This window comes from Agromyces sp. S2-1-8, from assembly GCF_021129215.1.
Taxonomy (GTDB): domain Bacteria; phylum Actinomycetota; class Actinomycetes; order Actinomycetales; family Microbacteriaceae; genus Agromyces; species Agromyces chromiiresistens.
In genome coordinates this window covers 229,304-684,705 of sequence record NZ_JAJOLP010000001.1, presented here as the reverse complement: position 1 = coordinate 684,705, position 455,402 = coordinate 229,304, and the positions used below count along the sequence as shown (strand labels likewise).

Annotated in this window: 414 protein-coding genes, 6 tRNA genes and 2 pseudogenes (2 of these 422 running past the window's edge); 251 read left to right on the top strand and 171 right to left on the bottom strand. The window is 71.6% G+C overall.

Translation table 11 applies throughout. From position 1 onward, the window contains the following. The 7 genes from gyrB to LR269_RS03070 all read left to right on the top strand — a co-directional run. Positions 1-434, top strand: the final stretch of a protein-coding gene (gene gyrB, locus LR269_RS03100; RefSeq protein WP_231429239.1) for a DNA topoisomerase (ATP-hydrolyzing) subunit B. It extends 1,585 nt beyond the left edge of the window; only the last 434 of its 2,019 coding nucleotides appear in the window; its start codon lies off the left edge, out of view; it ends in the stop codon at positions 432-434. Continuing rightward, on the top strand, positions 424-3,042 hold the full coding sequence (gene gyrA, locus LR269_RS03095) for a DNA gyrase subunit A (RefSeq protein ID WP_231429238.1): 2,619 nt from the start codon (positions 424-426) through the stop codon (positions 3,040-3,042). The genes gyrB and gyrA overlap by 11 nt, the downstream gene beginning before the upstream one ends. A 6-nt stretch (positions 3,043-3,048) precedes the next feature. Further along, positions 3,049-3,453: a DUF3566 domain-containing protein gene (locus LR269_RS03090; protein ID WP_231429237.1), complete on the top strand. Its 405-nt coding sequence runs from the start codon at positions 3,049-3,051 to the stop codon at positions 3,451-3,453. A gap of 64 nt (positions 3,454-3,517) precedes the next feature. Further along, positions 3,518-3,591, top strand: a tRNA-Ile gene (locus tag LR269_RS03085). Positions 3,592-3,633: 42 nt separating this feature from the next. Further along, positions 3,634-3,706: transfer RNA gene (locus LR269_RS03080), tRNA-Ala, on the top strand. 120 nt (positions 3,707-3,826) lie between these two features. Next, positions 3,827-4,216 carry a hypothetical protein gene (locus LR269_RS03075; protein WP_231429236.1) on the top strand — a complete coding sequence of 130 codons (390 nt, stop codon included), beginning with the start codon at positions 3,827-3,829 and terminating at the stop codon, positions 4,214-4,216. A gap of 58 nt (positions 4,217-4,274) precedes the next feature. Next, a complete protein-coding gene (locus LR269_RS03070) occupies positions 4,275-4,718 on the top strand; it encodes an NUDIX hydrolase (protein WP_231429235.1) in 444 nt (147 codons plus the stop codon). Between the two features lie 225 nt (positions 4,719-4,943). Here the strand turns inward: LR269_RS03070 and LR269_RS03065 are convergent, their stop codons facing one another. Both LR269_RS03065 and LR269_RS03060 read right to left on the bottom strand, forming a co-directional pair. Then, positions 4,944-5,189 carry a hypothetical protein gene (locus LR269_RS03065; protein WP_231429234.1) on the bottom strand — a complete coding sequence of 82 codons (246 nt, stop codon included), beginning with the start codon at positions 5,187-5,189 and terminating at the stop codon, positions 4,944-4,946. 487 nt (positions 5,190-5,676) lie between these two features. Next, on the bottom strand, positions 5,677-6,378 hold the full coding sequence (locus LR269_RS03060) for a TetR/AcrR family transcriptional regulator (protein WP_231429233.1): 702 nt from the start codon (positions 6,376-6,378) through the stop codon (positions 5,677-5,679). Between the two features lie 194 nt (positions 6,379-6,572). Here LR269_RS03060 and LR269_RS03055 point away from each other — a divergent pair, with 194 nt between their 5' ends. From LR269_RS03055 to LR269_RS03035, 5 genes are read left to right on the top strand one after another with little or no spacing between them, the layout of a single operon-like run. After that, positions 6,573-8,279: an amidohydrolase gene (locus LR269_RS03055; protein ID WP_231429232.1), complete on the top strand. Its 1,707-nt coding sequence runs from the start codon at positions 6,573-6,575 to the stop codon at positions 8,277-8,279. Between the two features lie 19 nt (positions 8,280-8,298). Next, positions 8,299-9,948: an ABC transporter substrate-binding protein gene (locus LR269_RS03050; protein WP_231429231.1), complete on the top strand. Its 1,650-nt coding sequence runs from the start codon at positions 8,299-8,301 to the stop codon at positions 9,946-9,948. Then, the gene (locus LR269_RS03045) at positions 9,935-10,969 is read left to right on the top strand and encodes an ABC transporter permease (protein ID WP_255679813.1); all 1,035 of its coding nucleotides are present in this window, start codon (positions 9,935-9,937) and stop codon (positions 10,967-10,969) included. Before LR269_RS03050 ends, LR269_RS03045 begins: the two co-directional genes overlap by 14 nt. Then, entirely contained in the window at positions 10,966-11,832 is an 867-nt protein-coding gene (locus LR269_RS03040; RefSeq protein WP_231429230.1) for an ABC transporter permease, read from the top strand. Before LR269_RS03045 ends, LR269_RS03040 begins: the two co-directional genes overlap by 4 nt. After that, on the top strand, positions 11,829-13,586 hold the full coding sequence (locus tag LR269_RS03035) for an ABC transporter ATP-binding protein (protein WP_231429229.1): 1,758 nt from the start codon (positions 11,829-11,831) through the stop codon (positions 13,584-13,586). The genes LR269_RS03040 and LR269_RS03035 overlap by 4 nt, the downstream gene beginning before the upstream one ends. A gap of 89 nt (positions 13,587-13,675) precedes the next feature. Here the strand turns inward: LR269_RS03035 and LR269_RS03030 are convergent, their stop codons facing one another. Then, positions 13,676-14,191 carry a hypothetical protein gene (locus tag LR269_RS03030; protein WP_231429228.1) on the bottom strand — a complete coding sequence of 172 codons (516 nt, stop codon included), beginning with the start codon at positions 14,189-14,191 and terminating at the stop codon, positions 13,676-13,678. A 120-nt stretch (positions 14,192-14,311) separates the two neighbouring features. On the opposite strand from LR269_RS03030, the gene LR269_RS03025 reads away from it, so the two are divergent. Then, entirely contained in the window at positions 14,312-14,857 is a 546-nt protein-coding gene (locus LR269_RS03025; protein ID WP_231429227.1) for a peptidylprolyl isomerase, read from the top strand. Positions 14,858-14,864: 7 nt separating this feature from the next. Next, complete coding sequence (locus tag LR269_RS03020; protein ID WP_231429226.1) at positions 14,865-15,740, top strand: rhomboid family intramembrane serine protease; 876 nt, start codon at positions 14,865-14,867, stop codon at positions 15,738-15,740. Between the two features lie 319 nt (positions 15,741-16,059). Here LR269_RS03020 and LR269_RS03015 read toward each other — a convergent pair whose 3' ends face one another. Beyond that, positions 16,060-16,302, bottom strand: a complete 243-nt coding sequence (locus LR269_RS03015; protein ID WP_231429225.1) for a cell division protein CrgA — start codon at positions 16,300-16,302, stop codon at positions 16,060-16,062. A 70-nt stretch (positions 16,303-16,372) separates the two neighbouring features. On the opposite strand from LR269_RS03015, the gene LR269_RS03010 reads away from it, so the two are divergent. From LR269_RS03010 to LR269_RS03000, 3 genes are read left to right on the top strand one after another with little or no spacing between them, the layout of a single operon-like run. Next, positions 16,373-17,176 carry a class E sortase gene (locus LR269_RS03010; protein WP_231429224.1) on the top strand — a complete coding sequence of 268 codons (804 nt, stop codon included), beginning with the start codon at positions 16,373-16,375 and terminating at the stop codon, positions 17,174-17,176. Between the two features lie 2 nt (positions 17,177-17,178). Continuing rightward, complete coding sequence (locus LR269_RS03005) at positions 17,179-17,337, top strand: hypothetical protein (RefSeq protein ID WP_231429223.1); 159 nt, start codon at positions 17,179-17,181, stop codon at positions 17,335-17,337. Next, positions 17,334-17,975, top strand: a complete 642-nt coding sequence (locus LR269_RS03000; protein WP_231429222.1) for an aminodeoxychorismate/anthranilate synthase component II — start codon at positions 17,334-17,336, stop codon at positions 17,973-17,975. Before LR269_RS03005 ends, LR269_RS03000 begins: the two co-directional genes overlap by 4 nt. Before the next feature lie 83 nt (positions 17,976-18,058). On the opposite strand, the gene pknB is transcribed toward LR269_RS03000, so the two are convergent. The 9 genes from pknB to LR269_RS02955 all read right to left on the bottom strand — a co-directional run bounded on the left by pknB (position 18,059) and on the right by LR269_RS02955 (position 30,329). Then, the gene (pknB, locus tag LR269_RS02995; protein ID WP_231429221.1) at positions 18,059-19,753 is read right to left on the bottom strand and encodes a Stk1 family PASTA domain-containing Ser/Thr kinase; all 1,695 of its coding nucleotides are present in this window, start codon (positions 19,751-19,753) and stop codon (positions 18,059-18,061) included. Positions 19,754-19,827: 74 nt separating this feature from the next. Then, positions 19,828-21,555 carry a protein kinase gene (locus tag LR269_RS02990; RefSeq protein ID WP_231429220.1) on the bottom strand — a complete coding sequence of 576 codons (1,728 nt, stop codon included), beginning with the start codon at positions 21,553-21,555 and terminating at the stop codon, positions 19,828-19,830. Further along, entirely contained in the window at positions 21,552-23,006 is a 1,455-nt protein-coding gene (locus LR269_RS02985) for a penicillin-binding protein 2 (protein WP_231429219.1), read from the bottom strand. Before LR269_RS02985 ends, LR269_RS02990 begins: the two co-directional genes overlap by 4 nt. Further along, entirely contained in the window at positions 23,003-24,337 is a 1,335-nt protein-coding gene (locus LR269_RS02980) for an FtsW/RodA/SpoVE family cell cycle protein (RefSeq protein ID WP_231432217.1), read from the bottom strand. Before LR269_RS02980 ends, LR269_RS02985 begins: the two co-directional genes overlap by 4 nt. A gap of 97 nt (positions 24,338-24,434) precedes the next feature. Further along, on the bottom strand, positions 24,435-25,667 hold the full coding sequence (locus tag LR269_RS02975; protein ID WP_231429218.1) for a PP2C family serine/threonine-protein phosphatase: 1,233 nt from the start codon (positions 25,665-25,667) through the stop codon (positions 24,435-24,437). Positions 25,668-25,670: 3 nt separating this feature from the next. Next, positions 25,671-26,228, bottom strand: a complete 558-nt coding sequence (locus tag LR269_RS02970) for an FHA domain-containing protein (RefSeq protein ID WP_231429217.1) — start codon at positions 26,226-26,228, stop codon at positions 25,671-25,673. Next, a complete protein-coding gene (locus LR269_RS02965; protein WP_231429216.1) occupies positions 26,225-26,959 on the bottom strand; it encodes a DUF3662 and FHA domain-containing protein in 735 nt (244 codons plus the stop codon). Before LR269_RS02965 ends, LR269_RS02970 begins: the two co-directional genes overlap by 4 nt. Before the next feature lie 65 nt (positions 26,960-27,024). Beyond that, complete coding sequence (locus LR269_RS02960) at positions 27,025-29,544, bottom strand: glycoside hydrolase family 65 protein (RefSeq protein WP_231429215.1); 2,520 nt, start codon at positions 29,542-29,544, stop codon at positions 27,025-27,027. Beyond that, positions 29,541-30,329 carry an HAD family hydrolase gene (locus LR269_RS02955; protein ID WP_374201069.1) on the bottom strand — a complete coding sequence of 263 codons (789 nt, stop codon included), beginning with the start codon at positions 30,327-30,329 and terminating at the stop codon, positions 29,541-29,543. Before LR269_RS02955 ends, LR269_RS02960 begins: the two co-directional genes overlap by 4 nt. Positions 30,330-30,550: 221 nt before the next feature. Here LR269_RS02955 and LR269_RS02950 point away from each other — a divergent pair. Further along, positions 30,551-30,634, top strand: a tRNA-Leu gene (locus tag LR269_RS02950). A 66-nt stretch (positions 30,635-30,700) separates the two neighbouring features. On the opposite strand, the gene LR269_RS02945 is transcribed toward LR269_RS02950, so the two are convergent. Beyond that, positions 30,701-31,534: an alpha/beta fold hydrolase gene (locus tag LR269_RS02945; RefSeq protein ID WP_231429214.1), complete on the bottom strand. Its 834-nt coding sequence runs from the start codon at positions 31,532-31,534 to the stop codon at positions 30,701-30,703. Between the two features lie 142 nt (positions 31,535-31,676). On the opposite strand from LR269_RS02945, the gene LR269_RS02940 reads away from it, so the two are divergent. Then, positions 31,677-32,186 carry a CGNR zinc finger domain-containing protein gene (locus LR269_RS02940; protein WP_231429213.1) on the top strand — a complete coding sequence of 170 codons (510 nt, stop codon included), beginning with the start codon at positions 31,677-31,679 and terminating at the stop codon, positions 32,184-32,186. A 114-nt stretch (positions 32,187-32,300) separates the two neighbouring features. Continuing rightward, positions 32,301-33,821: a flotillin family protein gene (locus LR269_RS02935; RefSeq protein ID WP_231429212.1), complete on the top strand. Its 1,521-nt coding sequence runs from the start codon at positions 32,301-32,303 to the stop codon at positions 33,819-33,821. A 108-nt stretch (positions 33,822-33,929) separates the two neighbouring features. Here the strand turns inward: LR269_RS02935 and LR269_RS18965 are convergent, their stop codons facing one another. Continuing rightward, positions 33,930-34,526 carry a GNAT family N-acetyltransferase gene (locus LR269_RS18965; protein ID WP_231429211.1) on the bottom strand — a complete coding sequence of 199 codons (597 nt, stop codon included), beginning with the start codon at positions 34,524-34,526 and terminating at the stop codon, positions 33,930-33,932. Positions 34,527-34,795: 269 nt separating this feature from the next. Here LR269_RS18965 and LR269_RS02925 point away from each other — a divergent pair, with 269 nt between their 5' ends. Then, positions 34,796-35,305: a nucleoside deaminase gene (locus tag LR269_RS02925; protein WP_231429210.1), complete on the top strand. Its 510-nt coding sequence runs from the start codon at positions 34,796-34,798 to the stop codon at positions 35,303-35,305. 61 nt (positions 35,306-35,366) lie between these two features. Next, positions 35,367-36,041, top strand: coding sequence for a GntR family transcriptional regulator (locus LR269_RS02920; RefSeq protein ID WP_231429209.1), 675 nt, complete (start codon positions 35,367-35,369; stop codon positions 36,039-36,041). Positions 36,042-36,145: 104 nt separating this feature from the next. Here the strand turns inward: LR269_RS02920 and LR269_RS02915 are convergent, their stop codons facing one another. Next, positions 36,146-36,919: an SOS response-associated peptidase gene (locus tag LR269_RS02915; RefSeq protein ID WP_231429208.1), complete on the bottom strand. Its 774-nt coding sequence runs from the start codon at positions 36,917-36,919 to the stop codon at positions 36,146-36,148. A gap of 102 nt (positions 36,920-37,021) precedes the next feature. On the opposite strand from LR269_RS02915, the gene LR269_RS02910 reads away from it, so the two are divergent. After that, positions 37,022-38,383, top strand: coding sequence for a flavin-dependent oxidoreductase (locus LR269_RS02910; protein WP_374201068.1), 1,362 nt, complete (start codon positions 37,022-37,024; stop codon positions 38,381-38,383). Between the two features lie 4 nt (positions 38,384-38,387). Further along, the gene (locus LR269_RS02905) at positions 38,388-38,849 is read left to right on the top strand and encodes a MarR family winged helix-turn-helix transcriptional regulator (protein ID WP_231429206.1); all 462 of its coding nucleotides are present in this window, start codon (positions 38,388-38,390) and stop codon (positions 38,847-38,849) included. A gap of 63 nt (positions 38,850-38,912) precedes the next feature. Here LR269_RS02905 and LR269_RS02900 read toward each other — a convergent pair whose 3' ends face one another. After that, the gene (locus LR269_RS02900; protein WP_231429205.1) at positions 38,913-39,290 is read right to left on the bottom strand and encodes a nuclear transport factor 2 family protein; all 378 of its coding nucleotides are present in this window, start codon (positions 39,288-39,290) and stop codon (positions 38,913-38,915) included. Between the two features lie 107 nt (positions 39,291-39,397). On the opposite strand from LR269_RS02900, the gene LR269_RS02895 reads away from it, so the two are divergent. Beyond that, positions 39,398-39,895: an RNA polymerase sigma factor gene (locus tag LR269_RS02895; RefSeq protein ID WP_231429204.1), complete on the top strand. Its 498-nt coding sequence runs from the start codon at positions 39,398-39,400 to the stop codon at positions 39,893-39,895. Positions 39,896-39,932: 37 nt separating this feature from the next. Here the strand turns inward: LR269_RS02895 and LR269_RS02890 are convergent, their stop codons facing one another. Continuing rightward, positions 39,933-40,472, bottom strand: a complete 540-nt coding sequence (locus LR269_RS02890) for a YbaK/EbsC family protein (protein ID WP_231429203.1) — start codon at positions 40,470-40,472, stop codon at positions 39,933-39,935. Positions 40,473-40,569: 97 nt separating this feature from the next. On the opposite strand from LR269_RS02890, the gene LR269_RS02885 reads away from it, so the two are divergent. Beyond that, entirely contained in the window at positions 40,570-41,076 is a 507-nt protein-coding gene (locus tag LR269_RS02885; RefSeq protein ID WP_231429202.1) for a hypothetical protein, read from the top strand. Between the two features lie 6 nt (positions 41,077-41,082). On the opposite strand, the gene LR269_RS02880 is transcribed toward LR269_RS02885, so the two are convergent. The 3 genes from LR269_RS02880 to LR269_RS02870 form a co-directional block, all read right to left on the bottom strand. After that, complete coding sequence (locus LR269_RS02880; RefSeq protein ID WP_231429201.1) at positions 41,083-42,138, bottom strand: nitronate monooxygenase family protein; 1,056 nt, start codon at positions 42,136-42,138, stop codon at positions 41,083-41,085. Next, positions 42,135-43,007 carry a flavin reductase family protein gene (locus LR269_RS02875; RefSeq protein WP_231429200.1) on the bottom strand — a complete coding sequence of 291 codons (873 nt, stop codon included), beginning with the start codon at positions 43,005-43,007 and terminating at the stop codon, positions 42,135-42,137. The genes LR269_RS02880 and LR269_RS02875 overlap by 4 nt, the downstream gene beginning before the upstream one ends. Before the next feature lie 317 nt (positions 43,008-43,324). Then, positions 43,325-44,683: an aminotransferase class V-fold PLP-dependent enzyme gene (locus LR269_RS02870; protein WP_231432214.1), complete on the bottom strand. Its 1,359-nt coding sequence runs from the start codon at positions 44,681-44,683 to the stop codon at positions 43,325-43,327. Between the two features lie 283 nt (positions 44,684-44,966). Between LR269_RS02870 and LR269_RS02865 the strand changes: the two genes are divergently transcribed. Continuing rightward, positions 44,967-45,884 (top strand): DNA-3-methyladenine glycosylase, encoded by a 918-nt coding sequence (locus LR269_RS02865; protein ID WP_231429199.1) that lies wholly within the window; start codon positions 44,967-44,969, stop codon positions 45,882-45,884. Positions 45,885-45,976: 92 nt separating this feature from the next. Here the strand turns inward: LR269_RS02865 and LR269_RS02860 are convergent, their stop codons facing one another. Both LR269_RS02860 and LR269_RS02855 read right to left on the bottom strand, forming a co-directional pair. Next, positions 45,977-46,849, bottom strand: coding sequence for a carbohydrate kinase family protein (locus LR269_RS02860; protein WP_231429198.1), 873 nt, complete (start codon positions 46,847-46,849; stop codon positions 45,977-45,979). Positions 46,850-46,924: 75 nt separating this feature from the next. Then, entirely contained in the window at positions 46,925-47,359 is a 435-nt protein-coding gene (locus LR269_RS02855) for a helix-turn-helix domain-containing protein (RefSeq protein ID WP_231429197.1), read from the bottom strand. Positions 47,360-47,465: 106 nt separating this feature from the next. Here LR269_RS02855 and LR269_RS02850 point away from each other — a divergent pair, with 106 nt between their 5' ends. After that, the gene (locus LR269_RS02850) at positions 47,466-49,766 is read left to right on the top strand and encodes an LLM class flavin-dependent oxidoreductase (RefSeq protein ID WP_231429196.1); all 2,301 of its coding nucleotides are present in this window, start codon (positions 47,466-47,468) and stop codon (positions 49,764-49,766) included. A 2-nt stretch (positions 49,767-49,768) separates the two neighbouring features. On the opposite strand, the gene LR269_RS02845 is transcribed toward LR269_RS02850, so the two are convergent. Together LR269_RS02845 and LR269_RS02840 are read right to left on the bottom strand one after the other, a co-directional pair. Continuing rightward, the gene (locus tag LR269_RS02845; protein WP_231432213.1) at positions 49,769-51,274 is read right to left on the bottom strand and encodes an amino acid permease; all 1,506 of its coding nucleotides are present in this window, start codon (positions 51,272-51,274) and stop codon (positions 49,769-49,771) included. 239 nt (positions 51,275-51,513) lie between these two features. After that, the gene (locus LR269_RS02840) at positions 51,514-51,777 is read right to left on the bottom strand and encodes a hypothetical protein (protein ID WP_231429195.1); all 264 of its coding nucleotides are present in this window, start codon (positions 51,775-51,777) and stop codon (positions 51,514-51,516) included. A 200-nt stretch (positions 51,778-51,977) separates the two neighbouring features. Between LR269_RS02840 and LR269_RS02835 the strand changes: the two genes are divergently transcribed. Continuing rightward, positions 51,978-52,409: a pyridoxamine 5'-phosphate oxidase family protein gene (locus tag LR269_RS02835; RefSeq protein WP_231429194.1), complete on the top strand. Its 432-nt coding sequence runs from the start codon at positions 51,978-51,980 to the stop codon at positions 52,407-52,409. Between the two features lie 25 nt (positions 52,410-52,434). Here LR269_RS02835 and LR269_RS02830 read toward each other — a convergent pair whose 3' ends face one another. Beyond that, complete coding sequence (locus LR269_RS02830) at positions 52,435-54,300, bottom strand: sodium:proton antiporter (protein WP_231429193.1); 1,866 nt, start codon at positions 54,298-54,300, stop codon at positions 52,435-52,437. Between the two features lie 121 nt (positions 54,301-54,421). Between LR269_RS02830 and LR269_RS02825 the strand changes: the two genes are divergently transcribed. The 4 genes from LR269_RS02825 (at position 54,422) to LR269_RS02810 (ending at position 59,261) form a co-directional block, all read left to right on the top strand. After that, the gene (locus LR269_RS02825) at positions 54,422-55,180 is read left to right on the top strand and encodes a GAP family protein (protein ID WP_231429192.1); all 759 of its coding nucleotides are present in this window, start codon (positions 54,422-54,424) and stop codon (positions 55,178-55,180) included. Between the two features lie 64 nt (positions 55,181-55,244). After that, the gene (locus tag LR269_RS02820) at positions 55,245-56,063 is read left to right on the top strand and encodes a DNA/RNA non-specific endonuclease (RefSeq protein WP_231429191.1); all 819 of its coding nucleotides are present in this window, start codon (positions 55,245-55,247) and stop codon (positions 56,061-56,063) included. A 99-nt stretch (positions 56,064-56,162) separates the two neighbouring features. Next, positions 56,163-57,737, top strand: a complete 1,575-nt coding sequence (locus LR269_RS02815) for an FAD-dependent monooxygenase (protein WP_231429190.1) — start codon at positions 56,163-56,165, stop codon at positions 57,735-57,737. A gap of 129 nt (positions 57,738-57,866) precedes the next feature. Continuing rightward, positions 57,867-59,261, top strand: a complete 1,395-nt coding sequence (locus tag LR269_RS02810; protein WP_231429189.1) for an MFS transporter — start codon at positions 57,867-57,869, stop codon at positions 59,259-59,261. 248 nt (positions 59,262-59,509) lie between these two features. On the opposite strand, the gene LR269_RS02805 is transcribed toward LR269_RS02810, so the two are convergent. Continuing rightward, positions 59,510-60,403, bottom strand: a complete 894-nt coding sequence (locus LR269_RS02805; RefSeq protein ID WP_231432211.1) for a LysR family transcriptional regulator — start codon at positions 60,401-60,403, stop codon at positions 59,510-59,512. A gap of 151 nt (positions 60,404-60,554) precedes the next feature. Between LR269_RS02805 and LR269_RS02800 the strand changes: the two genes are divergently transcribed. The 4 genes from LR269_RS02800 to LR269_RS02785 all read left to right on the top strand — a co-directional run bounded on the left by LR269_RS02800 (position 60,555) and on the right by LR269_RS02785 (position 65,185). After that, positions 60,555-61,466: an NAD(P)-dependent oxidoreductase gene (locus LR269_RS02800; protein ID WP_231429188.1), complete on the top strand. Its 912-nt coding sequence runs from the start codon at positions 60,555-60,557 to the stop codon at positions 61,464-61,466. Positions 61,467-61,477: 11 nt separating this feature from the next. Next, complete coding sequence (locus LR269_RS02795; RefSeq protein ID WP_231429187.1) at positions 61,478-62,980, top strand: CoA-acylating methylmalonate-semialdehyde dehydrogenase; 1,503 nt, start codon at positions 61,478-61,480, stop codon at positions 62,978-62,980. A 19-nt stretch (positions 62,981-62,999) separates the two neighbouring features. Beyond that, positions 63,000-64,109 (top strand): alcohol dehydrogenase catalytic domain-containing protein, encoded by a 1,110-nt coding sequence (locus tag LR269_RS02790; RefSeq protein ID WP_231432210.1) that lies wholly within the window; start codon positions 63,000-63,002, stop codon positions 64,107-64,109. 200 nt (positions 64,110-64,309) lie between these two features. Continuing rightward, positions 64,310-65,185 (top strand): NAD(P)-binding domain-containing protein, encoded by an 876-nt coding sequence (locus tag LR269_RS02785; RefSeq protein ID WP_308191607.1) that lies wholly within the window; start codon positions 64,310-64,312, stop codon positions 65,183-65,185. A 13-nt stretch (positions 65,186-65,198) separates the two neighbouring features. Here the strand turns inward: LR269_RS02785 and LR269_RS02780 are convergent, their stop codons facing one another. Further along, positions 65,199-65,699 carry a MarR family winged helix-turn-helix transcriptional regulator gene (locus LR269_RS02780; protein WP_231429185.1) on the bottom strand — a complete coding sequence of 167 codons (501 nt, stop codon included), beginning with the start codon at positions 65,697-65,699 and terminating at the stop codon, positions 65,199-65,201. A gap of 48 nt (positions 65,700-65,747) precedes the next feature. On the opposite strand from LR269_RS02780, the gene LR269_RS02775 reads away from it, so the two are divergent. Continuing rightward, complete coding sequence (locus LR269_RS02775; RefSeq protein ID WP_231429184.1) at positions 65,748-65,987, top strand: hypothetical protein; 240 nt, start codon at positions 65,748-65,750, stop codon at positions 65,985-65,987. A 13-nt stretch (positions 65,988-66,000) separates the two neighbouring features. Here the strand turns inward: LR269_RS02775 and LR269_RS02770 are convergent, their stop codons facing one another. Together LR269_RS02770 and LR269_RS02765 are read right to left on the bottom strand one after the other, a co-directional pair. After that, entirely contained in the window at positions 66,001-66,846 is an 846-nt protein-coding gene (locus tag LR269_RS02770) for a LysM domain-containing protein (RefSeq protein ID WP_231429183.1), read from the bottom strand. A 74-nt stretch (positions 66,847-66,920) separates the two neighbouring features. Next, positions 66,921-67,508 carry a GIY-YIG nuclease family protein gene (locus tag LR269_RS02765; protein WP_231429182.1) on the bottom strand — a complete coding sequence of 196 codons (588 nt, stop codon included), beginning with the start codon at positions 67,506-67,508 and terminating at the stop codon, positions 66,921-66,923. A 110-nt stretch (positions 67,509-67,618) separates the two neighbouring features. Between LR269_RS02765 and LR269_RS02760 the strand changes: the two genes are divergently transcribed. The 4 genes from LR269_RS02760 to LR269_RS02745 all read left to right on the top strand — a co-directional run bounded on the left by LR269_RS02760 (position 67,619) and on the right by LR269_RS02745 (position 70,392). Further along, positions 67,619-68,287 carry a hypothetical protein gene (locus tag LR269_RS02760; protein WP_231429181.1) on the top strand — a complete coding sequence of 223 codons (669 nt, stop codon included), beginning with the start codon at positions 67,619-67,621 and terminating at the stop codon, positions 68,285-68,287. Between the two features lie 16 nt (positions 68,288-68,303). Beyond that, positions 68,304-68,963 carry a cation transporter gene (locus tag LR269_RS02755; RefSeq protein ID WP_231429180.1) on the top strand — a complete coding sequence of 220 codons (660 nt, stop codon included), beginning with the start codon at positions 68,304-68,306 and terminating at the stop codon, positions 68,961-68,963. 17 nt (positions 68,964-68,980) lie between these two features. Next, a complete protein-coding gene (locus tag LR269_RS02750; RefSeq protein WP_231429179.1) occupies positions 68,981-69,868 on the top strand; it encodes a metalloregulator ArsR/SmtB family transcription factor in 888 nt (295 codons plus the stop codon). 89 nt (positions 69,869-69,957) lie between these two features. Continuing rightward, positions 69,958-70,392 carry an arsenate reductase ArsC gene (locus LR269_RS02745; protein WP_231429178.1) on the top strand — a complete coding sequence of 145 codons (435 nt, stop codon included), beginning with the start codon at positions 69,958-69,960 and terminating at the stop codon, positions 70,390-70,392. A gap of 34 nt (positions 70,393-70,426) precedes the next feature. Here LR269_RS02745 and LR269_RS02740 read toward each other — a convergent pair whose 3' ends face one another. Next, entirely contained in the window at positions 70,427-70,918 is a 492-nt protein-coding gene (locus tag LR269_RS02740; RefSeq protein ID WP_231432209.1) for a GNAT family N-acetyltransferase, read from the bottom strand. 8 nt (positions 70,919-70,926) lie between these two features. Beyond that, complete coding sequence (locus tag LR269_RS02735; RefSeq protein ID WP_231429177.1) at positions 70,927-72,252, bottom strand: FAD-dependent oxidoreductase; 1,326 nt, start codon at positions 72,250-72,252, stop codon at positions 70,927-70,929. Positions 72,253-72,334: 82 nt separating this feature from the next. Here LR269_RS02735 and LR269_RS02730 point away from each other — a divergent pair, with 82 nt between their 5' ends. From LR269_RS02730 to LR269_RS02670, 13 genes are all read left to right on the top strand, one after another. Further along, complete coding sequence (locus LR269_RS02730) at positions 72,335-72,685, top strand: metalloregulator ArsR/SmtB family transcription factor (protein WP_231429176.1); 351 nt, start codon at positions 72,335-72,337, stop codon at positions 72,683-72,685. A gap of 70 nt (positions 72,686-72,755) precedes the next feature. After that, positions 72,756-73,367: a DUF1349 domain-containing protein gene (locus tag LR269_RS02725; RefSeq protein ID WP_231429175.1), complete on the top strand. Its 612-nt coding sequence runs from the start codon at positions 72,756-72,758 to the stop codon at positions 73,365-73,367. Between the two features lie 126 nt (positions 73,368-73,493). After that, positions 73,494-74,408, top strand: coding sequence for a TIM barrel protein (locus tag LR269_RS02720; protein WP_231429174.1), 915 nt, complete (start codon positions 73,494-73,496; stop codon positions 74,406-74,408). Further along, positions 74,405-75,619, top strand: coding sequence for a Gfo/Idh/MocA family protein (locus LR269_RS02715; RefSeq protein WP_231429173.1), 1,215 nt, complete (start codon positions 74,405-74,407; stop codon positions 75,617-75,619). Before LR269_RS02720 ends, LR269_RS02715 begins: the two co-directional genes overlap by 4 nt. A 96-nt stretch (positions 75,620-75,715) precedes the next feature. Beyond that, positions 75,716-77,119: an extracellular solute-binding protein gene (locus tag LR269_RS02710; RefSeq protein WP_231429172.1), complete on the top strand. Its 1,404-nt coding sequence runs from the start codon at positions 75,716-75,718 to the stop codon at positions 77,117-77,119. Next, positions 77,119-78,051, top strand: a complete 933-nt coding sequence (locus LR269_RS02705; RefSeq protein WP_231429171.1) for a carbohydrate ABC transporter permease — start codon at positions 77,119-77,121, stop codon at positions 78,049-78,051. Before LR269_RS02710 ends, LR269_RS02705 begins: the two co-directional genes overlap by 1 nt. Then, positions 78,048-78,911: a carbohydrate ABC transporter permease gene (locus LR269_RS02700; RefSeq protein ID WP_231429170.1), complete on the top strand. Its 864-nt coding sequence runs from the start codon at positions 78,048-78,050 to the stop codon at positions 78,909-78,911. The genes LR269_RS02705 and LR269_RS02700 overlap by 4 nt, the downstream gene beginning before the upstream one ends. Further along, positions 78,911-79,987 (top strand): ABC transporter ATP-binding protein, encoded by a 1,077-nt coding sequence (locus LR269_RS02695; protein WP_231429169.1) that lies wholly within the window; start codon positions 78,911-78,913, stop codon positions 79,985-79,987. The genes LR269_RS02700 and LR269_RS02695 overlap by 1 nt, the downstream gene beginning before the upstream one ends. A gap of 4 nt (positions 79,988-79,991) precedes the next feature. Beyond that, positions 79,992-81,248, top strand: coding sequence for a CehA/McbA family metallohydrolase (locus tag LR269_RS02690; protein WP_231429168.1), 1,257 nt, complete (start codon positions 79,992-79,994; stop codon positions 81,246-81,248). A gap of 54 nt (positions 81,249-81,302) precedes the next feature. Then, positions 81,303-84,080 carry a glycoside hydrolase family 38 C-terminal domain-containing protein gene (locus LR269_RS02685; protein WP_231429167.1) on the top strand — a complete coding sequence of 926 codons (2,778 nt, stop codon included), beginning with the start codon at positions 81,303-81,305 and terminating at the stop codon, positions 84,078-84,080. 72 nt (positions 84,081-84,152) lie between these two features. Beyond that, complete coding sequence (locus LR269_RS02680; RefSeq protein ID WP_231429166.1) at positions 84,153-84,917, top strand: GntR family transcriptional regulator; 765 nt, start codon at positions 84,153-84,155, stop codon at positions 84,915-84,917. Between the two features lie 72 nt (positions 84,918-84,989). Next, entirely contained in the window at positions 84,990-85,235 is a 246-nt protein-coding gene (locus LR269_RS02675) for a hypothetical protein (RefSeq protein ID WP_231429165.1), read from the top strand. A 44-nt stretch (positions 85,236-85,279) separates the two neighbouring features. After that, positions 85,280-85,981 (top strand): Pr6Pr family membrane protein, encoded by a 702-nt coding sequence (locus LR269_RS02670; RefSeq protein ID WP_231429164.1) that lies wholly within the window; start codon positions 85,280-85,282, stop codon positions 85,979-85,981. Here LR269_RS02670 and LR269_RS02665 read toward each other — a convergent pair. The 6 genes from LR269_RS02665 to LR269_RS02640 form a co-directional block, all read right to left on the bottom strand. Beyond that, positions 85,899-86,195 carry a hypothetical protein gene (locus LR269_RS02665; RefSeq protein WP_231429163.1) on the bottom strand — a complete coding sequence of 99 codons (297 nt, stop codon included), beginning with the start codon at positions 86,193-86,195 and terminating at the stop codon, positions 85,899-85,901. The two genes, LR269_RS02670 and LR269_RS02665, sit on opposite strands and share 83 nt — an antisense overlap. Before the next feature lie 563 nt (positions 86,196-86,758). Continuing rightward, on the bottom strand, positions 86,759-88,642 hold the full coding sequence (gene iolD, locus LR269_RS02660) for a 3D-(3,5/4)-trihydroxycyclohexane-1,2-dione acylhydrolase (decyclizing) (protein WP_231432208.1): 1,884 nt from the start codon (positions 88,640-88,642) through the stop codon (positions 86,759-86,761). An 11-nt stretch (positions 88,643-88,653) separates the two neighbouring features. Next, entirely contained in the window at positions 88,654-89,634 is a 981-nt protein-coding gene (gene iolB / locus LR269_RS02655; RefSeq protein WP_231429162.1) for a 5-deoxy-glucuronate isomerase, read from the bottom strand. Positions 89,635-89,656: 22 nt separating this feature from the next. Beyond that, positions 89,657-90,559, bottom strand: a complete 903-nt coding sequence (locus LR269_RS02650) for a class I fructose-bisphosphate aldolase (protein WP_231429161.1) — start codon at positions 90,557-90,559, stop codon at positions 89,657-89,659. Continuing rightward, complete coding sequence (gene iolC / locus LR269_RS02645; protein WP_231429160.1) at positions 90,546-91,574, bottom strand: 5-dehydro-2-deoxygluconokinase; 1,029 nt, start codon at positions 91,572-91,574, stop codon at positions 90,546-90,548. The genes LR269_RS02650 and iolC overlap by 14 nt, the downstream gene beginning before the upstream one ends. A gap of 181 nt (positions 91,575-91,755) precedes the next feature. Continuing rightward, a complete protein-coding gene (locus tag LR269_RS02640) occupies positions 91,756-93,075 on the bottom strand; it encodes an FAD-binding oxidoreductase (protein ID WP_231429159.1) in 1,320 nt (439 codons plus the stop codon). Between the two features lie 125 nt (positions 93,076-93,200). Here LR269_RS02640 and LR269_RS02635 point away from each other — a divergent pair, with 125 nt between their 5' ends. Beyond that, positions 93,201-93,809, top strand: coding sequence for a dihydrofolate reductase family protein (locus LR269_RS02635; protein WP_231429158.1), 609 nt, complete (start codon positions 93,201-93,203; stop codon positions 93,807-93,809). A gap of 9 nt (positions 93,810-93,818) precedes the next feature. Here LR269_RS02635 and LR269_RS02630 read toward each other — a convergent pair whose 3' ends face one another. Then, positions 93,819-95,954 carry a S9 family peptidase gene (locus LR269_RS02630; RefSeq protein WP_231429157.1) on the bottom strand — a complete coding sequence of 712 codons (2,136 nt, stop codon included), beginning with the start codon at positions 95,952-95,954 and terminating at the stop codon, positions 93,819-93,821. Positions 95,955-96,115: 161 nt separating this feature from the next. On the opposite strand from LR269_RS02630, the gene efeU reads away from it, so the two are divergent. The 3 genes from efeU to efeB are packed head-to-tail and all read left to right on the top strand — an operon-like array spanning position 96,116 to position 99,532. Continuing rightward, positions 96,116-96,970 carry an iron uptake transporter permease EfeU gene (gene efeU / locus LR269_RS02625; protein ID WP_231429156.1) on the top strand — a complete coding sequence of 285 codons (855 nt, stop codon included), beginning with the start codon at positions 96,116-96,118 and terminating at the stop codon, positions 96,968-96,970. 35 nt (positions 96,971-97,005) lie between these two features. Then, positions 97,006-98,214 (top strand): iron uptake system protein EfeO, encoded by a 1,209-nt coding sequence (gene efeO / locus LR269_RS02620; protein ID WP_231429155.1) that lies wholly within the window; start codon positions 97,006-97,008, stop codon positions 98,212-98,214. Position 98,215: 1 nt separating this feature from the next. Continuing rightward, complete coding sequence (gene efeB, locus LR269_RS02615) at positions 98,216-99,532, top strand: iron uptake transporter deferrochelatase/peroxidase subunit (protein WP_231429154.1); 1,317 nt, start codon at positions 98,216-98,218, stop codon at positions 99,530-99,532. 20 nt (positions 99,533-99,552) lie between these two features. Here the strand turns inward: efeB and LR269_RS02610 are convergent, their stop codons facing one another. Both LR269_RS02610 and LR269_RS02605 read right to left on the bottom strand, forming a co-directional pair. Further along, the gene (locus LR269_RS02610) at positions 99,553-99,936 is read right to left on the bottom strand and encodes a hypothetical protein (protein WP_231429153.1); all 384 of its coding nucleotides are present in this window, start codon (positions 99,934-99,936) and stop codon (positions 99,553-99,555) included. Positions 99,937-100,030: 94 nt separating this feature from the next. Further along, positions 100,031-100,426: a hypothetical protein gene (locus tag LR269_RS02605; RefSeq protein WP_231429152.1), complete on the bottom strand. Its 396-nt coding sequence runs from the start codon at positions 100,424-100,426 to the stop codon at positions 100,031-100,033. A gap of 252 nt (positions 100,427-100,678) precedes the next feature. Between LR269_RS02605 and LR269_RS18715 the strand changes: the two genes are divergently transcribed. The 6 genes from LR269_RS18715 to LR269_RS02580 all read left to right on the top strand — a co-directional run bounded on the left by LR269_RS18715 (position 100,679) and on the right by LR269_RS02580 (position 106,358). Next, positions 100,679-100,810, top strand: coding sequence for a hypothetical protein (locus tag LR269_RS18715; RefSeq protein WP_255679811.1), 132 nt, complete (start codon positions 100,679-100,681; stop codon positions 100,808-100,810). A gap of 120 nt (positions 100,811-100,930) precedes the next feature. Next, positions 100,931-101,125: a hypothetical protein gene (locus LR269_RS02600; RefSeq protein WP_231429151.1), complete on the top strand. Its 195-nt coding sequence runs from the start codon at positions 100,931-100,933 to the stop codon at positions 101,123-101,125. Positions 101,126-101,142: 17 nt separating this feature from the next. After that, complete coding sequence (locus LR269_RS02595; RefSeq protein WP_231429150.1) at positions 101,143-104,271, top strand: AAA family ATPase; 3,129 nt, start codon at positions 101,143-101,145, stop codon at positions 104,269-104,271. Positions 104,272-104,352: 81 nt separating this feature from the next. Then, positions 104,353-105,069: a tyrosine-protein phosphatase gene (locus tag LR269_RS02590; RefSeq protein ID WP_231429149.1), complete on the top strand. Its 717-nt coding sequence runs from the start codon at positions 104,353-104,355 to the stop codon at positions 105,067-105,069. A 70-nt stretch (positions 105,070-105,139) separates the two neighbouring features. Next, positions 105,140-105,655 (top strand): GNAT family N-acetyltransferase, encoded by a 516-nt coding sequence (locus LR269_RS02585; protein ID WP_231429148.1) that lies wholly within the window; start codon positions 105,140-105,142, stop codon positions 105,653-105,655. Positions 105,656-105,710: 55 nt separating this feature from the next. Continuing rightward, a complete protein-coding gene (locus LR269_RS02580; RefSeq protein WP_231429147.1) occupies positions 105,711-106,358 on the top strand; it encodes a TetR/AcrR family transcriptional regulator in 648 nt (215 codons plus the stop codon). A 147-nt stretch (positions 106,359-106,505) separates the two neighbouring features. On the opposite strand, the gene LR269_RS02575 is transcribed toward LR269_RS02580, so the two are convergent. The 4 genes from LR269_RS02575 to LR269_RS02560 form a co-directional block, all read right to left on the bottom strand. Next, positions 106,506-109,292, bottom strand: coding sequence for an immune inhibitor A domain-containing protein (locus LR269_RS02575; RefSeq protein ID WP_231429146.1), 2,787 nt, complete (start codon positions 109,290-109,292; stop codon positions 106,506-106,508). Positions 109,293-109,612: 320 nt separating this feature from the next. Beyond that, positions 109,613-110,287: an HAD hydrolase-like protein gene (locus LR269_RS02570; RefSeq protein WP_231429145.1), complete on the bottom strand. Its 675-nt coding sequence runs from the start codon at positions 110,285-110,287 to the stop codon at positions 109,613-109,615. Between the two features lie 128 nt (positions 110,288-110,415). After that, positions 110,416-111,111, bottom strand: coding sequence for an endonuclease NucS (gene nucS, locus LR269_RS02565; RefSeq protein ID WP_231429144.1), 696 nt, complete (start codon positions 111,109-111,111; stop codon positions 110,416-110,418). A 44-nt stretch (positions 111,112-111,155) separates the two neighbouring features. After that, the gene (locus LR269_RS02560; protein ID WP_231429143.1) at positions 111,156-112,412 is read right to left on the bottom strand and encodes an MFS transporter; all 1,257 of its coding nucleotides are present in this window, start codon (positions 112,410-112,412) and stop codon (positions 111,156-111,158) included. A 265-nt stretch (positions 112,413-112,677) separates the two neighbouring features. Between LR269_RS02560 and LR269_RS02555 the strand changes: the two genes are divergently transcribed. The 10 genes from LR269_RS02555 to LR269_RS02510 all read left to right on the top strand — a co-directional run bounded on the left by LR269_RS02555 (position 112,678) and on the right by LR269_RS02510 (position 123,485). Beyond that, a complete protein-coding gene (locus LR269_RS02555) occupies positions 112,678-113,952 on the top strand; it encodes a sugar ABC transporter substrate-binding protein (protein WP_231429142.1) in 1,275 nt (424 codons plus the stop codon). Between the two features lie 4 nt (positions 113,953-113,956). Next, a complete protein-coding gene (locus tag LR269_RS02550; RefSeq protein ID WP_231429141.1) occupies positions 113,957-114,931 on the top strand; it encodes a carbohydrate ABC transporter permease in 975 nt (324 codons plus the stop codon). Beyond that, positions 114,924-115,826, top strand: coding sequence for a carbohydrate ABC transporter permease (locus LR269_RS02545; protein WP_231429140.1), 903 nt, complete (start codon positions 114,924-114,926; stop codon positions 115,824-115,826). Before LR269_RS02550 ends, LR269_RS02545 begins: the two co-directional genes overlap by 8 nt. Before the next feature lie 70 nt (positions 115,827-115,896). Next, positions 115,897-116,928, top strand: coding sequence for a LacI family DNA-binding transcriptional regulator (locus tag LR269_RS02540; protein WP_231429139.1), 1,032 nt, complete (start codon positions 115,897-115,899; stop codon positions 116,926-116,928). Positions 116,929-116,977: 49 nt separating this feature from the next. After that, positions 116,978-118,168 carry a Gfo/Idh/MocA family protein gene (locus tag LR269_RS02535; RefSeq protein WP_231429138.1) on the top strand — a complete coding sequence of 397 codons (1,191 nt, stop codon included), beginning with the start codon at positions 116,978-116,980 and terminating at the stop codon, positions 118,166-118,168. A gap of 128 nt (positions 118,169-118,296) precedes the next feature. Beyond that, complete coding sequence (gene tdh / locus LR269_RS02530; RefSeq protein ID WP_231429137.1) at positions 118,297-119,340, top strand: L-threonine 3-dehydrogenase; 1,044 nt, start codon at positions 118,297-118,299, stop codon at positions 119,338-119,340. A gap of 1 nt (position 119,341) precedes the next feature. Then, positions 119,342-120,526: a glycine C-acetyltransferase gene (locus LR269_RS02525; RefSeq protein ID WP_231429136.1), complete on the top strand. Its 1,185-nt coding sequence runs from the start codon at positions 119,342-119,344 to the stop codon at positions 120,524-120,526. A 116-nt stretch (positions 120,527-120,642) separates the two neighbouring features. Beyond that, positions 120,643-121,074 (top strand): SRPBCC domain-containing protein, encoded by a 432-nt coding sequence (locus tag LR269_RS02520; RefSeq protein WP_231429135.1) that lies wholly within the window; start codon positions 120,643-120,645, stop codon positions 121,072-121,074. 71 nt (positions 121,075-121,145) lie between these two features. Beyond that, positions 121,146-122,222: a LacI family DNA-binding transcriptional regulator gene (locus LR269_RS02515; RefSeq protein WP_231429134.1), complete on the top strand. Its 1,077-nt coding sequence runs from the start codon at positions 121,146-121,148 to the stop codon at positions 122,220-122,222. 33 nt (positions 122,223-122,255) lie between these two features. Further along, positions 122,256-123,485 carry an amidohydrolase gene (locus LR269_RS02510; RefSeq protein WP_231429133.1) on the top strand — a complete coding sequence of 410 codons (1,230 nt, stop codon included), beginning with the start codon at positions 122,256-122,258 and terminating at the stop codon, positions 123,483-123,485. Between the two features lie 118 nt (positions 123,486-123,603). Here the strand turns inward: LR269_RS02510 and LR269_RS02505 are convergent, their stop codons facing one another. The 5 genes from LR269_RS02505 to LR269_RS02485 all read right to left on the bottom strand — a co-directional run bounded on the left by LR269_RS02505 (position 123,604) and on the right by LR269_RS02485 (position 129,074). Next, positions 123,604-125,025 carry an MATE family efflux transporter gene (locus LR269_RS02505; protein ID WP_231429132.1) on the bottom strand — a complete coding sequence of 474 codons (1,422 nt, stop codon included), beginning with the start codon at positions 125,023-125,025 and terminating at the stop codon, positions 123,604-123,606. Positions 125,026-125,138: 113 nt separating this feature from the next. Further along, positions 125,139-126,059 carry an alpha/beta hydrolase gene (locus LR269_RS02500; RefSeq protein WP_231429131.1) on the bottom strand — a complete coding sequence of 307 codons (921 nt, stop codon included), beginning with the start codon at positions 126,057-126,059 and terminating at the stop codon, positions 125,139-125,141. Positions 126,060-126,202: 143 nt separating this feature from the next. Continuing rightward, entirely contained in the window at positions 126,203-126,859 is a 657-nt protein-coding gene (locus tag LR269_RS02495; RefSeq protein ID WP_231429130.1) for a response regulator transcription factor, read from the bottom strand. Further along, a complete protein-coding gene (locus tag LR269_RS02490) occupies positions 126,847-128,577 on the bottom strand; it encodes a sensor histidine kinase (protein WP_231429129.1) in 1,731 nt (576 codons plus the stop codon). Before LR269_RS02490 ends, LR269_RS02495 begins: the two co-directional genes overlap by 13 nt. A 125-nt stretch (positions 128,578-128,702) precedes the next feature. Further along, a complete protein-coding gene (locus LR269_RS02485) occupies positions 128,703-129,074 on the bottom strand; it encodes a YccF domain-containing protein (protein WP_231429128.1) in 372 nt (123 codons plus the stop codon). 47 nt (positions 129,075-129,121) lie between these two features. On the opposite strand from LR269_RS02485, the gene LR269_RS02480 reads away from it, so the two are divergent. The 4 genes from LR269_RS02480 to LR269_RS02465 all read left to right on the top strand — a co-directional run bounded on the left by LR269_RS02480 (position 129,122) and on the right by LR269_RS02465 (position 132,726). Further along, entirely contained in the window at positions 129,122-131,176 is a 2,055-nt protein-coding gene (locus tag LR269_RS02480; RefSeq protein ID WP_231429127.1) for a M13 family metallopeptidase, read from the top strand. A 95-nt stretch (positions 131,177-131,271) separates the two neighbouring features. Continuing rightward, positions 131,272-132,180, top strand: a complete 909-nt coding sequence (locus LR269_RS02475) for a serine hydrolase (RefSeq protein ID WP_231429126.1) — start codon at positions 131,272-131,274, stop codon at positions 132,178-132,180. Between the two features lie 129 nt (positions 132,181-132,309). Further along, positions 132,310-132,573 carry a GNAT family N-acetyltransferase gene (locus LR269_RS02470; protein ID WP_231429125.1) on the top strand — a complete coding sequence of 88 codons (264 nt, stop codon included), beginning with the start codon at positions 132,310-132,312 and terminating at the stop codon, positions 132,571-132,573. Between the two features lie 15 nt (positions 132,574-132,588). Continuing rightward, positions 132,589-132,726: a hypothetical protein gene (locus tag LR269_RS02465; RefSeq protein ID WP_231429124.1), complete on the top strand. Its 138-nt coding sequence runs from the start codon at positions 132,589-132,591 to the stop codon at positions 132,724-132,726. Here the strand turns inward: LR269_RS02465 and LR269_RS02460 are convergent. Beyond that, on the bottom strand, positions 132,699-134,261 hold the full coding sequence (locus LR269_RS02460) for an alpha/beta fold hydrolase (RefSeq protein ID WP_231429123.1): 1,563 nt from the start codon (positions 134,259-134,261) through the stop codon (positions 132,699-132,701). The two genes, LR269_RS02465 and LR269_RS02460, sit on opposite strands and share 28 nt — an antisense overlap. A gap of 73 nt (positions 134,262-134,334) precedes the next feature. After that, the gene (locus LR269_RS02455) at positions 134,335-134,742 is read right to left on the bottom strand and encodes an NUDIX domain-containing protein (protein ID WP_231429122.1); all 408 of its coding nucleotides are present in this window, start codon (positions 134,740-134,742) and stop codon (positions 134,335-134,337) included. Positions 134,743-134,832: 90 nt separating this feature from the next. On the opposite strand from LR269_RS02455, the gene LR269_RS02450 reads away from it, so the two are divergent. Continuing rightward, positions 134,833-136,218, top strand: a complete 1,386-nt coding sequence (locus LR269_RS02450; RefSeq protein WP_231429121.1) for a glycine--tRNA ligase — start codon at positions 134,833-134,835, stop codon at positions 136,216-136,218. Between the two features lie 7 nt (positions 136,219-136,225). Then, complete coding sequence (locus tag LR269_RS02445; RefSeq protein ID WP_231429120.1) at positions 136,226-136,936, top strand: GNAT family N-acetyltransferase; 711 nt, start codon at positions 136,226-136,228, stop codon at positions 136,934-136,936. A 124-nt stretch (positions 136,937-137,060) separates the two neighbouring features. Here LR269_RS02445 and LR269_RS02440 read toward each other — a convergent pair whose 3' ends face one another. After that, entirely contained in the window at positions 137,061-138,098 is a 1,038-nt protein-coding gene (locus LR269_RS02440; protein WP_231429119.1) for a LacI family DNA-binding transcriptional regulator, read from the bottom strand. A gap of 217 nt (positions 138,099-138,315) precedes the next feature. Between LR269_RS02440 and LR269_RS02435 the strand changes: the two genes are divergently transcribed. The 5 genes from LR269_RS02435 to LR269_RS02415 all read left to right on the top strand — a co-directional run bounded on the left by LR269_RS02435 (position 138,316) and on the right by LR269_RS02415 (position 147,814). Continuing rightward, on the top strand, positions 138,316-139,602 hold the full coding sequence (locus LR269_RS02435) for a sugar ABC transporter substrate-binding protein (protein WP_231429118.1): 1,287 nt from the start codon (positions 138,316-138,318) through the stop codon (positions 139,600-139,602). Between the two features lie 98 nt (positions 139,603-139,700). Further along, entirely contained in the window at positions 139,701-140,702 is a 1,002-nt protein-coding gene (locus LR269_RS02430; protein WP_231429117.1) for a carbohydrate ABC transporter permease, read from the top strand. Beyond that, positions 140,699-141,613 carry a carbohydrate ABC transporter permease gene (locus LR269_RS02425; RefSeq protein WP_231429116.1) on the top strand — a complete coding sequence of 305 codons (915 nt, stop codon included), beginning with the start codon at positions 140,699-140,701 and terminating at the stop codon, positions 141,611-141,613. Before LR269_RS02430 ends, LR269_RS02425 begins: the two co-directional genes overlap by 4 nt. Next, entirely contained in the window at positions 141,610-143,385 is a 1,776-nt protein-coding gene (locus LR269_RS02420) for a glycoside hydrolase family 35 protein (RefSeq protein WP_231429115.1), read from the top strand. Before LR269_RS02425 ends, LR269_RS02420 begins: the two co-directional genes overlap by 4 nt. A 61-nt stretch (positions 143,386-143,446) precedes the next feature. After that, positions 143,447-147,814 carry an endo-alpha-N-acetylgalactosaminidase family protein gene (locus tag LR269_RS02415; RefSeq protein WP_231429114.1) on the top strand — a complete coding sequence of 1,456 codons (4,368 nt, stop codon included), beginning with the start codon at positions 143,447-143,449 and terminating at the stop codon, positions 147,812-147,814. A 404-nt stretch (positions 147,815-148,218) separates the two neighbouring features. On the opposite strand, the gene LR269_RS02410 is transcribed toward LR269_RS02415, so the two are convergent. Then, positions 148,219-149,031 carry an AraC family transcriptional regulator gene (locus tag LR269_RS02410; protein ID WP_231429113.1) on the bottom strand — a complete coding sequence of 271 codons (813 nt, stop codon included), beginning with the start codon at positions 149,029-149,031 and terminating at the stop codon, positions 148,219-148,221. 66 nt (positions 149,032-149,097) lie between these two features. Here LR269_RS02410 and LR269_RS02405 point away from each other — a divergent pair, with 66 nt between their 5' ends. Next, positions 149,098-149,949 carry a phytanoyl-CoA dioxygenase family protein gene (locus LR269_RS02405; RefSeq protein WP_231429112.1) on the top strand — a complete coding sequence of 284 codons (852 nt, stop codon included), beginning with the start codon at positions 149,098-149,100 and terminating at the stop codon, positions 149,947-149,949. A gap of 238 nt (positions 149,950-150,187) precedes the next feature. Beyond that, the gene (locus LR269_RS02400) at positions 150,188-151,291 is read left to right on the top strand and encodes a phospholipase D-like domain-containing protein (RefSeq protein WP_231429111.1); all 1,104 of its coding nucleotides are present in this window, start codon (positions 150,188-150,190) and stop codon (positions 151,289-151,291) included. A 24-nt stretch (positions 151,292-151,315) separates the two neighbouring features. Here LR269_RS02400 and LR269_RS02395 read toward each other — a convergent pair whose 3' ends face one another. Beyond that, on the bottom strand, positions 151,316-152,707 hold the full coding sequence (locus LR269_RS02395) for a glutamyl-tRNA reductase (RefSeq protein ID WP_231429110.1): 1,392 nt from the start codon (positions 152,705-152,707) through the stop codon (positions 151,316-151,318). Positions 152,708-152,771: 64 nt separating this feature from the next. Beyond that, positions 152,772-153,494, bottom strand: coding sequence for a hypothetical protein (locus LR269_RS02390; protein WP_231429109.1), 723 nt, complete (start codon positions 153,492-153,494; stop codon positions 152,772-152,774). Between the two features lie 338 nt (positions 153,495-153,832). Here LR269_RS02390 and hemE point away from each other — a divergent pair, with 338 nt between their 5' ends. Both hemE and hemG read left to right on the top strand, forming a co-directional pair. Continuing rightward, positions 153,833-154,990, top strand: coding sequence for a uroporphyrinogen decarboxylase (hemE, locus tag LR269_RS02385; RefSeq protein ID WP_231429108.1), 1,158 nt, complete (start codon positions 153,833-153,835; stop codon positions 154,988-154,990). Beyond that, on the top strand, positions 154,987-156,549 hold the full coding sequence (hemG, locus tag LR269_RS02380) for a protoporphyrinogen oxidase (RefSeq protein WP_231429107.1): 1,563 nt from the start codon (positions 154,987-154,989) through the stop codon (positions 156,547-156,549). Before hemE ends, hemG begins: the two co-directional genes overlap by 4 nt. A gap of 9 nt (positions 156,550-156,558) precedes the next feature. Here hemG and LR269_RS02375 read toward each other — a convergent pair whose 3' ends face one another. From LR269_RS02375 to LR269_RS02365, 3 genes are all read right to left on the bottom strand, one after another. After that, positions 156,559-157,119, bottom strand: a complete 561-nt coding sequence (locus LR269_RS02375; RefSeq protein WP_231429106.1) for a GNAT family N-acetyltransferase — start codon at positions 157,117-157,119, stop codon at positions 156,559-156,561. 93 nt (positions 157,120-157,212) lie between these two features. Continuing rightward, the gene (locus tag LR269_RS02370; protein ID WP_231429105.1) at positions 157,213-157,722 is read right to left on the bottom strand and encodes an RNA polymerase sigma factor; all 510 of its coding nucleotides are present in this window, start codon (positions 157,720-157,722) and stop codon (positions 157,213-157,215) included. After that, positions 157,719-158,258, bottom strand: a complete 540-nt coding sequence (locus tag LR269_RS02365) for a hypothetical protein (RefSeq protein WP_231429104.1) — start codon at positions 158,256-158,258, stop codon at positions 157,719-157,721. Before LR269_RS02365 ends, LR269_RS02370 begins: the two co-directional genes overlap by 4 nt. 328 nt (positions 158,259-158,586) lie before the next feature. Between LR269_RS02365 and LR269_RS02360 the strand changes: the two genes are divergently transcribed. From LR269_RS02360 to LR269_RS02345, 4 genes are read left to right on the top strand one after another with little or no spacing between them, the layout of a single operon-like run. Continuing rightward, positions 158,587-159,045: a hypothetical protein gene (locus LR269_RS02360; RefSeq protein WP_231429103.1), complete on the top strand. Its 459-nt coding sequence runs from the start codon at positions 158,587-158,589 to the stop codon at positions 159,043-159,045. Positions 159,046-159,063: 18 nt separating this feature from the next. Continuing rightward, entirely contained in the window at positions 159,064-159,471 is a 408-nt protein-coding gene (locus LR269_RS02355; RefSeq protein ID WP_231429102.1) for a phage holin family protein, read from the top strand. Further along, positions 159,455-159,763: a DUF3618 domain-containing protein gene (locus LR269_RS02350; protein WP_231429101.1), complete on the top strand. Its 309-nt coding sequence runs from the start codon at positions 159,455-159,457 to the stop codon at positions 159,761-159,763. The genes LR269_RS02355 and LR269_RS02350 overlap by 17 nt, the downstream gene beginning before the upstream one ends. Before the next feature lie 26 nt (positions 159,764-159,789). After that, entirely contained in the window at positions 159,790-160,545 is a 756-nt protein-coding gene (locus LR269_RS02345) for a GntR family transcriptional regulator (protein ID WP_231429100.1), read from the top strand. Here LR269_RS02345 and LR269_RS02340 read toward each other — a convergent pair. Genes LR269_RS02340 through idi form a run of 7 tightly spaced genes read right to left on the bottom strand, consistent with a single transcriptional unit; the run spans position 160,535 to position 166,149 of the window. Next, entirely contained in the window at positions 160,535-161,422 is an 888-nt protein-coding gene (locus tag LR269_RS02340; RefSeq protein WP_231429099.1) for a prenyltransferase, read from the bottom strand. The genes LR269_RS02345 and LR269_RS02340 overlap by 11 nt on opposite strands. After that, positions 161,412-161,717, bottom strand: a complete 306-nt coding sequence (locus LR269_RS02335; protein ID WP_231429098.1) for a lycopene cyclase domain-containing protein — start codon at positions 161,715-161,717, stop codon at positions 161,412-161,414. Before LR269_RS02335 ends, LR269_RS02340 begins: the two co-directional genes overlap by 11 nt. Next, on the bottom strand, positions 161,714-162,049 hold the full coding sequence (locus tag LR269_RS02330; protein ID WP_231429097.1) for a lycopene cyclase domain-containing protein: 336 nt from the start codon (positions 162,047-162,049) through the stop codon (positions 161,714-161,716). The genes LR269_RS02335 and LR269_RS02330 overlap by 4 nt, the downstream gene beginning before the upstream one ends. Beyond that, positions 162,046-163,611: a phytoene desaturase family protein gene (gene crtI, locus LR269_RS02325; RefSeq protein ID WP_231429096.1), complete on the bottom strand. Its 1,566-nt coding sequence runs from the start codon at positions 163,609-163,611 to the stop codon at positions 162,046-162,048. Before crtI ends, LR269_RS02330 begins: the two co-directional genes overlap by 4 nt. Continuing rightward, the gene (locus LR269_RS02320; RefSeq protein ID WP_231429095.1) at positions 163,608-164,534 is read right to left on the bottom strand and encodes a phytoene/squalene synthase family protein; all 927 of its coding nucleotides are present in this window, start codon (positions 164,532-164,534) and stop codon (positions 163,608-163,610) included. The genes crtI and LR269_RS02320 overlap by 4 nt, the downstream gene beginning before the upstream one ends. Further along, positions 164,531-165,595 (bottom strand): polyprenyl synthetase family protein, encoded by a 1,065-nt coding sequence (locus tag LR269_RS02315; protein ID WP_231429094.1) that lies wholly within the window; start codon positions 165,593-165,595, stop codon positions 164,531-164,533. The genes LR269_RS02320 and LR269_RS02315 overlap by 4 nt, the downstream gene beginning before the upstream one ends. Beyond that, positions 165,592-166,149 carry an isopentenyl-diphosphate Delta-isomerase gene (gene idi / locus LR269_RS02310; protein ID WP_231432206.1) on the bottom strand — a complete coding sequence of 186 codons (558 nt, stop codon included), beginning with the start codon at positions 166,147-166,149 and terminating at the stop codon, positions 165,592-165,594. Before idi ends, LR269_RS02315 begins: the two co-directional genes overlap by 4 nt. A gap of 82 nt (positions 166,150-166,231) precedes the next feature. Between idi and LR269_RS02305 the strand changes: the two genes are divergently transcribed. After that, positions 166,232-166,813 carry a MarR family winged helix-turn-helix transcriptional regulator gene (locus tag LR269_RS02305; RefSeq protein WP_231429093.1) on the top strand — a complete coding sequence of 194 codons (582 nt, stop codon included), beginning with the start codon at positions 166,232-166,234 and terminating at the stop codon, positions 166,811-166,813. Here LR269_RS02305 and LR269_RS02300 read toward each other — a convergent pair. Next, complete coding sequence (locus LR269_RS02300) at positions 166,804-167,262, bottom strand: pyrimidine dimer DNA glycosylase/endonuclease V (protein WP_231429092.1); 459 nt, start codon at positions 167,260-167,262, stop codon at positions 166,804-166,806. The genes LR269_RS02305 and LR269_RS02300 overlap by 10 nt on opposite strands. Before the next feature lie 74 nt (positions 167,263-167,336). On the opposite strand from LR269_RS02300, the gene hemQ reads away from it, so the two are divergent. From hemQ to LR269_RS02220, 16 genes are all read left to right on the top strand, one after another. Further along, a complete protein-coding gene (gene hemQ, locus LR269_RS02295) occupies positions 167,337-168,074 on the top strand; it encodes a hydrogen peroxide-dependent heme synthase (RefSeq protein ID WP_231429091.1) in 738 nt (245 codons plus the stop codon). Next, complete coding sequence (locus tag LR269_RS02290; RefSeq protein WP_231429090.1) at positions 168,074-169,153, top strand: ferrochelatase; 1,080 nt, start codon at positions 168,074-168,076, stop codon at positions 169,151-169,153. The genes hemQ and LR269_RS02290 overlap by 1 nt, the downstream gene beginning before the upstream one ends. Next, positions 169,150-170,109: a hydroxymethylbilane synthase gene (gene hemC, locus LR269_RS02285; protein WP_231429089.1), complete on the top strand. Its 960-nt coding sequence runs from the start codon at positions 169,150-169,152 to the stop codon at positions 170,107-170,109. Before LR269_RS02290 ends, hemC begins: the two co-directional genes overlap by 4 nt. Before the next feature lie 14 nt (positions 170,110-170,123). Continuing rightward, positions 170,124-170,924 carry a uroporphyrinogen-III synthase gene (locus LR269_RS02280; protein ID WP_231432205.1) on the top strand — a complete coding sequence of 267 codons (801 nt, stop codon included), beginning with the start codon at positions 170,124-170,126 and terminating at the stop codon, positions 170,922-170,924. A 46-nt stretch (positions 170,925-170,970) separates the two neighbouring features. Further along, positions 170,971-171,966, top strand: a complete 996-nt coding sequence (locus tag LR269_RS02275) for a DMT family transporter (RefSeq protein WP_231429088.1) — start codon at positions 170,971-170,973, stop codon at positions 171,964-171,966. A gap of 150 nt (positions 171,967-172,116) precedes the next feature. Beyond that, positions 172,117-173,115, top strand: a complete 999-nt coding sequence (gene hemB, locus LR269_RS02270) for a porphobilinogen synthase (RefSeq protein WP_231429087.1) — start codon at positions 172,117-172,119, stop codon at positions 173,113-173,115. Further along, positions 173,112-174,449 (top strand): glutamate-1-semialdehyde 2,1-aminomutase, encoded by a 1,338-nt coding sequence (gene hemL, locus LR269_RS02265; protein ID WP_231429086.1) that lies wholly within the window; start codon positions 173,112-173,114, stop codon positions 174,447-174,449. The genes hemB and hemL overlap by 4 nt, the downstream gene beginning before the upstream one ends. Before the next feature lie 109 nt (positions 174,450-174,558). Continuing rightward, a complete protein-coding gene (locus tag LR269_RS02260; RefSeq protein WP_231429085.1) occupies positions 174,559-174,939 on the top strand; it encodes a hypothetical protein in 381 nt (126 codons plus the stop codon). Positions 174,940-175,167: 228 nt separating this feature from the next. After that, positions 175,168-176,307 carry a serine/threonine-protein kinase gene (locus tag LR269_RS02255; RefSeq protein ID WP_231429084.1) on the top strand — a complete coding sequence of 380 codons (1,140 nt, stop codon included), beginning with the start codon at positions 175,168-175,170 and terminating at the stop codon, positions 176,305-176,307. Beyond that, on the top strand, positions 176,307-182,279 hold the full coding sequence (locus LR269_RS02250) for an Ig-like domain-containing protein (RefSeq protein WP_231429083.1): 5,973 nt from the start codon (positions 176,307-176,309) through the stop codon (positions 182,277-182,279). Before LR269_RS02255 ends, LR269_RS02250 begins: the two co-directional genes overlap by 1 nt. Positions 182,280-182,334: 55 nt before the next feature. Continuing rightward, on the top strand, positions 182,335-183,300 hold the full coding sequence (locus LR269_RS02245) for a MoxR family ATPase (protein ID WP_231429082.1): 966 nt from the start codon (positions 182,335-182,337) through the stop codon (positions 183,298-183,300). Next, positions 183,297-184,685, top strand: coding sequence for a DUF58 domain-containing protein (locus LR269_RS18960; RefSeq protein ID WP_231429081.1), 1,389 nt, complete (start codon positions 183,297-183,299; stop codon positions 184,683-184,685). Before LR269_RS02245 ends, LR269_RS18960 begins: the two co-directional genes overlap by 4 nt. Beyond that, positions 184,682-187,252 (top strand): transglutaminase-like domain-containing protein, encoded by a 2,571-nt coding sequence (locus LR269_RS02235; RefSeq protein WP_231429080.1) that lies wholly within the window; start codon positions 184,682-184,684, stop codon positions 187,250-187,252. Before LR269_RS18960 ends, LR269_RS02235 begins: the two co-directional genes overlap by 4 nt. Continuing rightward, the gene (locus LR269_RS02230; RefSeq protein WP_231429079.1) at positions 187,249-188,778 is read left to right on the top strand and encodes a DUF5684 domain-containing protein; all 1,530 of its coding nucleotides are present in this window, start codon (positions 187,249-187,251) and stop codon (positions 188,776-188,778) included. The genes LR269_RS02235 and LR269_RS02230 overlap by 4 nt, the downstream gene beginning before the upstream one ends. Before the next feature lie 14 nt (positions 188,779-188,792). After that, on the top strand, positions 188,793-189,614 hold the full coding sequence (locus LR269_RS02225) for a PP2C family serine/threonine-protein phosphatase (protein ID WP_231429078.1): 822 nt from the start codon (positions 188,793-188,795) through the stop codon (positions 189,612-189,614). Further along, positions 189,611-190,225 (top strand): hypothetical protein, encoded by a 615-nt coding sequence (locus LR269_RS02220; RefSeq protein ID WP_231429077.1) that lies wholly within the window; start codon positions 189,611-189,613, stop codon positions 190,223-190,225. The genes LR269_RS02225 and LR269_RS02220 overlap by 4 nt, the downstream gene beginning before the upstream one ends. A gap of 31 nt (positions 190,226-190,256) precedes the next feature. Here LR269_RS02220 and LR269_RS02215 read toward each other — a convergent pair whose 3' ends face one another. The 5 genes from LR269_RS02215 to LR269_RS02195 form a co-directional block, all read right to left on the bottom strand. Then, positions 190,257-190,640, bottom strand: coding sequence for a DUF1304 domain-containing protein (locus LR269_RS02215; RefSeq protein ID WP_231429076.1), 384 nt, complete (start codon positions 190,638-190,640; stop codon positions 190,257-190,259). A 472-nt stretch (positions 190,641-191,112) separates the two neighbouring features. Continuing rightward, positions 191,113-192,264 carry a winged helix DNA-binding domain-containing protein gene (locus LR269_RS02210; protein ID WP_231429075.1) on the bottom strand — a complete coding sequence of 384 codons (1,152 nt, stop codon included), beginning with the start codon at positions 192,262-192,264 and terminating at the stop codon, positions 191,113-191,115. Further along, a complete protein-coding gene (locus LR269_RS02205; protein ID WP_231429074.1) occupies positions 192,265-193,110 on the bottom strand; it encodes an ABC transporter permease subunit in 846 nt (281 codons plus the stop codon). Beyond that, positions 193,107-194,006 (bottom strand): ATP-binding cassette domain-containing protein, encoded by a 900-nt coding sequence (locus LR269_RS02200; RefSeq protein WP_231429073.1) that lies wholly within the window; start codon positions 194,004-194,006, stop codon positions 193,107-193,109. Before LR269_RS02200 ends, LR269_RS02205 begins: the two co-directional genes overlap by 4 nt. Before the next feature lie 183 nt (positions 194,007-194,189). After that, on the bottom strand, positions 194,190-194,960 hold the full coding sequence (locus tag LR269_RS02195; protein WP_231429072.1) for an isocitrate lyase/phosphoenolpyruvate mutase family protein: 771 nt from the start codon (positions 194,958-194,960) through the stop codon (positions 194,190-194,192). 64 nt (positions 194,961-195,024) lie between these two features. On the opposite strand from LR269_RS02195, the gene LR269_RS02190 reads away from it, so the two are divergent. Then, a complete protein-coding gene (locus LR269_RS02190) occupies positions 195,025-196,473 on the top strand; it encodes an LssY C-terminal domain-containing protein (RefSeq protein WP_231429071.1) in 1,449 nt (482 codons plus the stop codon). 51 nt (positions 196,474-196,524) lie between these two features. Here the strand turns inward: LR269_RS02190 and LR269_RS02185 are convergent, their stop codons facing one another. Continuing rightward, positions 196,525-197,775 carry an FAD-dependent monooxygenase gene (locus LR269_RS02185; RefSeq protein WP_231429070.1) on the bottom strand — a complete coding sequence of 417 codons (1,251 nt, stop codon included), beginning with the start codon at positions 197,773-197,775 and terminating at the stop codon, positions 196,525-196,527. A gap of 106 nt (positions 197,776-197,881) precedes the next feature. Between LR269_RS02185 and LR269_RS02180 the strand changes: the two genes are divergently transcribed. Next, a complete protein-coding gene (locus LR269_RS02180) occupies positions 197,882-198,472 on the top strand; it encodes a TetR family transcriptional regulator (protein WP_231429069.1) in 591 nt (196 codons plus the stop codon). A gap of 81 nt (positions 198,473-198,553) precedes the next feature. On the opposite strand, the gene LR269_RS02175 is transcribed toward LR269_RS02180, so the two are convergent. Further along, entirely contained in the window at positions 198,554-199,453 is a 900-nt protein-coding gene (locus tag LR269_RS02175; RefSeq protein WP_231429068.1) for a rhodanese-related sulfurtransferase, read from the bottom strand. A 68-nt stretch (positions 199,454-199,521) separates the two neighbouring features. Here LR269_RS02175 and LR269_RS02170 point away from each other — a divergent pair, with 68 nt between their 5' ends. After that, on the top strand, positions 199,522-200,079 hold the full coding sequence (locus LR269_RS02170) for a YbhB/YbcL family Raf kinase inhibitor-like protein (protein WP_231429067.1): 558 nt from the start codon (positions 199,522-199,524) through the stop codon (positions 200,077-200,079). Positions 200,080-200,085: 6 nt separating this feature from the next. Here LR269_RS02170 and LR269_RS02165 read toward each other — a convergent pair whose 3' ends face one another. Next, positions 200,086-200,724 (bottom strand): LysE family translocator, encoded by a 639-nt coding sequence (locus tag LR269_RS02165; RefSeq protein ID WP_231429066.1) that lies wholly within the window; start codon positions 200,722-200,724, stop codon positions 200,086-200,088. Positions 200,725-200,913: 189 nt separating this feature from the next. On the opposite strand from LR269_RS02165, the gene LR269_RS02160 reads away from it, so the two are divergent. Continuing rightward, a complete protein-coding gene (locus LR269_RS02160; RefSeq protein WP_231429065.1) occupies positions 200,914-201,975 on the top strand; it encodes an enoyl-CoA hydratase/isomerase family protein in 1,062 nt (353 codons plus the stop codon). 13 nt (positions 201,976-201,988) lie between these two features. Here LR269_RS02160 and sufU read toward each other — a convergent pair whose 3' ends face one another. After that, entirely contained in the window at positions 201,989-202,480 is a 492-nt protein-coding gene (gene sufU, locus LR269_RS02155; protein ID WP_231429064.1) for a Fe-S cluster assembly sulfur transfer protein SufU, read from the bottom strand. After that, positions 202,477-203,790 (bottom strand): aminotransferase class V-fold PLP-dependent enzyme, encoded by a 1,314-nt coding sequence (locus LR269_RS02150; protein WP_231429063.1) that lies wholly within the window; start codon positions 203,788-203,790, stop codon positions 202,477-202,479. The genes sufU and LR269_RS02150 overlap by 4 nt, the downstream gene beginning before the upstream one ends. Before the next feature lie 126 nt (positions 203,791-203,916). On the opposite strand from LR269_RS02150, the gene LR269_RS02145 reads away from it, so the two are divergent. From LR269_RS02145 to LR269_RS02125, 5 genes are read left to right on the top strand one after another with little or no spacing between them, the layout of a single operon-like run. Beyond that, positions 203,917-204,588 (top strand): GntR family transcriptional regulator, encoded by a 672-nt coding sequence (locus LR269_RS02145; RefSeq protein WP_231429062.1) that lies wholly within the window; start codon positions 203,917-203,919, stop codon positions 204,586-204,588. Between the two features lie 35 nt (positions 204,589-204,623). After that, a complete protein-coding gene (locus LR269_RS02140; RefSeq protein ID WP_231432203.1) occupies positions 204,624-206,159 on the top strand; it encodes an MmgE/PrpD family protein in 1,536 nt (511 codons plus the stop codon). Continuing rightward, positions 206,159-207,058, top strand: a complete 900-nt coding sequence (prpB, locus tag LR269_RS02135; protein ID WP_231429061.1) for a methylisocitrate lyase — start codon at positions 206,159-206,161, stop codon at positions 207,056-207,058. The genes LR269_RS02140 and prpB overlap by 1 nt, the downstream gene beginning before the upstream one ends. A 32-nt stretch (positions 207,059-207,090) precedes the next feature. Next, positions 207,091-208,224, top strand: coding sequence for a bifunctional 2-methylcitrate synthase/citrate synthase (locus LR269_RS02130; RefSeq protein ID WP_231429060.1), 1,134 nt, complete (start codon positions 207,091-207,093; stop codon positions 208,222-208,224). Between the two features lie 2 nt (positions 208,225-208,226). Further along, entirely contained in the window at positions 208,227-208,874 is a 648-nt protein-coding gene (locus tag LR269_RS02125; protein ID WP_231429059.1) for a dihydrofolate reductase family protein, read from the top strand. Between the two features lie 59 nt (positions 208,875-208,933). Here the strand turns inward: LR269_RS02125 and LR269_RS02120 are convergent, their stop codons facing one another. Further along, a complete protein-coding gene (locus LR269_RS02120) occupies positions 208,934-210,073 on the bottom strand; it encodes a Xaa-Pro peptidase family protein (RefSeq protein WP_231429058.1) in 1,140 nt (379 codons plus the stop codon). Between the two features lie 120 nt (positions 210,074-210,193). Here LR269_RS02120 and LR269_RS02115 point away from each other — a divergent pair, with 120 nt between their 5' ends. Continuing rightward, on the top strand, positions 210,194-210,925 hold the full coding sequence (locus tag LR269_RS02115) for a hypothetical protein (RefSeq protein WP_231429057.1): 732 nt from the start codon (positions 210,194-210,196) through the stop codon (positions 210,923-210,925). After that, positions 210,922-211,494: a hypothetical protein gene (locus LR269_RS02110; RefSeq protein ID WP_231429056.1), complete on the top strand. Its 573-nt coding sequence runs from the start codon at positions 210,922-210,924 to the stop codon at positions 211,492-211,494. The genes LR269_RS02115 and LR269_RS02110 overlap by 4 nt, the downstream gene beginning before the upstream one ends. A gap of 416 nt (positions 211,495-211,910) precedes the next feature. Here LR269_RS02110 and LR269_RS02105 read toward each other — a convergent pair whose 3' ends face one another. Continuing rightward, the gene (locus tag LR269_RS02105) at positions 211,911-213,317 is read right to left on the bottom strand and encodes a hypothetical protein (RefSeq protein ID WP_374201156.1); all 1,407 of its coding nucleotides are present in this window, start codon (positions 213,315-213,317) and stop codon (positions 211,911-211,913) included. A 152-nt stretch (positions 213,318-213,469) separates the two neighbouring features. Here LR269_RS02105 and LR269_RS02100 point away from each other — a divergent pair, with 152 nt between their 5' ends. Beyond that, entirely contained in the window at positions 213,470-214,030 is a 561-nt protein-coding gene (locus tag LR269_RS02100; RefSeq protein WP_231429054.1) for a thioesterase family protein, read from the top strand. Between the two features lie 48 nt (positions 214,031-214,078). Here the strand turns inward: LR269_RS02100 and LR269_RS02095 are convergent, their stop codons facing one another. Continuing rightward, the gene (locus tag LR269_RS02095; RefSeq protein ID WP_231429053.1) at positions 214,079-214,669 is read right to left on the bottom strand and encodes a TetR/AcrR family transcriptional regulator; all 591 of its coding nucleotides are present in this window, start codon (positions 214,667-214,669) and stop codon (positions 214,079-214,081) included. An 84-nt stretch (positions 214,670-214,753) separates the two neighbouring features. On the opposite strand from LR269_RS02095, the gene LR269_RS02090 reads away from it, so the two are divergent. Next, positions 214,754-216,247 carry a DHA2 family efflux MFS transporter permease subunit gene (locus LR269_RS02090; RefSeq protein WP_231429052.1) on the top strand — a complete coding sequence of 498 codons (1,494 nt, stop codon included), beginning with the start codon at positions 214,754-214,756 and terminating at the stop codon, positions 216,245-216,247. A gap of 77 nt (positions 216,248-216,324) precedes the next feature. On the opposite strand, the gene LR269_RS02085 is transcribed toward LR269_RS02090, so the two are convergent. Both LR269_RS02085 and LR269_RS02080 read right to left on the bottom strand, forming a co-directional pair. Further along, complete coding sequence (locus LR269_RS02085; RefSeq protein ID WP_231429051.1) at positions 216,325-217,416, bottom strand: AI-2E family transporter; 1,092 nt, start codon at positions 217,414-217,416, stop codon at positions 216,325-216,327. A 27-nt stretch (positions 217,417-217,443) separates the two neighbouring features. Continuing rightward, positions 217,444-217,950: an SRPBCC family protein gene (locus LR269_RS02080; protein WP_231429050.1), complete on the bottom strand. Its 507-nt coding sequence runs from the start codon at positions 217,948-217,950 to the stop codon at positions 217,444-217,446. Positions 217,951-218,015: 65 nt separating this feature from the next. Here LR269_RS02080 and LR269_RS02075 point away from each other — a divergent pair, with 65 nt between their 5' ends. Continuing rightward, a complete protein-coding gene (locus tag LR269_RS02075; protein WP_231429049.1) occupies positions 218,016-218,378 on the top strand; it encodes a hypothetical protein in 363 nt (120 codons plus the stop codon). Positions 218,379-218,394: 16 nt separating this feature from the next. Here the strand turns inward: LR269_RS02075 and LR269_RS02070 are convergent, their stop codons facing one another. Continuing rightward, positions 218,395-218,820: a helix-turn-helix domain-containing protein gene (locus LR269_RS02070; RefSeq protein ID WP_231429048.1), complete on the bottom strand. Its 426-nt coding sequence runs from the start codon at positions 218,818-218,820 to the stop codon at positions 218,395-218,397. Positions 218,821-218,960: 140 nt separating this feature from the next. On the opposite strand from LR269_RS02070, the gene LR269_RS02065 reads away from it, so the two are divergent. Both LR269_RS02065 and LR269_RS02060 read left to right on the top strand, forming a co-directional pair. Beyond that, positions 218,961-219,320, top strand: a complete 360-nt coding sequence (locus tag LR269_RS02065) for a DoxX family protein (protein WP_231429047.1) — start codon at positions 218,961-218,963, stop codon at positions 219,318-219,320. A gap of 55 nt (positions 219,321-219,375) precedes the next feature. After that, entirely contained in the window at positions 219,376-219,738 is a 363-nt protein-coding gene (locus tag LR269_RS02060; protein WP_231429046.1) for a DoxX family protein, read from the top strand. A 34-nt stretch (positions 219,739-219,772) separates the two neighbouring features. On the opposite strand, the gene LR269_RS02055 is transcribed toward LR269_RS02060, so the two are convergent. Both LR269_RS02055 and LR269_RS02050 read right to left on the bottom strand, forming a co-directional pair. Continuing rightward, positions 219,773-220,375: a TetR/AcrR family transcriptional regulator gene (locus tag LR269_RS02055; RefSeq protein WP_231429045.1), complete on the bottom strand. Its 603-nt coding sequence runs from the start codon at positions 220,373-220,375 to the stop codon at positions 219,773-219,775. 55 nt (positions 220,376-220,430) lie between these two features. Then, positions 220,431-222,095 (bottom strand): NAD(P)/FAD-dependent oxidoreductase, encoded by a 1,665-nt coding sequence (locus LR269_RS02050; protein WP_231429044.1) that lies wholly within the window; start codon positions 222,093-222,095, stop codon positions 220,431-220,433. Between the two features lie 165 nt (positions 222,096-222,260). Here LR269_RS02050 and LR269_RS02045 point away from each other — a divergent pair, with 165 nt between their 5' ends. Continuing rightward, entirely contained in the window at positions 222,261-222,425 is a 165-nt protein-coding gene (locus tag LR269_RS02045; protein ID WP_231429043.1) for a hypothetical protein, read from the top strand. Between the two features lie 6 nt (positions 222,426-222,431). On the opposite strand, the gene LR269_RS02040 is transcribed toward LR269_RS02045, so the two are convergent. Both LR269_RS02040 and LR269_RS02035 read right to left on the bottom strand, forming a co-directional pair. Then, on the bottom strand, positions 222,432-223,214 hold the full coding sequence (locus LR269_RS02040; protein WP_231429042.1) for an ABC transporter permease: 783 nt from the start codon (positions 223,212-223,214) through the stop codon (positions 222,432-222,434). Positions 223,215-223,243: 29 nt separating this feature from the next. Next, a complete protein-coding gene (locus tag LR269_RS02035) occupies positions 223,244-224,230 on the bottom strand; it encodes an ATP-binding cassette domain-containing protein (RefSeq protein ID WP_231429041.1) in 987 nt (328 codons plus the stop codon). 60 nt (positions 224,231-224,290) lie between these two features. Between LR269_RS02035 and LR269_RS02030 the strand changes: the two genes are divergently transcribed. Then, positions 224,291-225,274 carry a YafY family protein gene (locus tag LR269_RS02030; protein WP_231429040.1) on the top strand — a complete coding sequence of 328 codons (984 nt, stop codon included), beginning with the start codon at positions 224,291-224,293 and terminating at the stop codon, positions 225,272-225,274. Between the two features lie 10 nt (positions 225,275-225,284). Here the strand turns inward: LR269_RS02030 and LR269_RS02025 are convergent, their stop codons facing one another. From LR269_RS02025 to LR269_RS02015, 3 genes are read right to left on the bottom strand one after another with little or no spacing between them, the layout of a single operon-like run. Further along, positions 225,285-225,677 carry an META domain-containing protein gene (locus tag LR269_RS02025; protein ID WP_231429039.1) on the bottom strand — a complete coding sequence of 131 codons (393 nt, stop codon included), beginning with the start codon at positions 225,675-225,677 and terminating at the stop codon, positions 225,285-225,287. Between the two features lie 56 nt (positions 225,678-225,733). Next, the gene (locus LR269_RS02020; RefSeq protein ID WP_231429038.1) at positions 225,734-226,504 is read right to left on the bottom strand and encodes an META domain-containing protein; all 771 of its coding nucleotides are present in this window, start codon (positions 226,502-226,504) and stop codon (positions 225,734-225,736) included. 49 nt (positions 226,505-226,553) lie between these two features. Further along, complete coding sequence (locus LR269_RS02015) at positions 226,554-227,462, bottom strand: LysR substrate-binding domain-containing protein (protein WP_231429037.1); 909 nt, start codon at positions 227,460-227,462, stop codon at positions 226,554-226,556. A 159-nt stretch (positions 227,463-227,621) separates the two neighbouring features. Here LR269_RS02015 and LR269_RS02010 point away from each other — a divergent pair, with 159 nt between their 5' ends. Beyond that, positions 227,622-231,275, top strand: a complete 3,654-nt coding sequence (locus LR269_RS02010; protein ID WP_231429036.1) for a bifunctional proline dehydrogenase/L-glutamate gamma-semialdehyde dehydrogenase — start codon at positions 227,622-227,624, stop codon at positions 231,273-231,275. Between the two features lie 107 nt (positions 231,276-231,382). Here the strand turns inward: LR269_RS02010 and LR269_RS02005 are convergent, their stop codons facing one another. Together LR269_RS02005 and LR269_RS02000 are read right to left on the bottom strand one after the other, a co-directional pair. Continuing rightward, on the bottom strand, positions 231,383-231,667 hold the full coding sequence (locus LR269_RS02005; RefSeq protein ID WP_231429035.1) for a hypothetical protein: 285 nt from the start codon (positions 231,665-231,667) through the stop codon (positions 231,383-231,385). A 57-nt stretch (positions 231,668-231,724) separates the two neighbouring features. Further along, entirely contained in the window at positions 231,725-232,252 is a 528-nt protein-coding gene (locus LR269_RS02000; protein WP_231429034.1) for a RimK/LysX family protein, read from the bottom strand. An 18-nt stretch (positions 232,253-232,270) separates the two neighbouring features. On the opposite strand from LR269_RS02000, the gene LR269_RS01995 reads away from it, so the two are divergent. After that, a complete protein-coding gene (locus LR269_RS01995; RefSeq protein WP_231429033.1) occupies positions 232,271-233,464 on the top strand; it encodes a RimK family alpha-L-glutamate ligase in 1,194 nt (397 codons plus the stop codon). Between the two features lie 124 nt (positions 233,465-233,588). On the opposite strand, the gene LR269_RS01990 is transcribed toward LR269_RS01995, so the two are convergent. The 3 genes from LR269_RS01990 to LR269_RS01980 form a co-directional block, all read right to left on the bottom strand. Then, a complete protein-coding gene (locus LR269_RS01990; RefSeq protein WP_231429032.1) occupies positions 233,589-233,963 on the bottom strand; it encodes a GntR family transcriptional regulator in 375 nt (124 codons plus the stop codon). Positions 233,964-233,987: 24 nt separating this feature from the next. Beyond that, complete coding sequence (locus LR269_RS01985) at positions 233,988-234,425, bottom strand: Lrp/AsnC family transcriptional regulator (RefSeq protein ID WP_231429031.1); 438 nt, start codon at positions 234,423-234,425, stop codon at positions 233,988-233,990. A gap of 62 nt (positions 234,426-234,487) precedes the next feature. Next, the gene (locus tag LR269_RS01980; protein WP_231429030.1) at positions 234,488-235,111 is read right to left on the bottom strand and encodes a TetR/AcrR family transcriptional regulator C-terminal domain-containing protein; all 624 of its coding nucleotides are present in this window, start codon (positions 235,109-235,111) and stop codon (positions 234,488-234,490) included. A 135-nt stretch (positions 235,112-235,246) separates the two neighbouring features. On the opposite strand from LR269_RS01980, the gene LR269_RS01975 reads away from it, so the two are divergent. From LR269_RS01975 to LR269_RS01960, 4 genes are all read left to right on the top strand, one after another. Then, on the top strand, positions 235,247-236,917 hold the full coding sequence (locus LR269_RS01975) for an amidohydrolase (RefSeq protein WP_231429029.1): 1,671 nt from the start codon (positions 235,247-235,249) through the stop codon (positions 236,915-236,917). A 26-nt stretch (positions 236,918-236,943) separates the two neighbouring features. Beyond that, entirely contained in the window at positions 236,944-238,323 is a 1,380-nt protein-coding gene (locus tag LR269_RS01970; protein WP_231429028.1) for an APC family permease, read from the top strand. Positions 238,324-238,418: 95 nt separating this feature from the next. Continuing rightward, positions 238,419-240,350, top strand: coding sequence for a clostripain-related cysteine peptidase (locus LR269_RS01965; protein ID WP_231429027.1), 1,932 nt, complete (start codon positions 238,419-238,421; stop codon positions 240,348-240,350). Between the two features lie 36 nt (positions 240,351-240,386). After that, positions 240,387-241,190 (top strand): LLM class F420-dependent oxidoreductase, encoded by an 804-nt coding sequence (locus LR269_RS01960; protein WP_231429026.1) that lies wholly within the window; start codon positions 240,387-240,389, stop codon positions 241,188-241,190. A 22-nt stretch (positions 241,191-241,212) separates the two neighbouring features. Here LR269_RS01960 and LR269_RS01955 read toward each other — a convergent pair whose 3' ends face one another. Continuing rightward, complete coding sequence (locus LR269_RS01955; protein ID WP_231429025.1) at positions 241,213-242,004, bottom strand: hypothetical protein; 792 nt, start codon at positions 242,002-242,004, stop codon at positions 241,213-241,215. A 91-nt stretch (positions 242,005-242,095) separates the two neighbouring features. Then, entirely contained in the window at positions 242,096-242,836 is a 741-nt protein-coding gene (locus LR269_RS01950) for a DUF4097 family beta strand repeat-containing protein (RefSeq protein WP_231429024.1), read from the bottom strand. 152 nt (positions 242,837-242,988) lie between these two features. On the opposite strand from LR269_RS01950, the gene LR269_RS01945 reads away from it, so the two are divergent. Further along, complete coding sequence (locus tag LR269_RS01945; RefSeq protein ID WP_255679807.1) at positions 242,989-244,506, top strand: peptide MFS transporter; 1,518 nt, start codon at positions 242,989-242,991, stop codon at positions 244,504-244,506. Between the two features lie 31 nt (positions 244,507-244,537). Continuing rightward, positions 244,538-245,281: a polyprenol monophosphomannose synthase gene (locus tag LR269_RS01940; protein ID WP_231429023.1), complete on the top strand. Its 744-nt coding sequence runs from the start codon at positions 244,538-244,540 to the stop codon at positions 245,279-245,281. Positions 245,282-245,294: 13 nt separating this feature from the next. Here LR269_RS01940 and LR269_RS01935 read toward each other — a convergent pair whose 3' ends face one another. From LR269_RS01935 to LR269_RS01915, 5 genes are all read right to left on the bottom strand, one after another. After that, entirely contained in the window at positions 245,295-246,524 is a 1,230-nt protein-coding gene (locus tag LR269_RS01935; RefSeq protein WP_231429022.1) for an ROK family protein, read from the bottom strand. Positions 246,525-246,740: 216 nt separating this feature from the next. Next, positions 246,741-248,330, bottom strand: coding sequence for a carboxylesterase/lipase family protein (locus LR269_RS01930; protein ID WP_231429021.1), 1,590 nt, complete (start codon positions 248,328-248,330; stop codon positions 246,741-246,743). Positions 248,331-248,339: 9 nt separating this feature from the next. Continuing rightward, complete coding sequence (locus LR269_RS01925) at positions 248,340-249,656, bottom strand: MFS transporter (protein ID WP_231429020.1); 1,317 nt, start codon at positions 249,654-249,656, stop codon at positions 248,340-248,342. Between the two features lie 222 nt (positions 249,657-249,878). Further along, positions 249,879-251,099: an ROK family protein gene (locus LR269_RS01920; RefSeq protein ID WP_231429019.1), complete on the bottom strand. Its 1,221-nt coding sequence runs from the start codon at positions 251,097-251,099 to the stop codon at positions 249,879-249,881. Positions 251,100-251,102: 3 nt separating this feature from the next. After that, positions 251,103-251,681, bottom strand: a complete 579-nt coding sequence (locus LR269_RS01915) for a TetR/AcrR family transcriptional regulator (protein ID WP_231429018.1) — start codon at positions 251,679-251,681, stop codon at positions 251,103-251,105. Between the two features lie 41 nt (positions 251,682-251,722). Here LR269_RS01915 and LR269_RS01910 point away from each other — a divergent pair, with 41 nt between their 5' ends. After that, positions 251,723-251,860: a hypothetical protein gene (locus LR269_RS01910; protein ID WP_231429017.1), complete on the top strand. Its 138-nt coding sequence runs from the start codon at positions 251,723-251,725 to the stop codon at positions 251,858-251,860. A gap of 425 nt (positions 251,861-252,285) precedes the next feature. Here the strand turns inward: LR269_RS01910 and LR269_RS01900 are convergent, their stop codons facing one another. After that, positions 252,286-254,091, bottom strand: coding sequence for a SulP family inorganic anion transporter (locus LR269_RS01900; RefSeq protein ID WP_308191603.1), 1,806 nt, complete (start codon positions 254,089-254,091; stop codon positions 252,286-252,288). A 36-nt stretch (positions 254,092-254,127) separates the two neighbouring features. Then, positions 254,128-254,700 carry a TetR/AcrR family transcriptional regulator gene (locus tag LR269_RS01895; protein WP_231429016.1) on the bottom strand — a complete coding sequence of 191 codons (573 nt, stop codon included), beginning with the start codon at positions 254,698-254,700 and terminating at the stop codon, positions 254,128-254,130. Positions 254,701-254,775: 75 nt separating this feature from the next. Between LR269_RS01895 and LR269_RS01890 the strand changes: the two genes are divergently transcribed. From LR269_RS01890 to LR269_RS01880, 3 genes are all read left to right on the top strand, one after another. Then, positions 254,776-255,351 (top strand): dihydrofolate reductase family protein, encoded by a 576-nt coding sequence (locus LR269_RS01890; protein WP_231429015.1) that lies wholly within the window; start codon positions 254,776-254,778, stop codon positions 255,349-255,351. Between the two features lie 111 nt (positions 255,352-255,462). Beyond that, positions 255,463-255,810, top strand: a complete 348-nt coding sequence (locus tag LR269_RS01885; protein WP_231429014.1) for a hypothetical protein — start codon at positions 255,463-255,465, stop codon at positions 255,808-255,810. 2 nt (positions 255,811-255,812) lie between these two features. Beyond that, positions 255,813-256,277: a hypothetical protein gene (locus LR269_RS01880; RefSeq protein WP_231429013.1), complete on the top strand. Its 465-nt coding sequence runs from the start codon at positions 255,813-255,815 to the stop codon at positions 256,275-256,277. 328 nt (positions 256,278-256,605) lie between these two features. Here the strand turns inward: LR269_RS01880 and LR269_RS01875 are convergent. The 4 genes and pseudogenes from LR269_RS01875 to LR269_RS01860 form a co-directional block, all read right to left on the bottom strand. Next, positions 256,606-257,838 (bottom strand): annotated as a pseudogene (locus tag LR269_RS01875) (alpha-hydroxy-acid oxidizing protein); the annotation flags it as partial. 17 nt (positions 257,839-257,855) lie between these two features. Further along, positions 257,856-258,578, bottom strand: coding sequence for a FadR/GntR family transcriptional regulator (locus LR269_RS01870; RefSeq protein WP_231429012.1), 723 nt, complete (start codon positions 258,576-258,578; stop codon positions 257,856-257,858). 158 nt (positions 258,579-258,736) lie between these two features. Beyond that, on the bottom strand, positions 258,737-259,771 hold the full coding sequence (locus LR269_RS01865) for an NAD(P)-dependent alcohol dehydrogenase (RefSeq protein ID WP_231429011.1): 1,035 nt from the start codon (positions 259,769-259,771) through the stop codon (positions 258,737-258,739). A gap of 73 nt (positions 259,772-259,844) precedes the next feature. Then, positions 259,845-260,918 (bottom strand): NYN domain-containing protein, encoded by a 1,074-nt coding sequence (locus LR269_RS01860; RefSeq protein ID WP_231429010.1) that lies wholly within the window; start codon positions 260,916-260,918, stop codon positions 259,845-259,847. A gap of 147 nt (positions 260,919-261,065) precedes the next feature. Here LR269_RS01860 and LR269_RS01855 point away from each other — a divergent pair, with 147 nt between their 5' ends. Continuing rightward, on the top strand, positions 261,066-262,037 hold the full coding sequence (locus tag LR269_RS01855; RefSeq protein WP_231429009.1) for an aldo/keto reductase: 972 nt from the start codon (positions 261,066-261,068) through the stop codon (positions 262,035-262,037). Between the two features lie 96 nt (positions 262,038-262,133). Next, positions 262,134-263,711, top strand: coding sequence for a serine hydrolase (locus tag LR269_RS01850; RefSeq protein ID WP_231429008.1), 1,578 nt, complete (start codon positions 262,134-262,136; stop codon positions 263,709-263,711). 24 nt (positions 263,712-263,735) lie between these two features. Here the strand turns inward: LR269_RS01850 and LR269_RS01845 are convergent, their stop codons facing one another. Continuing rightward, a complete protein-coding gene (locus LR269_RS01845; RefSeq protein ID WP_231429007.1) occupies positions 263,736-264,659 on the bottom strand; it encodes a 2-hydroxyacid dehydrogenase in 924 nt (307 codons plus the stop codon). A gap of 49 nt (positions 264,660-264,708) precedes the next feature. Here LR269_RS01845 and LR269_RS01840 point away from each other — a divergent pair, with 49 nt between their 5' ends. From LR269_RS01840 to LR269_RS01735, 22 genes are all read left to right on the top strand, one after another. After that, positions 264,709-265,224 (top strand): hypothetical protein, encoded by a 516-nt coding sequence (locus tag LR269_RS01840; protein WP_231429006.1) that lies wholly within the window; start codon positions 264,709-264,711, stop codon positions 265,222-265,224. Between the two features lie 109 nt (positions 265,225-265,333). Beyond that, positions 265,334-266,695: an NADP-specific glutamate dehydrogenase gene (gene gdhA / locus LR269_RS01835; protein WP_231429005.1), complete on the top strand. Its 1,362-nt coding sequence runs from the start codon at positions 265,334-265,336 to the stop codon at positions 266,693-266,695. An 88-nt stretch (positions 266,696-266,783) separates the two neighbouring features. Beyond that, entirely contained in the window at positions 266,784-267,833 is a 1,050-nt protein-coding gene (locus tag LR269_RS01830; protein ID WP_231429004.1) for a LacI family DNA-binding transcriptional regulator, read from the top strand. Between the two features lie 177 nt (positions 267,834-268,010). Then, positions 268,011-269,342: an ABC transporter substrate-binding protein gene (locus LR269_RS01825; RefSeq protein WP_231429003.1), complete on the top strand. Its 1,332-nt coding sequence runs from the start codon at positions 268,011-268,013 to the stop codon at positions 269,340-269,342. A 103-nt stretch (positions 269,343-269,445) separates the two neighbouring features. Further along, entirely contained in the window at positions 269,446-270,393 is a 948-nt protein-coding gene (locus LR269_RS01820; RefSeq protein WP_231429002.1) for a carbohydrate ABC transporter permease, read from the top strand. Then, entirely contained in the window at positions 270,393-271,337 is a 945-nt protein-coding gene (locus tag LR269_RS01815; protein WP_231429001.1) for a carbohydrate ABC transporter permease, read from the top strand. Before LR269_RS01820 ends, LR269_RS01815 begins: the two co-directional genes overlap by 1 nt. A gap of 68 nt (positions 271,338-271,405) precedes the next feature. Further along, the gene (locus LR269_RS01810; RefSeq protein ID WP_231429000.1) at positions 271,406-272,917 is read left to right on the top strand and encodes an alpha-N-arabinofuranosidase; all 1,512 of its coding nucleotides are present in this window, start codon (positions 271,406-271,408) and stop codon (positions 272,915-272,917) included. A gap of 43 nt (positions 272,918-272,960) precedes the next feature. Then, on the top strand, positions 272,961-274,256 hold the full coding sequence (locus LR269_RS01805; protein WP_231428999.1) for a D-arabinono-1,4-lactone oxidase: 1,296 nt from the start codon (positions 272,961-272,963) through the stop codon (positions 274,254-274,256). 148 nt (positions 274,257-274,404) lie between these two features. Continuing rightward, positions 274,405-275,433 carry a LacI family DNA-binding transcriptional regulator gene (locus LR269_RS01800; protein WP_231428998.1) on the top strand — a complete coding sequence of 343 codons (1,029 nt, stop codon included), beginning with the start codon at positions 274,405-274,407 and terminating at the stop codon, positions 275,431-275,433. Beyond that, a complete protein-coding gene (locus LR269_RS01795; protein WP_231428997.1) occupies positions 275,430-276,992 on the top strand; it encodes a sugar ABC transporter ATP-binding protein in 1,563 nt (520 codons plus the stop codon). The genes LR269_RS01800 and LR269_RS01795 overlap by 4 nt, the downstream gene beginning before the upstream one ends. A 196-nt stretch (positions 276,993-277,188) precedes the next feature. Then, positions 277,189-278,181 carry an ABC transporter substrate-binding protein gene (locus LR269_RS01790; protein ID WP_231428996.1) on the top strand — a complete coding sequence of 331 codons (993 nt, stop codon included), beginning with the start codon at positions 277,189-277,191 and terminating at the stop codon, positions 278,179-278,181. A 124-nt stretch (positions 278,182-278,305) separates the two neighbouring features. Next, the gene (locus LR269_RS01785; protein WP_231428995.1) at positions 278,306-279,934 is read left to right on the top strand and encodes a sugar ABC transporter ATP-binding protein; all 1,629 of its coding nucleotides are present in this window, start codon (positions 278,306-278,308) and stop codon (positions 279,932-279,934) included. After that, a complete protein-coding gene (locus LR269_RS01780; RefSeq protein ID WP_231428994.1) occupies positions 279,931-281,016 on the top strand; it encodes an ABC transporter permease in 1,086 nt (361 codons plus the stop codon). Before LR269_RS01785 ends, LR269_RS01780 begins: the two co-directional genes overlap by 4 nt. Next, the gene (locus LR269_RS01775; protein ID WP_231428993.1) at positions 281,013-282,068 is read left to right on the top strand and encodes an ABC transporter permease; all 1,056 of its coding nucleotides are present in this window, start codon (positions 281,013-281,015) and stop codon (positions 282,066-282,068) included. The genes LR269_RS01780 and LR269_RS01775 overlap by 4 nt, the downstream gene beginning before the upstream one ends. Before the next feature lie 218 nt (positions 282,069-282,286). After that, a complete protein-coding gene (locus tag LR269_RS01770; protein ID WP_231428992.1) occupies positions 282,287-285,244 on the top strand; it encodes a carbohydrate binding domain-containing protein in 2,958 nt (985 codons plus the stop codon). Positions 285,245-285,412: 168 nt separating this feature from the next. Next, the gene (locus tag LR269_RS01765) at positions 285,413-286,564 is read left to right on the top strand and encodes an SLC13 family permease (protein WP_231432200.1); all 1,152 of its coding nucleotides are present in this window, start codon (positions 285,413-285,415) and stop codon (positions 286,562-286,564) included. Positions 286,565-286,693: 129 nt separating this feature from the next. Then, positions 286,694-287,731 carry a LacI family DNA-binding transcriptional regulator gene (locus LR269_RS01760; protein ID WP_231428991.1) on the top strand — a complete coding sequence of 346 codons (1,038 nt, stop codon included), beginning with the start codon at positions 286,694-286,696 and terminating at the stop codon, positions 287,729-287,731. 172 nt (positions 287,732-287,903) lie between these two features. Further along, on the top strand, positions 287,904-288,620 hold the full coding sequence (locus LR269_RS01755; protein ID WP_231428990.1) for an L-ribulose-5-phosphate 4-epimerase: 717 nt from the start codon (positions 287,904-287,906) through the stop codon (positions 288,618-288,620). After that, positions 288,617-290,302 carry a xylulokinase gene (locus LR269_RS01750; protein WP_231428989.1) on the top strand — a complete coding sequence of 562 codons (1,686 nt, stop codon included), beginning with the start codon at positions 288,617-288,619 and terminating at the stop codon, positions 290,300-290,302. The genes LR269_RS01755 and LR269_RS01750 overlap by 4 nt, the downstream gene beginning before the upstream one ends. 98 nt (positions 290,303-290,400) lie before the next feature. After that, positions 290,401-291,924: an L-arabinose isomerase gene (gene araA / locus LR269_RS01745; protein ID WP_231428988.1), complete on the top strand. Its 1,524-nt coding sequence runs from the start codon at positions 290,401-290,403 to the stop codon at positions 291,922-291,924. A gap of 1 nt (position 291,925) precedes the next feature. Continuing rightward, on the top strand, positions 291,926-292,918 hold the full coding sequence (locus LR269_RS01740; RefSeq protein WP_231428987.1) for an aldose 1-epimerase family protein: 993 nt from the start codon (positions 291,926-291,928) through the stop codon (positions 292,916-292,918). A gap of 46 nt (positions 292,919-292,964) precedes the next feature. Continuing rightward, positions 292,965-294,383: a GH1 family beta-glucosidase gene (locus LR269_RS01735; protein WP_231428986.1), complete on the top strand. Its 1,419-nt coding sequence runs from the start codon at positions 292,965-292,967 to the stop codon at positions 294,381-294,383. A 16-nt stretch (positions 294,384-294,399) separates the two neighbouring features. Here LR269_RS01735 and LR269_RS01730 read toward each other — a convergent pair whose 3' ends face one another. Both LR269_RS01730 and xylA read right to left on the bottom strand, forming a co-directional pair. After that, positions 294,400-295,716: a xylulokinase gene (locus LR269_RS01730; protein ID WP_231428985.1), complete on the bottom strand. Its 1,317-nt coding sequence runs from the start codon at positions 295,714-295,716 to the stop codon at positions 294,400-294,402. A 20-nt stretch (positions 295,717-295,736) separates the two neighbouring features. After that, the gene (gene xylA / locus LR269_RS01725) at positions 295,737-296,927 is read right to left on the bottom strand and encodes a xylose isomerase (RefSeq protein ID WP_231428984.1); all 1,191 of its coding nucleotides are present in this window, start codon (positions 296,925-296,927) and stop codon (positions 295,737-295,739) included. A gap of 113 nt (positions 296,928-297,040) precedes the next feature. Here xylA and LR269_RS01720 point away from each other — a divergent pair, with 113 nt between their 5' ends. After that, complete coding sequence (locus tag LR269_RS01720; RefSeq protein ID WP_231428983.1) at positions 297,041-298,072, top strand: LacI family DNA-binding transcriptional regulator; 1,032 nt, start codon at positions 297,041-297,043, stop codon at positions 298,070-298,072. Between the two features lie 37 nt (positions 298,073-298,109). On the opposite strand, the gene LR269_RS01715 is transcribed toward LR269_RS01720, so the two are convergent. The 6 genes from LR269_RS01715 to LR269_RS01690 all read right to left on the bottom strand — a co-directional run bounded on the left by LR269_RS01715 (position 298,110) and on the right by LR269_RS01690 (position 306,157). After that, positions 298,110-298,811 (bottom strand): polysaccharide deacetylase family protein, encoded by a 702-nt coding sequence (locus LR269_RS01715; protein WP_231428982.1) that lies wholly within the window; start codon positions 298,809-298,811, stop codon positions 298,110-298,112. After that, positions 298,804-300,498: a glycoside hydrolase family 43 protein gene (locus LR269_RS01710; RefSeq protein WP_231428981.1), complete on the bottom strand. Its 1,695-nt coding sequence runs from the start codon at positions 300,496-300,498 to the stop codon at positions 298,804-298,806. The genes LR269_RS01715 and LR269_RS01710 overlap by 8 nt, the downstream gene beginning before the upstream one ends. After that, a complete protein-coding gene (locus LR269_RS01705; RefSeq protein WP_231428980.1) occupies positions 300,495-302,852 on the bottom strand; it encodes a beta-glucosidase in 2,358 nt (785 codons plus the stop codon). The genes LR269_RS01710 and LR269_RS01705 overlap by 4 nt, the downstream gene beginning before the upstream one ends. A gap of 92 nt (positions 302,853-302,944) precedes the next feature. Next, the gene (locus LR269_RS01700) at positions 302,945-303,817 is read right to left on the bottom strand and encodes a carbohydrate ABC transporter permease (protein WP_231428979.1); all 873 of its coding nucleotides are present in this window, start codon (positions 303,815-303,817) and stop codon (positions 302,945-302,947) included. Next, positions 303,814-304,851: a carbohydrate ABC transporter permease gene (locus LR269_RS01695; RefSeq protein ID WP_231428978.1), complete on the bottom strand. Its 1,038-nt coding sequence runs from the start codon at positions 304,849-304,851 to the stop codon at positions 303,814-303,816. The genes LR269_RS01700 and LR269_RS01695 overlap by 4 nt, the downstream gene beginning before the upstream one ends. 13 nt (positions 304,852-304,864) lie before the next feature. Next, positions 304,865-306,157: an extracellular solute-binding protein gene (locus tag LR269_RS01690; RefSeq protein WP_231428977.1), complete on the bottom strand. Its 1,293-nt coding sequence runs from the start codon at positions 306,155-306,157 to the stop codon at positions 304,865-304,867. 147 nt (positions 306,158-306,304) lie between these two features. On the opposite strand from LR269_RS01690, the gene LR269_RS01685 reads away from it, so the two are divergent. Next, a complete protein-coding gene (locus LR269_RS01685; protein WP_231428976.1) occupies positions 306,305-307,480 on the top strand; it encodes an ROK family protein in 1,176 nt (391 codons plus the stop codon). Positions 307,481-307,648: 168 nt separating this feature from the next. Here the strand turns inward: LR269_RS01685 and LR269_RS01680 are convergent, their stop codons facing one another. Together LR269_RS01680 and LR269_RS01675 are read right to left on the bottom strand one after the other, a co-directional pair. After that, positions 307,649-309,103: an MFS transporter gene (locus tag LR269_RS01680; RefSeq protein WP_231428975.1), complete on the bottom strand. Its 1,455-nt coding sequence runs from the start codon at positions 309,101-309,103 to the stop codon at positions 307,649-307,651. A gap of 5 nt (positions 309,104-309,108) precedes the next feature. Continuing rightward, complete coding sequence (locus LR269_RS01675; RefSeq protein WP_231428974.1) at positions 309,109-309,603, bottom strand: MarR family winged helix-turn-helix transcriptional regulator; 495 nt, start codon at positions 309,601-309,603, stop codon at positions 309,109-309,111. 162 nt (positions 309,604-309,765) lie between these two features. Between LR269_RS01675 and LR269_RS01670 the strand changes: the two genes are divergently transcribed. The 6 genes from LR269_RS01670 to LR269_RS01645 all read left to right on the top strand — a co-directional run bounded on the left by LR269_RS01670 (position 309,766) and on the right by LR269_RS01645 (position 317,484). Beyond that, a complete protein-coding gene (locus tag LR269_RS01670; protein ID WP_231428973.1) occupies positions 309,766-310,935 on the top strand; it encodes a DUF4185 domain-containing protein in 1,170 nt (389 codons plus the stop codon). A gap of 215 nt (positions 310,936-311,150) precedes the next feature. Continuing rightward, positions 311,151-312,470, top strand: a complete 1,320-nt coding sequence (locus LR269_RS01665; RefSeq protein ID WP_231428972.1) for a sugar ABC transporter substrate-binding protein — start codon at positions 311,151-311,153, stop codon at positions 312,468-312,470. Further along, a complete protein-coding gene (locus LR269_RS01660) occupies positions 312,463-313,383 on the top strand; it encodes a carbohydrate ABC transporter permease (RefSeq protein ID WP_231428971.1) in 921 nt (306 codons plus the stop codon). The genes LR269_RS01665 and LR269_RS01660 overlap by 8 nt, the downstream gene beginning before the upstream one ends. Then, positions 313,380-314,285, top strand: a complete 906-nt coding sequence (locus LR269_RS01655) for a carbohydrate ABC transporter permease (protein WP_231428970.1) — start codon at positions 313,380-313,382, stop codon at positions 314,283-314,285. Before LR269_RS01660 ends, LR269_RS01655 begins: the two co-directional genes overlap by 4 nt. After that, positions 314,282-315,001 carry a hypothetical protein gene (locus LR269_RS01650; protein WP_231428969.1) on the top strand — a complete coding sequence of 240 codons (720 nt, stop codon included), beginning with the start codon at positions 314,282-314,284 and terminating at the stop codon, positions 314,999-315,001. Before LR269_RS01655 ends, LR269_RS01650 begins: the two co-directional genes overlap by 4 nt. Then, positions 314,998-317,484: a GH116 family glycosyl-hydrolase gene (locus LR269_RS01645; protein ID WP_231428968.1), complete on the top strand. Its 2,487-nt coding sequence runs from the start codon at positions 314,998-315,000 to the stop codon at positions 317,482-317,484. Before LR269_RS01650 ends, LR269_RS01645 begins: the two co-directional genes overlap by 4 nt. On the opposite strand, the gene LR269_RS01640 is transcribed toward LR269_RS01645, so the two are convergent. Further along, on the bottom strand, positions 317,481-318,392 hold the full coding sequence (locus LR269_RS01640) for a MarR family transcriptional regulator (RefSeq protein WP_231428967.1): 912 nt from the start codon (positions 318,390-318,392) through the stop codon (positions 317,481-317,483). The genes LR269_RS01645 and LR269_RS01640 overlap by 4 nt on opposite strands. Before the next feature lie 154 nt (positions 318,393-318,546). On the opposite strand from LR269_RS01640, the gene LR269_RS01635 reads away from it, so the two are divergent. Together LR269_RS01635 and LR269_RS01630 are read left to right on the top strand one after the other, a co-directional pair. Continuing rightward, positions 318,547-318,804 (top strand): hypothetical protein, encoded by a 258-nt coding sequence (locus LR269_RS01635; protein WP_231428966.1) that lies wholly within the window; start codon positions 318,547-318,549, stop codon positions 318,802-318,804. A gap of 13 nt (positions 318,805-318,817) precedes the next feature. Beyond that, entirely contained in the window at positions 318,818-320,188 is a 1,371-nt protein-coding gene (locus LR269_RS01630) for a serine hydrolase (protein WP_231428965.1), read from the top strand. Here LR269_RS01630 and LR269_RS01625 read toward each other — a convergent pair. After that, the gene (locus LR269_RS01625) at positions 320,185-320,907 is read right to left on the bottom strand and encodes a TetR/AcrR family transcriptional regulator (protein WP_231428964.1); all 723 of its coding nucleotides are present in this window, start codon (positions 320,905-320,907) and stop codon (positions 320,185-320,187) included. The two genes, LR269_RS01630 and LR269_RS01625, sit on opposite strands and share 4 nt — an antisense overlap. A gap of 88 nt (positions 320,908-320,995) precedes the next feature. Here LR269_RS01625 and LR269_RS01620 point away from each other — a divergent pair, with 88 nt between their 5' ends. Continuing rightward, complete coding sequence (locus tag LR269_RS01620; RefSeq protein ID WP_231428963.1) at positions 320,996-321,385, top strand: glyoxalase/bleomycin resistance/extradiol dioxygenase family protein; 390 nt, start codon at positions 320,996-320,998, stop codon at positions 321,383-321,385. A gap of 44 nt (positions 321,386-321,429) precedes the next feature. On the opposite strand, the gene LR269_RS01615 is transcribed toward LR269_RS01620, so the two are convergent. Next, the gene (locus tag LR269_RS01615; RefSeq protein ID WP_231428962.1) at positions 321,430-322,563 is read right to left on the bottom strand and encodes a glycoside hydrolase family 172 protein; all 1,134 of its coding nucleotides are present in this window, start codon (positions 322,561-322,563) and stop codon (positions 321,430-321,432) included. A gap of 120 nt (positions 322,564-322,683) precedes the next feature. On the opposite strand from LR269_RS01615, the gene LR269_RS01610 reads away from it, so the two are divergent. From LR269_RS01610 to LR269_RS01600, 3 genes are all read left to right on the top strand, one after another. Continuing rightward, positions 322,684-323,667, top strand: a complete 984-nt coding sequence (locus tag LR269_RS01610; RefSeq protein WP_231428961.1) for a LacI family DNA-binding transcriptional regulator — start codon at positions 322,684-322,686, stop codon at positions 323,665-323,667. 149 nt (positions 323,668-323,816) lie between these two features. Continuing rightward, positions 323,817-325,319: an FGGY-family carbohydrate kinase gene (locus LR269_RS01605; RefSeq protein ID WP_231428960.1), complete on the top strand. Its 1,503-nt coding sequence runs from the start codon at positions 323,817-323,819 to the stop codon at positions 325,317-325,319. Between the two features lie 49 nt (positions 325,320-325,368). Continuing rightward, complete coding sequence (locus tag LR269_RS01600) at positions 325,369-327,018, top strand: fucose isomerase (RefSeq protein WP_231428959.1); 1,650 nt, start codon at positions 325,369-325,371, stop codon at positions 327,016-327,018. A gap of 90 nt (positions 327,019-327,108) precedes the next feature. Here the strand turns inward: LR269_RS01600 and LR269_RS01595 are convergent, their stop codons facing one another. After that, positions 327,109-330,915: an NPCBM/NEW2 domain-containing protein gene (locus tag LR269_RS01595; RefSeq protein ID WP_231428958.1), complete on the bottom strand. Its 3,807-nt coding sequence runs from the start codon at positions 330,913-330,915 to the stop codon at positions 327,109-327,111. Between the two features lie 151 nt (positions 330,916-331,066). Here LR269_RS01595 and LR269_RS01590 point away from each other — a divergent pair, with 151 nt between their 5' ends. Both LR269_RS01590 and LR269_RS01585 read left to right on the top strand, forming a co-directional pair. Next, entirely contained in the window at positions 331,067-331,912 is an 846-nt protein-coding gene (locus LR269_RS01590) for an alpha/beta fold hydrolase (protein WP_231428957.1), read from the top strand. 138 nt (positions 331,913-332,050) lie between these two features. Beyond that, complete coding sequence (locus LR269_RS01585) at positions 332,051-333,778, top strand: beta-N-acetylhexosaminidase (RefSeq protein ID WP_231428956.1); 1,728 nt, start codon at positions 332,051-332,053, stop codon at positions 333,776-333,778. 123 nt (positions 333,779-333,901) lie between these two features. Here LR269_RS01585 and LR269_RS01580 read toward each other — a convergent pair whose 3' ends face one another. After that, positions 333,902-334,546: a histidine phosphatase family protein gene (locus tag LR269_RS01580; RefSeq protein WP_231428955.1), complete on the bottom strand. Its 645-nt coding sequence runs from the start codon at positions 334,544-334,546 to the stop codon at positions 333,902-333,904. Between the two features lie 259 nt (positions 334,547-334,805). Here LR269_RS01580 and LR269_RS01575 point away from each other — a divergent pair, with 259 nt between their 5' ends. After that, entirely contained in the window at positions 334,806-335,855 is a 1,050-nt protein-coding gene (locus LR269_RS01575) for a biotin/lipoate A/B protein ligase family protein (RefSeq protein WP_231428954.1), read from the top strand. Positions 335,856-335,923: 68 nt separating this feature from the next. Beyond that, positions 335,924-336,250 carry a hypothetical protein gene (locus LR269_RS01570; RefSeq protein WP_231428953.1) on the top strand — a complete coding sequence of 109 codons (327 nt, stop codon included), beginning with the start codon at positions 335,924-335,926 and terminating at the stop codon, positions 336,248-336,250. Between the two features lie 79 nt (positions 336,251-336,329). Here the strand turns inward: LR269_RS01570 and LR269_RS01565 are convergent, their stop codons facing one another. Beyond that, positions 336,330-336,941, bottom strand: a complete 612-nt coding sequence (locus LR269_RS01565) for a TetR/AcrR family transcriptional regulator (RefSeq protein ID WP_231428952.1) — start codon at positions 336,939-336,941, stop codon at positions 336,330-336,332. A gap of 96 nt (positions 336,942-337,037) precedes the next feature. Between LR269_RS01565 and LR269_RS01560 the strand changes: the two genes are divergently transcribed. From LR269_RS01560 to LR269_RS18955, 6 genes are all read left to right on the top strand, one after another. Further along, positions 337,038-338,489 carry an APC family permease gene (locus tag LR269_RS01560; RefSeq protein WP_231428951.1) on the top strand — a complete coding sequence of 484 codons (1,452 nt, stop codon included), beginning with the start codon at positions 337,038-337,040 and terminating at the stop codon, positions 338,487-338,489. A gap of 418 nt (positions 338,490-338,907) precedes the next feature. Further along, positions 338,908-340,641: an amidohydrolase gene (locus LR269_RS01555; RefSeq protein WP_231428950.1), complete on the top strand. Its 1,734-nt coding sequence runs from the start codon at positions 338,908-338,910 to the stop codon at positions 340,639-340,641. Between the two features lie 54 nt (positions 340,642-340,695). After that, the gene (locus LR269_RS01550) at positions 340,696-341,580 is read left to right on the top strand and encodes a site-specific DNA-methyltransferase (RefSeq protein WP_231428949.1); all 885 of its coding nucleotides are present in this window, start codon (positions 340,696-340,698) and stop codon (positions 341,578-341,580) included. After that, the gene (locus LR269_RS01545; protein ID WP_231428948.1) at positions 341,577-342,299 is read left to right on the top strand and encodes a GntR family transcriptional regulator; all 723 of its coding nucleotides are present in this window, start codon (positions 341,577-341,579) and stop codon (positions 342,297-342,299) included. The genes LR269_RS01550 and LR269_RS01545 overlap by 4 nt, the downstream gene beginning before the upstream one ends. Positions 342,300-342,531: 232 nt before the next feature. Then, positions 342,532-346,947: a LamG-like jellyroll fold domain-containing protein gene (locus LR269_RS01540; RefSeq protein ID WP_231428947.1), complete on the top strand. Its 4,416-nt coding sequence runs from the start codon at positions 342,532-342,534 to the stop codon at positions 346,945-346,947. A gap of 28 nt (positions 346,948-346,975) precedes the next feature. Further along, positions 346,976-348,358 (top strand): HupE/UreJ family protein, encoded by a 1,383-nt coding sequence (locus tag LR269_RS18955; RefSeq protein WP_231428946.1) that lies wholly within the window; start codon positions 346,976-346,978, stop codon positions 348,356-348,358. A gap of 22 nt (positions 348,359-348,380) precedes the next feature. Here LR269_RS18955 and LR269_RS01530 read toward each other — a convergent pair whose 3' ends face one another. From LR269_RS01530 to LR269_RS01510, 5 genes are all read right to left on the bottom strand, one after another. Next, the gene (locus LR269_RS01530) at positions 348,381-349,424 is read right to left on the bottom strand and encodes a LacI family DNA-binding transcriptional regulator (protein ID WP_231428945.1); all 1,044 of its coding nucleotides are present in this window, start codon (positions 349,422-349,424) and stop codon (positions 348,381-348,383) included. Positions 349,425-349,543: 119 nt separating this feature from the next. Next, on the bottom strand, positions 349,544-351,001 hold the full coding sequence (locus tag LR269_RS01525; RefSeq protein WP_231428944.1) for a GH1 family beta-glucosidase: 1,458 nt from the start codon (positions 350,999-351,001) through the stop codon (positions 349,544-349,546). A gap of 26 nt (positions 351,002-351,027) precedes the next feature. Next, complete coding sequence (locus LR269_RS01520; RefSeq protein WP_231428943.1) at positions 351,028-351,924, bottom strand: carbohydrate ABC transporter permease; 897 nt, start codon at positions 351,922-351,924, stop codon at positions 351,028-351,030. After that, on the bottom strand, positions 351,921-353,093 hold the full coding sequence (locus tag LR269_RS01515; protein WP_231428942.1) for a carbohydrate ABC transporter permease: 1,173 nt from the start codon (positions 353,091-353,093) through the stop codon (positions 351,921-351,923). The genes LR269_RS01520 and LR269_RS01515 overlap by 4 nt, the downstream gene beginning before the upstream one ends. Positions 353,094-353,163: 70 nt before the next feature. Beyond that, positions 353,164-354,483: an ABC transporter substrate-binding protein gene (locus tag LR269_RS01510; RefSeq protein WP_231428941.1), complete on the bottom strand. Its 1,320-nt coding sequence runs from the start codon at positions 354,481-354,483 to the stop codon at positions 353,164-353,166. Between the two features lie 213 nt (positions 354,484-354,696). On the opposite strand from LR269_RS01510, the gene LR269_RS01505 reads away from it, so the two are divergent. Both LR269_RS01505 and LR269_RS01500 read left to right on the top strand, forming a co-directional pair. Beyond that, positions 354,697-355,509 (top strand): M15 family metallopeptidase, encoded by an 813-nt coding sequence (locus LR269_RS01505; protein ID WP_231428940.1) that lies wholly within the window; start codon positions 354,697-354,699, stop codon positions 355,507-355,509. Next, the gene (locus LR269_RS01500) at positions 355,509-356,843 is read left to right on the top strand and encodes an MFS transporter (protein WP_231428939.1); all 1,335 of its coding nucleotides are present in this window, start codon (positions 355,509-355,511) and stop codon (positions 356,841-356,843) included. Before LR269_RS01505 ends, LR269_RS01500 begins: the two co-directional genes overlap by 1 nt. On the opposite strand, the gene LR269_RS01495 is transcribed toward LR269_RS01500, so the two are convergent. Next, on the bottom strand, positions 356,812-357,822 hold the full coding sequence (locus tag LR269_RS01495) for a DUF1648 domain-containing protein (protein WP_231428938.1): 1,011 nt from the start codon (positions 357,820-357,822) through the stop codon (positions 356,812-356,814). The two genes, LR269_RS01500 and LR269_RS01495, sit on opposite strands and share 32 nt — an antisense overlap. Further along, positions 357,819-358,169, bottom strand: a complete 351-nt coding sequence (locus tag LR269_RS01490; protein ID WP_231428937.1) for a GntR family transcriptional regulator — start codon at positions 358,167-358,169, stop codon at positions 357,819-357,821. Before LR269_RS01490 ends, LR269_RS01495 begins: the two co-directional genes overlap by 4 nt. Before the next feature lie 216 nt (positions 358,170-358,385). Here LR269_RS01490 and LR269_RS01485 point away from each other — a divergent pair, with 216 nt between their 5' ends. Beyond that, positions 358,386-359,933: an amidase domain-containing protein gene (locus LR269_RS01485; RefSeq protein ID WP_231428936.1), complete on the top strand. Its 1,548-nt coding sequence runs from the start codon at positions 358,386-358,388 to the stop codon at positions 359,931-359,933. Positions 359,934-359,936: 3 nt separating this feature from the next. Here LR269_RS01485 and pgm read toward each other — a convergent pair whose 3' ends face one another. Both pgm and LR269_RS01475 read right to left on the bottom strand, forming a co-directional pair. Continuing rightward, complete coding sequence (gene pgm, locus LR269_RS01480; protein WP_231428935.1) at positions 359,937-361,565, bottom strand: phosphoglucomutase (alpha-D-glucose-1,6-bisphosphate-dependent); 1,629 nt, start codon at positions 361,563-361,565, stop codon at positions 359,937-359,939. A gap of 141 nt (positions 361,566-361,706) precedes the next feature. Beyond that, positions 361,707-362,993: a DUF445 domain-containing protein gene (locus LR269_RS01475; protein ID WP_231428934.1), complete on the bottom strand. Its 1,287-nt coding sequence runs from the start codon at positions 362,991-362,993 to the stop codon at positions 361,707-361,709. A gap of 48 nt (positions 362,994-363,041) precedes the next feature. Here LR269_RS01475 and pheA point away from each other — a divergent pair, with 48 nt between their 5' ends. Then, on the top strand, positions 363,042-364,004 hold the full coding sequence (pheA, locus tag LR269_RS01470) for a prephenate dehydratase (protein WP_231428933.1): 963 nt from the start codon (positions 363,042-363,044) through the stop codon (positions 364,002-364,004). Between the two features lie 31 nt (positions 364,005-364,035). Further along, positions 364,036-365,046 carry a hypothetical protein gene (locus LR269_RS01465; RefSeq protein WP_231428932.1) on the top strand — a complete coding sequence of 337 codons (1,011 nt, stop codon included), beginning with the start codon at positions 364,036-364,038 and terminating at the stop codon, positions 365,044-365,046. Positions 365,047-365,054: 8 nt separating this feature from the next. On the opposite strand, the gene LR269_RS01460 is transcribed toward LR269_RS01465, so the two are convergent. After that, complete coding sequence (locus LR269_RS01460; protein ID WP_231428931.1) at positions 365,055-366,278, bottom strand: ROK family transcriptional regulator; 1,224 nt, start codon at positions 366,276-366,278, stop codon at positions 365,055-365,057. Positions 366,279-366,407: 129 nt separating this feature from the next. Here LR269_RS01460 and LR269_RS01455 point away from each other — a divergent pair, with 129 nt between their 5' ends. Both LR269_RS01455 and LR269_RS01450 read left to right on the top strand, forming a co-directional pair. After that, positions 366,408-369,155 (top strand): alpha-N-acetylglucosaminidase TIM-barrel domain-containing protein, encoded by a 2,748-nt coding sequence (locus LR269_RS01455; RefSeq protein WP_231428930.1) that lies wholly within the window; start codon positions 366,408-366,410, stop codon positions 369,153-369,155. 126 nt (positions 369,156-369,281) lie between these two features. Then, entirely contained in the window at positions 369,282-370,865 is a 1,584-nt protein-coding gene (locus LR269_RS01450) for an MFS transporter (protein ID WP_231428929.1), read from the top strand. 38 nt (positions 370,866-370,903) lie between these two features. On the opposite strand, the gene LR269_RS18950 is transcribed toward LR269_RS01450, so the two are convergent. Then, positions 370,904-371,911 carry a diacylglycerol kinase family protein gene (locus LR269_RS18950; protein WP_231428928.1) on the bottom strand — a complete coding sequence of 336 codons (1,008 nt, stop codon included), beginning with the start codon at positions 371,909-371,911 and terminating at the stop codon, positions 370,904-370,906. A 74-nt stretch (positions 371,912-371,985) separates the two neighbouring features. Here LR269_RS18950 and serS point away from each other — a divergent pair, with 74 nt between their 5' ends. The 11 genes from serS (at position 371,986) to LR269_RS01390 (ending at position 382,033) form a co-directional block, all read left to right on the top strand. Then, positions 371,986-373,254 (top strand): serine--tRNA ligase, encoded by a 1,269-nt coding sequence (gene serS / locus LR269_RS01440; RefSeq protein ID WP_231428927.1) that lies wholly within the window; start codon positions 371,986-371,988, stop codon positions 373,252-373,254. Next, positions 373,251-374,081, top strand: a complete 831-nt coding sequence (locus LR269_RS01435) for an HAD family hydrolase (protein WP_231428926.1) — start codon at positions 373,251-373,253, stop codon at positions 374,079-374,081. Before serS ends, LR269_RS01435 begins: the two co-directional genes overlap by 4 nt. Before the next feature lie 66 nt (positions 374,082-374,147). Beyond that, positions 374,148-375,485: an LCP family protein gene (locus LR269_RS01430; RefSeq protein WP_231428925.1), complete on the top strand. Its 1,338-nt coding sequence runs from the start codon at positions 374,148-374,150 to the stop codon at positions 375,483-375,485. Positions 375,486-375,611: 126 nt separating this feature from the next. Then, positions 375,612-375,696: transfer RNA gene (locus LR269_RS01425), tRNA-Ser, on the top strand. A gap of 76 nt (positions 375,697-375,772) precedes the next feature. Next, on the top strand, positions 375,773-377,050 hold the full coding sequence (locus LR269_RS01420) for an LCP family protein (RefSeq protein WP_231428924.1): 1,278 nt from the start codon (positions 375,773-375,775) through the stop codon (positions 377,048-377,050). 97 nt (positions 377,051-377,147) lie between these two features. Further along, a tRNA-Ser gene (locus LR269_RS01415) sits at positions 377,148-377,236 on the top strand. Positions 377,237-377,377: 141 nt separating this feature from the next. Beyond that, positions 377,378-377,542: a hypothetical protein gene (locus LR269_RS01410; protein WP_231428923.1), complete on the top strand. Its 165-nt coding sequence runs from the start codon at positions 377,378-377,380 to the stop codon at positions 377,540-377,542. Positions 377,543-377,676: 134 nt separating this feature from the next. Then, positions 377,677-378,543: an AraC family transcriptional regulator gene (locus LR269_RS01405; RefSeq protein ID WP_231428922.1), complete on the top strand. Its 867-nt coding sequence runs from the start codon at positions 377,677-377,679 to the stop codon at positions 378,541-378,543. 100 nt (positions 378,544-378,643) lie between these two features. Further along, positions 378,644-379,765 carry a DUF998 domain-containing protein gene (locus LR269_RS01400; RefSeq protein ID WP_231428921.1) on the top strand — a complete coding sequence of 374 codons (1,122 nt, stop codon included), beginning with the start codon at positions 378,644-378,646 and terminating at the stop codon, positions 379,763-379,765. Positions 379,766-379,937: 172 nt separating this feature from the next. After that, positions 379,938-381,470, top strand: a complete 1,533-nt coding sequence (locus tag LR269_RS01395; protein ID WP_231432199.1) for a nucleobase:cation symporter-2 family protein — start codon at positions 379,938-379,940, stop codon at positions 381,468-381,470. A 134-nt stretch (positions 381,471-381,604) separates the two neighbouring features. Next, positions 381,605-382,033 (top strand): hypothetical protein, encoded by a 429-nt coding sequence (locus tag LR269_RS01390; RefSeq protein WP_231428920.1) that lies wholly within the window; start codon positions 381,605-381,607, stop codon positions 382,031-382,033. A gap of 128 nt (positions 382,034-382,161) precedes the next feature. Here the strand turns inward: LR269_RS01390 and LR269_RS01385 are convergent, their stop codons facing one another. Further along, a complete protein-coding gene (locus tag LR269_RS01385; protein WP_231428919.1) occupies positions 382,162-383,097 on the bottom strand; it encodes a Ku protein in 936 nt (311 codons plus the stop codon). Positions 383,098-383,230: 133 nt separating this feature from the next. Here LR269_RS01385 and LR269_RS01380 point away from each other — a divergent pair, with 133 nt between their 5' ends. Next, positions 383,231-385,720 carry an ATP-dependent DNA ligase gene (locus LR269_RS01380; protein ID WP_231428918.1) on the top strand — a complete coding sequence of 830 codons (2,490 nt, stop codon included), beginning with the start codon at positions 383,231-383,233 and terminating at the stop codon, positions 385,718-385,720. Between the two features lie 122 nt (positions 385,721-385,842). Here LR269_RS01380 and LR269_RS01375 read toward each other — a convergent pair whose 3' ends face one another. From LR269_RS01375 to LR269_RS01365, 3 genes are read right to left on the bottom strand one after another with little or no spacing between them, the layout of a single operon-like run. Continuing rightward, positions 385,843-386,823, bottom strand: a complete 981-nt coding sequence (locus tag LR269_RS01375) for a DNA topoisomerase IB (RefSeq protein WP_231428917.1) — start codon at positions 386,821-386,823, stop codon at positions 385,843-385,845. Between the two features lie 24 nt (positions 386,824-386,847). Further along, the gene (locus LR269_RS01370) at positions 386,848-387,114 is read right to left on the bottom strand and encodes a Rho termination factor N-terminal domain-containing protein (RefSeq protein ID WP_231428916.1); all 267 of its coding nucleotides are present in this window, start codon (positions 387,112-387,114) and stop codon (positions 386,848-386,850) included. A 25-nt stretch (positions 387,115-387,139) separates the two neighbouring features. Continuing rightward, positions 387,140-388,021: an SDR family oxidoreductase gene (locus tag LR269_RS01365; protein ID WP_231428915.1), complete on the bottom strand. Its 882-nt coding sequence runs from the start codon at positions 388,019-388,021 to the stop codon at positions 387,140-387,142. Positions 388,022-388,171: 150 nt separating this feature from the next. Here LR269_RS01365 and LR269_RS01360 point away from each other — a divergent pair. Beyond that, positions 388,172-388,477: pseudogene (locus tag LR269_RS01360) on the top strand (hypothetical protein); the annotation flags it as partial. A gap of 178 nt (positions 388,478-388,655) precedes the next feature. Here LR269_RS01360 and LR269_RS01355 read toward each other — a convergent pair. Beyond that, positions 388,656-389,207 (bottom strand): SRPBCC family protein, encoded by a 552-nt coding sequence (locus LR269_RS01355; protein ID WP_308191602.1) that lies wholly within the window; start codon positions 389,205-389,207, stop codon positions 388,656-388,658. A 182-nt stretch (positions 389,208-389,389) separates the two neighbouring features. Here LR269_RS01355 and LR269_RS01350 point away from each other — a divergent pair, with 182 nt between their 5' ends. Next, positions 389,390-389,602, top strand: coding sequence for a hypothetical protein (locus LR269_RS01350; protein ID WP_231428914.1), 213 nt, complete (start codon positions 389,390-389,392; stop codon positions 389,600-389,602). Between the two features lie 15 nt (positions 389,603-389,617). Here LR269_RS01350 and LR269_RS01345 read toward each other — a convergent pair whose 3' ends face one another. Further along, entirely contained in the window at positions 389,618-389,941 is a 324-nt protein-coding gene (locus LR269_RS01345) for an ATP-dependent DNA ligase (RefSeq protein WP_231428913.1), read from the bottom strand. A 41-nt stretch (positions 389,942-389,982) separates the two neighbouring features. Beyond that, positions 389,983-390,696, bottom strand: a complete 714-nt coding sequence (locus tag LR269_RS01340; protein ID WP_231428912.1) for a DUF6766 family protein — start codon at positions 390,694-390,696, stop codon at positions 389,983-389,985. A gap of 122 nt (positions 390,697-390,818) precedes the next feature. Here LR269_RS01340 and LR269_RS01335 point away from each other — a divergent pair, with 122 nt between their 5' ends. From LR269_RS01335 to LR269_RS01310, 6 genes are all read left to right on the top strand, one after another. Then, positions 390,819-391,838 carry a LacI family DNA-binding transcriptional regulator gene (locus LR269_RS01335; protein WP_231428911.1) on the top strand — a complete coding sequence of 340 codons (1,020 nt, stop codon included), beginning with the start codon at positions 390,819-390,821 and terminating at the stop codon, positions 391,836-391,838. A gap of 247 nt (positions 391,839-392,085) precedes the next feature. Continuing rightward, entirely contained in the window at positions 392,086-393,759 is a 1,674-nt protein-coding gene (locus tag LR269_RS01330; protein ID WP_231432198.1) for a glycoside hydrolase family 13 protein, read from the top strand. A 71-nt stretch (positions 393,760-393,830) separates the two neighbouring features. Continuing rightward, the gene (locus tag LR269_RS01325; RefSeq protein ID WP_231428910.1) at positions 393,831-395,192 is read left to right on the top strand and encodes an ABC transporter substrate-binding protein; all 1,362 of its coding nucleotides are present in this window, start codon (positions 393,831-393,833) and stop codon (positions 395,190-395,192) included. Positions 395,193-395,197: 5 nt separating this feature from the next. Continuing rightward, entirely contained in the window at positions 395,198-396,175 is a 978-nt protein-coding gene (locus LR269_RS01320) for a carbohydrate ABC transporter permease (protein ID WP_231432197.1), read from the top strand. A 68-nt stretch (positions 396,176-396,243) separates the two neighbouring features. After that, the gene (locus LR269_RS01315; protein ID WP_231432196.1) at positions 396,244-397,155 is read left to right on the top strand and encodes a carbohydrate ABC transporter permease; all 912 of its coding nucleotides are present in this window, start codon (positions 396,244-396,246) and stop codon (positions 397,153-397,155) included. 379 nt (positions 397,156-397,534) lie between these two features. After that, positions 397,535-397,610, top strand: a tRNA-Arg gene (locus tag LR269_RS01310). Here LR269_RS01310 and LR269_RS19080 read toward each other — a convergent pair. Continuing rightward, on the bottom strand, positions 397,573-397,848 hold the full coding sequence (locus LR269_RS19080; RefSeq protein WP_374201155.1) for a helix-turn-helix domain-containing protein: 276 nt from the start codon (positions 397,846-397,848) through the stop codon (positions 397,573-397,575). The two genes, LR269_RS01310 and LR269_RS19080, sit on opposite strands and share 38 nt — an antisense overlap. A gap of 360 nt (positions 397,849-398,208) precedes the next feature. On the opposite strand from LR269_RS19080, the gene LR269_RS01305 reads away from it, so the two are divergent. The 21 genes from LR269_RS01305 (at position 398,209) to LR269_RS01210 (ending at position 413,230) form a co-directional block, all read left to right on the top strand. After that, positions 398,209-398,916 (top strand): hypothetical protein, encoded by a 708-nt coding sequence (locus LR269_RS01305; protein ID WP_231428909.1) that lies wholly within the window; start codon positions 398,209-398,211, stop codon positions 398,914-398,916. After that, complete coding sequence (locus tag LR269_RS01300) at positions 398,913-399,245, top strand: hypothetical protein (RefSeq protein ID WP_231428908.1); 333 nt, start codon at positions 398,913-398,915, stop codon at positions 399,243-399,245. Before LR269_RS01305 ends, LR269_RS01300 begins: the two co-directional genes overlap by 4 nt. Further along, positions 399,242-399,544 (top strand): hypothetical protein, encoded by a 303-nt coding sequence (locus tag LR269_RS01295; RefSeq protein ID WP_231428907.1) that lies wholly within the window; start codon positions 399,242-399,244, stop codon positions 399,542-399,544. Before LR269_RS01300 ends, LR269_RS01295 begins: the two co-directional genes overlap by 4 nt. Positions 399,545-399,617: 73 nt before the next feature. After that, positions 399,618-400,022 (top strand): hypothetical protein, encoded by a 405-nt coding sequence (locus LR269_RS01290; RefSeq protein ID WP_231428906.1) that lies wholly within the window; start codon positions 399,618-399,620, stop codon positions 400,020-400,022. Then, complete coding sequence (locus LR269_RS01285) at positions 400,019-400,270, top strand: HNH endonuclease (RefSeq protein WP_231428905.1); 252 nt, start codon at positions 400,019-400,021, stop codon at positions 400,268-400,270. The genes LR269_RS01290 and LR269_RS01285 overlap by 4 nt, the downstream gene beginning before the upstream one ends. A 22-nt stretch (positions 400,271-400,292) precedes the next feature. Beyond that, entirely contained in the window at positions 400,293-400,757 is a 465-nt protein-coding gene (locus LR269_RS01280) for a hypothetical protein (RefSeq protein ID WP_231428904.1), read from the top strand. A gap of 102 nt (positions 400,758-400,859) precedes the next feature. Beyond that, a complete protein-coding gene (locus tag LR269_RS01275; RefSeq protein WP_231428903.1) occupies positions 400,860-401,198 on the top strand; it encodes a hypothetical protein in 339 nt (112 codons plus the stop codon). Next, positions 401,195-402,688 carry a terminase large subunit domain-containing protein gene (locus tag LR269_RS01270; protein WP_231428902.1) on the top strand — a complete coding sequence of 498 codons (1,494 nt, stop codon included), beginning with the start codon at positions 401,195-401,197 and terminating at the stop codon, positions 402,686-402,688. The genes LR269_RS01275 and LR269_RS01270 overlap by 4 nt, the downstream gene beginning before the upstream one ends. A 70-nt stretch (positions 402,689-402,758) precedes the next feature. Continuing rightward, positions 402,759-403,931 (top strand): phage portal protein, encoded by a 1,173-nt coding sequence (locus LR269_RS01265; RefSeq protein WP_231428901.1) that lies wholly within the window; start codon positions 402,759-402,761, stop codon positions 403,929-403,931. Continuing rightward, on the top strand, positions 403,924-405,522 hold the full coding sequence (locus tag LR269_RS01260) for an HK97 family phage prohead protease (RefSeq protein ID WP_231428900.1): 1,599 nt from the start codon (positions 403,924-403,926) through the stop codon (positions 405,520-405,522). Before LR269_RS01265 ends, LR269_RS01260 begins: the two co-directional genes overlap by 8 nt. Continuing rightward, positions 405,522-405,824, top strand: coding sequence for a hypothetical protein (locus LR269_RS01255; RefSeq protein ID WP_231428899.1), 303 nt, complete (start codon positions 405,522-405,524; stop codon positions 405,822-405,824). The genes LR269_RS01260 and LR269_RS01255 overlap by 1 nt, the downstream gene beginning before the upstream one ends. After that, complete coding sequence (locus tag LR269_RS01250) at positions 405,821-406,198, top strand: hypothetical protein (protein ID WP_231428898.1); 378 nt, start codon at positions 405,821-405,823, stop codon at positions 406,196-406,198. The genes LR269_RS01255 and LR269_RS01250 overlap by 4 nt, the downstream gene beginning before the upstream one ends. Before the next feature lie 14 nt (positions 406,199-406,212). Next, complete coding sequence (locus tag LR269_RS01245; protein ID WP_231428897.1) at positions 406,213-406,635, top strand: hypothetical protein; 423 nt, start codon at positions 406,213-406,215, stop codon at positions 406,633-406,635. A 2-nt stretch (positions 406,636-406,637) separates the two neighbouring features. Further along, positions 406,638-407,039, top strand: coding sequence for a hypothetical protein (locus tag LR269_RS01240; protein WP_231428896.1), 402 nt, complete (start codon positions 406,638-406,640; stop codon positions 407,037-407,039). Positions 407,040-407,056: 17 nt separating this feature from the next. After that, positions 407,057-407,386, top strand: a complete 330-nt coding sequence (locus LR269_RS01235; RefSeq protein ID WP_231428895.1) for a hypothetical protein — start codon at positions 407,057-407,059, stop codon at positions 407,384-407,386. Beyond that, entirely contained in the window at positions 407,383-407,517 is a 135-nt protein-coding gene (locus LR269_RS18690) for a hypothetical protein (RefSeq protein WP_255679804.1), read from the top strand. Before LR269_RS01235 ends, LR269_RS18690 begins: the two co-directional genes overlap by 4 nt. A gap of 60 nt (positions 407,518-407,577) precedes the next feature. After that, complete coding sequence (locus LR269_RS01230) at positions 407,578-409,788, top strand: tape measure protein (RefSeq protein ID WP_231428894.1); 2,211 nt, start codon at positions 407,578-407,580, stop codon at positions 409,786-409,788. Then, a complete protein-coding gene (locus LR269_RS01225) occupies positions 409,785-412,019 on the top strand; it encodes a hypothetical protein (protein ID WP_231428893.1) in 2,235 nt (744 codons plus the stop codon). Before LR269_RS01230 ends, LR269_RS01225 begins: the two co-directional genes overlap by 4 nt. A gap of 40 nt (positions 412,020-412,059) precedes the next feature. After that, on the top strand, positions 412,060-412,803 hold the full coding sequence (locus tag LR269_RS01220) for a peptidoglycan-binding domain-containing protein (RefSeq protein WP_231428892.1): 744 nt from the start codon (positions 412,060-412,062) through the stop codon (positions 412,801-412,803). Next, entirely contained in the window at positions 412,800-413,009 is a 210-nt protein-coding gene (locus tag LR269_RS01215; RefSeq protein ID WP_231428891.1) for a hypothetical protein, read from the top strand. Before LR269_RS01220 ends, LR269_RS01215 begins: the two co-directional genes overlap by 4 nt. A gap of 8 nt (positions 413,010-413,017) precedes the next feature. Continuing rightward, positions 413,018-413,230 (top strand): hypothetical protein, encoded by a 213-nt coding sequence (locus LR269_RS01210; RefSeq protein ID WP_231428890.1) that lies wholly within the window; start codon positions 413,018-413,020, stop codon positions 413,228-413,230. 62 nt (positions 413,231-413,292) lie between these two features. Here the strand turns inward: LR269_RS01210 and LR269_RS01205 are convergent, their stop codons facing one another. From LR269_RS01205 to LR269_RS01195, 3 genes are read right to left on the bottom strand one after another with little or no spacing between them, the layout of a single operon-like run. Then, entirely contained in the window at positions 413,293-413,520 is a 228-nt protein-coding gene (locus LR269_RS01205) for a hypothetical protein (protein ID WP_231428889.1), read from the bottom strand. A 20-nt stretch (positions 413,521-413,540) separates the two neighbouring features. After that, a complete protein-coding gene (locus tag LR269_RS01200; RefSeq protein ID WP_231432194.1) occupies positions 413,541-414,503 on the bottom strand; it encodes a tyrosine-type recombinase/integrase in 963 nt (320 codons plus the stop codon). Then, positions 414,452-414,706, bottom strand: coding sequence for a hypothetical protein (locus LR269_RS01195; protein WP_231428888.1), 255 nt, complete (start codon positions 414,704-414,706; stop codon positions 414,452-414,454). The genes LR269_RS01200 and LR269_RS01195 overlap by 52 nt, the downstream gene beginning before the upstream one ends. A gap of 330 nt (positions 414,707-415,036) precedes the next feature. Between LR269_RS01195 and LR269_RS01190 the strand changes: the two genes are divergently transcribed. Beyond that, positions 415,037-416,479 (top strand): APC family permease, encoded by a 1,443-nt coding sequence (locus LR269_RS01190; RefSeq protein WP_231428887.1) that lies wholly within the window; start codon positions 415,037-415,039, stop codon positions 416,477-416,479. Between the two features lie 111 nt (positions 416,480-416,590). Here LR269_RS01190 and LR269_RS01185 read toward each other — a convergent pair whose 3' ends face one another. The 3 genes from LR269_RS01185 to LR269_RS01175 all read right to left on the bottom strand — a co-directional run bounded on the left by LR269_RS01185 (position 416,591) and on the right by LR269_RS01175 (position 419,234). After that, on the bottom strand, positions 416,591-417,205 hold the full coding sequence (locus LR269_RS01185; protein WP_231428886.1) for a DUF305 domain-containing protein: 615 nt from the start codon (positions 417,203-417,205) through the stop codon (positions 416,591-416,593). Between the two features lie 145 nt (positions 417,206-417,350). Next, a complete protein-coding gene (locus LR269_RS01180) occupies positions 417,351-417,794 on the bottom strand; it encodes a DUF6153 family protein (RefSeq protein WP_231428885.1) in 444 nt (147 codons plus the stop codon). 225 nt (positions 417,795-418,019) lie between these two features. Further along, positions 418,020-419,234, bottom strand: coding sequence for a hypothetical protein (locus LR269_RS01175; RefSeq protein ID WP_231428884.1), 1,215 nt, complete (start codon positions 419,232-419,234; stop codon positions 418,020-418,022). A gap of 88 nt (positions 419,235-419,322) precedes the next feature. On the opposite strand from LR269_RS01175, the gene LR269_RS01170 reads away from it, so the two are divergent. Continuing rightward, positions 419,323-419,784: an Hsp20/alpha crystallin family protein gene (locus tag LR269_RS01170; protein ID WP_231428883.1), complete on the top strand. Its 462-nt coding sequence runs from the start codon at positions 419,323-419,325 to the stop codon at positions 419,782-419,784. Continuing rightward, on the top strand, positions 419,781-420,095 hold the full coding sequence (locus LR269_RS01165) for a GNAT family N-acetyltransferase (RefSeq protein ID WP_231428882.1): 315 nt from the start codon (positions 419,781-419,783) through the stop codon (positions 420,093-420,095). The genes LR269_RS01170 and LR269_RS01165 overlap by 4 nt, the downstream gene beginning before the upstream one ends. A gap of 282 nt (positions 420,096-420,377) precedes the next feature. Here LR269_RS01165 and LR269_RS01160 read toward each other — a convergent pair whose 3' ends face one another. From LR269_RS01160 to LR269_RS01145, 4 genes are all read right to left on the bottom strand, one after another. Further along, entirely contained in the window at positions 420,378-421,700 is a 1,323-nt protein-coding gene (locus LR269_RS01160) for an APC family permease (RefSeq protein ID WP_231428881.1), read from the bottom strand. A 33-nt stretch (positions 421,701-421,733) separates the two neighbouring features. Next, entirely contained in the window at positions 421,734-423,089 is a 1,356-nt protein-coding gene (locus LR269_RS01155; protein ID WP_231428880.1) for a M20/M25/M40 family metallo-hydrolase, read from the bottom strand. 83 nt (positions 423,090-423,172) lie between these two features. Next, positions 423,173-424,612 (bottom strand): SLC13 family permease, encoded by a 1,440-nt coding sequence (locus LR269_RS01150; RefSeq protein WP_231428879.1) that lies wholly within the window; start codon positions 424,610-424,612, stop codon positions 423,173-423,175. Between the two features lie 92 nt (positions 424,613-424,704). Continuing rightward, the gene (locus LR269_RS01145) at positions 424,705-425,142 is read right to left on the bottom strand and encodes a MarR family winged helix-turn-helix transcriptional regulator (protein ID WP_231428878.1); all 438 of its coding nucleotides are present in this window, start codon (positions 425,140-425,142) and stop codon (positions 424,705-424,707) included. 286 nt (positions 425,143-425,428) lie between these two features. Here LR269_RS01145 and LR269_RS01140 point away from each other — a divergent pair, with 286 nt between their 5' ends. Further along, complete coding sequence (locus LR269_RS01140; protein WP_231428877.1) at positions 425,429-425,806, top strand: metalloregulator ArsR/SmtB family transcription factor; 378 nt, start codon at positions 425,429-425,431, stop codon at positions 425,804-425,806. Between the two features lie 77 nt (positions 425,807-425,883). Beyond that, the gene (locus LR269_RS01135; RefSeq protein WP_231432192.1) at positions 425,884-427,500 is read left to right on the top strand and encodes a SulP family inorganic anion transporter; all 1,617 of its coding nucleotides are present in this window, start codon (positions 425,884-425,886) and stop codon (positions 427,498-427,500) included. Between the two features lie 277 nt (positions 427,501-427,777). Here LR269_RS01135 and LR269_RS01130 read toward each other — a convergent pair whose 3' ends face one another. Continuing rightward, the gene (locus LR269_RS01130) at positions 427,778-428,578 is read right to left on the bottom strand and encodes a winged helix-turn-helix domain-containing protein (protein WP_231428876.1); all 801 of its coding nucleotides are present in this window, start codon (positions 428,576-428,578) and stop codon (positions 427,778-427,780) included. A 503-nt stretch (positions 428,579-429,081) separates the two neighbouring features. Further along, positions 429,082-429,714: a uracil phosphoribosyltransferase gene (gene upp / locus LR269_RS01125; RefSeq protein WP_231428875.1), complete on the bottom strand. Its 633-nt coding sequence runs from the start codon at positions 429,712-429,714 to the stop codon at positions 429,082-429,084. A 64-nt stretch (positions 429,715-429,778) separates the two neighbouring features. Between upp and tadA the strand changes: the two genes are divergently transcribed. Further along, the gene (gene tadA / locus LR269_RS01120; protein WP_231428874.1) at positions 429,779-430,261 is read left to right on the top strand and encodes a tRNA adenosine(34) deaminase TadA; all 483 of its coding nucleotides are present in this window, start codon (positions 429,779-429,781) and stop codon (positions 430,259-430,261) included. Here the strand turns inward: tadA and LR269_RS01115 are convergent. Then, entirely contained in the window at positions 430,180-431,478 is a 1,299-nt protein-coding gene (locus tag LR269_RS01115) for an MFS transporter (protein WP_231428873.1), read from the bottom strand. The two genes, tadA and LR269_RS01115, sit on opposite strands and share 82 nt — an antisense overlap. A gap of 104 nt (positions 431,479-431,582) precedes the next feature. On the opposite strand from LR269_RS01115, the gene LR269_RS01110 reads away from it, so the two are divergent. Further along, entirely contained in the window at positions 431,583-432,503 is a 921-nt protein-coding gene (locus LR269_RS01110; protein WP_231428872.1) for a winged helix-turn-helix transcriptional regulator, read from the top strand. A 31-nt stretch (positions 432,504-432,534) separates the two neighbouring features. Here the strand turns inward: LR269_RS01110 and LR269_RS01105 are convergent, their stop codons facing one another. Further along, positions 432,535-433,305: a gamma-glutamyl-gamma-aminobutyrate hydrolase family protein gene (locus LR269_RS01105; protein ID WP_231428871.1), complete on the bottom strand. Its 771-nt coding sequence runs from the start codon at positions 433,303-433,305 to the stop codon at positions 432,535-432,537. Further along, positions 433,302-434,264 (bottom strand): cation diffusion facilitator family transporter, encoded by a 963-nt coding sequence (locus LR269_RS01100; protein ID WP_231428870.1) that lies wholly within the window; start codon positions 434,262-434,264, stop codon positions 433,302-433,304. The genes LR269_RS01105 and LR269_RS01100 overlap by 4 nt, the downstream gene beginning before the upstream one ends. A gap of 58 nt (positions 434,265-434,322) precedes the next feature. Here LR269_RS01100 and proC point away from each other — a divergent pair, with 58 nt between their 5' ends. The 4 genes from proC (at position 434,323) to LR269_RS01080 (ending at position 438,310) form a co-directional block, all read left to right on the top strand. Beyond that, the gene (gene proC, locus LR269_RS01095) at positions 434,323-435,171 is read left to right on the top strand and encodes a pyrroline-5-carboxylate reductase (protein WP_231428869.1); all 849 of its coding nucleotides are present in this window, start codon (positions 434,323-434,325) and stop codon (positions 435,169-435,171) included. Then, positions 435,168-436,535 carry a beta-N-acetylhexosaminidase gene (locus LR269_RS01090; RefSeq protein ID WP_231428868.1) on the top strand — a complete coding sequence of 456 codons (1,368 nt, stop codon included), beginning with the start codon at positions 435,168-435,170 and terminating at the stop codon, positions 436,533-436,535. Before proC ends, LR269_RS01090 begins: the two co-directional genes overlap by 4 nt. Positions 436,536-436,631: 96 nt before the next feature. After that, positions 436,632-437,021 (top strand): YciI family protein, encoded by a 390-nt coding sequence (locus LR269_RS01085; RefSeq protein ID WP_231428867.1) that lies wholly within the window; start codon positions 436,632-436,634, stop codon positions 437,019-437,021. After that, entirely contained in the window at positions 437,018-438,310 is a 1,293-nt protein-coding gene (locus tag LR269_RS01080) for a DUF6596 domain-containing protein (RefSeq protein WP_231428866.1), read from the top strand. Before LR269_RS01085 ends, LR269_RS01080 begins: the two co-directional genes overlap by 4 nt. A 92-nt stretch (positions 438,311-438,402) precedes the next feature. Here LR269_RS01080 and LR269_RS01075 read toward each other — a convergent pair whose 3' ends face one another. After that, positions 438,403-438,639, bottom strand: a complete 237-nt coding sequence (locus tag LR269_RS01075; protein WP_231428865.1) for a hypothetical protein — start codon at positions 438,637-438,639, stop codon at positions 438,403-438,405. Positions 438,640-438,910: 271 nt separating this feature from the next. Between LR269_RS01075 and LR269_RS01070 the strand changes: the two genes are divergently transcribed. Continuing rightward, a complete protein-coding gene (locus tag LR269_RS01070; protein ID WP_231428864.1) occupies positions 438,911-440,491 on the top strand; it encodes an SDR family oxidoreductase in 1,581 nt (526 codons plus the stop codon). A gap of 32 nt (positions 440,492-440,523) precedes the next feature. On the opposite strand, the gene rlmC is transcribed toward LR269_RS01070, so the two are convergent. Next, positions 440,524-441,693 (bottom strand): 23S rRNA (uracil(747)-C(5))-methyltransferase RlmC, encoded by a 1,170-nt coding sequence (gene rlmC, locus LR269_RS01065; protein WP_231428863.1) that lies wholly within the window; start codon positions 441,691-441,693, stop codon positions 440,524-440,526. A 276-nt stretch (positions 441,694-441,969) separates the two neighbouring features. On the opposite strand from rlmC, the gene LR269_RS01060 reads away from it, so the two are divergent. Continuing rightward, entirely contained in the window at positions 441,970-443,880 is a 1,911-nt protein-coding gene (locus tag LR269_RS01060) for an NAD(P)-binding protein (RefSeq protein WP_231428862.1), read from the top strand. A gap of 43 nt (positions 443,881-443,923) precedes the next feature. Here the strand turns inward: LR269_RS01060 and LR269_RS01055 are convergent, their stop codons facing one another. Beyond that, positions 443,924-444,604: a flavin reductase family protein gene (locus tag LR269_RS01055; RefSeq protein WP_231428861.1), complete on the bottom strand. Its 681-nt coding sequence runs from the start codon at positions 444,602-444,604 to the stop codon at positions 443,924-443,926. 120 nt (positions 444,605-444,724) lie between these two features. On the opposite strand from LR269_RS01055, the gene LR269_RS01050 reads away from it, so the two are divergent. Continuing rightward, positions 444,725-445,285 (top strand): DUF402 domain-containing protein, encoded by a 561-nt coding sequence (locus LR269_RS01050; protein WP_231428860.1) that lies wholly within the window; start codon positions 444,725-444,727, stop codon positions 445,283-445,285. 24 nt (positions 445,286-445,309) lie between these two features. On the opposite strand, the gene LR269_RS01045 is transcribed toward LR269_RS01050, so the two are convergent. The 9 genes from LR269_RS01045 to LR269_RS01005 form a co-directional block, all read right to left on the bottom strand. After that, positions 445,310-446,119: an LLM class flavin-dependent oxidoreductase gene (locus LR269_RS01045; protein ID WP_231428859.1), complete on the bottom strand. Its 810-nt coding sequence runs from the start codon at positions 446,117-446,119 to the stop codon at positions 445,310-445,312. A 264-nt stretch (positions 446,120-446,383) separates the two neighbouring features. After that, on the bottom strand, positions 446,384-447,079 hold the full coding sequence (locus LR269_RS01040) for a response regulator transcription factor (RefSeq protein ID WP_231428858.1): 696 nt from the start codon (positions 447,077-447,079) through the stop codon (positions 446,384-446,386). After that, positions 447,076-449,598: an ATP-binding protein gene (locus tag LR269_RS01035; protein WP_231428857.1), complete on the bottom strand. Its 2,523-nt coding sequence runs from the start codon at positions 449,596-449,598 to the stop codon at positions 447,076-447,078. The genes LR269_RS01040 and LR269_RS01035 overlap by 4 nt, the downstream gene beginning before the upstream one ends. 4 nt (positions 449,599-449,602) lie before the next feature. Beyond that, on the bottom strand, positions 449,603-450,217 hold the full coding sequence (gene kdpC, locus LR269_RS01030) for a potassium-transporting ATPase subunit KdpC (RefSeq protein WP_231428856.1): 615 nt from the start codon (positions 450,215-450,217) through the stop codon (positions 449,603-449,605). Positions 450,218-450,235: 18 nt separating this feature from the next. After that, positions 450,236-452,479 (bottom strand): potassium-transporting ATPase subunit KdpB, encoded by a 2,244-nt coding sequence (kdpB, locus tag LR269_RS01025; RefSeq protein ID WP_231428855.1) that lies wholly within the window; start codon positions 452,477-452,479, stop codon positions 450,236-450,238. Between the two features lie 2 nt (positions 452,480-452,481). After that, positions 452,482-454,155 (bottom strand): potassium-transporting ATPase subunit KdpA, encoded by a 1,674-nt coding sequence (gene kdpA / locus LR269_RS01020; protein WP_231428854.1) that lies wholly within the window; start codon positions 454,153-454,155, stop codon positions 452,482-452,484. Next, the gene (locus LR269_RS01015) at positions 454,155-454,244 is read right to left on the bottom strand and encodes a potassium-transporting ATPase subunit F (RefSeq protein ID WP_122936024.1); all 90 of its coding nucleotides are present in this window, start codon (positions 454,242-454,244) and stop codon (positions 454,155-454,157) included. Before LR269_RS01015 ends, kdpA begins: the two co-directional genes overlap by 1 nt. Before the next feature lie 228 nt (positions 454,245-454,472). After that, positions 454,473-454,961: a GbsR/MarR family transcriptional regulator gene (locus LR269_RS01010; RefSeq protein WP_231428853.1), complete on the bottom strand. Its 489-nt coding sequence runs from the start codon at positions 454,959-454,961 to the stop codon at positions 454,473-454,475. A gap of 28 nt (positions 454,962-454,989) precedes the next feature. After that, positions 454,990-455,402 carry the 3' portion of an ABC transporter permease gene (locus LR269_RS01005; protein WP_231428852.1) on the bottom strand. Its footprint extends 1,210 nt past the window's final position, so 413 of the gene's 1,623 nt are visible here — the last part of the coding sequence; its start codon lies off the right edge, out of view; its stop codon occupies positions 454,990-454,992.

The following is a 455,402-nucleotide window of genomic DNA, read 5'->3' as shown; positions in this document are numbered from 1 at the left end:
ACGCCGATGTCGACGGCCAGCACATCACGACCCTGCTGCTGACGCTGCTCTTCCGCTACATGCGGCCGCTCATCGAGCTCGGCTACGTGTACCTCGCGCAGCCCCCGCTCTACCGGCTGAAGTGGTCGAACGCCGACCACCAGTTCGTCTACTCCGATCGCGAGCGTGACGCCCTGCTCGTCGACGGGCAGGCGAAGGGGTGGCGCATCCCGAAGGACAACGGGATCCAGCGCTACAAGGGTCTCGGCGAGATGAGCTACCAGGAGCTCTGGGAGACCACGATGAACCCCGAGACCCGCACGCTGCTGCAGGTCACCATGGACGACGCGGCCGCCGCCGACGAGATCTTCTCGACCCTGATGGGCGAAGACGTCGAGAGCCGCCGCAACTTCATCCAGAAGAACGCGAAGGACGTGCGTTTCCTTGACATCTGATGTGATCGAACCCGGCGACAACGGCGAGGGCCCCGGCATCCACGGCAGGATCGACCAGGTCGACCTGCAGCTCGAGATGCAGCGCTCGTACCTCGACTACGCGATGAGCGTGATCGTGGGCCGTGCCCTGCCCGACGTGCGCGACGGGCTGAAGCCCGTGCACCGCCGCGTCATCTACGCGATGTACGACGGCGGGTACCGTCCCGACAAGGCGTTCTCGAAGTGCGCCCGCGTCGTGGGCGATGTCATGGGCCAGTTCCACCCCCACGGCGACACCGCGATCTACGACGCGCTCGTGCGCCTCGTGCAGCCGTGGAGCCTGCGCTACCCGCTCGCGCTCGGCCAGGGCAACTTCGGCTCGCCCGGCAACGACGGCGCCGCCGCTCCGCGATACACCGAGACCAAGATGGCTCCGCTCGCGCTCGAGATGGTGCGCGACATCGACAAGGAGACCGTCGACTTCCAGGACAACTACGACGGTCGCACCCAGGAGCCGTCGATCCTGCCGGCGCGGTTCCCGAACCTCCTCGTCAACGGTTCCGTCGGCATCGCGGTCGGCATGGCGACGAACATCCCGCCGCACAACCTCCGCGAGGTCGCGTCGGGCGCCCAGTGGTACCTCGAGAACCCCGAGGCATCCCGCGAGGAGCTGCAGGAGGCGCTCCTGCAGCGCATCAAGGGACCCGACTTCCCGACGGGTGCGCAGATCCTCGGCGTCAAGGGCATCACCGACGCCTACCGCACGGGTCGCGGCTCGATCACGATGCGCGCCGTCGTCGACGTGGAGGAGATCCACGGCCGCACCTGCCTCGTCGTCACCGAGCTGCCGTACCAGGTCAACCCCGACAACCTCGCCATCAAGATCGCCGACCTCGTGAAGGACGGCAAGGTCTCGGGCATCGCCGACATCCGCGACGAGACCTCCGGCCGTACCGGCCAGCGCCTCGTCATCGTGCTCAAGCGCGATGCGGTCGCGAAGGTCGTGCTGAACAACCTGTACAAGCACACCCAGCTGCAGGAGAACTTCGGCGCGAACATGCTCGCGATCGTCGACGGCGTGCCCCGCACGCTCTCGATCGACGGCTTCATCGCGCACTGGGTCGACCACCAGATCGAGGTCATCGTCCGTCGCACGCAGTACCTGCTGCGCGAGGCCGAGGCGCGCATGCACATCCTGCGCGGCTACCTCAAGGCGCTCGACGCGCTCGACGAGGTCATCGCCCTCATTCGCGCCTCGGCCACGGTCGACGTCGCCCGAGACGGCCTGAAAGAGCTGCTCGACATCGACGACCTGCAGGCCGACGCGATCCTCGCGATGCAGCTGCGCCGACTCGCCGCGCTCGAGCGCCAGAAGATCATCGACGAGGCGAACGAGCTCGAGGCGAAGATCGCCGACTACAACGACATCCTCGCGACGCCGGCGCGCCAGCGCACGATCGTCTCCGAGGAGCTCGCCGAGATCGTCGACAAGTACGGCGACGAGCGACGCACGCACATCATGCCCGGGTTCGACGGCGACATGTCGGTCGAAGACCTGATCCCCGAAGAGGAGATGGTCGTCACGGTGACCCGTGGCGGGTACGTCAAGCGCACCCGCAGCGACAACTACCGGTCGCAGCACCGCGGTGGCAAGGGCGTCAAGGGCGCGCAGCTGCGCGCCGACGACGTGGTCGACCACTTCTTCGTGACCACGACCCACCACTGGCTGCTGTTCTTCACGAACATGGGCCGGGTCTACCGGGCGAAGGCGTACGAGATCCAGGAGGCCGGCCGCGACGCGAAGGGCCAGCACGTCGCGAACCTGCTCGAGATGCAGCCCGACGAGGAGATCGCCGAGATCCTCGACATCCGCGACTACGAGGCGGCGAAGTACCTCGTGCTCGCGACCCGCGGCGGGCTCGTCAAGAAGACCGAGCTGACCGCGTACGACACCAACCGCTCGCGCGGCGTCATCGCGATCAACCTGCGCGACGGCGACGAGCTCGTGTCGGCGATGCTCGCCGACGAGCACGACGAGATCCTGCTCGTCTCGAAGAAGGGCATGTCGCTCCGCTTCGAGGCGACCGACGAGGCGCTGCGCCCCATGGGTCGCTCGACCTCGGGCGTGAAGGGCATGGCGTTCCGCGATGGTGACGCCCTGCTCGCGGCCAACGTCGTGCCCGGCTCCGGCCTCGAGTCCGGCACCGTGCCCGATTCCCGTGAAGCCGCCGAGAATACGGTGGATGCCTCGGCCGAGGCCGACGGCGATCAGTACGTGTTCGTCGTCACCGAGGGCGGCTACGCCAAGCGCACCGCGGTCGACCAGTATCGCCTGCAGAACCGCGGCGGACTGGGCATCAAGGTCGCCAAGCTGAACGAAGATCGCGGCGACCTCGCCGGCGCCCTCATCGTCGGAACCGACGACGAGGTGCTGGTGGTCCTTGCCAGCGGCAAGGTGGTACGCTCCGATGTCGCCGAGGTCCCCGCCAAGGGCAGGGATACGATGGGCGTCGTCTTCGCGAAGTTCGCGATGGACGACCGGATCATCGCCATCGCGAAGAATTCCGAACGGAATCTCGTGGAGGAGGCCGCCGAGTCCGAAGCGGCCGAGCCCGCGGGAGAGGAGTAATCGTCTATGAGTAGCGTCGCCGAGAAGCTGGCCCGCAAGTCGAGCAAGCGCCCGCCGGCCAAGCAGGTGCGCCTGCGGCTCGTCTACATCGACTTCTGGTCGGCGGTGAAGCTGTCGTTCCTGGTCGCCGTGTGCCTCGCGGTCGTGTCGATCGTGGCGACCTTCCTCATCTGGACGGTGCTGAACTCGACCGACGTCTTCGACAAGCTCAACGAGCTCGTGAAGGACGTGGCGGGCACGGGCGGCGACCTGTCGTCGGTGCTGTCGCTCGGCAACGTCATGGGCTTCGCGATCGTCGCGTCGCTCCTGAACCTCGTCGTGACGACCGCCCTCGGTGCGATTCTCGCGGTGCTCTACAACCTCAGCGTGAAGATCACGGGCGGAATCCTGGTCGGCTTCACGAACAACTGAGCCGGCTTCGGCTCGATTCGGACTTTCGCCCGGAGTCGGGTAGTCTGTCCTTCGGCCGAAATTCGGGGATATAGCTCAGGCGGTTAGAGCGCTTCGCTGATAACGAAGAGGTCCGAGGTTCAAGTCCTCGTATCCCCACTCCACAACTCCACATCGCAGGTGCCGTACGGCACCTGCCCGGGGGCCTTAGCTCAGTTGGTAGAGCGCCTGCTTTGCAAGCAGGATGTCAGGAGTTCGATTCTCCTAGGCTCCACCCTCGCTCCGCCGAATCGGCGTGATTTCCACCCGCCGTCAAGACGCCGACTCCGGTAGCCTTGAGCCAAACGAGATCGGCGATCCCGGCTCGTCTCGATCACAGCGAAAGGCGACCGCGATGAACATGTGGAGCAACTTCTGGGACATCTTCAGCGGGCTCTTCGGCGTCTTCGTCTTCGTGGCGTACCTCGCGGTGCTGCTGACCATCATCCTCGACCTCTTCCGTGACCCGAAGCTCGCCGGCTGGGCGAAGGCGGTCTGGCTGATCTTCCTCGTCTTCGTGCCCTTCCTCACGGCACTCGTGTACGTCATCGCCCGTGGCCGCGGGCTCGCCCAGCGTGAGCGGGCGAAGCGCGGACTCGAGCAGGAGTACATCGACGACCGGGGCAACGTCTCGCAGGCGAGCGTCACTCCCGAGGTCGCGAAGGCGCAGGGACTGGGCGGCGATCCGACCGTCAGCCGCTCGTCGTTCGACTCCGTGCAGAACGACTCGATGATCCAGAGCTGAGGCCGGGCTCGGCGACACCGGTCGAGCGCGTCGCCGACCGCCCGGGTAGGGTGACCGAATGGACATCCGCATCGCCGCGTACGCCGTGATCATCCGCGACGGCGAGATCCTGCTCTCGCACTGGAACGAGCACGGTCGCTCGGGCTGGGCCCTCCCCGGCGGCGGCATCGAGGGCGACGAGCACCCGGTCGTGGCCGCACGGCGCGAGGTGGCGGAGGAGACCGGCTACGAGGCATCCATCGATCGCCTGCTCGGCATCGACACGATGGTCGTTCCTGCGGCGAAGCGGCACACGGGCGCAGTACCGCTCTACGCGATGCGCGTCGTCTACCGGGGGCGCGTCGTCGGCGGTGAGTTGCGCAACGAGGTCGGCGGATCGAGCGACGAGGCACGCTGGGTGCGACTCGACGAGATTCGACGGCTCAAGCGCGTGAGCCTCGTCGACATCGCGCTGCGCCTGAACGACGCCGAACCCGCCGACGGGGTGCCGCCGACATCGTGATCCGGCATCCGCAGTCCGGGAGGGCTCTGGGGTCAGGCCGTCGGCCGCGCCGGCACGACATCGACGTTCCGGCCGAGGCCGAACCGCCGGTGACGCGCCGGCGCGGTGGTGCCGGACCGCTCGGCTGAGACCTCCCGGCCGGGCGAATGGGGGGACGGCGCCGCCGCGAGGGCGACGGCGCCGTCCGCTGGGGTGATCATCGTGCTGGCCATGGGTATCGGCCGATCACAGGTGGGGGGCGATGAGGGCGACCCGCTGGAGGTCGCCGCCACGGACCCGGTGCGCGAGGCGCGTGTTCTGCTGTCGCAGCATCACGGCGTCGTGCGAGAGGCGCTCGCTCTGACGGCGGCTCCACGCGATGAGCGCGAGGCCGGCCCGCAGGGCGATGCGCTCGTTGAGTCGGCGCGCCTGGGCGCGCATCTCGGTGGCCTGTCGCTGCGACTGGCCGAGTGCGAGAGAACTGGTGTTCACGGTGTGTCCTTCATTCAGGGTGTTGGGAGGGTGCACCGGTCGGTGCGGAGAGCGTCGCCGCGGTCGCGGCGACGTCGTCGAGGGGTGATGCGGCGACGGCGGAAACGCTGTTCCGGTCACCGGGAGGCGGCGAAGGCCGCGGACCGACGAGGTGGCGGCGAGGCATCCGAGCGTCGGTCGCCCGATGCGTCGGGCATGACGGATGCTGCGGACAAGCCGCGGCTCGCACCTCGAAGGTGGCTGGCGAACGCGCTTCAGCGCGTGACGCCGGGGCGGAGAACTAGCAGGCCGGAGCGGTGAGGAGGATCACCGAGCGGCCGGCCGTGAATGCTGGCGTGAAGATGTACTTCATCATCGGGATCAACTCCTCTCTTCGTCTCCGGTGCGATTCGCACCGAGATCAGACACTAGCGGGGAACTCACGCCGACCGCAAGGCGTTTTCTCAGATTTCTCGGAAATCAGTGCAGGCCCTGAGCCCGGGTCGCGTCAGGCGAGGTCGGCGGCGGTGCGCTCGGCCGACTGGATCACGGCCTCGACACCGAGCATGAACAGCTCGCGGTCTTCCAGGTCGAGCAGTCGCGTGTTGATCGAGGTGATGAGCGGGTAGCGTCGCGGGTCGGCGAGCAGCGGCCCTTCGAACCAGGGACTCGGCGCGTCGTCGGCGATGCCGTGCTCGCGCTGCTCGCCGCGGGCCCGCGCGATGCCGGCGGCGCTCGAGAGCATGTGCGACGCGAGCAGCGCGTAGTGGCGAACGAGGTCGTCGCCGGTGAGCCCCGCACGACTGAAGCAGTCGAGCATGAACTCGATCGCGTCGAGCTCGCCGGTGCCGTGCGTCGTGAGCACGGTCGCCTCGACGCCGACCGGAGGATGGCCGGCGATCTGCTCGAGCGTGCTCGCCGCCAACTGCCGGAGCCTGCCGCGCCAGTCGTCGGCGTCGGCGGTCACCGCGAGGAGACTGCGCCGGGTGAGTTCGTCGAGCAGCGCCTGCATGAGTTGGTCTTTGTTGCGGAAGTGGCGGTAGATGGCGGTCGGGTCGGCACCGAGGTGCGCTCCGAGCTCGCGCACCGAGAGCGAGGTCGTCGAGGCGGCGGCGAGTTCGAGACCGGCCGCGATGATCGAATCGCGATCGAGCCTGGTCTTGCCGCTCGAGCCGGAGGCGTCGCGCCGTCGCGTGGTGCTCGTCGGCATCTGGGCTCCCTTCGGCTGCTGTGCCATTCATGCTGCCACGCCCGCGACCCCTGTGTCGCGAAGACCTCGCGAGCGTGGCAGCCCGCCCAGCATAACAATCGGATCAATCGTGCTGTCAACACTGTTGACAGCACGAAGGAGCCCGGGCTAATGTCACCACGTCCGACGCATTCGATGAGGAACGAGGGGCCGAGTTGCCTGTTGCCGACGTGCTGTTCACCGGCGGAGCCGTGTTCACCGGAACGGGGGAGCCCCTGCACGGGCACGCCGTCGCCGTGACGGGCGGCCGCATCGCCGCGATCGTGCCCGAGAACGAGGCATCCGCCCTCGTCGGCGAGGGCACGCGCGTCGTCGAGCTGGGCGGTGCCCTGCTCAGCCCGGGCTTCCAGGACGCGCACATCCACCCGGTCGGCGGCGGCGTCGAGCTGCTGCAGTGCAACCTGACCGAGGCCGAGAGCGCCGGCGAGGCCGTCGCGACGATCGCCGCCTACGCCGCGGCCAACCCCGATGAGCCGTGGATCCTCGGCGGCGGCTGGTCGATGGACCACTTCCCGGGCGGCGCGCCCGTGCGGGGGCTGCTCGACGCGATCGTGCCCGACCGGCCCGTGCTGCTCGTCAGCCGCGACCACCACAGCGCATGGGCGAACACCCTCGCCATGCGACTCGCCGGCATCGACGCCGAGACCGCCGACCCCGTCGACGGGCGGGTCGAGCGCGAGAACGACGGGCACCCTGCCGGCACCTTCCACGAAGGTGCCGCCGACCTGTTCTCCGACGTCCGGCCGGGCACCGACCCCGAGCTCGTCTACCGGGGGCTCCTGCGTGCGCAGGACGAGCTCATCGCGCTCGGCATCACCGGCTGGCAGGACGCCCTCATCGGAACGATGAGCGGCGTGCCCGACGCGCTCGACGCCTACCTGCGGGCGATCGACGAAGGCACGCTCAAGGTGCACGTCGTCGGCGCCCAGTGGTGGGAGCGCTCGCGCGGCATCGAGCAGGTCGACGAGATGATCCGCCTTCGTGAGGAGATCCGCGCCCGCGGCCACGAGGAGCGGTTCTCGCTCGCCACCACGAAGATCATGGTCGACGGCGTGGCCGAGAACCAGACCGCCGCGATGCTCACGCCCTACCGCGACGGCCACGGCCACGACACGCACAACCACGGGCTCTCGTTCGTCGACCCGGAGCTGCTCGCCGAGGCCGTCACCGCGCTCGACGCCGCCGGGCAGCAGGTGCACTTCCACGCCCTCGGCGACCGTGCGGTGCGCGAGGCGCTCGACGCGGTGGCGGCGGCACGCCAAGCGAACGGGCCGAGCGACGGCCGGCACCACCTCGCGCACCTGCAGATCGTGGCCGAGGCAGAGACCGCCCGGTTCGCCGAGCTCGACGCGATCGCGAACATCCAGGCGCTCTGGGCGACCCACGAGGACCAGATCGACGAGCTCACCCTGCCCTTCCTGCAGGAAGGCCAGGAGGCGCGCCAGTACCCGTTCGGCGAGCTCGTCGCGCGCGGGGCACGACTCGCGGGCGGCAGCGACTGGCCCGTGTCGACGGCCGACCCGATGGCCGAGATCCACATCGCCGTCACGCGCGTCGCCCCCGGCATCGACGCCGAACCGCTCGGCGGTGCGCACCAACGGCTCGACCTCGCGACCGCGCTGGCCGCGTACACGTCGGGGACCGCGTACGTGAACCACCGCGACCACGACACCGGGCACATCCGCGAGGGCTACCTCGCGAACCTCGTCGTGCTCGAACCCGATCCCTTCACCGTTCCCGCCGAGGACCTCCACCGCACCACGGTGGCCTCGACGTGGATCGAGGGCGAACCGGTCTACTCCCGACAGGCCGATGCCCTGCCCGGCACCACCCCTTCCACCGAACCGTCCCTCACCGCCTGACCCCGAGGAGGCCCCTCCGATGTCCAACTTCCGAACCCCCGCCGGCCGGCGCAGCGTCGCGCTCGTCGCCGGCGCCGCGGCAGCGCTCCTGGCGCTGACCGGCTGCACCGCCGACTCATCCGACGAGGAGCCCACCGGCGCCGACTGGGAGATCACCGACACGACGCCGGCGCCGTCGGGCGACATCGACTCGTTCAGCTGGGCCAGCTACGCCGAGCCGTACTCGCTCGACTACGCCTACGCGTTCGACTACGCCGACAACCAGGTGCTGTCGAACGTCTGCGAGTCGCTGCTGCGGCTCAACCCCGACTACACGCTCTCGCCGGGCCTCGCCGAGTCGTACGAGCAGACGAGCGACCTCACGTGGGTCTACAAGATCCGCGAGGGCGTCACCTTCCACGACGGCAGCCCGCTGACGGCGGCCGACGTCGTCGCGTCGATGAACCGCATCATCGACCCGGCGGTCGGCTCGTCGTGGTACTCGGTGTACCAGAACGTCGCATCGATCGAGCAGACGGGCGACATGGAGGTCACCGTCACGACGACGATTCCCGACTCGCAGTTCAACCAGGGCCTCGGCGGCTCGGCCGGCGTCATCGAATCGGCGAAGACGCTCGGCGAGAAGGGCGCCGACTACGGCAACTCGACCGGCCTGGTGAACTGCACGGGTCCCTTCGAGATCAGCGAGTGGAAGTCGGGCGAGTCGATCACGCTCAGCCGCTACGACGACTACTGGGACGACTCGCTGAAGGCGAAGGCCGGCGAGGTCGAGATCGTCTTCATGAACGACTCGACCGCGCGCACGAACGCGCTCAAGTCGGGCGACGTCGACGGCGGCTACATGCTGCCGGTCGACGCGATCGACCAGCTGCGCGACTCCGACAACGGCGATGTGTACTTCGGCCTCACCTCGGCGGTGTCGAGCCTCATCGTCTCGAACCTCGAGGGACCGCTCGGCGACCAGCGCGTGCGCCAGGCCCTGCTCATGGCGCTCGACCGCGAGGGCATCCTGGATGCCGCGGCGAAGGGCTATGGCGAGGTGACGAATGCGCTGACCACCGAATCGGTCTGGACCGGTGCGACGGACGCGACTCGCGACGAGGCGTTCAGTGGGCTCGAGGAGTACCCGAACGACCTCGAGGCCGCCAAGAAGCTCGTCGAGGAGGCGGGGGCGACCGGTGAGAAGATCACCTTCGCGACTGCGCCGATCGGCAACGACTTCAATGTGATCTCGCAGGCGACGGTCGCGGCCGCGCAGTCGATCGGCCTCGAGGCCGAGATCGAGACGGTCACGCCGAACGCCTACACCGCGCTCTTCAGCGACCCGAGCGCTCGCGAGGGCATCGACATGTTCTACACGGTCTGGTACCTCTCGAGCCCCGACCCGCTGGAGATGTACGGCGTGCTGCGCACCGGTGAGTTCAGCAACTACGGCAACTGGTCCGACCCCGAGTACGACGAGATCGCCACGCAGGCGGTCGGCACGTTCGACTCGGAGGAGCGTGCGAAGCTCACGAGCGAGCTGCAGCACATCGCGAACGAGCAGCTGCCGTGGCTGCCGCTCTACACCGGACCGATGACGATGTTCATGAGCGACCGCATCACCGGCGCCTCGCCGTCGATCGCGTTCCTGTACTACCCGTGGGCGGCGACCATTGGCGCTCGATAGTTCCACCAAGGCGGTCGCCGCGCAGCGCGCGGCGGCCGCCGGCCCCCACCGCGGCGGCCACGCCGCCGCCACCGTGCGTCGCGTCGCGGGCAAGCTCGGCAGCCTTGCGCTGACGCTCTTCCTCGCGTCGCTGCTCGTGTTCTTCTCGCGGTTCCTCGTGCCGGGCGACCCGGTGAGCTTCCTGCTTCGCGGCCGCAAGCCGAGCCCCGAGGCGATCGCCCAGGTCACGGCGCAGTACGGCCTCGACCTGCCGCCGTGGCAGCAGTACCTGAACTGGCTGTTCGGCGCCCTGCAGGGCGACTGGGGGCGTTCGCTGCAGTACCGCCAGGACGTCTCCACCGTGATCGGGGAGCGCCTGCCCGTGACGCTCATGCTCGTCGTCATGGCGGGCATCCTCATCGCGATCGTGGGCCTCAGCGCCGGCATCGTCGCGTCGCTCAACAAGGGCAGGGTGCTCGACCGGGCGACGCTCATCGGCCTGACCGTGCTCAGCGCGATCCCCTCGTTCGTCGGTTCGATCGTGCTCATCGCGGTGTTCGCCGTGCAGCTCGGATGGTTCCCCACGTTCGGATCGGGCGAGGGGTTCGCCGACACCGTGTACCACCTCGTGCTGCCCTCGATCGCACTCGCGATCGTCTTCGTCGTGCTCGTCGGCAAGGTCACCCGTTCGTCGATGGTCGAGCAGCTCGGCCGCGAGCACGTCGAGGTCGCCACGAGCCGCGGGCTCAAGCGCGGAACCGTCATCCGCCGGCACGTCTTCCGCAACTCGCTCGGACCGATCCTCACCGTGAGCGGCATCCTCGTCGCCGGCCTGATCGTGGCCTCGACGATCGTCGAGGCGGCGTTCGGCATCGCCGGCATCGGTTCCCTGCTCGTGGCCTCGGTCGACCGCCTCGACTTCCCGGTCGTGCAGGCGATCGTGATGCTCGTCGTGACCACCTTCGTCGTCGTGAACGCGATCATCGACATCGCCGAACCCCTCATCGACCCGCGATCCGCGGCAGGAGCCAGTGCCAGATGACCGTCTCGAACAACACCCTCGCCGTCGAGGTGATGCGGGCCCCGAAGCTGAAGCCCGCGAACGCGACCTTCGGCATCGCCATCGGCGTCATCTCGGTGATGACCCTCGCCGCGATCTTCGCGCCGTTCATCGCGCCGTACCCGCCCGACCAGCTCGACTTCGCCGCGGTCAACGCGCCGCCGAGCCCCGAGCACTGGCTCGGCACCGACGGCCTCGGCCGTGACCTCCTGAGCCGGCTCATCTTCGGCGCTCGCACCGCGCTGCTCGGCCCGCTGCTCGTCGTCATCGGGTCGACCGTCGTCGGCATGCTGCTCGGCCTCATCGCCGGATGGCGCGGCGGTTGGATCGACGCGGTGCTCGGCCGCATCTTCGACGTGCTCTTCGCCTTCCCGTCGCTGCTGCTCGCGATCATGGCGGTGGCGCTCTTCGGCAAGGGCCTCGTCGCCCCGGTCATCGCGATGAGCATCGCGTATGCACCGTTCGTCGCCCGGCTCACACGTGCGCTCATCAAGGCCGAGCGCACCCGACCCTACGTCGCGGCCTACCGCGTGCAGGGCTTCAGCGGCCCCTGGATCGCGCTGCGCCGCGTGCTGCCGAACGTGACCCCGATCGTGGGCGCGCAGTCGACCCTGAACTTCGGGTACGTGCTCGCCGAGCTCGCCGGCCTGTCGTTCCTCGGCCTCGGCGTGCAACCGCCGACACCCGACTGGGGCGCCATGATCAACGAGGCCCAGGCGGGCATCGTCGGCGGCCACTTCCTGCCCGCGCTCGAGCCGGCCGTCTGCGTCGTGCTCGTCGTCGTGGCGTTCAACATCATCGGAGAAGAGCTCTCCGACCGCATCGGAGGCGAGATCCCCGCATGAGCCTGCTCGACATCTCCGACCTGACGCTCGACCTGCCGAACGGCACCAGGCTGCTCGACGGGATCTCGCTCGGCGTCGAAGCCGGTGAGACCGTCGGCCTCGTGGGCGAGTCGGGCTCGGGCAAGTCGCTCACGGCGCGCACCGTGCTCGGCCTGACCCCCGACGGGTCGGCCCTCGGCGGGCGCGTGCTCGTCGACGGCCGCGACCTCGTGGCCGCCGGCAGGCGCGACGTGCTCGACGTGCGCCGCCACGCGGCTGCGATGATCTTCCAGGACCCCCGCGCCGGCATCAACCCGATGCGCACCATCGGCGACCACATGACCGAGACGCTTCGCCTGTGCGAGGGCAAGTCCGAGTCGGAGGCGAGGGCGCGCGCGATCGAGCTGCTCACCGCCGTGCGACTGCCTCGCCCCGAGGACCACCTCAAGCAGTACCCGCACGAGTTCTCGGGCGGCATGCTGCAGCGCGTCATGATCGCCGGTGCGCTCACGAGCTCGCCGAAGCTGCTCGTGTGCGACGAGCCGACCACCGCCCTCGACGTGACCACGCAGGCCGAGATCATCCGCGTGCTCGTCGAGCAGCGGGCGAGCCGGGGCATGGGCATGCTCTTCATCACCCACGACCTGAACCTCGCGGCGTCGATCTGCGATCGCGTCGTCGTCATGAACAAGGGTCGCGTCGAGGAGACGGGTGACGCGCGACGGGTGTTCAGCGCACCGCAGGCGGACTACACGAAGCGGCTCGTCGCCGCGACCCCCACGGTCACCGGGTCCGCCGGGCCGGTCATCGAGATCCGGGATGCCTCGGCGCCCGCGACCTCGCCCGTCGACGCCCCCGGGGGTGACGCGGCAGGTCCGGTTCCCGAGCCGGTCGCGGCTCCGACGCCGCTCGAGCGCCCGGACGAGGCATCCGCCATCACCGTGGCCGCGGCGCCAGCGGACGACGAGCCGATACTCGCCGTGGCGGGGGTCTCGAAGACGTACCACCTGCGGGGCAAGCCGCCGGTGCACGCGGTCGCGTCGACCGACCTGCGACTCGCCCGCGGGCGAGCGCTCGCGGTCGTCGGCGAGTCGGGCTCGGGCAAGTCGACGCTCGCGCGCATGATCGTCGGCCTCGAAGAGCCCGACACCGGTGAGATCAGGGTCGCCGGTCGCGACCGCACGATCGTGCCGAAGTCGCGGCAGGAGCGCATCGCGCACGCGCGCAGCGTGCAGATGGTGTTCCAGGACCCGTACCTCTCGTTGGATCCGCGGATCACGGCGGGCCGCGCCATCGAAGACGCGCTGCGGCTGCACACCGAGCTGTCGACGACCGGCGCCCGTGCCCGGGTGGTCGAACTGCTGGAGCAGGTGGGTCTCGGGGCGCAGCACGCGCAGGCGCGTCCGCGCACGCTCTCGGGCGGCCAGCGCCAGCGCGTGGCGATCGCGCGCGCGCTCGCGATCGAGCCCGACGTGCTCGTCATGGACGAGGCGACGAGCGCGCTCGACGTGTCGGTGCAGGCGCAGGTGCTCGACCTCGTCGCACGCATCCGCGAGGAGCGCGGCCTCACGCTGCTGTTCATCAGCCACGACCTCGCCGTCGTACGCCGAGTCTGCGAGGAGACCGTCGTCATGCGCTACGGAGAGATCGTCGAGCGCGGCAGCACCGTCGAACTCCTCGCCGCACCGCAGCACCCCTACACGCAGCTGCTCATCGACTCGGTGCCGAAGCCCGAATGGGCGCCGGAGCCGCGACGCGCCGAGGCATCCGCCTGATCTCTTGCGGTCGGTCACCGTGGTGACCCGCCCCCGTCATGCGAAACGGCCCCGCTCGTGCGGGGCCGTTTCGTCGTGCGGTGCCGGGCTCAGCCCTGGCTCGTGGGACCGCTCGGCTCGTCGTCGGCGACCCAGAGCTCGTCGTCGGCGCGGAAGGTCTGCCAGACGGCATAGGCGACGCCCGCGGCGGCCACCACGCCGGCGCCGATCGCGAGCCAGGTGCCGACGCCAGGGCCCTTCTTCTGCTCGACCACGACGGCCGCCCGCGGCGAGACGCGCTCGAGGGCGCGTCGCACGCGAGCGTCGTTGGCGATGTCGCCGATCGACAGGACCGAGCCCAGGGCGGTGCCGAGCCCGCGCTCGACCGAGTCGCCGGCCGACCTGGCGTAGCGGCCCGCCTGCTGGACTCCGGGTCGGACGTAGCTCTCGTACCCGGTGCGCACCCGCGGAACGACCTCTTCGCGGGTCAGGTGCCCGAGCTGTCGGCTGGCCTCGCGAGCGACGGCATTGGCGTGCTCGAGCACGTGCTGCTGGTTCCCCCAGAGTTCCTCCGCACTGCTGCGCAGCCGCTTGAGTTCCTTCCGGCGCTTGCGTGACAGGCTCATCTCGACCTCCATCGTCAGTACAGCGAACGTTTCCATCTTGCCACCGAACCGGCTGGAAACGGGGTGGGAGTCGCAATACGGCATGCCGCTTGACGAACCTGCGCATGACAGAATATGAGGATGCCGATTCACACCGCCGTCGCGACGATCAACACCAACCACGGCCCCATCAAGGTCGACCTCTACGGAGACCACGCCCCGAAGACCGTCAAGAACTTCGTCGGCCTCGCCACGGGTGAGATCGAGTGGACGCATCCGGCCACCGGCCAGAAGACGACCGACCCGCTCTACGACGGGGTCATCTTCCACCGCATCATCCCCGGCTTCATGATCCAGGGCGGCGACCCGCTCGGTCAGGGCGTCGGCGGCCCCGGCTACCAGTTCGACGACGAGATCAACCCCGAGCTCGACTTCACCGAGCCCTACGTGCTCGCCATGGCGAACGCCGGCCGCGACCGCATCACGGGCGGCGGCACCAACGGCTCGCAGTTCTTCATCACCGTCGGCCCGACCACCTGGCTGCAGGGCAAGCACACCATCTTCGGCAAGGTGACCGACGCGGCCAGCCAGGCCGTCGTCGACAAGCTCGCCTCGGTCGCCACCGACGGCCGCGACAAGCCCCTCGACGACGTCGTCATCGAGAACATCACCGTCGAACAGGTCTGATCCAGCGGTGAGCACCGTGCCTTCGGCCGGCTCCGGGGCGGCCGATCGGTCGAACTTCTGCTATCGGCACCCCGATCGGCAGAGCTACGTGCTGTGCCAGCGCTGCGGTCGCACCATCTGCCCCGAATGCATGACGCAGGGCGCCGTCGGCGTCATCTGCCCCGAGTGCATGCGCGAGCAGCGCGCGAGCGCGCCCCGCACCAAGCCGGCCGTGCTCACGCGCGCTCGTGCTGCGGCGGGCCGCGGAGCGCCCATCGTGACGTATGCCCTCATCGGCATCACGCTCGCCGTCTACGTGCTGCAGCTCATTCCGGGGCTCGCCGTCACTGAACGCCTGCTCTACGCCGGCGTGTACTCGATACCCGGCAACCTCGAGCCCTGGCGCATGCTGACCTCGGTCTTCGTGCACTCGACCGGGCTCATCTTCCACGTGCTGCTGAACATGTACACGTTGTGGATCTTCGGCCAGTTGCTCGAGGGGTTGCTCGGCCGCTGGCGGTTCCTCGCCCTCTACCTGATCGCCGGGCTCGGCGGCTCGGTCGGCGTGCTCTGGCTCTCCGACCCGCGCGTCGGCGTCGTCGGCGCCTCCGGCGCCATCTTCGGGCTCATGGGCGCGTTCCTGGTCATCCAGCGCCGGCTCGGCGGGCAGACGACGCAGCTGTTCATCCTGCTCGGCATCAACCTCGTGATCGGGTTCGTGCCCGGATTCAACGTCGCCTGGCAGGCCCACCTCGGCGGACTCGTGACCGGCGCCCTCGTCGGCCTCATCTACGTGGAGACGCGCAAGCGGTCGCAGCAGACGCTGCAGGTGTGGCTGCTGATCGCGCTCGTCGTCGTGCTGCTCGTGCTCAGCCTGCGTTACGTCTTCTTCCCGGTCTTCTGACTCGACGCCGCGGTCTTCGTGCCGCGCTCGCGTTGAACCCCCTCGCGGTTATCCACAATTCTCTCCACAGCTGTTGAGAGTTACACGTGTGTAATTGTCCGCACTTCAGTGGACGGGCGGACTTCGGAGATCTCCACATCTGTGGATAACCGTGGGAAACCTGTGGACAGTGCTGAGGATGAGCGGTGGACGGCATGTGGGAAACGGCCCACCACGCGGAGTCGCTCCTGACTGGCGCCGCAGCGCCCCGGGGCCGCACCGACATGCGGAAAGGGCGGATGCCGAAGCATCCGCCCTTTCCGGTCGCAGCGAGCCGGCGTCAGCGCCAGCGGGTGGTCATGAGGAAGCCGACGAAGGCGATGCCGAAGCCGATGAGGATGTTCCACGAGCCGAGATCGGCGATGGGGAAGCGGCCCTGGCTGACGTAGAACACGATGATCCAGGCGAGCCCGAGCAGCATGAAGCCGAACATGACGGGCTTGAACCACACCGGGTTCGGTGCCTCCTCGCCGTTCGCCGCGGCCTCGGCGCGCGCCGGCTTCGTTGATTTCGTACGTGCCATGGGCTGATTCTAGCCGAGGCGCATGCATGCTCGCAGCGAGCTCACGTCCTGGCGGAATAGAATCGCCGTTATGTCTGAGTCGCAGCCCGACGGCCGGCGTGCCGCGCGACGCGCGACGCGCGATCGGCACCGCGTCAGCGTGGTCGGCGTGCTCGGCGAGCTGCTGCTCACGGCGGGCGTGCTGATCCTGCTGTTCCTCGGCTGGCAGCTGTGGTGGAACGACGCGATCATGAACACCCAGCAGTCGCAGGCGGCCGGTGAGCAGAGCGCCGAATGGGCCGAAGCGTCGAAGGCCGAGCGCGGAGGAACGCCGCCCCCGGCGACGCCCGACCCCGGCGAGCCCGTCGTCGACACCACGGAGTACGGCAACGGCGAGGCGTTCGCGGTCATGTACGTGCCGCGCTTCGACAGCGAGGGCACGCACGACTCGGTGCGCAACATCGCGGAGGGCTACGGGCTCGACGTGCTCAACAGCTTCGACCTCGGCATCGGCCACTACCCCGGCACCCAGATGCCCGGCGAGGTCGGCAACTTCGCGATCGCGTCGCACCGCAGCGCGTACGGGGGCGGCATGCACGAGATCGAGCAGCTGCAGCTCGGCGACGCGATCTACATCCAGACGAAGGACGGCTGGTACACGTACCGGTTCCGCGACTTCGAGTACGTCACGCCGGCCACCACCGGGGTGCTGGCCGCAGTGCCGCACCATCCCGAGCTTCAGCCGACCGACCGCATCATCACGCTCACGAGCTGCAACCCGCTCTACTCGACGGCCGAGCGCATCATCGCGTACGGCGTGCTCGAGTCGTGGCAGCCGGGCGCCGACAACCCGCCCGCCGAGATCGCCTCGGTCGTCGCCGAATGGGGGAACTGAGCATGTACGGCGCGCTCTGGCGCATCCTTCCCGGACCGGCGTGGCTGCGCGTCATCCTGCTGCTGGTCCTCGCCGCAGCGGTCGTCTACGCGCTCTTCACGTGGGTGTTCCCCTGGGTCGACTCGATCCTCAACCCGATCAACGTCACGGTGGAAGAATGACCCGCATCCTCGTCATCGACAACTACGACAGCTTCGTCTACACGCTCAACGGCTACCTGCGCGAGCTCGGCGCGGAGACCGAGGTCGTGCGAAACGACGACTTCGGCGCCGCCGAGGTGCCCGCTCGCATCGCCGACTACGACGGCGTGCTCGTCTCGCCCGGCCCGGGCAAGCCGTCCGACGCGGGCGTGTCGATCGCGGTCGTCGAAGCTGCGCTCGCGGGCGGTCGGCCGCTGCTGGGCGTCTGCCTCGGCCATCAGGCGATCGCCGAGGCGTTCGGCGGTGTCGTCACCAACGCCGAAGAGCTCATGCACGGCAAGACCTCGCGGATCGAGCACGACGGCAGCCCGTTCTACGAGGGCGTGCCGCAGCCGTTCACGGCGACGCGCTATCACTCGCTCGCCGTGGTCGACGGCACGCTTCCGCCGTCGCTCGTCGTCACGAGTCGCACGCAGGGCGGCGTGATCATGGGGCTCCGCCACGTCGAGGCGCCCATCTTCGGTGTGCAGTTCCACCCCGAGTCGGTGCTCACCGAGGGTGGGTACCGCATGCTCGGCAACTGGCTCGCGGTCGCGGGCCTGCCCGAGGCGCGAGCTCGCGCCGAGCACCTGAGCCCGCTGGTGCGCGCGAGCGCCTGACGGCGAGGCGCGCCCGGGCCGGCACCCACCACGCTCCGGCAGGTGAGTTCGCCGAAGGCTCGCTGCTACCGCTCAGCCGAGGCTCAGCCCGCGCAGTAGGTCAGCTCGACCTCCGAGCCCTGCGGCACCTCGCCCGGCGCGAGCGACTGATGCGTGATGGGGGAGCCGGGCTCGGTGGGGCACGACGTGTCCTGGACCGGGGTGACGTTCAGTTGGCGGTCGTCGGCGGTGAGCAGGCCGACCGCGGCGTCGAGGGAGACGCCGATGACGTCGACCATCTCGACCTTGCCGTTCGACAGCGTGAACTCGACGGTCGAACCCTGCTCGACCGCCTTTCCGGCCTCGGGAATCGTGGAGAGCACGACGTCGGCCGCGACGGTCGCCGAGTTGACGCGCGTCTCCTTGCCGGGCTTCAGCCCGGCCGCTTCGAGCGCCTTCTTCGCCTCGTCGAGCGACATGTTGACGGTGTCGGGCACCTTCACGGCTTCGCGTCCCGTCGAGACGTAGACGGTGATCGCCTGCCCCGCGTTGACGATCTCGCCCTCAGCGGGCTCGGTGCCGATCACCTGGTCGGCCGGGACGGTCTCGTCCGTCTGGTCGACCTCGGTCGCGGGCAGCCCGAGCTTCTGCAGCTCCTCGACCGCCTGCTCGTAGGTCATGCCCGCGACGGCAGGCACCTTGCGCGCGCTCGAGGGTATCTCCTCGGTCGGCTGCAGATTGAACGCCCAGTACATCACCGCGATGACGATGACGATGACGCCGATGATGCCCGACCAGATCCAGATCGCCGGAGGGCGACGCTGGGTGCGCGACATGGTCTCGTCCTCGGTGAGCTGCCGCAGGGCGAGCTCCGAGCTCGAGAGCGACGCGGTCGGCGCGCCGAACAGCATCGTTGCCTGGTCGGGCTCACGATGCACCGGCACCCGACCGGATGCCGCGGTGTCGACGTCCGCGCGGAACTCCACCGCCGTCTGGTAGCGCTGGTCGCGGTTCTTCGCAAGGGCTCGCATGACGACCGCGTCGAGCGCCGGCGAGACCTTCGGGTTGATCACGCTCGGCTTGACCGGCCGCTCGCTCACGTGCTGGTAGGCGACCGCGACGGGCGTGTCACCGCGGAACGGCGGCCGCCCGGTGAGCAGCTCGAAGAGCACGACGCCGGTCGAGTAGAGGTCGGTGCGGGCATCGACCGTCTCGCCCTTCGCCTGCTCGGGTGAGAAGTACGACGCCGTTCCGAGGATCGCCGTCGTCTGGGCGACCGTCGTCGACGAGTCCGAGACCGCCCGGGCGATGCCGAAGTCCATGACCTTGACCTGGCCGGTCGTCGTGATCATGATGTTGCCCGGCTTGATGTCGCGGTGCACGACGCCTGCCCGGTGCGAGTACTCGAGCGCCGTGAGCACGCCGTCGATGACCCTGACGGCCGCGGCCGGCTCGAGCGGGCCGTCGTGGATGATGTCCTTGAGCAGGCGCCCCTCGACGAACTCCATGACGATGAACGGCAGCTGCACCTCGTGGCCGGAGGCATCGACCACCGTCTCTTCGCCGGCGTCGAACACCCGCACGATCGTGGGGTGCGCCATGCGAGCGGCCGACTGCGCCTCCTGGCGGAACCGCATGCGGAACGCCGGGTCGGTCGCGAGCTGGGGCTTCAGCAGCTTGACGGCGACCTGGCGGCCGAGCCGGGTATCGGTGCCGACGTGCACGTCGGACATGCCGCCGCGCCCGATGAGCGCGCCCACGCGGTAACGCCCGGCGAGGACGCGTCCTTCATCGTTCACGGTGTGCGGCTCCCTTCAGGCGGCTCGGCCGTTCGTCTCTACTGGCTACTGGTTGCGGATGCCTCGGCGCGGCGTCAGCCGCCGGTGCCGAGCTCGGTCGTGTCGGGGCCCTGGACGTCGGGAACCGCGACCTGCGTCGAACCTGCCGGCGATGCCGGCGAACTGAGGTCATCGCAGAAGTACACGTACGTGACCTTGATCGTCGACTTGTCGGCTGCATCGGCGTTCGCCGTCATGGTGGTGTCGGTGACGTCAGGGCGGAACTGTAGTTGCGGTGCGGTGACCGGGCCATCGACAGTGAGGGAGTATCCCGACACGGTTCGTCCCGCTGGGCATTGCGCAGCGTCCCACGAGACCGCGAACTCTTCGCCGGGCGCGACCGTTTCGGGCAGCGTCGGAGCCGCAGGGGCCGCCGGCTGCTCGACATCGGTGTAGTAGGTGATCGTCACCGAGGACCCGATCGGTACGGGACCGGTCGGGTTGACGTCGTAAACAAGGCCGACCTGGTCGGCCTTCATCGCAGCGTTGCCCGGCTGCGCGTTCGCGACCATACCGAGGTCGACGAGCTTGGCGCTCGCATCGTCCTTCGAGAGGCCGACGAAGTCGGCCGCGTTGATCTGCGCCGTCGTCGGGGCCTCGCTGGTGGGCGGGGGTGTGTCGGTCGGCGTCTGCGACTGCGTGGTCGCCGGCGTCTTCGTCGACGAGGTCTTCACCGGGTCCTTCTGGCCCGAGTTCAGAGCGAGCGCGATGATCGTGCCGATCAGCACGATCGCGAGCAGCGCGATGAGCACGATGAGCGGCCACGTCCACGGGCTGCGCTTCTTCTTCTCGCCCTCTTCTTCGCCCTCGGGCTCGCCGTCGGGGGCAGCTGTGGGCAGCACCGTCGTCGCGGCGGTCGCACCGGCCTGCGGCAGGAGCATCGTCGCCGCCGTGAGGCCGGCCGCGCCGAGCACGGCGGGCACCGCCGCCGCCGCGCCCTGCACGTCGCCGCGACGCAGGGCGGTCGCCGCCCGCGCGAGGTGCGCGGCCGACTGCGGACGGTCGGCCGGGTTCTTCGCGATGCACGAGTAGACGAGATTGCGCACCGGCTCGGACACCGTGACGGGGAGGTCGGGCGGCGTCTCGTTGATCTGCGCCATCGCGATCGCGACCTGCGACTCACCGGTGAACGGACGGCGACCCGCGAGCGCCTCGTACGCGACGATGCCGAGCGAGTAGATGTCGGTCGTCGGCGACGCCGGGTGACCCGACGCCTGCTCGGGCGAGAGGTACTGCACCGTGCCCATGACCTGGCCGGTCGCGGTGAGCGGCACCTGGTCGGCGATGCGCGCGATGCCGAAGTCGGTGATCTTCACGCGTCCGTCGGGCGTGATGAGCAGGTTGCCGGGCTTGATGTCGCGGTGCACGAGGCCCGCCGCGTGCGCGGCCTGCAGCGCCGCCGCGGTCTGCGCCACGATGTCGAGGACCTTGTCGGTCGAGAGCACGTGCTCGCGCTCGAGGATCGTCGACAGCGCCTCGCCGGGCACGAGCTCCATGACGAGGTAGGCGCTGCCCTCTTCCTCGCCGTAGTCGAAGACGTTCGCGATGCCCTCGTGGTTGACGAGCGCGGCGTGACGGGCCTCGGCGCGGAAGCGCTCGAGGAACCCGGGGTCGCCGAGGTACTCGTCCTTGAGGATCTTGATGGCGACCTGTCGGCCGATCACGAGGTCGGTGGCCTGCCACACCTCGCCCATCCCGCCGATCGCGATGCGGGATTGCAGTTCGTAGCGCCCCCCGAAGGTGAGCCCTGCGCTCGGTCTCATTTGTTCAGCACCGCCTCTAGTACCTGCTTTGCAATAGGTGCGGCAATCAGGTTGCCGTACCCCTCCTGGCCCATTCCTCCGCCGTCTTCCACGAGTACCGTGATCGCGTACTGAGGGTCGTCGGCGGGGGCGAATCCGGTGAACCACAAGGTATACGGGTCATCCTCGCCGTTCTCCGCAGTTCCGGTCTTACCGGCCACGCTGACGCCGTCTATTCTTGCATTACTCGCGGCCCCGTTCTCGACGCCGTTGACCATCATCTGCACCATTGTGCGCGCCGTCTCCTCGCTGATCGCGCGGCCGAACTCCGTCGCCTGGAACTCCTGCAGCGGGCGGAAGTCGGGGGCCGTGATCTGGTCGACGAGATTCGGGTTCATCACGATGCCGCCGTTCGCGATCGCGGCCGACACCATCGCCATCTGCATGGGCGTCGCGCGGACGCTGCCCTGGCCGAACGCGCTGAGCGCCGTCTGCGCGTCGTCGAGACCCTTCGGGTAGACGCTCGGCTCGGTCTCCGTCGGGATCGCGAACTCGTGGTCGAAGCCGAACTTCTCGGCCTGGTCGCGGATCGCGTTGTCGCCGAGCTCCACGCCGAGCTCCGCGAACGGGATGTTGCACGAGAGCCGGAGCGCGTCGGCGAGCGTGACCGTGGCACCCGGACCGCACGTGCCGCCGCCCGAGTTGCGCACGACCGACGACGAGCCGGGCAGGGTGTATTCGCCCGGGTTCGGGAAGGTCGACTCGGGCGTGTACTTGCCCGACTCGAGCGCCGCCGCCGTCACGACGAGCTTGAACACCGAGCCGGGCGGGTTCATGTCGCCGCCGGTGGCGCGGTTGTAGAGCGGATCGCTGGGGTCCTCGACGAGCGCGTTGTACGTCTCGAGCACCTGCTCGCCGTCGTGCACCGCGAGGGCGTTCGGGTCGTAGGTCGGCTTCGTGACCATCGCGAGGATGCGTCCGGTCGAGGGTTCGGTGACGATGACGGCGCCCGTGTAGTCGCCGAGCGCGTCCCACGCGGCCTGCTGCGCGACCGCGTCGATCGCGACCTCGACCGAGGCGCCCATCGGGTCCTGTCCGGAGATGAGGCGGTTGAGCTGGTCGAAGAACTGGCTCGACGACTGGCCGCTGAGGTAGTCGTTGAGCGAGCGCTCGAGGCCGGTCGCCTCGCCGTTGACCGGGATGTACCCCGTCACCGGGGCGTACAGCGGCCCGTTCGAGTAGACCCGCTGGAACCGGTAGAAGTCGTTCGACGGTTCCGAGAAGGCGATCGGGTCGCCCTTCACGAGGATGGGCCCTCGCTCGACCGAATAGCTCTCGTACAGTGTGCGCGAGTTGCGCGGGTCGGCGGCGAGCGAGTCGGCCTGGACGAACTGGATGATCGTCGACGACACCAGCAGCGTCAGGAACATGGCGAGTGCGAGCACCGAGACCCGCTTGAGTTCGCGGTTCATCCGTCGATCACCAGCCTCGGATGGTTGCGGACCGTATCGGACAGGCGCAGCAGCAGGGCCACGATCATCCAGTTGGCGACGAGCGACGAGCCGCCGGCCGCGAGGAACGGCGTCGTGAGGCCGGTCAGCGGGATGACGCGGGTGACGCCGCCCACGACGATGAAGACCTGCAGTGCGACGACGAACGCGAGGCCGACGCCGAGCAGCTTGCCGAAGTCGTCCTGCCCGGCGAACCCGATGCGGAAGCCGCGGGCCACGAAGAGCAGGTAGAGCGAGAGGATCGCGAAGATGCCGGCCAGCCCGAGCTCCTCGCCGAGCGAGGCCATGATGTAGTCGCTCTGCGCGACCGGGGTGATGTCGGGCCTGCCCTGGCCCCAGCCCGTGCCGATGAGTCCGCCGTTCGCGAGCCCGAACAGGCCCTGCACGAGCTGGTAGCTGCCGCCGATCTCGGCGCTGAACCGGTCGTCGGCGAACGGGTCGAGCCAGTTCGCGAAGCGGTTGCCCACGTAGCCGAGCGTCTGGCTCGCGATGATCGCGCCGGCGAAGAAGAGCGAGAGGCCGAGCACGACCCACGAGATGCGGCTCGTCGCGACGTAGAGCATGACGAGGAAGAGCCCGAAGTAGAGCAGGGCGGTGCCGAGGTCGCGCTGGAACACGATGACCGCCATCGAGAGCGCCCAGACGACGAGCAGCGGGCCGAGGTCGCGGGCCCGGGGGAACTTCATGCCGAGGAACTTCGTGCCCACCATCGACAGGGAGTCGCGGTTGCGCACGAGGTAGCCGGCGAAGAACACCGCGAGGGCGATCTTCGCGATCTCACCGGGCTGGAAGGTGGCGATGTCGCCGATGCCGATCCACACCCGTGCGCCGTACACCTCGCGGCCGAGACCCGGGATGAGCGGAAGGAGCAGCAGCACGATGGCCGCGAGCCCGGAGACGTACATGTACTTGAACAGCACCCGGTGGTTGCGGATCACCATGATCACCACGATCGCGGCGATGATCGCGATCGCGCTCCACGCGATCTGGCGCACCGCAGCGCTCTCCCAGCCCGCCTCGTTGTTCGCGATGTCGATGCGGTAGATCATCGCGATGCCGAGGCCGTTGAGCACGGTCGCGATCGGCAGCAGGAACGGGTCGGCGTCGCGTGCGACGAACCGCATCGCGAAGTGCAGGCCGAACACGAGCAGCGAGAGCCCGGCGCCGAGCAGTACGAGCTGGGTGTCGACGCGGCCGAGCGCCCCGAGCTGCACGAGCACGATCGCGGACGCGTTGATGACGCAGGCCACGGCGAGCAGCCAGAACTCGAGGTTGCGCAGCTTCTGCGGCATCCGGATTCTGCGGACCCCGCTGGGCGGGGTCGTCGGCTTGGCGGGCGTGCCGCCGTCGCCGGCGGTCACGACGCCCTGCGTGGGCAAGTCGGAGCGGTCAGTCAAGGGACGCCTCCAATCGCTCCACGATCTGGGATGCCTCGGCGAGCGAGCCCGCGCTGATGGTCTGCTCGACGCGCTGCTGGTCGTACGTGCGCAGCTCGGACACGTCGATCTCGGTCTCGCGGTGCAGCTCGTGCAACGAGATGGGGCCGAGATTCTGCTGGATGCCCTGGTAGATGGCCACCCGGCCGTTCGACTCGCCGACGTAGTAGCGCGTCTGCGTCCACTGGTAGCCGAGCACGACGGCCGCGACGATCGCGGCGACGAAGAGCGTGATCCACACGCCCCACACGATGCGGCGGCGGCGCCGCCGGCGCTCGTCCTCCTCGATCAGCTCGTCGAAGTAGTCGGCCGAGTCGGGCTCGAAGTGCGTCTCCTGCACCGGGTGCGGCCGGAACGGCGTCAGGCGGATGCCCCGGGGCTTCACGGGCTCGGCGGCGGCGCCGAACGCGAGCGGGGCGGCGGCGGAGCCGACGATGAGCGGCGGCGTCGCCGGGGCGGCGGGCTCGCCGATGTCGACCACGACCACCGTGACGTTGTCGGGTGCGCCGCCGTCGAGCGCAGCCTTGACGAGTCGGTCGGCGACCGGCTTGGCGCCCGCCTCGGAGGACATGAGCTCGTGGATGTCGTCGAACGCGACGACGCCCGAGAGTCCGTCGGAGCAGAGCATCCAGCGGTCGCCCTCGCGGGTGTCGAGCACCATCTGGTCGATCTCGGGCGACGCCTCGACATCGCCGAGCACGCGCATGAGCACCGAACGACGGGGGTGCACCATCGCCTCTTCGGCCGTGATGCGGCCGGCGTCGACGAGCCGCTGCACGAAGGTGTGGTCGGTCGAGATCTGGCTGAGCTCGCCCGAACGGAGCAGGTAGATGCGCGAGTCGCCGATGTGCGAGATCACGATGCGGTCGCCCAGGTGCAGCATGGCGCTCACGGTCGTGCCCATGCCGGTGAGCTCGGAGTGCTCGGCGACGGTCTCGGCGAGCCGGCGGTTGGCCGCGATCAGGGCGCCCTCGAGCGCGGCGGCGGCCTCGGGGGCGCTGTCGTAGTCGAGGTCGGCGTCGGCGATGCGCCGCGTCGCGATCGCGCTCGCGACGTCGCCGCCCGCGTGACCGCCCATGCCGTCGGCGACGAGGAACAACCGGCGTCCGGCGTAGCCGGAGTCCTGGTTGTTCGAGCGGATGCGCCCGACATGCGAGACCGCTGCGCTCGCCTTGACCGCCGGCATCGGTTACCGCCGCAGCTCGAACGTCGTCGCGCCGACCTTGACGGTGGCTCCGAGCGGGATGGGCGTGGGCACGGTCACTCGGGAGCCGTTGAGGAAGGTGCCGTTCGTCGAGTCGAGGTCCTGGATCATCCACCGGCCGTTCCACAGCATGAGCCGGGCATGGTGGGTCGAGGTGTAGTCGTCGCGGATGATGATCGCCGAGTCGCTCGACCGGCCGATCGTGATCTCGTCGGTGCCGAGCGGGAACTCGGTGCCCGACTTCGCGCCGTTCGTGATGATCAAGCGCCGCGCGTTGTCGCTCGAGGCGAGCTCGCCGTTGCCGCCGGACGGCGGCGTCGTGACCGCCTCAGTCGGCGCGGCCGCCGCGGCCGGCGCGGATGCGACCGGCGAGCTCGGGAACGAACTCGCCGTCGGTGCGGACGCGGCCGCCGCGTCGGGCTGGAGCTTGCGCACGCGCTGGCCGAACAGGTCGCTGCGCAGCGCGTACACGATCGCGAAGATGAACACCCACAGGAGCAGCAGGAACGCGAGCTGGAGGACGAGGAGGGTCAGTTCGCTCATACGGTCGGCCCCCAGAATCCGCCCATGTCGTGACGACGGGTGGCCGACGGCGGCTCGCCGCCGCCGGCGGCCTGGGCGAGCACGCGGAACACGATGCGCGATCGCCCGATCGTGATGACGGAGTCGGGTGGCAGGATGGCCTCCTTCACGGGGGCGCCGTCGAGCTGGGTGCCGTTGGTCGAGCCGAGGTCGCGCACGCGGGCGCGCGATCCGTCCCACTGGACCTCGGCGTGGCGGCGCGAAGCGCCCGAGTCGTCGAGGGTGACGTCGGCCTCCGAGCCGCGGCCGATGACCGTGCGGCCCTTGATGATCGGGTAGCGCTTGCCGTTGACGTCGAGCACCGGGGTCCAGGCCACCTGGCCCTTCACGTTCTGCGAGTCCACCTGCACCATGCCGACGCTGAGGCCCTCGTCGGACCGGAGCGCGATCGTGATGCCGCCGGCGAACTGGAAGTGCTGGCTCGCCGCGTGCTTCTGCACGAGGTCGACCAGCTCGTCGATGAGTGCGGGACCGAGCCCCGACATGTGCTCGTGGTCGGTCGGCGACATGCGCACGACGAAGTTGTTCGGCACGAGCACGCGGTCGCGCGAGACCACGGCCGCCTTCGTGTCGATCTCGCGCTTGAGCGCCGAGGTGATCTCGACCGGTTGCAGCCCCGAACGGAAGGTCTTCGCGAACGCGCCGTTCACGGCGCGCTCGAGACCTTTCTCGAAGTTGTCCAGTAGGCCCACAGGTCTCCCGATTCCGGTGTCTGACTTCGCGTCATGTTAGCGCGAGCGGCTGGAAACACCCCGGATCAGTCGATCGGGATGACGGTTTCGATGTCGTCGGCGTCGAGCGACAGGGTCGGGATGGACGCCGTGAGCAGGGTACCGTCGGCCCGGCGCGTGCCCGCGACATCCTGCATCGTCGGCGAGCCGTAGAGCCGCGGCCCCTGGCCGTCGAGCGGCACCGACACCGGCGCGTCCGCCGTCACCGTCACCTCGACGCCGCGCACCGAGAGCGTCGCGGCGGTGCCGGCTTCGACCGTGAACGCGATCTGCTCGGGGGTCAGCTCGACGCGGACGCGGGTGCCGAGCACGGTGACCCTGAAGGTGAGCCCCGTCCAGCCGTCGGGCAGGCGCGGGTCGAACGTGAACCGGCCGCCGTGGTCGCGGAATCCGCCGAAGCCCGAGACGAGCGCCGACCACACGCCGCCCGTCGAGGCGACGTGCACGCCGTCGGCCGCGTTGTGGTGCAGGTCGGCGAGGTCGACGAACAGGGCCGATCGGAAGTACCGCATCGCGAGCTCGTGGTAGCCGACCTCGGCCGCGACGATCGACTGCACGACCGCCGACAGCGTCGAGTCGCCCGTCGTCAGCGGGTCGTAGTACTCGAAGTTCGCGCGCTTCGCCTCGGCCGTGAATCGGTCGCCCTGCAGGTAGAGGGCGAGCACCACGTCGGCCTGCTTGAGCACCTGGAAGCGGTAGATGACGAGAGGGTGGTAGTGCAGCAGCAGCGGACGCCGGTCGTCGGGCGTGTTCTCGAGGTCCCACAGCTCCTTCTGCAGGAACGCCGAATCCTGCGGGTGGATGCCGAGCTGCTCGTCGTAGGGGATGTGCATGTGCGCCGCCGCGCGCCGCCAGCTCGCGACCTCGGCCGGCGTGACGCCGAGTCGATCGACGAGCCGGTGGTAGGCCGCCGCATCGTTCACCTGCAGGTTGTCGACCGCGCCCGCCGCGGCCGCGAGGTTCGCGCGCGCCATGACGTTCGTGTAGAGGTTGTCGTTCACGACGGTCGTGTACTCGTCGGGACCGGTGACGCCGTGGATGTGGAACACGTCGTCGGCGTTCGACCGCCAGAAGCCGAGGTCCTCCCACATGCGGGCGGTCTCGACGAGGACGTCGATCGCGCCCCGGCCGAGGAAGTCGTCGTCGCCGGTCGCGGCGACGTACTGGCACAGGGCGAAGGCGATGTCGGCGTCGATGTGGTACTGCGCCGTGCCCGCCGCGTAGTACGCGCTCGACTCGAGGCCGTTGATCGTGCGCCACGGGAAGAGTGCTCCGCGCTGGTTGAGCTCGAGCGCCCGGGCGCGCGCGGCGTCGAGCATGCGCTGCCGGAAGCGCAGCACGTTGCGGGCGACGATCGGCGCCGTGTACGTGAGGAACGGCAGGACGTAGATCTCCGAGTCCCAGAAGTAGTGCCCGCCGTAGCCGGAGCCCGACACGCCCTTGGCCGCGACCCCGCCGCCGTCGGTGCGCGCCGTGGCCTGCGCGAGCTGGAACAGGTTCCAGCGCGTCGCCTGCTGCAGCATCGGCCGGCCCGCGATCTCGACGTCGGAGCGGCCCCAGAAGTCGTCGAGCCACGACCGCTGCTGCGCGAACAGCTCGCCCGTGCCGATCTCGGCGGCCCGGTCGAGCGTGCGATCGCAGCGGTCGGCGAGCTCGCGCGCGGGCACCTTGCGCGCCGTGTGGTAGCTGATCGTCTTCGTGATGCGGATCGGCATGCCCTGCTTCGCCTGCACCCGGTACACGTGCTTCGCGAGGTCGTCGCCGATCGTGCCGCTCTCGGTGAACGGGTTGTCGGTCGTGATCGCGTGCTCGGCGCCCACGGCGAGGGTCATGCTCGAGTTCGTGCACTGGTAGCCGAGCATGTAGCGGCCGCCCTCGGTGCGCTTGACGCGCGGCTGCAGCACCCGGTCGTTGAACTGCTCGGCCTTGCGCGGATCGAAGGCGCCGGGGGTCTGCGCCTCCTGCTGGACGCCAGAGCGGTACTCGTCGCGGCCGTCCTGGCGGTTGAGGATCTGGCTCGAGATCGTCACGGCGGCGTCGGCGTCGAGCAGTTCGACCTCGTAGTCGACGACCGCGAGGTGCCGGTCGGTGAAGCTCGTCATGCGACGGCTCGTGATGAGCACGCGCTTTCCGGCCGGCGTGCGCCACTCGATCGACCGGCTCAGCGCGCCGAGGCGGAAATCGAGTCGCCGCTCGTACGAGAGCAGCTCGGCCTCGGTGAGCACGAGCGGCTCGTCGTCGACGTAGAGCCGGATGATCTTCGCGTCGGGCGCGTTCACGATCGTCTGCCCGACCCGCGCGAAGCCGAACGCCTCCTCCGCGTGGCGGATCGGCCACGTCTCGTGGAAGCCGTTCACGAACGTGCCGTGCATGTGGCCGTCGCGGCCCTCTTCGACGTTGCCGCGGAGGCCCAGGTAGCCGTTGCCCACGGCGAAGAGGGTCTCGGTGCGGCCCATGTCGGACTCGCCGAACTCGGTCTCGACGAGCGCCCACTCGTCGACCGGGAACCTGCTGCGGTTCAGGGGGTCGTCGTCGGCGAACCTCATGTGGTGTCCTTCCGGTTCGGATCGAGATCGGGGATCAGCTCGTCGAGCTCGTCGACCACGACATCGGCGCCGAGACGCTCGAGCACGTCGCGACCGACCCCGCGGTCGACGCCGACGACGAGCCCGAAGTCGCCCGCCGCGCCCGACTTCACGCCCGACTCGGCGTCTTCGACGACGGCGCACGCGGTGGTCGGCAGGCCGAGCAGCTCGGCGGCGCGCTCGTACGTGTCGGGGGCGGGCTTGCCGGGCAGTCCCTCGCGGGCCGCGACGGCACCGTCGACGACGACCTCGAAGCGGTCGGCGATGCCCGCCGCCTCGAGCACGGACGGCGCGTTCTTCGAGCTGGAGACGACGGCCACGAGGCATCCGGCCGCCTGCACCGCGTCGAGGAAGGCGACGCTCGCCGGATACGGCGCGACGCCCTCGTCGGCCAGCGTCTCGTTGAAGGCGGCGTTCTTGCGGTTGCCGAGCCCGCACACGGTGTCGGCCTCGGGGGGATCGGCGGGTGTGCCCTCGGGCACGTGGATGCCTCGGCTCTCGAGCAGGCTCCGCACCCCGTCGTAGCGCGGCTTTCCGTCGATGTACGCGAAGTAGTCGGCGTCGGTGTACGGCGCGGCGCCGTGCGCCTCGAGGTAGGGGGTGAAGAGGCGCGACCACGCGTGCATGTGCACGATCGCGGTCGGGGTGAGCACGCCGTCGAGGTCGAAGAGCCAGCCGCGGATGTCGCGGGGCCGGGTCGCGCGTTCGGATCGCTCGTCGGGGGTGGAGGTGGGGAGATGGGTCACGGGGCGCTCCTTTCGTCGCATCGGTCGGTGGGCGCCGGTACCCGGGGTTCCGATGCTATTCCCGGCCGGCCGACGGGCGCGAGGCCGGTGCGCGACTCGGAGCGGATGCCAAGGGTTCTGCTCCGGGCGGGTCGAAGGGGTGCGGAGGCGTCTCGAATGGAGTTGTCGGCCGCGAGGTGTTAGGCTCTCGTGGCTGGACGCACTACGGTGCGACCGCACATGCGCGAGTGGCGGAATTGGCAGACGCGCTGGCTTCAGGTGCCAGTACTCGCAAGGGTGTGGGGGTTCAAGTCCCCCCTCGCGCACGAACAGAAGAGCCCCCGCGGTCGCGGGGGCTCTTCGTCGTTCGAGGATGGTTCCCTCGGCCGGGTCTACTTCGCGAGGAAGGCGAGCAGCGCCTCGGTGACCTCGTCGCCGTGCGTCCAGAGCAGCCCGTGCGGCGCGCCCTCGATCTCGACGTAGTCGGCAGCGGGGAGTCGCTTCACGAACTCGCGGGCGGTCGAGTCGATCGGGAGGATGCGGTCGGCGGTGCCGTGCAGGATGAGGCTCGGCACCTCGACCTTCGCGATGTCGTCGCGGAAGTCGGTGAGCCAGGACTGCACGACCGCCGACGAGGCGTACCAGGAGGCGCCCGCCGCCGTGTTCCAGCTCGCGCGGACGGCCGCATCGCTGATGCGGCTGCCGAGCGTCTCGTCGAGGTTGTAGAAGTTCTGGAAGAACTCGTCGAACCAGGCGTAGCGGTCGGCCTTCGCCGCCTGCTCGATGCCGGCGAAGACCTCGGCGGGAACGCCGGCCGGGTTGTCGTCGGTCTGCAGCAGGAACGGCTCGAGCGAGGCGAGGAAGGCGGCCTTCGCGATGCGCTCGCCGCCGTACGCACCGAGGTAGCGGCCGAGCTCGCCCGTGCCCATCGAGAAGCCGACGAGCACGACGTCGCGCAGGTCGAGTGTCTCGAGCACCGCCTTCAGGTCGTGGGCGAACGTGTCGTAGTCGTAGCCGGTGGTGGGCTGGCTGGACTTGCCGAAGCCTCGCCGATCGTAGGTGATCACGCGGTAGCCGGCCTCGAGCAGCGCGGCCGACTGCTTCTCCCACGATGCGCCGCTGAGCGGGTAGCCGTGGATCAGCACGACCGGCTGCCCGGACCCGTGGTCCTCGTAGTACAGGTCGATGTTCTGCGAGTTCTCGGTTCCGACGGTGATGTACGACATGGGGTCCTCCTGGGTTCCTTCCGGTATAACTGGATTGCAGTTTCAATCCGGTTAGTTCTGGTGTGGATGCAACGCTATAACCCCATCGCTATTCCGTGCAAGTTAGAATTGGGGAACACCGGATGAACCCCGAGGAGCCGTCATGACCGAGCCCGTCGCCACCGCAGGGCTGCTGCTCGACCTCGTCAACTCGCGACTCGTCTACGACGATCGGGTCGACGACGAACTCGACGACGAGCGGGGGGCGGCTTGGCTGCGTGCCCACGGAGTCCCCGCCGAGGCATCCGACCTCGACGACGCCCGAGCGGTGCGCGACGCGCTCGTCGCGGTGCTGCGCGGCACCCGCTCGCCGGATGCGCTCGAGCCCTGGCTCGTGGCGATGACCCGCCGGCCCGAGCTCGCCGCCGAGGGAGGGCTCGTCTGGCGCGACCGCGACGAGGCGGGCCGCCGCATCGGCGGTGCCGCCATCCGTGAGTGGGCGGCGCTGCAGTCCCCGTCGGGGTCGCGCATCCGGCCGTGCGCCGCGCCCGACTGCCAGCACTTCTTCATCGACACGAGTCGCGGCAACGCGCGGCGGTGGCACTCGATGGAGAGCTGCGGCAACCGTGAGAAGGCACGTCGCCACTACGCGAAGGCCGTCACTGCGGGCTGAGCCGCCCGAGCTCGGCGAACGGGCAGGCCTGCCCATTGCGCCACTGGGCGCAGGCCGCCATTCTTGAGCAGGGCCACCCGAGGCCCCCGACCCGAACCCGCCCGAGAGGACCCAATGCTCGAGTTCTTCGCCGCCGCCCCGATCATCGGCATCGTCATCCTTGCCGTCATCGTCGTGATCGCCCTGTGGATCTGGGCGAAGGTGCTGTACCGCAACGTCTCGCCCGACGAGGCCATCGTCGTCACCGGCAAGCGCTCGCGTCGCCGCGTCGTCGACGGCGTCGACACCGAGGAGTCGGGGCAGCGCGTCGTGCACGGCCAGGGCGTGTGGATCATGCCCTTCTTCCAGAAGGCGCACAAGATCTCGCTGCGCTCGCGCGCGATCGAGATCCGCGCCGAGGCGCAGACGAACAACGGCATCACCGTGCACGTCGACGCCGTCGCGATCGTGAAGGTCGGTGACTCGGCCGCGTCGATCCGTGCCGCCGCGCAGCGGTTCCTCGGGCAGGACAAGAACATCGACATGTTCGCCCAGGAGGTGCTCTCGGGTTCGCTGCGCGCCTCGATCGGTGCGACCGACGTGCTCACGATCATCAACCGCCGCGACGAGCTCTCTGCCGCGGTGCTCGGCGTCGCCCGCGAATCGCTCGTCAACCAGGGCCTCGATGTCGACTCGTTCGAGATCAAGGGCATCTCCGACACCAACGGCTACATCGACGACCTCGGCCGTGCCGAGCAGGCGAAGGTGCGCAAGCAGGCAGAGATCGCCGAGGCCGTCGCACAGCGCGAGGCGCGCGAAGCCGTGATCGCCGCCGAGCAGACCGTCGCCGAGCGCGAGGCCGAGCTCGCCCAGCGCAAGGCGGCGCTGCAGCGCGAGACCGACAAGGCGATGGCCGAGGCCGCCGCCGCCCGCCCGCTGGCCGAGGCGCTCTCGCAGCAGGAGGTCGTCGCCCAGCAGGAGATCACCGCGCAGAAGAAGGCCGCACTGCGCGCCGCGGAGCTCGACTCCGAGGTCAAGGCCGTCGCCGACGCGCAGGCCTACAAGGTGAAGGTCGAGGCCGAGGCCGCAGCCGAGGCCGTGCGCATCGCCGCCGACGCCGATCGCATCGCCCGCACGGCCTCGGCCGAGGCGCTCAAGGCCGAGGGCCTCGCCGAGGCCGACGCGATCCAGGCGAAGGGTGCCGCAGAGGCCGCCGCGACGAAGGCCGCGGCCGAGGCCGTCGCCCAGCAGTCCGAGGCGCTGCTGCAGATGCGCGTCATCGACGCCCTGCCGCTCATCGCCCGCGAGCTCGCCGCACCGATGTCGAACATCGACCAGCTCACCGTCGTCTCGACCGACGGCGCCTCGCAGCTCGCGAAGAACGCCGTCTCGGGCATCACCGAGGTCGACGCGATGCTGAGCTCGACCATGGGCGTGGGGCTCAAGGAGCTGCTCGGCTCGATCATCGGCGGCGCGGCCGCAGGCGGTGCGGCTGCTCGCGCCGCCGACCACGACGGTGCGGCCGTCGGTGCCGCGGTCGCATCGGCCGGCGCCAAGCTCGCTGCGGCCGTCGGCCCGGTCGCCGAGCGCCTCGACGCGCTCGAGCCGCTCGTCGACGACGTGGCCGACGATGCGGGTGCCGGCACGGCACGCTGACGCGACTTCGTCGACTCGGGGCCGGGTGATCCTTGCGGATCCCCGGCCTCGATCGCGTCACGCCGTCGAGTCGCGGCCGTCGCCAGGCCGCCGTCGCACCGCTTCGGCTCAGCCCGGAAGCTCGCACCACATCGTCGCGACGCGGCCTCCGCCGATCGGGGCCGTGAAGGCGCCGACCTCGCGGAAGCCCGCTCGCTCGTAGCGCCGGTTGTTCGCGGGGTTCGTCGACTCGAGGTAGGCCGGCAGCCCCTGCGCGGCGAACGCGCGCAGGTTCTCGGCGAGCATCTGCTGGGCGAGGCCCTCGCCGCGTCGCGACGGGTGCGTCGCGAGCAGGCTGAGGTACATGTGCGGGGGTTCGGCCGGGTGGTGGTGCTCGAACGCCTCCCAGATCTCCGCGAACGCGCGGCGCTGTTCGTCGTCGAGGCGCTCGTCGACGAAGGCCTGCACGTCGGCGAGCTGCTCGCGCGTCATCTCGTCGCCGCCCGACGGCAGCCACACCGCCACGGCGGCACCGTCGTCGACGACCCACACGGTCTCGTACCGGAGCGCGCCGCGCACGAACGGCGCCCAGAACCGCTCGAGCGCGGTCGCGTCGCCGTCGGCGAGTCGCAGGATCGGGCCCCACGCGGGATCGTCCGCGAAGGCGAGGGAGAGGGTCTCGGAGATGGCGGGCACGTCGGCGTCGACGGCGAGTCTGAGCTGCACGAGTCCATGGTGGCACGGATGCCCCGGCTCTGAGGTGTTCGCCGATTCGACGGCATCGTCGCGGGCTGCCCTAATTGGTATACCATCATGGGCGCGCGGAGGATCGCGCGGACGCGACCGGCCGAGGGGATTCGGAGGGCGCTGCGATTCGGAGACGTTCGGTTCCCGGGTTGCAGCAGCGTCGCGTGATCGCGCATTCTCCGCGTGATCGCTACGCTCGCGAGGCAGAGCCCGCGAGGGGCGGGTTGCCAGGCAGAGGAGACGAACGGATGACCCGACGAGACCCCCGACCGCCCACCACGGCCGACGTGGCGCACCTGCGACGCTGCGTCGACCTCGCACGCGAGGCGCTCGACTCCGGCGACGAGCCGTTCGGCTCGCTCATCGTCGACGCTGAGGGCCGCGTGCTGTTCGAGGACCGCAACCGCGTCGCGGGCGGCGACCAGACGAGGCATCCCGAGTTCGAGATCGCGCGCTGGGCCGCCGAGCACCTGACGCCCGCCGAGCGCGCGGCGAGCACCGTCTACACGTCGGGGGAGCACTGCCCCATGTGCTCGGCCGCGCACGCGTGGGTCGGTCTCGGCCGCATCGTCTACGCGGGCAGCACCGAGCAGCTCGTCGCGTGGCGACGGTCGTGGGGGCTGCCCGACGGGCCCGTTGCCGCGCTGCCGATCGGCGAGATCGCACCGGGCATCGACGTCGCCGGCCCCGCGCCCGAGTTCGCCGACGAGCTGCGTGCGCTGCACGCCCGCTGGGCCGGAGTCGACGATCGCGTCTGACGGCGCATCACGCCCCCGTCGTGCCGCGGCACGAGCGGACGCGGATGGAACAATGGTGCGCATGAGTGCGCCCGACGTGTTCGAACCGGAGTCCGTGCGGGTCACCCGGCGGATCCGCGACGAGATCCTCGACGGCGTGCGACTGCCCGGATCGAAGCTCGTCGAGCGCGACCTCGCCGAGGAGCTCGGCGTCAGCCGGGTCCCCGTGCGGGAGGCGCTGAAGACGCTCGTCGCCGAGGGGCTCGTGACCCCGCGCCCGCGCACCTGGGCGGTCGTGCGGGAGTTCACCCCTGCCGATGTCGCCGACCTCAACGAGGTGCGCTCGGCGCTCGAGGTGCTGGCCTTCCGGCTCGCGGCCAACCGGCGCACGCGCGAGGGCCTCGAGCGGCTGCGCGCGGCACTCGAGACCGAGCTCGACGCGGCGCGCGCCGGCGACGCGGCGCGTGCCCGCCGCGCTGCGGCCGACTTCCACGAGACCGTGACGGCGATCGCGGGCAACGACCTGCTGTTCGAGATCGACGGGCTGCTGCGCAGCCGGATCCGGTGGTTGCTCGTGCAGCACGAGGACCTCGACCGGGTCGCGGCAGAGCACCAGGCGCTCTACGACGCGATCGCGCAGCGAGACGTGACCCGCGTGAGCACGCTGATCCTCGCGCACATGGGCAACATCAGGTACCTCGACGACCCGACCTGGCGCGAGGACGATCCGCTGCTCGGGGCGGCGCCGGTCGAGTAGGCACGGGCCCGTGGTCGAGCGGCGACGCAGGAGCGCAGCGAGATCGGATCTGGGTCTCGACAGGCGGGCTCCTTCGTGGCTCGCTGCTCGCCCGGCGAGGTCGCTCAGACCTCGGAGGACAGCGGGTCGATGAGCGTGGGGTCGCCGGGGTCGATCGCGCGGTGGTTGTTCACGCGCGGGTCGACCTCGTACTCGGTGATCGTCGGCGCGACGCGGTCGGACGCCTCGATCAGGAAGTCGACCATCGCCTGCATTCCGCCCGCGTCGAGCTTCGCCGGGTCGAGGTACCGCTCGATCTCGTCGAGCGGCAGGTACACCGGCATGCGGTCGTGGATCTCGCCCGAGGCGTCGCGCGCCTCTCTCGTGATGATCGAGGTCGACACCTGCCACTCGCCGTCGGGCAGCTTGCGCGCGGTCGAGATGCCGGCCGCCGCGAGCACGTCGCCCTCGCCGTGCAGGTAGTGGGCGCGCTTCTTGCCGGGCTCGCCCGTCCACTCGAAGTAGCCGCGCATCGGCACGATGCAGCGGCCCTGGGCGAACGCGCCCTTCCACAACCCGTTGGTGGCGACCGTCTCGATGCGGGTGTTGAACTGCGGGCGCTTCGCATCTTTCATGAACGACGGGTGGAAGTTCCAGACGGCCGGCTCGAGCCGCCGCACGAACTCGCCCGTCTCGCGATCGGCGCGTTCGCGGACGATTGGCACCGTATCGGTCGGCGCGAGGCTGAAGCTCGGCTGCCAGTCGTCGAAGTCGTTCTCGGCGTCGAACACCGCCGTGAGGTCGTCGACCTTCTGCGAGACCACGAATCTGCCGCACATGGATGCCTCCTGGTCGATGCCGCCCGGGTTCACCACCAGCCTGCCACCGAGCACCGACATGCGCGACGGCCTTGCGGAGAAAGAGTTTTGTTGCAAAACTATCTGCACGCTCCCGACGAGACCGCACCCCTGCGACCGCGGCGCGCCCATGACAAGGAGGCCATGTTGAAGATCGTCATCGCCGGGGCCGGCATCGGCGGGCTCGCCGCTGCCCTGAGCCTGCACCGCGCGGGCTTCCGCGACATCACCGTCTACGAGCGCGTGCGCGAGCTCAAGCCGCTCGGCGTCGGCATCAACCTGCTGCCGCACGCGGTGCGCGAGCTCACCGAGCTCGGCCTCGCCGACGAGGTCGCCTCGATCGGCGTGCCGCCGAGCCGCCTCTCGTACTACAACCGCTTCGGGCAGCCCATCTGGTCGGAGCCCCGCGGCCTCGACGCCGGCTACCGCTGGCCGCAGCTCTCGGTGCACCGCGGCGAGTTCCAGCTGCTGCTCGCCCGCGAGGTGGAGCGCCGCCTCGGGCCCGACACGATCCGCCTCGGCTGCCGGCTCGTCGGCGTCGAGCACCTCGAGACCGACTCGCCCGTCGCCCGGGTGGCCGGCCACGCCGAGTTCGCCAAGTTCGTGCGCGAGGGCGGCGACGGCCGGCCCGAGGAGTTCGAGGTCGCCGCCGACGTCGTCATCGGCGCCGACGGCATCCACTCGGCGATGCGCGCCCAGGCCTACCCCGACGAGGGCGGCCCCGTGTGGAACGGCCTCATCCTCTGGCGGGGCACCGCGACCGTGCCGACCTACCTCGACGGCCGCACCATGATCATGGCGGGCGACGGCGAGCAGAAGTTCGTCTCGTACCCCCTCGTCGCCCCCGGCGCCGACGCGGGCGCAACCCGCCTCAACTTCATCGCCGAGCGCCGAGCGCCCGAGGGCGTCGACGAGACCGCCGACTGGAACCACGCCGTCGACGCGGGCCCCATCGAACGGCTCTTCGCCGACTGGAGCTTCGACTGGCTCGACGTGCCCGCGGTCATCGCTGCCGCCGACGAGATCCTCGAGTACCCGATGGTCGACCGGAACGCGCTGCCGCAGTGGACCTTCGGCGGCTCGACGCTCATCGGCGACGCCGCGCATGCGATGTACCCGAACGGGTCGAACGGCGCTTCGCAGGCGATCATCGACGGGCGCACGCTCGCCTTCCACCTCGCGAACGAGGCATCCGGTCCGGAGGTCTCGACCGACGCCGAGGCGCGTGCCGGTGCCGTGCGCCGCGCCCTCGCCGCCTACGAGGCCGACCGCCGTCCCACGACCGCGCGGCTGCTCGAGATGACCCGGCAGCTCGGGCCCGAGAAGGTCATGCAGCTCGCCTACGACCGCGCGCCGGAGGGGTTCGCCGACATCCACGACGTCATCCCCGCCGAGGAGCTGCAGGAGATCGCCGACGGCTACAAGCGCACCGCCGGCTTCCACCCCGCCGCGCTCAACGAGCGAGCGTCGCTCACGCCCGAGTCGGCGCCGCCGATGGCAGACTGAACGGATGACCGAGGGACAGCCGGCACAGGAGCTCGCGCGGCTGGGCTCGATCGTGTCGCCGCTGCGGCGCGGCCTGCTCAAGGCCGCCCGCACGGCCGCGCACCTGCCCGACCTGCCCGACGCCCACATCGAGGTGCTGCGCGCGCTGCCGCGCGGCGTCATGCGATCGCCGGGGGAGCTCGCCACCGAGCTCGGCCTCAGCCGGCCGACCGTGAGCAACCTGCTGAAGGCGATGGAGTCGGCGGGGCTCGTGACCCGCGAAGTGCCCGAGACCGACCGGCGCCGCGTCGAGGTGCGGGCCTCGACGCGGGCGCTCTCGCTCTTCGACCGGTTCGACCGGGCGAGCGAGGCGATCCTCGTCGCATCGCTCGCCCGGCTCGACGACGCCGACCGTGCGGCGCTCGCCGTCGCACTGCCCGCGCTCGAGCGCCTGCGCGACGTCGTGCAGGAGGCGGCGCGAGGCTGAGCGCCTCGCGCGGAAGTGGCCCCGCCGACGACGCTCGGCGGACGCGCTCGGTCGGCGACAGGTTCAGACGGTGCCGAACGGGTTGTCGATCACGTACCGCCAGCCGTGCTGCTCGTCGTACCGGGCGACGTCGGCCGTGATGCCCCAGAGCGACACCTCCGAGCCGTCGGGACCGGCACCCGCGATCGCCCACTCGGCCATCACGAGGCCGGTCCCGCCCGTGACGAACGCGTGCTTGGTGCGCATCGAGATCGGCAGCCGCAACGCGAGGAACTGCTCGAGTGCGGGGCGCACGGCATCGCCCTCGACCGGCTGGCCCGGGGCCGGCACGAACACCGCGCCGGGCTCGTTGAGGTCGAGCAGGCCTTCGAGGTCCTGGGCGTTGAAGCGCTCGGCGAAGGCGAGGGGCAGGGCGCCGAGGTCGGTGACGGGAATAGACATGGAGGCTCCGATCTTCGAGTAGGTGACCCGGAGGACGGGTCATCGAGAAAGACGTCGACGAGCGAGAGATGTGACAGATGCCCTCATCCGCCCCTCAGGAGAGCACGTTGCTCGAACTCATCGCCGATGAGCCCCAGAGGCTCCGTCGTCGCGCGCTCAGTCTCGGAATCCATCCCGACGACGCCGACGACCTCGCGCAGACCGTGCTGCTGCGCGCCTGGAAGGCGATCGACGGCGTGCGCGACCCCGGCGCGGGCACGGTGTGCGCGTGGGTCGACGCGATCGCGCGCAACACCGCCGTCGACCACCTCCGCGGGCGGCGCTTCGACGACCGGCTCGACGCCGAGTCGCACGTCGACGCACCGTCGGTCGACGAGCGCATCGAAGCACGCGTCGACCTTCGCGCGACCCTCAGCGCGATCGGCGACCTGCCCGAGCCGCTACGGACCCCACTCGTGCTCTCGGCGCTCGAGGATCGATCGGGCAACGAGATCGCCGAGTTGCTCGGCATCAGCCCGGCGCTCGTGCGCCAGCGGATCAGACGGGCGCGCCAGCGCTTGGCCGCCGCGCTCTCGTCGCGCGCGGTCGAGCCCGACCCGGGCTGAGCGGGGGGGGTGCGGGGACGCTCGCCGCGCTCGCTCCTCAACCCGCGAGCGGGAGCGCGATCGGCAGCACCTCGGCGCCGGGCAGGCCGGCGAGGTACGCGCCCGACACGAGCAGTTTCGCGTCGCGGTTGCCGCCGCCGACGATGAGGCGTTCGTGCGCGGCGACCGACTCGTCGACGAGGATCGGCCAGCCCTCGGGCAGGCCGAGGGGTGTGATGCCGCCGACCTGCATGCCGGTGAGCTCGACCGCGAGGTCCATGGGCGCGAACGACAGCTTGCGGGCGTCGAGGCGCCGTCGGACCGCGCCGTTCACATCGAGCCGGTCGGCGCCGCGCACGAGGCACGCGGCGTACCAGGTGCGGTCGCCGCGGCGGGCCTGCACGACGACGCAGTTCGCGCCGTCGCCGGGCGAGATCTCGTAGTGCTCGCAGAACGCGGCGGTGTCGGCGAGCGACGGGTCGATCGACGCGACGAGCACGTCGCGATCGGGCGCGGCGGCCAGTGCGGCGGCGGTCGGCGGGGCGAGCAGCTCGGGCGAATCGACGGCGGGCGAGAAGTCGAGGGTTCCGAAGCGCATGGTCGCAGCGTAGCGGCGACCGGTGGAGCGGGACTCGAACTTCCGATCGATGCCGGGCTCCGAGGCATCCGCGTACCCTCGGAGGGGAGGGAACACCATGGATCTCGAGCCGATGCTCTTGAAGCTCGACCGCATCGCCGGCGGCCGCGCCGCGGGCGTGAAGGTCGCGGACGAACTCGTCGGCCACCCGCGCACCCGCCGCGCGTTCACGTGGATCACCTGGCTGCTCGCGCTCGAGGTGCTCATCGGGCTCGCGGCGTTCGTCGTCGCGGCCGTGCTGTTCTTCAACGGCACGGTGCTCGCGTTCCCGGTGTGGATGCGCATCCTCGTCGTGCTCGGCATGACCGTCACGCTCTTCTACTTCGCCTGGCGGGCGCAGAAGGGCTACCGCTGGGCGTACTCGCGGCTGCGGCTGTTCAGCAAGATCTTCCCGGTCGTGACGCTCGTGATGGCCGCGATCCCGGGGCTCTTCCCGTTCTGGATGGTGACCGAGCAGATCGTGTTCAGCCTCATCCTGATCGGCATCGCCGACTTCCTCGACAGCGACCACATGCGGCAGGTGTTCCGGAAGCCGGACGAGCAGACCGGGCACGCGGTCTCGTAACGGCGCTCAGAACCGGCGGGCGAGCAACCGGGATGCCTCGTGCGTGAGCCCCGCGATCACGTCGGCGACCGGGCGTGACGTGCGCAGCAGCCCGACCCCCTGACCGGCGTCGAAGGGCACGAGGTCGTGCTCGCCGGCGGAGTTGGCGCGTGCGAACTCGGCCTTGAACGCGTCGAGACCGTCGCCGTGGCTCTCGCCGCGCAGCTCGGGCAAGCGGTGCTCCCATTCGTCGACGAAGTCGTTGCGGATGACCCGCTCGGGGAAGCGGTCGGGCCACGGCAGCCCGAGTGCGGCATCGGCCGCGCTCGTGTTGACCGTGTCGTCGCCCGTCGCGGCGAAGATCACCGGCTTCGCCGACTCGGGCGTGAGCGCCTCGGGGCTCGCGATGAACGCGGTGCCGATCCAAGCGGCGTCGGCACCGGCCGCGAGCACCGCCGCGAGGCTGCGACCCGAGCCGATCCCGCCGGCGGCGAGCACCGCGGGTGACCCCGAGCGACCGGTCGACTCGTGCGCGCCGGTCGCCCCGGCGGCGGCCCGGCGGTCGTCGAGCGCGTCGAGCACCGCGTCGAGCAGGGCGAGCGTTCCCATGCGCGGGTCGCCGTGCCCGCCGCCCTCCGCGCCGCGGGCCACGATGACGTCGACCCCGGCATCGGCCGCGACGACCGCCTCGGCCGCGGTGTAGACCTGCGTCGCCGCGAGGCATCCGGCCCCGTGCACGCGGTCGACCCAGTCGAAGCGGGTTGCGAAGCCGACCGAGACGAGCGCCGGGCGGGCCTCGAGCGCGACGTCGAACATCGCCGGGTCGCGTTCGAGCCCCCAGTGCACCATGCCGATGCCGAACGGGCGCCGGCCTCCTGCCGCCTCGAACTCGGCGCGCTGCGCCGTGAGCTTCGCCGCCGAGCCCGCGCTGCCCATGCCGATCATGCCGAGCGCGCCCGCACGGGACACCGCGTCGGCGAAGCGTCCGCCGGCGACGCCGCCCATCGGCGCGCTGACGATCGGCGTGGCGAGGCCGAGCGAACGCGACCACGCCGTCGAGAGTACCGGGGTGGCGTCGCTCACGACTGCACCTCCTGTTCGGCCGCCCGGCTCACGAACGCCGGATCGGCCGAGACGATCCGCGACACCTCCTCGCCGCCGTCGCACCGGCACAGGCTCACGATCGCGCCGTCGTCGGTCAGCTCGCGCAGGGCCCACGTTCCGCCGAAGCTCTCCCAGCGCTCGAGCTCCTCGAGCGGGGTACGGGCGACGCGGGATGCCTCGGGCTGCGCCCGCCCCGAGACATCCGGAAGCGAAGCGGCAGTGGGCGACTTGCGCGTCCATCCGACCTGCTCGCCGCGGTCGAAGAAGTGGCGGAAGCTGTAGATGAGCGGGTGCCACGCGTGCGGGTCGACGTGCTGGGTGCCGGGCACGTTGAGCTCGGGCAGGGCGTGCACGCGCACCACCTCGACCTCGACCATGAAGTACCCGGCGTCGACGCCGGAGGTCATGCGGCGCACCCGGCCCTCGAACTGCAGCGGCGCCTCGCGCACGCGCGGTGGTGAGACCAGGTCGGACGGCTGCGCGCTGAACCCCGCGAGCTCGAACTTGCGCGGCTCGAACCGGTACTGGTCGGCCTTCGCGTCGGGCACCGGGTCGCGACCGGTGACGGCCGAGAGCCGCTCGACCTCGCGCCACTGCTTCGCCGCGGGGAAGTTGACCGTCAGCTGCGGACGTTCGAGCAGGTTCTGCGCCGACTGGCCGTCGGCCTCGAGTCCGAGCACGAGCATGCGCCCGAGCGCCCAATGGCTCGACGCGGGCGCGAGGTTCGCCGTGCCGTCGGCGTTCTCGGTGACGACGAGGTAGACGGGCGTGCCCACGTAGAGCACGGTCGGCTCGATGACGAGGTGCTCGTCGTTCACGGCGGGGTCGGGCGCATCGGCTCGCGGCATTGTTCGCCTCCCGGCGGTCGGTTCGCGGATGCCTCAACGCTACGCCCGCACGCTGCCCGCGCCGCCGTATGTGACGACGCGGGCACCGCGGATCGGGGGTCAGGCAGCGCCGGACTCCGCCCCGAGATGGCCCCGGCGTTCGGGCCCGAACCCGCCTGGGTGCGGATGAGCCGGAGCACCTCGAGCACCCGCAGCGAGAGGGCCCGTGGCATCCGCCATGAATCAGGTACGACGCGCTGAGGTGGGTTCGAACCGACCTCAGCGCGCCGAACCCACCTCAGCGCGGAACGGCCCCGCGTCGAGCAGCTCGCGCGCGCTCAGCGCATCGAGTCGAGGATCGCGACCAGCTGCTCGAACGTCGTCATCGGGTTGATGATCGCGAACCGGGTGTTCGGCCGCCCGGCGTGCGAGCTCGGCGTGACGAACGCGCGCTGCTCGTCGAGCAGCTTCGCCGACCAGCGCTCGTAGTCGTCCATCGTCCATCCGTCGCGCTCGAACACGACGATCGACAGCTGCGGGTCGCGCACGAGCCGCAGCTCGGGTCGGGTGCGGATCTCGTCGGCGATGCGCTGGGCGAGCTCGAGCGAGTTCGTGATCGCGGCGCGGTACGCGGCGGCGCCGTAGGTCGCGAGCGAGAACCAGAACGGCAGGCCGCGCGGGCGGCGGGTCAGCTGCACCGCGAAGTCCGACGGGCTCCACTCGGGCTTGCCCGTGAGGGTGTCGAGGTACTCGGCGTGCTGCGTGTGGGCGCGGCGGCCGATCTCGGGGTCGCGGTAGATGAGCGCGCACGCGTCGAAGGGGGCGAACAGCCACTTGTGCGGGTCGACGATCACCGAGTCGGCCCGCTCGACGCCGGCGTAACGGGCACGGGCGACCGGCGAGAGCATGCCGGTGAGGCCGTAGGCGCCGTCGATGTGCAGCCAGAAGTCGTACTCGTCCTTGAGCGCGGCGATCGAGGCGACGTCGTCGACGATGCCGAAGTTCGTCGAGCCGGTCGTCGCGATCACCGCGAACACGTCGTCGCCGTGCTCTTCGAGCGCCGCGCGCACGGCGTCGCCGCGAAGCATGCCGTCGTCGCCGGCCGGAACGAGCACGACGTCGACGTCCATGACCTTCGCGGCCGACTTGTTCGACGAGTGCGCCTCGGTCGAGCAGACGAGCTTCCAGCGGGCGGGCATCGGCGCGCCGGTGGCGGCGCGCTTCTCGCGGGCGAGTTCGCGCGCGGCGACGAGCGCCGAGAGGTTGCCGATCGTGCCGCCCTGCACGAACACGCCGCCGGCACCCGTCGGCAGGCCGAACTCGTTCGCGAGCCAGGCGAGCACCTCGTTCTCGGCGTGCACGGCGCCGGAACCCTCCATCCAGCTGCCGCCGTAGAGGCTCGACGCCGAGACGACGAGGTCGAACGCCATCGCGGCCTTCGTCGGTGCCGCGGGGATGAACGAGAGGTACTGCGGGTGGTCGATCGTGATGCACGCGGGCGCGAGCACGTGCTCGAAGATCGAGAGCGCACGGCTCGCGCCGATGCCGCGCTCGTCGATGGTGCGGCCGGCCAGGCGCTGCAGCTCGGCCTCGGTCTCGGGCTTGTCGAGCGGAGTGTCGGTCGAGAGCAGGCGCCGACGCGAGTAGTCGAGCACCAGGTCGACGATCGATTCGGTTTCTCCGGTGACGGCGTGCATGCGGGTCGCGTCGATCGACGAGGAGGCCGCGGCGGCGCCCCGCTCGGAAGCGGCGGTGGTCGCGCGGGCGGGGGATTCTGGTGCGGTGCCCATGTCTGTCCTCTCGAATGGCAGAGCAAGTCTCACCCCTGATGGGGTTTCACGCAACTTCCTCGCACAGATCGCGATCGAAGCGCAACGATCCATTGTCCGATGCGATTCTGTGCAAGCTCCGTGCGTCGGCCTGCACACGGTGCTCCGGCCTCACGGCGGGCGCGTCGGCGGGATGGCGCACACTGGAGAGGTGACCGCAGACGCCGAGCTCGACTGGCGCGCGCCGCACCCGACCGACCTGCACCAGACCGTCGGCGCGCTGCGCCGCGGCCCCCGCGACCCGAGCTTCGCCACCGCGCCCGACCGCTCGGTCTGGCGCACGACGCGGATGCCCTCGGGCATCGCGACGATGCGGCTCTCGCAGCGCGGCACCGACGAGTTCCGCTGCGAGGCCTGGGGGCCGGGCGCGGCGGAGGCCGCGACATCCGCCCCCGAGCTGGTGGGGGCGCGCGACGCGACCGATGCGTTCGAGCCGTTGCTGCCGCGGCTCGCCGACGCGCATCGGCGCAATCCGGGCATGCGGGTCGCGCGCAGCGGTCGCGTCTTCGAGACGCTCGTGCCCGCCGTGCTCGAGCAGAAGGTGATCACGCTGCAGGCCCACGACTCCTGGCGCGCGCTGCTGCAGCGGTTCGGCGAACCGGCGCCGGGGCCCGTGCCGCGCACGATGCGGGTGGCGCCGTCGGCCGACGGCTGGCGACGCATCCCGAGCTGGGAGTGGCACCGGGCCGGCGTCGACCCGAAGCGCTCGCGCACGATCGTCGCGCTCGCCCCGTACGCCGCGCGCATCGACGAGGCCGCGTCGATGACACCCGCCGACGCGTTCGCCCGGCTCACCCACTTCACGGGCGTCGGGGCGTGGACGGCCGCCGAGGTCGCCCAGCGCGCGCTCGGCGACGCCGACGCCGTCTCGGTCGGCGACTACCACCTCGCGAACTTCGTCGGGCACGCGCTCGAGGGCCGTGACATGACCGACGACGAGATGCTCGCCGCGCTCGAGCCGTGGGCGGGCCAGCGCTACCGGGTCATCCGGCTGCTCGGGTACTCGGGTGCTCGCGGCAAGCCGCGCCGCGGCCCGCGCATGGAGTTCGTCGACCATCGCGGCCGCTAGTTCGTCGACGCGGGTCGATCGATAGGCGCGCAGCGCCGGATCGAGACCACTGCCCGTGGTCTCGACACGCTCCTTCGTCGCTCCTCGACGGCCTACCCGCCCAGCACGGCGTCGAGCGCAGGGTGCAGGTGGCGGGTCGTCAGCACGGATGCCGCGTGCCGGGCGCCCGCCGCGAGTGCCTCGGGCAGCTCGGCTCCGTCGAGGGTGGCGTCGAGCACTCCCGACATGAATGCGTCGCCTGCGCCGTTCGTGTCGAGCACGTCGACGGGCGCCGCGTCGACCCGGTGTTCGCGACCGGCGGCGTCGAGCGCGACCGCGCCCTCGGCGCCGAGCGTGCACACCGCGATCGAGGCGCCGCCGTCGATGAGGGTGCGCAGGAACGGCACCGGATCGCCGATGCCGTCGGCGTTCATGAACACGGCGTCGGCGGCCTCGATGAACGGGCGGTGGAACGCCGCCCGTCCGTCGTAGTCGTGGATGTCGGTCCAGATCGGACGGCCGGTCGCGCGAGCGGCGGGAATGAGCCGGCCGGCCTCGGGCGCGAGGTCGAGCACGATGGCCGCGGCATCCGCCATCGCCTGGCTCACGGATGCCTCGGTCGCCTGCCGCGACTCGGCCGACGCCTCGCCCGGGGAGGAGAGGTAGAGCGACACGCGCTCGCCGGCGGGGGTCATGAGGTTGAGGTGCCGCTCGGTCGCGCCGGTCGGCCCGACGATGAGTTCGACCCCGGCCGCCTGCAACGCCGCCGATACGCGAGCGCCGTCGGCGTCGGCCCCGATGAGCGTGTAGAACGCGGGGCGGCGGCCGAGGCCGGCGAGGCCGAGCGCCTTGCCCGCCGAGGTGCCGCCGACGGTCTCGTGTTCGGAGAGTGCGAACTGCATGTGCGGCACCGGCTCGGGCAGCCGGTCGAGCAGGACGATGCGGTTCCAGGACGCCGGGCCGGCGATGAAAACGTTTGCAGTCACGAGCTCCATCCTGTCGGACGCGGTCGCCTCGCGCGATGTCGGTCTCGGCGGGCTCGCATTCGTCGAACGGATGGCTCAGAGGGATTCTGCGCCCGTGACTCGCGTGGCCCGGTCGTCGGCGCGCTGCCATTCGACGAGGGGCTGCAGCAGTTCCATGAGTTGGAGTGCGCGGGTGCTCGGCGTGTAGTGGATCGTGACGGGGGTCGTCGGGCGCACGTGCCGCTCGATCAGCCCGTCGGCCTCGAGCTCTCGCAGTCGTGCGGTGAGCACCCGGTCGGAGATGCCGTGCACGGTGTCGCGGTACTCGCTGAAGCGCCGCGCGCCGCGCACTCCCGCGAGCAGGATCGCGGCGTTCCACTTGCGGCCCGCGAACTCGATCGCGCCGGTGAACCGGCGGCACGCCTCGTCGTCGATGTGCCCGAGCTCGCGCAGGCGCGCCGAGCGGCGCGCGCCGAGCTCGTCGGCCGAACGCCCGGCCGAGCCGCCCTCGGCCTCGCGGGAATACTCCATGTGCGCCGCTCCTTCACTTACTTCGAGTAAGCAGCTTACCTGCTGTGTGCGCGGGTCGCGGCATCCCGGAATGATGGAAACCCGACCCCCGCTGGAACGGAGCACCATGCACTACGGACGCGAACTGCAGTTCGGCACCTTCGTCACGCCCGTCAACGACCCGCCGCAGCAGGCGGTGCGGCTCGCCGAGCTCAGCGAGACGCTCGGCTACGACCTCGTGACCTTCCAGGACCACCCGTACCAGCCGGCGTTCCACGACACGTGGACGCTCATGAGTTGGGTCGCCGCGCGCACGAGCCGCATCCACGTCGCCGGCAACGTGCTCAACGTGCCGCTCCAGCGCGAGCCCGCCGTGCTCGCCCGCGCCTCGGCCAGCCTCGACCTGCTGAGCGGCGGCCGCTTCGAGCTCGCCCTCGGCGCGGGCGGCTTCTGGGACGCGATCGCCGCGATCGGCGGTCGCCGACTCACGCCCGGCCAGGCGGTCGAGGCACTCGACGAGGCGATCCGCATCATCCGCGGCACCTGGGACGCCGGCAACCGCGACCGTTTCACCGTGCCGGGCGAGTACTACCACGTCGACGGCGCGAAGCGCGGGCCGGCGCCGGCGCACGACATCCCCATCTGGATCGGCGCGCTCAAGCCCCGCATGCTGCGCCTCATCGGCCGCGCGGGCGACGGCTGGCTGCCCTCGCTCGCGTACCTGCAGCCCGGTGACTACGCCGACGGCGCCGCACGCATCGACGAGGCCGCACTGAAGGCCGGGCGCAACCCGGCCGAGATCCGCCGGCTCATCAACGTCGCCGGGCGGTTCACGAACGGCGCGGGAGGCGGGGTCGACGTACGGCGCCGCGGCGGCGCGATCGAGGGCGCGCCCGCCGACTGGGTCGAGCAGCTGCTGCCTTTCGTCGTCGACGACGGGGCCGACACGTTCATCCTCGCGGGCGACGACCCGACGAGCATGCAGCGCTTCATCGAGGAGGTCGCGCCCGCCCTGCGCGAGGCGGTCGAGCGGGAGCTCGGGCCGGATGCCTCGGCCGCCGTGATCCGCTCGACCGCGTCGCTCGCGAAGCGCCGCGACGGGATCGACTACGACGCCGTGCCCGCCTCGCTCGCGGCATCCGCGATCGAACCGGGCGACGCGAGGTTCGCGCGCGTGCGCTCGACCTACCTGCGCGGCGGCGACCCCGGACTCGTGCTGCAGCCGACCACGACCGCCGAGGTCGTCGACGCGGTCGCGTTCGCACGCGCGAACCCCGACGTGCCGCTCGGCATCCGCAGTGCCGGGCACGGCATCAGCGGCCGCTCGACGAACGACGGCGGCATCGTCATCGACCTCTCGCGCATGCGCGCGATCGACGTGCTCGACGAGGCATCCCGGCTGGTGCGCATCGAACCGGGCGCCCGCTGGAAGGACGTCGCCGCCGCCCTCGAACCGCACGGCTGGGCGCTGAGCTCGGGCGACTACGGCGGGGTCGGCGTCGGCGGACTCGCGACGGCCGGCGGCATCGGCTGGCTCGTACGCGAGCACGGCCTCACGATCGACCACCTGCGCGCGGTCGAACTCGTGCTCGCCGACGGCAGCGTCGTGCGCGCGAGCGCCGACGAACGGCCCGACCTGTTCTGGGCCGTGCGCGGCGCGGGTGCGAACATCGGCATCGCGACGGCCTTCGAGTTCGAGGTCGACGAGGTCGGCACGGTCGCGTTCGCGCAGCTCACCTTCGACGCGAGCGACACGGAGGCATTCCTCCTCGCGTGGAGCGACTGGGTCGTCGACGCGCCGCGCGACCTGACGAGCTTCCTGCTCGTGCAGCCCGCGGGCGGCGGCAGGCCGCCGATCGCGCACGTGATGACGGTCGTCGACTCCGACGACGCCGACAGCGTGCTCGCCCGGCTGCAGCCGATCGCCGACGCCGCCCCACTCATCGGTCAGGACGTGCGGCTCACGAGCTACCGCGCGATCATCTCGAACGCGGGCGACGGCAGCCACAGCGCCGAGGGCGAGCCGCTCTCGCGTACGGGGCTCATCGGGCGCTTCACGCCCGAGTTCGCCCGCGACGTCGCGCGGTTCCTCGAGACGGGGGCGAGCTACTTCTTCCAGGTGCGGGCCGCCGGCGGTGCGGTGCACGACGTGCCGGCGGATGTCACGGCCTACGCCCACCGCGACGCCGAGTTCTCGGTCGTCGCGATGGGGACCCGCGCTCGCCGGACTTCGGAGACCTGGGACGAGTTGCTCGCCCCGCACATGTCGGGCGCCTACCTGAGCTTCGAGACCGAGGTCGGGCCGGCGCAGCTCGCCGCCGCCTTCCCGCCCGCGACGCTCGAGCGGCTGCGCCGCATCAAGGCCGAGGTCGACCCGGGCAACCTGTTCAGGGACAACGCGAGCGTCGCGACCGAGGTCGGGGTGTAGGCCTACTCGTCCTTGCTGCCGAACCTCGGCGGGTTGTCGACGGCCGGCCGCTCGGCGACGACCGGGAACGCCCCCGTGTGCCCCTCGCGCTCGAGCGCCGCCTCGGCGATGCGCTTTCGGAAGGCGAACCAGCCGATGACCAGCAGCGGGATGAGCGCGAGGCTGCAGATCAGCACCCATCGCCCGGTCGGCGAGAACGCCATCGTGACGAGCACGAACGCGAGGAACGCGAGCGTGAGGTACCCGGTCCAGGGGGCGCCCCACAGCCGGAACGACGGCCGCTCGAGACGCCCCTCCTTCGCCCACTTCGCGAGCTTCATCTGGCAGAGGATGATCGTCGCCCAACCTCCGATGATGCCGACCGCCGCGACCTCGAGCACGATCTCGAACGCCTCCGACGGCACGAGCGCGTTGAGCCCGACGCCGAACAGCGTGATGACCGCGGTGAGCAGGATGCCGCCGTAGGGCACGCCGCTCTTGCTCATGCGCTCCGTGAAACGGGGCGCCGAGCCGTTGACCGCCATCGACCGCAGGATGCGCCCGGTCGAGTACAGGCCGGCGTTGAGCGACGACAGCGCCGCGGTGAGCACGACGAAGTTCATCACCGACGCAGAGACCGCGCCCGCCTCCGGCGATCCGATGTGCGAGAAGAACGTCACGAACGGCGACTCGTCGGCCTGGTACACGGTGTACGGCAGCAGCAGCGAGAGCAGCAGGATCGAGCCGAGGTAGAACACCGCGATGCGGAGCACGACCGTGTTGACCGCCTTCGGCATGATCTTGCGCGGCTCGGCGGTCTCACCGGCGGCGGTGCCGACGAGCTCGATCGCCGCGTAGGCGAACACGACGCCCGAGATCGCGAGGATCGGCGGGATGATGCCCGTCGGGAACCACCCGCCGTTGTCGGCGATCACGCTGAACCCGGTCGGGCCGACGTCGGTCTGCCCGATGAAGACGATGAAGATGACGCCGATGACGAGGAACGCGATGAGCGCGGCGACCTTGATGAGCGCGAACCAGAACTCCATCTCGCCGAACATCTTCACCGAGACGAGGTTGAGCGAGAGCACCACGATGAGCGCGACGAGGGCGATCACCCACTGCGGGATCGCCTCGAGCGCCGGGAAGTACTGGCCCCAGAACTTCACGTAGAGGGCTGCGGCCGTGACATCCACGATCGAGGTGAACGCCCAGTTCAGGAAGTAGAGCCAGCCCGCGGTGTACGCCATCTTCTCGCCGTAGAACTCGCGCGCGTACGAGACGAACGAGCCCGACGAGGGTCGGTGCAGCACGAGCTCGCCGAGCGCGCGCAGGATCAGGAAGGCGAAGAACCCGCAGATCGCATAGACGATCAGGAGCGACGGGCCCGAGCTGTTGAGCCGCCCGCCGGCGCCCATGAAGAGGCCCGTGCCGATCGCGCCGCCGATCGCGATCATCTGGATCTGCCGGGGTTTGAGGCTCTTGTGGTAGCCGTGCTCCTCGTTCGAGAAGTCCTGCACGGCGAGCATCTCGTCGCCGATGCGCTCCCGCGTGTTCTCGAGGTCGTCGACCGGATCGTGATCCGGGATGTGATCGTGCTGGGTCGTCATCGCGGTTCCCCCTCCGCCGAGACGGTCGCGATCGATGCCGGGACGGCATCGTCACGGTCGGCTGGGTCACACGATACGCGCGGCCCGGGCGGGTGCGCGAGCGTGTCGGGGGTGCGGCAGGCGCACGAGGGCGGATGCCTCGCCGCCGCGGTCGGGCGTCAGGCGGCGTGTCGCGCGCGCGGGGCGGACGCTGCGGCGAAGGTGAAGCGCGACCGGTGCTGCCCGTGCCGACGCGCCCGCACGCGCTGGGCGCGCGGCGGTACGGTGGCGGCGGCCGCCGCAGCCACCAGTCGGCCGTCGAACTCGTCGGCGATGCGCGACTCGGAGTTCGGGCGCAGGTGGTTGGCGCCCCGCGGGCAGGAGCAGGCCAGGCGGGTCTCCTCGCCGAGCGGTCCGAACACGAACTCGAGGTGGTGGGCCATGGCGCTTCCCCTTCCTGACGGCAGAACTGATGGCTCTACCCGAAGAGATGCACCGCGACGCCGATCATGACGCGGGTTCGCGCCAACGTTCCCGCAGCCATGCCGGTCACGGCGCTGCGTGTTGACGGCGGTCGCACGCAGCGGTAGACAGGCCGCAGGCTCTGCCGGGCGTCCGCTTCGGCGGGGAGGGAGGGACGGAGATGACCGACGACGACGAGCGCCCGCCGATGCGGGAGATGCGGTCGGCCGAGTGCTGGGAGCGGATCGAGCAGGCGCCGTACGGCCGGGTCGGCACGTACGCCGGCGGCGAGATGGACCTGTTCCCCGTGAACCACGGCGTGGATCGGCACAGCATCGTGTTCCGCACCGCACCCGGCACGAAGCTGCTCGCGATGACCGTGGAGCGGGACGTCCTGTTCGAGGTGGACGGCGTCGACGGCGGCGAGGCGTTCAGCGTGGTCGTGAAGGGGCGCGCTGCACGACTCGAACAGGAACGTGAGATCGACGCCGCCGAGCGCCTCGGCATCACGACGTGGGCGCCAGGCCGGAAGGATCGCTGGGTGCGGATCAGCCCCCGCGACATCCAGGGCCGGGCGTTCGAACTGCCGCCCGGGGCGGCCGCCGATCGCTGAACCGCGCAGGCGGTCGGGGCGAGGGTCAGCCTTCGACGCCCCGGATCTCGAGGCTGATCTGCTCGGCGTCGAGTCCTTCGAGCGCGGCGTTGAGCGCGGCGGCACTGAAGCGACCCTCGTCGCGCGCGTCGAGCAGGGCGTCGCGCTCGGCCTCGATCATGCGCACGCGCAGGCGGCGCACCTGCTCGGGGTCGACCCTGGGGGCCGTCCGGCCGGGCTCGGCGCCGCTCGCGGCCGCGGTCGCGATCATGGCCGTGTCGAGTTCACGCCGGTCGCCGCTCGAGGGCGCGCGAGCCTCGACGGCGTCCGTCGCGTCCGCGCCGTCGGGCTCGTCGGTGCCCGCGTCCATCGACAGCTGCCAGGCCGCGCGCATCTTCTCGGCGACCGCGCGCAGTTCGGGGTCGTCGGAGTCCGCGAGTTCGCTCATCGCCGCTCGGCGCAGCACCCCGCGCAGTTCGCGCCGCTCGGCCGCGTCGGCACTCGTGTCGCGTGGGGGCACGAGCCAGCGCACGAGCCACGGCAGCGTGCCGCCCTGCACGAGCAGCGAACCGACCGCGACGAGGAAGGCGATGAACACGAGCAGCGACCGACTCGGGGTGTCGGACGGCAGCGTCTGCGCGGCGGCCAGCGTGACGACGCCGCGCATGCCCGCCCACACGACGATGGTGCCCTCGCGCCATCCGAGCCGCTCGTCGAGGTAGTAGTCGATGTCGGCGACCCGGCGGCGGAAGATCGCACGGAACCGTTCGGCCTGCGCGGGCGTCGGCTCGGGGTCGCCGCGGCGTGGGCGCTTCGCGCGCCGCGCCTCGTATTCGGCTCGCCGCCGCTCGAGCTCGGGCGTCGTCGACGGGATGCCCCTGGCCCGGTCGTCGAGCACCGACTTGATGGTCGCCGCACGCTTCGCGCGCCTCGCGAGCCCGCCGAACAGCGAGGCGACGTAGGCCGCCCTGATCAGCACCGTCGCCACGAGCGCGATGGCCGCGAGCCCCGCCGCGTGCCAGGCACCGGCATGGGATGCCTCGACGTCGTCGACGATCGCGGTCAGCTCGAGTCCCATGACGAGGAACACCGCTCCCTCGAGCACGAGCTCGACCGTTCGCCAGTTCTGCACGTCGGAGAGGCGGTGCTGCGGGCTCAGGAACTTCGCGGCCCCGCGTCCCGTCACGATGCCGGCGACCACGGCGGCCACGAGTCCCGAGGCGCCCAGGCGCTCGGCCGGCAGCGACGCGATGAACGGCATCGTGAAGGAGATCACCGTGTTCACCGTCGGGTTCGAGACGCGGGCGCGGACGCGCAGGTTGAGCCAGCCGACCGCCCCGCCGATGATGACGGCCACGACGACGGCGTAGACGAACGAGCCGGCGACCGACCACAGCGACACCGAGGCGGCGATGCCCGCGATCGACGCGCGCAGCAGCACGAGCGCCGAGGCGTCGTTGAGCAGGCTCTCGCCCTCGAGCAGGGCGACGACGCGCGGCGAGACGCCGAGGCGTTTCACGATCGAGGTCGCGACCGCGTCGGTCGGGCTCACGATCGCGCCGAGCGCGATGCCGCCGGCGATGCCGAGGTCGGGGATGAGCCACGCGAACAGCAGGCCGAGCAGCACCGAGGTGACGACGACGAGCACGACCGACAGCCCGCCGATCGTCGAGAAGTCGCGGCGGAACTCCATCGTCGGCATCGACACGGCGGCCGAGTAGAGCAGCGGCGGCAGCACGCCTGCGAGGATCCACTCGGGGTCGATCTCGAAGGCGGGCACGACCGGCAGCAGGCCGATGCCGAGGCCGAGGAGCGTGAGCAGCAGCGGGGCCGCCACCCCGAGCTTCGGCCCGAACGCGGTGGCGGCGGCGATGGCGAGCAGGGCGAGCACTCCGGCCAGCAGCAGGTCCATCCGCCCATTCTGGCCCCGCAGAGGGTCGAGGGGCAGCGAACCGACGTCCGGTCCTCGTCGGCGGCGATATCCGTCGCGCGGGGGATCCGTCGGCGCCGAGGCATCCGGCAGCCTTGAGCCGATGGACCTCGATCTCCTGAGCGCCGCCGCCCTCACCGGCCCCGCGCTGCTCGGCGCACTCGCGCTGCTCGCGCTCGTCGACTCGACGAGCTTCGGCACCCTCCTCATCCCGACCTGGCTGCTCCTCGCCCCCGGCCGGCTCCGACCCGGCCGCATCCTCGCGTACCTCGCGACCGTCGCCGGCTTCTACCTGCTGGTCGGGGTCGTGCTGCTCACGGTCGCCGGGGCGGCGCTGCCGCAGCTCGCGGCGATCACGACGACGCCGGCGTTCCTCTGGGGGCAGCTCGTCGTCGGTGCCGGCCTGCTCGTCGGCTCGTTCTTCATCGGCGGCAAGCGCAAGCGCAGCGGCCCCGGCAGGTTCTCGCGCTGGCGCGAGCGGGCCGTGACGGACGTGTCGGGCGACGAGGGCGGCCTGCTGCCGCTCATGGGGCTCGCGATCGCGGCCGCGGCGGTCGAGGTCGCCTCGATGCTGCCCTACCTGATCGGCATCGGCCTGCTCTCGACCTCCGACTTCGACGCGGGCGCGCGCCTGCTCGTGCTCGCCGGGTACTGCCTCGTCATGGTGCTGCCTGCGCTCGTGCTGCTCGTGCTGCGCATCGTGGCGGCGCGAGCGATCGAGCGTCCGCTCGAACGCTTCGGCGCCTGGATGGAACGCAGTGCCGCCGACCTGACCGGGTGGATCGTCGGCATCATCGGCTTCCTGCTCGCCCGCGAGTCCGTCGTGGCGCTCGGCCTGTTCGGCGGCACGGTCGGGTACTGAGCCCCATCGCGCGCCGGCCGCGCGTCGCCGGCACGCTGTCGGACGGTCGTGGTCGACTCGTGGCATGGGTTTCGACGCGACGTTCCTGGGGGTGGCGGCGCCGATGCCGCGGGTGGCCGGGCCGGGCGCCCCCGAGTGTGTCGAACTCGACTACGTGCACTTCGCGGTCGTGCTCGACCCGGCGCGGCGGCTCGCACGGGTCACGGGCGTCAACGTCGACGGTGCGGCGCTCGTCGACCTCGACCGAGGCGGTGACGAGTGGCGACTCGACGACCGGGTGCCCGCCGACTGGCAGGCGGGCCCCGTGGTCTACGCCGACAACGACTTCGATCGCGGTCATCTCGTGCGGCGTCGCGACCCGGTGTGGGGCGAGCGCGCCGTCGCCGCGAGGGCGAACGCCGACACCTTCCACTACACGAACGCGGCGCCGCAGGCGTCGGGCTTCAACCAGTCGAAGGAGCTCTGGCTCGGCCTCGAAGACCACGTGCTCGCCTACGCAGAGGCGACCGCGCAGCGGCTGAGCGTGTTCACGGCGCCCGTGCTCGCCGCCGGCGACCCCGAGTACCGAGGCATCCGGGTGCCGCTCCGGTTCTGGAAGGTCGTCGCCTGGAACGCCCGTGGCGCGCTCGCCGCGACCGCGTTCATCGTCGACCAGGCGCCGCTCGTCGACACGAGCGAGGCCCGGCCGGTCGTCGGCGGGGCGCCGCCGCTCGGCCCGTTCCGCACATTCCAGGTTCCCGTGGCGGATGTCGCGGAGCTGACCGGCCTCGAGATGCCCGAGCTCATTGCCGCCGACGTGCTTCCGCCGACCGCGATCGCCGCCGGCTGGCGGCGCATCGAGTCGTTCGACGAGGTGCTGCTGCACGCATCGTCGGTCGAGTAGGCGCGAAGCGCCGAACCGAGGCCACGGGCGGGGTCTCGATACGCGTGCTCCTTCGTCGTGTGCTACTCGGCCGGCGGGGGGTGGTGCCACGATGGAGGCATGGAAGCGGCGAGCGGCTCCATCACGACCGACGTGCTCATCGTGGGCGCGGGCCCGAGCGGCCTCATGCTCGCGGTCAGCCTCGCGAAGCTCGGCGTGGACGCGCTCATCGTCGATGGCAAGAGCGGCCCCACCCGCGAGTCGCGTGCGCTCGGCGTGCAGGCCCGTTCGATGGAGCTCTACGACCAGCTCGGCCTCGTCGACCGCGTGCTCGCCGAGCGCGCGCCCGCCGCCGCGATCGCGCCGGGGGCGGGCCGTCGGGCGTTCGGCACGGTCGAGTTCCGCGGACTCGGCGACGGCATCACGCCCTACCCCGACATCACCGTCTTCGAGCAGAGCCGCAACGAGCGGCTGCTCGTCGACGCGCTCGCCGAGGCCGGCCGCGAGGTGCTCTGGGGGCATCGCCTCGAGCGCCTCGAGGTCGAGCAGGGCGCGGGCGCCGAGGCATCCACCGTCGTCGCCGAGCTCACCGCGCCGGGCGGTGACCGCCGCACGGTTCGCGCGCGGTACTGCGTGGGTGCCGACGGCGCGCACTCGAGGGTGCGTGAGTCGCTCGGCATCGCGTTCGAGGGCGTCACGAACGAGTACACGTACTACATCGCCGACGCGCTCGGCGTGTCCGGCCTCGTCGGCGACGCGATCAACCTGCGCTTCACGACCGAGCACTTCATTCTGGCGTTCCCGATGGGCGGCACGCGCATGCGGCTGCTCGGCATCGTGCGCGACGCCGACCTCGACGCCGACGGGAACCTGCACGAGGAGCGCGTGCGCGAGCTCGTCGGCCGCGAGTTCGGCGTGGAGTACTCCGAGAGCGCCTGGTTCACGACCTACCGGGTGCACCACCGGCTCGCCGCACGGTTCCGCGAGGGGCCGTGCTTCGTCGTCGGCGACGCGGCGCACATCCACTCGCCGGTCGGCGCTCAGGGCATGAACACGGGCCTGCAGGAGGCGCACAACCTCGCGTGCGCGCTGGCCGACGTCATCGTCGGCGGCATGCCCGACGCCCGGCTCGACCGGTACGAGGCCGAGCGCCGCCCGGTCGGCGAGACCCTCGTCGCGACGACGGACCGGCTCTTCGGCGAGGTCACGTCCGAGTCGCGGTTCGCGCGCTTCGTGCGCGGGCGCGCGCTGCCCGCGCTCGGTCCGATCGGGGTCCGGTTGCTGCCGTTCGTGGCGGGTCGCCGCGTGTTCGGCTATCTCTCGCAGACGCGCATCAGGTACGAGGTGCCGGATGCCTCGGCCGCGGGCCGATCGCGGCGGGAACGTCGTCGCGGGGCGGTGGTCGGAGTGCGGCTGCCGTGGACGGGCGGCAACTACGAGGTGCTGCGATCGATGCAGTGGCAGCTGCACGGCTACGGCGTGCCCGAGCGGGTGGTGCTGCGCATCGCGCGCGAGCTCGGCGTCGAGCCGCACGTGTTCCCGAGCGACCGCGGGGTGCGGGGGCGTCCACGGCTGCGCCACGACCGGGTGTATCTCGTGCGTCGCGACGGGTTCGTCATGGCCGAGGTGCGTGCACCGGGGCTCGGCACCGACCTCGATGCGGCGCGCGCCGCGATGTTCGCCGACGCCCGCTGAGCGCGCCGAGTGTGCGCAAACGCACACCGCGTGTGCGGGATCGGGGCTTGCCGCTCGCATCGATGCACGGTGAGAATCGCCTGCATCGCGACCCCCGATCGCGGGCCACACTACAAGGAGGTAGTCCCTATGGCTGTCGACGCTTCGACGCCCCGCACGTCCCCGAATCCCCCCGGCTCGTCCGTCCCCACCGGACTGCGAAAGGTCGTCGCCGCCTCGATGGCCGGCACCATCGTCGAGTGGTACGAGTTCTTCCTCTACGCCACCGCCGCGACCCTCGTCTTCAACGTCATCTTCTTCCCGCCGAGTGACAACCCGCTCGACAACATCATCAAGGCGTTCCTCACCTACGCCGTCGGCTTCGTCGCCCGCCCGCTCGGCGGCATCGTGTTCGGCCACTTCGGCGACAAGTACGGGCGCAAGAAGCTGCTGCAGCTCGCGATCATCCTGGTCGGCGTCACGACGTTCCTCATGGGCTGCCTGCCGACGTTCGACCAGGTCGGCTATGCGGCGCCCATCATGCTCATCATCCTGCGCTTCTTCCAGGGCTTCGCGGTCGGCGGCGAGTGGGGCGGCGCCGTGCTGCTCGTCGCAGAGCACTCGCCCGACAAGCAGCGCGGCTTCTGGGCGAGCTGGCCGCAGGCCGCGGTGCCCGCGGGCAACCTGCTCGCCACCGTGGTGCTGCTGATCCTCTCGCGCACGCTCACCGAGGCGCAGTTCCTCAGCTGGGGCTGGCGCGTCGGCTTCTGGCTGTCGGTCGTCATCGTCGCCGTCGGCTACTACATCCGCACGAAGGTCACCGATGCGCCGATCTTCATCGAGGCCCAGAAGGAGGTCGAAGCCGCGAAGAAGACGAACTACGGCGTCATCGAGGTGCTCAAGCGCTACCCGCGCGGCGTCTTCACCGCGATGGGCCTGCGCTTCGGCGAGAACATCATGTACTACCTCGTGGTGACCTTCTCGATCACGTACATGTCGGCGCACCTGCAGATGGACACGTCGACGATCCTCACGCTCATCCTGTTCGCGCACGTCGTGCACTTCTGCATCATCCCGGTGGTCGGCCGCTTCAGCGACAAGCTGGGCCGCAAGCCGGTGTACGCGGCCGGCGCGATCCTCGGTGCGGTGTGGGGCTTCGTCGCCTTCCCGCTCTTCGACACGAAGAACGACTGGCTGATCGTCGGCATCCTGATCGTCGGCCTCATCATCCACGCCCTCATGTACGCGAGCCAGCCGGCGATCATGGCGGAGATGTTCCCGACCCGCATGCGCTACTCGGGCGTCTCGCTCGGCTACCAGGTCACGTCGATCATCGCCGGATCGGTCGCCCCGATCATCGCGACGATGCTGCTGTCGAGCTTCGGCTCGTGGGTGCCGGTCGCGATCTACCTCGCGCTCGCCGCCGGTGTCACGCTCATCGCGGTCGTCGCGATGCGCGAGACGAACGGCATCTCGCTGCGATCGATCGACGACGCCGACCGCGCACGGGTCGCGGAGGAGGCGGCGGTGAGGACCACCGCGTAGGACGGCCGGGCCCCGCCCGACGCAGTCGGCGAGTCCTTGGTGCACGACCGCTGTTCCGATCCGAGCTCTGCCGGTTCCACCTCATCGATGAGGCGGAACCGGCAGAGCCGTCGTTCGCGGGCTGCCGCGCGGGGCACGAATGGAGTCGCCCCCGATGAAGTCCGCCCCGGCTGCGCCGGGTGCGCGATCTGCGCCGTGGAGCGGCGGAGCGAGAGCCGCGGCGGGCGCCGCCGCCGGGTCGTGGCCGCTCAGTTCGCGGCGACGGCCCGCCAATCCGGCCGGTGCTCGACGAGCGCGCGGAAGCCCGCCGCCACCGCCGGGTTGCGCAGGCTCTCCTCGCGGGTGACCGCCCAGTACGCGATCGGGTGGTCGTACTCGTCGGCGAGCACCCGCACGAGGCTCGGCTCGCGCGACGCGAGGAAGTCGGGCATGAGCCCGACGCCCGCACCGGCGACGGTCGCCGCGAGGTGCGCGAACACCCCGGTCGAGCGCATGCTCGGCAGCGTCGGCGGCAGTTCGTCGACGGCCAGGTCGAGTTCGTCGATCTGCAGCGCCGACTCGATGTAGTAGTTGAGGCGGTGCCCCGACATCTCGGCGATCGTGCGCGGCTCACCGTGCTCCGCGAGGTACGCCTCGCTCGCGAAGAGCGCGAGCGAGTACTCGAGCACGGGTGTCGCGAGCGCCTTGCGGACGTCGGGCCGGCCCACGGCGACCTCGATGTCGACGCCCGAGCGGTTCTGCCGCACGCGCTGCGTCGCGCTCAGCAGCTCGAACGACAGCCCGGGGTTCGCGGCCTGCAGCGGCGCGAGCGCGGGCACGGCGTAGAGCGCGGTGAAGGCGTCGGGCGCCGCGATGCGCACGAGCCCCGCGAGCCCCGGCTGGTCGACCTCGACGAGCGAGCGCATCTCGAGCTCGATGCGCTCGGCGACCGCCATCGCGCGCTGGCCCAGCGGCGTCGTCGCCCACCCGCCCGCGGCCCGGATGAGCACGTGCCCGCCCATCGCCGACTCGAGCGCGGCGATGCGCCGCGACACCGTCGAGTGGTTGACCCCCAGCACTTGGGCGGCCGCGGTGTACCGGCCGAGCCGGGCGACGGCCAGAAAGGTCATGAGCCACTCGGGGTTGGGGTCGTGCGTCGTCATCGTCACCCACACATCGTGCATGAATGCACAGCGCGAGTGCAATATTCGCGGTTCTCGCCCGTTGAATGTGCATTCATCGCGACCATATGGTGATTCAGCGCGGCGCCTTGGGGGAGGCGCCGCCGCACACGCCGAAGTCGAGGAGGACACGATGGCGACGATCGCATGGATCGGACTGGGCAACATGGGCGGTCCGATGACCGGCCGGCTCATCGAAGCGGGGCACGAGGTCGTCGGCTTCGACCTCGACGAGCGGGCGAGCCGGGCGGCCGCCGAGCGCGGCGCGCGCGTCGCGAGCTCCGTCGCCGAAGCGGTGGCGGACGCCGACGCCGTCTTCACGATGCTGCCGAAGGGCGACCACGTGCGCGCCGTGTACGAGGGCGACGGCGGGGTCTGGGCCAACGCGCCGCGGACCGCCCTGCTGCTCGACAGCTCGACCGTCGACATCGAGACCTCGCGCTGGTGCCACGACGGCTCCGCCGAGCGCGGGTTCCGATTCGTCGACGCACCGGTCTCGGGCGGCATCTCGGGTGCCGCGGCCGGCACCCTCACGTTCATGCTGGGCGGCGGCGAGGCGGATGTCGCGGACGCCGCCGACTTCGTCCGGCCCATGGCCGCCAACGTCTTCGCCGTCGGCGGCCCGACCCAGGGCATCGCCGCGAAGCTCGCGAACAACATGATGCTCTTCATCTCGCTCGTCGCCGCGGCCGAGGGCTCGCAGCTCGCGTCGAGCCTCGGCATCGACCCCCGTACGTTCTGGGACATCGCCCGGGTCTCGTCGGCCGACTCGTGGGCGCTGCGCACCTGGTACCCGGTGCCGGGGATCGTCGACTCGGCCGCCGCGAACCGCAACTTCGACGCGACCTTCGCGACGACCCTCGCCCTCAAGGACGTCTCGCTCGCGCTCGGCGCCGGGGAGGCCGCGGGCCTGAACCTTCCCGCCGCGCGGCTCGCGCGAGAGCAGTTCGAGGAGCTCATCGCCGACGGCCTCGGCGGCAAGGACTGCAGCCTCATCGCCAAGCTCGTGCGCGCCGACGGCGCCGTCGCGGGCTACACCGCCTGAAAGGAACGCCCATGACCGACACCCTCACCGCCGTGCGGACCATCCCGCACGTCATCGCGGGCGGCAATATCGACGACGACGCCCGTCGCAGCCCCGTCTTCAACCCGGCGACCGGCGAGCAGACCGCCGAGGTCGTGCTCGCCGACGACGCCCGCGTCGCCGAGGCGGTGGCCGCGGCATCCCTCGCCCAGAAGACGTGGCGCGCGACCGGACTCGCCAAGCGCTCGCACGTCATGTTCAAGCTGCGCGAGATCATCGAGGCGCGCAGCGGCGAGCTCGCGCGCATCATCACCGCCGAGCACGGCAAGACCGTCGACGACGCCCTCGGCGAGGTCGCGCGCGGGCTCGAGAACGTCGAGTTCTGCGCCGGCCTCATGCACCACCTCAAGGGCGACTACGCCGAGCAGGTCGCGCGCGGCATCGACGTGCACCAGGTGCGCCAGCCGCTCGGCGTCGTGGCCTGCATCACGCCGTTCAACTTCCCGGCGATGGTGCCGCTGTGGATGGTCACCACCGCGATCGCGGCGGGCAACGCCGTCATCCTGAAGCCGAGCGAGCGCGACCCCTCGGCGGCGGTCTGGCTCGCCGAGGCGTTCCGCGAGGCGGGGCTGCCCGACGGCGTTCTCAACGTCGTGCACGGCGACAAGGTCGCGGTCGACGCGCTGCTCGACCACCCCGACGTGAAGGCGATCTCGTTCGTCGGCTCGACCCCGATCGCCAAGTACATCTACACGCGCGCCGCCGAGCAGGGCAAGCGGGTGCAGGCCCTCGGCGGAGCGAAGAACCACATGGTCGTCATGCCCGACGCCGACCTCGACGCGGCCGCCGACGCCGCGATCTCGGCCGCGTACGGCTCGGCGGGCGAGCGGTGCATGGCCGTCTCGGTGCTCGTCGTGGTCGGGCAGGTCGCCGACCCGCTGATCGAGAAGATCACCCAGCGGATGTCCCGGCTCGTCGTCGGCGACGGCACCGATCCCGCCTCGGAGATGGGTCCCCTGATCACGCGCGAGGCGCGCGAGCGCGTCGCCGGCTTCGTCGAGGGCGCCGCGGCCGAGGGCGCGAACGTCGTGGTCGACGGCCGCGACCACCGCTTCGAGGGCGACGGCTTCTTCATCGGCGCCTCGCTCGTCGACCGGGTCGAGCCCGGCATGCGCGTCTACGACGAGGAGATCTTCGGGCCGGTGCTCTCGGTCGTGCGGGTCGACGACTACGACGCGGCGGTCGCGCTCATCAACGCGAGCCGCTTCGCCAACGGCGTCGCCGTGTTCACCCGCGACGGCAAGACCGCGCGCAGCTTCGAGTTCGACATCGAGGTCGGGATGGTGGGCGTCAACGTGCCCATTCCGGTGCCCGTCGGCGCGTTCTCGTTCGGCGGTTGGAAGGACTCGCTCTTCGGCGACACCCACATGTACGGCCCGGAGAGCTTCAACTTCTACACGCGACGCAAGGTCGTGACGACGCGCTGGCCCGAGCCGAGCGAGTCGCAGATCGACCTCGGCTTCCCGACGCACTGACGGGGCCGCGGCGATGTCGATCCGCATCCGCGGGGCCGTGCTCGAGGAGCTCGGGCGTTCCCGGCCCTTCGCCGAGTCGCGGCCGATCACGATCGGCGAGCTCGAGCTCGAACGCCCCGGTCCCGACGAGCTGCTCGTGCGCATCGAGGCGGCGGGCATCTGCCACTCGGATCTCTCGGTCGTCGACGGCAATCGCCCGCGCCCGGTGCCGATGCTGCTCGGCCACGAGGCCGCCGGCATCGTCGAGGAGCTCGGCGCCGAGGCATCCGCGGCCGGCTTCTCGGTGGGTGACCGGGTGGTGATGGCCTTCCTGCCTCGCTGCGGTGAGTGCGAGGGATGCCTCGCCGGCGGCGCCCTGCCGTGCACTCCGGGCACCGCCGCGAACACGGCGGGCACGCTCTTCGACGGCGACGTGCGCCTCCACCGCGACGGCGAGCCCGTGCGCCACCATCTCGGGGTCTCGGGGTTCGCGACGCACGCGGTCGTCGACCGGCGCTCGGCGGTGGTCGTCGGGCACGATGTGCCGCCCGAGGTCGCGGCCGTGCTCGGGTGCGCCGTGCTCACCGGGGGCGGAGCCGTGCTCAACGCGGGTGCCGCGCGCGAGGGCGACGACATCGTCGTGGTCGGGCTCGGCGGCGTCGGCATGGCCGCGCTCATCACGGCGGCGTCGCTCGGCTACGGCCGGGTCATCGGCGTCGACGGCGTCGACGACAAGCTCGAGCGGGCGCTCGAGCTCGGCGCCGACGCGGCGTACACGCCCGACGAGGCGGTGGCCGCAGGGCTGCGGGCTCCGCTCGTCGTGGAGGCGGCGGGCCATCCGCGCGCATTCGAGACGGCGTTCGCGCTGACCGCACCCGGCGGACGAACGGTCACCGTGGGGCTGCCGCCCGCATCGGCCGTCTCGCAGATCGCGCCGCTGACCGTGACGGCCGAGGCGCGCACGATCATCGGGTCGTACCTGGGGTCGGCGATCCCGTCGCGGGACATCCCGCGCTATGCCGAACTCTGGCGGCAGGGCCGGCTGCCCGTCGAGGCGCTCATCTCGTCGACCGTCGAGCTCGACGACGTGAACGCGGCGATGGACACCCTCGCGGAGGGGCGGGCGATCCGGCAGGTCATCCGGTTCTGAGCGTCTCCCCGGTCGCGGGGGCGCGCGGCGGCGTCTCGAGACCGGCGCGATCGACCGACTCGCGACGCTCCTCCGTCGCTCCGCAACGCGCGCGGCCTCGGCGTATCGTGGGGACGGAGAGCGCTTCACGTCGACGAGGTCGGGAGGGCAGGCCCATGGCGAACATCGCCTGGATCGGACTGGGACACATGGGTGGACCCATGTCGGCGAATCTCGTCGCGGCGGGTCACGCCGTGCGCGGCGTCGACCCGATGTCGGAGGCGCGGGAGGCCGCGGCGTCGCGGGGGGTCGCAGTGGTCGACTCGGTCGCCGAGGCGGTCGCGGGCGCCGACGCGGTCTTCACGAGCCTGCCGCGCAGTGAACACGTGCGCGAGGTCTACGCGGGCGACGGCGGGGTGTGGGCGACGGCACCCGCCGGGGTGCTGCTGCTCGACACGTCGACGGTCGACGTCGAGACGTCGCGCTGGTGCCACGAGGAGTCGGCACGGCGCGGGTTCCGTTTCGTCGATTCGCCGGTCTCGGGCGGAATCGCGGGGGCCGCCGCGGGCAGCCTCACGTTCATGCTCGGCGGTGACGCGGATGCCACCGCCGACGCCCGCGAGCTCGTCGAGCCGATGGCGGGCCATGTCTTCGAACTCGGCGGGCCGACGCTCGGCATCGCTGCGAAGCTCGCCAACAACCTGATGCTGTTCGTGTCGTTGCTCGGCGTCGCCGAGGGGGCGGCGCTCGCCGACTCGCTCGGGCTCGACCCGAAGAGGTTCTTCGAGGTCGCGTCGGTCTCGTCGGGGGAGTCGTGGCCGCTACGGCTCTGGTACCCGGCACCCGGCGTGGTCGAGACGAGTCCGGCGAATCGCAACTACGACGCGACGTTCACGACCGCGCTCGCCGAGAAGGACCTGTCGTTCGCGGTCGACGCCGGCACGACGGCCGGCCTGCCGATGCCTGCCTCGCGGGTTGCGCTCGAGCAGTTCGAGCGCCTCATCGCCGAGGGCTTCGGCGGCAAGGACTGCAGCCTCATCGCGAAGTTCGCGACCGCCGACGGCGGCGTGCCGGGGTTCACCCCGCCGGCTGCCTGACGCCTGCGCCGCGTCAGCCTCGCTGCACCGCCGCGATCACCTCGGTGAGCCGGTCGCGCAGCGCGCCGAGCTCGTCGAGGCTCATGCCGAGCCGGTCGACGACCTGGGGCGGGATCGACAGCGCCCGCTCGCGCAGTGCGCGCCCGCTCTCGGTGAGGGCGACGTCGAGGGCGCGCTCGTCGTGCGGGTTGCGTGCTCGGGTGAGGTAGCCCTGCGCCTCGAGGCGCTTCAGCAGGGGCGACAGTGTCGCCGGCTCGAGCTGGAGCGCCTCGCCGAGGTCGCGCACCGTGCGCGGATTGCGCTGCCAGAGCGCGAGCATCACGAGGTACTGCGGGTGGGTGAGCCCGAGCGGCTCGAGGATCGGCCGGTACACGCCGATCACACCGCGCGCGGCGACCGCGAGGGCGAAGCACACCTGGTTCTCGAGGGCGAGCAGGTCGACTGCGCCGTCGCCGTCTGCGGGGGTGGATGTCTCGGCGATCGCCGTTCGTGCGGCTGCGGTCTGCTCGGTCATCAGGCTTCCAGTATGACGTGGGGACAAATAGTTAGTACACTAATGATTGTGACACGAAGAAAGCGACCGGTCGAGCCAGGAGTGCAGCGCGGCTACGCCGGATTCATCGACCGCCTCAACGCGAAGCTGCTGCCGTACATCGGCCCGCCGCCGCTCGGTCCGTACGACGAGGAACCGAAGCCGGCGGCTCCGCCGGCCTGCCCGCTCTGCGGTGCCGCGATGTCGGCGCACGAGATCGACCGCTCGGGCGAGCGCACGCAGCTGCACTGCCCGGTGCCTGCGGCGTAGCCGCGCACCCGCCTCAACCTCGAAGGCCGCGGTCCTCGCGGGAGAGGTTGAGCCAGCGATCCGCGAGGAGGAGCTTCGAGCCTGCGCGATCGGGGTTCAACCACCTGAGATCGTCGACCGTGACGCCGAATCTGGCGGTCACTCCGATCGACGTGTCGCCGGCCGCGATGCGGTAGCGGAGCGGCGTGCCGTCGTCGTCGAGGACCGCCTCTCCGGTCGCGCCCTCTGCAGCCCCGTGGTCGACCACCCGCAGGCCGGGGTTCAAGTCGGGAAGGTTCCAGGTGAGCGGGGCGGTCGCGACGACCTCGTCGAATCCTCGCTCCGCTCCGGCCGCCGGTGCCCAGAGCACCGCCGTGCGCAGGTAGCTCGGGTCGTTCGTCACGAACCCGCCCGTGCCCGGGGTCGGTACGCGGAAGGCCTGGTCGGCCGTCGTCGCGAGCGGGTCGTAGCGGTAGTAGCTGAAGCCCTCCTTCAGCACCTCCCGGGTGGCGGTCGACGGCTCGGAGTTCAACTCCAGCGTCATGCCGGCGGTCGGCGCCGGCGAGATGCCGGTGAGCACGACCTCGAACCCGCTGGGTGTGCCGTTCGCCCGGAGCTCGATCGCGCCGCTCGTACCGCGGTCGTGGAACTCTCCGGTCGCGAGGACGGTGCCCGGCGCCAGGCCAGCGATGCTCGGCGGCGCGGCTTCGGCGTCGGGTTCATGCTCGGCGTCGCCGAACGCCGCGGCCGAATCGGTCGGTGGAGCCGAGGTGACGGGTCGTGCGTCTCCGGCGGCGGGGATGCAGCCGGTCAGCATGAACGCGAGCGCCGCAGCCGTCGCCGCCGAACGCAGCGCTCGGCGCACCGTCACTCGATCCATCGTCGAAGACTAGCGACGTGAGCCCGCCCGTGGGGCCGAATGCGCGGGTTGTGGAGAAGTCGCCGCCGGTCTGCTCAGTCGAGCCGCGGCCGGGCGAGATGCCGACTCACCCAGCGGTCGTACTGCGCCCAGGGGTCGTCGACACCGACGGCGAGCCCGGCGATGTGCTCGAGCAGCACGTCGTGCACGTCGAACCACTCGGTGCCGGCACCGCGGTACCGCGCGAACTGCTCGTGCCGACGCCGTTCGAGTCGCCGGCCGCCGCGTTCGAACGCGAGCACCTCGTCGTGCGGCAGGCTCGCGACGCGCTGCCGCGGGTTCGCCGAGGTGCCGATCTTCACCCGGTCGCGATAGCGCAGGTAGTAGACGACCTCGACGGGGTCGTCGCCGAGCGCTCGATCGGGCAGCTCGCCGTAGCGCCATTCGCAGTCGGCGCAGATCCAACCGGAGGGGTAGTGCACTCCGACCCGGGCCCCGCACGCCGGACACGGCCCCGGCAGCAGGTCGAGCTCGCCGACCTCACGCGCGACCCAGTCGTAGGCGACGAGCAGGTGCCCCGCGCAGAGCGCGATCGGCGTGCCGGCAGCGACGGGCCGCGAGCAGTGCACGCCGTCGGCCTCGACGATCGAGCAGCGCGCGGCCGAGGCATCCCTCTCAACCATGCGGCAACGGTACGACCGGCCGCCGACACGACCGCCCGTCACTCGCCCGCGATAGGCTCGTTCTCCGACGTCGAGTGGCGTCGGACATCGGTGTTCGAGGGGCGTGAAGCATGGCGTTCTGGCGCAGGAGGCGAGCGAAGCGGTTCAAGCCGTTCGACCGCAGCGCCCTGCCCGAGGTGGTTCCTCCCACGTTCGACGAGATGCTCGCCGAGGGCCTGCTCGTCGCCGAGGCCGCAGGTCGGATGGCCCTGCGCAACCGCTTCGTGATGCACGCCCTGCGCGGCGACGAGCCCTTCGACAACGACCGCGCCGCGGCCGCCGCCCGCGAGGTGCTCTACGAGCTCGTGCAGGAGGCCGACGAGGTCGCCGAGCGCACCGCCGACGACCGCAGCGTCGCCGCCAAGCGCGAGGGTCGCGCGTCGAACGAGCACGATTACCGCCGCGCCGACGCCGCGAACCTCCGACGCCGCGAACAGGTCTACGCGGCGATCGCGAAAGAGCTGTGGACGCGACGGGGTGATCCCGAGTACCTCGCGTCCTTCGCCGAACGCGCTCGCAACGAGGCCTGGGACGACGTCGCCGGGGCGATCGACGCGCGGCTCGCCCGGGAGTGGGGCAGCGGCTGGCCCGAGATCGAGGTCGACGAGACCTACGAGGCCGAGCGCGACGACCGCCTCCGCGACCTGCTGGGCGATCTCGAGCGCGACCTGCGCGAGGCCGAGTCCGAGCGCGAGCGCCGCGGCGAGGAGGCCGATCCCTTCCGGGGGTACGTCGGCTGATGGGCGAGGCATCCGCATGAGCGCGACACTGAGCGACGATCGCCGGGCGGTGCTCCATCGGCGCATCCGCTGGATCGTCGCGATCACCATCGGGTACAACCTCGTCGAGGCGGCGGTCTCGATCGCGGCCGGTGCCGCGTCATCCTCGGTGGCCCTGCTCGGATTCGGGCTCGACTCGCTCGTCGAGGTGCTCTCGGCGGCGGCGGTCGCCTGGCAGTTCACGCGCCGCGAACCCGAGAAGTACGAGCAGCCCACCCTGCGGGTGATCGCGTTCGCCTTCTTCGCGCTCGCCGCCTACGTCGGGGTGAACGCGGTGCTCAGCCTCGTCGGGGTGCTGCCCGAGGCCGAGCATTCGGCGCTCGGCATCGCGATCACCGCGCTGAGCGTGGTCGTCATGCCGTTCCTGTCGCTCGCCGAGCGCCGCACCGGGCGCGAACTCGGCTCGGCGACCGCCGTCGCCGACAGCAAGCAGACGCTCATCTGCACCTATCTCTCGGCCGCCACGCTGCTCGGCCTGCTGCTCAACTCGCTGTTCGGCTGGGCGTGGGCCGACTCGGTGGCGGCGCTCGTGATCGTCGTCTTCGCGGTGCGCGAGGGCCTCGAGGCATGGCGTGGCGACACGTGCGCGACGCCGGTCGGCATGCTGCTCGAGGGGGCCGACGAACACGACGCGTGAGGCATAGACTCTTGTCTATGAGTCCAGCCCACCAGCTCTCGGCCACGGTCTCCGACCCGACCCGTGCTGGGATGCTGCAGCTCATCCTCGATCAGCCCGATGGGCGCGAGACCGTGACGCGGATGGCCGAACGGCTCGGCCTGAGACAGCCCACGATCACCCATCACGCGAAGGTGCTGACGGAGGCGGGCGTGCTCGAGCGCCGTCCCGAGGGCCGCCGGGTCTGGTACTCGATCGCGCCGGAGCACCTCGATCGCGTGCTCGAGCTGCTCGGGTCGGAATCCGGCGCCGAGCCCGATGATCCCGTCTTCGCGCGGATCGTCGACGACCTGTCCGTCCGGTTCGCCGGAACGTTCAACCGGGAGACCGTCGAACGCTTCGTCGACGAGAGCCGCCTGCTGCTCGCCCGGGTGGGTGGCGGTGCGCGGTTGGCATCGCGCACGGCCGAGTTCTCGGAGCAGCGGCTGGCCGCGGTCGCGGCGCGAGACCGGGACCCCGGCGGAGCGCCGGCCGTGCTGTTCGTGTGCGTGCAGAACGCGGGGCGTTCGCAGATGGCGGCGGCACTGCTTCGCCGGCTCGCCGGCGACCGCGTGCAGGTGCGAACGGCAGGTTCCGAGCCTGCGGCGACCGTGGCGCCGACGATCGCCGCAGCGTTGGAGGAGATCGGGGTGCCGCTCGGCGGCGAGTTCCCGAAGCCGCTGACCGACGAGGTGGTGCGTGCGGCCGACGTGGTGATCACCATGGGCTGCGGCGACGCCTGCCCCGTCTACCCCGGCACCCGGTATCTCGACTGGGAGCTCGACGATCCGGTTGGGCGACCACTCGCCGAGGTGCGCGCGATTCGCGACGACATCGATCGGCGCGTGCGCGAGCTCATCGCGTCCCTGGGGCGGTCTGCCGCGTGAACAACGGCTGAATTGGCGGGCACGGTGTCCCGTCATCCATAGATGATGGTCTATGGTTGAAGTGCTCGAGCCCGAGGAGAGGATCTGCGATGTCCGAGAAGCCCACCGTCCTGTTCGTCTGCGTGCACAACGCGGGCCGGTCGCAGATGGCCGCCGGGTATCTGCGCGAACTGGGCGGCGACCGCGTCGAGGTGCTTTCCGCGGGATCGGAGCCGAAGGACCGGATCAATCCGGTCGCGGTCGAGGCGATGGCCGAACAGGGCATCGACATCGCGAGCAACGTGCCGAAGGTGCTGACCACCGAGGCGGTCCGCGACTCGGACGTGGTGATCACGATGGGGTGCGGCGACGCCTGCCCGATCTTCCCGGGCAAGCGCTATGAGGACTGGAAGCTCGACGACCCGGCCGGCCAGGGCATCGACGCGGTCCGCCCGATCCGCGACGAGATCCGCGGCCGCGTCGAGGCGCTGCTCGCCGAGCTGCTGCCGCAGCGTGCCGACGCGCGACCGGCGAACTCGGACTGAACCACCCGCACGACGTGCTGCGCGCATCGAAGCGTCAGCCGACGCCGTTCCGGGTCGAGCGGCGCTCGATGAGGACGGTGTCGCGCCAGTGCCCGGCGTGCGGGCCGAGCGTCGAGCGAGCGATGCGCTCACGTCGACCGACGACGCGGAATCCCGCCTGCTCATGTAGCCGGAGGCTCGCGATGTTCTCAGGGAAGATGCTCGACTGAATCGTCCAGAACCCGGACTCGTCGGCCGCGGAGACGAACGCGGCGAGGAGTGCGCGGCCCATGCCTCTGCCGCGCGCATCCTCGTGCACGTAGACCGAGTGCTCGATGACGCCGCGGTAGACCGGGCGGCCCGACACCGGCGACGCGGCCGCCCACCCGAGCACGAGGCCGTCGACTTCGGCGACCAGGCGCGGCGAGGCGATCTTGCCGGCGTCGAACGCCTCCCAGCTCGGCGCCGTCGTTTCGAACGTGGCCTCACCGCCGCGGATGCCCTGGTCGAAGATCTCCCCGACCATGGGCCAGTCCGCGGCGCGCATCGGGCGGATCAGCACGTCGGGCCCGAGCAGCAGCTCGACGAGCCGCCGAGGTCGGTCGAGCACACGCCCGTCGCCGGCAGCACGAGTTCGACGTTGGACGCCGAGGCGAGGTCGCCCGCGAGCCACGCCGTGACCGACCGCACCTGCTCGTAGCCGGTGGCCAGCAGGAAGGTGGGGGCGCGGCCGTACGACTTCATGCCGACGATGAAGAACCCGTGCTCGGGGTGGGTGAGCTCGGCGAAGCCGTGCGGCTCGACCGTGCCGCACGAGTGGACGTTCGGGTCGATGAGCGGCGCGAGGCGCTTGGGGGCCTCGACGATCTCGTCGAGCTCGAGGCGGATCTCGCGCAGCAGGTCGAGGTTCGGCCGGAAGCCGGTCGCGTTCACCACCACGTCGGTCGCGTGCACGGCGAGCTCGCCGCCGTGCTGTCCGACGAGCTCGGCGCCGTCGCCGGCGCGACGGGCGCGGAGGATCTCGAATCCGTCGACGAGCCGGATGTCTCCGCGGCGGACCGCGGCATCGACGCGGCCGCCGAGCTTGGCGCGGTCGGCGAGCTCGTCATCGGCCGACGACGAGACGCGCACGGCCTTGGCGTTGCGGATCAGCCAGCTCACCTCGGTGCCCGGCACCTCGCGTGCGAGCTGGACGAGCGCGAGGAGCGTGTTGGCCGCCGAGTGCCCGGCGCCGACGACGGTGGTGTGCCGCCCCGCGAACGCGTCGCGGTCGCGGCCGAGCACGTCGGGCAGGGCCGGCTGCACGCGATCGGCGATCTCGTCGAAGCCGAGCAGGTCGAGCCCGCTCGAGTTCAACGAGTTCGGCGAACGATACGTGCCCGAGGCGTCGATGACCGCGCGGGCGGTCAGTTCCTCCACCCCGGTGACCGTGCGGAGTCGGACGAGGAACGGCGTGGCCGACCGGTTCGCGGTGCGCGTGCGGTCCATTCCCTCGCGGCTGACCGCGAGCACCTCGGCACCGGTGCGGATGCGCGACGCGATCGGTTCGAGGCGGCTCAGCGGCAGGAGGTACGCGTCGACGAGCTCTCTGCCCGCAGGCGCGCGCTCGAGGGCCGGCAGCGCCCAGCCCTCGGCCTCGAGGAGGCGGCGCGACGCCGGGTCGACCAGGTGCTTCCACGGCGAGAACAGCCGCGTGTGACCCCAGGCGCGCACGCTGTCGGCGATGTCGTCACCCGCCTCGAGCACGACGAAGTCGATACCGCGCTCCACCAGGTTCGCCGCAGCGGCGAGGCCGATCGGGCCGGCACCGATGATCACGACGGGCAGTGTGGACAGCCGGTCGTTCGTCACGGGTCGGGTGGTCAAGTCGAGCAGCGTCACTGCATCCTCCTGATATCGATGAACTTCGATATCAGGATGCCGCGATATATCGATGGTTGTCAATATCGAGTAGTATCGATGCATGGTCACGATGCTCGAGGTCCGCGATGTCAGTACCGAGGCATGCTGCGCGCCGCTCGTGCGCGAGACGATCACCGCCGACGAGGCCGAGCGGTTCGCACGCCGGCTGAAGGCGCTCGCTGACCCGGTGCGGCTGCGGCTCGTCTCGATCGTCGCCGCCTCGGCGGGGCAGGAGGCGTGCGTCTGCGACCTCATCGAACCCGTCGGACTGAGCCAGCCGACGGTCTCGCACCACCTCAAGATCCTCACCGAGGCCGGGTTCCTCTCCCGCTCGAAGCGCGGCACGTGGGCGTACTACCGGCTCGTGCCGGGAGCGCTCGAGGCCGCCGCTGCGCCACTGCTCGACGCCTGATCGCTCGGCCGGGGCGGCCGGGCCCCGGCCGCACGTCGCCCGGGACACGGGGCACGGGTAGCGTGGGCGCATGATCGGGCGAACGGTGACGTGGAGCGAGGGGCACTGGACGAGGGAGCCGGCGTCGACTCGCGTCGAAGACGGCGCGCTCGTCGCGCAGGCGCTCGAAGGCAGCGACTACTGGCGGACGACCCACTACGGGTTCGTGCACGACGACGGTCACGGACTGCTCGCCGAGTGGCCCGCCGACACCGCCGTGGAGGTCGACTTCGACACGTCGTCGCTCACGGGGCTCTACGACCAGGCCGGGCTGCTGCTCTTCGCCAACGAGGCCCAGTGGGTGAAGGCGGGCATCGAAGTGAGCGACGGAGTGCTGCACCTCGGGGCGGTCGTCACGAACGGGGTGTCCGACTGGTCGCTCGCGCCCGTGCCCGAATGGGCGGGACGCCTCGTGACCATCCGCGCGAGCCGTGGCGGCGAAACCGGTGACGCCGTCACGCTTCGGGCGCGAGCCGACGGCGGGCCCTGGCGCACGTTGCGGGTCGCGCCGTTCACCGCCGGCGACGCGCAGGCTGGGCCGATGCTGTGTGCGCCGCTGCGGGCCGGTCTCGAAGTGCGCTTCCCGCGCTGGGCGTTGGCGCCGGCGGATGTCGAGTTGCACGCCGATCCGCCGGGGGAGTGATCGGAGTCGGGCTCGGATGCGGACGATCCACAGACTTTGTCTGTCATGTTGTGAATATGTCAGAACCTAGTACCCTTGACCGCGGAGACAGCGCAGGTGCGTCTCCGCGGTTGAGAGGAACCTCGGTTGATCCGAACAGCGAACGCCCCCGTCAGCTACGGCGTCTTCGAACTGTCCATTCCCGATCTCGTTCCGCTGCCCGACGGTGAGCAACTCGCCGGCTGGGTCGCCGAGGCGGGGTACGACGGCATCGATCTCGGCCCCGTCGGCCTCTTCGGCGACCGCGAGACGCTGCCCGCCCTGCTCGGCCGACACGGCCTGGCCCTCGCAGGCGGATGGGTCGACCTGCCCTTCGCCGCCGATGACGACGAGTTCGAGGCATCCTTCGCGGGGCTCGCGCACGTGCTCGACCTGTTCGCCGCCGCCGCTGCCGCAGCGCCCGCCGGCGCGCTCGCGCCGAAGCCCACGATCGCCGACTCCGGCTCCGCCGAGCGCAAGGCCCGCCCGGGCGGCGCCCCCGAGCTCGAGCTCGACGACGACCGGTGGGCCCGGTTCGCCGCCCGCGTGCAGCGCGCCGCCGATGCGACCCGCGCCGCCGGCCTCGAACCGACGTTCCACCACCACGCGTGCACGTACGTCGAGACTCCGCACGAGATCGAACGGTTGCTCGCCGACACCGACATCGACCTGACCTTCGACACCGGCCACCTGCTCATCGGCGGCGGCGACCCCGTCGCCGACTTCTCGCGCTGGGCGGACCGCATCAACCACGTGCACCTCAAGGACGCCGATCGCTCGGTGCTCGCCTCGGCCGCCGGCTCCGACGACCCGATGCGCGACGTCTGGCAGCGCCGTGTGTTCGTGGCCCTCGGCGACGGCGACCTCGAGGTCGACCGCATCGTCGACCAGATCGTCGACTCGGGCTACGCCGGCTGGCTCGTCGTCGAGCAGGACGTCATCCTGCAGAGCGCGGCCGACGTCGACCGCGCCCGAACGGATCAAGCGGCCAACCGCGAGCGCCTGCGGCGGTGGTTCGCATGACCGGCTTCGACGCCCCCGACCGCACGAGCGAGCAGGCGGATGCCGCGACCCACGAGCGCGTGAACCTCGCCGTCATCGGCCTCGGCGCCATCAGCCAGAGCGTGCACCTCCCGCTCATCCGGCGCAACGCCGACCGCATCGCCCTCACCGCCGTCGTCGATCTCTCAACGTCGCGCGCGCGGGGCATGGCCGAGGCATCCGGCACGGGCGTCGCCGCGTTCGACTCGATCGACGCGCTCATCGACGCCGTCGTCGCGGGCGAGGTCGCCGTCGACGGCGCCGTGCTCGCGACCTCCGGCTCGCACGCGCCCGACGTCGCGAAGCTCGTCGGCGCCGGCATCCGCGTGCTCGCGGAGAAGCCCCTCGCGTTCTCGCTCGCCGAGGTCGAGTCGCTCCGCGCCCTCGCCGCCGAGCGCGGCGTCGACCTCGCCGACTGGGTGCGGGTCGGCTACATGAAGGAGCACGACCCGGCCTCGGCCGAGGTGAAGGCCCTGCTGCAGAGCGTCGAGCTGCGCGCGGTCACGGTCGAGGTGCTGCATCCGGCCGACGGGGCCCAGCTCGCGTTCGCGAACCTGCAGGCTCCGCCCGCCGACGTGCCCGCCGACCTGCTCGCGGCCCTCACAGCCGCGACGGATGCCTCGGTCGGGACCGCGATCGGCGAGGCGGCGGGCGACCTGCCGAAGCTCTACACGAACGTCGTGCTCGGCTCGATCGTGCACGACATCGGCCTGCTGCGGTACCTCGTGGGCGGCATCGGGGCGGTCGACCGGGCCCGTCACACGGGCGGGTTCCCGGGATCGCTGAGCCTGGGCGGCACCCTCGCCGAGCACGCCGACGTGCCCTGGTCGGTCGACTGGCACTTCATCCCGCGCTACCCCGAGTACCGCGAGACGGTCACGTTCCACCACGAGGAGGGCAGCATCTCGCTCGTCTTCGCGGTGCCGTACGTGCTCAACGTGCCCACCGTGCTCACCGTCGTCGAGAACGCCGACCGCCTCGGCGCCCGGCGCTCCGAGACGCGGTGGATGCAGGAGGAGGCGTTCGAGCACGAGCTCCGCGCCTTCGCGGCGCTCGTCGCAGGTCGTCCGGCACCGGGCCCCTCGGTCGACGAGGGCGCCGCCGACATCGTCGTGGGCCAGCGGATGCTCCGCGCCCTCGCCGATTCCGCCGGCACGCCGATCGGCGCCGGCACCGAGGCATCCGCCTCGTAACCCCGAGCCTCGCGCTCGGGACATGCAAGACCCGAACCCGCAGCACCACCCGCGCGCCGGTCACCCTGCCGGCCGCGAACCAGAGAGAGGTCGAAGATGATCCACCACGCAAGGCGCAAGACCGTCGCGGCGATCGCACTCGCCGCAGCCGGCGCACTCGTGTTCACCGGATGCTCCGGTGACTCGAACGGTGACGAGAACGGTCCCGTCACCCTCACGATCACGGCGAACGCCATCACCGGCGGCAAGAACGCTGCCGAGGCCGACTGGGTCACCGACTGGGTGATCCCCCAGTTCGAGGACGCCATGAAGGAGGAGGGCAAGGACGTCACCGTCGAGTTCGAGCCCCAGGGCGTCGACGACGAGAACTACAAGACCAAGATCGCGCTCGACCTGCAGTCGGGCGAGGGCGCCGACATCATCGGCATGGACGGCATCTGGGTCGGCGAGTTCGCCGAGGCCGGCTACATCAAGCCGCTCAGCGACGTCGGCGGCGACGCCGTCGACGGCTGGGAGGGCTGGGACCAGATCCCCGAGGCCGTGCAGAACGCCGTCTCGTTCGACGGCGACCGCTACGGCGTGCCGCAGGGCGCCGACGGCCGCGTGCTCTACTACAACAAGGACCTGTTCGAGCAGGCGGGCCTGCCGGCGGACTGGCAGCCCGAGAGCTGGGACGAGGTGATCGAGGCCGGCAAGGCGCTCAAGAAGCTCGACGGCGTGACCCCGATCCAGCTCAACGCCGGCACGGCGATGGGCGAGGCGACGACCATGCAGGGCATGCTGCCGATGCTCGTCGGCACCGGCGAGCAGGTCTACGAGGAAGACAAGTGGGTCGGCGACACCGACGGCATGCGCGACGTGCTCGACCTCTACAAGACGATCTACGTCGACGAGGGCCTCGGCGACGCCGTGCTGCAGCAGGAGGCGTCCGGACGCGACACCTCGTTCCAGATGTTCGCCGCGAACCAGATCGGCATCCTGCTCGAGGGCGACTACTTCTGGCGCAGCGTCATCAATCCCGAAGAGGGCGTCGGCACCGCGCCGATGGCGAACCGCGACGACGTCGTCGGCTACACCAAGATCCCCGCGATGGAGCCCGGTTCGGGCATCGACGACCAGGACTTCGTGTCGATGTCGGGCGGCACGGGTCGTGTGCTCAACCCCAACAGCGACCACCCCGAGCTCGCGTGGGACCTGCTCGCCTTCATGAACTCGAAGGAGGCCTACGAGGCCCGCAACGAGGGCACTATCTCGATCACGCCGCGCACCGACGTCAATGACGAGATCCTCTCCGAAGACCCGATGCTGACCTACGTGAGCGAAGAGGTGCTGCCGATCACCGCGTACCGGCCGCCGCTCGCGGCGTACCCGCAGGTTTCGACCGCGATGCAGCAGGCAAGCCTCGACGTGGTGTCGGGCACGAGCGTCGACGACGCCCTGGCGACCTACGTCGACTCGCTCAAGGACATCGTCGGCGACGACGCGGTCTCGGGTGACTGATGACGGCGAGCACCACCACCCCGGCGGGGAGCCTCACGGCTCCCCGCCGTCGGCGGGCCGACGACGTCGCGGGCCTCGGCACGGCCCGCGCCGGCATCTTCGTCGCCCCCGCCCTCACCCTCATCGGGCTGTTCCTGCTGTTCCCGGCGGTCTGGACCATCTGGCTCGGCATGACCGACTACCGGCTGACCGGCCTGCAGGCCGCGTCGCCCGAGTTCGTCGGCCTCGACAACTACGTCGAGGCGCTCACCGACCCGTCGTTCTGGAACTCGCTGTGGCTGACCCTCGTCTTCGTGGTCGCCTCGGGCATCGTGGGCCAGACCCTCATCGGCTTCGCGCTCGCATGGTCGGTCCGCAACATCCACGGCTGGGTGAAGGCCCTCATCGAGGGCCTCGTGCTCGCCGCCTGGGTGATCCCGGCCTCCGTCGCCTCGTTCCTCTGGCTCGTGCTCATGGACCGGCGCTCGGGCACCCTCAACGGACTTCTCGGCACCGACGGCTACGCGTGGCTGATCGAGCATCCGATGGAGGCGATCATCCTCTTCAACATCTGGGTGGGCACCGCCTTCTCGATGCAGCTGTTCTCGTCGGCGCTGAGCGCCGTGCCACCGTCGCAGATCGAGAGCGCGAAGATGGTCGGCGCCTCGGGATGGCAGCAGCTGCGCGACGTGATCATCCCGAACATCAAGGGTCACATCCTCACGAACACGCTGCTCATCACGCTGTGGACGTTCAACACCTTCACGCCCTACCTCGTCACGGCGGGCGGCCCGAACGGCAAGACCGAGATCCTCTCGGTGTACATCTACGAGACGGCGATCCCCGGCGGCCAGCTCGGCCTCGGCGCCGCGATCTCGCTCATCATGCTGCTCATCAACCTCGTCATCGCGCTCGCCTACATCCGCGTGTCGAGAGGAAGGAAGAAGGGATGACCGGCAGCACCGAAACCGTGCGCAAGGTCGCGTCGAACACGACCGTGCGGCACTACCTCGCCCGCGTCGCCTTCGGCCTCGTGCTGACGATCGTCGGCCTGCTGTTCGCGCTGCCGCTCGTGTGGCTCGTGCTCGCGCCGTTCGACGCGACCCCGACGCTCTCGCTCGAGTGGCCCGACTGGACGCTCGACAACTTCGCGCGCCTCTTCCAGAACCCGTACGCCATGCGTTCGATCGGCAACTCGCTGCTGCTCGGCGTGGGCACGATGATCATCGTCGTCGTGCTCGGCGCGCTCGCCGCCTACGCGATGAGTCGCATCCGCATCCCGGGGCGCGACGGCATCCTCTACGGGCTGCTGCTGCTCTCGTCGATCGTGACCGGCACGGCCGCGATGGTGCCGACGTTCCAGATCATCACCTCGCTGGGGCTCATCAACACCTACACGGGCGTGCTGCTCGTGCTGGCCGGCGGCATCCTGCCCACCGTCATCTTCATCCTCAAGGACTTCATGGATTCGATCCCGAAGTCGTACGAGGAGTCGGCCCGGCTCTACGGCGCAGGTCCCTTCCGCATCCTCCGCGACGTCGTCGTGCCGATCGCGCGGCCGGGCCTCGCGTTCATCGCGATCTGGACGATCGTGCAGGTGTGGGGCAACTTCCTGGTGCCGTTCATCCTGCTGCGCAGCCCCGACCTGCAGCCGGCCGCCGTGCTCATGTACACCTTCTACACCGAGAGCGGACAGGCCGACCTCCGGCTCATCTCGGCCTTCGCCCTGCTGTTCTCCGCTCCCGTCCTCATCATCTACTTCGTCGTGAACCGTCGCTACGGTTTCCGCTTCCATGGAGGTATCAAGTCCTGATGGCCGGCATCAACGCCACCCGACTCGTCAAGGAGTACCCCGGCGGGGTGCGCGGCGTCGACGAGGTCGACGTCGAGATCAACGACGGCGAGTTCTTCGCCCTGCTCGGCCCCTCGGGCTGCGGCAAGACCACCCTGCTGCGCTCGATCGCGGGCCTCGAGGCGATCTCATCGGGGCAGCTCGTGATCGGCGACCGCGACGTGACCGACGCCGAGCCCGGCGCCCGCGGCGTCGCGATGGTCTTCCAGGACTACGCCCTGTTCCCGCACATGGATGTCGCGGACAACATCGCCTACCCGCTGCGCATCAAGCGCGTGAAGCGCGACGACCGCCGTGCGACGGCGGAGAAGGTCGCCGACGGCCTGAGCCTGCAGGGCCTCATCGAGCGCCGGCCCGGACAACTCTCTGGCGGCCAGCAGCAGCGCGTGGCCCTCGCCCGGGCGGTCGCCACCCGGCCCGACGTGCTGCTGCTCGACGAGCCGCTGTCGAACCTCGATGCGCGGCTGCGGCTCGAGGCGCGCACCTTCCTCAAGGAGCTGCAGCGCGACCTCGGCGTGACCACGGTGTTCGTGACCCACGACCAGGCCGAGGCGCTCGCGCTCGCCGACCGCATCGCGGTGATGAAGGCGGGCAAGCTGCAGCAGATCGGCTCGCCGCGCGAGGTCTTCCAGCGGCCGAACAACACGTTCGTGGCGGGCTTCATCGGATCGAACCCGATGAACCTCGTGCCGGCCACCGTCTCGGCCGGGGCGATCGCGATCGGCGACGCCGTGTCGACGACCCTGCCCCCGGGCACGGAGGACCATGTGCGCGAGGGCCAGTCGGTCGTGTGGGGCGTGCGCCCCGAGTACCTGCGTTGGACCACGGCCGACGAGCCGGGCGCGATCGCGGCCGAGGTGAGCGTCGTCGAGAACCTCGGCGCGAGCGTGCTCATCGCGGTGCACGTCGACGGCCACAAGCTGCAGGTCGTCGTGCCCGAAGACCACGAGCCCGCCCCGGGCGACCGCGGCTACCTCGTGCCGACCGGTTCGAAGACCCTGCTCTTCGACGCCGAGTCGACCGAGCGCATCGGGTGACGCGGTGACGACGATCCGCCGCACCGTCCCCGTCACGGTCGACGTGCAGAACGCCGATCGGTACCTGAACGTGCCGTTCGAGGTGCCCGCGGGCACCGACTCGCTCGAGGTCGTCATCCGCTTCGACCCGAGCGAGTCCGGCATCGACCTCGGCTGCGCCGGTGCCGGCGGCTGGCGCGGCTGGTCGGGCGGCGCGCGCACCGAGTACGTCATCACGGCGACGGATGCCACGCCCGGGTACCTTCCGGGCGAACTCGAGCCGGGGGAGTGGAACGTCGTGCTCGGTCTCCACCGCGTGCCGCTCCAGGGCGTCGAGGTCGAAGTCGAGATCACGATGCCCTCGTCGCGACCGGTGCCACCGGTGCCCGAGGCCGCACCGGTCGCCCGCGAGGTGCGCGGCAGCGATCGCGGGCTCCCGGCCGAGGCGGGACTGACCTGGTTCGCCGGCGACTTCCACGGGCACACGATCCACTCCGACGGCCGACTCCCGATCGGCGGGCTCGCGGCACTCGGCGTGGCATCCGGCCTCGACTTCATGGCGGTGACCGACCACAACACCGTGAGCCACCACGCCCACCTGCCCGGCGAGGGTGCGAAGCACGGCATCACGCTGCTGCCGGGCCAGGAGGTCACGACCCATCGCGGCCACGCGAACGCGTTCGGCGAGATCGGCTGGATCGACTTCCGCGAGCCCGCGCAGCATTGGGTCGACGAGGTCGACCGGCGCGGAGGCATCCTGAGCATCAACCACCCGATCTCGGGCGACTGCTCGTGGCTGCACCGTCTCGAACGCCGCCCCGCGGCGGTCGAGCTGTGGCACGCGACGTGGTTCCTCGAGCTCATCTCGACGGCGCCGTTCGCCTGGTTCCGCACCTGGCCCGCCGGCGCGACCCTGCTCGGCGGCAGCGACGTGCACATGCTCGAGGAGCCGCAACGACCCGGCACCCCCACCACGTGGGTCGCCGCCGAGGATGCCTCGGCCGAGGCCATCCTCGAGGGGGTGCGCGCCGGTCGCACCGCCGTCACGGGCAGCGGTCGCTTCGACGGCACGGTGCTCATGCCCGAGCTCATGCGCGCACCCGCCCTCGTGCGTCTCGGCGACGAGGTCGTCGCGGTCGACGCCGAGGGGCTCGTGCTCGTCGACGGTTTCGGCCGACGGCGATCGGTGCGTGCCGCGCGGGAGTCGTTCGCGGCCGACCCGGCTGACGGGCCCCACTACCTGGTGCTCGCCGACCGCCGCATCATGGCGCTCTGCGCCTGAGCCCAACTCCTTCTCCTTCACCTCCGCCCCTTCCTTCTTCACCCGGAGCCGCCCATGGACACCCCCGACGAACTCGTGATCGTGCCGCACACCCACTGGGACCGCGAGTGGTACGAGCCGCACGACGTCTTCCGGCTGCGCCTCGTGCACATGGTCGACCGGCTGCTCGACACGCTCGAGCAGAACCCCGGCTACCGGTTCACGCTCGACGGGCAGGCCGCGGCCGTCGACGACTACCTCGAGATGCGGCCCGAGCAGCGCGAGCGCATCGCCGCTGCGGTCGAGCGGGGGCAGCTCGCGGTGGGGCCGTTCCTCATCCTGCTCGACGAGTTCCTGTGCGACGGCGAGACGATCGTGCGCAACCTCGAGCTCGGGCTGCGCTCGAGCCGCCGGCTCGGGACCGAGATGCGGCTCGGGTACCTGCCCGACATGTTCGGCCACTCGGCGCAGATGCCGCAGCTCCTGCGCGGTTTCGGCCTGCGCGACGCGATGCTGTGGCGCGGAGTGCCCGCCCGGGTCGACTCGCACGCCTTCGCGTGGACCGCGCCCGACGGCTCGACCGTGCGCACCGAGTACCTGATGGACGGCTACGGCAACGCGCTCGACCTGTTCGCCCTGCCGGGGCAGCTCGACCGACTCGTGCGCGAGTATCGCGACCAGGTCGCGGGCCGCTACGGCTCTGAGCCGATCCTCGGCATGCTCGGCACCGACCACAGCGCGCCGCCGGCCGATCTCATGCAGGTCGTCGAGGCGGCGAACGGCGAGGTCGAGCTCACCGTCGACACCGCCGAGGGCTACGTGCGCCGGGTCGCACCCGGGTGGGCGGCCGGCGACGACGGCGCGCTCGCGGGCCTGCCCGTCGTCGCGGGCGAGCTGCGCTCGCACGCGCGGGGCAACCTGCTGCCCGGCGTCTTCTCGATCCGCACGAACCTCAAGCAGGCGATGGCCGACGCCGAGCGTCGCCTGGGCGTCGCCGAGCGGCTCGACGCCGCGTTCGGCTCCGACGACCACCGCGCGTTCTTCGACACCGCCTGGTACCGGCTCGTCGAGTCGACCGCGCACGACTCGGTGACCGGTTGCGGCGTCGACGCCACCGCGAGCGAGGTCGAGGGCCGGCTCGCCACCGCCGCGCACGTCGCCCGCGGCGTCGTGCTGCGCACGATGGAGCGCATCGCCGCCTCGGTGACGCCCGACCGGCACGTCGTCGCGAACCCGACCGGCTTCGCGCGGCGGGCGCACGTCGAGATCCGACTGCACGACCCCGAGCGGCTCGAGCTCGGAAGCGGCGTGCAGCTGCTCGACGCGCTGCCCGAAGTGCTCGGCGACGAGACCATGGCGACCCGCGAACTGCGCAAGCTGCTCGCCCGTATCCACGGCCGCGAGCTGTTCGGCCAGCTCATCAACGACTGGACCTTCACCGACCACGGCGTCCGGTTCCAGGTGGCCGAGGCGCCCGTCGGCGACTTCGATCTCGCCGCGTTCACGGAGGAGCTCGAGCGGCGCATCGCCTCCGACCCGACCGGCGAGCGCACCTGGCGGGTCGAGATCATGGCCGACCCCCGCCGCGTCGCACTCGTCGGCGTCGACGTCGGCGGCATCGCGCTCGCCGAGCTCGACCCCGCCACCGCGACGGTGTCCGACGACCCGGTGACGGCCAGCGGCCGCACCCTTGCGAACCGGCGGCTCACCGCCACCGTCGACGAGCGCGGCAACGTCACGATCGAGGCCGCCGACGGCACCGTGCTCCGCGACGCGCTGCGGCTGGTCGACGAGGGCGACCGCGGCGACTCCTACAACTACGGCCCGGTGTCCGCGGCGACGGCCGTGACCGACCCCGACGAGGTCGAGGTCGCGGTGCTCGAAGCGGGCCCGCTGCGCGGGCGGCTGCGCGTGCGGCGCCGGTACGCCGTGCCCGCACGGCTCGACGCCCGCGACCACGACGCCCGCGCCGAGGCATCCGTGCCGCTCGTCGTCGACACCGTGCTCGAACTGCGCGAGGGCGAGCCGATGCTGCGGGTCGAGGTCGACTTCGTGAACCCCGCAGCCGACCACCGCCTGCGCGTGCTCGTACCCACGGCCGAGCGGGCGCTTGCCGGTTCGTCGGCCGCCGGGCAGTACGTCGTCACCGAGCGCGGCCGCGAGGGCGAGGGAGGTTGGGGCGAGTTCCCGCTGCCGACCTACCCGGCCGCCCGGTTCGTGCACGCGGGGCGGGCGAGCCTCATCGTGACGAAGCACTCGGAGTACGAGGTCGTCGCCGACGAGCGCTCGGGCGACGATGCGATCGCGCTCACCCTCGTGCGCGCCGTCGGCATGATGAGCGTCAACGTGCACCCGCTGCGCGACGAGCCGGCCGGCGGCCAGTTCGAGGTTCCGGGTGCGCAGTACCTCGGCACCCGCGTGCGCACCTCGTTCGCCGTGCTGCCCTCGGCCGCGGGCTGGGCCGAGTCGGGCGCGGCCCGCTGGTCGGAGCTCGTGCGCACCGAACCCGAGGTCGTGCGCGGCACTCGCGGCGGCCCCGCGGTCGTGGGCGGCGTCGCGGGCGCGGGCGGAGCCGCCGGCGCGGCCGACGACCTGCCCGCCGGACCGGTGCTCGAGGTCGGCGGCGATGTCGTGCTCGAGTCGCTGCGTACGGTGACGGATGCCTCGGGCGCGCCCGTGCTCGAGGCGCGATTCGTGAACTACCGGGGTGCGGCGCAGCCGCTCGCCGCCCGTGCCGACGGCGTCTGGGACCGCACCGACCTCACCGGCGCCGCGCTCGAGACCGACGTCGACCTCGCGTCGTTCGAGATCGGGGCGGCGCGCATCGAGACGTTCCGGCGGCGATCCGCGTGACCCTCGGTCACGGGTGAACCGCGAGACCCGCCGACCGTCTACTGTCAGAACATCCGAACAACTGGAGAAACGATGGCCCAGCTCCCCGAGCAGCGACTTCCCGTCGAGCTGTTCCTCGACCTCGACCGCTCGGGGCCGGTGCCGCTGTACTACCAGATCTCCAGCCGGCTCGAGCAGGCGATCCGCGACGAGACGCTGCCCGCGGGGTCGCGTCTCGAGAACGAGGTGGCGCTCGCGGCCCGCCTCGGGCTGTCGCGACCGACGATCCGCCGTGCCATTCAGGAGCTCGTCGACCAGGGGCTGCTCGTGCGCCGGCGCGGCATCGGCACGCAGGTCGTGCACGGAAAGGTCACGCGCAACGTCGAGCTGACGAGCCTTTACGAAGACCTCGAGCGATCGGGCCAGAAGCCCGAGACCGCGGTGCTCGCGGTCGAGCAGGGCGCCGCCGACGAGCGGGTCGCCGAGGCGCTCGGCGTCGAGCTCGGAAGCCCCGTGCTGCACATCCGGCGCCTCCGCAGTGCCGACGGGGTGCCGCTCGCGATCCTCGACAACGTGCTGCCCGAGCCGTTCATCGACCTCGACCGCGAGGCGCTGGAGAAGCACGGGCTCTACCAGCTGCTGCGTGCCCGCGGCGTGACCATGCGCGTCGCCAAGCAGCGCATCGGCGCCCGGGCCGCGACCGCCGGCGAGGCCGAACTGCTCGACCTCTCGCGCGGCGCGCCCGTGCTCACGATGTCGCGCACGGCGTTCGACAACTCGGGCGTCGCGGTCGAGTTCGGCCAGCACTGCTACCGACCCGACCGGTACTCGTTCGAGGTGACGCTCGTCGATCGGTGAGCGGCGGGGTGCGGCGGCGCGCTCATCGGTGATCGTGAGGAAGCTTTCGCTGGTCGATGCGGGGCGCGAGGGGTGATCGCGAACTCGGGGGCCATCATCGCGGCGGAGTATCCGCCGGCGATTCCCGAACTGGAAGACCGCGTGCCGGCGCGGGGCGCGACCGTGAAGGCGGGGGACCCGCTGTCGGTCGCTGTGATCGTCGAACGCGGAGAAGCACCGGGTCACGCCGAAGGGATCCGCGTCGTGTACGAGGTCGCGGGCGTCGAGTCCGCCGCGATCGGTGGCATGCAGTACGACCTCGTCGACCGCTGCTCCTGAACCGTCCTCCGAGCCGCGCCGATGCGCTCACTAGGCTGGCCCGCATGACCCCGCGCCGACGGCCGCCGAACGCTGCTCGCGCGATCGCCGGAGCGCGCATCGGTGCGGCGGCGGTGTGCATCGCGGTGCTCGGATACGCCTACGCACTCCGTGTCTCCGTCGGCGACGGCAGCGCCTTCGACTTCTTCGGCTACTTCACGAACCAGACGAGCCTGCTCACGAGCGTCGTGCTGGTGGGCACCGGCGCGATCGCGCTCCGAGGTCGCCGCGTGCCCGACTGGCTCTCGACGGCGCGCGGCATCGCCGTCGCGTGCCTCGTCGTCGTCGCACTCGTCTACAACCTGCTCGTGCCGGGCACGGGGTCGGCGCCCCCCTGGGTGAGCGCCCTGCTCCACCTCGTCTTCCCGGTCGCGGTCGTGCTCGACTGGATGCTCGTCGCCGACCGACCGGCGCTGCCGTGGCGGCGACTCTGGCTCGTCCTGCCGTACCCGATCGCCTGGCTCGTCGTCGTGCTCGCACGCGGCGTCACCGACGGCTGGGTTCCCTACGGATTCCTCTTGCTCGAGCGGGGGCTGCCGTCGCTCGTCGCCCACGTCGTCGGCTTGCTCGCCGCGCTGCTCGCGGCGGGTGCACTCGTGTGGGCGGCCAGTCGACTGCGGGTGTTCACGATCGCCGATGCGGGCCCGCCCACGGCAGTGCCGTCTGCGCCCCCAGCACCATCGTCGGCGCGGATGCCTCGGGGTTGAACACCTCGTCGGAGGTGACGACCGCACCGACGATGTGAGCGGCCGTGCGGTGGCGGTGCCGCGCGCGCACGAGCCAGGGCAACGCGACGAGGCAGAGCACGAACGGCGTGACGAAGATGCTCGCGAGTGCGAGTGCCGGCCAGGTCTCGCCGGTGACGCCCATGGCCGTAGGGTACGCCCGCACGCCGTCGGCGTCGACAGCGCGGGCCGCCATGGGCGGTCAGCCTAATCGGTCGGTTCGTCGGCCGGGTCGGGGAGGTACGCCGTGAAGTCGATCGGCACAGTCGGCGGCTGGGTCGAGTCGGGCGGCCCGAGTGGGAGCATCGTCGGTTCCTTTCTCACGCCGGGCGCGAAGCTGGTGCGGCGGCCGGTGCAGACGGCCGCCGCACTAGAGATATGTCCGGCACCGGCCGAAAGGTTCCACCATCTCCGAAATCAGTGACGTGCCACGGCCTCGACGAACCGTTCGACGGTCATGTCGTCGGGAAGCGCCACCACGAGATGATCGCCGGTCATCGGCTCGACCACCGCCACCTCGATGGCCCCGTGCGCCGTGGTCGCCGCACCCGCAACGCCGACCGAAGCGCATCCGGTCGGAAGCAGCACCGACAGGCCGACTCCGCAGACCGCACCGACCCCGCGGGCCCTATCGACGAAAGCACCCACTGACGGCCTCCCCATCGAGTCCCACCGGTGCGTGGTTGCGCCCGGGGTCCTCACGCCATCGGTGCCCGGGCGGCCCGTACAGGTGTCGGCGCCGGAGAACGCTCGACGGGCTCAGCCGACCAGCGGGCGCTGCGCCTTGCGTGCCTCGTCGTACCCGGCGCGAGCCTCCTGGATGCTCGGCGTCGACGAGACCTCCGACATGGGCACGTCCCACCAGCCGCCGCCGTCGGGCCCGCCGAGCAGCGGGTCGCTCTCGACGTGGATGAGCGTCGTGGTGTCCGAGGCCTTCGCAGTCGCCATCGCCCGGCCGAGCTCGGCGATCACGTCGGGACCGGGCGCGATCTCGATCACGTCGACTCCGTAGCTGCGCGCGTTCGCGGCGAGGTCGACGGGCAGCACCGCACCGGCCTGGAAGTTGCGCGCCACCTCGTCGTACTCCCGGTAGCGGGTGCCGAAGCGCTGCGAGCCGACCGACTCCGAGAGGTTGCCGATCGAGGCGAAGCCCTGGTTCTGCACGAGCACGACGATGAGCTTCTGCCCCTCGGCGACGGCGGTCACGAGCTCGGTGTGCAGCATCAGGTACGAGCCGTCGCCCACCATGACGATGACGTCGCGGTCGGGCGCCGCACGCCGCACGCCCAGGCCGCCCGCGATCTCGTAGCCCATGCACGAGAACGCGTACTCGACGTGGTAGCCGAGCGGGTCGCGCACCCGCCACATGCGGTGCAGGTCGCCCGGCAGCGAGCCCGCGGCCTGCACGACCACGTCGCGCGGGTCGCTCGCCGCCTGCACCGCGCCGATGATCTCGGCCTGACTCGGCCGATCGCGGCCCGACGGCTCGAACGCGGCGTCGACCGAGGCATCCCACTCGGCCTTCTCGCGCGCCATGCGCTCACGCAGGTCGTCGCCCACGCGGTAGCCCTCGAGTGCTCGCGCGAGGGCCTCGAGGCCCTCACGCGCGTCGGCGATGAGCGGCAGCTGCGTGCCGTGCTTGTACGCGTCGAACGACGCGACGTTGAGATTCACGAACTGCACGTCGGGGTGCTGGAACGCCGTGCGGCTCGCCGTCGTGAAGTCGCTGTACCGGGTGCCGACGCCGATCACGAGGTCGGCCTCGGCGGCGAGCCGGTTCGCGGCCGTCGTGCCGGTCGCGCCGACGCCGCCGAGGTAGGCCGGGTGATCCCACGGCAGGGCGCCGCCGCCCGCCTGGGTCGTGCCGACGGGGATGCCGGTCGCCTCGACGAGGCGACGGAGCACGTCCTCGGCGCCCGAGTACAGCACGCCGCCGCCCGCGACGATGAACGGCCGCTTCGCGGCCCGGATCGCCGCGACCGCGCGCTCGAGCGGGCCCGCCTCGGGCACCGGCCGGCGGACGTGCCACTCGCGGTCGGCGAGGAAGGCGAGCGGCACGTCGATCGCCTCGGCCTGCACGTCCTCGGGCAGCGCGATCGTCACGGCGCCCGTCTCGACCGGGTCGGTCAGCACGCGCATCGCGGCGAGGGCGATCGAGAAGAGCTGCTCGGGCCGCTCGACCCGGTCGAAGTACCGCGACAGCGGCCGGAACGCGTCGGTCACCTGCACGCTCGTGTCGTGCGGCAGCTCGAGCTGCTGCAGCACGGGGTCGGCGACCCGGGTCGCGAACGTGTCGCTCGGCAGCAGCAGTGCGGGCAGCCGGTTGCTCGTCGCGAGCGCCGCCCCCGTGAGCATGTTCGCGGCGCCCGGCCCGACCGACGCAGCGCTCGCGAACGTGGCCCGCCGGCGGCGCATGCGCGCGTAGCCGACCGACTGGTGCACCATCGCCTGCTCGTTGCGCGCCTGGTAGTACGGCATGAGCTCGGGGTCGGCGGCGTTCGACTCCATGAGCGCCTGCCCGAAGCCGGCGACGTTGCCGTGCCCGAAGATGCCGATCACGCCCGGGATCGTGCGCTCCCGCACGTCGCCGTCGACGGTCCACTGGTGGGCCAGGAACTCGACGAGGGCCTGGCCGACGGTCATGCGCTTGGTGGTCACTGCGGGGTTCCTTCGTTCGGCGCGGTCGCGGTGGCCGCGGTCGGGTGCGAGGCCGGAGCCGACGCCGGGAACGGCAGCCGCGGGTCGACGGTCTCGTCGTCCCACGTGTCGCGCACCCAGGCGTGGGCGGGCTCGTCGGTGATGCGCCAGACGCGCTCGCCGGGGCCGGCCATCACGTTGAGGTAGTACAGGTCGTAGCCCGGCGCCGCGGCGGCCGGTCCGTGGTAGCCGCCGGGCAGCAGCGCGACGTCGCCGGTCGTGACGCGCTCGTCGATCGCGATCTCGGTCACCGACGAGGATGACGCGGAGAACAGCGCGAACGGCTCGGCGGTGCCGTGCGGCGCCGGCCGCGAGGCATCCCCGCGCGTGACGGCCGCCTCGAAGTAGTAGATCTCCTCGAGCTGCGACTCGACGCCGGGCACCTCCTCGTCGTGCTTGTGCGGCGGGTACGACGACCAGTTGCCTGCGGGCGTGATGACCTCGCACACGATGAGCCGCTCGGCCGCCATGACGGCAGGCGTGCCGAGGTCGTGCACCTGCCTGCTCGCCTGCCCGCGGCCGCGCAGTTCGACGGGCGCCTCGTCGCGACCGATGAGCCGAAGCGCATGCCTCGTGGTCGCGGGCGCCTCGGCCACCGCGAGCCTGCCGGGGCCGGTGACGACGGCGCTCGCCCCGACGGGAAGGTAGAGCGTGTCGGTCGGCCCGTCGAATACGGAGCCGCGGCCGTCGAGGTCGAACGCGTGAGCGGTGCCGTCGGCGTCGACGACCTCGACGTGCACGCCGCCGCCCCCGAGCGGCACGAGCTGGCGCTCGATCTCACCCGCGGGCAGCTCGAGACCCGCATCGCCGCGGTCGCCGAGCTCGGCGACCCGCAGGCCCGTGTGCCGCCAGCCGGGCAGCGAATCGTCGACGACGATGCTCCAGCCGTCGCGGGCGAGCGAGCCGTGCGGGTGGAACCAGGCGGCGTCGGTGCTCATCTCTCGTCTCCCAGGTCTCGCGTCAGGCGTCGTGCACGAGCGCGGCGGCGGTGTCGACGGCGTGCTGCACGTCGTGATCGGGCGGATACAGGAGCGTACGTCCGACGACGAGGCCGCGCACGCCGGGCAGCGCGAGCGCGTCGCGCCAGTTCGCGTAGGCCGCATCGGGGTCGGCGGTGCGCTCGCCGCCGAGCAGCAGCGTCGGCATCGTGGTCGCAGCCATCACCCGCGCCATGTCGTCGACGACGGGCAGCTTCATCCACGTGCAGGCCGAGCTCGACCCGAGACCCGCCGCGATCGCCACCGATGTGATGACCGCCTCGGTGCTGAGCTCGTTCACGACGCGGCCGTCTCTCCGCGTGCTCATGAACGGCTCGAGCATGATGGGCAGGCTCGCCGCCGAGGCATCCGTCACGGCTCGGGCGGTCGCCCCGATCGTCGCGGCCGTGGCGGGATCGTCGAGGTCGATGCGCAGCAGCGTCTTCGCGAAGTCGAGCCGGTCGCGCACGATGCCGTCGATGTCGTAGGCCGTGAACCGGTCGTCGAGCTCGAAGCTCGCGCCGCGGAGGCCGCCGCGGTTCATCGAGCCGACGACGACCTTGTCGTCGAGGAGGCCGAGCAGCGCGAGGTCGTCGACGATGTCGGGGGTTCCCAGCACGCCGTCGACGCCCGGGCGCGAGAGCGCGAGCGCCAGCCGGTCGAGCAGCTCGTAGCGGTCGGCCATCGCCATCGGCTCGTCGCCGACTCCGAGCGCGCCGCGCGCCGGGTGATCGGCGGCGAGGATGAAGAGGCGCCCGTCTTCGCCCAGCAGCGGGCGGCGGGTGCGGCCGGCGTGGGCGTCGGCGATCGCACCGGGCCCGGCCGCGCGCAGTTCGCGCAGCCGGCCGAATCGGGCCTCTTCGAGGTATCGATCACCGTGCGACATCGGACGCTCCTTCCGGCAGACGGCTCACGGGGCCGGTTTCGCCCGCGGCGCGTCCGGGACCGGCACTGCGCCGGGCCTCGACCTCGGCGGTCGTCGGCATCGCCGTCGAGCACTCACGACGCGAGGCGACGATCGCTCCGGCGACGTTGGCGAAGGCGATCGTGCGATCGAGGGGCCAGCCCGAGAGCAGCCCGTGGCACAGCGCGCCGCCGAAGCCGTCGCCCGCACCGAGCCCGTTGACGACGTCGACCGGGAAGCTCGGGGCCTCGACCGTCTCGTCGCGAGTCTTCGCGAGCACGCCGTCGGGACCGCGCTTGACGACCGCGAGCTCGACGCCTCGGGCGAGCAGCGCGTCGGCGGCGCGGTGCGGGTCGCGCTCGCCGACGGCGATCTCGCACTCCTCCTGATTGCCGACGGCGACGGTGACGTGGTCGAGCGCGCGGCTCACCTCACGGCGGGCCTCGTCGGGCGACGACCAGAACATGGGTCGGTAGTCGAGGTCGAGGATCGTGAGCGGCCGCCGCTCGCGGGCGGCCCACGCGGCGTGGTGCGCGGCGCGGCTCGGCTCTGCGCTGAGGCCCGTGACCGTCGCCCAGAACACACCGGCGTCACGGATCGCGTCGAGCGGCAGGCTCTCGGCCGTGATCTCGAGGTCGGGCGCCTTCGGGCTGCGGTAGAACACCAGCGGGAAGTGGTCGGGCGGGAAGATCTCGCAGAACGTGATGGGCGTCTGCAGTGCGTCGACGGTGCCGACGAACGCGGTGTCGACGCCGAAGCCGCCGAGCTCGCGACGGATGTAGCGGCCGAAGGCGTCGTCGCCCGTGCGCGTGATGACGGCGCTCGACCGGCCGTGCCGGGCCGCCGCGATGGCGACGTTCGTCGCACTGCCGCCGACGGACTTCGAGAACGTGTCGACGTCTTCGAGATGCACGCCGTCCTGCAGCGGATAGAGATCGACGCCGACCCGCCCCATCGTGATGATCTCGAACCGGCTCGTTGCGGTGGTGCTGGTCATACTGCGCCGTACAACTTTCTCTCGGGGCCGCGAGCGCTTCCCCGGCGCTCGCGGTGCGATCAGTCTACACAGAATGTCCTAACAAAGTTTGACAGATATGACGGCCGAGGACGGTTCGGGCCGGGCACGACGAAACCCGGGCCGCGGCGGGTGCCGCGACCCGGGTGCGTCACGAGGTCGCTCAGCCCGCCGGTGCGATGTTGTGATTGCGCCGGAACGCGTTGCCCGGGTCGACCTCGGCCTTGATGCGGCGGAGTCGCTCGAGCGTCGCCGGCGGGTACATCGATGCCGTGATCTCGTCGCTGCGGTTCGCCTCGAAGCCGCCGTACGAACCGGTCGTGAACGCGATCGCCGCATCACTGCCCGCCTTCACCGCGGTGACGAGCTCGGGAGCGGCATCGGCCGGCAGCACGCCGTTGACGACGACGAGCGCCTCGGCGTCGCGATGGGCGATCGCCGTGTCATCGGCAGCGACCCTCGAGAACGCGCCGCCGAGCCAGCGCAGCAGCGCCATCGTCGGCACGTCGCGCGCGTACGCCGCGGCGACCGCCTCGAGCAGTTCGTCGGAGACCTCGGGCGCGAAGCCGTTGCCGCCCACGAACTGGAACGGCGGTCGCCCGGGCGGGGCGTCTTCGAGCAGGTCGCCGTACGCGAGCGGTGCGAGGTCGACCTTCGTGACCGACGGCAGCGCGAGCAGCGGTGCGGCGAGCTCGCGCAGTTCGGCCTCGGTTCCGCGGAGGGCGATGCCGACCTGCGGGCCGCCGGGCATCTCGGGACCCATCGGGGGCATGAGCATGATCGACGAGTTCAGGTCGTCGGAGCCTGCGCGCATGACCTCGCGCCAGGCCCGCAGCACGGTCGGCACGTCGGAGCGGTCGAAGTGGATCGAACCGCCGACGAGTCCGTCGACGGAGCTCGCCTGCACGGTGAAGCGCGTGACGACGCCGAAGTTGCCGCCGCCGCCGCGCAGCGCCCAGAACAGGTCGGGGTGCGACTCGGCGTTCACGATGAGCACCTCGCCCGCTGCGGTCACGAGTTCGACCTCGCGGAGCGCGTCGATCGTGAGGCCGTAGGTGCGCACGAGCCAGCCGATGCCGCCGCCGAGCAGAAGCCCGCCGACGCCCACCTGGCGGGTGTCGCCGGAGCTGATGCCGAGACCGCGGGGCGCGAGCGCCGCCGCGACGTCGCCCCAGTGGGCGGCCGGGCCGAGGGTGACGAGGCCGGCGTCGTCGACCTCGATCGTGTCGAACTCGCCCATGTCGACGACGAGCCCGTCGTCGACCGGGAGGAGGCCGTGCCCGCCGCTGCGGACGGCGATGGAACGGCCGGCCGACGATGCCGCGGCCACCGCGGTCGCGATCTCGTCGACCGTGTGCGGCCGCACGACGGCCTCGGGGTCGCCGGCGCCCGCGAAGACGGTGCGGCCGGTGTCGTATTCGGATGCGCCGGGACCGAAGGCCCGGCCTGGGAGTTGCTCGCTCAGATCGGTGAGAAGAGACATTTCGTCAGTCTGGCAGCGGCCGCCGACACGCGGAAGCGTGCTCGCTCACCGCTGAATGGATGCGCGCGCATGGGACCGCGTCGGGGTCGTAGCGGGTGTCGGCGCCACGGCGTATGGTGCTCGGCATGACGTTCGACGACGGCCTGGTCACGGCCAACATCACGGTTTCACTCGACGGCTTCGTCGCCGGCCCGAACCAGTCGCTCGAAGATCCGCTCGGCGAGGGCGGCGAGTCGCTGCACCGCTGGATGTTCGAGCAGCCCGACGAGGCGCAGCCCATCGTCGACCAGATCCTCGCGCCGCGCGCGTACATCATGGGCCGCAACATGTTCGGCCCCGTACGAGGCGAGTGGCCCGATGACTCGTGGAAGGGCTGGTGGGGCGACGACCCGCCGTACCACGGCCCCGTCTTCGTGCTCACCCATCACCCGCGCGAGCCCGTCGAGATGGAGGGCGGCACGACGTTCCACTTCGTGACGACCGGCATCCACGACGCGCTCGACCGGGCGAGGGCCTCCGTGGGCGGCGGCGGCCGCATCTCGATCGCCGGCGGCGCGAGCACCGTGCAGCAGTACCTGAGGGCCGGGCTCATCGACCGCATCATCGTGAGCGTCGCGCCGATCACGCTCGGCTCGGGCGCACGCCTGTTCGAGGGCCTCGACCTCGAGTTCACGCCCGTCGACGTGCTGCAGACCGACCTCGTGACGCACATCACCTACGACGTGCAGCGGTGAACGATCACGTCACTCGCCGCTCGGGTGCGCTCCCGCCGCGTCGATGACCCACGCGTACGCGAAGGCGCGCTCGCGCCAGGCCGCGTAACGGCCCGACACCCCGCCGTGCCCGGCGGCCATCTCGATCTTCAGCAGCGGGTCGGCGCCCGCGTCGCGCAGCTTCGCCACCCACTTCGCCGGCTCGACGTAGAGCACCCGCGTGTCGTTGAGCGAGGTCACCGCGAGGATCGGCGGGTAGTGGTTGACGTGCACGTTCTCGATGGGGGAGTACGACTTGATGTACGAGTAGACCTCCTCGTCGTCGAGGGGGTTGCCCCACTCGTCCCACTCGATGACGGTCAGCGGCAGCGACGGATCGAGGATCGACGTGAGCGGGTCGACGAACGGCACCTCGGCGAGGAATCCCGAGAAGTACTTCGGCGCGAGGTTCGCGACTGCGCCGATGAGGAGGCCGCCGGCGCTGCCGCCCTGGGCGACGAGCCGGTCGGGGGCGGTGATGTCGTTGTCGACGAGGTGCCTGGCGGCCGCGATGAAGTCGGTGAAGGTGTTGCGCTTCTCGAGCTTCTTGCCGTGCTCGTACCAGAGCCGCCCCATCTCGCCGCCGCCGCGCACGTGCGCGACCGCGAAGACCATGCCGCGGTCGAGCAGCGACAGCCGGGGGATGCCGAAGCCGGGGTCGATCGAGTGCTCGTACGACCCGTAACCGTACAAGAGGGTCGGCGCCGGCTCGCCGAGCGTGACGAGGTCGTGCCGGTACACGAGCGAGATCGGAATGCGCGTGCCGTCGGTCGCCGTCGCCCACTCGCGGCGCTGCGCGTAGCGGGTGGCGTCGTAGTCGCCGAGCACGGCCTGCCGCTTGCGCAGCCGACGCTCGCCCGTCGCGACGACGAGGTCGAGCACGGTCGACGGGGTCGTGAAGCTCGTGTAGCCGAGGCGCAGCGTCGGCTGGTCCCACGCGGGGTTGCCGGCGAGCCCGACTGAGAAGAGCTCCTCGTCGAAGGCGAGCTCGTGGAGGGTGTCGTCGGGCGTCGCATCGGTGGGGAGCCCGCCGGCCGGCACCTTCGCGACCGCGACCCGGGGCAGCCCCTCGCGCCGGTACTCGAGGGCGACGAAGTCGCGGAACGCGTCGACGCCCTCGATGCGCACGTCGGCGCTGTGCGGCAGCAGCATGCGGCGCGGACCCTGCGGGTCGTCGGCCGCGACCGAGACGAGCTCGAAGTTCACCGCGCCGTCGTTGTGGGTGATGAGCAGCCGGTCGCGTCCGCCCGCGACGACGTGCTCGACGTCGTACTCGACGCCCTCCTTGCGCGGCCACACGACCGAGAACTCACCCGTCGGATCCGAGGCATCCAGCAGCCGGGTCTCGCTCGTCACGTTCGACCCCGCCTCGATGACGAGGAAGCGGCGGCTGCGGGTCAGCCCGACGCCGAGCCAGAAGCGCTCGTCGGGTTCCGAGAACACGACCACGTCGCCGGATGCCTCGGCGCCGACCTCGTGGCGGTGGATCGTGTCGGGCCGCCAGGACTCGTCGACGGTCGCGTAGAACACGAAGCGTCCGCTCGGGTCGAACACCGCGCCGGCCGCGGTGCCCTCGATCTCGTCGGCGAACTCGCGCGCCGAGTCATCCAGCGCCCGGAGCCGGATCGTGTACCGCTCGTCGCCCTCGACGTCGATGCCGTAGAGCAGCAGGGCGCCGTCGGTGGACACGTCGAAGCTGCCGAGCGCGAAGAACTCGTGGCCCTCGGCCTCGACGTTCTCGTCGAGCAGCACCTGCTCGCCCGGAAGCGCCGCGCCCGAGCCGTCCATGACCGGCGGCTCCCAGTCGTCGGGGCCTGCCGCCGCGACGCGGCAGTGGATCGGGTACTCGAGCCCCTCCACGGTCCGGCTGTAATACCACCAGTCGCCCTCGCGCACCGGGACCGAGAGGTCGGTCTCCTTCGTGCGGGTGCGGATCTCCTCGAAGACCTGCTCCTGCAGGATCGTGAGGTGCTCGGTCTTCGCGTTCGTGTAGGCGTTCTCCTCGTGGAGGTGCGCGATGACCTCGGGGTCGTCCTTGTCGCGCAGCCACTCGTAGTCGTCGACGACGACGTCGCCGTGGTGCACGCGTTCGATCGGTCGCTTCGGAGTCTTGGGCGGAGTCAGCACGAGGTCCACGCTACTCCGGGGGTCGTTGGGGGGTCACGGCCGCCGGCCGCTCGAACTCCATGGGCAAGGAAACTGAAGTTTGCTCCGCTGTCGACTTAGGTTAGCCTTAGCTCAGCCCTTCAACGGCTCAGCCCCCACATCGTTCATCCCTGGAGACGCGCGTGCTCGCCAACTACCTGATCGGCCTTCGCGAAGGCCTCGAGGCCGGTCTCATCGTCGGCATCCTGCTGGCGTACCTCTCGAAGATCGGGCACCGCGAGCTGCGCGGCCGGCTCTGGATCGGCATCGGCATCGCCGTTGCGGTCTCGCTCGGGGTCGGCGCCCTGCTCACCTGGGGCCCGTACGCGATGACGTTCCAGGCGCAGGAGATCCTCGGCGGCGTGCTGTCGCTCGTCGCCGTCGCGATGGTCACCTGGATGATCTTCTGGATGGGCACCCACGGCCGCACGCTCTCGAGCGAACTGCGCGGGCGGGTGGATGCCGCGGTCGAGCGCTCGACGTGGGCGCTCGTGCTGCTCGGCGCCCTGTCGGTCGGGCGCGAGGGCATCGAGACCGCGCTCTTCGTGTGGGCGAACGTCTCCGGAGGCAGCGACCCGGTGCTCGGCACGCTCGGCGCCCTCGCGGGCATCGCCACGGCCGTCGTCATCTCGTGGGGCATCTCGAAGGGCCTCGTGCGATTCAACCTCGGCACGTTCTTCACGTGGACCGGGCTCTTCCTCATCCTCGTCGCCGCCGGCGTGCTCTCGTACGGCATCGGCGACCTGCAGGAGGCCTCGGTCATCCCCGGCTGGGGCACCGCGGCCTACGACCTCACCGCGGTCGTGCCCGCGGGCGGCTGGCTCGACTCGCTGCTCGGCGGCATCTTCAACTTCACCCCGCAGCCGACGTGGGCGCAGGTCATCGGCTGGGTCGTCTACGTCGCCGTGACCGTGACGCTCTATCTCGTGATGCTGGGGCGCCGCCATGCTCCCAAGCCCGCCCCGGCGGCGGCCTCGGCCGTCGTCGCGGCCCACTGATTCCTCCCTCATCACCCTCGAACCAGGAGCCACCTATGACCCGTCGTGCCCTCGCGGCCTCCGTCGCCGTGACCGCACTCACCGCGCTCACCCTCACCGGGTGCGTGGCGAAGGCCGATCTCGCACAGGCGATCGGCGTCGACATCACCGACGACGGCTGCGCCGTCGCCGTCGACACCGCCCCCGCCGGCGCGGTCACCTTCGCGCTCGAGAACAACGGCACCGAGGTCAACGAGTTCGAGATCCTCGCCGACGACAAGCTGCGCATCGTGGGCGAGAAGGAGAACGTCACCCCTGGCCAGCAGGTCGACTTCACGGCGCAGCTCGAACCGGGCACCTACTACACGGCGTGCAAGTTCCAGCAGGTCGGGGCGCCGGTCGGGCTCGCCGAGTTCACGGTCACCGGCGAGGCCTCCACCGTGTCCTCCGGAGAGCAGGAGCTCAGCGACCAGGCCGTCACCGAGTACCTCGCGTACGTTCGCTCGCAGACGAGCGAGCTGCTGCCGCTCGTGCAGGAGTTCGCCGACGCGTACAAGGCGGGCGACGACGAGACGGCGCGCTCGCTGTTCGCGGCGGCGCGCGTGCCCTACGAGCGCATCGAGCCGACCGCCGAGGCGTTCGGCGACCTCGACCCGAAGATCGACTTCCGCGAGGTCGACGCCGTCGCCGACGGCCTCGAGTGGACGGGGTTCCACCGCATCGAGAAGGACCTCTGGGCGCCGCAGCCCGGCGACCTCAACTCCGACGGCCAGGACGCCCTGAAGGGCTGGGCGCCGTCGACGCCCGAGGAGCGCACGGCGTACGCCGAGGGCCTCGTCGCCGACGTCACCGAGCTGCACGAGCTCGTCACCGACGAGTCGTTCTCGGTCGGTCTCGCCGACATCTCGAACGGCGCGATCGCGCTGCTCGACGAGGTGGCCTCGGGCAAGATCACCGGTGAGGAGGACTGGTGGAGCGGCACCGACCTCTCGGACTTCGCGGCGAACGTGCAGGGCGCCGGCGTGGCGTTCGGCGCGGTGCGCCCGCTCGCCGAGTCGAAGGGCGACGAGGGCACCGAGCTCGCGGCCGAGATCGACGAGCAGTTCGCCGCACTCGAGGCCGAGCTCGCGAAGTACGGCTCGCTCGAGGAGGGCTTCGTGAACTACAGCGAGCTCACCGACGCCGACAAGAAGGCGCTGAGCGACCAGGTCAACGCGCTCGCCGAGCCGCTCTCGCAGCTCACGGCCACGGTGCTCGGGGTCTGACATGTCTGACACGGAGCCCACGTCGGCACCCCAGGAGGAGACGCCGAGCGTCTCGCGCCGGGGCCTGCTCGGCCTCTTCGGTGCGGGCGCCGCGGGCGCAGCGGTCGGCTTCGCCGGCGGGGCCGCCGCGGTGGGCGCCGCGATGTCGTCGGCGTCGGCCTCCGTGAGCGGCGCCGGCTCTGCGGCATCCTCGTATGCCTTCTACGGAATGCACCAGGCGGGCATCACGACGCCCGCGCAGGATCGCCTGCACTTCGCCGCGTTCGACGTGGATGCGTCGCTCGATCGCGAGGGCCTCATCGAGCTGCTCACCGACTGGACGAACGCGGCCGCACGGCTGTCGCAGGGCCTCGACGTCGAGGAGGGCGGCGCCGTGGGCGGTTCCGACTACGCGCCGCCCGCCGACACCGGCGAGGCGCAGGGGCTCCCGGCCGCGGGCCTGACCCTCACCTTCGGCTTCGGGCCCGGCATCTTCGAGGACGCCTCGGGCGCCGACCGCTTCGGCCTCGCGAGCCGCCGACCGCCGGAGCTCGCGCCGCTGCCGCGCTTCCAGGGCGACGCCCTCGAACCGGCACGCACGGGTGGCGACCTCTGCATCCAGGCGTGCGCCGACGACCCGCAGGTCGCGGTGCACGCGATCCGCAACCTCAGCCGCATCGCGTTCGGGCGGGCGACGCTGCGCTGGTCGCAGCTCGGCTTCGGCCGCACCTCGTCGACCTCGACCGCACAGGCGACGCCTCGCAACCTGTTCGGCTTCAAGGACGGCACCGCGAACGTCAAGGCCGAGGAGACGGACGTCGTCGACGAGCAGGTCTGGGTCGCGGAGTCCGACGGGCCTGCGTGGATGGCGGGCGGCTCGTACCTCGTCGCGCGGCGGATCCGCATGATCATCGAGAACTGGGACCGCGTGCAGCTCGGCGAGCAGGAGATGCTCGTCGGCCGGTCGAAGGGCGAGGGCGCACCGCTCTCGGGCGGCACGGAGTTCACGGAGCCCGACTTCGAGGCCGAGGGAGCGACCGGGGCACCGCTCATCGACACCAACGCCCACGTTCGCCTCGCGCACTCGTCGAACAACAACGGCGCGCGCATGCTGCGTCGCGGTTACAACTTCGTCGACGGCAACGACGAGCTCGGCCGCCTCGACGCGGGCCTGTTCTTCCTGTCGTTCCAGCGGTCGCCGCAGCAGTTCATCGACATCCAGATGTCGCTCGCGACCGACGGGCTCAACGAGTACCTGAAGCACGTCGGCTCGGCGATCTTCGCCGTGCCCGGCGGCGTCTCCGAAGGCGAGTTCGTGGGGCAGAAGCTGTTCGCCTGAGCCGCTGACGGCCGAGGCGGTCAGAACTCGACGACCTCCCACCGGTCGCCCGAGACGTGGCGCAGCCGGCCCCGCTCGCCGTGCTGTCCGTCGAGCACGCCGACGAAGTCGAGCACGGGCTGCGATCCCGACCGCTCCTCACCGGCCGTGACCTCGGCGTCGGTGTAGCCGAGCTCCGCGAGGGCGACCCGCTGCGCCTCGGCATCCCAGGCCTGCGACATCCCCCAGGTCATGAGCCCCCCGGCGACGAGCCCGCCGATCGCCGCGAACACGCCGAGCTCGATCATCCGCGAGCCCCTGCGCCGGACGCCGATGGCGACCACGACGGTGCCGCCGAACACGATGAGCAGCGGGATCACGAGCGGCCACGGGTTCCATGCCGCGATGGTGACGACCTCGGTCATTCGGGCCTCCTCGCCTCACCTGATGACCCGACGATACCGGGCGCCTGCGCGGGCATCCATCCCTGCTGCCGGCGCCGGCGCCGAGGCATCCCGTTCAGTCGTCTTCTTCGACCTCGGTGACCTGCCACTGGTCGCCGCCCGTGCTCTTGAGGAACCCTCGCACCCGTTCGCCGTCGCGCTCGGCCTGGAACGCGATGACGGCCGGTTCGCCCGGGCCGGTGATCTGCTCGGCCGAGAACGTCGGCGACTCGTAGCCGAGCCCGACGAGCGCGTCGGCGCGCGCACCCTGGTCCCACGAGCCGGGCATGAAGCCGAACATCGCGAGCGCCCCGAGTGCGGCGAGGAAGAAGATCGCGCTGCCGAGCTCGCGCACCGGCTTCGAGTGCCGGCGCGTGCCGATGCTCGACACGACGATGCCGCCGATCGCGATCACGATGGGGATCGCGAGCGGCCAGGGATGCCACGGCGTGACGGTGACGATCTCGTTCACAGCTGGCCTCCGCTCTGTTCGTACTGCGTGGTCTCCTACTGCGTGCACGGGCGGTTCGCGGGCCGATCGCGGCGGTGCGGTCGAGCGTCGAGGCGACAGCGAGGTCGCGGCAGTCCGCGTCGTCGATCACGATACTCGCCGCCGACCTCAGGGCCCACCCCGGCGGGCGGGCCCCGGTCCGATTCGGTGCGCGCGCTGATGACGCGGTCCGGAGACTCCCGAATGCTCTCCTGACGGAATGGAGACCCACTCATGCTCATGCTCATGCTCACCCTCGGAATGCTCGCCGTCTCGGCGATCGTCGCCGCCGTCGTCGAGGTCCGCCTCGACGGGCTCGGCAGGCCTCGGCAGACCCTTCCGGCGCCGGGCTCGCGATCGTCTTAAGCCGGTCTCCGGCGGCTGCGGCGCCGAAATAGGGCGATCGTCCGATGGGTCCGAGGCGCCTTAGCGAGGAGTCTGAGGTCATCCGATCGCAACGGTCGGAGTCCGACACAGGAGGAAACCATGCAGTACTCGGCAGATCTCGTCGCGATCCGCACGCATGAGGCGAACGTGCTCCTGGCGGAGCGCCGGCTCGCGCAGCGGCTCGCCGTCGACGAGCAGGCGGTCGAGGCGGACGCCGCGGGCACGGCCTCGGCCGGTCACGTCCGGCGCCGGCGGCACGTCGGCCGCCGCGCTCCGCAGCTCGCCCTGCGGTGAGCGGTTCGGCCGCGGTCGTGAGCATCTTCCCGGTCGTGCGATCGATCGCGGATGCCTCGGCCGAACGCACCGCGGGTGTCACCGGCGCATGGGACGATGTGTTGGTGACCACCGCCGCGTCCAGCGCCACGATGATCGGGCGCGATGCCGAGCTCGCATGGCTCGGCGGCCTCCTCGACGAGGCTGCCGCCGGGGTGCCCCGCACGATCGTGATCGGCGGCGAGGCCGGCATCGGCAAGAGTCGCCTCATCCGCGAGTTCCGGCAGCGCGCCGAGCGCACCGCGCGAGTCGTGTTCGGCCAGTGCGTCGACCTCGGCGCGGTCGCGGCGCCCTACGCGCCCGTCAAGGCGGCGCTCCGCGCCCTGGTCGCGGAGGTCGGCGGCGAGCGGGCGCTCGAGATCGTCGGCCCGGGCCGCGCCGCATTCGTCGCCCTCCTGCCCGAGCTGGGGGCGATCGGCGAGCCCGTCGACACCGTGGCGATCGCCGGTGGGTCGGGTGCGAGCGGGCAGTTGCACGAGGCGATCGCGGTGCTGCTCGAGACGCTCTCGCACGAGCGGCCCATCGTGCTCATCGTCGAAGACCTCCACTGGATCGACCCCGCGAGCCTCGCACTGCTGCGCTTCCTCACCCGCATGCTCGCGTCGAGCCGGGTGCTCATCGTGCTGAGCTACCGCAGCGAAGACGTCACCCGTGGCCATCTCCTGCGGCCCTTCCTCTCCGAGCTCGAGCGCGACCGCTGGGTCGAGCGGCGCGAGCTCGCGCGCCTCTCGCGCGACGAGGTGCGCGAGCTCGTGGCATCCATCGCCGACGAGTGGCCGACCGACGGTGTGCTCGACGTCCTCTTCCGCCGCAGCGACGGCGTGCCGTTCTTCGTCGAAGAGGTCGTGGGCCTCGACGGCTGCCGCGACGAGTCCGACCTTCCCGACACCCTGCGCGAGCTGCTGCTCGCACGCTACGAGCGCCTCTCCGACGAGGCGCAGCAACTGCTCCGGCTGATCGCGACCGGCGGCGTGCGCGTGAACCACTCGATGCTCACCGCGGTCTTCCGCGGCGGTGACGCCGATCCCTCGACCGGCGCGGGCCAGCGCCTCGATGAGGCAGCGCGCGAGGCGATCCTCGGCGGCGTTCTCGTCGTCGACGGCGACGAGTACGGCTTCCGCCACGCGCTCGTCCGCGAGGCGATCGCGGCCGACATCCTTCCCGGCGAACGGGCGCGGTACCACGCCCGGTACGCCGAGGCCTACGAGTCGCTGGCCGCCGCCGGCACGCGCCGTCTCGCGGCTGAGATCTCGTACCACTGGCTGGGTGCGAACAATGCGGCCAAGGCGTTCCCCGCCACCGTGCAGGCGATGCACGAGGCCCGCCGCTCGACGGCGTTCGCGTCGGCCGCGCAGCTCGGCGAGCGGGCGCTGGGCCTGTGGGACGTGGTCGACGATGCCGAGCAGATCGCCGGCATGAGCCGCATGGAGTTCATGGGCCGCACCGCTTCGCATCTGCGCAACGCGGGCGAGAACGAGCGCAGCCTCACCCTGCTGAAGTCCGCCCTCGCCGAGTGCCCGCCCGACGACCCCGACTTCCCCCGCCTCCTCCGCGACGAGGCGCTCACCCTCGCCGGGGCGGGGCGGCCGGGCTCGATCCCGCTGCTCGAGCAGGCGCTCGAGGTGCTCGGCGATCGGTCATCGCTCATGCGGGCGACGGTGCTCTCGGCGCTCGCCGGCCGGCAGATGATCGAGGGCCGACTGCGGCAGGCGATCGAGACGGCCGAGAGCGCACTCGCACTCGCACTGCGCGAGGGCTCGGCGCGCACGGCCTCGGTGTCGCTCAACGTCGCTGCCGTGTGCCGGGTGAACCTGGGCGAGGTCGAACGCGGCCTCGCCGACCTCGAGCGCAGTCGGGAGCTCGCGGAGGGCGACGGGCCCGCACTGCTGCGGTACTGGGTCAACGCCTCCGACGTGCACTACCTGATCGGCGAGTACGCGCGGGCCGTCGAGCTCGCCGAGGCGGGCCTCGCCCGCGCGCGACAGCTCGGCCTCGAGCGCAGTTCGGGCGTGATCCTCGCCTCGAACGCCGTCGACCCGCACTACGCGCTCGGCCAGTGGGAGCAGGCGCTGCCGCTCATCGAGCGTGCGCTCGCGCTCGACCCGCCGATGCAGTTCAAGGTGTACCTGCTTCGGGCGAAGGTCTGGGCGAGGCTGTGGCAGGGCGACGCGGAGGGCGCCGATCGCGAGTTCCGCGCGATCCGCCCGATCACCGTCAATCCCGTCAACATCGAGATGCAGACCCGGCTCTCGGTGGGCCGGCTCGCGACCGAGCTCGCGCTCGCGCGCGGCGACGTCGCCAGGGCCTGGCGCGAGACGCAGGGGCTCTTCGATCCACGAGAGCGCCCGGCGGTGGCGCTCGGCTTCCCGTACGCCTGGGCGGCGGCCCGCGTCGTGGCCGCGGCGAAGGCCGGAGCGGGCGCCGCCGATGCCGAGGGGGCGGCGATCGTCGCCGAGGCCGCCGCAGCCGAGCCAGCACTGCGCGAGCTCATCGACGAATTCGACGAGTGGCCGCTGCAGCCGCTCTGGTCCGCCCTCATCGACGCGGAGCTCGCCGCGCCGACCGACGACCCTTCGGGCACCGGCGTCACCGGCGCCGCCGGAGCGTCCGCCGTGGGCGCAGACGCGGCCGCCTGGCGGGCCGCGGTCGCCGCGACCTCCGACCCGACGGCCGAGGCGTTCCTCCGGCCGTACGCGCTGCTCAGGCTCGGCCAGGCCGAGCTCGCGGCGGGTGATCGGGCCGCCGCACGCGCGACCCTGCAGGCTGCGCACGACGAGGCCGAGGCGGTCGGCGTGGGCGCGGTGCTCGCGTCGGTCATGCGAGTCGCCGGTGCGGCCGGGCTGGCGCTCGAGGCCGACCAGCGCGTTGGCGCCGAGGTGATCGGCATCACCGACGGCGTCGCCGCCTCGACCGGTGCCGCCGCCGAGCTGACCGCCCGCGAGCGACAGGTGCTCGAGCTCATCGCCGAAGGCCTCAGCAACAAGCAGATCGGGGAGCGCCTCTTCATCAGCGGGAAGACGGCGAGCGTGCACGTGTCGTCGATCCTTCGCAAGCTGGGTGCGGCGACCCGCACCGAGGCGGCGTACCGCGCCGGCGCGCTGCACTGAAGCGCTGCCCCGCGCTGGAGGGCAACGCAGGGGAGCACTCCCCATGCGCTCGGTGCGACCCGGTCCGATAGCGTCGAGCGCATGACGCGTCGAATGACCTGGGCCGGGCTGCCGAACACGTGGGACCTCGGCGGGCTCGACGGTGCACTCGGTACCACTCGGCACGGGCGGATCTACCGGTCGGCGATGCTCGACGGCCTCGGCGAGGCCGGGCGTTCCGAGCTGTACGACAACGGCGTGCGCACGATCATCGACCTGCGCAACGACGACGAGGTCGGCAGGGCGATCGAGGAGCCGTTCACGCGTCACCACCGTCCGGTGGAGGACCAGTCGAACACCGAGTTCATGGCGAGATGGGAGACGCTCGACTCGCCCGGCTACTACGCCGAGGTGCTCGAGCGCTGGCCCGAGCTCATCGTCGCGGTGTTCGACGCGCTCGCCGGCTCAGGCGGTCCGCGCGACTCCCGGCCGGGCGCGCTGCTCCTCCACTGCGCCCACGGTCGCGACCGGACCGGCATGATCACGTCGATGCTGCTGCAGTTGTGCGAGGTCGACCGCACCGAGATCGTCGCCGACTACCTCGGCGCGGTGCACGCGATCGATGCGCACGAACGGCTCGCGGGCGACGCGAGCGCCGGCGGCCGCACGGTGTCGCCGGCCGAGTTCGAGGTGCTCAACGAGCGTCGGGTGCGCGAACTCGATGAGTTCCTCGACGGCCTCGACGTCGCCGGCTACCTCGTCGCGAACGGATTCGAGGCAGACGGCATCGACCGCGTGCGGGCGCGGCTCCTCGCCTGATCGGGCGGTGGCATCGCACGCCGTCGTGCAGCACCTCGTCGCGTCGCGCCGCGATCGATACGCTCGAGTGATGGCGAGCTCCGCGGCATCCCCGGTCATCAGAGACGCCCGGTCGGGCGATGCGCCGTTCATCGCGCGCATGCACTGGGAGAGCCACCAGTCGACCTACATCGCGTCGGGCGCCGTCGCACGGGAACGCATCGAGGCGTGGACGCTCGACCGGCGCAGCGAGGCGTGGGAGCGCATCGTCGACGAATCGGTGCGCGGCGAGCGCACCGTCGTCGTCGCCGTCGACGGCGAACGCATCGTCGGCTTCGCCGACGCGAGACCGGCCGATCGCACGGAGGAGCCCGACGCGCCACGCGACCTCGAACTGAAGGGGCTGTACCTGCTCGATGCGTACCAGGGCTCGGGCCTCGGCCAGGCGCTGCTCGACGCCGCGATCGGTTCCCGGCCGGGGTTCCTCTGGGCGATGGCGGGTGAGACGAGGGCCCGCGCGTTCTACCGGCGCAACGGGTTCGAACCCGACGGGGTCGAGCTGCCGTTCGAGCCCTGGGACATCTCCACGGTGCGACTGGTGCGCTGAAGGCTGCCGCGCGCCCGGTAGCGTTGAGGGTCGACCCCGAGGAGCACCACCGCACATGAGACCCGGCCCCAGGCGCAGCGTCAGCCAGTCCGACATCGTCGACGCCGCGTTCGAGATCCTCGAGGAGAAGGGCGTCGCCGCCGTCTCGGTGCGCGGCGTCGCCGCGGCGCTCGGCCTCACGCCGACCGCGATGTACACGTACTTCGCCTCGAAGAACGCGCTGCTGCAGGCGATGGTCGAACAGCTGCTCTCGGGCGTCGCGAAGCATCCGCAGTCGATCGGAGATGCCTCGGCGCCGGCGTGGCGCGAGCGGGTCGTGGCGATCGCGCTCGCCCTCCGGGCGCGCCTCGCGGAGCATGCCGGCTCGATCGTGCTCGTGACGAGCGGGCCGCTCGACGGACCGAACGCCCTCGCCTTGGCCGAGACGCTCATCGAGGCGTTCGTCGAGTCGGGACTCGACGCCCCCGACGCCGCACGCGCGGGCCACGCCGTGCGCGCGTTCACGCTCGGGCAGGCGGCGCTCGAGGCGGCCCGTCGCGCGGCTCCGGGCGAGGCATCCGGATCTGAAACGCTGTGGTCGGACTCGCGCCACCCGCTCGTGGAACAGACGGCGCATCTCGACCTCGACGGCGAAGGCGACGCCGAGTTCTCCGCCGCGATCGAGCGGCTCATCGCCGGCGTCACCGCGTCGGTGGTCGAGTAGCGAGCAGCGTCGCGTCGCGCGCCACGTCCTGACTCGGCTCGGCCCGCCCGCACGATGGTCGGCTCGCTCCCGTCCGCCTGACGCATGCGGCGAGGCGCCGACCCCCGGAGGGGCCGACGCCTCGTCGGTGTTGCGAAGGTGCGGTGGTCAGTCGACCGTCGGGGGCACGACGCGGATGAGCGCCGCGGTGTTGCCCTTGAAGGCCTTCTTGACCTGGACGACGGTGCCGTAGCCCACGCCGTCGTCGGCCGGGTTGCCCGAGCCGAACGGGCCGAGGCCCACGTCGAGGCCGTCGTAGTCGGGCAGGCGGTTGCCCTCGAGGTCGTACAGCGGGGTGCTGTACTGCGCGTTGCCCACCGACGGCACGACGGTCGACGCGTCGCGGTCGCGGTAGAACAGCGCGCCGTCCGACTCGCGGAGGGCGAAGCCCGGCACCCAGCCGTGGTCGTCGGTGAAGGTGCTCACCGGGTCGAGCGCGGGGATGTCGGTGCAGTACTCGTTGAAGTCGGCGTCGGCGATGCACTCGGTGAACGGGTGCGTCTTCTCGAGGCCGAAGGCCGCGTTGGACGACTGCGCACGCGAGGCCATCACGTTGAGCGTCGACGGGTCGACGTCGGCGGCCTCACCCGTGCGCTGCAGCGGGTTGAAGTGGCTGTCGACGATGAGCAGGCCGCCCTTGGCGCCGTAGCTCGGCAGGGCCGCTTCGTTCGCCGCCGGCATGTTCGAGTTGCCGTACGTCGTGTCGCGGTACCAGACGAGGGCACCCGGGGCGTTGTAGGCGAGCTTCGCGACCTTCCATGCGCCGTCCTGGTAGATGCTGTTGTAGCCGTACTTCAGGCCTTCGTCGAAGCCGTCGAAGTTGCGCCACTCGACCAGGTAGTACTGCGCCTTGACCGACGTGCCGGTGTCCTTGCGCCAGCCGGGGCCGGTGGTCGTCGTGAAGGAGGCGACCTCCTTCGTCCAGCCGTTGTCGTCGGCACCCTCGACGTCGTCGCTCCAGACGGCCGTGTCGCCGCTCGTGACCGAGAAGTCGTCGCTGAACCAGCCGCGGTCCTGGTAGGCCGCGTCGGTCGCGAGGCGCAGGCGAACCTGCACGGTCTGACCCGCGTAGGCGGTGAGGTCGACGTAGTCGTGACGCCAGCCGTCGCTCGAGCCGGTGAGGCCGTAGACCTTCGGTGCGCCCTCTGCCGCGCCGAAGTCCTTCATGCGCCCGTTGGGGTCGGAGTAGCCGTCGTCGGTCGAGACCAGGTTGCCGGCCGCGTCGTAGACCTTCTGCTCGGCCCACGTCGTGCCGCCGTCGGTCGAGACCTCGACGTAGCCGAAGTCCCAGTCCTCTTCGATGACGAAGTTGTTCCACATCCAGAACTTCGGAGCGGTGGCGGGAACCTCGACGGTGCGGCCCAGGCGCAGGTCGGCCCAGTCCTGGTCGGCGCCCGAGTACCACATGTTCTCACCGCTGTGCGGTTCGGCGAGCGTGATCACCTTGTCGGGAAGGTCGATCTTGATGCCGTCTTCGGTGCCCTTCGCGGGGCGCGAGGACTGGCCCACCTTGATGGTGGTCTCGTCGTCACCGGGCGACACGACCTCGGGGTCGGCCCAGCCGAGCACCCACTTGTCCCAGAGGCCCATGTGGGTGGGCATCGACTGGAAGATCGGGCCCGAGTGCGAACCCGAGCTCATGAGGTCCCAGAAGTCGACGTCGCTCGACGCGACGTTCGAGGTGTCGTAGAGGTCGGGCAGGCCGAGGTCGTGGCCGTACTCGTGCGCGAACACGCCGACGCCCGAGTCCTCGGGCTGCACGATGTAGTTCGACAGCTTGAGGTCGGTGCCGGGGATGTCGGCGCCGCCTGCGACGGCGGAGGAGTGGGCCCAGAGGGCGTAGGTGCCCTCGGCGCCGCCGCCGCCCGACTTGTCTTCACCGGCGTGCACGAGCACGACGTGGTCGATCACGCCGTCGGGCTCGAGCACGTTGCCGTCGCCGTCACGGTCCCCCTGGTCTTCGATGTCGTAGTCGGCCCACGGGAAGTCGGGCTGTGCCGCCGCGAGCGCTGCGACCGCGTCGATCGGCAGCTGGCCCGGGCCGAGCGGGTTGTCGGGGTGACCCTGCATGTCCTGCATGGGGCCGGCCTCGTAGACGCCCTCGTCGTTGAGGTGGCAGACCGTGGCGCCGTAGTACGCCTCCGAGTGCGGCACCTTGATCCACGGGGTCGCCTCGCCGTGCACCGTGTAGGCGCCGCGCGACATCTCCTCGTACATGTTCTTCATGGTGAAGCCCGAGATGTCGAAGCCGGGCTGGCCGTCGGGACCCGTCAGGTCGGTGCGGACGCGCTCGGTGATGCCTTCATCGGTGAAGAGCATCTTGTTGAAGTGCTCGCTCGAGAAGTCGGGCACCCACATCGAGTTGTTGTCCTCGAGCTCGTACGTGGCGGGGTCGGGGATGTTGTTGTGCAGCGGGCCGGACTGGACGGCACCGGGCTTGCAGTCGGTCGCTCCGAACGACGTCGGCACCTGCAGGTTGCTGAAGTCCTCGGTTCCGTCGAACTCGACGAGGATCGTGAGGAGCTTCGCCTCTTGCGTGCCCTTGGCCTTCTTGAGCGCCTTCGGGCTCTTGCCCGTCTTCTGCGCCTTGGCCTCGGTCTTCGCCAGCTGATGCGCGGCCTTGGGGTTGCCCTGCGCGTACTTCTGGTCGACGGACTTGGCGAGCTCGAGCGCCGTCTCGGCGCTCGGGGCGCCGGACTTCTTGCCGTTGACGTCGACGACCGCTTCATCGTCGCCCGTCAGTTCGGCTTCGGCGCGAGGCGCGACGTAGTTCATGTAGTACTCGTCGTCGCCGATCACCGGCGCGGAGATGTGCGATGGCGTCGCGTTCGCGGGCACTGCGCCGAAGGTCGCCAGACCGGCGGCCGCGAGCGCAAGCACGGAAGTCGTCGCCACCACGCGCCTGCGCGCGCGAGTGGAGTTTCCAGACATGCTTCTCCCTTCGAGTGCCGCGGCGGGGGTGACCGCCGGCAACACGCATGGCGCCCGTCGGTGGACGGACGTAATCGGAATCCTGCCCTTAACGGGCGGGCCTATGGAAGACCTGAGATTCAAACTGTGGAGAACTCGGCCCATCCGTCATGCAGACGGCGGCGATCGGGTCACGATGTCCGAGAACGCTTCCGCGAGGCGAGGGAGTCGAATAGACTCCGACCTTCCGGTCGGTCGGCGGCACGATCCCGGTGGGAGTGCGAAGGGGCTCGAACGTCGCCTCGCTACCCGACGAGCAGGCCGCGCAGCTGGTCGGTCGAATGCACGATCGCCATGGCGTCGTCGGCCTCGGCGGGCGAGCCGTACCCCCACTCGACGAGGATGGTCGGAACGCCGTTCGCGAGCGCGCCGATCGTGTCGTGGCTGCGGTCGCCCACCATCACCGACTGCGACGTGTCGACGCCCTCCGCCTGCAGGCGGCGGAGCGCCTCGGCGACGACGGCCGTCTTCGTGGCGCGGGTGCCGTCGGTGGTGGCCCCGGTGATCACGGTGAAGTACTCGCTGAGCCCGGCGTTGTCGAGCACCGCGCGTGCGGTGTGCTCGGGCTTCGACGTGGCCAGCGCAACGGGCACGCCCGCGGCGTGCAGCCGCTCGAGGAGGCCCCGCACGCCGGGGAACACCGGCGACGACAGCACGTGGTCGGCGTAGTGCGCGCGATACGTCGCGACGGCCTCCTCGGCCAGCGCGTCCTCGAGGCCGTGGCCGGCGCCGAACACCTCCGTCAGCGGCGGGCCCACGTACGAGCGCAGCGTCGCGTCGTCGGGAACGGGCAGCCCGAGCGTGGAGAACGTGTGCGCGAGCGAGGCGGTGATGTCGGCGGCCGAGTCGATGATGGTGCCGTCGAGGTCGAAGAGCACCGCCGACCAGGTGCGGGTGAGCATGGGTGCGGGGGAGGTCACCGTGACATCCTAGGGTCATCGAATGCGAGCATTGCTCGCATCGCCGCGGGATCACAGAGAACCGGCAGCCCGCGCTCAGGAAACTGGGTCAAGCGTCCCAGTCCAGACGCGGCCGACGCAGTCCGTCGTCAGAACAGCCGAGCATGCCCGTCGTCGACGCCGCGCATGGCGTCGTAGTCGAGCACGAGGCAGCGGATGCCGCGGTCCTCGGCGAGCGTGCGCGCCTGCGGCTTGATCTCCTGCGCGGCGAACACGCCAGACACCGGCGCGAGCAGCGGGTCGCGGTTCATGAGCTCGAGATAGCGGGTGAGCTGCTCGACGCCGTCGATGTCGCCGCGTCGCTTCAGCTCGACCGCGACGCTCGCGCCCGAGGCATCCGTCGCCAGGATGTCGACCGGGCCGATCGCCGTCATGTACTCGCGGCGCACCAGCCGGTGTCCCTCGCCGAGCAGTTCGATCTGCTCGGCGAGCAGCTTCTGCAGGTGCGCCTCGACGCCGTCCTTCTGGAGGCCGGGGTCGATGCCGAGCTCGTGCGAGGTGTCGTGCAGCACCTCGTGGATCGAGACGATGAGGCGGTCGGCGGTCTTCTTGTGCGTGACCGTCCAGAGTTCGGCGATGCCGGCCTCGCGCTGCTCGTCGTCGGGCTCGGCCGTCTCGAGTGTGCACGGCGGGCTCATCCAGTTGAGGGGCTTGTAGCTGCCGCCGTCGGAATGCACCAGCAGGCTGCCGTCGCCCTTCACCATCAGCAGCCGGGTGGCCAGCGGGAGGTGGGCTTGCAGCCGCCCCGCGTAATCGACGGAGCAGCGGGCGATGACGAGACGCACCCGACGAGTTTACCGGCGGGGGCGCGCGGGCGCGCAGGTCACGGTCAGGCCTGCGAGCCGGATGCCGCGGGCCGCGTCTGCTCGCGGGCGGCCGGCGCCGCCAGCGCCGAGAGCACGAGCAGCACGAGGATCACGAGGAGCGCGTTGAGGATGCCGAAGTGCTGCCCGATGAAGCCGAGCAGCGGTGGCCCGGCAAGGAAGGCGCAGTAGCCGATGATCGCGACGGCGCTCACGCGCGCCGCCGAGTCGGTCGGGTGGTCGGCCGCGGCCGACATGCCGACCGGGAACCCGAGCGACGAGCCGAGGCCCCACAGCACGGTGCCCACGACGAGCATCCACGTCTCGGTGCCGAAGATGAAGAGCGAGAGCCCGGCGATGCCGATGATCGCGAGCGTGCGCAGCACGGGCACGCGCCCGAACCGGTCGAGGATCGGACCGCCGACGACCCGGCCGGCCGTGATCGAGACCGTGAAAACGCCGAACATGAGCGCGCCGGTGGTGGCGTCGAAGCCGTGGCCGTCGACGACGGCGAGGGCGAGCCAGTCGTTGGCCGAGCCCTCGGCGAACGACATGCCGAGCATGATGACGCCGATGAGCAGCAGCCGCACGTCGCCCCACACGGCGAGGTTCGCCTTGAGCCGCTCGGTCCACGGCGGCCGGGGTCCGCCGGCGTGCGTGTCGTCGCCGACCTCGGCGCGCAGCGGCACGTAGCGCACGGCCACGAGGATGCTGGCGGCGATGAGCAGTGCCATCACGCCGAGGTGCATCGACACCGGCACGTCGATCGCCGACGCGGCGGCGGCGACCGCGGCACCCGCGACCGTGCCGAACGAGAAGAACGCGTGCATGAGCGGCATCACCGTGCGGCCGATCTCGCGCTCGGCCTCGGCGCCCTCGACGTTCATCATCACGTCGACCGCGCCGTTGCCGAGGCCGAAGAGCACGAGCCCGATGACGACGAGGGGCACGGCGGGCAGCAGGGAGCCGCCGACGCCGACGAACACGAGCCCGACCGAGACGGTCACGAGTGCGGCGATCATGCCGAGGCGGGCGCCCAGGCGCGCGAGCAGCCAGGGGGCCGCGACGAGACCGAGGATCGAGCCGATCGAGCCGCCGAGGATGACGAGCCCGACGCCCTGGGTGCTGAGCCCGGTGTCGTCGCGGATCGCGGGGATGCGCGCGACCCAGCTCGCCATGCTGAGCCCCGAGAGGAAGAAGATCGCGAAGATCGCGTTGCGCCAGGCGACGAGCTCGTGAGCGGGGCGCGTCGTCGGCGCGGCGTTGCCGGAGGTCTCGGTCATGGTCGGTGCTGCTTCTCAGGTCGGCGGTGGGGTTCCGGTGGGCGATCGGACGAGTCGAATCGATTCGACTCGTCGAGAACCCTAGCCGCCCGCGGGATCGCCCGCAAGCCGCGGCCGAGCCGATCGTCCGCAATCGGCGGCTCGCGCTTGCGTCGGCCTCCGGCCTCCCCTACAGTCACGTGTTAATCGTTTAGCTAAACGATTAACACTCGCGGGCTCCGCACCCGCACCCTTCACCAGAGAGACAGATCCAAAGGAGGATCGGATGCTTCGACGTGCAATCACCCGCCGCGGTGCCGCCGCGCTGGCCGTGGCCGCGACCGCGGCGCTCGCGATGAGCGCCTGCAGCGGCTCGGGTTCGAACGGAGGCGACGGCGAGGACGTCACCATCACGTACGGGATCTGGGACGAGAACCAGCAGCCCGCGATGGAGGAGATCGCCGCGGCGTTCACCGAGGAGCACCCGAACGTGACGGTCGACATCCAGCTCACGCCGTACAAGGAGTACTTCACGAAGCTCCAGACCTCGGTGTCGGGCGGATCGGCGCCCGACGTGTTCTGGATGAACGGTCCGAACTTCCAGCTCTACGCGTCGAACGGCGTGCTCGCGCCCCTCGACGACCAGGGGATCGACGCCGCCGACTACCCGCAGGGCCTCATCGACCTGTACACCTACGACGGCGCGCTCTACGGTGCGCCCAAGGACTTCGACACCGTCGCGCTCTGGTACAACAAGGAGCTCTTCGACGCGGCGGGCGTCGCCTACCCCGAGGCCGGCTGGACCTGGGACGACCTGAAGGCCGCCGCCGCGAAGCTGACCGACCCGGCGAAGGGCCAGTACGGCATCGCCGCGAGCCAGTACGGCCAGGAGAACTTCTACAACTCGATCGCCCAGGCGGGCGGCGAGGTCATCGACGCCGACGGTACCGAGTCGGGCTACGGGTCGCCCGAGGCCCTCGCCGGCATCGAGCTCTGGACCGACCTCATCGAGGCCGGCTCCTCACCGACGGCCCAGCAGATGACCGACACGAACCCCGAGGACTTCTTCCTCTCGGGCAAGGTCGCCATGTTCCAGAACGGCTCATGGGCCGCGGTCGCGTACGCCGACAACGCCGACATCGCCGACAAGGTCGACGTCGCGCCGCTCGCCGAGGGCGCCACCGGCAACCAGAGCGTCATCCACGGCATCGGCAACGTCGCCAACGCCAAGAGCGAGCACGTCGACGTCGCGAAGCAGTTCGCCGCCTTCGCGAGCTCGGAGCAGGCCGCCGAGATCCAGGCGGAGACCGGCACGGTCATCCCGGCCTTCAACGGCACCCAGCAGGCGTGGGTCGACGCGCTCCCGCAGTACGACCTGCAGGTCTACATCGACGCGCTCGACACGGCCGTCGCCTACCCCGTCTCGAAGAACACCTCGGCGTGGACGTCGATCGAGAGCGAGGTCCTCGCGCAGGTCTGGGCCGGCACGGTCTCGCCGGAGGAGGGCCTCCAGCAGCTCGCCGAGCAGATGCAGGCCGCGCTGGACGCGGAGTCGGAGTAATCCCATGTCCGACCTGATCGCGCAGCGCACGAGCGCGCCGATCTCCGAACTCGACCGGGAGCGGCCCGAGGCCGCTCCCGGCCGGGGGCGGCGACGCGGCCGGGGTCCCGGGCAGTCGCCGTGGTGGGCGCTGCTCTTCATCGGTCCGACCGCCGCAGGCCTCCTCGCGTTCTACCTGTGGCCGACCGTGCGCACCTTCCTGATGTCGTTCACGGAGTCGGGCCCGTTCGGCGGCTCCCAGTTCGTCGGCCTCGACAACTACGTCCGCCTCTTCCAGGACCCGGAGCTCATCGGGGCGCTCCGCAACACCGCGGTCTACACCGTGATCGCGCTCGTCGGCATCCCGATCGCCATCGCCATCGCCGCGCTGCTCAACACCACCGGGCTCCGCGGGCGCGGCGTGTACCGCACCCTCTACTTCATCCCCGTCGTGACGATGCCCGCGGCGATCGCGCTCGTCTGGCGCATGATCTACAACGGCGACTACGGCGTGCTCAACGCGGCGCTCGCGGTGTTCGGCATCGAGGGCAAGAGCTGGCTCACCGACCCGAACACCGCCCTCGTCGCCATCGCGGTCGTCGGCATCTGGGCCGGCCTCGGCACCAACATCGTCATCTTCCTCGCGGGCCTGCAGAGCATCCCCGACACGGTGATGGAGGCCGCAGACCTCGACGGCGCCGGTCCGATGCGCAAGTTCTTCTCGATCACGATCCCGCTGCTGAGCCCCAGCATCTTCTTCGTGAGCGTCATCAGCGTGATCGGCGCGCTGCAGGTCTTCGACCTCATCTACATGATGCTCGGCCGGTCGAACCCCGCGATGCCGAGCACCCGCACGATCGTCTACCTCTTCTACGAGGCGGGCTTCCTCGACAACCAGCAGGGGTACGCGGCCGCGATCGCGTTCCTGCTGCTCATCATCATCCTCATCCTGACGGTCGTGCAGTTCCGTCTGCAGAAGAAGTGGGTGCACTATGAGTGACCTCGCCGTCGACACCCGTGCCATGACGGGCGCCCCGCCCGAGGCATCCGCCCCTCGCCCCGCCCGCACCCGCGGCGGCCGCAACCGCGGCCACTGGGTCGTGCACCTGCTGCTCGCCGGCGGCGCGGTGCTCATGGTCTTCCCGTTCGTGTGGCAGACGCTGACCGCGTTCAAGACGTTCCAGGACTCGGTGCAGGTGCCGCCCGTGGTGTTCCCCGATCCGTGGGTGTGGACGAACTTCGCCGAGGTCTTCGAGTCGATGCCGTTCGGCCAGATGTTCCTCAACTCGGTGCTGCTCACCGTCGGCCGCACCCTCGGCCAGGTGGTGCTGTGCACGATGGCGGGCTACGCCTTCGCGCGCATCCCCTTCAGGGGCCGCAACGTCGTCTTCGTGCTGTTCCTCTCGGTGCTCATGGTGCCCTCGCAGCTCTACCTGCTGCCGCAGTACGAGATCATCCAGAACCTGGGCTGGCTCAACACCCTGCAGGCGCTCATCGTGCCCGGCATCTTCAGCGCCTTCGGCACCTTCCTCATGCGGCAGTTCTTCATGTCGATGCCGGCCGAGCTCGAGGAGGCGGCCCGCATCGACGGTGCGAACCCCTGGCAGACGTTCTGGCGCGTGATGGTGCCGCTCGCCAAGCCCGGCATCGTCGCCCTCACGGTGTTCACGGTGCTGTGGTCGTGGAACGACCTGCTGTGGCCCCTCGTGGTCACGACCGACCCCGAGAAGATGCCGCTCTCGGTGGGCCTGTCGCAGCTCGTCGGCCTGCACGGCACTGACTACCCTGTGCTGATGGCGGGCGCACTGCTGGCGACGCTGCCCATGCTGGTCACCTTCATGATCCTGCAGAAGCAGTTCATCCAGGGCATCGCGTTCTCGGGAACGAAGGGGTGACGTGATGGTGCGGGCGAATGCGGGAGGCTCGACGGCGCACGGAAGCTCCGGCCCGGCAGGGGGCACGAACGTGCGCCGCCGCCCCACGCTGCGGATGGTCGCCGAGCTCGCCGGCGTCTCGACGGCGACGGTGTCGTACGTGTTCTCGGGCCGCTCCGGCGGCGGCTCGGGCGTCGCCGAGGCGACGGCCAAGCGCGTGCTCGAGGCCGCCGAGCAGCTGAACTACCGGCCCAACCGCGCCGCCCGCACGATTCGCACCGGCCGCAGCGACACCGTGCAGCTCTCGCTGCACATGCTGAGCGACCCGTGGTCGCTCGCCGTCGCGGCCGCGGTCAACGACGAGGCGAACCGGCACGGCCTCACGACGCTGATCCTGGCCGACGGCGACTGGTACGCCGCGCTCGAACGGGTCGAGAGCGACGTCGCCTACCTCGACGCCGCGGTCGGCAGCGACGAGGTCAGGCGCCACCTGCAGGCGCTCGCCGAACGCGGCCAGCGGCTCGTCGTCTTCAGCGAGACGCTCGAGCCCGACGGCTACGACGTGATCCGCTCCGACGCGATCCCCGGCTGCTACCTCGCGATGGACCACCTGCTCGAACGGCACACCGCGATCGGATGCCTCGTGGCCGAGGACGCCGTGCGTGCACCCGAGCACTCGCGGTACACCCCGTACCTCGCTCGCATGCGCGAGCGCGGGCTGCCCGTGGTGCCCGAGCACACCGCGACCTACGCGAACACGCAGGCGAGCGCGTTCGCCGCGGCGGTCGCCCTGCTCTCGCGCGACGACCGCCCCACGGCGATCTACGCGACGACCGACTTCGCCGCGATCGCGGCGATCAACGCGGCGCACATGCTGGGCCTCAGGGTGCCGCACGACGTCGCCGTGATCGGCGTCGGCAACACCCCCGACGCGCAGTCGATCGCCCCGACCCTCACCACCGTCGGCCCGACGGACTTCTATCGCAGGCAGGCCGAGATCATCGTCGCGCGAGCCCTCGACTCGGGCGCGACCGAGCCCCGCCTGCACGAATTCCCCTGGTCGCTCGTCCCGGGCGGCTCGACCGATCTGGACGCACCGCCGCGCGCGGTGCGCACGCTGTGACCCCCTGCGACGCGAACTCGCGCAGGAAGACTCGAAGGAGCACCACCCCGTGGATCTGAACATCGGCATCGTCGGCTTCGGCGCGCGCGCGACCCTCGTGCACGAGGCGCACCGGCCCGGACGGGGCTCCCGCGTGACGGGCGTCTGCGACCTGTCCGAGCGCTCGCGCGCGGAGGCGCGTGCGGCGCTGCCCGAGGCGACCGTCACCGACTCGCTCGACGAGCTGCTCGCGAGCGGCGTCGACGCGGTGATGGTGCTGACCCCCGACCACCAGCACGCGTCGGTCGCGATCGCGGCGCTCGAGGCGGGGGTGCCCGTCTTCTGCGAGAAGCCGCTCGCCGTGACCGTCGAGGACGCCGACGCGATCCTCGAGACCGCCCGCCGCACCGGCACCCGGCTCTACGTCGGCCACAACATGCGCCACATGTCGGTCGTGCTCCTCATGCGCCGGCTGATCCTCGAGGGCCGCATCGGCGAGGTCAAGGCGATCTGGTGCCGCCACTTCGTCGGCAACGGCGGCGACTTCTACTTCAAGGACTGGCACGCCGAGCGCGAGAAGACCACGGGCCTGCTGCTGCAGAAGGGCGCGCACGACCTCGACGTCATCCACTGGCTCGCGGGCGCCTACACGACCGAGGTGCAGGCCATGGGCTCGCTCAGCGTCTACGGCGACATCGACGACCGGCGCGACCGCGCGGGCGAGCGGATGCGCGACTGGTTCAGCCTCGACAACTGGCCGCCGACCGCGCAGACCGGGCTGAACCCGGTGATCGACGTCGAGGACATCTCGATGGTCAACATGCGGCTCGGCAACGGCGTGCTCGCGAGCTACCAGCAGTGCCACTTCACGCCCGACTACTGGCGCAACTACACCGTCATCGGCACCGAGGGCCGCATCGAGAACTTCGGCGACGTCTCGGGCTCCGAGGTCGGCCTCTGGAACCGCCGCCACCAGGGCGCGGCGCCTGCCGACGAGACCTTCATCGTGCCCGAGTCGCCCGAGGACGTGGGGCACGACGGCGCCGACGCGCTGCTCGTCGCCGAGTTCCTCCGCTTCGTGCGCGACGGCGGCCTCACCGAGACCTCGCCGGTCGCAGCCCGCGAGGCGGTCGCCGTCGGCATCCGGGCGACGGAGTCGCTGCGCAGCGACGGCGGCACGCTCGAGGTGCCGCCGCTCGACCCCGCACTCGTCGCGTACTTCGAGGCCGGGCAGGTCGAGCCGGCCGCGACGCCGGCCTGAGGCGTCCCGCCGCCGACCCCGACCTCGCGCCGGTACGATGGCTGAGTCATCCGGCGCACCCACCGGACCACTCGCATGAGCCGCCGCACCCAGCGGTTCGTGCGCCGAACAACGGAGTTTTCGAAGCGATGAAGGCCCTCTACAAAGCCGCCCCGGGCGCCGGTTTCGAGTTCGTCGAGCGGCCCGAGCCCGAGCCCGGTCCCGCCGACGTGAAGATCCGGGTGCTGCGCACCGGAATCTGCGGCACCGACCTGCACATCGAGAAGTGGGACGACTGGGCCGCGTCCGAGATCCGCACTCCGCTGATCCCCGGTCACGAGTTCTACGGCGAGGTCGTCGAGGTCGGCGAGCTCGTGCACGACGTCGCCGTCGGCGACCGCGTGTCGGGCGAGGGGCACGTCGTCTGCGGGATGTGCCGCAACTGCCGTGCCGGCCGCCGTCAGATGTGCATCCGCACGCAGGGCGTGGGCCTCCACCGCGACGGCGCGTTCGCCGAGTACGTGGTGATCCCGGGCGAGAACGTGTGGGTGCACCACTCGCCCGTCGACCCCGAGGTCGGCGCGATCTTCGACCCGTTCGGCAATGCCGTGCACACCGCCCTCGCCTTCTCGGTCGTCGGCGAAGACGTGCTCGTCACGGGTTGCGGCCCGATCGGCCTCATGTCGATCGCGGTCGCCCGCCACGTCGGCGCGCGGTTCATCGTCGCCTCGGATGTCTCGCCGTCGCGGCTCTCGCTGGCGATGGAGATGGGCGCCGACGCGGTCGTGGACGTCTCGAAGGAGCGCGTGCGCGAGGTGCAGTCGCGGCTCGGCATGCGCGAGGGCTTCGACGTCGGCTTCGAGATGAGCGGGTCGCCGAAGGCGCTGCCCGAGATGATCGAGAACATGAACCACGGCGGCCGCATCGCGATGCTCGGCCTGCCCTCCGAGCCCTATGCGATCGACTGGGGCAAGGTCGTGACCCACATGCTGACCCTCAAGGGCATCTACGGCCGTGAGATGTTCGAGACCTGGAACTCGATGTCGGCGATGCTGCAGACCTCGAGCGAGCTGCGCTCGCGCGTGGCGTCGATCATCAGCGACCGCTTCGCCGCACGCGACTGGCGGCAGGCGTTCGACGTGGCCGCCTCTGGCGGCGTCGGCAAGGTCATCCTCGACTGGACGGAGGTCTGAGATGTACGGAGACGTGAAGGCGCAGCTGCGCGCGGAACTCGACGAGATCGAGGCCGCGGGCCTCACCAAGCGCGAACGCGGCATCCGGGGCCCGCAGTCCTCCGAGATCGAGGTCGCCGGCCGCGAGGTGCTCAACTTCTGCGCCAACAACTACCTCGGCCTCGCCGACGACCCCCGCATCGTCGCCGCCGCGCACCGCGGCCTCGACGAGTGGGGCTACGGCATGGCGAGCGTGCGGTTCATCTGCGGCACGCAGGAGCAGCACCTCGAGCTCGAGCGGCGGGTGTCCGAGTTCCTCGGCTACGACGACACGATCCTCTTCTCGTCGTGCTTCGACGCGAACGGCGGGGTCTTCGAGACCCTGTTCGGTCCCGACGACGCGATCATCTCCGACGAGCTCAACCACGCGTCGATCATCGACGGCATCCGGCTCTCGAAGGCGCAGCGGTTCCGGTACAAGAACCGCGACCTCGCCGACCTCGAGGCCCGCCTGGTCGAGGCATCCGGTGCCCGCCGCACGGTGATCGTGACCGACGGCGTCTTCTCGATGGACGGCTACATCGCACCGCTGCGGGAGATCTGCGACCTCGCCGACCGGTACGGCGCGCTCGTCTTCGTCGACGACTCGCACGCCGTCGGCTTCGTCGGCGCAGGCGGTCGCGGCACGCCCGAGTACTGCGGCGTCGAGGGCCGGGTCGACATCACGACCGGCACCTTCGGCAAGGCGCTCGGCGGCGCGTCGGGCGGCTACGTCGCGGCCCGCCAGGAGATCGTCGACCTGCTGCGCCAGCGCGCCCGCCCGTACCTGTTCTCGAACACGCTCGCGCCCGCGATCGTCGCCGGCACGCTCGAGGCGCTGTCGCTGCTCGCCTCCTCGGGCGAGCTGCGCACGCGGCTGAACGCGAACGCGGCCCTCTTCCGCGAGCTCATGGATGCCGCGGGGTTCGAGCTGCTGCCGGGCGAGCACCCGATCGTGCCCGTCATGTTCGGCGACGCCGCGCTCACCGCGCGCATCGCCGACGCGCTGCAGGAGCGCGGCGTGTTCGTCACGGCCTTCTCGTACCCGGTCGTGCCGAAGGGCGCGGCGCGCATCCGCGTGCAGCTCTCGGCGGCGCACTCCGACGACGAGATCCGCCGCTGCGTGGCCGCGTTCGCCGAGGCGCGCGACGCCGTCGCGGCGGGCTGAGGCCGGCGCCGCCGGTGTCGCGTATCTGCAAGACCGGCGCGATCGGCCCGGCGTAGCCTGAATCCCGAACCATGAGCGGAGATCGCCGTTCGGCGACGAAGCGAGGGGAGACGATGATGGCTGGGCACTTCGATGCGGTCTCGAGCATCACGATCGACGCGCCGCGCGAGCGCGTCTGGGCGGTGGTGACCGACCCGGCCGCGGCGCGTGAGTTCATGTTCGGCACCGAGCTCGTGACCGATTGGTCGGTGGGCGGCCCGATCCGCTGGCGCGGAGTCTGGGAGGGGAAGCCCTACGAGGACCACGGCGTCGTGCTCGAGTTCGCACCGCCCGAGCGCCTCGTGCACACCCACTTCAGCCCGCTGAGCGGCGAGGCCGATGCGCCCGAGCACCACCACACCCTGACCTGGGCCCTGCGAGATGCCGGCGGGGCGACCGAGCTGACGCTCACCCAGGACAACAATCCGACGGCCGAGGCCGCGCAGCACTCGAAGGCGATGTGGGACACGCTCGTCGCGAAGGTGAAGGAACTCTCGGAGCAGGCCTGACGCCGCCGTCGCGACGCGGTGCGGCGGCGGGCCCGGACGTCTTCGAATCGATTCGGCCTAGAATCGGGCGCATGCAGCCCGAACCCGCAGCCCCGGCCGCCTCCCGGCCGACGCTCGCCGACGTCGCCGCGAAGGCCGGCGTCTCCGCGTCGACGGCCTCGCTCGCATTCAGCGGGTCCGGCCCCGTCTCGGACGCGACGAAGCAGCGCGTGCTCGACGCGGCCGCCGCGCTCGGCTACGGCGGGCCCGACCCGCGCGCCCGCTCGCTGCGGCAGGGGCGGTCGGGCATCGTCGGCGTCGTGCTCGAGGAGCGGGTGCGAGCGGCGTTCCTCGACCCGGTGAAGATCCAGATGCTCGACGGCATCACCGAGGGCATCGCCCCGCTCGGCGCCGGCCTGCTGCTGCTCACCGACACCGGCGAACCCGGCGAGAACGCCGTCAACATCGAGAGCGCCCCCGTCGATGCGGTCGTGCTCATCGGGTGCAGCCCGCGACTGGCGGTGTCGATCGAGGCGCTCCGGCGCCGAGGCATCCCCGCCGTCGCCATCGAGGGCGACACCGGCGAGGGCCTGCCCGAGATCTCGATCGACAACCACCAGGCCACCCGGCGGGGCGCCGACTACCTGCGCAAGCTCGGGCACACGCGCGTCGCACTCGTGACGCTGCCCTTCGACGCGGCGCGAACGCGCGGGCCGCTCACCCCCGAGCTCGAGCAGTCGGGCACCGCGGCGACCGCACGCGACCGGCTCGCGGGGGCCCGCGAGATCTTCCCCGACATCACCGGCCAGGTCGCCGGGGCGAGCTCGATCGAAGAGGGCCTCGAGGCCGCCCGCGCGCTGCTCGCCGACCCCGCGACGCGTCCGACTGCGATCATCGCGCAGAGCGACCTGCTCGCGGCCGGCGTGATCCGCGCCGCCGAGGAGCTCGGCATCGCCGTGCCGGCCGAGCTCAGCGTCATCGGGTTCGACGGCATCCGCGTCGACGGGCTGCAGCACGACCTGACGACGCTCTCGCAGCCGTCGGTCGCGAAGGGGCGGGCCGCCGGCGAGGCGGTCGTGAGCCTGCTCGCGGGCGAGTCGCCCGAGTCGGTCTGCTTCACGAGCACCCTGCACGTCGGCGACACGACCGCCCCGCCGCCCGCCCGCTGAGGGCAGAGCGAGGGCCGGTCGTAGGCTGACCGCATGAGCCTCGACCTCGCAGCGATCTACCGCGACCTGCACGCCAACCCCGAACTCTCGTTCCAGGAGCACCGCACCGCCGCCATCGTCGCGGAGACCCTGACCGGGCTCGGTTTCGACGTCGTGACGGGGCTCGGCACCACCGGCGTCGCGGGCGTGCTCGCGAACGGCGCCGGCCCGACGGTGCTGCTGCGCGCCGACATGGACGCGCTGCCCGTGCTCGAGGACACCGGACTGCCATACGCCAGCACCGCACGCGGGACGGACGCCGACGGCAACGACGTGCCGGTGATGCACGCATGCGGCCACGACGTGCACGTGACGTGCCTGCTCGGTGCGGCCGAACGGATGGCCGCCGAGCGCTCCCGGTGGTCGGGCGCGCTCGTCGTCGTCTTCCAGCCCGCCGAAGAGCTCGGCGGCGGTGCCGAGTCGATGGTCGCCGACGGCCTCTTCGACCGCGTGCCCCGGCCCGACATCGTGCTGGGCCAGCACGTCGCCCCGCTGCCCGCGGGATTCGCGGGCGTGCACGCCGGCGTCGCGATGGCGGCGGCCGACGAGCTGACGGTGCGCGTGCACGGCGTCGGCGGCCACGGCTCGCGCCCCGAGGCGACGATCGACCCGGTGCTGCTCGCCGCGGCGATCACCGTGCGGCTGCAGGGGGTCGTCGCCCGCGAGATCGCCGCGACCGATGCCGCCGTCGTCACCGTCGGGCAGTTGCACGCCGGCACGAAGCACAACATCATCCCGTCCGAGGCGATGCTCGGCATCAACGTGCGCAGCTTCGACGAGTCGGTGCGCACGAAGGTGCTCACCGCGATCGAGCGCATCGCGACGGGCGAAGCGGCCGCCTCGGGCGCCCCTCGTGACCCCCACTTCGACTACGGCGCGCGGTTCCCGGCCACCGTCAACGACGCGGATGCCTCGGAGCGCACCGCCGCGGCGCTGCGCCGTGCGCTCGGCGAGGGGCGGGTGTTCGACCCGGGCGTCGTCTCGGGCAGCGAGGACGTCGGCGTCTTCGCGACCGCCGCGGGCGTGCCGCTCGTCTACTGGTTCCTCGGCGGATTCGACCCGTCGCTGTTCGACCCGGCCGCGCTCGCCGCGGGGCGACTGCCCGAGAACCTGCCCTCGAACCACTCGCCGAAGTTCGCGCCGGTCATCGACCCGACCCTCGAGAGCGGCGTCGCGGCCCTCGTCGCCGCCGCGCGCGAGTGGCTCGGTGCGTCGGTCGGGTAGACCCGCGGTCGTCTCGATGCGCCTGAGGTGAGTCGTCGCGCCTGAAGCGAGTTGCAACCTCGTTCTCGCGCGAGAACCTCCTTCAGCGGGGCAGCGGGCGTGACCGGCCCGGTCGAGGTCAGGCGGGCGCGCCCGTGACCATCCACCGCTCGCCGCGCGCCCGGAGCCCGAGGGTCACCGCGCGCGCCGCCAGGTAGCCGATGGCGAACGCCGCCATGAGCCAGGCGGGCCCCGCGGCACCCGGCGGGGCCACCGACGCGACGCCGAGGGCGAGCGGCACGAACACGGCGAGGTTCACGAGGCCCGTCCAGGCGAGGTAGCGGGCGTCGCCGGCGCCGATGAGCACGCCGTCGAGCACGAAGACGAGGCCGCCGAGCGGTGCCGACAGGCCGAGCACGACGAGCGCCGGCGGCAGCAGGGCGGCCACCTCGGCCGAGCTCGTGAACAGCCCGGGCAGCACCCAGGCGAGCGCGATGAGCAGCGCCCCGATGGCCGCACCCGACCCGATGCCCCACTCGATGCAGCGTCGCAGCACGCGCCGGACGGCCGTGACGTCGCCGGCGCCGAGCCCTCGCCCGACGAGGGCCTGTGCGGCGATCGCGAGCGCGTCGAGCGCGAAACCGAGCGTGAAGTAGATCGTCATCGCGACCTGGAACGCGGCGAGCTCGTTCGACCCGAGCGAGGTCGCCGCCCAGGTGGCGAGCAGCAGCGCGACGCGCAGGCTCGCGGTGCGCACGAACAGCCAGCCGCCCGACTTCGCCCCGCGCAGCACCCCGGCGTGGTGGGGCCACGGGCTCGCCCCCGCCCGGCGCGCGTGCGTCGCGACGACGACGAGGTAGACGACGACCATGCCCCACTGCGCGATCACCGTGCCGACGGCCGAGCCCGCGATGCCCCACCCCGCGACGTAGATGAACACGTAGTTGAGCGCGATGTTGACGGCGAAGCCGATGCCCGCGACCCAGAGCGGGGTCTTCGTGTCCTGCAGGCCGCGCAGGAGTCCGGTCGCCGCGAACACGATCAGCATCGCCGGCAGGCCGCCCATCGAGATCGACAGGTACGTGGATGCCTCGGCCGTGACTTCGCTCGTCGCCCCGAACAGCCCCACGAGCCACGGTGCCGCGAACCACCCGCCGACGGCGAGCACGATGCCGATGCCGAGGGCGAGCCAGAGCCCGTCGATGCCCGACGCGACCGCGCCGCGCAGGTCGCCGGCGCCGAGCCTGCGGGCGACCGCGGGCGTCGTGGCGTAGGCGAGGAACACCATCAGCCCGATGATCGTCTGCAGCACCGCGCTCGCGAGCCCGAGCCCGGCGAGGGGCTCCGCACCGAGGTGGCCGACCATCGCCGTGTCGGCCAGCAGGAACAGCGGTTCGGCGATGAGCGCGCCGAGCGCGGGAATCGCGAGGCGGAGGATGTCGCGGTCGACGGCGCGCCCCGCCGACCGTGCGGCCGCGGAGCTCGCGGCGGGGTCGGTCGGGTCGGTCGACGAGCCCGTGGTGCCGGCGGTGCCCGGTTCGGAGGCGTCGGAGCGATTCATGTGCCCTCGAGCCTACGTCGGGCCGGTGACACGACCGGATGCCGGCCGGGGCGCTCCGGCATCCGGTCGTCTTCGGGAACCGGCGCGGCGCTCGGGCTGCGCGCCGGCCCGGCTCACGCGGCGGTGCGCACGCTCCGCTCCTCGCCCCGCTCGATGCGGTCGACCGCGGCGACGCCGCCGCCGACGAAGGCCGTGACGGCGTCGAGCGTGCGGTCGGCCCCGAGCAGCCTGACGTGACCGGATCCGCTGGACAGCAGCATCCTCGACCGGTCGCCGTGCGCTGCGTGCAGCAGCTCGCTCTGCGCGGCGTCGATCTCGCGGTCTTCACGGTCGTGCAGCAGCAGCAGCTCGACCGACGCCGGCAGCGGTGCGGCGAGCGTGTCGAAACGACGCCACGGGTCGGACGCGTCGGGGAAGACCCGCCGGGTGTAGCGCTCGCGCTGGATCGCGGCGGCCTGCTCGCTGAGACCGACGCCGTGCGCGAAGGCGTCGAACAGGTAGCGGCCCGACGACATCGGCGCGAGCCCGACGACACCGCGCGTCGAGACGCCGTCGCGCACCGCGGTCATCGTCGTGAGCGCGCCGAGCGAGTGGCCGATGATCGCCTCGAAGCGGCCGTACTCGAGGTGCAGCCGGTTGATCGCCTCCACCCACGAACGGATGTCGGTGCGCCGGCCCGCCGCGTCGCCGTGCGCCGGTGCGTCGAATGCGACGAGGTGGAAGCCCGCGGCGCGCAGCTCGCGGATGATCGGCGCGAACTGCGAGGCGCGGCCGCGCCAGCCGTGCACCAGCAGAACGGTGCGGGGGCCCGTGCCCCATTCGTAGAGCACGCCGTCGCCGTGCGGCAGCGGCAGCGGGTGCCGCTCGGCGGCGAGGTGCACGGGCTGCTCGCTCGGATGCACGACGCGCGACGGGCGCGTGCGCTCGAACATGGGGCCGGCGATGCCCGCGGCGAGTGCGGGCGAGACGCGGTCGGCGGTGCGCACCGCGCTGAGCGCGGCGTTCGTCATCTGGACGGAGGTCGACAGAGCCATGGATGATCCTTCCGGGAGTGGCTCGCGTAGGGGCGCGCATCGCACACTCTCCTCGCGCGTCGCCGCCGCCGACATGGACCCATGTCGCCATTCGCCGCGGCGGCGGCACCCAGAACGGGGGTCGGGGCCTCGCGACGCCTCGCTCAGTCGGCCGCGCCGTCGAGGTACCGGATCACCGCGAGCACCCGGCGGTGATCGTCGGCCGTGACGGGCAGCCCGAGCGCGTCGTAGATGCCCGAGGTGTGCTGCACGATCGCCTTCTCGGTGAGCACGAGCCGTTGCCCGATCCAGGCGTTGCTCCGACCTTCCGCCATGTAGGCGAGCACCTCGCGCTGGCGGCGCGTGAGTCGCCGCACGTCGCCGCCGCCGCGCCCGGCGCGCGAGATGAGCACCGCGACCACCTCGGGGTCGAGCGCCGTGCCGCCCTCGGCGACGCGGCGGAGGTCGTCGCGGAACGCGCCGACATCGGCGATCCGCTGCTTCAGCAGGTACCCGATCCTGGATGCCTCGCCCCCGAGCAGCTCGAGCGCGTAGCGCCGCTGCACGTACTGCGAGAGCACGACGATCGCGATGTCGGGGCGCTCGCTCCGGATGCGGAGGGCCGCTCGCAGGCCCTCGTCGCTGTGCGACGGCGGCATCCGGATGTCGGTGATCACGAGATCGGGCCCGTGCGCGTCGACGGCGCCGAGCAGCTCGTCGGCATCGCCCGCCGCGGCGACGACCTCGAACCCGCCCTCCTCGAGCAGCAGTCGCAGCCCCTGCCGCAGCAGGGTCTCGTCTTCGGCGATCACGACCCGCACGGCAGCTCCGCCCTGAGGCTCGTGCCACCGCCGGGGACGTTCCGCAGCGACATCCTGCCCCCGACCGCATCGATGCGGTCGGCGAGCCCCGCGAGCCCGCGGCCGCGATGCACGCCCGTCCCGCCGACGCCGTCGTCGGCGATCTCGACGGCGAGCACGTCGCCCTCGCGGGTCAGGCTGACCGACGCGGATGCCGCGCGCGCATGCTTGACCGTGTTGGCGAGCCCCTCGGCGACGACGAAGTACGCGACGTTCAGGACGGTCGGCGACAGCGGCGCGTCGAGTCCCTCGGCGCGCAACGTCGTCGGAATCGGCATCCGGTCGACGAGGTCCTCCGCGGCGAGCACCAGTCCGCGCTCGACGAGCGCCGACGGCATCACCTCGTGCACGAGCCGGCGCAGCTCGTCGGCCGCCTCCTCGATGCCCTGACGCAGGTGCAGCGCACGATCGCGGACGGCCTCGACCTGCGCGTCGTCGTGGATGCGCCCCGCCTCGAGTGCGAGCAGCACGAGCTGCACCTGGAGCCCGTCGTGCAGGTCCTTCGCGATGCGGGCGCGCTCCCGGTCGGCCGCCTCGACGAGGCGCACGCGCGAGTGCCGCAGCGCCGTCTGGCTCGCTCGCAGCTCGGTCGTGAGCCGTTCGCGCGCGATCGCGATCGCGGCGACCCGGCCGACGGCCTGCACGCGCTGCTGGTCGCCCACGAGCCTGGCGTCGTACACGATCGCGCCGACCGGGGCGCCGTCGGACTCGATGACGGCGAAGCCGCGACCGGGATCGTCGGGCGGGTCGACGCCGATGCCCTGCTCGTCGACGAATCCCTCGCGCACCGGCAGCCAGTAGACGAGCTCGACGCTCGGATCGCCGAGCGCGCGCGCGATGGCGGACCGCAGCGGCTCGCGTCCGGACTCGGTGCCGAGCCACGCCGCGAGCTCCTCGAGCTCGGCCGTGCGCTCGAAGCCGCCGACGAGCACCCCGACCGTGAAGGCGACGGCGACGCCGGCGATGAGCGCGAGCTGGACGGCGACGACGGCGGGCACCGGCAGGGCGACGTCGAGGCTCGCGCTCGCCGGGATGAGCACGACCGACGCCATGCCGTAGCCGTAGAGCGGCACCAGCACGCGCCGGCGGCCGGGCGACGTCGCGCGCAGCCGCATGCCGAGCACGACCGCCGTCGCGACGACGACGACGAGCCCGGCCCACCGCTGCACCTCGCCGCCGATCGTCGCGAGCTCCGAGTTCGCCGGGATCGCGGGGGCGAACAGGCCCATGCCCCACACGTAGACCGGGGTCTGCAGCACGAGCGCGACGAAGTAGCCCGCGAGCGCGATCGCGCGGGAGGTCCGGTCGGGCAGTCGGCCGGACGGGAAGGCGAGCAGCAGGTGCACGATGACGGCGACGATGACGGTCGCGAAGACGCTGCCGACCACGATGCCGAACTGGATGCCGGTGTTGAGCAGGCCTCCGGCGAGCAGCGAGATGCCGCCGACCCAGATGAGCAGACCGGTGCGACTGCTCGGCCGTCGGCGCCACGCGATCGTTCCCGCGACGAACCAGACGAGCGCGACGGCGGGGAACAGGGCGATCACCCAGAACTCGGGCGGGATGGGGAGGAGCAGCGCGAACTCGAGCGCGGCGAACAGCACGCCGAGCACCATCATGAGGGTGAGCGCGGCGCCCAGCGATCGTGCGAGCGGGGGCGCCGACCAGTCCGATGCCATGCCCCTCCGCCCCGCGCCGACCCGGCGCCCAGCCCCATCTTGGCCGAGGCCGTCGGCGAACGGAATGGACCTGGATCGCGTCATCCCCGTCAGGAGGGTCGGGCGAGCGGGGGCGAGCCGACGGCTCAGGCGTCGACGATCTCCTTGCCGAGGGGCGCGAGCGAGACGGGCACGAGCTTGAAGTTCGCGATGCCGAGCGGGATTCCGATGATCGTGATGCAGAGCAGCAGGCCCGTGACGATGTGCTCGAGCGCGAGCCACCAGCCGGCGAGGATGACCCAGATCACGTTGCCGATGAACGACCACGCGCCCGAGGTCGGCTTCTGCACGACCGTGCGGCCGAACGGCCACAGGGCGTACATCGCGATGCGGAACGACGCGATGCCCCACGGGATCGTCACGATCAGGATGCACATCACGACGCCCGCGAGCACGTACGACAGGAACAGCCAGATGCCCGAGAGCACGAGCCAGATGATGTTCAGCAGCGTCTTCATGTCGATCCTCAGCCTATGCGCCGGAAGCCGAGCATAGGCTGTTGCGCATGACCGACGTCGCGCTGCCCTCCGGAATCACGCTTGACGAGCTCGACCCGGGCGTGCGCCCGCAGGACGACCTGTTCCGGCACGTCAACGGCAGGTGGATCGAACGCACCGACATCCCCGCCGACAAGGCGCGCTACGGCTCCTTCTACGTGCTGCACGAGGAGGCCGAGGAGGCCGTGCGCGAGATCATCGAGGAGTCGCAGCAGGCCGAGCCCGGCACCGAGGCCCGCAAGGTGGGCGACCTCTACGCGAGCTTCATGAACGAGGACCGGGCCGAGCTGCTCGGGGTCACGCCGATCGCCGGCCAGCTGCTCGAGGTGTCGCTCGTGAACTCGATCGGCAGTTTCGTCGAGACCCTCGGCCGGCTCGAGCGGCAGGGCGTGTCGGGCTTCGCGCAGCTCTACGTCGACAACGATCCGGGCGACCCCGAGCGCTATCTCGTCTTCGTCGAGCAGGGCGGCATCGGCCTGCCCGACGAGAGCTACTTCCGCGAAGACCGCTTCGAGCCGATCCGCGCGGCCTACCGCGAGCACCTCGAGCGGATGCTGCGGCTCGCGCAGTTCGACGCTGCCGCCGAGCGGGCGGCCCGCGTGTTCGAGCTCGAGACCGAGATCGCGAGGGTGCACTGGAACAACGTCGACTCGCGCGACAGCGAGAAGACCTACAACCTGAAGAGCTGGGCGGATGCCTCGGCGCTGGCGTTCCCCGGCGCCGAGCCCGCGGGTTCGGGGCTGTCGGTCTGGCGCGACGCGATGGGCGTTCCGTCGGGCGCCTTCGACGAGCTCGTCGTGCGGCAGCCGTCGTTCGTGCAGGGCCTCGGCCGGCTGCTGACCGAGGACCGGCTGCCCGCCTGGCGCGACTGGCTGGCCTGGCAGGTCGTGCGCTCGAGCGCGGCCTACCTCTCGAGCGACCTCGTCGAGGCCAACTTCGACTTCTACGGCCGCACGCTCACCGGCACGCCGCAGATGCGCGAGCGGTGGAAGCGCGGGGTCTCGCTCGTCGAGGGCGCCATGGGCGAGGCGGTCGGCCGCATCTACGTCGAACGGCACTTCCCGCCCGCGGCGAAGGAGGCGATGGACGAGCTCGTCGCGAACCTCGTCGCGGCCTACCGCGAGTCGATCGAGGGCCTCGACTGGATGGGGAAGGCCACCAAGAAGAAGGCGCTCGACAAGCTCGCGAAGTTCACGCCGAAGATCGGCTACCCCGTGAAGTGGCGCGACTACTCGACCCTCGAGATCACCGACGACCTCGTCGGGAACGTGCGCGCGACGGCCGAGTTCGAGTTCAAGCGCGAGCTCGGCAAGGTCGGCGGGCCGATCGACCGCGACGAATGGTTCATGACCCCGCAGACGATCAACGCGTACTACAACCCCGGCTTCAACGAGATCGTGTTCCCTGCGGCGATCCTGCAGTTCCCGTTCTTCGACGCCGGCCGCGACGCCGCGGCGAACTACGGCGCGATCGGCGCGGTGATCGGACACGAGATCGGGCACGGCTTCGACGACCAGGGGTCGAAGTACGACGGCGACGGGCGCCTCACCGACTGGTGGACGGCCGACGACCGCGCCGCCTTCGAGGAGCGCACGAAGGCGCTCATCGAGCAGTACGACGCGCTCGTTCCCGCCCAGCTCGCCGACGGCGCGCCCGGGTCCGAGGGTGCCGCGGGCGAGGCATCCACCCAGGGCGGGGCCGAGGCGAACGGGGCGCCGCACGTGAACGGCGCGCTCACGATCGGCGAGAACATCGGCGACCTCGGCGGGCTCGCGATCGCGTGGAAGGCGTACGTGCTCTCGCAGGGCGGCGACGTCGACGGGGCTCCCGAGATCGACGGGTACTCGGCGGTGCAGCGGTTCTTCCTGTCGTGGGCGCAGGCCTGGCAGATGAAGGGCCGCGACGAGGAGGTGGTGCGCCTGCTCGCGATCGATCCCCACTCGCCGAACGAGTTCCGGTGCAACCAGATCGTCCGCAACATCGATGAGTTCTACACTGGCTTCGGAGTGACTGAAGAGGACGCCCTCTGGCTCGACCCTGCCGAGCGGGTGACCATCTGGTAGTCGCAGATCCGAAGTCCGAGTATCCGAACATCTCGAGCGCGCCGCGGCCTGCGGTGGGGGAGCGCCGACCGTCCGAGGAAGAGCGTGCAAGCACCGTGGTGACGTCGTCGCAGGGATCCGAGCGACGCGCACGTCATGCCGATCTGCGCACGGGCAAGCACCGCACCGAGGAGCCGGGCGAGAACTTCGCCCGCGGGTTCGCCGCGCTCGGCGAGCTCGCGCTCGCCGGGGTGCAGGTCTCGGCCCGCGCGACCGACCTCGCGACCGGCAAGGTGCTGTTCTCGGTCGACGACCACGTCGTGATGCCGACCGCCTCGATCGGCAAGGTGCTGCTGCTCGTCGAGATCGCCTCGCGCCTCGTCGGGGCGAGCACCGAGACGTTCACCGTGCTCGACCGCGCTCCCCGCGACGCGGCCGGCGACTCGGGCATCTGGCAGCACCTGCAGTCGCCGTCGCTGCCGATCGCCGACCTCGCCGCACTCGTCGGCGCGACGAGCGACAACCTCGCGACGAACGTGCTCATCCGCCACATCGGCCTCGAGGCGGTGCGCGCGCGCACCGAGACGCTCGGCCTCACGCGAACCGCGCTGCTCGACCTCGTGCGCGACCACCGCGGGCCCGACGACGCCCCGCAGCTCTCGATCGGCTCGGCGAAGGAGCTCACCTGGCTCTTCGCCTCGCTCGCCCGCGGCGAGATCGTCTCGCCCGAGGTGTCGCAGCGCGTCGTCGGCTGGCTCTCGCTCAACGCCGATCTCTCGATGGTCGCCTCGGCGTTCGGGCTCGACCCGCTCTCGCATCGCACGCCCGACCACGGCGTGCTGCTCATGAACAAGACCGGCACCGACGGGGGAGTGCGCAGCGAGGTCGGCGTCCTGCGGGGGCCGCGCGCGAGCGTCGCCTACGCCGTCTCGATGTACTACGCCGACACGATGCTCTCGTCGCGCCTCGCGGTGCTCGACGGCATGCGCCAGGTCGGCATGGACCTGCTCGAGTTCGTGCACTGAGGTGCTCGCCCGAATGCTGATCCGCACGTACCGCGTGGACGACCGCGCGGCCGTCGACCGGCTTCTCGCCGAGGCGTTCTCGGGGCCTCAGCCCGACGGTTCGCCGGCGGCGTCGCCGCCGGCGAGGTCGTGCTCAACACGGCGCTCGTCACCTCGGTGGAGTTCCTGCCGCACCTCGCCCTCGTCGCCGAGATCGACGGGGCGGTCGCCGGCTACTGCATCACGACGAGGGGGTGGGCCGGCGACGGGCCCGCGCTCGGGCTCGGCCCCATCGGGGTCGATCCCTCAGTGCAGCGGCGCGGCATCGGCTCGGCGCTCGTGCGCGAGACGTTGCGGCTCGCCGCGGAGCACGGCGAACGAGTCGTGGCGCTGCTCGGCGACCCGGCGTACTAGGGCCGGCTCGGCTTCGTGCCGAGCGTCGACCTCGGCATCACGCCGCCCGAGCCGGCCTGGGGCGCGTACTTCCAGGCGATCCGGCTCGGCGCGACCGAGGCGGACGCCCCGGTCGGCGCGTTCCGCTACGCGGCCCCGCTCGACGAGCTCTGACCCGCTCCCGGCTGCTCCGCGGGTTGGTCGGCGGCGTCGGCCGTGGCGTCGGCGAGCTGCCGGATGCCGGTGACCACCGCGTCGACCGTCTCGGTCGCGCCGAGCACCCGGAAGTGACCGGCGACCGGCACCTGCACGTTGGTCGCCCCGTCGAGCGCGCTTCCCTTCGGCACGTGCGGGTCGAACGGCCCGAACACCGAGACGATCCGCGAGTTCACCGAGATGCCGTCGGCGAGCTCGACGATGATCGGCGCATCGGGATCGAACTCGCGCAGGGCCCGGTCGAACATGAATCGCGAGTAGATCGAACCGCCGAACGGCGTCGCGATCGCGACCATGCCGAGCAGGCCGAGCGACGGCGCGTCGTCGTCGAGCAGCATGCGCTTCGCGACGAGCCCGCCCTTCGAGTGGGCGACGAGCACCTGGCCGGCCGCCGGGATCGACACCCGGGCGAGCGCGCGCGAGACGCGGGCGGCGGTCTCGGGGATGTCGAGCAGGTTCGCCCCGAGGCCGTGCACGACGCGCACGCGGTGGCCGCGGGCGTTGAGCGCGTCGCCGAGGAGTCGCAGGAACGACCAGTGCTCGTACACGCCAGGCAGCAGCACGATCGTCGGGAGCGCGGTGTCGCCGCGCGACCATTTCGCGGGCGGCTTCCAGGCACCGAGCACGGCGAGCTGGCGCCATCCCGCGTAGAGGTAGTCGAGCGCCCACCAGCGGATGATCTTCGCCAGGGGCGGCCGCCGGCGGGCGGGCACGACGACGGCGCCGTCAGCGGGCCCGACGACCCGGCCGACCGCCTCGCCCCTCGCGTGGGCGGCGATCAGGTTCGCGACCCTCGCTCCCGCCGTGATCATCGTCTCGTGGCCACGGCCCGGCACCTCGGCGTACCGGCCGTCGCCGACGAGCGATGCGACCCGCTCGGCCCACTCGCGCGGCACGAGGCGATCGCGTTCGCCCCGGATCACGAGGGTGCGGGCCGCGACGTTCGGCAGCGTGAGCTCCACGCGGTGCTCGATGACCGGCGGCAGGCTCTCGAGGTACCAGGAGACCCCCGCCTTCGCGTACGAGACGACGCCGAGCCCGAGCACCTTCGGGTGGGTGAGCGAGAGGTCCTGCAGGAGCCGCAGGGCCTGCTTGCCGGCCGAGCGTTCGCGAGGGTTCACCGTCGGCGCGATGAGCACGATGCGCTCGAACAGCTCGGGATGCCACGCCGCCGCCTCGGCGACGGCCTGGGCCCCCGCGCTGTGGCCGACGAGCACCGGGTCGGCGATGCCCTCCGCCCGCACGAGATCGGCGAGGAGGTCGCCGGCCCCGCGCATCGTGAGCGGCTCGTCGGGCTGGGGGGCGTCGCCGAAGCCCGGGAGGTCGAGTGCGTAGACCGTGCCGCTGCGCCCGAGCTCCGCCGCGACATCCGACCAGTACTCGTGGGCCATGCCGATGCCGTGCACGAGCACGTAGCCCGGGCCGTCGTCGCGACCGCTGCGCGTGATGCGCGTGACGCGGCCTCCGCTGCGGAATACGCGAGTCGACGCCATGCCCCGCAGTCTATGGGGACGGGCGGGGTCCGGACACGGCGCCCCGGCGCTCACTCGGCGGCCGGGACCGTGCTCAGTCGATCAGGCCGGTCGCAGCGAGCCGGGCGAGCACCTCGCGCCCGGCGGGCGGGCAGCGGTCGGCGTCGGCCGTGGTCACCCAGTGCAGGCTGCCGACCTCGGCGGAGGGCGCCGGCGAGGCATCCGTGTCGGTCTGGAAGACCCGCATGCGCACGAGCCGGCCGTCGGGCTCGCCGTGCGCCTGGGTGACGACCTCGAACAACTCGTCGAGGGAGGCGGGGTCGAGCTCGAGCGCGACCTCTTCGAACGCCTCGCGCGCGGCCGCTTCGGCGGCCGTCTCGCCCGCATCGATCTTGCCGCCGGGCATGTAGTAGACCTCGCGATCACGGGCGGTGACCATGAGCACCCGACGGTCGCGCACGAGCGCGATCGCGGAGACGAGGAGGTCGGGCAGCTGGGGCATCCGTTCAAGCCTAGAGTGCCGTCGCCCGTAGGATGGTGGCACCGCCGGGCTGTCCGCCCGAGATCTCCACCCCCGACCATTGGAGCCACCGTGGCCGCACCCAGCCGTCTCGAATCCGTCATCGCCCTCGCCCAGCACCGGGGGTTCGTCTTCCAGGCCGGCGAGATCTACGGCGGTTCGCGTTCGGCGTGGGACTACGGCCCCCTCGGCGTCGAGCTGAAGGAGAACATCAAGCGGCAGTGGTGGCGCTACATGGTCACCCGCCGCGACGACGTCGTCGGCCTCGACTCGAGCGTCATCCTGCCGAAGCAGGTCTGGGTGGCCTCGGGCCACGTGGGCGTCTTCACCGACCCGCTCGTCGAGTGCCTGCACTGCCACAAGCGCTTCCGCGAGGACCACTTGCTCGAGGCGTATGAGGAGAAGAAGGGCCGCGCCCCCGAGAACGGCATGGGCGACATCGCCTGCCCGAACTGCGGCACCCGCGGCGAGTGGACCCCGCCCCGCGACTTCAACATGATGCTGCAGACCTACCTCGGCCCGGTGCAAGACGAGTCGGGCCTGCACTACCTGCGCCCCGAGACCGCGCAGGGCATCTTCACGAACTTCGCCAACGTGCTGCAGGCGGCGCGCATGAAGCCGCCGTTCGGCATCGGGCAGATCGGCAAGTCGTTCCGCAACGAGATCACGCCCGGCAACTTCATCTTCCGCACGCGCGAGTTCGAGCAGATGGAGCTCGAGTTCTTCGTCGAGCCCGGCACCGACGACGAGTGGTTCCAGTACTGGCTCGACTACCGCTGGAACTGGTACGTCGACCTCGGCGTCGACCCCGAGAACCTGCGCCTCTTCGAGCACCCGAAGGAGAAGCTCAGCCACTACTCGAAGCGCACCGTCGACATCGAGTACCGCTTCGGCTTCACCGGCGGCGAGTGGGGCGAGCTCGAGGGCGTCGCGAACCGCACCGACTTCGACCTCTCGACGCACTCCGAGCACTCGGGCAAGGAGCTCAGCTACTTCGACCAGTCGAAGAACGAGCGCTGGATCCCCTACGTGATCGAGCCCGCAGCGGGCCTCACCCGCTCGCTCATGGCGTTCCTCGTCGACGCGTACCACGTCGAGGAGGTGCCGAACGCGAAGGGCGGCACCGACACCCGCACCGTGCTGAAGCTCGACCCGCGCCTCGCGCCCGTCAAGGCCGCCGTGCTGCCGCTCAGCCGCAACGAGAAGCTCTCGCCGCTCGCGCGCGAGGTCGCCGCGTCGCTGCGCCAGTACTGGAACGTCGACTTCGACGATGCCGGCGCGATCGGCCGCCGCTACCGCCGCCAGGACGAGATCGGCACCCCGTTCTGCATCACGGTCGACTTCGACTCGCTCGACGACGACGCCGTGACGGTGCGAGACCGCGACACGATGGAGCAGCAGCGCGTGCCGCTCGCCGAGCTCGAGGGCTTCCTCGCGGCGCGGCTCATCGGGGCGTAGGGCGTTCGTGCCCGCCTCGGCCGAGCCCGTCGGCGGCACGACCGCGACCGCGGCGACCGGCGCGGCCGCGGCGACCGGCGCAGCGTTCCCGTTCGACATCGCGTCGATCGAGGGTGCCCCGCTGCGGACCGACCGCATGACGCTGCGCCCGATCTCGCCCGATGACAGCGACGACGTCTGGGAGTACCAGCGCCTGCCCGAGGTGCTGCGCTACATCCCGTGGCCGCCGCGCAGCCGCGAGGACGCGCACGTGCACACGCTGAAGCGCGCCGGCATGCGGGTGCTCGCCGCCGACGGCGACGCGACCCACTTCGCGATGGTGCTGCATGGCGAGCCGTCCGTCGGCGTGCCGGTCGCGGGCGGCGCCGGCGCCGAGGCATCCGCCCCTCGCGACCGCGTGGTGGGCGACGTGATGCTGCGGGTCGGCAGCATCGAGAGCGCGCAGGTCGAGATCGGCTGGGTGCTGCATCCTGCGTTCCAGGGTCGCGGGCTCGCGCGCGAGGCCGCCGCCGAGGTGCTGCGCTTCACCTTCGAGGTCATCGGTGCGCACCGCGTGTTCGCCCACCTCGATGCGCGCAACACCGCCTCGGCCGCGCTGTGCCGCCGGCTCGGCATGCGCCTCGAGGGCACGATGCTCGAGGAGATCCTCGAGGACGACGGCTGGCAGGACAGCGAGCTCTACGCGATCCTGCGGCGTGAATGGATGCCTCGGGGCTGAACCCGCGCCGTCGCCCGGTGCTATGGAGGAACTTCTGCGCGACGCGCCGGACCTGACGGCGTGCGATCGGCGTGTCGGGCGGATCCTCCTCCAGAGCGGACGACGCGGGACGGGACGATGCCCCTCAGCCCGCGTAGGGCGCGGTGCTCGACCGGATCACGAGCTGCGCCGCCACCTCGGTCGACGCCGGCGGCGCGGTCGGGTCGTCGATGCGTCGCAGCAGGTGCTCGACCGCGAGCGCGGCGATGTCGCCGAACGGCTGGGCGACGGTCGTGAGCGCGGGGCTGCAGTACGCGGCGAGGGCGATGTCGTCGACGCCGACGACCGAGAGGTCTTCGGGCACCCGGCGGCCGAGCTCGTGCAGGGCGCGGATCGCGCCGAACGCCATCTCGTCGCTCGCGACGAAGACGGCCGTCGCCTCGGGGATGCGGCCGAGCAGGAGCCCGGCCTGGTAGCCCGACTCGGGCGACCAGTCGCCGTGGAGGAGCGGCGGCACCTCGCGGCCCGCGGCCTCGAGCGCCGCACGCCAGCCGGCGGCCCGGCCGGTCGAGTCGAGCCACTCGTCGGGTCCGGCGACGTGCCAGACGGTGGGGTGCCCGAGCGACAGCAGGTGCTCGGTCGCGAGCCGGCCCACCTCGAACTGGTCGATCGCGACGACCTCGCTCGACATCGTGCGCGAGCCGTCGATCGTGACGGTCGGGATGCGGCGGGCGATCGTCTCGACCTCGTCGGTGCCGGTCGCCACCGGCACGACGAGCACGATGCCCTCGACCGACTGCCGGTCGAGGCGGGTCATCGCGGCGGCGATCGCCGCAGGGTCGGGCGAGCTCGCCGTCGAGATGTTGACCGCGTAGCCCGCGCGGCGGGCGGCGGACTCGACGCCATGGGTGACGGCGGCGCCAGAGTAGTCGACCGTCGGCAGCACGACGACGCCGATCGTGCGCGTGCGGCCCGACGAGAGCGAGCGCGCGGCGTTGTTCATGCGATAGCCGAGCTCGTCGACCGAGGCGAGCACGCGGTCGCGGGTTGCGGGCTGCACGTTGGGGTGGCCGCTCAGCACGCGCGACACCGTCTGCGCCGAGACGCCGGCGTGGGCGGCGACGTCGGCCATGCTCGGCGTGCGCGCGCGTCCGTTCGCGTCGAGTCGCCGCGTCGTGCTCATCTGATGCCCCTTCGCCATGCCAGCCCCCATGCTAGCGAAAACATGCTATCTCGAAGACTGGGTCGATTGTCCCGTTCTTTCGTCAAGAATCCGTGCTTGTTATCGATAACAAGATGTGGCACCATCAGAGCACGCCCCGCGGAACCCGCACCCGAGACCGCGCGGGGCCCGGTTCGTTGCACGACGCATTCCGAGCTCATTCAAAGGAGAGGCAGCAGTGAAGAAGACAGTCATGCGCACGGTGGGCATCACCGGCGCGATCGGCATCGGCCTGGCGCTCGCCGGCTGTGCCGGGGCGGCGCAGCCCGAGCAGTCCGGTCCGGCCGAGGTCACGTTCTGGGGCTGGGCCCCGGGCTACGCCGACGCCGTCGAGGCGTTCAACGCCTCGCAGGACGACGTGGTCGTCACCTACGAGGAGGTCGCCCCCGGCGCCAAGGGCGGCTACGACAAGATGCTCAACGCCGTGACGGCCGGCAACGCGCCGTGCCTCGCGCAGGTCGGCTACGAGACGCTCACGAGCTTCGCCGCGCAGGGCGCGCTCGAAGACGTGTCCGAGTTCGCGAACGAGAGCGAGGGCGAGTTCTCGCCCGCGACGTGGTCGGCCGTCTCGATCGGCGACGCCGTGTACGGCGCGCCCGTCGACCAGGGCCCGATGGCGCTCTTCTACAACAAGGAGGTCTTCGACTCGCTCGGCATCGCCGTGCCGACCACGTGGGCCGAGTACCAGGCCGCCGGCGAGAAGCTCAAGGCCGCGGGCAAGTCGCTCTCGGCGAGCTACCTGAACTACGACTACGCCGGCTTCGACTGGCAGGCCGAGGCGCCGTGGTTCTCGGTCGACGGCGACAGCTGGAACGTCTCGATCGACTCGCCGGAGGGCCAGAAGGTCGCCGACTACTGGCAGGGCCTCACCGACGCCGGCCTCATCAGCCAGGCCCCCATGTGGGACCAGTCCTGGTATACGGGCCTCGGCGACGGTTCGATCGCGACGCACGTCGGCGCGGTCTGGATCGCCGGCATCCTGAAGGGCAGCGCCCCCGACGGCGCCGGCAAGTGGGCCGTCGCCCCGATGCCGCAGTGGGAGGCCGGCGACGACAAGGTCGGCAACGTCGGCGGCTCGGCCACGGCCGTGCTGAAGGGCTGCGACAACCCCGAGGCGGCGTGGACGTTCGCGCATGCCATGAGCACCGATCCCGACATCTACACGGGCCTCATCGAGGCCGCCGCGCTCTACCCGGCGGCGACCGAACTGCTCGACCTGCCGGTGCTCACCGAGCCCGACCCGTACTTCGGCGACCAGGTCATCTTCGACGTCTTCGCCGAGGCCTCGCCGCTCGTCACGACCGGATGGACCTGGGGGCCGAACATGCCCGAGACCGTCGGCTTCCTCGACGACGGCCTGGGCAAGGCCTGGTCGAAGCAGGGCACCTTCGCCGACGCGCTGAAGGGCACCCAGCAGCAGACCGTCGACGCCCTCGAGGCGCAGGGCCTCTCCGTCTCGGAGTAGCCCGCGAGACCCGGGCCGGGGCGGCGAGGATCCGCCCCGGCCCGCACCACCACCGCGCATCACCACCGCGCGCCACCACGAGAACCACGCAGGACGACATGCTCACCTCATCGACCCGGGCGGTCACGACCGCCGGCACCGCGCGCCGCGGGCGCACGGGCGGCCCCGGGCTCTCCGGGCCCGATGCCCCCGCCCCCGGCGGTCGGGCCCCGCGCCGCGCCGCCGGCCGTTGGCGCATCCCGCTGCTCTTCCTGCTGCCCTTCGGCGTGCTGTTCGCCGCGATGTACCTCGTGCCGATCGCCTTCGCGTTCGTGCAGAGCCTGTTCACCCTGCAGCGCTCGGGCCTCGGGCTCGAGGCGCCCACGCTCGAGTTCACGCCGTTCGCGAACTACGCCCGCCTGCTCGGCGATGCCGACTTCATCGCGTCGCTCGGCAGTGTCGCCCTGTTCGGACTCGTGCAGGTGCCCGTCATGCTCGGCCTCGCGCTCGTGCTGGCCCTCCTGCTCGACTCGCGCTCGGCCCGCGGCAAGGGCTTCTTCCGGCTCGCGGCCTTCCTGCCCTATGCCGTGCCCGGCGTCATCGCCGCCGTCATGTGGTCGTTCCTCTACTCGCCCGTGACGAGCCCGATCAACACCCTGCTCGAGCGGGTCGTCGGTACCGGCATCCCCTTCTTCGCACCCGAGGTGGTGCTGTGGGCGGTCGCCAACATCGTCACCTGGGGCTGGACCGGCTACAACATGCTCATCATCTACTCGTCGCTGCAGACGATCCCCGCCGAGACGATCGAGGCGGCACGCCTCGACGGCGCCGGCGCCTTCCGCATCGCGTGGAGCATCAAGATCCCCATGGTGCGCCCGGCCCTCGTGCTGACCGCCGTCTTCTCGATCATCGGCTCCGCCCAGCTCTACAACGAGCCCAAGGTGCTGCAGACCATCTCGGGCGGAGCGATCAGCAACACGTTCACGCCCCTCATGGCGGCGCAGGCGCAGGTCACCGCCCAGAACTACCCCTACGCGGCCGCGCAGTCGGTCGTGCTCGCGCTCCTCGTCGGCGTGCTCTCGTTCACCTTCTTCAAGCTCATGAATCGAGGCGAGCGATGAGCGCCCCCGCCCTCGTGTCGGCCGAGCGACCGCCGCGTTCCGACCGACCGGATGCCGACCGCCCGGGCCGCTCGCGGCGAGAGGCGAACCTCGCGAGCCGCCTCGGCGTCTTCGCCCTGCTGGGGCTCTCGGCCCTCTACTTCATCGTGCCGATCTGGTGGCTCGTCGTCGCATCGACGAAGCCCGTCGGCAAGCAGTTCTCCGAGCCGGGCCTGTGGTTCGACGGCTTCGGGCTGTTCGACAACGTCGCGCTCGTCTTCGCCGGGAGCGACGGCATCTTCGGCAGGTGGATGCTCAACAGCGTCTTCTACGCGGGGACGTCGGCGCTCGTCGGAACGCTGCTCTCGGCGATGGCGGGATACGCGCTCGCGAAGTACGAGTTCCGCGGCCGCGGCGTCGTGTTCGGCGTCATCCTCGCCGCCGTGCTCATCCCCAAGGTCATGTTCACGCTGCCGCTCTTCCTGCTGTTCAACCAGGTGGGGCTGCTCAACAACCCGCTCGCCGTGCTGCTGCCGAGCGTCGTGAGCCCGTTCGGGGTCTACCTCGCCCGCGTGTTCGCGGCGCAGTCGGTGCCCGACGAGCTCATCGAGGCCGGCCGGATCGACGGGGCGGGCGAGTTCCGCATCTTCTTCTCGATCGGCATGCGCATCATGTCGCCGGCGCTCGTCACGATCTTCCTCTTCCAGTTCGTCGAGGTCTGGAACAACTTCCTGCTGCCGCTCATGGTGCTGAACGACAGCTCGCTGCAGCCCGTGACCGTCGGCCTCGTCGGCTGGGCGGGCAGCAACGGGCAGGTGCCGGCCGGCACGGTCGTGGTGGCCGCGCTGCTCTCGGTGGTGCCGCTCATCATCGCCTTCCTCAGCCTGCAGCGCTTCTGGCGCGCCGGGCTCACCGCGGGGGCCGTGAAGTGACCGACACGCAACAGCGCGCCGCGACCGCGCTGCTCACGTACGAGGCGGGCGCCTTCCTGCGCGGCGGCCGTCCGCACCGCGTCCTCTCGGGCTCGCTGCACTACTTCCGGGTGCACCCGGCGCAGTGGCGCGACCGCCTCGAGCGCATGGTCGCGCTCGGCCTCAACACCGTCGACACCTACGTCGCGTGGAACTTCCACGAGCGCCGCCGCGGCGAGGTCGACTTCTCGGGCTGGCGCGATCTCGAGCGCTTCCTCGAGCTGGCCGCCGAGGTCGGCCTCGACGCGATCGTGCGGCCCGGGCCGTACATCTGCGCCGAGTGGGACAACGGCGGGTTTCCCGCCTGGCTCTCGGGCACGCCGGGCCTGCGCCTGCGTTCGAGCGACCCAGCCTACCTCGACGCCGTCGACGCGTGGTTCGACGAGCTGCTGCCGCGGCTCGTGCCGCTGCAGGCGAGCCACGGCGGCCCGATCGTCGCCGTGCAGCTCGAGAACGAGTTCGGCAGCTACGGCGACGACGCCGACTACCTCGCGTGGCTGCACGAGCGTCTGGTCGCGGGCGGCGTCACCGAGCTCGTCTACACGGCCGACGGCCCGACCGAGCTCATGCAGGACGGCGGGAGCGTGCCGGGCGTGCTCGCGACCGCGACGTTCGGCTCGCGCGCCGCGCAGGCGGCGTCGATGCTGCGCGAGCGCCGCGCCGACGAGCCGTTCATGTGCGCCGAGCTCTGGAACGGCTGGTTCGACCACTGGGGCGACCCCCACCACGTGCGGACGCCCGAGGGCGCGGCCGGCGTCGTCGCCGACATCATCGCCGAGGGCGGTTCGCTGAGCCTCTACATGGCGCACGGCGGCACGAACTTCGGCCTCTGGTCGGGCGCGAACCACGACGGCGTGCGCCTGCAGCCGACGCAGACGAGCTACGACTCGCACGCCCCGATCGCCGAGAACGGCGCGCTGACCGAGAAGTTCTGTCGCATCCGCGACGTGCTGCAGGATGCCTCGGGGCTGACGCCGCCCGAGGCATCCCCGACCCCGCCCGTGCTGCCGGCGGCGACGCTGCCCGTGCGGCCGGGTCGCGAGCTGCTCGACGTGCTGCGCGCGGCCGGCGAGCCGGTGTGCGCGGCGAACCCGCCCACGTTCGAGGAGCTCGGCCTCGACGCGGGCCTCGTGCTCTACGAGGCCCGTCCGGTCGTGCCGTCGGGCGGGGCACTGCTCACGATCCGGGGGCTGCGCGACCGCGCCCTCGTGTTCGTCGACGGCGTGCGGGTCGCGGTGCTCGACGCCGAGCAGGCCGCATCGGGCGTGCGACTCGCGGGGGAGGGGCGGCCCGTCGTGCTCGAGCTCGTCGTCGAGAACCAGGGTCGCATCAACTACGGTCCGCTGCTCGGCGAGGGCAAGGGCATCCTCGGCGGCGTGCAGCTCGACCGACGGCTCGTGCAGCGCTGGGCGGCGCGACCGCTGCCGCTCGACGAGTGGGGCGCGCGCGAGCTGGCCGGGCTGACGACGGCGAACCTCGCCGTCGACGAGCCGGCCGATGCGTTCCTCGCGTTCCCCGGCTTCGGCAAGGGGTTCGTGTGGGTGAACGGATTCCTGCTGGGCCGCTACTGGGAGATCGGTCCCCAGCAGACCTACTACGTGCCCGCGCCGCTGCTGCGGGCGGGCGAGAACACGATCGCCGTGCTCGAGCTCGAGCGACTCGGCGACGCCGTCGAGCTGCGCGAGCGTGCCGAGCTCGGACCCGAGCAGGAGTACATCGAGACCTTCGACTGAACTGCGCCGTCGGCGCAGGTCGATGTGGACGCGTCGACACGACGCGGGAATGGAGACGAAGATGCCTTCATCACGACCCCCTGGCCGCCTCTGGCGACTCGGGCTGGGGTGCGCCATCGCGGGCGGCGTGATCGCCCCGCTCGGCGCGGTGCCGGCGCAGGCCGCCCCACTCGTGCCCGACGGGTTCGCCGTCGCCGTCGCGGGCGAGACGTTCGCCCTGCAGAGCCGCGATCTCGCGGTGACGGCGTCGGCCGGCTTCCCGCAGGTCGTCGCGTACATCGACCGCGAGTCGGGCGCGACGATGCACGGCAACGACGCGACGATCACGTCGATCACGATCAACGGCACGGCCGAGCCCGTCGAGGTCGCCTCGCGCGTCGACGACGGCGACGCGGTCGACTACGTGCTCACGCCGTCCGCCCTCGACGGCGTCTCGATCGAGGCGCGGCTCTCGGTGAAGCAGAACGTCGTCACCATCGAGGTCACGAAGATCACCGACCCCGACGGCGTCGTGAAGACGCTGCAGATCCCGAACCACCGGCTCGTCACCGTCTCCTCCGACGAGGCCGGCGCCGCGGTCGCGGCGGCGAACCTGTCGGTCGACCGCAACGTCTCGGGCGACGTGTTCCTCTCCGTGACGGCCGGCACCCCCCTCGATGCCGCGCCCAAGGGCTCGAACGCGATCATCGCGAACACGGGCGAGCTCGCCGCGGCGTTCGCGACGAACGCGCTCTACGACACCTCGTCGGGGCCCTCGCAGAAGGACGCCGGCAACTTCTGGCGCCAGGCGGTCGCGGACGGCGACGGCGACGGCGTCGAGGTCGGCATCGCGAGCGGACCGTGGCTCTACCGCGCCCAGGGGTCGAGCGACACCGAGGAGCTGCCGTGGGTCGCGGTCGCGATCACCCCAGACGCCAACGGCGACGACGTCGTCGACTGGCAGGACGGCGCGATCGCGATGCGCGACATCCGCGTCGCCCCGAACAAGGGCGACCAGACCCCCGAGAACGTCATCACGCACATCCCGTTCAACTTCGCCTCGCAGGCGACCCACCCGTTCCTGCGCACCCTCGACGACGTGAAGCGCATCGCGCTCAACACCGACGGCCTCGGCCAGGTGGCCATGCTCAAGGGCTTCACGAGCGAGGGCCACGACTCGGCGAACACCGACTACGGCGACAACTTCAACGAGCGCGCCGGCGGGCTCGACGAGCTCAACGCGGCGGTGAAGGCCGGCAAGAAGTGGAACGCCTCCTTCGGCGTTCACCTCAACGCGACCGAGATCTACCCCGAGGCGAACTCGTTCAGCGACGAGATCGCGAACGAGAACTCGAAGGGCTGGAACTGGCTCGACCAGTCGTACTACATCGACCAGCGCTACGACCGCGTCTCGGGCGAGCTCGACAAGCGCATCGGCGAGCTCGCAGACGCGACCGACGACAACCTCGACTTCGCCTACATCGACGTCTACTACGAGCACGGCTGGCTCGCCCAGACGCTGCAGGACTCGCTCGTCGAGCACGGCTTCCGCGTCGGCTCCGAGTGGGCCGACAAGCTCGCCGAGAACAACACGTGGTCGCACTGGGCGAACGACGAGAACTACGGCGGCTCGTCGAACAAGGGCGTGAACTCGCAGATCCTGCGCTTCGTGAACAACACGCAGTCCGACGTGTGGAACCCGCATCCGTTGCTCGGCACGAGCCACATCGTCGAGTTCGAGGGCTGGACCGGGCAGAACGACTTCCCCGGTTTCCTCGAGAACGTGTGGACGGCGAACGTGCCCGCGAAATTCCTGCAGCACCACGAGATCACGCGGTGGGCAGCCGACCGCATCGACTTCGAGGACGGCGTGAGCGTGACCGGCACCTCGGCCGCCGACCGCGTCATCACCGTCGACGGCACCGAGGTGCTGCGCGGTGACACGTACCTGCTGCCGTGGTCGTCGAAGGCGGGCAATGCCGCCGACAAGCTCTACCACTACAGCCCGGCGGGCGGTCAGACCACGTGGCAGCTCACCGACGGGTTCGCGGATGCCTCGTCCCTGCAGCTGTTCGCCCTGGGCGACGAGGGCCGCACGAAGGTCGCCGACCTGCCCGTCACGGGCGGCGCCGTCACGATCGACGCCGAAGCGGGCCGGGCCTACGTGCTCGTGCCCGGTGCGAAGGCGACGGGCGCATCGACGCTGCCGAAGAAGGCCTCGTTCGGCCAGGGCACCCCGGTGCAGGACCCCGGCTTCAACGAGACGGACCTCGACGGCTGGAACCCGCAGGGCGCAGCGACCGTCGAAATCGACGGCCGCGGCCGCCGTGCCGCCGTGCTCGGTGCCGGCGAGGCCTCGATCAGCCAGCGTCTCGGCGAGCTCGCGCCCGGCACCTACGCGGTCTCGGCCGACCTCGGCGTCGCGGCCGGGCGGACCAGGCCGACGACCCTGTCGGTCGACGTCGCAGGCGACGCCGGCAAGGGCGGTTCGACGAGCATCGACAGCTCTGGCGCCGTCAACCTCATGGCGGCCGATGAATGGCGCGACACCACGCTGCAGCGGCTGCGGACCTACATCACCGTGACCGCCGACACCCGGCCGACGCTCACGATCGCCGCGGGTGACGGTGAGGCGCCCGTGCGCATCGACAACGTGCGGGTGGTCTCGAGCGACGACCCGACGGGGCGCGAAGACGTGCTCGTCGACGAGGACTTCGAACAGGTCGACCAGGGCTGGGGCCCGTTCTTCAAGGGCGACGCGGGCGGCTCGACCGACCCGCGCACCCACATCGCGAAGCGCAACGAGCCCTTCACGCAGCAGGGCTGGAACGGCCGCTCGTTCGACATGGTGCTCGACGGCGACTTCTCGCTCATGGCGCACGAGGAGAACCGCGGACTCGTCTACCGCACCTCCGAGTACACCGCGCCGTTCGTGGAGGGGCATCGCTACCGGGTCTCGTTCGACTATCAGAGCGGGGTCGCGGGCGCCTACTCGTTCGTCACGGGCGTCGACCAGATCGCCGACGGTGCGTCCAAGACGGTCGACCTCACCTCGTCGGCGTTCGACGCCGTCCACGAGACGACCGAGTTCGTGCACGAGTTCGACGCACCCGCTTGCGGCGACCCGTACATCGGCCTCCGGCGCAACGCCGTCGGCGGCGCAGGGTCCGACCTCATCCTCGACAACCTCCGCATCGTCGACCTCGGTGAGAGCGAGACCTCGGGCGCCTGCGCCCGCCTCGCGCTCACCGCGCCCGTGAGCGGCCTCGTGCCGGGTGAGGCCAACGCCTTCACCACCGCCTTCACGAACCATGAGCCCGAGCCCGCGACGCAGGTCGCGACCGAGCTCGTCGCGCCCGAGGGCTGGAAGGTCGCCCCCGTCGGCGCCGCGGAGTTCGCCTCGGTCGCGCCGGGAGCCACGGTGAAGACGACCTGGCGCGTGTCGGCCCCGGCCGACATCGAGCAGGGGAGCTACGAGATCTCGGCCTCGACCGGGTACACCGTCACGGGCGGCACGCGAACCGTCGAGGCATCCGTCTCGGTGCCGACCCTGCCGCCGGGACTGATCCCGCAGTCGCGCCTCTCGATCGCCGGGGTCAGCGACGCCGAGCCGGGCACCGGCGACGGCAGCGCGAATGCCGCGATCGACGGCAACGCCGCGACCATGTGGCACTCCGCGTGGTCGCAGGTGAACCCCGACACCCCGTACCCGCACTGGATCGCGCTCGACCTCGGCGACAGCTACGCGGTCGACGGGTTCGACTACCAGGTGCGTCGTGGCAACGGTTCGATCAAGCAGTACGAGCTGTATCTCAGCACCGACGGCAAGAACTGGGGCAGCCCCGTGAAGGCCGGCCAGTTCGCGAGCACCGCCGAGGTGCAGCACCTGTCGTTCGCGGCCACGGACGCGCGGTACGTGAAGCTCGTCGGGCTCAACGCGATCAACGGTGCGGCCTTCGCCGGCGCGAACGAGCTCAACGTCTGGGGCACCCGCGCGGCCGCGCCGACGCCGCTGCCGAAGGACGCGATGACGGTCGTCGACGCCGACTCGGAGGAGACGGAGGGTGAGGACGGCCACGCGACGAACGTGATCGACGGCGACCCGGCGAGCTGCTGGCACAGCGAGTGGCTCAACGCCTCGCCGGCCTACCCGCACCACGTCTCGATCGACCTCGGCGGTGCGCAGGAGCTGCGCGGGATCTCGATCCAGCAGCGTCCGGGCACCGAGCCGAACGGCCGCATCAAGGGCTACGAGGTGTACGTGAGCGCCGACGGCGAGGACTGGGGCGACCCCGTCGCGAGCGGTGAGCTCGCCACCGGCACTGCGCCGCAGCCCGTCATGTTCGACGAGCCGGTGACCGCCGGCTTCGTGAAGGTCGTCGCCACGAGCTCGCACAACGGGCAGCCATGGGCCTCGATCGCCGAACTGGAGTTCTTCGGCGCCGAGTGATCGACCGGCGCCGGGCCGCTTCGCCGCCCCGCCGGCGCCCACCTGCGCGAACGCCCCCGCGATCCTCACCGCGGGGGCGTTCGTGCGTCTAGCCTGCGGATCATGCACTCCGAAGGCGGATTCTTCGACCGGTTGCACGTGCCTCCCGAGCCGGGCGCCCAGCCGCCGATACTTCCGTGGTGGCAGCCGCCGCCCGGCGAGCTGCCCGGGTGGCTCGTACTCGATGAGGTGTTGTGTCACGACCGACGGCTCGTGATCGTGCTGCGCGAGCTGGGCCGATTCTCGAACGGGCTCGAGGTCGGACTTCGCGGTGCCCGAGCTCCGTCGAGTGCTCGGCGCGGAACTCTTCGACGCGCTTCCGGCGACGCGGCGCCTCTGGCCCGACGACGAGGCCTAGCCACCGGCTAGCGGCGGTGCCGCCTGCGGAACTCGGCCGGGCCGATTCCGATGCGCTGCGTGAACAGGCGCGAGAAGTAGGCTGCGTCGTCGTAGCCGACACTCGCCGCGACCGCCCGCACTGCGAGGCGGGTGGATGCGAGCAGCCCGCACGCGCGGTCGATCCGGGTGCCGATGACGAGCTCGTTGGGCGTCCCGCCGGTCACCTCCCTGACGTGCTCGCGGAGCGTGCCGACGCTCACGCCCGCGAGCGCGGCTCGGGCCGCGACATCCAGGTGCAGCGCAGCATCGGCCTGCACGGCGGCGACCGTCGCCTCGCTCGCCGTCGGCGAGGCGCGGCGGCCGGCGACCGAGTCGGCGAGGAGGTCCTGCGTGAGGGTCGATGCGTCGAACGCTCCCCGCCAGCCCGGTCGGCCGAGCGCGCCGCGCAGTGCGTCGAATCGGACGGCAAGGTCGACCGGAAGCGTCACGCCGAGCTGCACGGGCCGGCGCCGGTCGAGCACGCCCAGCCCCTCGAAGGCGGCGACGGTCGCCCCCGTGTAGAGCACCCAGTGCTCGGTCCAGCCTCGCGGCGAGGCGTAGTCGTGCGGACGCTGCGGGAGCACCTGGATCGTCGCCGGCGCCTCGATCTCGATCGTGCCGACGAGCGGGTCGCGGTAGACACCGGCGCCGCTCGTGACGAAGACGATCGCATAGTCGCCGAGCCGGCGCCGGCCGCCGAACCCGGGCGACGGGCCTTCGTGCCGACCGGCCCCGAGGCAGGCGAGGCCGTACTCGACGAGCAGCGGGTGCGATTGCGAGTAGAGCGCCCAAGCGGTCATGAAAGTCCAATTCCTTCGTCTCAGGAGTCTATTCCGCGTGCGCTCGCCCGAGTTGATGATGGACGCATGCTGACGTCCAACGGATACGTGCTCGAAGAAACTCCATCACGTCTCGGCGAGCTCGAGCCGGTGCCGATGGCCGAGCGCGGCGATCGCGATGCGCTGTGGGCCCGGCTGCGCCGAGACGGGTACCTCTACCTCACTGGCCATCTCGTGCCGGAGGACGTCCTCGAGTTCCGCCGCTACTACTTCGAGGTGCTCGCCGAAGCGGGCCTCATCGCCGAAGGGTCCGACCCCGTCGACGGCATCGCCGCGCCGCACGACGTCGACCGGGCCTCGTACCGGCGCATCCTGTTCGACGAGATCGTGCCCGGCGCGCAGTACGAGGCGCTCTGCCGGTCGCCGCGGATCTCCGAGTGGTTCGCGTGGCTGCTCGGCGACGACGTGCACCTGCACCGGCGCAAGATCATCCGACACACGAAGCCGGGCGAGCGCGGCATCGGCACGGCCACGCAGGCGCACTACGACCTCGTGTACCTCCGCGAGGGCAGCGACCGCGTGCTGTCGATGTGGATCCCGCTCGGCGACATCCCGCTCGAGCGGGGCGGACTCGCCTATCTCGAGGGCAGCCATCGCCGGGTGATGGCGCAGGAGGCGGCCGGTGAACTCCGCCACCCCGCGGCGTCGATCACCGCCGATCTTCCCGGCCTCGCCGACGAGTACGACGCCCGCTGGCTCGTCGCCGACTACGCCGCGGGCGACGTCATGGTGCACTCCGCGCACCTCGTGCACGCCGGCCTCGACAACGTCGACGCCGAGGGGCGCATGCGCCTGTCGACCGACATCCGGTACCAGCGCCTGTCGGAGCCGATCGACTGGCGCTGGCAGAACCACTGGCACCTGGAGGACGGGCTGTGAGCGGCTCGGCGCCCGCGTGACCGCTCGTGCTCATGCCGGACCGGGGCAGCGGCCCCGTACCGTACGCCCCTGCGGGCGCCGACGGCCGAGCCGTCGTCGATCCTGCGCGGTCGAATCGCCGGAGCATGCACGAGATCCGGCGCCGGTTCCGAGGCACCGGCCTCCGGGCCCGCCCTGATCCGGACGGGCACTCCGCGCGGCATCCTGGGTGAGGATGTCTCAGGTAAGGAGGCCCCTCATGTCGGTGAGCATCGGCGGCATCGAGCTGCACCTCGGCCCGCGGTCGGTCGGGGGACCCGACGACCTCGACGGCGCGATCCGCGACTTCATCGACGAGGCCGACCACAGCCTCGCGATCGCGGTGCAGGAGATCGACTCGCGCGCGATCGCGGCATCGATCATCGCAGCGAGGGCCCGCGGCGTCCGGGTGCGCCTCATTCTCGAAGGCGACTACCTCACGGAGGAGACCGCACTCGCCGACCCCTGGCGAAGCGCCGGCGACCACGAGGAGAACCGGATCATCCTCGGGGTGCTCCTGAAGGCCAGGGTCGACGTCGTGAGTGACCTCAACCCGAAGATCTTCCACCAGAAGTTCATCGTGCGCGACACGCGCAAGCCGAAGGCCGCGGTGCTGACCGGCTCGACCAACTTCACGCTCACCGACACCGGGACGAACGCCACCTCGGGCCGCGGCGCCGGACAGAACCTCAACCACGTCGTGGTGCTGCACGGGCAGCGGGCCGCGACCGAGTACGTCCACGAGTTCGAGCGCATGCGCTCGGGCACGTTCGGCGACCTCCACGAGCGGGTCGAGCCGAAGCCGAAGGAGTTCGACCTGCCGCACGTGCGGGTCAAGCCGCTGTTCGCGCCGCGGCACGGCCCCGAGATGGAGATCATGAAGCAGATGCTGAAGGCGAGGGAGTCGGTCGACTTCGCGATGTTCACCTTCGCGCAGTCCTCGGGCATCGACGACACGATGATCCGGCTGCGTCCTCTCGTGCAGCGCATCCGCGGGGTGCTCGACCGCGAGCAGGGCGCCGCGAAGTGGGCCGCGACCGCCGGCCTCGCCGCCGGCGACGTCGACCTCTACGTCAACAAGCCGAAGACGGGCGTGCGCAAGCTTCACCACAAGCTCATGGTCATCGACGAGCGCCTGCTCGTCGTGGGCAGCTTCAACTACACCGCCCCCGCCAACACCCTCAACGACGAGAACATCATCGTGATCGGCGACCTCGAAGAGACGGATGCCGCGGCCGAGGCCGAGCAACGCGAACTCGCGGCCTATGCGGTCGGCGAGATCGAGCGCATCATCGCCGATCTGGGTGCCCCGATCCCCGGCTGAGCGCCGGGCGATGCGGCTGCGGGGTCAGCGCGACTCGTCGGCGCGCACGCCGAACACGGCCTCGAGGCCGTCGATCCACGCACGCTGCTCGCCGGCGCGAGCGTATTCGCGTGAGCGCACCATGGGCGTGTGCAGCAGCACGCCGGCCATGTGCCGCAGTGCGGCCTCGACGCGTTCGTCGGTTGCGGGGTCGCCGGTGCCGCGCGAGCGGGCGCGGGTGATCTCGGCCTCGAGCACGCCCTGCACGTGCGCGCGGAGCGCGACGACCGAGGGGGCGAGGTCGAGCTCTTCGCCGACGGCGCCGAAGTTGCGGGCCGCGCGCTCGATGAGCACGCGTGCGTCGTCGGAGGCGCCGAGCTCTTCGAGCGGTGCATGCCGGCGGATGGTCTCGAGGTCGAGCAGCTCGACGCCCTCGACCTCGACGACGTCGGTCGCGACGTTGCGCGGCATGCCGAGGTCGATGACGAGCTGGCGCGCGCCCTGCGCGGCCTCGGGCACGGGGCACCAGGCGCGGAACTCGGCGAGCACGGCGTGGGCCGCGGCATCCGGGCCCGTCGCCTGCGACTCGGGCGCGCCGGGAGCGGCGAGCGCCGCGTGCGAACCCGCGAGCGTCGCCCGGCCGCCCTCGAGCAGCACCCGGTCGACGACGTGGTGGTCGGCGGTCGTGCAGGTGATGATGACGTCGGCGGCCGCCGCGGCGATGGCGTAGCCCGCGTGCGAGACGGCCGTGATGTCGTGGCCGCGTGCGAACTTCGCAGCCCGGCCCGAGGGCGAGTAGACGCGCACGTCGTTCGCGCCGCGGTCGCGGAGCGCCGCGAGCGTCGCCCCGGCGTACTGGCCGGTGCCGACGAGCAGCACGCGCGCGGCCGACCAGTCGGCGACGCGGCTCGACGCGAGCTCGAGCGCGAGGCGCACGAGCGAGCGCCCGGCGCCGCCGATGCCCGTCTCGTTCTTCACCCGGCGGGAGGTCTGCGAGGCGCGCTGGAAGAGCCGCTCGAGTTCGGGGGTCGTGGTGCCCTCGGCGCGGGCGCGCTCGAGCGAACGACGCACCTGGCCGGCGATCTCGCCCTCGCCGACGACGACCGACTCGAGGCCGGCGGCGACCGAGAAGAGGTGGCCGGCGACGGCGTTGCCGTGCACGAAGCCGAAGGTGGACCGCAGCTCGTCGGGCTCGACGCCGGCCGCGTCGCCGACCGCGCGGATCGCCTCGTGCACGGCGGGCACGGGGGAGTCGCCCTCGCGGGTGTCGAGGTCGAGGTAGGCCTCGAAGCGGTTGCAGGTCGCGACGACGACCGCACCCTGGAGCGAGTCATGACGGTCGAGGATGCGCGGCGCGGCGGATTCCGCGTGCGCCGAAAGCCGTTCGAGGGTGTCGAATGCGGCGTTCTTGTGGCTCGCGGTCAGGCAGATGAGCACTCGTAGATTCTACCCGGGGTCGAAAGCGAGGATGACTCGGGGCGCAACAGCCTCGCGTCGCGCCCTACCGGACCCCCGCGAACGCCGCGCCCGGCCGGATCACCGGGATCGCGCCGGTCACGGGCGGCGGCTCGATGCCCTCGGCCCTGAGCGCCTCGCGGTGCAGCGCCTTCCAGCTGCGCACGAGCGCGAAGAACGGGGCGTCGCCCAGGGCGTAGGCACCGGGGCGGGGCGCACTGAAGACGATCGGCAACTCGACGCTCGTGCCGCCTCGGCGAACCCGCAGCACGAGCACGGAGACGAGCGTGCCGCCGATGACCATCGAGTCGGCGCGGATGTTGCGCACCTCGCGCCACGGGAAGAAGACCGCTCGGCGGGGGCGGCGGCCGCCGTTCCAGAACGCGACGCCGAGCTCGTCGACGACGATCGAGTAGCGGGCCGCGAGGCGGATCGGATGCGGCTCGTCGACGCGCAGCTCGTTGAGGTCGGCGACGAGCATGCGCGTGCGGATGCCGCAGCTGACCTGGCCGCGCACGCTCGCCTCGAGCGCACGACGCCGGGCACGGCAGCGTCCGGCACGACCGAGGCGGACGGGGAGCCAGATCGCGCAGACGACCGCGGCGGCCGCGATCACGGCGAGCGTGGCCCTGCCGCCCGACACCGACGGCAGCCCGAGCACGACCTCGTCGACGCGGCGGCCGCCGAGGGCGAGGGCCGCGATCACGAGGGCGGCGAAGAGCGCGATGAGGACGGTCAGCTTCGCGCGGTGCGGCGCCTCGGCGTTCACCGGACGCCTCTCAGGCGACCGGCGCCGCGAGCGGCACGCGCGATGGACAGGGTGGACGACATCGTTCGGGACATGCGTTTCTCCGTGGGGGCGGAGGCGCGCCGCCTGGCGGCGCGTCGTCATGCGTGGGTGGCGCACAACGCCTCCGACCATAGCGCGTGGCGCGCCGCGAGCGGAAGAGTCGGTGAGCTTTCCTTCCTATTCGCCTCGGACCCTCTTCTCGCGAGTGCGAGCGGCGATCGGCCGGTGCCCGGCGAGCGTGCTCGGGTAGATCGACGACGCGCTCCGCTTCCACCGCTCGCTGCAGCAGCCCGCTCCTCCCAGCCCGATGCGAGACAATGTCGGGCGTGATCCTCTCCCCGCAGCATCCCCTCTCCGCCGGCCTCACCAGCGACTCGCGACTCGTGCGCGCGTACCGCGGCGAGCGTGCCGACACCACGCCCGTCTGGTTCATGCGCCAGGCCGGTCGCTCGCTGCCCGAGTACCGCGACCTGCGCGTCGGCACGCGCATGCTCGACGCCTGCCTCGACCCGGCGATGGCGAGCGAGATCACCCTGCAGCCGGTGCGGCGCCACGGGGTCGACGCGGGCATCTTCTTCAGCGACATCGTGGTGCCGCTGAGGCTCGTCGGCGTCGACGTCGAGATCCAGCCGGGTCGCGGCCCGGTCTTCACGAAGGGCTACGCGGATGCCGCGGCCGTCGCCGAACTCACCGCCATCGATCCCGCCCGACTCGACGAGGCATCCGCCCCCATCGCCGAGGCGGTCGCGCTGACGATCGCCGAGCTGAACCGCACGCCCGAGGCGGCGTCGACCGGCGGGAACGCGGCGACCCCGCTCATCGGCTTCGCGGGCGCGCCGTTCACCCTCGCCGCCTACCTCGCCGAGGGCGGCCCCTCGAAGGACCACCTCGCCGCCCGCACGCTCATGCACGCCGATCCCGGTGCCTGGCGGGCGCTCATGGAGTGGACGGCCGAGCTCACCGGCCGGTTCCTGCGCACCCAGATCGTCGCGGGCGCCTCGGCCGCGCAGCTCTTCGACTCGTGGGCCGGCGCGCTCTCGCTCGCCGACTACGAGGCCCACGTCGCCCCGGCCTCGGCACGCGCGCTGAGCTTCGTGCACGATCTCGAGTTCGAGACCGCGGATGGCTCGGGCGCGACCCGGCCGGTCCCCGTCGTGCACTTCGGCGTCGGCACGGGCGAGCTGCTCGGCGCCATGAAGGAGGTCGGGGTCGACGTCGTCGGCGTCGACTACCGCGTACCGCTCGACGTCGCCGCTGAGCGCGTCGGCGCGGGGGTGCCGCTGCAGGGCAACCTCGACCCGGCGCTGCTCGCCGCGCCGTGGCCGGTCCTCGAGGCCGCGGTGCGCGAGGTCCTCGCCAAGGGAACGGTCGCGCCCGCGCACGTCTTCAACCTCGGCCACGGCGTTCCGCCCGAGACCGACCCGACGGTGCTCACCCGCGTGGTCGAGCTCGTGCACGAGGCGGGCGCGTCATGAGCGACCTGGCGGGATCCGGAGACGCGGCGCGTCGCGACGACGAACCCGCTCCTCGGCGCGACGCACAGGCGGAGTCTCCGAGTCCGGTGACCGCGGCCGACGTCGTGGTGATCGGCGGCGGGGTCGCCGGCATGGTCGCCGCGCTCGAGTGCGCGAAGATCGGCCTGCGGGTCGCGCTGCTCGAGCGTCGCGACGCGCTCGGCGGATGCGTCGGACGCATCGAGCTCGACGGCCTCACGCTCGACTCGGGCGCCGAGTCGTTCGCGACGCGCGGCGGCACGGTCGCCGAACTGGTCGCCTCGCTCGGGCTCGACGACGAGGTGGTCGACCCGAACCCGGCGGGCGCGTGGCTCGTCTGGAGCGGTGCGGCGAACGATGCGCTCGACGCCGCGCCCCTCCCGAGGACCGGCGTGCTCGGCATTCCCGCGAATCCGCTCGGCGACGACGTGCGCCGCATCATCGGATGGAACGGCGCGGCCCGGGCGTATGGGGACCGGCTCATGCCGATCCTGCGGATCGGTCGCGCCCGCAGCCTCGGCGAACTCGTGCGCTCGCGCATGGGATCGGCCGTGCTCGACAAGCTCGTGACGCCGATCTCGGCCGGCGTCTACTCGGCCGACCCCGACCTGCTCGACCTCGACGTCGTCGCGCCCGGCCTCAACGAGGCGATGACCCGCATGGGGTCGCTGTCGGGCGGCGTCGGCCAGCTCGTCGAGCAGCGCAAGGCGGGCGGTGCGGTACGCGGCCTGCGCGGGGGCATGCACACCCTCGTCGATGCGCTCGTGCGCGAACTCGAGCGATTCGACGTGACGGTGATCACCGGTGCGGAGGCCACCTCGATCGAGCGCGTCGGCGACGCGGGGTGGCGGGTGCGCGCGACGGTGTCCGATGCCGATGCCGATGCCGATGCCGATGCCGATGCCGAGCTCGACCTCGTCGCACCCGACGTGGTGCTCGCGGCGCCGGCGCACACCTCGCTCCGCCTCCTCGACGAGGCCGTCGAGGGCTGGGAGTCGACGGGCGACTGGCCGCACGCGGCCTCGGTCGAGCTCGTCACGCTCGTGCTCGACGCGCCGGCGCTCGACGCGTCCCCCCGTGGCACCGGCGTGCTCGTCGCCGCCGACACCTCCGGGGTCGCCGCCAAGGCGCTCACGCATTCGACCGCGAAGTGGAGCTGGCTCGCCGAGCGCGCCGGCGGGCGCCATGTCGTGCGGCTCTCGTACGGGCGGGCCGGTCAGCCGAACCCGCTCGACGGCCTCGCCGACGACGCGGTCGCGGCGCTCGCGCTCGCCGACGCGAGCCGGCTGCTCGGAGTGCCGCTCGACGCGGGGATGCTTCGCGCATCCGGCCGCACCGAGTGGCGCGACGCCGTCTCGCACGCCGCCATCGGGCAGCGCGATCGCGTGCGCGCCCTCGAGGACGCCGTCGCAGCCGAGCCCGGCGTCGAGGTCACCGGCTCGTGGGTCGCGGGAACCGGGCTCGCCTCGGTCGTTCCGCACGCGCGCGAGGCGGCGGCGCGCATCCGCCACCGGGCGGTCGGCCGGCGCGAGCAGGGCTGACGCGGCCGCTCAGGCGAGGGTCGCCGCGAGCTGCTCGGCCGTGAGCTCGCGGTCGGAGTAGACCAGCCGGATCGCCGACGCGTCGGGGTTGCCCGCGTCGGGCGCGCGGTGGCGGAGTGCGAGCCCGACCTTCTCGGCGACGCGCGCCGAGGCGAGGTTGTGCTCGAGCAGGTAGGCGACGACGGGCAGCTCGGGCCGATGCGCACGGGCGTCCTCGACGGCGGCGAGCGAGAGCTCGGTCGCGTACCCCTGCCCGTGCGCCTCGGGCCGGAATCGGTAGCCGAGGTTCCAGAAGGCGCCGCCGGTCGTCGCCCCACCCCGAACCGCACAGCCGCCGTGCCCGATCACCGTCGACGGGTCGGCTGCGGTGCGCACCGTCCACGCAGCGAAGCCGACGGTGCGCCAATCGGTGAGCCAGCGGTCGAGCACCCGCCTCGTCTCGTCGAGGCCGGCGTGCCGGCCCGACGGCAGGTGCCGCCACGTGCGCTCGTCGCCGTAGATCTCGTGGAGCGGCCCGAGGTCGGCGGCGACCGTCTCGTCGAGGAGCAGGCGGGCGGTGCGTCGGGTCATGCGAGGGAGTCTAGAGGCGCGCGCCGACGAGCACCGCGGCCGGAACAACGACGAGGCTGCGCCCGCGACGTCGTGAACAGGTCGGGCCTCGCGCTACGGCGCGTCGTCCAGAGCGAGACGCAGCGTGGCGCGTGCGCGACTGTAGCGGCTGCGGATGGTGCCGGCGGGCCGGCCGAGGTGGCGAGCGATTTCTGCCAAGCTGAATCCGTCCCAGTGGTGGAGCCGGATGATCTCGGCATCCAGGGGCGCGAGGGCCCCGAGGGCTCGGTGGACATCGTCGTCGCGTGCTGGCACGTGGGTGCCGTCGGTGAGTGCCTGGTCCCGCAGGCGGTCCATGAGCGCTTGTCGCCGAACTCGACCTCGGCGGCTGGTGCCGAGCACCCGCCGGGCGATTCCGTACAGCCACATGCGCGCTTCCTGGTCATCGTCGGGGAGGACGTCTGCGCGTCGCCAAGCGACGAGCAGGGTCTCACCGAGGAGATCCGGCGCTTCCTCGTACGGACAGCGTCGCTCGAAGTACGCGAGCAGCGCCGGTGCTTCACGTCGCACCACGCACTCGACCCGGCCCTGCAGTCGCCGTATCACCGTGGAGTCCGCGGTCATCCGCGGTACTCCAGCGCATCGAGATCGTCCGTGCACACCCGGCTGATCGCGCCGAGGTGCGGCTCACCATGACTGAACGGCTGGTTCGGTGGCGCCGTCCCCCAGACGATGCCGGGCACCACCTCGTCGAGGTCGTGAATGATCTGATCCTGGATCGCCTTCCATTCCTTGTCGTCCGTCGTCGGCACAACGCCGAGTCGGCTCCCGATGCTCGTCGCGAATGCCTCGGAGTCGGCTGTCGCCCAGTAGTCGCTCACCGCAGTGAACTCATCATCGGTGAGACCCTCGAGGTCGAGGTAGAGCGCGCATTGCTCGCCACGATCCGTTTCGCCGACAGAAACATACGGAAGTCCCGACATCGGGCGCATCGCTCCGTCAGTGAGGGTCGAGAACGGCGGTACCGAGAGCAGGTACGTGTCGAGATCGGTCGCGGCCGCGAGCCCGCCGGCGAGCGCGAGCCCTCCGCAGAGTGTGATGACGGGCAGCCACCAGCGACGTCGTCGGGAAACCGACTGAGCCGCGAGCTCGTCGATCACCGCGTCGAGCGCGACCGGAGTCGGTCGCGCAGGATCGGCGTACTTCAGTCGGCGATCCAGATCCTGATCCATGGGCTTCTCCCTGCTCTCATCATGAACATGGCCGGGAGTCGCCCAAGTGTTGCACGCATCGAACCGACCACCGAGACGCGTTCACGTGCACGGGCGCTGCGACGTCGCGAGGGCGGGCAGGCAGTTGACGTCCGAACGAGGCCCGATCGCATAGCCGGAACGGAATATTTCGACGCAACCCCCTTGCGCGCCTCGGTGCGGGGTCTACGCTGGAGGGGTCGCTGTGGGCGGATCAGCGGGGGAAGACGGGGTGCACATGAAGGGCAAGATCCTCTTCGTCGTAGGGCTGGGCGTCGGCTACGTGCTCGGCACGCGGGCCGGTCGAGAGCGGTACGAGCAGATCAAGCGGGCCGCAGAGGGCGTGTGGAACACGCCGGCGGTGCAGCAGGGCGTCGACCAGGTGAAGGGCTTCGCGGCCTCGAAGGTGGGCGATCTCTCCGACTCGGTGCTCGACGGCGTGAAGTCGTTCATCGGCAATGCCACGCGCGGGTCCGGCGCCACCAAGACCGACGTCGGCGATGCCGCCGCGAAGGCCAAGCGCGGCGTGTCCGACGGTGCGAAGGCTGCGAAGTCGGCGGTCGACGGGGTCGCCGACACGCTGAGCGACGCGATCGACTCGGCCGCCGAGGTCGCAGAGGGGGCGGCGAAGCCGTCGAAGCCCGCGCCGAAACGCACCACGTCGCGCGGCGGCAAGCCCGCGGCATCCGATTCCTAGACGGGAGGCGACCGCGCGATGGCCGCACCGACGAACGACGAACGCTCGCTCTTCACGCTGATCGGCGAACTGCCCGACACGATCTCGAACCTCGTGCGGGCCGAGATCGACCAGATCAAGGCCGAGGTGACCTACAAGGTCAAGCACTTCGGCATCGGCTCGGGCTTCTTCGTGGTGGCGCTCATCGTGCTGCCCTTCCTGATCTTCACCCTGCTCGCCGCGGCGATCTTCGCGCTCGCGCTCGTGATGCCGGCGTGGGCGGCCGCGCTCGTCGTGTCGGGCGTGCTCGTGCTCGTCATCGCCGTGCTCGTGTGGATCGGCATCGTGAACTTCCAGCGGGGCTCCGAGCCTCTCGAATCGGTCGAGAGCCTCAAGGCCGACCTCGACGCCCTGAAGGGAACGGGTGACTATGACCGCCGCTACTGACGCACCCCGCCCCTCGAAGCGCGAGTCCGCGCAGCGCGAGCGCAACCTCACCCGGGTGCAGGCGCGGGTCGCCTCCCGGCAGGCGCGCGACGAGTTCGCCCGCACCCTCGACGCCCTCGAAGACAAGCTCAACGTGCCGAAGCAGGTCGGCATCCGGGTCGACCGGGCGAAGCTGTCGCTCAAGGCGTTCTACGACGAGCAGCCCGGGGTCGCGATCGCGGCCGCCGTCGGCGTCGCCGCCGCCGTGGGCGGCCTCGTGTGGCTCGTCGTGCGATCGAAGCTCGGCGACTGAGCGGTGCGAGAAGCGGGCCGGCACCGGTGACGACGTCCTCAGCGGACACCGCCGTCGAGCGGGTCGCCGACGCGATCCGCTCGGAGATCCTGAGCGGGGCGATCGCGCTCGGCTCGCCGTTGCGCGAGGAGGCGCAGGCCGAGCGCCACGGGGTCTCGCGGCACACGGTGCGCTCGGCGTTCCAGCGGCTCGTGGCCGAGCGCCTCGCCGAGGCCCAGCCGTACCGCGGCGTGCGGGTCGTCAGCTTCGATCGCGATGAGATCCGGGCGCTGCAGCAGCTGCGCGCCGCCCTCGAGGGCGAGGCGGTGCGCATCATCGCCGAGCGGTACGGCGACACGTGGCCTGACGAGCTGCTGGCGCCGGCGGTCGACGTGCTCGAGCGGCTGAGCGGGTTGACGAGCGAGCGCGGCGAACGTCCTGAAGCCGAGTCGCATGCGATCGCGGGCCTCGATGCACGTCCTCCGGCGTCGGGCGCTGCTCGACCGGCGGACGGGGACGTCGACTGGCTCGAGGTCGAACGGCTCCACGCCGACTTCCACCGCGCGATCGTCGCCGCGTCGGCGAGCCCGCGCATCATCGAGGCCCATGACGCGCTCGGCAGCGAGCTGCTGCTGTTCCTGCTGCACGTGCGCCCGCACTACACGCTCGAGGCCATCATCGACGAGCATCGCGAGCTCCTCGTCGAGATCCAGGCGCAGGGTCCCGAGGCGATGCGCGAGCATCTCGGGCACTCGACCGACCTGCTGCTCGGCCAGATCGACGGTTCCGACGTCACGGCGTGATCGCGGCGTACCAGATCAGCAGCAGCGTCACGACGAAGCCGACGGCGTAGTTGATGCCGAGGAACCGCTTCCACCCCGCGTTCGCACGGCCCGACGTCGCGTCGGTGACGTCGACGAAGGGGGCCGCCGCCACGATGTAGGGCACGACGAGCACCGCGGCGAGCGGGCCCGGCCACGACGTCGTGAGCATGAGCACCCCGGCGACCGCCCACAGCGCGATCGCGAGGCGAACGGTGCGGCGCGCCCCCATCGCCGTGGCGATCGAGGCGATTCCGCCCGCCCGGTCGGGCACGATGTCCTGCACGGCTCCGAAGGCGTGGCTCGCGACGCCCCACGCCAGGAACGCGAGGAGCAGGGCGACGAGCGGTGGCGTGAACGCGGCCCCTGCCAGGACGAGCCCGTAGACGGCGGGCCCGACGAAGTGCACGCTCGAGGTGAGCGAATCGAGCCCGGGCACCTCCTTGAAGCGGAGGCCCGGAACCGAATACGCCGCGACGGCGAACAGGCACGCCGCGAGCACCGCCGACGCCGCGAGACCGCCGAGCAGCACGAGCACCACGACGAACGGCAGGCAGGCCGTGATCGCCGCGATGATCGTCAGCCGGTGGCGTCCGGGCACGAGCAGCGCGCCCTCAGCGCCCCCCTTGCGCGGGTTCGCGGCATCCGACGCGTAGTCGAAGACGTCGTTCACCCCGTACATCGCGAGGTTGTACGGCACGAGGAAGAAGAGCGTGCCGACGACGAATGCGGCATCGACCTCGCGAGTCGTGAGCAGGTACGCCGCGGCGAACGGGTACGCCGTGTTCACCCAGCTGAGCGGCCGCGACGCGGTGACGAGATCGGCGAAGGCGCCGCGCCGGCGGACGTCAGCGCGCATGGCGAGGCCCGTCGAGGAGGTTCCAGAGCCCGCTGAGCAGCAGCACGCCGGCGATCGGGTAGGCGAGGTCCTCGACCGGGGCGAGCCAGATGCGCACCCCCCAGATGTGCGCGTCGCCGTAGTCGAAGAGCCCGGCGGCGATCATGACGGAGTCGAAGAGGACGGTCAGCACGACGAGGATGCCGCCGCTCGCCAGGACCGCCTCCCAGTGCCGTCGGGGAGCGCGCGGTGCCCCGACGGCGGCGACGGCGATCGCTGCGGCCAGGAACGCCGCCGAGAGCACGAGATAGGTCATCGTCGGCGATCCTCCCGCGTCGAGGCGAAGCGCAGCGCCACCGTGTACAGCACGAGCGTCAGGTACGCGAGGAACGCGAGGAACACGAGTTCCTCGATCGGCAGCTCGGGGGCGAGCAGCACGCCAGTGCTCACCGCGTTCTCAGCCCGATGGAAGATGCCGAGCGCGATGCCCGCGAGATCCCATGCGAGGAAGAACGCCACGCCCGCGGCGACCACCACGGCCGCGCGTCGCGACCGACCGGGGGCGGCGAAGACGAGGCGGAACCGCACGTCGACGAGCGCCAGGCACGCGATGCTCGCGGCGAGCGCACCGAGGTAGGCGAAGCTCATGCGGGCACCCGCCCGCCCTGCGGCTCCGGCAGGCGCGCGGCGCCGCGCTCGCCGCGCACGGCCTTGGCGACGAGCTCCGCGCTGATGAGGCACATCGGCAGGCCGATCCCGGGCACCGTCGTGGCCCCGGCGAAGTAGAGCCCGCGGACCTTCTTCGACGCCGTCCGACCGCGTAGGAACGCGCTCTGCCGCAGCACGTGCGCCGGCCCGAGCGCCGAGCCTCGCCACGAGTTGAGTTCGTCCGCGAAGTCGCCGGGTCCGACGGTCCTGCGGACCAGGATGCGGTCGGCGAGGTCCTCGATGCCCGTCCATGCCGCGATCTGCGCGATCGCGGCGTCGGCGACCCGTTCGATCGCGGGGTCCCCTCCGCCGTCGACGCCCCCGCGGCCGAGGCGCGGGTCGGCCGGCACCGGCACCAGCACGAACAGGTTCTCGTCGCCGGCCGGGGCGACCGAGGCGTCGGTGGCGCTCGGCCGGCACACGTACAACGACGCCGGGTCGGGTACCGACGGCGACGGGCCGAAGATGCGCGCGAAGTTGTCCTGCCAGTCGGCGGTGAAGAGCAGGTTGTGGTGCAGCAGCTGCGGCAGGCGCCCGCGGACGCCGAGCATCACGAGGACGGCTCCGGGACCGGGGTCGGCGCGCCGCCACGACGCGGCCGACCGGCTTCGGTGCTCGGGCGCGAGGAGGGCGGTCTCGGTGTGGTGCAGGTCGGCCGCCGAGACCACGAGGTCGGCCGCCTCCACGCGCGGCAGGCCGCGGGCGTCGAGCACGCGGATGCCTCGTGCCGTTCCGTCTTCCACGACGATGCCCGTCACCCGGGAACCGGTCACCACGCGGGCGCCGGCTTCCTGGGCGAGGGCCGCCACGCGATCGATGAGCTCGCCGAACCCGCCGCGCGGGTAGAGCACGCCGTCGTCGAGGTCGAAGTGGCTCATGAGGTGGTACATGCTCGGCGCAGCCGCCGGGGACGTGCCGAGGAAGACCGCCGGGTAGCCCAGGATCTGGCGGAGCCGCGGGTCGCGGAAGCGCCGGGCGATGAAGCGGTCGAGCGGTTGGAAGAGCAGACGCCCCAGGCGCCCGGCATGGCGGAGCACCGGGCGGGCCGCAATGGACGCGGGTGAGGAGAAGTCGTTGTAGAGGAAGTGGTCGACGGCGAGGCGCGCGGTCGACCCGGCCGAGTCGAGGTACCGCTCGAGCTCGACGCCGGCACCCGGTTCGATCGACTCGAACACGGCGGTCGCCCGCCGTCGGTCGGCGTGCAGGTCGAGCGGCGCGGAATCGTGCTCGAAGAACACGCGGTACCCCGGCTCGAGGCGCACGAGGTCGAGCTGCGCCTCGGTGCTCGTGCCCATGAGCCGGAAGAAGTGCTCGAAGACCTCGGGCATCAGGTACCAGGACGGACCGGTGTCGAAGCGGAAGTCCCCTGCCTCCCACCGGCCGGCCCGCCCGCCGATCGCGTCGCGCGCCTCGTGCACCGTCACGTCGTGGCCGTCGCGCGCGAGGAGGGCGGCGGTGGCGAGCCCGGCGATGCCGGCGCCGATGACGACGACCCGGCTCACGGCCGTGCCCCGTGCGCGAACGCGCTGGCCTCGGCCGGGGTGCCCGGCCGAGGCATCCCGCGTCGTGGCCGGACGACCGAACGGAGCAGCAGCGCGAGCTTCCTCGGCGAGGGGACGCTGACCCGTTCGCGGACGAGCCGCGGCGCCGGCGTCCGCCGGAGCCGCGCCGAGAGCTCGGAGAAGAGCCCGTGCGCCGCGGCGACCGCCCGACGGCATCCGCCCGGCAGCTCCGCGATCACGCCGCCCGCGATCGCGAGGTCGCGGTCGATGTCGTCGAGGACCCGCGACTTCTGCGCCTCGGTGAGATGGGCCGGGTCGATGCCCGGAAGGTAGCGGCGTCCGCGCTCGCCGAAGTCGTCGGCGAGGTCGCGCAGGAAGTTCAGCTTCTGGAACGCGGCACCGAGGTGCCGCGCGCCGCGCTGCCACCGCAGGTCGCGCTCGGCGTCGGCCGGCAGGCCCTCGCTGAACGCACGCAGGCACATGAGCCCGATCACCTCGGCCGAACCGTACACGTACGCGTCGAGCTCGTCGGCGTCGAAGTCGACCGGGTCGAGGTCGCGGCGCATGGACGCGAAGAACGGCCGCGTCGACTCGACGCCGAAGCCCGTCGCGCGGGCCGTCTGCGCGAACGCGTCGACGACGAGGTTCGCGCTGTAGCCGCAGCGGATCGCCCGCTCGGTCTCGACCTCGAGGGCATCGAGCACGGCTCGGCGCTCGTCGCGGTCGAGCCCGGCCTCCTCGGCCGGACCGTCGACGATCTCGTCGGCGATCCGGACGAGCGCATAGATGGCGGCCACGTGCGTGCGCACGGCGCGCGAGCAGAGCCGGCTGGCGAGGCCGAACGAGGTCGAGTACTCGGTGATCACGCGCGCCGAGCCGAGCCGGGCCGTGCGGTGGTAGAGGTCGAGGCCCGTCGGGGTCATCGCTCTCGCCCCACGCATCCCGACGCCGTGGCGAGGAGGCCGGCACGGAGGGCGCTCGGGAAGTCGCCGAACTCGATCGCGGCGACCGCCTCGGCGTGGCGTTCGCGGATGACGGCCTCGACCCGCGCCCGGGCCCCGGTCGACTCGATCACCTCGCGCAGTCGGGCGGCGGCCGCGTCGTCGAGGTCGGGTCGTCCGAAGTCGTCGGCGACCGTGCGCCACGCCGGGTCGCTGCGAGCCCACGCGATCAGCAGCGTCTGCTTGCCCTCTCGGAGGTCGCCGACGACCGACTTGCCCGTCACCGCCGAGGTGCCGAACACGCCGAGCACGTCGTCGCGCAGCTGGAACGCCACACCCAGGTGCCGGCCGACTTCGCCGAGCCGGTCGACCGCGTCGCGGGGCGCGCCGCCGAGCAGGGCGCCCGCCTGCAGCGGCGCGCTGAACGAGTACCACGCCGTCTTGCGCTCGATCATCGCGATGATCTCGTGCCGCGTGGGCGAGGACGTCGCCTGCCGCACGTCGGCGTGTTCACCCGCGGCGGTGAGGAAGACGCAGTCGTCGAGCACGTCGAGGAGCGCGGCACGGACACGGTCGGGCGCTTCGACCTCGGCGACGATGCGGTGCGCGGCGCTGATCAGCAGGTCGCCGGCGAGGATCGCCGCGGCCTCCCCGTAGTCGCGAGCCCGGCCGACGGCGAGTCCGCGTGCGCGGGCCTCGAGCATGAATCGGCCGGTCACGTTGGGTGCGCCGCGGCGCACGAGGTCGTGGTCGATGACGTCGTCGTGCATGAGGAAGGCCGTGTGCAGGAGTTCGAACGCCAGCGCGAGCCGCACCGCCTCGCCACGGCCCGCTCCCGCGTATGCGGCGTGCGCGGCGAGCACGAGTTCGGGGCGCAGCCGCTTGCCACCGGCCGCGCTGTCGCGTGCCGCCGTCCAGAGTTGCGCGTACTCCGCGTCGTGCGCGACCGCCCGGGCGATCCGCCTGGCGAAGAAGGCCTCGATCTCGTCGTCGATGTCGGTGATCGCGGCGCGCGGCGCCGCGTCGAGGGCCACGCCCGTCATGACGCGAGCACCCGCGGCTCGACGGCCGCCCCCGAGAGGAACGGCAGCAGCCGCGCCTGCAGCACGAGCCACGGACTGAATGCCCACGGGGCATCGTCGACGGCTGCGGCGAGGCGGGCGGGATCGACCCACGCGATGTCCATGACCTCGTTCGGGTGCGGATCGGGCGTCGAGCGGGTGCGGGCGGTGTAGACCGGGCAGAGCTCGTTCTCGACCACGCCCGACGCGTCGACGGCGCGGTAGTGGAAGGTGGGAAGCACGGGTTCGATGTCGTCGAGCTCGAGGCCGAGTTCGAACTCGCCGCGGCGGCGGATCGCATGGAGGAGGGTCTCCGAGGGGGCCGGGTGCCCGCAGAACGAATTCGTCCAAACGCCGGGCCAGGCCTGCTTCGAGAGCGCCCTGCGCGTGACCAGGAGTCTGCCCTGCCCGTCGAAGACGTGGCAGGAGAAGGCGAGATGTCGTGCGGTGTCGGCTCCATGGACGCTCGCCTTCGGAGCTCGACCGATGGGCCGGTCGTCGGCGTCGAGCAGGACGACCTCTTCGATCTGGGTCACTGTCACGGCGACTCCTCGTTCTATCTGCCTTGGCAAGAAGCTAGCTTAGCGAACTATATGCCGAGTTGGCTAGAATCACGACATGGCAGATGAGTCCGCCTCGTGGCGGGAGGTCGCGCGAGGCATGCACGACCCCCGCATCTCGGAACGCGACGGCGACCTCGTCGACCGCTCGGGCCTCGACGACGCCGAGGTCGACCAGGTCGTGCGCGTCATGCGGAGCCTGCGCGGCTGGCACGAGACGCAGCGCCGCATGAGCGAGGCCTCGCGGCGCTACATGAAGCTCAACGAGACCGACATGCGAGCGATCCGCTACCTCATCGCCGCCCGCAACCAGGGCGAGATCGCGACGCCGGGTGCGCTCAGCGCCTACCTCGGAATCTCGAGCGCCTCGACCACGAAGCTCCTCGACCGGCTCGAGCACGGCGGCCACATCGTGCGCGCACCGCACCCGACCGATCGTCGTGCGCTCGCGATCTCGGTGACGGACGCGACCCGCGTCGCGGCACGCGAGTCGGTCGGGCGTCTCCACGCCAGGCGCTTCGCCGTCGCCGCCGCGCTCACCCCCGCCGAGCGGGAGACGGTGATCCGGTTCCTCGACGCGCTGAGCGCGACCGAGCCCGACGAGGTGACCGAGCCCGAGCCGGACCCCGATCAGGCCTGACCGGTGACCTCGGGCGTTGCACCTGCTCGCTCCCACGACGCGACCGGGCCGTCGACGACCGTGAACAGCGGATGCGGGTCGGGCGTCACGACCGCCGACCAGCGTTCGGCGACCTCGGGACTCCGCGCCGCGAGCTTCGCCCGCAGGTGCCGCCACTCCAGGTCGAGCTGACCGCTCGTCACCTCGATGGCTGCCGCCGCGCCGCGCCGGTGCACCTTGGTCGTGTCGAAACGGTAGCCCCGGGCGCTCGCCTCGTCGGCGACGGCGGCGAGGTAGTCGCCGATCGCCTCCAACGGCCGGCTCGCCTCCCGGAACCGTTCGAGCTGCGGGTGCCGCGTGTATCCGCGGGTGGCGCCCTCGAGCACCGCCTGCGCGAGCAGCGTCTCCCGCCAGCAGGCGGTGAGGCCCTGGCGGTCGAGGTACCGGGGGTGCAGCGACCAGATCCGCATGGCAGGCAGCCTATGCGCCGACCGGCGGACGGACCGCTTTTGGCCGTTCGCTCCGGAAGGGGGAGACTGGAGACATGTCTTCCCCCGCTGCCGAAGCGGCAGCCGACGCGTTCCACACCGATTCCGACGCAGCGCAGACGCTCGAGGGGTACACGGTCTTCGCCGTGCTCCGCCGCGATCCCGCTCGTCCCGACGACTTCGACGGCCACGACGTCCCCCGCGTCGTGTCCGAGCTCGACGGCGTGATCTCGCTGATCGAGAACGAGGGCGTGACCCTCCGCGGCATCTACGACGTCTCCGGCCTCCGTGCCGACGCCGACGTCATGCTGTGGCTGCACGGCCCGACCGCCGAGGGCCTGCAGTGGGCGCTCCGCGAGCTGCGCCGCGCCCGGCTGCTCAAGGCGCTCCTGCCGACGTGGAACGCCATGGGCGTGCACCGCGACGCCGAGTTCAACAAGGCGCACGTGCCCGGGTTCCTCCGCGGCCTCGAACCCAAGGGCTGGCTCACGGTCTACCCGTTCGTGCGCAGCTACGACTGGTACCTGCTCGACCCCGCCGAGCGCAGCCGCATGCTCGCCGAGCACGGCCGCAAGGGCGCCTCGTTCCGCGGCGCCATCGCGAACACGGTCGCCGCGTTCGCCCTCGGCGACTACGAGTGGCTGCTGCCGATCGAGTCCGACGAGCTCACCGAGCTCGTCGACATGATGCGCGAGCTCCGCGCCACCGACGCGCGCATGCACGTGCGCGAAGAGGTGCCCTTCTACACCGGTCGACGCATCTCGACCGCCGAACTCGTGGAGGTCCTGCAGTAATGGCGCACTACGACGCGATCCTGCTGTCGTCGTTCGGCGGGCCCGAGGGGCAGGACGACGTGATCCCGTTCCTGCGCAACGTGACCGCCGGCCGAGGCATCCCCGACGAGCGCCTCGAAGAGGTCGCCCACCACTACCGCCATTTCGGCGGCGTGAGCCCGATCAACGAGCAGAACCGGCAGCTCAAGGCCGCACTCGAGGCGGAGCTCGCGAAGCGCGGCATCGACCTGCCGGTCTACTGGGGCAACCGCAACTGGGCGCCGTACTTCGGCGATGTCGTCGCCGAGGCCGAGCGCAACGGCCACACCGAGCTGCTCGGCCTCGTCACGAGCGCGTACACGAGCTACTCGGGCGTCGGCCAGTATCGCGAGGACTTCCAGAAGGCGACCGCGGGCACGGGCGTCGCGATCGACCGGGTGCGCGAGTACTTCGACCACCCCGGCTTCGTGCAGCCCTTCATCGAGGGCGTGCGGGATGCCGCGGCGGAGCTCGCCGCGGAGGGCGTCGCCGCCGACCGCACCCACATCATGTACGTGACCCACTCGATCCCGACGCGCGCGTCGCAGGAGTCGGGCGCCGGCTTCGAGGACCGCGTCGGCACGGGCGAGGGCGGGGCGTACGTCGCCCAGCACCTGGCCGTGGCGCAGGTCATCAACGAGGCGGCCGCGTCGTCGTCGCCGTGGTCGCTCGTGTACCAGTCGCGCTCGGGTGCCCCTTCGACGCCGTGGCTCGAGCCCGACATCAACGACGCCATCGAGGAGCTCGCCGTCGGCGGGCTCACCGACGCGATCGTCATCGTGCCGTTCGGCTTCGTCTCCGACCACATGGAGGTCATGTGGGACCTCGACAACGAAGCCGTCGAGACGGCGGGCGAGCACGGGCTGAAGGTCCGTCGCGTCCCCACCCCGGGCGTGCACCCCGCGTACGTCGCGGGCCTCGTCGACCTCGTGCTCGAGCGCGTGAACGACGTGCCCGAGGCCGAGCGCCCGCACCTCACCGCCCTCGGCCCCTGGCCCGACCACGCGCGCGTCGCCGGCGGAGCGGTGCTCGATCCCGCCCAGGAGGCGACGTCGCGATGACCGCCGTCATCCGGGTCGGCACCCGTGGCAGCGCGCTCGCCATGGCGCAGACGCGCCAGATCTCCGAGCGCATCGCGAAGGCCGCGAACGCCGAGATCGAGCTCGTGCCGATCACGACGCAGGGCGACACGTCGCGGGCCTCGCTCGCGTCGATCGGCGGCACGGGCGTGTTCGCCGCGGCCCTGCGCGAGGCCCTGCTCGCGGGGGAGTGCGACCTCGTCGTGCACTCGTTGAAGGACCTGCCGACCGCCGAGCACCCGGGCCTGCGGCTCGGTGCGGTGCCCAAGCGGGTCGACGCGCGCGACGTGCTCTGCGCACGCGACGGGCTCACGCTCGACGAGCTGCCCGAGGGCGCGCGGGTCGGCACGGGCTCGCCGCGCCGCATCGCGCAACTCCGCGGCGCCCGCCCCGACCTCGAGGCGGTCGACCTGCGGGGCAACGTCGACACCCGGCTGGGCCGGGTGCACGGCGACGACGCCGACCTCGACGCGGTCATCCTCGCCGCCGCCGGACTCGGGCGCCTCGGCCGATCGGACGTCGCGACCGAGCACTTCTCGCTGGGCGACTGGCCGACCGCACCGGGCCAGGGGGCCCTCGCGATCGAGGTGCGCCGCGAGCGCGGCGACCGCGACCTGGAACGCGCGCTCGAGACGATCGACCACCGTGCGTCACGGGCGACCGCGCTCGCCGAACGTCTCGTGCTCGCCGGGCTCGAGGCCGGATGCGCCGCACCCGTCGGGGCGACGGCCTTCGTCGAGGACGAACTTCTGTTCCTGACGGCGAGCGTGTACAGTGCCGACGGGACGCGACGACTCACGAGCTCGCACGCGACCACTCCTGACAGCCACTCGGCCGCCGATCTCGCGGTCGCAGCGCACGACGTCGCAGACCGCGTCGTCGCAGAACTCCTCGGCAACGGCGCCGCAACCCTCGTTCCCCCAGAGGAGCAGCCGTGAGCGAATTCGAACCGATGACGGGCGCGATCAACCTGCCCGCGTCGGCCGGCGGCGCCAAGCCGCTCGCCGGGTGGCGCGTGCTCGTGCCGCGCGGCGGTCCGTGGGGCGACGGCGTCGCCGCCGCGCTGCGCGCCCGCGGCGCCTCGCCGATGGTCGCCCCGCTCATCAACTTCGCACCGGCCGACGACCAGCCGGCCCTCGAGGCCGCACTCGCCAAGCTCGCCGCAGGCGGCTTCGACTGGCTGACGATCACGAGCGCGACGACCGTCGACGTGCTCTCGTCGTACGGCGCCGTGATTCCCGAGACGACGAAGGTCGCAGCAGTCGGCGAGACGACCGCTGCCGCGCTCGGCGCCGCGGGGTACCACGCCGACATCGTGCCGTCGGAGGAGAACTCGGCGCGCGGCATGCTCGAGGAATGGGAGGCCGCGACCGGCGGGGCGAAGGGGCTTCGCGTGCTCGCGCTCCGCTCGGCGATCGCCAAGCAGGTGCTCTCGATCGGCCTCGAGCGAATGGGCCACCACGTCGAGGCGGTCGTCGCCTACCGCACCATCGGCGTGCCGGTCTCGGCCAAGGTCGCCGAGGACGTGCGGGCCGGCCGCGTGAACGCCGTGCTCGTCACGTCGGGCAGCGTCGCCGAGCAGGTGCAGGACCAGCTCGGGCCCCTGCCCGAGTCGACCCTCGTCGCCGCCATCGGCCCCCAGACGAAGAAGGACGCGGCGAAGGTCGGCCTGCGGGTCGACGTCGTCGCCCGCGAGCGCTCGGCCGAGTCGCTCATCGACGCCGTCGTCGACGCCGCCACCGCACTCGCGTGAGGCGCCGAGCGCGGGCCCGCAGCACTGCGTCGCCGCGGGAGACGCGATGACGCGGACCGACTCGCCCGAGGCATCCACGTCGCTCGAGACGCGGCCGCGCCGCCGCTGGGTGCCCGTCGTCGGCACCCTCGGGGTCGTGCTGGCGGTCATCGGCGCCGCCGCGTTCGCGACCAAGGGCATCGTCGTCAAGCTCGCGCTCGCCGAGGGCGTCGACTCGCTCACCACGCTGACGTGGCGAATGATCGTCGCCGTGCCGGTGTTCGCGACGGTCGGCCTCGTCGGCGTGCTCCGCCACCGGGGCAACCGCACGCCGACGGGGGAGCGGGTGCTCGACGTCGCCTCGGCGCTGCAGGCCGCCGGCGTGGGGGCCATCGGCTACTACCTCGCGAGCCTCCTCGACTTCACCGCCCTCGAGTACATCTCGGCGCAGCTCGACCGGCTGATCCTGCTGCTCTATCCGTTCTTCGTCGTGCTGTTCGGCGTCGTGTTCTTCCGCCGCAAGGTCACCCGCGTGATGATCGTCGGGCAGGTGCTCAGCTACCTCGGCATCGCCGTCATCTTCTGGCGCGACCTGAGCCTCGCGGGCGACCACGTGCTGCTCGGCGCGACCCTCGTGCTCGGAGCGGCGATCGCGTACGCCGTGTACCAGATCCTCGCGAAGCCCCTCATCGACCGCATGGGGGCTGGGCTCTTCACCTCGATCGCGATGAGCGGGGCGGGCGTCGCGATCGTCGTGCACTTCGCGGTGACGCACCCGATCACCGACCTCGCGGTTCCCGGCGAGGCGTGGCCGCTCGTCATCGCGATCGGGCTCGTCTCGACCGTGCTGCCCGCGTACTGCATCTCGGCGGCGATCGGCATGATCGGCTCGGAGCGCACGGCTGTCATCGGCAACGTCTCGCCGGTCATCACGATCGTGTTCGCCGTGTGGCTCCTCGGCGAGCCCTTCACCGTCTGGCACGCCGTCGGCACTGCCCTCGTGCTCGTCGGCGCCTGGATCTTCGCGATGCCGCGTCGTCCGCGCGCGCGAGTCGGCGGATAGCGCCGCCGAACCACCTTTGCGCGCCTGAGTCGGGTTCGAACACGACTCCCGCGCGCGAACCCGACTCACGCGTTTCGCCGACCCGCCCGAACGACGTGGGGCGCGTGCTCGTCGAGCGTGCGCCCAGCCGGGCGCGCGTAGGCTGGTCCGGTGAGTTCCGCGCCCCTTCCCCGCGTCCGACCGCGCCGGCTCCGCGAGACCCCGGCCCTGCGCCGCCTCGTCTCCGAGACCCGCCTCGACCCCGCCGACCTCGTGCTGCCGATCTTCGTGCGCGAGGGCGCGGCGGCCCCCGTGCCGATCGGCTCGATGCCGGGGGTCGTGCAGCACTCGCTCGAGAGCCTGCCGCAGGCGGTCGACGAGGCCGCGGCCGCCGGGCTCGGCGGGGTGATGCTCTTCGGCGTGCCCGCGGTGCGCGACGCGCGCGGCTCGGGCGCGACCGACCCCGACGGCATCCTCAACGTCGCGACGCGCGTCGCCGCCGAGGCATCCGCCGGCCGCCTGGTCGTGCAGACCGACCTCTGCCTCGACGAGTTCACCGACCACGGGCACTGCGGCGTGCTCGACGAGCGCGGTCGTGTCGACAACGACGCGACCCTCGAGCGCTACACCGCCATGGCGCTCGCCCAGGCGCGTGCCGGCTCCGAGCTGCTGGGCCTCAGCGGCATGATGGACGGCCAGGTCGCCGCCGTGCGCGAGGCGCTCGACGACGCCGGCCGGCAGGACGTCGCGATCCTCGCCTACTCGGCGAAGTACGCGAGCGCGTTCTACGGTCCGTTCCGCGACGCGGTCGAGTCGACGCTCGAGGGCGACCGCCGCAGCTACCAGCTCGACCCCGGCAACCGCCGCGAGGGCCTGCGCGAGGCGATGATCGACATCGACGAGGGCGCCGACGTCGTCATGGTGAAGCCCGCGGGCGGCTACCTCGACGTGCTCGCCGACGTCGCCGCCGCGAGCGAGGTGCCCGTCTGGGCGTACCAGGTGTCGGGCGAGTACGCGATGATCGAGGCCGCCGCCGCGCACGGCTGGATCGACCGCAAGCGCGCCGTCGTCGAGTCGGTGCGCTCGATCAAGCGCGCCGGCGCCGACGCCGTGCTCACGTACTGGGCCGTCGAACTGGCCGAGTGGATCCGGAAGGGGGACGCCGCGTGACCGCGACGCCGACGAACGCCGAACTGTTCGCCCGCGCGCAGGCCGCGATCCCGGGCGGGGTGAATTCGCCCGTGCGCGCGTTCCGCTCGGTCGGCGGCACCCCGCGCTTCTTCGTCTCGGCGAAGGGCGCCTACCTCACCGACGTCGAGGGCCGCGAGTACGTCGACCTGGTCGCCGGATGGGGGCCCGCGATCCTGGGCCACGCCGACCCGCGGGTCGTGCAAGCGGTGCAGGATGCCGCGGCGCGAGGCCTCTCGTTCGGCTCGTCGACCCCCGCCGAGACCGAGCTGGCCGAACTCGTCGAGGGCCGAGTCGCACCGGTCGAGCAGCTGCGGCTCGTGTCGACGGGCACCGAGGCGACGATGAGCGCCATCCGCCTCGCCCGGGGATTCACCGGCCGCGACCTGCTCGTGAAGTTCGCCGGGCACTACCACGGCCACTCCGACGGCCTCCTCGCCGAGGCGGGGTCGGGCCTCGCGACGTTCGCCCTGCCCGGCTCGGCCGGCGTTCCCGCCGAGATCGCCGCGCTCACCCTCGTCGTGCCCTACAACGACCTCGACGCGCTGCGCGCCGTGTTCGCCGAGCACGGCGACCGCATCGCCGCCGTCATCGTCGAGGCGGCGGCCGCCAACATGGGCGTCGTGCCGCCCGCGCCGGGCTTCAACCGCGCGCTCGTCGACCTCGCCCACGCCAACGGCGCGCTCGTCATCAGCGACGAGGTGCTCACCGGATTCCGCGTGTCGGAGGCCGGCTGGTGGGGCGTCGAGGCGCGGCACGAGGCATCCGCCTACACGCCCGACCTCATGACGTTCGGCAAGGTCATCGGCGGCGGCATGCCGGTCGCGGCCCTCGGCGGCCGCGCCGAGATCATGCAGCGACTCGCCCCGCTCGGCCCCGTCTACCAGGCCGGCACGCTCTCGGGGAACCCGGTCGCGGTCGCCGCGGGCATCGCGACGCTGCGCGCCGCCGACGCCGCGGTGTACGCGAGGCTGGATGCCGCGGCCGAGGCGATCAGCGAGGCCGTGACCGCCGCGCTCGCCGCGGAGGGTGTCGCCCACCGGGTGCAGCGCGCCGGCAACCTCTTCAGCTTCGTGTTCGGCGAGGACGTCGCGGGCGACGAGGTGCGCGACTACGCGACCGTGCAACGGCAGGAGTCGTGGCGCTACGCCCCGTTCTTCCACGCGATGCTCGACGCCGGCGTCTCGCTGCCGCCGAGCGTGTTCGAGGCCTGGTTCGTGACCGCGGCCCATGACGACGTCGCGATCGGGCGCATCGTCGAGGCGCTGCCGGCCGCGGCTCGGGCTGCGGCACGCGCCGTTCCGTCGGTCGGGTAGCGACGAAGGAGCGTCCCGAGGCCGCTGAGCGGCGGGTTGCGATGCACCTCTTCCGGCGTCGGGCGCGACTCGACCGGCGGTTGTCCCAGGTTTCGGGCAGGATGGGAGTATGGCGAAGCTCCGCGTGCATCACGACCGGGTCGAGGTCCACCTCACCGCGGCCGAGAAGTCGCTCGCGCTCCGTGCCGACGACCTCGTGGTGCAGCGCGACGACATCCGGTCGGCGACCATCACCGACGACCCGTGGATCTGGATCCGCGGCATCCGCCGACGCGGCACCGAGGTGCCCCTCGTCATCGCCGTCGGCGTGTGGAAGTACCACGGCGGCAGCGACTTCGTGATCGTCAAGGGCAAGCGCCAGGCCGTCGTGCTCGAGCTGGCCGACGGCGAGTTCGCCCGCATCATCCTGAGCACGAACCACGCGGCCGAGCTCATCGACCGCCTCCGGCTCACCCCCGTCGACGACCCCGCCGACGGCGCCGGCGAGTAGTCGCCGCGAGGCTCGGCGACCCGTTCGTGGCGCGCCCGCGTCATCTCGTCGCGCCCGGATTCGGCGGCACGACCGCCCTCGTTTAGGATGTCCCCCGGATGCCGCGGCCCTGCCGCGCCGCCGTCCGGGGGATGTTCGTCGCCGTCGGCGGTCTCGGCGAGGCGTCCGTCACCCGAACCCCACCGGCCCCGCCGGTGACCCGAACAGCTGGCAGGAGGGGCGCAGCTCGTGGCGAAACGCCTGCCCTCGGCACCACCCGTGCTCTCCGGGTACAGCTACGTGCGACCCCTCGGCACCGGGGGCTTCGCCGACGTGTTCCTCTACGAGCAGGACCTGCCCCGCCGCGTCACCGCCGTCAAGGTGCTGCTCGTCGACGTCGTCGACCCCGACGCCCGCCGCTCGTTCACGGTCGAGGCCGACGCGATGGCCCGGCTGAGCGCCCACCCCTCGATCGTCACGATCTACCAGGCCTCGATCTCGGCCGACGGCCGCCCGTACTTCGTCATGGAGTACTGCCCCGAATCGCTCGGCGCCCGCTCGAAGCGCGGCCCGATGCCCGTCGGCGAGGTGCTCGACATCGGCGTGCGCATGGCCGGCGCCCTCGAGACCGCGCACCGATCGGGCCTGCTGCACCGCGACATCAAGCCCTCGAACCTGCTCGTCAACTCGCTGGGCGCCCCGGTGCTCGCCGACTTCGGCATCGCGGGCGCGATCAGCGACGACGGCACGGGCGACACGTTCGCGATGTCGATCCCGTGGAGCGCCCCCGAGGTGCTCGGCGAACGCACCACCGGCACCGTCGCGACCGAGATCTGGAGCCTCGGTGCCACGCTCTACACGCTGCTCGCCGGCCACAGCCCGTTCGAGCTGCCCGATCGCAGCCGCAACACCGTCGATCAGCTCTCGCGCCGCGTGCTCGGCGCGAAGTTCACGCCGCTCGCCCCGCGCGGGGTGCCGGCCCGCATCGACACCGTGCTCTCGACGGCGATGCAGCGCGACCCGGCTCGTCGCTACGGCACGATGGCCGAGTTCGGCGAGGCGCTGCGTTGGGCCCAGTACGAGCTGGGCGTCGCGCCCACGAGCCTCGAGGTCGCGTCGCCCGAGTGGGCGGCTGCGGCGCCGCTCGATTTCGCGGATGCCTCGGAGCGCGGCCCCGTCGTCACCACCGTGAACCCCGACTCTCGTCGGGCGGGCCGGGCGGCCGCCGTCGCCGCGGCGCGCCCTTCAGGACCGCGCGTCGACGACGGCGGCCTCGCACCCGCCAGGGCGCGCGGCGGCGTGTGGAAGCCCCTGCTCATCGGCGTCGGTTCGGCCGTCGTCGTCATCGGGCTGGCCGCGGCCGGGCTCGTCCTGTCGGGGGCGATCTGATGGCGGGCCGCCGGGGCGCGATCATCGCCTCGATCGCGGGGATCGCCGCGGTCGCGACCGTCGTCACGCTCGCGGTCACGGCGAACGGCTACGAGGCGCAGGAGGTGCCCCAACTCGAGACCTCGATCTGGGTGACGCGCGACGCCGGCCAGTACGCGCGCGTCAACACCGACCTCGCCGAGATCGACCTCGTACGCGACGTCGACGACCCGAGCACCGTCGTGCAGTCGGGCTCGACGGCCGCGATCTACAGCCAGGGCCTGCGGCAGCGCTGGGCGATCGACCCCGCCGAACCCGTCGACCTCGTCGCTGAGGACGGCGGCGGTTCGGTGCCCACGCCGACCGGAACGCGCGACGTCGTCACGGCGGGCGACTGGGTCGCCTACCGCACCGACACCGGTACCGTGCACGCGGGGCGCATCGACGGCGACGACGCCTTCCCGGTCGACCCCTACGCCGAGGCTCGCAGCGACGACGGAGGCGACGGCGAAGGCGACGAGACGTACGCCGCGACCGCCGTCGGCGTGTCGTCGGCGGGACTGATCGCGATGTACTCGGCCCGCGAGGAGGCCGTTCGGCTCTACGACGCGTCGACGGGCGAGTTCACCGGCGGCGAGATGGGGGTGCCCGAGCCGCCCGCGGCCGACGCGTCCCTCGAGCTGACCGTGCTCGGCGAACGCTGGGTCATGCTCGACCCCGCCGACGGACGCGTCTGGCTGTCGGGGCGCGACGCGCCGGTCGCCCTCGACGTGGCGCCCGACGCGCGCCTGCAGCAGGGCTCCGGCCCCGAGGCATCCGTGCACGTCGCCGACTCGGCCGGCCTCGTCGAGCTGCCGCTCGACGGCGGCGACGCCGATCGCGTGGTCGAGGCGAGCGGGGCGCCCGCCCACCCGATCCTCGTGGGCGACGAGCTCGTGGCGGCCTGGCTCTCGACCGACGGCGGGGCCGTGTGGACGTCGAGCGGCGGCGAGACGGTGCCGCTCGAGGTGCCCGAGGGCGAGGCCGCCGGCGAGGGACCGCAGTCGCTCACCCCCGTGCTTCGCGGCAACGGCGACCGAGCCGTGCTCAACGAGACCTCGTCGGGCATCGTCTGGACGGTGCCCGACGGCCGCGTGGTGCCGCTCGAGCAATGGGAGCTCGACGACGAGATCGAGGACCGGGTCGGCACTGAGGAGGTCGAGGACCTCGCCCGCCAGGAGCCGCCGGTCGCCGTGGCCGACAGCTTCGGCGTGCGGTCGGGCCAGCAGGTCGAGCTCCCCGTGCTCTACAACGACCACGACCCCAACGCGAAGGACGTGCTCACGGTCGACCCCGCGTCGATCACGGGCGGCTTCGCCGACCCCGCCTTCGGCGAGCTCGCGCTCACCTCGAACGACCAGACGCCGACCGTGCGGGTGCGCGCCGAGTCGGGGTCGACGACGTTCACCTACGCGGTGACCGACGGGTCGGCGAGCTCGGCGCCCGTGACGGTCACGCTCACCGTGGTGCCCTCCGACGTGAACTCCGCACCGGTCTGGTGCGGCGTCGACGACTGCCTGCAGACCTGGCCCGAGCCGCAGCTCATGCCCGGCGGCACGGCGCTCGTGTCGGTGCTGCCCGGCTGGGTCGACCCAGAGGGCGACGCGTTCGTGCTCGCCGACGCCCAGCCCGTCGACGCGAGCGCACCGGTGACGGTCGTGCCGATGGCCGACGGTCGCGTCGCGATCCGCCACACCGACCCGAACGCCGCCGCCGAGAAGGTGCAGGTGCGACTCACCGTCGCCGACGTGAACGGCGCGGCGACCGAGGCCACGCTCGACGTGCGCGTCACCACGAGCGCCTCGCTCGAGGTCGCGCCGGTCGCGGTGACCGCGGGTGCCGGCGAGACGGCGATCGTCGACATCGCCGAGCACGTGAGCGGCGGCTCCGGCTCGTTGCGACTGCTCGACGCCGTTCCCACGGCCGCGGCCGCAGGCGCCGGGCTCGTCGTCGTGCCGAACGCCGCCGCCGGCGAGGTCGAGCTCTCGGCCGAGAAGCCGGGCGCCTACCTCGCGACGTTCACCGTGCAGGACCTGGTGACCCGCGCCGAGCAGACCGCGACGATCCGCGTCACGGTCGCAGCTCCCGGTGCGCCCGTCGCACTCGCCCCGATGACGGCGTTCGTGCGTGCGGGCGAGGACACGATGGTCGACGTGCTCGGCGCGGCGCAGAACACGAGCGGTCGCGTGCTCGTCGTCACCGGCGCGGTGTCGGGCAGCCCCGAGCTCGGCGTCGGCGTCGTCGCCCAGTCGCAGGTGCGGGTGACGGGCGTGACCCGCAACGGCGAGCCGGGCCTCGTCGGCCGGGCGAAGGTGACGGTCGCCGACGGTGCCGGTGCGACGGCGACCGGCGACCTCAGCGTGTTCCTCGTCGCGCCCTCGGCGGGAATCAGCCCCATCGCGATGCCCGACACGGTCACGATGCGCGTCGGCGAGCTCATCTCGATCCCCGTGACCGACAACGACGTGAGCCCGCGCGCCGAGGCGCTCGTCGTGCACCCCGAGGTGTCGAGTTCGGGCGCCGACGGCGAGCTCGCCTTCGCCTCGGGCGACGAGGTGCGCTACCTCGCGCCCAAGACGCCCGGCACCTACGAGCTCGGCTACGCGGTCGGGCTCGCGCAGGCGCCCGAGCGCCTCGACCACTCGACCGTCACGGTGACGGTGCTGCCCGACGGAGCCAACCGCGCGCCCGAGCCGCACCCGCTCGTCGCCCGCGTGCTGAGCGGCCAGAGCGTGCGCATCCCCGTGCCCTCGACCGGGATGGACCCCGACGGCGACCGCACCGTGCTCGTCGGCGTCGCCCAGCCCAAGGCGGGCCTCGGCATCGCGACCATCTCGGCGGAGGGCGACGCGATCGTCTACACCGCGCCCGAGAACGGCACCGGAGACGGCCAGCCGTCGTTCGAGTACACCGTGCGCGACGCCTCGGGCTCCGAGGGCGAGGGGCGCGTGCGAGTCGGCGTGCTCACTGCCGCCGTGACCGACGCCGCACCCGTGACGTTCAGCGACTACGTGCGCGTGCAGCAGTCGGCCGCGTCGCCCGTCACGGTCGAGCCCGCCGGCAACGACCTCGACCCCGCCCAGGGCGAGCTCGAGCTCGTCAAGGTGGTGCCGAACGCGCCCGAGGGCAGCCCCGAGCACGACCGGCTCGCCGCGCTCATCGACCCGTCGACCGATCCCGCCGCCGGTCGCGTCGTGCTGCACCCCGGCGACGTCGCCGGTTCCAACTCGTATCGCTACACCGTGCGATCGGAGCGCACCTCGAGCACGGCCGAGGGACTCATCGTGGTCAAGGTCACCGAGGGCGAGTCGCCCGACGCACCCGTGGTCGCCGACACGGTCGTCACGGCGCGTTCGCGCGCCGACCTGCCCGAGAAGGGCCTCGACGTGATCGCCGGCCATGTCACCTGGGCCTCGGGCGACCTCGCCGCCCTCGAGCTCGAGCTGTGGGGCAAGGCGCCCTCCGGGTTCCGGGTCGAGGGGCACCGCATTATCGGGCCGCTGCCCGACGGGGGCGCGCTCGTGCCGTTCCGCGTGCACGGCGCCGACCGCGCCGGGCGCGACGCCGAGGCGTTCGGCTTCCTCGTCGTGCCCGCGACCGACGACCTCCGCGTGCAACTGCGAGGGGACCTCGACGACCTCGAGGTGAAGGAGGACGCGAAGGTCTCGTTCGACGTGCGCGAACTGCTCGACCTCGCGCCCGGAGACTCGGCCGAGGTCGGCACCGACGGGTACACCGTCCAGCGCGCGAACGCGACCTGCCGCCCGGTCGCGGGCGGCGGTGCCGAGTACGCGGCCGGGCGCGACGCACCGTGGAGCGACCACTGCCTCGTGCCCGTGCGCCTCGACGGCCAGAAGAGCTGGTCGTGGGTGGGCGTCCCGATCGCGATCGTGCCGCGCGACCCGCAGGCCATCCTCTCGGCCGTGAGCCGCACGGTGGCGCCGGGTGCCTCCGAGAGCGTCGCCCTCTACGACGAGATGACGACGTGGGAGGGCGGCCGCGAGGGCGACCGCGCGAAGCTCGACTACTCGATCTCGTACTCGGGCAGCGCGTTCACCGTCGAGCAGAAGGGCGAGGGCGTCACCTTCGAGGCGCACGCGGATGCCCGCCCGGGCACCCGCGAGACCGCGACCGTCAGCGTGAGCGCGTTCGGGGGGCTCACCTCGGCCATCACGCTCGTCGTCGGCCAGGCGCCGCCCGACACTCCGCGCGGCGCCGTCTTCACGCAGCAGTGCTCCGTCGGCGAGGGCGCCTCGTGCACGATCGCGGTCGTCGGCGTGCCGGGCGAGTACGACCCGTTCTCGGGCAAGACGGGCGCGGGCCTCAAGCTCGCCGGCCTCGGGTCGGGCGCGAACAGCTGCCAGGTCGCGAGCATCCGGGCCGTCGACGACCGCTCGGTCACCGTCACCTGGCCGACCGGCAAGAATGCGTTCGGCGGCGAGTGCGTCGTGCCGTTCTCGGTGACCGACGCGCAGGGCCGTTCGGGCGACGGCCGGCTGACGGTCGACCTGCTCGGTCTGCCGCAGGCGCCCGCGTCGGTGTCGACCGCCGACTACACGGCGAACTCGGTGACGCTCGAGGTCTCGCTCGGCGAGGCGCTGCGCGCCCACCCCGAGGTCATCGGCGTCGAGATCCTCGAGGGCGAGCGCGCCGTGCGCGCCGACTGCAAGCCGGGCGCCCCCGGGGTGTGGTGGTGCACGGTCGGCGGGCTGACACCCGGTGAACGGCACCGGTTCGCGGCGCGCGCGGTCAACAGCGTCGGCGTCTCGACCGCGACGAGCCCCGTCGAGACGTGGAGCTACAAGGCCCCCGTCATCTCCGCGGCCTCCGCGTCGCCGGTCTACCGAGAGGGCACGACCGGTCCGAACACGGGCGTCGTCGAGCTGCGCATCTCGGCGGAGCGCGATGCACGCTCGTTCCGGGTGCAGGAGACCGGCCAGGTCATCGACCGCCGTGGTGCGACCACGACGACCGAGCTCACGCTCGTGCCCGGCCCGCAGATGCTCACGCTCGTGCCGATCAGCATCTACGAGCCCCCGACGGGCCGCGGCGGCAACGAGGGCGGCAACGCCGTCGTGCCGATCACGGCGGCCGGGTCGCCCGTCCTGAACCCGAACGGCATCGCGGCGGCCGCGGCGTCGAACACCTCGATCCTCGTGACGGGCGTCGGCCTCGACGCCAACCACAGCGCTCGTGCGTCGGAGCTCGTGTACCTCGCATGGCAGCGGGGCGACGCGCGGTGCTGGGCCGACGGCGACGGGGGGCTCCAGACCTCGGGCGCAGAGGTCGTCTCGAGCTCGTCGACGATCGCCGGGCTGCAGGACAGCCAGCGCTACTACATCAAGGCCTGCGCCTCGAACGGGTACGGCGTCGTCGAGACCGAGACGGTGCGCGCCGACACGATCCACGACGTCGACCCGCCGAGCGGCACGCTGACCTACACGGTCGCGACGGCGCCCGCCGGCGGCGGCGATCACTTCGAGTACCGGCTCGAGCAGGCGCCCGTCGTCGAGGCCGACAACGGGTTCACCCCGTACTTCTACATGTACGGCGAGTGGCGCGAGGACTTCGTGCTCGAGACGTGGGGCACGCCCGGCGACGTCAAGGTGAGGACCTGCAAGCGGTCGTGGTTCGACACGAAGTGCTCCGGCGACGTCGCCATCGTCGCGAAGACCGCGCCGACCGAGGTCACGGTCGACTTCGCGACCGGTTGCATCCCCAGCCAGGACGAGATCGGCGTCACCGTCTCCGACGCGGCGCGCGGCTCGTACGAGATCCGCAACTGGCGCCAGACCGACCCGACGAACGCGCCGCTCGCGGTCGCGTACGACCTCGTGTTCACCGGCGCGTTCATCGCGCTCGATCCGATCCCGCGCACGGGCGAGCTGTGCCCGCCGCCCGAACCGACGCCGACGCCGACGCCGACCCCGACGCCCGAGGCGCCGGCGCCCTGACGTCGCAGCACCAGCCCCGAGACATCCCCGACCGCCCTTCGAGAGGAACACCACCGTGACGATCGCCCCGGAGCAATCCGCCTGGTTCGCCGAGACGTTCTCGCTCATCGCCGACAACGTCGAGCAGGCCGTGCTCGGCAAGCGCCACGTCGTCGAGCTCGTGCTCGCGACGGCGATCTCGGGCGGCCACGTGCTGCTCGAGGACGCCCCCGGCACCGGCAAGACCGCGCTCGCCCGCGCGATCGGCCAGACCATCCACGGCACCAGCTCGCGCATCCAGTTCACGCCCGACCTCCTGCCCGGCGACGTCACCGGCATCACGGTCTACGACCAGAAGGCCGGGCAGTTCGAGTTCCACGCCGGCCCGGTGTTCGCGAACATCGTCCTCGCCGACGAGATCAACCGCGCGAGCCCCAAGACGCAGTCGGCGCTGCTCGAGGTCATGGAGGAGGGCAACGTCACGATCGACGGCGTCACCCGCCCGGTCGGCAATCCGTTCATGGTGATCGCGACGCAGAACCCGATCGAGCAGGGCGGCACCTACCGCCTGCCCGAGGCGCAGCTCGACCGCTTCACCGTGAAGACCTCGATCGGCTACCCCGACGAGGCCTCGACCATGCGCATCCTGCAGGCGGTCGGCGCACCGAAGCCGCGCCTCGAGGGCATCGTCGGCACCGACACGGTCGTCGCGATGACCGAGCTGAGCCGCGGGGTCTACGTGAACCCGCTCGTCTCCGACTACATCATGCGCATCGTCGACGCGACCCGCCGCGCCAGCGAGGTGCGCCTCGGTGTGAGCGTGCGCGGTGCCATCGCGCTGTCGCGCCTCGCGATGACCTGGGCCGCGGCCGCGGGCCGTACGTATGCGACCCCCGACGACGTGCGCGAGCTCGCCGTCGCCGCGCTCGCGCACCGCCTCGTGCTCGAGCCCGAGGCCGAGTTCGACGGGGTGACCGCGATCGCCGTGGTCAACCAGATCCTGCTCGACGTGCCGGCGCCCCGGGAGAACGGCGTGGCGTGACCGAACCGACCGATCTCCTCCACAAGCCCGCGACCGCCGACACGCTCACCTCGACGCGTGGCGCGACGGTCACGAGGCTCTCGCGCACGCGCCGCGGCCCCGTGGCCGAGGGTGCGGCGCGACTGCGCCGCGGCGCGCGGTGGGCGGGCGGCGCGGTCCTGCGCGCCGTCGAGTGGGTGCGGGAGACGGTCTCACCGGCGGGGATGCTGCTCGCAGGGCTCGTCGTCGCCGGCATCGCCTGCGGTGCCGTGTTCGGGTGGTTCGAGGCCTGGGTGGTCGCGGTGATGGCGGCGACGCTCCTCGTCGTGTGCGTGCCGTTCCTGCTCGGGGCGCACGACTACCGGGTGAAGCTCGAGCTCGACCGCGACCGGGTGGTCGCCGGCTCCGAGATCCGCGGCACCCTCGACCTCGTCAACAGCGGGTCGCGGCCGTCGCTGCCGGGCGTCGTCGACATCCCGGTCGGCAAGGGCCTCGTCGAGGCGCACATCCCGCTGCTGCGCGGCGGCGGGCATCACCGCGAAGAGCTCGTGATCGCGGCGCAGCGCCGGGGCATCATCGACGTCGGCCCGATGACGGTCTCGCGCGGCGACCCGTTGCGGGTGCTGCGACGCGAGATGAGCTGGCCCGAGGTGCAGCGCGTGCACGTGCACCCGGTCACGGTGGCGCTGCCGCCGTCGAGCGCGGGCCTCATCCGCGACCTCGAGGGCGCCCCGTCGAACCAGCTCGTCGACGCCGACCTGTCGTTCCATGCGGTGCGCGAGTACGTGGTCGGCGACTCGCAGCGGCACGTGCACTGGAAGTCGACGGCCCGCACCGGCAAGCTCATGGTGCGCCAGTACGAGGAGTCGCGCCACGCCCGCATCGCCGTGCTGCTCGACCTCGACCTCGACGGCTACTCGAGCGACGACGAGTTCGAGACCGCCGTCAGCGCCGCCGCCTCGCTCGGCGTGCAGGGCGTGCACGAGGGTCGCGACGTGCTCGTCGGCGTGAGCGCCTGGCTCGACACCGCCGACCGCGGCGCCGTGCAGTCGATGCGGTCACTGCCGACCGTCACGCCCCGCGTGCTGCTCGACGGCATGTCGGGCCTCGAGGGCGGCTCCGCCGCCGGAACGGGTGCACGCGTCATCCGCCTCGAATCGGTCGCGGCCCTCGTCGCCCAGTCGTTCGGCGACCTCTCGATCGCGTTCCTCGTGACCGGCTCGCAGGTGCCGCTGCAGCGGCTGCGTCGGGCCGCGATCACCCTGCCGCCGGGCATCACGGTCGTCGCGGTGCGCTGCGAGCCGGGCGCCGAGCCCGGTGCGCGCCGCTCGAGGGAGCTCACGGTGCTCACGCTCGGCGAGCTCGGCGACCTTCCGCAGCTGCTCGCGAGGGGAGCGGTGCGATGACCGACGCGAACGGCCCCCGCACTGCTGCCACCTCCGCGGTCTCCGCCGCGGCGCCGGCCGGCGCCCGGGCGGCGTCACGTGCACGCGACCGCGAGTCGACGCGAACCGCGCTCGGCATCGGCTACGTCGTCGTCGCCGGCCTGCTCGCGACCGTCGCCGCCTGGCCGGTCTACGCCTCGGTGCGCATGCTCGTCGTCGCCGTCGTCGCCATCCTCGCGGGACTCGGGCTCGCCGCCCTCGCCCGCGCTCTGCCGCTGCACGGCGTCGTCAAGGCGATCGTCGTCGTGCTCGCGACCGCCGCGGCGTACGCGATCGTCGTCGTGCCGGTCGCGATCCCGTCGGCGATGGCCGATGCGCCCAGCTGGCTGCGAGGCATCCGCGACGGCTTCGTCGGCGTCGTCGTCGGCTGGAAGCAGCTGCTCACCCTCTCGCTGCCCCTCGGCGAGTACCAGGCGGTGCTCGTGCCGTTCCTGGTCGTGATGCTCGTCGGCACGCTCGTCGCGACGCTCCTGGTCGTGCCCGACCGTCGCACCTCGCCGCTCGCCGTGATCGTCGGACTCGCGATGTCGGGCTTCGGCCTCGCCTTCGGGTCGTCGACGCTCAGCGACCCCTTCGTGATCGGGCCCGTGTCGGTGCCCGCCCCCCGTGAGCTGCTCGTCGGCATCGGGGGACTCGCCGCCGCGCTGGTCTGGCTGCTGCTGCGGTCGCGCTCGATCCGGGCGGTCGCACTGCGCCGGGCGACCGCGGGCACCGTGCAGCGCGCGGGCCTATCGGGCTGGCCGGCCTGGCGCCGACGCGGACTCGCGGGCGTGCTCGTCGTGCTGGCGCTCGTCGCCGGTGCCGTCGCGACGCCCGCGGCCGCCTCGCTCGCCGACCGCACGGCGCTCCGCGACCGGGTCGAGCCCGAGGTCGTCGTGCGGCAGACCGCCACCCCGCTCGCGAGCTACCGCGCCGCGTTCGGCGCCGACCGCATCGACGAGACGTGGCTCGAACTCGACGGCAGCACCACGGGCGTGCAGCGCCTGCGGCTGGCGACCCTGGAGGACTACGACGGCGAGACCTTCCACGTCGCGACCGAGGGCGCGGCGTCGCGGTTCAGCCGGTTGCCGCGTGCCGCGGTGCGTGCGCCCGGCGACGTCGCGTTCGAGGTCGCCGTCGGCGACGGCTACGCGGGCATCTGGGTGCCCGCCCCGCTCGGGCTGCGTGCCGCGCCCGACTTCGGCGGGGCGCGGCAGTCGGCGCTCGACGACGGCTTCCACCGGTCGGCCGACGGATCGACCGCCATCAGCATCGCGAAGATCCCGGATGCCTCGGCCGCGCCTCCGAGCGTCGCGCGAGGGCTCGCGCCGGGCGACGTGTACGACCTCGTCGCGGCGCCCGACACCGTCGCGGCGCAGCTCGGCGAGCCCGGTGCGAGCGCGCAGCTCGACCTCGAGGAGTACCCGGCGCTGTCGGCGTGGCTCGAGCTGCAGGCCCAGCCGAACTCCGCGTCGGGCTTCACCGAGCTCGTGCAGCGCCTCCGCGCCCGCGGCTACCTGAGCCACTCGGCGGTCGACGGTCCCGACGCGGCGGGCTGGATCGGGCAGCTCGGCGGCGGCTACTCCTTCCTGCCCAGCTACTCGGGTCACTCGAAGGCGCGCATCGAGGCGCTCTTCACCGAACTCGTCGACCAGCAGCGTCTGGCGGGTCCGAAGGCCTCCGACGCGGCCCTCGTCGCCGGGATCGGCGACGACGAGCAGTTCGCCGTCGCGACCGCGCTCATCGCCCGCGCCCTCGGCTACGACTCGCGGGTCGTGCTCGGGTTCCGGCTGCCCGGTGCCGATGAGGTGCCGGGGGTCGCGACCTGCACCGACGTCTGCAGGGGCGGTGCGCTCACGGTGTGGACCGAGGTGTCGAGCAGCGGCACCGACGGCTGGGTGCCCGTCGACGCGACGCCGCAGTTCGAGGTCGCGCCGAGCCTGATCCAGGAGGGCGAGCAGCTGCCGCAGCACCCGACGACGCCCGATCGGCCGGACACCGCGACCGTCGATCCGCCGTCGGCGCAGAGCGAGTCGAGCGACGCCGCCGCGGCGCCGCCGAAGGACGACACGGTGTTCGGCTCGTCGCTGTTCGCGACGCTGCGCTGGGTCGGCCTCGGCGTCGCCGCCGCACTGTTCCTCGTGCTCCCGCTGATCGTGCTGTTCGTCGTGAAGGGGGCGCGCACGCGACGGCGTCGCAACGACCCGGTACCCGAGGTGCGCATCGTCGGCGCGTGGGACGAGCTCGTCGACCTCTACATCGACCACGGCGTGATCGACTCCGAGCGCGCCGTCCGCGCCGACACCGCCCGCGCGGCCGGTCGTCCTGCGGCCGTCTCGCTCGCCTCGCTGGTCGCCCGCGCGGTGTTCGCCGGCGACCCGCCGTCGGCCTCCGACGCCGATGCGGCGTGGGCGATCGTCGACACCGAACGGCGCGAGCTCCGCGCGGCTGCTCGCGCTCGACGCCGACTTTCCGCGAGGCTGTCCCTCGCCTCACTCTTCCACCCGTTCCGACCTGCTCGCGCATCACTCGAGGAGCCCGCACGATGACCAACGCCGACACGCAGCAACTCGCCGCGCTCTCGCTCATGATGCTCGGCATCTCCTTCCTCGTCGCCGTCGGCGTGTACGTCTGGTACGCGGTGATGTTCGCGAAGGTGCTGAAGCGCTTCGGCCAGCCCGCATGGTCGGCGTGGGTGCCGGTGTACAACGAGATGCAGCTCTTCAAGATCGGCGGTCAGCAGCCGTGGCTCGCACTGCTGCTCTACGTGCCGCTCGCGCAGATCGTGGGCATCGTGTTCAAGGTGTTCGCGCTCCACCGCATCAGCCAGCAGAGCTGGCGGGGCATCGGCACGACGGTGCTCGGCGTGCTGCTGCCGCCGGTGTGGGCGACCGTGCTCGCGTTCGGCCCGTCGCCCGACCCCGAGCAGGGTCGTATGCCGGTGCGGAGCACGCCGGCCGGTGAGATCCCGCCCGTCGCTCCGACCGGACCGCTCGCGGGCACGGCTCCGGGCGCGCCCGCACCGGCCGCGGCAGCGCCGTCGACCCCGGTCGCTGCGCCGGCCGCTCCCGACGGATGGTTCCTGGCGCAGCAGCAGCAGGCCGGACCGGCGCCGATCGTTCCGCCGGCGCCCACCGCGGCGCCCGTCCAGCCCGCGGCGCCCGTGCAGACCGCGCCGCCGGCCTCGTGGGCGGCACCCGCCAACGCCGCGCCGCCTGCAGCTGCCGTGCCCGGCTCCGCGACGGTCGCCGGCCCGGCCGTGCCGCCCCCGGCCTCCGCCGAGCCGGGCGGAACCGGCGCGACCGGAGGCGCCGCGGCGCTGTCGTCGCTCTTCGCCCCGCCGAGCGACGCGCCCCCCGCACCCGCCGCTGCGCCCGCCGAGCCGGCACGCATTCCCGGACGCATCGAGCCGCTGCCGCCGGCGCCGGTGATGCCGCCGCCCGCGGCGACGCCGGTTTCGCCCGCCGCGACGCCCCCGGCACCGCCTGCTGCGGCCCCGGCACCGCCTGCTGCGGCCCCGGCAACGCCTGCTGCGGCCCCCGCCCCGCCCGCGGCGGCCCAGCCCGTGCCGTCTCCTCTGCCGGGGCTGCCGGTCGCGCCGCCGCCCGGCCTCGCCGCAGCCGCCGCGACGCCCATCGCCGGTTACGACCCCGCCGACGCGGAGACGATCGTCACGGGCGACGGCGAGGACGACCCCTTCGACCGGACGGTCGTCGTCACCCGGCGGCCGACCGTGCCGTGGCGCCTCGTGCTCGACGACGGGAACCCGCTCTCGCTCGACGCCGTCGTGGTCGTGCTCGGCCGGAACCCGCGCGAAGCGCTCACGGGCGAGCAGCGCCTCGTCGTGCCCGACCCGAGCCGCACGCTGTCGAAGACCCACGCCGTGCTCCGCCTCGAGGGCGAGCAGTGGGCGATCACCGACCTCGATTCGACCAACGGCGTGATGGTGCCCGACGGCTCGGGCGTCGACCAGCTCATCGACGCGGGCGTGCCGACGCCCGTGGGCGACCGATTCGTGCTCGGCACGCTCGGCGTCCGGCTCGAGCGCGTCGACGAGACCGCGGGCGGCCGATGACCGACGCTCGTGCCGTGATCCTCTCCGCCGCCGCCGCGACCGACGTCGGGCTCGTCCGGCGCGCCAACGAGGACGCCGCCCTCGCCGAATGGCCCGTCTACGTCGTCGCCGACGGCATGGGCGGGTACGAGGCGGGCGACCGGGCGAGCGCCGCGGTGGTCGCGGCATTCCGCGAGCACGTCGTCGGACAGCAGCTCGCGACCGTCACCGACGTGCGCTCGGCCCTCGCGACGGCGAGCGACGCGGTCGCCGCCGTCGCCGCGACGACGGCCCGCGGCGCCGGGTCGACGGTCGCCGGCATCGCCCTCGTCGACGACGACGGCGAACCCGCATGGCTCGTGTTCAACGTCGGCGACTCGCGCGTGTACCGCCATCACGGCACCGTGCTCGAGCAGCTGACCGTCGACCACTCCCTCGGCCAGGAGCTCGTCGACAGCGGGGCAATGCAGCCCGAGGACCTCGCGACGTTCGAACGGCGCAACGTCATCACGCGCGCGATCGGCGCACCCGACTCGACCGCCGACAGCTGGCTGCTGCCCGTGGTGAACGGAGAACGGCTGCTCATCTGCAGCGACGGGCTGACCGGCGAGGTCAGCGACGAGGGCATCCGGGCGACGCTCACCATGAGCGGCCGCCCCGAGTCGGCCGCGGCCGCACTCGTGCAGCGCGCCCGGCAGGCCGGCGGTCGCGACAACATCACGGTCGTCGTGGTCGACGTCGTCTCGGGCGGCATCGACGAGCAGGGCGACGCCACGACCGGGCTGCCGCGACCGACACCGCCCGAGGGGCCCGAGGTCGACGACGAGACCACGATTCCGGTGCGGGGACGCTCATGAGCGACGACACCGACCTGAACGACACCGACCTGAACGTCGACGGCGTGATCGCCGACCGGCACGACGAGGACGCCACCGTCGTCATCAGGGCGGCCGGCGATCCCGACGCGACGATCGTGGTCGAGCGCGGCCATCCCGATGCCGCGGCTCCCGGGGCCGATGCGGCGGATGCCGCCGACGATGCGACGGTCGTCGTGCGCCCGGCCGACTCCGACGACGCCACCCGGGTGGTCGAGCGCGGCGACCAGGTGAAGCAGCGCCTCACGCACGGCGAGCCGGTCATGAACACGCCCCGCCGTCGCGATCGACGCCGCCCGGCCCCCGCCCCGGTCGCCGAGGACGTGCTGCGCACCGCCGAACCCGGTGCCGGCCCCGGCCCGCTCGAACGCTACGAGGTGCGCGAAATCGAGGCATCCGCCCCGCCCGCGCCGCCGCGGTTCGCCGACGGACCGCCGGCCACTCGCGCGACCGACCGCCCGCTGCCGTCGGTGCGCCGCCGGACGCGACGCAGCGCCGCGGCGGCGATCGCCGTCTTCGCGGGGGCGTGCCTCGTCGCCGTCGGCGGGCTCACGGCCGTCGCCCTCGTCGTGCTCGGCGAGCTGCTGGGCTGACCGGTCCCTCGCTCCGGCGGTGCGCTCCGCCTCAGGCGAAGGCGAACAGCACGAAGCCGATCAGCGGGAGCGTGCCCTGCATCAGCGCCGGCTTCAGATAGCCGCGACCCGTCGTCGTGAGCACGGCCGCCGCGAGGAACATGCACGCCGTGGTGAACAGCACGAGCGTCTTGCCGACGGGCATCGCGCCGGCCCAGTACAGCACGAGCCCGAGGGCTGCGCCGATGCCGAGGAACAGGTTGTAGAAGCCCTGGTTGTACGCCATCGGGCGCGTGGCGTCGGCCTGCGCCTGGTCGGCGACGCCGAACCGCTTCCAGGTGGACGGGCGCGTCCACAGCACGCTCTCCATCAGGAAGATGTAGCCGTGCAGGAGGGCGGCGAGGGCGACGAAGACGGTTCCGATGACGGCGGCCATGCCGCGATCGTACGCGCAGTGGATGCCTCGTGGCGGGCGCCGCGCGTGGAGCCGCACCGCGATGAACGGATCTGGGGCGGCACCGGCCCGCAGGCATGCCGGCCGTACCGAGCGGGTGTCGACGTCAGGCGGCGTCTGTTGCGAGGTGGGTTGCGGGGTCGGGTGGCGGTGGTGATGGTGAGAGCAGAGCATGATCCCGTTGTCGAGATCGGTCGTGCCCTTGTGGCGCTTCCACCACCTGATGCGGTGCGGCTGGGTGTGCGACGGTGGCCCTGTGCACCCGGGCCACGCGCACCCGCCGCAACGGTGCCCGTCATTCGCGCCCAACGAGCGCCGGGCGATGTCGGCGAGGGCGTCGAGTTCATCTGCACGATCGTGCGCTCCTCGGCGAACACGTCATCGACCGGGTCGGGGCCCTGCCCGCGGGCCGCATGCCGTGCTCGTCTTCCCGGATGCGACCGTCTCGATACGCTCACTCCCCGTCCATCGGCTCGAAGGCGACGTCGGTCGACATTCCGAGGAACGCGCCGACCTCGGCCAGGCCCGCGTCGAGCGAGCGCCGCTCGCCGCGCGAGAACACCCGCCACGGCAGCACGCGCAGCGTCGCCCGCCCGCCCTGCACGACCGGCGCCCATCGGCCGACCATGACGCCGCCGGCGAGCATCGCGTGCAGCGGGAACTCGGGGATGATCGGCGCCTCGACGCCGGGCGGCTGCAGGTACGCGCGGGGCATCGCGTAGCCCATGATGTACTCGTCGTAGCCCTGGAGCAGGTCGATCCGCTCGCCGTCGTCGTCGTGCGCGGCCCGTGCCGCGGGCCGTGCCGACCAGGCGGCCGCGACCTCGGCGTCGTGCCAGAGCTCCTCCTCGTCGTCGTCGAACCGCTCGATCCGGCCCCGGCTGCGTTCGGATGCCGCGGCGAGTGCCGTCCGCACGTCGCCGAGCGTCGAGCCCGACCAGGCGGCGAGGTCGCGCACCGTCGCGGGGCCCCGGGTCGAGAGCGCGCGGTCCACGAGTTCGGCGAGGGCCTCCTCCCGTGGGCGGGGCGCCGCGGCGGGCACCCGCTCGTCGAACGCCGCGTACGTGCGCTGCCGCCCGGCGCTCGCACCGGAGATCACGACGAGCTCGAGCTCGGCGATGAGCAGCACGAAGAGCAGCCCCGCCGTCGGCAGGCCGGCCCGTTCGAGCTCCTGGGCGATCTCGCCGCGCGTGCGGTGGCCGCCCTCGACCGAGCGCGCCACCACGTCGACCGCCCGTGTGCCGGCCTCGCCGTCCCATCCGGCCTTGCGGATCGTGCCGGCCATCTGCCGGCGCACCCGGGGCGCCGACAGCTCGAGCAGCCATCGTGCATCGTCGGGCGCCACGAAGTGCCAGGTCGGGCGCAGCACGTGGGTACGCAGGATCTCGCCGCGATCGATCGCGGCGGCGACCGCGGCCGCGTCGGGTCGACCGTCGGGCGCGATGCGCTGCGCGAGACCCCATTGCGCGGGCAGGTACTCCTGCGCCTGCACCGCGAGCGCACGCCGCACGACCTCGGGGGCCGTCGTGGGCGCCGGCCTCGAGGCATCCGGCCCGCGCAGGCCCTGCGCGAACAGGCGCCGCGAGCGCAGCTCGGCGGCGAGCACCTACGTCACGTCCCTCCGCCAGGTCGTCGCGCCGCCGATCACGGTCGCGACGACGGCGATGCCGAGCAGCACGAGCCCGCCCTGCCACCACTCGAGCGACTGGGCGGTGCCGCCCGGCGTCGCCATCGTGTAGAACGACGCCCCGACGAGGGCGTCGCTCGCCGCGCCCGGCAGGAACTTGCCGATCGCGGCCGTGACCTCGCTCAGCGAGGCCACGATGCGCAGGATCGGCTCGATGAACTGCGCGAACACGATGACGATCACGATGGCCGCCACCTGGTTGACGACGAGCACGCCCAGGCCGACGCCGATGCCGCCCCAGAGTGCGAGGGCGAGCACGCCGCGGCCGATGAGGGCCCAGGTGTCCGACGAGTCGAGGCCGGTGTCGAGGCCGAAGCCCGCGAGCGCCGCGGCTCCGGCGCCGACCGAGGCGGCGAACGCGACCACGCCGAGGCCGGCGCCGATGACGATCTGCGTCGCGAACTTCGACCACAGCACGACCTGACGGTGCGGCGCTGCGAGGAACGTCGGCGTGAGCGTCTTGTGCCGGTACTCGCTCGTGACCGCGAGCGCGCCGAGGAGCACCGGGAACACGTACCCGATCGACGAGGCGAAGCTGTAGATGAGCGGTGCCAGTTCGGTGCCGGGCGGAACGACCGCGCCGCCGCCCGGTCCGCCGCTCGCCTCGGCGGCCGCCTCGGGGTTCGCGGTCGCCCAGCCGAGGAAGGCGCCGAGTCCGCCGGCCGTGACCCCGACGTAGGCGAAGAGGATGATCGCGAGCAGCCACCACATCCGCGTGGTGAACACCTTGCGGAACTCGGCGCCGATCGCGTTCCAGCCGTTCACGACTCGTCACCCCCGCCCACGAGCGACAGGAACGACTCCTCGAGCCCGGATTTCAGCCGGTGCAGCGCGCTGAGCTCGACGCCGCCGACGAAGGCCGCGTGCCCGACGCGCGCCGGATCGGGCTCGGCGACGATGAGCCCGCCGCGCCCTTCGGTGTACTCGAGCCCGGCCGCGTCGAGCGCCGCCACGAGCGCCGCCCGGTCGGGCGAGTCGACGATGGTGCGGGGCGCCGCGTCGAGCTCGAGGCTCGCGAGGGTGCCGCGCTTCACGAGCCGGCCCTTCGAGATGATCACGACGTCGTCGACCGACTGCTGCACCTCGCTCAGCAGGTGCGACGAGACGAGTACGGTGCGTCCCTCGCGGGCGAGCGCCTGCAGGAAGCCCCTGATCCACTTGATGCCCTCGGGGTCGAGCCCGTTGATCGGCTCGTCGAGCACGAAGACGCCGGGGTCGCCGAGCAGCGTGTACGCGAGCGCGAGGCGCTGCCGCATGCCGAGCGAGTACCCGCCGACGCGGCGGTCGGCGTACTCGGCGATGCCCACCTGGGCGAGCACCGCCGGCACGCGCGAGCGGTCGATGCCCGCCGCCGTCGCGTACACGAGGAGGTGGTTGCGGGCCGACCGGCCGGGGTGGAAGCTCGCGTCGAGCGATGCGCCGACGGTCTCGAGCGGGCGCGGCAGCGCCGCGTAGGGCGTGCCGCCGAACGTCGCGGTGCCGGCGTCGGGTCGCTCGAGCCCGAGCAGCACGCGCAGGGTCGTGGTCTTGCCCGCGCCGTTGGGCCCGAGGAAGCCGGTCACCTTGCCGGGCTGCACCGTGAACCCGAGGTCCTCGACCGCGGTGACCGCGCCGAAGCGCTTCGTCAGACCCGTGATCTCGATGGGGATGCCGTCGGCCATGCGCGCTCCTCACGTCAGGGGCGTCGCAGGTCGCCCCCTCGACGAGCTCGGGGACCGGGCCGCGCCCCCGCTCGACCCATGCTCGCGGCCGAGGCCGCGGACATGCTCACCCTAGCGAGCGCGCGGGCCCTCGGGCATCCGTCTCGTGGGGGATTCGCAGATCAGCGCAAGGATCGCTCGGTATCAGTTCAGCGCCCGGATGCCGTCGGGCAGCACCCCGCCCGAATAGAGGTCGGTCGCGAGGTCCTGCAGGGCTCCGAGTGCGACCCGCTGGGTCGTCGGGCCGTAGGAGAGGCGGGCGACGCCGAGCGCCTCGAGGCGGGCGGGGGCCGGCACCCCTGGCAGCCCGATGAGGGCCAGCTTCTGCTCGCCGAGGGCGGCGACGATCTCTTCGATCTCGGCCTCGCCGAACACGCCGGGAACGAACACGCTCGTCGCACCGGCGTCGAGGTAGGCGCTGCCGCGCTCGACGACGTCGGCGATCCACACCTCGCGCGGGCGTTCGCGGCCGCGCAGCCACGCGTCGGTCCGGGCGTTGAGGGCGAACGGGACGCCCTCGGCCTCGGCCGCGGCGACGGCCGCCTGCACCGCGGCGACCGACTCGGTGAGCGGCTTCAGCCGGTCTTCGATGTTCGCGCCGACGATGCCCTCGCCGATCGCACGACGGACCGTCTCGCCGGGTGCGCCGTAGCCGTCGTCGAGGTCGGCGCTCACCGGGACCTCGACGGCGCGGGCGATGCGACCGGCCATGTCGAGCATGAGCTCGACCGGGATCTCGCCGTCGGCGTAGCCGAACGACGCGGCGATCGAGTGGCCGGCGGTGGCGAGGGCGCGGGTCTCGGGCAGGGCGGCGACGGCGCGGGCGCTCACGACGTCCCACACGTTCACCACCTGCAGGAGCTCGGGGGCGGCGTGCAGTCGGCGGAGTTCGGCGGCGGTCTCGGCGAGGGTCATGACCTCACCCTATGGGCCTCGTCCGACAGGGGCGCCGTGCGTTCGCCGCGAGTAGCATTCGGACATGGGGGAGCGTCCGGCCGAGGCATCCGGGCCGCCGCGCGCCCGCAGGGTGTCGCTCAGTGCCGTGCTCGACGGCTTCTTCTTCGTCTACGCGGGGCTCGCCTCGATCTGGCTGGCCTGGCTCGTGCTCGAGCAGAGCTTCGACTGGGGCTGGTTCGGGCCGCTGTTCTTCGTCGTGTTCTGGCTCGTGCTCGCGTACCTCGTGCTGCCGCGCCTGCACCGCATCCTCACGACGATCTACGTGCCCGACTACTTCATCGGCCGGGCCCGCACGAGCGACGGGCTGCTGGGCGACCCCGTGAACCTCGCGCTCCGGGGCGACGAGCGATCGCTGCACGAGGCGATGGCCGCCGCCGGCTGGACCCGTGCCGACGATGTCGACGCCCGTTCGAGCTGGCGCATCATCGCCTCGACGCTCACGCGCAGGAGCTACGACGAGGCGCCCGTGAGCCCCCTCTTCCTCTTCGGCCGGATGCAGGACTTCGCCTACCAGCAGGAGGTCGCGGGCAACCCGGCGAAGCGCCACCACGTGCGGTTCTGGCGCACCCCCGACGGCTGGCTGCTGCCGGGCGGGCGCCGGGTCGACTGGCTCGCCGCCGGCACGTTCGACCGCTCGGTCGGGTTCTCGCTCTTCACCCTGCAGATCACGCACAAGATCGACGCCGACACCGACGTCGAGCGCGACCACATCGTGCGTACGCTCGTCGACTCGGGCGTGCCCGTCGAGGTCGGGGTGATCAGCGACTTCTCGACCGGCTACCACTCGCGCAACGGCGGCGGCGACACGATCCGCACCGACGGCGACCTGCCGGTCGTCGTGCTGGGCGATGCCATCGGCGTGGAACCCGCGGCCGCCGATGCGGCGGCGCGCGCACGACGCGACGAGCTCGAGGCCGCACTCGCCGCCGGCGGCGGGCCCGGCGAGGTCGGCAAGCGCACCGCCTTCGAGCCGTTCGCCCGTCTCGCCGAGCGCGACACCGGCCGGATGCCTCGGCCGGCGGCCGCTCGACGGCCGATCACGATCTCGCTCGGTGCCGCGCTCATCGTGGTGCGCGTGCTGCTCGGCGTCGTCTGGCTCATCTCGCTCGCGATGCAGTGGCCGACGATCGTGGGCGAGGCGGCCGACATCCACATCGACGACGTCTCCGACGCCGACGCGGCGCAGATCGTGCTGTGGTTCATCGTGGGCGCCGGGGCGATCGTGCTGCTCGCGCAGCTCGTCTTCGCCTGGCTCGTCTTCCGGGGCAGCAACTGGGCCCGCGTCACCGTCATGGTCGTCGCCGTGCTGTCGACGCTGCTGTCGGCGATCGACTACTGGGTCGGCAGCGCCGAGATCACGATCCGCACGACGCTGCTGACCCTCGCCGTCGACATCCTCGTGCTGCTCGCACTGTCGAGCCGGGCGGCCCGCACCTGGTCGCGCCGCCCGCGGTATCGCTCCGCCGGCTGAGCGCGACGACCGTCGACGGGCCGCGGGGGCGGGACGAACGTCCCGCCGCCTTCACCCGGCCGCGACCCGTCCGCCCGGCTCGATCGCGGGCAGTGCCAGGTCGGGCGTTCCGGCCGCGAACATGCGCCGCACGACCGGCAGGAACGGCTTCGACAGCATCACGCGCGTCATCAGCCTGGCCATCGTCGCGTCGAACCGGCTCGCCGGCACCATGCGCTTGATGCCGCCGCCCGGGATCCGCTTGCCCGCGTCGACGAACGGCGCGATGTCGCTCGCGTACCGGGCGAGCGCCGCCGGCAGCTCCCCGGGCGAGGCCACGACGTGCTCGGCGAGCAGGTAGGCGCCGATGAGCGCGGTCGCGGTGCCCATGTCCGTCATCGGCGAGCCGCACGACGCGGCATCGCCGAGGAGCGCGACCCGGCCGTTCACCGGCTCGTCGAGGTCGATGCGCACGAGCTCGTCGAAGTAGAAGTCGGATGCCTCGGCCATCGCCGCGACGATGGTGTCGGCGTGCCACCCGGCGCCGTCGAGCGCCCGGCGGACGAACGCCTCCTGCGCGGCGCGGTCGCCGCGCAGGGCGGGGTCGTGCGCGCCGCGCAGCGTCAGGATCGCCTTCGAGGTGGCCGGGTCGCGGTCGGGCCGGAGACCGAACGCGATGCCGGGCACGAAGCGCAACGCGAACCAGCCGGGCTCGAGGTCGGCCGGCGTCGGCAGGGTGAAGAACGCGGCGTATCCGCCGAGCGGGTGCGCGTAGCTCTCCTCGGGGCCGAAGGCGAGTCGCCGGGTCGCCGAGTGCACGCCGTCGGCGCCGACGACGAGGTCGAACGAGGCGGGCGCGGCGTGCTCGAAGCCGACGTCGACGCGGTCGTCGTGCTGTTCGAGCGCAGTGATGCGGTCGCCGTAGCGCACCTCGACGAGCCCCGGAGCGGTGGCCGCCGCCTCGTCGAGCGCCTCGAGCAGTGCATCGGCGAGGTCGCCGCGGGCGATCTCGATCTCGGCGACGGCGCCCTCGCCGTCGAAGTCCTCCATCGACATGCGGCCGAAGACCCGGCCCTGTTCGTCGACGTAGGACATGCCGGTCTCGTGCACCCGGCGGGCGTCGATGCCCGGCATGAGCCCCATGCGCTCGGCGACCTCGCGGCTCGCGCCGCGCAGGTCGACGGCCTGGCCGCCGGGGCGCGGCGCGTCGGCGCGCTCGACGACGGTGGCGCGGATGCCGTGGCGCACGAGTTGCAGTGCGAGCGCGAGGCCGGCGATGCCGGCGCCGGAGATCAGGACGTGCGGTGCTGCGGTGCTGCTCATGTTCGTGCTCCTCCAGGATTGAGACATTTGTCTGATACGTCTGTTCTACACCTCTGTTAGACAGATGTCTAATACAAACGTCTGAATCGTTCGGTACGATGGGGGCATGGGCAATCGTGAGGACCTGTTGGAGGGCGCGCGCCGGGTGATCCTCGAGCGCGGCGTGGCGAAGGCGACCGCGCGCGACATCGCGGCGGCGGCCGGCGTGAGCCTGGCGGCGATCGGCTACCACTTCGGGTCAAAGGAGCAGCTCATCACCGAGGCGCTCACGGAGTCGCTCGGATCGGGTATCGGCGATCGCATGGAGGCCGTCATCCAGGAGACGACCGCGCTCCCGGCCCTCGAGGGGTTCGCGGCGCTCTTCAACCGCATGCCCGAGGTGTTCGCCGACAACCGCGAGGCCCTGCTCGCCAGCCTCGAGAACACGGTGCGTGTGCTGCGCGGTCCCGAAGGCGCGCACGACCTCGCCGCGGCGACGAACGAGGCCTGCCGCGGGATCGCCGAGCATCTTCGCATCTCCCGGCCCGAGCTCGACGACGCCCGGGTCGACGCGATCGCGAAGCTCGACTTCGCGCTGACGCAGAGCCTCGGCATCCTGTGGCTCGTCGACCCCGACCTGGTGCCGACGGGCGACGAGCTCGCGCTCGCCGTCGCGGCGATCGCGGGGGAGCCGCAGACCGCGCCGCCGGCCGAGTAGCGCGCGACGAAGTCGCACCCGCATCGACGCCCTGGTGGCCCGGTCTCGCGACCGGTCACGTGGTTTCGAGGTGCGTCGCCGCTACTCCACGAGCGATCGGTGCGCCGCGCACGGCGCGGCGCCGCACGGCTCGCACAGCACGAACTCGGCGTCGCACGAGGCATCCGTGCAATTGGCGGTCCTGCTGGTCGCCGCACCGCAGCGGGCGCACTCGCCGATGACGGCCGCATGGTCGGAGAAGTCGATCGACCCGCGCCCGTCGAAGACGTACAGCGATCCCTCCCAGAGCCCGTCGTCGCCGTAGCGCTCGCCGTAGCGCACGATGCCGCCGTCGAGCTGGTAGACCTCGCCGAAGCCGCGGCTCGTCATGAGGCTCGAGAGCACCTCGCATCGGATCCCGCCCGTGCAGTACGTGACGACCGGGCGGTCCTTGAGGTGGTCGTACGCTCCCGAGTCGAGCAGGCCGACGAAGTCGCGCGTCGTCTCGGTCGGCGGCACGATCGCTCCGCGGAACCTCCCGATCTCGGCCTCGAGCGCGTTGCGGCCGTCGAAGAAGACGACGTCGTCGCCGCGCTCGCCGACGAGGTCGTGCAGCGCGTCGGGGTCGAGCTTCGTGCCGCCACCCACGACGCCCGTCTCGTCGACGCGGAGCTCGCCGGGCGCGCCGAACGACACGATCTCGTCGCGCACCTTGACGCTGAGCTTCGGGAAGTCGAGGCTGCGGCCCTCGTCGTCGAGGCCCGTGCCCTCGCTCCACTTGAAGTCGACGTGCTTGAAGGGCGCGTACTCGCGGGTCTTGCGCACGTAGCGCTTGAGCGCCCGCAGCTCGCCGCCGAGGGTGCCGTTGAGCCCGTCGTGCGAGATGAGCAGGCGCCCGCGGAGTCCGAGCGATTCGGCGAGGTCGCGCTGCCACAGCCGGATCGCCTCGGGGTCGGCGAGCGGCGTGAAGGCGTAGTACAGCAGGATCTTGGCGACGGGCACCCGCAGATCTTACGGGCGTAGGCTGACGACGGCCTCGGATGCCGCGTCCGAGGCCGGAGAGGACGCCGATGTTCGACTACGATCCCTACGCGCAGTTGCAGGCCCTGAGGCCCCTCGACTCGTTCACGGTGACGAGCGCGGACCTCGAGCCGGGGCAGCCGCTCGCCGCGCCGCAGCGGAGCGCCGGTCGCGGCGGGTCCGACGTGTCGCCGCAGCTCGGCTGGACGGGATTCCCGGCGGAGACGAAGAGCTTCGCGGTGACGTGCTTCGACGCCGATGCGCCGAGCGGGGCGGGTTGGTGGCACTGGGCCGTGGCGAACATCCCGGTGACGACGACATCGCTCGAGGCCGGCGCCGGCGCGCCCGATGCGCTGTCGCGAGGCCTGCTGCCCGAGGGCGTGGTCGTGCTCGACAACGAGTACCGCGAGCCCCGGTACCGCGGCTCCGGGCCGCCCGCCGGTACCGGCGTGCACCGCTACTTCTTCGTCGTGCACGCGCTGGGGGTCGAGCGACTCGACGTCGACCCCGCGACGACGACGCCGACGGTGCTGAGTGCCCAGTGCTTCTTCAACGGCGTGGCCCGGGGCATCCTCGTCGGCACCGACGTGAACCCCGCCGACGCGTAGCCCGCGTCAGTGCTTCGAGCCGCTGAAGGCGAGCACGCCGCCGAGGCCGATCATCATCACGCCGCCGGTCGCCGCGAGGTGCTCGGCGCGGTTCGGCGACTTCGCGAACCAGTCGCGAGCCGACCCGGCCGCGAGCGCCCACACGGAGTCGCACGCGAGGGCGAGCACGACGAACACGAGGCCGAGCTCGGCGAGCTGCAGCGGGATCGAGCCGGCGTCGAAGTCGACGAACTGCGGCAGCACCGCGACGAAGAACGCGATGGTCTTCGGGTTCGAGACGCCGACGAAGAATCCCTCGGAGAGCAGCCGCACGGGTGAGCGGCGCACGACGGTTCCGGTCACCGCGGCCGACGCGTCGGCCCGGTGCCGGATCGCCTGGATGCCGAGATACGCGAGGTAGAGCGCGCCCGCGATCTTGATCGCCGTGAAGACGACGACCGACTGCGCGACGATCACCCCGACGCCGAGCGCGACGGCGGCGATGAGCGGGAGCATGCCGATCGCGTTGCCGACGACGCTGAGCAGCCCGCCCACGCGGCCGAGTGCGAGCGACCGCCCGATGACGAACAGCACGCTCGGCCCCGGGATGACGATGAGCACGACCGACGCGACGATGAACGCCCAGAGGTTCGATGCGGGGACCATTCCGGAATCGTACGCCTGATCGCTCCCTCAACCCGCCCTCGCACCTCCCCGGGCGGTCGCTCGCCATGCGGACGGATCCGCGGTGCCCCTTCCGCCCGGCCCGGTGCCGGTGCTCTGCATGCGGCGCGGGTGGGGCCGGGCGGGCACTCGAACCCGTGCAGGACGACTCGGAGCGATACGGTGGCACACGTGAGCGCCCACATCTCCGCGACGGTCGCCGACGGCGTCGGCCACGTCACGCTCGACCGACCGCAGGCCATCAACGCCCTCTCCTACGAGATGGTGCGTGAACTCACCGCCGTGTTCGACGCCTGGCGCGACGACAGCGAGGTCGGCGTCGTCGTGCTCGACGGCGCGGGCGACCGCGGGTTCTGCGCGGGCGGCGACATCCGCGAGCTCTACGGCTACGCGACCAACGGCGGGCACGGCGAGGCGCGCGACTTCTTCCGCACCGAGTACCGGCTCGACGCCGCGATCGCGCGCTACCCGAAACCCGTCGTGTCGATCATGGACGGCATCACGATGGGCGGCGGCATCGGCCTCTCGGGCCACGCCTCGATCCGCGTCGTCACCGAGCGGTCGAAGCTCGCGATGCCCGAGACTCGCATCGGCTTCACTCCCGACGTGGGCGGCACCTGGTTGCTCGCGAAGGCGCCGGGCGAGCTCGGCGTGCACCTCGCCCTCAACTCGCGCACGATGACCGCGGCCGATGCCCTCTACGCCGGCTTCGCCGACGCCTACGTCCCTTCACGCGATCTGCCGCACCTGCTGCAGGCGCTCGCCGAGCGCGCCGACCCCGGCAGCCCCGCCGAGATCGTCATGCTCTTCGACGAGACGCCGGCCGAGGCATCCACGCTCGCCCTCGCCCGTGACTGGATCGACGCCTGCTACGTCGCGCCCTCGGTGGGGGAGATCATCGCCCGACTGCGCGCGCACGGGCACCCCGATGCCGCGACCGCGGCCGACGAGCTCGAGACGCTCTCGCCGACGGCGATGGCCGTGACGCTCGAATCGGTGCGCCGGGCGCGCACCCTGCCGAACCTCGAGGCGGCGCTCGAGCAGGAGTTCCGCGCGGTCAACTGGTTCCTCGGCCAGCACGACCTGCACGAGGGCATCCGGGCGCAGGTGATCGACAAGGACCGCGACCCGAAGTGGAACCCGCCCGAGCTGCGCGACCTGCCGCGCGACCTCGGCGCGCGCGTGCTCGACGACCCGAGCGCCGGCCGCGTCTTCGACACTCCCGCCGGTTGAGGGGCGCCGTTCCTCAGCGAGCGGGTCGGGTCGCCTGCGCGAGGCACGCCTCGAGCGCGACCCACGCGAGCATCGCGCACTTGACGCGCATCACGTACTTCGAGACGCCGTGGAACGCGATCGCGTCGCCGAGCACCTCTTCATCGGGTTCGCCCGCCCCCTGCGACCGCAGCATCGCGCGGAACGCCTCGATGAGCTCGCGCGCCTCGTCGACCGTGCGCCCGGCGACGAGTTCGGTGAGCGTCGACGCCGAGGCCATCGAGATCGAGCATCCGTCGCCCTGCCAGGCGAGCTCGGCGATGCGGGCGGTGCCGGGGCCGCCGCGGTCGTCGGTCGAGTCGGCGGCATCGGCGGACGAGAGCTTCACGCGCACGGTGATCTCGTCGCCGCAGGTCGGGTTGTACTCGTGGTGCTCGGCGTCGGGGTCCTCGAGCAGTCGGTCGCCGTTGCGCCGCTTCGACTGGTCGAGGATGATCTGCTGGTACAGCCCCTCGAGCCCGCTCACGCGATCACCGCCGCGGCCTGGTCGGCGACGCCGAAGAACCGTCGCACCTCACCGAGTGCGTCGACGAAGCGGTCCATCTCGTCGGCCGTCGTGTAGACGTGCGCGCTCGCACGCGTCGTGGCGGTGACGCCGAGCGCACGGTGCAGCGGCTGCGCGCAGTGGTGGCCGACCCGCACGACGACGCCGGCCTCGTCGAGGAACTGCCCCACGTCGTGCGCGTGCACCCCCTCGACGCCGACCGCGACGAGGCCCGCACGCGGGGCACCGGCCTGCGGGCCGACGACCCGCACGCCGGGCAGCGACGCGAGCCGGTCGACGACGCGCGCCGCGAGCGCCTGCTCGTGGGCGGCGACCGCCTCCATGCCGATCGCCTCGAGGTAGCGCACCGCCTCGGCGAGGGCGACGGCCTGCGACACGGGCTGGGTGCCCGCCTCGAAGCGGTGCGGTGCCGGCAGGAACTCGGCATGGTCGAGCGTCACCCGGGTGATCGTCGATCCGCCGGTGCGAGCGGGCGGCAGCGCGTCGAGCAGCTCGGCGCGTCCGTAGAGCACGCCGATGCCGTTCGGACCGAGCATCTTGTGTCCCGAGAACGCGGCGAAGTCGACGCCGAGCGCCGCGAAGTCGGTCGGGCGGTGCGGAACGGACTGGCACGCATCGAGCACGACGAGCGCCCGCGGCGCCCGCTCGCGCACGAGCGCGACGACGTCGGCGACGGGCGCGATGAAACCCGTGACGTTCGACACCTCGGCGAACGCCACGACCCGGGTGCGCTCCGAGAGCTCGGCCGCGAGCCCGTCGAGCGACCACAACCCGTGCTCGTCGACCCGCACGCCGCGCAGGCGCGCGCCCGTGCGGGCCGCGAGTCGTTGCCACGGGATGAGGTTCGCGTGGTGCTCGGCCTCGGTCACGACGATCTCGTCGCCGGCTTCGAGCACGAATCGGGATGCCTCGGGGCCGGCGAGTCCGGCCGAGGCGTCGGCCAGGCCGAGCGCGACGATGTTGAGCGCGTCGGTGGCGTTCTCGGTCCAGACGACCTCGCGGTCGCCGGCGCCGACGAAGCGCGCGACCGTCGCACGGGCGTCTTCGAAGAGCGTCGTCGAGCGGCCCACGGCCGCGCTCGCACCGCGGTGCACGGGCGCGAGGTGCCGTTCGAGGTAGTCGCGTTCGGCGTCGAGCACCTGCCGCGGGCGTTGTGCGGTCGCGGCGGAATCGAGGTACGCCGGGGCCGAGCGGTCGGCGAATGCGGGGAAGTCGCCGCGGAGGTCTGAGACCGCACGTGCGCCGATGCGGTCGAGGTCGGTGGTGCTCATCCCTTCAATCGTCCCACGCATGAGAGCCGTGTCGGCTGGGAACTCGATGTATACACAATTGCCAGATTTGCTCGGAATTTGCGCCGAAGCGGGCGTGAGCGTATACATGAGTGGGGGAGGGTAACCATGCGAGCGAGTGAACGCGCCTACCGGGCGCTCCGCGAGGAGATCCTCGACGGCGTGCTCGCGCCCGGAACCGCGCTCGCCGAGGTCGAGCAGGCGAACCGGCTCGGCGTCTCCCGCACCCCGGTGCGCGAGGCGCTCGCGCGACTCGAGGCCGACGGGCTCGCGACGGCCGCCTCGGCGCGCGTGCTGCAGGTCTCTGCGCTCGACGCCGCGAGCATCGTCTCGCTCTACGAGGTGCGCGAGGCGCTCGAAGGCCAGGCCTCGCGCCTCGCCGCGCGCCGTCGCGACCCGGCTCGCTTCGCCGAGCTGCGGCGTCGGCTCGCCGAGGCGCCCGAGCTGCTCGACGAGGGCGACGACGGGCTTCGCGCCTACTACGACGTCGTCGACGCCCTCGACGACGAGATCGAGGCGGCCGTCGCCAACCCCATGCTCGCCGCCGCCCTGCAGAGCGCCCGCCTGCACTCGGCCCGCGTGCGCCGGCTCGCGCGCCAGCACCCCGAGCGACTCCGCGCCGCGGCATCGGAGCACCTGCTCATCGTCGACGCGATCATCGCCGGCGACACCGATCTCGCGGCGCACGCCACCCACGTGCACCTGCACCTCAGCCTCCGGCACGCGCTCGCGTCGATCGAGGAGAGATCCGCGCTCGTCAGCCCGACGGGCACCGCGTAGCCTGACCGATGGAACACTTCAGAAAGGTCCACCCCATGCACAACCACCACGTCCGCACGCACCGCAGCGATGAGAACCTGCAGCGCGAGGGCCAGCTCGCCTGGGCGCTCGCCGGTGTCGCGACCGACCCGGTCGAGCTCGACGACGACGTCGTCGACATGGTGGTGAACCGCGTCATCGACAACGCCGCGGTCGCGGCGGCCGCGATCGCACGCCGCCCCGTCGTCTCGGCCCGCAGCCAGGCACTCGCCCACCCCGTCTCGATCGGCGGCGACGGCGCGACCGTGTTCGGCGCCGACGCGGCACGCCGCACGAGCCCCGAGTGGGCGGCGTGGGCCAACGGCGTCGCCGTGCGCGAGCTCGACTACCACGACACCTTCCTCGCGGCCGAGTACTCGCACCCGGGCGACAACATCCCGCCGATCACCGCGGTCGCCCAGCACCTCGCGCAGGGCCGCGGCCTCAGCGGGCGCGACCTCGTGCGGGGCATCGCGACCGGCTACGAGATCCAGGTCGACCTCGCCAAGGCGATCTCGCTCCACCAGCACAAGATCGACCACGTCGCGCACCTCGGCCCGTCGGCCGCCGCCGGCATCGGCACCCTGCTGGGCCTCGACCGCGAGACGATCTTCCAGGCGATCGGGCAGGCCCTGCACACGACCACCGCGACGCGCCAGTCGCGCAAGGGCGAGATCTCGACGTGGAAGGCGCACGCGCCCGCTTTCGCCGGCAAGATGGCGATCGAGGCCGTCGACCGCGCGATGCGCGGCCAGACGAGCCCCGTGCCGATCTACGAGGGGGAGGACGGCGTGATCGCGTGGCTGCTCGACGGGCCCGACGGCTCGTACGAGGTGCCGCTGCCCGACGAGGGCGAGTCGAAGCGCGCCATCCTCGACTCGTACACGAAGGAGCACTCGGCCGAGTACCAGGCGCAGGCGTGGATCGACCTCGCCCGCAAGCTCCACGAGGAGTACCCGCTGATCCTCGACGCCGAGCACATCGAGTCGATCACGCTGCACACCTCGCACCACACGCACTACGTCATCGGCTCGGGCGCGAACGACCCGCAGAAATACGACCCGGATGCCTCGCGCGAGACGCTCGACCACTCGATCCCGTACATCTTCACGGTGGCGCTGCAAGACGGGGCCTGGGACCACGAGGTCTCGTACTCGCCCGAGCGTGCGCACCGCCCCGAGACGATCGCGCTCTGGAAGAAGGTGTCGACCGTCGAGGACCCCGAGTGGACGCGCCGCTACCACTCGCTCGACATCGCCGAGAAGGCGTTCGGCGGCCGCGTCGTCATCAAGCTCGCCGACGGCGGCGAGATCGTCGACGAGATCGCCGTGGCCGACGCGCACCCGCTCGGCGCCCGGCCGTTCGCCCGCGAGCAGTACGTGAACAAGTTCCGCACGCTCGCCGAGTGGGCGCTCACGCCCGACGAGATCGAGCGGTTCCTCGACGTCGCGCAGCGCCTGCCCGAGCTCGGCCCCGACGAGCTCGGCGGCCTCACCTTCACGGTCGCGCCGGGCGCCCTCACGGGCGTCGAGATCCCCGAGGGGCTGTTCTGATGCTGTACTCATCCATTCCGGCCCACGAGAAGCGGCGGCTCTTCCGCGAGCGGCTCGCGACCGGCGAGATCATGCGGTTCCCCGGCGCGTTCAACCCGCTGTCGGCGAAGCTCATCGGCGAACGCGGCTTCGAGGGCGTCTACATCTCGGGCGCTGTGCTGTCGGCCGACCTCGGCCTGCCCGACATCGGGCTGACGACGCTCACCGAGGTCGCCGGCCGGGGCAGGCAGATCGCCCGCATGACCGAGCTGCCGGCCATCATCGACGCCGACACCGGCTTCGGCGAGCCGATGAACGTCGCCCGCACCGTGCAGGAGATGGAGGACGCGGGTCTCGCCGGCCTCCACATCGAGGACCAGGTCAACCCGAAGCGCTGCGGCCACCTCGACGGCAAGCAGGTCGTCGACGACGAGACCGCGCTGCGCCGCATCCGTGCCGCGGTCGACGCGCGCCGCGACGAGAACTTCCTCATCATGGCGCGCACTGACATCGCCGCGGTCGACGGGCTGCAGGCCGCGATCGACCGGGCGAAGGCGCTCGTCGACGCCGGTGCCGACGCGATCTTCCCCGAGGCGATGCGCTCGCTCGAGGAGTTCGCTGCGATCCGCGCCGCGGTCGACGTGCCGCTGCTCGCGAACATGACCGAGTTCGGCAAGAGCGAGCTCTTCACGGTGCAGCAGCTGGCCGATGTCGGCATGAACATCGTCATCTGGCCGGTGTCGCTGCTGCGACTCGCGATGGGCAGTGCGATGCGCGGGCTCGACGAGCTCGAGGCATCCGGTTCGCTCACCGCCAAGCTCGGCGACATGCAGCACCGGGCCGAGCTCTACGAGCTCGTCGACTACGAGGCGTACAACCACTTCGACACCTCGATCTTCAACTTCACCGTCGCACGCTGACGACCGCAGAACGCCAACGCAAGGGAGCATCCATGGCCGAGCAGGAGATCTACAAGGGGCTGGCCGGGGTGCCGGTCGACTACACCGCCATCTCGAAGGTCAACCCCGAGACGAACTCGCTGCTCTACCGCGGGTACCCCGTGCAGGAGCTCGCCGCGTCGTGCACGTTCGAGGAGGTCGCGTACCTGCTCTGGTACGGCGAGCTGCCGAACGACGACGAGCTCGCCGCGTTCGAGGACCGCGAGCGGTCGCTGCGCGGCCTCGACCACGAGGTGAAGCGGATCATCGACGAGCTGCCGCTGTCGGCGCACCCGATGGACGTCGTGCGCACGGCGGTGAGCGTCATCGGCGCGAGCGACCCCGCGACGCCGGACGACTCGCCCGAGGCCAACCTCGACAAGGCGATCCGGCTCTTCGCGAAGCTGCCGTCGATCGTCGCCTACGACCAGCTGCGGCGGCGCGGGCTCGAGTTCGTCGAGCCGCGCGACGACCTCGGGTACTCGGCGAACTTCCTCTGGCAGACGTTCGGCGAGGTGCCCGAGCTGCCGGTCGCGAACGCCTTCGACGTGTCGATGATCCTGTACGCCGAGCACTCCTTCAACGCGTCGACGTTCACGGCGCGGGTCATCACCTCGACGCTGGCCGACCTGTACTCCGCCGTCACGGGTGCGATCGGTGCGCTCAAGGGGCCGTTGCACGGCGGCGCCAACGAAGCGGTCATGCACGCGTTCGATGAGATCGGCCCGGGCGAGGGCGGCGCGGAGCGCGCGGTGGCGTGGCTCGACGACGCGCTCGCCTCCAAGCGCAAGATCATGGGCTTCGGGCACCGCGTCTACAAGAACGGCGATTCGCGCGTGCCGACGATGCGCGACGCGATGGAGCGCATGGTCGAGTTCTACGACCGCCCCGACCTGCTCGAGCTCTACGTCGCCCTCGAGCAGGCGATGGGCGAGCGCAAGAACATCAAGCCGAACCTCGACTACCCGGCGGGCCCGACGTACCACATGATGGGCTTCGACACCCTGACCTTCACGCCGCTGTTCGTCGCCTCGCGGGTCACCGGGTGGACGGCGCACATCATGGAGCAGGCCGCGTCGAACGCGCTCATCCGCCCGCTCTCGGTGTACAACGGGGTCGACGAGCGGCACGTCCCGGCCAAGGGCTGACCATGTCGCACGTCTTCCTCGAGATGACGATGACGCTCGACGGCTTCACGGCCGCACACGGCGTGAGCCTCGAGCATCCGCTCGGCATCGACGGCGAACGCGTGCACGAGTGGATCCGCAACTCGGTGTTCGACGGGACGGTGCCGCGCGACAGCGACGCCGTCGTCGACACGGGGCCGCAGCGCATCGATCGCGAGGCGGCCGAGCGCATGTTCGAGTCGACGGGGGCGTTCGTCATCGGTCGGCGCACGTTCGACGTGGGCGAGGGCCCGTGGAGCGACGACCCGGTGTTCGAGGGCCGGCCGTGCTTCGTCGTCACGAGTCGCGATCGCGAGCCGATCGTGCGCGGCGGCTCGCGATTCGAGTTCGTCACGGGCGGGGTGGCCGAGGCGGTCGAGCGTGCGAGTGCCGCCGCGAGCGCCGCGTCGGTGTGCGTGATGGGCGGCGCAGAGGTGGCCCGCCAGGCGCTCGCCGCCGGCCTCGTCGACGAGGCGCGGCTGCACCTCGTGCCCGTGCTCCTCGGCGGCGGCTCGCGACTGTTCCCCGACTCGGCGGCGAACCGCGTCGAGCTCGAGACGCTCAGCGTCGCGCAGGGCGCGAAAGCGACGCATCTGCGCTACCGGGTGCTGCGTCCGGAGGCGGTCGAGTAGCGAGCGCCAGCGAGCGTATCGAGACCACTCGCCGGTGGTCTCGATACGGCGCTCCGCACCTACTCGACCGACGGCTGGACCGTGATGAGGTCGACGGCCGAGGTGTTCATGAGCACCGCGCCCTCGTCGCCGACCACGACGATGTCCTCGATGCGCACCCCGAACCGCCCGGGCAGGTAGACCCCGGGCTCGATCGAGAACGCCATGCCGGGCTCGAGCGGCCGCGTGTTGCCGGCGACGATGTAGGGGTGCTCGTGCACCTCGAGCCCGATGCCGTGGCCCGTGCGCGTGATGAAGAACTCGCCGTACCCGGCCTGCTCGATCACCTCGCGCGCGGCTCGGTCGATCGACTCGGCGGTCGCGCCCGGCCGCACGGCGGCGACGGCGGCGCGCTGCGCGGTGCGCACGAGTTCGTGGACCAGCGCGAACTCGGGGTCGGGCTCGCCGCCCGCCACGAGGTAGGTGCGCGTGCTGTCGGAGTTGTAGCCCGCCGGGTTCGGCCCGCCGATGTCGACGACCACCGGGTCGCCGGCCTCGATGACCCGGTCGGATGCCTCGTGGTGCGGCGATGCGCCGTTCGGGCCCGACGCGACGATCACGAAGTCGGCCGTGCGGTGTCCCTCTTCGACGAGCGCGGCGGCGATGTCGGCGGCGACCTCGTTCTCGGTGCGGCCGGCGCGGAGCCATTCGCCGATGCGCCGGTGCACACGGTCGATCGCCGCGCCGACCGAGGCCAGCTCCTCGATCTCGTGCGGCTCCTTGCGCATCCGCAGTTCGCCGATGAGCTCGCCGGCGGGCCGCAGGCGCAGCTCGGGTCGGGCCGACTGCAGCCGGAACGCATGCAGGAACGGGAGGTGATCGTCGACGGCCGCGGCGCCGAGATCGTCGCCGAGTTCGCCGAGCAGCGCGGCGTAGGGGTCCTCGCCGTCGAGCCACGTCACGAAACGGATTCCGGCCGCCTCGGCCGGGCTCCCGTCCCAGCCGCCGCGCTCGAGGGCGGGCAGGATCATGACCGCATCGTCGGGTGCGTCCGAGGGCACGGCCAGCAGCGTGAGCCGCTCGTGCGAGGCGACCGAGCGGCCGACGAGGTAGGCGAGGTCGGGCCCGGGCGCGACCAGCACGACATCGACGTCGGCGTCGCGTGCGGTGCCGGCGAGGCGGCGGAGGCGTTCGGTGGTCGTGGCGGCGGCGGTCGACATGCCATGGAGTCTACGGCGGGGCCCCGAGGCGCCGAATGGGGCGCCCGGTGGCGGCGCGCGGCGGCGGGCCACCGAGCATGTCGGATGCCTCGACCGCTCGCCGCACCCTATGCTGCTGACGTGGAACCGGAACCCGAGACGCGGGCGCAGCAGCCCGTGCCCAAGCGGCGGTTCCACTGGCTGCGCACCGCGAGCGACCGGGTGCCGACGAAGTGGTTCGCGACCGCGGGCACCGTGCTCTTCCTCGCGGCGACCGCCGCCTTCGGCGGCCTGGCCACCGCGGAGGAGCCCGGCCCCGCCGCCCTCGCCGTCGGCGAGGAGCATCGCAACGACCAGCTCGCCGTCGCGGTGCAGCGCGCGGTGCTCATCGACGAGCTGCCCGAGGCCGGCATCACGGTCGAGCCGGGACAGCGGGTGCTCGCGCTCGTCGTCGACGCCGAGAACCTGTGGACCGAGCCGCTCATGACTGCGCGGGGTTACAGCGTGCGAGACGCGGTCGTCCTCGAGCGGGGCTCCGACGTGGTCGAGGCCGATGAGGTCGCCCGGCTCGACGACGGCACCTTCGGACCGTGGCTGCAGCCCGGGGTGCCGGCGACCCTCGTGCTCGCGTGGGCGGTCGATGGGCGGTCGTACCGCGACGACCAGGAGCTGCGCTTCGTGGTGCGCGACGAGACCCTCTACACCGCGTCGTTCGTGGCGAGCGGCCGGAGCTGGGAGGACCCGGTTCCGGCGGCGTACGTCACCGTCGCGATCGAGGATGTCGGGGCGGGGAAGGATCCCGATGCGGATGCCGCGGACGACCCGCCCGTCGATCCCGCCGTCGGTCAGAGCGACGAAGGGGCCGCCGGGTGACCCGCCGCTGGGTGCCCGCGGTCGCGGGCGCCGCCTTGGTCGCGGCGGCCTGGGGCGTCACGGCCGTGACCCCGGCCGAGGACTCCGCCGAGCAGCCGTTCGTCGTCGCCGCGCCGGTGGGGATGCGCGCCGAGGGCCGGAACCTCGCGCTCACCGTCACCGGCGTGCGCGCCGCCGACGCCGTGGTGAACGAGGGCTGGCGGGCCGAGGGGGAGTGGGTGGTCGTCGATGTCGAGTCCGAGGCGACCCGGATGGAGACGGGAACCCTGTTGCAGTTCGTGACCCTCCGCCTCGGCGGCCGCACCTACCGGGCGAGCGAGCGCCCGCCCGATTCGATGTTCGGCCATCCGCTCTCGGTCGGCCTGCCGTCGGCCGGCTCGGTCGCATTCGAGCTGCCCGAGGGCGCGCTCGACGCCGGCGCAGCGGGCGTACCGGACGAGCTCGTGCTGCGCTTCGGCCTGAACCTCGACGACCGACTCGACTCCGTGCTCGAGACCCGCGTGCCGCTCGACGATCTCGAGCACGTCGGGGAGGCCGAGATCGCGCCCGTCGACTGGGCGGGCTCATGAGCGAGGTGCGGCAGGAGGGGTCCGTGCGGCCAGGGCGACGCCGACGCCCGGGCGGCTGGTGGCGGCGCAACGCCGCAGCCCTCGTCGCGCTGGCGCTGCTCGTGCCCGCGACCTTCGGCATCATCAGCTCGAACGAGGCGAGCACGAACGCGACTCGCGCGCAGATCGTGCCGATCGAGGTCGAGTGGGGGCAGACGTACGACTACGCGGGCACGACATGGGGGCCCGCGACCGTCGAAGAGCTGCCCGTCACCGACGAGCACGACATCCCGCAGGACGCTCGCCTCATCGAGGTCACCATCCCGGTGGTGCCGGGCGATGAGGAACCGGGATGCTTCCCGCCGACGCTGCTCGAGACGGGCGGCGAGCAGCGGCAGTGGGATCAGTCGGGGATCCTCCTCGGCTGGAACACCACCTCATGCGCGCTCATGGGGACCGAGCCGTTCGACATCGTCGCTCCGTTCGTCCTCCCGCCCGATGCCGAGGGCCCGTTCGTCGTCGACCTCGAGCTCGTCGCCGACGCGCCGGCGATCCTCCGGCTGCCCGTCGGCGACTGAGGCCGCCGCGGCATCGGCGTCGGAACCGGGCGCCGTCGGGGCGCCGGGCGCCGAGGCATCCGTCGTGGCGAGCCGTCCGATGACCGCGTCGTACGCACTCGAGACGAGGGCGATGCGCACGGGTTCCGTCACGAGCGGCACGACGAGCAGGATGGCCGTGTCGGCCACGAACCAGAACGTCTTCAGGTCGTGCGGTCCGATCGCCCGGGTGATGCCGTAGCCCAGCAGCCGCTCGCCGGCGACGAGGAGGGTGGCGAGCAGGATGTAGCCGCCGATCAGCACCGGCCCCGCGCGCCACATGAGCACGAAGGCGCGGCCGATGGGTCGGAACCGCGAGACGAGCTCGCCTCCGATGTCGGCGAGCCGGCGGCGGAGGCCCGACGGGAGTGCGCCCCAGCCGTGGCGCGCCCGATCGAGGATGCCGACGGACAGCTGCGGCGCCTCGGCGGCGACCGCCTGCCCGTAGATCACCCCTGCGATCGTGAGCCAGGCGACCGGCAGCAGGATGACGCCGCCGAGTTCGCCGAGGAGCCACTCGACGCCCTCCCAGACCCAGGCGATCGGCACCAGCTGCTCGGCGGTCCACGCGCGGAGGTCGGCGAGCCACACCATCCCCTGCCGCGAGGCGACCCACTCGCCGATCCAGCCGGTCGCCTGCGAGAGCAGCATCACGGTGAGGAACACCCAGATCGCCTCGAGGTAGACGGCGACGAGGCTGAGCAGGCGGGGGAGCCGGTCGCGGTAGCGATTCCAGGCCCAACGACCGGCGAAGGCGACGACGATGAGCAGGATCGTGACGGGTTCGAAGCCGAGCTGGTCGATGGTGCCCGCACCGCGAGCGACCGCCTCGCCGCCCAGCAGCTCGGACGCCCCGTTGACCTCCGTCTGCACCTCGAGTGCACGTGCCGAGTAGGCGGCCATGTCGTCGCGCAGGTAGCCCCAGGCGGCGTAGAACGCGAAGAACGGCAGCACGCCGGCGAGCAGTGCGTCGACGAATGCCCGGCGCCGCTCCGACGCCGACGGCGGCAGCGGGGCGATCGCACCGAGACGGGCCATGCCGTCTCGCACGGTGAGGAACATGGCCACGAAGCCCACGAGCCGCGCGAGGATCGCGAGCGGCATGAGCAGCAGGCCGCCGACCGCGCTGTACGCCCCGACGAACCCGGCGAGCTCGATGACGAGATAGCGGACGAGCACTCCGGCGAGGAACCACGCGAGCAGTGCCGGCCAGTGCGCGGCGAGCAGCCGTCCCGTCGTCTTCAGCATGGCGAGCACGACACCACGGTAGCGGCTCCGCCAGGCAGGGGCACGCGCGTCGTGACCGGTCCCCACAACTTCGGCGCGAGGCATCCGCCCGTGATTGTCTGGATCGACGGATTATCCATATCCACTGCGATCTCGTCATACAGTCGTGGATCATGCACATGTTCTTCCGCACGATGCTGCATTTCGTCCTCGCGCGCTTCCGCTCACGGCTCGGCCACGGCGACGTCGCCCGCACGAACTTCGTCACGCTGCCGACCGACCTCGACATCCTCAACCACATGAACAACGGGGTCTACTTCTCGATCATGGATGTCGCGCGGTTCGAGATGCTCGTGCGCAACGGCGTCTGGCAGCTCATGCGTGATCGCGGCTGGTACCCGGTGGTCGCGAGCGAGACGATCACGTTCCGCAAGTCGCTCAATCCGTGGAAGCGGTTCACGGTCGAGTCGCGCATCATCGGCCACGACGACAAGGCCGTCTACATGGAGCAGCGATTCGTGCGCCCCGATGCATCGGGCAAGCCCGAGATCTATGCCACGGGATACATCAGGGCCCGGTTCCTGCGGAAGGCGGGCGGCACGGTGCCGATGGGCGAGCTCGTCGAGGCGTTCGGCGTCGAGGGCTTCGAAGGCATCCCCGAGTGGATGGAGCGCTGGGGCAAGGACGTCGCGCTCCCCGTGACCCGCGCCGCGGCGCCGTCGATCTGGGAGTGACGCCCCCGGCGGTCGGGTCGGCGCGGAGCGCCGTGTCGAGACCCCCGTTCAGGCCTCCTTCGCGAGCCCCTCGAGCACGAGGCCGAGCTTGTCGCCGAACGTGCACGCGAACAGCTCGTCGACCGGGCCGTCGTCGATCTGCTCGGTCAGGTTCGAGGCGATGAGCGTGTTGATGAGCATGCCCTGGGCCATGAAGCGCATCGCCTCGTCGGCGTCCATCACGTCGCGCATGCGCGAGTAGATGCGCATGAACCCGGCGCGCGCGACCGGACCGATGCGGGGGTCGTGGCCGAGGAGGAACCCCTGCATCAGCGCGAGCAGGATGCCGCGGTCGGTCTCGACGAGCTCGACGTACGCCTCGCCGATGCGCGGGCCGACCGGCTTCTCCGAGGTCTCGTCGGCGACCGCCGCGTCGAAGGCCGCGAGGATGCGGGCGCAGGTGCGCTCGAGCACGTCGATGAACAGCTGCTCCTTCGTGCCGAAGAGGCGCACGACGTAGGGCTGGCTGATGCCGGCGGCCTTCGCGACGCGGTCGGTCGTGGCGCCGGCGTAGCCGAGCTCGCCGAACACGCCGGTGGCGGCTTCGAGGATCTGTTCGCGCCGCTCCGTCGCGGGGATGCGATCCGTGGTGGAACTCATGCTTGACATGTTATCAGTCGATTACTACAGTCGCTCCCATACTGGTTATCAGTCGATTACCACACCATCTCGAAGGAGCTTCCGATGTCCACCAGCGCACGCCGCATCCCCGTGTGGCTCGCGATCGTCGCGGCATCCCTGCCGATGTTCATGGCGACGCTCGACAACCTCGTCATCACCAATGCGCTCCCAGCGATGGCCGTCGACCTCGGTGCCTCGATCGAAGAGCTGCAGTGGTTCGTCAACGCCTTCACGCTCGCGTTCGCGACCTTCATCCTCGCCGCGGCCGCGCTCGGCGACCGCATCGGCCGCCGCACCGTCTTCGTCGTCGCGATCGCGATCTTCACCGGGGCGAGCGTGCTCGTCGCGCTCAGCACCGAGCCGTGGATGGTCATCGCGAGCCGCGCCGTGCAGGGCTTCGGCGCCGCGGGCATCATGCCGCTCTCGCTCACCCTGCTCGCCGGCAGCGTGCCGAAGCGCCTGCGCCCGATGGCGATCGGCATCTGGGGCGGCGTGGCCGGCCTCGGCGTCGCGCTGGGCCCGCTCATCGGCGGCGCCGTCATCGAGGGCTGGAACTGGCAGGCCATCTTCTGGCTCAACGTGCCCGTCGGCCTCGTTGCGATCCCGCTCGCACTCGCCGTGCTGCCGAACACGCTCGGGGCGCGGGCCCGCATCGACCTCGTCGGGGTCGCGCTCGCCGGTCTCGGCGTGCTCGGGCTCGTCTTCGGGATCGTGCGCGGCAACGACGCGGGCTGGGAGAGCCCCGAGGTGATCGGCTCGCTCGTCGCCGGCGCGCTGCTGCTCGCCGGGTTCATCGCCTGGGAGGCGCGGGCGAAGGCGCCACTGCTGCCGCTGCGCCTCTTCCGGGACCGCAGCTTCACGGCGGCCAACCTCGTCGGCTTCTGGTTCAGCTTCGGCATGTTCGGCTCGGTCTTCGTGCTCATCCAGTTCCTGCAGGTCGTGCAGGGCGCGTCGCCCCTCGAAGCCGGCGTGCAGACGATGCCGTGGACGCTCGCGCCCATGTTCATCGCCCCGATCGCCGGCGCGATCGCCCCGCGCGTCGGCACGCGCACCCTCATCGTCACCGGTCTCGCCCTGCAGGCCGCGGCGCTCACCTGGATCGCGCTCGAGATGGACCCCGACGTCGCCTACGCGTCGCTCGTCGGGCCGTTCCTCATGGCCGGCATCGGCATGTCGCTCGTCTTCGCCCCGATGTCGACCGCCGTGCTCGCGCACATGCCCGAAGACGACCACGCCAAGGCATCGGGCACGAACTCGACGCTCCGCGAGGTCGGCGTCGCGCTCGGCGTCGCGGTGCTGACGGCCGTCTTCACGGGAGCGGGCGGTGAGCTCACGCCCACCGGCTTCACGGAGGCCGCGGTGCCGGCCGTGCTCGTCGGCGCCGCCGGCCTCGTGGTCGCGCTCGTCGCGGCGCTCTTCCTGCCCGCGGGCCGCGGCACCGGCGAGCACGGTCCGGCGGCCGAGGACGACGCGGCCGGGGCATCCGCGGTCGGAGCCGAGCCGGCCGGCCCGGCCGCGCGCGCCGAGCCTGCCGAGCCCGAGCCTGCTGCCGTGTAGCGCGGCCGCGACCGGGCGGCGAAGGCGCGGCGCAGAGGGTGGCGCGGCAGGCGGAGGGGCCGTGGGCGGCGAAACCGCTAGCTGCGCGCCTGCCTCGGGATCACGACCTCGCGGATGATGAGCAGGATGCCCGCCGAGATCGGGATCGCCACGAGGGCGCCGAGCAGGCCGAGCAGCGTGCCGCCCGCGAGGGCGGAGATGAGCACGATCGTGCCGGGCACCTGCACGGCCTTGCCCATCACCTTCGGCGTCAGGATGTACGCCTCGACCTGCATGTAGACGAGCATCGCGATGAGCACGATGATGCCGGCGAGCGGCGAGACGAAGAGCGCGACGATCGTCATGATCACGGTCGTGATGACGGTACCGATGAGCGGGATGAGCGTGATGAAGAACGCGAGCACACCGATGAAGAGGGCGTACTTCACGCCGACTGCCGCGAGCAGGATCGTCGAGAACACGGAGTTGCAGAACGCGAGCACGACCATGCCGCTCAGGTACTTGCCGACCGAGAGCATGATGCGCTCGGCGAGGCTCTCGACCCGGGCTCGGTGGCTCGCGGCCACCAGGGTGTAGCAGGCGCGCTTGGTCGTGTCGAGGGTCGCGATGAAGTAGATCGAGAGCACCACGACGAACACGCCCGTCGAGATGCCGTCGAGCAGCGCGGCGCCGAACTGCAGGGCGCCGCCGCCGATCGCCGCCCACGTGTCGGGGTCGGTGAGCACCCCGCCGACCCACTCGACGATCGACGAGAGCACGCCGTTCGTCGACTCGTCGTACCGCTCGAACCACCCGGAGTCGACCAGGTGGTGGATCTCGGCCGGCATCGTCTTGATGAAGACCGCCGCCTGGTTGACGACCGGCGGCACCACGAGCCACACGATGCCGACCACGACGGCGACGAACAACAGGATGACGGTCACGATCGCGGCGCCCCGAGGCATCCCCCTGCGCTGGAACCAGCGGATGAGCGGGTCGAGCCCGAGCGCGACGAACGCGGCGATGAACACCGAGAGCACGACGCCCTGCAGCGCGACGAGCGCCGACGCGAGCATGAGCGCGAGCAGCACGCCGAGCGTGACGATGAAGCCCCAGCGCAGCGGGTGGTTGACGAAGAGCCCGTCGCGCGGGCGATCGCGTCGCCGCCGGAGGCGTTCTGCCGTGTTCACGCGCGCCAGTCTAGGGTCGGGCCGGCCTCAGTTGGCGGTGTCGGGCACCTTCAGTTCGCGGTAATGGGGCGAGAACTGGGGGAAGTAGGTCTCCCACGCGGGCATCGCGGCGCCCGAGCGGGCGGCGATGAGCCGGTCGAGGTAGAAGTCCCAGCCCGGGCCGATGCTCGCCGCGTCCGCCCCGTCCTTCACGCGCTGGCCGAGCGTCAGGGTCGTCATGCCGCCGCCCTCGACGAGGTGGCAGAACACCCGGACCCCGCTCGGTCCCGACCCCGAATCGGCCGTGAACCGGTGGGGTGCCGCGCACTCGAGGATGGAGACGTTCATCCACTCGGCGCCCTCCTCGCTCATCTGGAAGCGCACGCCGCCCGTCGACGGGCTGCCCGTGTAGGTGCCGATCCACGCCTTCATGGCGTTCGGGTTCGTGAGGCTGTACCAGACGTCCTCGATGGGCGCATGGAACAGCCGATCGAACTGCAGGTAGAGCCCGTCGGCCTTCAGCACGTAGTGCCCGGTCGGTTTCGCGGTCATCATCGCCCCCAGTCTTTCGTTCAATTCAGGCTAAGCCCGCGGATGCACGAACCACTAGAGTCGGTGGCATGAGTTCGAAGGGGCGCGTTGCGCACGAAGAGACGATGGACATCACCGAGGGCAAGTCGGGGCTGTGGGGCTGGCTCGCCGGCCTGATCGTGCTCGTCCTCGTCGCCCTGCCGCTGTCGGCCGCGTTCGCATTCGCGACGAACCCGCACACGCAGCAGCTGTTCTCGGGGCGGCTCGAAGAAGTGGGCACCGGCGCCTACCAGACCTTCTGGTGGATCGTGACGCTCTTCCTCGTGGCCGTGCCGATCCTCGTGGGCTACGTCGTCGCGAATCTCTCGGCGAAGTCGCTGGCGATCGCGGGCGCCATCATCGCGCTGTTCGTCATCGCGATCATCGTGCTCGGCCAGATGTTCATCTTCTGACCCCGGCACCGGGGTCTCACCCCGTTCGGGTGGATGCCTCGTCGAAGGCGTCGCGGGCGTCGGTGATCTGCTCGTGGTGGGCGGCAGCCCACCCCACGAGTCCGAGCACGGGTTCGGCGAGCGAACGGCCGAGCTCGGTCGCGGCGTACTCGACGCGCGGCGGGATCTCGGCGTAGCTCGTCCGTGAGACGAGTCCGTCGCGCTGCAGGTTGCGCAGGGTCTGCGTGAGCATGCGGTGCGAGATGCCGTCGATGCGGCGCTGCAGTTCGGTGAAGCGCAGCGGTTCGTCGTGCAGCAGCCCGACGACGAGCAGGCTCCACTTGTCGCCGACGCGGGCGAGCACGTCGCGGATGACGTCGCTCGCCTCGTGCTCGACGCTGCACGGCGACGCCGCGGGCGGCAGGCGATCGACGACGGCGTCGGCGGTCAGCGGGGTCGCCATGGTGCTCCTCTCCGGTCGCACGCCGCCCCCGATACGCACCTCGGGTGCGTGACGCACGGTGAAGTGCGTGGGGGTCGTCGGTTAGAGTCACCGATCGTGCGTTACGCACTGATGGTAACCGACTCGTCTGGAGAAACACCTTGATCATCGCGCTGTGGATCGTCACCGGCCTGCTCGCCCTCCTGTTCGTCATGGCCGGAAGCATGAAGGCGCTGAAGTCGCGCGAGGCCGTGCTCGCCAACATGCCCTGGGTCGAAGACGTCAGCGCCGGCCAGCTGAAGACCATCGGCATCCTCGAGCTGCTCGGCGGCATCGGGCTCGTGCTGCCCGCCGCGACCGGCATCCTCGCCTGGCTCACCCCGACCGCGGCGTTCGCGCTCGCCGTCACCATGGTGTTCGCCGTCGCGCTGCACGTGAAGCGCAAGGAGTCGTTCGTGCCGAGCCTCGTGCTGGGCGTCGTCTCGCTCGTCGTCGGCGTCGGTTGGATCGTGCTCGCCTGAACCGCGGCATCCTCGTGTCTGGTCGCAGGCCATACCATACGGTATGGTATGGCCCATGGATGCCGCCCTTCCCGACCCGGTCTGGCCCGTCGTGCTGCTCGCTGCCATCTGCTTCGGCGACGCCCTGCTCTGCCTGAAGCCCGTCGCATTCATCGCGAAGTGCTTCGAGGACGTGGGCTTCCCGAAGAAGTGGTGGTGGGTGATGCCGCCGATCAAGTTCGCCGCCGCCGCGGGGCTCATCGCGGGCATCTGGATTCCGTACCTCGGCGCGCTCACCTGCGCCGCGCTCATCGCCTACTTCCTCGTCGCGATCGGCATGCACGTGCGGGCGCGCGACCTCGGGCGCAACCTGTTCCTCAACGCGACGGGCATGCTCGTGATCTGCCTCGCGACCGGACTCTTCTGCTTCGTGCTCTGACCTGCGGGCCTCCGCCCCGGTGCGCCGGCCGGCCTCAGTCTCCGGCGCCGGCGCCGTCGCCGTCGCCGTCGGCCGTCGGTCCGCCCGCGACCGGGGCGATCTCGAGCAGGAGCTCGTAGACCGCCCGGAGCTCGTCGCTGCTGATCGGCGGCACCGTCGCGGCCGCGCCGACCGAGACGAGGTACGGCACGAGTGCCGCGGTCCGGGCGGCCGCGTCGGATGTCGTCGCCGGCCGCCACACCGCCTGCAGTGCATCGATGATGCGCGCGTCGATGCGCGCCTGCGTCGCCCGCGCATCGTCGTCGGAGTGCGCCCAGGCGCGCACGGCAGCGTCGAGCGCGGTCGGGCGGATCGATGGAGCGCCCGAGATCGCGAGCTCACTGAGCCACGAGAGGGTGGCGCGCGTGCCGCGGGCGCGCTGTGCCGCGATCCCCTCGTCGATCGCGGCGAGGGTGTGCTCCTCGTAGTACGCGAGCAGTGCGTCCTTGTAGGCGCCGGCCCCGGTGAAGTGGTGGTGGAACGACCCCTTCGTCACGCCGAGGCGTGCCGCGAGCCGGTCGATCCGCAGCCCCGGCGCGCCTTCGGTCGCGAGCACCTCGAGCCCCTCGTCGAGCCAGCGCTCGCGTGTCGTCGACATGGAGCCACCGTACCGGAGGGTATGGCGCGGCGCCCCATCCTCAGCCGCCGCGCCCTCAGCCCGCCAGCTCCTCGAGCACGGCCATCGCGGCGTTGTGCCCGCCGATGCCGCTCACCGCGCCGCCGCGGACCGCGCCCGACCCGCACAGGAGCACGCGAGGGTGCCGCGTGGCGACGCCCCACCGCTCGGCCGACGTCGCGAGCGGCGCGCCGTCGTCGGCCCACGGCCACGACAGCGGGCCGTGGAAGATGTTGCCGCCCGGCATGCGCAGCGACTCCTCGAGGTCGAGGGTCGTCTTCGTCTCGATGCACGGCCGGCCCGAGGCATCCTTCGCGATGACGCCCTCGACGGGTTCGGCGAGCACGCTGTCGAGCGAGTCGAGCACCGCCTGCTGCAGCAGCTCGCGCAGTTCGGCGTTTCCGTGGCGTTCGAGCAGTCGGTGCGGCACGTGCAACCCGAAGACGGTGAGCGTGTGCATGCCCGCGGCGGCGAGTTCGGGCGCGAGGATCGACGGATCGCTCAGCGTGTGGCAGTAGATCTCGCACGGCAAGGGCGAGGGGATGCCGCCGCGCACGGCTGTCGAGAAGGCGGCGTCGAGCTGCGTCGCGAGCTCGTTGATGTGGAAGGTGCCCGCGAACGCCTGCTCGGCGGCGACGTCTGCGTCGCGCAGCCGGGGCAGCCGCTCGAGCAGCAGGTTGACCTTGACCTGTGCGCCCTCGGGCGCGTGCAGAGCGTGCAGGCGCGCACGCACGACGGGCGGCACCGCGGCGGCATCGGGGTCGCCCGCCTCGACGAGCCGCTCGAGCACGGCGGGCGCGACGTTCGCGAGCACCGTGCCCGCGGTCGCGACCCGTTCGCCGCCGTCGACCCGGTAGCGCACGCGACCGGTCGGGTCGACGGCCACGACCTCGGCGCCGGTCACGAGCCGCGCTCCTGCCGTGCGCGCCGCACGCTCCAGCTCGCCCGAGACCGCGCCCATGCCGCCGATCGGCACGTCCCAGTCGCCGGTGCCGCCGCCGATGACGTGGTAGAGGAAGCACCGGTTCGCGTCGAGCGACGGGTCGTCGAGCGCGGTGAATGTGCCGATGAGCCCGTCGGTCGCGACGACCCCGCGCACGAGGTCGCTCGCGAAGGTCGCGTCGATCGTCTCGCCGAGCGGGCGCTCGACGAACGCATTCCAGACGTCGTCGTCGCCGACGAGCGCGCGGGCCTCGGCGCGGGTCGGCAGCGGCTCGGTCAGGGTGGGGAAGAGGCGCTCGGCCAGCCGTGCGGTGCTTCGATAGAACGCGTCCCAGGCGGCGGCGTCGGCCTGCGCGTCGACGCGCTCGAAGGCGGCGCGGGATGCCTCGGGGCCGGCGTCGCCGTCGACGAGCAGGCCGCGCCCGGGGTCGGCGGGGTCGGGCGTGTACGACGAGAACCGGCGGCGGACGAGCCCGATCTCGAGGCCGAGGTCGTCGACGATCCGCTGCGGCAGCAGGCTCACGAGGTACGAGTAGCGGCTGAGCCGTGCGTCGACGCCCTCGAACGCCTCGGCCGAGACCGCCGCGCCGCCGAGGTGGTCGTCGCGCTCGAGCAGCAGCACGTCGAGGCCGGCGCGGGCGAGGTAGGCGGCGGCCGTGAGGCCGTTGTGGCCTCCGCCGACGATCACGACGTCGTGTGCGGTGAGGGCGGCGGCGGTGGCGGCGGCGGCGGGCTCGGGCGCTGGTCGGGGGAGCGGCATCCTCCGAGCGTAAACGCCCCGGCTGGGGCGGGGGTTCCGCAAACGGCAATGCCGGTTCCGCCTCACATGGGGCGGAACCGGCATTGGCCGAATCGTTACTTCCGGCGGGGTGCCGACGACGGCTGCGGGCGTCACGATGGAGCGAGCATCAACTCGGGAGGCGTCATGATCGGCTCGACTGTGCTCACCTCGTGCGCGACGAACGTCGACTGTCACGACACGGCGGCGGTCACGTTCGATGCGTCCTGGCTGGTCGCGACCCTGCTCGTGCTCGGGGCGGTGATCGTCGTCGCTGCCGTCGTACTGGCGCGTCGAGGTTCGAAGGGCTGAGCGCGCTCAGCGCGCCCGGCGCATCGCGCGCACGCCGACGACGACACCCACCGCGCACGTGACGATCGCGGCGATCGCGCCGCCGACGACGGCGGGGGCTCCGAAGTCGCCGGCGAGCAGCGCCCGCTCGGCGCCGACGAGGTAGCTCAGCGGGTTCACGGCAGCGGCGGCCTTCATCCAGCCGGGGCCGTCGTCGAGCGGCAGCAGCATGCCCGAGAGGATCATGAGCGGGAAGAGCAGCGTCTGGTGCACCATCCAGAACATCCAGTCGCGGTTCCGGCAGGCGAGCGCGAGCGTGTAGCTCAGTGCGCCGAAGCCGATGCCGAACACCGCGAGCACGAGCAGGCCGGCCACGAGCCCTGCCGCGTTCACGCTGAACCCGAACGGCACGGCGACGAGCACGACGATCGTGCCCTGGATGACGAGGGGCACGACCTCCTTCAGGGCGCGGCCGACGAGCAGGGCGCTCCGCGAGAGCGGGGCGACGAGGGTGCGCTCGTGCGAGCCGGTCTGCATCTCGAACAGCAGGTTCGCCCCGGTCGAGGCGGTGCCGAAGAGGGCGACCATGACGAGGATGCCGGGCACGAACCACTGCAGCGTGCCTGCGACGTCGCCGCCGGCGGCGCCGATGAGCAGCGGCCCGAAGAGCCCGAGGAAGACGAGCGGCTGCACGAGCGAGAACACGACGCTGAACGGGTCTCGGATGAGGGGCTTCGACTCGCGCACGAAGACGGCGGCGGTGTCGTGGACGAAGCCCGTGGGGCGGGCGGTGGGTGCGGTGGTGGTCATGAGAGCGGTCCCTTCAGGTGATCGTGCGGTCAGACGGTGGCGAGTTCGGCGGGCTCGGCGTGCGCCGCCTCTTCGCGGAGACTGCGGCCGGTGAGGGCGAGGAAGACGTCGTCGAGGGTCGGCTGCCGGTGCGTGGCGGCGACGACCTCGATCCCGGCGTCCGACAGGTCGCGGATGTAGCGGGGCAGCGCCCGGTCGCCGCCCGGTGCCGTGACGGCGACGACCCTCGGGTCGGCCGGGTCGGGCTCGGCGCCGATGCGGGCGGCTGCGGCCGCGGCATCCGCGGCGGTGTCGAACGCGAGCGTGACGCGGTCGCCCGCGAGCGACGACTTGAGCGCCCCTGCCGTGTCGTCGGCGATGACCGAGCCGTGGTCCATGACCATGACGCGCTCGGCGAGCTGGTCGGCCTCGTCGAGGTAGTGCGTCGTGAGGAAGATCGTGGTGCCGGTCTCGCGGCGGAGCTCGACGATGTGCTGCCAGAGGTTGGCCCGGCTGTGCGGGTCGAGGCCCGTCGACGGCTCGTCGAGGAACAGCAGCCCGGGCCGGTGGATGAGCCCGAGCGCGATGTCGAGCCGGCGCTTCTGCCCGCCCGAGAGCTGCTGCACGGTGCGGTTCGCAACCTGGCCGAGCTCGAGCGACTCGATGAGCTCGGCCGCGCGGGCGCGGGTCTCTCGGCGGCCGAGCCCGTAGAACGCGCCCTGCGCGTGCAGTTCGTCGCGCACGCGCTGGGTGTGCCCGCCGGAGCTGCCCTGGCCGACGTAGCCGATACGGCGGCGAACCCCGGCCGCGTCGGTGCGGATGTCGCATCCGGCGACCGTGGCCCCACCGCTCGTCGCGGGCAGGAGGGTCGTGAGCATGCGGAGCGTCGTCGACTTTCCGGCGCCGTTCGGGCCGAGGAACGCGACGAGCTCGCCCTCGCCGACGGCGAGGTCGAGGGAACGGACGGCCTCGACGGTCTGCCCCTTGGAGCGGAACGTCTTCGTGAGGCCCTGTGCGGTGATCATCTGGTTCGTCATGCGGCCAGTCTCTCGAGGCATCCGGTCACTTTCTGTCCGCATTAGAGGGAGAATCGGAACATGGCCGCGACCACCTCGAGAACCCTCGAACTGCTCTCCCTCCTGCAGAGCCACCGGCACTGGTCGGCGCGCGAACTCACGGGCCGGCTCGGCGTCAGCGAGCGAACGCTCCGACGCGACGTCGAACGGCTGCGCGAGCTCGGCTACGGCATCGAATCGGTGCGCGGCAGCGCCGGAGGCTATCGGCTCGAAGCGGGTACGGGACTGCCGCCGCTGCTGCTCACCGACGACGAGGGCGTCGCGATCGCGCTCGGCCTGCGCTCGCAGGCGACGGCCGGGCTGCGCGGCGCCGAGCACACGACGCTCTCGGCGCTCGCGAAGATCGAGCAGGTGCTGCCGCCCGCGCTGCGCCGGCGCATCGAGGCGCTGCAGTCGCACACGGCGGTCGGCGTCGGCGCGGGCGGGTGGAACCGCTCGGGCCGTCCGGCACCCGAGGTCGACGCCGAACTGCTCGGACTGCTCGCCCTGTCGTGCCGCGACGGCGAGCGGCTGCGGTTCAAGTACACGGATGCCTCGGGGCAGGGGTCCGCCCGCAGCGTCGAACCGTACCGGCTCGTGCCCGTCGCCCGTCGCTGGTACCTGCTCGCGTGGGACCGCGATCGCGACGACTGGCGCACGTTCCGGCTCGACCGCATCAGCGACGTGTTCCCGACCAGGGTGCGCTTCGAGCCGCGTGCGCTGACCGAGGAGGATGCGCGCGAGCGCGTCGAACGCGCGGTGCGCTACCGGCGCCGCAGCATCGAGGCGCGCGTGATCGTCGAGCTTCCGCGCGCCGAGCTCGTCGAGCACCTCGGCTGGTACGGGCGCGAGGTCCAGGCCGTCGATGAGGCGCACTGCGCGTGGCCGCTCGAGGCCGAGTCGGTCGAGGCGCTCGCGATGGCCCTCATGTGGATTCCTCCGGGCGTGCGCTACCGCGTCGAAGGGCCGGAGCTGGCCGAGTTCCTCGGCCGGCAGGCCGAACGCTTCGCGCAGGCCACCGCCTGAGCGGGCGCGCTCAGTCGGAGCGTTCGAGGGTGCCGATCTCGTAGCCGTCCTGGCCGAGCACGGTCATCGTGTCGTCGGCGATCGTGGCCTCGTTCAGCCCCGCGAGCCAGGTGTCGACGCCTTCGCACGCCATCTGGGTGACGGCGACGTCTTCGAAGTGGACGTGGTCGGACTCGTCGACCGTCCAGGTGCCGCTCAGCCGGTTGCAGCCGTCGGTGCCGCTGAAGTCGCCGCCCTCGTCGAGGGTGAGCGAGGGTGAAGCCGTGTCGGTCGCATCGCCCCAGGTGCCGGTCGGGTCGATGGAGCCTCCCTGCACCGACCCCTCCTCCCCGAGGCATCCGGTCAACAGGAGCAGCATGACCGCTGCGCCTGCACCGAGCGCGACCCTCCGAGTGATGGTCATGCCGGTCAGGGTAGTGGCCCGGCGGGTCGGCCGCCATGCCCAGAAGTGGGCTCTGCCTATGCCGTGCGGGGGAGCGTCGCGACCACGGCGTCGTGATCGTCGTGGACGGTGAGGGTGTCGCCGTCGACCGAGGCCGAGTCGAGCCGGCCGAGCGACTGGTCGACGCCCTCGCAGGCCATCATCGTGGACGCCATCCGGTCGAACTCGATCGTGCCGTCGTCGTCGGGCTCCCACGAACCGGTGAGCGAGTTGCAGCCGTCGCTGCCCGTGACGGTGCCGTCGGCGGCGATCACGAGGAACGGCTGCTGCGGCGCATCGGTGCCCCAGGTGCCGACGAACGCGCTCGCCGCTCCCGACGCCGCCGGGTCGTCGCCCGCGACGGCCGGCTCGTCGGAGGTGCGTTCGAGCGTGCCGAGCTCGACGTCGTCGTCGCCGAGCACCGTCATCGTGTCGCCGTCGATCGTCGCCTCGTCGAGTGCCGAGAGCCAGGTGTCGACGCCCTCGCAGGCCATCCGCGTCGAGGCGACGTCGTCGAACTCGATGCGGCCGGCGCCCTGGTCCTCCCAGCGGCCGGTGAGCCGGTTGCAGCCGTCGGTGCCGGTGAGCGTGCCGTCGGCGGCGAGCGAGAGCGACGGCGCCGTGGTGTCGGTCGGGTCGCCCCACGTGCCGACGGCGCTCGCCGGGCTCGGGCTCGGCGACGAGTCATCCGACCCGCCCGGGCTCGCGCACGCGGACACCAGGGCGACGGTCATGACGGCGATGATCGCCGCGCCGGTTCGCATGAGCGGGCGGCGCGGGGCGCGGTTCCGGAGCGTCAGCGGTTCCATGCGCCGAGCGTAGCCCTCGGTGGGGCTCGCCGTGCCGCGCCGTGCCGCGTCAGTCGGCGGCGGGCGTCGCGGTCGCGCGGGCCGCGCGGGCGAGTGCGTCGCGGCACGCGACGACGGCCGGCCGGGCGGCGGCGGCGTGCCGCGTCGACGTGAAGACCTCGCGCTCGGGGTGCCCCGGCAGGTCGACGAGGCGCACGCTCGGCGCCTCGCCCGCCCACACGAGGTCGGGCAGGAGCCCGGCGGCGTTGCCCGACCGGATGAGCCGGATGTGCGCCATGAGGTCGGCGGTCTCGAACCGCACGTCGGGTTCGAAGCCCGCCTCGCGGCAGAGCTGCTCGGCCCACTCCCGAGACGCCGTGCCGGCAGGCTCGAGCACCCAGGGCATGCTCGCGGCGGTCTTGAGCCCGGCGGGGCGCGACGCGGGGTGCGGCGGCAGTGCGAGCCGGATGGCGTCGGCGGCGAGGTGCACCCGGTCGAGCTCTTCGCGGTGCGCGCGCGTGTGCCCCGGGTACTGCTCGGCGATGACGAGGTCGAAGTCGCGCGCGGCGACCTCGAAGAGCCCGACGTCGGGTTCGCGCTCGGTGATCTCGACCCGCAGCGCGGGGTGCTCGGCGCGCAGCAGGGTGAGCGCCTGCGGCACGACCGCGTGCGCCGCCGACTGGAACACCGCGATGCGCACGGTGCCGCCGACCGAGGTGAGCGAGCGGGCGACGTCGGCCTCGGCCTCCTCGAGCCGGTCGAGCACCGCGCGCGCGTGCTCGACGAGCACGAGCGCCTGCGGTGTGAGCTGCACGCGCCGGCCGACCTGCACGAGCAGCGGCACGCCGGCCTCGCGTTCGAGCTGGCTGAGCTGCTGCGACACGGAGGAGGGGCTGTACGAGAGGGCCTCGGCGACTGCGGCGAGCGTGCCGCGCTGGCTCAGTTCGACCAGCAGGCGCAGGCGGCGCACATCGAGCATGGGGGCCTCCGGGGGCATCCGAGCTATCGTTCGGTTTCCCTGAATAGTATGCATCGGAATCGTTCGCTGTACCTGACGGATGTCGCGGCGCACACTTATCTCGAGAGGCGCGCGACAACCCCCGGCGTGCCCGAAGCAAAGGACACTACCCTCGTGACCATGTCGAACGCCGCCACTGACGCACGGCCGGATACCGATCACGTCGTCGCCCTCGTGCGCCGCTGGCTCGAAGAGAGCGCGAATCACCCCGTCGACCCCGCCGCCGAGCGTCTCGCCGGCGTGCTGAAAGACCCGAACGGCCTCGCATTCACCGTCGGCTTCGTCGACGGCGTCATGCGCCCCGAAGACCTCGGCGTCGCCGGCCGCAACCTCGCCCAGGTCGCGAAGCTCACCCCGAAGTTCCTGCCGTGGTACCTGAAGGCCGCGATCCGCCTCGGCGGGGTCGTCGCGCCCGTGCTGCCGTGGGTCGTCATCCCGATCGCGCGCCGCGTGCTGCGCGCCATGGTCGGCCACCTCGTGCTCGACGCCACCCCGGCGAAGCTCGGGCCGGCGATCGCGAAGCTGCGCGAGTCGGGCAACCGGCTCAACCTCAATCTCCTCGGCGAGGCCGTGCTGGGTGAGGACGAGGCCGACCGGCGCCTCACGGGCACCTACGAGTTCCTCGCGCGCGACGACGTCGACTACGTGTCGATCAAGGTGTCGTCGGTCGTCAGCCAGCTCTCGATGTGGTCGTTCGACGAGGCGGTCGCGAAGGTCGTCGCGAAGCTCACCCCGCTCTACGAGCTCGCGGCCGCCGGCAGCGCGAAGGGCACGGCGAAGTTCATCAACCTCGACATGGAGGAGTACCGCGACCTCGACCTCACGATCGCGGTCTTCACGACCCTGCTCGACCAGCCGCAGCTGCGCGGTCTCGAGGCCGGCATCGTGCTGCAGACCTACCTGCCCGACGCGCTCGGCGCCATGCAGGAGCTCACCGCGTGGGCGCAGGCCCGGCGCGCCGCGGGCGGCGCGCCGATCAAGGTGCGCATCGTGAAGGGTGCGAACCTCGCCATGGAGCAGGTCGACGCGGCCGTGCACGACTGGCCGCTCGCGACCTACTCGTCGAAGCAGGACTCCGACACGAACTACAAGCGGGTGCTCGACTGGTCGATGACCCCCGAGCGCGCCGACGCGGTGAAGCTCGGCGTCGCCGGTCACAACCTCTTCGACGTGGCCCACGCCTGGCTCACCGCGCGCGAGCGCGGCGTCGAGAGCCGGGTCGAGTTCGAGATGCTGCTCGGCATGGCGACCGGCCAGGCCGAGGCGGTGCGCGGCGATGTCGGCAACCTGCTGCTCTACACGCCCGTCGTGAACCCCTCCGAGTTCGACGTCGCGATCGCGTACCTGATCCGCCGCCTCGAGGAGAACGCGAGCCAGGAGAACTTCATGTCGGCCGTGTTCGAGCTCGGCGCAGACCGGCGCCTGTTCGAGCGCGAGCGCGAACGGTACCAGCGCTCGCTCGACGCCCTCGAGGCCTCGAACGGGGATGCCGCGGTGCCGTCGCCGAACCGCACCCAGAACCGCCGCACCGAGTGGGAGGGCGACGCGCTCGCCACGGCGATGGCCGCCTCCGACGCACCCGCACCGGGCAGCGAGCACGAGGGATCGCTCACGAGCGTGGTGCTCGGCATCACGCGCGGGTCGGCGGGTGACGAGCTCGTCTCGCCCGAGGCATCCGCGTCGGCATCGGCCGATGCGCCCGGAGCGGTGGCCGGTCCGGGCGTGACCCCCGGGTTCCGCAACGAGCCCGACACCGACCCCGCCCTCGCGGCGAACCGCGAATGGGGCCGCCGGATCCTCGCCAAGGTGCCCGACACGAAGCTCGGCCTCGACGCCGTCGCGGCCGCTCGCGTCGACGATGAGGCGACGCTCGAGCGCATCATCGAGACCGTCGCGGCGAACGGCAAGGCCTGGGGCGAACTGCCCGGCGCCGAGCGCGCCGCCGTGCTGCACCGCGCGGGCCTCGCGCTCGCCGCGAACCGCGACCGGCTCATCGAGATCATGGCCGCCGAGACGGGCAAGACCATCGCCGAGGCCGACCCCGAGATCAGCGAGGCCATCGACTTCGCGCACTACTACGCCGAGCGCGCCCGCGAGCTCGACCACGTGCAGGGCGCGACCTTCGTGCCGTCTCGCCTGACGGTCGTCACGCCACCGTGGAACTTCCCGGTCGCGATCCCGGCCGGCGGCGTGCTCGCGGCGCTCGCCGCGGGCTCGGGTGTCATCATCAAGCCCGCGAAGCTCGCGCAGCGCTCGGGCGCCGTCATGGTCGAGGCGCTGTGGGAGGCCGGCATCCCCAAGGACCTGCTCGCCCTCGTCGACATCGGCGAACGCGAGCTCGGCAAGCAGCTCGTCTCGCACCCGACGGTCGACCGCGTCATCCTCACGGGTGCGTACGAGACGGCGCAGTTGTTCCGCTCGTTCCGCGAGGACCTGCCCCTGCTCGCCGAGACGAGCGGGAAGAACGCGATCATCGTCACTCCGTCGGCCGACCTCGACCTCGCGGCCTCCGACGTCGTGAAGAGCGCCTTCGGCCACGCCGGCCAGAAGTGCTCGGCGGCCTCCCTCGTCATCCTCGTCGGGTCGGTCGCGAAGTCCGAGCGGTTCCGCCGCCAGCTCGTCGACGCGGCGACCTCGCTGCGGGTCGGCTACCCGGCCGATGCGCAGAGCCAGATGGGCCCGATCATCGAGCCCGCGAACGGCAAGCTGCTGAACGCGCTCACCGAGCTCGGCATCGGCGAGGAGTGGCTCGTCGAGCCCAAGCAGCTCGACGACACCGGCAAGCTGTGGTCGCCCGGCGTGAAGACGGGGGTCGCGCCCGGCTCGTACTTCCACCTCACCGAGTTCTTCGGCCCGGTGCTCGGCATCATGCACGCGAAGGACCTCGACGAGGCGATCCGCTTCCAGAACGCCGTCGACTACGGCCTCACGGCGGGCCTGCACTCGCTCGACTCGGAGGAGCTCGCGACCTGGCTCGACCGCGTCGAGGCGGGCAACCTCTACGTCAACCGCGGCATCACCGGGGCGATCGTGCAGCGCCAGCCCTTCGGCGGCTGGAAGAAGTCGGCCGTCGGCGCCGGTGCCAAGGCCGGCGGCCCGAACTACCTGTTCGGCCTCGGCGACTGGGTGCCCGAGCACGGCAGCGCCTCGAAGTCGCTGCACCTGCGCGGCCTCGAGCGCCGCGTGACCGAGCTCATCGAGGCGGCGCAGTCGGCCCTCGACTACGACTCGTTCGAGGTGCTGCGACGGTCGGCACTGTCGGACGAGGTCGCCTGGGCCGAGGAGTACGGCACGACGCGGGACGTCTCGGGCCTCGGCGTCGAGCGCAACGTGTTCCGCTACCGGACGCTGCCGGTCGCCGTGCGCATCGGTGAGCAGGCGACCCTGGCCGAGGGTCTGCGGGTCATCGCGGCGGGACTGCTCGCGAAGGCGCCGTTCACGGTCTCGAGCGGCGTCGAGCTGCCCAAGAACGTGCGCACGGTGCTCGCCGCCCGCGACGTGCGGGTCGTGCGCGAGAACGACCGCGACTGGCTCGAGCGGGTGCGCGCCAACCGCGCGAACGCGCTGGGCGGCGCCAGCCGCGTGCGGCTCGTCGGCGGGGATGCCTCGGCGCTGGCGTCGGCGCTCGGCGGTTCGCCCGACGTGGCCGTGTGGTCGCACCCCGTGACCCCGTCGGGCCGCGTGGAGCTGCTGCCGTTCCTCCACGAGCAGGCGATCTCGATCACCAACCACCGCTTCGGCAACCCGACGACCCTCTCCGACGGGGTCATCTGAGCCGAGTTCGGTCAGTTGCAGGATGGGCCGGTCGGCACCTTCTTATGAGAGGGTGCTCGCCGGCTCATCCTGCAACTTTCGACCACCGCGGCCTCGAAAGCACTCAGTCACCGCAGCGATCGCCGCGGTGCGGGAGTCGAGCCGTCCTCGACCTCCCATTCCGCTCGCGACCAGTGCGTCGGGAGCTCGCCGGTGGTTCGGCGGTGTAGCGCGCCCTGTTCATCGATCTCGATGTGCAGCGTCCGCGTATGCAGCCGGTACGTCGGCACTCCGGACAGCCAGTAGAGCGGATTGATCAGCTCGATGAGCATCCGCCAGCCGGGCGGGGTGGCGACATGGGTCATCGTCAGCTCGAACGCCGATTGCCGGGCCACATCCCAGCCCTGATTCATCCTGAGCAGCATCTCGCGGCGCAGTGCGGCGGTTCGCGCCCCCTCGTTCACGGCGAGTCAGCGCCCGCGGTTGCGGCGGCGGATGCCTCGGGGCGCGCGCCCGCCGACGAACGACTGCGCCGAGTCGACGACGAAGCCCTGTCGCAGCGCCTCGCGGCCGATGAGCATGCGGAAGCCCATCTCGTCGCGATTCGTGAGCGTGACCTCGGCCGTCACGGTGCGGCCCTGCAGCACGACGTCCATGAGCACGACGATGCGCTCCTCCGAGTGGCCCGACGAGCTCCGCACCTGGCGGCGATCGTGCACCGGCAGTTCGACGACGACCGCGTCGTCCTCGCTCTCCTGCCACGGGTGCACGCCGAAGCGCACGCGTCCGAGCGGGGCGTCGGCCGAGGCATCCGACCCTTCGGCGGGCTCGGCCGACGGCGACGGCAGCTCCTCGACGTCGAACGCGTGCAGCGACGAACTCCGCGCGCCCGTGTCGAGCTTCGCCTTGATCCAGGGCACCCCGAGTGCGGGCAGCGAAACCCATTCGCGCCATCCTGCGATGGTGCTTGAATGGGAGGTCTCAGTCACATCGTCCATCTTGGCAGGGCACCACGCATGAAACTCGCGATCCTCTCGCGCGCGCCGCAGGCGTACTCGACCCAGCGGCTGCGCGCGGCCGCGCAGCAGCGCGGGCACCAGGTGAAGGTGCTCAACACGCTGCGGTTCGCGATCGACCTCGCCGGGCCCGAGCCCGACCTGCAGTTCCGCGGGCGCCAGCTGAGCGACTACGACGCGATCCTGCCGCGCATCGGCAACTCGATCACGTACTTCGGCACGGCCGTCGTGCGCCAGTTCGAGCAGATGGACGTGTACACGCCGAACACGGCGAACGGCATCTCGAACGCCCGCGACAAGCTGCGCGCGAACCAGATCCTCTCGCGGCACAACATCGCCCTGCCGCCGACCGCGTTCGTGCGCAACCGGGCCGACGTGCGGCCCGCGATCGAGCGCGTCGGCGGTGCGCCGGTCGTCATCAAGCTGCTCGAGGGCACGCAGGGCATCGGCGTCATCCTCGCCCCGCAGGTCAAGGTCGCCGAGGCGATCATCGAGACGCTGCACTCGACCAAGCAGAACGTGCTGATCCAGAAGTTCATCGCCGAGAGCCGCGGCCGCGACATCCGCGCCCTCGTCGTCGGCGACCGCGTGGTCGCCGCGATGCGACGCGTGGCGGCGGGCGACGAGTTCCGTTCGAACGTGCACCGCGGCGGCACCGTCGAACCCGTCGAGCTCGCGCCCGAGTACGAGCTCGCGGCCGTGCGCTCCGCGCAGATCATGGGGCTCAAGGTCGCCGGCGTCGACATGCTCGAGGGCGACGAGGGCCCCCTCGTGATGGAGGTCAACTCCTCGCCGGGCCTGCAGGGCATCGAGACGGCGACGAACCTCGACGTCGCGGGCGCGATCATCGACTACATCGCCAACCAGGTCGCGTTCCCCGAGATCGACGTACGCCAGCGACTCACCGTCTCGACCGGTTACGGCGTCGCCGAGCTGCTCGTGCACGGCAACGCCGACCTCGTCGGCAAGACGCTCGGCGAATCGGGCCTGTGGGAACGCGACATCACCGTGCTGACGCTGCACCGCGGCACGACCGTCATCCCGAACCCGCGCAAGGGCGTCGTGCTCGAGGCCGACGACCGGCTGCTCTGCTTCGGCAAGCTCGAGGAGATGCGGTCGATGATCCCCGAGCGCCGGCGCCGCCGGGCGAAGGTGCGCAAGCTCCCGAAGCAGCCGCTGCAGCAGAGCGAGTAGCGCGCGCCGCGCAGGGCACGCCTTCGCTCGTCGCGCCAGCCTCCGCCCGGCGCTGTCCACGGGTCTTCCCGCATCGTGAAGTCGCGCATGCTGCGCCGCGGGCCGGAGTGTTGGGCGTGGGCGGTCAGCCCGCGTCGAGTGCGGCGGCGACGATCGAGCGGGCGGCGGATGCCTCGACGCCGAGCCGCTTCGCGAGCGCGGCGTAGTCGGCGGCGGCGGCCTGCAGGGCTCGTTCGGCCGGGTCGCCGTGCTCGGCGACGAAGGTGCCGTTGCGGCCCCGGCCCTCGACGACGCCGTCGGCCTCGAGCGCCTTGTACGCCTTCGCGACGGTGTTCACCGCGAGGCCGAGCTGCTCGGCGAGGGCGCGCACGGTCGGCAGCTTCGTGCCGGGGGCCGCACGGCCGGTGCGCACCGCCTCGACGACGGCCGCGTGCAGTTGCTCGTACGGCGGCAGGGACGAGGGCTGATCGATCGAGATGCTCAGGCTCGAGGCATCCATGTCGTGGCCGAGGTCGCCCGCGGGTCAGTCGCGGTTGCGGTTGACGAGGCGCGAGAGCACGATCGCGCTGCGGGTGTGGTCGACGTTGGGGGCGATGCGCACGCGCTCGAGCGCGTCTTCGAGCGAGGCGATGTCGCGCGCGCGGATCTGCACGATCGCGTCGGCCGAACCCGTGACGGTGCCGGCGTAGACGACCTCGGGCACCTCCTGCAGGATGCGCTTGAGCTCGTCGGGCGCCACGGTGCCGCGGCAGAACAGCTCGACGTAGGCCTCGGTCGACATGCCGTCGACGGTGGGATCGACCTGGATCGTGAACGACCGGATCACGCCGTCGGCGACGAGTCGGTCGACGCGCCGCTTCACCGCGGAGGCGCTGAGCCCGACCGACGAGCCGATGTCGCCGTAGCCCGCCCGGGAGTTCTGCCGCAGCAGATCGAGGATCGCGCGATCGAGGTTGTCCATGGTGGGAGTGTACGCGGATTCTTTGCGCGACGACACCGGATTGCGGCGGAATCGTGCTTGCGCTAGTCGACCGGGGTGAGCGCGGCCGCGCGCCGCGCGCGAAGCCCGTCGAGCAGTGCGGCCATGCCGATCTCGAACGCGGCGATCGCGCTCGTCGACTCCTGGTACTCGGGCGCGAGGGCGGCGTGCACCATCTCGAGCTCGGCGGGCACGGAAGCCTGGTCGAGCATGTCGCTCGGAGCGACGATGTCGAGCGCCGAGCCGAGCACGTGCGCCTCGACCGTGCGCATCACGGCGACCGCGTGGTGCATCGGCCACCCGGCGTCGATGAGCGCGCCGATGACGACGTCGTAGATCTCGAACGTCGACACGTCGCGGATGGGCGTCGTCGCGAGCACGCGGATGAGGTTCGGGTGCGCGGCGAACGCGGTCAGGTACGAGCGGGCCCAGGCCTCGAGGGCGACGTCCCACGGGTGCTCGCCGAACGCCGAGGTGTCGATGTCGCGCACGATGTGGGCGCGCACCAGTTCGATGAGCTCGTCGCGGCTGCCGACGTGGTTGTAGAGCGACGAGACCTGGCGGTGCACGCGGCCCGCGAGGGTGCGCATCGTGAGCGCGTCGCTGCCCTGCTCGTCGACGATCTCGAGCGCGACGCGCACGAGCTGTTCGCGATTCACCGTCGACATGTTGCGCCCCGCATCTTCCGTTCGCCCTGCGGAGAGTGTAACCTCTCAGCACTCGGTACGAACAGTGTTCGTATGAACGATGTTCGTACGGCCCGCACACGCGGGCGGACGCGGCTCACGGAAAGCAACGGTGCATTGACCACGACCCATTTCTTCGGCGGAACCATCTGGCGCGGGGCCGGTGAGGCCACGTCGCGCTCGCTCCTCGCGCGCGACGGCGTCGTCGTCGCGCTCGACGACGAGGCGGATGCCGCGGCCGCGGCCGTCGTCGCCGCTTCGCCCGCCGATCTCGAGCGGGTCGACCTGGACGGCGGGTTCCTCATGCCCTCGTTCGGCGACGGCCACGCGCATCCGCTCTTCGGCGGCCTCGAGGCCGAGGGTCCGGCGGTACGCGACTGCCGCTCGGTCGAAGCGATCGTGGCCGCCGTCGGCGAGTACGCCGCCGCGCACCCCGACGTGCCCTGGATCTTCGGCGCCTCGTACGACCCGGCCCTCGTCGAGGCGGGGCTCTTCGACGCCCGCTGGCTCGACGAGGCGGTCGCCGATCGCCCCGTCGTGCTGCGGGCCTACGACTACCACACCATCTGGGTCAACTCGAAGGCGCTCGAGCTCGCCGGCATCGACGCCGCGACCCCCGAACCCGTGCTCGGCGAGATCACCCGCCGCGCCGACGGCAGCCCGCTCGGCACGCTGCGCGAGTGGGGCGCCGTCGACCTCGTGCTCGACGTCGCGCCGACCCGGCCCGCCGACGAGCGACGTCGCGCCCTGCAGCGCGCGGGGGAGTACTACCTCTCGCACGGGGTCACCTGGGTGCAGGACGCCTGGGTCGAGCCCGGCGACGTCGACAGCTACCTCGACGCCGCCCGGCACGAGTTGCTGCCCGTGCGGTTCAACCTCGCGCTCTACGCCGACCCGCGCCGCTTCGCCGTGCAGTTGCCGCGCATGCTCGACTCGCGTCGCCGCGTCGAGGCGCTCGGGTCGCCGCTGCTCACCGCGAACACGGTCAAGTTCTTCGCCGACGGCGTCATCGAGTCGGAGACGGGCGCGCTGATCGAGCCGTACTGCTCGGCACTGCACAAGCACGGCATGTCGGTCTGGCAGGGTCGCGATCTCGACGACGCCGTCCGCGCGGTCGACGCGGCCGGGTTCCAGGTGCACATCCACGCCATCGGCGACGCCGCCGTGCGCCAGGCGCTCGACGCCATCGAACGGGCGCTCGACGCCAACGGTCCGCGCGACCGACGCCCCGTCATCGCCCACGCCCAGCTCGTCGACGACGCCGACCTCGCCCGCTTCGCGGAGCTCGGCGTCATCGCCTGCATGCAACCGCTCTGGGCCCAGCTCGACCCGCTCATGACCGTGCTCACGGTGCCCCGCCTCGGTCGGGAGCGCGCCGACCGCCAGTACCGGATGCACTCGATCGACGAGTCGGGCGCGGTGCTCTCGTTCGGCTCCGACTGGCCGGTGAGCTCGGGCGCCCCGCTCGACGGGCTCGCGATCGCGGCCTCCCGGCAGACGGCCGACGGCGTTCCCGCCGGCGGCTGGACCCCCGACGAGATCCTCCCCGTCGACCGCGCGCTCGACGCGTACTCGGCCTCGGTCGCCTACCAGGCGTTCGGGGATGCCTCGGCCGTCGACGCCCGCGACGCGGCATCCGCCCCGTGGGGCCGCATCGAACCCGGTGCGAGCGCCGACCTCGTCCTGCTCGCGCGCGACCCGCGCGAGCTCGAACCGGGCGAACTGCCCGTCCTCCCCATCCGCGCCACCTATCTCGCAGGAAGCCCCCGATACCGCGCCGCAATGTAGCGGCGCCCACGAAAGGATCCCCCACCATGTCCCAGTCGACCGGCCCCGAGCCGTTGATCTCACCCACGTCGGCCACCGCCCAGGTCACCGAGGGCCGCTTCAAGCGGGTGCTCGGAGTGCCCTCCCTCACGCTGTTCGGCCTGGCCTACATGGTGCCGCTCACGGTGTTCACCACGTACGGCATCGTGACGCAGATCACGGGCGGCCGGGTGGCGGCGGCGTACATCATCACCCTCGTCGTCATGGTGTTCACCGCTCGCTCGTACGCGCGGATGGCGGTCGCGTACCCGTACGCCGGCTCCGCGTACGTGTACGCGCAGCGCAGCTTCGGCGGCGCCGTCGGGTTCATGGCCGGGTGGGCGCTGCTGCTCGACTACCTCTTCCTGCCGATGATCAACTACCTGGTGCTCGGGTTGTACCTGAACACCGCCTTCCCCGTCGTTCCGCCCTGGGTCTGGATCGTGCTGTCGATCGCGATCGTCACCGTGCTGAACCTCATCGGCATCGTCTCGGTCGCCCGCGCGAACTTCGTCATCATCGCCGTGCAGGTGATCTTCATCGTCGTGTTCGTCTCGCTGGTCTTCGCCTCGGTGGGCGGCAGCGACGTCGACCTGCTGGCTCCGTTCACCGGTGACGGCACGGTCGAGGGCTTCGCACCGCTCTTCGCGGGCGCGGCGATCCTCTGCCTGTCGTTCCTCGGCTTCGACGCGGTGTCGACCCTCTCGGAGGAGGCGAAGGACTCGACCCGCACGGTGCCCCGGGCCATCATGATCACGACCATCGGTGCCGGCCTGCTCTTCATCGTGCTCGCGTACTGCGCCCAGATCGGGTTCCCGTCGAACGAGTTCGGCTCGGCCGACACCGCGGCGTTCGACGTCGTGCAGGCGGTCGGCGGCCAGTGGCTGACGCCGCTCTTCATCGCCGGGTTCGTCGCGGGCGCCTTCGGCTCCGCCCTGACCTCGCAGGCGTCGGTCGCGCGCATCCTCTTCGCGATGGGCCGCGACGGCGTGCTGCCGCGGTCGGTCTTCGGGCACCTGAACAAGCGCTTCGGCACCCCGCACGTGGCGATCCTCATCGTCTCGGCGGTGTCGCTGCTCGCGATCGTGTTCGACCTGACGCTGCTCAGCGAGATGATCAGCTTCGGCGCGCTCATCGCGTTCTCGGTGGTGAACCTGGCGGTCATCAAGCACTACTACGTCGACCGCAAGGAGCGGTCGGGCATCGCCGTGCTGCGAAACCTGATCCTGCCCCTCGTCGGCTTCGGCCTCACGGTCTGGCTGTGGACGAACCTGTCGCCGCGCACGTTCATCATCGGCCTCTCGTGGCTCGCCATCGGCGTCGTCATCCTCGCGATCGCCACGAAGGGCTTCCGCCGGCCGACCCCGATGCTCGACCTGAAGGAGTAGCCGTGCCGGGCGGGGTCGTGCGATCTGTGTGAAATCCGGCCCCGCCCGTGCGCCGCGCTTGAGGCCGTCCCCCGGCCATCGCCACGATGGGGGACATGGTGCCGAAAGTCTGGTGGGGAATTCTGGCGGCGATCTTCGCGGTGTTCGTCATGTTCGTGGGGGTGCTCTACAACTCGTCGTCCTCGACGCCGGTCGCGACCGGGCCGGGCGTCGAGGGCGAAGGCGAGCACAAGAGCTGGACGTTCATGGTCTACATGATCGGTGACACCAACCTCGAGCCGTACGCGCTCGACGACCTCGCCGAGATGGCGTCGGTCGGCTCCACCGACGAGGTGAACATCGTCGCGCTCGTCGACCGCAGCGCCGACTACACGACCGATCCGGCCGTCGACCTCGCCGACTGGGAGGACACGGTCTCCTTCCAGGTGCAGCAGGATCACCTCGCGATCATCGACGAGCCCGGCGAGCTCAACATGGGCGCCCCCGAGACCCTCGCGGACTTCATCGCCGACACGACGACGCGGTTCCCGGCCGACCAGTACGGCCTCGTGCTCTGGGACCACGGCGCCGGCTGGCCGGGAATCGGGCCCGACGAGACCGACGGCTACGACGTGCTCGACCTCGACGAGATGAACGCGGCCCTCACCGACGGACTGGGCCGCGCCGGAATCGACGCGCTCGACTTCATCGGGTTCGATGCGTGCCTGATGTCGACGTACGAGGTCGCGAGCGTCATGTCGGAGCACGCCGGCGTGATGGTCGCATCGCAGGAGCTCGAGCCCGGCCACGGCTGGAACTACACGGAACTCGCGACGCTCGCCGACGACCCCGGCACGACCCCGACCGACCTCGGCTCGGCGTTCATCGAGGGCTACGCCGAACAGGCGGAGGAATGGGGCACGGGCGCCGACATCACGCTCGCGATGCTCGACCTCGCCCAGGTCGCCGGGGTGCAGGAGGCCGTCACCGGACTGGCCGACGTCTACGAGGCCGATCCCGACGGCCTCGGCCCGGAGATGGCGACCGCGCAGACCGACGTGCTCGAGTTCGGCCGCAACCCCGACCCAGAGCTCGCCACGAACCAGATCGACCTCGGCGGATACGTGCAGAGCCTCGCCGAGACCGGCGGGCCCGAGGTGGCCGCCGCGGCCGAGGCGGTCGCGCAGTCGCTCGACGCGCTCGTGCTCGACGAGACGACCGGGCCGGCGACCGACTCGGCATCGGGCCTCTCCATCTACTTCCCCGAGGTCGAGGCGTACTTCTCGGACGACTACTACTCCCTGCGGGACGTGCCCGCGTGGCCCGACGCCCTGTCGGCGTTCTTCGACAGCGGAAGCCGGCTCGCCGACGACGTACGTGCGCGGTTCGAGACGGGCGACGATGCGACCGAGGTGGCGTTCGACGACGACGGCGTCGCCTTCACGGCCTACCTGCCGCCGGCATCGGCCGCGGCGGTGATCAGCTCGACCGTCTCGGTCGGCTACCGCGACGGGGACGACCTCGTCTACCTCGCCGAGATGCCGGCCGCGCTCACGGCGGGCGACGACGAGGCGTCGGTGTCGGCCCGGTACGACCTGACCTACCTCACGCTCAGCGACGGCGACGGCGAGATCGCCGTCTACCAGGACATCACGACCGACGACGAGACCGGCTACCGCACGATCGACGTGCCGCTCGAGTACGTCGCGCCCGACGACGACGAGTACCAGGATGCCCTGCTCTCGATCGTCGTCGACGCCGACGGCTCGGTCCTCGAAGAGGACTTCTACGTGGTCGACGAGTCGGGCACCTACGGTGCGATGACGCCCGACCCGGAGGCGACGATCTACCCCGTCGCCCTCGTGCTCACGGGCGACGAGGAGTGGGAGTACCAGCGCACCGACGACGACGGCATCGCCGCCGACCTGCCGTCCATCGAGTACGCGCTCGAGTACCTCGAGTCGGGCACGACCCTCGTGCTCGACGCCGACGTGCAGGACTACGGGCAGGAGGCCGACACGGTGAGCGTCGAGGTGGTCATCCCCTGACCGGCTGAACCGCAACCCGAGTCGTAGGCTGGGCGCATGCCCTACGACGATCGTGCGCGCCTCGGCGTGCAGCTGCAGCCCCAGCACGCCCGCTACCCGGCGATCCGCGATGCCGTGCTGCGCCTCGAAGAGCTCGGTGCCGACCTCGTGTTCAACTGGGACCACTTCTTCCCGTTGCACGGCGATCGCGACGGGCTGCACTTCGAGGCGTGGACGATGCTCGGCGCCTGGGCCGAGCAGACCGAGCGCATCGAGTTCGGCACGCTCGTCAACTGCAACTCGTACCGCAACGCCGACCTGCAGGCCGACATGGCCCGCACCCTCGACCACATCTCGGCCAAGGGCACGGGCGTCGGCCGCTTCGTGTTCGGCACGGGCGCCGGCTGGTTCGAGCGCGACTACGTCGAGTACGGCTACGAGTTCGGCACCCGCGGGTCACGGCTGAACGACCTCGCGCGGGCGCTGCCGCGCATCGAGGCGCGCTGGGCGAAGCTCAACCCGGCGCCGACCCGGCGCATCCCCGTGATGATCGGCGGCAAGGGCGAGCAGAAGACGCTGCGGCTCGTCGCGAAGCACGCCGACATCTGGCACTCGTTCGTCGCGCCCGACGAGCTCGCCCACAAGCTCGACGTGCTGCGTCGGTGGGGCGACGAGGTCGGCCGGGATGTCTCGGAGATCACCGTCTCGAACGAGCTCGACCGTCACGGGGTCGATGTCGAGCACGCCGACGCGCTCTACGCGCAGGGCGTGCGACTGTTCACGATCGGGGTCGACGGCCCCGACTACGACCTCGGGCCGGTGAAGCGCTGGCTCGCCTGGCGAGACGCCCGCAACGGCTGAAACGCATGGCGTCGAGCCGGGCCTACTCGGCTTCCGGTCGCACGACCGCTCCGAAACCGGCCGTGCCGTCGGGATTGAGGAAAGCGGTGATCGGCGGGTAGTCCTCGTAGCCGACGGTGACCTGCAGGCCGGTCGCCGGAAGCATGCCGTCGGAGGTGCAGGTGGTTCCGGCGCCGCCGTTCGGCATGACCATCACGAGGCAGAGATCGGCGCCCTTCGTCACCGCATACGCCGCGGCGCCGTCCGAGCGGGTGACCAGCAGCCGGCTGCTCATGGCATCGAGTTCGGACCCCGAGACGATATCGGCGGGCAGTTCGTCGGACGGCTGCGGGTCGCGCCGGATGATGCTGTAGGCCTCCGTGGCAGTGGCGGCTTCGGCTGCTCCGATCATCATGGGTCTCTCGGCGTCGGGTGCGCTGCCGGAGCGCGGATCGCCCGCGTCGATGATGCCCGGCGAGACAGGCTCTTCCGGGATCATCGCCGAGGTCAGCGGGCCGAGGCTCGCACCGCCGACAAGGCCGGCGACGAGGGCGGCGGCCCCGGCGACGACGGCCCAGCGCGCGGTCGACCGCGTCGAGCGTGGTGACGGGGCGGCGTCGATCGCGTCGGACGGCGCGTCGGGATCGACGCCGCCCGGCGAGACGTCGGCATCGGCGCCGGCGGCAGCGGCAACGGCCTCGCCCGCCTGCGCCGCGACGTCCGCGAGCTCGAGCAGCTCCGCCTCGGCGGCCGCCCGCTCTTCGGGCGAGGCATCCGCACCGTAGGCGATCCGCTGCAGGCGTCGCCGCCGTTCGTCGTGCTCGGAACCGTCCACGCGACCTCCGGGTTCGGCCGGCAGGCCGCCGGGTCTGCTCAGGATGCCGCAGGCTGCACGCCGTGGCAAGCGGCAGCCGCTGCGGGCCGCGTCACCGGCCGACGACGCGGATGGCCCCGTTCGACGTCGAGAGGTCGAGCAGGAACTCGCCGTCGGCGAGGTCGTCGATGTCGACGTCGACCGAACCGTTCGAGGTGTCGGTCTCGACCCGGTAGGTCGCCCCGTCGGTCGGCACGGCGAGGTCGATCGCCCCGTTCGACGTGCGCGCCTCGACCTCCTGCCCGGTCTCGAGCTGCAGGTCGATCGCCCCGTTCGAGGTCACGGCGCGGATTCCGGCGCCGGCGAGGCCGCGACCCTCGATGCGCCCGTTGCTCGTGCGCGCAGCGACGGTGCCCGACACCTCGTCGAGCTCGATGCGTCCGTTGTTCGTCTCGACGTCGACGTCGGACACGTCCGTGAGCTCGATGGACCCGTTCGACGTCGAGCCGCGCACCTCGACGCCTGCCGGCAGCGACACCGTGTAGTCGACCGAGCAGTTGCGCCCGCAGCCGCCGAGCACGAGCACGCCGTCGCGCACCTCGGCGGTCTCGCGGGTCGGGCGCTCGCCGCGGTACGACACCGTGCGCTCGACCGTGACGGGTCCGGAACCGGACCCGCCCTCGACGCTCACCGCACCGTCGGGATCGTCGATCACGATCGCGCGCACCGGTTCGTCGAACGATGCGTCGTCGCTGAACCGCTCGACCGGCGCCAGCCAGGCGCACCCGGCGACGAGTGCGGTCGCCGCGACCGCGACGGCGGATGCGATGGTCCGGGTGGTGCGCGTCATCATGCCTTCTCCTCGGGGCACGGTGTCTCCCCGCCCCCATTCGATGGTGGCACGTTGAAGGCGACGTCGCACGGGGGAGGACCCCCGGGGGTCTCGTGACGCTCGCTGCGCTCGCTCCTCAACCCGCTCGACGGGTGGGGAGTAGGGTGACCCGCATGGGCAGTGTCACCGAACCTGCCCCGGGGGAGTACGGACCGCCTGAGCCGGGTGTGACCGACGGCGGCGAACGCGATACCCGGGGCGACCACGGATTCTTCGGGCAACCGCGACCGCTGATCCACATCTTCGGCGTGGAGATGTGGGAGCGGTTCAGCTTCTACGGCATGCAGGGCATCCTGCTGCTCTACCTCTACTACTCGGTCGCCGACGGCGGGCTCGGCATGGACCAGACCGCTGCGGCGGGCATCGTCGGCGCCTACGGCGGCACGGTCTACCTCTCGACGATCCTCGGCGCGTGGATCGCCGACCGGCTGCTCGGCAGCGAACGGGTGCTGTTCTACAGCGCGAGCGTCATCATGGCCGGCCACCTCGCCCTCGCGTTCCTGCCGGGCTTCTGGGGGGTCGGCGTCGGGCTCGTGCTCGTGGCGTTCGGCTCGGGCGGCCTGAAGGCGAACGCCACGAGCGTCGTCGGCACGCTGTACTCGGAGCACGACCCGCGTCGCGACGCGGGCTTCTCGATCTTCTACCTCGGCATCAACCTCGGCGCGTTCCTCGGGCCGATCCTCACGGGGCTCGCGCAGACCACGCTCGGCTTCCACTGGGGCTTCGGGCTCGCCGCGGCCGGCATGGCGTTCGGCCTCATCCAGTACTCGTTCGGCCGCAAGAAGCTGCCGGCCGAGGCATCCGTGGTGCCGAACCCGCTGCCGCGCGACCGCATCGGGCTCGTGATCGGCATCGCCGTGGCGGCCGTCATCCTCGTCGCCGTGCTCGTGCTCACGGGTCTCGTGACCGCGACGAACCTCGTGAACTGGGTGATCGGCGGCACGATCGCCGCGGCCGTCGCGTACTTCATCGTGATCATCGCGAGCAAGCACCTCTCGTCGACCGAGCGCAGCCGGGTGTTCGCGTTCATCCCGCTGTTCATCGCGAGCGTGGCGTTCTGGTCGCTCTACCAGCAGCAGTTCACGGTGCTCACGATCTACTCCGACGAGCAGCTGAACCGCGACCTGTTCGGCTGGGAGATGCCGGTGTCGTGGGTGCAGTCGATCAACCCGATCTTCATCATCGTGCTGTCGGGCGTGTTCGCCGCGATCTGGACGAAGCTCGGCGACCGGCAGCCGTCGACGCCCGTCAAGTTCGCGCTCGGCACGATGATCATGGGCGTCGCGTTCCTGCTGTTCCTGCCGTTCGCGGGCGGTGGCGAGGGCTCGACCCCGCTGCTCTGGATGGTGCTCATCCTCTTCGTGTTCACGGTCGCCGAGCTGCTGCTCTCGCCCGTGGGGCTGTCGGTCACGACGAAGCTCGCACCGCGGCGGTTCCACACGCAGATGGTGGCGCTGTTCTTCCTGTCGATCGCGCTCGGCACGTCGATCGCGGGCCTGCTCGCCGAGTTCTACACGGTCGTCGACCAGGTGACGTACTTCGGTGTCCTGGGTGCCATCGCGATCGTGCTCGGCGCCGCGCTCGCGCTCGGCAGCCGCGGGGTGCTGAAGCTCATGGCCGGAGTGCGGTGAGGGGTCGCCCGCACCGGTTACGATTCTCTGGATGTCCCGACCGCTCGTGGTGATTCCCACGTACAACGAACGTGAGAACCTCGCCTCGATCGTGGCGAGGGTGCGCACGGCGGTTCCCGATGCCTCGGTGCTGGTGGTCGACGACGCATCGCCCGACGGCACCGGGGTGCTCGCCGACGAGCTCGCGGCCGCCGACCCCGCGGTGCAGGTGCTGCACCGCGGCGGCAAGGAGGGGCTCGGCGCCGCCTACCTCGAGGCCTTCGACTGGGCGCTCGGGCACGGGTTCGACCCCGTCGTGCAACTCGATGCCGACGGGTCGCACCAGCCCGAGCAGCTGCCGTCGCTGCTCGCCGCGCTCGCGGGCACCGACCCGGCCGGCGAACCCGTCGACCTCGTGATCGGTTCCCGCTGGATCCCGGGCGGGGCGATCGAGAACTGGCCCCGGCGCCGTCAGCTGCTCTCGCGCGGCGGCAGCGCGTACGCGCGCTGGGTGCTGCGGCTGCCGACCCGCGACGCGACCGCCGGGTATCGCGCGTTCCGCGCCGACGCGCTGCGGCGCATCAGGCTCGAAGACGTGCACACGCGCGGCTACGGCTTCCAGGTCGACATGCTGTGGCACGCCCGCGAGGCCGGACTCACCGTCGTCGAGGTGCCCGTGACCTTCGTCGAGCGCGAGCGCGGTCGCTCGAAGATGAGCGCCGGCATCGTCGTCGAGGCGATGCTGCGCGTGACCGGCTGGGGCATCTCGAGTCGGTTCCGCCGACCCCCGCGCTGAGCGCGCCGAGCCCTCAGCCGGCGAGCAGCAGCGGCTCGGCGAGCAGCCGTTCGCGGGCCTGCAGGCGGGCCCCCACGAGTGCGGCCTCGCCGCCGACACGGCTCGGCGAGAGGGTCGGGATCGCCTCGAGCGCACCGCCGCCGAGCGTCGGCCGGTTCGCCCGGAAGGCGGCGTCGATGTCGCCGATCAGCTGCCCCCAGTAGCCGCCGACGACGACGACGGTCGGGTCGAGGGTCGGCACCATGAGCTGCAGCGCCCGACCGACCCAGTGGGCGGCGTCGAGCCACGACCAACGGGCGCGGTCGTCGGCGGACCGCACCCCGGCGACGAGCTCCGCGAGCGCGGCGAGCTGCCCCTGCTCGGCAGCCAGGTCGGCGAGGCCGGCACGTTCGACGATGCGCTCGGGAGCGGCGACGGTGACGAGGCATCCCTGCTGGCCGCATTCGCAGCGCACCCCGCCGGGAACGACGGGCAGGTGGGCGAAGCCCGTGGCGAGCCCGTGCGCGCCGGGCATGGGGCGTCCGCCCGAGATCGTCGCTGCGGCGAGGGCGTCGTCGCCGACGATGTAGAGCACGTCGTCGATGCCGGGCAGTTCGGAGTGCTCGGCCGCGACGGCCGCGGCCGCAGCCGGGCGCAGCGAGACCGGCAGCGCGAGCGACGACTCGACGTCGGCGAACGCGGGGGCGTACCCGCGCAGCACCCCGAGCAGGTCGAGCGGTTCGGCGCCGAGGCGGGGGTCGGCGACGACGATCGCGGGCCGGCCGACGACGGCGCCGCCGGCGAGCACCGTGACCTCGGCGATGGGATGCTTCCCGCGCTGCGCGCGGCCGATCGACCTCGAGAGCACGGTCGAGAGCAGCTCGAGGGGGTCGGCTTCGATCGTGAGCGGCTCGGTGAATCGGGCGAGCTCGGTGCCGTCGAGCGCGGCGACCGTCGCGATCGCCTCATCGGTGCCGAGCATCGCCGTGATGAGCGCGTGGTCGGCGGCCGCGAGGGTGAGCGGGGCGGCGCGACCGTCGCCCGCCGTGCCCGACGCTCCGGGACGCAGCACGCCCGAGTCGAGGAGTCGCGAGGTGAGCCCGGCGATCGTGCCGCGGCCGAGGCCGGTCGCGGACGCGAGCTCCGAGCGGGTCGCGGGCCCGTGCACGACGAGGTGATCGAGCAGCCGGGCCGACTGCGCGCGGTGCACCTCGTCGAGCGGGCCGGTGGTGGTGGGTACGGGATGTTCGCCGGCCGCGGTCATGTTCGCAAGCATGCTCGGCTCGGGTCACGCGGTCACGTACCCCGTTCGGGGGGCATTTCGTACCGTGCGGTGCGCGCCGCCGGGGGCACCGGCGGGTGCTCGCCCTGGTGCCGGGGCTCGGTCTTCGGAACGGATACGCCGGTTCCCCCTCATCGCTGAGGGGGAACCGGCGTCGCGTGAACGGATGTCCGGCCGATCGATCCGGCCCGCTCGGCGTCAGAGCAGGGGGCGCACGCTCGCGTAGCCGTCGTCCGCCACGATCGACGGGGTGTCGTAGACGCGCGTCGGGTACGCGTGCGGGTCGGCGCCCACGGGCGCCCACGGCACCGAGCCGCCGACGACGAACGCGACCGCGCCCGCGTGCAGCTCGTCGGCCAGCGCCTGCGGCGGGTTCGGGCCGGCGAGCGGCACCATCGCGGGGCCGTCGAGGCAGTCGAAGAAGAACGGCACGTCGAGGCAGTGCTCGGCGAAGCCGAACGTGCCGCTGGGCCAGGCGAAGCGGTAGAGCCACGTGCCGCCCGTGGGCCCGTCCGTCGCGCCGGTCGCCGCCGCGCGGGCGGCGACGGCGCGCAGCATCGGCACCTTGAACATGCGGTCGGTGATGAGCCGGCCGAGCAGCCTGGCGTTGCCGTGCTTCGCGACCTCGCGGTTGGCGTCGAGGTACGGGCGCACCTGGGACTTCGACAGGCCCGACTTCTTCAGCAGCATCGACTTCGGCACGAACCGCAGCGCCGTCGGCGCATCGAGCAGGGCCATCGCGAACTCGTCGTCGGTCGCGCCGAGCACGAGCGGCTTGTCGGCGCCCACGCCCGCGGCGAACGAGTCGATCGTCGAACGGCGCAGCAATTCGCCGTCGATCGCGGGCCCGAGCTGCAGGCCGACCTCGAGCAGGTCGTTCATGGCGTCGGGGCCCTCGGGCGCGGTGGCCGACTTCTGCACCTCGATCAGGCGCTCCTCGCTCACCGATCGGAACCCGGCGAGGGTCGGCTCGACGCCGAGCTCGGCGGCGACCCTGCGACCGAGCGCCTCGGCCCGCGAGGGCGTCACGTCGGCCGTCGCGCCCGAGATCGCGTACACCCCGTGGAAGAGGTGCTGCGCCGCCTCCATGCCGAGCAGCGTGAGCACCGCGCCGCCGCCGGCGGACTGGCCGGCGATCGTCACGCGCGCCGGGTCGCCGCCGAACGCGGCGATGTTCTGCTGCACCCACTCGAGTGCGAGCAGCCAGTCGCGGACGCCGCGGTTCGATGGGGCGTCGGCGATCCAGCCGAAGCCGTCGAAACCGAGACGGTACGAGATCGTCACGGTGACGACGCCGTCGCGGTTGAAGTTGCGGCCGTCGTACCAGGGGCTCGCGGGGGAGCCCGCGAAGTAGCCGCCGCCGTGGATCCAGACGAGCACGGGCAGGCCGGCGTCGCCCTCGGCGGGGCGCTCGGGCGAGGGGGTGAAGACGTTCACGTTCAGCGTCGAGTCGCCCTCGATGCTCGGCTCGGGGATGAGCGTCACGCCGGGATCGCCGCGCTGCGCGGTCGGCGCGAACTCGAGGGCGTCGCGCACCCCCGCCCACGGCGCCTTCGGCACGGGCGCCGCGAACCGCAGTTCGCCGACCGGCGCCTCGGCGAACGGGATGCCGAGGAACGCCGCCGACCGCGCGGCACCGCGACCTCCGCTCGCGTCGGCTGCGTGGCGAACGGTCGGGCGCCACCGGCCGCGCACGCGGCCGCCGAGGGTGTCGACCTCGACGAACGGGGATGCCGCGGAGGCATCCTGCTCGGTGCTCGTGCCCGGCCGGGCAGGGGTGTGCGACATGTGGATCTCCTAACGCACGCTCTTGATCGGGGCCGTCGCGATCGCCGCGACGACCGTGAGCACGATGCCGAAGACGAACAGCATCGCATAGCCGCCGAGCGAGGTGATGATGATGCCGGCGATCGCGGCGCTCATCGCCTGCGGCACGTTGGTGGCGATGTTGAGGATGCCGAGGTCCTTCGCGGCGGCCGTTCCGCCGCCGGGCAGCACCTCGGTCATGAGGGCGGCATCGACCGACATGTACAGCCCGAAGCCGATGCCGTTGACCACGTTCAGGATGATCATGCCGGTCATGTCGGGCATGAGGATCGGGGCGACGAAGCCGGCGGCCATGATCGCCGACGACACGTAGATGAAGACCTTGCGCTTGCCGATCCTGTCGCTCCACCAGCCCGAGAGGGCGATCGCCGCGAGCGTGGGCACGAGCGAGACGAGGGTCAGCATGACGGTGGCCTGGCCGGCCTCGACGAGCGACATGCCGACGTAGTCGGTCAGCATGTAGAACGACATCGCGACGACGACGAAGTAGCCGAGCATGAGCGCGAAACGGGCGGTGAAGGCCCAGGCGAAGTCGGGGTACTGCCTGGGGCTGACCCAGAAGCCCGCGAGGAACTTCTTCCAGCTCCAGGCCTCGACCGCGGCCTCCTTCGACGACCAGTCGCGGTCGACGACGACGAAGACGACCGTCACCACGATGATGGCGATGCCGTACGAGGCGTAGCCGAGGCCGAGGTCGAGGGTCTCCGCGAAGACGCCGGCCGCCATGATGCCGAGCGTCATGCCGACCTGGGTGCCGATGCCGAACATGGCGCTCGCGCCACCGCGCCTGTCGCGCGGGAAGCGGTCGGGCGTGATCGCCGAGAGCGGGCCCTGCACGGCGTTCAGCGCCACCTGGATGAGGACCCAGAAGACGCCGACCCAGAACACCGAGTCGAGGAAGCCCATGCCGAGCAGCAGCACGCCGCCGATGAGCGCGCCGCCCACCATCCACGGGGCGCGCCGTCCGAGGCGGGAGCGGGTGCGGTCGCTGATCGCGCCGACGATGGGCTGGGCGAACAGCGTGAACACGAACGACACGGTCGAGACGATGGCGAGGTTCTGCACCTTGTTCGCGTCGTCGATGATCGCGATCTGCATCGGCAGCAGGATGGCCCCGATGCCGCCGTAGATGCCGAACAGCACGAGGCCGACGGTGAGCAGGCCCGGCAGCGTGCGCCACGTGGGCGGCGGGCTCGCGGGCGGGTCGCCGTGCAACGGCTCGGTCGCGGTGATCACCCCGGTGGGGGCGAGCTCGGTGGCGGGGTCGCTGGGGGGCAGAGCGGACAACGGTGGCTCCTCTTCGTCGAGACGGCCGAGCGGGGGGCTGGGCGGGTCGGTGCGAGCGCGTGCGGTGAAAGCCGAATGGCACTCGGCAATGAGTATGCACCTCGCAGGGTATAAATTCAACCGTTGAACTAATCTCGCGAACGGGCGGCCCTGTTCGCATCGGCGCTGCCCGATCGGCGCGGCGGCCGCGGTTCGCGTGGGCCCCGGCCGAGTCGGCCGAGTTCAGCGCGCGAGCAGCAGCTGCGGGTCGGCGAGCAGGCGGTCGCGGGCCTCGTGCACCGCCCCGAGGAGCGCCGCGTCCGAGCCCAACCGGCCCGCCTCGATCGCCGGCACGGCCGGCCACGAGCCGTCCCCCCGCGTGATGGTCGGCCGATTCTCCCGGAAGGCCGCCTCGATCGACGCGGTGAGCCTCGACCAGTAGCCCCCGATGACGATCAGCTCGGGGTCGACGGCGAGCGAGAGGATCTGCAGCGTGCGCGCGATCCAGGGGAGGGCCCCCCGCCAGGCCGCGGCGGCGAGCGGCTCGCCCGCGAGGATGCGCGCCGCCAGCTCGTCGAGGGTCGCGCCGAGGCCGCGCTCGCCGACGAGGTTCGTGAGACCCGCACGCTCGAGCAGCACGTCGGGGCCGGCGACGGTCACGAGGCAGCCCCGCTGGCCGCACTCGCAGTGCCGTCCGTCGGGCACCACGGGGAGGTGGCCGAGCGCGCCGCCCGCCCCGTGCGCGCCCTCGAGGATGAGGCCGCTCGACACGATCGCGCCGCCGATGCCCGAGTTGCTCTTGAGGTAGAGCAACGCATCGACTCCGGGCAGCAGTGCGCGCTCGGCGAGCGCCGCGAGCCAGCCGTCTGAGGCGAGCGTGACGTTCGCGCCGGGGTCGAGCTCGGGGAGGCGCTCCCGCAGGCCGGCGGCGACGTCGACCGCATCCCAGCCGAGATCGGTGTCGGCGAGCACGACCGCCGGCTCCCCGCCGACGGGTGCGAACACGACGACCGGCAGCTCGGCGACGCGGCGGCCCAGCGCGGCCGTGGCGTCGAGCGCCTCGCCGACGACGGTCGCGAGCAGGTCGAGCACGCGGCCGGGGTCGCCCATCGGGCGGCCGTGCTGGCGCGAGGTGCGGTGCAGCTCGGTTCCGGCGAGGTCGGTCACGAGCGCGGTCGCGGTGTCGGCGTCGACCTGCGCGACGACGATCGCCACCTCGGGCGCATCGAGTTCGAGGCGCGTCACCGGACGGCCGGCCCCGCCCGGCTGGGGTGGCTGCTCGCGCAGCACGCGGGCATCCGTGAGCGACGCGACGAGGGCGGTCACGGCGCCCCGCGTCAGCCCCGTGGCGGTCGCGATCTCGCTGCGCGCGCTCGGGCCGGCCGCCGCGACGTGCCCGAGCACGAGCGACAGGTTGTGGCGACGGACGTCGCCCGAGACGAGCGAGCGGGCGGAGCGGGGCACGCGTCAGCTCCGGCGGACGACGAGCTGCCAGAGGTAGGCGATGCTCTCGGCCATGTCGATCGACGGGTCGAGCATCCACTGGGTCTGCAGGCCGTCGGCTGCTGCGAGGAAGAGGTTCGCGGTCTGCTCGGGGTCGATGTCGGCGGGGACGTTGCCGGCCGCCTGCTCGTCGCGGATGAGGTCGGAGAAGCGCAGCCGGAACTGCCGGTACCGCTCGATGAAGAACTCGCGCGCCGGGTGGTCGGGGTCGCCCGCCTCGGTCGAGAGCTGGGCGTAGAGGCGCACGAGCCCCGGGACCTCGGCGTTGTGGCGGATGACGGCGAAGAACCCGTCGATCGGGCGCTCGCGCTCGCCCTCGAGCGCCTGGCTGTCGACCTCGTCGCGCTTGCGCAGGATCTCCTGGAAGAGCTCCTCCTTCGAGGAGAAGTAGTGCAGGAGGCCGGCCTGGCTGAGCCCCACCGCGTCGGCGAGCTCGCGCACGCTCGCACCGCGGTAGCCGTTGCGGGCGATGACCTCGAGCGCGGTGGTGAGGATCTCCTCGCGCTTCGCGACGCCCTTCGCGTACGAACCCCTGCTTGCCATATCTGCATGCTAGTCGCTTGCGCGTCAAAACCGAGTGACGTATGGTTTTCGCACTCGATCTCATCGGCGAGGCCGCCTCGAGAAGCGATCCCCCGGATGGCGATGGCGTCACCGTGTCGTACGAGCAGATCGGGCGGCTCATCGCCGCGGCGAACACGGGTGGCGACGGGGCCCGGTAGGACGCGTACGGGTCCTACCGGAGCCGACTCCGGCACCGCCGCCGGACGGGCGTCGGTGGCGGCGTCGCACCGGGGCGCCGCCCGAGGCGAGCAACCCTGAGACGGCCGGCTCCGATCGGCGCATCATTCGGCGGGACGGCCCGGGTACGAGGCATCCGGCCGCCCCGTAGCTTTCGGAGCATGGACCTCGCCGTCGTCGCCGGCGCGATCTCGACCGGCCTCTTCGCCATGAGCTACCTGCCCATGCTGGTGAAGGCGGCGCGCACGAAGGACCTGTCGTCGTACAGCGTCGGCAACCTCGTCATCACGAACGTCGGCAACGCGCTCTACACGGTCTACGTGGTGAGCATGCCGTTCGGCCCGATCTGGTTCCTGCACGGCTTCTACCTCGCGAGCTCCGCGCTCATGCTCGCCTGGTTCCTGCGCTACCGGTCGCGGTCGGATGCCTCGGGCTCGCCCGGCCCCGACGAGGCGGAGGGCGCGGCGAACGCGCGCGCCGCGGCGAGCCCGGCGTCGAGCGAGTCGCCGATCCGCGGTGTCGCGGCGAAGACCCGGTCGCGGCCGATCACGACGGTCGCCCGGGTCGCATCGAGCTGGGTCATGACCCGGTCGCCGAGCCCCACGAGGATGAGCGCGCCGCCGGCTCGCCGCAGGCGCTCGGCGTAGTCGGTGACGACCCGGATGAACGTCGAGCCGAGCTCGTCGGTGCCGCGCATGCGCAGCACCACGACGGCGCGCTCGCAGCGGTCGGGGATCTCGGGCAGCTGGCCGGCGAAGATCGGTGCGGCCGCGAAGAACAGGCTGCCGTAGGGCACGAGCACGACGACCTCGCCGGGCGCGAGCACCGCGGGCGGCTCGGTCTCGACGGGGTGCGGGCTCGAGTCGTCGTAGACCCAGCGACGGATCACGACCCGGTTCGACTGCCGGGCCACGTGCAGCACCACGGCGAGGCCGACACCGACGAGCACGGCGTACTGCAGCGGCACGATGAGCGTGAGCACGAAGGTGACCGCGAGCACGCTCGCCTGGATCGGGCCGGTTCGCCACACCATCACGAGGTCGCGCGGCTTGAACGTGCGCACGCCGACGAGGATCAGCAGGCCTGCCAGGGCGGGCATCGCGACCTGCGTGATGACGCCGCCGAGCAGCAGCACGCCGACGATCATGACGACGGCGGCGAGGAGGTTCGCGAGCGCGCTGCGGGCACCCGCGGCCCGCACGATGGCGGTCGCCGACATCGAACCGCCGACCGGCATGCCCTGGAAGAGCCCGCTCGTGAGGTTCGCGATGCCCTGTCCGCGGAAGTCGGCGGACGCGTCGGGGTACTCGCCGTCGGGGTTCGCGATGGACCCGGAGATCGCGGCGCCCTGCACGAGCCCGACCAGGGCGAGCGAGAGCGCGGGCACCAGCAGGTCGAGCGTGAGGGACGGGTCGGGCAGCGCGGGCAGTGGGATCGCGTTCGGCACGTCGGTGAGGTCGCCCACGATGGCGGCGTCGCCGAACCACGGCACGAGCGGCAGCAGCGAGGCGAGCACGACGGCCACCACGAGCGAGAGCGGGCCGAGGAAGGTGCGCTCGAGCAGCAGGATGAGCCCGATCGTCACCGCCCCGATGACGAGGCTCGGCCAGTGGATCGACGTGAGGTGGGCGAACGTGTCGATGGTCCGGATGATGCGGTTCGCGCCCTCGCCCGCGTAGCCGGTGAGGTTGGCGAGCTGGCCGAGCACGATGTTCACCGCGACGGCGTTGATGAAGCCGACGAGCACGGCGGTCGGGATGAACCGCACGAGCGAGCCGAGCCGGGCGAGACCGAGGCCGAGCATGACGAGGCCGGTGAGGATCGACAGCGTCGCGATGACGACGCCCTGCCGGTCGGAGCCGACCACCAGGGGCACGTCGGCGATCATGACCGACATCGCCCCGGTCGCCTGCACCGACATGTAGACCGAGCCCGTCGCGAGCGCGCCGCCCAGCGTGCCGAACAGGTAGCCGTAGAGGCCGTAGACGGGGTTCACCCCGGCGAGCACGCCCGAGGCGAGGCCGTCGGGGATGCTCTCGATGCCGAGCACGAGCCCGGCGCGGGCGTCGGAGAGCATCGTGCGCCGGGTGCCGAACCGGGCGAGGTAGCGGCGCACCGGCCCGCGCTTCGGAGGGTGCGGGGCGCCGGCCGGCGGCTCGGCGGGCGGCTCGGCCGAGTCGCTCTGGCCCGTCTCGCCCGCGGCATCCGACATGCTCGACCTCCCCACCGCTCATCGTAGGGGGCCGCGTCAGGTGCGGGGCAGCAACCCCGCCACGAGCGCGTCGACGATCTCATCGGTCGAGGTGCCGGGATCGATCGGCGTCGTGAGGCGATCGAGCACGAGCCCGTCGAGGGCGTAGTGGAAGAGCGCGATCTCGCGGCGCCCGCCGGGCAGTCCCGCTGCCTCGTTGAAGGCGACGTCGGCGGCGAACGCGGTGCGCTGCCATTCGTGGAGCACGGCGGCGATCTCGGGCCGGCGGGTGCTCTCGAGCCGGAGCTCGAAGAGGGCGAGGGTGACGTCGCGCTCGGTGCTCAGCCGTCGCACGATGTCGCGCACGTAGTCGGCGAACAGCGCGGGGCCCGCGGGCTGGCCGGCGCGGATCTCGAGGTCGTCGTCGGTCGGTCCGAGTCGCTCGCCGATGCGCGCCACGAGCCCGGCGATGAGGGCGTCGCGGCTCGCGAAGTAGTTCGATGCCGTGCCGAGCGGCACCCCGGCCGCGCGGTCGACCGCACGGTGCGTGAGCCCGCGCGCTCCTTCGGCGGCGAGCACGCCGATCGCGGCATCGGCGAGCAGTCGGCGGCGTTCGTCGTTCCGGGCCATGCGGTCGAGTCTAGACAAGATCACGACAGGTGTAGTAGTTTCGCAACCACAACATCAGTAGTGGATAAGGAAACGATGCGAGAACTCGTGTACTACGTGGCCGTCAGCCTCGACGGCTTCATCGCCGGGCCGAACGGCGAATTCGACGCGCTCGACGCCGAGGGCGACCACATGGCGACGATCTACGAGCGCTACCCCGACGCGATGCCGACGGCGGGTGCCGCAGCGCTCGGGGTCGAGCAGTCCGGCGCCGTCTTCGACACCGTGCTCATGGGCTGGAACACCTACGCGATCGGGCTGCCCTTCGGCATGACGAGTCCGTACTCCCACCTCCGGCAGATCGTGTTCTCACGGTCGCACCGGGCAGAGGGGGCGAACCTCGTCGTCGTCGACGACGATCCCGTCGACGTCGTGCGGGCGCTCAAGGCCGAGGCCGGCGGCACCGACATCTGGCTGTGCGGCGGCGGGGCGCTCGCCGGGCAGCTGGTCGACGAGATCGACCGCCTCGTGCTCAAGGTGAACCCGAAGCTGTTCGGTACCGGCATCCCGCTCTTCGCCGGGCTCGACTACCGGCCGCGCGCCTTCGAACCGGTCGAGAGCACGAGCCACGGGTCGGGCGTCACGATCGCCGAGTTCGCACGGCGGCGCTGAGCCGGCCGCTCCCGGGGTGTTCGGGGCCGTTCGCTCTGCGGCGCGCCCGCAACCCCCTTGTCGACCCGGCGGTCGCAACGTAGACCGGGAGGGTATGGAAGGGAGCACGACATGGCGATCAGGCTGAACGAGACGGCGCTCCGCCACGCGAGGTCGCTCGTGCGCGACGACAGGGTCGAGCGCGACGAGCGCGACGACTGGAGCGGGCACGCGCCGAGCGCCGACGAGGAGAACGCGTTCATCGACGACGAGGGCTGGACCGAGTACCGGCACTGGCACCTCGGCATCGACGACGACGCCGACAATGAGACGAAGGAGGCGTACTCGTTCCCCTACGGCGACTTCCGCAGGGTGCACCGATGCGCCGTGATCTCGCTCGAGAGCCGGGCCGGGCAACACGACCACGACGAGATCCGCGACGCGGCGAAGCGCCTGCTCGAGCTGATCGACGAGGGGTGAGCATGCGGGAATCGAAGAGGGCCGACCGCCGCCGCGCGAAGGAGGCGATCGCCGCGGTGCGCGAGCTGGAGGACGAGGTGCGCCGCATGGCGAAGCGGCTGCCGGGCGACGCGCGGGCCAGGCGTCGCCTCGAGTCGGCCGTGGAGTTCGCGGAGGCCGCGGCCCTCGCCGCCGACGCCGAGCGCCGCAGGTCGCCGCGTTTCGCCGCAGAACGAGCGGCGCTTGCTGCCGCCCGGCTGGATCGGGCCTCGATCCGGTACGGAGCGGCCCCCGCGTCGACCGGACGCGCGGGTGACGTGCCGCCGGTCGGCGCCGATGCCGCCCTGCGAGCCCGACGGCGTGCGAAGCTCGTGAAACGCCGGCGCACGCAGGCCGAGCAGGCGCGCAAGATGGCGGCCCGTGCGGCCGCGCTCACGATCGCCCAGTCGATCGTGGTGCCGAAGGGGCGCACCGGGCGGGCGCGCTGAGCTCGCCGGTCTACTGAGGGCGCCGATCCGGCGCGTCCGGCTCACCGGGCCACGGGCCGCGCCGGTCGCCTCACTCGGCGGCGGCCGTCTTCGGCTTCGTCCCTCGGGCAGTGCGGGGCTTCGCGACCGTCTTCGCCGGGGTCGCCTTCGCGGTGGTGGTCGCCTGCTTCGCAGCGGCGGTCGCCCTCGCTGCCGGGGCGGCCTTCGCCGCCGCAGTCGTCTTCGCGGAGGCGGCGGCCGCGGCCCGCGTCGCCGGCTTCGCCGCGCGCGGGCTCCGAACGGTCGTGGGCCTCGCCGACGAGGCCTCGGCCGCGGCATCCTGCACCGGCCGTGCGATGGGCTGCAGTCGGGCCAGCTGCGTCACGTGCTGGGGGCCGAGCTCGTCGAGCGTCTCGACCTCGAGCAGCTTCATGGTGCGCTCGATCTCGGTGCGCAGGATCGAGATCGTCTTGTCGACGCCCGCGCGACCGCCGGCCATGAGGCCGTAGAGGTAGGCGCGGCCGATGAGCGTGAACCGGGCGCCGAGGGCGATGGAAGCGACGATGTCGGCGCCGTTCATGATGCCGGTGTCGACGTGCACCTCGAGGTCGTCGCCGACCTCGCGCACGACGTGGGGCAGCAGGTGGAAGGGGATCGGCGCCCGGTCGAGCTGGCGCCCGCCGTGGTTCGACAGCACGATCGCGTCGACGCCGCGGTCGGCGAGCAGCTTCGCGTCGCCGACGGTCTGCACCCCCTTGACCGCGATCTTGCCGGGCCAGATGTCGCGGATGATGTCGAGGTCGTCGAACGAGATCGTCGGGTCCATCGCCGAGTCGAGCAGCTCGCCGACCGTGCCGCCCGTCGAGCTGAGCGACGCGAACTCGAGCTTCGGGGTCGTCAGGAAGTTGATCCACCACGCCGGTCGCGGGATGGCGTTGACGATCGTGCCCGGCGTGAGCTGCGGCGGGATCGAGAAGCCGTTGCGCTTGTCGCGCAGGCGCGCGCCAGCAACGGGGGTGTCGACGGTGAAGAAGAGGGTGTCGAAGCCGGCGGCCGCGGCGCGCTTCGCGAGGTCGTACGAGATCTCGCGACGGCGCATGACGTAGAGCTGGAACCAGTTGCGCCCGTTCGGGTTCGCCGCCTTCACGCCCTCGATCGAGGTCGTGCCGAGCGTCGACAGCGTGAACGGGATGCCCGCCGCGCCCGCCGCGCCCGCGCCGGCGATCTCGCCCTCGGTCTGCATGAGGCGGGTGAACCCCGTCGGCGCGATGCCGAACGGCAGCGTGCTCGGGCCGCCGAGCACCTCGCGGCTCGTGTCGACCTCTGGCACGTTGCGCAGGATGCCGGGGTGGAACTCGATGTCCTCGAACGCCTGGCGGGCGCGGGCCAGCGAGAGTTCGCCCTCGGCGGCGCCCTCGGTGTAGTCGAACGGCGCCTTCGGCGTGCGGCGCTTCGCGATCGCACGCAGGTCGGCGATCGTCAGCGCCTTGTCGAGGCGGCGCTTCGTCGCGTTGAGCTCGGGCGCCTTGAAGCGCATGAGCTCGGCGAGCTCCTTGGGGTTCGGGAACTGGCGCTGGACCATCGTGGTGCGTGCCTCTCTCAGTGGTGGTCGATGAACGTCTCGGCGTAGTACCCCGAGATGTGGTCGTGGATGCGGGTACGGGCGGCCGCGGCATCGCCCGCGCGGATGGCGTCGACGACCCCGCGGTGCTCGCCGCGCAGGCGAGCGGAGGTGGTCGGCCAGTCGTCGATGCGGGCGAGCCCCTCGAGCGCGTAGCCCTCGATGCCGCTGCGCAGGCCCGCCATGGTCGCGGTGATGACCTGGTTGCCGGATGCCTCGGCGAGCGCCAGGTGGAACTCGGCGTCGAGTGCGAGGAACTCGGCGGGCTCGAGCGCGGGGGAGTCCATTGCGTCGAGCAGGCGGTCGGCGGCGGCGAGCTCGGGGGAGTGGGCGCCGCCGTCGAGGCTGCCGCGCTCGGCGAGCTCGCCCGCGACGGCGCTTTCGAGCAGCAGCCGGGTGCGCACGATGTCGGCGACCGGGAACCCGCTCGCCGCCACCTGCAGCCGCATGAGCGCGCTCATGCCGCCCGACGGTGTCGCGATGATGATCGCGCCGGCGTTCGGGCCCGAGCCCGCCTGGGTGCGGATGAGCCCGAGCACCTCGAGCACCCGCAGCGCCTCGCGCACGCTCGAGCGGCCGACGCCGAGATCGGCCGAGAGGGCCCGCTCGCCGGGCAGCCGGTCGCCGGGGCGCAGGCGGCCCTCGATGAGCTGCGACTCGATGTGCTCGAGCACGGTGCGCCACGCGCGCGTCTCGCTCATGCTCCGTCGCCTCCGTGCCTGCAGCCACTGTGGTCAGACCACAGCGTACCAGATGTGGTCAGACCACAGAGCGTCCGCCATGAATCAGGTACGACGCGCTGAGGTGGGTTCGAACCGACCTCAGCGCGCCGAAACCGATTCAGCGCGGAACGGCCCCGTCAGGGAACGACGACCGCGCGCCCGCGCAGGGTGCCGTCGTGCAGGCGCCGGTACGCCTCGGGGGCGTCGTCGAGCGAGAAGCGCTCGGTCTCGATCTTGACGAGACCCGCGCGGGCGAGATCGAACACCTCGAAGAGCTCGGCGCGCGAACCCCAGTACGGCGAACGCACGGTCGCGTCGTACGGCGTCATGAGCATGCCGGCGGGCAGCATGCCGGCCCCGACGCCCACGAGGACCTGGTCGCCCTCGACCGCGAGCATCGCGTGGCCCGCGTCGAGCGTCGGCTGGATCGCGACGAAGTCGAACACGGCGGCGGCGCCCTTGCCTCCCGTGAGCTCCTTGACCCGCTCGGGCGCCTCTGCGTCGGACGGGAACACGTGATGCGCGCCCACCTCGGTCGCGAGGCGCAGCTTGTCCTGGCTCACGTCGAAGGCGATGACCGTCGCCGGCGTGAGCGCGCGCAGGATCTGGATCGCGACGTGGCCGAGCCCGCCCGCGCCGATGACGACGGCGGTCGAGCCGGGCACGAGCTTCGGCAGCGACATCTTGATCGCGTGGTACGGCGTGAGCCCCGCGTCGGTGAGGGCCACGTGTTCGACCGGGTCGAGGTCGCCGAGCGGCAGCAGGAACCGGGCGTCGGGCACGACGAGGTACTCGGCCATCGCGCCCGGGGAGCCGAGCCCGGGCGGGCGGATGCCGAGCTCGGCGGCGCGCTCGCAGTAGTTCTCCTTGCCCTGCGCGCACTGCACGCAGCGGCCGCAGCCCCACGGACCGTAGACGGCGACCGCTTCGCCGACCTCGAGTCCGGTGACGCCCTCGCCGAGCTTGTCGACGACACCGGCGCCTTCGTGCCCGAGCGTGAGCGGCAGGCCGTAGACGTACTGCTCCTCATTCAGCCCCATGATGAAGCTGTCGGAGTGGCAGGCCCCGGCCGCGGTCACCCTGATGCGCACCTCGCCCGGTCCGGGCTCGGGCGTCGCGATCTCGACCACCTCGGGCGGCTGCCCGATCGTGCGGTACTGCAGTGCCTTCATCTTGCTTCCCCCTTCGTATGACCTCGTCCGCCGGTTGAGGAGCCGACGACGGAGGCGTCTCGGAACCCCGCCCTCAGTCCTTGTTCGTGCGGATGCGCACGCGCCCCCGGCCCGTCTCGTCGAGCTCGACGACGCCGCCGCGCGACTTCAGGAACTCGCTGAACGAGGCGAATCCCAGACGCCGCTCCTGGAACGACGGGTCCATGCGCAGCATCTGGTTCTTCACGGCGCTCGAGGACTGCCACTCCTCGTCGTTCTTCGACCGCAGCAGCTCGATCGCCTTGAGCAGCAGTCGACCGGGGTTGCGCGGGCTGCCGGTCGCCTCGTCGGGAACGTGGTCGGTCGGGGCCACGAACTGGATGACGCGCGCCGACGGCCGCTCGGCGGGCTCCGCCGGCGTCTCGTCCGCCTCGGCCGCGCTCTTCGCGTCCTCCTTCGGCTGGCTCCTCGCCCTCCGGCTGCTGCGGGGGGATGCCTCGGGCGCGGCGTCGGCCGCGGCATCCGGCTGCTTCGTGCTCGCCCTGCGGCGCCGCGGCGCCGCCTCGGGTGCGCGCTCGACGACGTCGGCCTCGTCGTCGACCGCGGCGTCGGTCGAGAGCAGCGCGTCGTAGTCGGCGAACTCGTCGACCGCGGCGGTGAGGGCGCGGCTCGTGCCGCCGGCGACGCCGATGCCGACGACGTATCGGCCGAGCCGCTTCGCCTTCTGCGCGAGCGCGACGTAGTCGGAGTCGCCCGCGACGATCACGATGTGCGTGAGGTCGTCGATGCGGAACATGTCCTCCACCGCGTCGACCGCGAGGCGGATGTCGGCGCCGTTCTTCGTCGCCGAGAGCGGGAAGAGCTGCACGAGGTCGACGGCGCGGTCGATGAGCTGGCCGCGGTAGCTCGCGTTCACGGGGGTCGACCAGTCGGCGTAGGCGCGGGCGATCGCGATCGTGCCGAACGTCGCGGCGAAGTCGAGCACCGCGTCGATGTCGACCGTCGCCTCGCGGAGCTTCTCGGCCGTCTTGGTGCCGGCGGTGGGCGCCTTCGAGCGCGAGGTGTCCTTGCGGTAGGCGAAGTCGCCGTGGAGCTGGTCGTACCGCGAGATGACGATGTTGTCGAAGTCGAAGTAGAGGGCCACGCGGGGTTCTGCCGAAGCGGGCATGTCGACCTTCCGTCGGTTGCGTCACCTTCGAGCCTATGCCCGCCCGCGCCGATCGCACACGCGTCATCGTGCGCAACACGGGGAATACCCGGCCGACGCCGTCGTTGTCCTCCGGTGCCGACGACCGTTCCGACCACGAGGAGCCCCATGACCGACGCCACCGCCACCGCCTTCCGCCGCCCCATCGGCGCGTCCGATCTCGAGGTCGCCCCGCTCGCGCTCGGCACGAACGTCTTCGGCTGGACCGCAGACCGCGACGCCACCTTCGCGGTGCTCGACGCCTTCACCGCCGGCGGCGGGAACTTCCTCGACACCGCCGACGGGTACTCCCACTGGGTGCCCGGCAACACCGGCGGCGACAGCGAGCGGCTCATCGGCGAGTGGCTCGCGTCGCGCGGAGCGCGCGACGACGTCGTCATCGCGACCAAGGTGAGCACGCACCCCGAGTTCACGGGCCTCGCGGCGGCGAACATCCGGGCGGCCGCGGATGCCTCGCTGCAGCGTCTCGGCACCGACGTCATCGACCTCTACTACGCCCACTTCGACGACGCCGCGGTGCCGCTCGAGGAGACGGTCGGCGCGCTCTCCGAGCTCGTCGACGCGGGCAAGGTGCGCGCGATCGGCATCTCGAACTACACGCCCGAGCGCATCGACGAGTGGTTCCGGGTGACCGAGGCGAACGACTTCCATCGCGCCGTCGCCCTGCAGCCGCACTACAACCTCGTCGAGCGCGACTTCGAGGCCAACGGGCTGCGCGAGCGCGCGGAGCGCGAGGGGCTCGCGGTCTTCCCGTACTTCTCGCTCGCGAAGGGCTTCCTCGCCGGCAAGTACCGCACCGAGGCCGATGTCACCGCCGAAGGGGCGAGCGTGCGCGCGGGCGGTGCCGCGCCGTACCTCGGCGAGCGGGGGAGCCGTGTGCTCGCGGTGCTCGACGAGGTCGCGGCCGCGCACGGGGCATCCGTCGCCTCGGTGTCGCTCGCGTGGCTCCGGCAGCAGCCGACCGTCGTCGCGCCCATCGCGAGCGCCCGCAGCGTCGAACAGCTCCGCGAGCTGCTCGACTCGATCCCGCTCGAGCTGACCGCGGCGGAGCTCGCGGGGCTCGCCGACGCGTCGGCCTGATCCGTGCGGCGGCACCGGATCGACCGCTAGGCTGCGCTCGTCGGTCCATGGGGGTCCGGGGCTCGGGGGAGCCCGGTGCGATGGGGGAGGAACGCCATGCGCGTCGTCCGAGGTGCCGCTGTTCCGGCGGTCGTGATCATCGCCGCGGCGCTCGCCGGGTGCACGGCGGCCGAACCGTACGCGCCGAGGATCGAGCTCGGCGACGCGCCGCCGGCCGACGCGGTCGAGCTCGCCGAGGGAGCCCTCGACCCCGCGCTCGAGTCGCTGCCGGGCCTCGTCGAACGCGTGCTCGACGAGACCGGCGTGCCCGGCGCCGCCGTCGCGGTCGTGCACGGTGGCGAGACGGTCTTCGCCGACGGGTTCGGGGTTCGGAAGGTCGGCGAGGACGACCCCGTCGACGCCGAGACGGTCTTCCAGGTGGCGTCGATGTCGAAGCCGATCGGGGCGACCGTCGTCGCGACGCAGGTCACCGACGGCGTCGTCGGCTGGGACACCCCCGTCGCGCCGCTGCTGCCCGGGTTCGCGCTCGCCGACCCGTGGGTGACGGAGCACCTCACCGTCGGCGACCTCTACGCCCACCGCTCGGGTCTGCCGCTCGCCGCGGGCGACGACCTCGAAGACCTCGGATACGACCGCGAATACGTCATCGACCACCTCCGGTACCAGCCGCTGAACCCGTTCCGCATCAGCTACGGCTACGCGAACTTCGGCATGACGGCGGGTGCCGAGGCGGTCGCGAACGCGGCCGGCGTCGACTGGGAGACGCTCTCCGAACGCGAGCTCTACGAGCCGCTCGGCATGACCTCGACGAGCTCCCGGCACGACGACTTCGTCGCCCGCGAAGACCGCGCCGCGCTGCACGCCCTCGTCGACGGCGAGTTCCAGCCCCTGTACGAGCGCGACCCCGACGCGCAGTCGCCCGCGGGCGGCGTGAGCTCGAACGTCGTCGACGTGGCGAAGTGGATGAGCTTCGTGCTCGCCGACGGCGAGACGCTCGTCGACACCGCCGACCTGGCTGCGGCGATGCGCCCGCAGGTCACCTCTGCCCCGTCCGACGTGCCCGGCATGCGGTCGGGCTCGTACGGCTTCGGGTTCAACGTCGGCACCCAGACGAGCGGCCGCGCCACCGCCTCGCACTCCGGCGCATTCGTGCTCGGGGCGGGCACGAACTTCCAACTGGTGCCGTCGCTCGGGCTCGGCGTCGTCGCCCTCACGAACGGGGCGCCGGTCGGTGCCGCCGAGGCGATCGTGAGCGAGTTCCTCGACCTCGTGCAGTACGGCGCGTCGACGCGCGACTGGGTCGGGGCGTACGGGGCGGCCCTCGCGCACTACCGCGAGCCGGCCGGGGACCTCGTCGACCAGTCGCCCCCGGCGTCGCCCGCCGCGCCGTCGGAACCGCTCGAGTCGTACGCGGGCACCTGGTCGAACGAGTACTTCGGCCCGGCCGAGGTCGTGGTCGAGGACGGGTCGCTCGTCGTGCACCTCGGGCCCGACGGCGGCTACGAGGTGCCGCTCGAGCCGTGGGACGGCGACGTCCTCGCCTTCACCCCTGACGGTGAGAACGCGCCCGAGGGCTCGCGCTCCTCGGCGACGTTCGTGCTCGGCGGCGCCGGGTCGTCGACGATGACGCTGCAGTTCTTCGACGGCAACCACCTCGGCACGTGGTCGCGCTGACCGATCGTGCCGCTCGATGCGACGTCAGCTGCGCAGCACCACGTTCTCGGGCGCCTCGCCCCGCAGCATCCGCTCGATCTGGCGGCGCAGGAGCCGCGCCATGCGCGGCATCATCGCGGTCGACGCACCGCCCACGTGCGGCGTGACGAGCACGTTCGGCAGGGCGAAGAGCGGGTGGCCGTGGGGGAGCGGCTCGGGGTCGGTGACGTCGAGCGCGAACCGCAGCCGGCCGGTGCGGGCCTCGGCGAGGATCGCCTCGGTGTCGGCCACGCGGCCGCGGGCGACGTTCACGACGAGCGCGCCGTCGGGCAGCGCGGCGAGGAAGCCGGCGTCGACGAGCCCGGTCGTCGCGTCGCTGAGCGGCACGCCCACGACGACGACCTCGGCCTCGGGCAGCAGCGCCGGCAGCTCGTCGACCCCGTGGATGCGGCCGCGCTCGTCGTCGCGCGCGTGCCCGGCCACCCGGGTGATCTCGACCTCGAAGGGCTCGAGGCGGGCCTCGATCGCGCGGCCGACGCCGCCGTAGCCGACGATGAGCACGCGCCGGTCGGCGAGGCTCTCGTGCCGGGCGGGCGCCCAACGGCCGTCGGCCGCGGCACGCACGAAATCGGGGATGCCGCGCTGGCACGCCAGCACCATGCCGACCGCGAGCTCGGCGGTCGAGGGCTCGTGCACGCTCGCCGCGTTCGCGAACACGTGCCCGGGCGGCAGGGCGTCGGCGATGTCGTCGTAGCCGATCGACTGCGACTGCACGAGGCGCGTCGTCACCCCGGCGAGGGCTCCGAGCCGGTCGGAGGTGCCCATGTACGGCGGCACCACGATGTCGAGGTGCGCCGCGGGCGGCGGCGATTCGAGGTCCCACACGACGACCTCGACGCCGTCGGGCGGGGCGCCGAGCGCGTCGCGCAGGGTGGTGCCGGGCACTGAGACGGTGAGCGTGGCAGCCATGCTCCGATCCTCGCAGACCGCGCCGGGGCCGGGTGCTACCGTTCTGCGCATGGAGCAGGGTCACGGTGAGGACCGTCCAGAGGACGAGCGGGGCGAGGCGCTGAAGGAGCGCGTCTACGCGACGTTCACGGGGCTCGCGATCGTGCTCGTGCAGCTCGGCAACGTCGAGCACGTCGACGCGACGCGTGCGGTCGTGACCCTCTTCGTCGGCATCGTCGCGATCACCGCCGCGGGCTTCGTCGCCGGGGTGATCGCGCACCTCGCCGTGCACAGCGCGTTCCCCGGCCGCGCCGAGGTCGGCGGCATGCTCCGCGTCGCCGGGTCGGCCATCGCGTCGGCGGGCGTGCCGCTGGTGCTGCTCGCCCTCGCGGCGCTCGGGCTGCTCGACCTCGAGTTCGCGCTGCGCGCCGCGTCGATCGTGTACGTCGCGACGCTCGGCCTGATCGGGTACATCGCGGTGCGCCGCACCCGCGTCGCGTGGTGGAAGCAGCTCGTCGCACTCGGTGCGCTCATCGCCCTCGGCCTCGCCGTGGTCGGCCTGCAGCAGCTCGCGCACGGCCACTGACCCGCGGCCGCGTCACACTCGGCCGGGGCATCCGCGCCCGTGGGTATGGTGGAGAGCGCCGCGCGCGAGAGCACCACGTGGCCATCCGTTCGAACCTGAAGGAGCGCGCGTGACCGAGCCTCGCACCGCCATCGACGACGTCTACAGCCAGATCCTCGCCCGCAACCCGGGCGAGTTCGAGTTCCACCAGGCCGTGCGCGAGGTGTTCGGCTCGCTCGACCGCGTGCTCGAGCGCAACCCGCACTACGTGCAGGCGTCGATCCTCGAGCGCATCTGCGAGCCGGAGCGGCAGATCATCTTCCGGGTGCCGTGGGTCGACGACGCCGGGCGCGTGCAGATCAACCGCGGCTTCCGCGTGCAGTTCAACTCGGCGCTCGGGCCGTACAAGGGCGGCCTGCGGTTCCACCCGACCGTCGGCCTGGGCACGGTGAAGTTCCTCGGCTTCGAGCAGATCTTCAAGAACTCGCTCACCGGCATGCCGATCGGCGGCGGCAAGGGCGGCAGCGACTTCGACCCCAAGGGTCGCAGCGACGCCGAGATCATGCGGTTCTGCCAGTCGTTCATGACCGAGCTCTCGCGGCACGTCGGCGAGTACCGCGACGTGCCCGCCGGCGACATCGGCGTCGGCGGTCGCGAGATCGGCTACCTCTTCGGCCAGTACAAGCGCATGACGAACCAGTACGAGTCGGGCGTGCTGACCGGCAAGGGGCTCACCTGGGGCGGCTCGCTCGTGCGCACCGAGGCGACCGGCTACGGCGCCGTCTTCTTCACCCAGCACATGCTCGAGACCCGCGGCCGTTCGTTCGACGGCGCCCGCGTGCTGGTCTCGGGCTCGGGCAACGTGGCCGTCCACGCGATCGAGAAGGTGCACGAGCTCGGCGGGCTCGTCGTCGGCGCCTCCGACTCGTCGGGCGCCGTGCACGACCCCGACGGCATCGACGTCGCCGTCCTCCGCGAGGTGAAGGAGGTGCGCCGCGAGCGCATCGAACGGTACGTCGCCGAGCGCGGCGGGCGCGCCGAGTTCGTCGCGGGCGCCACCGCGTGGGACCTCGCCGATCGCGGCCCGGTCCACGTCGCGCTGCCGTGCGCGACGCAGAACGAACTCGGCGAGGCGCACGCACGGGCGCTCGTCGCCGCGGGCGTCGTCGCCGTCGCCGAGGGCGCGAACATGCCGACGACGCCCGAGGCGATCGCGGTGCTGCGCGAGGCGGGCGTGCTGTTCGGGCCGGGCAAGGCGGCGAACGCGGGCGGCGTCGCGACGAGCGCGCTCGAGATGCAGCAGAACGCGTCGCGCGACTCGTGGAGCTTCGAGCACACCGAGGAGCGCCTCGCCGCGATCATGGCCGCGATCCACGAGCGCTGCGCGACGACCGCCGACGAGTACGGCGCGCCCGGCGACTACGTCGTCGGCGCGAACATCGCCGGCTTCATCCGCGTCGCCGACGCGATGCTCGCGCTCGGCGTGATCTGACGGTCAGGGACGGGGCGCCTCGCGGCGCCGCCCCTCCGGATCACAACGTTGTACAGTGACTCCATCCGGTTCGGCGAGGGAGGGCGCAATGGCGGTCACGCTGCACGACGTGGCCCGGCTCGCCGGGGTGTCGATCAAGACGGTCTCGAACGTCATCAACGACTACCCGCACATCCGCCCGGCGACGCGCGAGAAGGTCGAGCAGGCGATCGCCGAGCTCGGCTACACCCCGAACCTGACGGCGCGCAGCCTGCGGTCGGGTCGCACGGGCGCGATCGCCCTCGCCGTGCCCGATCTCGCGCTCGCCTACTTCGCCGAGCTCGCCGCGTCGGTGATCGCGGCGGCCGAGGCATCCGGCCTCGTCGTGCTCGTGGAGCAGACCGGCGGCGACCGCGACCGCGAGCTCGAGCTGCTGCGGAGCCCCCGGTTCAAGATGACCGACGGGCTGCTCTTCAGCGCGCTCGGCCTCGGACAGGACGATGCGGAGGTGCTCGACGTGCCGTACCCGCTCGTGCTGCTCGGCGAGCGGATCTTCGACGGCCCGACCGACCACGTGACGATGCAGAACGTCGCGGCGGCGCGCGCGGCCACCGAGCACCTCATCGCCGCCGGTCGCCGGCGCATCGCGGTGGTCGGCGTGCACGAGGGCGAGGTGATCGGCTCGGCCGGGCTGCGCCTGCGGGGCTATCGCGAGGCGCTCGAGGCGCACGGCATCGCGTTCGACGAGGCGCTCGTGGGGCCGTCGATGGCCTGGCATCGCGAGAGCGGTGCGCGGGCGATGCGCGAGATCCTCGCGCGCGGGGTGCCGTTCGACGCGGTCTTCGCGATGAACGACACGCTCGCGCTCGGCGCGATGCGTGCGCTGCTCGAGGCTGGAAGGCGGGTGCCCGACGACGTGGCGGTGATCGGGTTCGACAACATCGACGAGGCCCAGTACACGGTGCCGTCGCTGTCGACGATCGACCCGGGGCGCGAGTGGATCGCCAACACCGCGGTGGGCACGCTGCTCGAACGCATCGAGCGCGGCGACGCGGCCGGCGGGCCGCGCACCCTGCTCGCCGACTTCGCCGTCGTCGCGCGCGAGTCGGCGCCCGCGGTCGACCCTGTGCCGGCGGCGATCGCCGCAGTCGTCGGCTGAACACCGCACGCCGTACGTCCGTGCGAGGTTGACACGTCGCGACGGGCGCGGCATCATGTCCGTTACAACGTTTACGTACAACGTTGTAAAACAAGCGGATCCCCCCGACCGCGCCGACGTGGGCGCGGCGGCACCCAGAGACACCGGTGTCCCCACCGCGAGAGGAAGCACAGCACAATGAAGTCGAAGTTCCTGGCAGCGGGCGGCGTCGTCGCCGTCGCCGCAGCCGCGCTCACCGGCTGCTCGGCCGGCGGCGCCGAAGAGGCCTCCTGCACCAACAAGATCGTCAACGCCGACGCCACGCAGGTCAGCGTCTGGGCCTGGTACCCCGCGTTCGAAGACGTCGTCGACCTCTTCAACGAGAGCCACGACGACGTCCAGATCTGCTGGACGAACGCCGGGCAGGGCAACGACGAGTACACGAAGTTCTCGACCGCCATCGAGGCCGGCTCGGGCGCCCCCGACGTCATCATGCTCGAGAGCGAGGTGCTCTCGAGCTTCTCGATCCGCGACGCGCTCGTCGACCTCACCGAGTACGGCGCAGGCGACGTGCAGGCGGACTACACCGACGGCGCCTGGAAGGACGTCTCGAGCGGCGACGCGGTGTACGCCATCCCCGTCGACGGCGGCCCCATGGGCATGCTCTACCGCAAGGACATCCTCGACCAGTACGGCATCGCCGCCCCCACCACGTGGGACGAGTTCAAGGCCGCCGCGCAGGCCCTGAAGGATGCGGGCGCCCCCGGCGTGCTCGCCGACTTCCCGACCAACGGCCGCGCCTACAACCAGGCGCTCTTCGCCCAGGCCGGCTCGGTGCCGTTCGCCTACGACAACGCGAACCCGACCGAGATCGGCATCGACGTGAACGACGACGGCTCGAAGCAGGTGCTCGCCTACTGGGACGGGCTCGTGAAGGACGGCCTCGTCGCCACCGACGACGCGTTCACCGCCGACTACAACACCAAGCTCGTCGACGGCTCGTACGCGATCTACGTCGCCGCCGCATGGGGCCCCGGCTACCTGCAAGGCCTGTCCGACGCCGACAGCGACGCCGAGTGGCGCGCCGCACCGGTTCCGCAGTGGGACCCGGCGAACCCCGTGCAGATCAACTGGGGCGGCTCGACCTTCGCCGTGACGAGCCAGGCGAAGGACAAGGAGGCCGCAGCGACGGTCGCCAAGGAGATCTTCGGCACCGAGGAGGCGTGGAAGATCGGCATCGAGCAGGCCGCCCTCTTCCCGCTGTGGAAGCCGATCCTCGAGTCCGACTACTTCCGCGACCTCGAGTACCCGTTCTTCGGTGGGCAGCAGATCAACAAGGACGTCTTCCTCGAGGCCGCCGCCGGCTACCAGGGCTTCACGTTCAGCCCCTTCCAGAACTACGCCTACGACCAGCTGACCGAGGAGCAGTTCGCGATGGTGCAGGGCGAGAAGACCTCCGACCAGGCGCTCGACGACCTGCAGGCCTCGCTCGAGCAGTACGCGACCGAGCAGGGCTTCACGCTCGAGTGATCGGCGGGCGGATGCCTCGCGCCCATGCCGAGGCATCCGCCCGTGCCCCGCGCAACCGACCACGGACCCCGGCTTCCGACCGTCTCGACGAGGAGAACGAGCCATGACCACCCAGACCAGCGTCGCCGCCCCCGCGGTGCCGCGACGCCGCGCCCCGCGCGCCGGCGGATCCACCCTCCTGCGCCGACGGCAGCGCTGGGGCTGGCTCTTCGTCTCGCCGTTCCTCGCCGTCTTCGCGCTGCTGCTCGTGTTCCCCCTCGCCTACGCGTTCGGCATGAGCCTGTTCACGTCGACGCTCGCGACCGGCACCGAGTTCACCGGGCTCGGCAACTACGCGAAGGCGTTCACCGACCCGCTCTTCCTCGAGGGCATGCTGCGGGTGCTCGCGTTCGCCGTCGTGATGATCCCCGCGCAGCTCATCGTCGCGATCGCCGCGGCGCTCGTGCTCGACACCCTCGCGACGAAGCTCTCGAAGCTCTCGCGGCTGCTGATCTTCGCGCCGTACGCCATCCCCGGCGTCATCGGCGCACTCATGTGGAGCTTCCTGTACAGCCCCCGGTTCGGCCCGGGCGGCACGCTCTTCAACCTCGTCGGCATGCCGACCCCCGACTTCCTCGCCCCGGGCACGATCTTCGGCAGCCTCGTGAACATCGTCACGTGGCAGTGGGCGGGCTACTACATGGTCGTGATCTACGCGGCCCTGCGCGCGATCGACCCGTCGATCTACGAGGCGGCCCGCATCGACGGCGCGAACGGCTGGCAGACGGCGCTGCGCATCAAGGTGCCGATGATCGGTTCGTCGATGGTCATGATCGTCATGTTCGCCCTCATCGGCACGCTGCAGTTCTTCACCGAGCCGGTCGTGCTGCGCAACGTCGCCCAGGGCGCGATCGACGCGGCGTACACGCCCAACATGTACGCGTACTCGCTCGCCTTCTCGTACAGCCAGTTCAACTACGCGTCGGCGATCGCGTTCTCGCTCGGTGCCCTCGTCTTCGCCGGCTCGTTCGTCTTCCTGTTCCTCACCCGCAAGCAGAGCGGACTGAAGTGATGTCGATCTTCACCCAGCGCCCGATCGAGGCGGCCGAGCCGCTCACCACCGCGACCGGGGTGCCCTCGCACGTCGACCGAAGCGCCAAGGGCCGCCGCCGCGCCGGCGGGCGGCGCATCGGCTCGCACGTCTTCCTCGTGATCCTCGCGATCTACTTCGTCGTGCCGATCTGGTGGCTCGTCGTCGCCTCGACGAAGGACACGGCAGGGCTGTTCTCGAGCCCGGCGTTCTGGTTCTCCGGCGACTTCTCGCTGTTCTCGAACATCGCCGAGCTGTTCACCCACCAGGGCGGCATCTACTGGCGCTGGCTCGGCAACTCGTTCCTGTACGCCTTCGCGGGCGGCATCGGCGCGACGATCCTCGCGATCCTCGCGGGGTACGGCTTCGCGAAGTACGACTTCCGGGGTCGCGGGGCGGTGTTCACGGTCGTGCTCGGCTCGGTCATGGTGCCGCTCACGGCCCTCGTCATCCCGACGTTCATGCTGCTCAGCCAGTACGGCATCATCAACACCCCGTGGGCCGTCATCCTGCCGAGCCTGCTCAGCCCGTTCGGCGTCTACCTGATGCGGGTCTACACGCAGGACGCGGTGCCCGACGAGATGCTCGAGGCGGCCCGCATCGACGGCGCCGGCGAGCTGCGCACCTTCTTCCAGGTCGCGCTGCCGCTGCTGCGCCCCGCGATCGTGACGGTGCTGCTGCTCTCGATCGTCGGCACGTGGAACAACTTCTTCCTGCCGCTCGCCGTGCTGACCGACCCGCAGCTGCTGCCCGTCACCGTCGGGCTCAACCGGTGGACGGCGCTCTCGAACGCGGGCGCCGGCGGCGAGCAGGTGTGGAACCTCATCACCTCGGGCGCCTTCATCTCGGTGCTGCCGCTCATCCTCTCCTTCCTCTTCCTGCAGCGCTACTGGCAGGGCGGCCTCTCGGTCGGCTCGATCAAGTAGCACTCGACGAACGGGCGGTGCCGAGGCGACCGCCCCCTTGAACCGAACACGAAACAGAAAGCACCCGCATGCCCAGCGCACACCTCACCATCGACCCGCACTTCGAGGTCGGCCGCATCGACCGCCGCGTCTTCGGCGGCTTCGTGGAGCACCTCGGCCGCCACGTGTACGACGGCATCTACGAGCCCGGTCACCCCGCAGCCGACGCGGAGGGCTTCCGCACCGACGTCGTCGAACTCGTCAGGGAGCTCGGCGTCTCGACCATCCGGTACCCCGGCGGCAACTTCGTGTCGGGCTTCCGCTGGGAGGACTCGGTCGGACCGCGCGAGGAGCGTCCGCGCCGGCTCGACCTCGCGTGGCACTCGACCGAGACCAACGAGGTCGGGCTGCACGAGTTCTCGTCGTGGCTCGACAAGGTCGGCTCGGAGCTCATGCTCGCCGTCAACCTCGGCACCCGTGGCACCCTCGAGGCGCTCGACCTGCTCGAGTACGCGAACCTCGCGGGCGGCACCGCCCTGTCGCAGCGCCGCATCGACAACGGCCGTACCGACGCGTTCGGCGTGAGGATGTGGTGCCTCGGCAACGAGATGGACGGCCCGTGGCAGCTCGGCCACCGCAGCGCCGACGACTACGGCAAGATCGCGTCGCGGACCGCGAAGGCGATGCGCCAGCTCGACCCGTCGATCGAGCTCGTCGTCTGCGGGTCGTCGAGTGCGCACATGCCGACCTTCGGCGAGTGGGAGCGGGTCGTGCTGACGCACGCCTACGACGACGTCGACTACATCTCGTGCCACGCCTACTACGAGGAGAAGGACGGCGACCTCGGCTCCTTCCTCGCGTCGGCCGTCGACATGGACGGCTTCATCGAGACCGTCGTCGCGACCGCCGACCACGTGAAGGCCGTGCGCGGCAGCGACAAGACCGTGAACATCTCGTTCGACGAGTGGAACGTCTGGTACCTCTCGCGGTTCCAGAACGTCGACAAGATCGAGGGCCTCGACAACTGGCCGGTCGCGCCGCGCCTGCTCGAGGACGTGTACTCGGTCGCCGACGCGGTCGTGTTCGGAAACCTCATGATCTCGCTGCTGAAGCACGCCGACCGGGTCACCTCGGCGAGTCTCGCCCAGCTCGTCAACGTCATCGCGCCGATCATGACCGAGCCCGGCGGACCTGCCTGGCGCCAGACCACGTTCTTCCCCTTCTCGATCACCTCGCGCCTCGCGCAGGGCGCGGCGCTCGAGCTGAAGCTCGACGCGCCGACGTACGAGACGAAGGAGTACGGCGTCGTGCCGCTCGTCGACGCGGTCGCGACGCACGACGCGTCGACGGGGCGTTCGGCGGTCTTCCTCGTGAACCGCTCGACGACCGAGGCGCTCGACGTGACCGTCGACGTCGCCTCGCTCGGCGACGTCTCGGTCCTCGAGTCGCACACGCTCGCCGACGAGGACGCGTACGCGAAGAACACCCTCGCCGAGCCCGAGCGGGTCGCGCCGCACGAGAACGACTCGGTGCGCATCGAGGGCGGCGCCCTCACCGTGACGCTGCCGCCGGTGTCGTGGACGGCGCTGTCGCTCGGGTGAACCGTGCGCAGCGGCGGGCGCGCCGACCCGTACGGTGGTGACCATGCGCACCAGTGAGGGCCGGCGGAACTGGGCCGGCAACCTCGGACATCGAGCGAGCCGGGTCGTGCGACCGCGCTCGGTCGCCGAGCTCCAGAATCTCCTCGCCGACCCGGGCTGGGTGGGCGGCGACCGGTTCCGCGCGCTCGGCTCGCGGCACAGCTTCAACGACCTCGCCGACACGGCCGGCACCCACATCGAGACCGACGGGCTGCCGGTCGAGGTCGATGCCGGCAGCGCGCCCGGGGCGGTGCGCATCTCGGGCGGACTGCGCTACGGCGCACTCGCCGAGGCGCTGCACGCGCGCGGGCTCGCCCTCGCGAACCTCGCCTCGCTGCCGCACATCTCGGTCGCGGGTGCGATCGCGACCGGCACCCACGGCTCGGGCGACCGGCTCGGTTCCCTCGCGAGCGCCGTGCGCGCGATCGCGATCGTCGGCGGCGACGGCGAGGTCCGGAGCCTTCGGCGCGGCGACGCCGACTTCGAGGGCGTGGTCGTGAACCTCGGCGCCCTCGGCGTGGTCGTCGCCCTCGAACTCGACGTCGAGCCGGCGTACGCGGTCGCGCAGCACGTCTTCGACGGGCCGCGGTGGGACGCCGTGCTCGACGGGTTCGACCGGGTCACCTCGCTCGCGACGAGCGTCAGCGTCTTCACGACATGGCAGCGCACCGACCGGGCCGACCTGCTCTGGCTCAAGCAGCGAGCGGATGCCTCGGGGCCGGGTGCCGACGGCGAGGCATCCGCGTTCATCGCCGGCACGCTCGGGGCGACGGCCGCCGCAGCGCCACGCCATCCCGTGCCGGGCGGTGACGCGCGAGCGACGACCGAGCAGCTCGGGGCGCCCGGCCCGTGGCACGAGCGGCTGCCGCACTTCCGGCTCGCATTCACGCCCTCCGCGGGAGAGGAGCTGCAGTCGGAGTACCTCGTGCCGCGCCGTGACGCGGTCGCCGCGATCGAGGCCGTGCGCTCGCTCGCCGACCGCGTCGCGCCGCTCCTCCACGTGTGCGAGATCCGCACCGTCGCGGCCGACCGCCTGTGGCTGAGCTCGTCGTACGGGGTCGACGCCGTCGGCATCCACTTCACGTGGCGGCGCGAGCAGGCGGCCGTCGAGGCGCTGCTGCCGCGGATCGAGGCGGCCCTGCCGGCGACCGCGCGTCCCCACTGGGGCAAGCTCTTCGCGCTGCCCGGCGAGGAGGTGGCCAGCCGGTACCCGCGCTGGCGCGACTTCGCGGTACTGCGGGAGCGCTTCGATCCCGAGCGCCGCTTCGTGAACTCCTACCTGGAGCGGCTCGGGCTCTGAACCGCCCTGCCGAGTCCTGCGACACCTCCGGCAACCGTCCATCCCGCACGGTGTGCGGGATGGACGGAGCGAATAGTCTGGTCCCGTCGGCTCGCGGATGCGCGGCCGAGGTCCGGCGCATCTGCGCTCCCGAGGCAGGAGATCGGTGGTGAGCGGCATCGAGGTAGGTGAGCGCCCCGAGAAGCTCGGCATCCGCGAGGTCGCCGCGCTCGCCGGGGTATCGCACATGACGGTCTCGCGAGTGCTCAACGGGCATCCCGGGATTCGGCCGTCGACCCGCCAGCGCGTGCTCGATGTCGTGCGCGAGCTCGATTTCAAGCCGAACAGCGCAGCCCGGGCCCTCGCGACCCAGCGCACCCAGCGCATCGGCGTCATCGTCGACAGCGCGGTCGAGTTCGGGCCGACGAGCACGTTGCGCGGACTCGAGCTCGCGGCCCGGTCGAGCGGCTACTCCGTGACCTCCGTCGCGATGCAGGACGATGCGAACCTCACCCCCGAGGCGGCCGTCGGCCACCTCATCGCGGAGGGCGTCGACGCGCTGTGCGTCGTGGCCCCGCGCTCCTCGTCGGTGACGGCGCTGCGCAGCATCTCGATCGACGTGCCGGTGCTCGTCGTCAAGGCCGCGAAGGATCCGACCTTCCTCACGGTCAGCGTCGACCAGCAGCTTGGAACGATGCTCGCCGTCGATCACCTCGTGTCGCTCGGCCACCGCGACATCCTGCATCTCGCCGGCCCGCTCGACTGGCTCGACGCCCGTGGCCGCGAGCGTGCGTTCCACACCCGCATCGAGGAATGGGGACTCAAGGCGCGCCCGATCGTCGTCGGCGACTGGACGGCCGACTTCGGCTACGAGTACGCGGCCGGGCTGAAGGGGGTGCCCGACTACACCGCGATGTTCGTCGCGAACGACGAGATGGCGCTCGGGGTCGTGCACGGCTTCCACGACCGCGGCATCCGCGTGCCCGACGACGTCAGCGTCGTCGGCTTCGACGACCTGCCGTTCTCCCGCCACTTCATCCCACCGCTGACGACCGTCAGGCAGGACTTCCACGCACTCGGCACCAAGGCGATGGAGGTGCTCCGGGCTGCGCTCGAGGGGCGAGAGATACCGCAGCGCTCGAAGATCGCGAGCGAACTGGTCGTTCGGTCGTCGACCGCGCCGCCGAGGTCGACATGACCGCGACGGATGCCTCGCCGTCGCGGGTCGCCGACGAGCGGCCCGTCGTCGAGATGATCGGCGTCACGGTAGAGATCGAGGGGAGGCCGGTGCTGCATGAGGTCGATCTGCGGCTCTACCCGGGCGAGGTGCATGCGCTCATGGGCGGCAACGGCGCCGGTAAGTCGTCGCTCGTCAAGGCGCTGACCGGCGCGTACCGCATCGGCGCCGGTGAAGTGAGGATCGCGGGGGAGAGCGTTTCGCTCGCCGGACCCGGTGCGGCGGAATCCGCCGGGATCGCCGCGGCGTTCCAGGACGTCGACCTCTGCGTCAACCTCTCCGTCGCCGAGAACGTCATGATCGGGCACGAGGAGCGCCGCTGGTACGGCATCGCCTGGGGCGCGACCCGGCGGCGTGCCGTGTCGGTGCTCGAAGAACTCGGCTTGGGGGGCCTCGACCCGCGCAGCGCCGTCGCGACGCTCGCGCCGGCGATGCAGCAGCTCGTCGCCATCGCGCGAGCGATGGTGACCCACCCCAAGGTGCTCGTGCTCGACGAACCCACGTCGAGCCTCGACGCCGACGAGGTCGCGACGCTCTTCCGCGCGCTGCGCAGGCTGCGCGACCAGGGCGTGGCCATCCTGTTCGTCTCGCACTTCCTCGAACAGGTCTATGCGATCAGCGATCGCATCACCGTGCTGCGCGACGGGCGCGGTCAGGGCGAGTACCCGACACGCGAGCTCGATCGCGCCGTGCTGATCTCGAAGATGATCGGCAAGGACCTCACGGAGTTGCGGCGCATCGGATCGGAGCGGCGCGCGCACCGCGCCGACCCGACCGGGGAGCCCCTCTACCAGGCAGCCGGCGTCGGGCGGCGCGGCGAGTTCGCGCCGACCGACCTCGAGCTGCACCGGGGTGAGATCGTCGGACTGGGCGGCCTGCGCGGCTCCGGTCGCAGCGAGCTCGGGCAGCTGCTCGCGGGGGTCGTCCGGCGGGACTCGGGCACGATCCGCGTGGACGGGCGGGAGGCCGCCCTGCCGAACCCGGCAGCGGCCCTTCGCCGCCGTGTCGCGTTCGCGAGCGAGGACCGCCGGGACGGCGGCATCATCGAAGAGCTCAGCGTGCGCGAGAACATCATCCTCGCGCTGCAGGGCATCCGCGGCTGGGCGAGGCCGATCTCGCGCGCGGAGCGGGATGCGCTCGTCGATCGGTTCATGGAGTCGCTCGCCATCGTCGCCCCGGGGCCGGATGCGCCCGCGCGGCAGCTCTCGGGCGGCAACCAGCAGAAGGTGCTGCTCGCGAGATGGCTCGCCACGCGGCCGCACGTGCTCGTGCTCGACGAACCGACCCGCGGTGTCGACATCGCGGCCAAGGTCGAGCTCCAGGCCGTCGTCGCCGAGCTGGCGCGCGAGGGGGTCGCCGTCGTCTTCATCTCGTCCGAGCTCGACGAGGTGGTGCGGTTGAGCGATCGCATCGTGATCCTCAAGGACCGCCGCAAGATCGGCGAGGTGAGCAACGGCCCGGGGCTCAGCGTCGACACGATCATCGAGATGATCGCGGCCGACACCGACGACGACGCGTAACCCCAGCCTGCCGCTCGATTTCCGACGTGTGTCCAGAACGTTGTGTTCCCGGGAACATTTTGTATTGCGCGGACGTTTCTGTTCCCGGTAACATCGCCGCGTGGCCACGCATCGAGCGTCGCTGCAATCACTCGAAATCCCGCGCGAGCGGGGAGCTAGCCGGCGCATCGGTGCCGGGTCTCAAGGAGGAGATCTCATGTCAGTTCAGAGGCGATTCACGAAGTTCCTCGGCCTGGCGGCCGTCGGCGCGATCAGCATCGGCCTCGCGGCCTGCTCGAGCGGCGGCGGCAGCGCGGAGGCCGGCGACGACGACCTCACCACCGTCGGCTTCGTCGCCGTCGGCCCCGAAGGGGCGTGGCGCGAAGCCAACGAGAAGAACATCCAGGAGACGTTCACGAAGGACGCCGGCTTCGACCTGAAGTACGCTCCGGCCACCAACCTCGACCAGAAGTCGCAGATCGACGCGTTCACGTCGTTCGTCGACGAGGGCGTCGACGTCATCCTGCTCTCGGCCACCGAGGCGTCCGGCTGGGAGGACTCGCTCTCCCGCGCACAGGAAGCCGAGATCCCCGTGATCCTGCTCGACCGCGGCATCGAGCCCGACGACACGAGCCTGTACGTGACCCGCATCGCACCGGACAACGTCGAGGTCGCGAAGGAGGTCGGCGCCTGGGCGGTCGAGACGTTCCCGGACGGCGGCAACTACATCACGCTCGAGGGCCCGGCCGGCGTCGGCGTCGTGAACGAGCGCAACGAGGGCTGGGACGCCTCGGTCGACGGCTCGAAGCTCGTCGAGGTCGCCGCGCAGACCGCCAACTGGTCGGCCGAGGAGGGCAAGAGCGTCACCGAGACGCTGCTCAAGGCGAACGGCAACGACATCCAGCTGATCTTCGCGCAGAACGACGAGATGGGCCTCGGCGCTGCGCAGGCCGTCGAAGAGGCCGGCCTGAAGCCCGGCGTCGACGTCAAGATCGCCACGATCGACGGCACCGCCGCGGCCATGGAAGCGCTCGCGAACGGCCAGCTGAGCTACGTGCACGAGTACAACCCGCTGTTCGGCGAGACCGCGCTCGACGTCGTGGAGAAGACCCTCGCCGGCGACTCGGTCGAGTCGTACATCATCGTGCCGAGCGAGGCGTTCGACTCGCCCGAGGCGGCCCAGGCCGTGCTCGCCGACCGCAAGTACTGACCAGCCGACGGCGCCGTCTCCCTCGGCGCGCTGCACATGCGGTGCGGGGTCAGCCCGATGGCGGCCCCGCACCGCTGCCCACCGAGACGTCGGCCGCTGCGGCCGGGTACAGGATGCGAACGTAATGACTGAAGCACTGCCCATCGTCGAGATGCGCGACATCTCGATCGAGTTCCCGGGCGTCAAAGCGCTGGACGGGGTCGACTTCCGCCTCTTCCAGGGCGAAGTCCATGCGCTGATGGGCGAGAACGGCGCCGGCAAGTCGACGCTCATCAAGGCGCTCACGGGCGTCTACCGGATCGACGGCGGTTCGATCGTCGTCGCCGGCCAGGAACGCCAGTTCAACGGAACGGCGGATGCGCAGCATGCGGGCATCTCGACCGTGTACCAGGAGGTGAACCTGGTCACCAACCTCACGATCGGCGAGAACGTCATGCTCGGGCACGAGGTGCGCGGCACGTTCGGCGTCAACTGGAAAGCCACCCACGCGGCCGCGACCGAGGCGCTCGCCCGGCTCGGACTCGGGCACCTCGACACCCACAAGCCCCTCTCCACGCTGTCCATCGCCATGCAGCAGCTCGTCGCGATCAGCCGCGCGATGGCGATCAAGGCGAAGGTCCTCATCCTCGACGAGCCGACCTCGAGCCTCGATGCGGCAGAGGTCGAGGGCCTGTTCCGCGTCATGCGGACCCTGCGCGACGAGGGCGTCGCCATCCTCTTCGTCTCGCACTTCCTCGATCAGGTCTACGCGATCAGCGATCGCATCACGATCCTGCGCAACGGCCGCTACGAGGGCGAGTACCTCGCGCGAGAGCTCGACCGGCACGCACTCATCTCGACGATGATCGGCAAGGACCTGAACGTGCTCTCCTCTCTCGGCGGCAACCGCCGCGTCGAGGAGCGCGACTACGCGGCGGAGGAGCCGCTGCTCGCAGCGAAGGGGATCGGCCGTCGCGGTTCGATCGAACCGACCGACCTCGACATCCACCCCGGCGAGGTCGTCGGGTTCGCAGGCCTCCTCGGGTCGGGCCGCACCGAGCTCGCCCGACTGCTCTACGGCGCGGACCGCCTCGACGAGGGCTCCATCACGCTGCGGGGCGAGCACGTCGACATCAAGAATCCCGGCGACGGCCTCGGCAGGCGCATCGCCTTCTCGACCGAGAACCGGCGCGATGAGGGCATCATCGGCGATCTCACGATCCGCGAGAACATGATCCTCGCGGTGCAGGCCGAGCGCGGCTGGGCGCGCCCGATGTCGCGCAAGGAGCAGGACGAGATCGTCGACCGATACGTCAGCGCGCTCAACGTGCGGCCCGCCGACCCGAACCGCCTCATCAAGAACCTCTCGGGCGGCAACCAGCAGAAGGTGCTGCTCGGCCGGTGGCTCGCCACGAAGCCCGACCTGCTCATCCTCGACGAGCCCACGCGGGGCATCGACGTCGGCGCGAAGGCCGAGATCCAGGAGGCCGTCGCCCGGCTCGCCGAAGACGGCGTCTCGGTCGTGTTCATCTCCTCGGAGCTCGAAGAGGTCGTGCGACTCAGCGAACGCATCGTGGTCCTGAAGGATCACCAGAAGATCGGCGAGATCGTGAACGGCCCCGACGTGACGGCGCAACAGGTCGTCGACGTCATCGCCGCGCACGGGGTCGACGCCGCCGCTCGCAGTGGCATCATCGATGCCGAGGACGACGCGCACCCGACCGCCTCGACCGACGACGGGCAACTGCCCGAGCTGACGGAGGAACACTCATGAGCACCGCCGCTCGATCCACCTGGCTGCACGACCTCGTGCGCAAGCCGTTCTTCTGGGGCGTGGTGGCGATCATCGCCCTCCTGCTGCTCAACGTCATGAAGGACCCGACGTACCTGGCGATCTCGGTCAACCCCGACAACGGCAACCTGGTCGGCAACCTCGTCGACATCCTCCGCGCCTCGGCGCCGATCCTCATGATCGCGGTGGGCATGTCGCTCGTGATCGCCACCGGTGGCATCGACCTCTCGGTCGGATCGGTGATGGCGGTCTCCGGCGCGGTCGCGATGGTGTTCATGAAGGACGCCGGACAGTCGGGTTCCCTCGGCGTCGCCCTCGGCGCCATCGGGCTCGCGCTCGCCGTGAGCGCCGTGCTCGGCGTCGTGAACGGCGTGCTCGTCGCCTACATCGGCCTGCAGCCGTTCATCTCGACCCTCATCATGATGCTCGCAGGGCGGGGCATCGCGAAGGTGATCACGGAGGGGCAGAACACGTCGGCGACGAACGATCCGTTCCGCTGGCTCGCGAACGGCTTCGTCGTCGGCCTCCCCGTGGTGTTCCTCCTCGCACTCGCGATCGTCGGGCTCGTCGGGCTCGTGGTCCGCCGCAGCGCCCTCGGCCTCATGATCGAGGCGATCGGCATCAACCCCAAGGCGAGCCGCATGGCCGGCATCCGACCGAGCGGACTGCTGCTGACCGTCTACGTGCTGAGCGCCGTGCTCGCCGGTATCGCCGGCATCATGTCGGTCGGCACCGTGATGACGGTGGACGTCTCGCGAACCGGCTACCAGATGGAGCTCGACGCGATCCTCGCGGTCGTCATCGGCGGCACGTCCCTGTCGGGCGGCAAGTTCTCGATCGGCGGCGCAGTGGTCGGCGCGCTGCTCATCGCGACGCTCGACAAGACCGTCGTCTTCCTCGGCGTCTCGTCGTCGGCGACGCCGGCGTTCAAGGCGATCGTCATCGTCGTGCTCTGCCTGCTGCAGTCCGACCGGGTGCGCGGCTGGTTCGTACAGCGTCGGAAGCCTCCGAAGGAGCGACCCGTTCCGAACGCCGTCGCCGCGAGAGAAGAGGTGTCGGCATGACCGCACTGCAGTCCCCCCGCCTCGAGCCCCAGGTCGAGGCATCCCCGCACTCGCGACTGTGGGAACGCGTGAAGCGCGTCGTCGCGTCGAACCCGTCGGTGCTGCCGACGGCCGCGGCCATCGTGATCTTCATCGGCATGGTGATCTACGGCGAGGTGGCCTACGGGCGCATCGTGCAGTACAACACCCTGTCGAACCTGCTCATCAACAACGCGCACCTCATCATCCTCGCGGTGGCGATGACGTTCGTGATCCTCACCGGCGGCATCGACCTGTCGGTCGGCTCGGTGATCGCGCTGTCGAGCGTCGCAGGCGTCATGCTCTCGAACGCGGGATGGAACCCGTGGGTCGTGATCGTGCTGATGATCCTCATCGGCACCGCGTTCGGCCTCGCGAGCGGCATCCTCATCCAGTACTTCAACGTGCAGCCGTTCATCGCGACGCTCGCCATGATGTTCCTGGGGCGCGGCCTCGCATCGCTGCTCAGCACGAGGCCCGAGCGGCTCGCCGACGACTCGCCGATCCTCTGGCTCGGCGAGCAGCTCAAGGTCATCGACGGCGAGAAGGTGAACGACGTCGTCATCACGCCGGGCGTCATCATCGCCGTGCTGGTCGTCATCGTCGCGTTCTTCGTGCTCCACCGCACCCGCACGGGCCGCACCGTCTACGCGATCGGCGGCTCGGAGAGCTCGTCGTCGCTCATGGGCCTCGCGGTGCCGCGCACGAAGGTGCTCGTGTACGTCATCAGCGGGACGCTCGCGGGCGTCTCGGCGGTCGTGTACACCTCGCGCCTCGGCATCGCGCAGAACATCACCGGCATCGGGTGGGAGCTCGACGCGATCGCCGCGACCGTCATCGGCGGCACACTGCTCACGGGCGGCTACGGCTACGTGCTGGGCTCGGTCGTCGGAGCCCTCGTGCTCGGGCTGATGAACGTGCTCATCACCCGCGACGGCGGCATCCCGCCCGAGATGACGACGATCATCACCGGCGGCATCCTGCTCGTGTTCGTGCTCCTGCAGCGCCTCGTGCTCATGCGCCGGCGGACGTAGCCGACGCGCTCGGTTCCCGGCGATCTCGTCGACGGCGCCTCCCCGCACACCCACAAGCCCGATTGGGGCCGGCCGCAGTCGGTTCACGTGAACCGACTGCCGCCGGCAGCTCCATCGAGCTCTGCCATCGTGTCCAGACGTTGCGTCGCGCCGGTGTTCCGGCGTCCGCAGCGCGAGGCGGGCGGAGCTCATCGCGATCGAATCAAAGGAGACAAGACGTGAAACGACATGAACGACTCGCGGGCCGCGGACGCGGCCGCCCTGCCCGGGCGTTCGCCGCGACGCTCGGCATCGGCGCCCTGGTCGCCTCCGTGCTCAGCGTGGGAGGCGGCGCATACGGCGCAACGACGGACATCATCGAGAACGGTACGTTCGAGACCGGCATCGTCGGATGGTCGGCCCCGCTCGGCGGGACGCTCTCGGAGAGCGACGACGCCAAGTCGGGTGCGAAGGCGCTCGCCATCAGCGGACGGACGAGCTTCCAGTCCGGCCCTGCGGCGACGGTCACCGGCCTGCTCGAGACCGACAGGTCCTACGATCTGAGCCTCGCCGTCAAGTTCGACGCCGGGCGGGCATCCCAGAACTTCAACGTCGTGCTCTGCACGGCATCGCGGAGCCGCTGCGACGTCGTGGCCTCCGCGGCGGTGACGGCGGGCCAGTGGACCACCATCGAGAAGGCGTTCACGCCCCTCTCGGCCGACTACGACATCCTCTTCGTCGAGACCCCGTGGAACACCGACATCCAGACGTTCGTCATCGACGACGTGTCGCTCACGACCGAGGGCGGGTCAGGACCGGCGATCGAAGAGCCGCCCGCCGTCGCGGGCAATCTTCTTCCCGACGGTCGCTTCGTCGACGGCTTCACGGGGTGGAGCAGCGTGCGCGGCGGCACGCTCGCGCTCAGCACGGATGCCGCGAGCGGTGCCAACTCCCTGCAGGTCACCGGCCGCGCCAACACGCAGTCGGGTCCGTTCGCCGACGTCACGGGCAAGCTCGAGGTCGGGGCGACCTACCGCATGAGCGGCAAGCTGAAGTACGAGCAGGGCAACGACACCCAGCAGTTCAACTTCACCTTCTGCCCCTCGAGCTTCAACGGCTGCGCCGACTACGGCCAGAGCTTCACCCGCGGCGAGTGGGGCACCTTCTCGCGCGAGTTCACGGCGGAGGCGAAGCATGCCGCGGCGAACTGGCTCTTCGTCGAGACGCCGTGGGGAGCGAACGCGCTGCAGGACTTCAAGGTCGACGACGTCTCGCTGATCAAGATCGCCGATGCCCCGCCGGCTCCGGAGTACACGAGCCTCGAGAAGGTGCAGACGAAGCCGGTCGGCGACCACAACCCGCTGGTCGGCCACAAGTTCGGCGCAGACCCGCACCACCTCGTGTACAACGGGCGGCTCTACATCTACTCGACCGACGACACCCAGCAGTACGAGCTCAACAGCAAGGACGCGAACGGCCTGCCGACGCAGTCGAACGGCTACGGCGGCATCACCCGGCTGAACGTCATGTCGACGAGCGACATGGTCAACTGGGTCGACCACGGCGCCGTCCCGGTCGCCCGTGAGGGCGGCGCCGCCCCGTGGGCCCGCAACTCCTGGGCTCCGGCGGCCATCGAGAAGGACGGCAAGGTCTACCTCTACTTCTGCGACAGCGGAACCGGCACCGCGGTGGTCGTCGGCGGCTCGCCGCTCGGGCCGTGGACCGACCCGCTCGGCAAGAAGATCATCCCCGACACCGTCTCGCAGGACTACATCGCGAGCGGCGGGTTCCCGGCCGGCATGTGGCTCTTCGACCCCGAGGTCTTCATCGACGACGACGGGCAGGGCTACCTGTACTTCGGCGGGAACTCGCAGATCGGCACCGCGCCGAACATCCAGGGGCCGCAGAACCCGAAGTCGACCCGCGTGGCGAAGCTGAAGGACGACATGGTCACCCTCGACGGCGACCCGGTCGAGATCGACGGACCCGGCATGTTCGAGGCCTCGAGCATGTTCAAGCACGGCGACAAGTACTACTACTCGTACTCGTCGAACTTCCAGGTGAACGAGGTGCCGGGGAAGTACCCCTCTCGGGGCGCCATCGCCTACATGATGACGGACGACCCGATGGACCTGCCCGCCGCGAAGTACGCCGGCGTCGCGTTCCAGAACCAGGGCACGTTCTTCGGGGCGGGCAACGGCGGCAACAACCACTCGGACATGTTCACCTACAAGGGCGAGACGTACTTCACCTACCACGCGCAGACGCGCGGGGCGGCGTGGGCCGCTGCGCTCGGCACCCCGGGTGCGACCCAGGGCTACCGCTCGGTGCACATCGACAAGCTCGAGTTCAACGCCGACGGCACGATCAAGCCGATCACGGGCACCCGCGCAGGGGTGGAGCAGGTCGAGGCCTTCGACCCGTACCGCACGTTCGAGGCCGAGACCCTCGCCTGGCAGCTCGGCATCGGCACGGCCAAGACCGACGTCCCCTCGGCCGAGTTCCCGGAGCACAACGGCAACGGCAACATGGTGCTGTCGCGGATCGACGACGGCGACTTCGCCGGCCTCTCGGGCGTCGACTTCGGCTCAGGAGCCACCTCGGTGTCGGCCGAGGTCAAGCCGCTGGTCGAGGGCGGGAGCATCCAGGTGCGCCTCGACGACGCCGACGGCCAGGTCGTCGCCGAGATCCCCGTCGAGGGCGAGGTCGGCGAGTGGACCACGGTGACGGCCGACGTCGACGGCGCGAGCGGCACCCACGACGTGTTCTTCGTGTTCGCCGCTCCCGACGGCCTCGACGCCGACACCGACCTCGTCGAGGTCGACAACTGGGCGTTCGCGGCCCTGCAGCCGACGGCGCCCACCGCGCCGCAGGCTGTCGCCGTCGTCTCCGGCGATGCCAGTGCGAAGGTGACCTGGCAGGCGCCCGCGAGCGACGGCCACTCGGAGATCACCTCGTACCGCGTGACGGCGACACCCGTGGTCACCGGTGGCAAGTCGAAGCAGGCGGTGCCCGTCGTCGTCGAGACCACGGAGCCGGCCGCGACCCTCAGCGGCCTGCGCAACGGCGTCGACTACACCGTCGTGGTGACGGCGACCAATGAGCACGGCACCTCCGAGGCATCCGAGCCGGTCGTGGCGAGCCCGCGCGTCGCGCGGGCGACTCCGGCCACGCCGCCCTCGAAACCTCGCGGCTGATCGCACGCGAACGGGCCGGGCCCCGGCGGTCCGGCCCGTTCGCGCGTGCCCGTCGCCGACGCGACCGTCGACGACGCGACCGTCGCCGACGCGACCGTCGACGAGGCGGACCTTCGGCCGCCCAAGGCGGTGGCGGGCGCCGCTCCGGGAGTCGGCTACCCTCTCCTCGTGCGGATTGCAGTCGTGGGGGTCGTTCTCGTCGTCCTCGGAATCGCGGCGATGGTCGGCGGTGTCCTCCCACTCGACGCAGTCGGCGCACTCGCCGTTCGTTCGGCGCCCATCCTGGGTTTCGTCGTCGCGATGACGATCGTCGCGGAGCTCGCGGCCGAGGCCGGGGTCTTCCGTGCGATGGCGCAGCGGCTCGCCCGATTCGCCCGCGGCCGGGCGATCGTGCTGTGGCTGCTCGTGGTCGCGGCCGCCACCGCGTCGACGATCTTCCTCTCGCTCGACACGACGGCCGTCCTGCTGACGCCCGTCGTCGTCGCGGTCGCGGCGCACGCCCGCATCTCGCCCATCCCGTTCGCGCTGACGACCGTCTGGCTCGCGAACACGACCTCGCTCCTGCTCCCGGTGTCGAACCTCACCAACCTGCTCGCCGCCCAGCGCCTCGAGCTGCACCCGATCGGCTTCGCGGCGCTCATGTGGGCCCCGACCCTCGTCGGGATCCTCGTGCCCGCCGGGTTCCTCCTCGCCACGCGTCGGAGGCAGCTCAACACGCGGTTCGTGCCCGACGAGCCCGCACCGCCCCGAGACCGCGTGCTCCTGACGATCGCGTCGATCGTGCTCGTCCTGCTCGTCCCCTTGCTCGTGTCGGGCGTCGAGGTGTGGATTCCGGCGACCGCCGCCGCAGCGGTCCTGGTGGTCGTCTTCCTCGTGCGCCGACCGGCCGTGGTCCGCCCCGCGCTGGTGCCCTGGCGGCTCGTGGTGTTCGTCGCCGGGCTCTTCCTCGCCATGGAGGCCGCCCATGAGCTCCGTCTCACCGAGGTCCTCGCCTCGCTCGCCGGCGGCGGGGAAGGCCCGATCGAGCTCCTGCGCCTCGCCGGGGTCGCAGGATTGAGCGCGAATGCGTTCGACAACCTTCCGGCCTACCTCGCGCTCGAGCCGTTCGCCGACAGCCCGTTGCGCACCGCGGCCCTCCTCATCGGAGTGAACGCCGGCGCACTGATCACGCCATGGGCATCGCTGGCGACGCTCCTGTGGCACCACCGGCTGGTCGCGATGGGCGTCCAGATCTCGTGGCTGAGATTCGCTGCGCTCGGACTCGTCGTGGCGCCCCTCACCGTCACCGGCGCCGTCCTCGCCCTCGCCGCATTCGCGTGAGCGGCCGGTCGCCCGTGTGCGCGGCTGCCTCCGCGGCGGCACGCGCGGTCTCGCCGCCGCGCACTCGGGTCTGCCCGCCGCATGCCCGGCCCCGCCCGCCGTACACTCGGGCGGTGGAGGTGTGATGCGGTGAGCGAGGCGAGCCCCGAGGTATCCGGCGCCGACCGCGCGCGTGCCCGCCCGGTCGGCGTACGCGAGGTGGCATCCCGCGCCGGTGTGTCGCGGCAGACCGTGTCGCGTGTGCTGAACGACCATCCCGATGTCGCCGACGAGACGAAGCAGCGGGTGCTCGACGCCATGCGCGAGCTCGGGTACCGCATGAACAACGCCGCCCGCGCGCTCGGCACGAACCGGTCGCGTACCATCGGCGTACTCGCCTCGGACGCACTGCAGTACGGCCCATCGCGCAGCATCGCGGCGGTCGAGCAGGCGGCTCGGGCCGCGGGCTACTGGGTCAGCGCCGTCTTCGCCGAATCGGACGACCCCGGCCAGGTCGCCGCCGCGGTGCAGCACCTGCAGGCGCAGTCGGTCGAAGGGCTCGTCGTGGTCGCGCCGACGAGGGGCGCGCTCGAGATGATCGAATCGCTCGACGCGGGCATCCCGATCGTCACCCTGCACTCGGCCGGGCACGAGCCGAACAGCTTCTCGGTCGACCAGGTGGCCGGTGCTCGACTCGCGGTCGCATGCCTCGCCGATGCCGGGCACCGCCGCATCGCGCACCTCGCGGGCCCATCGAACTGGCTCGAGGCCGAGTCCCGTGCCGCGGGCTTCGTGGCGGAGCTCGCCGCACGCGGGCTCGAGACCGGACCCCGGTTCGCCGGAGACTGGACCGCGGGCTCGGGGGCGGATGCCGCTGGCGCGGTGCTCGCCTCCGGAGTCACCGCGGTCTTCGTCGCGAACGACCAGATGGCGCTCGGGCTCCTCAGCGGGCTGCGTGAGGCCGGCATCGACGTGCCCGCCGCGATGAGCGTGGTCGGCTTCGACGACGTGCCCGACGCCGCATACTACTCGCCTCCCCTCACGACCGTGCGGCAGGACTTCGAGGAGCTCGCCCGCCGGGCCGTGCACGCCCTCATCGGTGCGGCCGAGGGGGCGGATGAGGTGCCCCGCGAGCCGCTCGTTCCCGAGCTCATGGTTCGCCGCTCGGTCGCAGCACCGCCCCGCTGAGCGACGAACCGGAGCGGGTTGACGCGCTCACCGGTTCATGGTTCACTGTTCCGTGACCGGTCACAGTGACCGGTCACGGCCGCTGGCTCGGTGCGGTGGTCTCGAAACATGGCCGCTCGTTGAGACCGGCCGGGACCCCGGTGGTCCGGCCAGAACAGAGGAGTCGACCCGCATGAGTGCATCGAGGCACTACGAACCAGCGGTCGAGACCGCGATCAGTCGTGTCCGCGACGAGGTCGCGCGCCTGCACGGCGAACTCGTGCGCTACGGCCTCGTCGTCTGGACGGGCGGCAACGTGTCCGGCCGGGTGCCGGGAGCCGACCTCTTCGTCATCAAGCCCTCGGGGGTCTCGTACGACGAGCTCTCGCCCGAGAACATGATCCTGTGCAACCTCGACGGCGAGGTCGTGCCCGGCACGCCGGGCAGCGACCGCAGCCCCTCGAGCGACACGGCCGCGCACGCCTACGTCTACCGCAACATGCCCGAGGTCGGGGGAGTGGTGCACACCCACTCGACCTTCGCCGTCGCCTGGGCGGCACGCGGCGAGGAGATCCCGTGCGTGATCACCGCGATGGCCGACGAGTTCGGCGGCCCGGTGCCGGTCGGTCCGTTCGCGATCATCGGCGACGACTCGATCGGCCGCGGCATCGTCGAAACCCTCACCGGCCACCGCTCGCGTGCGGTGCTCATGCAGAACCACGGGCCGTTCACGATCGGCTCCGACGCGAAGGACGCGGTCAAGGCCGCCGTCATGCTCGAGGACGTCGCGCGCACGGTGCACCACGCCCGGGAGGCGGGGCCGCTCGTCCCGCTCCCGCAGGAGTCGATCGACCGCCTCTTCGCGCGCTACCAGCACGTCTACGGTCAGCCCGGCGAGGCGCGCCGATGAGCACGGATGCCTCGCCGTCGACCATCCTCGAGGCGCGCACCGCGCTCGGCATCGAACTCGGCTCGACCCGCATCAAGGCCTGCCTCGTCGACGCCGACGACCCCACCACGGTGCTCGCGACGGGCTCGCACGAGTGGGAGAACGAGTTCACCGAGGATCGTCGCTGGAGCTACTCGCTCGAGTCGGTCTGGTCGGGTCTCGCCGCCGCCTACGCGGAACTCGTCGCCGACGCCGAGCGACGTCACGGCGTGCGGCCGACGACCTTCGGCGCGATCGGCGTCTCGGCGATGATGCACGGCTACCTCGCGTTCGACGAGCAGGGCGGGCTGCTCGTGCCGTTCCGTACCTGGCGCAACACCTCGACCGGGCCGGCCGCCGCCGAGCTGAGCACGGCGTTCGGCCTCAACATCCCGCTGCGCTGGTCGATCGCGCACCTGCACCAGGCGATCATCGACGCCGAGCCGCACGTCGAGCGGCTCGACTTCCTGACCACCCTCGCCGGTTACGTGCACTGGCGGCTCACCGGCCGGAAGGTGCTGGGAATCGGCGACGCCTCGGGGATGTTCCCGATCGATTCCGCCACAGGCGGTTACGACCCCGACCTCCTCGTGCGCTACGACGCACTCGCCGAGGGCCGTCGGCCGGGTACGCGGGTCGCCGAGCTGCTGCCCGAGGTGCTCGGCGCGGGCGAGCACGCCGGCGAGCTCACCGCCGAGGGGGCGATGCTGCTCGACCCGACGGGCGAGCTGCGACCGGGCGCGCCGCTCTGCCCGCCCGAGGGCGACGCGGGCACGGGCATGGTCGCGACGAACTCGGTCGCACCGCGCACGGGCAACGTGAGCGCCGGCACGAGCATCTTCGCGATGGTCGTGCTCGAGCGGCCGCTCGCGAGCGCGCACCACGAGATCGACCTGGTGACGACCCCCGCGGGCGATCCCGTCGCGATGGTGCACTGCAACAACGGCGCCTCCGAGCTGGCGGCGTGGGCGGGCGTCTTCGAGCGCTTCGCCGAAGCGGCCGGCGCGACCCGCGACGGCGCGCCGCTCGCGCGCGACGCGGTCTTCGAGGTGCTCTTCGGCGAGGCGCTCGCGGGCGAGCCCGACGCCGGCGGACTGCTCGCCTACAACACGCTCGCGGGCGAGCCGATCGCGGGGCTCGACGAGGGCCGGCCGATGGTCGTGCGCACGCCCGACAGCCGGCTCACGCTCGCGAACCTCATGCGCGCGCAGCTCTACGGCGTGTACGGCACGCTCGCGCTCGGCATGCGCGTGCTCTCCGCCGAGGGCGTCGAGCTCGACCGCATGTTCGGCCACGGCGGCATCTTCCGCACGGCCGGGGTGGCGCAGCGCTTGCTCGCCGGGGCGCTCGATGCCCCGGTCGCGGTCGGCGAGACGGCCGCCGAGGGCGGTGCGTGGGGCATCGCGGTGCTGGCCGCGTACCTGCGCGAGCGCGGCCACGGCACTGACGACGAGCGGGATGCCTCGCTCGGCGCGTACCTCGACCACCGGGTGTTCGCGGGGTCGGCCGTCGAGGTCGTCGAGCCGGAGGCATCCGACGTCGCGGGCTTCGCCGCCTACCTCGAGCGGTACCGTGCGGGCCTCGTCGCGGAAGCCGCGGCCGTCGCGGCGCTCGCCCCCACGACCACCCCGACCCCCGAAGACGAGTCGACGAAACAGAAGTAGTCGGCTTGGTGGCCGCGGCGCGCCACCTCTTCCGCGGCGGGGGCCGTCACGGCCCCGCCGCGGACCAGACCCCGGCCGACCAGGCCAGAAGGAACGACATGACCCGCACCAAGCTCTCCACCTCGCTCGACGGCTACGAGGTGTGGTTCCTCACCGGCAGCCAGCACCTCTACGGGCCCGAGACGCTCGCGCAGGTCGCCGAGCAGTCCCGCGCGATCGCCGCGCAGCTCGACGAGGCGTCCGACGTGCCGGTGCGAGTCGTCTGGAAGCCCGTGCTCACCGACTCGGCCGCGATCAAGCGCACCGCGCTCGAGGCGAACGCCGACGACCGCGTGATCGGGCTCGTGGCCTGGATGCACACGTTCAGCCCAGCCAAGATGTGGATCGCCGGCCTCGACGCCCTGCGCAAGCCGCTCGCCCACCTGCACACGCAGGCGAACGTCGAACTGCCGTGGGCCGACATCGACTTCGACTTCATGAACCTCAACCAGGCGGCGCACGGCGACCGCGAGTTCGGGTACATCCAGACGAGGCTCGGCGTGCCGCGCAAGACGATCGTCGGGCACGCCTCCGACCCGGCCGTGCAGCGCGAGCTCGGCACGTGGCAGCGCGCCGCCGCCGGCCTCGCCGCGAGCCGCGACCTGAAGCTCGCCCGGTTCGGCGACAACATGCGCTACGTCGCCGTCACCGAGGGCGACAAGACCGAGGCCGAGCTGCGGCTCGGCGTGCAGGTCAACACGTGGGGCGTCAACGAGCTCGCCGCGGCGGTCGCCGCGGCGACCGAGGCCGACGTCGACGCGCTCGTCGCCGAGTACGAGGAGCTCTACGACGTCGCGCCCGAACTGCGCCGCGGCGGTGACCGCCACGCGTTGCTGCGCGACGGAGCGGCCATCGAGCTGGGCCTGCGCTCGTTCCTCGAGGAGGGCGGCTTCGGCGCCTTCACGACGAGCTTCGAGGACCTCGGCGAGCTGAAGCAGCTTCCCGGCCTCGCGGTGCAGCGCCTCATGGCCGAGGGCTACGGCTTCGGTGCCGAGGGCGACTGGAAGACCGCAGTGCTCGTGCGCATCGCGAACGTCATGGGCGCAGGTCTCCCGGGCGGTGCGAGCCTCATGGAGGACTACACCTACGACCTCACGCCGGGTGATGAACTCATCCTCGGCGCGCACATGCTCGAGGTCTCGCCGTCGCTCACGACCGCGCGGCCCACGCTCGAGGTGCACCCGCTCGGCATCGGCGGCAAGGACGACCCCGTGCGACTCGTCTTCACCGCCGACCCCGGCCCCGCCGTCGTCGTCGCGATGAGCGACCTGCGCGACCGCTTCCGCCTGACGGCCAACGTCGTCGAGAACGTCGCGCCGCGCGAGGCACTGCCGAAGCTGCCGGTCGGCCGTGCCGTCTGGAAGCCCGCGCCCGACTTCGCGACGAGCGCCGGCGCCTGGCTCGTCGCGGGCGCCGCGCACCATACCGTCATGTCGAACGCGGTCGGCATCGAGGTCTTCCGCGACTTCGCCGAGATGGCCGAGCTCGAGCTGCTCGTGATCGACGAGCAGACCACGCGGGAGGGGTTCGCCCACCAGGTGCGCTGGAACCAGGCGTACTACCGCCTGGCGCAGGGGCTCTGAGATGACGGATGCCTCGCGGCCGGCGCTCGCGGCCACGACGGTGCCCCGATCGGGGCGGCAGTTCGGGATCGCCGCGCACGGGTACGCCGCAGAGATCGCGAGCGTCGGCGCGAGCCTGCGCACGCTGCGCTTCGACGGCCGCGACCTCGTCGTGCCGTTCGAGGCCGACGAGGTGCGGCCCGGCTACCGGGGAGCGACGCTCGCACCCTGGCCGAACCGCATCGTCGACGGGCGGTACGCGTTCGCCGGCGACGAGCTCCAGCTGCCGCTGACCGAGCCCGCCCGCGGGCAGGCCCTGCACGGACTCGCCGCCTGGCTCGACTTCGCGCCGCGCGTCGTCGAGCACGATCGGGTCGTGCTCGCCGCGGTCATCGAACCGCAGGCGGGATACCCGTTCCGCGTCGAGGTGGAGGTCGAGTACCGGGTCGATGCGGCGGGCCTCGGCCAGACCGTCACCGGCCGCAACCTCGGGCCCGACGCGGCGCCGTGGGGCACCGGCCCGCACCCGTACCTCGTCGCGGGACCGGGACGGGTCGACGACTGGACGCTCGAGCTGCCCGCCGCCGAGGTGCTGACGGTGACGCCCGACCGCCTCAGCCCGCTCGCGGTCGAGCCCGCCGAGGTGCAGGGCTTCGACTTCCGTGCTCCGCGGGCCATCGGGCCGACGTTCATCGACCACGCGTTCACGGGGCTCGCGGCATCGCCGGGTGGCGCGATCGACGCGGCGATCGGCGCCGGCGCCGAGGCATCCCCGTACCGGGTCGTGCTCATGGCACCGGGCGGCACCGGCGTCGAGATGGCGTGGGGCGCCGACTGCCCGTGGGTGCAGGTGCACACCGCCGACACGCCCGGTGCCGACGCGACGCACCGCATCGGCCTCGCGGTCGAGCCGATGACCTGCCCGCCCGACGCCTTCAACTCGGGCGTCGACCTCGTCGTGCTCGAGCCCGGCGCCGCCCACGTCGCCGGGTGGCGCATCGCCGCGCTCGGCTGACGGAACGTGACGGCCGGCATCGTCGCCGGCTCCGAGAGGTGCGAGGATGAGCGCCGTGACCAGTGCAGCGCCCCGTGACCACGGACGTCTCGAGTTCCCGCGCGGGTTCGTGATCGGTTCTGCGACCGCGTCGTACCAGATCGAGGGCGCCGCCGACGAGGACGGCCGCACGCCGTCGATCTGGGACACGTTCAGCCGCACCCCCGGCCGCACCTGGAACGGCGACACCGGCGACGTCGCATGCGACCACTACCACCGGCTCGACGCCGACCTCGACCTCATGGCATCGCTCGGGCTCGAGGCGTACCGGTTCTCGATCTCGTGGTCGCGCCTGCTGCCCGGCGCCGGCGACCGGCCGAACCCGGCCGGCGTCGACTTCTACTCGCGCCTCGTCGACGGGCTGCTCGCCCGGGGCATCCGACCCATCGCGACGCTCTACCACTGGGACCTGCCGCAGGAGCTCGAAGACGCCGGAGGCTGGGTGAACCGCGACACCGCGCTGCGCTTCGCCGACTACGCGGGGCACGCCGTCGAGGCGCTCGGCGACCGGGTGCACACGTGGACCACCCTCAACGAGCCATGGTGCTCGGCCTACCTCGGCTACGGGTCGGGCGCCCACGCGCCGGGTCGCACCGACGGGGCCGCCGCGCTCGCCGCGGTGCACCACCTGAACCTCGCGCACGGGCTCGCCGTGCCCGAGATCCGGCGTCGCGCCTCGAACGACCCCGACGTGTCGGTGACCCTGAACTTCCACGTGATCCGGGGCGGCGACGCCGAGGCGACCCGTCGCATCGACGCCCTCGCCAACCGCGCCTTCACGAGCCCGATGCTGCTCGGCCGGTACGACGACGACCTCGTCGCCGACACCGCCGGGGTCACCGACTGGTCGTTCGTGCACGACGGCGACCTCGCGCTCGTGCACCAGCCGCTCGACGTGCTCGGCGTCAACTACTACTCGACCGTCACCGTCGCGATGTGGGACGGCGAGGGTGAGCGCAGCCGCAACGACGGGCACAAGGACGTCGGCGGCACGCCGTGGCCCGGCAGCGAGCACGTCGCGTTCCTGCCCCAGGCCGGCCCGTACACCGACATGGGGTGGAACATCGCGCCCGACGGTCTCGAAGACCTGCTGGTGTCGCTCGGCGAGCGGTTCCCGGGGCTGCCGCTCATGATCACCGAGAACGGGGCGGCGTTCGCCGACGTCGTGTCCGACGGGCCAGACGGGCCGCGCGTGCACGACGCCGAGCGCGTCCACTACCTGCAACGGCACTTCGCGGCGGCACGGCGCGCCATGGATCGCGGGGTCGACCTGCGCGGGTACCTCGTCTGGTCGCTGCTCGACAACTTCGAATGGGGCTACGGATACTCGAAGCGGTTCGGCATCGTGCGCGTCGACTACGACACGCAGCAGCGCATCGTGAAGGACAGCGGTCGCTGGCTGGCGGGGCTGCTCGCGTCGCGCTGACGTCGGGGGAGTGCCACTACGCGACGGCCGCAGCCTCGAGCGCGAGCACGGCTTGGCGCGCGGCACCGAGGGCGACGTACTCGCCGGGAGCGGGCACCTCGACCGGAAGGCCGAGGACGGCCGGAGCGATCCGCCGCACGGCCTCCGACTGCGCGCCGCCGCCGATGAGCAGGGCCCGTTCGAGCGGGATGCCGAGGGCGCGCAGGGCATCGAGGCCGGCGCCGAGCCCGCCCAGCATGCCCTCGACGGCGGCCCTCGCGAGGTTCGGACGAGTCGTCGAGGCGAGGGTCATGCCGGTGAGCGACGCGGTCGCATCGGGCAGGTTCGGAGTGCGCTCGCCCTCGAAGTACGGCAGCATGGTGAGACCGCCCGAGCCGGGCGTCGCTTCGAGGGCGAGCACCCCGAACTCCTCGTGCGAGACGCCGAGCAGCGACGCGGTCACGTCGAGCACGCGCGCCGCATTCAGGGTCGCGACGAGGGGCAGGAAGTTGCCGGTCGCGTCGGCGAAGCCCGCCACCGTGCCCGAGGCATCGAAGATCGGCTCGCGGCTGATCGCGGACACCGTGCCCGACGTGCCGATGGAGACGATCGCATCACCGGGCTCAGCGCCGAGGCCGAGGGCTGCGCCGGCGTTGTCACCGGCACCGGCACCGACCCGGCGGCCCGACGCATCGGTCGTCGACCCGAACGGCGCGAGCACCCGTGGGAGCACCACGTCGTGGCCGAGCGCCGCGATGAGCAGCTCGCGGTCGTACTCGCCGGTCGCGGGGTTCCAGTAGCCGGTGCCCGAGGCATCCGAACGGTCGGTGACGAGCTCGTCGAGCACCGGGCCGCGGGGCGAGGTCCGAGCCGGACCGAAGCCGCGCAGCCGCCACGTCAGCCAGTCGTGCGGCAGCGCGACCGCGGCGACCCGAGACGCGTTCGCCGGCTCGTGATCGCGCAGCCAGCGCAGCTTCGTGATCGTGAACGAGGCGACCGGCACGAGGCCGGACCGCGTCGCGAGGCGTGCGGCGCCGAACTCGGCGATCAGGTCCTCGGCGGCCCCGGCCGAGCGCACGTCGTTCCAGAGCAGGGCGTCGCGCACGACCTCGCCGGACGCATCGAGGGCGACGAGGCCGTGCTGCTGCCCGCCGATCGACCAGGCCGCGACATCGTCGAGGCCGCCGGCCTCGACGATCGCGGCCTGCATCGCGAGCCACCAGGCCTCGGGGTCGACGGAGGTGCCGTCGGGGTGGGCGGCACGACCCGAGCGCACGACGCTGCCCGTGTCGGCGTCGACGACGACGACCTTGCACGACTGGGTCGACGAGTCGACCCCGAGGGCGAGTGGCATGACCGTTCGCCTCGCGAGCTCTAGCGCGCGCCGAGCAGGTGCTCGGTGGCGAGTTGCTGCAGACGCACGAAACCGCCGCCCTTGCCGCCCAGGTAGGCGTTCGCGTCGAAGTCCTCGTACGCCGACCGGTCGGCGAGGAAGTCGGCGTAGCTCTCGCCCGGGTTCAGGGTCGGCACCGACAGCTCGTCGACCCGCGCGGCCGCGAGCGCCTCCTGCACCTCGGGGTCGGCGCGGAATGCCGCGGCGCGCTCCTTCAGCAGGAGATACGTGCGCATGTTCGCCGCGGCCGACTCCCACACGCCCTTCTCGTCTTCGGTGCGGCTCGGCTTGTAGTCGAAGTGGCGCGGACCCTCGTAGGCGGGGACGCCGCCGGGGCCGCCGTTCTCGAGCAGGTCGACGAGCGCGAACGCGTTGTGCAGGTCGCCGTGGCCGAACACGAGGTCCTGGTCGTACTTGATGCCGCGCTGGCCGTTGAGGTCGATGTGGAAGAGCTTGCCGTGGTACAGGGCCTGGGCGATGCCGGCGGCGAAGTTGAGGCCGGCCATCTGCTCGTGGCCCACCTCGGGGTTGAGGCCCACGAGCTCGGGACGCGCGAGTGAATCGATGAAGGCGATCGCGTGGCCGAGTGTCGGCAGCAGGATGTCGCCGCGGGGTTCGTTCGGCTTGGGTTCGATCGCGAAGCGGATGTCGTAGCCCTGGTCGACGACGTAGTCGCCGAGCAGGTCGACGGCCTCGCGGTAGCGCTCGAGCGCCTGGCGGATGTCCTTCGCCGAATCGTACTCGGCGCCCTCGCGGCCGCCCCACATGACGAACGTCCTGGCGCCGAGCTCGGCGCCGAGGTCGAGCTGGCGGAACACCTTGCGGAGCGCGTAGCGACGCACGTCGCGGTCGTTGGCGGTGAAGCCGCCGTCCTTGAAGACGGGGGCCGAGAAGAGGTTGGTCGTCACCATCGGAACGATGAGACCGGTGTCGGCGAGTGCGCCCTTGAGCCGGTCGATCTGCGTCTGGCGCTCGGCGTCGCTCGACCCGAACGCGAAGAGGTCGTCGTCATGGAACGTGAGTCCGTAGGCGCCCAGCTCGGCGAGCTTCTCGACGGCGTGCACGACATCGAGGGGCTCGCGGGTCGGGCCCCCGAACGGGTCGGTGCCGTTGTACCCGACCGTCCAGAGACCGAATGAGAACTTGTCGTCGCGGGTGGGCGCGCTGGCCATGGAGGGTCCGCCTTTCAGCGTCATCGATGATTTGTTGGCAGATACAACATAAACCGCAGGAACAGCGCGCGCAAGACTTTCGCGCCGCAACTTTCGTGATTAGGCTTCGAAAGATGAAGACGGATGCCGCAAGCGAGCGCGTCACCCTCGCCGAGATCGCCGACGAGACCGGCACGAGCCTCTCGACAATCTCGAAGGTGCTGAACGGTCGCACCGATGTCTCGGACGCGACGCGAGAACGCGTCGAGCAGGTGCTGCGCGAACGCGGGTACGTGCGCCGCGGCCCAGCACGCTCCGAATCCCGCCCCGAACTGCTCGAGCTCGTCTTCCACGGCCTCGACCCGATCTGGTCGATGGAACTCATCGGCGGCGTGGAGGCTGTCGCGAAGGAGCACGGCCTGAGTGTCGTGCTGACCGTGAGCGGTGATCGCCATGCACCGGCTCCCGACTGGATCGAGGGCGTCATCCGGCGACGCCCGGTCGGCGTCGTGCTCGTCTTCTCCGAGCTCTCGCCCGAATACCGCGAACGGCTGCGGGCACGGGCCATCTCCTACGTCATCGTCGACCCCGCCGGCGATCCGTCGCCCGACGTGCCGAGCGTCGGCTCGGCGAACTGGTCGGGCGGCCTCGCCGCGACGCGTCACCTGATCGAGCTCGGGCACCGGCGCATCGCCGCCGTCACCGGGCCGGAGGACATGATGTGCTCGCTCGCCAGGCTCGACGGCTACCGCAGCGCGATGAACTCCGCCGGCCTCGCGATCGACCCCGCCTGGGTCGGCTACGGCAACTTCGAGGTGGGCGGGGGCCGAGATCGTGCGCGGGAGTTGCTCGCCCTGCCCGCCGACCGCCGGCCGACCGCGATCTTCGCCGGCAGCGACCTGCAGGCCCTCGGCGCCATCGATGCGGCCCGCGACGCCGGCTTGTCGGTGCCCCGCGACCTCTCGATCGTCGGCTACGACGACATCACCCTCGCGCCGTGGGTGAGCCCACCGCTCACGACCGTGCACCAGCCGCTCCGACGCATGGGCGAGGAGGCCGCGCGGCTCGCGATCCGCCTGAGCGGCGATCAGCCCACGACGACCCCTCGCATGGACCTCGCGACGAACCTCGTCGTGCGCGAGAGCACGGCGCCGCCGGCGGGCTGACGTCGGCCGCCTGTTGCTCGGCGGCACCGGGGCGGGCTCAGCCGCCGTCGCCGGATGCGAAGGGCGCGCCGACGGCCGGCGTGCCCTTCGGGAGGACGAAGGTCCAGCCGGCGGCGAGGCGTTCGGCCACGACGGTCTTCACGGCTGCGAGGGTGCCTGCCCGGTCGCCACGGTCGCCGGTGCCGCCGTCGTGCGCGAGCACGATCTCCCCGGGCTTCATCGCCGCACGCAGGTTCGACGTGAGCGTCGCGACATCCTGCGTCTCCCAGTCGCCGATCGTGTTGACGACGGCGAGCGGCTGCATGCCGAGCTCGACGGCGACCTGTCGCGTGATGCCCCAGCTGCCGTTCGGTGCCCGCCAGTACGGCACCGGCGCGATCGGGTCGCCGAGTGCGTCACGGATGATCGCGAGGTTCTCCACCAGGTCGGCCCGCACCCGGCCCGCCGGCCACGAGCCCATGTCGGCGTAGCTCGTGGCGTGGTTGCAGAGCACGTGCCCCTCCGCGACGATCCGTCGCAGGATCGCCGCGCCCCCCGGGGCGGTGATCATCTCGCCGATGACGCAGAACACGGCCTGCAGGTCGTGCTCGGCGAGGAAGTCCAGCAGGGCAGGGGTGGTCCGGGGGTCCGGGCCGTCGTCGAACGTGAGTGCGGCGACGTCGCCCGTGCCGTCCGCGAGGTGCACGGGTGCGACGACCGGGTCGATCGCGCCCCCGGGAACGGCATCCGCTTCAGACATCGGCTCGTTCCCCCCGCTCCGCCGCATGCTCCAGCCGGAGCCGGCCGAAGTCGGCCCAGGGCGAGGACCCGGGGATCGGGCCGTCGGCCGAGCCGGAGCCGGCGGGCCCCGCCGGGACGGGCTCGCGGACGACGAAGACGCCGCCGACGACCCCGACGAAGCCGCCGCCCTCGCTCGGGCTCAGCGGCGAGAGGTCGACGACGCCGACCGCGGCGGAGGCCGCGTCGTCGTCGGCGCGGTCGCCGCGCTCGAGGCGGGCGACCGCCCCGAACCCGTCGAGGTCGAGCACGAGCCCGAGCCGTCCGGGCGGCGCCTCGACGCTCGCGAGCAGCCGGTCGTCGCCGTCGACGTGGAGCACGTGCTCGAGCACCCGGGCCGATCCCGAGCCGGGTACCTCGGTACGCGGACCCGGGTTCATGACACGGACCGCGAAGCGCACGTGACGGCGGTCGGTGAGCCGGAGCGCGAGCCCGGCGACCAGGCCGGCCGACGCGGTATCCGGGATCTCGAGCTCGGTCGAGAGGCGCGCGACCGGCTGCTCGAGCCTGAAGCCGACGAAGGCGTGGGGGACCGGTTCGGCGAGACCGCCGGAGACGGCCTCGAGCCGCAGGTGGCCCGGGCGCTCGCCGAGCCGTGCCCGGCGCATGCCGGGTGCCGTGCGGATCGTGAGCAGCTCGCGATGCAGCGCGGGCCCGTCGAACTCGTCGACGAGCTTCGACGGGCCGGGAGCGGTCGCGTCGGCCCAGGGCACCTCCACCTCGTGGCGGAGGCGGCCCTCGCCCGGTGCGAACACGGGCCAGCCGTCCTCGAAGACGACCGGCACGAGCCACGTCTCGCGACCCTGCAGGGCGTCGGCGCGCGTCATCCCGGTCCCGGCGAGCCGCCGGGTCGCGAGCACCGTGGCCCACCATCCGCCGCGGCCGTCGTCGACGAGGTCGGCGTGCCCGACGTTCGCCACGTCGACGTCACCGCCGAGGTGGCGGTGGGTGAGCAGCGGGTTCGCCTTCGACCCCGTGAACGGGCCGGTCGGTGCGGTGCCGCGGGCCGCGCTGACGGCGTGGTGGCGTTCGGTGCCGCCCTCGCTCGCGAGGAGCAGCACCTCGTCGTCGAGCCGGTGCAGATGCGGGCCCTCCGCCCAGACGGCGCCTTCGACGGCGCCGTGCCAGACGACGTGCTCCTCGCCCACGAGCCTCATCGCGGCGACATCCAGCTCGCGCACCCAGACCTCGGTCTGCTCGGGCCAGTCGCCGGGATCGGCGAGCCGGGTGCCGCACCACCACGCTCGGCCGTCGTCGTCGAAGAGGAGCGACGGGTCGATGCCGTGGGCATCCTCGATCCATGCCGGGTCCGACCACGGGCCCGCCGGGTCCGTCGCGGTCACCACGAAGCTGTCCTGTGCTCCCTCGTCGCCGATGAGCGTGCAGGCCACGAAGAAGCGGCCGTCGTGGTGGCGGATCGTCGGGGCGAACAGGCCGCCCGACGCCGCCACCCTCGACAGGTCGAGCTGCTCCTCGCGGTGCACCGCGTGACCCACGAGCTCCCATTCCACGAGGTCGCGAGAGCGGTGCACCGGCAGCCCGGGGAAGTACTCGAACGTCGAGGTCACCACGTAGAACTCGTCGCCCACGCGGCAGATGCTCGGATCGGGATGGAACCCCGGCAGCACGGGGTTGCGTGCTGCGGTCACGGTGCCTCGGTGCCGATCCGCTCGGCGTTCCAGACGGGGTGCAGCTCGCGGGTGTGGTCGACCACGCGCACCGGGCCGGTGAGCTCGACGGCCGCCGTGAGCGACAGGTCGGCGCTCGAACGGCCGAACCCGAGCACGAGCGCTCCGGGCTCGACGATGCGGAGACCGTCGCGTCCGGTGAACGACGCGAGATCGGCCGGCACCTCGACCCCCAACCGCACGGATGCCCCGGGCTCGAGCTCGATCCGCTCGAAACCGATGAGCCGTTGCAGCGGTCGCACGACGGAGGCCACCGGGTCGTGCAGGTACAGCTGCACGATCTCGGCACCCGCCCGGTGCCCCGTGTTCTCGACCGTGAGCGACAGCCGGAATCTGCCGTCGGTCGTCGCCTCGGCCGCCTCGACCACGAGGTCGCTCCAGGCGAACGAGGTGTAGCCGAGACCGTGGCCGAAGGGGTATCTGGCTGTCGGGTCGATGTTCGAGACCTCGCTGCGCCGCGCGAGCGTCGAAGCCAGGTACGTCGACGGCTGGGCGCCGGGGCTGGCCGGCACGCTGACCGGGAGTCGCCCGCTCGGGTTCACCCGCCCCGAGAGGATCGCGGCGAGGGCGCGCGTGCCCTCCTCTCCCGGGAAGAACGCCTGCAGGATCCCCCCTGCGCGCTCGGGGGCGGAACCGAGCACGTAGGGACGGCCGGCGAGGAGCGTGAGCACGGTCGGCGTGCCGGTGTCGAGCACCGCCTCGAGCAGGGCGCCCTGCGCGCCCGGCAGGTCGAGGGTCTCCGCATCGCAGCCCTCGCCGCTGGTGCCCCGGCCGAAGAGACCCGCTCGGTCGCCCAGCGCGAGCACGACGACGTCGGCGGATGCCGCGAGGTCGACGGACGCCGCGATGCCGTCGGTCTCGCCGCCGTCGATCGAGGTTCCCGACGCCAGGGCGATCTCGGCCCCGGGGAACTCCTCGCGCAGCGCCTCGACGAGGGTCGGAAGCTCGATGCCCATCCCGCTCTCGGGGTGGTGCACGCCGACATGGGTCGGGAATCCGTAGCACCCCAGCACCGCGAGCGGGTCGTCGGCGGTCGGCCCGATGACGGCGATCCTGGCCGGGGCGGCGAGCGGCAGCGTGCCGTCGTTGCGGAGCAGCACGATCGCCTGCTCCGCGATGCGGCGCGCGAGTTCGCGGTTCTCGGGGGAATCGAGGTCGACGGAGCCCTTCGCCGCAGCGGCGGCCGGGGGCGCGACCGGGTCGTCGAGCAGCCCGAGCCCGACCTTCTGCTCGAGCACGCGGAGGAGGGCCCGGTCGATGACCGCCTCGTCGATGCGGCCGTCGGCGACGGCGGCCCTGAGGGGATCGCCGAAGGCTTGGACCGTCGGCAGCTCGACGTCGATGCCCGCCTCGAGCGCGGCCACGGCCGCATCGCCCAGGTCGCCGGATGTGCCGTGCAGTGTCTGGAGGAAGGCCACCGAGAAGTAGTCGGCGACGACGGTGCCCTCGAAGCCCCAGGTGTCGCGCAGCAACCCCGTGAGCAGCTCGTGGTCGGCGGCGGTGGGCACGCCGTCGAGATCCGTGTACGCGTTCATCACCGAGCGCGGCCGGGCCTCGCGCACGACCATCTCGAAGGGCGGCAGCAGGACGTCGGCGAGTTCTCGGCGACCGACCGAGACGGGCGCGAGGTTGCGGCCGGCGCGCGACGCCGAGTACCCGACGAAGTGCTTGAGCGTCGCGACGATCCCGGAGGCTTCGAGCCCGACCACGTACGCGGTGGCGACCCGGCCCACCAGGTACGGATCCTCGCCGATGGTCTCCTCGACCCGGCCCCAGCGGGCGTCGCGGACGACGTCGAGCACGGGCGCCAGTCCCTGATGCACGCCCACCGATCGCATGTCCTCGCCGATTCGACGCGACATCCGCTCGATGAGGCCGGGGTCGAACGTCGCGCCCCACGAGAGGGGCACCGGATACGCGGTCGCGCCGTAGGCGGCGAAGCCGGCCAGGCATTCCTCGTGCACGAGGGCCGGGATGCCGAACCGGCTCGAGTCGACGATTCGCTCCTGCAGTCGTGCGAGCGACTGCGCGCCGACGGCCGCGTCGATCGGCGCGGTGCCGAAGGCGCGAGTGATCTGGCCGAGCCCCTTGGGCAGCAGGACGTCGAGGTCGACGACGCCGCTCATCTCGTGCTGGTGCGGGGCGACGTCGGCGCCGTCTTCGGCCGCGCCGATCCAGATGCCGTAGAGCTGGGCGATCTTCTCCTCGAGGGTGAGTTCGGCGATGAGGGCACCGGCTCGCGCGGCGGCCGGAAGCGACCGATCGCGCCACGGCGGGTCGGTCGTCGCGGCGGGGTGGGTCGTGGCTTCCGTCATCGTGGCTTCCGTCATCGTGGGGTCCGTGGTGGTCATGGCGGTCGTGCTGCGAGTGGTTCCGTCGGTCGCGGTATCCGTGATCGTCGGCTCGGTCATCCCTTCACCGCTCCCGTGAGGCCGCCGACGATGCGGCGCTCGAACACGCTGAAGAAGACGAGGGCGGGGATCATCGACAGCGAGGTGAAGGCGAGCACCTTCGCCGTGTCGACCGAGTACTGCGACGCGAAGGCCTGCACCCCGAGCGGGAGGGTGAACGCGGCCTCGTTGTTCAGGATGAAGAGCGGGAGGATGTAGCCGTTCCAGCTCGCGATGAATGCGAGGATGCCCACCGTGATGACGCCGGGCAGCGCGAGCGGCACGACCATCCGCCAGAAGAAGCCGAGCCGCGAACAGCCGTCGATCGCGGCGGCCTCCTCGATCTCGTCCGGGATGGCCCTGAGGAACGGCACGAGGATGATGATCGTCGTCGGCAGGGCGAAGGCGATCTGCGGCAGGATGATGCCGCCGAGCGAGTTCATGAGGCCGAGGTTGCGCACCATGATGTAGAGCGGCGTGATGGCGACCGTCATCGGGAACATGAGTCCCGCCGCGAACAGCGCGTAGAGCACGCCGCGCGCCCTGAACCGGTAGCGGGCGAGCACGTAGCTCGCCATGAGCCCGAGCGCGACGACGCCGACCGTGGTCACCACGGCCGCGACGGTCGAATTGAGCACCTGGCCCCAGAAGGTGGTGCTGGCCAGCACGTCGGCGTAGTTCGTGAACACCCAGGGCGCAGGCAGCGCCGACGGATCGGCCGTGATCTGCGAGTTCGTGCGGAAGCCGCCGATGATGATGTACGCGAGCGGCGCGAGCATGAGGGCGATCACGACGACGGCGACGACGTAGATGGTGGGGCTCCCCCACGGAAGCCTGCTGGTCTGCCGCGCCTTCGGCGGTCGGGGCAGGGCGATTGACGACGCGGTCATCGTTCCGTCCGTTCGGTGAGGGCTCCGGCCGTGTCGCGGCGGAGCACGAATCGCTGGTAGACGAGGGCGACGACGAGCGAGATGAGGAAGAGCACGACTGCGACGGCGTTGCCGTAGCCGTAGTTGCCGGCGTTGCGGCCGTTCGCGACCATGTAGGTCGCCATCGTCGAGGTGCCCGCGGTCGACGCGACGTACTGGCCCCAGATGATGTACACGAGGTCGAAGAGCTGCAGGGCGCCGATGATCGAGAGGAACGCCCAGATGCGCAGGGTCGGGCCGAGCAGCGGCAGCGTGATGCGGCGCTGGATCTGCCAGTAGGAGGCGCCGTCGATCTGCGCGGCCTCCGTGAGCTCCTGCGGGATGCCCTGCAGGCCGGCGAGGAAGAGGATGACGGCGAAGCCGATGTACTTCCAGGTGAGGATGACGAGCAGGGTCCCCATGGCGATCGCGGGGTCGGCGAGCCAGTCCTGGGTGAACGCCCCCAGCCCGACCTTCTCGAGGAGCCCGTTCAGCGCGCCCTGGCTCTGGAGCATGAGGCTCCATCCGGTGCCGACGACCACTTCGGCGATGACGTACGGCGCGAAGATCAGCACGCGGATCGCGGACTGGCCGCGCATCGGGCGGTTCAGGAGCAGCGCGAGCAGGAGGGCGGCGGGGCCCTGGAGCACGAGCGACATCACGACGATGATCGCGTTGTGCGACAGGGCCTCGTGGAACGTGGGGTCCTGGAAGATCGTGACGTAGTTCTGGAGGCCGACGAAGTCGGTGGGCGGGCCGAAGCCCTTCCAGCGGAAGAAGCCGTAGTAGCCGGCCATGACCACGGGGAAGATGACGAACGCGAGGAAGACGAGCAGTGCTGGGCCGACGAGGACGGCGATCTCGATGGCCTTGCGCGGGTCGCGGCGGGGACGACGCCGGTCGCGGGGCGACGTTGCAGCGACCCGGCCGGCGGCCGGAGACGGCGAACCGCCTCCGGCCGTGACGTCGTCCGCCTCGACTCGTCCCGCGACGGGGGAGTTGGTGCGAACGTTCATGATGCGTTCGGCCTCAGCCCTTCTTGATGGCGTCGTCGACCGCATCGACGATGCCCTGGGGCGAGCCCTTGCCGGCGAGCAGGTCGACCACGCCGACGTTCAGCGCGTTGCCGACGTTCTGGCCGAGGAGCGTGTCGAGCCAGACCGAGACGTACGGGGCCTCGTTGACGGCGGCGAGCACCTCCTGCAGGGCGGGGTCGGTCACGACCCCTTGGGCGTCCTTGTTGGCCGGCAGCGTGACGAACGCGTTCGCATAGCCCTCCTGGTACTCCTTCTGCGAAGCGAACTCGAGGAATTCGCCGCATTCCTTCGGTGCGTCGACGTAGCACGAGAAGCCGTCGACGCCGCCCATGAGCGCGCCGCCCTCGCCGTCGCCGCCCTCGACCTCGGGGAACGGGAACCAGCCGAGGTCGGCCAAGGGCTTCTCGTCGGGCGTGAGCGAGGCGATCACGCCAGGATCCCAGGCGCCCATGAGCTCCATCGCGGCCTTGTGGTTGGCGACGAGCCCTGCGGAGGAGCCGGCGCCCTGCTGGGCGGTCGTCGTCAGGAAGCCCGGGTTGAACGGCTCGATGCCGGCGAACTCCTCGAGGTCCTCACCGGCGCGCAGCCAGCACTCGTCGGAGAAGCTGGGGTCGTCGGTGAGGCCGGTGATGACGTCCTGGCCGCACTCGCGGAGTGCGAAGAAGTAGTACCAGTGGGCGGCGGGCCAGGCGTCCTTCGCGCCGAGCGCGATCGGGTCGATGCCGGCGGCCTTCAGCTTGTCGACGGCTTCGCCGAGCTCGTCGAACGTGGTCGGCGTCTCGGTGATGCCGGCCTGGGCGAAGAGGTCCTTGCTGTAGTAGATGCCGCCCGGCAGCACCGACGACGGCACCCCGTAGAGCTTGTCGTCGACCGAGAACGCCGAGAGGGCGCCTTCGCCGAGGGCGGCCTTCGTCTCGTCGGAGAGCGCGGAGCTGAGGTCCTGCGCCTGGCCGGCCTCGACCACGGCTGCGAGCTTGCCGCCGCCGCGCGCCATGAAGATGTCGGGCGCATCGCCGGAGTTGAGGGCGGTCTGGAGCTTGCCGTCCATGTCCTCGTTCTGGATCGCCTGGATCTCGATCGTCACGCCCGGGTGCTCCTCCTCGAAGGCGGCTGCGGTCGCCTCCCAGTACGCCTTGCCGTCACCGGTGGTGGAGTTGTGCCAGAAGGTCATCGCGGTCTCGCCGCCCTCCTCCCCGCCGCCCGCCGAACAGCCGCTGAGTGCGGCCATCGCGATGCCGCTCGCCGCCGCCAGGGCGATGAGACGAGCCGTGCTGCGTCTGTTCATCCTTGAACAACCTCTCGAAAGTTTCGACACCAATGTCGAAAGTGATCTGGACGCCTTGAATATACGGCTCGGACAATTTCGAGTCAAGGGCAACATATTCGGTGCGTCGCGAGCGGGCGTGTCGACGGCCCCGCCTAGAGTTGTCGCGTGGCAGAGCGCATCGGCACCTTCGACGGCGTGCATCGTCGAAACCTCGCGAAAGTCCTCGGGCTCGTGCACCTCGAGGGACCTCGATCGCGCGCCGCGCTGACCGCCGCGACCGGCCTCAACCGCTCGACGATCGCGGCCCTCGCCGCCGAACTCGCCGAGGCCGGGCTCGTCGAGGAGCGGGCGCCCGACCCGACGAATCGCGTCGGCCGCCCCTCGCCCGTCGTCGCCGCCCACCCCGGCGTCACCGCGATCGCGGTGAACCCCGAGGTCGATGCCGTCACGATCTCGGCCGTCGGACTCGACGGGCGGATCCCCGTACGAGAGCGCAACGAGGTCGATCACCTCGTCTCGCCCGAGGAGGTCGCAGCGATCGTCGCATCGACCGTCGCGCGCTGGCGCGACGGGCCGCTGCGCTCGGCACGCATCGTGGGCGTCGGCCTCGCGGTGCCGGGCCTGGTGCGCGCTGCCGACGGGCTCGTCCGCATGGCACCGCACCTCGAGTGGAACGACGCTCCGCTGCGCGAACTCGTCGAGGCCGCGACCGGGCTGCCCACGGCCGTCGGCAACGACGCGAGCCTCGGCGCCCGCGCCGAGCACCTGTTCGGCGCGGGCCGGGGCATCGATGACCTCGTCTACCTCAACGGCGGCGCGAGCGGCATCGGCGGCGGGCTCGTCGTCGGCGGTGTCGCCGTCGTCGGCGCCGGCGGATACGCGGGCGAGTTCGGGCAGAATCGCCCGGGCATCGCCGCGGACGAGGACCGCCGGGCCGAGGGCGGCGTGCTCGAAGACGAGGTCGCGCGATCGCGACTGCTCGCGGTCGTCGGGCTCGCCGCTGCCGACGAGCCGACGTTGCGGGCCGCGCTCGAGGCAAGCGACTCGCCAGAGGTCGCGGCCGAGCTCGCGAGGCAGCGGCGTATCCTCGCGACGGCCCTGGCGAACGCGGTGAACGTGCTGAACCCCTCACGGGTGATCCTCGGTGGGTTCCTCGCGACCATCGCCGAGAGCGACGCCGATGCGCTCACTGCCGCGGTGCTGGCCCAGGCGATGCCCGCCGCTGCCGAGGGTGTCGAGCTGCGGGCCGCCGCGCTCGGCGAGGATCGGCTCGCGATCGGGGCGGCCGAGCTGGCGTTCGGGCCGCTGCTCGCGGACCCCGAGTCGGCGCTCGACGCCTGAGCCGCGCGGCGCCGGCGCCGTTCGCGTTCGCGCAATTCGTGCGACTCCGCATCGCGAAGTCGCGCGAACGGTTGCTGAACGGCGACGGCCCGGACTCTTCGCGCGACCTCATCGCAGACGCGCGGTGTGGGTGCGAGGCGTGCGCGCGCGTCAGCCGCGGGTGACGGGTCAGCCCTGGAGCGAGGCCCGCAGCGAGGCGTCCCGGACACTCGTCGCCGCGGTCGGTGCCTGCAGCGCCTCGGTCGGCACGGCGATGGCCGCCGTCGGCACTTGCAGCGCCTCGGTCGGCACTTGCAGCGCCGCGGTCGGCACCTGCAGCGCCTCGGTCGGCACGGCGATGGCCGCCGTCGGCACGACCGCGATCGCGGCGGTGGGCGGAGCGTCGAAGCGCACGGCCGGGGCCCAGCGGCGTTCGGGATGCCTCGTGAGCCGCATGCCGCGCGAGACGACGAGCCAGATCGCGCCGATGAGGGCGGCGACGCCCGCGGCGATCGCGGCGACGCCGAGGCCCCAGCGCGGGCCCCAGCTGTTCGCGACCGCGCCGACGATCGGGGCCCCGATCGGCGTGCCGCCCGAGAGGATCGCGAAGTACAGTGCGAGCACGCGCCCGCGCAGCGCGGGGTCGGTCGTCGTCTGCACGTAGCCGTTGGCGGTCGTCAGCATCGTGACCGCGGCGAAACCGATGAGCACCGTCGAGGCGGCGAACAGGGCGAAGGTCGGCATCACCGCCGAGATCGCCGCCGCCACGCCGAAGCCGGCGGCCGCGAGGATCACGACGCGCATGCGCGCTCGTTCGCGCCGGGCGGCCAGCAGCGCCCCGGCGAGCGAGCCGATCGCGAGGATCGAGTTGAGCAGGCCGTACTCGCCGGCGCCGCGCCCGAACTCGACGGCCATCGTCGAGGAGAAGATCGGGAAGTTCATGCCGAACGCGCCCACGAGGAACACGATCACGAAGACGACGACGAGGTCGGGTCGGCTCCACACGTAGCGGAAGCCCGCGACGAAGGCGCCGCGCTCGCGGCTGGCCCGCGGCATCCGCTTCAGCTTCTTGCCCTTGAGCATGGCGAGGGCCGCGAGCACCGCGACGAACGTGAGCGCGTTGATGATGAAGACCCAGCCCGAGCCGACGAGCACGATGAGCACGCCCGCGACGGCCGGGCCGATCAGGCGGGCCGTGTTGAACGAGGCCGAGTTGAGGGCCACCGCGTTCGACATGTCGGTGCTCGACACGAGGTCGGTCACGAAGGTCTGGCGGGCGGGGTTGTCGATCGCGTTCACGATGCCGAGCAGGCCCGCGAAGACGTAGAGCTGCCACAGCTGGGCGTGGCCGAAGATGAGCAGGGCGCCGAGTCCGAGGGCGAGCAGCATGAGCGCCGTCTGCGTGCACATGAGGATCTTGCGCCGGTCGAAGCGGTCGGCGATGAGGCCCGTGACCGGCACGAGCAGCAGTTGCGGGGCGAACTGCAGGGCCATGGTGATGCCCACCGCGAACGCGTCGTTGTCGCTGAGTTCGGTGAGCACGACCCAGTTCTGGGCGGTGGCCTGCATCCAGGCGCCGACGTTCGAGACGAGGGCGCCGATGAACCAGATGCGGTAGTTGACGTGGCTGAGGGAGCGGAACATGGCACTCACTGGTCGAGGAGCCTCCCGAGGATCGTGGTGGCGCGGGCGAGGACCTCGCGGTCGTCGGGGCTGAGGGCGGCGTACCGCTTCGCGAGCCACGCATCGCGCCGCTTGCGGGTCTCGCGGACGACCGTGTCGCCGGCGTCGGTCACCTCGACGAGCACCTTGCGGCGGTCGTCGTCGTCGGTGCGGCGGGTGACGTAGCCCGCGTCGACGAGGCAGTTGACGGTGCGGTTCATGCTCGGTGCGGTCACCCGCTCGAGCTCGGCGAGACGGCCGATCGTGAGCGGCCCCTCGCTGTGGATCCACCCGAGCGTCGAGAACTGCGATGCGCTGATCTCGGTGTCGCTGCGCTGCTGTCGCAGGCGCCGCGAGAGGCGCATCACGGCGATGCGGAGTTCGGTCGACTGCTCGGCGAGCGTACGGCGGTCCCGGGTCAGCCGAGAGGATGCCGCGGGGGCGGGCCGCTCGGGCGCGGTCGTCTGCAGGGCATCGGTCATGATGCTTAGTCTAACAAATTAGTGTGGCTAAGCATTTCGCCGCCCGCTGCGAACGCGGGTGCCCGCGGATCACGGGAGCGGCCGGATCGGTGCGAAAAGTACTGAAATCGATTTCGAAAATCGTGCGTCGCGCGTAGGGTGTCGGGGAGATCGAGGAGGATCATGCGCCGTGCCCGAACCCGTCGTCCCGTCCGCGTCGCCGCCGTCGCGGCATCCATCGCCGTCGCGCTCTGCGCGTGCAGCGCGACGGGTGGCGGAGGCGACCCCATGAGCCCCGTCGCGGTCGATCCCGACCCCGACAAGCCCGCCGTGCTGACCGGTGTCACCGGGCTCACCGAGATCGCGAAGCTCACCGGCCCCGATGCGATGAACGACACCGAGTCGGTCGGGGTCGCCGGCACCGACCTCGGCTCGATGGTCAACCTCGGCGACACGACGTACTTCCTCTTCGGCGACACGTTCGGCGAGCGCGATCCGGACGCCTACGGCGGGCAGGGCGGCCTGTGGCGCTCGAACGTGTCGGCGTGGACGACCGACGACGACCCGTCCGACGGCATCGAGTTCGACGCGTGGGCGCCGGTCGACGGGCTCGGCCTCGCGACGGCGATGGTCGAGGGCGAGCACGACGCGAACGACGGCACCGGAGAGGTGACGAAGATCCCGACGTACGGCTTCGCGATCGGCGAAACGCTCTACCTCTCGTACATGTCGGTGAAGTTCTGGGGCGAACCGGGCGCGTGGGACGCGAACTTCGCGGGGCTCGCCACGTCGACCGACGGCGGCGAGACCTGGACCGCGCTCGAGTCGCCGACCTGGCCCGGCGACTCGAACTTCGTGCAGGTGGCCGCGGCGCACGTCGTCGACGACGGCGCCGAGTACGTCTACCTCTGGGGCATCCCCGCCGGACGTTTCGGCGACGTGCAACTGATGCGGGTGCCCGCCACGGTCGAGGCCGTCGAGGATGCCTCGGCGTACGAGTACTTCGCCGGCACCGGCGACGCTCCGGCCTGGAGCGCGGATCCGGCCGAGGCATCCACGGTCGTCGAGGGCACGATCGGCGAGCTCTCGGTGATGTGGTCGGACTACCTCGACCGCTGGCTCATGAGCTACTCGGATGCGGGCAACGCGTACCTGCGCGAGGGCGCGACGCCGTGGGGGCCGTGGGGAGACCCGGTCGAGCTCGTGCCGGGCGACGAGTATCCGGGGTTGTATGCGCCCTACCTGAACCCGCGCTACGTCGGCGACGGCGGGCGCACGGTCTACTTCGCGCTCTCGCTCTGGGGGCCGTACAACGTGTACTGGTTCTCGGCCGAGCTCGAGAAGGCGGAGTGATCGAGACCCGGACGGGCGTCGTCATCGCCCACCGCATCGGCTCGAAACATCCGATCGTTGCGCTTGAAATCGATTTCGCATACTCTGGCCGCAGGTGAGGTCAACGGCGAACCGAGAACCTGCCGGCGCCCACGGCCGAAGCCCGACCGAACCGGGGTTCCTGACCCGGCCACAGCATCGACTCATCGACGAGTCGAGTTCCTGAGGAGGGACGAATGCACAAGAGAATGAAGGGTCTCGCCAAGGCCGCCGCGGTCATCGCGGCCGCGGCACTGCTCATGACGGGCTGCACCGCCGGAGGCGGCGGAGGCGGCGGCGGCGCGGAGGGCAGCCCCGACAGCGGCGACCTGAGCTTCGTCTACATGGGCGACGCCGACCAGCAGAAGGCCTTCAACGCCCTGTTCGCCGAGTTCAACAAGGAGTACCCCGACATCAAGCTCAAGGCCGTCGGCATTCCGAGCGGCAACTGGGCGACGTTCTCCACGACGGTCGCGACGCGGCTCGCCGGCGGGCAGAAGATCGACATCATCCAGGTGGCGACCGAGGGGCAGCGGCTGTTCGCCTCGAAGGGCATCCTCACCGACCTCGCGCCGTACATCGAGCAGGACCAGGAGGTCGTCGACGACTACTGGGCCGACCTCAGCCCGAACCTCGTCAAGTTCAACGAGGAGTACGCCTCCGGACCCGACGGCGAGACCGTCTTCATCCCCGGCGGCTTCAACACCATGGCGATGTACCTCAACAAGTCGGTGTTCGAGAAGGCCGGGGTGCCGATCCCCGAAGACGGCAACTGGACCTGGGACGAGTTCGTCGCGGCCGGCAAGCAGATCAAGGAGAAGACGGGCGCGTACCTCACCGGTGCCGGCTCGGGCTACTTCGTCGACGTCATGCCGTGGCTCACGACCAACAGCGCGAGCACCTTCAACCAGGACTGGAGCGAGCCGACCTACAACACCCCTGAGGCCGTCGAATCGGCCGAGTTCGCCCGCAGCCTCGTCGAGATGGGCCTCGCGCCCAAGCCCGGCGGGCAGTTCGACGGCAACACGGCGTTCAAGCAGGGCAAGCTCGCCACCCTCAACGGCGGGCGGTGGCCGGTGCTCGGCGTCCGCGACATGGACATGGTCGACCAGACGGTCGTCGTGAACTGGCCCACCAACACCCAGAACGGCTCGCCGGTCGGCTGGGATGCCTGGAACATCACGAAGAACAGCGAGAACAAGCAGGCCGCCTGGACCTTCATCAAGTTCCTCATGTCGAAGGAGGCCGGCGAGTACTTCGCGACGATCGGCGGCACGATCGTGCCGGCGCGCGAGTCGGTCGCGAACTCCGAGGCGTTCACCGGCAACGCCCCCGAGGGCACCGTGCGGCTGAGCGAGGCGATGGGCTGGGCGACGCCCATCCCGTCGATCGACCAGGGCGCCGAGGCGCAGAAGGTCATCGAGGAGGCCTGGGGCACGATCGTCGCGGGCCAGGGCGAGGCGCAGCCGACGCTCGACGCCGCGCAGGACAAGCTGGAGTCGCTGGTCAGTGAGTAGCGACACGATCACGGCGCGGCGCCCCGGAGCACTGCTCCAGCGGCGCCGCGCCGAGGCGGCGGGCTGGCTGTTCGTCAGCCCCGCCGTCCTCCTCTTCCTCGTCTTCGTCGCGGGGCCGTTCGTCTTCGCGATCGCGCTCGCCTTCCTCGAGTGGGACCTGCTGACGCCGCCCGAGTTCGTGGGCCTCGCGAACTTCGAGCAGCTGTTCACCGACCCCGAGCTTCCGCAGGTGCTGTGGAACACCTTCGTCTTCGCGTTCGCGTCGATCGTGACGCACCTCGTGCTGGGCCTGCTGCTGGCGCTCGCCGTGAACAACCTCATCAGCAGGTCCATCGGCTACTTCGCCCGCGTCGCGATCTTCTTCCCGTTCCTGATCTCGTGGGCGGCGGTCTCGCTGCTGTGGAAGTACGTGCTCGACCCGACGTTCGGATACGTCGGACAGTACGCCGCGATGCTCGGCATCGAGCTGCCGAACTTCCTCGCCGACCCCGCGTGGGCCCTGCCGTCGATCATCGTCATCGACCTCTGGCACACGGTCGGGTTCACCTTCATCATCATGCTGGCCGGCCTGCAGACGGTGCCGTCCGAACTCGTCGAGGCGGCGCGCACCGACGGTGCGACGGGCCGGCAGATCTTCTGGAACGTCACGCTGCCGCTCATGTCGCCGACCCTGTTCTTCGCGACGATCATCACGTTCATCGGGGCGTTCCAGATCTTCGACCCGATCCAGATCATCACCAAGGGCGGGCCGCAGGGGTCGACCACGACGATCATCATGTACCTGTACGAGAAGGGCTTCCAGGCGTTCGACATGGGCTACGCGGCCGCCGTCGCGCTCCTCGTCTTCGTGATCATCATGGGTGTGACGCTCCTGCAGTTCATCGGCCGGAGAAGGTGGGTGCACGAATCATGACGACCATTCCGCAGGCCCGGCCGATGCCGAGCGACGACCTGCTCGCCACCCTCGAGAAGACCGGCCGCCGCAAGTCGCGGCGACGCACCCCGGGCGGCGTCGCCGTCGACATCGTGCTCGTCGTGTTCGGCATCGTCATGATCGCCCCGCTCGTGTGGCTGATCGTGCAGAGCCTCACGGTGCCCGAGTTCGCCTTCGCGAGCCCGCCGAGCTGGCTGCCGATCCCGTTCACGTTCGAGAACTTCGCCGACGTGCTCGACTACATGCCGTTCTTCCAGCAGTTCGGCAACTCGCTGCTGCTCGCGGCCGTCTCGACGGCGGGAGCGCTGATCTTCTCGATCCTCGCCGCCTACGCGTTCGCCCGCATCGACTTCCGGGGCAGCCGCCTGCTGCTCGTCGTCATGCTGTCGGCGCTCATGGTGCCGGCGCAGCTCGTGATCATCCCGATCTTCATCATGATGCGGCAGGTCGGGCTGGTCGACACGCTGGCCTCGCTGTGGCTGCCCGCCCTCATCAACGTGTTCCAGATCTTCTTCCTCTCGCAGTACTTCAAGACGATCCCGCGCGAGCTCGACGAGGCCGCCCGCATCGACGGGGCCGGGCACCTGTGGATCCTCTTCCGCATGCTCGTGCCGCTGTCGGCGCCGGCGATCGCCGCGCTCGCCATCCTCGGGTTCGAGGCGTCGTGGAACGGGTACTTCGGACCGCTCATCTTCCTCTCGAGCCCCGAGAACATGACCCTGCCGCTCGGGCTCGTCACGCTGCAGAACGGCTTCGGGGCGGCACCGGCCGTCGTCGTCTTCGCGGCGATCACGATGGTCGTGCTGCCGCTGCTCATCGTGTTCCTCGCGTTCCAGCGGCAGATCGTCGAGTCCGTCGCGTCGACCGGGTTGAAGGGATGACCGCCGTGGAGCCGGGCGCGGCCGTCGACCCCGTGCTGCGCCGGCTGCCGGCTGCGGCGTGGCGATCGCTGCCCGCGCTCGCCGTGCTCGGCGTCGCCGTCGTCGCCGTCTACGCCGCAGCGGGTCGGGTGCTCGGCCCCGCGTCGCCGATCACCTGGATCGTCGTCGCCGCACTCGCGGCGCCCGGGCTGCTCTGGGCGGTCGACCGGCTCGGCGCCGAGCTCTTCGAACTCGGCGGCGAGCGGCCCGGCTTCGGGCGGCGCCTGCTCGTGGTCGCGGTCTTCGCGGTCGCCCCCTGCATGCTGGCGGCGTGGAGCGCGCTCGTCGCCGTCGTCGCCGAGGCCTCCGGATCCGTGGCCTTCCAGGTGCTCGCCGTCGCCGGCACCGCGCTGGCCGTCGTCGCCGCGCTCGTCGCGGCGGTCGCGATCCCGGTCGGCGTCGTGCGGGCCGACGTCCGCCTGCGCAGCATCGTCGCGATGGCGTTCATCGCCGTCGTGCGCCGGCCGCTCGGCCCCGTGTCCGCGGTCGCCGCCGCCGCCGCCGTCGTCTGGCTCGGACTCACCTGGCTGACCGTCCTGCTCGCGATCGCCGCGCCGGTGTTCGTCGTGCTCGCCGTCGGTTGCGCCTGGCCGACCGCGGCAGCGGTCGGCGTCGCGCTGCCGCCGCTCGTCCCGCTGCGCCGCAGCCCCATCACCGTCACGCAAGGAGAGGCATGACCGACATCCTCCGGCAGGAGCTCCCGCACACCGCAGTCCCCGCCCTCGCGATGCCGATCGGCGGCATCGGCACGGGCGGATTCGCCGTGGGCGCCGACGGGTCGCTCCGCCAATGGCAGCTGCACGGCATGCCGAACCACGTGGGCGCCCTGCCCGGCACCGGGTTCTGGCTGCGCGTCACGCAGATCGAGCCGCCGCTCGACGTCGTCTCGATGGTGCAGGGGCACCCCGTCGACGACCCGGGGGCGTCGCTGACGACGGACGCGGTCGTGCCCGAGTGGATGTCGGCGGCGGCCGACCGGTTCGGCACCTTCGCGTCGGCCCGGTTCAGCGGCACGTATCCGATCGCCGAGGTCGGGCTCTCCGATCCGAGGCATCCCGTCGCCGTCACCATGCGGGCGCTGAACCCCATGGTGCCGGGCGACGTCGAGACGAGCGGCATGCCGACCGGGCTGTTCTCGTTCACCCTCACGAACACGGGCGAGTTCCCGGTGCACGGCACGCTCGCGGGCTCGCTGCTGAACGCCGCCGGGTGGGACGGCATCACCCCGATCGGCGAGCACACCCCGGGGCTCGGCGGCAACGTCAACCGACTGCTCCGCGGGCGGGGCTGGTCGCGGGTGGTGATGGACAACCCGTCGATCGACGAGTCCGACCAGCTCGCCGGGCAGCTGGTGCTCGCCGCCGACGACCCGTCCGCGGCCGTGCTCGCGCGGTGCACCGGCGTCGAGCACCTGCGCGCCTTCCTCGACTCGCGCGCGCTCAACGACGGGCGCTCGCGTCTCGAGGTCGCGCCGACCGTCGGCGACCCGCAGTTGAACGCGCCGCGCGGCGGCTCGGGCGCGAGTGCGCCGGGGCGCTCGTGGCTCGGCGTCGTCGGGGTGCCGTACTGGCTCGAGCCCGGGCAGTCGCGCACGATCCGGTTCTCGATGTCCTGGCATTTCCCGAACCGCTTCGTCGACATCGAGCAGTTCGGCCGGCCGCACCCCGAGGCGGGCGCGTCGCGGTTCTACCTCGGCAACGGCTACGGGCAGCGATACCGCGATGCGCTCGACGTGCAGGCCGAGGTCGAGGAGCGGTGGGACGACCTCGTCGCCCGCACCTCGCGCTGGACCGAGACCCTCACGACCTCGAGCCTCGCGCCGCGCGAGGCCGACTACCTCGCCGCCCAGGCCGCCTACGTGCGGAGCCCGACCTGCTTCATCGGCGCCGACGGCCGCTTCTACGGATACGAGGGTTCGCTCGGCGCCTCGACCTGGATGTGGTCGGGGGTGTTCGGCGGGTCGTGCCCGCTCAACTGCACGCACGTCTGGCAGTACGAGGCGGCGCTCGCCGGGCTCTGGCCCGAGCTCGAGCGCGACATGCGCGACACCGAGTTCGACGTCATGCAGGCGCCGAACGGCGCGATCCCGCACCGCCTTCGGGTACCGACGTACCTGCCGCAGATGACCCACGAGATGATCGGCGGGCCCGAGGAGCCGGCGCTCGACGGCATGCTCGCGACGATCCTCAAGTCGCTCCGCGACGTGCAGCGGGGCGCGGGAGCCGAGTGGCTCGAGCGGCGCTGGCCGTCGCTCCAGCGGCTCTATCGCCACATCGCCGAGAAGTGGGACGCCGACGGCGACGGCGTGCTGCACGGCATCCAGCCGTCGACGCACGACATCGACCTGGCTGGGGTCAATCCCTTCATGGGCACGCTGTGGCTCGCGGCGCTGCGCGCGTACGAGGAGCTCGCGCTGCTCGCCGGCGACGACGATGCGGCGGCCGAGGCGCGAGCGCGCTTCGAGTCGGGCTCGCGCGGCTACGACGAGGCGATCTTCGACGGCACGCACTACATCCAGCGCCTCGACGAGGGCGACCCGACCGACTTCCAATGGCTGACCGGCATCCTGAGCGACCAGGTCATCGGGCAGTGGTGGGCGCACCAGCTCGGACTCGGGCACATCCTGCCCGCCGAGCACGTGCGCAGCGCGCTGCGCCACGTCGTCGGCTCGAACCTGCGGCACGGCTTCGCCGACTTCACCCACCCCTACCGGGTCTACGCCGACACGGCCGACGATGTCGGGCTGCTCATGTGCTCGTGGCCCGACGGCGGCCGACCCGAGGTCCCGACGCGGTACGCCGACGAGGTCTGGACGGGCATCGAGGCGCAGGTCGCCGCGCACTGCCTCTTCGAGGGCCTGGACGACGCGGGCCAGGCCGTGCTCGACGGACTGTGGAACCGGCACGACGGCTCGCGACGCAACCCGTACAACGAGATCGAGTGCGGCGACCACTACGCGAGGGCGATGGCCGGCTGGACGCTGCTTCAGGCCCGATCGGGCGTGCGCGTCGACGAGGCGACGGGATCGCTGCACGTCGGTGCGAACGGTCGTTGGCCGTGGGTCGCCTCGACGGGGTACGGCACGGTCGTCGTGACCGATGACGACGTGGCCGTCGAGATCGCCGAGGGCGCGTTCGGTCTCGAGGTGGTGCGGGCCTAGCCTGCGGCACCGCTCGCCGGCCGCAGTGCGGCGCGCTGGGCCTGCGAGAGCCGATCCGGCCGCGCGGTGACGGCGTACCGCTCGCCCTGGACGCCGACGAGGAGCGGATCGGCGAGGTTGGGACGTCGCTCGAGCTCCGTCAGCGCCGAGGCCGCACGTGTCGGCGTCCAGCCGAGCGCGCCCGAGAGCTCGTCGACCGTGAGCGCCCGATCGGCGTGGACCAGCGCCGCGAGCACGGTCATCGCGTCGCCCGCCTTCGGATCGTCCAGGTCGATTCCGTCGATCTGCTCCGTGAGCTCGCCGAAGAACCGCCCCATGAGGCCGAGTCGCACGCCGGCGGGGCTCTCCGCCCCGAAGATGGCGGCGCCGCGCGCCGCACCGGTCGCCACGTCGGCGTGCGCCGACGAGTCGGTGCGCAGCGCCCGCAACCACACGTCGTCGTCGATGACGTACCGCTCCCGACGGCTGCGGCGATCGGCCTCGCGCCGGAGCAGGCCGAGTCCCTCGAGGTAGCCGACGGCCTTCGACACCGCCGCCGGGCTGACCTGCAGTCCATGCACGAGCTCGGCGGCGGTGAGGCTTCCGGCCTCGGAGAGCAGGAGGGCGGTGAACACGCGCGAGGCCATCCGCGGCATCCCGGTGGCCGACAGCAGGCCCGCGAACTCCTCGACGAACGCGCGGGTCTCGGTCGGCGGCTCCGGTGCAGCGGCGGGGCGGCGCACACGATGCCCTGCCGCCTCGTGCGCCGCGCCGGCCGAGTACCGGCCGTTGCCGTTGCGAGCCACCTCGCGGCTGATCGTCGACGTCGGGCGGCCGAGGCGCCGGCCGATCTCGGCGTAGCCGAGACCGTCGGCCATTCCTTCGGCGATCGATCGTCGCTCGTGCAGGGTGAGCCTGCCACCGGTCATGCCGCGTCCCCATCGTCGTTCACGGAGTGCAACGCAACGCACGTTGCGTTCGACGACAGTACCACGCAACGATTGGCGTGTTTTCGGGGATCTGGCGTTGACGCAGATGGAAAGGCTACGTAGCGTTCTGGCATTCGGAAACGAAAGGCGCGACATGCACATCATGGCCATCTCGACCGTCGACGACGGCGACCTGTTCTGGGGCGCACTGAAGAAGGCCCACGGGCGGCTGCCCAAGGGGGCGAAGTGGGTGCTCGCGATCGCGAGCACCGACGGAACCAGGGCGGTGAACGTCATCGCGCACGACTCGGCCGACGCGGTGCGCGAGTTCTTCGAGGCGTATGCGGGACGGGCCGCGACGACGGAGTACTTCGAAGCCGACGCCGCGAATGCCGTCGGCCTCGCCCGGTGAGCACGGGCCTGTGATGGAGTTCGGACGTGCGGCGGAGCGGATCGCGGAGGTCCTCACCGAGCACCGGGTTCCCGGCGCCGCCGTCGGCCTGCTCCACGGTGGCGTGGTCACCGGACTCGTGCACGGGGTCCAGGACATCGACTCCGGCGTCGCGGTGACGGCGGACACCGTCTTCCAGTGCGGCTCGCTGACCAAGACGTGGACCGCCCTGGCATTCATGCAACTCGTCGACGAGGGCGCGGTGCACCTCGACGAACCCGTGCGCAGTCTCCTCCCCGGGTTCAGGGTCGCCGACCCTGAGGCGACGGAACGAGTCACTCCGCGCCAGCTGCTCGATCACACGAACGGCATCGAAGAGGCCTTCGGCGACCCCGGCGAGGAGGAGGACGTCTACGAGCGGATGGTCGAGCAGGTCGCCGACGCCCCGCAGGTCAGTCCGGTGGGAACCGTCCACGGGTACAGCGCGGCGCTCGGCTACGCGATCCTCGCCCGGATCATGGAGGTCGCCGACGGCAAGCGCTGGGACGCGATCATGCGCGACCGCCTCTTCGACCCGATGGGACTGGCCGCCACCACGAGTCGGCCGGCCGAGGTCGATCCGGCGCACGCGGCAGCCGGTCACCTGATCCGGTCGATGGAGGAGGGGCCGATCCCGACGCCGATCGATCGGCTGCCGCGCGCGTACGGCCCCGGCGGCAACGTGAGCTCGACGGCCGGCGAGGTGCTCGCGCTCGCCCACGTGATCCTGCACGGCGGCATCGCTCCGAACGGCGCTCGCGTCGTCTCGGAGGCGGCGATCCGCGAGATGACGACCTCGCGCGTTCCGGTCCCCGACCCGTACATGTTCGGCCCGGAGTGGGGGCTCGGCCTCGTGGTGTGCGACTGGGGCGGCCGCACCGTGTACGCGCACGACGGCAGCACGATCGGGCAGAACGCCCGCTTGCGCATGCTGCCCGCCGAGGACCTCGCACTCGTCCTGCTGACGAACGGCGGTCAGCGCGACTCGCTCTACCGGGACGTGTTCGACGCGATCCTCGACGAACTCGGACTCGGTCGGATCCCGCCGCTGCCCGCGCCGGCCCCCGGGCTCGTCCTCGACACGTCGAGGTACGTCGGCGTCTACGAGCGCCCGGGCACGGCGTTCGAAGTCACCGCCGAGGCCGGCAGGCTGTTCGCCACCGTCGACCTGAACCCGATGCAGGCGGCGTTCACGGGCCTGCCCGATCGCATCACCTACGAGCTCCTGCCGATCAGCGAGACGCACTTCGTGATGCCGCCGGTCGGCCCGCTGGAGGACCCGCAGACCGTGGCGATCTTCGACGTCGAGCGCGGCGCGGCGCGCTACCTGCACACGAACTGCCGGCTCCACCCGCGGACCGCCTAGCGCGAGTCGAGGTCGCCCAGGCCGGCGATCACGCGGGTCAGCCCGAACTGCCACGCGCGCTCGGCGTCGTGCGGGCCGCCCATCGCCTCACCGGCCGCGCGACCGACCCGCTGCGCGAGTGCGAAGTCGTCGCCCAGGTAGCCGGCCAGGCGATCGACCGACTGCTCCCAGAGCTCGCCGAAGTCTCCGGTCGCAGGTGTCATCACCGTCCTGGCGGCCGTGGACCGCACGAAGTCGAGCACGAACGTCAGCGCCGCATCACGTCGGATGTCGCTGATCGACGTGCCGTCGAAGGCGTGCAGCTCGTGGTCGTACTTCGCGATGGTGCCGGGGCCGAGGGCGGTCCGCGGATCGTCGATGCCGAGCAGCCAGGGGTGGTCGCGCAGCAGCGCGAGGTTGTCCTCGGCGAGGCGGCGCACCCGGGTGCGCCACGTCGATCGACCGAACGGTGTCGTCGTCATCTGCCCGTGCGCGTGGTCGGCCATCAGCACGAGCAGGTCGTCGCGGCTGTTGACGTGGGTGTACACCGACATCGCCGTCAGCTCGAGCGACTGGGCGAGCGCCCGTACGGTGACCGCGGCGAGGCCGCCTTCGTCGGCGAGGGCGATCGCGCGGGACACGACGTCGCCCGTGGAGTAGCGGGCCCTGGGGCCGCGGCTGCCGCCGGCGGTCGCGCCGGGGCGGTCGCGCCAGAGCAGGTCGATCAGGGGCCTGGGCATCGCGGGACCTCCCTCGGAATACCGTCGCAACATTGTACGTTGTAGACGGTACTGTACGTTGTACAGGGTTTACCGAACGGGAGAACCGATGAACATCACCCAGACCGCCGTCTCGCTGAACGTCGCCGACGTCGACGCCTCGGCGAACTTCGCCAAGACCTGCTTCGGCTACGAGGAGGCCATGGCGGCCGACGGGTTCGTGTCGCTCCGCCACGCCGACTCGAACACGAACCTGATCTTCCTCGCCACGGGCCTCGCCACCTTCAAGCCGAGCGAGATCGCCGGCTCGGCGGGGCAGGGGCTGCTGCTCGTCTTCGTGGTCGACGACCTCGACGCCGAGTTCGAGCGCATCGCGGGGGCCGGCGCCCGCGTCGTGACGGCACCCGAGACGGAGCCATGGGGCGAGCGCTACTGCCAGTTCGCCGACCCGAACGGCCTCGTCTGGCAGCTCGTGCAGTGGGTCGAGCTGCCCGCCTGAACACGGGGGCGACGCGCCGAGCGCGTCGCCCCTCATGCCGGCGGTCAGGTGCGCGGCGGCGTCGCGCCCAGGTCGGGCACAGGGGCCGAGCCCAAGTGCACCTCCAGGTCGTCGGCCGTCGGCGTCTTCGGTCGGCGGGCGGTGGGCCGGTCGAGGTAGAACATCGCGGTCGAGGCGATGTCGTCGCGCAGGGGAAGGTAGCGCCATCCGCTGCGCCAACCGAGGGCCTGGATGTCGACCTTCGGCAGGCCGGTCGTGAAGTGGATCGGGTCGAGCAGATGCCACCGGTACATGCCGAAGCGCTGCTGCGAGACGTAGAGCCCGTCGGGCCGGATCACCTGGGGCATGCCGAGGTACGGGGTCGAGTAGGCCGTGTAGCCCCGCCCCGGGATGTCGAAGTTCCACGCACCGCCGAAGTAGTCCTCGGTGCCGGTGCCGCAGATCGTCGGGTGGTCGGTGTCGTCGTCGAGGTAGAACTTGATCTCGCCCTCGCCCCACCAGCCGTTCGAGTTCACGCCCCAGGCGAGGTAGGTGCCGACGTACTGGCCCTGCCCCTCGATGCCCTCGAGGATGGTGTGCGGCACGAGCTCCTCGAGCGGGTTCGAGCGGCGCCACTGGGCGTGGAAGTAGCCGTCGCTCGCGTAGTCGCCGCCGATCTCGTAGGTGACCTGGTAGTAGACGCGCACGTCGACGACCGAGGTGTTCTCGATCGTGAGCCGGGCGCCCCGCTTGAACGGCATCGGCCAGTACGAGTTGAAGCCGCCGTGCGGGTTCGCCGCGATGACCTGCGAGTTCACCTGCGCGAACACGCCCCAGCCGTTGCAGAAGAAGTCGCCGTAGGGCACCTCGACGGCGGGCTCGTCGGCGCCGTCCCAGTAGGCGCGCAGGATCAGCGTGCGCCAGTTGTCGGTATGCGTCGTGATCCAGACGTGGGTGATGCGGCCGGGTCCGTCGATCGCGGCGAGGTCGAAGGTCTCGCCGGCCGTGATGTCGACGCTCGGCGAGATCTTCCACCCCGGCCCGAGGTCGCGTGCGCACGAGGCCCCGGTGCCCTCGGTCGCGCGGGCGCCGCCGCCCTTCGACCCGTCGAAGTTCTCGGGCGAGATCGACCGCGTCTGCAGCGGCCGGATCGCGGCGATCGACGAGAGGTCCGGACTCGGCGGGTGCGGGGCATTCACGTTGCGACCACTTCCTCGTGTGTCGGCGCGGCGCTGCGGCGCTCGCGTTTGGAATCGATTTCAACACTGTAAAGTGGCCTCACCGGCATGTCAACGCGGGCCGGCGCAGGGGCAGGGCGCATGGCGACGATCTACGAAGTGGCGAAGCTCGCGGGGGTGTCACCCGCGACGGTCTCACGCGTGTTCAACGGCGTGGCCGTCTCCGACGAGAAGGTCGCCGCCGTCCGCGACGCCGCCAGGCAGCTGAAGTTCACGCCCAATCGCACGGCGCGCACCCTGCGCAAGCAGGAGTCCGAGGTGATCGCGCTCGTGATCCCCGACATCGAGAACCCGTACTTCACCGAGCTCGCCCGCGGCGTCGAGGACGTCGCCCAGAAGGCGGGCTACTCGGTCGTGCTCTGCAACACCGACTCGCAGCTCGAGAAGGAGGCGACCTACCTCCAGATCGCGATCTCCGAGCACATGGCCGGGGTCATCCTCGCCGCCGCCTCCGACACGACGAACCTCGACGACATCCAGGCGGCGGGCCGCCCCGTCGTCGCGGTCGACCGGGGCACCGGGTACGACATCGACGGCGTGGTGATGGCGAACCGCACGGCCGGCCAGGCGGCGACCGAGCACCTCGTGCGAGCCGGCTACCGGCGAATCGCCTGCATCACGGGCCCGCAGCTCATCGAGACGGCCTATGAACGAGCACAGGGATGGCGCGCGGTGGTCGCCCGCCAGTTCCCCGACGTCGATCCCGACGAACTGCTGCGCTACTCGACCTTCCGCGTCGACGGCGGGCGCGAGGTGATGGAGGAGCTGCTGGCCCTGCCCGAGCCGCCCGACGCCGTCGTCGCGGGCAACAACCTGCTCGGCGTCGGCGCGATCCAGGTGCTCACCGAGCACGGGCTCACGCCGCCGAAGCTCGGGGTCGCGGTCGTCGGCTCGCTGCCGTTCACGACGCTGTCGCCGAGCGCGGTCACCCTCGTGCGGCTGCCGGCCCGCCACATGGGCGTGACGGCGGCCAAGATGCTGCTCGAGCGCATCGCCGGCGACGACCAGCCGGCCCGCACCGTCGTGCTGCGCGGCGAGCTGCAGCCGGCGCGCGCAGCCGGCTGAGCGCGGCCCGCACACGGGCATCGGCGCCGGGTCGAGGCATCCCGTGCGGTTGATCATGAAATCGATTTCGCATAGAGTGACCGCAGAGTGCCGGAGCGCGGACGCAGCGTCCGCGACGACGCGAACGACGGTGATCGAGGAGGAGCGCCATGTCGGTGCGATGCACCCTGGGGGTCGACATCGGCACGTCCAGCAGCAAGGGCGTGCTGGTCGCGGGCGACGGCACCCTGCTCGCCACGGCGACCCGGCAGCACGAGGTCGACCGCCCGCGCACCGGGTGGGTCGAGATGGACGGACGCATCTGGTGGCGCGAGTTCGTCGAGCTCGCCCGCGAACTCCGGGGCGGTGCGCCCGGGGCCGAGATCGTCGGGGTCGGCGTGAGCGGCATGGGCCCGTGCGTGCTGCTCTGCGACGACGACGACGAGCCCGTGCGGCCCGCGATCCTCTACGGCGTCGACACGAGGGCCGGCGCGCAGATCGACCGGATGAACCGTGAGCTCGGCACCGACGAGATCGCGCGCGTGGGCGGCTCGCAGCTCACCTCCCAGGCCGCCGGCGCGAAGATCGCCTGGGTCGCCGACGAGGAGCCCCGAGCATGGGCGCGAGCCCGCCGCCTCTACATGCCGGCCTCGTGGCTCGCCCGGCGGCTGACCGGCGCCTACGTGCTCGACCACCAGTCGGCGAGCCAGACCTCGCCCCTCTACGACGTCGAGGCGGAGGCATGGCACGAGCCGTGGTGGCAGCGCTACGCGGCGACCGTCGAGGCGCCCCCGCTCGCGTGGGCCGGCGACCTCGCGGGCCTCGTGACCGCGTCGGCCGCCGCCGAGACCGGGATCGCCGAGGGCACGCCCGTCATCGTCGGCACGATCGACGCCTGGACCGAGGCGGTGAGCGTCGGCGCCCATGGGGTCGGCGACCTGATGCTCATGTACGGCACGACGATGTTCCTCATCGCCACCGGCGACGAGACCCTGCGCACCCCCTCGATGTGGACCACGGCCGGCGCCTTCCCCGGAACGCGCAACCTCGCCGGCGGCCTCTCGACCTCGGGCGCCCTGACCGCGTGGCTCGCGAAGCTCACCGGCTCCGACTACCCCGAGCTGCTCGCCGAGGCGGCAGCGTCGGGGCCCGGCGCACGCGGCCTCGTCACCCTGCCCTACTTCGCGGGGGAGCGCACGCCCATCCAGGACCCCGACGCCCGCGGCGTCATCGCCGGACTCACCCTCGAGCACGGTCGCGGCGACCTCTACCGCTCGGCACTCGAGGCGACCGCCCTCGGCGTGCGGCACAACGTCGAGACGATGCGCTCCGCGGGCGCCGACCTGCGCCGCATCGTCGCGGTCGGCGGCGGCACGCAGGGCGAGCTCTGGCTGCAGATCGTGTCGGATGCCACGGGGCTCGTGCAGGAGGTGCCCGAGATCACGATCGGGGCGAGCTTCGGGGCGGCCTTCCTCGCCGCGGGTGCGGTCGCCTCGCGCGACGGCGCGACGCCCCCGGTCATCGCCGACTGGAACCCGACGGCCCGCACGATCCGCCCCGACCCCGCCGCGCGGGCCGCCTACGACGCGCTCTTCGACCGCTACCTGCGGCTCTATGCGGCGAGCGCAGAGGTCGTGCACGAGCTCGCCGCCGAGCAGCGCGGCCGCGCATGACCACGAACCACCACCAGCACCGACGTCCAGCACCCACCAGGAGGCATCCATGACCGACACCGCTCAGACCCGGTACGCGCTCCCGCGGCCGGCGGCCCGCCCCGCGGCCGAGCCGAACACCGCCTACCTGATCGCATCGGGCGACCTGCGCGAGTCGGCCAACACGGCGGGCTGGGCGACGCAGGCCGCCATGGAGGCCGACGTCACGGCGGCCCTCGGCGAGCTCGGTTGGCGAGTGGTGCGCGCGAACGAGGTCGATCCCGCGACCGGGCACGGGTTCATCTCGAGCCAGCGCATGGGGCTCGAGGTGTTCAAGTCCATTCCGGTCGACGCGCCGCTGATCGTCGCCGAAGCGGTGTGGCAGTACTCGCACCACGTGCTCGCGGGCCTTCGCACGCACCGGGGGCCGATTCTCACGGTCGCGAACTTCGCGGGCGACTGGCCCGGCCTGGTGGGCCTGCTCGGCCTGAACGCCGGTCTGACCAAGATGGGCAGGGAGTACTCGACGATCTGGTCGGTCGACTTCACCGACGACTGGTTCCGGCAGGGGCTGCGCGAGTGGGTCGAGACCGGCTCGATCACGCACGACGCGTCGCACGTGCGGCCCCTGCCAGAGCTGCCCGACACCGCCGAGGTCGAGCTCGGGCGTGCGCTCGCCGACGAGCTGCTCGCCGACAAGGCGATCATCGGCGTCTTCGACGAGGGCTGCATGGGCATGTACAACGCGATCTTCGACGACGAGCTGCTGAACCGGCTCGGCATCTACAAGGAGCGGCTCTCGCAGTCCGCGCTCTACGCCGAGATGCTGACGGTCGGCGACGACGAGGCCGACGCGGTCGGGGCCTGGCTCGTCGAGCGGGGCATGACGTTCAAGCTCGGCAGCGACGAGGCGACCGAGCTCACCGAGGCGCAGCTGCGCTGGCAGTACAAGATGTACATCGCCGCGCTGCGGATCGCCGACGACTTCGGGCTCGACGCCGTCGGCATCCAGTACCAGCAGGGCCTGAAGGACCTCGTGCCGGCGTCGGACCTCGCCGAGGGCCTGCTCAACTCGACCGAGCGCCCGCCCGTCACGTCGCGCGACGGCGAGCGCGTGCTGCACGAGGGGCGCGCGTTCCCGCACTTCAACGAGGCCGACGAGGGCGTCGCGGTCGACGCGCTCATCACCGACCGCATCTGGCGGGCGATGGGCATGGTCCCCGACAACACGCTGCACGACGTGCGCTGGGGCGAGGAGTTCGCGGGCGAGTTCGTGTGGGTGTACGAGATCTCGGGCTCCGTGCCCGGCTCGCACCTCGGCGGCTGGCAGAACGCCGAGGGGTGGCGGCAGGACCCGGTGTTCTTCCCGGCGGGCGGATCGACGGTCAACGGCGTCTCGAAGCCCGGCGAGGTGGTCCTCTCGCGCGTGTTCATCGCCGACGGCCGGCTGCAGGCCGACCTCCTGCGTGCCACCGTCGTCGTGCTGCCCGAGGAGGAGACGATCCGTCGCAAGAACGCCACGAACCCCGAGTGGCCGATCGCGCACGTCGTGCTGCACGAGGTGAGCCGCGACCAGTTCATGGCCAGGCACAAGGCCAACCACGCCCAGCTCGTCTACGCGCCCGACGCCGACACCGCCGACAAGGCCCTCGTCGCGAAGGCCGCGATGCTCGACCGGCTCGGCGTGAAGGTCAACCTCGTGGGGCGCGTCGAACTCTGAGCCCGAACGAGCGGATGCCTCGGCGAGCAGCGCTCGCCGAGGCATCCGTTCAGTGCGGGGCGGGCCGTGGGGAAGCGGCCCGCACCGGCCTCACTCGCAGGTGAACTTCGCGTCGCCCCACACGCCGTGGGCGCCGTTGATGCTGCCGGGCGCCTCGACGATCAGATCGACGTACTGCACGCCGCTGAGGTCGACGTCGACCGACTCGGGCGCGAACCCGGGCGTGAACGTCCGCGACTGGTAGCGGTTCTCACCGTCGGCGTCGACCTTGAAGATCACGTTGCCGGCGAACCGCGCCTCGAGGCCCACCTCGGCCGTGAAGGCCGAGCACGCCCCGCCGACGTAGTACGTGATCTTCGAGAGCGCGTGCACCCCGAGGCCCTTCTCGTACGTCGGGTTCGCGCCCGTCGCCGGGTCGGTGTAGTTGATCGCGAGCGGAACGTCGGGCGAACTCGCCGCGTCCTTGTTCGCGACGTCCTTGCCGATCATGCCCCAGCCGTTCGTGGCGCTCAGCCACGGCAGGTCGGAGGCGTAGACCGTGCCCGACGGGGGCGTCGGCAGCGGCTGGTCGACGACCTTCCAGTCGAAGATCTTCAGTCGCGACTCGGTCGGCAGCACGACGTAGGCGAGCTCCTTCGCGGGGTTGAGCCGCAGCACGTTCGAGTACACCTGGTACTTGTACGTCGGATACTCGTAGACGGCCGGGTTCGTCGCGCTGTTGCGCCCGAGCGAGGTGATCGCCACGCTCGCACCGCCGAGGCCCGAGGCCTGCGGCAGCCAGTTCGGGAAGAACACGCTCTGCTTCGACACGCTGCCGTCGGCGTAGTGCAGCTCGAGCTCGGGGTTCACCCCGCCGCCCGACGCAGCTGAGGCGAGGAGCGCGAGGTGCGTGCCCCGGCCCGAGAGCGCGATCGTCTGGCCGGCCGGCGAGACCGAGTCGGCCGCACCCGAGGGCGCCGGCCACGTGTACCCGATCGCCGCGTCGCCCGTGCCGACGGTGACCGTCGAGCCCGGCGTGACGCCCGCGCGGGCGAGCGCCTCGGCCGAGAAGCTCGCGCCGCCGCCGTCGAAGTTCGCGGCCTTCGCCGTCGCGATCTCGCTGATCGCGTCGGCGTTGTAGGCGCCCGCGAGCGAGCCGTAGGCGACGTAGATCTGGTTCGCTCCCGACACCGTCTGCGGCGAACGCTGCGACGTGTACGCCGCCTCGACGCCGACGGTCTGGCGGTCGGCCGCCGCGGCATCCGTCACCTCGAACACGAACTCGGCGCTCGCCGAGCCGCCCGCCTGCACGGTGCCGGCGCGGTCGCCCGTCGCGGAGACGAGCTCCCAGCCCTCGGGCGCGGCCGGCGTCAGCACGACGTCGTCCTTCGCCTTGGTTCCGGTGTTGCGGAACGTCGCCGTCACCGTGGTCTCGTCGCCCTGGAACACGCGATCGGCCAGGTCGACCGAGACCGATGCCGCCGAGGCATCCGCGTCGCGCCCGCCGACCGCGCTCGTCGCGGCCAGCACGACCTCGGCGCGCTCGCCGGAGGCGATCGGCGCGAGCTTCACGGTCACGACCCCGCCGGCGTCGGCGGCGTCGTAGAACCAGCCGGATGCCGCGGCCTCGAGCGCCTCGAGCGACGCGGCCTTCTTCAGGCCGGTGCCGTCGACCGCGACGTTCTGGGGCGCGGAGCCCGTGTGCGCCTCGATCACGTAGGGGCGGGCGCCGGCCTTGCCGTCGTAGTCGCCCTCGCGCTCGCCGATGCCGATCGTGACGGTGCCCTTCTTGCCGGGCTCCGGCGCGTCGACCGTGAACTCCTGGGTGCTCGACTCGCCGTCGGCGTAGCCGCGGGTCACCTTGTCGTCCTCGTAGAGCGCGAACTCGCTCTCGTCCTGCGGGTACACCGACAGGGTGATCGGCGAGTCCTCGGGCACGAACGAGGCGTTGCGGGCGACGACGCCCTGCGGCACGAGCGCGCCGGCGCGCACGAAGATCGGCAGCTTGTCGAGGGGCGCCGGGTGGCCGTTGATCACCTGGCCGCCCTCGTAGAGCTTGCCCGTCCAGTAGTCGACCCACTGCTCGCCCTCGGGCAGGTAGATGCCGTTGCGCACGGTCGTCTTCGTGAAGACGGGTGCGACGAGGTAGTCGCTGCCGAGCAGGAACTCGTTGTTGGCCTCGACGCTGTAGGCGCCCGGGTCCTTCGGGTACTCGAGCGCGAGCGACCGCATCATCGGCAGGCCGCTCCGGTGCGACTCGGCCGCGAGCGTGTAGATGTACGGCATGAGCTGCTGGCGAAGCTGCAGGTACGAGCGGTTGATCGCCGTCGCCTGCTCGCCGTAGAGCCACGGCCGCTTGTCGACCGAGGCCCAGCCGCTCATCGAGTAGAGCGCGGGCGCGAACGCCTTCCACTGCAGGTCGCGCACGTAGCTCTCGGCGGAGCCGCCGAAGATGCCGTCGACGTCGCCGGTCGTGAAGGGCAGGCCCGAGTTGCCGGCGCCCGTGAGCGCCGAGACCTGCCAGCGAACGGCGTCGAGGTTGCCCGAGTGGTCGCCCGTCCACTGCATGCCGCAGCGCTGCGCGCCCGCCCAGCCCTCGACCATGAGCGAGGTGCCGCGGGCGTCGGAGTACTGCTCGATGCCGTCGTGCGCGGCCTCGCAGCCGGTGAGCGCGAGCCGGTAGCCCGACCCGACCCAGGCGACGTCGAGCTTGCGCAGGCGGATGCCGGCCTCGCCGACCTCGTACTCCTGCTGCGTGAGCGAGCGCTGGGTCCAGAGGCCGGTCTTGAGGCCGGTCTCGGCCTCGATGGCGTCGACGGTCTCGGGCAGCTCCTGGTACTCGCAGCCGTAGCCGTCGTTGACGAGCATCCAGCCGCCGGGCATGTCGTGCTCGACGAAGTCCTTCGCGATCTCGAGCGCCTGCGGGGTCTTCAGCTTCGCCGGGTCCTTCGAACCCGAGTAGGTCGGGCTCGAGCGGTTGTAGCAGTCGGCGTCGCCGTACTCGAGGGCGTACACCGGGGGCATGATCGGCCGGCCGGTGAGCTTCGTGTAGCCGTCGAGCGCGTCCTCGTAGTCGCCCACGAAGTAGAACGCGTCGAACCGCTGCTCGGCGTGCGTCGTCGTGCCCGCCGCGAAGTCGTAGCTGCCGGCGGCGAACGTGTCGCGCAGCACGCCGTAGCCGTTCGACGACATGTAGTACGGCACCGCGTTCGGGTAGCCCTCGTCGTCCCAGTCGAAGTTCTTGGCGACGTTGATGGTCGCACCCGTGTGGATCGACCGGCCGTTCTGCATGCCGCCGCCGAGGAACTGCTCGCCCTCGACCGCCTCGAGGTGCTGGGTCGTCGAGCTGCGCCCGAAGGTGAGGGGCTCGGACTCGGACCAGACGGTCGAGCCGTCGGCGCGCTCGAGCGCGGTGCGCCCGGTGGCGCGGTCGATCTCGAGGGTCGCCTTCGCGGTCGCGATGGTGATCGTGTCGCCCTCGGTGACGGTCACGGATGCCTCGTCGAAGTCGTCCTCGCCGACGACGATGTTCGCCGTGCGGGCGGGGTCGCCCTGCGGGGTGTTCGCGGGGTCGGTGAACTCGCCGGTCGGGGTGGCCTCGAGGCGCAGGGTGCGCTCGTCGAGGAAGGTCGCCCTGAGCGCGCCGTGCTCGGCCTCGAGGGTGACGGTCGCGCCGTCCTGCTCGACGGCGGTGATCGCACCGAGCGTGGTGCCCGTGTCGTCGACGGGCACCTCGGGGTTCACCTTCTTCGGGGTGATCGGCGTCGGCTCGCTCGAGGCGGCCTCGGCAACGCTCGGTGTCGAGCCGGCCGCGAGCGCGAACGAGCCGAGGCCCGTCATCGCGACGAGGGCGGCGAGGCCGAGTGCGGTGAAGCGACGCGGCGGCCCGACGGGCCGGGTACACGGTTGCTGCATCATTGCTCGCAATCTCAAAGTGATGGATTGTGACGTTTACCGCCACCAAACGTTCATATAAGAGCACTTTGGAATCACCCCCGTCAAGGGGTCGCGCTCGTTCGGGACGATCGGCCGCCCTGCGGTCGGCGCGCCGCCTGCGATGATGTTCGGCATGCCGAGCTTCATCGATGCGCACGGGGTCGCCATCCACTACGAATCGTGGCGGGTGCCCGATGCGACCGCCGTCGTCCAGCTCGCGCACGGCGTGGGCGAGCACATCGGCAGGTACGGCGAGCTCGTCGGGGTGCTGAACGCGGCGGGCTACTCGGTCTGGGCCGACGACCACCGCGGGCACGGGCAGACCGGCTACGTGCAGCACGGCGGCGACCTCACCCGCATGGGGCGGCTCGGCCCGGGCGGCCTGCGTGCGGCGATCGATGCGGTCGAGCAGTTCACCGGCGTGATCCGCGAGCACGAGACATCCGACCTGCCGCTCGTCTACCTCGGGCAGTCCTGGGGGTCGTTCCTCGGGCAGATCATCATGAACCGGCACCCCGAGCGGTACGACGGCTTCGTGCTCACCGGTACCGCCTACCGCACGCTGTTCGACCTTCACTCGCCGAGCAACAGGCGCTTCGGGCACACCGGGCCGACACCGATGGAGTGGCTCAGCCGCGACCCCGAGGTGGCCCGGGCGTTCATGGCCGACCCGTACGCGACCGAGGTGCCGTTGCCGAAGCTGTTCGGACTGCCCGACACGCTCAGGCTGCTCGGCCGGCCCGCGCGCGGCCTCCCGCCCGAGCTGCCGCTGCTCATCATGAGCGGCACCGAGTGCGCCGTCGGCGGCGAGCGCAGCGTGCGTCGCCTCGCCGAGGCGTACGTCGAGCGGTCGGGCCTGCGCGACGTCGAGCTCATCGTGTACGAGGGTGCGCGGCACGAGCCCTTCAACGAGACCAACCGGGCCGAGGTCTTCGGCGACCTCGTGCGTTGGCTCGACGAGCGGTACGCGGTCGACTGATCGCAAAAATGAGCGAATGATCACCCCTGGTGATTGTTTCTGACCGAAAACATCGGACTATTGACAGACTCGATCAGCGCTGGCTAGCTTTCGGAGAGAACCCGAGACGCCCTACCACCGAGCTCGAGGAGGACACCGATGTCCAGATCGCCCCGCGCCGCACTCGCCGCCACTGTCGCGGTGGGTGCGCTCGCCTTCGTCGCCGCGCCCCTGCCGGCGAATGCCGCCGACTCCGCTGCCGGCGCCGACCCGCTCGCCGACCTCGCCCTCGTTCCACAACCGTCGCACGTCGCCGCGACGGGCGCGGATCCCGTCGAACTCGGCGCCGGCACCGTCATCAAGGTGCACCCGCTCGACGACGGCGCGGCGTCGGTCGGTGAGGGCTTCGCGGAACTGCTGAGGGATGCCACGGGCTACGCGGTCCCCGTCGGCCAGCGAGCCGCGGGCGCATCCCGGGGCGCGACGATCGAGCTCTCGACTCGCGGCGACGCCGCCCTCGGCGACGAGGGCTACACGATCCAGGCCGAGGGAACGCACGTGTCGCTCGAGGCGCACACCGCCGAGGGGCTGTTCCGCGGCGCGACCACGCTCCGGCAGTTGCTGCCGCCCGAGGTCGAATCGGCCGAGGCATCCGATGTCGCCTGGGCGATCCCGTCGGTCGACATCAGCGATGCGCCCCGCTACGACTACCGCGGCGCCATGCTCGACGTCGGTCGGCGGTTCTACCCCGTCGACGACGTGAAGCGCTTCATCGACCACATGGCGCTCTACAAGTACAACGCGCTCCACCTGCACCTCACCGACGACCAGGGCTGGCGCCTCACCGTCGATGCGCGGCCCGAGCTCACGCAGGTCGGCGCATCGACGCAGAGCGGATGGAAGCCCGGCACCGGCGGGCCCTGGTTCTACACCAAGGCCGACTACCAGGAGATCGTGAAGTACGCCGCCGACCACTTCATCGAGGTCGTGCCCGAGATCGACGGGCCGAGCCACGCGATGGCGGCCAAGGCGTCGATCCCCGAGATCAACTGCGACGGCAAGGCGGTCGCGCCGTACTCCGGCTTCGACGTCGGCCTGCCCACGATCTGCCTGACGCCCGAACGCCGCGAAGAGGTGCGCGCCTACCTGCAGGACGTGTTCACCGAGGCCGCGCAGCAGAGCTCCTCCGACATCGTGCACATCGGCGGCGACGAGGTGCCGTCGACCACGCAGGAGCAGATGGACTGGTACGTCGAGACCTCCGCCGAGGTGCTCGCCGAGCAGGGCAAGCGGGTCATGGGCTGGCACCAGATCGGCGCCTCGCCGCTGCCCGAGGGCTCCATCATGCAGTGGTGGGCCGACGCCGGCGACCAGGCCTCGATCGGCACGCCGAACGAGCGCCCCGACGTGCGGGAGCTCCGCAACGCGCTCGCGCAGGGCGCGACGGTCGTCGCCTCGCCCGCCGACCGCTCGTACCTCGACATGAAGTACGACGCGAGCGTGCCCTACGGGCTCAGCTGGGCCGGCCTCGTCGACCTCGAGCGCTCGTACGACTGGGACCCGATCTCGGTGACCTCGAGCACCGACGGCAGCGTCTCGCTCGCGACCGAGGAGCAGATCGAGGGCGTCGAGGCGGCGCTCTGGGCCGACCGCGCCTACTACGGCTCGACGAAGCTGCCGACGTCGCTCGACCAGTTCATCCCCGTGTCGCAGTACGCCGACTTCGTGAGCTTCCCGCGCATGCCGGCGATCGCCGAGGTCGGCTGGTCGGCGCCCGAGGTGCGCTCGTTCGACGACTTCGAACGCCGCATCGTGCAGCAGGCCCACCGCTGGGACGAGATGGGCATCGGCTACTACAAGGCGCCCGACGTGCCCTGGGAGGGGTAGGGGTCGTCGCCCCGCACGAGGCGCCGCCGGGACTCACCCGGTGGCGCCTCGTTCGAGTTCCGGCCCGTCGCGGGCCGAGGAGGGAGCGAGGCGAGCGCCTCGAAGCGCCACCGACCGCCGCGGCTACATGCCCGCGTGCCAGGGCGGCACGTCGTAGCCCAGCAGTCGGATGCGGGGATGGTGCGCCGCGCGCGACTCCGTCGCCCAGGGGTAGACGATCGTCGTCACGTTGCAGTTGCCGAGCACGGGCAGCAGGTCGCGGTAGCCGTCGGGGTCCATGCCCGCGAGCTCGCAGAACAGCAGCCGGATGAGGGTGGCGTGCGCGACGACGAGCACGCGCCCGTCGGGGAACTCGGCTGCGAGCTCGTCGAACACGGGCAGCGCCCGGGCGATGCCGGCGCGGCCGGTCTCGCCGCCCGGGAACGGGTTCGATGCCGGCGCCTCGCAGAACGCCGCCCACTCGGCCGGATACCGCTCGGTGAGCTCGTCGGGGGTCAGGCCTTCGGCGGCGCCGAAGTCGATCTCGACGAGCCGGGCGTCGGTGCGCACCGGCAGGCCGGTCGTCTCGCCGGCGGGCGCGGCCGAGCGCTGCGCGCGGCTGAGCGGCGAGGCGATGATCGCATCGAGCCGGGCGTCGACCGCCCACGCGCCGAGCGCCGCGGCCTGGCCGAGGCCGTGGCGCGTGAGCGCGACATCCGAGTTGCCCGCGTAGCGGTGTTCGGCGTGCCAGACGGTCTCGCCGTGCCGCGCCAGGAAGAACGTCGTCATGTCGCCAGCGTACGCAGGGTCCCGTCGGTCGAGTAGGCGGCACCGGCGGGACCAAGCGATCCGCACCAGGTGTGGATTTGTGGATTTGTGGCCACCGATCGAGTGGATTTGTGGATTTGTGGACACCGATCGAGTGGACTTGTGGATTTGTGGCCGCCTTCCCGCGAGTGCACCCGGCGGTCGGCCTGACGCGGCGCGTCCGAGCCCGTGACGCTCCCGCGCTACTCGACCGACGGAACCCATCCGTAGGCTGTACCGCATGCACGGTGAATACAAGGTGCCCGGCGGCAAGCTCGTGATCGTCGACTTCGACGTGGTCGGCGGGGCGATCCGCAACCCGCGGGTCGCCGGCGACTTCTTCCTCGAACCCGACGAAGCGCTCGACGACATCAACGCCGCGCTCGAGGGCCTGCCCGCGGCTTCCGACGCGAAGCAGATCTCGGCCGCGATCGGCGCGCGCCTCCGCAAGGACGCCGTCATGCTGGGCTTCTCGGCCGACGCCGTCGCGGTCGCCGTGCGCCGCGCGCTCACCGAGGCGACGAGCTGGGCCGACTACGACTGGGAGGTCGTGCACGACCCCGCCGTGCCGCCGCGCCTGCACCTCGCGCTCGACGAGGTGCTCGCCACCCGCGTCGGCGAGGGCCGCCGCAAGCCGACCCTGCGCATCTGGGAGTGGGACGAATCGGCCGTCGTCATCGGCTCGTTCCAGTCGGTGAGGAACGAGGTCGACCCCGAGGGCGCCGAGCGCTACGGCTTCGACGTCGTGCGCCGCATCTCGGGCGGCGGCGCGATGATGATGGAGCAGGGCAACGTCGTCACCTACTCGCTCTACGTGCCTGCAGAGCTCGTGCAGGGCATGAGCTTCGCCGAGTCGTACGCCTACCTCGACGACTGGGTGCTGCAGGGCCTGCGCGCCCTCGGGATCGAGGCGACGTACCAGCCGCTCAACGACATCACGAGCCCGCTCGGCAAGATCGGCGGCGCCGCGCAGAAGCGCCTCGGCAACGGGGGAGTGCTGCACCACGTCACGATGGCGTACGACCTCGACAACGAGAAGATGCTCGAGGTCCTCCGCATCGGTCGCGAGAAGATCAGCGACAAGGGCATCGCCTCGGCGGCGAAGCGCGTCGACCCGCTGCGCTCGCAGACGGGGCTCAGCCGCGGCGCCATCATCGAGAGCCTCAAGCAGACGTTCGTCGCGCTCAACGGGGCGACGCCGGGCAGCGTGACCGCCGACGAGCTGGCCGAGGCCGAGGAGCTCGTCGAGACGAAGTTCGCGACGCGCGAGTGGCTCTACCGGGTGCCGTGACGGTCGCGCGTCGCGGCTGAGCGACGGCTCGCGAGGAAGGCTCAGGGTCACCCCGCTAGAATCGCCGGGTGGATTGGTGGATCTGGCTCGCGATCGCGCTCGGCGCGCTCGGCGTCATCGTCGTCGCCGTGCGGCTCGGCTGGATCGACCTCTCCGACAAGACCAAGAAGGGCAAGCCCTCGGGCAGCGCCGTCATGATGATCGGCGACGAGGTGTTCGCGCCGCGCAAGTACGAGGCGCAGGTCGAGATGGACCGGCAGAACCGCCTGCCCACGCCGGCGCCGACTCCCGACGGTGACAAGGGCATCGCCTTCGCCGACGACGAGGGGGATGCCGCGGGCGCGCCTCCGGCGCGGTCCGATCGCTTCAAGGGCTCGATCCGCCTCGACGTCTGAGGACGGTCGGTCGGTCGAGCGGCGAAGCGTTTCGAGGCCACCGGGTCGAGCAGCCCGGCCTCGATCCGGTGCTGCGCGCCTACTCGGCCGACGGGGTGGTCGGGCAGCCGAGTTCCGCCGCGACCGCCCGCATCGCCGCGGCCGCGGTCTCGACCGTCATGAGCGCGTTGCCGCCGACGATGTGCAGGCCGTACGCGTCTTCGAGGGCGACGAACGTCATCGCGAGCCGGTCGTCGTCGAGGTTCGGCGTGAAGACGCCGGCCGTGCGCCCCGCGGCCAGGATGCGACGGTACGTCTCGAGCTGGCGCAGGTAGAGCTTCTGCACGAGCTCGTCGTGCAGCGGCGAGTTGCCGGCGAGCACGTCGAACTCGTAGAGCAGGCTCATGAGCGCGTCATCGGGCCCGCTCGGCAGACCGCCGTCGATGGCGGCGGCGAGCTGCGCACGGGGGTCGTCGAGGCGGTCGACGACGGCATCGCGATCGTCGCAGAACCGCTCCACACCGGCAGCATGGGCCTCGACGAGCAGTGCGTCGAGGTCTTCGTAGTAGTAGAGGATCGCGCCCCGCGTGAGGCCGGCCTGGGCCGCGACATCCGTCAGCGACAGCGACCGCAGCCCGTGCATGCGCCCCGCGGCATACGTCGCCTCGATGAGGGCCGCGCGCCGGGCGTGCTGGTTGCGGGGTCGGGCCATGTTCTTGACACTAACCGATCGGCCTGTCATGCTCGGTGCATTCTTTGACACTTGAGTCAAATAATGCCTTGGTTCCCCCGACGAAGCGAGACCCCCATGTCATCACCCACTCCAGCGCCCGCCCTCGACACGGCCGCGACGACGACGCACGGCGCGCAGCTGTCGCGTTCGCTCGGCGTCGGCGGCAACGTGCTCATCACCCTCTCGGGCATCTCGCCCGCCTCGAGCGTGTTCATCCTCGGCGGCGCCGCGCTCGCCACCTACGGCACCGGCGTCTTCTGGGGCTTCGCCCTCGCCGGCGTCATCAGCCTGCTCGTCGCACTGTGCTACGCCGAGCTCGGGTCGCGGCATCCCATCGCCGGCGGCGACTACTCGCTCGTGAACCGCGTGCTCGGGCCGGCAGCGGGCGCGGCCGTGTTCTTCATCAACCTCATCACGCTGCCGCTCATCGTGGCGATCTTCGCGCTCGGCGTCGCCGACTACCTCGGCGTCGCGATCGCGGGGCTCGACCCGTTGTGGACGGCGCTCATCGTGATCGTGCTCGCGACCGTGACGGCGTGCTTCAACATCCGCACGAACGCGTGGGTGACGGGTGCCTTCCTCTTCGTCGAGATGGCCGCGCTCGTGCTGCTCGCGGTGCTGGGGCTCATCAACGTCGAGCGCCCGATCACCGCGCTCTTCGACCCGCAGGTGCTCGACCCCGCGACGGGCGGACTCGCTCCGCTCGGCATCGCCGGGCTCGTGCTGGCGATCACGCAGGGCATCTTCTCGTACAACGGCTACGGCGGCGCGATCTACTTCGCCGAGGAGACCCGCAACGCCCGCCGCACCATCGCCCGCGCCGTGCTCTGGAGCGCGCTCATCACCGTGCTCGCCGAGCTCATCCCGCTGACCGCGATCCTGCTCGGTGCCGACTCGCTCGAGGACCTCTTCGGCGCGGCGCTGCCGGTCGAGACGTTCCTCGCCGAGAGCGCCGGCGATGCCGTCACGATCGTCGTGCTCGTGGCGATCGCACTCGCGATCGTGAACGCGATCATCGCGATCGCCCTGCAGTCGGGCCGCCTGCTCTTCGCCGCTGCCCGCGACCAGGCGATGCCGGCCGGGCTCGCCCGCCCGCTCGCGAAGGTGTCGCCGACGACGAAGATGCCGGTCGTCGCCACGATCGTCATGGGCGTGCTCGCCCTCGCGGCATGCTTCGTGCCCTTCGACGTGCTGCTCAACGCCACCGGATCGACGCTCGCGTTCAGCTACGGCTTCATCGCCCTCGCCGCGCTCGTCGTGCGCCGGCAGACGAACCGCGAGGCCGCCGCCGGGGCGTCGATGTCGGCGTACTTCCGCATGCCGCTCTGGCCGATCGCGCCGATCGTCGCCCTCGCCGCGATCGCGACGATCTTCGTGATCGGGATCCTCGACCCCGCGCAGTGGCTGAGCCTCGGCATCGCGGCGGGGATCATCGTCGCCGGGTTCCTCTACTACGCGCTGTACCTGCGCACGAACCCCGGCGCGGCACACCTGCTCGACGCCGACGAGGACGACGACCTCGCCTGAGGATCCCCACGGTCCGACGGGATCACGGCGGCCGGCCGCGTCGGCTCCGCGATCCCGTCGCCCGGGTCGGGGATGTCTCGGCCGGGAGCGCGACCACATGACCGCATGACCACACGGGACGAGTCCACGTGCCCACACGACCACACCGTCCGAGGAGCGAACGCACCGGCCGGGGACGCTTCTCGCAGGGCGTCCACACGTCCACATGTCCACAGCGTGCGCGTCGACAATTCCACACATCCACACGATCGATGCGCACATGTCCACAAATCCACAGCTCCGGCGGACCGAACGCCCCCGGAGTCCGGCGAACCGTGGCTGGTGGCTGCCCCATGTCATCGGCCACCGCATCACCGCATCACCGCATCACCGCTCCACCGCACACCGCTCCACCGCACACCGCAGAAAGCCCAGCACCATGACCCTCGACCTCCTCATCACCGGCGCACGCGTGCGCACCTTCGACCCCGCGCGGCCCTGGGCCGAGGCGATCGGCGTCACGGGCGACCGCATCGCCTACGTCGGCCCCGCGGCCGAGGCGCCCGCCGCGCGGCGCACGGTCGAGGCCGACGGCCGGCTCGTCACGCCCGGCGTGATCGACAGCCACAATCACCTGCTGCTCGGCTTCGACGACGATGCGGTCTCGCTCGAAGGGGCGCACACCCTCGACGAGGTGCGCCGGCGCATCGCCGGCTTCGCGGCCGCCCGCCCCGAGCTGCCGTGGATCTGCGCCGAGAACGCCGTGTACGCCGTCGTCGAGAACCGCCGGCCGAACGCGCGCGACCTGGCCGGCCTCGACCCGCACGGCCGGCCGATCTTCGTGACGACCTACGACCAGCACTCGGTGTGGCTCGACCGCCGCGCGCTCGAGGTGCTCGGCCTCGCCGACGGCGGCGAGATCGCCTGGGGCCGCGCCGAGCGCGACGCCGACGGCACGGCGACCGGATGGGTCACCGACTTCTACACGAGCGCGATGACCGTCGCGGGACTCGCGGCGCTGCAGCGCGACATCCCGATGTACTCGCCCGAACGCCGGTACCGCAAGCTGCGGTCGAGCATGCGCATGGCGACCGCGCTCGGCATCACGACCGTCGTCGAGCCGCAGGTGCCGCTCGCCGAGCTTCCGCTCTTCGAGCGTGCGCTCGCCGAGGGCGTGCTGAGCTCCCGAGTGATCGCCGCGCTCTTCCACCCCGTCGGGGCCGACGGCGAGTTCCGGCGCACGCTCCGCGACACGATCGCGAACGCGGCCGAGAACCCGGATGACGCGGGCCTGCTGCGCCTCGGGCCCATCAAGCTCTACTCCGACGACGTGATCGAGCCGCACACCGCGCTCATGCTCGACGACTACGCGAACCGGCCCGGCCGGCGCGGACGCCCGAGCTACGCCGGCAACGGCGGGCGCGAGCTCGTCGGCGTCGTCACCGAACTCGACCGGCTGGGCCTGCAGACCCACACGCACGCGACGGGCGACGCGGGCATCCGGCTGGCGCTCGACGCGATCGAGCACGCGCAACGGGTGAACGGCACGGTCGACCGGCGCCACGGCGTCGTGCACGTCGAGTGCCTGCACCCCGACGACCTGCCGCGCTTCGCGGAGCTGGGCGTCACCGCGGCGATGCAGCCGCGGCACTGCTCGCCCGACCTCGTCGCCGGCACGTGGATGGAGAACGTCGGCGAAGAGCGCTGGAGCCGCGCCTGGCGCTTCAGGAGCCTCCTCGACTCGGGCGCGACCGTCGCCTTCTCGAGCGACTGGCAGGTCGGCGAGATGGACCCGCTCGTCGGCGTCTTCTCGGCCGCGACCCGTGCGGCGCTCGACGGCACCGACGCCTGGACCGCGGGGGAGCGGGTCGGCGTCGACCGCTCGCTCGAGGCCTACACGGTGCACGGTGCGCGGGCCTGGCATCTCGAGGGGTCGCGCGGGCGACTCGCGGTGGGCATGGACGCCGACCTCGTCGTGTGGTCGGGCGACCTCTACGCGCACGAGCACGACCCAGCGGGCCTCCTCGCCGAGCACGCCGAGGTGACGCTGGTGGGCGGGCAGGTCGTGCACTCGCGCGGCGCCGTCGCCGACGTCGTCGGTTCGGCCGCGGCATCCGACCCCGCCGCGGGCCGCGAGATCGCCGACGCGCACGCGCACGAGCACGCCGGCTGACTTCGGCGGGCGCTACCGCAACCGGCGGAGCGGTCGACTGGCAGACTGGAGCCCGTGGCCTCCGACGAACCCGACCGCATCATCCATGCGGACAACCTCGCGGTGCTGCCCACCCTGCCCGACGGCCGGTTCACGCTCATCTACCTCGACCCGCCGTTCAACACCGGCCGGGTGCAGGCGCGCCAGTCGCTGCGTCACGTGCGGCAGGTCGAGGCGGATGACTCGGAGCCCGAGCCGGGCGCGGCGAACACCGTCAACACGATCACCGGGTTCGCGGGCAAGCGCTACGAGCGCATCCGCGGAGACCTGCTGCGCTACGACGACCGCTTCGACGACTACTGGGCGTTCCTCGAACCGCGACTCGTCGAGGCCTGGCGCCTGCTCGCCGACGACGGCACGCTCTACCTGCACCTCGACTACCGCGAGGCGCACTACGCGAAGGTGCTGCTCGACGCGCTGTTCGGGCGCGAGTGCTTCCTCAACGAGTTGATCTGGGCGTACGACTACGGCGCGAAGTCCAAGCGGCGCTGGCCGACGAAGCACGACACGATCCTCGTGTACGTGAAGAACCCCGAGCGCTACTGGTTCGACTCGACCGCGGTCGACCGCGAACCGTACATGGCGCCGGGCCTCGTGACCCCCGAGAAGGCCGAGCTCGGCAAGCTGCCGACCGACGTCTGGTGGCACACGATCGTCTCGCCGACCGGGCGAGAGAAGACCGGGTACCCGACGCAGAAGCCCGAGGGCATCCTGCGGCGCATCGTGCAGGCCTCGACCCGCGAGGGCGACTGGGTGCTCGACTTCTTCGCGGGGTCCGGCACGACCGGCGCCGTCGCCGCGACCCTCGGCCGCCGGTTCGTGCTCGTCGACGAACACCCCGATGCGATCGCCGTCATGCGCGGACGGTTCGCCGAGGTGGCGGGGGTCGTCTTCGAGTGACCGGGTCGGTCGACCTCATCGGCGACCTGCGTCGCCGGATCGTGTCGGGCGAGCTGCCGGCAGGCACTCGGCTGCCGAGCGAGCTCGAGCTCGCCGCGGCGCAGGGCTCCTCGCGCAGCGTCGTGCGAAGCGCGCTCGCCGCGCTCGCGCGCCAGGGCCTCGTCGAGTCGCGCCGCGGCGCGGGCTGGTTCGTGCAGGCGGCGAAGACCCAGGGGTTCGACCGCATGCGCTCGTTCACCCAGTGGGCCGAGGCCCAGGGCCGCGCGTCGGGCGGTCGGGTCGTCGCGAGGGAGGTCCGACGCGCGACTCCGCGCGAGGCGCGGCTGCTCGGCATCGGCACGGGCGACGAGGTGCTGCACATGATCCGCGTGCGCACGCTCGAGGGGCGCGACGTCATGGTCGAGCGCTCGACCTGGGCGCCGTGGGTGATGCCGCACGTCGCACGCATGCCCGACGATGCGCACTCGACCACGCGACGGCTCGCCGACGCCGGCATCGTCATCACGCACGGCAACCACCGCATCGAGGCCGTCGCCGCATCGAGCGAGGACGCACGGCTGCTCGGGGTCCGACGCTCGAGCCCGATGCTGCAGGTGCGGCGCGAGACGTACGCCGCGAACGGGCGCCCCGTCGAGTGCGGCGAAGACCGGTACCTGCCGCACACCATCTCGTTCGAGGCGCAGGCCGCAGGCACGGCCGAGTTGCCCGACGCCGGCTGAGACCCGGCCACGACCGGGCCGCGCACCCACTGTGCGCAGCGGGCCGACGAATCCGGCCCCGCTCGCGAATCCGCCGCCGCGCGGTCCCCTCACGTTCACCCGGCGGCCACCTCGGCTCGGTTTCGTGGCACCGTTCCGGCCCAGGTCACTCGAAGGACATATCGTGTCGCAGCCCGCCGTCCCCCCGTCCGATTCCGCCGTTCCCCGCCGATCCCGGCGTCGGTCGGCCCTCGTGGTCACCTCCGTCGCCGCCGCGACGCTGCTCCTCACCGGCATCGCCGCCGCGCCTGCCCAGGCGCAGGCCGCGCCCGCCACCACCGCATCGGCCGTCGCGCCGTCGAACGGCGACGCCGAGTCGGCCGCCACCGCAGCGGGCGCGGCCGACGCGCCCGTCGCCATCGCCGGCCCGACCGACGCCGTCGTCGGCGACACCGTCGTCTTCACCGGCGGGGCCGGTGCGGCCGGCGACCTCGTCGTCTCGGTCACGAGCCCCGACGGCGTCGTGGCCGCTGTGAGCCCGGGCGACGACGGCGCCTACCGCTTCGTGCCCGCCGTCGCGGGCGAGTACACGGTCGCCTTCACCGTCACCGATGCCGAGGGCGGCATCACCGAGGAGACGCGCACCGTCACGGTCGGCGGAGATGCGACCCGGGCCCCGGCCGGTGCGCCGGCGTCCGAGGAGCCCTCCGCCGAGGCATCCGGGCCGTCGTCGACCGAGTCGGTCGTCGAAGCCCCTGCGACCGCCGACGGCGAGCCCGACATCCGCTTCGCGGCGATCGGCGACATCCACAACAACTGGAGCGAGCTCGCCGAGGCGTACGACTTCTGGGCCGCCGAGAACGTCGGCACCGCCCTCTTCGTGGGCGACCTGACGAATACCGCGACCGCGAGCGAGTACGCCGGGCTGAAGTCGACGATCGACTCGAAGGCCGGCCTCGGCATCGACCTCGTCGCCTCGCTCGGCAACCACGACGTCAGCGCGATCTCGTCGTACGACCTGTTCACCCAGGCCACCGGCGGCCAGAAGCCGAACGCCGACTACACGATCGACGGCTACCACTTCATCACCGTCTCGCCGGGTGCCGGCACGCTCGACCCCGTCACGGGCAAGCCGTCGTCGGCGAGCTCGGGCAATTACGCCTACGCCGCCTCGTGGCTGCAGCAGCGACTCGCGGCCGCCACGGCCGAGGACCCGACGAAGCCCGTCATGGTGCTCGTGCACCACCCGCTGCAGTGCACGCACTACGTCTCGAACGAGTGGTACGGCACGGGCCTCTCGAGCGGTTGCGGCAACACCCTGCAGTCGGTCTTCGACGACTTCCCGCAGGCGGTCGTCTGGGGCGGGCACATCCACACGCCGCAGAACATCCCGACGTCGGTCTGGCAGGGCCAGGAGAACCGTGCCGGCGACAAGGCCGACAAGGGCTTCACGACCGTCAATGCACCGCCGCTCGCGTACTACGAGTTCGAGTCGGGCGTCGTGGGCACGAGCCCGACGAGCCGATCGAACGACACGACGCCCGACGACGCGGGCAACAACCGCCAGACGGCGGTCGTCGAGATCACCGGCTCGAAGGTCACGATCAGGAACTACGACCTGCTCGCCGATCAGTGGATCGACCAGACGTGGACGTGGGACGTCGCCGACTCGGTCGACACGACGAAGACGTACGACGAGCGCTTCCCGCTCAACAACACCCACCGCGCGAGCCTCTCGAAGGCGCCCGAGTGGAAGGCGGGCTCCGCGGTGACGGTCGACGGCATCGGCGAGGACAAGGCGATGGTCGCGTTCCCGCAGGCCGTGCCCGCTCCGAACACCGTGCAGGACATCGTGCACAAGTACCGCTACACGACGGTCGACGTCGCGACCGGGCAGACCGTGAACACCTTCCTGCAGTGGTCGGGGTTCTACAACCTGCCGATGCCGACGAGCCGCAACCACGAGGTGTGGAACCTGCGCCCGTCGCGACAGTACGAGGTGCGGGTCACCCCGATCAACGCGTGGGGCAAGGAGGGTACGGCGCTCACGGCGCGGTTCACGACGACCGGCTCGACCGGCCCGGTCGAGCCGCCGTTCGACCCCGAGATGCTCACCTTCGACGACCTGCGCGAGCAGGTGCCGACCGCCGATCTCCTCGATGTCGGCTTCGCCGACGGCAAGGCCGCGGATGCCTCGCCGAAGGCGTGGAACCTCACCGCAGGCGGCGCTGCCCGAGTCGCGGACGACGCCGACCTCGGCGCACAGGTCGCGGTCGGTGAGCAGGACGCGGCCACCGCGTTCAAGACCGCGCCCTGGAGCGACGCCGACTACGCGAAGCTGCAGGACGGCTTCACGATCGACGCGACGTTCAAGCTCGACGCGATCGACAAGCCCGTCGGCGGATACGTCGACGTGTTCGGCGGCATGCAGGGCGGCGGCGTCGGCCTCGAGGCGGTGCGAACGGCGTCGGCCACGACGTACGAGCTCGGATTCTGGTATTCGAGCCCTCGTCCGTCGGTCGAGCTGGAGTACGGCACCTGGTACCACGTGACCGGCTGGTACGACGGCACCGACGCCCGCCTCTACGTGAACGGCATCAGGGCGGTGACCACGGAGGACGTCTCGTTCCCGGTCAAGCCGAGCAACACCGCGGCGCGCTACATGGCGATCGGCGGCGACGCGAACGCGAGCGGCACCCTCGACGACGCGACGCTCGACGGCCGCATCGCCGGCGTCGAGATCTACAGCACGCCGCTGAGCGACAAGAACGTCTACCGCGTCGCGAACCGCGAGCTCAAGCTCATCGACGCCACGCCGCCGCAGGTCGAGGCCGAGCGGCCGGCGCCCGGTGCCTCCGCGGTCGTCGGTCGGCCCTACATCGCCCCGGCGCCGCAGGCGGTCGACAACTCGGGCCGGGTGAAGGTCGCCGTCGAGGTGACCGACCCGACGGGGGGTGTCGTCGAGGTGGCGCGCACCGACGACGGCCGGTACACGTTCACGCCGAGCGTGGCGGGCGCGCACACGCTCGCCTACGTCGTCACCGACGCGGCCGCCCGCCAGTCGCAGGCTTCGTTCACCGTGACCGCGGCGAACGGATCGGCCGAGCTGGCCCGGCTCCTCGAGCCGCTCCCCGCGGCCGACCTGCTCGATCTCGACTACGTCGGTGGCAAGCCCGTCGACCGGTCGCCGCGGGCGCACGCCATCACCGCCGGCAACGCGCCGATCGCGGTCGACGCCGCACTCGGCACCGAGGTCGCGACGTTCACTGGCAGCTCCGCCCAGGGCTCGCGCATCGCATGGTCCGACGGCGACTACGCCGAGACCGAGGACGGCTTCACGATCGAGTCGGTCGTCAAGGTGCCCGCGATCACGACCGAGCGCGACATGATCTCGAACACGCAGAGTGCGGGGCAGGCCCTCGAGATGCTGCCCGGCACGCAGCCGGGCAAGGTCTCGCCCGAGCTGTGGGTGCGCGTCGGCGGCAAGTACGTCGTCGCCCGTGCCGAGAACGCCGTCACCGCCGGGCAGTGGTCGCACATCGCGGCGACGTACGACGCCGCGTCGGGAGCACTGCGCGTGTTCGTCGACGGCCGCGAGGCCGGCACGGCCACCGCGACCGGCGGCGGCAAGGTGCAGAACCCGACGGGCGCAGCACGGTCGTTCGTCGTCGGCGGAGACATCTCGTCGTCGGGCACGGTCGAGTACCCCTTCGAGGGCACCATCGCGACGGCGAAGATCTTCGGCGAGCCGCTCGCGGCCGCATCGGTCGAGCGCCTCGCCGCGCACGCCCTGACGAGCAACGACACGACGCCGCCGCTCGTCGAGGTCGACCCCGCGCCCGCCGCGACCGCGACGGTCGGCACCGAGTACACGGTGCCCGCCGGCCTCGCGGGCGACGACTCGGGCTCGGTCGAGCTCACGATCACGGCGTCGGGGCCCATCGGCGAGGACGTGCCGCTCGAGCCGGGCACGATCGTGCCCCCGGCCGCCGGTGCGTACACGTTGCGGTACCTCGCGGTCGACGCCGCCGGCAACGACACCGCGGCCGAGTTCGACGTCACCGTCGAGGAGCCCGCGCCGGTCGCCACCGTGCAGCCGAGCGTCTCGGGAACCGCCGAGGTCGGCGGCATCCTCTTCGCGAAGCCGGGCGAGTGGGACGCCGAGGGCCTCGCCTTCGCCTACCGCTGGACGGCGGACGGTGAGGAGCTCGCGGGAGAGACCGGCGCGCAGCTGCAGGTCGACGGATCGCTCAACGGCGCCGAGATCGCGGTGACCGTGACGGCGAGCCGCCCGGACAGCGCCGACGGCACGGCGACCTCGAAGGATGTCGCGATCGCAGAGCTGCCGACCTGGCGCGCCGACCGCGCGTACGTCGCCGGCGACCGGGTGCTCCATGACGGCCGCGTGTTCGTCGCGCAGTGGTGGACCAAGGGGGCGACGCCCGGGGCGACCGCGAAGAACGGCAAGGTGAACGGCGCCTGGGCCGAGCAGGGGGTCGAGGTGAGCACCGTGAAGGGCATCGTGCGGGCCTGGACCGCGTCGTGGGTCTACACCGGCGGCGAGACCGTCGAGCACGAGGGGCGCCTCTATCGCGCCAAGTGGTGGACCCGCGGCGAGGCGCCCGGCACCGCGAAGCACCCGGCCTGGGCGGACCTCGGTGCGGCCTGAACCACGCCGCAGGGGGAGCGCGCGCCTCGTGCGTGCGCTCCTCTGCGCGGTCGCCGCGGTCGGGGCACTCGCGTCGGCCGTGCTCGCCCCGGCCGACCCAGCGGCCGCGCACAGCTACGCCGCGACCGTCTTCGCCGACGTCACCGAACCCGAGCCCGGCCTCGTGCGGACCGTGCTCGAGATCGAGTACGTGCTGCTCGCGACCGACGGCGCGCGGGCGATGGACGACGCCGGGTTCGAGGCCGACGCGTACGCCGACGTGCAGGCGTCGGGCCGCGATCCCCTGAAGCTCACGACCGAGGTGCTCGAGCGCCACTCCGACACGGTGCTCGGGTACGTCCTGCCGCGGTACTCGGTCGCGGTCGAGGGGGATGACTCGGCTGGGGCGGCCTGCCCGAACACCCTCGTCGAACCGTTCGCGATCACGATCCGCGACGGCGTGCCGCACGCCCGGCTCGTGATCGACGCCGACTGCCGGTCTGAGGTCGGCGCGGCCGCCGCCGTCTACCGGATCGGCACCGAGCTGTTCCCGGGAACGGCACCGGGCGGCAGGACGACCACGATCGTCAGCTACGACCTCGGCTCGGGAGCCGGTGTCGCGAACCTCGACACCGACACGAGCCCGACGATGACGACGACGCAGGACTGGGGCTCGCGGATGGGCGAGTTCCTGATCCTCGGCGCCGAGCACCTGCTCTTCGGACCCGACCACCTGCTGTTCCTGATCGCCCTCATCGTCGGTGCGAGGCGCCTGCGCGACATCGTCGTGGTCGCGACGGCATTCACGGTGGCGCACTCGATGACGTTCATCGCCGCCGCGCTCGGGCTCGTGAGCGTGCCGCCCGCGTTCGTCGAGCCGGTCATCGCGTTCTCGATCGCCGCCGTCGCGCTCTGGAGCGTCTGGGCGTCGCGACGCAGCCGGGGAGGTCTGGACGGCCTGCTGAGACGGCGCGGGAACGCAGCGAGCACCGGGGAGGTCGCTGCGGCCGCAGGAGCCCGGCCGGGCGCCACCCCGAACCCGGGCGGCGCCTCGGGCTCCGGCCCGCGCCGGGGCCTCGCCCTCCGCGAGCGCACGGCCGTGACGGTGCTGCCGACGGTGCTCGCGCCGCCCCGCGGGTTCTCGCGCGATGACTGGGTGCGGGTCGCGGTGGTCTTCGTCTTCGGGCTCGTGCACGGCGTCGGCTTCGCGGGTGCGCTCGGCATCGACGAGCCGTTCTCGTGGGGCCTGCTCGGCGCTCTGCTCGTGTTCAACGTGGGCATCGAACTGACCCAGCTCGTGCTCATCGCCGTGACGTTCCCGCTCATCGTGCTGCTGCGTCGCCGGCTGCCGGGCTCGCCGCTCTGGATCGAGCTCGGGGTCGCCGCGGTCGGGCTCTTCTGGTTCGTCGAGCGGCTGCTCGCCGGGGCCTGACCGGTGCCGAGGGCGCCGGGGCCTACGCCGACTCGCGCACCACGAGGCGCGTCGGCAGGATCGTCTGCTTCGGCACGTCGTCGTCGCCCGAGATGAGGCGGATGAGCAGCTCCGCCATCGTGCGGCCCTGCTCCTCCGACGGCTGGGCGACGGTCGTCAGCGGCACGGCGGTGCGGGTCGCGACGGGACTGTCGTCGAAGCCGACCACGGCCACGTCGTCGGGCACGCGCAGGCCGCGCTCGGCGAGCACGGCGAGGGCGCCGCTCGCCATCAGGTCGCTCGCGACGAACAACGCGTCGATGCCGGGGCCGTCGCTCCCGCGTGCGGAAGCGCCGACCCGGTCGAGCAGCCGACGGGTCGCGGCCGCGGCGCCCTCGGCGGTGAAGTCGCCCGACTCGACGAGGTCGTCGGGCAGCCCGGCCGCGCTGACCGCCGCACGGTACCCGTCGAGCCGGTCGACGCCCGCGCGCATGTCGAGTGGACCGGTGATCGACCCGATGCGACGCCGGCCGAGATCGATGAGGTGGCGCGTGCCGACCTCGGCCGCCGCCTCGTTGTCGACGTCGACGTAGGTCGCGCCCTCGACGAGCCCGTCGACCGGGCGGCCGCCGAAGACGAGCGGCACCGTCGAATCGGCGAGCACGATCTCGTCGCCCGTGTGGTGCGAGATCACGAGGGCGCCGTCGACGACGCCCGACTCGAGGTAGGCACGCGTCTTGTGCCGCGGATCGCTCGAGGCGACGAGCAGGTTGAGCACGTAGTCGCTGTCGTCGATGCGGCTCATGATGCCCTTGACGATCTCGGCGAAGTACGGGTCGCCGAAGAACGTCGTGACGTCTTCGGGCACGACGAGCGCGATCGCGTTCGACGAGCGGCTGGCGAGCGAGCGGGCCGCCCGGTTCGGCACGTAGCGCAGGCGCTTGACCGCGTCGTTGACCGCTGCGGCGACCTCGGGGCTCACCTTCGGCGAGCCGTTGACGACGCGGCTCACCGTCGCCCGCGACACTCCCGCGACGCGTGCGACCATCTCGAGCGTGGGGGCACCCCCCGAGGCATCCTTCGCCATGTCGTCAGTCTAGGTCGCGTGGCGCCGCGGCCCGCGGTCTCGATACGCGCTGCGCGCTCCTCGACCGGCGGGTGCGTGGTCTCGATGCGGCGCCGCGCGCCCGCTCGGCCGACCGGCCATCACAGCGCCCGGTCGCGGATGACGCGGGCGTACGCGTGCCCGCTGCGCTTGACCGTGCGTTCCTGGGTGTCGTAGTCGACCCGCACGATGCCGAAGCGCTTCGCATACCCCCACGCCCACTCGAAGTTGTCGAGCAGCGACCAGTAGAAGTACCCGTTGACCGGCACCCCCTGCTCGATCGCGTCGAGGATCGCCGCGAGGTGCGCGAGCACGAACGACTCGCGGTCGGCGTCGTCGACGACGGCGGCGCCGCCGGAGGTCGACACGACATCGTCGTACGCCGCGCCGTTCTCGGTGACGTAGAGCTCGACCCCGGCCGCGGCCGCGTATTCCTCCCAGATGCGGCGCAGCAGTCGGGTGAGCCCCTCGGGCTGCACCTCCCAGTTCTGCGCCGTGCGCGGCAGGCCGCGCTCGACGTTGTAGAGGTCGCGAGCGACCGGGTACGGGCTGCGGGTCGGGCGCGGGTTGCCGGGGGCGCTCGGCACCGGGGTGTCGGCCGGAGCCGGCGGCGTCGCCGAGACGAGGTCTCCGTGGTAGTAGTTGACGCCGAGCGCGTCGATCGGCGTCGAGATCAGCTCGAGGTCGCCGTCGCGCACGGCCGCCTCGAACCGGTCGACGGCCGCGGCATCCGCCTCGCGGATGTCGGCGACGATGTCGGCCGGGTAGCTCGCCCGGAACAGCGGGTCGAGGAACCATCGGTTGAACTGCCCGTCGAGCCGGCGCACCGCGTCGAGGTCGCGGGGATCGCTCGGGTCGGCGGGGTCGGCGACCGTGTGGTTGAGGGTGATGCCGAGGTCGAGCCCGGCGTCGCGACTCCGCAGCTCGCGCACCACCTGACCGTGGCCGAGCAGCAGGTGATGCGCGGCGAGCAGGCCCTCGGCGATGCTCTGATGCCCCGGCGCGTGCTCGCCGCCGGTGTACGAGAGGAACGAGGCGCACCACGGCTCGTTGAGCGTGGTCCACGCGGTCACCCGGTCGCCGAGCACGTCGTGCAGCGAGAGCGCGTACTCGGTGAACCGGTCGCTCGTCTCGCGCACCGTCCAGCCGCCGCGCTCCTGGAGCGCCTGCGGCAGGTCCCAGTGGTAGAGCGTGAGCCATGGCTTGATGCCGGCGCCGAGCAGCTCGTCGACCAGTCTCGAGTAGAAGTCGACGCCCGCGGGGTTCACGGGGCCGCCGTCGGGGCGCACCCGCGACCACGACGCCGAGAAGCGGTACGTCTGCAGTCCGAGCTCGCGCATGAGCGCGACATCCTGCGGCATGCGGTGGTAGTGGTCGCACGCGACGTCGCCGTGGTCGCCGCCGATCACCGCGCCGGGCACCCGGCAGAACGCGTCCCAGATCGAGGCGGTGCGGCCGTCTTCGAACGCGGCGCCCTCGATCTGGTAGGCGGCGGTCGCCGCACCGAACAGGAAGGTCTCGGGGAACGCGCGCGCCGGGGCCGTCGACGTGTCGGTCATGGACAGGTCCTCTCGAAGTCCGATGGTCATCCCTTGACTGCTCCTGCCATGATCCCTGAAATGAGTTGCTTGCCGGCGATGATGAAGAGAATCAGCAGTGGCAGCGTCGCGAGCACCGCGCCCGCGAGCACCACCGAGTAGTCGACGTAGCGGGCCGACTGCAGCTGGCTCAGCGCCACCTGCAGGGTCGGGTTCTGCGGCACGACGAGCAGCGGCCAGAGGTAGTCGGTCCACGCCGTCATGAAGGTGAAGAGCCCGAGGATCGCCATCGCCGGGCGGGCGGCCGGCACGCCGACGTGCCAGAACGTGCTGATCATCGACGCCCCGTCGACGCGCGCCGCCTCGATGAGCTCGTCGGGGATGACGTCGACCAGGTACTGCCGCATGAAGAACACGCCGAACGCGGTCACGAGCGTCGGCACGATCACGGCGCCGAGCGTGCCCGTCCAGCCGAACTGCTTCATGAGCATGAACAGCGGGATGATGCCGAGCTGGGTCGGCACCGCGAGCGTCGCGATCACGAACACCATGAGCCCCTCGCGGCCGCGGAACCGCAGCTTCGCGAACGCGTAGCCGGCGAGCGTCGAGAAGCTCACGACCGAGAGCGTGATGACGCTCGCGACGATGATCGAGTTGCCGAGCGCGAGCCAGAACGGCACGGTGTCGAGCACCTCGCCGACGTTGGTCCAGAACTGGCCGCCCGGCAGGAGCGGCGGCCAGGTGTCGGTGAGCGCCGACTTGTCGCTCGAGCCGATGACGAACGACCAGTACAGCGGGTACGCCCCGGCGACGAAGAAGACGCCGAGCAGCGTGTAGGTGAGCCAGCCCGGGCGGCGCTCGATGCCGAGCGAGCGCCTGCGGGGTGCGTCGTACCGCGCGGGCTTGATCGCGTCGCGGGTGACGACGGCCTTCGTGGCGGTCATGCGCGTTCCTCCGGACGTGGTTCGTCGAGATCTGGGTCGTCGAGCATCGGCTCGGCCACCATGGCCCCGGTCACGCCTCCGGCGCCGACCCGGGCGGTGAGGGCGGATGCCTCGGCGCGCGCCGCGGCGTGGGCGTCGAGCCTGCGTCGGGTGCTGCGCTTCGTGCGCTTCGCCTCGGCTCCCGCGATGCGCCGCGAGAGCCAGAAGTTCACGAGCCCGATCGCGACGATGATGAGGAAGAGCAGCCATGCGACGGCCGAGGCCTTGCCGAAGTCCTGCCGGTTGAAGGCGAGGTCCCAGAGGTAGAGCACGGTCGTCTGGTACTGCCGTTGCGGCCCGCCGGGCACGGAGCTCGTCGCGTTGAAGAGCTTCGGCTCCGTGAAGATCTGCAGGCCGCCGATCGTCGCCGTGATGATGACGAAGACGATCGTGGGCTTGATGCTCGGGATCGTGACCGAGAAGAAGCGGCGCACGGCGCCGGCGCCGTCGATGGCGGCGGCCTCGTGGATGTCCTTCGGCACGGCCTGCATCGCCGCGAGCAGGATGAGCGCGTTGTAGCCCGTCCAGCGCCAGTTGACCATGGTCGCGATCGCGATGTGGCTCGGGAGGGTCTCGGTCTTCCACATCACGGGATCGGCGCCGATCGTCGTGAGGAGGTTGTTGATGAGGCCGTACTTCTCGCCGAAGACGTTGCTGAAGATGAGGGTGACGGCGACGGGCGTCACGACGTAGGGGAGGATGACCGACAGGCGCCAGAAGGTCTTGGCGCGGATGTTCTGGTCGAGCACGGCGGCGATGACGATCGCCGCGATGAGCTGCGGCACCGCCGAGAGCAGGAAGATGCTGAACGTGTTGAACAGCGAGTTCCAGAACAGCGGGTCCTGGAGCTCCGCGGCGAAGTTCTCGAGGCCGACCCACTCGCCCGGGCCGGTGAGCAGGTTCCAGTCGTTCAGCGACACCACGAAGGTGTAGCCGAGGGGGAACAGCCCGACGAGTCCGAACAGCACGAAGAACGGCGCGATGTAGAGGTAGGGGGAGTACCTCACGTCCCAGCGGCTGAGGCGCTGCCGGGTGGTGAGTGCGGTGCGGTGCGCGGTGCGGTCGTGCTTCGCGCCGCCCGAGGGCGTGGGGGATGCCGCCTCCGCCGGCGGCGTGATGGTCGAAGTCATTCGGGGTTCCTCTCGTGAGGCGGGCCCTTCGGAGCGTTCCGAAGGGCCCGCGTTCACTTCGCCGGTCGGACTACTGCTGGACCAGCTGGTCGAGGAGGTCGAGCGCGTGCTGCCACGCGGTCGGGCCGTCGGCCTTGCCCGAGTCGAGCTCCTGGATCGAGGGGCCGAAGACCTGCTCCTGGATCACCGAGTCGTCCGGTCCCTTGTACTGGGCCACGACACCTTCGGCACGCGAGCCGAGGATCTCGCCGACCGGTGCGTCGTTGAAGAACGCGGTCAGTTCGCTCTCGCCGGTCACTCCGGCGTCGGCCTGCGCCTCGACGTTCGAGGGGAACGTTCCGGCGGCCTGGAAGGCCGCGACCTGCGACTGCGCGTTCGTCAGGTACTCGGCGAGCTCGGCCGCCTCCTTCGGGTGCTTCGAGGTGGTCGGCACCGTCAGGAACGCGCCGCCCCAGTTGGCCGCGCCGCCGGGGAAGACGTCGGCGAAGTCCCAGCCGGTCGTGGCGTCGCCGCCGCCGGCCTCGACCTGGCCCTTGACCACGCCGAGCATCCAGCCCGGGCAGACGAAGGTCGCGAACGAGCCGTCGGTGAACGCCTTGCCCCCGCCCCAGTCCCACTGGGTCTGGTTCGACGAGAGGCCGTCGGCCGCGCCCTGCGCGAGCAGGGCCCATCGGGCCTCGAGCTCGGCGTTGCCCTCGACGTTCAGTTCGCCGTCGGCGGTGTAGTAGCCCTCGGGCAGCTGGTTGACCATCGAGTTCCAGACGAAGCCCGACTGGTCGTAGAACGCCTTGCCGGTCTTGTCGTGATAGGCCTTGCCGACCTCGAAGAACTTCTCCCACGAGGCATCCTCGCCGCCGAAGAGGGCGGCCACGCCTTCGCGGTCGCTCGGCAGGCCGGCCTCCTCGAAGAGCTTGCCGTTGTAGCAGAGGCCCTCGGGGCCGATGTCGGTGCCGTAGCCGATGATGCGGCCGTCGGCGTCGGTGGCCTGCTTCACCTTCCAGTCGACCCACTGGTCGCTGAGGTCGTCGGCGCCGTAGTCGCGCAGGTCGGTGAACGAGTCGCTCACCTGCATGACCTTCGACAGCCAGCCCTCTTCGACGGCCTGCACGTCGGGAAGGCCCGCGCCGGCAGCCTGCTTCGTCTGCCAGTCGGTGAGGGCGTTGCCGCCGGTGTCGATGTTGGTGGCCTTGATGGTGATGCCGGGGTGGTCGGCCTCGTACTGCTCGTACAGACCCTCGAGGCCCTGGGTGCCGAACGTGGTGACGGTGAGGGTGATGTCCTCGCCCTCGGCGCTCGCGCCACCGCCGGTCGAACAGGCGGTGGCCAGCAGTGCGATGGATGCCGCGCCGGCGATGGCGACGGCGCCCCGGGTGCGTCGTGAAAGCTTCACGGTCACTCCTTTGTGTGCGTGGTCGAATGGGGGATGATGCAGGAACAAGAGAGCGCTCTCTCGCTATTGTGAGAGCGCTCTCACACTTTCGGAAGGTGACTCTACGACGCGATCTCTGCTGCTGTCAAGAGAGCGCTCTCACAGCGCCGCGGCCGCGGTGGGTGTTCGCCGCCCGGGGCGGCGGCGATGCCCGCCGCGCGTAGAATCGGCAGCGTGTCCGAACCCGCAGATCCTCCCGCCGTCGACGAGGCGGTGCAGCGACGGCGCATGACCGTGGCACTCGTGCTCATCGCGATCCTCGCGGCGATCAGCGTCGTCGTGGTCGGCGCGGTCGCCGGAGCCGGTTCGGGCTCGGCCGGCGCCACCGGCGGCGGCCCCGAGGCATCCGGCTCCGCGAGTGCGACGCCGCGGCCGGCGCCGGCGACCGCGCCGCCGCCCGCGAGCGTCGACACCTTCGATCGCACGGCGCACTCGCTCGACGACCCCGCCAGCATCTGGGTCGTCGTCAACCAGGTGCGCCCGCTGAACCCGCAGGACTACGTTCCCGACGACCTCGTCGAGGTGCCCGTCGCGCACAGCTGGGTGCCCGAGATGCGCCAGGAGGCGTCCGACGCGGTCGTCGCGATGTTCGCCGCCGCGGCCGACGAGGCCGACTTCTACCTGGCCTCGAACAGCGCCTACCGCAGCTACGACACGCAGGTCGAGCTCTACGGCGACGGCAGCGACCCGACGACCGCCCCGCCGGGGCACTCCGAGCATCAGACCGGCCTCGCGATGGACATCGGCACCGAGGGCGGCTGCACGTTCGAGTGCATGGACGACTCCGCCGAGGGCGAATGGGTGCGTGCGAACGCCTGGCGATTCGGGTTCATCCTGCGCTACCCCGCCGACAAGGTCGACATCACGGGCTACCCGCACGAGTCGTGGCACTTCCGCTACGTCGGGGTGCCGCTCGCGACCGAGATGCACGAGAAGGGCATCACGACGCTCGAGGAGTTCTTCGGCGTACCGGGCGGCGGCGCCTGATGAGCGATGCGCCGAGCGCACCCGAGCCGACGACGGCGCGGGTGACGCCGGTGCCGCACCGCGGGATCTCGCTGACCGTCCTCATCGTCAACCAGCTGCTCGCGGGCGTCGGCGTCGCCTCGGGCATCGCCGTCGCGGCCCTCCTCGTCGACGAACTCACCGGCGTCGTCGCCCTCGCGGGCTTCGCCCAGTCGTCGAGCGTGCTCGGCGCGGCCATCGCGGCGATCCCGCTCGCGAAGCTCGCCGTCGGGCGTGGGCGGCACGTCGCGCTCGCCACGGGCTACGCGCTCGGATGCCTCGGCGCAGTGCTCGTCATCGTCGCCGCCGTGAGCGGGTTCGTGCCGCTCGTGTTCCTCGGGCTCATGGCGTTCGGGGCCGGCACCGCGGCGGGCCTGCAGGCGCGCTTCGCCGCCACAGAGGTCGCTGCGCCCGGCTTCGAGGCGCGCTCGATGTCGCTCGTGCTGTGGGCGACGACGCTCGGTTCGGTCGCCGGGCCGCTGCTCTCCGACCTCGGCGACACCGTCGGCCAGGCCATCGGGCTGCCGGCGCTCGTCGGCCCCTTCCTGTTCTCGGGTGCCGCGTTCGCGTTCTCCGCGCTGCTCGTCGCGGCGCTCCTGCGCCTGCCGCAGGCCGGGCGGCTCGCGAGCGACGCCGGGGCGGACGAGGCATCCCCGACGCCGACCGGAGCGGCCGGTGCGGGCGGCGCCTCGAAGCCCATCGGATCGTGGCAGGCGATGCGCATCGCCGCGCGCAACCCCCGTGCGCTCTTCGCCATCCTCGCGATCGTCTGCTCGCAGACGGTCATGGTCGGCGTCATGGTGATGACGCCCGTGCACATGATGGCGCACGGGCTCTCGCTGACGGCGGTCGGCGTCGTGCTCAGCATCCACATCGTCGGGATGTACGGCGCCAGCCCCATCGTCGGGTGGCTCGCCGACCGCATCGGATCGGAGCGGGTGATCTTCATCGGCATCGGGGTGCTCGCCGCTGCGACGCTCATCGGCATCCTCGCGCCGGCCGACGACATGCTGCTCGTGCCGCTCGCGCTCGGCCTGCTCGGACTCGGCTGGTCGTGCGGACTCATCGGCGGCTCGACCCTCGTGACCGACTCCGTCTCGCAGGAGATCCGGGTGCCGTTGCAGGGCGCGACCGATGCGGCGATGAACCTCTCGGCGGCGGTCGCGGCGGCCCTCAGCGGCTTCGTGCTCGGCCTCGGCGGGTTCGCCGGCGTGTGCCTCGTGGGCGCGCTCGTGCTGCTGCCGCTCGTCGTGGCCGGCCTGCGCGCACGGGCTCGCGCCCGCGTCAGTTCCGAGCCCCGCGAACCCGCGAGCTGAGGGCCTCGAGCAGCGCCGCCGCCGTCGCGGCGTCGTCGACGGTCACGGTGAAGCGACGTCCGTCGCGGCGAGTGACCTGCAACGCCTCGCCGGCGCGGAGCACGATGCCGAACGACCCGTTCGGCACGAGCCGCACGCCCCATCCGCCGAAGTCCGCGGTCGGGTTGACCGTCGTGACCGCCGCCGACGCCACATCGTCGAGCGCAACGCCGAACCGCGGCACCCCCGCCGCCGAGGCGACGGTGAGCCCTCGATCGTCGACGCGCACCCGGAAGACGAACGTCGTCGCGGCGAGCAGCACGAGCAGCACGGTGACGCCGAGCATCACCCACCAGGCCGGGGAGCCCGTGGCCGCGACGACGACGGTGCCGAGCGCGAGCGCGACGATGCTCGCGACGATGGCGACCATCGCCGCGCGCGACATCGTGGTCGTGCTCACCCAGACGGCACGCTCGCCCGGGGCGAGTCGGAGCGGTTCGATCGTCCGGGTCGCCCGGGCGCCGGTCGTGACGTTCGGCTGCGCGTACCACCCGGCCGCGCCCGCGACGACGCCGAGGAGGAGCGCGACGAGCATCGGGAGGCCGATGCCCGGGGCGTCGTGCGGATCGGCGAGGCCGCGCTGCAGGCCGAACGACCAGGTCATGCCGACCGTGACGAGCACGGTGGTGGCCAGCGAGGCGGCACCGAGCAGTCGCATCATCGGGCCCCAGTGCCCGTCGCGCGTGCCCGTGAGCATGATCGTCGCGAACAACGCGGTGAGCCCCAGGCCGAGCACGGCGGTGCCGACCGGAACGGTCCACGCCGAGGCGAAGGCGTCGGGCTCGCCGGTGCTGCTCCAGTGCGTCGCGACGGTGGCGGGCATCTCGGGCAGCCAGGCGAGCATGAGCGCGACGGCGACGAGCGTCAGCGCGACCGGGACGGCGCAGCCGACCACGAGGTAGCGGCGGCGGGCGGTGCGGACATCGTCGGATGCGGTCATCGGTACGTCTCCTTCACGAGGGCGGCGAGGGTGTCGGGGGAGAGCCCGAGCTCTTTGGCACGCGCGACGAGCGTCGCGACGTCGTGGTGCAGCTGCGCGAGCGGTTCGACGGCCTCGGTGACCACCGCGCCGCGACCGCGGCGCATGTCGACGAGGCCCTCCTCGCGCAGCGACTGGTAGGCCCGCAGCACCGTGTGGAGGTTCACGCCGAGCGAGGCGGCGACCTCGCGTGCCGAGGGCAGCTTGTCGCCGGCCCGCAGGCGCCCGGCCGCGGCATCCGCCCGCACCGATGCGGCCACCTGGGCGAAGATCGGTGTCTCGCTCGCGGGGTCGACGCGTATCAGCACGGCGACACTCCTTTCACAACTGTTCTATGACTATTAGAACAGTTGACGACGGGGTCCGCAACGTCGCGTGCAGGGTGTTGGGAGATCGCTCTCATCGTCCTCCCAGAGTTCGAGAGGGTTCCTCACAAACTCGCGTGGTGAGGTTTCGTGTCCCCCGAAACGCCGACCGGAACCCATCCCGTGTTCAAACGAATCTCCAAGACTCCGCCTGCCCCCATGCCGCAGCGCCGGCGCGCGACGTTCCGCGCGCCGGGCGCGATCGACCCCGCACTCCTCGCCGAAGGCGCGGAGGCGACGGTCGACGGCGACGGCGAGGGGGACTCGTTCGAGCACGCGGTGGAACCGGTCGGCACCCGGGAGGACTCGGCCGCGCCCGATACGGCCGAGCCCTCCCGTCCCGCGAAGGCTCGTCGCGGATTCGTGGCCGCGATGCGCGGTCGCGACGCATCGGCCGGTGCCGCAGCGTCCCCCGACGCGGCGCCGGCCGATCCGGAGGCTCCCGACGCCGGGACGCCGCAGGGTCCGGGTTCCGTTCCCCGTAACCCGGGCCCGCCGACGTCCCGTCGCCACGGCGACGGTGCAGTCGGGCCGGCCGACGGGCCCGCCCGGCCGACCACGGCCGGCACGGCCGCCACGCCCGACCCGCCCGGTACCGACCCGGGCGACCGCCACCCGCGGCACCGCGCCGACCACGCGCGCAACCGACGCCCGTCGAGCGGTGCGCGCCGGCTCGTCGCGCTCGGCGCGACGACCGCGCTGTTCGGCGTGACCGCCTTCGGCGCCGTCGCCTCGGCGATCGCTCCCGACGGGTCGGCGATCGCCGTGACCGCGGGCGGCGTGCCGGGCTCGACGAGCACCGTCCGCGCGGCATCGCCGGAGGCGGCGGCGGCCCGCGACAAGATCGTCTCGACGGCGGCGCTGGCCGACGAGCGGCCGACCATCACGAGCGGGCTCTCGACCGCGTCGGTGCCCTTCACGGGCGGCACGAAGGTGACCGTGACCGGCGAGGGACTCGACCAGGTCGGCGGGGTGACGGTCGCGGGAACCGCTGCGACGATCGTCGCGGCCGACGAGGGCACCGTGACGTTCGCGGTGCCGGCGACGTCGGCCGACTCGCTCGGCGGCGTCGAGGTGAGCTTCTCGGACGCCGCGGGCAACCCGGTCCCCGTCGAGGCGTCCGCCGCGTCGGTCGCGGCCGGCGTCGACGTGCCGTCGGCGTCGACGAGCGACCTCTCGGGCATCGTCGAGGCGTCGACGAACGAGGCGCCGACCGCGCTCACGCTGAACTACACGACCGACCCCCGCATCGACGCGCAGGTCGGCTACGTGCTCGCCCACTGGAGCGACTACAACTCCGACGCGTACACCGTCCTGAGCGGTGTCGACTGCGCCAACTTCACGAGCCAGTCGCTCATCGCCCGCGGCTGGAAGATGAACGACGGCTGGTACTACGACCACGCGACCGGCGCCATGTCGCCGAGCTGGGCCAGTTCGACCGCGCTCCGGGACTACCTGCTCGGCCGCACCGACCTCGCCACCGCGCTCGACGACTCGCAGCGCGGCCTCGTCAAGGTCGGTGACATCGCCCAGTTCGACTGGGATGACTCGGGCGATCGCGACCACACGGCCGTCGTGACCCGGGTCGTGCACTCGGGCGGCACGACCCGCATCTGGGTCGGCGGCCACACGAAGGACGCCGACTACTGGGACGTCGACGAGGCGCTCGCGTCGGGCGGCTCAGTCACCTACTTCTCGCTGAAGTAGGCGTCAGACGTCGAGCGCGCCGTCGACGATGCGCTTCGCCTCGGCCTGCACGAGCTTCAGGTGCTCGGGCCCCTTGAACGACTCGGCGTAGATCTTGTACACGTCCTCCGTGCCGCTCGGCCGCGCGGCGAACCAGGCCTCGGCCGTCTCGACCTTCACCCCGCCGATCGCGGCGTCGTTGCCCGGCGCCTTCGACAGCTTCGCGCTGATCGGGTCTCCCGCGAGCTCAGTCGCGGCGATCGCGTCGCCGTCGAGTCGGCCGAGGGCGGTCTTCTCCGCGGCGTTCGCCGCGGCATCCACCCGCTCGTAGGCGGGCTCGCCGAAGCGCTCGACGAGGTCGGCGTACAGCTCCGACGGCGACCTGCCTGTGACCGCGCGGATCTCGGCCGCGAGCAGGCACAGCAGGATGCCGTCCTTGTCGGTCGTCCAGACGGTGCCGTCGAAGCGCAGGAACGATGCGCCCGCGCTCTCCTCTCCGCCGAAGCCGACCGAGCCGTCGACGAGCCCGGGCACGAACCACTTGAAGCCGACCGGCACCTCCCAGAGGCGGCGGCCGAGCGACGCGGCGACCCGGTCGATCATCGAGCTCGACACGAGCGTCTTGCCGATCGCGGCGTCGTCGCGCCAGCCCGGTCGGTGCGCGAACAGGTACTCGATCGCGACCGCGAGGTAGTGGTTCGGGTTCATGAGCCCGCCGTCGGGGGTGACGATGCCGTGCCGGTCGGCGTCGGCGTCGTTGCCGGTGAGCAGGTCGTACGCGCCCGCTTTCGCGACGACCGAGGCCATCGCGTTGCGGCTCGACGGGTCCATCCGGATCTTGCCGTCCCAGTCGAGGGTCATGAACGACCACGTCGGGTCGACGCGCTCGTTCACGACGGTGAGGTCGAGCCCGTATCGGTCGCGGATCGCCGCCCAGTAGTGCACGGAGGCTCCGCCCAGCGGGTCGGCGCCGATGCGGATGCCGCTGCGCGCGATCGCCTCCATGTCGATCACGCTCGCCAGATCGGCCACGTACGCGCCGCGGAAGTCGTAGGTCTCGACGCCGCTCGGCTCGGCCTGGTTCACGCCGCGCAGCCCGCCCTCGATGAGCTCGTTCGCGCGCGCCGCGATCCACGCGGTCGCGTCGCTGTCGGCCGGTCCGCCGTGCGGCGGGTTGTACTTGAAGCCGCCGTCCTGCGGCGGGTTGTGCGACGGCGTGATGACGATGCCGTCGGCCTCGCCCTCCGCGCGCTTCGCGGGGTCGTTGTTCCAGGTCAGGATCGCGTGCGAGAGCGCCGGCGTCGGCACGTAGTCGTCGAACTCGTCGACGAGCACCCGCACCTGGTTGCCGACGAGCACGTCGAGCGCGGTCGTCTGGGCGGGGGCGCTGAGCGCGTGGGTGTCGGCGCCGATGAAGAGCGGGCCCGTGATGCCCTGCGCCGCGCGGTACTCGACGATCGCCTGCGTGGTCGCGAGGATGTGGTGCTCGTTGAAGCTCGTCGTGAGCGACGAGCCGCGGTGGCCCGAGGTGCCGAACGCGACGCGCTGCCCGGGCACCGACGCATCGGGTTTCAGCTCGTAGTACGCCCTGACGAGCGCCTCCACGTCGATGAGGTCGGACTCGATGGCCGGGGTTCCCGCTCGCTCGTGCATGCCCCCCAGTCTGGCACCGCGCCCCGCGATGCGGGAGGGACCGGGCGTCCCGCAGACGGGCCGCGATCGTTCGACGCGTCCGCCCCGCATGGGGCGGGACTCACCTGAGGAATGGGACTGCGCCCGCCACCGGCCGGGACATCACATCGAGACGGCGAGCGCGTGCACGCCCGTCGCGACCGCGTAGATGGCGACGCCCGCGAGCGCGCCGACCACCGTGCCGTTGATGCGGATGAACTGCAGGTCGCGCCCGACCTGCAGCTCGAGCTTCTCGGTCGTCTCGCGCGGGTCCCAGCGCTCGACGGTCTCGGTGATGACGCCGGCGATCTCGTGCCGGTAGTTGCGCACGACGTAGGCCGCGGCATCCGTCACCCAGTCGTCGACCTTCGCCGCGAGGGGGTCGTCGGTCGCGAGGCGGGTGCCGACCTCGACGATCGCCGCGCGCAGTCCGGTGCGCAGCTCGCTCGAGGGGTCGGCGAGCCCGTCGACGAGGGTCGCCTTCACGGCGGCCCACGCCTCGCCCGCGAACTCGCGCACGCGCGGGCTCGCGAGCAGCTCGGCCTTGAGCCGCTCGACCCGGGCGATCATGGCCGGGTCGTGCTGCAGGTCGTCGGCGAGCTCCGCGAGGTAGCGGTCGATCGCGAGGCGCAGCGGGTGCGCGTCGTCGGCGCGCACCGCGCGCACGAAGGCGAGCACCTCGCGATGCGCGCGGTCGTCGACGAGGCGGTCGACGAAGCCCGGCACCCACCGCGGCAGCCGCTCGGAGACCATGCGCCCGAACGCCTCCGGGTGCCCGGCGAGCCACGACTCGGCCTTCTCGAGCACGGCGTCGACGGCGGCGCGCTGCTGGTCGGCCGCGACGAGCTGCGCCCCGATGCGGCCGATCGCCGGCCCCCACTCGGGCTCGAACAGGTGGCGGCGGGCGAGGCGTTCGATCACGTCCTCGACGTCGTCGTCGCCGAGCATCGTGAGCACGCCGCGTGCGGCGACGGAGGCCTCGGCGGTCACCCGTTCGGCGTTCTCGGGCGCCGCGAGCCAACCGCCGACCCGCCGCGAGATGCCGATCGAGCGCAGCTTGCCGAGCACGACCTCGTCGGAGAGGAACTCGTGCTCGACGAAGGCCCCGAGGCTCGCCCCGATCTCGTCCTTGCGCCGCGGGATGATCGCCGTGTGCGGGATCGGCAGTCCGAGCGGATGACGGAACAGCGCCGTGACCGCGAACCAGTCGGCGATCGCGCCGACCATCGCGCCCTCGGCGGCGGCGCGCACGTAGCCCATCCAGGCGATCTCGTCCTGCAGGGCGAACGACACTGCGAACACGACGGCGGCCACCGCGAGCAGGCTCGTCGCGACGCGCTTCATACGGCGCAGCGCGATGCGCCGCTCCGCATCGCCCGGCACGGCCCTCGTGATCGCCGCGGTCTCCACGTGGGCAGTATCGCAGTCGGCTCCCGCCCCGCTCGTTAGGCTTGGCGCATGACGACGGATGCCTCGGCGACGCCCCCTCACGAGACGTACTCGTATCTCGGGCCGGCGGGCACCTTCACCGAGGCGGCGCTGAAGCAGGTGCCCGAGGCGGCGGGCAAGCACTGGCGCCCGGTGAACAACGTCGGCGAGGCGCTCGCCGACGTCGTCGAGGGCCGTTCGACGGCCGCGATGATCGCGATCGAGAACTCGATCGACGGGGGAGTGAGCGCCACGCAGGACGCACTGGCGACCGTGCCCGGCCTGCGCATCGTCGGCGAGTACCTCGTGCCGGTCAACTTCGTGCTCGTCGCCCGCCCGGGCACGACGCTCGCCGAGGTCCGGGTCGTCAACGCCCACCCCGTCGCGTACGCGCAGTCGCGCGGCTGGCTCGAGCGCGAGCTGCCGAACCACGGGCACATTCCCGCGACGAGCAACGTGCAGGCCGCGGCATCCCTGTTCGAATCGGCGCAGGCCGACGCGGCCGTCGCCCCGCCCGGCATCACCGAGCACCTCGACGTCGACGTGCTCGCCCGCGACATCGGCGACAACCCCAACGCGGTGACCCGCTTCGTGCTCGTGAGCCGGTCGCGCGTCGTCCCGGCGCCGACGGGCGCCGACAAGACGAGCCTCATCGTCGAACTGCCCGACGACGAGCCGGGCGCGCTGCTCGACATGCTCGAGCAGTTCTCGACGCGGGGCGTGAACCTCTCGCTCATCCAGTCGCGGCCGATCGGCGACGCGCTCGGCCGGTACCGCTTCGTGATCGATCTCGAGGGGCACGTCGAAGACGAGCGGGTCGCCGACGCGCTGCTCGGCCTCCGCCGCTACTCGCCGAAGGTGATCTTCCTCGGCTCCTATCCGCGCGCCGACCGGCGCGAGATCGAGTACCACTCGAAGTACGATGACGAGATCTTCATCGAGGCCCGCGACTGGCTGCGCGGGCTCTTGAGCGGCGAACCCGACGGCGCCTGACGGCGGCGCGGGCTCACGGAGGGGGTCGACGATGACCGGGGCACGCGAGGGCATCGACCCTCGCTACGACGCGCGGTTCCAGCGCGGGTATGACGGGCACGGGGCGGATGCCTCGGCCGCGGGCCGTGCGCAGGGCGTCGAGCCGACCGTCGCGGCGACGGCGTCGGGCACTGGGACGTCCGGCACCGCGGCACCGATCGTCTCGGAGGCGTCGTCGGCGGCGAGCACGGCATCGGTCGCATCCCCGGCCGAGAGCGTGCCGGTCGAACGCGACACCGACGAGGAACTCGACCTGTTCGCGGTGCTCGAACCGGATCGCGACGACGCGGCGGACCTCGAGCGCGACGACGACTCCGGCCGCTCGGATCCAGTGCGGCGCGACCCGCTCGATTCCGCACCTGTCCACACGGGGATGCCCGACGAGGACGATGGGTTCGGTCCAGCGCCGGAGCCCGCGGCAGAGCCGCTCGGACGCCGTACCTGGGTGTGGCTCGCTGCGGGGTGGGCCGTCACCGGGGCGGTCACCGTGATCGGTGCCTGGCTGAGCTGGCTCACCAACGCGGACACGAGCTGGTACGCGAGCCCGTCACCGGCCGAAGATCCCACTGCGCAGTTGCTGCGCACCCTCGGCTGGGCGATGTCGCCGTCGTTGCTCATGGCGGGTGGGGTCGGACTCGTCGTCGTGACCGCGATGGCGGCCCGGCTCTGCGAGGCGGACTCCCCGCGAAACGGGTTCGCGCGCTCGGCCGCGTGGTGGGCGCTCGTCGCGATCGCCGCGGCGGGCCTCATCGCGATGCCGGGACTGATCGGCGCGATCCAGGAGACCATCGTGCTGAACTCGGGCATCGTGGTCGACGGCAACGGCATGGTCGTCGACGACACGCAGCAGGCGCAGCTCGACGCGATGGCCCGCGGCCAGTTCGCCCAGGCGGTCATCGGCACCATCGCGCTCACGGTCGTCGCGGCGGTCGTCGCGGTCGTCGTGCACGAGGCGCACCGCGCGCTGCGCCGTCCTGCGGCGAGATCGACGCAGTCGAGCTGAGCCCGCGCTCAGCGGGCGGAACTCCGCGCCCTCGTGCGCGCGTCGGAGCCGAGGCCGCCGTCGAGCGCCGACTCCCAGGCCGACCGCACGGCGGCGGTGACGGCGCCGCGCACCACCGTGTTCTCGGCGAACGGTGACAACCGCACCTCGATCGGTGCGGCGCCGATCGCGGTGAGCCGTCGTTCGAGGGCGGCGGTGAGCACATCGCCGCCGCGCGCGATGCCGCCCGTCACGTAGACCCGGTGCAGGTCGAGCGCGAGCAGGATCGGCGCGAGCGCCCGCGCGGCGACGTCGGCGAGCTGGTCGACGATCTCGGTGGCCGCGCGCTCGCCGTCGTTGGCCCGCTCGAACACGTGGGCGGCGGCGGCCTCAGCGCCGAGCTCGGAGGCGAGTCGGGTGAACGGGTCCCTCGCCGCGACGAGCCGGGCGATCTCGTCGATGTGCTCGGCGCCGACCACGGCCTCGAGCGTCGCGCGCTCGCCGCTCCACGGGTCGGTCACCATGAGCGCGCCGATCTCGCCGGCGGCTCCGAGCGGGCCGCGGTAGAGCCGACCGTCGAGCACGAGGCCGGCGCCGAGCCGCTCGCCCCACTGCACCGTCAGGAACGACGGCGGGCAGTCGTCGAGCTCCGACATGGCGAGGGCGGCGAGATTCGCGTCGTTGTCGAGGTCGACGTCGACGCCGAACCCGCGGCCGAGCTCGCGGGTCAGGTCGAGGTCGGTCCACGCGTCGATGCCCCGGATGACGCGCACGCGCCCCTCGGCGCGGTCGATCATGCCGACGCTCGCGACCGAGACTGCCGCGATGCCGCCGCGTTCGAGGGCCGCCGCGGCGAGGGCGCGGTCGACGGTCGCGTTGACGAGGCGCAGCAGCTCGCGGCCGTCGTGCACCTCGTGGAGGGCGTTCGCCTCGGCGATCACGGCGCCCGCGGCGTCGGCGACCTCGGCGACGACGCGGTGCAGTCCGATGTCGACGCCGAGCACGTGGAAGCGCTCGGGCGTCACCGAGAACCGCGCTGCCGGCCGCCCGAGGGCGCCGAGCGGGTCGTGCCGGCGCAGCCAGCCGTCGGCGTCGAGCTCCTCGATGATCGTGGCGACCGTCGAGCGGGTGAGGCCGGTGCGCTCCGCGATCTCGACGATGCGCACCGGCTCGCCGCCGGAGCGCAGCTCGTCGAGCACCCTCGCGGTGTTGTAGCGCTTGAGTCGTGCGGTGCCGACGATCGGGTCGTTCATGCGGCCTCCGTTCCGGCGATTAGTTTAGCCGAGACTTTACGTTAAGACCTTGCGTAAAGGTCGGAGGTCTGATTGGGTCGGGATGGCGGCGCGATCCGCGCCGCATCCGAACGACCGGCGAAAGGCCCGATGATGCACCCAACGCCCAGACGACGTCGACGAGCGGCCCTCGCTCCGCTCGCCACGATCGCGACCGCACTCCTGCTGACGACCGGCACCGCCGGCGCGGCGAACGCCGAGCCTCCTGCCCGCGACGCGAAGCTCGACGTGCCGCCCAAGACGGCGCCGGGCCTCGAGCCCGCGCGCGACGCCGTCGAGCGGCTGCTCGGCGAGGCATCCGACGGGTTCGATCTCGCGATGCTCGAGTCCGCCGACGGCGCCGACGCCTACGAGATCACCTCGAAGCGCAACCACGTGCGCGTTGCGGCGACCGACTCGGCGACGGCGATCGCCGGGGTCAACGCCTACCTCGCCACGATCGGCCAGTCGGTCTCGTGGAACGTGCGCAACCTCGACCCCGAGGCGGCGCTGCCCCTGCCCGCCGAGCCGATCACGGCGACGTCGAACGTCAGCCACCGGTTCTACGGCAACGACACCGAGGACGGCTACACCGGCGCCTACCGCACCTGGGACGAGTGGGAGCGCGAGATCGACGAACTCGCCGCGCTCGGCTTCAACGAGGTGTTCATGCCGGTCGGCTCCGAAGCGGTCTACGCCGAGGTGCTCGAGCAGTTCGGCTACTCGGCCGAGGAGGCCCGCGCGTGGACCCCGCTGCCGGGTCACCAACCCTGGTGGCTGCTGCAGAACATGTCGGGCTATCCGGCCGGCACGAGCGAGGCGCTGCTCGAGGAGCGCACCGAACTCGGTCGCAAGATCGCCGACCGGCTGCGCGAGCTCGACATGACCCCCGTGCTGCCCGGGTACTTCGGCACCGTGCCGACCGACTTCGCCGACCGCAACGCCGACGCGCGCGTCGAGCCGCAGGGCGGCTGGGTCGGGTTCCAGCGCCCCGGCTGGCTCGACCCGAATTCGGCCGTGTTCCCGGCGGTCGCCGAGGCCTTCTACGAGGCATCCGAGGAGAAGCTGGGCGCCTCGAACGCGTACAAGATGGACGTGCTGCACGAGGGCGGCCGCCGCGGCAGCGTCGACGTGCCCGCCGCGACGCGCGCGATCGAGACGGCCCTGCAGACGGCGCAGCCCGGGGCGACCTGGGTGCTGCTCGGCTGGCAGAACAACCCGCCCGAGGATGTCGCCGCTGCGGTGGATCCCGAGACGACCTTCATCGTGGACGGCCTGTCGGACCGCTGGGCGCGCGGCGACCTCGAGGCCAAGTGGAGCGGGGTGCCGTACGCGTTCGGCACGATCTGGAACTTCGGCGGGCACACGACGATGGGTGCCGAGCTCGCGAAGTGGAACGAGCTGTTCGACGAGTGGCTGAACCGTGACGGCAGCCGCGTCGACGGCATCGCGGCCTTGCCGGAGGGCGGACTCAACAACCCTGCCGCGATCGACTTCTTCGCCGGTCTCGCGTGGCGCGACGGCCCCGTCGACGTGAACGCGTGGTTCGACGCCTGGACCGAGCGCCGGTACGGCGTCGACGACCCGGAGCTGAAGGCGGCCTGGCGCATTCTCGCAGAGACGGCCTACACCCTGCCCGACAACGAGGGCTACAGCGAGGCGCACGACGGGCTCTACGGCGCCCGCCCGTCGCTGTCGGCGAGCGCCGCGGCGACCTGGTCGCCGGGCAGCCTCTCGTACGACCCCGACCGGTTCGCCGAGGCGCTCGACCACCTGCTCGCCGCCGCTCCCGCCGCGGGCGGGAACGCGAGCTACCGGTACGACCTCATGGATGTCGCGCGCCAGGTGACCTCGAACACCTCGCGGGTGCTGCTGCCGCAGCTGCAGCAGGCCTACGGCATGCGCGACCGGGCGGCCTTCACCGGGCTCAGCGAGGAGTGGCTCGGCAACATGGACCTGCTCGACGCGATCGTCGCGACGCAGCCGCAGACGCTCTTCGGCCGCTGGATCGCAGACGCACGCGCCGCGGGCGCCGATGCGGCCGAGGCCGACCGGCTCGAGTTCGACGCGCGGTCGATCGTCACGACGTGGGGCGACCGCAGCGCCGTCGACGCCGGCCTCAACGACTACGCGAACCGCGAGTGGCAGGGTCTCGTCAGCACCTACTACAAGGACCGGTGGGAGCGGTTCTTCGCGAGCATCCAGACGGCCTTCGACACCGGCAGGGCCCCGGCGTCGATCGACTGGTACGCCGTCGGCGCCGAGTTCACGGCGTCGACCGACACCTCGGCGTTCCTCACCGAGCCCGAGGGCGACATCGTCGAGCTCGCCGGACGCGCGGTCGAGGCCCACGACGCGACCGTGCCCGACGTGCCCGAGCCGCCGACGGCGGGCGAGCACTTCCTCTCCGACCTGCCGTTCGCCTTGGTGTCGCTCAACGCGGCCTACGGGCCGATCGAGCGCGACACCGAGATCGGCGAGGCCGCGTACGGCGACGGCAAGCCGATCCGGCTCGCCGGCGTCGAGTACGGCAAGGGGCTCGGGGTCAACTCGCCGACCACGATCGGATTCAACCTCGGCGGGCAGTGCTCGGCGTTCGCGGCGGTCGTGGGCATCGACGACATCATGAACAAGGCGGGGGCATCGCCCAACGTCATCTTCCGGGTCGTCGCCGACGGCGAGGTGCGTTACGACAGCGGCGCGATGACGAAGGGGCTGGCCGCCGAGGTCGACGTCGACGTCACCGGTGTCGAGCGGCTCGAGCTCGTGGTCGACCCGAACGCGGCGGGCTCGCCCGCCGGCCAGGCCGAATGGTGGGACCGCGCGGACTGGGCCGACGCGATCGTGACCTGCGGCTGACGCAGGCGCGAACCGGGGGCGGGACCGGCCGGCCGGCCGGCCCCGCCCCCGTCTGCGCGCCGTTTCGGACCGCTTCGAACCGGAGCGGGCCCTTCCGGCCCGGCCGCGGGTGTGCTTGAGTGAGCCATGGACTCTCGCGGCACCGCCGAAGGGCGGTTCAACGGCAAGCTCGCGCTCCTGCTCGCGATGGCCATGTTCGTGCTCGTGGTCGACACCTCGCTCATGAACGTGTCGATCTCCGCGGTCGTGCGCGATCTCGACACCACGGTGAGCGGCGTGCAGGGCGCGATCGCGCTCGAGGCCCTCGTCTCGGCGGCGTTCATCCTCATCGGCGGCAAGACGGGCGACCTCATCGGCCGGAAGCTCGCGTACGTCCTGGGCCTCCTCGGCTACGCGATCGGTGCGATCGCCATGGTGTTCGCGCAGGACCTCACCGCGATCATCATCTTCTGGGCGGTGATCGGCGGCATCGGCGCGTCGCTGCTGCTGCCTGCGATGCAGTCGCTCATCCACGGCAACTTCGAGGGCGACCACCAGAAGCGGGTGTACGCGCTCGTCGGCGCCTCGGCGGCGATCGCCGCCGCCGTCGGGCCCCTGCTCGGCGGGTTCATCACGACCTTCCTCTCGTGGCGGGTCGGTTTCGCGCTCGAGGCGCTCATCATCGCCGTGGTGCTCGCGGGCATCGGGCTCGTGAAGGATGTGCCGTATCACGGCGATCGGTCGGTCGACATCGTCGGCGCGCTGCTCTCGATCATCGGAATGGGGGGCGTGGTCACCGGCATCCTCGTCTGGCAGGAGGGCGGCGGCTACGTCGGCCTCATCATCGGCATCGGCGTGCTTGGCCTCGGCCTCCTCGTCTTCTGGCTGCGCAACCGCAAGCGCGCCGGCAAGCCCGTGCTGCTCGACCCGGCCCTCTTCGAGTCGAAGATGTTCCGCACCGGGGCGAGCGGGCAGCTGCTGCAGCAGATCGCCCTCGGCGGCACCATGATCGTGCTGCCGATCTACCTGCAGATGGTCTTCGAGTACAACGCGCTGCAGGCCGGGCTCTCGATCGCGCCGCTCTCGCTCAGCATGTTCGTCGTCGCCCTGCTGGCCGGCCGCGGGCTGAGACGCAGGCCGGCGAGCATCATCCTGTGGGGCTTCGCCCTCGTCGTCGTGGGCGTCGGGGTGCTCGTGCCGATCGTGCCGATCGCCGACTCGGGCTGGTACCTCACGCTGCCGCTCATCGTCGCCGGATGCGGCCTCGGCCTGCTCGTCTCGCAGCTCAACAACTACACGCTGTCGCCGATCTCCGACGAGCGGGTCAGCGAGGCGGCGGGTGTCAACTCGGCGGCCGGCTCGTTCGGTCTCTCGTTCGGACTCGCCTTCGCGGGGGCGATCATGCTCGCGACGCTCGCGTTCACGTTCACGGCGAGCGCCGAGTCGAGCACGGTGCTGAGCGCCGAGGAGGCGCAGCAGGTCTCGACCGTCCTCGAGGAGGACGCCGAGATCATGACCGACACCGGGCTCGCCGAGCTCCTCGTCGACCAGCCGCCAGCCGTGCAGGAGGAGATCCTGCGCATCAACACCGACTCGCGGTTCATCGCCCTGCAGGTCGCGCTCATCGTGCCCATCCTCGCGGGGCTGCTCGGCGTGCTGAACGCGCTGCGCATGCGTCGGCTCCCCGACCCGAAGGCCTCCTCGTCGGCGGAGGGATCGATGCTCGGCTGAGGGTCTCGACTCGCTTCGCTACTCGACCACCGGAGCGGTCAGCGCGGCACGCGCACGACGAGCGACGCCGGGTCGACCTCGAACCGCGCCGCGACGACGGTGCCGAACTCGTCGCCGTCGATCTCGAACTCCTGCGGCCCGCCCTCGATCGCGAGGTCGACGTTGCGACCACGCGAGTACGCGACGACCTGCCGGCGGTTGCCACCCGTGAGGTCGAGCACCTGCCGGCCGATCGCGGTCTTGCGCATGACCCGGTTCTCCCACGCGATGACACGCCACACGAACAGCCAGCCGAACAGGTTGCGCGGCTGCAGCCGCACGACGTCGAGGCGGCCGTCGTCGATCTCGGCGTCGGGGATGAGCTCGAGGTTGCCCGGCAGGTAGCCGAGGTTGGCCACGAGGATGCTCGACACCCTCGACCGGTGGTGCCGGCCGCCGTCGAGGCGGTGCACGATGCGGAACGGCTCCGAGTTCGGCAGCGCCCGCAGGCCCGCGTCGACGTAGGCGAGCCAGCCCACCTTCTTCTTGAGGTCTGGATTCGTGTTCGCGATCATCGTCGCGTCGATGCCGATGCCCGCCATCACGAGCGACGCGTGCGCCTCCGTGCTGCCGTCGGGCCGACGCACGCGGGCGATGAGCACGTCGACCGCCCGGTCGAGCCCGGCGAACGCGAGCACCACGGCGTCGTCGACGTCGTTCACCGGGATGTCGAGGTTGCGCGCGAACAGGTTGCCCGTGCCGAGCGGCACGATGCCCATCGGGACCCCGGTGCCCCGCAGCCCGGCCGCGACCGAGCGCACGGTGCCGTCGCCGCCGGCCGCGATCACGAGGTCGGCGCCGGCCTCGACCGCTTCGCGGGCCATGCCCTTGCCCGGGTCGTCCTCGGTGGTGTCGATCCACAGCGACGGGGCGAACCCCTGCCGCTCCTCGGCGCGCTCGACGGCGGCGCGGAGCGCATCGACCCCCGACTTCGTGGGGTTGCTGATGACCGCCGCGCGCGGGCGCGGCTCCGAGCCATCCGCGCTGGTCTGGTGCTGGGCCGTCACACTGCCAACGGTACGGCACCTGCGCGCGGGAGTTCGCTGAAGACCCGTGGATGCCGCGGGCTAGACTTGCTCGGGTGATCGACCCCGTGCTGCTCCGCGAGAACCCCGACCTCATCAAGCGTTCGCAGGAGCTCCGTGGCGAGTCCTCGGCGCTCGTCGACGAGGCCGTCGCCGCCGATTCGGCGCGCCGCACCGCGATCACCGTCTTCGAGACGCTCCGCGCCGAGCAGAACGCGTTCGGCAAGCAGGTCGCCCAGGCCCCGAAAGACGCGAAGGCCGCGCTCGTCGCCCAGGCGCAAGAGCTCGCGGCGCGGGTCAAGGCCGCGAACCAGGCGGTGAGCGACGCCGAGGCCGAGTTCACGCTCGCCGTGCAGAAGCTCGGCAACATCGTCATCGACGGCGTGCCCGCCGGCGGCGAGGACGACTACATCGTGCTGCGCGAGGTCGGCGAGATCGCCGCGTTCGACTTCGAGCCGCGCGACCACCTCGAGATCGGCGAGCTGCTCGACGCGATCGACATGCCGCGCGGCGCGAAGGTGTCGGGCGCGCGCTTCCACTACCTCAAGGGCGTCGGCGCCCGCCTCGAGCTCGCCCTCATGAACATGGGCCTCGACCGCGCGATCGCCGCAGGGTTCACCCCGCTCATCACGCCGACGCTCGTGCGTCCCGAGATCATGAACGGCACCGGGTTCCTCGGCGCCCACGCCGACGAGGTGTACTACCTGCCAGAGCAGGAGCTGTACCTCACGGGCACGAGCGAGGTCGCGCTCGCCGGCTACCACGCCGACGAGATCATCGACGTGTCGAACGGCCCGATCCGGTACGCCGGCTGGTCGACCTGCTACCGCAGCGAGGCCGGCTCGCACGGAAAGGACACGCGCGGCATCATCCGCGTGCACCAGTTCAACAAGCTCGAGATGTTCACCTACATCGACCCGGCCGAGGCCGAGGCCGAGCACGAGCGCCTGCTCGCGTGGCAGGAGGAGATGCTGCAGAGCCTCGGGCTCGCGTACCGCGTCATCGACACCGCGGCGGGCGACCTCGGCTCGAGCGCCGCACGCAAGTACGACATCGAGGCGTGGGTGCCGACGCAGAACGCGTACCGCGAGCTCACCTCGACCTCGAACTGCACGACGTTCCAGGCCCGCCGCCTCGACATCCGCCACCGCACCGAGAGCGGCAAGACCGCGCCGGTCGCGACCCTCAACGGCACGCTCGCGACGACCCGCTGGATCGTCGCGATCCTCGAGACGCACCAGCAGTCCGACGGCTCGGTGATCGTGCCCGAGGCGCTGCGGGGCTATCTCGGCGGCCTCGAGCGATTCGAGCCCGTCGCGCGATGAGCGAGCAGGCGACGGCGAGCGAGATCGCGGCTGACCAGTGGTTCGTCGCGCTCGACGTCGACGGCACGATCATGCACGAAGACGGCACGATCGACGATCTCGTCGCCGACGCCGTGGCCGCTGCGGCCGACCGGGGCCACCTCGTCACGCTCGCGACCGGTCGCTCGTGGGCGACGACGCGGCCGGTGCTCGAACAGCTCGGGCTCACGCCCGAGTACGTGGTGTGCGCCAACGGCGCCATCACGATGCGCCGCGACGACACCGCCGAGGGCGGGTACTCGCGCGAGCACGTCGAGACGTTCGACCCGACCGCGGTGCTGGAGCGCATCCGGGCGTTCCTGCCGTCGGGCAAGTTCATGGTCGAACTCCCCGACGGATACCGGCTCTACACCGCGGGCATGACCGAGTGGAACCTCGAGAACGCCCGCGAGGTCGTCTTCGACGAACTGCTCGACCAGCGCGCCACCCGCGTCGTCGTGACGAGCCTCGAGCACGGGCTCGACGAGTTCTTCGAGATCGTCGACCAGATGGGCCTGCACCACGTCAGCTACGCGATCGGGTGGACGGCGTGGCTCGACATCGCGCCCGACGGGGTCAACAAGGCGACCGCGCTCGAACGGGTGCGCGGATGGCTCGGGGCCCGGGCCGACCGGGTGCTCGCCGTCGGCGACGGCCGCAACGACCTCGAGATGTTCGCCTGGGCGGGGGCCGCCGGTCGCGCGGTCGCGATGGGCCAGGCGCCCGATGAGGTGCGGGCGGCGGCCGGCGAGGTGACCGGCGCCGTCGAGGAGGCCGGACTCGCGTCGATCCTCGACACGCTGCCCTGACCGGGGAAGACGCACAGGCCGCGTGGGGGCGCGGCAAATAGACTCGTGTGGTCGGGAGGGGACGACGTGGAGCACCAGACCGAGGAGCCGGGCGACGCCGCGGCGCCGGTCGGCGCGCCCGAGCCGACGCGTCACGGGCGCCTGCCGCGGCACACCGGGCCGCGCGCGACCCTGAAGCTCGTGGCATCCGTCGTCGCCGTGGTGGCGGTGAGCGCGACCGCGGTGGCCGCCTACGCGGCCGTCGACCTCGTCGGTTCGGTCAAGCAGGGTGCCTCGCTCGCGAGCGAGGACATGCTCGCGGGGGTGCCCGACATCGGTGCGATGGACGGCGGCCTCAACTTCCTGCTCGTCGGCAGCGACAAGCGCCCTGCCGACGGCTCCTTCGGCGACCCCGAAGAGGATTCGGGCATTCTCAACGACGTGAACATGCTGCTGCATGTCTCGCAGGACCACTCGCACGTCGAGGTCGTGAGCTTCCCGCGCGACATGATCGTGCCGGTGCCCGAGTGCCCAGACCCGGTCGATCCGGCTTCGGGCCCGCTGTCGGCGATGTCCGGCGTGCCGCTCAACAGCGTGCTGGAGCATGGGGGCCTCACGTGCATCGCGATGACGATCGAGCAGCTCACGGGCACGAAGATCCCGGTCGCCGGCGTCGTCGAGTTCAAGGGCGTTGCCGCCCTGTCTGAGGCCGTCGGCGGCGTCGAGGTCTGCCTCGCCGACCCGATCGACGACCGCGACTCGGGGCTCAAGCTCTCGGCAGGCACGCACAGCATCAAGGGTTTCGAGGCGCTCGCGTTCCTGCGCACGCGAAAGGCCGCCAACGACGGCAGCGACCTCGGGCGCATCGCGAGCCAGCAGGCCTTCCTCGCGTCGCTCGCGCGCACGCTGCAGTCGAGCGGCACCCTGAGCGACCCCGTCAAGCTCTACTCGATCGCGAAGGCCGTGCTCTCGAACATGGAGCTCTCGAAGGAGTTGCAGAACCCGGCCCGACTCATGTCGATCGCCCGCGCGCTGCAGGACACCGACCTGTCGAAGATCGCGTTCGTGCAGTACCCGACGGCCGACTACGGCGACGGCGTGCACGTGCAGCCCGCCGAGTCGGCCGAGGTCGTGAACCTCGCCCTGCAGGAGGACCGCCCGGTCGTCATCGACCCCAGCGCGAACGACAACGCGGGCTACGGCACCGCCGACCCCTCGGCGCCCGCGGTCGAGCAGGCGACGACCGACGCGGACGCGGAGACCGTGACCGCCGATGAGGCGCAGTCCGCCGACGACGAGCAGGCCGCCGAGGAGGCGCCCGCGTCCGATGCGCCGGCGACGACGCCGGCCGAGGAACAGTTGCCTCCCGACGTCACAGGGCTCACTGGCAACGAAGTACGCTGCGTCACTGGAAACAGCGACTGACCGGGGCATCCGACTCGCCTCAGGGCTCTTTCAGGCGCGACTGACAGGCTGTCGAGAGCGCAATTCGGCTAGAATCGGGGCCTGCCTGCACGATCTCCTCCGCCCCGGAGGGGGTCGCACGGGCATGGAGGGCTGTCCGAGCGGCCGATGGAGCTGGTCTTGAAAACCAGTGGGCAGCAATGCCTCGTGGGTTCGAATCCCACGCCCTCCGCGCGACCCGACAGGAGAGGACCACGGTGAACGAAGCGTTGCGACCCAGCTCGCGTCGCGCCGCGAAGAACCCTGCGGTGGCGCGCCACGGACGGCTCGGCCGCCACTCGATCTGGCGCACGCTCGCGAAGGTGACGGCGTCGTTCGTCGCCGTCGCACTCGTCTCGGGCGGCGCGGTCGCCGCCTACGCCGCGTGGGACCTCGCGAACACGCTCAAGCCCACGGTGTCGCTCGGCAACGCCGACGTGCTCGAGGGCGTGCCCGACGTCGGCGCGATGGAAGGCGGCGTGAACGTGCTGCTCATCGGCAGCGACAGCCGTGAGGGCCAGGGCGACGCCTTCGGCGACCCCGACGAAGAGACCGCGGTGCTCAACGACGTCACGATGCTCCTGCACATCTCGCAGGACCACTCGCACGTCGAGGTCATCAGCTTCCCCCGTGACATGTTCGTCGACGTGCCGCAGTGCGTCGACCCGGCCGACCCGGCCGGCGAGCCGCTCTACGAGCAGTACGGCGTCAAGATGAACTCGGTGCTGTCGTACGGCGGAATGCCGTGCGTCGTGAAGACGGTCGAGCAGCTCACCGGTGTCACCATCCCGTTCGCGGGCACCGTGCAGTTCATGGGCGTCGCCGCGATGAGCGAGGCCGTCGGCGGCGTCTCGGTCTGCGTCGCCGAGCCCATCGAAGACGAGCACACCAACCTCTACCTCACCGCCGGCGAGCACGACCTCAAGGGCCTCGAGGCGCTCCAGTTCCTGCGCACCCGGCACGGCGTCGGCGACGGCTCCGACCTCGGGCGCATCTCGAACCAGCAGGTCTTCATGTCGGCGCTCGCGCGCAAGCTGCAAGACGGCGGCACGCTCGGCGACCCCGTCGCGCTCTACTCGATCGCCAAGGCGGCGCTCGCGAACATGGAGCTCTCCGACACGATGGCCGACCCGACGACGATGGTCTCGATCGCGAAGGCGATGAAAGACGTCGACCTCTCGAAGATCGCCTTCATCCAGTACCCGACCGGCTACAGCGACGGTGGCGTCGTGCCGAGCGACTCGGCCGAGATCGTGAACCTCGCCCTCCAGCAGGACACCCCGGTCACCTTCGACCCGACGGCCGACGACGCGACGTTCGCGTCGTCCGGCGACCCCAGTGCGCCGCCGGCCGAAGAGACCGGGACCGACGGCGAGGCCGGAACGGCCGCGCTCGCGACCGAGGAGAGCGGCGAAGAGGCACCTGCTGAGGACACCGCCGAGGTGCCGACGCCGACCCCGTCGACCGAGCCGCTGCCGAGCGACGTCACGGGTCAGACCGCCGCCGAGACCCGGTGCTCCGCGGGCCGCACGCTCGAAGACCAGTAGACCGCCGCTCGCCGAAGCTCGTCGAGGGTGCTCGAATCGTCTTTCGGAGGATCGTCGGGTTATGATGGCTGTCGCGTGTGCGCTTGCGTACCCGCGAGGAGACGTCGCATAGTCCGGTCGAGTGCACCACCCTGCTAAGGTGGAGTCCCCGTAAGGGGACCGCGGGTTCAAATCCCGCCGTCTCCGCTCGAATGGCTGTTTGAAGAACTGAATTCGCGAAGGCTCCTGATCGGTTGTCGGGGGCCTTCTTGTATTGTTCGGGTGCTTCGTGTTTCGTCCGGGTGAGTCCCATTTCGGCCGGGTGCGGATCGGCGTATCGTCTCGAACATGTGGACAGTACTCGTGATCTTGCTCGTGGCATGGGTGGTGCTGTCGATCGTCGGCTTCGCCTTCGACGGTCTGCTGTGGCTCGCCATCATCGGAATCGTGTTGTTCGTCGGCACCCTGATCTTCGGGATCATCCGACAGCGCGCCCGTCGAACGAAGGCCTGACCCCGGATCCAGACCCGAATCTCCTGGACGAGGTCAGGCCGCGGTCGCGCGGCGAACCGCGATGATCGAATCGAACCCGAACGATCGGGTGCCGGGCGGGCGCGACGCGCAGGCTGGAGCGTGAAGGGAGAACCGTGATCGCTCTGCTCAACCGGCTCGTCGACACCGTCGAGGCGCACCTGTCCGACGAGCTCGACATCGCGGCGCTGGCCCGGAGTCTCGGCACGACCGAGTTCCACCTGCGCCGGATGTTCTCGTCGCTGGCGGGACTGCCGTTGTCGGACTACGTACGGCGCCGGCGCATGACGGTCGCCGCGACCGACGTCCTCCACGGCGACCGGCTGCTCGACATCGCGGTCCGCTACGGGTACGGCTCGACCGAGGCCTTCGGCCGGGCGTTCCGCGCCGTGCACGGCGCCTCGCCCGCAGAGGTCCGGCGTCACGGCGGCCCCCTTCGCGCACAACCGAAACTCAGGTTCCGCCTGACCGTCGAAGGGAACGACACCATGGACACCCGCATCGCCGATCGCCCCGGCTTCCGCCTCGTCGGCCACGCCGCTCGCGTGCCGCTCATCCACGAGGGGGTGAATCCGCACATCCAGGCTCACATCGCCTCGTTGCCCATGGCCGAGCACGCCCGGCTCAAGGCGATCGGCGAGACCGAGCCGTCGGGCCTCCTCCAGGTGAGTGCCGAGGTCGACGCCGACTATCGCGAGGGCAGCGAACTGACCTACCTGCACGGCGTGGCCGTCGAGGCGGCGACGCCGGTGCCCGAGGGGCTCGACGTGATCGACGTCGCACCGGGCGCCTGGGCGGTGTTCCGCACGTCGGGCCCGTACCCGGCGGCACTCCAGAAGACCTGGGCGGCGACGGCATCGGAGTGGTTCCCCTCGAACCCGTGGCGACTGCGACCCGGCCCGTCGATCGTCGCCGTCGTCGACCGCGCCGAAGACTTCAGCACGGCGACCACCGAGCTCTGGATGCCGATCGAGCGGGAGTAGCCCGGACCGACGGATTCCCGCGCGGCATCAGCGGCAGCGCCGCGCTCGCGGTCGAGAATCGAAGCGTCACCGCCCGAGCACCGTTCGCGAAGGAGGCGCCGTGATCCCGCACTCGCATCCGGCGCGTCGCGACGCGATCGCGGGCAGTCCGGCGGCGCGGGTCGAGGCCCGGGCAGAACGCTGGGGCCTCGCCGCCCTCGTCGGCGGCCTGCTCATCACCGTCGTCGTCATGGCGGGCTCGCGGTGGTCGCTCGCGGGCGGCGGTCCGTCGCTCGGCAACCTCGCCGGGTGGATCGCATCGGCGTGCGCCGGGCTCGCCTTCGCGGCATCCTTCATCATCGAGTCGTGGCGCGGACACGCGCTGTGGCGACGCAGGCTGCCGATGGTGAAGCGCTTGATCGACCTCCTCGCGATGTCGCTCGCGATGGCGATGCTCGCCTATCTCGTGGTGCTCGCGGTCGCGAACCTGTTCCAGCTCGGGTTCCGGGGCCTCACGGTCGACGCGCTCGGCGGGGGAGCGCTCGCGGGCGCCGCGGCGGCGGCCGCGACGTATGCGGCGGCCCTGTCGGGCGCGCGCGTCACGACCGACGGCCTCGCGACGCTCGCGACGCTCGTGCTGTTCATCGGCACGATGGCGAGCATGCTCAGCTCGCCCGACGAGTCGTGGTGGCAGCTGCACTTCTCGCAGCTCGGCAACGTCGACGACAGCTCGGCGTATCGGTTCAACCTCGCGCTCATCCTGACCGGGCTCGTGATGACCGTGCTCGCGAACTACGTCGGGCACGACCTCGAGCTCGGGCTCGTCGCACGCGGCGTCGCGCCGGCCGGGCGCGTGCGCACGCTCGCCTGGTTGTTCGCCGGCATCGGCATCTGCCTGATCGTCGCCGGCGTCGTGCCCGATGCCGTGAGCGTGCCCCTGCACGTCGGCGCCGCGTCGGGCATGGTCGTCATCTTCGTGGTGTTCGTGCTGTGCGCGGTGCGGCTGCTGCCGGGGCTGCCCGCCGAGGTCGCCGGGTTCTCGCTGTTCGTCGTGATCGGCATTCTCGTGGCGGTCGTCCTGTGGGTGCCGATCGGCTACTTCAACCTGACGGGCACCGAGTTCATCGTCGCCGGCCTGCTCTTCGCGTGGCTCCTCGTCTTCGTGCGCGCCATCGGCGCGTATTCGCACGGCGAGCCGCCCGCCGAACCCGGAAGCTCGGCGGCGGCAGCGGTCCCCCGCTGAGCCGTTCGTCGTGCAGGGGGTTGACAGATGATCTGACGCGGCGTTCAATATCTTCACTCAGTGGAAAATGACTTCCGTATTGTGGAAACACGACGGAGGCCACGGACGAAGGACAAGCAGTGAGGCTTGAAGCATTCTCCTTGGGCTCGGGGGCGCGGTGCGTCGCATGAGCATGAAGATCACGAAGCGGGCGGCCCGGGTGCAGGGTGCCGGCACCGCGGACGCACCACGCCCCGAGGACGAGCGGCTGCCGCTCGCCACCTCATTCGCCTTCGGGCTCCAGCACGTGCTGACGATGTACGGCGGCATCATCGCCCCGCCGCTCATCGTGGGCTCGGCGGCCGGACTCTCGGCGAGCGACATCGGGCTCCTCGTGGCCGCCTGCCTCTTCGTGGGCGGCGTCGCGACCCTGCTCCAGACCATCGGCATCCCGTTCTTCGGGGCTCAGCTGCCGCTCGTGCAGGGCGTCTCGTTCGCGAGCGTCGCCACCATGGTCGCGATCGTCAACGGCAGCGGCATCCAGGCGGTCTTCGGCGCGGTGCTCGTCGCCGCGGCCATCGGGTTCCTGATCACGCCGATCTTCTCGAAGATCATCCGGTTCTTCCCGCCCGTCGTGACGGGCACCGTGATCACGATGATCGGCCTCTCGCTGCTGCCCGTCGCCGCCAACTGGGCGATGGGCGGCAACCGCGAAGCCGAGGACTACGGCAGCATGGCGAACGTCGGGCTCGCCGCGCTGACCCTCCTCGTCGTGCTGCTGCTCTCGAAGCTCGGCAACGCCGCGGTCTCGCGCCTCTCGGTGCTGCTCGCGATCGTCGTCGGCACCCTCGCCGCGATCCCGCTCGGCATGGCCGACTTCTCGAACGTCGGCACCGGCCCGGTCTTCGCGTTCCCGACGGTGTTCGCCTTCGGGCCGCCCGTCTTCGACCTCGCCGCGATCGTGTCGATGCTCATCGTCGTGCTCGTGATCCTCACCGAGACCACCGCCGACATCCTCGCGGTGGGCGAGATCGTGGGCACCAAGGTCGATGCGAAGCGCATCGGCAACGGACTGCGCGCCGACATGCTCTCGAGCATGATCTCGCCGCTGTTCAACTCGTTCCCGCAGAGCGCGTTCGCGCAGAACGTCGGCCTCGTCGCGATCACCGGCATCAAGAGCCGCTTCGTGGTGAGCGCGGGCGGCGCGATCCTGATCGTGCTGGGCCTGCTGCCGATCCTCGGGCGCGTCGTGGCCGCAGTCCCGCCCGCGGTGCTCGGCGGCGCCGGCATCGTGCTCTTCGGCACCGTCGCGGCGAGCGGCATCCGCACGCTGTCGAAGGTCGACTACCGCGGCAACATGAACCTCATCATCGTGGCGACGTCGATCGGCATCGGCATGCTGCCCATCGCGGCGCCGGCGTTCTACGACGCCTTCCCGAGCTGGTTCTCGCCGATCTTCCACTCGGGCATCTCGTCGGCCGCGGTCTCGGCCATCCTCCTGAACATCCTCTTCAACCACATCAAGGCGGGCAACTCGAAGGACTCCTCGGTATTCGTCGCATCGCCGCCGCGCATGGTGCGCGAGGAGGAGCTCACCGCCCTCGAAGACGGCGACTACTACATGGGAGGCAAGCTCATCGCGGCCGACGGCCGCGAGGTGAAGATCATTCCGACGGGCAGCATCCCGGCGATCCTCGACGACGACGATCCGCCGGGGCGCGCCTGACGGGGGTGCAAGACCGCGCCGTCGCCCGGTGCCGGCGGGGTGGCGCCGGGCGATGGCGCTGCCATGTCGGTGGCACCTCACTAGACTTCTGACGTCACATTCGATTTGGGGGACATGCCACCATGCAGAAAATCATGAAGACCACCGCGATCCTGTTCGCCGGTGCACTCCTGTTCACCGGTTGCGCCTCGAACGGCGGCAACGACGGCGGCAGCACCGCTGCCGCCGACGAGTGCGAGACCGTTCGCGTCGCCGTGCGCGACATCTCGAACGGCGCGCAGAACGCCGTCATCACGGGCACCGAGCAGGCGGCCGTGCTCGAGAAGCTCGACGGCTACGAACAGCGTCTCGACGACCTCGCCACCGAGTACGCCGACGACGAAGACATCTCCGCAGCGATCGCAACCCTCCAGGAGAAGGTCACCGCGGCAGAGGACTACGCGAAGACGCTCCCGACGGCGCCCGACGAGAACTTCGAGGCCGACGCCGACGCGCAGGCCGCCGTCACCGGCGACATCCAGGCTGCGTCCATCACGGTCACCCAGGCGTGCGAGGGCGAGTAACGCCTCCGCTGCACTCCTGCGAACGCGCGGCACCCGTCCATCGGGTGCCGCGCGCTTTCGTCTGCCGACATGGTGCCGATGCCGCGTGCGGGGCGGTGCCGTGCCGTGCCGTGCGGTGCGTCCGGTGATCAGGCCGACTTCGTCTTCTTGGGCTTGTCGGCCGCCGACTTCGCCTTCGAGGACGATTTCGGCTTCGCGGAGGCATCCGCCTTCGACGTGCTCTTGCCGCCCGACTTCGCGCCGCCCTTGCCGCTCGCGCCGCCCTTGCCGCTCGCGCCGCCCCGCTTGTCGGCGATCGACCGACGCAGTGCCTCCATCAGGTCGATGACCTCGCCGCCTTCGCCCTCCTCGGGCTCCTCGCCGAAGGTCGCGGCGGTGTCGAGCGCCTCGCCCTGCTCGAGCTTCGCCTCGATGAGGGTGCGCAGCTCCTTCTGGTACTCGTCGACGTACTGCTCGGGCTCGAAGTCGGAGACGAGGCTCTCGACGAGCTGCTTCGAGAGGTCGAGCTCCTTGGTCGAGATCTTCACGGGCTCGTCGAGGGAGGCGAACTCGGCCGCGCGCACCTCGTCGCTCCAGAGCAGGGTCTGCACGACGAGCACGTCGCCCCGAACTCGCAGGGCGGCGAGGCGCGTCTTCTGGCGCAGCGCCATCTGCACGATCGCGGTGCGGTCGGTCGACTCGAGCGTCTCGCGCAGCAGCACGTAGGCCTTGTTCGACGCCGAGTCGGGCTCGAGGTAGTAGCTCTTGTCGAGCATGAGCGGGTCGATCTGCTCGCTCGGCACGAACTCGACGACCTCGATCTCGCGGCTGCGCTCGGCGGGCAGCGACTTCAGGTCGTCGTCGGTGATGACGACGGTGCGCTCGCCGTCGTCGTAGGCCTTGTCGATGTTCTGGTAGGCGACGACCTTGCCGCACACCTCGCACTTGCGCTGGTACCTGATGCGCCCGCCGTCCTCGTCGTGCACCTGGTGCAGGGACACGTCGTGGTCTTCGGTCGCGCTGTACAACTTGACGGGCACATTGACGAGGCCGAATGTGACCGCCCCCTTCCAGACGGCTCGCATACCCACCAGTACACACCCGAGGGATGCCTGGGCGATACCCCCGCGCTCTGCCCGCCCGCCCGCCGCTGACGTCGTGCCGTGTCGCGCGGCCGGGGGAGATGACGCTCGCGCCACGACCCGGCAGGATGGGGGCATGGCCGAAGGGGAGCGGCAACTCGTCGAGGTCGACGGCCGGAGGCTCAGGCTGACGAACCTCGACAAGGTCATGTATCCCGAGACGGGCATGACCAAGGGCGAGGTGATCTCGTACTACGCCGAGATCGCCCCGTTCATGCTGCCCCACGTCGCGGGTCGTCCGGTCACCCGCAAGCGCTGGGTGCACGGCGTCGGCACTGAGGACGACCCCGAGACGCCCTTCTTCGAGAAGAACCTCGCCGGGCACGCCCCCGAGTGGATCAGGCGGGGGGTCATCCAGCACGCCGACGGGCCGAAGACGTACCCGATCGCGGGCGACCGCGCCACGCTCGTGTGGCTCGCCCAGCAGGCCGCCCTCGAGCTGCACGTGCCGCAGTGGCGCTTCGCGGCGGACGGTTCGGCGGCCGACCCCGACCGCATGGTGTTCGACCTCGACCCGGGCCCCGGCACGGGGCTCGCCGAGTGCGCCGAGGTCGCCCGCCACGTGCGCGAGCTCATCGGCGGCATGGGGCTCGACGCGATGCCGGTGACGAGCGGCAGCAAGGGCATCCACCTCTACGCGGCCCTCGACGGCGGGCAGACCTCCGAGCAGGTGTCGGCCGTCGCGCACGAGCTCGCCCGCGCGCTCGAGGCCGACCACCCCGAGCTCGTGGTCTCGAGCATGCGCAAGTCGCTGCGCACGGGGCGCGTGCTCATCGACTGGAGCCAGAACAACGGCAAGAAGACGACGATCGCACCGTATTCGCTGCGCGGCCGGCATCGGCCGACCGTCGCGGTGCCGCGCACGTGGGAGGAGCTCGACGACCCGGGACTGCGGCACCTCGAGGCCCACGAGGTGCTCGAGCGGGTCGCCGAGCAGGGCGACCCCATGTCGCACCTGGGGGATGACTCGGGGCCCGACCCGCTCGCGACGTACCGTTCGATGCGCCGGGCGGGGCGAACGCCCGAGCCCATGCCCGCCTCCGGTGCTCGGCCACCGGGCGAGGGTGCGCGGTTCGTCATCCAGGAGCATCACGCGAGGCGGCTGCACTTCGACCTCCGACTCGAACGCGACGGCGTGCTGAAGAGCTGGGCCGTGCCGAAGGGGGTGCCCGAGAGCTCGGGCACGAACCACCTTGCCGTGCAGACCGAGGACCACCCGATCGAGTACCTGACGTTCCAGGGCTCGATCCCGAAGGGGGAGTATGGCGCAGGCTCGATGACGGTCTGGGACACAGGGGTCTACGACGTCGAGAAATGGCGCGACGACGAGGTGATCTTCACCCTCGAGGGGACCACCGGAGGCCCGCTCGGGCGGGTGCGGCTGGCGCTCATCCGCACCGACGGCCGCGGCGAGAAGAGCTCGTGGCTGCTGCACCGCATGAAGGAGCAGGGCGGCCCGGTCGGTCGAGCAGCGACGGAGGGGCGTATCGAGGCCACCGGTTCCGAGGTCGGATCACCTGGCTTCGATACGCGCCCTCCTTCGTCGGGCGCTGCGCAACCGGCGGGTCGTGCTCCTTCGTCGCTCGCCGCTCGACCACCGGCGGGCCGGGTCGCGGAGAAGCCCATGCTCGCGACCGCGGGCACGCGCGGCAGGCTGCGCGGCGGCGATTGGGTGCTCGAGTGGAAATGGGACGGCATCCGAGCCCTTGCCCGGGTCGAACACGGTGAAGTGCGCCTGCACAGCCGCAACGGCGTCGACGTGACCGCCCGATATCCCGAACTGCACCGACTGCCCGAGATCGTCGACGGCGACGCCCTGCTCGACGGCGAGATCGTCGCGCTCGACGAGGCCGGTCGTCCGTCGTTCGGCGTGCTCCAGCAGCGGATGGGACTCACCAAGGCTCGCGAGATCGCCGCCGCCGCGGCATCCGTGCCGGTGCGACTGCTGGTGTTCGACGTGCTCGAAGCGGGAGGCGAGGCGCTCGTCGACGAACCGTACCTCGAGCGCCGGGCGCGGCTCCAGGCGCTCGTGCACCCGCGCCGCGGCATCCCCGTCGAGGTGCCGGCCCCCGCCGAGGGTTCGCCCGAGGAGGCGCTCGAGGAGAGCCAGCTGCTCGGGCTCGAGGGGATCATGGCGAAGCGGGCCGACTCGCCGTATCGCCCGGGCGTGCGCACCGACGACTGGCTGAAGCTCAAGCTCACCCGCACGCAGGAGGTCGTGATCGGCGGGTATCGGCGCGGCGTGGGCACGCGTCAGGGGCGCATCCGGTCGTTGCTCGTCGGAATCCCGGGCGACGACGGCCTCGAGTACGCGGGGCGCGTGGGCTCGGGGTTCCGCGAGCGCGAGCTCGACCGGCTGCTCGAGCGGCTCGACGGGCTGGCGCAGCCGCGCTCGCCGTTCATCGAGGTGCCCGCCGCCGACGTCGGCGACGCGGTGTGGGTGCGCCCCGAGCTCGTGGGCGAGATCGAGTTCGGCGAGTGGACGGGCACGGGCGTCGCCCGCCACCCGCGCTGGCGGGGCCTGCGCCCCGACAAGTCGCCCGCCGACGTGCGCCGCGAGGACTGAGCCCGCGCCCACCCTCACACACGGGATCGAGTCGCCGAAAACTGCGCTTCCGCGGCCGGCGAAGGACACCTTCTGGCGACTCGCGCCGGTCGCGGGCGGCGACCTCGCGGCGCGCGCCGAGCTCACCCGGCGAACGCGGAGCCGTCGAGCAGGTCGAGCAGGCGGCGCTCGCGATCACGACCGGATGCCACGACGGCGCCCCGTTCGTACGCCTCGACGATGCGCGGGTCGACGTAGCTCGCACGCGCGATGGCCGGCGTGTTGCCGAGCGCCCGCGAGGCCTCCTCGATCGCGTCGCGCACCGAGGCGGCCCGTGCCCGTGCGCTCGTCGCGGGCCCGAGCGCGGCGAGGTGCTCGGCGGCGACGAGCGTGCCGCGCAGCGTGCGGAAGTCCTTCGCCGTGAACTCGCCGCCGGTGCGAGCGCGGATGTCGTCGTTCACGTCGGAGGGTGAGGCGGCGCGCATCGTGCGGCCGTCCGCCCACGCGTACAGCCGCGCCGCCGCCGAGCGCTCTCCGGCCTCGCCGACGAACCGGGCCAGCCCGGCGTCGGCGACCCGGAGCTCCTGTGCGATGCCGCCCTTCGCGCGGAACCGGAAGCGCACGGTCTCGGCCGTCTCGAGGGCGGCGTTGCGCACGAGGAGCGTCGTGAGGCCGCGATTGCGGAAGCCCGCGAGCGACTCCTCGGAGCCGATCCGGATCCCGCCCAGGTCGAGCGTCGTGAACGCGGCCGCGAGCACGCGGGCACGAGGCATCCCCTCGGTCGCGAGGTCGCCGCGCGCACTGCGGCGTGCCGTCGGCAGCACCCGCGCGAGCTCGGCCATGCGCTGGAACTTCTCGGCGTCCTGCCGCTCGCGCCACGCCGGGTGGTAGAGGTACTGGCGGCGGCCCGCGGCGTCGACGCCGACGGCGAGGATGTGCGCGTTCGCGGCGTCGGCGATCCACACCTCGTTCCATGCCGGCGGAACGGCGAGGTCGGCGATCCGCGCACGCTCCGCGCGTCCGGCGGCACCGCCGTCGGTGTGGACGTAGCTGAAGCCGCGCCCCCGTCTCACCCTGGTGTACCCGGGTGAGACGTAGGGCTCGACCCGCTTGAGGCGCGGCATCCCCGGCGCACCAGGCCGGCGCGCTCAGTGGTTGCGCAGGGCCGAGATGAGCTCGGACTTGCGCTTGTCGCTGTAGCCGTGCAGGCCGAGTTCCTTCGCGCGGCGCTTCAGCTCGTCGACCGTCCACTCCTCGTAGTCGCCGTGCTGGCCTCCCTTGCGGCCGACCGCGCTGCGCCCCTGCTTGGCCGCCGCGTTCGAGATGCGCGCGGCCTTCTCCTTCGAGGCGCCGTCCTCGCGGAGTTCCTCGTAGAGCTCGGGATCCTTGAGCGATGAGTTCCTGCGTCCGGGCATCGTCCTCTCCTTCCTCCCCGCCTGCTCAGAGCGGGCGTCCGCCGGTGACCGGCACGATCGCGCCCGAGGTGTACGACGCCTCGTCGGAGGCGAGGTACACGTAGGCGCCGGCGAGCTCGGCCGGCTGGCCGGCCCGGCCGATGGGCGTGTTCTTGCCGAAGCCGGGAAGCTTGTCGGGCCATCCCGTCGCGGGGATGAGCGGGGTCCAGACCGGTCCCGGCGCCACGGCGTTGACCCGGATGCCTCGTGGACCGAGTTCTTCCGCGAGGGCGTAGGTGAACGCCACGAGCGCCGCCTTCGTCATCGCGTAGTCGACGATCGCGGGCGACGGATCGGAGGCCTGGATCGAGGCGGTCGTGATGATGCTCGAGCCCGGATCCATCCGCGGCACCGCGGCGCGCGCGAGGTAGACGGGGGCGAACAGGTTCACGCGCATCACGTCTTCGAAGTCGTCGCTCGGCACCCCCTCGATGCCGCCGCGATCGCGCTGGTGCGCGGCGTTGAGCACGAGCAGGTCGATCCCTCCGAACGCCTGCTCGACCTGTTCGATGAGCTTCACGCAGTACGCCTCGTCGCGGAGATCGCCGGGCAGCAGCAGTGGGTCGCTGCCGGCGTCCGAGATCCAGACGCCCGTCTCGTCGGCGTCGGCCTGCTCCTCGGGCAGGTAGGCGATCGCGACCCTCGCACCCTCGCGGGCGAAGGCGATGGCGACGGCGCGCCCGATGCCCGAGTCGCCGCCCGTGATGAGGGCGCGGCGGCCCTCGAGCCGGCCGCTCCCGCGGTAGCTCTGCTCGCCGTGGTCGGGCAGCGGGGCCATCGCCCCGGTGAGGCCGGGCGGTTCCTGCTCCTGCCGCGGGAACCGGTCGGTCGTGTGCTTCGTCGTCGGGTCGATGAGCTGGTCAGACATCTCGCCTCCTTCGATCCACGCAACCGTAGGCAGAGCGACGGGTGCGACGGCAGGGGATTGACATGCGGGGCTTCGCACGTGTGGGATGTGCGCAGGCCGCTCGTCCCGACTCCGGGCCCCCAGTGCGGCGGAGAGGAATACGGTGATCCTGTGGGCACTCTCTACTACGGCGACTCGGGTACCCCGATCGGCATCGAAGACCGCGCGCTCGCGCATCTGAAGGTCGCGATCATCACGAAGCTGCGCCGCGGTGAGAGCTTCACGCTCTCATGGCGGCATGCCGACGAGCAGCCGCGGGGTCGCAGCACGCTGTGGCTGCACGCGTCGATCCCGCTGCGATTCGTGTTCGACGAGCCCGAGCCGCCTGAACTGAGTCGCAAGTGGATCGAGGACCTCATGCGATCGGCGAACACCACGGGTGGCATTCTGCTGATTCCCGAGCATCTCGACACCGACCCGATCGAGACCATCGCGGAGCAACCGGTGCAGGTCGGCGTCGACGTGCAGGAGATCGCGGGCGGCGACGGCGGCGACGAGGCGGGTTCCGCGCGCAAGGACGCACCCGTCGCTCCGGTTCCGGGGTCGTGACCGGCCGCCGGTCGGAGCAACGCGCGCCGTCGCCCGGCTGACGCGCTCAGGTGACGATGTCGGGATCGGCGCCGCTGACGCCGTCGTCACCGGTTCGCCGGGGCGACCGGCCGGGTACGTATCCGCCGTCGCTCGTCGCCTCGCCCCCGTGGACCTCGCCGCGCCACGCGCCGGTCTCGCTTCCGCGTCGCTCGACGAACTCCTTGAAGCGGCGGAGGTCGTTCTTGACCTGCAGGTCGTCGATCTGCAGCACGGCGCCGGCATGCTCGACGAAGCCCTCCGGCTCCCACTCGAGCTCGAGGTCGACGCGCGTGCGATCCGCCCCCTCGGGCGTGAACTCGACGCGCCCGCGGTGCACCACCTCGCCTGAGCTCCGCCACGCGACGTGGTCGTCGGGCACCTGGTCGCCGATCTCGGCGTCGAACTCGCGGCGCACCCCGCCGATCGAGACCACCCAGTGGGTGAGCTCGTCGTCGAGCTGGGTGATCGACTCGACGCCGGTCATGAACTCGGGAAAGGACTCGAACTGCGTCCACTGGTCGTAGGCGACCCGGATGGGAACCTCCACCTCGGTCGTCGCCGTCACGGTCGTCGTCATGGTCGTTCCTCCGTTCCACTGCGTTCGCCGGGCGCCGATGGGAGCCCGGCAGGCATCGCGTGCCTCGTCGAGCACGTTAGGCGGGGCCCCGCCGAGCGGCGAGGGGCTTGCCGCTCGGCGTCGGTGCTGGTAGACGGGAACCAGGGCACGCATCCGGTGCGGGTCCGCGGAGGTGATGGCGTATGGAAGGCCATGACGAGGGCCTGCCGGCGATCGAACGCTGGTGGCCGCATCTCTCCATCAGGGCGCGGCATCGCGTGCTCGACGACCTCACCGGCCCGCTCGACGAACTGGTCGTCGCGGAGATCGTGGCCATCACCGGGGCGTCCGCGCCCGACCGCCTCACCGAGGCGGAGCAGCGGTTCGTGCTGACGCAGATCGAGGCGGTCGACTGAGCCTCGGCCGGCCGCTCACTCGCCGTCGAACTCTTCGTTCTCCTCGGGCTCGGGAACGTTCTGGAGACCCGCGGTGCTGTTCGCCGAGAGGAGCATCTGCTCGACCCAGAGCCGGTTGAGCTTCGGGGGCCGGTTGCCGCTGAACACGAACTGCAGCGGGATCGACTCGTTCAGCCAGAGCGTCGTGCGCCCGCTGCCGTTGGCGATGCCGTGCTCCCAGGTCATCGCGAAGCTCTCGGAGCGGCGCAGCTTGTTGATGATCGCGATGCGCAGGTGGGCGAGGGTGCGGTCGTCGATGTCGAGCTCGCGGTTCGACGAGTTGTAGATGAGCTTGCCCATGCTCGAACTCTAGTCCCGCGGCAGGGTGCGAGGGGAGGGGCTCAGGCGCCGGTCTCGTGGTGCGGAGTCGCGACCGGCTTCGACTCGGGCGAGCCGCGCTGACGCAGCAGCACCGACGCCCCGACGATCGCGGCGACGGCGAGGAACTCGCTCTGCCAGTTCTGCATCGACTCGAACCAGAACTGGGCGGTGCCGAGGTACTCCCAGGCCGTCACGCCGGGCAGGCCGTGCAGCGCCTGCTCCTCGGAGTACGCCTCGGCACCGCCGACGGCGTGCAGCACGAACGACAGCCCGAAGAGCACGAAGAAGAAGATCGCCAACGAGTTCTCGTACAGCACGAGCACGAACCCGCCACGGCGCACGGGCCACGGGGTGTCCGGCCCGACGGTCGCGTCGCGGGGGTCCTCGTCCTGCGGGGTCTTCTTGCCGAGCGGCTTCGACTCGCTCGACCCCTTCTGGAACAGGAAGACCGTGAGCACGACGTAGGCGCCCATCTGCAGGAACTCCGACTCCCAGTTCTCGAAGGTCGCCTCGACGAACTGCCCGGAGCCCAGGTACTCGAAGAGGCCGACCGCGCTCGCGCCGTGATCGAGCCGCTCCTCGTTGGCGACCTGGAACCCGCTGGCGGCCATGCCCGCCATGCAGAGGACGAAGACGGCGAGGCACACGATGATCAGGGCGTGCTCGTGCAGCCAGCGCACCGCTCGCCGCTCGCCGGGTTTCGCGGCGGGCGCCTCGGTCGCGTCCTTCGTCATGCCGACCCCCTCGGCTCGATGCTGCCGTCGTGCCGGGCGCGCGGGCAAGGGGTTGACGAGGCATCCCCTAGCGCCTCGAGATCTTGTCGAGTTCTTGCAAGCATTCGCGTAGCATTGCCGCCATGTCGAGAAGGCTCGCGGACGTCGCACGCAAGGTCGGAGTCAGCGAGGCGACCGTGAGCCGCGTGCTCAACGGCAAGCCGGGTGTCTCGCCGTCGACGCGCGACGCGGTGCTCACGGCGCTCGACGTGCTCGGCTACGAGCGCCCGACGAAGCTGCGCGGCGAGCGGGCCCGCCTCGTCGGGCTCGTCATGCCCGAACTGCAGAACCCGATCTTCCCCGCGCTCGCCGAGGTGATCGGCGGCGGGCTCGCGCAGAACGGCTTCACCCCGGTGCTCTGCATCCAGACGGCGGGCGGCATCTCCGAGTCCGACTACGTCGAGCTGCTGCTGCACCAGCAGGTGTCGGGCGTCATCTTCGCGGGCGGCGCGTACGCCCAGGCCGACGTGAACCACGACCACTACGAGCGGTTGCGCGAGCTCAAGCTGCCGACGGTGCTCGTGAACGCGCCGATCGACGGCATCGGCTTCGCGACCGTGTCGTGCGACGACGCCGTCTCGACCGAGCAGGCGCTCGGCCACCTCGCACAGCTCGGCCACGAGCGGATCGGGCTGCTGCTCGGGCCGAGCGACCATGTGCCGTCGCGGCGCAAGCTCGCGGCCGCGCTCGCGACGGCCGAGCGGCTCGGCGTCGACCTGCCCGATGATCGCATCGTGCACTCGTTCTACTCGCTCGAGTCGGGGCAGACCGCGGCCGCGAAGCTGCTCGCGGCAGGGGTCACCGGCATCGTCTGCGCGAGCGACCCGATGGCGCTCGGTGCGGTGCGGGCCGCCCGGCGGGCCGGGCTGCGCGTGCCCGAGGACGTGTCGGTGATCGGCTTCGACGACTCGGCGCTCATGAACTGCACCGAGCCGCCGCTCACGACGGTGCGCCAGCCGATCGAGTCGATGGGCAAGATGATCATCGAGCTGCTCATGCGGCAGATGTCGAGCGAGCGCACGATCGGCGACGAGGTCTTCTTCGCGCCCGAGCTCGTGGTGCGCGGGTCGACGGCGCCGGCGCCGGCGCGGTCGGTCGGGTAGCGCGAACCGCGTATCGAGACCACCGCTCCGCGCGCCGCTGGTCTCGATACGGCGCCGCGCGCCCACTCGACCGACCTGTTCGTGCAAACGACTGCCGCAAGTCGACGCAAGCTGTCGCAAATCTGTGCTCGATTGTTGAATAGTTGCATCATTCTGTTGCTCTCATTACGTTGAGGCGCATCGACGCCGGCGTCTCCCACGGTCCGGCGCGAAGCCCGCCCGACTCGAGGAGAACGACCGCGTGACCATGCCACTCACCGCCGCCGGAACCGTGCCGCCCGCCCTCGCGCACGATCCGCTCTGGTGGCGCAGTGCCGTCATCTACCAGGTGTACGTGCGCAGCTTCGCCGACTCCGACGGCGACGGCACGGGCGACCTGCGCGGCGTGCTGAGCCGGCTCGACTACCTCGCCGACCTCGGCGTCGACGCCCTGTGGTTCAACCCCTGGTACCCGTCGCCCCTCGCCGACGGCGGCTACGACGTGGCCGACTACCGCGACATCCACCCCGCCTTCGGCACGCTCGCCGACGCCGAGCGCCTCATCACCGCGGCCGCCGAGCGCGGCATCCGCACGATCATCGACATCGTCCCGAACCACGTGAGCTCGAGGCATCCCTGGTTCGAGGCCGCCCTCGCGGCCGGTCCCGGCAGCCCCGAGCGCGAGCGCTTCTGGTTCCACCCGGGCAAGGGCCCGAACGGCGACGAGATGCCGACCCGCTGGGTCTCGAACTTCCAGGGCGACACGTGGACCCGCACGGTGAACCCCGACGGCACGCCGGGGGAGTGGTACCTGCACCTCTTCACCCCCGAGCAGCCCGACCTCAACTGGAACCACCCCGACGTGCGCGCCGAGCACGAGGAGATCCTGCGGTTCTGGTTCGACCGCGGCGTCGCCGGCGTGCGCATCGACTCGGCGGGCCTGCTCATCAAGGACCCGGAGCTCCGCGAGGTCCCCGAGACGGTCGCGCCGGGGCAGCACCCCACCGAGGATCGCGACGAGGTGCACGAGGTCTACCGCTCGTGGCGGCGCATCGCCGACTCGTACGACGGCACGCGCGTGCTGGTCGGCGAGGTCTGGGTGCCGGACGCCGCCCGCTTCGCGGCCTACCTGCGTCCCGACGAGATGCACACGGCGTTCAACTTCGACTTCATGTCGCGGCCGTGGGCGGCGGGTGAGCTCCGCGCCTCGATCGACCTCATGCTCGCCGCGCACGCGCCCGTCGGCGCCCCGAGCACCTGGGTGCTGTCGAACCACGACGTGACCCGGCCGGTCACCCGGTACGGCCGCGACGACTCGTCGTTCGCCTTCGCGAAGAAGCGCTTCGGCACCCCCACCGACGTCGAGCTCGGCACGCGCCGGGCCCGGGCCGCGGCCCTGCTCACGGCGGCGCTGCCCGGCTCGCTCTACCTCTACCAGGGCGACGAGCTCGGACTGCCCGAGGTCGAGCTGCCGCGCGACGTGCTCGAAGACCCGATGCACTACCGCTCGGGCGGCGTCGACCCCGGACGCGACGGATGCCGCGTGCCGCTGCCCTGGCGGGGCACGACGGCGCCGTTCGGGTTCGGCCCCGACGGGGCCGCACCGTGGCTGCCGCAGCCCGACGAGTGGGCGTCGCTCACCGTGCAGGCCCAGCAGGCCGACCCGTCGTCGATGCTCTGGCTCTACCGCCAGGCGCTGGCGCTCCGCAAGCGGGAGGCCGCCCTCGGCGACGGGCCCATGACGTGGATCGACGCGGGCGCCGACGTGCTCTGCTTCCGCCGAGGCGACGACCTCGTCTCGATCACGAACCTCGGGCGGGCGGCCGTCGCGCTGCCCGACCACGAGAGCATCCTGCTCGCGAGCTCGCCGCTCGAGGCGGGCCTGCTCCCCGCCGATGCGACGGCCTGGCTGCGCGTCGCGCCGGCGCCGAGGCATCCCTGAACCGCACCATCGCACCACCCCGGAACCGCACCATCCGCACCACCCAGCACAGCACCGAAAGGAACAGGACAATGAAGTCATCACGCAGCATCGCGATCGCGGGGCTCACCGCCCTCGTGGTCGCCGGCTCGCTCGCCGCCTGCAGCGCCGATGCGGGCGGCGACGACGGCAAGCTCGAACTGCGCGTCGCCACCTTCCCGCCCGGCGCCGACCAGGCCGCCTACGACGCCTTCGCCGAGCAGGAGAAGCAGTTCGAGAAGGCGAACCCCGACATCGACGTCGTCGGCCTCGAGTACGAATGGACGGCGCCGACCTTCGCCGCCCAGCTGGCGGGCGGCAGCCTGCCCGATGTGTTCACCGTGCCCTTCACCGACACGAAGACGCTGCTCGAGAACGGCCAGTTGATGGACGTGACCGACGAGCTGCAGGAGCTCGGGTACTCCGACAAGTTCAACCCGATCATCCTCGACGAGGTCACCGGCGGCGACGACCGGATCTACGGCTTCCCGCGGCAGGCGTACGCCAACGGCCTGCACTACAACCGCGACCTGTTCGAGCAGGCCGGGCTCGACCCCGACAACCCGCCGACCACGTGGGACGAGGTGCGCGCAGCCGCGAAGACCATCGCCGAGAAGACCGGCAAGGCCGGGTACGCGACGATGGCGGCCGGCAACACCGGCGGCTGGCAGCTCTCGGTGCAGGCCGACTCGCGCGGCGCGTCGCTGCAGCAGGCCAACGACGACGGCAGCTACACGTCGACCATCGACAACGACGCGACGAAGGCGACGCTCGAGTACCTGCACGACCTCCGCTGGGAGGATGACTCGATGGGGTCGACCTTCGACCTCGACTGGGGCAGCATCAACCAGGAGTTCGCCGCCGGCAACCTCGGCATGTACACCTCGGGCTCCGACGTCTACACGGCGCTCGTGCGCGACTTCGGCATGAGCCCCGACATCTACGGCCTCACCGTGATCCCGACGGAGAACGGCGGCGGCGTGCTCGGCGGCGGCGACATCGCGGTCATGCCGCCGACGCTCGACGACGACATCAAGGCCGCGGCGGTCAAGTGGATCGACTGGTACTACATGCAGAAGCTCCTGAACGAGGACGCGGCGGTCGCCGACGCGAAGGCGCTGTCGGAGTCGGACCAGGCGGTCGGCACCCCGGTGCTGCCCGTGCTCGACAAGGAGACCTACCTCGAGTCGCAGGAGTGGATCGCCCCCTACGTCAACGTTCCGCTCGACCAGATGACGGGCTTCACCGAGGGCATCTTCGAGCAGACGCCGGTGGGTGAGTTCAAGGGGCAGACTCAGCCGATCTACGCCCTCATGGACAACCTCGTGCAGGCCGTGCTGACCGATGAGAACGCCGACATCGACGCGCTGCTGAAGCAGGTCGACGTCGACGCGCAGGCCCTGCTCGACCAGTGACCACGATGATCGAACGGGATGCCGCGGCGGAGGCCCTGCCGCGGCATCCCGGGCCCTCGAAGCCGAGTGCGGCGGCGCGCCGCCGTCGCCGCACTCCGGTCACCTGGGTGCGCCGCGGCGGGCTGTGGAACCTCGCGTTCCTCGCGCCCATGCTCGTCGTGTTCGGGGTCTTCAGCTGGGGCCCGATCGCGCAGGCGGTCGTCATGAGCTTCCAGAAGACGAACCTGATCACGCCGCCCGTGTGGGTCGGGCTCGACAACTTCGCACGTGTGCTGAGCGACCCGAACCTCGGCACCGCGGTGCTCAACACGCTGTACTTCGCCGGTCTCGCGCTCGTGTTCGGGTTCCCGCTGCCGATCCTCATGGCGGTGCTGATGAGCGAGGTCCGCCGCGGCAAGGGCCTGTACAGCGCCCTGGCCTACCTGCCCGTCGTCGTGCCGCCCGTCGTCGCGGTGCTGCTCTGGAAGGTGTTCTACAACGCGAGCCCCGACGGGGTCTTCAACACCGTGCTCGGCTGGGTCGGGATCCCGCCCCAGCCGTGGCTGCAGTCGTCGGTGACGGCGATGCCGTCGCTCGTCATCGAGGCGACGTGGGCCGCCGCCGGCGGGTCGATCATCATCTACCTCGCGGCGCTCATCGCGGTGCCGCCCGAGCTCTACGACGCCGCCGAGGTCGACGGCGCCGGCATCTGGCGCAAGATCTGGCACGTCACGCTGCCGCAGCTGCGCGGCATCCTCTTCATCATGCTGATCCTGCAGGTCATCGGCACCGCGCAGGTCTTCCTCGAGCCGTACCTGTTCACGGGCGGCGGACCGAACAACTCGACCCTCACCGTGCTGCTGCTGATCTACCGCTACGCCTTCCAGAACAGCCTCGGCGGCGACTACGGGGAGGCGACCGCGCTGAGCCTCATGCTCGCGGTCTTCCTGGGCCTGCTGAGCTGGCTCTACTTCAAGCTGACCGACCGTTGGAGCACGAATTGACCACCGCGCAGGGCACGGCCCCCGCCACGACGGCGGATTCCATCACGCTGCGCGCACGCCTGTCGCGGATGACGCGGCGCGGCCGGGGTGCCCAGGAGGACGGGGGCGACCGGGGCATCGTCTCCGAGCACGAACGGGGGCGCGGCGGCGTCCGCGCGTCGATGGGCGCGATCCACGTGTTCCTCTTCGCCGGGCTCGTCGTCGCCGGGCTCGGCCCGCTCCTGTGGCTCGCCAAGGCGGCCGTCACGCCCACGCAGGACACGCTCACCCAGCCGTTCGCCCTCTGGCCGAACGGCATCGACTGGGCGAACCTCGAGCAGGCGTGGAACGACATCCACATCGACCAGTACTTCCTCAACACGATCTGGGTGGCGGCCGGATCGTGGTTCTTCCAGCTGCTGATCGCGACGACGGCCGGCTACGCGCTGTCGATCCTGCGGCCGAAGTACGCGCCGGTGCTGAACGCGCTCGTGCTCGCGACGCTGTTCATCCCCGCGGTCGTGCTGCTCGTGCCGCTGTACCTGACGATCCTGCACCCGCCGCTCATCGACACGTCGCTGCTCAACACGTACTGGGCGGTGTGGCTGCCGGCCGCGGCGAACGCGTTCAACATCCTGCTCGTGAAGCGGTTCTTCGACGGGCTGCCGCGCGAGGTGTTCGAGGCGGCCCGCACTGACGGCGCGGGGCCCTTCCGGGTGTTCTGGTCGATCGTGCTGCCGATGTCGAAGCCCATCCTCGGCGTCGTCTCCGTGTTCGCGGTGATCGCCGCCTGGAAGGACTTCCTCTGGCCGCTGCTCGTGCTGCCCGATCCCGCGGTGCAGCCCCTGTCGGTGCGCCTGCCGGCGGTGCAGTCGCAGACCGAGCTCGACGTGTTCCTCGCGGCGCTCGCGATCTCGACGCTCATCCCCGTCGCGCTGTTCCTCGTGTTCCAGCGGCTGTTCCTCCGCGGCGCCGGTCTCGGCGGCGCCGTCAAGGGCTAGGGGATGGCCGTGGCCGTGCCCGTGGCCGTGCCCGTGCCGGTGCCCGTGCCCGTGCCCGTGCCCGTGCCGGCTCGGACGCCGGGCGATTCGGGTGCCTCGGTGCCCTCGCCGCGGCATCCGAATCGTCTCGAGGCCCGAATGTAGGAACTTCTGCCGAAGCGGCGGCGTGTCGCCGCCTCGGCGCGGGGTGTCGCACGATTCTTCCTACCGTCGCGACCGTCGCGACCGTCGCGACCGTCGCGACCGTCGCGCGCGAATCGGTCGAGGCGGCGGTGGGATGCCTCGGGGCCCGCGCGACCCTCGATTGGCGAACCGACGCGGCTTGGGTTAGAGTTACGTGGTTGCCTGATCGCGAAGCCTGCGGCAGGCGGCATCTGATGCGCCCGTAGCTCAATGGATAGAGCATCTGACTACGGATCAGAAGGTTGGGGGTTCGAGTCCCTCCGGGCGCACCAAGCTAGCGGCCTCGTCTTCGGACGGGGCCGCTTTCGCGTTAACCAGCTCGGGCCGACCTTCGTCGCCCCAAACGAGCCAGTCGATCGACCGGCCCGTCACGACTGCCCATTCCGCGAGCACGCTCATCGGCGGCTCGCTCACGCCACGCTCATAGGCGCTGATCGTGTTACGACTCTTGCCGACCCTCGCCGCCATGTCGATCTGATCCACCCCGGCGAAAAGCCGAGCCCGCGCCATGCGATCCGCTGCCCCCGACAGTCTGAGTGTGTCCACCATTCGCCCTCTCTACGTGCCGCTTGAATTCCCGCCGGATGGGCCGTGGCTCAGTTGAGCCGACTCGCGTGACCCATCCGCAGGTACACCGCCCGCCGAGATCCACGTCGCCGGTATTGCGAGCCCGGCCTTCGTAGGTGCCTGCGGGAACGCCGCCGATCCTGAAGATCGTCAGTTCGTGCTCCATGCCTGAAGCATAGCGATCGGTGCACAGAAAACGCGACACGCCGCACGAATTGACGCGGGATTGTGAGTCGTTCACGTTCTACTGACAGGCATGCACAGAAAACCATGCACAGGTGTGGATGACTTGGGGATAACCCAATGACGCGCGAGCCGCGTCTCATCCGTCGTCGTGCGCGGTATGAGCGGAACTTCACCCAGATCGCGAATTCGTGGCTGCGCGACGACAAGCTGAGCTACCGCGCCCGAGGCGTCCTCTCGGCCGTCTGGTCGCACGATGACGGCTGGAGCATCACCCTCCAGAATCTCGCGTCAGAGTCGCCTCGCGAGGGCATCGACGCGATCCGCACCGCCGTCGAAGAACTCGAAGCAGTCGGCTACCTGCGACGCATCCCGATCAGGGGTGTCGGCTCGCAGTTCCTCGGCCACGACTGGGAGATCTCAGACCCGCATGACCTCGGCGACGTGCCCCTATTCGGAGCCGCGTTGGATGATCCAACGCGGCCTGTGGATAACCGCGACGCCGCATCGGATGATCCAACGCGGACCGCATCGGATGATCCAACGCCTATAAGAACACCAGTTAAAACACTCTCTAAGACTTCCCAAGGTGACCACCGAGCGAAGTCGGAGGCGCAGAGCGCCCGGCCCTCTGGCGCTGACTTCGTCATCGCGACGTCGGCTCGCGCTGCGGCCGATTCCCTGCGCGCCGTGACGTGTCCGAACCGTCGCGGCAAGCCTCACGTTTTCGAAGCCAGCGGCTATTGCCGCACATGCGGCACCCGCCGCCCCGACGAGGGCGACGGTTCGCCCCTCGTCGTCAACACCACGACAGGAGAAGTCGCATGAACACCCAGCCCACCATCTGCGCATCGGAGCTGCCGCACGTCGGCGTCAAGTGCGAGCTGCACGCCGGCCATGCCGGCTATCACCAATTCACGCTGCCCAGAGCGACCCGACCGGCAACGCTGCCAATGCCCGGCATCGATCTCGACGAGCTGGCCGGCCTGCTCGACGTCCCGGTCGAGATGCTGCGCCCGACCGGCGTCATCATGCACCAGCGTCGCCGCTTCCGCGATACCGCAGCCGCTCAGGTGCTTACCATCGTCGGCCTCGTGCTGGCCGCCGCGTGCATCGCCGCTGGCGCGGCGTGGCTGATGACGGTGGTCGTGCGATGAGCGACATCGAGGTCGAGGCGCCTACCAGCGAGCCCGCCGAGCCCGTCGAGCCGGCTACGCCCGAGCGACCCGAGTACGCGACCGTCGCGGTCTACTCCGATCTGCTCCAGCTCGCGAACGACATGCACGAGCGCGCCGACGAGATCGGCCTACTCGATCCCGACGCGATTCTGCTGCGCCTGTCCGCCTCGCAGACGGTCACGGCCGCGAACCTCGTGCAGGCCGGCAACTGGGACGCCGACGCCGGCGCCGCGTGGGTCGAGGCCGGCCGCGCCGCGATCGAACGGACGCGCTCGTGACGATCCTGCTCGCCCTCATCATCGGCGCCATGTTCGGCCTCGGCGTCGCCCTGCTCATCACGGAGGACTGACCATGACCGAACCGACCGCGCCGCTCGTCACCGTCGACTCGTCAGACGTGTCTCACGTCGTCGCGTGCTCGATCTGCCACGCCTCGTGGGTCTTCCTCTCGCGAGCGTTCGCCGACGAGGCTGCGCAAGCGCATCGCTTGATCGAGCGCGAGCGAGCCCTGCCGCGATGCACCGTCGTCGGCTGCGGCCGGTACGGCGTCATCCGCGGCATGTGCCGGCCGCACTACGACGCCGCCCGGTACGACGCGCAGCGCGCCGGCCGGCAGCTCGCCCCGGTGTCGACGCCGGTCGTGCGCGAGGGCGCCGAGCCGTGCGCCCAGGGCGATTGCTCGTCGACGGCCGTGTCGCGCGGTCTGTGCCGGAAGCACTACGACGCGGCCCGCTACCGCGATCGGAAGTCGGCGTGAGCAAGCAGTCGAGTCGGGGCGCAGCGTGGGACGCGCTGCGCCTCGAAGTGCTGGAGCGCGACGAGTACGTGTGCCAGTACTGCGGCGGCGAGGCCACCGAGGCCGATCACATCATCCCGAAGGATGCCGGCGGGCGCGACGAGCTCGACAACCTGCTCGCCGCCTGCAAGCCCTGCAACTCGTCCAAGAGCAACAAGATCGGCGGGCGAATCAACTGGTTCAACCGCCGCTGGCTCGCCCACCTGTAACCCACCACGAAAGGAACCCGCCATGCCCAACCTGACCAGCCCCGACAACCTGCCCTATCCCGCCGGCGGCGACGAGGCCGCACCGCTCGACCAGTGGATCGAGGATCTCGCGAACGCGGTGCAGGCAGCCGTCACCGCGCGGTTCGCCGATACTGGCTGGGTCGACTGCCCGCTACGTCCCGGCATCACCATGCAGGGCAGCCGCCCGATTCAGGTACGCAAGCTGTTCAACAAGCTCGTGCTCATCGACTGGGGTGTCGCGGGCGCCGGCCTCGCAGCCAGCACCGGCGTCAACGTCGCCGACGTACCGGTCGACTTCCGCCCGACGTCCGGCACGAAGTACATCAACGTCGTGTCCAGCTCCACGGCATCGACGGGTGGCGGCGGACGCTGGCAGATCGACGGAAACGGCGTGATCCTGCTCACGCCGCCGGCCACGACGGGCGGCTACTACCTGTTCCCGACTGGCGCCAGCTACATGCGCTGATCCGGCGACCCGTTTTTCTGGCTGACCAGCCGGACACCCCCCGCCCAGTTCCGATTTTCACGCACGGTCTCAAACATTTCGACCCCGGAAGGAAACCCCTGAATGAGCGCCGAATCCGACCCGATCGAAGCCACGATCGAGGCCCAGATTTCAGCCGATCTCGACGAGAAGCGTCGGGATGCTCCGAACGACAGCTTTGTCGCGGCCGTCGACGAGTTCGAGCGCGCCAGCCCGTGGCTCGGCCCCGAGCACAAGCCGTCACTCGTCACGCTGCGCCAGCTCGCCCGCCAGCTCGACATCAAGCTCACGGCCGCGATTGCCGCGCAGTTCGGTGTCACGTTCCGAGACCTCCGAGCGCAGGGCCAGCCGGCGCCGCCGGCCGGCCCTACCGGCGCCGCCGCCTCGGTCTCGTCGATCCTCGACGAGGCTCGCAGCTCGTGACGCTCATCGCCCCGGCCGCGCCGGCATCCGAGCGCCCGCTTTGGATGCCGGCACGGTTCTCGCTGCCGCTCGGCATCAGCCCCGACGATGGGTTCGACTGGGTCGCGAATCCGACCTTCCCGTCGCATGGTGACTGGCTGCTGCGCCTCGTCGACATGGTTTGGAGGCTGCCCGACGGGTCGCCGATCCAGCTCGACATCTGGCAGCGGTGGCTCATCCGCGCGATCCTTGAGGTTTACCCCGAGGGCCACCCGCGCGCCGGCGAGCTGCGATACCGACAGGTGCTCGTGAGCGTGAGCCGCCAGAACGGCAAGAGCGTGCTCGGCGCGATCTTCGGCCTGTACGGGCTCGTGCGCGAGGCCGGCGCCCTCGTCATCGGCGTCGCCTCGTCGGCCGAACAGGCCCGCATCATCTACAGCCGGCTACTGCTCGTCATCCGCGGCAACGCCGAGCTGGCGCTACAGTTCGCCCGCCTCACCGACACCCGCGGCATCCAGTCCCACGACGGCGGGCGCTACGAGATCAAGCCGTCGAAGTCCGCCGCCGTGCAGGGGCTCGACCTCACGGTCGGGCTCGTCGACGAGCTGCACATCACCAAGCGCGAGCTGTGGTCGGACATGGTCAACGGCACCGCCGCCCGCCGCAACGGCATCGTCATCGGATTCACCACCGCCGGCGACGAGACAAGCCTGCTGCTGCTCGACCTGTACAAGACCGCCGAAGCAGCGCCCGAGCGGTTCGGATTCTTCATCTGGGAAGCACCCGAGGCACGAGTGCCGGCCGATGACGAGACCCTCGGCCAGTACCTCATCGCGGCCTCGCCCGGCCTCGCCTGCGGCCGGCTCGATCTCGCGACCGCGATCAGCGACGTGCGCGGCATGCCCGACGCCGACGTCGTGCGCTACCGGCTCAACCGCTTCACGACCTCGACGAGCGCATTCATGCCGCTCGAACTCTGGCGCTCCCGCCGGCGCGAGCCCGACGAGCTGTTCCCCGCCGGCCGGCCGATCTTCACCGTCGACCGAACGCCCGACTGGGGATTCGCATCGATCACCGCGACGATCAAGGTCGGCGAGATCACACACGCCGAGCTGGTCGCCTCGATCGTCAAGCCAAACCTCGACCAGCTCGTCGCCGTCTGCCTCGACCTCTCCCGCCACGACCCGCGCCTGTATGCCATGGACAACTACGCGCTGAAGTCGCTCGCCGACGAGCTGAAGCGGCGCGGACTGCCGGTCATGGCAGCCACCCAGGGCGACGTGTTCAACGCGTCCGAGATGTTCTATGCGAAGGTCGCCGCCGGCGAGATCCGACACGCCGGCGACCCGCTGCTAGACGTGCAGGTGCCGCGCACCGTGCGAAAGGACACCGGCGGGCGATTCCGGATCTCGAAGGCCGACAGTTCGGTCGAGATCGACGCCGTTATGGGCCACGCGATCGGCACTCTCGCCGTCGAGATCCAGCCCGACGACGAGCTGCCGCTGTTCTGACGCCGGCCATGTGAACTTTTGGAAAGCCCAAACTGCCTGTCGTTCACACGACGAAAGGCAGGAACGGCGAATGGGGCGCTTCCTCGACGCACTGCTCGGCCCGGTCATCCCCGAGCCGAACACTGGTCATGCACGCGCCGAGGAAGCGCCCGAGTCGCCGGCTCCGACCGGCCTGACCGCGCCGGCCCGCACTGCGACCGACCGCAACGTCGCCGCCGGCGAGGCGCTCGGTATCTCGATGGTCTACCGAGCCGTGCAGATCCACGCCGTGTCGGGCAAGCAGATCTCACTCATCGCCGAGGCGAACGGCAAGCCGCTCACCCGGCAGCCGCAGCTCGTGCGCCAGCCCGACGTCAAGATCTCCCGGTCGGCGTTCCTTGAACAGACGATCGTCGCCCTCGCCTCGCAGGGCAACGCGTACTGGCGCAAGACCGTCGAGGCAGGCGTCGTCAAGAACGTCGCGAACCTCAACCCGCTCGACGTCACCCCGAACACGAACGCCGCCGGCGAGATCGTGAGCTACGGCTACCGGGGCCGCGACGAGGCATTCACGACGAGCGAGATCCAGCACTTGAGCTTGCTCCGCGTGCCCGGCTCGCCCAAGGGGCTCGGGCCGATCCAAGCCGCGCAGATCGAGCTGCGCGGCGCCCTCGACCTGCGCGACTACTCGTCGAACTGGTTCGAGGAAGGCGGACAGCCGACCGGGCTGCTCAAGAGCGACCAGCCGATCAACCGCGATCAGGCCGCGCAGGCGAAGGAGACGTGGAACGACACCGCCGGCGCCAAGAACGGCGTCGCGGTGCTCGGCGCCGGCCTCGACTACAAGCCCGTCTACCTCTCGCCGGCTGACGCGCAATTCCTCGAGTCCCAGCAGTTCACGGTCACCCAGATCGCCCGCCTGTTCGGCGTGCCGGCCTCGCTCATGCTCGCAGCCGTCGAGGGCAACAGCCAGACCTACGCGAACGTCGAACAGGACTGGCTCGGCTATGTCCGGTTCTCGCTCATGGCCTACCTCGTCGAGATCGAAGACGCATTTAGCCAGATCCTGCCGCGCGGCACCGAAGCCCGATTCAACGTCGAGGCGCTGCTGCGCGCGGACACCACGACCCGGTACACCGCGCACAAGATCGCGCGCGAAGCCGGCTTCCTCACGGTCAACGAGATCCGCGCGATCGAGAACCTCGAACCCCTCGACGGCGGCGACGAGCTGACCCCGACCAAGAAGGAGACCCCGAATGCCTGACCTTGACCGGCTGCTGGCCGAGCACTGCACACGCGAACTGGAGATCCGCTCGGCCGACGTCGACCGCCGCGAGATCACCGGCATCGCCGTGCCGTGGAACCAGCGAGCCGACATCGGCGGCTGGTTCACCGAAGAGTTCGAGCGCGGCGCCGTGCAGGACTCGGACGGCGCCCTGTACCTCTACCGCCACGACGAGCCGATCGGCCGCGTCACCAAGCACCGCGACACCGACGCCGGCTGGGAGATCACCGCCGTCGTGTCGGCCACCCGCGCCGGCGACGACGCGCTGACCCTCGCCCGCGACGGCGTCGTCACGAAGCACTCGGTCGGGTTCCGATTCGACCAGTACGAGGTCGACGAATCCGGCGACATCCCGCACGTCACGCACAAGCGCGTGCAGGTGCACGAGGTCTCGCTGGTGCCGTTCCCCGCCTACGACGGCGCCGACGTGACCGACGTGCGCCACGCCCTCGACCGACCCACCGCCACCCAACCGAAGGAGAACAACATGGATCCCGAGCTGGAGCAGCTCCGCGCCGACGTCGACGACACGCGCGACACCGTCGAGGAGCTGGAACGCCGATTCGCGGTCGGCCTGAACCGCGACCCCGACCCCGTCGCCGACACCCGCTCGGCTGGCGAGTGGCTCCGCGCGATCGTGACCGGCGACGCCGACACGATCCGCGAGTACGAGCAGCTCGTCGAGCGTGCCTATGCCGGTGGCACGTCGGCTGACGGTATCCTCACCCCGCAGTATGTCGGTGACACGATCCGCCTGATCGAGGCGCCGAACATGCTCGGCCAGATCTTCAGCACCGCCCCGCTGCCGAGCAAGGGCATGAAGCTGGAGTACGGCGTGCTGGAGTCCGACAACGTCGACGTCGCCGAGCAGCTCGCCGAGGGCGAAGACCTCACGAGCGGCAAGATCGTGCTCGACGTCGATCACGCCGACATCAAGACCTACGGCGGCTACGTCGAGCTGACCCGGCAGAAGATCGAGCGCACGACCAATGTCAACGTGCTCAACCTGCACCTTCGGGCGCTCGGCCTCCGCGCGGCCCGCCGCAAGGCGACCGTGCTGCGGGCTCACTACGCCGCCGCCGTCGCCGCGCAGGCTGCGCTCGGTGAGTTCGTCGACGTGACCGACCCGACCAAGTACGTCGACTGGGTCGCCGGCATCGTCGACGCCGCCGAGATCTATCAGGATCTCGGCCTGCCGCTCGACGCGCTCGTCGCCGACAAGACCGTGTTCAAGGCCCTCGCGAGCCTCACCAGCACGGACGGCCGGCCGCTCATGAGCATCACCGGCACCGGCGTCAACACCGTCGGCACGATCGCCCCGAAGGCGCTCGGCGGCAACCTCGCGAGCGTCGAGGTGCGCGTCAACCTCAAGCAGGCCGCGCCCGGCGCCGCGTTCGTCAACGGCGAGGCGATCCGCCAGTACAACAGCCCGATCGTGGAGCTGGCCGACGAGAACATCGTCAACCTGTCCAAGCGGTTCGGCCTGTACTACTACGGCTCGCTCGCAACCGAGATCCCCGCCGCGATCGTGCCGATCAGCCTGGCCGGCTCCATCCCCGACGTGCCGTGATGACCGAGGCCGACCTCAAGGCGTTCGTCGGCGCCAGCGACACCGACGACGATTTCGTCTCGCAGTGCTGGGACGCGGCATCCGCCCTCGTCACCCAGTACGTGGGCACGAACACTGTGCCCGCCGACATCGTCGACCGGGCGACCCTTGAGGTCGGCTCCGAGCTGTTCCACCGCCGGCAGGCGCCGAACGGGCTCGCCCAGTTCGCCGCCCCGGACGGCACGCCGGTACGCCGGCCGCGCGACCCCATGGTCGCCGGCCGGCCGATCCTCGCGCCCTACCTGCCGCTGGGGTTCGCATGAGCGTGCTGCACGACGAACGGGCCGCGATCGTCGCGGCCGTGACTGCCGCCGGCACGCCGGCCCACGACCACCTGCCCGGACGGCTCGTGCCGCCCTGCGCGCTCGTCATCGCCGGCAGCCCGTACATCGAGCACCGCCCCGACGACCCGGTCGGCACCTACACCGCCCGGTTCGACGTGCAGCTCGTCGAGCGAGCCGCCGCGAACGACGTCGCGACCAAGAGCCTCGACGACCGGATCGAGGCCGTCGCCGAAGCGCTCATCGCGGCCGGGTTCGGCCTCGACAGCGTCGACGAACCGTTCGTCTACAAGACCCAGAACGCGGCCCTACTCGCCGCGATCGTCACCGTCACAACCTCGATCAACCTCAAGTAAAGGAAGGCCAAGCCATGGCTCGCAGCAACCGCATCAAGGGCACCAAACTCGCCCTGACGCTCGGCACGCCCGGCGTCGACTACTGGGGCGACATCACCCAGTACCTGCTCACGAACGAGGAAGCCGACTCGGACGTCACCACGTTCGAGGATGCCGCCGGCGGCGGCTCGCGCGACTACAAGCTCACCGGCGCCGGCGTGCAGTCGACCGACAGCGCGTCGTTCTGGCGCTACGTCTGGGACAACACCGGCGAGGAAGTGCCGTTCACGCTCGCCCCGCACGGCAACGAGGTTCCGAGCGTCGCGCAGCCGCACTTCACCGGCACCGTCAAGATCGGCCCCAAGCCCGACATCGGCGGCGAGGCCGGCACGAGCGCGTTCACGTTCGAATTCGAGTGGGACGTCATCGGCGAGCCCGTTCTGGACGACGGCGCCTGACCATGGCCGACGACGCGGTCGAGATCGTGAACGGCGACGTGCGCCTGCGCGTCACCGGGCTCGGCCGCACCATGCGACAGCTCCAGCGGGCCGGCGCCGACGCGCAGGACATGAAAGACCTCATGCACAAGGTCGGCATGCTCATCGTCGACGCCGCCAACCCGCCCGAGCTGACCGGCCGGCTCGCATCCACCCTGCGAGCCGGCCGGGGCAAGACCAAGTCCGTCGTCCGAGCCGGCGGCGCCCGAGCGCCCTACGCCGGCGTCCGACACTACGGCTGGCCGGCCCGCAACATCGTCGCCGATCCGTTCCTTGACGAGGCACGCGAGCGCCGGCGCGGCGCCGTGCTCGCCGCGCTCGACGCCGGCATCGGCGAAATCCTCACCAAAAACAACCTGAAGTAGCGAAAGCGAGACAAACCATGAGCACCAGCATCGACGTCACGACCCTCACCCTCGGCGAGGTCGCCCGCATCGAGGATCTGTCCGGCCAGAGCATCAGCTCACTCGACGACATCACCGCGCCCAAGGGCAAGGCGCTCGCCGCCCTCGTGCTGATCTTCAAGCGCCGCGAGGAACTCGCCAACGGTCGAACCCCGAAGTTCTCGTGGAACGACGCCCAGTCGCTGACCTACACCGAGGCCGCCGAATTCCTCGGCCTCGACGACGACGAGTCGACCGCCGACGAGACCGCCGGCGAGATCGCCACCGCCGGCGACGTCGAGCCGTTCGAGGTCGCCCCAAAAGCGTGAGGCGCGAGCGTGACGACGACCTCGCCCTGTTCGTCGTCGCGTTCGGCATGAGCCTGACCGACTACTGGTCGCTCACGCTCGGGCAACGCGAGGCAATCATCCGAGCGCACAACCAGCGCAACCAGAAATGAACCCCTCGGGGCCGGCTGTCTCGCGCCGGCCCCGAGGCCCACACCGAGGAAAGGGAGAGCATGGCCGGACAGACCGTCATCGTGTCGGTACTCGCCGATACGAAGCCGCTCAAGCGCGGATTCGACAACGCCGGCCGCGACGCCGGCGGGCTGTTCTCGACCCTCGGCAAGATCGGGAAATTCGGCGTCGGCGCCGTCGCCGGCATCGGCGCCGCTGTCGGCGCCCTCGCCCTGAAAGGCGGCATCAGCCGTGCGCTGAACATCGAGGATGCTCGCGCCGCGCTCGGCGGGCTCGGCCACGACACCAAGAGCATCGACGCGATCATGAAGTCGGCCCTGCAGTCGGTCAAGGGCACCGCGTTCGGTCTCGGCGACGCCGCGACGATCGCGTCGACCGCCGTCGCGGCCGGCATCCAGCCCGGCGAGAAACTCACCCGGACGCTGACCCTGACCGCGAACGCCGCCGCCCTCGCAAAGGTCGGCCTCGGCGACATGGGTTCGATCCTCAACAAGGTCTGGACGAACGGCAAGGTACAGACCGACGAGCTGAACCAGCTCGCCGATCGAGGCATCCCGATCTGGACGAAGCTTGCCGAGCACTACAAGGTGAACGGCGACGAGCTGCGCAAGATGGTCTCATCGGGCAAGGTCGACGCCGAGACGTTCGCGGCCGTGCTCGAAGGCACCGTCGGCAACGCCGCCGCCGCGATGGGGAACACGACGCGCGGCGCCTGGGCGAACATGGTCGCCGCGTTCTCGCGCGGCGGCGCCGCCCTCATCGGCGGGTCGCTGCCGCTCGTCAAGACCGCGTTCCAGAGCATCACCGGCATCGTCGACTCTGCAACCGCGGCGATTGCGCCCGGCGCCGAACGCATGTGGGGCAGCCTCACCGCGAAGCTGACACCGGTGCTGCAGGGCATCGGCCCGCTGGTGTCCGGGTTCGTCGGCAACCTCAAGTCGATGCTCGGCGGCATCGACCTCGGCCAGATCGCGCAGCTCGCCTCGATGTTCTCGCCGCTCGGCCTCGTGTTCCGCGCGCTCCAGCCGGTCCTGCCGCAGCTCGCTGCCACGTTCGGCCAGCTCGCCGGCGTCATCGGCGGCGTGCTCGCGAAGGTGCTGCCGATCGTCGCGAACCTCGTCGGCCAGCTCGTCAAGATGCTGTCCGGCCACCTGTCCGCGATCCTGCCGATCATCGCCGATCTCGTCATGCAGCTCGCCGGCGTATTCGCCGAGCTGCTGCCGGCGCTCATGCCGATCGTCGAGATCGTCGGCGCCGCACTGTCGACCGTGTTCCGGGCGCTCATGCCGATCATCACCGAGATCGCGGCGACCCTCGGCGGCGTGCTCGGCACCGTCATCAAGGCGCTGACGCCTGTTATCACGATGCTCGCGCAGATCCTCGTCGACGTGCTCAAGGCGCTCATGCCGATCGTGCCGGCCGTACTTCCGCTTATCAAGGCCGTGCTGCAACTGATCTCGCCGCTGCTCAAGCTCATCGGCGCCGCGCTCGAACCGATCATCGGCCTGTTCGCCGCGCTGCTCAAGCCGATCCTCGCCCTGATCTCGCCCCTGCTCAAACTGCTCATGCCCGCGATCGAGGCCGTGACCGGCGTGCTGACCGTCGTCATCGACGTCATCGCCGGCGTGCTCGGCTGGTTCGTCGACCTGATCACCGGCTCGAAGAACGCGAGCAAGGGATTCACGAACGCGTTCAACAGCGTCGCGGGGTTCTTCAGTCAGCTCATGCGCAACGTCGTCGGGTTCTTCAGCAACGGCATCCAGAACATCCTGCACTTCTTCCGCAGCCTGCCCTCGCAGATCTGGAACGCCGTCATCAACCTCTGGAACACCGTCACGAACCTCGGCCGCAACCTCGTGCAGGGTCTCGCGAACGGCATCTGGAACGCGTCGAGCGCCGTCTGGAACGCGATCGGCGGCGTCGTCAACGGCGCGATCGACTGGGCCAAGAGCCTGCTCGGCATCCACTCGCCGTCGCGCGTGTTCCGCAAGATCGGCACCCAGACGATGGACGGCCTCGAGATTGGCCTGTCGAAGCTGTCCGGCGTCAAGCGGGCCATGGGCCGCGTCGCCGACGTCATGAGCGCCGAGTACACGCCGACGGTCGGCATCGCCGGCATCGGCGCCGCCGGCGGGCGCGGCGGGAACACGTACCAAGTCACCGTGCAGGCCGTCGCACCCAACGCCGAAGTCGGCCGCGCCGTCGTCGAGGCAATCGACGAGTTCGAGCGGTTCAACGGAGGCAACCGATGACGATTCACGAACAGGCCGTCGTCGAGTTCCTCGACGTCGAGACGTGGGACAGCGACGCCGGCGCATGGCGCACGCTCGCCGACCGCGTCACGAGCGTCGACATCAAGCGCGGCGCCGGCCGGTCGGGCGCCGCGAACAAGATGGAAGTCGGCACCCTGACCGCCCGCCTCGTCGGCGACATCGACCTCGCCGACGACGCCTCGCTGCGCCCGAACTCGCCATGCCGTGTCGTCATGCGCGACGCACGCCCCGGCGCGTCGTCCCTCGTGTGGGCGCCGTGGACAAACCTGCCCGGCATCGTGTCCAGCGGCGGCACCGTCACCGAGTCCGGCGAGCCCGGAACCGGCGCCTACGAAGTCCGCTGCACGATGCCCGGCGGCGGCTCGGGTGTCTTCCAGTCGACCCTCGCTATCGCCGTGTTCGCATTCGACCCGCCGATGATCCCCGGCCGACGCTACCGCGCAGCCGCGCGCGCCCGGTATCGCTCGCTGGAACTCGCAAGCCCGCTCCAGATCACCGTGCTCTACGGCACGCCGATCGCGCTCGGCGCACCGCAGCTCCAGCCCGGCTCAGAGTTCGTCGACCTGCCGCCGTTCGAGTTCACCGCGCCCGACGTGCTGCCCGACAGCAACCCGCAGCTTTCGATCCGCACGACGGTGCAGATCGACCGCGCCGTCGCCGGCAACTATTTCGACATCGAGGTCGCTGACTTCCGACTCGAAATGCTGCCCGAGCCGAACACGCCGCTGATCACCGCCACGATCGCCGACGCGCAACAGAGCCACGTGCTCGACAAGGAAACGAACAAGCTCACCACGTTCACGACGATCGTTGCAGCCGACGCGGTCGCCGAGCATGCGGCCACGCCCCGGTTCGGCGCCGTCGCCGGCAACGGGCTCGGCCACGAGCCGTGGGCCGAGCGGATCACGCGGCTCGCCGGCTCGGCTGTCGCGCCGACCGCGCCGCCGACAGCCGACCGCGAACTGATCATCTACAACGGCCCCGCCGTCGCCGGCCTCGTCGGCTGGTCCCGCTACAAGGATGACCCGCTGTTTACCAACACGCTCGTCGAGGCGAACGGGGTGCTGACGCACACGTTCCAGCGTGTGGGTACATCGGGCGCAATCCTGCCGTTCTGGCAGGCGCCCTATCGCACGTTCTCCCAGCTGCGCCCAGGGCGAACCTACCGCGTCGAGGCGATGGGACGAATGCTTGAGAACGTCGGCGGCATGACCGGCGTCAACCAGTGGCGCCTCGAAGTCGCCGGCATCGCGAACGGCGCAACGGCCACGGTCAGCAGTGCCGGCTACGTCGCGATCCCCGCCTTGCAGTTCGTCGCCACCGGCACCGCCCACCAGATCCGGTTCGCGATCCCCGGCGGCTTCACAACGCCGTCCGGCTCGGCCACCCGCCGATTCAAGATCGCCCTGACCTCGATCAGAGTCATCGAGGTCGCCCGCCCCGACGACTACCGGCTGCGCGATGTCGTCTACGAATCGACGCTGGCGAATCATTTCGATCTCGCCTGCAACAGCGTCGGCGCCCGCTGGTGGGTCGACGCGTTCGGCGTGACCCAGTTCCGCCGCGCCCTCGACGACCAGCAGCCCGTCGCCCGGTTCAGCGACGCGAGCACGCCGGGCGCCCTGCACTACGTCGACGTCGACACCGGGTTCGACACCCGGTCGACCGTCACCGCGCTGACGCTCAAGCAGCACGGCCGCAAGGCCGACCCCGACAACCCCGGCAGCTTCATCGCCGACGACGCCGACGCCGCGTTCGTCGACGAGACTGCCGCGAACCGTTGGGGTGCCCGAGCCGACAGCCTCGACACCTGCCTCTGGCTCGGCGCCGGCCACGAGAACGACCTACTGCAGCGCGCCGGCGAGATCTTCACCCAGACGGCCCGACCCCGATACGCGATCCCTCGCATCCGCTGGAACGCGCAAGAGAACGTCGCAGCCGCCGCCCAGCTCGACATCTACGACCGCGTCGACGTCGAGTTCACCCGGCGCAGCATCGCGCAGCGCGCCCGCGTCGCCGGCCTCACGCACAAGATCACCCCGACCCGCTGGATCGTCGAGATCGCCCTGACCGACATCACGACCGGCCCCACATTCGACGAGTTCAACGCCGCATGGAGCGGCGTCACGTTCGACCAGCTCAACGCCGCAATCGCCGGCAAGACATTCAACGAGCTCAACAAGAGCCCGACCGCGAACGCGCCCGCCTGACCCCGCCACCTGCCCGAGATCCGACCGAAGGAGAACCCCGATGAGAACCGCAACCGAAGCCCTCGACTGGGCCGAGGCCCACCCGAACCGCGACGGCAAGACGTGGTCGCAATGGTGCCAGAGCTTCATCGTGCGCGCCCTCGACCTCGACGCCGCCGGCGACGCGAACGTCGCCTGCAAGGCATCCACCATCGCCGGCACCAACCCCGCCGACGCGCCCGCCGGCGCCCTGCACTGGTGGCTCAACGACGGCGAGACCTCGGGTCACGTCGGCATCAGCCTCGGCGGCGCCGAAGTGCTCATGACCGACGCGCCGACCGCCGACCAGTGGGCCGGTCACAACACGGTCGGCGTCACGACCGTCGCCCGGTACAACGCGAAGCAGAACGGCTACAAGTACGTCGGCTGGTCGCGCGACATGGCCGGCCAGCAGCTCAAGCTCACCGCCGCACCGAAGCCGCTGCCCGCTGGCAAGCTGCCGAAGACGACGACCGAGCAGGACGGCGCGCCCGGCCTCGTGTTCTGGGCACGCTTCCAGCTTTGGGCCGCACGGCAGGGCTACGTCGGCCCGCGCGACGGCAAGCCCGGCCCGAACACATGGAAGGCCGCGCAGCTCGCGCTGCGCCAGTTCGGCTACACCGGCCCGGCCGACGGCAAGCCCGGCGTGAACACGTACAAGGCGCTCCAGCGCCTCGCAGCTCGCTACGGCTACGCCGGCCCCATCGACGGCGTTCCCGGCCCGAACACGTGGCGCGGCGTCGCCCGCTTCCTGAACACGCTGTGACCGACGCCGTCGTCATCGCGGTGCTGGCATTCGTCGGCGTGCTCGGCTCGGCGTTCATCGCCGGCGGAATCACGCTCTCGATCGCGCTCGCTCGCTGGCACCGCGACAACCGGCTGTTGTGGCTCTGGAATCGGCAGCTCGTCGATCACATCTATCACGGCTCACCGCCACCACCACCGCCCGCACCGCCGGGTCTGTTCGAATAGGAGAAGGAATGGCAACCAGCATCAACCCGAAGGTCAACGCCGCTGCCGGCGGCGCGGCCGTCGCCGCCGCCGTCACCACGATCGGCGCGTGGGCGCTTCGGCAGTTCGCCGGCGTCGAGCTGCCCGCCGACGTGCAGGGCGCCGTGACGATCGTGCTTGCCGCCGTGGGCGCGTGGGCGGCCGGCTACGCCAAGAGCGACGGCCGGCACGCCGCCGAGTAGGCACACGAAAGGGCCGGCCTTGTCTCTGGGGGGAAGGCCGGCCCTTTCGTCGTGCTCGCAGCTCAGGCGGTCGCTCGCCGGCCCCACCGCTGCTGTGCGGCCTGCCGGCTCGTGCCGGTCGCGGCGGCGATTGCCGCCCACGAGCGACCCAGCTCGCGCTGCCCGTCGACGGCGGCGCCGATCGCCTCGTCGAGCACGCCCGACAACTCGATCAGGGCGCGCAGCTCAGGCTCGTCACCGTCTGCTGCCCGCCTGCCGCCGGCCTTGATCATGCGGCGCAACATCGCCATGTATTCGGGAGTCTCGACACTCATACCGCTTCCAATCCGTTCCGTCGATTCACTGTCAAGGGGCCGTTGACACCCGCAGCCCGGTAGACCGTGCCCCGCAGGCGTTCGTCACCGAGCAGCACGTAGCGCTGAGTCGTCGCCGGCGACGCATGGCCGAGTAGCCGCTGCACCGTCAACGTGTCGCCCTCGATCTCATGCGCCCTCGTGGCGAAGCTGTGCCGCAGCGCATGGAGAGTCCAGGGCGACGGCAGGACATCGACGGCCAGCTCGCCGACCCGCCGCGCAGACAGGTGCCCGTCGATGTCGCCGGGGAAAGCCCACCCTGTGCCGAGCGCCCGAAGGTCGAGCGCGAGCCTCGGCGTGAGCGGCACCGTGCGCAGCTTGTTGCCCTTGCCATGCACGAGCAACGACCAGCCGACGAAGTCTTGGGAGAGGTCGTCCGAGTGGATGAGCGAGATCTCGCCGCGCCGTAACCCAGCATCGTGAGCCAGTCGAAGGATCAGCGTCGTGCGGTCATCCGCTCGTCGCAGCGCCGACTGGTACACGGCATCGGGCATCGGTCGAGGCGCCGGCGGCGAGGCCTTCACCCTCGGCAGGGCGCGCTTGGCGATGTTCTGCCGGCATCGCTTGGTTGCTTTGCCCCACTTCCAGAACTCGCGGAATGCCGAGTACCGCCCGCGCCGGGTTTCCTGCGCCCAGTCCTGCGCGCCGGCGTATTCGAGCAGCTCGTGGGGGGTCAGCTCCCACGGCCCGACCGCGACACGGCGCGCGAGGTGCTGGAGCTGCTGCCGGCGTGTGTTCGCTGTCGTCGCCGGCTGACCCGACGCGCGCAGCTTGAGCAAGTAGTCATCAATGGCCTTGGCCCAGTTTTCAGAGATCACCTGACCACTCTTGCTCGACGTCGTCGACGACGTCGGCCGGCCCCGGCCGCTCATGCCGGCGTCGTCGTCGACGCGTCGGCGATGAAGCCGCACGACCCGCATGAGACCCACGGCACGACGATCGAAACGACCGTCGACGGGTCGCCCGATAGCCGCCGCCCGGTGAGCGCCTCGACCTCGCCGGCCGTGCGCTCGGCGTCGACGAGCTGCATGACGAGCTGACCGCCGCAGCTCGGGCACGGCCGCAGCGCGCGCAGCTCGAACGCCGTCGACGGCCGGCGTCGCTTCCGCGGCCAGCGCATCATGATCGAACCGCCGCAAGCACCGACAGCACCAGCCAAACCATCACGCTGGCCGCGCGTGCCGGCATTTCGGGCGACTCGCTGACTACAGACCAGAAGGTTGGGGGTTCGAGTCCCTCCGGGCGCACGGAAGAAGGCGGTTCGCAGCTTGCGAGCCGCCTTCACTGTTTTCCGGGAGTGCCCGTGACGTGCTCCGCTGAGAACGCTCACCCGTGGGGGTGATGGACACAGTGGAGGGTTCGTCGCGCTTCGCTGGACACAATGTCGGGGCTCGGCGGTTCGCGATCGGGTAGCGTCACCCTGCTCGACAACGAAGACCCGAGAGGATCGATGATGACCCGAACCGCCACGATGGCGAACCCGACGCTGAAGCGCTCGCTCGGCCTATGGGCGATCGTCGGCCTCGGCCTGGGCTACATGACGCCGATGACCGTCTTCGACACGTTCGGCTACGTCTCGGAGGCGAGCGGTGGTGTCGTGCCGCTCGCGTACCTCGTCGCGCTCGTCGTGATGATCTTCACCGCGATCAGCTACGGGCGAATGACCCGGGTCTATCCGTCGGCCGGGTCGGCGTACACGTACGCCTCGGAGACGATCCACCCCAACGTCGGCTGGATCGTCGGCTGGACGGCCCTGCTCGACTATCTCCTGCTGCCGCTCGTCAACGCGCTGCTCGTGCGCCAGTACCTCGAGTCGTTCTTCCCCGAGGTGCCGGGCTGGATCTGGGTCGTCGGCTACGTCGCGGTGATCACCCTGCTGAACCTCTGGAGCATCAGCTCGACGTCGCGGGTCAACGCGACGCTGCTCATCTTCCAGATCGTGCTCATCGGCGTGTTCATCGTGCTCGCCTGGAACGCCCTGAACCAGGGCGCGGGCAACGGCACGCCGTTCAGCCTCGAGCCGTTCTGGCACGCGAACGTGCAGATCATGGCGGTCGTGAGCGCGGCGACGATCGTGTGCTTCTCATTCATCGGCTTCGACGCGATCACGATGTACACGGAGGAGGCGAAGGACGCGCACACCGTGCCGAAGGCGATCGTGCTCGCCCTCGTGCTCGGCGGGCTCATCTTCTTCACCGCCGCCTGGTTCACCCAGTCGCTCTTCCCGACCGACGCGGGCTTCGAGGGCACGGCCCTGCCCGAGATCGCGAACTCGGTCGGCGGCATCATCTTCCAGATCTTCTTCGTGTCGGCCGCGGTGGCCGCAGCGGTCGCGTCGAGCCTCGCCTCGCACGCGAGCGTCTCGCGCATGATCTACGTCATGGGTCGCAACGGCACCGGGCCGATCTCGCACTTCTTCTCGTTCGTGCACCCGAAGTTCCGCACGCCGGCCGTCGCCGTGATCTTCGTCGGCATCGTCTCGCTCGGCGCCGCCGTCGCCGACCTCGACTTCATCTTCACGCTCATCAACTTCGGCGCGCTCATCGCGTTCACGATCGTGAACCTCACGGTGATCCTGCACTTCGCCGTGCGCAACAAGCAGGTCAAGGGGTTCGCGCAGGTCTTCCGCAACATCGTGCTGCCGCTCATCGGCATCGCCCTCACCGTGCTGCTCTGGCTCAACCTCAGCGGCGACGCGATGCTCTACGGGATGCTCTGGCTGGCGGTCGGCTTCATCGTGCTGGCCTCGATCACCCGCTTCTTCAGCCGCAACCTGCGCATGTCGTTCGAGGAGGACGCGGTCATCGCCGAGGGCGACGAGGGCGAGGCGGCGCTCAACGAGGCCGACCGCGAGGTGCTCCACGAGCAGGAGCAGGGCGGCGAACCGCGCCCCTGACGCGGCACGCCGCCGGGGTGTCCGCCCCCCAGAACGGAAGCGGCCCCGCCCTGTGAGGCGGGGCCGCTTCGACGTTCGAGCGATGGGCGAACGCCGGGGCTCGCGCGCGGGTCAGCCCTCGCCGAGCAGCTCCTGCATCGTCGCGATCTCGTCGGCCTGGGTGTCGGCGATCGCCTGCGCCATCTCGAGGGCGCCGGGGTGCGCCCCGTCGGCGAGCTCGGCCTCGGCCATCTCGATCGCGCCCTCGTGGTGCACGATCATCTGCTCGAGGAACAGGCGGGATGCCTCGTCGCCGGTGGCCTCGGCGAGGGCCGCCATGTCGTCGTCCGACATCATGCCGTCGCCTGACGATCCGTGATCCATGCCGCCGCCGTCGCCGTGGTCCATGCCCGGCATCGCGTCGTCGACGGCGCCCCACTCCTCGAGCCAGGTGTTCAGCTGGTCGATCTCGGGTTGCTGGGCGTCCTTGATCTGCGTCGCGAGGTCGCGCACGGCCGGGTCGATGCCGTCCTTCGCGAGCAGGTCGTCGCTCATCTCGACCGCCTGTTCGTGGTGCGGGATCATCATCCGGGCGAACATCACGTCGGCGTCGTTCGCGGAGCCGGGGTCGGTGCCGGCGCTCGTGCCGGTGCCGCCGCCTGCGGCGGAGCAGGCCGCGAAGGCGAGCGCTGCGGTCGCGGCGATGGCGGCCGCGGCGGCGGCGCGCAGGGTCTGGGTCGTGTTCATGGGTTGCTTCTTCCGTCGGAGTCGTGAGTCGTGGATTCGATGCGATGCGGCTCCCGAGGGGGCGCCGCAGCGGCAGGCGGTGCGGTCGCTCGGCATGCACGGGGTGCACGGGAGGCCGCTTCCGCGGTCGCGGGTCGAGGTCGACTCAGGTCCGACTGATGGAGAGTGCGATGAGGCTCGGTGGTCGCGGCGGTGCGCTGCTCCGCAGCAGCGCACGCGTGTCGTCGACGGCGCGCGCGACGGCCCGGGCCGCTCCGGGGGCGGCGACGATGAGCACGGCGACCGCGGCGACGAGCATGACGCACCCGAGCATCATGAGCGCGCAGTCGCCCAGGTCGGCCGGTGCGTGACCGGCACCCGCGATGGATGCCTCGGGCTCGGCGCGGGCCGCGTGGCGGGCGTCCGTCGCCGGGTTCGCATGGTGTGCGGCGGAGGTCGGCGCGACGTGCGTCGAGTGCTCCGGGCTCGATCCCGTCGCATGCATCGCGAGCAGGCCGACGATGAGGGCCGCCATCGCGACCACGCTCAGGAGCGTCGCCCGCGCGGTGCGCGAGGCCGGCAGTGCCGCACCACGGATCCGGTCGAGCATCGGGCGGTCACCTCCGGAAAGATGGGATACCCCCGTAGTGTATCGAACACGGGATGAGACCGGCTCGACGCGGCCGTCGAGGCCCTCGTCGGCGCCTCGGTCGGCCGATTCCATTCGATCCGTACGATGGCAGCGCCGGAATCTCGCGGTTAGGCTCGTGTGACGTCTGATTCCGGTGAAGGACATCGACCGATGTGGGGTGAACGCGCGGGGACGATCTCCGCCTCATACGGCCGGGCGCTCGCGACTTCTCTCGGAGCGAGCGACCCGGGCGATGCCGACCGTGATCAGCACGGCCGGCCGGTCGCGCTGCCCGCCGCCGGCGACACCGCCGCGGCCTTCGCGGTGCCCCAGGCCCGCTTCGCGTCGATCGTGCGACGCGTCTACGCACTGCTCATCGCGGCTGCCGTCTCGATCGTGCTGTATCGCGCATTCGTGCACGACGCGACGTTCGACGGCGGGGTCCTCGGCCATCGATCGCTCGACCCGGCGGGTCTCGTGCCCGCGATCGCGGGCGGCGCCGCCGTGTGCGCTGCGCTGCTCGTCGCCTCGGCGTCGCGCACGAGCCTGGCGGCGATCGCACACCTGCGGCTGCCGGGCCTCGGCGCGCGTCCGCGGGCGATCGCGAACGGACTCGCCTGGGCGTCGCTCGCCCTGCTCGCCGTGCACTTCACGGCGGCCGCGTTCGACCCCCTGCCGGGCGGGCACGGACTGTACGGGCTGCTGCTCGGTGGCGTCTTCGGCATCGGCACCTACCGACTGCACCGGCACGCGCTCGACCACGAGGCATATCGCACCTTCAACCTCGTCGCCATGCTGCTGGCCGCGGGCAGCCTCGCGAGCATGAGCATCACGCCCACGGGCGACTGGTGGACCCGCAACTTCTCGACCCTGGGCACGTCGAACGACCTCGCCGCGCTGTGCTTCAACGTCGCGGTCGTCGTGTCGGGCGCCGGAATGGCGGGCCTCTCCGGAGCGCTGACCCGCGCACTCGCGGTCGGACGGTTCGGCATCCGTCGTGGCGCCCGCACCACGATGCGGGTGCACATCGGCCTCGTCGGCTTCGGGCTCATGGGCGTCGGCGCCGTGCCGATCGACCGGGTGCCCGTGCTGCACAACGCGTTCGCCCTCCTCGCCGCGGCGGCGTTCGCGTCGCTCTGCCTCGGCACCCGCTGGTACGCGGAGCGCATGCCGCGCGGGTTCGTCTGCTTCTCGTACGTCGCGCTCGCCGTCGAGGTTGCGGCGATGGCGGGCTACGACCTGCTGGGGTGGTTCAACCTGACGGTGTTCGAGATCGTCGCGTTCACGCTCGTCTTCGCATGGTTGATCGCCCTCGTCGCGACCACCTCCGGTCACCGTCACCACGAGCAGCAGGCGGATGCCGCGGGCTCGAGCCGAGGCATCCACCATGTCGCCCGTGGCCGTTCGCTGTCGGCGCACGCCGACCCGGAATCCTCCGCGCGGGCCGGCGTTATGTTCGATAGAGAGTTGAGTCAGATCGACTCAACATCATCGACCAGGAGGAATCATGGCCACCGCCTACGACCCGTTCCGCGACCTCGACCGGGTCGCGTCCGCCCTCTTCGACACCCGGCGCGGCCCGCGCCGCATGCCGATGGATCTCTACCGCGACGGCGACCACTACGTGCTGACCGCCGACCTGCCGGGGATCGACCCCGGCTCGGTCGACATCGACGTCGACGGCCAGCTGCTCACCATCCGAGCCGAGCGCACCCTGACGACCGGCGACGGCGTGAAGTGGATCACGCGCGAGCGCGAGGCCGCCTCGTTCCTGCGGCAGCTCAACCTCGGCCAGGGCGTCGACACCGACCGCATCTCCGCGAGCTACACGAACGGCGTGCTGAGCGTCACGATCCCCGTCAGTGAGAAGGCGAAGCCGCGCAAGATCGCGGTCGAGCAGGGGGATGCCTCGACCACGGCCGTCGACCAGGCGGCCGGCGACGACCGCGTCGAGCCGGTCGAGCAGTGAGCGACGCCCGCGCGGCCGAGCCCGCCGCCCTCGTGGAGATCACTCGCCTCGACGACCGGCAGCGGTACCAGCTGGTCGTCGACGGCGAGCGGGCCGGGTTCGCGCAGTTCCGGCTCGAGCCGGGGGCGATCGTGTTCACCCACACCGTGATCAAGCCCGAGTTCGGGGGCCGCGGCCTCGGCAGTCGCCTCGCGAAGTACGTGCTCGACGACGCGGTCTCCCGTGGCGACCGCATCGTGCCCGAGTGCCCGTTCATCGCGGCGTACCTGCGCGAGCACCCGGGTTACGAGGCATCCGTCGACTGGCCCTGAGCCCGCGAACCGGCCGTCGCCCGCCTGACCGTCGGAATCCCCCCGTTCGGGGCGATGCGGCGTACTCGGGCTGGCGGTTACGATTCGAGCACAACCCGAGTCCGTACCCGACCGGACCGGCCCGTTGCACCTCGACGTGCCGAGCGATCGGAATGTCCCTCTCGACCGCTCGGGTCAAGCTCGCCGAGCTCAGTTCGGGTCGCTCGGCGGGACGGTCTCCATGCGAGACCGCGATGGGGTGGGAGGTAGGGTTCCCACCCCATCGTCGTGCGCGGTCGCGACTCAGCGCGCGGCGGTCGTGCGCCGTTCCGCCGCGGCCTTCCAGGCGAAGTCCACGACCGTGGCGAGCACGATGATCGCGACCAGGGCGATCGCGGTCGCCGGCTCGTTCACGAGCGTCGTCGTGCAGAAGACGACGAATGTGCCGAGCGTCGCGACGAGCGCGATGACGAGCACCACGATGTTCGCACCCGTCTCGCGGTAGATGCGGAAGTGCGCGACCGTCACCGCCGAGAAGACGAGCAGCGCGACCGCGCTGCCGATCGAAGCGATCTTGTTCAGGTCGAACCCGACGACGAGCACGATGGCGAGCACCGCCATCACGATGAGGCCGAACGGGAACCGGGCGAACGACCGGCCGAACACCGGCGGGAACTGCCCGACCGAGGCGAGGTGCTGGGTCATGCCGATCGAGGGGTACAGGCCGGCGTTCACCGCGCCCGTCGTCGAGAACAGCGCCGTGACGACCATCAGCACGTAGCCCGCCTGCCCGAGCGTGGGTTTCGCCGCCTCCGCGAGCGCCGTCGTGCCGTATTCGACGACCTGCTCGGCCGTCAGCGTGCCGAAGACGCCGAGCGAGACGGCGACGTAGATCGTCGTCGCGATCGCGAGTGCGAAGTAGATCGCCTTCGGCAACTGGCGCGACGGGTTCGGCAGGTCCTTCGCGGTGAAGGTGATGACACCGAAGCCGAGGAATGCGAAGAAGGTGAGCGCGACGCTCGCGATGATCTGCTGCAGGCCCGGGTAGCCGGCCGGGTCGAGCAGCGCCGGATCCCAGTTCGCGATCGTCACGGCGGCGAAGACGACGAGGATGGCGAGCACGACGACGACGATGACCGACTGCACCCGCGCGACGACCTGTGAGCCGACCGCGTTCAGGCACGACATGACCACGATGAGCAGTACCCCGAGCGCCTTCGCCCACCCCGGGTCGCCGCCCGCGACCACCGAGCTCGCGTAGCCGCCGAACGACGAGGCGATCATCGCGACGACGATCGACCCGGCCGTGAAGAAGAGCCACGAGCCGATGCCCGTGAGATGGCCCTCGCCGAGCCCCTTCGACAGGTAGGTGAGGATGCCGCCGCCCGACGGGTACTTCGCACCGAGCTTCGCGAACGAGTAGCCCTGCAGGGCGGCGATGATGCCGGCGACGAGGAACGACACCCACACGGCCGAGCCCGCGACGGCGCCGGCGGCGCCGAGCAGCGCGAAGATGCCCGCGCCGACCATCGAGCCGACGCCGATGAAGGTCGCCTGCAGCACCGTCATGCGCTTCTCCGGCACGTTCGCCGGCGGCTGGTCCGGCGTCGGCTCGTCCGCGGTCATGAGAACCCCACCCCTTCTCGGACCCGCCGGTGCTCAGGACCGCGCCGACGCCGCGACACCCCGGATGAAGAGCGTCTGCGCCGCGATCATGCGCTCGATCTCTCCGGGGTCGACCGACTCGTCGGACGCGTGGATGCGGGACTGCGCGGTGTCCTCAGCGCCCCAGAGGATGATCGCCGATCCGGGCGAGACCTTCTGCAGGGAGGCGACGAGCGGGATCGACGCCCCGCTGCCGATGTTCTCGACGGGCGCGCCGTAGGCGTCGGCGAGGGCGCTCTCGGCGGCGACGATCGCCGGATGCGAGGCATCCACCGCGAACGCGTGACCCACCTTCACCTTCTCGACCTCGACCTCGCAGTTCCACGGCCGCTGCGATCGCAGGTGCGACATGAGCGCCTCGAGCTGCGCGTCGCCGTCGGAGCCCGGCACGATGCGCATCGAGAGCTTCGCGGTGACCGAGGGCAGCAGCACGTTCGACGCCTCCGCCGTGTTCGGCAGGTCCATGCCGAGCACCGTCACCGACGGCTTCGCCCAGATGCGGTCGGAGAGCGAACCCGTGCCGAGGAAGTCGACGCCGGGCAGGATCGCCGAGCCCTCGCGGTAGACGTCCTCGTCCATGTCGGCGCCGCTCCACGCCGAGCTGTCGACGCCGGGGACGACCGTGTCGCCGTGCTCGTCGTGCAGGGTGTCGAGGATGCGGATCATCGCCGTCATCGCGTCGGGCGCCGCACCGCCGAACATGCCGGAGTGCACCGGGTTCGCGAGCGTGCGCACCGTCACGGTGCACGCGACATCGCCGCGGAGCGCGGTCGTGAGCCCGGGGCGGCCCACCTTCTGCGGGCCGATGTCGCCGATGACGTAGGCGTCGGCCGCGAACAGCTCGGGGTTCGCCTCGACGAAGCCCTCGAGATGCGAGATGGTCTCCTCCTCGCCCTCGACGAGGATCTTGATGCGGCACGGCCGGTCGGGCCCGATGAGCTTCAGCGTGCCGTAGTGGATGACGAGGCCCGACTTGTCGTCGGCCGCGCCGCGACCGTAGATGCGGCCGTCGGCCTTCGTCACGGGCTCGAACGGCGTGCTCGACCAGCCCTGGCTCTCGGGCGCCGGCTGCACGTCGTAGTGCGCGTAGAGCAGCACGGTCGGCGAGCCCTCCGGCCCGGGCAGGTCGGCGTAGACGCACGGGTAGCCGCCGGGCACGTCGAGGAGGCGCACGCCCTCGGCGCCGACCGCCTCGAACAGCTCGACCACGGCCTCGCCCATGCGGTGCACGGGTTCGGGGTCGAATCCCGGGAAGGCCACGGACGGGATGCGCACGAGGGCCTCGAGCCGTTCGATCACCTCGGGCATGAGGTCGGCGGCGGCACGCTTCAGGTCGTCGGTGTCTGGCATGGTCTCTCCTTCGATGGACGCTTCTGACGGAAGTCCGAGGTGTGCCGAACGGAGCGGGGCAGCTCGCGGTGCGCGACGTCGGGTCAGGCCGGGACGACGAGCTGGATCAGCAGGCCGGCGAGCACGACGGCGACCCACGACACCAGCATCGGGATCGTGAACGAGTGCCAGACCGGCACCTGGGTGAGCTTCGTCGACCCGGTGAGGTCGGTCTCGACCGCGGCGATCTGCGAGCCGTTGGCCGGGAAGAGCCAGACGCCGATGAGCGACGGCCACATCGCCGTGATGATGCCCGGGGCCAGCCCGGCGGCCAGCGCGATCGGGATCATCGTGTTCGTCGTCGCCGACTGGCTCGTCGTCAGGCCGCAGACGATGAAGAGGGCGACCGCGAGCAGCAGCGGGTTGGCCTCGATCATCGCGCCGAGCGGCTCGATGATCGTCTCCTCGTTCGCCGAGATGAACGTGTCGGCCATCCACGCGATACCGAAGAGCGCGACGGCCGCGACGAAGCCGGCCTTGAGCAGCGGCTGTTCGACGACCGCCGACGGCTTGACCTTGCGCACGAGGATGATGACCAGGGCGACCGTGAACATGATCATCTCGATGACGGTCGACATGCCGATGGGCTCGAGGTTCCCCTCCTCGTCGGGGAACGCGGGGCGGAGCCCCGGGAACAGCCCGAGCAGCACGATGAGCATCGTGCCGGCGACGAAGATCCACGCCGAGATCGCGCCGCCCGGGGGCACGGGGTGCTCGATGCGCACGGGCTTCGCGTCACCGGGTGCCGCGGCCGAGGCATCCGACCCGCCGGTCTTCACGGCCGTGGCCGTCGTGCCGGAGCCGGCCTTCGCCGCGTAGCGGGCCTTCAGCGCCTCGGGGACCTCGACGGTGCCCGCCTCGACGCGCTTGAGGAACACCGGGTCGTCGAGCAGGTCCTTGCCGACCCGCTGCTGCACGATCGACGTCACGATGCACGCGACGATCGCGGCCGGGACCGTGATGAGCAGGATCTGCGGCAGGCCGTAGCCCGTGCCGTCCATGAGCACGAGGTAGGCGGCCATGGCCGCCGACACCGGGCTCGCGGTGATGCCGAGTCCCGAGGTGACCGTCGACGACGCGAGCGCCCGCTCGGGTCGCTGCCCGTTGCGGTACGCCGTCTCGTAGATCACCGGGATCAGGGCGAAGAAGATGTTCGACGTGCCCGAGAGCACCGTGAACACGAACGCGACGAGCGGCGCGACGTAGGTGAGCCGCTTCGGGTTCGCCTGGATGATCTTCGACGCGATCGCGACGAGGTAGTCGATGCCGCCCGCCGCCTGCATCGCCGACGACGCAGTGATCACCGCGATGATGATGAAGAAGGCGTCGACCGGGATCGAGCCCGGCGGCAGTTGGAAGACGAACACCAGGATGACCGTGCCGACGACGCCCCAGAGCCCGAGGCCGAGGCCCCCGGTCCGGACGCCGAGCACGATGGCCCCGATGACGACGCAGGCTTGCAGAACGACGAGCGCGATCTCCATGGCGGCCTCCCCAAGCCCCGACCCCTGGACTTCTTCTTGAGGCTGAGAGTATTGCTCGAAGGCGCCCTGCGTCTAGTCCCGTTCGGGGGGCGCTACTGCGGGTCGGCCCGCAGCCGGTTGCAGAGCTCGGTGAGGGTGTGCAGCTCGTCGTCGGAGAGCGCGTCGCCGAACTGCCGGTTGATGGCGTCCATGTGCGAGATCGCGACGCGGCGGAACAGGGCGAACCCCTCTTCGGTGATGCCGACGATCGTGCCGCGCCCGTCGGCGGGGTCGGGTGCCTTCGTGACGCAGCCGCGCGCGGCCAGACGGTCGACGAGTCGGCTCACGCTCGGCTGCGTGATGAGGACGCTGCGGTTGAGGTCTTTCAGGCGCAGTCGCCGACCGGGTGCGCGCGAGATGTTGAACAGCACGTCGTACTCGTTGAGCGAGATCACGTCGCTCGGGAACTCGGCCGCGAGCGCTCGCATGATGGTCACCTGTGCACGGAAGAGCGACTCCCACGCCGCGACGGTGGTCGCGCGATCGGCCATGCCGGCCCCCTTCGTCGATCGGACGCATCCAACAATAGGGAACCGCGAGAGGCGGCGCAGGAGGGAACGGTTGAGGGCCGGTCGTAGAGGCTGACGACCGGCCCTCGCCCTTGCACCAAGAGTGTCCTGCAATCACATTCCGCGCCGTCCGCCACAGCAAACAGCCGGCGCACTTCCGAATATATAACGGATCGGTAACAGGCGCTAGTTATCGTTCTGTGATTCTTCCGAGAGCCGATTCCAGCGGGATGATGGATTCATCAATCCATCAAACGAAGGATGTCTCGTGCCGCACCCCGACGCCCACCGGCCGCTCTACGAGGTGAAGGCGAACCTCTTCAAGGGGCTCGCGCATCCCCTGCGGGTGCGAGTGCTCGAGGTGCTCTCGGCCAGCCCCGAGGCATCCGTCTCGGAGCTGCTCGACGCCACCGGCCTCGAGGCCTCGCACCTCTCGCAGCACCTCGCCGTGCTCAAGCGCAACCTGCTCGTGGTCGCCGAGCGCCGCGGCAACCAGGTGTTCTACCGGCTCGCCTACCCGCAGGTCGCCGACCTGCTGCGCGTCGCCCGGGCGCTGCTCGGCGAGATCCTGCAGACGACCGAGCGGCAGCTCATCGAGCGCACCGGGCTGCCCGAGATCCCGCCCGCCGCGGTCGTGGGCTCGTGACCGGGTCGACGCCGGCGGCCGCCGAGCGCACGGCACGCACCGGCGCCCTCGCCCGCCTCGGGCGTGCGGCGCTCGCGCTGCTGCCGAGCCCGGCCGACTACCGCGACCTCCGCCGCACCTGGCGGGGCGACGTGATCGCGGGCATCACGGTCGGGATCGTCGCGCTGCCGCTCGCGCTCGCGTTCGGCGTCAGCTCGGGCGCCGGGGCCGAGGCGGGCCTCGTCACCGCGATCGTCGCGGGCATCGTGGCGGCGGTGTTCGGCGGCTCGAACGTGCAGGTGTCGGGGCCGACCGGTGCGATGGTCGTCGTGCTCGCCCCCATCGTCGCGTCGCACGGCGCCGGCGTGCTCGCGCTCGTGGGCGTGCTCGCCGGAGTGATCGTCGTCGTGGCCGGCGTGCTGCGGCTCGGCCGTGCGGTGAGCTACATCCCGTGGCCGGTCATCGAGGGGTTCACGCTCGGGATCGCGATCATCATCTTCCTGCAGCAGGTGCCGGCCGCGGTCGGCTCGGCGCCCGGCGAGAGCACGAACGCCGCGGTCGCGGCCGTGCAGTCGCTCGCGGCGGTCGAATGGCCGGATGCCGCGTGGTCGATCGGCATCGTCGCGGTCGTCGCCGCGATCATGCTCGTCGCACCGCGGCTGCATCCGAAGCTGCCCGGCTCGATCATCGCGATCATCGTCGTGAGCGCCGTCGCCGTGCTCGTGCAGGCCCCCGTCGCCACGATCGGCGAACTGCCCGCAGGGCTGCCGGCGCCGGCGCTGCCGACGGCCGACTGGGCGGCCATGAGCGGGCTCGCAGGTGCGGCGCTCACGGTGGCCGCCCTCGCGGCCATCGAGTCGCTGCTCTCGGCGCGCGTCGCGGCGTCGATCTCCGACACCGGCCCGTACGACGCCGACCGCGAGCTCGTCGGGCAGGGGCTCGCCTCGGTCGCGGCCGGGCTCTTCGGCGGCATGCCGGCCACCGGGGCGATCGCACGCACGGCCGTCAACGTGCGCTCGGGCGGACGCACACGGCTCGCCGCTGTGGTGCACGCGCTGCTGCTGCTCGCGATCGTGCTCGTCGGGGGCGCGGTCGTCGCCGTCATCCCGCTCGCGGCGCTCGCCGGGGTGCTGATGGTCACGGCGACCCGCATGATCTCGTTCGCGACGGTGCGCACCGTGCTCGGCTCGACCCGGTCGGATGCGGTCGTGTTCGTCGTCACGGCCGTCATCACGGTGAGCTTCGACCTCATCTACGCCGTGCTCATCGGCATCGCCGTCGCGGCGTTCTTCGCGCTGCGCGCACTGTCGCGCTCGAGCGGCGTGCACCGCGAGGAGCTGCCGCCGCCGGCCGAGCCCGGCGACGAGCGCATCGCCCTGTTCCGGCTCGAGGGCGCCCTCTTCTTCGGCGCGGCCGAGCGCATGCTCGAACGCGTCGGCGACATCCGCGGCATCGAGGTCGTGATCATCCGCATGTCGCAGCTGCAGCTGCTCGACGCCACGGGCGCCCAGGTCATCACCGAGCTCATCACGGCGCTCGAGCGCCGTGGGGTCACGGTGCTCGTGAAGGGCATCCGCGCCGATCACCTCGGCGTCGCGACGCGGGTCGGCGTCGTGTCGTCGCTGCGTCACCAGAACCACCTGTTCGACGACCTCGGCCTCGCGGTCGCGCACGCCCGCAGCCACGTCGCGCGGGCGCACCCGGTGGCCGAGTAGCGCGCGACGAAGGATCATGCGTCTCGAGACGGGTGATCGGCCACCGGAGGGGCACTCGCGCGCAACTTGCAGGATGAGCCGGCCGGCGCCGCCCTATCCGGGCTTGCCGGATGGAATGTCCTGCAATCGCGTGCGAGACACGGCTGGCGGAGTGCCTGCCGTGCGGCATCCGGCTGCGACTTGCAGGATGAGCCGGCTGGTACCGCCGTATTCGAGCCCGCTCGACGCCTGATCCTGCACATGCGGTGCGCGAGCTCGCCTCGGCACCGCAGGGCGCTCAGTAGAGGTCGGGCGACGGCGTCGAAGCCTGGCGGATGGAGACGTCCGCGTGACGGTCGAAGCGGTAGCCGACGCCGCGCACGGTGCGCACGATGTCCTGGTAGTGGGCGAGCTTCGAGCGCAGGCGCCGCACGTGCACGTCGATCGTGCGCTCGCTCGGCGCCTCGTCGTCGGCGTCCCACAGGTTCTCGATGAGCTCGTGGCGGTCGATCGTGCGGCCCTCGCGCAGCACGAGGTACTGCAGCAGCTCGAACTCCTTGTAGGTGAGGCCGGCGGCCTCGCCGTCGAGCAGCACGCGCTTGCGCGAGATGTCGATGATGACGCCGTTCGGGTGACGGTCGGCGTCGTTGCGGGTGCCCTTGCCCTCGCGCTGCTTCGCGAGGGCGGCCGGGTCCTGCAGGGCGAGGCGCACGACGTCGACGTCGCGGCCGCCGGCGCCCTCGGGGGCGAGGGCCACGGCGGCGTAGGTCTCCGACGACGGGGCGACCTCGGCGGTCAGGGCGCGGAGCGCCTCGACGATGCGGTGGAGCGTGGTGCCGTCTTCGGCGGCCTTTGCCTCGTCGATGCCGACGTAGAGCACGAAGCCGCGGGCCTCGGTGCCTTCGGGCACGGCGCGGACCCGGGGTGCGGCGGGCGTCGCGGCGGCGGGCCGGGCGACGGCGGCGGCCTCGGCGGCGACGGCCGAGGAGAGCGAGCGGAGCGGCGCCGCCGACGGGGCGGCGGAGAGCGACGGGGCCGTGCGGGCCTGCACCGGGCGGACGGCCGGGGCGACGGGAGCGGTGGCGAGTGCGAGAGACATGACGGGAATCCTTGTGAGTCGAAGGGTGCTGCAGACGACCCCGATCTGCGGGGTCGGAAACGAGAGGCCGATACGGCCGGCGAACCCCCGAGAGCCGGTGGGTTCAGTGGAGTCCGTGCCGACCTGGATGCGGGTCGGCTGCGGAACTCGGCGGTCGAGTCGCGGTCAGCGGCACATTCGACAACACATGGGCGCACGCGCCGACATCATGATGCCGGTCGTCCTGTTCACCTCGCGGGTGGTCAGGGTGCGTGCGTTGTCAGTCATGGGTGCGAGTAAATCCGAGAGTCGAGCGTGTGTCAATTCGTGACCCCCGGATGACGGGGTGTGACGTCGCAGCGGGTGCGCGTCAGCGCGAGGCATCCGGAGGATTCAGACGGCCGGATGCCTCGCGTGAAAGAATCTGCGACGAATAGCGAATCTGTAAAATCTTCGTCAAGGGAGCTGCGCCACGGCGCGGCGGACCTCGCAGATCCTTCGAGCCGGTGGAATCGGCGGTGCGCTTATACCGTGCCGTAGAGGCGGTCGCCCGCGTCGCCGAGGCCGGGCACGATGAAGCCGTGCTCGTTGAGGCGCTCGTCGATCGCGCCGAGCACGAGCGAGACCTCGCGCCCGTGCAGCGCCTTCTCGACCGCAGCGAGCCCCTCGGGCGTCGCGAGGATGCAGATCGCGGTCACGTCGGTCGCGCCGCGCGCGAGCAGGAACTCGATCGCGGCGCTGAGCGAGCCGCCCGTCGCGAGCATCGGGTCGAGCACGAAGCACTGGCGGTCGGAGAGGTCGTCGGGCAGCCGCTCGGCGTACGTCGTCGGCTGCAGGGTCTCTTCGTCGCGGGCCATGCCGAGGAAGCCGACCTCGGCGCTCGGCAGGAGCTTCACCATGCCCTCGAGCATGCCGAGACCCGCGCGCAGGATCGGCACGATGAGCGGCTTCGGGTCGGCGATGCGCACGCCCGTGGTCGGGGCGACCGGGGTCACGATGTCGACCGGCTCGACCCGGACGCCGCGGGTGCCCTCGTACGCGAGCAGGGTCATGAGCTCTTCGACGAGCGAGCGGAACACCGGCGACGGCGTGTTCTCGTCGCGGAGCACCGTCAGTTTGTGGGTGATGAGCGGGTGGTCGGCAACGTGGACTCGCATAGGCTCGATTCTAGGTTGCGGGGGTCTTCTTCCGTCAGGGGAGTTCGGCGAAGGGGTGAACGGCATGGATGCTTCGGGGCCGGCGATCCACCGCGAGTGGATGCGCCTCGCGCTCGCCGAGGCCGCCCGGGCGCCCGCGACCCGCGACGTGCCGGTCGGCGCCGTCGTGATCGACCGCGAGGGCCGCGTCGTCGCCTCGAGCCGCAACGAGCGCGAGCTGCACGGCGACCCCACGGCGCACGCCGAGGTGATCGCGCTGCGCCGCGCCGCCGAGGCGACCGGCGACTGGCGGCTCGAGGGCTGCACGCTCGTCGTCACGCTCGAGCCGTGCGTGATGTGCGCGGGCGCGATCCTCGCCGCGCGGGTGCCGACCGTGGTGTTCGGCGCATGGGACGAGAAGGCCGGCGCCGCCGGGTCGCTCTACGACGTGCTGCGCGACCGCCGGCTCAACCATCGGGTCGAGGTCTATGCGGGCGTCGAGGCCGAGGCATCCGCGGCGCTGCTGCTCGAGTTCTTCGAGGACCCGCTGCGCCGCCCCTCGTCGTAGTCCTCGAGGTTGCGGAGCCTGCGCACCGGGCTGAACCACACGATGAACGGGCCGAGCAGCAGGATGAACGCGGACCCGAGCAGCACCGACCGGCTGCCCACCTGCGCGGCGAGCAGGCCCGCGACGACGGCGCCGACCGGAATCATGCTCCACGAGACGAAGCGCACCGTCGCCATGACGCGCGAGAGCAGCTCGGGCGGGCTGGCCACCTGCCGGTACGTGCGCGTCACGACGCTGCCGGGCACGACCGCGGCGCCGAACACGAGGGTGCCGATCGCGAAGCACAGCCAGCCGGCCGCCCCGGCGCCGAGGGGAATGAGCGCGGCCCCGGCGAACCCGACCAGCCCGTCGACGAGCAGTACCCGTGCCGACCCGAAGCGGCGGACGAGCCAGGGTGTGGCCGCCGCGGCGAGCAGTGAACCGACGCCGTCGGCGGCGAGCAGCACTCCCACCATGGCGGGCGGCGCCTCGAGGTCGCGCACCAGGTACACCGCGAACAGTCCGGCCTGCACGCCGCAGACGAGGTTGACGACGCACGCCCACCAGGTGGCGGGCGCCATCACCGGGTGCCGCACCACGAACCGCCACCCCTCGGCGATCATCGCCCCCATCCCGGCGCGGGCGGCGCCGTCGGCCGGGGCGGGTTCGCGCCGCTCGGGCAGCCGGCGCAGGAGCAGCGCCGACGTGACGTAGGAGGCGACGTCGACGAGCAGCGCGGGCACCGCGCCGACCGCCTGCACGAGCAGGCCGGCGAGCGAGGGCCCGCCGAGCTGGGTCGCGGCCTGGGTGCCGGAGACGAGGCTGTTCCGGCTCGTCAGCTCGTGCTTCGGTACGACGGACGGCAGGAACGTCGTGTTGGCCGTGAAGTAGAACACCTCGGCCACGTTCACCGCGAGCGCCGTGAGGACGAGGTGCACGAGCGAGAGCTCGCCCAGCCACCAGACGAGCGGCACCATGACGATCGCCGCGGCGCGCACCAGGTCGGCGACGACCTGCGTCGCGCGCAGCGGCAGCCGATGCACGATCGCTCCCGCCGGCAGGCCGAGCACCACCCAGGCGAGGTACGACGACGCGGCGAGCAGGCCCGTCTCGACCGGACCGGCATGGAGCACGGTGACGGCCGTCAGCGGCAGCGCGACGGCGGTGACCGCGGTGCCGACGCCGCTCGTCGTGCTCGCGGTCCAGTAGATCCAGAACGGCCGTGCACTCGTGGCCACCGGCGACCTCCTCGATCGGGACGGGATCAGGTAAGTTCCATATTGGAACTTACAGTATGGACGAACCCCGGCGCATCAGCGGCGGGCAGGAGAGAATGGACGGCATGCGCCGCGAGGACCTCACCGACAGCTCGTGCGGCATCGCGCAGTCGCTCGCGATCGTCGGCGACTGGCAGAGCCTGCTGATCGTGCGCGAGGCCGCCGCGGGGGTCACCCGGTTCGACGGGTTCGCCCGCGAGCTCGGCCTCTCGCGTCGCGCGCTCGCCGAGCGACTCGGCGCGCTCGTCGAGCACGGGGTGCTCGAGAAGGTGCCGTACTCGGAACGGCCGCCGCGGCACGACTACCGCCTGACGGCGAGCGGCGAGGGGTTGCTGCCGGTGCTGCTCGCGCTGCAGGAGTGGGGCTCGCGGTTCGTCATGGGCGACGGCACGCTGAGCGGCGCGCTCGGCGACGGCGACCTCGCGCGGGTCCGCGCCCTCGAGGGAGCGCACGTACCCGACGTCGAGCTCGCGGCGCACGACGGGTCCGCCGCCCGTCTCGTCGACCCCGACCGGTGGACGGCGCTGTTCTTCTTCCCCGGCGCCTACGCGCCCGGCACGCACGGCTACCCGCCGCACTGGGGCGAGGTGCCCGGCACGACCGGCTGCACGCTCGAGTGCGTCACGTACGGCCGGCGCCACGCGGCGCTCGCCGAGGCCGGCGCACGGGTGCTCGGCGTGAGCACGCAGCATCCCGAGCAGCTCGCAGCCTTCGCGGCGCACGCCGACCTGCCCTACCTGCTCGCCTCCGACCAGGACGGCCTCGCAGCGTCAGCGCTGCGGCTCCCCGTGTTCCGCGCCGGCGGTGCCGATCGGCTGAAGCGCGTCACCCTGCTCGTCGACCCCGAGGGCGTCGTGCGGCACATCCAGGCACCCGTGACCGACCCGGCCCAGTCGGTCGACGACGTGCTCGCGCTCGTGCGCGATCTCGCCGGTCCTCCCACTCCTCGGGAGGCGTCGCGCATCGACGGCGGCGCGCACTCCTGACCCGGCGCGGTGGCCGGGCGGGCGGTCGCGCCTACTCGGCCACCGCTGTCGTGGCGCGGGCGTCGAGCCCCGCGAGGTACTCGCCGAACAGCAGCGCGGATGCCTCCTGCGCGCGCCGGCCGTGCTCGGCGTACCCGGCGCGCAGTTCGTCGCGACTCGTGCCGTGCTCGGGCAGCTCGTCGCCCCACGCGTCGAGCCACTCGTCGTGGATGACGTCGTCGACCTCGGGGTGGAACTGCACGGCGAGCAGCCAGTGGCCCTTCGCGAACGCCTGGTTCTCGTACTGCGGCGACGAGGCGAGTCGCACGACCCCGGAATCGGCCGGCAGCTCGAAGGTGTCGCCGTGCCACTGCACCGTCGGCACCCCGGCGAAGTGACGCAGCGGCGACGCCGCGCCCGCCTCGGTCGGCTCGACCTCGAGCCAGCCGACCTCCTTGCGCTCGCCCCGGTACGCCCGCCCGCCGAGCGATGCGGCGAGCAGCTGCGCACCGAGGCACACCCCGAAGACGGGGGCCTCGGCCGCGATGCGTTCGCGCAGCAGCTCGACCTCGTCGGCGAGGTACGGGTAGCGGTCGGTCTCGTAGACCGCCTCGTCACCGCCGAGCACGACGACGAGGTCGGCGCCGAGCGGGTCGAGCCCCGAGACGTCCGCGGTCGGGGTGTCGACCGTTACGATCTCGTAGCCGTTCGCCTCGAGCACCGGGCCGAGGTTGCCGAGGCCGATCGCCGAGTCGTGCCGCAGCACGAGCGCGGTGCGCGCGATCGCCGGCGCCGCGGAACCGGCCCGCGGACCAGCCGTCACTCGAGGCCCTTGATGACGATCGCGTCGGTCGGCGGCGCCGTCTGGTTCGGGTCGACGTAGACGTCGGGCTCGATGTAGATGACCCGGGCCGCGGGCACCGCATGCCGGATGCGCTGCTCGATGACGTTCGTCGCGGCGGCCACCTCGAGCAGGCGCTGGTCGGAGGCGAAGCCGAGCTTCGCGGCCACGAGCAGCTCGTCGGGCCCGAGGTAGAGGGTCTTCATGTGGATGATGCGCTCGGCCTCGGGACCGGCGAGGATCGCCTGCTCGATCTTCTGCACGTCGTCCTCGCCGGCGCCCTCGCCGACGAGCAGCGACTTCGTCTCGATGCCGAGCACGATCGCGACGACGACGAGCAGCGTGCCGATCATGAGCGTGCCGACCGCGTCGAACACGGGGTTGTGCGTGATCGCGGTGAGGCCGACGCCGAGGAGGGCGAAGACCAGACCGATGAGCGCCGCGACGTCCTCGAGCAGCACCACGGGCAGCTCGGGCGCCTTCGCGCGTCGCACGAACTGCACCCAGCTCTGCCGGCCGCGCACCTGGTTCGACTCCTTCACCGCGGTGCGCAGCGAGAACGACTCGAGCACGATCGCGATCACGAGCACGGCGATCGGCACCCAGATGTTCGTCAGCTCGTGCGGGTGCTGCAGCTTGTCGACGCCCTCGTAGATCGAGAACACGCCGCCGACCGAGAACAGGATGATCGACACGATGAACGCGTAGACGTAGCGCTCGCGGCCGTAGCCGAACGGGTGCTCCTTGTCGGCGACCTTGCGCGCCTTGCGGCCGCCGAAGATGAGCAGCACCTGGTTGCCCGAGTCGGCGAGCGAGTGCACCGCCTCGGCGAGCATCGAGGCCGAACCCGAGACCGCCCATGCGATGAGCTTCGTGATCGCGATGCCGAGGTTCGCGAGGAACGCCGCGATGATGGCTTTGGTACCGCCCGATGCACTCATGGCGTCAATCCTACGGAGGCCCGCGATCGCCCGCGTTCACGAAACCTAGGATGGTCGCATGAGTGCCGACGCCGTCGTGAAGCTGCCCGTCATCGCCTTCCTCGGGGCCGGTTCGATGTCGGGGGCGATCCTCTCGGGGCTCCTCCGGCCGGGTGTGGAGTCCGAGGGCATCCGCGCGACGAACCGGTCGGCGGCGAAGGCCGCCGCGCTCGCCGCGCTGCCCGGCGTCACGAGCGCTTCCACCGACGAGGATGCCTCGGCGAACCGCCGCGCGGTCGCCGGCGCGAAGGTCGTGGTCGTCGGGGTGAAGCCGGCGATGGTGCCCGGCCTGCTCCGCGAGATCGCCGACGCGCTCGAGCCCGGGACGGTCGTCGTGTCGGTCGCCGCGGGCGTCACGGTCGCGACGTACGAGTCGCTGCTGCCCGACACGGTCAGCGTCATCCGCACGATGCCGAACACCCCGGCCGTCGTCGGGCGCGCCGTGACCGGCGTCTCGCCCGGCACCCGCTCGAGCGACGACGACCTCGCCCTCGCGGTCGCGCTCTTCGAGACCGTCGGCGACGTGCTCGTCGTGCCCGAGTCGCAGCTCGACGCGCTGTCGACGATCTCGGGCTCGGGGCCGGCGTACGTCTTCTACCTCATCGAGCAGCTCACGGCGACGGCGATCGACAAGGGCTTCACGCCCGAGCAGGCCGCGACCATGGTGCAGGGCACGTTCCGCGGTGCGAGCGAGCTGCTCGCCGACGCGGGCGAGGAGCCGGCCGAGCTGCGTCGCCGGGTGACCAGCCCGAAGGGCACCACCGAGCGCGCGGTCGCCGTGCTCGAGGAGGCGTCGCTCAAGCAAACGTTCGACCGCGCGACCGACGCCGCGCTCGCACGTGCCCGCGAGCTGGCGGCCGGCGCGTGACCGTGGGGCGTCGGTCGAGGAGCGACGGAGGAGCGTTTCGAGACCACGTCGGGGAGGGTCTCGAGACGGCGCTGCGCGCCGACTCGACCGCCGCCGGCCTCCGCCTCGAGGGTGAGCCGCGCTTCGCGTGGCGCGGCGTCATGCTCGACGTCGCCCGGCGCTTCCGGCCGGTGGCCGATCTCGAGCGGTTCATCGACCTGCTCGCCGCGCACCGCATCAACGTGCTCCAGCTGCACCTCACCGACGACCAGGGCTGGCGGTTCGAGGTCCGCGCCTACCCGCGCCTCACCGAGGTCGGCGGACGGCGTTCGCAGACCCAGCTCGGCCACGGGCCGCACTCGACGCTCGACGGGGTTCCGCACGAGGGCTGGTACACCCATGGCGAACTGCGCGGGCTCGTGCGATTCGCGGCGGCGCGAGGCATCCGCATCGTGCCCGAGATCGACGTGCCGGGGCACGCGCAGGCGATCCTCGCCGCGTATCCCGAGTTCGGGGTCGGCGGCGCCGAGGCCGTGAGCGAGCGCGTCGCCGAGCCGTGGCCGCGGTTCGGCATCAGCGACGAGGTGCTGAACGTCGACGACGCGACGCTCGAGTTCGTCGGCACCGTGTTCGACGAGCTGTGCGAGGTGTTCGACTCCGAGTTCATCGGCATCGGCGGCGACGAGGTGCGCAAGGATCGCTGGCGGGCCGACCCGCGCACGCAGGAGCTCATGGCCGAGCGCGGGCTCACGACCGAGGAGGAGCTGCAGTCGTGGTTCCTCGCGCGCATCGCCGACCGCGTACGCGGCCACGGCCGCCGGGTCGTCGGCTGGGACGAGATGCTCGAGGGCCGCGACCCCGCACCCGACGCGATCGTGGCGTCGTGGCGCGGGCCGGTCGGCGCCGAGCTGGGCGCGCGGCTCGGGCACGACGTCGTGCTGTGCCCCGACCTGTGGACCTACCTCGACTACCGGCAGTCCGACCTGCCCGAGGAGCCGATCCCGGTCGGCACCGTGCTGTCGGTCGAGGACGTCGGCACCTTCGACCCCGTGCCCGCCGAGTCGCCGGCCTGGTTCGCCGACCGCGTGGCGGGCGTGCAGGCGAACGTCTGGTGCGAGCATCTCGACGGTCGCGATCGGCTCGACTACGCGGTGTTCCCGCGGCTCGGGGCGTTCGCCGAGGTCGCCTGGAACGGCGGGCCCGTCGACCCCGACGACTTCGCCGCCCGGCTGCCCGGGTATCTCGCCTGGCTCGATGCGCGGGGTGTCGCCTACCGGCCGCCCTCGGGGCCGCGGCCCGACCAGCAGCGGCCGGGGGTGCCGGGTGCGCCGCGCGACCGGGCCGACCGGCTCGCCGAGCTCGCGCGCCTCACGGCGAACCTCTGAGTTTCACGGCCGGGTGTCGATTTCGAGCGGCCGAGTTCGTCACCATGGTGTGACGAACGTCGTCACGTGCCCGAAAGGGCCGACGAAGGAGACGCCATGACCGACACGTACATGTACCTCATCCACGAGCCCGACTGGGACTCGGACGCGTTCCTGAACGGGGGCGGCGGCGTGCCCGGCGGCGACCCCGAGAACAACTTCCCCGCGCACAAGGCCTTCCAGGAGGCCGTCGTGAAGCTCGGCGCCCGCCTCGTCGGCGGTGCCGCCCTGCAGAACGCGCGGCACGGCGGGCGGGTCACCCCCGGCGACGGCGACCGGGTGCTCGACGACGCGGTCTACTCCGACGGGCCCTACCCCGACACGACCGAGGTGGTCTCGGGCTACTACCTCGTCGAGACCGACGACGAGCAGCTCGCCCGGCAGATCGCCGCCCTCGTGCCCACCGGCGGGCACATCGAGTGGCGCAAGGTGTTCCCCGTCTCGTGAGCGAGTCGGTCGCCGGCCTCGGCGAGGACTTCGTCGACGCCTGGCCGCGGATCGTGCGCGCCCTCGCCGCCTACACGGGCAGCGTGGACGACGCGCAGGAGTACGCCGCCGAGGCCGTCGCGAGGGCCGTCGCCCGGGCCGGCGACGGTCCGCCGCTCGGCTCGCTCGCCGCGTGGTGCATCGCGGTCGGCAAGCGCGCCTTCATCGACGATCGCCGTCGCGCCGCGACCGAGCAGCGCCACGCCGAGCGGGTCGCCGCCGAACAGGCGACGGCCACCGACGAGGATGCCTCGGCCGAGGCATCCTCGATCGACGGGCCGCTCTCGAGCGGCGCGCTCGACGACCGCCTCGCCCTCCTGTTCGTGGCGTGCGATCCCGCACTCACCGAGCAGGCGCGGCTCGTGCTCGCGCTGCGGCTGGTCTGCGGGCTCGACGTGCCGCGCATCGCCGCCCACCTCGGTGTGCAGCCCTCCGCCGCGGCCGCCCGGCTGACGCGCGCGAAGCACGCGCTCGCCGAGGCGCGCGGGCGGTTCCACGTTCCCGAGGCGCCCGAGCGGCGGGTGCGGCTGCCCGTCGTGCTCGCGAGCGTCGCGGGCATGTTCACGGTCGCGCACCGCGACGTGCTCGACCCGCAGACGCCGTTCGACGACCTCGGCCGGCAGGCGCTGTCGATCGCCGACGCGCTCGTCGCCGAGTATCCCGACGACGCCGAGGTGCGGGGGCTGCGAGCGGTGATCCGACTGGGCCTCGCCCGCCGGCCGGGGCGACTCGACGAGGCGGGCGCGGCCCTGCCGCTCGACGAGGTCGACCGTCGGCTGTGGGACCGCCGGCTCATCGAGGCCGGCCTCGACGACGCGGCGGCCGCGGCCGATCGCGGCGACGGGAGGTTCGTGCTCGAGGCCGCCATCGCGGGCCTGCACAGCACTGCGCCGAGCTTCGCCGCGACCGACTGGGACCGGGTCGTCGGCTTCTACCGCGCGCTGGAACGGGTGTGGGGTGCACCGTCGGTGACGGTTGCGCGGCTGTCGGCCGAACTGCACCGGGCGCTGCTCGCCTCGCCGTCGGGGGAGCGCACGGCCGTGCTGCGGAGGGTGTCGAGCGAGTTGCGCGCGCTCGCCGAGGGCTCGGCACCGTATGCGGCGGTCGACGCGAGGCTCGCGCTCGCCGACCTCGACTGGCGCACCGGGCGTCGCGCCGAGGCGTCGGCGCAGTACGCCGAGCTCGCCGGGCTCGTGCCGACCGAGCCGGTGCGGCGGTTCTGCCTGGCGCGGGCGGGCGCGACCCGCTGAGCACCCCGAGACGCAGATCGGCCGGGAAGCGACCATCGCTCCCCGGCCGATGAGGCGCGGTCGGGCGCTCAGCGCCGTCGACCGCCCGGGCCTCAGCCCGCGTGCTTCGCGTCGTGCCCGCGGCGTGCGTGGGTCACGGCGCGCACGAGCTTGACCACGAGGTACGTGGCGGCACCGAGCGCGAGGGCGGCAGCTCCGGAGAGCAGCCCGGCGTTCGTCGCCGTCGTCGTGCCGGCCTCGAGCTCGTTCAGGTAGCCGAACGTGAAGCCGATGAAGAACACCCATACCGCGACGATGACGGTCGTGGGGATGATTCCGATCCTTCGCATGTCACCTCCTTTCGCGTGACCTTCCAGTATAGCCGATTCGGAATGAAACACCTGAACAGGGGTGAATTCGCCGGAAGGGATTGCGGGGCCGACGACGCCGGGGCGCGCGCCGGGTGCACGTCGCTTCGCCATCCTTCCGCAGACTCCGAGCTCGGTTGGCTGCGCCCGGATGAAGGTGGATGATGGGCATCGAGCGGGCAGGACGCGGAGTCCGCCGGGTGTCGACGGCTTCGCGAGACGCTGAGGCCCGTGCTCCGGGAGGTGTTGGGGAATGAGCGTTGACGCCCTGACGGCACCGACGGGGCGCGAACCCGCACTGCGGTCACGCCTGCGCGGCGACGGCACCGCCGAGCGGGTGCTGGTCCTGGGCTCGACGGGGTACATCGGCGGGAGGCTCGTGCCGCGACTTCTCGCGGCCGGTTACGGCGTGCGGGTCCTCGTGCGCAGCCCCGAGCGGTTGGCGGCTTTCGCGTGGGGCTCCGACGTGGACGTGGTCGTCGGTGACGCCCGTGACGCCGACGTCGTCGGTCGTGCGATGCAGGACGTCGACGTCGTGTGGTACCTCATCCACTCGATGACGAGCGGCCGGCGATTCGCGGACCTCGATCGCAGGGTGGCGCTGGTCGCCTCACGGGCGGCACGTCACGCGAACGTCCGCCGCATCGTGTACCTGGGTGGTCTGCACCCGCCGGGCGCGGAGCTCTCCGACCACCTGCGTTCCCGAGTGGAGGTCGGAGAGATCCTGCTCGGTTCCGGAGTGCCGACCGTGGCCCTGCAAGCGGGGGTCGTGATCGGGTCGGGGTCGGCATCCTTCGAGATGATCCGCCATCTCACCGAGGTGCTTCCGTACATGCCCGCCCCCCGATGGGTCAGGAACTTCATCCAGCCCATCGCGGTACGCGACGTGCTCTACTACCTCCTCGCCGCTGCGCACCTCCCGGCCGTGGTGAACCGGACGCTCGACATCGGCGGCCCGGACGTGTGGCGGTACGGCCAGATGATGAACGGCTATGCGATCGAAGCGGGCCTGCCGCAGCGCGGGATCGCCGCACTCCCGGTCCTCACGCCGAGCCTCGCATCGCACTGGGTCGACCTCGTGACCCCGATACCTCGTGCGCTGGCACGACCGCTGGTCGAGTCGCTGCAGAACGACTGCGTCATGCAGAACCACGACATCGATGCGCTCATCCCGCCGCCGCCGGGCGGGCTCACGCCGTATCGGGAGGCGGTGTCGTTGGCGCTCGGCCGCGTCGAGAACGACGAGGTCGAGACGAGTTGGCTCGATGCCAAGGTGCCCGAGGCGCCGAGCGACCCGTTGCCCAGCGACCCCGACTGGGCGGGTCGCACCGTGTACACCGACGATCGATCGCGAGAGACCTCCGCGAGCGTCGCGGCGCTGTGGTCGGTGATCGCCGGCATCGGCGGCGAGAACGGGTGGTACTCGACGCCGCTGCTCTGGTCGCTCAGAGGCTGGGCCGACCGGCTCGTCGGCGGTGTCGGCCTCGCGCGCGGGCGTCGCAGCCGAACGCGTGTCGCCGTCGGCGACGCGATCGACTTCTGGCGGGTCGAGGCCTGCGAGGAAGAACGCCTGCTCAGGCTCCGCGCCGAGATGAAGCTGCCGGGCCGCGCGTGGCTGGAATTGCGTTGCGAACCCAACGGCGGCGGTTCCCGGTACACCCAGCGGGCCGTGTACTTCCCCAAGGGCCTGACCGGACGCCTCTACTGGTGGGCGATCCTCCCGTTCCACGGCATCATCTTCGCCGGCATGCAGAACCTGATCGTCGCGATCGCGGAGGCCAGGGATCGGGCCTCGATGCCGAGTCCGCCCGGCGGCCACTCGACCTCGAAGTGACGCGGTCGCGGCGCGAGACCGGCGGCATCCGGTCAGCGCCGCCCGAGCAGCACCATCACCTCGAAGTGCGTCGTCTGCGGGAACATGTCGAACACGCGCGCCCGCACCGGCCGCAGCGACGGCATCGCCGCGAGGTCCTTCGCGAGCGAGGCGGCGTTGCAGCTCGAGTACAGCACGTGCGACACGTCGGATGCCTCGAGCCAGTGCGCGAGCTCGGGGCCGATGCCGCGCCGGGGCGGATTGACGATGACGAGGTCGGGGGCGTCGGCGGGCCGCGCGCGAAGCGCGAAGTCGGTCGCGTCGCCCGCGGCGAACCGGAGGCGTGAGAGCGCGGCATCCGTTCTGCTCAACTCGGCGCTCGCGACCGCCTCGACGCTCGTCTCGATGCCCGTGACCGCAGGGCCCGCGCCGTCGGCCGAGCCCGCGGTGCTCGCCGAGCCGGCTGCGCCGGCGATGTGCAGGGCGAACCCGCCGACGCCCGAGTAGAGGTCCCACGCCGAGTCGGGGGCGAGGTCGCGGATCCAGGTGCGGGCCTCGGCGTAGAGCGCGGCCGCGATCGCGGTGTTGGTCTGGAAGAAGCTCTGCGGGCGCAGGTGCATCGTCACGTCGTTGAGCCGCATCGGCAGTGTCTCGGCCTCGGTGAGCACGATCTCGTGCTCGCCCTCGAGCACCGCCTTGTGCTCGGGCAGCACGTTCGCGGTCACGACGCGCGCGTTCGGCAGCTCGGCGAGGAGCGTCGGCAGGTGCTTGCGGATGCGGGCGACCGGCTCGGTCGAGCGCAGCACGAAGCGCACCATGAGCTCGCCGTCGGGCGACTCGGTGACGATGAGGTGCTTGAGTTCGCCCGAGCGACGGCGTACGTCGTACGGAGTGATACGGGCGAGGGTGATGAAGCGGGCGAGCACGGGGAACGCCGCCCGGTGGCCGTCGGAGCAGATGCCGCACGCCTGCAGGTCGATGCCGTAGCCGTCGGCGTCGAGGATGCCGATCGTGGGAGCGTCGACCGTGCCGCCGACGACCATCTTCGCCTTGTTGCGGTAGGCGTCCTCGCGACTGGCGACCGGCGGCTCCCAGTGGCCGACGCCGAACGGCGCGAGCAGCGCTTCGGCGTGCGCCTGCTTGTCGGCGAGCTGGAGGTCGTACCGTCGGCCCATGAGCGCGCACGAGGTACAGCGCCCGGCGTCGAAGTACGAACAGTCCACGGGTTCAATCCTCGCATCCGGCCCGCCCGCGCCGGGATGTCGAGCGAACGGACGGGACATGCGGGCGACGACGATCCGCGCGGCATCGCGGCTGCGTCGCCGCTGCGGATTCCGTCGGATCGTCGGTCGGCGACAGACGAGTTCGACCGACTTCGCAGATTGTTCAACGAAATCCTTGACCCTCGTCGAACCCGCTCGTTAGCCTGCGGACACGCGGGGCCACGGGCTCGCGGACATCGGACGACGCAGACGAAGTGGACGACGAAGGGGTCTGACATGGCGAAGCACGGAGATGAAGAACTCGGGATGTCGGCGGGCATCAGCCGGCGCGACCTGCTCAACGGCATGGCCGTCGCGGCCGGCGCGGCGGCGCTGACCGCGGTGCCCGGCGGGGCGGCGCACGCCCAGGCGGGTGGCGGGCATGCGGCGGCGAGCCGGCCGCGGCAGACGGGGCTCGTGGGGCAGACCGACTCGGCTCGACAGGCCGGGCACGGCGCGACGTTCGGCGGCGCCGACTTCGGCACGCCCAAGCGCACGGGGGAGGCGTACGACCTCGTCGTCGTGGGCGGCGGGGTGAGCGGGCTCGCGGCCGCCCACTTCTACCGCAAGCGGTTCGGTGCCGAGGCGCGCATCCTCGTGGTCGAGGCGCTCGCCGACTTCGGCGGCCACCAGCACCGCAACGAGTTCTCGGTGCGCGGGCGCACCCTGCTCAGCAACGGCGGAATGGTGAACCTCGACAGCCCCGACACCTGGAACGCGCCGTCGCTCGAGCTCATGGACGACCTCGGCATCGACTTCGCGGAGCTCGCGGAGGGCGTCGACACCGGCCTCTACGGATCGATGGGGCTCACGAACGGCTACTTCTTCCCCGAGGAGTCGTTCGGCGCCGACACCTTCCTGCGGCGGGCGCCGGGAGAGTCCACCGCGTCGCTCGTGTCACGCCTGCCGCTCTCGCAGCAGGCCCGCGACGACATCATGCGCATCGAGACGTTCGACGACGACGTGCTGCCCGGGCTCAGCGATGCCGAGAAGAAGCAGGCGCTCGCCCGCATGACCTACCGCGAGTACCTGCAGAATCTCGTCGGCGTCGGCGACGAGGCCCTCGTCTACTACCAGAAGCGCCCGCACGGCCTGTGGGGCGCCGGTATCGAGGCCGTGCCCGCCGGCGACTGCTGGGGCGTCGGCTATCCGGGCTTCGGCGGCCTCGGGCTGAGCCCCGAACCGTATCCCGGCATCGGCCGGACACCGGCGATGTCGCTCACGACGACCGACGAGGAGCTGTACTACTTCCCCGACGGCGGCGCGACCGTGTCGCGACTGCTCGTCTCTCGGCTCGTCCCGCAGGCGTTCGGCGGCGTGCAGACGCAGGAGAGCATCATCGGCGCCTCGGCCAACTACGCGCTGCTCGACCACCCGAAGTCGCCGGTCCGCATCCGCCTCAACAGCATGGCGACCGCCGTGCGCCACCGCGCCGGGACGAGCGGGCCGATCGACGTCGACTACGTCAACGGCGGCACGGCGTACCGGGTCGAGGCGAAGCACGTCGTCATGGCGTGCTGGAACGCGGTCTCGTCGTACATCGTCGACGGGTTGCCCGCCGAGCAGGTCGAGGCGATGCGCTACGGCGTGAAGGTGCCGCTCGTCTACGCCCGCGTCGCGGTGAAGAACTGGACCGCGTTCGCCGACGCCGGCGTCTCGCGGGTCACGCCGTACAACCACTTCTGGGACAGCCTCGGCCTCGCCACCCCGACCGACCAGGGCGGCTACCGGTCGGCGCGCGACCCCGAGGAGCCGATCGTCGTCACGCTGTCGAAGACGCCGAACCTGCCGGGCGAGCGCATCACCCGCGACCAGCACAAGGCCGGTCGCCGCGAGCTGCTGCAGGTGACGTTCGCGGACTTCGAACGAGACATCCGCGATCTCATGCAGCGCTCGCTCGGCGGCTTCGGGTTCGAGGCGAAGCGCGACATCGCTGCGATCACCGTGAACCGCTGGTCGCACGGCTACGCCTACGAGTACAACTCGATCGCCGACCCCGCGATCTTCGGCCCGCTCGAGCAGCAGCCGTTCCAGGCCGCGCGTCGTCGGCACGGCAACATCACGATCGCGAACTCCGACGCCCAGGCGTTCGGCTACACGCACGCCGCCGTCGACGAGGCGAGCCGCGCGGTCGCCGAGCTGAGCTGACGGGATGCCTCGCGGCTGAGCCCGCCGGTGCGCGCCGGCGGGCTCAGCCGCGGTACCACTCCTCGTCGATGCTCGCGAGGCGCGACGGCATCGTCTCGTCGCCGAGTCCGAAGAACCGCTGGAAGTTCATCATGAGGGGCCGCCAGCGCCCGGGGTCGATGCGGTTGGCGTGGCCGGGCATCCGCAGCGACTCGACCACGTGCACACGGGTGATGCCGAGTTCGACCGCCAGCAGGCTCGCCTCCGCCGTGGTCGCCGCGCCGCCCATCGGGTGGATCGTGACGACCCGCCCCTCCAGGTGCACGGGGAACTCGGCCACGCGCGGGGGCGCGACCGTCTCGGCCGCGATCGGCCGCACACCCGCTTCGGCGAACTTGTCGCGCACGTGCCGGTAGCCCGCCGCAGCCTTTCGGTCGGGGACCGGATTGCGGCCGGTCGTGAGGGCGAGCCGGTCGACCGCGTCGACGCCGGCGATCGAGGGCAGGTTGATCACCGCCTCGCCGTTCGCCAGGAGATTGCGGCCCGTCTGGCTGCGCGCCGCGACGCCGAGCATCGCGGTCTGGCCGAGCCACCACACCGACGAGTTCGGCGCGAGATTCGGATGCCCCTCCTCGTCGACGGTCGAGAGCAGCGACACCTGGCTGCCGAAGTAGAGGATCGCGGGCGCGATCGACGCATGCCGGGTGCCATGCGCGTGGGCGTCGAGCGAGGTCACGGTTCCCATGGGCGGCCTTCCTGGTCTGGGACTCCAGCCTCGCGGGCCGCGCACCGGGTGTCCGGCGAGTTCCGGACATGGCGTCGGCGGCGCCCGCGCCCGGGTTCTCCCCGGCGCTACGGTGGTCGGATGGACGTCCCATCGATGACCGGGCGCCGGTCGGGCGACACCGTGCGCGTGCGTGCAACGAAGTGGGACGGCTCGCCGCACTGGGCGTTCGACGGCGTCTGGCTCGGCGCCGACGAGCACGGCGGATGGATCGGCTTCCCGCCGGGCACGCGATTCGCGCGGCCGGGCGCGGAGTTCACGGCCGACTGGCCGTCGCTCACGCTCGTCACGCCGGCGGGCTGGGTGCCGGCCTTCAACCTCGGGCATCCGCGCGGACTCGGCACCTACGTCGACCTCGCCACGGTGCCCGAATGGCGCGCGGATGCCTCGGGCTTCACGGTCGCGTACGTCGACCTCGACCTCGACGTGGTCGAACGCGACGGCGAGGCTGCGTTCATCGACGACGAGGAGGAGTTCGCCGAGCATTCGGTGCGCTTCGGCTACCCCTCCGAGCTCGTGGCGCGGGTGCGTGCCGACGCCGACGGGGTGCTCGGGGCGGTGCGGCGCCGCGAACCGCCGTTCGACGGCGCGACCGCGGCGGCGTGGTTCGCCGCGCTCGCCGCACTGCCCGCGTTCGGATAGCGCCGCGGCGGACGTCGGCAGCCGTCAGCGGCCGGCGAGCCTCGCGACGAGCGGGCCGAGCACGGCGGCGTGCTCGTGCGACATCGTGACGTACGAGACGCCGGCGACCTCCCGCAGCCGCTCGAGGTGGGCGGCGTCGCGGTCGACGTCGCCCGAGAGGAGGGCCGCCGCGTCGGCCTCGCGCAGCCCTTCGGGCGTCAGCCCGAGCCGCGTCGACAGCCACTCGGGCAGGGACTCGCCCACGCCGGCGATCTGCAGCGCGATCTCGAGGTCGGTGCCCGCCCGATCCCGGGCGCGGGTCGCGAGCGCGGCCACCTCGTCGACCGTCGCGGTCGGCGGCACGGCGAGGGCGAGCGTGCGCGCATGGGCGCCGGCGAGGCGCAGCATCCGGTCGCCGTTGCCCGCGATCACGACCGGCAGGTCCGGCAGCTCGGCGTGCACGGCGATCAGCGCCCGCTCGACCGCGTCGACGCGCCGGCCGGGCGCACCCCAGTCGACGCCGAGCCGGAGGGCGTCGTGCTCGCCGCCGGGGCGCCCCGCGCCGAGGCCGAGCTCGAATCGCCCGCCCGCGAGCTCGTGCAGGGTCGACGCCTCGCGTGCGACGGCAGCCGCCGACCGCAGGGGCGCGGCGAGCACCCACGTGCCGAGGTGCAGCCGCTCGGTCGTCGTCGCGGCGGCCGCGAGTGCGAGGAACGGGGAGGCGGTACCGAGCGTGTCGGGCACGAGCAGCGACGAGAAGCCCGCCTGCTCGAGCTCGCGCGCAGTGGCGCCCCAGACGGCCGCCGTGCCGCGTCGCCCGACGACGGCGCCGAATCGGAAGGAGTGGTGGGTCATGCCTCGATCCTGCGCGAGCCGCGCCGGCCGCACATCCGCCCGGCGGCGACACTGCGCGTACTCCGTCGGAGGTAGGGCGCGGGTGACGAGCGGCGGCGGGTTCGCATCACTGGTCGTGTGGTCGTGTGGTCGTGTGGCCGTGTGGCCGTGTGGCCGTGTGGCCGTGTGGCCGTGTGGCCGCGTTCACCGGAGGGACGATCCCAGCTGGTCGGGCGGGGATCAACGCGCGATCCGGCGCGTGCGCTGCCGACGACCCGACGTCGCCTACGGCTCGAAGCGGTACCCGAGGCCCGGTTCGTTGAGGAAGTGGCGGGGCTCCGACGGCACCGGCTCGAGCTTGCGCCGCAGCTGCGCGACGTAGAGCCGCAGGTATCCGGCGTCGTTCGCGTGATACGGGCCCCACACCTCGCTCAGCAGCATCTCGCGCGTGAGCAGCCGCCCGGGGTGCTTGAGGAACAGCTCGAGGAGCCGCCACTCGGTCGGCGTCAGGCGAACGGATGCCTCGCGGCCGCCGCCCTCGGATGCGACGGGCCGCACGACCCGGGCGGCGAGGTCGACCTTCAGCTCGCCGACCCGATGCACGGCCGCCCCGTCGCCGTCGTCGGCCGGCCGGCGCGAGCGCGCACGGATGCGGGCGAGGAGCTCGTCCATCGCGAACGGCTTCGTGACGTAGTCGTCGGCACCGGCGTCGAGCGCCTCGACCTTCTCGCCCGAGTCGGTACGCCCTGACAGCACGAGGATCGGCACGCTCGACCACGCCCGAACGGCACGGATCACGTCGATGCCGTCGACCTTCGGCATGCCCAGGTCGAGCAGGATGAGATCGGGGTGCCCGTTGGCCGCCTGGTCGATGGCCTCGGCGCCGTCGCGCGCGTGCAGCACGTCGTACCCCCTCGCGGCGAGCGTGATGCGCAGGGCGCGCTGCAGCTGCTCGTCGTCGTCGGCGAGGAGGATCCTCATCGCGCCTCCTCGGGTGTCGCGGGTGGGCGGGCGTCGCGGTCGGCGGTCACGGCCGGCAGGGTGACCACCATCGTGAGTCCACCGCCCGGTGTGTCCTCGACCTCCAGTGTGCCGTCCATGCCCTCGACGAACCCCTTCGACAGGGCGAGTCCGAGTCCGAGCCCGGTCTCGTTGTCGGTGTCGCCGAGCCGCTGGAACGGTGTGAACACCTCGTCGCGGCGCTCGGGCGGGATGCCCGGACCCCGGTCGACGATGCGCAACTGCACGTGACCGCGGAATCCGGACGCCGCGAGCCGCACCCGCTCACCCACGGGGGAGTGCCGCACCGCGTTCGCGAGCAGGTTCACGACGACGCGCTGCAGCAGGCCCGCGTCGGCGAGCAGTTGCGGCGCATCGTCGGCGAGATCGAGTTCGACCTCGCCCGGCCCGAGCCCGAGCTCGTCGAGTGCGGGGAACACGACGTCGGCCGCCTCCACCGGTGCGAGCCGCACCGCGAGCGCCCCGGCCTGCACGCGGCTCACGTCGAGCAGGTTCGTGACGAGCTCGGCGAGCGAGTCGAGGCTCTCGGCGGCCGTGTCGAGCAGCTCCTGCCGCTCGTCGTCGGGCAGCCGTACCTCGGCCGACCTCAGCGCGCTGATGGCGGCCGAGGCAGAGGTGAGCGGTCGTCGCAGGTCGTGCCCGACCGCGGCGAGCAGCGCCGAGCGCACCCGGTCGGTCTCGGCGAGCGCGTCGGCGGTCTCGGCGGCACGGGCGAGCGCGCCGTGCTCGAGGGCCGCATCCATCTGGGTGGCGATGACCTGCAGCAGGCGCCGCTCCGAGGTATCGGGGTCGTGTCCGTGCAGCTCGAGCACGGCGCGGTCGGCGATGGGCAGCAGCGTGACGCGATCGTCGTTCGAGGGCTCGCCGTCGGCGACGACCGGCTCGCCGTCGACCAGGAGCCGCACGCCCGTCAGACCGAACGCCTCGCGCGTGCGGGTGACCATCGCCTGCAGGGCGTCCTCGCCGCGCAGCACGCTGCCGGCCATGGTCGCGAGCATCTGCGACTCGGCGGCCGCTCGCCGCGCCTCTCGGGTGCGGCGGGCGGCCTGGTCGACGACGTAGCTCACGAGCAGCGCGTTGGCGACGTAGAAGACGAGGGCCAGCAGTTGGCGCGGCTCGGCGATCGTGAGCGTGTAGAGCGGTTCGATGAAGAGGAAGTTCAGCGTGAGGCCCGAGAGCACGGCCGCGAACAGGGCCGGCCAGATGCCGCCGATGAGTGCGACGACGATGACGAGCAGCTGGTACGCGAGCACGTCGCTCGTGATCGACGACTCGGTGTGGAAGCGCGTCAGCACCCAGCTGAGCAGCGGCCCCGCGACGAGCGCCACGACGAATCCCATCACGAGCCGCGTGCGGCCGAGCGCGCCGCGCGCGAGCCGGGGCAGCGAGACCGCAGCACCGGCTGCGGCGTGGGTCACGATGTGCACGTCGATGTCGCCGGACTCGCGGATCACCGTCGCGCCGATGCCCGGCGGTGAGAACGCGGCCGCGAGGCGCGACCGGCGGCTGACGCCGATGACGAGCTGCGTCGCGTCCATCGACCGCGCGAACTCGACGAGCGCACGCGGCACGTCCTCGCCGACCACCTGGTGGAACGTGCCGCCCAGCTGCTCGACGAGCGTGCGCTGGGCGTCGAGCGCGCCGGGATGCCTCGCCCGCATGCCGTCGGGGTTCGTCACGTGCACGGCGATGAGCTCGCCGCCCGACGCGCGGGCGGCGATGCGGGCGCCGCGGCGCAGCAGGGTCTCGCCCTCGGGTCCGCCCGTGAGCGCGACGACGACGCGCTCGCGCGCCTCCCACTTGCGGTCGATGCCGTGCTCGGCCCGGTACTTCTTGAGCGCCTGGTCGACCTCGTCGGCGAGCCACAGCAGCGCGATCTCGCGGAGCGCGGTGAGGTTGCCGAGCCGGAAGTAGTTCGACAGCGCGGCGTCGATGCGCTCGGCGGGGTAGACGAGGCCGCCCGAGAGCCGGTCGCGCAGGGCCTGCGGCGACAGGTCGACGACCTCGACCTGGTCGGCGGCGCGCAGCACCCGGTCGGGGATGGTCTCGCGCTGCGGCACTCCCGTGATCTGCAGCACGACGTCGCCGAGCGACTCGATGTGCTGCGTGTTCACGGTCGAGACGACGTCGATGCCGGCGTCGAGCAGCTCCTCGACGTCCTGCCAGCGCTTCGCGTGGCGCGAGCCGGGGGCGTTCGTGTGGGCGAGCTCGTCGACGAGGGCGACCTCGGGCCGGCGCGCGAGCACCGCGTCGAGGTCCATCTCGTCGAGGGTCACGCCCCGGTGCTCGATCGCGCGTCGGGGCACGATCTCGAGCCCCTCGGCCATGTCGGCGGTCGCGCGCCGCCCGTGCGTCTCGACGAAGCCGACGACGACGTCGTGCCCCTCGCCGACGAGTCGCCTGCCCTCCTCGAGCATGGTGTAGGTCTTGCCGACGCCGGGAGCGGCACCCAGCAGCACCCGCAATCGCCCCCGCTTCATGTGGTCAGTCTCCCACCAGCGCTGCGAGCGCGAGGTTGAGCTCGAGCACGTTCACGGTCTCGTCGCCGAGGTAGCCGAGGTCGCGCCCCTGCACGTGGGCGTCGACGAGCTTCGCGACCTCGGCCTCGGGCAGACCGCGCACCTCGGCCACGCGGGCGACCTGCCGGCGCGCGTACTCGGGACTGATGTGCGGGTCGAGACCCGAGCCCGAGGCCGTGAGGGCGTCGGCGGGCACCGCGTCGGGCGAGACGCCGTCGGCCGCGGCGACCCGCGAACGGCGCTCGCCGATCGCCGAGACGAGGTCGGGGTTCTCGGGGCCGAGGTTGCTGCCGCTCGACGCGCCGCCGTCGTAGCCGTCTCCGGCCGCCGACGGTCGGGGCTGGAACCACCCGGGCAGGGGCGCGCCCGAGGCATCCGCGAACGATTGCCCGATGAGCGACGAGCCGACGACCTCGCCGGCGGCGTCGTGCACGAGCGAGCCGTTCGCCCGGGCGGGCAGGGCGAGCTGGCCGATCGCGGTGACGAGGGCGGTGTACGCGACGCCGAGCACGAGGGTGAAGACGAGCATCGCGCGGAGCGCGACCCAGTGGGTGCGGAGGGTGGTGCGGGTGGAGGCCATGCGAATGTTCCTTTCGGCCTAGAAGCCCGGGATGAGGCTGATGACGAGGTCGATGAGCTTGATGCCGATGAACGGGGCGATGATGCCGCCGAGTCCGTAGACGAGCAGGTTGCGGCTGAGGATCGAGCTCGCGTCGCCGGGTCGGTACTTCACGCCGCGCAGTGCGAGCGGGATGAGGAAGACGATCACGATCGCGTTGAACACGATCGCCGACAGCACCGCCGACGCGGGGGAGTGCAGCTGCATGAGGTTGAGCGCCTCGAGTCCCGGGAACACGCCCGCGAACATCGCCGGGATGATCGCGAAGTACTTCGCGACGTCGTTCGCGATCGAGAACGTCGTGAGCGCACCGCGCGTGATGAGCAGCTGCTTGCCGATGCGCACGATGTCGATGAGCTTCGTCGGGTCGCTGTCGAGGTCGACCATGTTGCCGGCCTCCTTCGCGGCCGACGTGCCCGTGTTCATCGCGACGCCGACGTCGGCCTGCGCGAGCGCGGGAGCGTCGTTCGTGCCGTCGCCGGTCATCGCGACGAGGTTGCCGCCCTCCTGTTCGCGGCGGATCAGCGCGAGCTTGTCCTCAGGGGTGGCCTCTGCGAGGTAGTCGTCGACGCCCGCCTCGGCGGCGATGGCCTTCGCGGTCAGCGGGTTGTCGCCCGTGATCATGACGGTGCGGATGCCCATCGCGCGCAGCTCGGCGAACCGCTCGACGAGGCCGTCCTTCACGATGTCCTTGAGGTGCACGACGCCGAGCAGACGCGGTGCCGACCCCGGCTCGTGCACCGCGACGACGAGCGGGGTGCCGCCGCCGGCCGAGATCGCGTCGACGCGCCGGGCGAGTTCGCCGGCCGTCGCACGGTCGATCGGGGCGGATGCCTCGACCCAGGCCGTCACGGCCGAGCCCGCGCCCTTGCGCAGGATCGTGCCGTCGGCCAGGTCGAGCCCCGACATGCGGGTCTGCGCGGTGAACGGCACGACCTCGCCCTCGGGCGCCGCTTCGAACCGGTCCCCACGCCCACTCCACGCATCGCTGGCGCGCTGCGCGGAGCCTCGGGGCGCGGGGGCCCAGCCGCGGCTTGCGGCGAGCTCGACGATCGACGACCCCTCGGGGGTGGGGTCGGCGAGCGAGGCGAGCGCCGCCGCCCGCACGAGCTCGGCCTCGTCGATGCCGGGCATCGGCACGAACTCGCTCGCCCGGCGGTTGCCGTAGGTGATCGTGCCGGTCTTGTCGAGCAGCAGCGTGGTGACGTCGCCCGCGGCCTCGACCGAGCGGCCAGACATCGCGAGCACGTTGCGCTGCACGAGGCGGTCCATGCCGGCGATGCCGATCGCCGAGAGCAGGGCGCCGATCGTCGTCGGGATGAGGCACACGAGCAGGGCGACCAGCACGGTGATGCTGACCGGCGACGCCGCGTACGAGGCGATCGGGTTGAGCGTGAGCACGACCACGACGAACACGATCGACAGGCTCGCGAGCAGGATGTTCAGCGCGATCTCGTTCGGCGTCTTCTGCCGGGCGGCGCCCTCGACGAGGGCGATCATGCGGTCGACGAAGGTCTCGCCGGGCTTCGAGGTGATGCGCACGACGATGCGGTCGCTCAGCACCCGGGTGCCGCCCGTCACGGCAGAGCGGTCGCCGCCCGACTCGCGCACGACCGGTGCCGACTCGCCCGTGATGGCCGACTCGTCGACCGAGGCGATGCCCTGCACGATGTCGCCGTCGCCCGGGATGAGCTCGCCGGCCGAGACGACGACGAGGTCGCCGAGCCGCAGGTCCGCCGACGAGACGTCGGTCGGGGCGCTGCGTTCGGCCAGGGCGTCGGACACCTCGTCGTACGCGTCGACGCGGTGTGCGATCGTCGACATGCGGGTCTTGCGCAGGGTGTCGGCCTGCGCCTTGCCCCGGCCCTCGGCGACCGCCTCGGCGACGTTCGCGAAGATCACGGTCAGCCACAGCCAGGCGGCGATCGCCCAGGTGAAGCTCGGCGGCACGGCGCTGCCGCCAGAGGTGCCCGGCCCCCCGAGGAAGGGCTCGGCGATCGCGAGCGCCGTCGTCAGCACGGCGCCGGCCTCGACGAGGAACATGACGGGGTTGCGCCACATCTGCCGCGGGTCGAGCTTGCGCAGCGCGCCCGGCAGGGCGGTGACGAGCTGGCGCAGACCGAACGGGGCCTTCGGCCTCGGGTGCGGGTGCGGGTGGTGCTCTTCGGTCGCGCCGGCGGAGGCCGAGGCATCCGAACCGTGCGAGGCGGTGGTGAGCGACATGACTAGCTGAGTCCTTCTGCGAGGGGTCCGAGCGTGAGCACGGGGAAGTAGGTGAGGGCCGTGATGAGCACGGTGACGCCGACCAGCAGACCGACGAACTGCGGCTTGTAGGTCGGCAGGGTGCCGGCGGTCTCGGGCACCTTCCGCTGCGCGGCGAGCGAGCCGGCGAGCGCGAGCACGAACACGATCGGCACGAACCGGCCGAGCAGCATCGCGACGCCGAGCGCGGTGTTCAGCCACGGCGTGTTCGCGGTGAGTCCCGCGAAGGCCGAACCGTTGTTGTTCGACGCGCTCGTGAAGGCGTAGAGCACCTCGCTCATGCCGTGCACGCCGGGGTTCCAGATCGAGACGTGTTCGACGTCCTCCCGCACGCCGGGGATCGCGAAGCTCAGCGCGGTGCCCGCGAGCACGAGCGTCGGCGTCACGAGGATGTAGAGGCTCGCGAGCTTGATCTCGCGCGGGCCGATCTTCTTGCCGAGGTACTCGGGGGTGCGGCCGACGAGCAGGCCGGCGATGAACACCGCGATGACCGCGAGCACGAGCATGCCGTAGAGGCCCGAGCCGACGCCGCCGGGGGCGACCTCGCCGAGCATCATGTTGAGCATCGGCATCATGCCGCCGAGGGCGGTGAACGAGTCGTGCATCGAGTTGACGGCGCCGGTCGAGGTGAGCGTCGAGGTCGTGCCGAACAGGGTCGATCCGAAGATGCCGAAGCGCGCCTCCTTGCCCTCCATCGCGGCGCCGGCGAGCTGCGGCGCCGTGCCGTTGCCGGCCGCCTCGAGCGCGCTGAGGGTCACGAGCGAGACCACGTAGAGCGTCGCCATGACCGCGAGGATCGCGTAGCCCTGCCGGTTCGAGCCGACCATGCGGCCGAATGTGCGGGGGAGCGCGAACGGGATCGCGAGCATGAGCACGACCTCGAAGAGGTTGGTCCACGCGGTCGGGTTCTCGAACGGGTGCGCCGAGTTCGCGTTGAAGAAGCCGCCGCCGTTCGTGCCGAGGAGCTTGATGACCTCCTGGCTCGCGACGGGGCCGCCGGGCAGCTGCTGGGTGCCTCCGGCGAGGGTCGAGACCTCGGTGAACCCGTTGAAGTTCTGCACGACGCCACCGACGACGAGCACGATCGCGCCCACGATCGAGAGGGGCAGCAGCAGCCGGAACGCGCCGCGCACGAGGTCGACCCAGAAGTTGCCGATCGTCGCCGAGCCGCGTCGCGCGAAGCCGCGCACGAGGGCGACGGCGATCGCGATGCCGACGGCGGCCGAGACGAAGTTCTGCACCGCGAGGCCCGCGAGCTGCACGGTGTAGCCCATCGTCAGCTCGGGCGAGTACGACTGCCAGTTCGTGTTCGCGACGAACGACGCGGCGGTGTTGAAGGCGAGCCCCTCGGGCACGGCCGGCAGGCCGAGCGAGTACGGCAGCACGGCCTGCATGCGCTGCAGCGCGTAGACCAGCAGCAGCCCGACGAGCGAGAACGCGAGCACCCCGCGCAGGTACGCGGGCCACGACTGCTCGCCGCGGGGGTCGACCCCGATCAGGCGGTACAGGCCGCGCTCGACCTTCAGGTCGCGGTCGCTCGTGTAGATGCGGGCCATGTAGTCGCCGAGCGGGCGGTACAGCAGGCCGAGGACGAGTGCGAGGGTCGCCGCCTGCGCGACGGCGAGGAGGGCCGCCATCAGAAGCGCTCGGGTTTCACGAGTGCGACCACGAGGTAGACGACGGCGGCGACGCCCAGCGCGGCGGCGAGGAGCTCGAACACGATCACAGCTTCTCGACCCCCTTGGCGATGAGGCCGACGACCACGAACACGGCCAGGATGCCGAGGAGGTAGACGATGTCGAGCACGGAGACTCCAGGGTTCGGGATCCGCCCCGCTCACGCGGCGGCGGGCAGCGCCCCTGCGCTGCACCCCCGATGCAACACCGCCCGGGATGCCTCGCGGCCGATCCTCACGGACCCCTAACGCCCGCCCTGCGCGGTGCCTACGCCCTGCTTACTCGACCGGGGCCGAAGCGGAGGCGGCGCGCAGCGCCTCCCATTCGGTGAGGAGCTCGGGCATCTTGCCCTCGATGAAGCGGAAGAACGCGACCATCTCGCCCGTGCGCCGGGCACCGGCGGATTCGGGGTCGCCGATCGCGTCGATCGCCTGCGCGGCGGTCTCGGCGAAGGTGCCGTAGACCGAGTTCTTGCCGGCGAGCGCCGTGTACCACGCGTCGTCGAAGATCTCCCAGCGCTCGCGCCGGCTGCCCGGATGCGGCATCCGGTGGATGATGCCGAGGGAGCGCAGGTACCTGACCGCGCCGGAGATCGCGGCGGCGCTCACGCCGAGCGACTCGCCGAGTTCGGCGGCGGTGAGCCCGCCCTCGTCGGCGACGAGGAGCGCCATCAGCACGCGCGCCGGCATCTTCGGGAAGCCGGCGGCCGTGAGCACGGCGGCCGATTGCTCGACCGCCGTGCTCAGTGCCTGCTCGTCGCGTGCCATCCTTCGATTCTTCCAGTCCAAGGTCGGGTCAGGCGCCCGAGGCGAGCTCGCGCCGCCGCATCGACACGACCGCGAGCGCCGCGGCGACGAGTCCGATCGCGATCATCCAGAAGCCGCCCGACCAGTCGATGTCGTCGCCGGTCGGCACCGGCGAGTGGGTGAACGGCGAGAGGTCGACCATCCAGTCGGGCGCGCCGAGCAGCGGACCGAAGACGCCGACGATCGCGGCGACGCCGACGATGGACCAGCCGAGGCCGATCGTCCACCGCGGCAGCAGCGCGAACACGAGCAGGGTCAGGCCGAGGAAGACGAGCGAGACGGGCAGCTGCGCGAGGGCGGCCTGCGAGATGAGCGGCACCAGGTCCGACGGGGTGTTCGACGCACCGGAACCGGCGAGCCCGCCGAGCCAGGCCGCGGCGAGCACGACCACGATCACGAGCA

What these genes read in the sequence shown, in the direction of transcription:
- LR269_RS01965 (WP_231429027.1), top strand. Translation starts at nt 238,419, where the DNA reads ATGGTGCCGAAAGTCTGGTGGGGAATTCTGGCGGCGATCTTCGCGGTG.
- LR269_RS02000 (WP_231429034.1), bottom strand. Translation starts at nt 232,252, where the DNA reads ATGGACGATGTGACTGAGACCTCCCATTCAAGCACCATCGCAGGATGG.
- LR269_RS03030 (WP_231429228.1), bottom strand. Translation starts at nt 14,191, where the DNA reads ATGAGCCTGTCACGCAAGCGCCGGAAGGAACTCAAGCGGCTGCGCAGC.
- LR269_RS01840 (WP_231429006.1), top strand. Translation starts at nt 264,709, where the DNA reads ATGGAGCAGGGTCACGGTGAGGACCGTCCAGAGGACGAGCGGGGCGAG.
- LR269_RS01935 (WP_231429022.1), bottom strand. Translation starts at nt 246,524, where the DNA reads ATGACCGCGGCCGGCGAACATCCCGTACCCACCACCACCGGCCCGCTC.
- LR269_RS01715 (WP_231428982.1), bottom strand. Translation starts at nt 298,811, where the DNA reads ATGTCTGAAGCGGATGCCGTTCCCGGGGGCGCGATCGACCCGGTCGTC.
- iolD (WP_231432208.1), bottom strand. Translation starts at nt 88,642, where the DNA reads ATGACCGTCGGCCAGGCCCTCGTCGAGTTCCTGGCCCACCAGTGGACC.
- LR269_RS03060 (WP_231429233.1), bottom strand. Translation starts at nt 6,378, where the DNA reads ATGCCGACGAGCACCACGCGACGGCGCGACGCCTCCGGCTCGAGCGGC.
- LR269_RS01700 (WP_231428979.1), bottom strand. Translation starts at nt 303,817, where the DNA reads ATGACCGCGTCGTCAATCGCCCTGCCCCGACCGCCGAAGGCGCGGCAG.
- LR269_RS02815 (WP_231429190.1), top strand. Translation starts at nt 56,163, where the DNA reads ATGGAAGCGGCGAGCGGCTCCATCACGACCGACGTGCTCATCGTGGGC.
- LR269_RS01035 (WP_231428857.1), bottom strand. Translation starts at nt 449,598, where the DNA reads ATGAAGCGGGGGCGATTGCGGGTGCTGCTGGGTGCCGCTCCCGGCGTC.
- LR269_RS01320 (WP_231432197.1), top strand. Translation starts at nt 395,198, where the DNA reads ATGATCGAACGGGATGCCGCGGCGGAGGCCCTGCCGCGGCATCCCGGG.
- LR269_RS19080 (WP_374201155.1), bottom strand. Translation starts at nt 397,848, where the DNA reads ATGGCGCGGGCTCGGCTTTTCGCCGGGGTGGATCAGATCGACATGGCG.
- LR269_RS01560 (WP_231428951.1), top strand. Translation starts at nt 337,038, where the DNA reads ATGTCATCACCCACTCCAGCGCCCGCCCTCGACACGGCCGCGACGACG.
- LR269_RS02725 (WP_231429175.1), top strand. Translation starts at nt 72,756, where the DNA reads ATGATCGGGCGAACGGTGACGTGGAGCGAGGGGCACTGGACGAGGGAG.
- LR269_RS02670 (WP_231429164.1), top strand. Translation starts at nt 85,280, where the DNA reads ATGACCCCGCGCCGACGGCCGCCGAACGCTGCTCGCGCGATCGCCGGA.
- LR269_RS02795 (WP_231429187.1), top strand. Translation starts at nt 61,478, where the DNA reads ATGACCGACACCCTCACCGCCGTGCGGACCATCCCGCACGTCATCGCG.
- LR269_RS01250 (WP_231428898.1), top strand. Translation starts at nt 405,821, where the DNA reads ATGAGCGTGCTGCACGACGAACGGGCCGCGATCGTCGCGGCCGTGACT.
- LR269_RS01825 (WP_231429003.1), top strand. Translation starts at nt 268,011, where the DNA reads ATGAAGTCGAAGTTCCTGGCAGCGGGCGGCGTCGTCGCCGTCGCCGCA.
- LR269_RS02015 (WP_231429037.1), bottom strand. Translation starts at nt 227,462, where the DNA reads ATGCTCGATGTGCGCCGCCTGCGCCTGCTGGTCGAACTGAGCCAGCGC.
- LR269_RS01280 (WP_231428904.1), top strand. Translation starts at nt 400,293, where the DNA reads ATGCCCAACCTGACCAGCCCCGACAACCTGCCCTATCCCGCCGGCGGC.
- LR269_RS01070 (WP_231428864.1), top strand. Translation starts at nt 438,911, where the DNA reads ATGAGCGTTGACGCCCTGACGGCACCGACGGGGCGCGAACCCGCACTG.
- LR269_RS01515 (WP_231428942.1), bottom strand. Translation starts at nt 353,093, where the DNA reads ATGACTTCGACCATCACGCCGCCGGCGGAGGCGGCATCCCCCACGCCC.
- LR269_RS02410 (WP_231429113.1), bottom strand. Translation starts at nt 149,031, where the DNA reads ATGACCGCTTGGGCGCTCTACTCGCAATCGCACCCGCTGCTCGTCGAG.
- LR269_RS01650 (WP_231428969.1), top strand. Translation starts at nt 314,282, where the DNA reads ATGACCGCCGTGGAGCCGGGCGCGGCCGTCGACCCCGTGCTGCGCCGG.
- LR269_RS01730 (WP_231428985.1), bottom strand. Translation starts at nt 295,716, where the DNA reads ATGCCACTCGCCCTCGGGGTCGACTCGTCGACCCAGTCGTGCAAGGTC.
- LR269_RS02650 (WP_231429161.1), bottom strand. Translation starts at nt 90,559, where the DNA reads ATGTCGCACGGTGATCGATACCTCGAAGAGGCCCGATTCGGCCGGCTG.
- LR269_RS02915 (WP_231429208.1), bottom strand. Translation starts at nt 36,919, where the DNA reads ATGTCGGTGCTCGGTGGCAGGCTGGTGGTGAACCCGGGCGGCATCGAC.
- LR269_RS02840 (WP_231429195.1), bottom strand. Translation starts at nt 51,777, where the DNA reads ATGGCCCACCACCTCGAGTTCGTGTTCGGACCGCTCGGCGAGGAGACC.
- LR269_RS01655 (WP_231428970.1), top strand. Translation starts at nt 313,380, where the DNA reads ATGACGACCATTCCGCAGGCCCGGCCGATGCCGAGCGACGACCTGCTC.
- LR269_RS01050 (WP_231428860.1), top strand. Translation starts at nt 444,725, where the DNA reads ATGGACGTCCCATCGATGACCGGGCGCCGGTCGGGCGACACCGTGCGC.
- LR269_RS01385 (WP_231428919.1), bottom strand. Translation starts at nt 383,097, where the DNA reads ATGCGAGCCGTCTGGAAGGGGGCGGTCACATTCGGCCTCGTCAATGTG.
- LR269_RS03035 (WP_231429229.1), top strand. Translation starts at nt 11,829, where the DNA reads ATGAGCCTGCTCGACATCTCCGACCTGACGCTCGACCTGCCGAACGGC.
- LR269_RS02185 (WP_231429070.1), bottom strand. Translation starts at nt 197,775, where the DNA reads ATGAGCAGCACCGCAGCACCGCACGTCCTGATCTCCGGCGCCGGCATC.
- LR269_RS02030 (WP_231429040.1), top strand. Translation starts at nt 224,291, where the DNA reads ATGGCCGCGACCACCTCGAGAACCCTCGAACTGCTCTCCCTCCTGCAG.
- LR269_RS02120 (WP_231429058.1), bottom strand. Translation starts at nt 210,073, where the DNA reads ATGTCGACCGCCGCCGCCACGACCACCGAACGCCTCCGCCGCCTCGCC.
- LR269_RS02330 (WP_231429097.1), bottom strand. Translation starts at nt 162,049, where the DNA reads ATGAGCTTCGCCTACCTCGGTGCGCTCGCCGCGAGCATCGCGTGCCTG.
- LR269_RS01150 (WP_231428879.1), bottom strand. Translation starts at nt 424,612, where the DNA reads ATGGAGATCGCGCTCGTCGTTCTGCAAGCCTGCGTCGTCATCGGGGCC.
- LR269_RS01610 (WP_231428961.1), top strand. Translation starts at nt 322,684, where the DNA reads ATGGCGACGATCTACGAAGTGGCGAAGCTCGCGGGGGTGTCACCCGCG.
- pgm (WP_231428935.1), bottom strand. Translation starts at nt 361,565, where the DNA reads ATGCACGAGCGAGCGGGAACCCCGGCCATCGAGTCCGACCTCATCGAC.
- LR269_RS01300 (WP_231428908.1), top strand. Translation starts at nt 398,913, where the DNA reads ATGAACACCCAGCCCACCATCTGCGCATCGGAGCTGCCGCACGTCGGC.
- LR269_RS01335 (WP_231428911.1), top strand. Translation starts at nt 390,819, where the DNA reads ATGTCGAGAAGGCTCGCGGACGTCGCACGCAAGGTCGGAGTCAGCGAG.
- iolB (WP_231429162.1), bottom strand. Translation starts at nt 89,634, where the DNA reads ATGAGCACCGACGCCGCCTGGTTCCACCCGCACGGCTCGCTCGCCCGC.
- tdh (WP_231429137.1), top strand. Translation starts at nt 118,297, where the DNA reads ATGAAGGCCCTCTACAAAGCCGCCCCGGGCGCCGGTTTCGAGTTCGTC.
- LR269_RS02740 (WP_231432209.1), bottom strand. Translation starts at nt 70,918, where the DNA reads ATGCGCGCCGCGGACTGGCCCATGGTCGGGGAGATCTTCGACCAGGGC.
- LR269_RS02320 (WP_231429095.1), bottom strand. Translation starts at nt 164,534, where the DNA reads ATGACCCCGACGGGCCTCGACCTCTACCACCGCACGGCCCGGCTCGGC.
- LR269_RS01575 (WP_231428954.1), top strand. Translation starts at nt 334,806, where the DNA reads ATGCACGGTGAATACAAGGTGCCCGGCGGCAAGCTCGTGATCGTCGAC.
- LR269_RS01670 (WP_231428973.1), top strand. Translation starts at nt 309,766, where the DNA reads ATGCGCCGTGCCCGAACCCGTCGTCCCGTCCGCGTCGCCGCCGTCGCG.
- LR269_RS02765 (WP_231429182.1), bottom strand. Translation starts at nt 67,508, where the DNA reads ATGGTTGAGAGGGATGCCTCGGCCGCGCGCTGCTCGATCGTCGAGGCC.
- LR269_RS01390 (WP_231428920.1), top strand. Translation starts at nt 381,605, where the DNA reads ATGAAGACCACCGCGATCCTGTTCGCCGGTGCACTCCTGTTCACCGGT.
- LR269_RS01100 (WP_231428870.1), bottom strand. Translation starts at nt 434,264, where the DNA reads ATGAGTGCATCGGGCGGTACCAAAGCCATCATCGCGGCGTTCCTCGCG.
- LR269_RS01315 (WP_231432196.1), top strand. Translation starts at nt 396,244, where the DNA reads ATGACGCGGCGCGGCCGGGGTGCCCAGGAGGACGGGGGCGACCGGGGC.
- LR269_RS02900 (WP_231429205.1), bottom strand. Translation starts at nt 39,290, where the DNA reads ATGTCTATTCCCGTCACCGACCTCGGCGCCCTGCCCCTCGCCTTCGCC.
- LR269_RS01255 (WP_231428899.1), top strand. Translation starts at nt 405,522, where the DNA reads ATGACCGAGGCCGACCTCAAGGCGTTCGTCGGCGCCAGCGACACCGAC.
- LR269_RS01370 (WP_231428916.1), bottom strand. Translation starts at nt 387,114, where the DNA reads ATGCCCGGACGCAGGAACTCATCGCTCAAGGATCCCGAGCTCTACGAG.
- LR269_RS01620 (WP_231428963.1), top strand. Translation starts at nt 320,996, where the DNA reads ATGAACATCACCCAGACCGCCGTCTCGCTGAACGTCGCCGACGTCGAC.
- LR269_RS01305 (WP_231428909.1), top strand. Translation starts at nt 398,209, where the DNA reads ATGACGCGCGAGCCGCGTCTCATCCGTCGTCGTGCGCGGTATGAGCGG.
- efeO (WP_231429155.1), top strand. Translation starts at nt 97,006, where the DNA reads ATGACCCGTCGTGCCCTCGCGGCCTCCGTCGCCGTGACCGCACTCACC.
- LR269_RS02835 (WP_231429194.1), top strand. Translation starts at nt 51,978, where the DNA reads ATGACCGACGACGACGAGCGCCCGCCGATGCGGGAGATGCGGTCGGCC.
- LR269_RS01890 (WP_231429015.1), top strand. Translation starts at nt 254,776, where the DNA reads ATGCGAGAACTCGTGTACTACGTGGCCGTCAGCCTCGACGGCTTCATC.
- LR269_RS01590 (WP_231428957.1), top strand. Translation starts at nt 331,067, where the DNA reads ATGCCGAGCTTCATCGATGCGCACGGGGTCGCCATCCACTACGAATCG.
- LR269_RS02130 (WP_231429060.1), top strand. Translation starts at nt 207,091, where the DNA reads ATGGCCGAGCAGGAGATCTACAAGGGGCTGGCCGGGGTGCCGGTCGAC.
- LR269_RS02885 (WP_231429202.1), top strand. Translation starts at nt 40,570, where the DNA reads ATGGATCTCGAGCCGATGCTCTTGAAGCTCGACCGCATCGCCGGCGGC.
- LR269_RS02825 (WP_231429192.1), top strand. Translation starts at nt 54,422, where the DNA reads ATGGACCTCGATCTCCTGAGCGCCGCCGCCCTCACCGGCCCCGCGCTG.
- LR269_RS01845 (WP_231429007.1), bottom strand. Translation starts at nt 264,659, where the DNA reads ATGGCTGCCACGCTCACCGTCTCAGTGCCCGGCACCACCCTGCGCGAC.
- LR269_RS02760 (WP_231429181.1), top strand. Translation starts at nt 67,619, where the DNA reads ATGGCGTTCTGGCGCAGGAGGCGAGCGAAGCGGTTCAAGCCGTTCGAC.
- LR269_RS02290 (WP_231429090.1), top strand. Translation starts at nt 168,074, where the DNA reads ATGGCGCACTACGACGCGATCCTGCTGTCGTCGTTCGGCGGGCCCGAG.
- LR269_RS01340 (WP_231428912.1), bottom strand. Translation starts at nt 390,696, where the DNA reads ATGACGAAGGACGCGACCGAGGCGCCCGCCGCGAAACCCGGCGAGCGG.
- LR269_RS02750 (WP_231429179.1), top strand. Translation starts at nt 68,981, where the DNA reads ATGAGTCCAGCCCACCAGCTCTCGGCCACGGTCTCCGACCCGACCCGT.
- LR269_RS02780 (WP_231429185.1), bottom strand. Translation starts at nt 65,699, where the DNA reads ATGACCGAGCAGACCGCAGCCGCACGAACGGCGATCGCCGAGACATCC.
- LR269_RS02940 (WP_231429213.1), top strand. Translation starts at nt 31,677, where the DNA reads ATGACCGAGCCCGTCGCCACCGCAGGGCTGCTGCTCGACCTCGTCAAC.
- LR269_RS02875 (WP_231429200.1), bottom strand. Translation starts at nt 43,007, where the DNA reads ATGCCGCGAGCCGATGCGCCCGACCCCGCCGTGAACGACGAGCACCTC.
- LR269_RS02145 (WP_231429062.1), top strand. Translation starts at nt 203,917, where the DNA reads ATGCGAGCGAGTGAACGCGCCTACCGGGCGCTCCGCGAGGAGATCCTC.
- LR269_RS02600 (WP_231429151.1), top strand. Translation starts at nt 100,931, where the DNA reads ATGCAGTACTCGGCAGATCTCGTCGCGATCCGCACGCATGAGGCGAAC.
- LR269_RS01460 (WP_231428931.1), bottom strand. Translation starts at nt 366,278, where the DNA reads ATGAACGACCCGATCGTCGGCACCGCACGACTCAAGCGCTACAACACC.
- LR269_RS02990 (WP_231429220.1), bottom strand. Translation starts at nt 21,555, where the DNA reads ATGAGACCGAGCGCAGGGCTCACCTTCGGGGGGCGCTACGAACTGCAA.
- LR269_RS01625 (WP_231428964.1), bottom strand. Translation starts at nt 320,907, where the DNA reads ATGCCCAGGCCCCTGATCGACCTGCTCTGGCGCGACCGCCCCGGCGCG.
- LR269_RS01830 (WP_231429004.1), top strand. Translation starts at nt 266,784, where the DNA reads ATGGCGGTCACGCTGCACGACGTGGCCCGGCTCGCCGGGGTGTCGATC.
- LR269_RS02040 (WP_231429042.1), bottom strand. Translation starts at nt 223,214, where the DNA reads ATGACCACCACCGCACCCACCGCCCGCCCCACGGGCTTCGTCCACGAC.
- xylA (WP_231428984.1), bottom strand. Translation starts at nt 296,927, where the DNA reads ATGGCCAGCGCGCCCACCCGCGACGACAAGTTCTCATTCGGTCTCTGG.
- LR269_RS02755 (WP_231429180.1), top strand. Translation starts at nt 68,304, where the DNA reads ATGAGCGCGACACTGAGCGACGATCGCCGGGCGGTGCTCCATCGGCGC.
- LR269_RS02170 (WP_231429067.1), top strand. Translation starts at nt 199,522, where the DNA reads ATGTTCGACTACGATCCCTACGCGCAGTTGCAGGCCCTGAGGCCCCTC.
- LR269_RS02230 (WP_231429079.1), top strand. Translation starts at nt 187,249, where the DNA reads ATGACCAACGCCGACACGCAGCAACTCGCCGCGCTCTCGCTCATGATG.
- LR269_RS01245 (WP_231428897.1), top strand. Translation starts at nt 406,213, where the DNA reads ATGGCTCGCAGCAACCGCATCAAGGGCACCAAACTCGCCCTGACGCTC.
- LR269_RS01585 (WP_231428956.1), top strand. Translation starts at nt 332,051, where the DNA reads ATGTCCAGATCGCCCCGCGCCGCACTCGCCGCCACTGTCGCGGTGGGT.
- LR269_RS02640 (WP_231429159.1), bottom strand. Translation starts at nt 93,075, where the DNA reads ATGTCTCTTCTCACCGATCTGAGCGAGCAACTCCCAGGCCGGGCCTTC.
- LR269_RS01565 (WP_231428952.1), bottom strand. Translation starts at nt 336,941, where the DNA reads ATGGCCCGACCCCGCAACCAGCACGCCCGGCGCGCGGCCCTCATCGAG.
- LR269_RS01330 (WP_231432198.1), top strand. Translation starts at nt 392,086, where the DNA reads ATGCCACTCACCGCCGCCGGAACCGTGCCGCCCGCCCTCGCGCACGAT.
- LR269_RS02610 (WP_231429153.1), bottom strand. Translation starts at nt 99,936, where the DNA reads ATGACCGAGGTCGTCACCATCGCGGCATGGAACCCGTGGCCGCTCGTG.
- LR269_RS02140 (WP_231432203.1), top strand. Translation starts at nt 204,624, where the DNA reads ATGCACAACCACCACGTCCGCACGCACCGCAGCGATGAGAACCTGCAG.
- LR269_RS01225 (WP_231428893.1), top strand. Translation starts at nt 409,785, where the DNA reads ATGACGATTCACGAACAGGCCGTCGTCGAGTTCCTCGACGTCGAGACG.
- LR269_RS01190 (WP_231428887.1), top strand. Translation starts at nt 415,037, where the DNA reads ATGACCCGAACCGCCACGATGGCGAACCCGACGCTGAAGCGCTCGCTC.
- LR269_RS01780 (WP_231428994.1), top strand. Translation starts at nt 279,931, where the DNA reads ATGAGCACCGCCGCTCGATCCACCTGGCTGCACGACCTCGTGCGCAAG.
- LR269_RS01110 (WP_231428872.1), top strand. Translation starts at nt 431,583, where the DNA reads ATGCGCCGCGAGGACCTCACCGACAGCTCGTGCGGCATCGCGCAGTCG.
- LR269_RS01195 (WP_231428888.1), bottom strand. Translation starts at nt 414,706, where the DNA reads ATGATGCGCTGGCCGCGGAAGCGACGCCGGCCGTCGACGGCGTTCGAG.
- LR269_RS01880 (WP_231429013.1), top strand. Translation starts at nt 255,813, where the DNA reads ATGCGGGAATCGAAGAGGGCCGACCGCCGCCGCGCGAAGGAGGCGATC.
- LR269_RS01950 (WP_231429024.1), bottom strand. Translation starts at nt 242,836, where the DNA reads ATGATGACGCGCACCACCCGGACCATCGCATCCGCCGTCGCGGTCGCG.
- LR269_RS01595 (WP_231428958.1), bottom strand. Translation starts at nt 330,915, where the DNA reads ATGATGCAGCAACCGTGTACCCGGCCCGTCGGGCCGCCGCGTCGCTTC.
- LR269_RS02315 (WP_231429094.1), bottom strand. Translation starts at nt 165,595, where the DNA reads ATGACGGGCGTGGCCCTCGACGCGGCGCCGCGCGCCGCGATCACCGAC.
- LR269_RS01980 (WP_231429030.1), bottom strand. Translation starts at nt 235,111, where the DNA reads ATGTCGACGGTGAATCGCGAACAGCTCGTGCGCGTCGCGCTCGAGATC.
- LR269_RS02375 (WP_231429106.1), bottom strand. Translation starts at nt 157,119, where the DNA reads ATGACCCGACGCACCGCCCGCCTGCTCCTCGACGAGACGGTCGCCGCC.
- LR269_RS01960 (WP_231429026.1), top strand. Translation starts at nt 240,387, where the DNA reads ATGCCCTACGACGATCGTGCGCGCCTCGGCGTGCAGCTGCAGCCCCAG.
- LR269_RS02705 (WP_231429171.1), top strand. Translation starts at nt 77,119, where the DNA reads ATGACGGCGAGCACCACCACCCCGGCGGGGAGCCTCACGGCTCCCCGC.
- LR269_RS01735 (WP_231428986.1), top strand. Translation starts at nt 292,965, where the DNA reads ATGAGCGCCGTGACCAGTGCAGCGCCCCGTGACCACGGACGTCTCGAG.
- LR269_RS03050 (WP_231429231.1), top strand. Translation starts at nt 8,299, where the DNA reads ATGTCCAACTTCCGAACCCCCGCCGGCCGGCGCAGCGTCGCGCTCGTC.
- LR269_RS02460 (WP_231429123.1), bottom strand. Translation starts at nt 134,261, where the DNA reads ATGGCGTCGACTCGCGTATTCCGCAGCGGAGGCCGCGTCACGCGCATC.
- LR269_RS01395 (WP_231432199.1), top strand. Translation starts at nt 379,938, where the DNA reads ATGAAGATCACGAAGCGGGCGGCCCGGGTGCAGGGTGCCGGCACCGCG.
- LR269_RS02300 (WP_231429092.1), bottom strand. Translation starts at nt 167,262, where the DNA reads ATGCGGATCTGGTCGCTGCACCCCCGGTACCTCGACCGCCAGGGCCTC.
- LR269_RS02850 (WP_231429196.1), top strand. Translation starts at nt 47,466, where the DNA reads ATGCACTACGGACGCGAACTGCAGTTCGGCACCTTCGTCACGCCCGTC.
- LR269_RS01465 (WP_231428932.1), top strand. Translation starts at nt 364,036, where the DNA reads ATGACCGGGGCACGCGAGGGCATCGACCCTCGCTACGACGCGCGGTTC.
- LR269_RS02335 (WP_231429098.1), bottom strand. Translation starts at nt 161,717, where the DNA reads ATGACCTATCTCGTGCTCTCGGCGGCGTTCCTGGCCGCAGCGATCGCC.
- LR269_RS02150 (WP_231429063.1), bottom strand. Translation starts at nt 203,790, where the DNA reads ATGAGCACCACCGACCTCGACCGCATCGGCGCACGTGCGGTCTCAGAC.
- LR269_RS02425 (WP_231429116.1), top strand. Translation starts at nt 140,699, where the DNA reads ATGAGCGCCCCCGCCCTCGTGTCGGCCGAGCGACCGCCGCGTTCCGAC.
- LR269_RS02490 (WP_231429129.1), bottom strand. Translation starts at nt 128,577, where the DNA reads ATGGCATCGGACTGGTCGGCGCCCCCGCTCGCACGATCGCTGGGCGCC.
- LR269_RS02590 (WP_231429149.1), top strand. Translation starts at nt 104,353, where the DNA reads ATGACGCGTCGAATGACCTGGGCCGGGCTGCCGAACACGTGGGACCTC.
- LR269_RS02785 (WP_308191607.1), top strand. Translation starts at nt 64,310, where the DNA reads ATGTCGGCGAATCTCGTCGCGGCGGGTCACGCCGTGCGCGGCGTCGAC.
- LR269_RS02555 (WP_231429142.1), top strand. Translation starts at nt 112,678, where the DNA reads ATGCTTCGACGTGCAATCACCCGCCGCGGTGCCGCCGCGCTGGCCGTG.
- LR269_RS02905 (WP_231429206.1), top strand. Translation starts at nt 38,388, where the DNA reads ATGACCGAGGGACAGCCGGCACAGGAGCTCGCGCGGCTGGGCTCGATC.
- LR269_RS01635 (WP_231428966.1), top strand. Translation starts at nt 318,547, where the DNA reads ATGCACATCATGGCCATCTCGACCGTCGACGACGGCGACCTGTTCTGG.
- LR269_RS03010 (WP_231429224.1), top strand. Translation starts at nt 16,373, where the DNA reads ATGTCTGAGTCGCAGCCCGACGGCCGGCGTGCCGCGCGACGCGCGACG.
- LR269_RS02545 (WP_231429140.1), top strand. Translation starts at nt 114,924, where the DNA reads ATGAGTGACCTCGCCGTCGACACCCGTGCCATGACGGGCGCCCCGCCC.
- LR269_RS01820 (WP_231429002.1), top strand. Translation starts at nt 269,446, where the DNA reads ATGACCACCCAGACCAGCGTCGCCGCCCCCGCGGTGCCGCGACGCCGC.
- LR269_RS02415 (WP_231429114.1), top strand. Translation starts at nt 143,447, where the DNA reads ATGCCTTCATCACGACCCCCTGGCCGCCTCTGGCGACTCGGGCTGGGG.
- LR269_RS01580 (WP_231428955.1), bottom strand. Translation starts at nt 334,546, where the DNA reads ATGACGACGTTCTTCCTGGCGCGGCACGGCGAGACCGTCTGGCACGCC.
- LR269_RS02220 (WP_231429077.1), top strand. Translation starts at nt 189,611, where the DNA reads ATGAGCGACGACACCGACCTGAACGACACCGACCTGAACGTCGACGGC.
- LR269_RS01915 (WP_231429018.1), bottom strand. Translation starts at nt 251,681, where the DNA reads ATGGCAAGCAGGGGTTCGTACGCGAAGGGCGTCGCGAAGCGCGAGGAG.
- LR269_RS02235 (WP_231429080.1), top strand. Translation starts at nt 184,682, where the DNA reads ATGACCGACGCGAACGGCCCCCGCACTGCTGCCACCTCCGCGGTCTCC.
- LR269_RS02010 (WP_231429036.1), top strand. Translation starts at nt 227,622, where the DNA reads ATGTCGAACGCCGCCACTGACGCACGGCCGGATACCGATCACGTCGTC.
- LR269_RS01865 (WP_231429011.1), bottom strand. Translation starts at nt 259,771, where the DNA reads ATGAAGGCACTGCAGTACCGCACGATCGGGCAGCCGCCCGAGGTGGTC.
- proC (WP_231428869.1), top strand. Translation starts at nt 434,323, where the DNA reads ATGAGTGCCGACGCCGTCGTGAAGCTGCCCGTCATCGCCTTCCTCGGG.
- LR269_RS01605 (WP_231428960.1), top strand. Translation starts at nt 323,817, where the DNA reads ATGTCGGTGCGATGCACCCTGGGGGTCGACATCGGCACGTCCAGCAGC.
- LR269_RS01630 (WP_231428965.1), top strand. Translation starts at nt 318,818, where the DNA reads ATGGAGTTCGGACGTGCGGCGGAGCGGATCGCGGAGGTCCTCACCGAG.
- LR269_RS02280 (WP_231432205.1), top strand. Translation starts at nt 170,124, where the DNA reads ATGACGGGCGCGATCAACCTGCCCGCGTCGGCCGGCGGCGCCAAGCCG.
- LR269_RS02180 (WP_231429069.1), top strand. Translation starts at nt 197,882, where the DNA reads ATGGGCAATCGTGAGGACCTGTTGGAGGGCGCGCGCCGGGTGATCCTC.
- LR269_RS02910 (WP_374201068.1), top strand. Translation starts at nt 37,022, where the DNA reads ATGTTGAAGATCGTCATCGCCGGGGCCGGCATCGGCGGGCTCGCCGCT.
- LR269_RS01795 (WP_231428997.1), top strand. Translation starts at nt 275,430, where the DNA reads ATGACCGCGACGGATGCCTCGCCGTCGCGGGTCGCCGACGAGCGGCCC.
- LR269_RS01325 (WP_231428910.1), top strand. Translation starts at nt 393,831, where the DNA reads ATGAAGTCATCACGCAGCATCGCGATCGCGGGGCTCACCGCCCTCGTG.
- LR269_RS02515 (WP_231429134.1), top strand. Translation starts at nt 121,146, where the DNA reads ATGCAGCCCGAACCCGCAGCCCCGGCCGCCTCCCGGCCGACGCTCGCC.
- LR269_RS02920 (WP_231429209.1), top strand. Translation starts at nt 35,367, where the DNA reads ATGAGTGCGCCCGACGTGTTCGAACCGGAGTCCGTGCGGGTCACCCGG.
- LR269_RS01055 (WP_231428861.1), bottom strand. Translation starts at nt 444,604, where the DNA reads ATGGGAACCGTGACCTCGCTCGACGCCCACGCGCATGGCACCCGGCAT.
- LR269_RS02525 (WP_231429136.1), top strand. Translation starts at nt 119,342, where the DNA reads ATGTACGGAGACGTGAAGGCGCAGCTGCGCGCGGAACTCGACGAGATC.
- LR269_RS02060 (WP_231429046.1), top strand. Translation starts at nt 219,376, where the DNA reads ATGGATGCCGCCCTTCCCGACCCGGTCTGGCCCGTCGTGCTGCTCGCT.
- LR269_RS02500 (WP_231429131.1), bottom strand. Translation starts at nt 126,059, where the DNA reads ATGGCTCTGTCGACCTCCGTCCAGATGACGAACGCCGCGCTCAGCGCG.
- LR269_RS02305 (WP_231429093.1), top strand. Translation starts at nt 166,232, where the DNA reads ATGGCAGATGAGTCCGCCTCGTGGCGGGAGGTCGCGCGAGGCATGCAC.
- LR269_RS02455 (WP_231429122.1), bottom strand. Translation starts at nt 134,742, where the DNA reads ATGCCCCAGCTGCCCGACCTCCTCGTCTCCGCGATCGCGCTCGTGCGC.
- hemE (WP_231429108.1), top strand. Translation starts at nt 153,833, where the DNA reads ATGTCGGGCGTGATCCTCTCCCCGCAGCATCCCCTCTCCGCCGGCCTC.
- LR269_RS01060 (WP_231428862.1), top strand. Translation starts at nt 441,970, where the DNA reads ATGGCGAAGCACGGAGATGAAGAACTCGGGATGTCGGCGGGCATCAGC.
- LR269_RS02440 (WP_231429119.1), bottom strand. Translation starts at nt 138,098, where the DNA reads ATGAGCACGACGCGGCGACTCGACGCGAACGGACGCGCGCGCACGCCG.
- LR269_RS02260 (WP_231429085.1), top strand. Translation starts at nt 174,559, where the DNA reads ATGGCGAAGCTCCGCGTGCATCACGACCGGGTCGAGGTCCACCTCACC.
- LR269_RS01555 (WP_231428950.1), top strand. Translation starts at nt 338,908, where the DNA reads ATGACCCTCGACCTCCTCATCACCGGCGCACGCGTGCGCACCTTCGAC.
- LR269_RS01940 (WP_231429023.1), top strand. Translation starts at nt 244,538, where the DNA reads ATGTCCCGACCGCTCGTGGTGATTCCCACGTACAACGAACGTGAGAAC.
- LR269_RS01085 (WP_231428867.1), top strand. Translation starts at nt 436,632, where the DNA reads ATGACCGACACGTACATGTACCTCATCCACGAGCCCGACTGGGACTCG.
- LR269_RS02055 (WP_231429045.1), bottom strand. Translation starts at nt 220,375, where the DNA reads ATGTCGACGACACGCGAGCGCTGGCTCGACGAGGGGCTCGAGGTGCTC.
- LR269_RS02520 (WP_231429135.1), top strand. Translation starts at nt 120,643, where the DNA reads ATGGCTGGGCACTTCGATGCGGTCTCGAGCATCACGATCGACGCGCCG.
- LR269_RS01355 (WP_308191602.1), bottom strand. Translation starts at nt 389,207, where the DNA reads ATGACGACGACCGTGACGGCGACGACCGAGGTGGAGGTTCCCATCCGG.
- LR269_RS01350 (WP_231428914.1), top strand. Translation starts at nt 389,390, where the DNA reads ATGGAAGGCCATGACGAGGGCCTGCCGGCGATCGAACGCTGGTGGCCG.
- LR269_RS01530 (WP_231428945.1), bottom strand. Translation starts at nt 349,424, where the DNA reads ATGGCGAAGGATGCCTCGGGGGGTGCCCCCACGCTCGAGATGGTCGCA.
- LR269_RS02810 (WP_231429189.1), top strand. Translation starts at nt 57,867, where the DNA reads ATGGCTGTCGACGCTTCGACGCCCCGCACGTCCCCGAATCCCCCCGGC.
- hemC (WP_231429089.1), top strand. Translation starts at nt 169,150, where the DNA reads ATGACCGCCGTCATCCGGGTCGGCACCCGTGGCAGCGCGCTCGCCATG.
- LR269_RS01520 (WP_231428943.1), bottom strand. Translation starts at nt 351,924, where the DNA reads ATGACCGCCACGAAGGCCGTCGTCACCCGCGACGCGATCAAGCCCGCG.
- LR269_RS01680 (WP_231428975.1), bottom strand. Translation starts at nt 309,103, where the DNA reads ATGTTCCGCTCCCTCAGCCACGTCAACTACCGCATCTGGTTCATCGGC.
- LR269_RS01990 (WP_231429032.1), bottom strand. Translation starts at nt 233,963, where the DNA reads ATGGATGCCTCGAGCCTGAGCATCTCGATCGATCAGCCCTCGTCCCTG.
- LR269_RS01910 (WP_231429017.1), top strand. Translation starts at nt 251,723, where the DNA reads ATGGTTTTCGCACTCGATCTCATCGGCGAGGCCGCCTCGAGAAGCGAT.
- LR269_RS02400 (WP_231429111.1), top strand. Translation starts at nt 150,188, where the DNA reads ATGTCGGTGAGCATCGGCGGCATCGAGCTGCACCTCGGCCCGCGGTCG.
- LR269_RS03070 (WP_231429235.1), top strand. Translation starts at nt 4,275, where the DNA reads ATGGACATCCGCATCGCCGCGTACGCCGTGATCATCCGCGACGGCGAG.
- LR269_RS02680 (WP_231429166.1), top strand. Translation starts at nt 84,153, where the DNA reads ATGGCCCAGCTCCCCGAGCAGCGACTTCCCGTCGAGCTGTTCCTCGAC.
- LR269_RS01455 (WP_231428930.1), top strand. Translation starts at nt 366,408, where the DNA reads ATGATGCACCCAACGCCCAGACGACGTCGACGAGCGGCCCTCGCTCCG.
- LR269_RS02505 (WP_231429132.1), bottom strand. Translation starts at nt 125,025, where the DNA reads ATGAATCGCTCCGACGCCTCCGAACCGGGCACCGCCGGCACCACGGGC.
- LR269_RS02165 (WP_231429066.1), bottom strand. Translation starts at nt 200,724, where the DNA reads ATGGTCCCCGCATCGAACCTCTGGGCGTTCATCGTCGCGTCGGTCGTG.
- LR269_RS02050 (WP_231429044.1), bottom strand. Translation starts at nt 222,095, where the DNA reads ATGCCGCTCCCCCGACCAGCGCCCGAGCCCGCCGCCGCCGCCACCGCC.
- LR269_RS02845 (WP_231432213.1), bottom strand. Translation starts at nt 51,274, where the DNA reads ATGCTCGCCGTGCAGGACTTCTCGAACGAGGAGCACGGCTACCACAAG.
- LR269_RS01075 (WP_231428865.1), bottom strand. Translation starts at nt 438,639, where the DNA reads ATGCGAAGGATCGGAATCATCCCCACGACCGTCATCGTCGCGGTATGG.
- LR269_RS01265 (WP_231428901.1), top strand. Translation starts at nt 402,759, where the DNA reads ATGGGGCGCTTCCTCGACGCACTGCTCGGCCCGGTCATCCCCGAGCCG.
- LR269_RS02200 (WP_231429073.1), bottom strand. Translation starts at nt 194,006, where the DNA reads ATGGCCGACGGCATCCCCATCGAGATCACGGGTCTGACGAAGCGCTTC.
- LR269_RS02125 (WP_231429059.1), top strand. Translation starts at nt 208,227, where the DNA reads ATGTCGCACGTCTTCCTCGAGATGACGATGACGCTCGACGGCTTCACG.
- prpB (WP_231429061.1), top strand. Translation starts at nt 206,159, where the DNA reads ATGCTGTACTCATCCATTCCGGCCCACGAGAAGCGGCGGCTCTTCCGC.
- LR269_RS01750 (WP_231428989.1), top strand. Translation starts at nt 288,617, where the DNA reads ATGAGCACGGATGCCTCGCCGTCGACCATCCTCGAGGCGCGCACCGCG.
- LR269_RS02075 (WP_231429049.1), top strand. Translation starts at nt 218,016, where the DNA reads ATGAGTTCGAAGGGGCGCGTTGCGCACGAAGAGACGATGGACATCACC.
- LR269_RS02005 (WP_231429035.1), bottom strand. Translation starts at nt 231,667, where the DNA reads ATGAATCAGGGCTGGGATGTGGCCCGGCAATCGGCGTTCGAGCTGACG.
- LR269_RS01290 (WP_231428906.1), top strand. Translation starts at nt 399,618, where the DNA reads ATGACCGAACCGACCGCGCCGCTCGTCACCGTCGACTCGTCAGACGTG.
- LR269_RS01665 (WP_231428972.1), top strand. Translation starts at nt 311,151, where the DNA reads ATGCACAAGAGAATGAAGGGTCTCGCCAAGGCCGCCGCGGTCATCGCG.
- LR269_RS01885 (WP_231429014.1), top strand. Translation starts at nt 255,463, where the DNA reads ATGGCGATCAGGCTGAACGAGACGGCGCTCCGCCACGCGAGGTCGCTC.
- LR269_RS01230 (WP_231428894.1), top strand. Translation starts at nt 407,578, where the DNA reads ATGGCCGGACAGACCGTCATCGTGTCGGTACTCGCCGATACGAAGCCG.
- LR269_RS02945 (WP_231429214.1), bottom strand. Translation starts at nt 31,534, where the DNA reads ATGTCGTACATCACCGTCGGAACCGAGAACTCGCAGAACATCGACCTG.
- LR269_RS01695 (WP_231428978.1), bottom strand. Translation starts at nt 304,851, where the DNA reads ATGAACGTTCGCACCAACTCCCCCGTCGCGGGACGAGTCGAGGCGGAC.
- LR269_RS01235 (WP_231428895.1), top strand. Translation starts at nt 407,057, where the DNA reads ATGAGCACCAGCATCGACGTCACGACCCTCACCCTCGGCGAGGTCGCC.
- LR269_RS01740 (WP_231428987.1), top strand. Translation starts at nt 291,926, where the DNA reads ATGACGGATGCCTCGCGGCCGGCGCTCGCGGCCACGACGGTGCCCCGA.
- LR269_RS02070 (WP_231429048.1), bottom strand. Translation starts at nt 218,820, where the DNA reads ATGGCGACCCCGCTGACCGCCGACGCCGTCGTCGATCGCCTGCCGCCC.
- LR269_RS01815 (WP_231429001.1), top strand. Translation starts at nt 270,393, where the DNA reads ATGTCGATCTTCACCCAGCGCCCGATCGAGGCGGCCGAGCCGCTCACC.
- LR269_RS02355 (WP_231429102.1), top strand. Translation starts at nt 159,064, where the DNA reads ATGGCCGCACCGACGAACGACGAACGCTCGCTCTTCACGCTGATCGGC.
- LR269_RS01895 (WP_231429016.1), bottom strand. Translation starts at nt 254,700, where the DNA reads ATGGCCCGGAACGACGAACGCCGCCGACTGCTCGCCGATGCCGCGATC.
- LR269_RS02700 (WP_231429170.1), top strand. Translation starts at nt 78,048, where the DNA reads ATGACCGGCAGCACCGAAACCGTGCGCAAGGTCGCGTCGAACACGACC.
- hemG (WP_231429107.1), top strand. Translation starts at nt 154,987, where the DNA reads ATGAGCGACCTGGCGGGATCCGGAGACGCGGCGCGTCGCGACGACGAA.
- LR269_RS01690 (WP_231428977.1), bottom strand. Translation starts at nt 306,157, where the DNA reads ATGAACAGACGCAGCACGGCTCGTCTCATCGCCCTGGCGGCGGCGAGC.
- LR269_RS02975 (WP_231429218.1), bottom strand. Translation starts at nt 25,667, where the DNA reads ATGCCGGCGGTCAAGGCGAGCGCAGCGGTCTCGCATGTCGGGCGCATC.
- LR269_RS02635 (WP_231429158.1), top strand. Translation starts at nt 93,201, where the DNA reads ATGACGTTCGACGACGGCCTGGTCACGGCCAACATCACGGTTTCACTC.
- LR269_RS18715 (WP_255679811.1), top strand. Translation starts at nt 100,679, where the DNA reads ATGCTCATGCTCATGCTCACCCTCGGAATGCTCGCCGTCTCGGCGATC.
- LR269_RS01220 (WP_231428892.1), top strand. Translation starts at nt 412,060, where the DNA reads ATGAGAACCGCAACCGAAGCCCTCGACTGGGCCGAGGCCCACCCGAAC.
- LR269_RS02695 (WP_231429169.1), top strand. Translation starts at nt 78,911, where the DNA reads ATGGCCGGCATCAACGCCACCCGACTCGTCAAGGAGTACCCCGGCGGG.
- LR269_RS02830 (WP_231429193.1), bottom strand. Translation starts at nt 54,300, where the DNA reads ATGGACCTGCTGCTGGCCGGAGTGCTCGCCCTGCTCGCCATCGCCGCC.
- LR269_RS01640 (WP_231428967.1), bottom strand. Translation starts at nt 318,392, where the DNA reads ATGACCGGTGGCAGGCTCACCCTGCACGAGCGACGATCGATCGCCGAA.
- iolC (WP_231429160.1), bottom strand. Translation starts at nt 91,574, where the DNA reads ATGACCAGCACCACCGCAACGAGCCGGTTCGAGATCATCACGATGGGG.
- LR269_RS02665 (WP_231429163.1), bottom strand. Translation starts at nt 86,195, where the DNA reads ATGGCGGCCCGCGCTGTCGACGCCGACGGCGTGCGGGCGTACCCTACG.
- LR269_RS02080 (WP_231429050.1), bottom strand. Translation starts at nt 217,950, where the DNA reads ATGATGACCGCGAAACCGACCGGGCACTACGTGCTGAAGGCCGACGGG.
- LR269_RS01775 (WP_231428993.1), top strand. Translation starts at nt 281,013, where the DNA reads ATGACCGCACTGCAGTCCCCCCGCCTCGAGCCCCAGGTCGAGGCATCC.
- LR269_RS02855 (WP_231429197.1), bottom strand. Translation starts at nt 47,359, where the DNA reads ATGGAGTATTCCCGCGAGGCCGAGGGCGGCTCGGCCGGGCGTTCGGCC.
- LR269_RS02360 (WP_231429103.1), top strand. Translation starts at nt 158,587, where the DNA reads ATGAAGGGCAAGATCCTCTTCGTCGTAGGGCTGGGCGTCGGCTACGTG.
- LR269_RS02430 (WP_231429117.1), top strand. Translation starts at nt 139,701, where the DNA reads ATGCTCACCTCATCGACCCGGGCGGTCACGACCGCCGGCACCGCGCGC.
- LR269_RS01240 (WP_231428896.1), top strand. Translation starts at nt 406,638, where the DNA reads ATGGCCGACGACGCGGTCGAGATCGTGAACGGCGACGTGCGCCTGCGC.
- LR269_RS02710 (WP_231429172.1), top strand. Translation starts at nt 75,716, where the DNA reads ATGATCCACCACGCAAGGCGCAAGACCGTCGCGGCGATCGCACTCGCC.
- LR269_RS02580 (WP_231429147.1), top strand. Translation starts at nt 105,711, where the DNA reads ATGAGACCCGGCCCCAGGCGCAGCGTCAGCCAGTCCGACATCGTCGAC.
- LR269_RS01160 (WP_231428881.1), bottom strand. Translation starts at nt 421,700, where the DNA reads ATGACCGCGGACGAGCCGACGCCGGACCAGCCGCCGGCGAACGTGCCG.
- LR269_RS01675 (WP_231428974.1), bottom strand. Translation starts at nt 309,603, where the DNA reads ATGACCGATGCCCTGCAGACGACCGCGCCCGAGCGGCCCGCCCCCGCG.
- LR269_RS02970 (WP_231429217.1), bottom strand. Translation starts at nt 26,228, where the DNA reads ATGAGCGAACTGACCCTCCTCGTCCTCCAGCTCGCGTTCCTGCTGCTC.
- araA (WP_231428988.1), top strand. Translation starts at nt 290,401, where the DNA reads ATGACCCGCACCAAGCTCTCCACCTCGCTCGACGGCTACGAGGTGTGG.
- LR269_RS01870 (WP_231429012.1), bottom strand. Translation starts at nt 258,578, where the DNA reads ATGAGCGAGACGCGCGCGTGGCGCACCGTGCTCGAGCACATCGAGTCG.
- LR269_RS01850 (WP_231429008.1), top strand. Translation starts at nt 262,134, where the DNA reads ATGCGCGTCGTCCGAGGTGCCGCTGTTCCGGCGGTCGTGATCATCGCC.
- LR269_RS02550 (WP_231429141.1), top strand. Translation starts at nt 113,957, where the DNA reads ATGTCCGACCTGATCGCGCAGCGCACGAGCGCGCCGATCTCCGAACTC.
- LR269_RS03040 (WP_231429230.1), top strand. Translation starts at nt 10,966, where the DNA reads ATGACCGTCTCGAACAACACCCTCGCCGTCGAGGTGATGCGGGCCCCG.
- LR269_RS02020 (WP_231429038.1), bottom strand. Translation starts at nt 226,504, where the DNA reads ATGGAACCGCTGACGCTCCGGAACCGCGCCCCGCGCCGCCCGCTCATG.
- LR269_RS01410 (WP_231428923.1), top strand. Translation starts at nt 377,378, where the DNA reads ATGTGGACAGTACTCGTGATCTTGCTCGTGGCATGGGTGGTGCTGTCG.
- LR269_RS03025 (WP_231429227.1), top strand. Translation starts at nt 14,312, where the DNA reads ATGCCGATTCACACCGCCGTCGCGACGATCAACACCAACCACGGCCCC.
- LR269_RS02960 (WP_231429215.1), bottom strand. Translation starts at nt 29,544, where the DNA reads ATGAGGTTCGCCGACGACGACCCCCTGAACCGCAGCAGGTTCCCGGTC.
- LR269_RS02685 (WP_231429167.1), top strand. Translation starts at nt 81,303, where the DNA reads ATGGACACCCCCGACGAACTCGTGATCGTGCCGCACACCCACTGGGAC.
- LR269_RS01345 (WP_231428913.1), bottom strand. Translation starts at nt 389,941, where the DNA reads ATGGGCAAGCTCATCTACAACTCGTCGAACCGCGAGCTCGACATCGAC.
- LR269_RS02980 (WP_231432217.1), bottom strand. Translation starts at nt 24,337, where the DNA reads ATGCCGCAGAAGCTGCGCAACCTCGAGTTCTGGCTGCTCGCCGTGGCC.
- LR269_RS02370 (WP_231429105.1), bottom strand. Translation starts at nt 157,722, where the DNA reads ATGACCGCGGACTCCACGGTGATACGGCGACTGCAGGGCCGGGTCGAG.
- LR269_RS02820 (WP_231429191.1), top strand. Translation starts at nt 55,245, where the DNA reads ATGGGTTTCGACGCGACGTTCCTGGGGGTGGCGGCGCCGATGCCGCGG.
- efeB (WP_231429154.1), top strand. Translation starts at nt 98,216, where the DNA reads ATGTCTGACACGGAGCCCACGTCGGCACCCCAGGAGGAGACGCCGAGC.
- LR269_RS01435 (WP_231428926.1), top strand. Translation starts at nt 373,251, where the DNA reads ATGAGCGAGCAGGCGACGGCGAGCGAGATCGCGGCTGACCAGTGGTTC.
- LR269_RS01900 (WP_308191603.1), bottom strand. Translation starts at nt 254,091, where the DNA reads ATGTCGGATGCCGCGGGCGAGACGGGCCAGAGCGACTCGGCCGAGCCG.
- LR269_RS02485 (WP_231429128.1), bottom strand. Translation starts at nt 129,074, where the DNA reads ATGAAGACGCTGCTGAACATCATCTGGCTCGTGCTCTCGGGCATCTGG.
- kdpB (WP_231428855.1), bottom strand. Translation starts at nt 452,479, where the DNA reads ATGTCGCTCACCACCGCCTCGCACGGTTCGGATGCCTCGGCCTCCGCC.
- LR269_RS01380 (WP_231428918.1), top strand. Translation starts at nt 383,231, where the DNA reads ATGGCCGAAGGGGAGCGGCAACTCGTCGAGGTCGACGGCCGGAGGCTC.
- LR269_RS02805 (WP_231432211.1), bottom strand. Translation starts at nt 60,403, where the DNA reads ATGACGACGCACGACCCCAACCCCGAGTGGCTCATGACCTTTCTGGCC.
- kdpA (WP_231428854.1), bottom strand. Translation starts at nt 454,155, where the DNA reads ATGGCGGCCCTCCTCGCCGTCGCGCAGGCGGCGACCCTCGCACTCGTC.
- LR269_RS01855 (WP_231429009.1), top strand. Translation starts at nt 261,066, where the DNA reads ATGACCGACGCCACCGCCACCGCCTTCCGCCGCCCCATCGGCGCGTCC.
- LR269_RS02770 (WP_231429183.1), bottom strand. Translation starts at nt 66,846, where the DNA reads ATGGATCGAGTGACGGTGCGCCGAGCGCTGCGTTCGGCGGCGACGGCT.
- LR269_RS01785 (WP_231428995.1), top strand. Translation starts at nt 278,306, where the DNA reads ATGACTGAAGCACTGCCCATCGTCGAGATGCGCGACATCTCGATCGAG.
- LR269_RS02190 (WP_231429071.1), top strand. Translation starts at nt 195,025, where the DNA reads ATGGGGGAGCGTCCGGCCGAGGCATCCGGGCCGCCGCGCGCCCGCAGG.
- LR269_RS01365 (WP_231428915.1), bottom strand. Translation starts at nt 388,021, where the DNA reads ATGTCTGACCAGCTCATCGACCCGACGACGAAGCACACGACCGACCGG.
- LR269_RS01045 (WP_231428859.1), bottom strand. Translation starts at nt 446,119, where the DNA reads ATGACCCACCACTCCTTCCGATTCGGCGCCGTCGTCGGGCGACGCGGC.
- LR269_RS02730 (WP_231429176.1), top strand. Translation starts at nt 72,335, where the DNA reads ATGGTCACGATGCTCGAGGTCCGCGATGTCAGTACCGAGGCATGCTGC.
- LR269_RS03090 (WP_231429237.1), top strand. Translation starts at nt 3,049, where the DNA reads ATGAGTAGCGTCGCCGAGAAGCTGGCCCGCAAGTCGAGCAAGCGCCCG.
- LR269_RS02870 (WP_231432214.1), bottom strand. Translation starts at nt 44,683, where the DNA reads ATGCACGCCGTCACCGGAGAAACCGAATCGATCGTCGACCTGGTGCTC.
- LR269_RS02275 (WP_231429088.1), top strand. Translation starts at nt 170,971, where the DNA reads ATGACGCGGACCGACTCGCCCGAGGCATCCACGTCGCTCGAGACGCGG.
- LR269_RS03000 (WP_231429222.1), top strand. Translation starts at nt 17,334, where the DNA reads ATGACCCGCATCCTCGTCATCGACAACTACGACAGCTTCGTCTACACG.
- LR269_RS03015 (WP_231429225.1), bottom strand. Translation starts at nt 16,302, where the DNA reads ATGGCACGTACGAAATCAACGAAGCCGGCGCGCGCCGAGGCCGCGGCG.
- LR269_RS03075 (WP_231429236.1), top strand. Translation starts at nt 3,827, where the DNA reads ATGAACATGTGGAGCAACTTCTGGGACATCTTCAGCGGGCTCTTCGGC.
- LR269_RS01185 (WP_231428886.1), bottom strand. Translation starts at nt 417,205, where the DNA reads ATGAACACGACCCAGACCCTGCGCGCCGCCGCCGCGGCCGCCATCGCC.
- LR269_RS01040 (WP_231428858.1), bottom strand. Translation starts at nt 447,079, where the DNA reads ATGAGGATCCTCCTCGCCGACGACGACGAGCAGCTGCAGCGCGCCCTG.
- LR269_RS01970 (WP_231429028.1), top strand. Translation starts at nt 236,944, where the DNA reads ATGTCCCAGTCGACCGGCCCCGAGCCGTTGATCTCACCCACGTCGGCC.
- LR269_RS02350 (WP_231429101.1), top strand. Translation starts at nt 159,455, where the DNA reads ATGACCGCCGCTACTGACGCACCCCGCCCCTCGAAGCGCGAGTCCGCG.
- LR269_RS01945 (WP_255679807.1), top strand. Translation starts at nt 242,989, where the DNA reads ATGGGCAGTGTCACCGAACCTGCCCCGGGGGAGTACGGACCGCCTGAG.
- LR269_RS02100 (WP_231429054.1), top strand. Translation starts at nt 213,470, where the DNA reads ATGCACATGTTCTTCCGCACGATGCTGCATTTCGTCCTCGCGCGCTTC.
- LR269_RS01985 (WP_231429031.1), bottom strand. Translation starts at nt 234,425, where the DNA reads ATGGACAACCTCGATCGCGCGATCCTCGATCTGCTGCGGCAGAACTCC.
- LR269_RS01295 (WP_231428907.1), top strand. Translation starts at nt 399,242, where the DNA reads ATGAGCGACATCGAGGTCGAGGCGCCTACCAGCGAGCCCGCCGAGCCC.
- LR269_RS02925 (WP_231429210.1), top strand. Translation starts at nt 34,796, where the DNA reads ATGACCCGACGAGACCCCCGACCGCCCACCACGGCCGACGTGGCGCAC.
- LR269_RS02195 (WP_231429072.1), bottom strand. Translation starts at nt 194,960, where the DNA reads ATGACCCTCGCCGAGACCGCCGCCGAACTCCGCCGACTGCACGCCGCC.
- LR269_RS01860 (WP_231429010.1), bottom strand. Translation starts at nt 260,918, where the DNA reads ATGCCCGCTTCGGCAGAACCCCGCGTGGCCCTCTACTTCGACTTCGAC.
- LR269_RS02745 (WP_231429178.1), top strand. Translation starts at nt 69,958, where the DNA reads ATGTCCGAGAAGCCCACCGTCCTGTTCGTCTGCGTGCACAACGCGGGC.
- LR269_RS01805 (WP_231428999.1), top strand. Translation starts at nt 272,961, where the DNA reads ATGCGCACCAGTGAGGGCCGGCGGAACTGGGCCGGCAACCTCGGACAT.
- LR269_RS02890 (WP_231429203.1), bottom strand. Translation starts at nt 40,472, where the DNA reads ATGCGCTTCGGAACCCTCGACTTCTCGCCCGCCGTCGATTCGCCCGAG.
- pheA (WP_231428933.1), top strand. Translation starts at nt 363,042, where the DNA reads ATGACGACGGATGCCTCGGCGACGCCCCCTCACGAGACGTACTCGTAT.
- LR269_RS01155 (WP_231428880.1), bottom strand. Translation starts at nt 423,089, where the DNA reads ATGCCAGACACCGACGACCTGAAGCGTGCCGCCGCCGACCTCATGCCC.
- LR269_RS01500 (WP_231428939.1), top strand. Translation starts at nt 355,509, where the DNA reads ATGAGCGATGCGCCGAGCGCACCCGAGCCGACGACGGCGCGGGTGACG.
- LR269_RS01200 (WP_231432194.1), bottom strand. Translation starts at nt 414,503, where the DNA reads ATGCGGGTCGTGCGGCTTCATCGCCGACGCGTCGACGACGACGCCGGC.
- LR269_RS01170 (WP_231428883.1), top strand. Translation starts at nt 419,323, where the DNA reads ATGGCCACCGCCTACGACCCGTTCCGCGACCTCGACCGGGTCGCGTCC.
- LR269_RS02715 (WP_231429173.1), top strand. Translation starts at nt 74,405, where the DNA reads ATGACCGGCTTCGACGCCCCCGACCGCACGAGCGAGCAGGCGGATGCC.
- LR269_RS02045 (WP_231429043.1), top strand. Translation starts at nt 222,261, where the DNA reads ATGATCGGCTCGACTGTGCTCACCTCGTGCGCGACGAACGTCGACTGT.
- LR269_RS01495 (WP_231428938.1), bottom strand. Translation starts at nt 357,822, where the DNA reads ATGACCGCATCCGACGATGTCCGCACCGCCCGCCGCCGCTACCTCGTG.
- LR269_RS01790 (WP_231428996.1), top strand. Translation starts at nt 277,189, where the DNA reads ATGTCAGTTCAGAGGCGATTCACGAAGTTCCTCGGCCTGGCGGCCGTC.
- LR269_RS02090 (WP_231429052.1), top strand. Translation starts at nt 214,754, where the DNA reads ATGTCCACCAGCGCACGCCGCATCCCCGTGTGGCTCGCGATCGTCGCG.
- LR269_RS01205 (WP_231428889.1), bottom strand. Translation starts at nt 413,520, where the DNA reads ATGGCGATGTTGCGCCGCATGATCAAGGCCGGCGGCAGGCGGGCAGCA.
- LR269_RS02250 (WP_231429083.1), top strand. Translation starts at nt 176,307, where the DNA reads ATGGCGGGCCGCCGGGGCGCGATCATCGCCTCGATCGCGGGGATCGCC.
- LR269_RS01180 (WP_231428885.1), bottom strand. Translation starts at nt 417,794, where the DNA reads ATGCTCGACCGGATCCGTGGTGCGGCACTGCCGGCCTCGCGCACCGCG.
- LR269_RS02105 (WP_374201156.1), bottom strand. Translation starts at nt 213,317, where the DNA reads ATGCTGAAGACGACGGGACGGCTGCTCGCCGCGCACTGGCCGGCACTG.
- LR269_RS01450 (WP_231428929.1), top strand. Translation starts at nt 369,282, where the DNA reads ATGGACTCTCGCGGCACCGCCGAAGGGCGGTTCAACGGCAAGCTCGCG.
- LR269_RS02405 (WP_231429112.1), top strand. Translation starts at nt 149,098, where the DNA reads ATGCTGACGTCCAACGGATACGTGCTCGAAGAAACTCCATCACGTCTC.
- LR269_RS01145 (WP_231428878.1), bottom strand. Translation starts at nt 425,142, where the DNA reads ATGGCCGATCGCGCGACCACCGTCGCGGCGTGGGAGTCGCTCTTCCGT.
- LR269_RS02215 (WP_231429076.1), bottom strand. Translation starts at nt 190,640, where the DNA reads ATGGCCGCCGTCATCGGAACCGTCTTCGTCGCCCTCGCCGCCCTCCTG.
- LR269_RS02510 (WP_231429133.1), top strand. Translation starts at nt 122,256, where the DNA reads ATGAGCCTCGACCTCGCAGCGATCTACCGCGACCTGCACGCCAACCCC.
- LR269_RS01485 (WP_231428936.1), top strand. Translation starts at nt 358,386, where the DNA reads ATGCCGCAGCGCCGGCGCGCGACGTTCCGCGCGCCGGGCGCGATCGAC.
- LR269_RS02985 (WP_231429219.1), bottom strand. Translation starts at nt 23,006, where the DNA reads ATGAACCGCGAACTCAAGCGGGTCTCGGTGCTCGCACTCGCCATGTTC.
- LR269_RS02585 (WP_231429148.1), top strand. Translation starts at nt 105,140, where the DNA reads ATGGCGAGCTCCGCGGCATCCCCGGTCATCAGAGACGCCCGGTCGGGC.
- LR269_RS02095 (WP_231429053.1), bottom strand. Translation starts at nt 214,669, where the DNA reads ATGAGTTCCACCACGGATCGCATCCCCGCGACGGAGCGGCGCGAACAG.
- LR269_RS02935 (WP_231429212.1), top strand. Translation starts at nt 32,301, where the DNA reads ATGCTCGAGTTCTTCGCCGCCGCCCCGATCATCGGCATCGTCATCCTT.
- LR269_RS01600 (WP_231428959.1), top strand. Translation starts at nt 325,369, where the DNA reads ATGACCGACACCGCTCAGACCCGGTACGCGCTCCCGCGGCCGGCGGCC.
- LR269_RS01705 (WP_231428980.1), bottom strand. Translation starts at nt 302,852, where the DNA reads ATGACGGAAGCCACGACCCACCCCGCCGCGACGACCGACCCGCCGTGG.
- LR269_RS02035 (WP_231429041.1), bottom strand. Translation starts at nt 224,230, where the DNA reads ATGACGAACCAGATGATCACCGCACAGGGCCTCACGAAGACGTTCCGC.
- LR269_RS01755 (WP_231428990.1), top strand. Translation starts at nt 287,904, where the DNA reads ATGAGTGCATCGAGGCACTACGAACCAGCGGTCGAGACCGCGATCAGT.
- LR269_RS01930 (WP_231429021.1), bottom strand. Translation starts at nt 248,330, where the DNA reads ATGTCGCACACCCCTGCCCGGCCGGGCACGAGCACCGAGCAGGATGCC.
- LR269_RS01995 (WP_231429033.1), top strand. Translation starts at nt 232,271, where the DNA reads ATGAAACTCGCGATCCTCTCGCGCGCGCCGCAGGCGTACTCGACCCAG.
- kdpC (WP_231428856.1), bottom strand. Translation starts at nt 450,217, where the DNA reads ATGGCCTCCACCCGCACCACCCTCCGCACCCACTGGGTCGCGCTCCGC.
- LR269_RS02340 (WP_231429099.1), bottom strand. Translation starts at nt 161,422, where the DNA reads ATGCGCGCTGACGTCCGCCGGCGCGGCGCCTTCGCCGATCTCGTCACC.
- LR269_RS02025 (WP_231429039.1), bottom strand. Translation starts at nt 225,677, where the DNA reads ATGACCATCACTCGGAGGGTCGCGCTCGGTGCAGGCGCAGCGGTCATG.
- LR269_RS02480 (WP_231429127.1), top strand. Translation starts at nt 129,122, where the DNA reads ATGACCGACGTCGCGCTGCCCTCCGGAATCACGCTTGACGAGCTCGAC.
- LR269_RS02800 (WP_231429188.1), top strand. Translation starts at nt 60,555, where the DNA reads ATGGCGACGATCGCATGGATCGGACTGGGCAACATGGGCGGTCCGATG.
- LR269_RS01010 (WP_231428853.1), bottom strand. Translation starts at nt 454,961, where the DNA reads ATGGCACGCGACGAGCAGGCACTGAGCACGGCGGTCGAGCAATCGGCC.
- hemQ (WP_231429091.1), top strand. Translation starts at nt 167,337, where the DNA reads ATGTCTTCCCCCGCTGCCGAAGCGGCAGCCGACGCGTTCCACACCGAT.
- LR269_RS01130 (WP_231428876.1), bottom strand. Translation starts at nt 428,578, where the DNA reads ATGTCTCTCGCACTCGCCACCGCTCCCGTCGCCCCGGCCGTCCGCCCG.
- LR269_RS01810 (WP_231429000.1), top strand. Translation starts at nt 271,406, where the DNA reads ATGCCCAGCGCACACCTCACCATCGACCCGCACTTCGAGGTCGGCCGC.
- LR269_RS03005 (WP_231429223.1), top strand. Translation starts at nt 17,179, where the DNA reads ATGTACGGCGCGCTCTGGCGCATCCTTCCCGGACCGGCGTGGCTGCGC.
- LR269_RS01375 (WP_231428917.1), bottom strand. Translation starts at nt 386,823, where the DNA reads ATGCCGCGCCTCAAGCGGGTCGAGCCCTACGTCTCACCCGGGTACACC.
- LR269_RS01260 (WP_231428900.1), top strand. Translation starts at nt 403,924, where the DNA reads ATGCCTGACCTTGACCGGCTGCTGGCCGAGCACTGCACACGCGAACTG.
- LR269_RS01525 (WP_231428944.1), bottom strand. Translation starts at nt 351,001, where the DNA reads ATGACCGACACGTCGACGGCCCCGGCGCGCGCGTTCCCCGAGACCTTC.
- LR269_RS01275 (WP_231428903.1), top strand. Translation starts at nt 400,860, where the DNA reads ATGAGCGCCGAATCCGACCCGATCGAAGCCACGATCGAGGCCCAGATT.
- LR269_RS01720 (WP_231428983.1), top strand. Translation starts at nt 297,041, where the DNA reads ATGAAGACGGATGCCGCAAGCGAGCGCGTCACCCTCGCCGAGATCGCC.
- LR269_RS01645 (WP_231428968.1), top strand. Translation starts at nt 314,998, where the DNA reads ATGACCGACATCCTCCGGCAGGAGCTCCCGCACACCGCAGTCCCCGCC.
- upp (WP_231428875.1), bottom strand. Translation starts at nt 429,714, where the DNA reads ATGCGAGTCCACGTTGCCGACCACCCGCTCATCACCCACAAACTGACG.
- tadA (WP_231428874.1), top strand. Translation starts at nt 429,779, where the DNA reads ATGGATGCTTCGGGGCCGGCGATCCACCGCGAGTGGATGCGCCTCGCG.
- LR269_RS01210 (WP_231428890.1), top strand. Translation starts at nt 413,018, where the DNA reads ATGGCAACCAGCATCAACCCGAAGGTCAACGCCGCTGCCGGCGGCGCG.
- LR269_RS02560 (WP_231429143.1), bottom strand. Translation starts at nt 112,412, where the DNA reads ATGACCGAGACCTCCGGCAACGCCGCGCCGACGACGCGCCCCGCTCAC.